Genomic DNA, 325,707 nt, shown 5'->3' with positions numbered 1-325,707 from the left:
GGGCCTCCTTCGGAGTGCCCACCATGATGCCCGAATGTGTCACCCATGTCCCCGGTCTATACAGGGGGAAGGTGGCCGAAGGCCGGATGAGGGGGGGACGAGCGAGAAGGCCGATGGAGTTCCAGCAGGACCCGCCAAGGCCGTCGGCCATGCGGGCGAGGCCGCGAAAGCCGAAGCTCCCCGCGCGCGTCACCCCCTCATCTGACCGCTGCGCGGTCTGTCTTCCCCCGCGAGGGGGGAAGACCGTAGTCGTTCAATCGCCGAACGCCTCCAGCTCGGCGCACGAGGAGAACGCCTGGTCCGGCCCGTCGCCCGAGGCCGGCACGCCGACGACGCGGACGCCCCGCGCGGCGACGGGCTCCTTGAGCTTCAGCTCGAACGGCCGGCCGGGGGCGAGGTCGGCGGGGTCGCTCGCGGTGGCGGCGGGGTAGTCGGCCAGCTCGCCGACCGTCTCCCACGGGCCGTCGGCCTCTCGGCGGACCTGCACGCGGGGCTTGCCCCGACTGGCGTCGAACCAGCCGCCGTCGTGGAAGCTCCGGCCGTGCCGGAAGACGACGCGGCCGATCGGGGCGGGCTCGGGGAGCGTGACGGCGTACCAGTCCTCGCCGTCCTTGGGCTTGCGCGAGTCGAAGGTCACGACGAAAGTCTCGGGGTCGCCGTCGTTGATCGAGCCGCCGACGTTCCCCTCGCGCGACCGGGTCTCCTCCGCGTAGGCCAGGACCGACTCGCGCGGCGGGAGCGCGACCCCCGGGGCGCGGAGCCAGACGCGATAGGCGCCACCGGTCGAGCCGGCGTCGGCGAAGGGGACGAAGGCGGCCGTGAAGGGGCGAATCGGGTTCCTGCCGACGACGGGGACGTGGAAGGCCAGGTCCGGCCCGTCGAGCGGGCCGCCCGCCGGCCGGTCCGACATGAGCCCCGCGGCCCGAGCGGGGGGCCCGCCCGGGTTGCGGTCCTCGTCGTAGGCCAGAACGAACGGCCCCCAGGTGAGCGCCGCTCGACCGGGATTGGCGAGCCCGCCGTCGACCCGCTTCAGTTCCAGGTCCGTGTGCACCTCGATCGTCGTCCCGTCCGCCCAGGCGTCGGACGTGAGCAGGATCGAGCCGTCCGGCATCGCCCGCAGCTCGGAAGGCGACCCCTTGGTCGAGACCCGCAGCGTCCGACACCACGACGGGTTCGGGATGGCGATCGCCAGGGGGAAGGGCCGATCGGCGCGGATCGTCATCGTCGACGTCCCCTCGCGCGGGAAGGCGCTCGACTGCTCGAACACGACCTCCCGTCCGGCGACGGGGATCGTCGCCGTCGAGGTCTCGCGCGTCTCGACGACCAGGGCCTCGCGGTCCTCCCGACGCGTCATCAGGTAGGCCGCCTGGACGACCAGGGCCATGCCGCGTGGCCCGCTGGAGTGGCAGCAGGTGATGTGGGCGTCATACTGCTTCCGGCCTTCGAGGGCCGTGTAGTAGCACCAGTCGGAACCCTCGGGGTGCTGGGCGGCGGCCAGGTGGTTGTAGGCCGCGCGCTCGATCTCCTCGGCGTACTTCCGCTCCCCGGTGAACCTCAGGAGTTGCAGGGAGAGCTGGATCCACGTGGTCGTGACGCAGACCTCGCCGATGTGGGCGCCGACCGAGTTCGGCAGGGCGTGGGCCTCGTGGAAGTGCTCGCCCGCGCTGGCGGATCCGGAGATGTAGAGCCGGTTGGCGACCACGTCGGCCCAGGCGTGGATCACCGGGTCGAGATAGGCCGCGTCGCCCGTCGCGCGGGCCAGCTCGCAGAGGCCGACGAGGTTCGAGAGCATCTCATACGCCTTGCCGTTGCCGACCTCGTCCACCCCCTTGCCGGCCGTCAGCCGACTGAGGATCCCCGGCCCTCCCGGCTCGTCCCACGACTTCACGAGGTAGCGGGCGAAGTCCAGGTACCGCTCGTCGCCCGTCGACCGGTAGAGCAGGACGATCGGCTCCAGGACGCTCGTCGAGGCCATCCCGACGTGGGTGCCGGCCGCGAGGATGCTCCGCTTCGCGGGGAAGGTCGCGATCAGCAGGTCGCCCATGCGGCGGCAGGCGTCGAGGGCCTTCGCGTCGCCGGTGTACTGGTGGTAGGTCAGCAGGCCGATCAGGTTGTACTTGTGCGACCAGACGTCCCAGTCGGCGCCGGGGAAGAGGCCGAACCGCTTCTCGGGGACGTAGGTGCCGAGGTAGCCGTCGGGCTCCTGGCAGGCGACCAGCTCGGCGACGACGGCGTCGAGCTTGGCCTTGAGCGCCGGGTCGCCGGTGTTCGCCCAGGCGAGGGTCGCCGCGTGCAGCCACTTGCCGACGTGCTCGCCGATCCAGGGGTGGCTCCCCGGCTTCTTCCGGTAGCCGGCCAGCAGCGGCTCCATGTCCACGTTCCGGAGCCGGGCGCTCTCGTTGAGCGCGACCCGGTTCCCTAGCCAGCCGCCGAGCTTCACGCGCGAGGGGGAGAGCAGCCGCGCGGCGTCCGGCATCCGATCGGGCGTCTTGTAGGGGAGGGGTTCGACCGGCGCGGCGACGGCGGCCGTCGAGGACGCCAGCAGGACCGACAGCGCGAGGAGGATCTTCATGGGAGAGGTCCTGGAGATCGTTCGTTGGAGGCGCGACGTCAGAGCAGCAGCGAATCCAGCCCCGAGAGCCCGACGGGCTCGCGGCTGGCGAAGGGCTCGGCGTGCAGGACGCCGACCAGGTGGCCCCAGTAGCGGGTGCGGTCGCAGACCGACTGGATCACGCCGGGGCGACCCGCCGGCTGGTTGTCGACCAGCTGCGAGCGGTAGCAGTTCATCGCGGCGACCTTGGCGTCCAGCTCGTCGGAGATGTCGACGACCAGGCTGGGGCGCTCGGCGATCCGCAGGTGCACGCTGAAGTAATAGAGGATGCGCGCGGGGTGGAACGGCTCGCCGGGGATGTCGGACTTGGAGAGCTTGCTCCAGAACCGGGCCTCCTCGACGAGCTTGGTGGCGGCGGTGTGGTCCGGGTGGGCGTCTTCCCAGTAGGGGGCGAAGATCAGCCGGGGACGGACCCGCCGGAAGACGGCCGCGAGCGCGCGGCGGCTGGCCAGGTCGGCCTGGAGGCTGCGGTTGGGCAGGCCGAGGTTCTCGCGCCAGGGGTCGCCGAGGGCGGCGTTGGCGGCGGCGGTCTCGGCCTTGCGGCGTTCGAGGCTGCCGAGCGGGGTGGGCTCGCCGCTGGTGAGGTCCAGCACGCCGACCTTCCAGCCCTGCTTGCGGAGTCGGACGATCGTCCCGCCGACCCCGAGTTCGGCGTCGTCGGGGTGGGGGGACACGACCAAGGCGTCGAGCATCAGAGCGGCCCGTCTCGTCGGTGGGGTCGAGGCGTCTTCCGCCGCGCCCGCGCCCCGCGCGGCCCGGCGGACCGTCCCGATCAGGTTACCCGCCGCGAGCCGAGAGCGACAGGGACGCGTGGGGCGCATGAAGAAGGGCGAGCGGGGAGGTGGTCCCGCTCGCCCTGGATGGCTTGGCTTCTTCGGGCGCGGTCAGGCCGAGGGGGAGGCCTTCTTGGCGGACGACTTGGGCTTGGCGGCCTTGGCGGCGGGGGCGGCGGCCTTCTTCGTCGCGACGGCCTTGGCCTTGGGGGCGGCCTTGGTCTTGGCCTCCGCCTTGGGGGCGTCGGCCTTCACGGTGGTCTTCACGGCGGCCTTGGCCTTGGCGGCGGGGGCGGCGGCCTTCTTCGTCGCGACGGCCTTCTTGGGGGCGGCCTTCTTCTTGGTGGCGGCGCCGGGGAGCGCGGCGGCGACGGCCTCGACGACCTCCGCGCCCTTGTCGCGGGCGGCCTCGGCGCCGGAGGCGATGGCCTCGCCGGCGGCCTTGGCGGCGGCGGAGACCTTGCCCGGCAGCTTCTTGGCGGCCTTCTTGGTCGCGGCTGCGGCCTCGACGACCGTCTCCTTCGCACTCTCCGCGACCGTCTTCGATTTCGTCTTCTTCGTCGGGCTCATGTCGACCTCTCGTGGGGATGGGGGCTGGAGCGGCCTGACCCTCGCGGCGCCGAGACGCCCGCCGGGATGCGGCCCGCGGACCGAGTTCAGGGGGAGGTTGGGACGACGACCGTGCGGGGCGACTTCGACGCGCGCTCGCGGAAGATCGCTTGCGGGAATTCTAACCCACGAACGGGCGCCGTGAGATCGTGTTTTGTTGATTCGTACCCGTTTGGAAGCGTAATTGCGACCCGAACCGCCGTCCCGGCGGCAAGTCGTGCCGGGTGCGTCGAGATTGCCGCGCGACCCTGGCACGCGCCGGCGCCGCCCGGCCATGATCATGTCGGCGGCGACGGGGCCGCGGGGCGCGAGGCGACCGGATCGGAGGCGGGACGATGGACCATGAGCCGACGGGTCGTGACGACGCGATGCGGGGCGAGGGACGACCCGGCGCGCTCGTCGGGCTGGCTATCGCGGGGGTCGCGACGGGGGCCGCGCTCGGGGCGTTGACCAATGCGGTCAACGGCCGGGTGAGCCCGGAGTACTTCCGCCGCATCCTCCACTGGGAGGGCGTGGCCGACGTGGCGACGGCGGCCGTGGCGCAGGGGATCTTCGAGGGGCTCCTGTTCGGGCTGGGGCTCTCGCTGATCTTCGCGACGGTGGTCGGCGTGGTCAGCCACGCGCGTTGCCCGCTGCGGGTCTCGGGTGGGTATCTGCTGGCGATCGGCGGGGCGGCGCTGGCGTGCTGGGCGGTGGGCGGGCTGCTGGCGGTGGGGCTGGCGACGTTGAGCCCGGAGTTCTACCGGGCGGCGTTCCGCGCCGCCCCCGAAGGGGCCGAGGCGCTGCTCCGGTTCGCGTGGGTGGGGGGCTCGATCTGGGGTCTGGAGTTCGGCGGGCTGGCCGCGGTGGTGGTGGCCTCGGTGCTGTTCCGGGCCCGGTGGCGGTCGCCCGTGGGGACGACCGCCGCCTGATCCTCGCGCGGGCCGGGACGTCGGCTCAGAGGCTGCGGTCGACGGCCTCGGCGACGCGGCGGCACTGGGCCATGAGCTGGCCGAAGGCCGCGGGGGTGATGGTCTGGGCGCCGTCGCTGGCGGCCTTCTTGGGGTCCTCGTGGACCTCGATGATGAGGCCGTCGGCGCCCGCCGCGACCGACGCCTTGGACATCGACGCGACCAGGCTCGCCTTGCCCGTGCCGTGCGAGGGGTCGACGACGACGGGGAGGTGGGACTTCTCGTTGAGGTAGGCGACGGTCGCCAGCGGCAGGGTGAACCGCGTGTGGTCCTCGAACGTCCGGACGCCGCGCTCGCAGAGGACGACGTCGGGGTTGCCGCGGTCCAGGATGTACTCGGCGGCCAGCAGGAACTCCTCGATGGTCGCGCTCATGCCGCGCTTGAGGAGGGCGGGCTTGCCGGAGTCGCCCACGGCCTGGAGGAGCTGGTAGTTCTGCATGTTGCGGGCGCCGATCTGGAGGACGTCGGCGTACTCGGCGACCATCGGCACGTGCTCGGGCGCCATGACCTCGGTGACGATCGCCAGGCCGGTCTCGGCCCGCGCGGCGGCGAGCATCCGCAGGCCCTCCTCCTTGTGCCCCTGGAAGCTGTAGGGGCTCGTCCGGGGCTTGAAGGCGCCGCCGCGGAGGCCCGTCGCGCCCAGGTCGCGGAGCTTCTTCGCGATGGAGACGATCTGCTCCTCGCTCTCGACGGAGCAGGGGCCGGCGATCATCGCGATCTTGGTCCCGCCGATCTCCAGGCCCAGGGCCTTCACGACCGTCCGGTCCTTCTTGATCTCGGACGAGGCCCGCTTGTACGGGGCCATGATCGGCAGGACCTTCTCCACGCCCTCGCCGACTTCGAGCGATTCGGCCATCCCCGGCCGCTCCTGCCCGAGCGCGGCGACGACCGTCTGGTGCTCGCCCTTGATGACCTGCGGGGTCAGCCCCATCGCGGAGATCTGCTGCGTCATGGTCTCGATTTGCGTCCCGGTCGCGTCCGGCTTCATCACCACGATCACGGTCGACGCCCTCCCTTGGTTGGCGGGCCGCGGCCCTCGACTCGATCCTCGCCCGGCGTCACGCGGCCGGGAGATCGGGGGAGGTCGCCGACGCCCTCTGGATTCGGAATCACCGACTGACTTGGAAAACCTGGAAACGAAAAAAGGCCCCGGTCCTGAAGTCAGGTCCCGGGGCCTTGGGTGTCTGCTTTGTATGGGGGGTGGGGTCCTAGACGACACCTCCGCACACAGCCCGGCGACCTGAAGTGGCGCTGGTAAACCAGAACCACCAGCCCTGATAAGAGCCAGCAAAATAGGTCGCGAACAGGCCGAGCGTCACGCGGAGGGAACCCCGACGGTCATGGTTGCGGCGTCGATCATTATCACGAGGAGAGGAGGAGAATCCGACCGGGCCCGGGGCGAATCCCCGAGCCCGGCCGAACCAAGACCTCGTTAGGTCCGGTATATGCGGCTTGCCCGACGGCAAACCCGTCGGCTGCCTTAGGCGAGCCGCCCCTGGTTGTCACTACACACGCGATCACCTCCTTTACGTTCTAGCCTCCCCGGGCCCGCGTGAGTCCAGCCTCATCGCGAGAGCGGGCTCTAGTCCGTCACGCCACGGTAGCGCGATCCGAGAGTCGAGGGGCACGTGCCGCCCTGATCGACATAGTCACTTTATCCCCGACAGGGGCCCGGATCAACAGCTCGCGCCGAAATCCTCCGAACGGGGGCCGAGAGGCGGGGCGTGTGCCTCACAGCCGTCCCTTCCAGGCCGCGGTCGAGCGACGACTGTGGAGTATCGCGATCACTTCGACTCGCTCGGCCTTCGCACGGTAGAAGACCAGGTAGGGGAAGCGTGCGACGCGCGCCTGGCGGATGTCGCGGTAGACGATCCGATGCAGGTCCGGCGTGGCTTGAAGTTGCTCCAGAACCTTGTGGACCTATCGGGTGAACTCGGATCCCAGGCCGGCATGTTCCTGATACCAATCCGCAGCGGCCAGGAAATCGTGCTCGGCCTCGACTGTCAAGACGACCGGAAGGCTCATTTCCCGAACCGCTCGAGGGCCCTGTTGCGAACCTCGTCCCAGGGGACGACGGCGTCGGGCTTCTCGTCCGAGGCTTCGATACGACGATCCAGCCAGGACCTCAGCTCCTCGGTCAACGCCACCTCGACCTCCGCGTCGGAGAGCCCGTCCCAGAGTTCACCGATCAGCCTGAGCTGATCCTGCGCCGTCCATCCTCGCACCTCGGCCAGCACGGTTCGAAGGTCCATCGATCGTCTCCAGAGGGATAGGTGTGGCTGAGTCGCAGGGATCGCGGCCGCGAGACGAGTGCCCATCGCAATCATAGCCTCTCGCCGGATTCTCGGGCCATCGCCCTCGCGCCGCGAGGGATCAGGCGCCGAGTCCGCCCAGGACCTCGCGGCAGGCCTCGACCAGGCGGGCGAGCCGGGGGTCGTCGCCGCCGCAGGCTTCCAGGATCGCGTCGTAGTACCAGAGCACCTGCTCGCGGTCGGCGTGGAAGTCGGCCCAGACGTCGACGCCCCGGGCCAGGTCGTGGGCGATCGCGGTCAGGTTGTGGAGCTTGTCGGCCAGGACCACCGCGCGGGCCTCCACGGGGGCCTCGGCCAGCGAGGCGAGGTGGTCGGCCTTGCGGTCGATCCAGGGCCGCTTGGCCCCCGAGGCGTCGAGCTTGACCTCGGAGCAGAAGCCGACGAGCCGGGCGACCTCGGTGCCGAACGCCTGCGCCACCTCGTCGAGCGTCGTCGGCGTGTCCTCGACCACGTCGTGGAGCAGGCCGGCGATCACCACCTCCTCGGCGAACCCGGCCCGTTCCACGATGGCGGCCACGACGGCGACGTGCTGGAAGTACGGCGTGTCGCTCGACCGCCGCAGTTGATCCCGGTGGGCGACGGCCGCGAACCGCATCGCCGCCTCCAGGCGGTCCGAGTACAGGGGGCGCGGGCTCGACATCGATACGTGGCTCCAGCTCGGCCGCGGCGAAGGGCGGAGACGGTCTCCCCGAAGCTTGCCTCGGACGGGCCCGGCGGGCAAGATGGCAACCAAGGCCCACCCCCGACCCACCCCACGGACGAGCCCCATGACCGACCTCCGCACGCCGCTTCGAATCGCAGGCCTGTCCGCCTGGCTCCTCGTCCTGACGACGACGCCCACCCTCGCCGACGAGCCGGTGCCGGCCCTCGCGCCCCGGCCGGCGGTCGCGGTGCGCGGGATCTACGGCGGCGTCCCCTCGCGGATCCTCGACGGCGGCGAGACGCTGGACGACTACGGGATCAACGCCGTCTGGATCGGGTCGGACGGCGCGACGGCCGAGGTCGTCGCCGGCCTCAAGGCGAAGGCCCCCGGCGTCCGGGTCTTCGCCGAGTTCAACACGATGCACCAGGCCGGCTACCTGGCCGATCACCCCGACGCCGCGCCCGTCGGCCCCGACGGCCTCCGCGCCCCCGCCCCCGACGACTGGCAAGGGGTCTGTCCCACGCACCCCGGCTATCGTCGCGAGCGGATGGCCGCGTTCCGCAAGACGCTGGCCGGGGCCCCGATCGACGGGATCTGGCTCGACTACCACCACGCCCACGCGAGCTGGGAGCAGGCCGAGCCCTACCTCCCCGACACCTGCTTCTGCCGGAACTGCCTGGACGCCTTCGCTCGCGAGACGGGCGCGTCGGTGGACGGTCCCACGCCTGAGGTCTCCCGCCGCCTGCTGGGCGAGGATCGCGCGAAGTGGGTCGCCTGGCGATGCGGGGTCTTCACCGACTGGGTCCGCGAGTTCCGGGCGATCGTGGACGAGGTCCGGCCCGAGGCCCTGCTGGGGACCTTCCACTGCCCCTGGACCGACGAGGAGCGGGACGGGGCCCTCCGCGACAAGCTGGCGATCGACCTGAAGGCCCAGGCGGCCTACCTGGACGTGTTCAGCATCATGCCCTACCACGCCCGGTTCGGCCACGCGAACGACTCGGCCTGGATCTCGCGGCAGACGGCCTGGCTGGGCCGGTTCCTGGACGTCCGGGGCGAGCCCGGCGAACGCCTCAAGATCTGGCCCATCGTCCAGGTCGCCGACTGGGGCGAGGCCGTCCGCGCCGAGGACGTGTCCGCCGTCGTCGACCACGGCACCCGCCCCCCCTCGACCGGCGTGATGATCCTCCACTGGTCGGGAGTCGGCTCCGACCCCGCCAAGGTCCGGGCGATCGGCGAGGCCTACCGGGCCATCCGGCCCTGAACGCCAGGCCCTCGCGGTCGGCCGGCGCGAGTTGGGTTCTTTCGCAGACCCCCGAGCGAACCCAACTTCTCGCAAACCACTATGCAAAAGAGACTTAACCTCGGAGAACGGCCCCAGAGATTGGGTTCGTTCGACGCGCTTTGCCCTGTTTTCGGCGTCCAGGACCGCCCGCCTCTCGAGAGATCGCCGATCGACCGAACGGCCGTCGCCCGGGTTCCGAAGCCCTCGCCCGGAATTGGCTTCGTTCGCGCAACCCGCGAACGAAGCCATCGGCCGCAAGTCTCCAAGCAATAGCCGTTTAAGAGCGGTTTGAGGCCCCGGAGATTGGGTTCGTTCGACCACTTTTCCGCCCCTTCCGCCGGTCGAGCGCCGCGTTCGGATACCATGAACGGTCATCGCCCCGCATCGCCGACCGATCGGCGAGGTCGGGGAGCCCGAGAGGTCCCGCCTCGCCCCGACGACGGGCTGCGGAGGGATCCTCCCAGGGTCACACTACTACCGATTGGCGGGACAGCGAGCCCGGGAACGGAACCCGGCGCGTTCGCTGGATCCAGGAGGAGGACCGATGGACGCAGGCCTGACGAAACTGGCCTTCGAGGGCGACCTGGAAGGGGTCCGCGCGAAGCTGGACGAGGGGGTGCCCGTGGACTTCGTCCAGGAGGGGGGCCCCGACGCGACTCCCCCCCAGGTCGCCGCGACGGCCGGGCCCGACGCGACGCCGCTCCAGGTGGCGGCGGCGGCCGGCCAGCTGGAGGTCGTGCGGCTCCTGCTGGAGCGCGGGGCCGACGTCAACCGCGTGGGCGGCAAGGGATTCACGCCGGTCATCTCGGCCGCCCGGGCCTCCCAGTGGCAGGTCGTCAAGCTGCTGGCCGAGCACGGCGCCGACTTCCAGCACGCCGACCAGACCCGGCGCAACGCCCACGATTACCTCCGGCGTTGCCGGGGCCAGCGCACGCGGATGAAGATCCAGGCGATCCTCGAAAGCCGGACCGTGAAGCCTTCCCCGCCGGCCGCTCCCGGGTCGGAGTGACGGACGGGGCCCGGCCGAGGATTCGCCTACCTTCGGGTTTCTAGCTCCCGTCCCGAGGGCTGACGCCCCCGAGAGGGACCGTCGCTACCCCGCCGGCCTTCGCACGCCCTCCCTTCCCCTGAGGTGGGGGAAGTTGCCCCGACGGGGCGGATGAGGGGGCGGACGGAGATAGGACGCAACGGCTTGCCCGCCTGCCCGGTCCTCCGAGGGGCTCCGTGCTCGTCGACCCAGGCGTCCTTCCCCCGCCAGGGGGACGACGTTCGCCGAGGGTTCAACCGATCGGCTTCATCCAGGATCCTTGGAGGGGACCGTCGTGCCCGGAAGCCAGCTCCGTTCAACGCCGGTCTTGCTGGGCGCCGCGCTGACGTCGCTGTGCTTCGTGGCCACGGGCGGCGAGATCCTCTGGGGAGTCTTGCTCGCGGGGTTCGTGGTGCCGATCCTGGTCCGGACCTACGTCGTCGCGCCCCGGCGAGACGCCGGAGATCCCGACTGGTGGCTGGTCGCGCCCGGGGCGTTGCTCGCCTCCGCCGCAGTGACGTTCCTGTCTCTCTACTGGCTCTACGTCGTCTCCGAGCTGACGTGGCGGCTGATGGTCAGCGGCCTGGCCTTCGTCCCCATGATCGCCCTCCTCGGGCTGACCGGCTGGCTCGTCCGGTCGAGGGTCCGGCGAAGGATCGCCGACACGGCCAAATGCCGGAGCGTCAGGCCGGTCTGGCCGCGTCCCCGCCTCCGGATCACCGTCCGGGGGATGTTCGTCGTCGTCGCGCTCGTCGCGCTCGCTCTCTGGCCGATCCACCTATGGCGGATGCGGGGGAGGTACACCTCGATCGCGACGCAGGAAAAACTTGTCGCCCGACTCTGCGAGGTCGAGTCGGAGTTCATGGCCGATCGGGCTGAGGAGTGCCGCCGGCGAGCCTGGCGGGGGACGGCCTGGGACCTGGACGACGAGGAGTCTCAGGCCCTGAAAGTTCGCCCCTTCCCGGACGAGGCGCCGGCCCGATCCTGGGGCGAGCAGGCCGAAATCTGGGGACGATCCGCCGAGCGAGCCCGCCTGGCCGCCAGCCGGCATCGTCGAATCTCGGCGTGGCACGAGCCCTGGGTGGGGCCCAGCCGGGCGCTGTGAGCGTCGACCGACGCGGCGGGCCGTCAGTAGACGAACAGGCGGTAGGGCGGGAACACGCCCTTCCAGTCGGTGTCCAGGATCGGGCCGTCCCAACCGCAGGGGAAGCTTCCGGCCCGATACCAGGGGAGCACCACCGGCACGCTGAAGAGGGGCGGGGAGAGGTCGGCGAGCTCGGTCTCCACGGCGATCGCGATCAGATCCCACCTGACCTGATAATAGAAGGCGCCTTCGGGCAGCGACAGGCGTTCCCCCAGGGCCCGGATCCGGCGGAACAAGGGTTCCAGGATCTGCTCGACCCCCATCACGACCGGGTTCAACCCCTGGGCCCGGTGCCAATCTCTCGCGTTGTAGGCCCTATAGTTCACGTTCCGCACCTGCAACCTCAGGCACTCCCAGACGTAGCTCCGGTGGCACTCGACCGCCTCTTCCGAGGAGCTGACGGCGATGACCGCGGGGTCGCGGATCGGCGCACCGACGTGCTCGAACCAGGGCCAGGCTTCCATGTCCCGCAGGATGGCTTGGGTCCGATCCAGCATCGCCGCCCTCCGGTCTTGAGCCAGGATCGGTTCGTGGATCTCTAGAAACAGAAAGCTCCCACCCCGCCGGGGCCGAATCCGGCGAGGGGGAGACTTCCTGAGGATGATCGGGTTGTGCGACGGGCCCCGGCCGAGGGGGCCCGTCGGGGCGAGTCAGACGGACGCCGCCTTGACGCGCTGGAGGTGGGCCTGGACCTGGCGGGCCATGGCCTCGGCGTGGGTGACGAAGCCGATGTGGCCGGCCCCTTCGAGCGACTCGAACCGGGCGCCCGAGATGTCGTTGGCGAGCCGCTGCTGCCGCGAGGTCGGGATGATCGCGTCCTTGGAGCCGGCGAGGACCAGCGTGGGGGCGTCGATCCGCCAGAGGCGGTCGGTCACGTCGAAGTGCTCAAGCTGGGCCAGGCGGTGGGCGACGACCGGCTGGGGCGTCTCCCAGATCCGATCGACCACGAAGTCATGCCGCGGGCCGGGCTCGGGCTTCTTGGCGTACAGCAGGTTCAGGAACTGGTTGAGGAACGGGCTGTTCGGGACCAGGGGGTAACGCTCCAGGACCCGCCGGACGATCGCCGAGGCGGTCGTCGCGTGGAACCGCGACTCCATCCCCTGGACGATCAGGGAGTCCAGCATCCGGGGCTGCTCGACGGCCAGCTCCAGCGCGATCGCCCCGCCGAACGAGACGCCCAGCACCGACGGCCGCTCCAGCCCGAGATTCTCGATCAGGCCGGCCAGGTCGGCCGCGTGCTGACCGATCTCGACGTAAGGAGCCCGCGTGTGCCCGAGCGGCCCCGCGCCCCGGGTCAGGTCGCCCCTCAGGCTGTAGGTGATGACCTGGTGGTTCTTCGCGAGCTTCCGCAGCAGGGGGGTGGTCAACCGCCAGCCGCCGGCCATGCCGGGGACCACGACCAGGGGGTCGCCCCAGCCCATGCGGACGACCTCGAAGGCCTCGCCGTTGACCGTGAGGCGACGAACCCGGCGGCTTCCCGCGTCGGGCATGATCGTCGTCCACGAGTCTCGCCACTTCGTTGAGAGCCGCATCCCGTCCCCCTCGCCCGCGTCGGATCGGTGGTCGATCCGTCCGTGTGTTGCCAAATCATCGATGATGAACACAGCCGGAATCGTCGTCACCCGGCGTCCCCGGTCGAGCTGCCTCGCCCTGGGACCGCGAATTCGGTAGGACTGTTTCGCACTTCACGTGCCCAGTCGATTTCGCCGGGATTTTCTTTCCAAACCGAAGGGCGTCGCGGGCCGCCGCCGACCTGACCCCGACGAAATTTCGCCAATCGACTAGCGCCGAAAACCAGGAATTTCGACAGGCGATTTCATCACGCGGCCGAATACTTTACCCAGACAACCCAAAATCTGATAACTTAGAGAATCCAGGTAAAAATACAGGACTCAGCGAGGATTACAGGGACGTCGTTCAATGCGAGCGCCTGGAGATCGTCGAAACCCCAGCACGACGGGCCGACACCTCGTCAGCGCCGAGACGCCCCAGACATTCGCTAACGATCACCTGGCGGACCAGCGCCGAAATCGCTAGACTAAGACTGACGACGAGGGCTGAGAACGACGACCGGCCCTCCCACGCGGTCGCAGGGATTAAGCCGGTTGAAACGGGCCCGGCCCACGGGCCTGGGGGTATGATGCCGCGACGATTTTTCTCCTGGATCGGCTGGCCTCCGCGGCGGGGTTCCGGGGAGTTCGCGCGCCGCCGGGAGACGTCTTTCGGGGCGAAATCCTGGATGGGGGAGCGTTGGGTCGGCCTCCGCTTGTTCTATGTCGCGTGCTCGGTCGCGGTCCTGGTGTATTCGGCGATGGTACTCGTCCAGGTCGCCTGGATGGGGACGATCGGCGTGCGCTGCATGTTCGGCACGGAGGTCGAGGAGAATGTCTCGCCGAACTTCACCTGGATCAACGCCCGGGGCGAGGTCGATCGCCCGCGACGGGGCGACGAGTTGCTGTCGATCGGCGACGTGCAGCTCGATCAGGGGGGCTACTCGGCCTACATCGTGGCGATCCGCGAGCTGAGCGGTCGCGTGGGGGAGAAGATCGACGTCCGCTGGGTGGATCGGGCCTCGGGAACGATCCACGAGGCGAAGGCCCAGGTCCGGTACGCCCCCACGCGGTCTTGGGCCTGGTCGCTGATCTGGTTCGTCCAGGAGATGCTGATCTTCGGGGTGGGCGCCCGGGTCTTCTGGCGGCGGCCGAACGACGACTCGGCGCGGCTGTTCTTCATGCTCTGCATCGTGACGGTCGGGGCGTTCATGGGGGGGTATCACTGGACGGAGATCGTGGGCCGGCCCTCGCTGATCTATCCGTTCGTGCTGTTCGCCCTCCTGGTGCCGACGGTCAACCTGCACTTCTACCTGGTCTTCCCCCGGCCGAACCCGCTGATGCTGCTGCATCGTCGCTGGGTGCTGGCCGTGCTGTACGGGGTGCCGGCGGCGTTCCTGGCGGCGCTCTGGGGGAGCATGTACGCGTCTCGGGTGATGCGGCTCCGGGACGTGACGCAGAGCACGACGGCCCTGGAGCTGATCCGGCTGCTGGCGCTCAGCTACGTCTGGGTGGCGGTCTTCTTCTTCGGGCTCTGCTTCCTGTGCCTGGTGTTCAGCTACCGCCGGGCGCGGCACCGGGGCGAGCGGAACCAGGTGAAGTGGATCCTGCTGGCGACCGTGGTGTCGTCGGTCCTGATCGGCTACCTGATGGTCCAGACGCTGATCGACCCGTCGAACCTGGGGCGCGACAGCGCGGCCTGGCCGATGTTCACGGTCTCGCTGCTCTACACGATCGCGCACGCGTTCAGCATCACGCGGTACAAGCTGCTGCAGGTCGAGGAGATCGTCAACCGGAGCGTGGCCTACTTCGCGTTCAGCGTGACGGCGGGGCTGATCTATTCGGGGCTCCTGCTGGTGAGCGGCAAGCTGATCGGCGACCGGCTCTCGGCGCTGGGGACGTCGTGGGGGGCGGTGGTGGCGACGGTCTCGGTCATCGCGGTGCTGTTCGTCTCCGAGGTGGCGCGGGGGCGTTTCCAGCGGGTGCTGGACCGCCGGTTCTTCCGCGAGAAGTACAAGTTCGACCAGGCGATGCAGAAGATGCGGCTGGCGGTCGGCAGCCTGGTGGACCGCGAGACGCTGGGCAAGCGGCTGCTGGAGGGGACGGCCGAGGTCCTGCGGCTGGAGTGGGGGGCGCTCTACCTTTCCGACGGCCCGGGGGGCCGGTTCGAGCTGGCCGCGAGCCACGGCCCGGCGCCCGACGAGGCGGTGCTGGAGGCCGACGATCCGCTGGTGGCCCGGCTCCGGCAGTCGTCCTCGATCCGCCAGACCCACACGATCGGCTCCGCGGCGGCGTCCGACCCGGCGACCGACGCGATGATCGCGCTGGGGGGGGAGGCCGCCTGCGGCGTGGGCGGCGACGGCGAGCTGGCGGGGGTGCTGGTGCTGGGCCCCAAGCGCAGCGGGATGCCTTATGAGGACGAGGAGATGGCGTTCCTGGGCGCGCTCAGCTCGGTCTCGGCGATGGCCCTGCACTCGGCCGACATCCAGGAGACGCTGGAGACGCTCAACCACGAGCTGCGCGACAAGGTGGAGAAGATCTCGGAGCAGCAGCGACGGATCCTGATCCTCCAGGACCAGCTCCGCGACCGCGCCGAGCGCGAGAGCGCGGCGCTCCCCGCGAAGGCCGGGGCCCCGGACGCGTCGGGCCGGAAGGAGCCGACGGGCCTGCTGGAGGCGTTCGAGCGGATCAAGGGGTCGAGCCCCTCGGCCCGGCGGATGATGGAGATGGCGCGGAAGGTGGCGGCCAGCTCGTCGGCGGTGCTGATCCGGGGCGAGAGCGGCACCGGCAAGGAGCTGCTGGCGGCGGCCGTCCACGCGGCCAGCCCCCGCGCCGGGCGGCCGTTCGTGAAGGTCCACTGCGCGGCGCTCTCGCCGACCCTGCTGGAGAGCGAGCTGTTCGGCCACGTCAAAGGGGCGTTCACCGGGGCCGACCGCGACCGCGTGGGCCGGTTCGAGCAGGCCGACGGCGGCACGCTGTTCCTGGACGAGATCGGCGACATCAACCTGGAGGTGCAGACGAAGCTGCTGCGGGTGCTCCAGGAGATGTCGTTCGAACGGGTGGGCAGCTCGCAGTCGCTCCAGGTCGACGTGCGGATCGTGGCGGCGACGCACCAGAACCTGGAGGCGCTGATCCAGGCCGGGCGGTTCCGCGAGGACCTGTTCTACCGGCTCAACGTGATCCCCCTGACGACCCCCTCGCTGCGGGAGCGTCGCGACGACGTGCTGGAGCTGGCGATGCACTTCCTCCACGTCCACGCGGCGCGGATGGGGAAGGTGCTGACGTACATCGAGCCCGAGGCGGTCGAGGCCCTGATGGCGTACGACTGGCCGGGGAACATCCGCGAGCTGGAGAACACGATCGAGCGCGCGGTGGTGCTGGCCGACGGCCCGACGCTCACCGCGGAAGACCTGCCGCCGGAGGTCCGCCAGCCGATCCGCCGCCGATACCGCCCGAGGGCCTCGGCGGCGGTCGTCGCCCCCCGGACGCCGGCGCGGGCGTTCGTTCCGGCCTCGACGCCGACGACGGCCCGGGCTCCCGCCCCGGCGGCGACGCCCATGCCGGCCCCGACGACGGCCGGGGCCGGGTCGGGGGACGGCGAGGAGTGGGGCGCCGAGTTCGCCTCGTACGAGCGCCAGCGGCTGGTGGAGGCGTTGGAGGAGGCGGACGGCAACAAGAGCGTCGCCGCCCGGATCCTGGGGATGCCGCGGAGCACGTTCTTCAGCAAGCTGAAGAAGCACGGCCTGGCCTGACCGGGGTCGGGGGCGGGGGCGGGCTCACTTCGCGGAGGCGGCGGGGGCCAGGGTCATCTCCATGGTGTTGTCGACGGTCTGCTGGAGCTTCTGGGGCCCGGCGGTGATGAGCTGGACCATCTTGACCTCGACGTGCGAGCTGGCGATGCGGCCCTTCGCGGCGTCGAAGAGGAACTGGCCCTCGTTCTTCTGCTCCTTGATCTCGAAGCTGACCTGGGGGTTCTCGCCGGCCTCGACGGCCATCTTGGCGTCGAGGGCGATGCGGACCTTGGTCGGGTCCTTCTCGTCGGGCCCTTCGACGGTGTAGGTCTTCGTGGTCTTGATGGTGCCGAGCTGCTGGACCGGCAGGCTGGACTCGTCGGCCCAGCCCTGGCCCTTGGCGACGGCCGCCTCGGGGAGGATGAGGCCGGACTGGGTGATCATGTTCTTCATGGACTCTTCCGAGAACATGTTGCCCATCGGCCCGGCGAGGCTGCCGCGGAGGGCTTCCATGGTCTTCTCGGGGATCTTGACCGACTCGATCCGGCCCCGGGGGTCCATGGTCAGCGTGCACTCGAAGCCGGCGAGCGCCTTGAACATGGGGCCGATCGTCGCGGCGAGCGGGCCCTCCTGGGGCTTGTCCGGCTCGGCCGAGTCGTACTCGAACGGGGGCTGGCCGCCGGAGTCGAGCTTCACGCGGACGCGGTCGATGACCTGGGTCATCGTGGCGACGCCCTCGGGGTTGACCTCGTCGACGACCCAGCGGATGTCGCTGGTCTGCTCGACGTTCGAGCCGCGCTCGACCTCGCCGGCCTTCATCTTGGTCGCGGTCTTCTGGACCAGGGCGTAGCGGATGGTCTCCCCCTTCTGGAACTTCCAGCGCAGGGGTTCCTCGGCCCGGGCCGCGCCGGCGCCGAGGCCGAGGCCGGCGGCCAGGGCGAGGGCGGCGACCGCGAGGCGGCGCGGGCGGGACGTCGAGGCTTCCATCGTCGGGTTCGGCATGGGTCGGGGCTCCAAGGGGGGGGCGGGTCGGGGGGGAGGGCCGGGCCCGGGCCGCCCGCGACGCGCGGGGGGCGGGCTCCGGTCGATCGGACCGGTCTCAACGAGGCGAAGGATCGGGGCAGGGGGCGTCGGCCGGCGGGGCGAGGGCCACGTCGATCCGGCCGGCGAGGGTCTGCTCGACCCGCTGGCCATGGGCCGAGTACTCCGTGGTCAGGGCGTCCTCCAGGTGGTAGGAGGCGACGAGCCCGAGGGCCGTGTCGAAGTCGAACGACCCCGAGCCCTGCTGGCGGATCAGCCTCATCTCCAGGTCGGCCTCGGGGGCGGGCCGGAGGGTGACGCGGGTCTCGACGTCGACCTCCCGGAGCGCCGGGCGGTCGGGCCGGGGGCCGCGAAGGGTGTAGGTCTTGTCCAGGACGATGGCGCCGAGCCTGGGCATGGCGGCGGCGGTCTGCCGGGTCCAGGCGGCGCCCGGCTCCACCGGGCCTTCGGGCAGAAGCGGCAGGGCCTGGAGGATCAGGTTGCGGGCCCCTTCCTCGGAGAACGCGGCGGAGCCGGCGTCGCCCGCCTCGCGGATCCGGGCGCGGAGGGGGTCGGGGAGGCGGACGTCGGAGGCCTCGCCGCGCGCGTCCATCCGGAAGGCGATCTCCGAGCCGGCCAGCTCCTTCAGCAGGGCGGCGAGGCGGTCGCCGAACGGGCCGCCCGGCCGGGGGTCGTCGGCCGCGGAGTCGAACGCGAAGCCGGCGGTGGGGCCCTCGCCGTCGATCCGGACGCGGAGCCGCTCGATGTCCATCGTCAGCTCGGCGACGCCGTCGGCGACCTGGCCGACGGTCCAGCGGAAGTCCACCTGCTGGCGACGGTCGAGCCGCACGCCCCGGCCGCCGTCGGGCTTCGACTCGAACCGGGTCTCCTGGACCATCGCGTAGCGGAAGACCCGGCCGGGCTCCAGCCGCCATCGCAGGGCGACGGGCTCGGCGGCGGTCGCCGTCGCCGTGGCCGTGGCGGTCGCGGCGGCGATCAGCAGGCCGAGGGCCGCGGCCCGGGCGCGCCGGCGGCCGTTCCGGTTCGAGGCCGCGTGGATCATGGGGTCGGGACCTTTCCGCCTACGGGACGATCGATCGGCCGGTCGCGGCCCCCGAGACGGGGAGGCGCGGGGGCGGCGGGCCCACCCAGCATACTCGCCGGCCGCGGCGAAAGCATCAGGGCGCGTCGTGCTCGTCGATGCGCTGGTCCGCCCCGATGGCGTCGATCGGGTTGCCCCCGAGCCTGTCCGGGTCCCACGGCCTCAGCAGGTACGCCATCAGGACGAAGTCGTAGACGCCGTGGCAGACGATGGACACCAGCAGGTTGCCGGAGGCGTCGTAGATCGTCCCGAGGTAGACGCCCATCGAGAAGCTGAGGATCGCGTAGGGGATCGAGATCGGGTGCAGCGCCCCGAACAGGAGGCTGGCGAGGACCAGGCCCCAGAACCCGGTGGTCGCCGCCGCGATCGACGACTGGAAGACGCCCCGGAAGAGCATCTCCTCGCCGACGCCGGCCGAGATCGCGATCAGCACCAGATCCGCCCACGAGCTGTTGCCCAGCAGCGGGACGAACTCCTCCTCGCAGAACTTCTTGACCCGCGCCAGCGGCCCGATCGGCCAGATCAGGATCGCCAGGAAGCAGGCGGCCGGGGCCGCCGCCGCCGCCGCGCCGAGCAACGCGGCGCGGAAGTCCCAGTCGAAGCGGTGCAGGGGGGGGTGGCCGAACCACCAGCCCAAAAGGAGCGACAGCGGCGCGAGGCCGCCCTCGAAAAAGACGGCGAAGGTCACGATCGCGTCGTGGCCGGGCGAGTCGATCTCCGTCTCCGGCTGATCGTCCGGGGCGTCCAATTCGTGACGATCCTGCATCCGTGGCTTCCGAGGGGAGGGGTCTCGTCCCGCCCTAACGCCGGTCGGGCGACGTCCTTACCGGGCCGACCTATCACCTTAGCGGACGGGTCCGCCGGTGTCGATCCTCGGTCTCCGGCGACTGCGGGATTGCGTGCTTTGAACGCACCATTGTCGACTTTTCGAAACGCAAGCGGCCCCGGCCTCGCGTCCGAAAGGGGACGAGGGGCCGGGGCCGTCGTGGTCGCGAGTCGGGGGGCGTCGGGGCGGGCTTTACTGGGCGATGATGTTCTTCACCCGGGGGTCGGCCAGGCTGATGCGGCGGGACTGGAGGCCGTTGCGGCGGATGACGTAGAGCAGGGCGCTGTCGGTCTGCACGGCCTCGGGCTGGCGGAGGACGTACATGATGTTGTCGGGCCGGATGGTCTCCCAGTTGCGGTCGCCGACGTTCATCCCGACCAGGATGTCGCCGCGCTGGAGGGCGGCGGCGGCGGCCGGGCTGCCGGGGGACACGGCCTGGATGAACAGGCCGCCCCGGAGCTTGGGGTTGACCGAGGAGACGTCGTCGCCCGAGGCCGGCGAGGTCTTCAGGCCCAGGGTGTCCCAGATCGGGTCGGTCTGCTCGTAGGCGGCGAGGGTGGCGCCGTCGGGGAGGGGCCGGACGTCGACCGCGAGGGTCGCGTCCACGCCCTCGCGGCGGACCACGACCTTCATCGGCGTGCCGGGCCGGGCGTCGAGGAACGCCCGCTCCACGTCGACGGCGTTGGAGACCGGCATCGCGCCGATCTGCACCAGCTCGTCGCCGGGCCGGACGCCCGCGGCCTCGCCGGGGCTGCCGCGCTGCACGTCGGCGGCCAGCAGGACCCGGCGCGGGCCCCGCATGGTCTCGGCCGCGACGACGCCGTGCCAGAGCTGGGCCAGCCGGCGGGTGCTGAGCATCTCGGCCGCCACCCGCTTGACCTCGTCCATCGGCAGGGCGAAGCCGATCCCCTGGGCCCCGGCCCGGACCGCCACGTTGATGCCGATCAGCTCGCCCTCGATGTTGATCAGGGGGCCGCCGGAGTTCCCCGGGTTGATCGCCGCGTCGGTCTGGATCAGGTTGCGGTACACCTGCTCGTCCGACAGCGTCACGTCCCGGTGCAGGGCGCTGACGATGCCGACCGAGACGGTGTTCTCATACCCGAAGGCGTTGCCGATCGTGATCACCGGCTCGCCGACCATCAGGTCGGCCGAGGTGCCGATCTTGATCGCGGGCAGGGGGGAGGTCGGCTCGACCTTGATCAGCGCCAGGTCCATCACCGGGTCGAACTGGAGCACCCGCGCCGGGTAGCTCGTCCCGTCCAGGAGCTGGACCTGCACCCCCGCCACCCGGTCGACGACGTGGTGGTTGGTGAGGATGTAGCCGCGGCCGTCGACGATGACGCCGCTCCCCATGCCGTTGACCCTCGGCCGCTGGTTCTCCTCGGGCGAGAACGGCCAGCGGCTGCTCGACGCCGCCTTCTTCTCGCTGGAGATGTTCACCACGCAGGCCTGGGCCTTGCTGACCGCCTCGACCACCGCCGTCCGTCGGACCCCGATCGTCGACGGGTCCGACGCGCGGGCCGTCGGACTCGGCGACCCGAGCGACAGGGCGGCCAGGACCAGCCCGGCTCCCAGCCACGGGCCCGACGACGGGCCGGGACGGCGATCCCCCTCTCCACGGCGACTCCAGGGTATTGGCACGATGTCGTCCCCAATGCGTTGACCGAGGCGGATCGTCGGCTTCCGTCCGTGTCTCCCGGCTCCCGCGGCGTCCGCTCCGCCGCACTCCGGGCCCTCCGACCTGCTTTTGGATCGGTTACCCCGCTTACCAGCTTGAGCCAAGTCGCCCTGATACCTCCTAGCTTTCCTGCGTTCCGCAAGTATCCATATAACAGCTTTAAATTGCCCATCTTCTCGGCCGTGCGACTGTTCCAGGCGGTCGGGTCGACGGCCGATTTGCACGGTTTTCCTGGACGCCTCGGGGCCGCTCCGGGCCGATTCGGGGGAATGCGCCCTGCGCAAACGGCGGTCGGGGTGTAAAACTAAGGAGGGGACCAAGACGACCACGGGAGCCGGGACGGATGGCCGAGAAATCGCCGCGACGCCTCAAGCTGGAGGAGAGCCTCCGGGACGATCCGACCGACTCGTTCCTCCGCTACGGGCTGGCCTTGCAATGCCTGCGCGAGGGGGACGTGGCCGAGGGCCGCGAGCGGCTGCTCGCCCTGATCGCCGACGGCCCCGACGACGAGATCGCCGCGTATCAGCAGCTCGGCCAGTCCTACGCCGAGGCGGAGGAGTTCGAGGACGCGGCCCGAGTCCTGCGGACGGGCGTCGCGAAGGCCCGCGCGAAGGGGGACGCCCACGCCGCGGCCGAGATGGAGGGGCTCCTTGACTCGCTCGACTGACGCCGACCGATCCGACGACGCCGGGGCGGGGGGGCTCGCGCCGTGATCGGCCCCATGCTCTCGTCGGCCTCCCGGGTCCCGATGCCGTCCGAGCCGGCGGCCTTCGACTTCCCGGGCTCGATCCGCTTCGGTGCCGGGGCCGCCCGCGGCCTGCCGGCGGCCCTGACCGCCCTGGGGGTCGCCCGGCCGCTGCTGGTCGCCACCCCGGGCCGGGCCGCCTCGGGCCTCGTCGACCAGGTCGCGGGCCCGATCGGCCCGTTCGTCCTGTTCGCGGAGCTGCCGCCCGACCCCACCGACGAGGACGTCGCGCGCGGGGCCGAGCGGTATCGCGAGTCGGGGTGCGACGGCCTGATCGGCCTCGGGGGAGGCGCGGCGATCGAGGCGGCCAAGGCGATGGCCTGGGGCCTCGACCTGCCGCCGACGGTCGCGATCCCCACCACGTCCGGGCCTGGCGTCGAGGTCCTGCCGTCCTCCCGGCTGCGATCGACCGAGACCGGCCGCAAGCGCGAAGTGGGCCGGGCCCCGCGGCTCCCCTCGGTGGCGATCTGCGACCCGCGCCTGACGCTGGCCACGCCGCCGGCGGTCACGGCCGCCGCCGGGCTCGACGCGCTGGCCCACTGCGTGGAGAGCTACCTGGCCGTCGCCTTCCATCCCCTCTGCGACGGCGCGGCGATCGAGGGCCTGCGGTACATCTTCCGGGGCCTGGAGGCCGCCGTGCAGGACGGGGCGAGCCTGGAGGCCCGGTCGGCGATGATGGTCGGCTCGCTGCTGGGCGGGACCGCCGCGCACAAGGGGCTGGGCGTGGCCCACGCCCTGGCCTTCGCCGTCGAGCTGGACGCCCCCGGCCGGCACGCGGCGCTGGTGGCCCTGCTGCTGCCGCACGCCCTGCGGTTCATCCGCGAGGCCGCCGAGCCCCGCATGGCCGAGCTGGCCACCCGCGTCGGCCTCGGCCGCGCCGGCGACGGCCCCGGCCACCTCATCACCCTCGTGGAACTCCTCCGCGCCAACGCCCCGCTGCCGAGACGCCTCCGCGACGTGGAAGGTCTCGCCCGCGACCGCTTCCCCGAGTACGCCCGCCTCGCCCTCCTCGACCCGTCCCTCGCCGCCAGCCCCCGCCCCTGCACGCCGGCCCTGCTGGAAGAGCTGCTCGACCGGGCGTGGTGAGTCGGGCGAACCTGAAGAAACCAGGCCCGGACTTCTCCAACCCGTCGAGGAACCATGACCGAACCGACGCGCGATGAAGTCGACCGGATGACCGGGCCGGTGCTCCTGGAGTTTGGCGCAAGCTGGTGTCCGCACTGCCAGGCCATCCAGCCGTTCCTGGGCGCGATGCTCGCCAAACACCCGGCCGTGAACCACATCCCGGTCGAGGACGGCCGGGGCAAGCCGCTGGGCCGCTCCTTCCGCGTGAAGCTCTGGCCGACGCTCGTCTTCCTGCGAGACGGCCAGGTGCTCAGCCAGCTCGTGCGGCCCACGTCCGAGGAGATCGCGAAGGGGTTCGCGGAGGCGACGAGCTAGCGGCGCCGCGTGAGCGCCGAGGTTTCTCGACTTCCCCGGAGGCTCAAGCCGGCACGGCGAGGCTCATGACGCGCTCGTTCCTGGAGCGCACGCGACGCGCGGCCCCTGAGATGGCCTGACGAGTCGACGCTGCGCCCCCACCACTCACAGGATCGTTTGAGAGGGCCGAATTGGGGTGCCCCACTTCCCTTTGCAACACGCCTGACGAGCCGGATCGCGGCCCGACGCGAGGCGACGGGCGGGCGGATCGTGGCGATGGATCGCAAGAGGCTGCGGAGGTCGCGTTCAGCCTCGCGAAAGCCCGCTCGATTCAGAGTCGACCTTCCTGGTTGAGTCGGGTCCCTCTGCTTTACTGCAAGATTGATAGGTTGCACAGTTGATTCCACGACGGCGAACATGAAGAATGGGTGCCCGTTGATCGCCGACGGAATCCGAGTCGGGTCGGGCGAACAGCGATTCCTGCGAAGGCGAGACTTTTGAGAATGAGCATCGCGAGACGGATCGAGCTGGTGGCTCTGGCGTTCGTGCTGGCGGGCGGGGCGACCGCGCCCGTGAAGGCCGATCTGATCATCGGCAACTTCCAGGCGGGTTTTTCCGGCTCCGGGGCGACGAGCGTCGACCTGACGCTCGCCGTGGAGTTCACGACCGGCTCGACGGCCCAATCGTTGGCCGACGCGACGTTCATCCTCCTGATCGGGTCCGGCACCACGGTGACGGCGACGCTCCACACGACCAACGCCGCGGCTCCCGACGCCCCAGGCGCGGTCCTGGCGACGCTGATGGACCAGGGGCCCGCCACGTTGTTCTACGAGCCGGCCACCTTCTCGGCCGCGAGCCCGATCGACCTGGAGGCCGACACGAGCTACTGGATCCAGCTCACCGCGACCGGGGGAGACTTCGGATTCGCCGTCAACTTCACCCCGCCGACAGGCCCGGGGGCGACTTATGTGCGATCCTACTTCTCCGATCCCTTCTTCAACGGCGCGCTCCGGGACACGTTTCTGATGGTGCAGCTGAACTCGGCGGCCGTCCCCGAGCCGGCCAGCGTCGTGGCGCTCGGCCTGGGTGCCGTCGGCGTCGGCCTGGCATGTCGCGGACGCCGAATCGCCGCCTGAACCGAAAGCAAGGCCTGTCGGATCGGAGCCGTCTCGGGAGCCTGAGGCGGCTCCTTGCGTTTGGGCCCAAACGCTCGAAATCATCTCACCGCCACGGACGCTGCAAGACGATCCCGATCGCAACGGGGCCGACGCCCGCCATGGGCGGCGTTGCGTGGTCGGGAACGGTCGCCCGCGACGTAGGAACCTGGAAACGATTTTTCCGGGCGGTGGGGCCAGGCTCGGCGAGTATCATGGCTCGCTCGTCCCAGGCCCGCACGCGACCCCGCGAAGCCCCGCATGACCGAACCCGACGACGCAGCCGCATCCTCCGCCCAACGCAACAGAGACCAGCCCGGCGCGTCGGCGTTCGCGTGGGGCGTCTGGGCGTTGTCGTTGGTGATCGCGCTGGCGTACGTCGGGCGCTATGGGGCGGACGTGCCGCGGTACGACGACTATGCGGTGGTGCCGCAGCTTTGCGGGAAGGCGCCGGTCACGCTGGGGTGGCTCTGGTCGCAGCACAGCGAGCACCGGATCCCGCTGGCGAGGCTGGTGCTGCTGGGCGTGTTCGGCGGGACCGGGGCCGACCCCCGGCCGGTGATGGGGCTGATCGTGGGGCTGCTCGCGGCTGCGGCCGCCGCGCTGCTCGTCGCCGCCGGCCGCGCGCCCGGGGGGCGGACCTATGCCGACGCCTTCCTGCCGCTGACGATGCTGGGGCTCGGCCATCATCCCAACCTGCTCTGGGCGATCCAGATCACGTACGTCGCGCCGGTGGCGCTGCTCTGCGCGATGACGGCGCTGCTGGTTGGGCGTGGACAACGGCCGTCGATCGGCCGCGCGGCGGGGGTCGGGGCGTGCCTGGCCCTCCTGCCGCTCTGCAACGCGGGGGGGCTGCTGCTGATCCCCGCGCCGACCTTCTGGCTGCTGGCGACCGCCTGGAGCGAGTGGAAGCGGGGCGACCGTCGGCGAGCGGCCGGGATCGCCGCGTGCGCCGCGCCGGCGGGGTTGCTGGCCGTCTTCTATCTGGTCGGCTATGCGTCGCCGAGCCACCACGCGGCGCCCGGCGGGCTCGTGGCGGGGCTGCGGACGACCTTCCAGTTCCTGGCGACCGGGTTCGGGCCGGCGGGGATCGTCCTCTGGCCCTGGTCGGGAGTGGCGGCGGGGCTGGCGACGCTGGGAGCGACGGCCGTCTTGCTGGCGTCGTGGTTCCGGGAGGCGGGGCGGTCGCGGATCGGCGGGCTGATCGCGGCCCTCGCGTCGGCCGGACTGCTCGCCCTGGCGACGGGTTGGGGGCGATCGGGCGAAGGGGCCGAGGCCGGCTTGCAGCCGCGATACGCCACGCTCGCCGCGCCGGCGCTGGGGATCGCGTACTTGGCGTTCGCATACGGCGGCGGTCGGCTCCTGCGGACGCTCGCGCCGATGGTCCTGTTCGCGACCTCGTGCGTGTTGATCTGGCCGAACGCCGAGGACGCGTTGCAGGTCGGCCGTCGCGACGCCGAGCAGGCCGCGGCCTTCGACCGCGAGCGCGCTTCGGGAGTGCCGATCTTCCGCCTGGTGCGTCGGCACGTCCCGTTCCTGTACCCTTCGCAGCCGCCCTTCCACGACCTGCTGACGACGCTCGGCGAGGCGGGCGTGGGCGAGTTCAAACGCCTGGCCCCCGACCCGGCGTTCCGCGAGCGGCCGGTCGAACTGCGCCCGGGCGACGTCCGCCTGGCGCGCTGGGAGGACGGCGCGATCGTCGCCACGGGCCCCGACCCCTGGGTCCGGTTCGACCTCCCCGAGCCCGTCCGCGTGGCCGGCGTGCGGATCCGCTACGACCACCGCAACGACGACGGCTCGCCGGCCCGATTCAAGCTCGCCTGGCGCGGCGCGGGCGGCTACAACGCCCCCGAGACCCAGTACGGCGACTGGAACCTGCCGACCGGCGACGACCTCGTCACGACCGTCTGGATCGACGAGCCGGTCGCCTGGATCCGCCTCCAGCCCGACAACCGACCTTGCCGCTTCCGCATCCGCGAGCTGACCCTGCTGATCGAGCCCTGAACGCGAGGTTTCAACGTCCCGGGCCGGCCGATCGTCCTCCCATCCAGGTTGCCGCGAGCGCGAGGAGGCGGCCGATCCCGCCGACGCGTCGGGGCGTGAACTCGTCGAGCAGGCGGACGACCTCGGCGTGGCGTCCCTCGCGGGCGAGGCGGTCGGCGTTCTCGCGGTAGGACTCGGCGGCGTCGTAGTTTTCGAGCGACGCCCGCAGCCATTCCCTCCCCTCGGCGTCGATGTCGACGCGATCGAGGATCTCGTCGACGTCGAGCGGGACCGGGTTGTCCTTGAGGACCGCGTAGACGCCGGGGTCGCAGCCGCGGCCGGCGTCCACGGCGATCTCGCGCGCGTTTCGGCCCATCATCACGTCGCGGATCGAAGGGTCGGCCCCGCGTTCGAGGAGCAGGCGGATCGCCTCGGGACGCCCGGCGCGGGCGGCTTCCATCAAAGCGGTCTCCTCGCCGTCGACCGTCGCCCGCCGGTCGACCTCGGCGCCGGCGTCGAGGAGGACGCGGACCTTCGGCTCGTCGCCCCGGGCCGCCGCCAGGTGGAGCGGAGTCCAGCCGTTCATGCCGACGCCGTGCAGGTCCGCACCGGCGGCGATCAGCCGGGCCATGACGGCGAGCGCGACGTCCCCTTCCGCGTCGACGGCCGCGTGCAACGGCGCGCAGCCGTCGCCGGAGCAGGCGCTGGGGTCGGCACCGCGAGCCAGGAGCGACTCCACCAACTCCAGGTCGCCCTCCGCGGCGGCCGCGATCAGCGGGGTGGTCCCGAACTCGTCGCGGACGTCCGGCTGGTCGTCGTCCCCGGCCCGTTCCGCGTCCGTCATGTCCCCTCCGAGGTCCCGGGAGCCGGGTCGTCGTGCCTTGCCACGCAGCAGAACTTGCCCGATCCTTATACGCGGACGACCGCGACTGGGACAAGTCTCCGCATTCCGGCTCGCCCAGACCCGCGAAGCCGCCTCCCAGACCGCCCAAACCCCCAAGCCGACGCTCGGCATGGGCTTTGCCCCAGGCCTCGGATGCGGTCGTGAAGCCGGACGGCCGTCGGAAGGGGAGTCCGCCTTTCGATTTCAACTCGTTCGAGTCCCGATCCGCGTTTCGATCGTTGAGGATGTCGAGGATCACCCCCCCGGCCCTGGGCGGTCGCCCGTCGACGCGCGTCGGTTCCGGGGAGGGCCGCGGCGAGTGGCCTTGAGATTCCGATCGGCGACCGCTAAAGATTCATTCGACCGACCTGACCCCTTTCGCACCTGGTGGTACATCAAGCATGGCTGAAAGCAACGTCGCTCAGGAGGATCGGACGGGGCCGGAGTACGACGCGATCTTGATCGTCGGCTTCGGCGGGCCCGAGAAGCCCGAAGACGTGATGCCTTTCCTCGAGAACGTGACGCGAGGACGCAACATCCCTCGGGAGCGCCTCGAGGAGGTCGCCGAGCACTACTACCACTTCGGCGGGGTGAGCCCGATCAACGCCCAGGTGAGGTCGCTGATCGACGACCTCGGCCCGGAGCTGCGTCGCCACGGGGTGACGGCCCCGATCTACTGGGGCAACCGCAACTGGACGCCGATGCTGGCCGACACCCTGCGCGAGATGGCCGAGGCCGGCGTGAAGAAGGCCCTGGCGGTCGTGCTGGCGGCTTACAGCTCGTATTCGAGCTGCCGCCAGTATCGCGAGGACATCGGCAGGGCGCGGGAGGAGGTGGGCCCGACCGCGCCGACGGTCGACAAGATGCGGGTCTTCTACAACCACCCGGATTTCGTCTCGGCGAACGCCGACCGGGTCCGCGAGGCGCTCGCCGGCCTGTCGCCGGAGGAGCGCGGGCGGGCGGCGATCGCCTTCACGGCGCACAGCATCCCGGACTCGATGGCCAGGACCTCGCGGTACGAGGAGCAGATCCTGGAGACCTGCCGGCTGGTCGCCGAGGAGCTGAAGATCGACGACGACCGCTGGTCGCTCGTCTATCAGAGCCGCAGCGGACGGCCCAGCGACCCGTGGCTCGGGCCCGACATCCTGGAGCACCTGCAGGCCCTCCGCGACGGCGGCGCGGAGGAGGTCGTGGTCCACCCGATCGGCTTCCTGTCCGACCACATGGAAGTCCTGTACGACCTCGACGAGGAGGCGCGGCTGCTCTGCGAGAAGATCGGCCTGACCATGGCGCGGTCGCGGACCGTGGGGACCCACCGGGGCTTCGTCCGGATGCTCCGCGAGCTGATCTGCGAGCGGCTCCATTGCGCGGCCGACGACGAGCGTCGGGCCGTCGGCCGTTACGGGCCGTCGCACGACGTCTGCCCGGTCGACTGCTGCCCGCCCCCCGCGCGGCCGGCCACGGCCCACGCGGCCCAGCCGGCCCGGGCCTGACGGGGCGGGTGCCGGGGCGGGGTGGTCTAGCCACCGTCGCGTCCGGTCCCCTATCATGGGATTCCCCGCCTTCGACCCGGACCCTCCGGCCGGGGGCGGGTCGATGATCCGTTTCCCGACGCCCCGCGCCGACGGTTGCGTCGCGCGGGGGCGATCGAGCCGGGCCGGGGAGAGAACGTCGATGTCGTCGCGTCGGATTTTGCTGGTCGAAGACAGTTCCACGATGCGCCGCATGCTCGGCACCCTGCTCAAGGAAGAGGGCTACGAGGTCCGCACGGCCGAGGACGGGTCGCAGGGCCTGGTCGCCGCCAAGGAGCAGCCCAGGCCGGACCTGATCCTCACCGACTACGAGATGCCCGAGCTGGACGGCCCCGGCTTCTGCACGGCCGCCAAGGCCGACGTCGACCTGCGGTCGATCCCCGTCCTCATGCTCACCACCCTGGGCGAGACCCGCAACAAGATCGCCGGCCTGGAATCCGGGGCCGACGACTACATCCAGAAGCCCAAGAGCCCGGACGACATCCAGGAGATGTTCGCGAGGATCCGCGCCCACCTGCGGATCGCCGACCTCCGCTCCGAGCTGGCCGAGCGCAACCGGCTCCTGGAAAGCGCCCACAAGAAGCTGACGTTCGAGCTGGAGCTGGCGCGGAAGGTCCAGTTCGCCATGATGCCCCGCCCCCCCAAGCCCCGGGGCGTGCTGAGGGTCGCCGTGCGCTACACGCCGGCCAACCAGCTCGGCGGCGACGTGTACGACTTCTACCGGCTGGAGAACAACCGGCTGGGGATCCTCGTCGCCGACGTGTCGGGCCACGGCGTGAACGCGGCCATGCTCTCGGGCATGGTCAAGACGCTGGCCTCCGGGCTGTCGATCGCCGTGCTGGAGCCCGGCGAACTCCTCGCCGGCCTGGACGTCTCGGGCGAGCAGCACTTCCCGGAAGGCTACTTCTGCACCGGGTTCTACCTGATCGCCGACGAGGAGACCGGGCTGATCCGCTACGCGGGCGTCGGCCACCCGCCGGGGATCGTCATCGGCCCCAACGGCCCCCGGCTCCTGGAGTCGAACCCGGGCATGCTCGGCATCGGCATGGTTGACGGCACCGCCGGCTCCGCCGACCGCCTGGAGCCGGGCGAGTCGCTGATCCTCTACACCGACGGCCTCCCCGACGCCATGGACCCGGCCGACGTGATCTTCGGCGAGGAGCGGCTCAAGACCCTGCTCCAGGGCCACTACGGCAGCGACCCGACCGAGATCATCGACCAGGTCGACGGCGCCGTCCAGGCCTACACCGCCCCCGGCCGTCCGGCCGACGACATCAACATCATCGTCATCCAGCACCCCGCGCCGAAGTGAGAGGGGCCCGGGGGGCCGCATGTCGAACGCGTCCTATCTGATCGCCAACGACATCCCCGGCGGGGCCGTCGGCGAGATCGGCTGGAGTCCGGAATCCGGCGACCTCATCGCCGACGCCCCTCACGCCGTCCCCGTGTTCTGGCTCGCCCTTTTCGACGAGGCCGACCTCGTCCTGATCGAGGCCGAGGACGAGGAAGGGACGGGCCGGCCGGTCCCCTCGCTCGTGACGGACCTCGAAGCCGCGAAGGCGCGATTCCGCCTTCGCCGCGCCCTGCTCGCCGCGAGGTTCCCCGAGTTCGATCCCGAGTGGGAGCGATTCGACGCGAGGCTTGCGGACCTTGCGGCCCGGTTCATCAAGGTCGACTTCGCGGAACTTTGGGAGCTGGGCGACGACGACTTCGGCGTCGCGCAGATCCAGTCCGCCGCCCGCTGGTTCGAGACGCGCGACGAGGACGACTTCGAGCAGCTCCTCTCCGCCGCTTCCATCACGGGGTACGACCTCGCTCGCCGGACGTTCCCGGCCCTGGTCGACTCGACCCCGCGCACGTTTCACCTCCATGGCTATCCGACCGGCGAGGAAGACGCCTGACGTCACGCTCCCAACGTTTGCCCGAAGCTTGCGTGGAAGAATCCAGGCGAGATTTCAACCCGGCCTCGTCACGTCGGCCCTCGACGTGATAGATTACAACCCGCGGCGTCCCGGACGCGGCCCGCTCGGGCCGCGGACCAGGCCCCTTCTCCGCGCTCGACTCCCGATTCCGATCCGTCTATAATTCCCGAAGCAGCGAGCGCGGCCGCCAAAGGCCGCGATCCGCCGTGAACCCAGTCGAATCGAAGACGGTGGCGCTCGACGGCCCGGTCACGATCTACGAGGTCGCCGGCCTGCGCGAGGCGTTCCGGGAGGCCCTGGCCGAGGGCGTGGACCTCCGCGTGGAGCTCGACGAGTCGACCAAGTGGGACCTGGCGGGGCTGCAGCTCCTGATCTCCTGCGTGCAGACGGCGCGCGCCGAGGGCCGAGGCCTGGTGCTGGCCAAGGTCCCCCCGGCGTGCGTCGAGGCCGCCGAGCGGGCCGGCCTCTCCTGGTGGCTCGAATCGGCGTCGATAAAGGATTAACCTCGGCGGAGGGCCGCAAGGCCCCGGCCGGCGGGACTCGAAGACGAAGTCGCCCCCCTTTCGATCTCGGCGGCGGAAGCCGAAAGCCGGGGGGACCAGCCAGAAGGCGGCGAACATGAACTGGGCCTCCCCCCAGACTCTCACCGCGCCCGCGGCCAGACGCCCGCGTCTGAACGACCCGCAGGACTCGCCGGGCGCCGGTATCAAGACCATGACCAAGACCGTCCTCCACGCCGATGACAGCGGATCGGTCCGTCGCTGGGTCGCCGAGCAGCTCGGCGGGATGGGCCTGAAGGTCGTCTCCGTCGCCGACGGGGACGCCGCCCTGCAATACCTCCAGGACTCGTCCTGCGACCTGCTCCTGACCGACCTGGAGATGCCCAACCTCGACGGCCTGGCGCTGCTGGCCGCCGTGCGGGAGCTGCCCGCCCATCGCTTCCTCCCCGTCCTGGTCCTCTCCAGCAAGCAGCCCGGCGAGTTCGACGCCCGCCGCCGGCAGGGGGTCACCGGCTGGCTGGTCAAGCCGGTCGACGGCGAGCACCTCCGCCGCTGGGTCCGCCGCGTCCTGCCGGAATAGCCGCCTGCGCGGGGTCGGCCGGTTGGGCCGACCGGCTTTCCCGGCCTCCGCCCGCCCCCCCGACGCGCCGTCGTGTAAAGTTCGATGGCGATGGACCGCCCCCCCGGACGGCCCCTCGGGCCTTCCCGATCGGAAAGGCCCACTCCCGGGAGGCGTCGCGGTCGCCGCGCGCTTACAATAAGGAGCGACGCCCGGAAGCCGGGCGGGATGGGCGAAGCCGGCGGGCGTCCCGCCGCCCAGCGTCCCGCGTCGTGAGACCCGATCGAGCGGCCGCGACCCGCGCCGTTCTCCTCCGTAGTCAGGAAGCGACCCGGCCTTGGGAAGCGCGGACGATCGATTTCGCGAGATGTTCTACGAGGAGGCGCGCGAGCTTCTCATCAGCCTCGAAGAAGGCCTGATGGAGCTGGAGCGACGCCAGGGCGACCGCGCGCACCTCGACAAGACGTTCCGCGCCGCGCACAGCCTCAAGGGGGCCGCGGCGATGGTCGGCCTGGGGGCGATCGCCGAGTTCACCCACGGCATCGAGGCGGTCCTCGAACGGATCCGCACCGGCAGCCTGGCCGTCGACTCGGACATCATCACCACGCTCCTGGAATCGCGCGACCACCTCGCGGCGATGGTCGAGGGCGAGGCCGCGTCGTCGCCGATCCCCGGCTCGGGCCACCTCAGCCAGCGGCTCGCCGAACTCCTCACCTCGCCCTCCACCCCCAAGCCGCCGCCCGACGAGCCCCCCCCGGCCGCGCCGCCGGCCCATCCCTCGCCCTCGCCGGCGCCGGTCCCCGCGCCGCCGTCGGCCGCCAAGGCCGCGCCGAGGCCCGAACCGACGAAGCCGGAACCGCCGAAGCCCGCGCCGACGGCCCCCACGCCGCCGCCTCCCGAGCCCGTCACGCCCGAGCCGCCGCCCGAACCCGAGCCCAAGGCCGCCAAGCCCAAACGCTCGCGACGCAAGGCCGCGGGGGAGGGTGCCTCCAAGCCCAAGGCCCCCGCCCGGATGAAGGGGGCCGAGCGGAAGTCGATGCCCGCCGAGGCGTCCGCCCCCGACGAGGCCAAGCCCCTCTACCGGATCCGGTTCGCGCCGGGTCCCGACGTGCTGAAGCGCGGGGTCAACCTGCTGGGGGTCTTCGACGAGCTTCGCGAGCTGGGCGAGCTGGAAGTCCGGGCCGACGCCGACGCCGTCCCCCCCCTGGACGACTTCGACCCCGAGCGCTGCTACCTGAGCTGGACCTGCACCCTCCGGACCGAGGTCGAGCCCGAACGGCTGGACGACGTCTTCCTGTTCGTGGCCGAGGACGGCGCGATCGGCGTGGAGCGTCGGCTCGCCGACGGCGGCTTCGAGCCGGTGGAGACGCCGCTGCTGAAGCTGCCGAGGGGGACGCCGGTCTCCTCGCCCCCCACCCCGGTCTCCGCGCATCGGCCCCCGCCCCCCGCCTCGTCGGACGGGCCGCCCGCGTCGGCTACGGCACCGGCCGCCGCCGACGGCGCCGCGGCGACCAACGGGGCGAAACGGCCCGCGACCGCCGCGGCCGCGCCGACGGCCCGCACCCACGGCCGGATCCGCGTCGACGCCCAGCAGCTCGACGACCTGGTCGGCCTGGCCGGCGAGCTGGCGGTGATCTCCGACAACCTGCAAGGCCTCCGGGAGGTCCGCAGCGCGGCCCCCTGGGGCGCCACGCTGGAATCGCTCCTGCGGGTCAGCCGCGAGATCCGCGACACCACGCTGGACCTCCGCATGGTCCCGGTGGACGAGCTGTTCTCGCGGTTCCCCCGGTTCGTCCGCGACCAGGCCGACCGCTCGGGCAAGGAGATCGAGCTGCGGATCGTCGGCCAGGAGACCAAGCTCGACCGCACGATCATCGAACGCCTGGGCGACCCGATGATCCACCTGATCCGCAACGCCGTCGACCACGCGCTGGAGACCCCCGAGGAGCGGCTCGCCGCCGGCAAGCCCCGGGTCGGGCGGATCACGCTCACGGCCGGCCACGAGGGGGACCGGGTGGCGCTGAAGGTCGAGGACGACGGCCGCGGCCTGGATCGCGACCGGATCGTCCGCAAGGGGGTCGAGCGCGGCCTGATCCCCCCCGGCACGCCGGCCGACGACCCCCGCGTGGTCGGCCTGATCTTCGAGCCCGGCTTCTCCACCCGCGACCAGGTCAGCGACATGTCGGGCCGGGGCGTGGGGCTGGACGTCGTCCGCGACTCCGTGCGGGCCCTGCGCGGCAGCCTGGCCGTGGAGAGCTCGCCGGGCAAAGGCACGGCGTTCATCTTCCGGCTGCCGCTGACCCTGGCCCTGATCGACGGCCTCCTGATCGAGACCGGCGGCGGCCGCTACGTCGTGCCGCTGGCGCAGGTCGAGGAATGCGTGGCGCTCGGGGGGATCCAGACGGCCCTCTCCGCCGGCCGGCCCTGCGTGACCGTCCGCGGGGAGCTGGTGCCGACCATCTCGCTGCGACGGCTGTTCGGGATCGAGGGGACGCCCCCCGCCCGCCAGGAGCTGCTGCTGACCCGGCACTCGGGCCAGCGCGTGGGGGTGGCCGTGGACCGCCTCAGCGGCCGGGTCCAGGCCGTCATCCAGTCGCTCGGCGAGGGGCTCCACGGGCTCGGCCGGTTCTCCGGCGCGACCATCCTGGGGGACGGCTCGGTCTCCCTGATCCTGGACCTGGCGGCGCTCGTATCGGAATCGCGGATCGCCGAGAACAACCTACGAAGCACGCCGACGGCCGGCGTGAGGGCGGAGACCGTCCGATGAGATTGACCCTGCGGAAGAAAGTCACCCTGGCGCTGGTGGCCTTCGGCCTGATCCCGGCGGGGATCGTCGCGGCGACCGCCTACCTGGCCGACGACCAGTTCAAGCGCAAGCAAGACCTGATCATCCAGACCGCCGCGGCCGCGATCAGCGACAAGATCCACACCGCCGCCCTGACCAACCAGAAGACCAAGCCGGTCACCGCCACGGCCCCCGAGGAAGCGGGGATGGCGCTGCCGGAGTGGAACCTCGACGAGGCCGCCCGGCGGATGATCCAGAACGCGATCGCCGAGGTCGTCTCGCGGTTCGAGCTGGCCAACACCCAGGTGATGGTCGTCGACCCGCAGAACACCGTGCTGATCAACCATCGCGGCCCGGACGGCAAGTTCGAGGACAAGTCGGACCGGCTGCCGTCGCGATACGAGCAGGTCGTCAACCGGGCCCAGAACGCGATCGGCAACGACCACGTCGAGGCCGTCGCCGGCGAGACCTACCTGGAGCCCGAAGTCGTGGGCTTCGCCTCGATCCGGCTGGCGACGCCCGCCCCGGCCGAGGCCAAGCACGGCTACGCGGTGCTCGTGGCCGTCCCCCGCAAGAATGCGTACGAGACGATCTACGACTCCCAGAGCAAGATCCTGATGCTGCTGGGTGCCATCATCCCGCTCACGATCCTCCTGGGCTTCCTGTTCGGCCGCTGGTTCATCAAGCCTTTGCTCCAGATCATCCACGTCACCGAGGACCTGAAGGAAGGCCACCTCTACAACCGCACCGGGATCGTCCGCTCCGACGAGATGGGGGAGCTGGCGGGGCTGACCGACGCGGTGGTGGTCAAGCTGTCGGAGGTCGTGGGCCAGATCCGCAACACGACCGCGTCGGTCTCGACGGCGAGCAACGAGCTGAACTCGTCGGCCCAGCAGCTCGCGCAGGGGGCCCACCAGCAGGCGGCGACGCTCCAGGAGATCGGCAGCAGCCTGCAGTCGGTCGACGGCTCGGTCGCCCGCAACGCCCAGCACGCCCGAGACACCGCCCGGACCGCCAACGAGGCGAGCGCCCAGGCCGGGCGCGGGGGCGAGGCGGTGCACGAGACCGTCGCCGCGATGCGGGAGATCACCCAGAAGATCCTGATCGTCGAGGACATCGCCTACCAGACGAACCTGCTCTCCCTGAACGCGGCCATCGAGGCCGCCCGGGCGGGCCCGCACGGCCGGGGGTTCGCCGTGGTGGCCGGCGAGGTCAAGAAGCTGGCCGAGCGGAGTCAGGCGGCCGCCCAGCAGATCAGCGACCTGGCCAAGAAAAGCGTGGCCGTCGCCGAGAACGCGGGGCAGCTTTTGGAGCGGACGGTGCCGATGATCCGGGACACGTCCGAGCTGATCTCGGAGATCGCGGCGGCGAGCCAGGAGCAGATGAACGCGATCCGCGAGATCAACATCGGCGTGAAGCAGCTGGAGGACGTGGTCTCGCAGAACGCGGCGGCCAGCCACGAGCTGGCGGCGACCTCGACCGACCTGGCGTTGCAGTCCACGAGCCTCCAGCGGGAGGTCGACTTCTTCCGCCTGGACGCCGGGGCCTACGCCCCCCCGGCCGCCCCCTCGCCGGGCCGGGGGCTGGAGTACAGGCCGCGAGGGGGGTCGCACCCGCACGCGACGCACCGGACGCCGGCCGCGCTCGGGGGGGACCGCCACCACGACGGCGGCAACGGGCCCGGGGGCGGCCACGGCCCGTCGCACGGCCACGGCTCGTCCCACGGCCACGGCCACGAGCAATCGGGGCGCGGCCACGGCCAGTCCGCCGGCCCGCCGCCCGCGGCGGGCCACGGGGCCGGATCCTCGCCGACCGGCGTGGTCCCGCCGCCCCGGGGCGGGGTGGTGGTCAACCTTGACGACGACGACAATTTCGAGCGATTCTGAAGAGGCGAGGGTCGGGCCGACCGCCGCGTCGATCCGACCTCGCTCCGATCCCCACGCCTCCCGGTCGAGGCCGCCGGTCACCCCGCGCGGGCCCGGCGGGGCGATCGTTTGAAGGGCCTCCGCGGATGATCGACCTGACCGCCGACGACGCCGCCGAACGGGACCGAGACCGGGACCGCGCCCAGTCGTACGTCGTCTTCCGCCTGGGGGGCGAGGGCTACGCGCTGGAGGTCCTGCGCGTCCAGGAGGTGCTGGACGTGCTGGCGATCACCGAGGTCCCGGGGGCGTCGCGGTGCCTGCTGGGGGTGATCAACCTTCGCGGACACGTCGTGCCGGTGTATGATCTGAGGATCCCGTTCGGCCTCCCCGTCGACGCCAAGCCGGCCCGCGCCCCGAGCGTGCTGATCGTGGAGACCGAGGCGGGGAACGACTCGGAGGTGACGGGGCTGCTGGTGGACCGGGTCTCCGACGTGCTGGAGTTCTCGCCCGAGCAGGTGCAGCCGTCGCCGCAGCTGGGCCTCGGCAAGACCACCCCGTTCGTCCGGGGGCTGATCCGTCACCAGGACGCCTTCTTGCTCGTACTCGACGTGGACCGTGTGTTCTCGGTTTTGGCCTCGATAAACGGCGAGGGAGTCTAACGTGGCGTCGTCGGGCATGCTGCCACCCTCGCCCTCGAATGATCCCGAACCGTGGTCCGAGAAGGATTTCGGCGGGGTCATCGGGTTCCTCCGCAGCCAGATCGGCATCAGCCTGGAGACGCACCGCATGGGGCTGCTCCAGGCCCGGTTGCGGTCGCGGCTGCAGGCGCGGGGGATCGCCAGCTTCACCCAGTTCTACGACCAGGCGCTGCGGCCCGACCCGACGGGCTGGGGCGCCCAGCTCCTGATCGACCTGAGCACGGTCAACCACACCTCGTTCTTCCGCGAGCCGGCCCACTTCACGTTCCTGATCGAGAAGGTCACGCAGTGGCTGCGGGAGTCGCCGAACGGCCCGGTGCGGATCTGGTCGGCCGGCTGCTCGTCGGGCCAGGAGCCCTACAGCATGGCCATGGCGCTGGCCGAGGCGCTGCCGCAGCACAGCCTCTCGCGGATCGACATCTGGGGGAGCGACCTCTCGCTGGAGATGCTCAAGGTGGCCGCCGGGGCGATCTACACGGCGCGCGACGTCCAGGGGGTCTCCCAGGCGCGGCTGCGGCGGTTCTTCCTGCTGGGCCGGGGGCCTCGCGAGGGCTCGTTCCGGATCGTCCCGGAGATCCGCGACCTGGTGAAGTTCCGGCACATCGACCTGCGGACCAGCCCCTGGTCGATCCCCTCCGACTTCCACATGGTCTTCTGCCGCAACGTCTCGATCTACTTCTCGGACGACGAGCGGCAGGTGCTCTTGAACCGGCTCGCCCAGCACATCCGGCCCGGCGGGTGGCTGATCATGGGCAACGGCGAGATCCTCCCCTCGGTCCCGGCGATGTTCCGCAAGCAATCGCCGTCGATCTTCCAGAAAGAGGATTGACCCCCCATGGCCCTGCGCGACCGCTCCCAGCCGCCGGTCCCGCCCGCCCATCACTCGGCCATCGAGGTGATGGTGGTGGACGACAGCGCCGTGATCCGCCAGCGCCTGAAGGCGATCATCGAGTCCGACCACCGCTTCCGCGTGACCCTCGCGGCCGACCCCTACGAGGCCGTGGGGATGCTCAGCCGGTCGGTCCCCGGCGTGATCGTGCTGGACGTCGAGATGCCCCGCATGGACGGCCTGACGTTCCTGCGCAAGCTGATGAAGCAGCACCCCATGCCCGTGGTCCTCTGCACGTCGGTCGCCGAGCGGGCGGTCACGGCGCTGGAGATGGGCGCCATCGAGGTCATCGCCAAGCCCAACTGGCTGGACGCCTCGCGGCTGCCGGAATGGTCGGCCAACCTGCTGGAGAGCATCCGCAACGCGGCCCGCGCCGGCAAGCTCCCCCTGCGCGAGGAGCGGGCGACGGGCCCCGCCGACTCGCGGCACTCGGCCGACGTCGTCCTCCCCTACGTCCCCTACACGCCGAGGGGGACGACCAGCGACCCCCTGGTCGTCGTGGGGGTGAGCACCGGGGGCGTGCAGGCCATCCAGGCCCTGCTGGCGGGGTTCCCGGCCAACGCGCCGGGCCTGGTGGTGGTGCAGCACATGCCCGCCGACTTCACCGGCGCCTTCGCCGAGCGGCTGAACAACGACGCCCGGATCAAGCTGGAGGTCGTCGAGGCGCGGCATCACGAGCCGGTGCGGCCGGGGCGGGCGTTGATCATCCCCGGCGGCGCCGCGCACGGCGCGGTCAAGCGGCACGGCTCGGGCTATCGCGTGGAGCTGCTGGAGGGCCCGCCGGTCTGCCTGCATCGGCCGAGCGTCGAGGTCCTCTTCCGGTCGGCCGCGCAGGCCGCCGGGCCGGCCGCCGCCGGCGTGATCATGACCGGCATGGGCGACGACGGCGCCGGCGGCCTGCTGGAGATGCGCGAGGCCGGGGCCCTCACGATCGCCCAGAACGAGGCCTCCTGCATCGTCTTCGGCATGCCTCGCGAGGCGATCCGCCGGGGGGCGGCCAAGTACGTCGTCCCCCTGGATTCGATCGCGTCGACCGTGCTGGCCTGGGTGGCCAACCCCGACGCCGGCACCTGGCACTGATCGCGCCAGGGGCCGACGCCGCGACTCGTGCTCAGTACGAGTCGGCGCTGATGACCTCGCCGCCGGCGATGGTGTTGAGGCCGAGCCAGACCGGCATGCTCACGCTGTTCTTGACGAACCGGCAGGAGCCGTCGCCCATCAGGGCGTTGACCCCGCCGGCGTGGCGGCTGCGGGCCCCGGCGTAGGCGAGCCGGTCGCCGGCGCCGCCGGTGCAGGGGAGGCCCTGCGCGGGCTCGGAGACGCAGAAGATCACCTGGTTGAGGAAGTCGCCGGTCAGGCCCGACCGGTAGAAGTCGGTCGGGTTGTTCGGCGCCAGTCGGGCCTGGTACGAGGCGCCGCCCGGCAGGGTCGACCACATCATGCCCCGGACGTCGTACTGCGCGCCCTGGAGGATCTCGGCGGCGAAGACCGTGTTGCTGGTCCCGTCGGTCACCCCCTCCACGCCGATCGTGAAGAAGCCGAAGGCCCCCTTCTGGAACGTCGGCAGCACGCCGGTCGCCGGGTCGATCATCGGCGCGGCCGCCGCCTGGTCGTCCTGGGCCCAGTGCAGGTTGCCCCAGTTCACCGCGTAGTTGCCCTTCGAGAAGGTGTTGGCGCTCAAGGCCCCGCCCTGGTACGCGGGCGTGATCTGGAAGATGTTGTTGCGGTCGCTGGGGCACTGGAACGTGCTCATCTTCGTCGAGGAGACCGTCGAGTTGACGGCGAAGCCCAGCGGCAGCGGCGTCATCGGGCCCTCGGCCCCGACCATGAAGTTGTAGGAGTTCGAGAGATTCCCCTGCTCGATGTACGGCAGCATCAGGCAGAACCACGGCGTGTTCTGGCAGTTGTTGAAGATGTTCCTGCCGCAGTTGCCCGCCCCGGGCATCATCGGGACGCCCATCCGCCGGATGTTGCCGGTCGGGAAGGCGTTGGTCGACGACATGTAATTATGCATCGCCAGCCCGAGTTGCTTCAGGTTGTTCGTGCACTGCGCGCGACGGGCGGCCTCGCGGGCCGCCTGGACGGCCGGGAGGAGGAGGGCGATCAAAACCGCAATGATGGCGATCACCACGAGCAATTCGATCAGCGTGAACGCGCGCGCCTTCGAAGTCCTGGACATGAGACGGCGACTCCTGAATGGAGAACGGACCGAGCACTTATGGGAGAGGACGGATTTGCCCCTCGCCTTCGAGGGGTATGGGACCAACCTACCAAGGGAGCACGGACATGACGAGAAGTCTCCCGGATATTCGTCGACTTTTCATCTCGACCGGATCCAGCGTTGACAATCGGAAGCGGAGACGCGCCCGATGCCGTGGCGGCGACGGCCCGAAAAGGCGATGATGGGGGCCCGGCGCGGCCGTCGCGCCCCGCCGTCGGTCCCTCCGGACCGATCGGGATGGATCGTCGAGAGGAGTCTGCGAGCGGTGGTCGATCTGCGCGTGAAGCTGGGGCGGTTGTCGCTCAAGAACCCGGTCCTGACGGCGTCGGGGACCTTCGGCTACGTCCGCGAGATGGCGGGCTTCGTCCGCCTCGAACGCCTGGGCGGCGTGGTCCCCAAGACGGTCACCCACCGCCCCCGGGCGGGCAACCCCACGCCCCGGACCGTCGAGACCCGCGCCGGGTTGCTCAACGCCATCGGCCTGGACAACGACGGCATCGACCACTTCCGCGAGCACCACCTGCCGTACCTCCGCACCACCGGGACGGCCGTGATCGCCAACATCGCCGGCGAGGACGAGGATCAGTTCGTGGCGATGGCCGCGTCGCTCGGCGACGAGCCCGGCCTGGCGGCGGTCGAGCTGAACGTCTCCTGCCCGAACGTCAGCCACGGGCTCGACCTGGGGATCGACGCGGCGGCCGTCGGCCGACTCGTGCGACGGGTCCGCGAGGCCTGCCCGCTGCCGGTGATCGCCAAGCTCACCCCCAACGTGACCGACGTCGTGGCGATCGCCGCCGCCGCCGCCGAGGCCGGGGCCGACGCCGTCTCGCTCATCAACACGGTGCGCGGGATGGCCGTCGACTGGCGCCGCAGGCGGCCGATCCTGGCCAACGACGTCGGCGGACTCAGCGGCCCGGCGATCAAGCCGATCGCCCTGCGGATCGTCTGGGACGTCGCCCGCGCCCTGCCGACGCTCCCCATCATCGCCGTCGGCGGGATCGCCGACGCCGACGACGCGCTGGAGTTCCTCGTCGCCGGGGCCTCGGCCGTCCAGGTCGGCACCGCGAGCTTCTACAACCCCGCCGCCGCCGAGGACGTCCTCGACGGGATCGCCCGCGCTCTCGACGAGACCGGCGTCGCCGCCGTCGCCGACTTCATCGGCACGGCCCGGTCGAACCGCGAGTGATCCGCCCCGCTCATCGCAGCCGCGCGAGCGCCCGGAGGGGGGCCAGCAGGAGGCACGCCGCCAGCCCGAGCCCGAGCGCGGCGAAGGCTCCCCCCGCGGCCGCGCCCATCGACCCGACCACCGTCTGACCGCGGGCGAACCCCTCCAGGAGGGCCCAGACGGTCAGCCCGCAGGAGACGCCACCGGCGACGAGCTTCATGACGGGAAGCCCGCGGAACACCCAGGTCAGGGCCCGGAGCAGGCCGATGAGGGCGATCACGACGAGCGTCCAGGCGAAGCCGGCCGCCGCCGACGCGATCGCCACGATCCAGGACTGGCTCCACATCCCGCCGACGACCGCGCCGATCAGCCCCGCCCAGACGGGCCATCCGATCGAATCCCCGCCGACCCCGGAGGACCCGGACGAGGCGGGTTGCTGCCAGCGTTGGCGGTCGGCCCCGGCGTTCCAGCGCCCGACCATCTCGGCGGCGGACCTCGGCGGGCCCGTGTACCAGCCGGTCGTGCCCGCCTGGTAGCCGCGGTTGTAGTCGTCGATGATCGTGCGCGAGACCCTTGGCGTTGGGATGCGGTCGGGGCGCGGGCCGCGCCGCTTCGCGCAAGCCCCCGACGAAGATCGTCGCCCCGGGGGCCTCGACTTGAGCGTCGTCCGTCTCAGCCCCCCTCGCGGACGACCCGGTAGATCGTCCCCGGCCGGCGCTCGCCGGCCTCGTCGAGCGTCCAGGCCGCCTCGGACTCGACGATCAAACCCCGCCCCGCCGCTTCCTCCGGGAAAGTCTCCGCCGAGACCCGGTAGGGGGTCGCGATCAGGGCCTCGCCGCCGGGGGCGAGCATCTTCGCGAGGACGTCGGCGACGAGCGGGACGAGCCGCTTCTCATAGAGCACGTCGGCGGCGACGATGCGCGGGAAGCGTTCGGAGGGGGGCTCGCGCCAGTCCAGGAGCATCAAGGCCGCGCGGTCGGCGGGGAAGCCGTTCTCGGCGACGCTCCGCCGGATGAAGCCGAAGGCGGCGGGGTCGTAGTCGCTGAACCGGACGCGGAAGCCCAGCGCCATCGCGGCGAGCCCCCCCAGGCCGAGCCCGCAGCCCAGCTCCAGGACCTCGTCCTCGCCGGGGGCGACGCCCCCCCAGCGCGACAGGACGGCCTCGGCCAGCATCCCCGCGCCGGGCCAGAGATACGCCCAGTAGGGCATGTAGTCGTCGCGACGGTTCCAGTCGTGCACGGCCGGGTCGTCCAGAAGCCGGTCGGGCTCGACCGGCCGGGCCAGGCGGATCGTCCGACCGGCGATCGTGAACGTGGAGACCGTCGTCGGCCCCTCATACTCGGGCCCCGTGGGCGTGGCGTCTCGGGAAGCAGGGGCGACCGACATAAAGGATCTCTCGAATCTTCGGAAGCCAGCTTCAGGGGATACGACGAAGGTATGCCAGCCCGACGGGCCTCATTTCCGCAACAGTCGGGGCGCGAGGTTCGATCGCCAAACTTTGCCGTCCTTGGACATCGACCAGGGATTGCTGAACCGACGGTGGAGGGTGCCGTGCAGCGCTTCGCCACCGCCAAGTCGCAACATCCATCTGACGGCGCGGCGGTAGCGCCGGTGCCAGGCCAGCTTGTCGGGCCGCTCGCTCGCATTGGGGCAAGTCGGCTGGACCGGAGATTTCTTGCGAGATCGGGCCATCGGCCTGCACTCCCCGGTTCCAGGCAGGATCGAGGTCCCGCCGCAATGCCGTCCGTACCGCAATCAGTATAGTAGGAAGGCGACGCCAACCCGAATGGTGATCAAGCATGTCGTCGGGAGAGGATGTCCCGCCAGGCCGAAGGATCCAAAGTGACGATGGACGTTACCCGAAACGAAGACCCGATGGCCCCCCGGGCGGCGGCCGACTCCCGAGTGAGCCTGGCGATCCTGACGGTGCCGGGGCAGGCGAACCCGTTCGGCACCCTGCACGGCGGGGTCATGCTGCGGATGGCCGACGAGTGCGGCGCGGTGTCGGCGCTGCGGCACGTGGGCCGGGGGCAGGTGACGACGGCGGCGATGGACTCGATGACGTTCCTGGGCCCGGTCTACGTGGGCGAGCGGGTGGAGATCGTCGCCGAGGTGACCTACGCGGGCCGGACGTCGATCGAGACCCGGATCGAGATCCACGCCGAGGCGCTCCAGCATCCCGGCCGCCGCATGGTGGGCTCGGGATACGCCCTCTACGTCGCGCTCGACGACGAGGGGAAGCGGCCCCACGAGGTCCCCCCGCTTTTGACCCTCACCGAGGCCGACCGCGTCCGCGACGAGGAGGCGCGGGCGAGGCAGGCGATCCGCCTGGCCCGTCGCGACGAGGCCAGGCGGCGCAGCGGCGAGTTCCTCTGATCGAGGCTTCCCGCCGGGACTGGGTTCAATCGGCCGTCCTGGGGGTCTCGACGGCGGCGGTCGTGGAGACCGCGCCGGGGATCTCAAACTTGGGGACGGCCTCGTCGGCGGCGGGCGTCGCGCGGGGGGCGTCGTAGGTCGAGGAGGGCCGAGGCGCCTGGTAGGGCGACGTGTAGTTGGAGATCGCCGACGAGGGCTCGTCGAGGACGCTTGTGACGTCGTTGAGCCCCTTCTTGAACTCGACGATCCCCTTGCCCAGCGAGCGGCCCACTTCGGGGAGCCGCTTGCCGAACAGCAAGACGGCCAGCCCCATCACGATCATCATCTCCATCGGCCCGAGATTGGGAAGCATGCGGCAGGCTCCGTTTCTGGCGTCGTCGGTCGCGTCGTGAAGGTCGTCCGCCCGGCCGGAGTCAGGGGGCCGGCGGGGTGATCTTCTTGTCGGCGTTGACGGCCTCGTCGAGCTCGTCCTCGATCCCGGCGACGCCCTTCTTGAACTCGGTGACGCTCTTGCCGAGCGAGCGCATCACGCTGGGCAGGCGGTTGCCGAACATCAGCAGGGAGACGAACGCCACGATCACGAGCTCGGTGGTGCCGAGGTTCGGCAGGAAGGCGAAGGGCATGGCTGGGTCCTCAGTCGTTCGGTCGGTTCGTTCGTTCGTGTCGGTCCGATGGTGTCAAGGCCGGGCGTGGTTCAGGGGGAGACGTCGCTGGTGATCAGGGTCCGGGTGACGATCCAGGCGGCGACGGCCGTGGCCGCGAGGATGGTCAGGAACCAGAAAAGGCGGCCCCCCCGGGTCAGCGAGGCCCCGACGACCCGCTTGCGCACGGACGCGACGGGGGAGGGGGGCGTGCGCCGACGGGGCCCCCGGCGGACCGGGGTGATCCAGGGGAGCACGGTCTGGGCGCGCTCGCTCTTGAGGACTCCGGAGCGCCCGTAGAGCGCCAGGAAGACCATCGCGATCAGCACCAGTTCGCGGAATCCGATCATCGCGCCTCGCCCGATGTTCGCGGGAAATGGGCGACGCCTCGGCCGCGCGGGGCGCGCCGACGGGTCGAGTCCGGGAGACGGTCCGCGGGGGGCGGAAGGCCGGGGGAGGTTCGCACACGGGACGCCGCCGCGTTGATGGGGGCCGACAGATCGGCTCCGCCCAGAGGCCAGTGCGTCTCGACAGGGACGACGCGGGTGGGGCTACGTCTTTCCATGGTATCGCCCCCCGCACCCCTGTCAATCATTTTCCCCCGCCGTCGCGTCGCTCTCGACCCCGCGCGTTTCGACCGCGACAGACCAGGCCCGGCCGGCCGGTCGCCCCCTACGGCCCCCGATCCCGGACCGGCCGCGCGGTCCCGGAATCTCATCGACACCTGTGGACTGCGCGATTCAGGCGAGGCCCCGCGTCGCCGCCGATCACCGAATGACGTCGGGATCGGTGTCCGAGAAGCATCGGACGTCGTCCTTGTGCACCCAAGCATTCTCCCGGCCGGGGCGTCCGCCTACAGTGCCTCCGGGCCGGAGAGTCGAGGCGGCGGGAGACTCGACCCGGGCCCGGAATGCACCCGGAACACGAGGAAGAAACCGAATATGTTGCGACGTATGGTGAAGGGCCTGGCGGCGACGGTGATGGGCATGGGCGTGATGGGCGGCGCGGCCTCGGCCGACGTCGTTTATGGGATCGACAACGCCAACAACTTGATTCGGGTCGACCTGGCGACGCAGACCTCGTCGGTCCTCTTCGACACCCCCCTGAGCGGGGCCTCGAACGGCGTGGCCCTGGACGCCACGGGGAACCATCTGGTCTTCCGCAACAACGAGGGCGGGACGCTGCGATCCTACGACATCGCGGGGGGCTCGCTCTCGACGGTCGCCAACCCGTCGAACCTGGCCCTGCCGGGGCTCTCCTCGGACGCCTCGTTCTACGACGGCGCCTACTGGTACGTCCGGAACAACAGCGACGCCCTGTACCGGGTGGACATCGACTTCTCGGGCGCCACGCCGGCGATCACCGGCGTCACAACGTTCGCCAACTTCGACGGCGGGTCGGCCACGAGCTTCGGCTTCGGCGACATCGCCATCGCCGCCGACGGCACCCTCTACGGCTCGTCCACCCAGGGCCTCTTCGCGGTGAGCCTCAGCGGCGGCTCGCCCACCGGTTACACCGTCCTGAACGCCCAGGCCCCGCTGCTCCAGATCGCCCTGGTGGCCAACGGCACCGCCCTGGTCGGCCACAGCTTCAACACCGGCGAGTGGTACGACATCAGCCTGACCGGCTCGGTCTCCAAGATCGACGGCTTCCGGACCGTCGGCCTCCGCGACATCGCCAGCATCGGCGCCGTGCCCGAGCCCGCCTCGGTCGCCATGATGGGCCTCGGCGGCCTGGCCGTCCTCGCCCTCGCCCGCCGCAAGGCCCGCCTCGCCGCCTGATCGAATCACCGGATCGTCGCCATCAGGGCAGGGCCGCCGGGACCATCGGATCCTGGCGGCCCTTCGTCGTTTCGAACGTCTGAGGCAGCAGGATTTGCCTCGGCCCAGGATACGCAGAGAGGCGAGCGTGCGAGCCGATCCGGTCGCGGCGGGCGGCGGGCGGAGACGTCCACGACGAGGAAGTCGAGCGGATCGCCCGAGAATCCGGGTAGAATGACGCAGAAGTCGATTCGCATCGATCCCCCAGGTCCTGGTGAGCCATGAACTACATCGACCCGCACATCCACATGGTTTCGCGCACCACCGACGACTACAAGCGGATGGCGCTGGCGGGGTGCGTGATGGTCTCGGAGCCGGCGTTCTGGGCGGGGTTCGACCGCTCGGGGGTGGAGGGGTTCCGGGACTACTTCCGGCAGCTGGTGGACTTCGAGGCCCGGCGCGCGTCGGCGTACGGGATCAAGCACTATTGCTGGCTCTGCATCAACGCCAAGGAGGCGGAGAACGTCGCGCTCTCGCGCGAGGTCATCGCCATGATCCCCGAGTTCCTGGACAACCCGGGCGTGATCGGGATCGGCGAGATCGGGCTCAACAAGAACACGAAGAACGAGGCGACGGTCTTCCTCGACCACCTCGACCTGGCCGCGAGGACCGACGAGCTGGTCCTGGTGCATACGCCCCACCTGGCCGACAAGTACCAGGGGACGCGGATGATCCTCGACATGGTCAAGGGGGACGGCCGCCTCCGCTCCGAGCGGGTCTGCATCGACCACGTGGAGGAGCACACCATCCGGCCGGCCCTCGACGCCGGCCACTGGGTCGGGATGACCCTCTACCCGATCTCCAAGTGCACCCCGGCGCGGGCCGCCGACATGGTGGAGATGTACGGGACCGAGCGGGTGATGGTCAACTCGGCCGGCGACTGGGGCCACAGCGACCCCCTGGCGGTGCCGGAGTTCATCTTCGAGATGGCCCGGCGGGGCCACGACGAGGCCCTCATCCGCAAGGTCGTGCACGACAACCCGCTGGAGTTCTTCTCCCAGAGCCGGCGGTTCGCGGCCCGGTTCGAAACCGCGTCCGCTTGAAGGATCATGCGAGCCGGCCCGGGGCGCGAGGCGCCGCCGGGCCGGTCGTGGAGGACGGGGAAGGGCCGCGGGGGGGCGTCACTCGACGACGCCGGTCCCGGGCGCGGACAGCTCCTTCATGTCCTTGGGCCTTCTCTTGCTGGGCTTCTCCGGGGGCTTCGTCTCGACGACCGTCGGCCCGGGGGCGGGCTCGTTGCCTTCGGAGCAGCCGGAGGCCAGGGCGATGACGGCCGCCAGGGGGATGCAGGCGAGGTGGTAGCGGGTCTTCATGTCGTCTCCGAGAGTCGGGCGAGGCGGCCGGGCGGGCGTCGACGCGCCGCGCCCGGCCCTGGAAGAACGTCCGAACCGAACGTCGTTCGATCGATCGATCAGTAGGAATCCGAGCTGATCACCTCGCCGCCGGCGCGGGTGCCAAGGGCCTGGTAGGTGGCGTCGGAGGTCGAGTTCTTGACGAACCGCACCGAGCCGTCGGCGAAGGCGAAGTTGGCCCCGCCGGGATGGAGGCTCTGGAAGGCCCACTGGCCGAGCGTCAGGGCCTGCGGGCAGTTCTGGAGCCAGTCGGCCGGGATGCCGGCGCCCGAGCCGCAGACGCCCCAGATCGAGGCCGTGATCGCGCCGGTCTTGTCCGGGGGCGAGTTGAGCCGGGGGTAGGTGAACTTGCCGCCGCGAGGCCGGTAGTCGCCGCCGTAGCTGGATCCGTAGTTCGACGTGAAGTTGGTGACGGAGACGTGGTGCCAGGTGTGGTACATCTGGGCCGTGTCGCCGGGGAACCGCGAGGCCTCGCCGAAGAGGGCGGTGTTGCTGGTGCCGTCGGTCACGCCGGCGATCCGGACGACCGCCTCGGCCCCGAACATGCCGTTGCCCAGCACGGCGTTGCAGTGCGACGGGTTCTCGGCGCCCGGGTCGGGGAACGCGGAGACCGCCGCGTTGCAGTAGACGTTCTCCAGCGTGCCGCGGCTCATGGCGTAGGAGCAGTGCGACGAGAAGAAGAAGTTCGACGGCGGGGCCGGCGACTCCTGGTCGGACGGGCAGACGAAAGCGGCGACCTTGGACCGGAAGGCCGTCGTGTTCCGCACCGAGTTCACCACGAAGTCGAAGTTGATCGCGGCGTACTGGTTGCCCCCCTCGAGGAACGGCAGCGTGAAGGCGAACGCCGAGTAGCCGAACCAGCTGCTCCCGGAGCAGGCCGTGGACGGGGCCGCGTAGGAATACACGTCGATGTAGCGGTTCCCCATCGGGAAGCAGCCCTGGGACGACTCGTAGTTGTGGCAGGCGAGGGCGATCTGCTTCAGGTTGTTGACGCACTGGGATCGGCGGGCGGCCTCGCGGGCCGACTGCACGGCCGGCAGCAGCAGGGCGATGAGGACGGCGATGATGGCGATCACCACCAGCAGCTCGATCAGCGTGAAGGCCCGACGCAGGGCCACCGACCTGGTCTGGAACGTGCTCATGACGACACATCTCCGGAAACGCGTTGCGGTACGAAGGAAGGACGAAGGATCGGATCACCGCCCGGCCCGCGGCCTAGGTGCGGCCGCGGGGGCGCCGACGCTCCGCCGGGAAGCGGGCTCGCCGACGAATTCGTTCCCGAATCCGGACGTTCAATCGTCGAATGGAGGCCGCGACGACGACGTCCTCGCGGTCGGCCGTCGTGCGGGTGCGCGGATCTCCGGGCTGCCCTCGGGGAGGAGGGCGGGAGCCGGGGCGATGGTCGCGCGAGGTCAGGTCGAAACGCTTTCGAGAACCGCGAAAAAAAATAACGAGGCGCGATTCGATTCCGTTCGCCACTTAAGAGAGAGGAGGATCCCCCGGGGACGAGGCGCCCAGACGTCCCGCGAAGATCGATCCCGCCCGGGTCGGGGGGGATCGCTCGCGCGGTCGATCGTCGGCCGCTGGTCCCATGAAGGACTCATGAAAGAGATACCAGACTCCCGGGGGCCTCGACAAGAGGCTGCCGAGGAATCATAAAAACACGTTCACCGAACGAATTCGTCGTCGAGAGGGCGGTCCGCGCCCCCTCCGCGCCCGCCCCGCCCCCGCCCAGAACGGCCCGGCAGGCCCTTGCCAACGCCCCCCCCAGGGCCGATAGTTGCCGATGTCCTCTCATGACGATCCCAGACGTCCCGCGAGCCGGGGCCGTGGTCGCCGGGGCGTCTCGCCTCGCCGCGTCCCCACGCCGACGGGCGCGTCACCTCGCCGCCGGCCCTCCGCGCGGCCGCATCGGGAGCGATCCAGACGATGAGATGGTCCAAAGCGGGTCGCGGCGCGTTCGCCCTGGCGGTCCTGGGCGTCGCCGTGGGCGTCGGCTCGTACGTACTCCGGGACGTCCTCTGGCCCGACGACACCGTCGAGGGCCGCATCGCCCGCCTGAAGGGGGCCTGGCCGGCCGCGCGGAGGGACGCGGCCTCGGAGCTGGGGCGGGACACGTCCGAGCCGGACAAGGTCGTCCCGGCGCTGATCGCCGCGCTCGACGACGCCGACGAGGAGGTGCGGGGCGACGCGCTGGCCTCGCTCGCCGGCTTCGGCGAGGCGGCCCGGCCGGCGGCCTCGCGGGCGGCCGTGCTGCTCAAGGACGACCCCGAGCCGGGAGTCCGTCGCAACGCCGCGGCGCTCCTGGCCGCGGCGAAGGACCCGGCGTCGACGCCGGCCTTGATGGCCGCCCTCGACGACCCCGACCCGGCCGTCCGCGCGGAGGCGGTCCGCAGCCTCGGCCGGTTCGGCACGCGGGGCAAGGGGGAATCCTCGCTCCCCATCGACGCGGACGCCTTGATCGAGGCGCTGAGCGCGGCCCTCGCCCCGGAGGGCCCCGAAGAGCTTCGCTCGGCGGCCGTCGACGCCCTCGACTCGTTCAGCGGCGGCGACGAGCGGATCGTCGGCCCCCTCGCCGAGGCGGCCGTCAAGGATCCGAGCGCCGCGGTCCGCAAGAAGGCGATCAGCCTGCTCCGGCCGGAATACGCCGCCACGGTCCCGGCGCTCGTGGCGGCGGTCGACGACCCAGACGCCCAGGTGCTCCTGGAGACGACCGCCAAGCTGGCCCAGATCGGCATGGCCGACGACCGCACGGTCCCCGCCCTCTGCCGCGCCGCGCTCCGCGCCGACGAGCGCTCGCGGGAGGGCGTGGGGATGAACCTCGCCCAGCTCATCCTGGAGCGCGCGGACTCCTCGGTCCCGGCCGATCGGCTAACCCCGCGTTACGAAGCGGCGGTCGGCGAGCTTGGCCGTGTGGCCGAGGCCCCCGGCGCGGCCGGCCGCCGCGAGGCGGTCACGGTCCTCTGCCGAATCGTCGCGACGTACGAGAAGTCCGGCAACCCCGCGTTGCTCGGCCCGGCGAAGGCGGCCCTGGACGCCGTCCTGGCGCGGATCGAGGACGAGAAGGACGAGGCCGAGCTGCGACTCCACGCGATGGACCAGTGGGAGCTCGCCCAGACCTTCGCCCGCTATCGCGACGCGAGCGGGCGGGGGGGCCGCGACGACGACCTCAACTGGGAGGGGCGCTGGATCGAGGCCATGGGGCGACGGCTGGCGAGCCCCGTCCCGGGGATCCGCCGCAAGGCCGCGTCGATCCTCCAGGACGGCCTCCGCAACGCGGGCGCCCCCCCGGCGCTCCGAAAGGCCTGGGGCGAGGTGACGCCCGGGCTGGCGAAGGCGCTCGAGGCGGACGACCCGGCGCTGCGCCGCGACCTGCTGGAGATCCTGGCCGCGCTTGGCCCGGAGGCCGCCGGGGCGCTCCCGGGCCTCCGGGCGCTGGCCGACCGCGAGAAGGACGCCGAGGCTCGATCCGCCGTCGACCGGGCGATAGCCTCGATCGCCAGCCTCGACGGCCTGAAATCCGAGAAGCCGGAGGACCGCGCGGCGGCGGCCTCGGCGCTGGGGAGGCTCGGCTGGCGCGCCGGATCGGCCGTGCCGACCCTGATCGACGCCCTCGGCGACCCCGATCCCGGCGTCCGTTCCGCGACCGCGCACGCCCTGGGAGGGCTCGGCCCGGTCGCCCGGCCGGCCGAGCAGGCGATGCTCGACCGACTCGCCTCGGAGCCCGATTCGGCGATGCGCTCGACGCTCCTGACGGCCCTGGAGGCCGTCGCCCCCGGCGACGCGCCGGTCGTCGCGGCCCACGTCGCCGCGCTGCACGACGCCGATCCCGGCGTCCGCGCGACGGCGGCGAAGTACGAAGGGCTGCCGAACGATGAGGCCGCGATCCAGGCGCTCGCGAAGAACCTCGCCGATCCCGAGGGCTCGGGCCGGGCCGCGGCCGACGCGCTCGTCGCGCGGCTCTTCCGGAGCCCGACCGCCGCCGACGCGCTGATCCAGGCGCTCAGGGGCGGGAACGCCGGCGTGGCGGTCGCGGCCCTGGACGAGCGGTTCGAGAAGGTCTCGGCCTCGGCCGAGATGCGGACGCTCCGCGACGACCTGCCCAGGCTCCGCGAGGTCCTCAGCTCCGCGACGCCGGCCCTGGTCGACGCCTCGAAATCGATCACGACCCCGGCCGAGCGAGGGGCCGTGTTCGCCGTGCTGGGCCGGATCCTCGCCTTCGCCGCGATCTCCCGCGACGACGCCGACCGCGAGGCCGTCGGCCCGGCGCTCGACCCGTTCCTCGCGGTGCTGGCCGAGCCCTCGGAGTCCGATCCCGAGCTTCGCGAACTGGCCGTCGAACGCCTGGGCGCCGCGCCGACCCGTCGGCCCGAGGCCGCCGCGGCGCTCCTCAAGGAGCTGGAGCGCACGAAGGACCCCGAGCCCCGCGCCGCCGTGCTGGCCGCGCTGGCGAGCCTGGCGACCCACGCCGACCGCGACCCGGCCTTGCTCGACGTGGTCGCCCCGGCCGTGCCGACCTTCGCGACCCTGCTCGATCACGTCGAACCGGACGTCCGACTCGACGGGGTCCGCGCGCTCGGCCACATCGGCGAGCCGGCGCGATCGGCCGAGCCCGCCCTGAAACGCCTGGCCGAGACCGACCCCCGCCCCGAAGTCCGCAGGGACGCCGCGGCGGCCGTCCAGGCGATCCAGGGCCTCGCCAGGATGCCCGCCTCGCCCCCGCGAAGCCCCGCGGGGGGGCCGGGCATGATGGCGGCCCCCTGACGAAGCCCGAGCGGCCCGCCGATCAGGCCCGGAGCAGGGGGGCGAGGAACTCCCGGGCCTGGCGGAGGGCGTCCGCGCCCATCGGGCTGTGGCGGCTCAGCTCGACGTGCAGGCCGCCGGCATAGCCGACCTCGCGGAAGGCCTCCAAAATGGGCGGGAAGTCCATCGTCCCCTCGCCGAACATCAGGTGCTCGTGGACTCCCGCGACCATGTCCTCGATGTGCACGTTGGCGATCCTCGGTCCCCACGCGCGGATGAAATCGGCGACCGGCCCGGCCTCGACGCAGTGGACGTGCCCGACGTCCACGGTCAGGTCGAACAGCGGATGCTTGATGCGTTCGTCGAGCTTCGCGAAGCGGGCGAAGGTGTCGATGAACATGCCCGGCTCGGGCTCGAACGCCAGCCGCACGCCGTTGGCCTCGGCGTGCTCGACCACCGGCCTGAGCGCCGCGGCGAGGCGGTCCATCGCCGCGTCCTCGGGCGAGCCGTCGCGGAGGATCCCGGACCAGAACGAGACCGCGTCGGCGTCCAGGAGCACGGCCAGGTCGATCGACCGGCGGAGGAAGTCGACGCGGAGGGCGCGTCGGACCGGGTCGGGGTCCATCAGCGTCGGGTCGTGCTTCGTCCGGGGATTGAGCAGGTAGCGGGCGCCGGTCTCCACCACCCGGGCCATCCCCAGGTCTTCGAGGAGGCGGCGGACGGCGGACGCCTGGCGGGCGAGGGTCGCGGGATCCTCGAACGGGTCGAGCGCGGCGGCGTCGAGGGTGATCGCCGCGCTCTTGTAGCCTTCCTCGGCCATGAGCCGGAGGGCGTCGGTCAGGCGGTGGTGGGCCAGGCCGTTGGTGTTGTAACCCAGGAGCATCGGGCGTCCCTTCGCGACGATTTAGGTGGCGTAGAGCCGGCGGGCCAGGAGGAAAGCCGGGACCCAGAGCGCCGCGACGGCCAGCGCCGGGATCGGCCCGCGGATCGAGGCGACGAGCGCGACGTCCAGCCAGACCAGGGCCAGCACGCCCGTCTTCACGGCTCGTCGGGTGAGCGCCGGCGAGGGCTCGCGGATCGCCCGCCAGGCCGCCGCGTTGACCGCCAGGGCGACCAGGGCCAGGACGGGGAGGCCCTCCAGACGGATCGTGGGTTCGAAGTGGAACTCGGGGAATCGCCTGGGGGCGAGCGTCACGGCGGCCAGCGCCAGCAGCGCCAGGTCCTGGATCGCCAGGCCGACGCACAGGTTCCGGGTCTCGCCGCCGCGGGCCTCGGAACGGCTGATCCAGGTCACGCCGGCCACGAACGCCCCGAACGCCGCCGCCGCCGTCCAGGCGATCGGCCCCCCCAGGGAGGCCGCGACCGACATGCCCAGCAGCATGTTGAGCGCCCGGCACGAGCCCATCGACCAGGGGCCGAGCGCCGTGTGCTTGAGCCCCGCGTTATACCCGACGATCGCCGTCGCCAGCGCGACGGCCACGGCGAACGTCGGCGAGGCGAGGCCGCCGGCCACGGCCGCCAGCAGCAGCCCGAGCGCCAGCCCCCCCCAGCCGATCGCGCCGGCGACGCCCACGGCGACCTTCCCCGAGGGCAAGGGCCGGTCGGGACGCTCCGCGCGGTCGACTTCGAGGTCGAACCAGTCGTTGAGCGCCATGCCCGCCGCATAAAGCGACATCGACGCCGCGGCCAGCGGCGTCCAGCCGGCGAGGTCGTCGAGGGCCCTGCCCACCAGCAGCCAGCCGGCGAGGCTGTCGGCCGCGGCGGTGAAGACGTTCGGGAGCCGGACGAGTTGCAGGACCGGCCTGATGGAAATCCTCATCCGACCAGCGGCTTGAGGACGTCGTACGCCCGCTTCGCCGCGACGTCGGGGTCGTCCTGGAACGGATACAGCTCGACCGTCAGCCAGCCGTCGTAGCCGGTGGCCTTGATCGCGGAGACGACCTCGGCGAAATCGATGACGCCGTCGCCGGGGATCATGTGGTGGTGGACCCGCGTGGCGGCGATGTCCTCCAGGTGGTAGTGCCGGGTGAGGGGGGCGAGCGCGGCGATGGCCCTCGGCAGGTCCTCGCTCATGCAGAAGGCGTGGCCCACGTCGAAGTTCAGCCCGAGCGCCGGGGAGTCCACGCGTTCGTGGATCTCGACGTACTGATCGGTCCGCTCCAGCAGCAGCTCGGGCTCGGGCTCGATCAGGAGCAGGACGCCCAGGTTCGCGGCGTGCTCGGCCAGGGGCTTGAGGATCTCGACGAACAGGTCGACGGCCTGGGCCCGCGACATCCCCGTCGGGATCGGCCCGGCCGGCTCGGTGGTGATGTGGGGCGCGCCCAGCTCGGCGCAGAGGCTGAGGGCTCGTCGGGTATGGTCGATCCGGACGCGGCGATACGCCTCGTCGGGCTCCAGGAACGACGGGTGCCAGTACGGCTGGCGGTGGTCGGCCACCGCGTTCATCATGAACGCGTTGATGTTCGAGAACGCGAGTCCGTTCTTCGCCATCGCCTCGCGGATGGCCCGCTTGGGCCCCTCCAGGAGCCCCGCCGGCCAGGCGTGGGGGACGTCGGCCAGGAGTTCGAGCCCCTCGTAGCCGACCGCCGCGATCCGCGCCGCGGTCTCGTCGAACGGATGCTTCAGGTATGCGTTGGAGCTGAAGGCGAGTTTCACGGGTTGCTTCCGTCGGATGGGGGCGTCGGGGTCAGCTCCGCTCGGCCTTGGCGGCGGCGACGTAGGCTTCGAGGCGGGCGAACTGCTTGAAGAAGTCGTTCTCGGGGTCGCCTTCGGGGCCCTTGAAGAAGCAGGAGAGGTGCTTCATCAGGCCCTTGCCGCCGCGCTGCTTCTCGACGTCGGCGAGCCGGGCGATGTCCACGCCGAGCGGGGCGGCGAGCAGGCTGTCGCAGCCTTGCCAGGTGAACTGGAGGGCCATCTTGGTGCCGAGGAAGCCCTTGAAGTGGATGTGGTCCCACGCGGTCTTCCAGTCGCCCATGTCGGGGACGTACTCGATCGAGACGACCGAGGCCGGCTTGTAGCCGAGGATCTCGGTGATGACCTTGTCCTTGGTCTCGACCTTCGACGACTTGTTCGAGGGGTCGTCGAGGACCACGCCGTCGCGGTTGCCGAAGATGTTGTGGCCGACCCAGCTCATCACCTGGAAGTTCCGCGCGGCGAACATGGGTGCCAGCACGGTCTTCATCAGGGTCTCGCCCGTCTTGCCGTCCTTGCCGCCGTAGAGCGAGCCGGTCATCTCGGCCAGCTCGCGGGCCGCTGGGAACGAGCCGCCCAGGCTGGGGGTGAAGTTCAGGTGGGTGTGCCCGCCCCGGAAGGCCGCCAGGGCGTACAGGCTGCTCGACGGCAGAACCGGGTCGCCGGGGCGGTCCAGCACGGCTTCCAGGTCCGCGAGCGACTCGTGGGCCGAGCCGGTGCGGAACGGGGGCTCGGTGCTGGAGACGTTCAGGACGATCAGGTGGTCGACCTTCTCGGCGGCGGCGAAGGCGTCGAGATCGGCCTGGATGCGGTCGATCGCCCGGCGGGCCGTCTCGCCCTCGCTCGATCCGGCGCCCCACGCGCCGAGCTTGGCGATGGTCGGGCTGAGGCCGTAGCGGGGGGCGGGCCGGACCCGCGCCGAGGCGGCGGCCAGCTCGTCGCGGCAGGCTTCGAGCCAGGCGGGGTCGAAGACGCCGGACGCGGCCCGGAACTCCTCGGCCGAGGCGGCGAAGCTCGTCTCGCGGATCTCGTGGCCGCCGACGACGAAGTCGCCGGGGGCGGGCAGGGGGAGGTCGCGGAACGCCGCCAGGTCGGTCGTCAGCCCGGTCTGGTCTACCAGCCCCTTCGCCATCGCCGCGAGGCCCACCGTGATCGTCGTCCCGACCCCGCCGAAGGCTCCCACGAGCCAGAGTCCAACACGCCGACGCGCCATGTTCGCTTCACCTGTTCGTTCGCGGTGCAGGGGGGAGGCAGGAAGGAGGAGGGGGGCCGCCGCCCGCGCGACGGCGCGCCCGGGACGGTCCATATCGCCATTATGGCCCCGGAGGCCCCCGCGTTCAACCCGCGCCGGGGCTCCGCCCGCGCCGGCGAGGCCGGGCGACCGCTACAATATCCGGTCGCATCGACCTTGCCCCGACCTCCTCGCCCGAGTCGTCCCATGCCCGAAGCGTCGCTCGAACGCCTCCTCGCCCCCCACCCCCGGGTCCGGGCGGCCCGCGTCGGCGCGCCGGCCCCCGGGGGGTCGTGCGTCGTCTACTGGATGCAGCGGGCCCAGCGGGGGGTCGACAACCCGGCCCTGAACATGGCCATCGCCGTCGCCAACGCGGTCGGCAAGCCCGTGATCGCGGTCTTCGGCCTCACCGCCGACTACCCGGGCGCCCAGCGTCGGCACTATCGGTTCCTGGTCGAGGGCCTGGTCGACGCCGCCGAGGACCTGGAGCGTCGCGGCGTGCCGCTCGTCGTCCGGCTCGGCGCGGCCGACGAGGTCGTGCCGGCCTTCGCCGAGGAGGTCGACGCCGCGTTCGTCGTCGGCGATGAGAACCCGGTCCGCGTCGGTCGCCGCTGGCGCGAGGCGGTCGCCGAGTCGCTCAAGGTCCCGTTCCACCTCGTCGACGCCGACGTCGTCGTGCCGACCTCGCTGTTCCCGAAGGAGGAATACGCCGCGCGGACCCTCAGGCCCAAGATCACTCGCGTCCGCGACGAGTTCCTCAAGCCGATCCCCGAGATCAAGGCCCGCCACGCCTGGGCCGGAAAGCCGCCCGGGGGGGAGGAGATCGAGCCCGACGCCCTGATGAAGAAGCTCCGGGTCGGCGGGGTGGCTGAGGTCCCCGGCTACGTCGGCGGCACGCGCGAGGCGATGAAGCGGCTGAAGCGGTTCCTCGACGAGCGGCTCGGCCGATACGCCGAGGACCGCAATGAGCCCACGCCGTACTGCACCACCGAGCTTTCCGCCCACCTCCACTTCGGCCACATCAGCCCGACGACCATCGCCCTGGCCGCGATCCAGGCCGACGGCCCGCGCGAGAGCCTCGATTCGCTCCTGGAGGAGCTGATCGTCCGGCGCGAACTGGCGATCAACTTCGTCGCCCGCAACCCCGATTACGACTCGCTGGCCGGCTGCCCCGACTGGGCCCACAAGACCCTCGCCAAGCACGCCGACGACCCCCGGCCGGTCCTCTACACGTCCGATCAGCTCGAACGGGCCGAGACCCACGACCCGCTCTGGAACGCCTCGCAGAAGGAGATGACGCTCACCGGCCGGATGCACAATTATCTGCGCATGTACTGGGCCAAGAAGATCCTGGAGTGGTCGCCGTCGGCCGAGCAGGCGTTCACGGTGGCGATCGAGCTGAACGACCGCTACGAGATGGACGGACGCGACCCCAACGGCTACACCGGCGTCGCCTGGGCCGTGGGCGGCAAGCACGACCGCCCCTGGCCCGAGCGCCCCATCTTCGGCACCGTCCGATTCATGAGCTACGAGAGCACCCGCAAGAAGTTCGACTCCGCCGCGTACATCAAGCGCGTCGAGGCGATCGAGAAGGGGCGGATGCAATGATCCTTCTCCCCTGGTGGGAGAAGGTGGCCCGAGGGGCCGGATGAGGTGACGAGCGAGACGGCCGTCGAGGTTTCGATGGGTGTCCCCAAGGCCGTCGGCCTCGCGCGTGGCTGCGAAATCCGAAGCTCCCCGCGAGCGTCCCCCCCTCATCGGACCGCTGAGCGGTCTGTCTTCCCCCGCCAGGGGGGAAGACCGTTCAAATCCTTCCCCCCTGGCGGGGGAAGGTGGCCCGAAGGGCCGGATGAGGGGGGGACGAGCGAGAAGGCCGCCGGATTTCGAGCGGAGCCGCCCGAGGCCGTCGACCTCGCGAGCGGGGCGGCGAAGCCCCCAACTCCCCGTTCGCGTCACGCCTTCGTCGCTCAGGTCAGGGCAGCGTCGAATAGATGACGATGTTGGCGGCGATGCGGAGGGCGCTCTCGTAGGTGTAGCCCTTGCAGTCGAGGCCGGAGTGGCGTTCGAGGGCGCAGCCGATGTCGAACTTGGAGTAGATGATCGACCAGTGGCCGTCGATCTTGACGCCTTCGAGCTGCGGGTAGTCCTTGCCGCCGCCGGCCGCCTTGGTGTACTGCGAGTCCTTCAGGTCGAAGAAGACCTTGTTGGAGAGCAGCTCGTCGTCCTTGGGGATCGGCACCAGGGGGTTGTTGGGGAACAGCTCGGCGACGAACCGGCGGAAGGAGGCGTCGAAGCCGGGGCTGCCGCAGGCGGCGTCGGCGAAGATGGTGCCGCCGCCGGGCTGGATGTGCTTGCGGAGCGCTTCCATGTCCTCGGGCGGGAACGACGCCGCGGCCCGGCCGTGGAAGTAGATCAGGGGGTAGTAGATCAGGTTCGGGTCGCTCGGCGTCAGGTCCTTCTGCGAGACCGCCACGTCGAAGCCCAGGGGCGGCTTGCGCAGGGCTTCCATCAGGTTGGGGACGGCCAGCGGGGCGATGTTCCAGTCGCCGCCGTGCTGGAGCTTGGCGATCCGCAGCGAACCGCGCTTGGGGACGTCGGCCTTGAAGTCGCGGACCTCGCGGACGACCAGCTTGTCGGCGGGCAGCTCGCGGCCGGTGGCGTAGTCGACGATGTTCTGGCCCACCATGGTCGCCAGGCCGACCGCCGGGTTCTTGCGGTCGCGCTCGGAGCGGTCCATCTGGTTCCAGTAGCAGGAGAGGTCCTTGGGCGAGTACATCACCACCGTCCGGCAGCCGTGCTCCACGCCCCAGAGCGGGTAGACGCCGGGCGTCAGCAGGTGCTTGGCCCGCCAGACCGGGTGGTCGTTCGAGATCGGCTTGAGCTTGTACGCCTCCTCGGGGAAGACCCGCTTCATGAGGTCGCGGAAGCCGACGTCGAACTCCTCGCGGCCGCAGCAGGCGTCGGCCACGATGAAGCCCCCCTGGTCGACGTAGTCGCGCAGGTTCTTCACGGCGACGTCGGAGAACTCGGGGGCCTGGTGGCCGTTGAACAGGACGATCGGGGCCTGGAGCAGGTCCTCCACGCCGGCCGAGCCGGGGTCGACCACCTGCCAGGTCAGCAGGTGCTTCCAGTCGGTCGAGACGAGGTTCACCAGGTTGCGGACGTCGTCGGCGTCGTTGTCCCAGTCGCCCTGCGGGCCGTGCCGCAGCTTGTTGATCAGCACGGGCGCCCGCCCCTTGGCGAGGAACAAAAGCGCGAAGCTGGTGGAGATGAGCGGGTCGTTCTCGTTGGCCGCCCCCTTCCAGAAGCCGCCGAGCTTGTCCTGCTCGTGGACCAGGGCCTCGGCCCCCTCGCGGTACCAGTCGTGCTCGCCGAAGAACCGCAGGCCGCCGAGCCTCCCGGCGCGTTCGACGCCGTAGAGGTAGTACAGCCGCCAGGCCTGGCCCTGGTTGATGTTCTGGCCGACCTGGAAGCGGCTGGCCATCCAGCCGATCCCGCGCTGGAGGTTCCTGTTGAGCGTCCCCTTGCCGCAGTTCTGGATGTTCTCGCCGTGGATCTCCTCGGCCCCCTGGAACCGTCGCAGGCCGGTGATGACCAGGCTGGAGATCCCGGCGGCCGTCATGCTGCCGGTCGATCCGCTGTCGCGCTGCTTATGGTGATAGCCCCAGCCGCCGTCGCCGCGCTGGGCGCTCTCCCAGTAGGCGCGGGCCAGGTTCCAGACCTCGGGCTTGGCCTGCACGCCGACCTCGGCGGCGGCCTGGAGGCCCAGGAGCGCGTACTGGCTGTTCGAGTTGTCGCCCAGGCCCCGCTTGCCCAGGTTGTAGCTCCACGAGCCGGGCCACTCGACGGCGTCGCTGGGGCGGATCTGGGCCCGCTCCAGCCAGTCGACGTTGGCGATGATCCGGTTGACGTCGGTCTTGGGGTCGGCGGCGGCGTAGACCATCGTCTGGAGGGCGACCGCGTAGGTGGAGTCGAGCTGCTCGGGGCTCCACCTCCGCAGGAAATCCAGCGCCTTGCGGATGGTGGGGGAGTCGGCGGGCTCGCCGGCGGTGAGCAGGGCGAGCGCGACCAGGCTGGTGAGGCCGGTCCGGGCCTCGCCGCCGACCTGGTAGTCGCGCCAGCCGCCGGTCTCGGCGATCTGCATGCTCTTGAGGTAGCGGACGCCGTCGCGGATGGCCTTCTCGACCTCCTCGTGCGTCACGGCCGCCCGGGCCTGGCCCGCCGTCCCCCAGGCGACGACAGCCGCCGCCGCCAGTTCGACGATCGCCCCGAACCGGCCCCGGAATCCGTGCGACATGGCGAGCCCTCCTCCCTCGAACCGGCCGCGACGACCGACCGGCCGGCGTCCTCTGACAATTATCCCAGCCATATCGGCCGGGGGCAAGTCGAGAAAGCGTCGGGGCGGGCCGCGGGAGGGGAGGCGGGGTCAGTGGGCCCTCGCCAGGTCGAGCGAGGGGGCCTCGGGCCGGGTGTCGAGCGGCAGCCGCAGGACCACGCCTGAGCCCTGGCCGGAGGCGAAGGCGGAGCGGCCGTCGAGCGAGGGGATGAGCGTCCCGAAGGCCAGCGCCTCGCCCGTGATCGCCGCCGCCGACCCCGGCCGGACCCGGGGCCGGCCCGTCTCCGGCGCGATCTCCAGGTCGGCCGCGTGGGCGACCGACCGGCCGGTCCAGGCGTCGTGGAGCATGTAGACGAGCTGCAGTCGGCCGTCGCGGCGGGCCACGTTCGGGAACCGCATCCGCGACCTCGCGTCGATCCCCGCCGAGTCGGCCGGGTCGAACAGCGGCCCGGCGTCGACGATCGACTCCCCCTCCTCGTCCAGCCTCAGCCACCAGGGCGAGATCGGCAGGGGCTTCCCCGCGTCGCCGACGCCCCGCATCCTGGCTAGCGAGACGATCAACAGCCCGCGCATCTCGGGGGCCTGGCTCCAGACGGGATCGATCAGGAACGGCTCGCGGCCCCCGGGGGCCTCGCAACGCCAGTCCAGCGCCCGCACCGCCGACCCGCCTCGCGCGACCTCCGTGGGGTCGTCGCCGGCGGCGAAGTGGTAGGAGTAGAGCTTGCCCGTCGACCCGGGGAAGACCACGTGGCCGGCCCGCGCGGGGTCCCAGGCGGGACGTCCGGTCGGCATGATCTCCAGGCCCAGGCGCTCGACCACCTCGGCCCCCGGCAGCCGGACGCGGACCAGGCCGATGGCCCCCTCGCCCGGGGTCCCGGAGTCCGGCGGCCCCGTCGTCGAGAACCGCCCGACGGCCTCCATGGAGCCGTCGGCGGCGACCCAGGGGGACGTGGCCAGGTAGTCCCAGCGCTCCGGGCCCGGCAGGTCCACTCGCCGCAGCCGCCCGTCCCCGCGATGGATCAGCTCCACGGGCCCGTGGACGGGCCGGACGTCGGCCGACAGGGCCTCCCACGGGTTCGCCGGGTCGGCCGGGGCCACGGCGCCGGCCGTCCGCGACGGGGCCTGCAGCTGCGCGGCCGTCAGGGCGGCCAGCGAGAGGCCGGCGAAGGCGAGGACCGCGAGACGGGCGATCGCGTGAAGACTCGTGATCATTTGGATGCTTCCAGTCTTAATTTTTTCGTTCTCGCCCCCGAGCGGGGCCCGCCGCGACTTCGGGGCGGTCGAGTTCGGTTCGGTGCCGCGGGGAGGCGCGGCGACGGCGGCGGAGGCGACCTCGCGGGGCCCGGGTAGGCCTGCGGGGTCCCGCCCGCGTCCGGCCGGGGGGAGGGCCGGGGACGTCGGGCGAGGGGGAGGGAAGGACAAGTCGGCGGGGTTTGTTCGTCGGACTTCGACGGCAGGCATTAAAGCAATTCGGGGGCCGACTCCGAGCCGCGAGCCGGAACCGCCCCACGACAACCGCCGTAACCACATGATTCAACACGATTTAAGACACCGAAAAACTCGGCGTCGGGTCCACGAAAGGCCTGACGGGAGGCGTCTGCGGGGGCGGCGGGGCGCGTCGACGTCTTGGGCGTCCCGCCGGGTTTTCGGGCGTGGCGCGGGCCTCGCCCGGGCCGGGAGGGGCCGAGGCCGTGTGACGGCGATCGGCCGGGCGGGCCTCCCGGTCGCTTGAATCGCGCATTCGCCACGCCCTACAATTGCGGACCGCCGGCGCCGTCGGGGCGCGGGCGGCGAGGCGGGCCTGTTCGAACCCTGGGGCGGAACACCGGATGTCCAACGCGAGCGACCGGATCACGCAGCTACTCGACGAGTTTCGGCACTCGCGGGACGTCATGGCCGCCGAGCTGAGCAAGGTCATCATCGGCCAGCACGAGGTCGTCGAGCTGATCCTGGCCGCCATCTTCACGCGGGGCCACGTCCTGCTCGTCGGCGTGCCGGGCCTGGCCAAGACCCTGATGGTCAGCTCGATCGCCCGGATCCTCGACGTCGGCTTCAAGCGGATCCAGTTCACCCCCGACCTGATGCCCAGCGACATCACCGGCACGAACGTGCTGGAGGAGCCGGAGTCGGGCCGCCGCGAGTTCCGGTTCGTCGCCGGGCCGCTCTTCTCGAACATCATCCTGGCCGACGAGATCAACCGGACGCCCCCCAAGACCCAGGCGGCGCTGCTCCAGGCCATGCAGGAGCGCGAGGTCACGGTGGGCCAGGAGACGCTGAAGCTCCCCGACCCGTTCTTCGTCATCGCCACCCAGAACCCGATCGAGCAGGAGGGGACCTACCCGCTCCCCGAGGCCCAGCTCGACCGCTTCATGTTCGACGTGAGGGTGGGCTACCCGTCGCTGGACGAGGAGAAGAAGATCCTCTCCGGGACGACCAAGGGGGAGACGCCGGAGCTGAAGAAGATCCTCTCGGCCAAGGCGATCGTGAACCTCCAGCGGCTGGTGACGTCGGTGCCGGCCTCGGAGTACACGGTGGACTACGTCGCCCGCCTGGTCCGCGCCACCCGCCCGGCCGACGAGCGCGCCCCCCAGTTCATCAAGGACCTGGTCGACTACGGCGCGGGCCCGCGGGCGGGCCAGAACCTGATCCTGGCGGGCAAGGCGATGGCCGCGATGGACGGCCGCTACAGCGTCTCGCTGGACGACGTCCGCAAGGTGGCGATCCCGGTCCTGCGGCACCGCCTGAGCGTCAACTTCCAGGCCCAGGCCGAGGGCCAGACCACCGAGTCCCTCATCCAGCGCCTGATCGCCGAGGTCCGCGAGCCCGAGACCCCCAAGTACGACCGAAAAGGGGCGTGAGCGGGGCTGACGGCTGGGCGTTCCCGGGCCGACGCACGTAGGATGATGGAGCAGATCCGGCCGCGCCTCGCGTTCGCGGGGCCGGGCCGTTGGCGAAAGGCCGCGCGCGTCGCGGCCGGCCCCGCGGAGCAGCCATGGGTACCGCCGAGAAGTTCCTGAAGCCCGAGGTCATCCGCCAGGTCTCGCGGCTGGACCTGCGCGCCAAGTTCATCATCGAAGGGTTCATCGCCGGGCTCCACGCCAGCCCGTTCCAGGGGTTCTCGGTCGAGTTCTCCGAGCACCGCAAGTACACGCCGGGCGACAACATCTCGGACATCGACTGGAACGTCTTCGCCAAGACCGACCGCTTCTACACCAAGAAGTTCCAGGCCGAGACCAACCTGACCGGCTACCTCGTGATGGACCTCTCGGCGTCGATGGGCTACACCCACCGCCAGGAGCTGACCAAGTTCGAGTACGGCGTCAGCCTGGCCGCGGCGCTCGGCTACCTGATGATCCACCAGCAGGACCCCGTCGGCCTGATCGCCTTCGAGAAGAAGGTCCGCAAGAGCCTGGCGCCGGGGAGCCGGCGGTCCCAGCTCGCCAACATCCTGTCGCTCCTGGCGCAGCTCAAGCCGGAGGGGGAGGCGGACTTCCAGGCCAGCCTGATGCAGGTGGCCGGCATGCTCAAGCACCGCAGCCTGGTGATGATCTTCAGCGACCTGCTGGCCGACCCCGAGCCGATCCGCAAGGCGCTCTACCGGCTGCGGTTCTCCGGCCACGACGTGATCCTGTTCCACATCCTCGACGAGGCCGAGGCCGAGTTCCCGTTCGACGGGATGCTCCGCCTGGAGGACAACGAGACCGGCGAGGTGATCGAGGTCGACGCCGACGCGATCAAGGCCGACTACCTGGAGGAGGTCGACGACTTCCGCGCCGGCTACAAGGCCGACTGCATCCGGGCCCGGATCGACTACGTGCCGCTGCACACGGGGATGCCCTTCGACAAGGCCTTGATGTCCTACCTCCTCTCACGCCAGGCGCGAGGCTGACGCCCATGGAATTCTCGCTCATGCACGCCGGGCTCGCCGCCGGCGCCGCGCTGGCCGCCCTGCCGGTGATCCTCCACCTGTTCATGCGGCCGACGCCCAAGCACATCGTCTTCCCCGCCCTCCGCCTGATCCGCGAGCGTCAGAAGAAATCCAAGAAGAAGATGCGGATCAAGAACTGGCTGCTGCTGGCCGCCCGCATGCTCCTGCTGGCCCTGATGGCCCTGGCCCTGGCGCGGCCGAGGCTCCACTCCGAGACCCCGCTGGGCGACGACTCGGTGCCGACGGCCCTGGGCCTGGTCTTCGACACCAGCCTCTCGATGGCCTACCTGGAGAACGACAAGACCCTGCTCGACCAGGCCAAGGACCGCGCCCGCGAGATCCTCGGCAAGATCCCCGACTCCAGCCTGGTCTTCGCCGTGAACTCGGCCGAGCCGGGCGTGCCGGTGGGCCTCACGCCGGCCACCGCCCGCAAGTGGATCGACGACCTGGCCGTCCGCCCGGTGAATCGCCCGCTGAACGTGGCGATGGGCCAGGTCTACGCGGCCGTCGCCGACTGCGACCGCCCCCGCCGCGAGGTCTACGTCCTCACTGACCTCGCCCGCTCCTCCTGGGACGCCGAACGCCCGGCCGAGGGCCTCGACCGCGTGGAGAAGGCCAAGGAGTCCAAGGCGACCGGCGGCCAGATCGCCACCGTGGTCCTCAAGCTCGGCCCCGAGGAGCGCGAGAACGTCTCGATCGACGAGGCGACCCTCCCCCAGGACGCCGCCCAGGGGGAGCCGGTCGAGGTCCGCGGCCTCGTCCGCGCCCACGGCGCCAAGCCCGCGAAGCGGATCGTCGAGTTCTACCTCGGCGGCTCCAAGAAGGGCCAAACGGCCGTCGACCTTCAGCCCGGCGGCCAGGCCGAGGTCCGCTTCTCCACCCCGCCGCGCCTGAAGGAGGGCGAGGTCCACCGGGTCGAGCTGCGCGTCACCGGCGCGCCCGACCCGCTCAATTTCGACGACCAGCGGTTCGTCAGCTTCGAGGTCCGCCCGGCGCTGAAGGTCCTGATCGTCTCCGACCTGGACGCCGACTCCGAATACGTCGCCATGGCGCTCGCCCCCGACCCGACCCCCGGCGCGGCGGGGGGCTACCAGCTCGAGCGGACCCGGCCGGCCGAGCTGGCCCGCTACCGCGACACGCTCAAGGACTACGCGGCCGTCTTCCTGCTCAACGTCGAGGCGCTCGACGACGGCGGCTGGGGCCTGCTCAACGCCCACGTCCACGAGGGGGGCGGCCTCGTGGTCGGCCTGGGGGACCGCTGCAAGCCCGCGAATTACAACGGCCCGATCGCCGGCCAGGTCCTCCCGGGCCAGCTCGTCGAGCCGGTCGCGCCGCCGGGCCAGGGGACCACCTTCGGCAAGATCGCCGACGCGACCCACCCGCTGTTCGACCGCTACTCCCGCGAGATCGACGCCCAGTTCGCCGTCATGCCCGTCTACCGCTACTGGAAGGTCAACGCCCCGTCGGGCTCGCGCACGCTCCTGAACTTCGCCGACGGCGCCCCCGCGCTGGTCGAGCGGAACTTCAAGGGCGCCCGGACCGGCCGCGTCCTGATGTGGTCCACCCCGCTCGCGCGGCGGGTGCTCCGCTCGGAGCGCGGGGCGTGGAACGAGTTCCCGAACTCCAGCTACTGGGCCTTCCCCGTGATCATGAACCTGACGATCCCGTACCTCGCCGGGTCGACCGGCCGGCAGCTGGTCTTCGAGGCCGGCGAGGACGTGCTGCTGGGGATGGCCCCCGACGCCCGGCCCCAGGACGTCCTGATCACCGGGCCCGACGGCAAGACCACCGAGCGGATCGCCCCGCCGCAGGCCGGCGAGCCCCTGAAGGTCGCCGCCCCCCAGCAGCTCGGCCAGTGGACGGTCGTCGCCGTGGGGCCCGGCGACGCGCGGGCGACGATGGGGTTCAGCCTCAACGCCCCGCTGGGCGAGAGCCGGTTCGCCCCGATGGAGGCGGCCGACCTGGACGTGGTCTTCGGCAAGGACGGCTACGCCCTGGCCGGCGACGACAAGGCGCTCAAGAAGGTCACCGAGCTGATCCGCGTGGGCCACGAGATCTTCCCCTGGCTCATGTTCCTGATCCTGATCCTGGTGACCCTGGAGAACTACCTGGCCAACACGTTCTACAAGGAGTCCCCCGGGCCGGCGAACATCGCCGGGACCTCCACCGGCATGGCCCAGGCGGGCGCCTGACCGGCCCCGATCCGGCCCGCGCTGGACGCGGGGCGGCCCGAGATGCGACAATCGTCCCAGGGGGCGGCCGGCGCGGCTTCCCCCTCCCGTCCCCCCGGTCTCCCAGCATCAGGTCCCCCCCGCGTCATGGATTCAGGATTCAGCGTCAGCCTCAATCCGATCGCCCCCTGGCCGTTCCTGGCGGCCGCGTCGCTGGCCGTCGTCGGCCTGACGATCGCCGCGTACGCGCGGAAGCTCCGCGGCCCCGGGGCGCGCTGGCGGTGGCTGGCGCTGGGGCTCCGGCTGTTCGCGGTGCTGCTCTGCCTGCTGGCGGCGCTGCGGCCCTCGGTGATCGTCCAGGAGAAGAAGAAGCAGGCGTCCTCGGTGATCTTCCTGGTCGACTCCAGCACCAGCATGAAGCTCCAGGACGAGGCCAACAGCCAGCCCCGCTGGAAGGCCGCCGAGGAGGCCCTCAAGGCCGGCGTCGAGGCCGCGAAGAAGCTCGGCGGCGACCTGGAGATCAAGACCCTGCGGTTCGACTCCACGCTCCGCGAGCCGAAGGCCGACGCGTCCGAGGCCGACACCCCCGAGCCCGAAGGCCGCGAGACCCAGCTCGGCACGGCGCTCATGGAGCTGGACAAGCGGCAGGCGCAGGGGGCCCGGCGGATCGCCCGGCTGGTCGTGCTGTCGGACTTCGGCTCGAACAACGGCACGAACCCGCTGATCGCCGCCCGCCGCTACCGCGACCAGCAGACGCCGATCTCGACGGTCGTCCTCGGCACCCAGGGCGCCGGCGCCGGCTCGCGCGACGTGGCCGTGCGCGACGTGGCCGCCGGGCCCACCGTCTTCGTCAAGAACAAGCTGGAGGTCCGGGGCACGCTCTCCGCTCGCGGCTTCGCCGGCCAGACGCTCGACGTCGAGCTGCTCGTCGAGGACCAGCCGACGGCCGTCGCCCGCGCCCGGATCAAGGTCCCCGAGGGGACCGACGCCGTGCCGATCACCGGCCTGAACTACATCCCCCAGACGCCCGGCGAGAAGAAGGTGACGCTCAAGGTCGCCCCCCGCGAGGGGGAGCTGGTGGTCTCGAACAACGAGATCAGCACGTTCGTCACCGTGCTCAGCGGCGGGCTCAACGTCCTGTTCCTCCAGGGGCCGAACTTCACCTGGGACTACCGCTACCTGATGAACTCGATCGCCACCTCGCCCGACATCGAGGTCAAGGGGGCCCTGATCCGCGCCCCGGCGGTCGGCGAGAAGGGGGAGCTGGACGACGAAGAGTTCACGCCGGGCCGCTACGACGTCTACGTCCTCAGCGACATGGCCGCGAACTTCCTCACCCGCAGGCAGCAGCAGCTCCTGGCCGACTCCGTGAAGAAGGGCGCGGCGGGCCTGATGATGCTCGGCGGCCGGGCGAGCTTCGGCCCCGGGGGCTGGGGCCAGACCGAGGTCGCCGACGTCCTGCCCGTCGAGGTCCACCCCGGCGACGGCGACATCGAGCCGGCCGGCGGCGTCAAGTTCACCCCCAACGCCGGCGGCCTGACCAGCTACCTCCTCCAGGTCGGCTCGGACCCGGCCGAGACCGGCCGGATCTGGGAGCTGCTCCCCAGGCTCCAGGGCGCGAACCGTTTCGGCCGGCCCAAGCTCGGCGCCGAGATCCTCGGCACGGTCGACGGCGTCGACTCCCAGCCGATGATGCTCAGCATCGAGACCGGCCGCGGCCGGACCCTCGCCTACGGCGGCGACACCTGGCCCTGGGCCCGGACCGAGGTCGGCCGCCCGGCCCACCGCAAGTTCTGGCGCCAGGCCATCTTCTGGCTCTCCCACAAGGAGAACCAGGGGAGCGACCAGATCAAGCTCTCGCTCGACCGCCGTCGCGCGGCCGTGGGCCAGACCGTCGAGCTGACCGTCACCGGCCGCGACGCCAAGGGCGCCCCGCTGACCGACGTGGTCTACGAGACCAAGGTCGAGCGCGAAGGCGAGCCCCCCGTCAGCGAGCCCGTCGAGGTCTACACCCGCGGCGACGAGTCCCGCGGCTCCTACGCCGCCGTCGGCGAGCCCGGCGACTACAAGGTCACGGTGATCGGCAAGCGCAACGGCCAGGAGGTCGGCCGCGACTCCGCGCGGTTCCTCGTCTACCAGGACGACCGCGAGCTGGAGAACCCCTCCGCCGACCCCGAGCTGGCCCGCCAGATGGCCGAGATCACCGCCGGCGAGGCCGTCCCCCCCGAGCAGCTCGCCAAGCACCTCGGCGGCCTCGACAAGGCCGCGTTCACCGAGTACGTCAGCCCCACCGAGCACCGGGTCTGGGACAACTGGCCCTTCTTCCTCCTGTTCACCCTCTGCCTGACCTTCGAGTGGTGGCTGCGCAAGCGCCACGGCTGGGTCTAGGCCCGAAGGGGAGCCCCATCGACGTCATCCCGTTCGACCCCCGCCGGTTCCGCACGGCCGCCGCGAGCTACCTGGAAGGCCGCCCCGCCTACCCGCCCCGGCTGTTCCGACGTGTCGCCCGGCTGGCCCGCCTCGACCTCTCGCACCGGGTGATGGACCTCGGCTGCGGGCCGGGGCAGGTCGCGATCGGCCTCGCCCCCTACGTCGGCAGCGTCGTGGCGGTCGACCCCGAGCCCGAGATGCTCCGCCTCGCGGGCGACCACGCCGCCGCGGTCGGCCTGGCGATCGAGCTGGTCCATGGCAGCTCCTACGACCTCGGCCCGGACTTCGGGAGCTTCCGGCTGGTCGCGATGGGCCGATCGTTCCACTGGATGGACCGCGTTGAGGTCCTCCGCCGGCTCGACGCGATGATCGAGCCCGAGGGCGTCGTGGTCCTCCTCCACGACGACCACCCCGAAGCCCCCGAGAACGCCTGGCACGCCACCTATCAACAGATCATCGCACAGTACGCCGACGACGACGTGGCCAAAGGGGTGCGGTCGCGATGGGCCGGCCACGCCGCCGTGCTGGGGGCCTCCGCGTTCCGCGACCTGAAACGGATCAAGGCGTTCGAACGCACCCGGGTCACGCTCGACGCCCTGATCCTGCGCACGCGGTCGATGTCGAGCGTGGCCCGCTCCCGCATCGGCCCCCGCGCCGACGACCTCGCCGCCGAGGTCCGCGCCGCGATGGCCCCCTTCGCCCGCGACGGCTCGCTCCCCGAACTCATCGCCTCCACCGCCCTGATCGCCGCCCGCCCCCCCGCCTGACCGCGGGGGCTTCCGGCGATCGGTAGGCCGGCTCGCTCAGCCGCCGTGCTTCTGCTGGAGGGTGCGCCGGAGCATCTCCGGGTCGAGCTTTAGGGGCTTGGACGGCTTCTTGGGGGGCGGGGGGAGGTCGTCCTCGTCATCCTCGACGTCGGCCGTGGGGAGGGGCGGGGCGTCGGGGGCGGAGACCGGGGCGGCCGATCGGGGGCGGGGGATCGCCGGGGCGGCCTGGGCGCCGGCGGGGCCCTCGGGAGGGAGCTTGGGCATGACGCCCGAGACGGCGAAGGGGACCGGGGCGTCGGCGCCGCCGGACTCGTCCTCGACCATGCCCTGGCCCGGGACGTAGCGCATGTCCGGCGTCTGGATCACGCGGTGCGCCGGCGGCGGGGCGACGAAGCCCCCCTCGGCGACGACCGGCTCGACCGCGACCGTCGACCGGCTGATGCGGCTCCGGTCGACCGCGAAGGCCTCCTCGTCGGCCGTCGCGGGCCGGGCGGGCGCGCCGGCCAGCGGGTTGGGGACGGGCTTGGACCGGAGGTTGCTCACCCACATCGAGAGGATCTGGTACGCCCGGTCGTTCGAACTCGGGAAGATCGGCCGCGTGTTCGGCCCCCGGCCGTGGGGCCGGAGCGAGCTGGCGAGCAGCTCGCTCCGTCCGGGGACCTCGCGGTCGACGAGTCGGAGCGCGGCGTCGAGGTTGGCCCGCACGGCCTCGGGCGTCTGCTCCGCCTTGTTGCGGACGTGCACGAGTTGGAACTCGCCGTCGTAACGCTCGGCGTGGCACTTGGCGCAATAGGCCTGCAGCACCGGGTGGACGTAGTTGCTGAACTCCTGGAAGCGCCTGAGGGCCGCATTGGGGGGGAGGTCGAAGACCAGCGGGAGGTCGTTGTTGCCCATCCGCCGGCGGGCCCCCAGGACCACCGCCATGTCGAGCGCGGCCGGGCTCGTGTCGACCACCTCGGCGCCGGCCTGCTGGACGCCGGCGTCCATCTGCTGGCGCTTGGCCAGGCGAGCCTCGGCCATCGTGATCGAGGTCTTCATGGCCGTGGCGCGGAGGTGCTTGGGGTCGATTTTGAGGATCAAGGCCAGGTGCTCCTGGGCCTCGGCCGGCATCCCGTTCGCCAGGCACCACTGGGCCAGCTTGAGCTGCTCGTCCATGTCGTCGTCGGGGACCTGGTCGCGCTTGTAGGCGTGGACCTCGGCCATCGTGGCGAAGATCCGCTCGATCTTGCCGGCGGGGAACGTCATCGCGCCGACGGGCTGCGTGACGATGACCTTGTCCTCCTCCTCGTCCTCCGTGACCACGCCCTTCACGAACCGCCCGTCCAGGAGCAGGACGAGCTTCTCCGCGGCCGCCGCGGGAGCCGCCTGCGCCGGCGGGGCGGGGAGGGCCGCGGCGGGGTCGACGGGGTCCTGGGCCTTCCAGCCCGCGAGCCCCAGGGCGGAGAAGGCGACGACGACGAGCGTGCGATTGGACTTGATCATGACCGCGAGGCCCTATCACGGCACCCGGGGGCCGACGGCTCCGGGCGGCGCGTCGAGAATTCTGGGGGAGATGTGGTGGCGGGACGTTATCGCGGGTCCTACAATTCGTCAAGCCGAAGCGACGGCACGGATTTTGTTTGTAAATAATGAAGTTCCAAGGCCTTTCAACCGAGGGCGCCGGCCGTGTCCGACGAATCCCCGATGCTCCGCGACCTGATCGGCCAGGTGGTCGTGGTCGACCTGATCTCGACCTACGTCTGCCTGGGCACGCTGGCCGGCGTCGACCCGCTCTTCCTGGAGCTTCGCGACGCCGACCTCCACGATTTCCGGGACGGCGCGGCCACGCGGGAGGTCTACGTCTACGAGTCCGTGAGCCTAGGGATCCGCCCCAACCGCACCCGCGTCCTGCTCCGCCTGGCCGACGTGGTGGCCGTCTCGCGGTTCGGCGAGGTGGCCATCGCCTGAGCCGGACGGCCGATTTCGCCGAACCGATCGGGGTCGCCGACGTACCACACTGGTGAAAGAATTCGTCGCGGGGAGCGAATCTCCTCGCGCGGGCCGACTCGGCCCCGGGGGCGAGATTTCGCGTCCGACGACGTCCGATTGGGCGCGGGACCGCCCGCGCCGGAAGGAAGGAGACCCATGCCCTCGACGATGACCCTCCGTTGGTCCATGCCGCTGCTGGCGGCGGCCGCCCTGGCCCTCGCCGGCCCCGCCGCCCACGCGGCCGAGGTCCGCGATCGCGCCGGGATGTTCTCGCCCCAGGCCGTCAAGAAGGTCCAGGAGGAACTGACCCGGATCGAGAAGCAGACCCGCGTCCCGATCACCATCGAGACCATCGAGTCGATCCCCGGCCTGGGCTCCGAATCGCCGACCAAGGCCATCACCAAGCTGGCCGTCGAGCGCGATCGCGAGGTCGGCGCCGAGGGGATCTACATCCTGCTCTCGAAGAAGGACCGCGTCCTCTCGAACGTCCTGGTGCGCCAGAAGTACGCCGGGGCGCTCCCCGAGCCCGCCCGGATGAAGATCCGCGAGGCCTTCATCGGCCCGTTCAAGAACGGCGACTACGACGGCGGGCTCGCCGCCGCCGCCGCCGCGATCGACTCGGCCCTGCCCGACCGGCCCGTGATGGTCGGCACGGCTCCCGGCGCGCGGGGGCTTGTCCCGCGCGGCGAGGCCCCGGGCCGCGTCCAGGTCGAACGCCGGGAGCAACGGCCCGGGCAGTTCGGCTTCGGCTCGCTGCTGATGATCGGGCTGGGGATCCTGGCCGTGCTGTTCGTCGTCCGCCTCATCGGCGGGGCGTTCAACGGCGGCCGGAACGCCGGATATCCCCAGGGCATGCCCGGGCCCGGCGGCATGGGACCCGGCGGCATGGGCCCTGGCCCCGGCTACGGCGGTCCGGGTTACGGCGGCCCCGGCTACGGCGGCATGCCCGGCCGAGGCGGCGGCTTCTTCTCCGGCATGCTCGGCGGCCTCGGCGGCGCGGTGGCCGGCAACTGGCTCTACGACCAGTTCTCGGGCCGTCACTCCAGCCCCGGCCAGCAGGCCGACGCCTCCAGCCACGCCCCGTTGACCGGCCAGGACGACTTCGGCGGCGACCCCTACGGCGACTCCATCGTCGGCGGCGACGACGGCGGCGGCCAGGGGGGCTCCTGGGGCGACTCCGGCGGCGGCGATTGGGGCGGCGGCGGTGGAGACTGGGGCGGCGGGGACGAAGGCGGGAGCTGGTGACAGGCTTCGTCGTGCCGGCCGACCGATCGACAGGAACGGGGACGCTCAGGCGTCCCCGTTCTTCGTTGATGGGCGAGTGGGGGGCTTTCCCCTCGCTCGCCGTGGACCTTCGACGCGAGGCCTTCGCTCCGCAGGCGCTGGAGGCAGGCATCGCCTCGATCCAGGTCCAAAGCAAAAGCCCCGGAAGGGCGAACCTTCCGGGGCTTGCGATCGCTCATGCGGGCGATGGACTGATCAGAACGCGTCGGAGCCGACGATCTCGCCGCCGTCGCGGGTGCCGAGGGCCCAGATCACGGTCTGGGCGACCGAGGACTTGAGGTAGCGGACCGAACCGTCGCCGAAGAGGGCGTTGGCCCCGCCGGGGTGGTAGCTGCTCATGCCCACCGCGCCCCAGGCGCCGTCGTTGTCGCCGCCCCAGTTGACGATGATGCAGTTCGGGAAGTTGGAGTTCGGCGGGACGAGGGTGTTGCCCAGGGTCCGGCCGAGGAGGGCCTGGCACCACATCTGGCCGATGAAGCTGCGATGGTTGGTCGGGTTCGTCCGGGCGAGGGCCCCGCAGTCCGTCAGCCAGGGGACGAACGAGGCGCCGCCGTAGGGCATGTTGGCGCCCGGCTGGTTCCAGTCGGCGACGTTCTGGGGCGTCGACGTGGAGATGACCATGTCCTGCGGATTGCTGAACTTGTTGTTGTTGTTGTCGCCGGAGCGCCACTCGCCGAAGGCGATCGTGTTCGCGGTCCCGTCGGTGATGTCGCGGACCCCGTAGGACGCGCCCCCCACCTCGAAGAGCCCGTTGGGGCGCGAGTTGGGATTGTAGAAGAACTGATTCATGCTCGCCCCCATGGAGGCGAAATAGTTCGTGTAGGGAGACTGATTCCCGGCCAACCAGCCGCCCGGATAGGGGGGCGACGAGGGGCAGGTGAAGGCCGTGATCAGGGTGAGCGTGGCCGACGTGTTGGCCCACTGGCCTTCGGCGGCGTCGCTGGCGTTGGGGAGATTGAAATTGATGGCGGCGAAGATCGCCGTCTGCTCCATGTAGGGAAGCAGCATCGAGTGGGCGCTCCAGTTGCCCCACCCGGTTCGCACGGCGCCGGCGACGATGACCGAGCCGCCGCCCATCGGGAAGGACCCGACGGACGAATGGTAATTGTGCATGGCCAGGCCGATTTGCTTCAGGTTGTTGGTGCACTGGGCGCGGCGGGCCGCCTCGCGTGCGGACTGCACGGCGGGGAGGAGCAGCGCGATCAGGACGGCGATGATGGCGATGACCACCAACAACTCGATCAGCGTGAAGCCGCGCGAATCGCGAGGGGATGAGATCGAAGAGCTTCGCACAGAGGATTCTCCAACGGGATCGGAAGAGGGAAGAAAATGGCAGACCGGGACGCTAGGCCCCGAGGGCGGTCGGATCCCGCCCGAGGCCGGGCCGCGACCGTTTCATCACGACGGCGGCCCGCACGCCCGGATTCGACCCGAGCCCCGCGCGGACGGCGAGGATCTCGGCGATCGGAGTCCGGGACGCCGATCGGTCGCACCCGGTCGGGAGGGGTGACCGGGTGGTCAGGGCTCGTCAAGGCAGCACGGACGGGCTCGAGCCCGGCGGGGTCTTGATCTTGCTCTTATCCTGCGCCGGCAGCGGCGGGGGCGAGTCGACCTTGGCCAGCGGGATTTCCTGCTGGCTGTCGCACCCCGAGGCGAGGGCCAGGAGAAGCAAAGGCGCCGCGGCGATCGCGACCGTCAGGGGCAGCTTGCAAAGCTTCATGCGGATCAGACTCCGTGTTTGTTGTGTCGTCGCCGACTCGGCGTCGCCGGAATCGTCGGCCGGATGCGGATCCAGCAGCCTTCCTCGAGGACGGCGGGCCGTGCTGTCGGAGAGGCGTTTCCGGTGGAGAAGCGGGGCTCGCACAGTCCCGCTTTCCATCTTGAGCCCGAATCTCAGGTTGCCGAGGCCCGGCGAGCCGGGCGCAAGTCGCGGACGCACTAAACCCCTGTCTTTAGGGACCTTGCGACCGACGAAAACACCCGATCAATCATCCAGGAAGATACGACTCGACCGACGCCCCTGTCAACGATGTACTTCGGGGTTCATTTGAACGGTTTTCGATTGGGTGTACCGCATGATGACCGACGGCGATCGGGTGGCGAGGGTGCGGCCGTCGGCCCATCACACCGAGGCGTTTCGCCGCGAGGATCGCGACTCGATCGCGCCGGGCCCGGGGCCGGGGTTGGACGAAGCCCGGCCCGGCCGGGCTTTGCGAACGGGTCGCGCCAGGCCGCCCGCCCGGCGTTCAACTCCGGGCGGTCCGGCTCGGCCGCCCGCCGCGACGTTTCTTGCGCGTGACCCCCAGCCGCTTCAGGGCCCGGTGCACGGCCGAGACGCAGCACGAGACGCCGGCGGCCCGGGCCAGCTCCTCCAGCGTGGCGTCGTCGTCGGCCCGGACCGCCTCGAGGAGCCTCCGTTCGGCCACGGCGTCGAACGCCGAGGCGTGGCCGCCGCCGTGCGGCCTGGGCTCGATCGAGCCGGTCTCGCGGCGTTGCCGCATCAGCTTGCGAATCCAGGCGACGCTGACCGAGAAGCGGGCGGCGATCTGCTCGCGGGTCGCATCGCCGGCGTCGCACGCCGCCACGACCCGCTCACGCAGGTCGGTCGAGTAGGCTTTCATCCCCGAGAACCCCTCCCCAGCCACCCAGGCGGACCCGCTTCAATCGCCACACTCAACGGAAAAAAATCGCGCGATTTTTGTTTAAGATTTATCGAACAAACCTGGCGTTCGTGTCATTCCGAAACGCCCGGCAGCCGCTGCACCGATCCGAAGGATGAATGAAAAACCCCGACCGCGCCAGGGTTCAGGGGGCCCGCCATGACGTCGGAGGCCGGAACATCTCTCTTGTCGCGATCCCCATGGGAACGTCCGAGGAATCCCATGTCCACGGAGTCCCCTGCGAGGAGGCCTCGGGGACGCCGACGATTCACGAATCGGCCAGACCAAGGGGGGAACCTCGAGCCCGGCCGGCTCGGGCATCTTAAGCGACATTCCTATTGTACCAGCAGTCCTGGACGTGGAATCCTGCTTGACCGACCGAATCGGATCCGGAAGTTGGCGTCGGAATCAATGCGATCTTCACGCCTTGCCGCGCCCCACCGCCGCGGGCCGTTGAAGTCGCGACGGACCGGCCCGGGATCCGTCAGGTCGTCCTGAGGCGAATCTTCCATCGAGACGCCGGCCAGGGTCGTCCCTATCGCCGGGCCTCCGCGCCGACTATGCTCCGTCGTGAACCGTCGGCGGGCCGGGAGCGGGGAGGGCGGCATGAGCACGGATCGACGAGGCCACCGCGTCGGCATGGCCCAGATCCTGGTGGAAGGGGGCCGGCCCGAGGCCAACCTGGAGCGGGCCGCGAGCGCGATCGGCGAGGCCGCCGCGAAGGGCTGCCGCCTCGTCGTCCTGCCGGAGTGCCTGGACCTGGGCTGGACCGACCCCTCGGCGCGCGAGCGGGCCCGGCCGATCCCGGGCCCCCACGCCGATCGGCTGGCCGTCGCCGCGCGCGAGCACGCGGTCCACGTCGCCGCCGGGCTCGTGGAACGCGCCGGCGATCGGCTCTACAACTCGGCGGTGTTGATCGGTCCCGGCGGGGAGATCCTGCTGCATCACCGCAAGATCAACGAGCTGGACATCGCCCTGGACCTCTACTCCATCGGCGACCGGCTCGGGGTGGTCGAGACCGAATTCGGGACGATCGGCCTGGCGATCTGCGCCGACAACTTCGGCAGCTCGCTGGCGATCGGGCACGTCCTGGCCCGCATGGGGGCCCAGCTGATCCTGTCCCCCTCGGCCTGGGCGGTCGACGCCGATCACGACGAGTCGCGCGAGCCCTACGGCGGCCTCTGGCTGGACTCGTACGCCGAGCTGGCCCGCCTCTACGACGCGACGGTCGTCGGGGTCAGCAACGTGGGCCGGATCACGGCCGGTCCCTGGAAGGGCCGGAAGGTCATCGGCCGGTCGCTGGCGATGGGCCCGGGGGGCGTCGTCCTGGCGCGAGGCCCCTACGGCGACCGGGCCGAGTCGGTGGTCGTGGTGGAAGTCGCCCCCCGGCCGCCGATCGCGCGAGGGACGGCCGTCGCGGACGCCCTGGAGGCGCGGGGCTATCGCGGCGTTTGAAGAACGCGAAGGGGGTGAGGGGATGAGGCTGGATCACGTCGCTCGGCTCGGGCTGATCTCGGGTTTGATCGTCGGGGCCTACTCGACGGCCCCTTCGGGGGCGGACGAGCCGAAGCGCAGGACCGAGATCGCGATCCGGGGCGACGGCTTCCTGATCGACGGCCGGCCCACCTACGAGGGGCGGACCTGGCGCGGGCGATCGGTCGAGGGGCTCCTCCTCAACAGCCGGATGGTGCAGGGGACCTTCGACGACCTGAACCCCGAGACACGGCCCCTGTGGGCCTACCCGGACACCGGCCGCTGGGACCCGGAGCGGAACGTCCGCGAGTTCCTCGCCGCCATGCCCGAGTGGCGACGCCACGGCCTCCTCGCGTTCACGCTCAACCTGCAAGGCGGCAGCCCCCAGGGGTACTCGAAGGGCCGGCAGCCGTGGGAGACCTCGGGGTTCACGCCGAAGGGGGAGCTTCGCCCCGAGTTCCTCGACCGGCTCGTCCGCATCCTCGACCGGGCCGACGATCTGGGGATGGTCGTCATCCTGGGGGTCTTCTATTTCGGCCAGGACGAACGCCTGGAGGACGAGGCCGCCGTGCTCCGCGCCCTCGACGCCGCCGTGGACTGGGTGCTCGACCGGGGCGATCGCCACGTCCTGATCGAGGTGAACAACGAGTGCAACGTGAAGTACGACCACGCGATCCTCCGGCCCGACCGCGTTCACGAGCTGATCGGACGCGTGCAGGCGCGACGGCGCGGCGACCGGCGGCTCCTGGCCGGGACGAGCTACGGCGGCGGGACCGTGCCCGGCGAGAACGTCGTCCACGCCTCCGACTTCCTGCTGCTCCACGGCAACGGCGTCGGCGAGCCGGCCCGGATCGCCGAGACGGTGCGCGAGACCCGCCAGGTCCCCGGCTACCGGCCGATGCCGATCCTGTTCAACGAGGACGACCACTTCGACTTCGACCGGCCCGAGAACAACTTCGACGCGGCGCTCTCCGAGCACGCCTCCTGGGGCTACTTCGACCCCGGCGCGAGCGACTACCGCGACGGCTACCAGTCGCCCCCGGTCGACTGGGGCCTCGGCACGCCCCGCAAGCGCGCCTTCTTCGACCGAGTCCGCGAGATCGCCGGGGACTGACTGAGGGGGGCCCGGCCCTTTCGCCGGCCCCGCCCGCCGCGCACAATGAGGCCGGGAATCAGGGTCCGGGAGACGGCGGGCGGCTCTGGCAGCGGGGAGCGACGATGGACGCGAACAACCTGGATCTCGCCCGGATCGGGCGGCGGGCTTTCCTTCAGGGGGGCGTGCTCGTGCTGGGCGCCGCGACGACCACGGCCACGGCCCGCGTCGACGAGAAGCCCGGCGTCCGGTTCGGCCTGATCACCGACCTGCATTACGCCGACAAGCCGCCGGCCGGCACCCGACACTATCGCGAGACCCCGGCGAAGCTGGCCGAGGCCGCCGAGCGGTTCAAGCGCGACAAGGCCGAGTTCCTCGTCGAGCTGGGCGACCTGATCGACGCCGCCGACTCCGTGGAGGTCGAGCTGGCGTATCTCGACCGCATCGACCGCGAGCTTGCGGCGATCGCCGAGCGCCGGCGCTACGTCCTGGGCAACCACTGCGTCGACACGCTGACCAAGGCGGAGTTCCTCGGCAAGGTGGGGCAGGAGAGGTCGTTCGACTCGTTCGACGCCGGGGGCTGGCACTTCGTCCTCCTCGACGCCTGCTTCCGGGGCGACGGCGAGCCCTACGGCCGCAAGAACTTCGAATGGACCGACGCCAATATCCCGGCGCACGAAATCCGCTGGCTCCGCGACGACCTGGCGGCGACCTCGAAGCCGACGATCGTCTTCGCCCACCAGCGGCTCGACGTCGAGGGCCCGCACACGGTGAAGAACGCCGCCGAGGTCCGCGCCGTCCTTGAGTCCTCAGGCCGGGTGCGCGCCGTCTTCCAAGGCCACAGCCACAAGAACGACTACCGCGAGATCGCCGGCGTCCACTACGTCACCCTGGTCGCCATGGTCGAGGGCTCCGGCGCCGAGAGCAGCGGCTACGCCCTCGTCGACGCGGACGACGCCGGCTCCATCCGCGTCCGGGGCTTCCGCAAGCAGCAGGCCTACGCCTGGGCCCCCTGACCCCAATCACCCTCCCGCAACCGACCGGAGAATCTCCCCATGCTTTCGCGATCGAGAATCGGCCTGACCCTCGCCATGCTCGCGTGCCTCGCCCCGTCGGCTTTCGCCGAGGAGCCCGGCTGGACGACGCTCTTCGACGGCAAGACGCTGGACGGCTGGAAGGTCAACGGCGGCACGGCGAAGTACGCCGTCGAGGACGGGACGATCGTCGGGAGGACGGTCGAGGGGAGCCCGAACACGTTCCTCTGCAAGGGGGACTACAAGGACTTCGTCCTGGAGCTGGAGGTGAAGTGCGACCCCCGGCTCAACTCCGGCGTGCAGGTCCGCAGCCACGTCTACCCCCAGGGCGAGCCCCGCGCGGGCGTGGTCTACGGCCCCCAGTGCGAGATCGCCCGCAAGGAGACCGGCACGGCGGCCCGGTTCTACGACGAGGGCCGGCGCGGCGTCTGGCTCGCCGAGATCGCCGACGGGGCCAAGGCCGCGTTCGACGACGACGGCTGGAACCGCTACCGGATCGTCGTGCAGGGAAACCGCTACCGATCCTGGCTCAACGGCCAGCCCGCCAGCGACTTCACCGACGGCGAGGACGAGCGCGGGTTCATCGGCCTGCAGGTCCACGGCATCCCCAAGGGCGAAGGCCCCTACCAGGTCCGCTGGCGGAACGTCCGCGTCCGCGAATTGAAGCCCGGCGAACAGGCGGCGGCCCGCCCGGCCGGCGAGCGGCCGACTCGCATCGGCTCCTGACCACGCCCCGCCCGGACCCCTCGACCGCACACCCGGAGCGCCTCTCATGACTCGAGTCCCTCGCACGGCCGCCCTTGTCTTCGCGCTGGCCGTCGCCGCGATGATCCATCCGACCCCCGCCTACTCGGACGAGCCGGCGAAGCCCGTCAGCCTGTTCAACGGCAAGGACCTCGCCGGCTGGTACACTTTCACCGCCCACGCCGGCGGCTCCGCCGACCCCTACGCCGACCCCAAGGGGGTCTACAAGGTCGAGGACGGCGTCATCCACATCTCGGGCCAGGAGTTCGGCTGCCTGACGACGAAAGAGGAGTACGGCGACTACCGCCTCCGCCTGGAGGTGAAGTGGGGCGACAAGAAGTGGCCCCCCCGCGACGCCGAGACGACCCAGCGCGACTCGGGGATCCTCATGCACTGCGTCGGCCCCGATCAGGTCTGGCCGAAGTCGATCGAGTGCCAGATCCAGGAGCGCGACTTCGGCGACTTCTTCATGGTCGGCAGCACCACCCTCGAAGTCGACGGCAAGACGGAGGGGGGCCGCGTCGTCCGGACGAAGGACGTCGAGAAACCCCACGGCGAATGGAACGTCGTCGAGGTCGTCTGCGACGGCGACTCGATCACCAACATCGTCAACGGCGTCGAGGTCAACAAGGGGACCAAGGCCAGCGTCACACGCGGCAAGATCGTCCTGCAGTCCGAGGGCGCCGAGGTCTTCTTCCGCAACGTCACCCTCACGCCGCTGAAGCAGTAACCGCCCCCGCGGGGATCCAGGCGGGAATCGATAGGTTGGCGCTGGGGCCCAGCGCCAACCATCGACTCACAGTCGGAAGCCCTTGGGGTTGGTCTTCAAAGTGTCCTTCACCGCGTCTCTGGCTGCCGCGAACGCGGCGCGTTCGGCGGGCGAGAAGGACTGGTCCTCGCTCAACCTCGTCCAGAATCCCAGGGTGGCGGGGGTCATGGCGGCGAACACGGACTGGCCCGTAAGGTACTTGAGGAGACGCTTGCGGCGTGCTCGCAACGCGGCCTCGGCCTCGGAGGCCGACGGGCCGCCCGTCGACTGCAGGAGGAAGGCCCGGAGGGATTCCAGCCCGGCCGGATCGCCGATGGACATCAGCGCCTCGGCGGCATTCTGCCATCCTAACCGTTCGTCCGACACGATCTCGGCCAGCTCGGGCGTCAGCGAAGCTTCCCCTTGGTGCTTGACGGCCAAAGTGACCAGGAACAGCTCTTCGGAGGTGATGGACGAAGCCCTCAGGCGGTCCTTCAGGTAGGCGGGCCGGAGTCGGCCCCTCGCGGTGAGCCCCAGCGAGTTGATCGCCAGGCCCTGGGTGCCTGAAGCGGATCGGTCGCGCGTGTAGTTGGCACCACGCCAGACGGCCAGGTCGTCATCCGCCCAGTCGGCCCGCATGGCGGCGGGAAGCTCGAGCCTTCGACGCATCGCCGCGAGGTTGGAATCGAGCTTGCGCGTCGCCGGCGTACGGTCGGGGCGTTCCGCGGCGACCAGCAACTCCAGCTGCTTCAGGTCCTCGTTCTCTCCGAAGAATCGCAGCAGGGCGGCGGCGTCCTCAAGGGATGACCCCGCGGGCCGGGCCTTCGCCATCGCCGCGAGGCCGAGCCGGCGGCCGAGGCTCGGCGACGCGTAGGTCGCGGCGACGAGGGCGAGGTCGTCATGCCCCTCGCGCCGGGTCAAGCACCGTTCGAGAATCCGCGAGACCTCCTCTTCGCCGGACATGGCCATCAGGGTGGCGAATGCCAGCTCCCGGCGGGCCAGGCCGCCGGGTTCGCCCGGGCGGGACTCGATCAGGCCGGTCAGGTGGCTCAGGAATGCGAGCCCGTGACGCCTGGCCAGGGTTTCGGCCTCCTCCCGATAGCGGTCGAGGCCGATCACGATCGTCGGCTTTGGGCTGGGGTCCACAGTGGATCGAAGGGCGGTCGGATTCGGGCCCAGCCGCGCGAGTGCGGCCTCGAAATCGGCCGCCGGCCCGTCGGTCGACTGAGCCGCCCCGAGGGGCGAGCCGACCGCGGCCGCCGCCAGCCCCAGGACCAATCCTCGAAAGAAGCCGCACCGGGGCTCGCGACGGGTCTTCATGATCCACCTGCTCCGCCTGTTCCATGAGGGGACGCGACGGGCGACGTCCGCCGCTTCTCGGACGGCCCCCCCGGCAAGATCGTATCAGATTTCGTCGTGCATGCTCCGACAGACGCCCCCCAGGATGCCGGTCGTCGGTTCGGACTTCCGGCCCGGGCTCGCGGAGGGTATGTTCGTTAAAGCGTTGTTCAACAATCCAGCCCCGGCGGGGACGCGGAGGATCGCGACATGCCTCGGACTTTCATCGGCCTTCTGCTGGCGAGTTTGCTGGCCCAGGCGGCGACGGCCCGGGGCGATGAGCCCGATCCGGGGGCGGCGTCCGAGGCCTTCTTCGAGCTGCGCATCCGGCCGGTGCTCGCCGAGGGCTGCGTGAAGTGCCACGGCGCGGCGAAGCAGAGCGGGGGGCTGCGGCTCGACTCGCGCGAGGCGATCCTCGCCGGCGGCGACACCGGGCCGGCCGTCGTCCCCGGCGACCCCGCGAGCGGCACGCTCATCCCGGCGATCCGCCACGCCGACGACGACCTCAAGATGCCCCCCGCCGGCCCGCTCGCCCGCGCGGCGCAGGACGACCTGGCCGCGTGGGTCGCCGCCGGCGCCCCCTGGCCGGAGGCCGCCGCGTCGAAGGCGATTGAAGGGCAAGCCCACTGGGCCTTCGAGCCGCTCGCGTCCGTCGCCCCGCCCGAGGACCCGACCGGCTGGGCTTCCGGCCCGATCGACCGCCTGATCGCCGCCGGGCATCGCGAGAAGGGCCTGCACCCCGTCGGCCGGGCGGACCGCCGGGCGCTGATCCGCCGGGCCTCGTTCGACCTGATCGGCCTCCCCCCCGAGCCCGCCCGCGTCGAGGCGTTCGCGGCCGACGACCGGCCCGACGCCTTCGCCCGGCTGATCGACGAACTGCTGGCCTCGCCGCAATACGGCGAGCGCTGGGGCCGCGACTGGCTGGACCTGGCGCGCTACGCCGACACGGCCGGCGACAACTCCGACTACCCGATCCGCGAGGCCTACCTCTACCGCGACTACGTCATCGACGCCTTCAACGCCGACGTGCCGTACGACCGCTTCCTCCACGAGCAGATCGCCGGCGACGTGCTGGCGGCCGAAGGGCCGGCCGACGACTACGCCCGCCGGGTGGTCGCCACCGGGTTCCTCGCCCAGGCCAAGCGGTTCGGCACGGTCAAGCTGGAGGACCCCCACCAGATCATCGAGGACGTGCTCAACACCACCGGCCAGGTCGTCCTCGGCCTCTCGCTGCGGTGCGCCCGCTGCCACGACCACAAGTACGACCCGATCTCGGCGAACGACTACTACGCCCTCTACGGCTTCTTCGCCGGGACCAAGTTCCCGTTCGCCGGCTCGGAGGAAGACCACAAGCCGAGCGAGTTCGCCCCGATCGTCCCGCCCGATCGCATGGCCGAATACGAGGCGAAGCACGCCGAGATGGTCGCCTCGCTCAAGCAGGAGATCGCCCGCGCGTCCGCCGAGGCCGCCGCGAAGGCCGACGAGCAGGCCCTCGCGGTCGCCGCGGCCGAACTCGCCGGCGAGGCCGCCGGGCTGGAGGCGGCGAAGCGGGAGCTGGCGAAGGCCGTCCGCCGCCGCGACCAGGGGCCGAAACCGCTCCGCGACAAGCTCGAACGCCTGGAGAAGGCCGGGCCGGCGTCGCTGGCGCCCCGGGCCTACGCCGTCCGCGACGGCGAGCCGACCGACGTGAAGGTGCAGATCGGCGGCGACCCGCGCAAGCTCGGCGACCTCGCCCCGCGCGGCGTGCCGAAGGCGCTCGACCCGGCCGGCAAGATCGACCTGCCGCCGACCGGCAGCGGCCGGCTCGCCCTGGCCCGCTGGCTCACCGAGGGCCGCCCCCAGGCCCTCACGGCGCGGGTGATGGTCAACCGGATCTGGCAGCACCACTTCGGCAAGGCGATCGTGGCCACGCCGTCCGACTTCGGCCTCCGGGGCGCCGCGCCGTCGCACCCCGAGCTACTCGAACACCTCGCGGCCGAGTTCGTCGCCTCGGGCTGGTCGATCAAGGCGATGCACCGCCGGATCATGCTGACCGAGACCTACCAGCTCGCCGCCGAGCACGATTCCGAAGACGCGGCGATCGACACCGGCAACGCCCGCTACTGGCGGTTCGACCGCCGCCCGCTCGACGCCGAGGCCCTGCGCGACGGCCTGCTGGCGATCTCGGGCGGCCTCCGGCTGGATCGGCCCGGCCCGCACCCGTTCCCGGCCGAGGAGACCTGGGGGTTCAGCGCCCATCACCAGTTCAAGGCCCTGTACCCCTCGGACCACCGCAGCGTCTACCTGATGGTCCAGCGGCTCCACCCCCACCCTTATCTCTCGCTGTTCAACGGCCCCGACACGAGCGTGACGACCGCCGCGAGGGACCGCTCGACGGTGGCCTTGCAGGCGCTCTACCTGCTGAACAACCCGTTCGTGCACGACCAGGCGCGGCGGTTCGCGGCCCGGCTGATCGTCGAAGAGAGCGACGCGCCGTCGCGGCTCCGCGCGGCCTACCTCCGCGCGTTCGGCCGGCCGCCGAACTCGGCCGAGGAGTCCCGCGCCGAGGGCTTCCTCCGCGAGTACGAGGCGAGCCTCGCCGCCGAGGGCCTGCCGCCCGAGCGTCGCGGCGAGGAGGCCTGGGCCGGCCTGGCCCGGGCGCTGCTGGCCTCCAACGAATTCCTCTACGTCGATTGATCCGATCCATCGACGGCCGACCGCCGACGGGAGCCGACCCATGAACGACCGACCGCTGAACCGACGCACGATGCTCCGAAGGGGCTCGGCCCTGGCCGCGGCCGGCGGGCTGGGCCTGGGGCTGCGCGGCCGCCTCTCCCTCGCCGCCGCCGCCCACGAGGGGCACCCGCTGGCCCCGCAGCCGGGCCATTTCCCGGCGAAGGCGAAGCACCTGATCGTCTTCTTCATGACGGGCGGGATCTCGCACATGGACACCTTCGACTACAAGCCGAAGCTCCAGCGGGATCACGACAAGTCGGTCGGCGGGCGGAAGGTGCTGGGCTCCCCGTACGCCTTCCGGCCCCGGGGCGAGTGCGGGAAGATGGTCAGCGAGCTGTTCGAGAACGTCGGCGGCGTGGTCGACGACGTCTGCTTCCTGCACACGGTGCACGGCGACTCGGCCGGGCACTCGGCCGCCACGCTGGGGATGCACACCGGGTCGGTCACGATCCCGCTGCCCAGCCTCGGCTCGTGGATCAGCTACGGCCTGGGGACGCTCAACACGAACCTGCCGTCGTTCGTCGTCCTGGCCCAGAAGGAGCCCTACAACGGCTTCCAGGTCTGGGACGCCAACTTCCTCCCCGGCTACCACAAGGGGGTGCGCGTCATCCCCGGACCCGACCCGCTGCCGGACGTGAAGAGCCCCGTCCCCTCGGTCTCGCGCCGCGACCTGGAGGCGCGGATGCTCCGCGACCTGAACGAGGCCCACCTCTCCGCCCGCGACGCCGACGGCCTGCTCGCCTCGCGGATGACCACGTTCGACACCGCCTACGGCCTGATGCGCGAGGCCCCCGAGGCGTTCGACCTGGCGGGCGAGTCGAAGGCCACCCTCGACCTCTACGGCGCGACGGCCGACGCGCCCGGCTCGTTCGCCGCCCAGTGCCTCACCGCCCGCCGCCTCGTCGAGCGCGGGGTCCGGGTCGTCGAGCTGTTCGACGTCGGCTCGAACACCAACTGGGACAGCCACAACGACATCGACGACCACCGCGCCCTCTCGCGCAACGTCGACCGGCCCATCGCCGCGTTGATCGCCGACCTGAAGAGTCGCGGGCTGCTCGACGAGACGCTCATCGTCGGCTGCTCGGAATTCGGCCGCACCCCCTGGCAGGACCTCACCCCGCGCGGGCGGGGGCATCACAGCCGTTGCTTCACCTGCTTCCTCGCGGGCGGCGGGGCCAAGGGGGGCTTCAGCCACGGCGTCTCCGACGAGTACGGCGACGCCCCGGCCGAGGACCCCGTCCACGTCCACGACTTCCACGCCACGATCCTGCACCTGATGGGCCTGGATCACACCCGGCTCACCTACCGCTACTCCGGCCGCGACTTCCGCCTGACCGACGTCCACGGCGAGGTCGTCAAGCCGGTCATCGCCTGAGCGACGCCAGCCGGGCCGACGGGGCCGCGCCCGAAGGAGCGGCCCCGTCGCGTCGCTCCCGCGTCAGAATTCCAGCCGCAGCCCGGCGGCCTCGGTGAGCCGGTCGAAGGCCGCGGCCTGGGTGGCGAGGTAGACCACCTCGGCCGTCTCGGAGTCGGAGAAGTGCTTGCGCACGGCCTCCACGTCGGCGTCGGCCACGAGCGCCGGGTCCTCGGTGATCTTGCGGACGAGGGCCAGGGCCGCCTGCTCGCCCGCCGGGCTGGCGAAATCGGCCTGGTCGAGCGCGAAGACCTGGTCGTCGGACAGGCCCAGGTCGTTCAGCCGCTTCCTGGCGTGCCCGAGGGCGTACCAGGCGCGGTCGTGACGGGCGCCGACCCAGGCGATCTTGGCCTTGAGGGTCGGGCTCAGCTTGCCCTTGGTCTCGGCGCGGGCCAGCGAGTCGGCCAGCCGCTTGCCCCCCTTGGGGAAGTTGCCGAGCAGGCGGAGCCACTGCGGCTGATCCCCCGACGCCGACGCCTGGTCGGGCAGCAGGGCGCGGGCCTGGTCGTCCGAGGCGAGGGGCAGGCGCGGAGTCCGCTTGCGGGCGGCCTCCAGGGCCTTCTCGACCTCGACGCGGGGCTCCAACTCGCCGCGCGACGCCGGCCTGGCGCAGGCGGCCCCCGAGGCGGTCGGGTCGAGCGGGGCCACCAGGCTGCGCATCGCCCGGTACTTCTCGGCGGTCGGCGTGAGGAAGACCCGGTGCTTCTCCTGAGGGATCGCCAGCGGGCCGGTCCAGCGGTTGGTGGCGTTGTTGCCCGCCACCGTCATGACGATCTCGAGGATCTGGAGGTCGTTGTAGTGGGCGCGCAGGCGGTCCACGTCGGCGTCGGTCAGGGCGTGGGGCTCGTACGTCAGCTTGCGCGTGAAGGCGAAGGCGGCGCGTTCGGCGGGGGTGAATTCCGACCAGTCGCCGTCGAGGGCGGCGATCGCGTCCTCCTGCACGCCGTCGGAGGCGAGCTTGACCTCCTGGTGCCCCTGGCAGTAGGTGCAGTTGTTCGCCCGCGAGACGATCCAGAACAGCATCGTCTTGAACGTGCCGTCCAGGGTCATCGCCGGGTCGGGCTCGCGCGACCCCGAGTAGCCCGCGCCGAGCAGCTCGGCGTCGAGGTGGATCTGGCGCAGGCGGCCGTTGTTGGCGACGCCGCCGCCGATCCCGCGCGGGGGGGCGTTCCCGGCGGCCTCGGCCCTCGCCTTCGCCTCGGCGATTTCCGCCTCGGTCGGCGGGGGGAGCGGGAGCCTGGGCTTGGACTCCTTGGACCGTTCGAGCTGCTCCTTCAACTCCTGGCGGGTCGCGGCGACCTTCGACGGGCCGGCCGAACTCGGGGCCTCATCCGCCGGTGAGGCGGCGGGCGCGGCCGCGATCACGGACGCGGCGAGCATCAAGCGAAGTCGTGTCTTCATGCGTGGTGACCTCGATCGGTTGGGGAGGAGGATTCTCGCGGGTGCGGCGGCCTCAGTCGTCCTGGCGCAGGACCAGGAGCTGCGGCTGCGTGGAGACGGCGTATACGGCCTCCTTGGTGACGGCCTTCCCCTTGGGGTTCTTCAGTTCCAGGACGACCTTGTAGCTGAGGTCCGAGCCGACGTGCCGGGCCTCGTCCTCGGCCTTGTAGTTCTGGAGCGCGAACCCGCCGCTCCAGTCGCCGTCGGCGACGTGGATCGAGGGGGTCCGGCCGGCGAGGGCGTCGGGCTTCTCGCCCCCTTTCCAGGCGTCGAGGGCGGCCAGCAGGGCCTTTCGGCCGTCGGCCGGGTCGGCGGGGGTCGCGGCGGGCCCGCAGCCGGCCGCCCCGAGCGTCAGGCCCAGGGCGACCGTCAGGACGGCCGCGCGACGGAGCACGAATGTCCGTTCGGCGTTCAAGTCGGGGATCTCCGGTCGGAGGATGCGGGATCGCGGGGCGGGCCCGATCAGAGGCTGTCGCTGCTCAGGACCTCGCCGCCGTTGCGGGTGCCCAGGGCGCGCCAGGCCGGCAGGCTGATCGCCGACTTCACGAACCGGACCGAGCCGTCGGCCAGCATCACGTTGACGCCGCCGGCGTGGCGGCTGTTGGCCGTGGTGCTGATCCGCGACGGGGGGAACATGCACGACCGCGAGTTCGGCGGGCTGCCGTGGTAGTAGCGGGTGGCCGTGTGGTTGTCGGTCATCCAGGGCGCGCCGACGTTCGAGTTCCCCTGCTTCGTCAGGTCGCGGATGTCGACCGCCAGGCACATCTGGTAGGCCTCGTCGGCGTTGGCCGGGTAGGTGCCGGGGCGGTAGGTGTCGGACAGCTCGGTGGAGATCGTGTTGCTGAAGTCCCCCTTAACGTGCTCGCTCAGGGCGGCGGTGTTGCTGGTGCCGTCGGTCACGTCGGCGATCCGCACGGCATAGTCGGTGAAGAGCAGGCCGTTGGGCGGGGGCAGCGCGACGTTGACCTGCGTGGTGTCCTGCGCGCCGTACGAGTTGACGACGCTGGTGCCGCAGTTGGCCCGGTAGTTGATCCCGGCCCAGCCGGCGGGGAGCTGGGTCGCCGCGTCGCTCGGGCAGAGGAAGCTGGCGACGCTCGTGACCAGGGCCGTCGAGTTCCCGACGTGCTGCGAGGTCAGGCTGAAGTTCAGCGAGTTGGTGACGTTCGTCTGCTCCATGTACGGCAGCAGGCGGGTCTGATGCGAGATGTCGTTCGACACGCCCGTCGATACGTTGAGACTCCGGCCGATCGGGAACGACCCCTGGACGTCGTGGTAGTTGTGCAGGGCGATGCCGAACTGCTTCAGGTTGTTCACGCACTGGGCCCGTCGGGCCGCCTCGCGCGCCGACTGCACGGCGGGGAGGAGCAGCGCGATCAGGACGGCGATGATGGCGATGACCACCAAAAGCTCGATCAGCGTGAATCCGGGACGACGCTTCATGGGGACCTCTCGTGGAGTGAGGATCGTGGATCTTGGATTGAGGATGCGGACGGATGACGGGCTTGCGACGGCGGCGCGGCGCGATCGAGCCGCGCGCGCCGACCGGGTCGCGGGACGGCGACGGCCTGTGCGTCGATCGACGGGCCGGTGCGAGGGACGGCGCGGCGCGAGCGAAACGTTTCCGACCGTCCGATCGCCCGCAGGCGACGGCCGATCGGTGGACGACTCGACGCGACGGCCGAGGCATCGGCCCGAGGAGGCGATTTCAGGACCGCGACGGCCGGGCGCGAGGAGCGACGGCGCGGGAGATCACGCGGCGGGCTGGGACGGCGTCGCGACGATCAAAGGGACGCCGAGGCGTGCGATCGCGGGGGGTGGAAGACGGAGAGGGCGCGCGGCGAGGGGAGCCGCGAGGGATCGTCGAAGGGGTAGGGGAGCGAGCCCTGGACCTCGGGGGCGGGTCCTTCGGGCAGGATCGCCCACAGGCCGGGCGGCGGGATCGGCGTCGAAGTCGTCGGCGAGGGGGTCGCCGGACTCCCCGAGCAGAAGGCTCCGGAGCAGGGCGGCGGCGCGTCGGCCGGCGCGGGCGGGAGGTCCGGCGTGAGGGTCCCGATCGCCTCGACTTCCGCCAGACCGGCGAGGCCGAAGGACGAGGCGGGCTTCGATCCCGAGACGGCGTGCCCGAGGCAACCGGCGTCGGCCGACCTCGGCGCGAGCGCGGCCATCGCCGTGAGGGCGACGAGCATCGCCCCCCAGGCCCGCGTCGGCCGCTTCGGGTTCGCCTCGGTATTCATCAACACGCGTTCAAGAATCCGCCGGATACGATGTGCGACTCGGAGACAGGGCACTTGGATGGGAAGAAGGTACAACTCGGCCGGTGCGCTTGCAAGGCTTGACGCGTCGATTTTTCCGGAGCCCCGCCGGGGTCGCGGTTCGGAAGGCCCCGACCCGTTGTATAATCGCATCTCGGAGCAACCCAAACCCCGACCGAGACGACCCCATGCGCGGATCCCTCTCCCGGAACGTCCTCCTCCTGGCCTTCGGCCTCGCGCCGGCGATCGCCCCGGCCCAGACGAGCCCAGGCCCCGTCGAGCCCGCCGCGACGGTCGGCGCGGAGCCCCGCTGGCTCAAGGGGAACCTGCACACGCACTCGCTCTGGAGCGACGGCGACGACTACCCGGAGATGATCGTCGACTGGTATGTGAATCGGGGCTACGACTTCCTCGCCCTGTCGGACCACAACGTGCTGGGCCAGGGGGAGAAGTGGATGAGCGTGGCCGCCGCCGACAAGCGCTCGGGCCACGACGGCTTCGCCCGCTACTTCGCGAAGTTCGGCGACGCCTGGGTGCAGACTCGGGACGAGGCGGGCGACCGCCAGGTGCGGCTCAAGCCGCTGAGCGAGTACCGCACGCTCTTCGAACGCCCCGGCCGGTTCCTGCTCATCGCCGGCGAGGAGATCACCGACAAGTTCGAGTCCAAGCCGATCCACATGAACGCCACCAACCTGCTGGAGTTCATCAAGCCCCAGGGGGGGAACAGCGTCCCCGAGGTCATGGCGAACAACCTGGCCGCGATCGAGGAGCAGTCGAAGCGGCTGGGCCGGCCGATCCTCGGCCACCTGAACCATCCCAACTTCGGCTACGGCGTCACGGCCGAGGAGCTGGCAATGGTCACCAAGGAGCGGTTCTTCGAGGTCTACAACGGCCACCCCGGCGTCCACCAGCCGGGCGACGAGCACCACGCCGGGGTCGACCGGATGTGGGATGTCATCAACACCCTGCGCATCGGCGAGATGGCCGCCGCCCCCGTCTACGGCCTGGGGACCGACGACTCGCACCACTACTTCGACGGCAGCTCGTCGCCGGGCCGGGGCTGGGTCATGGTCCGCTCCCGCTTCCTCACCCCCGAGTCGGTCATCAACGCCATCGCCGCCGGCGACTTCTACGCCTCCAGCGGCGTCGCGTTGAAAGACTACCGCTACGACGCCGACGCCCGCACCCTGAGCCTGGAGATCGAGCCCCAGGCCGGAGCCACTTACACCACCCGGTTCATCGGCACGCCCAGGGGCTACGACCGCACCCGCAAGCACGTCCAGGACAAGGACGGCAAGCCGATGGCCGTCACCCAGCGCTACTCCGACGACGTGGGGAAGGTGCTGGCGACCGTCGAGGGCCTCAAGGCCGAATACAAGCTGACCGGCGACGAGCTGTACGTCCGCGCGGTCGTCACCTCGGACAAGGCCCCCGCGAACCCTTCGTTCGAAGGCCAGCTCGCCCAGGCGTGGACCCAGCCGGTGGGCTGGCAAGCGCCCGCCCCGAAGGCCGCCGCGGCGGAGTGAGCGGGGCCCGCGGCGAATTGGGGGAATTTGGACGACGACGGTCTTCCCCCCTCGCGGGGGAAGACAGACCCCGAAGGGGTCAGATGAGGGGGTGACGCTCGCGGGGAGCTTCGGAATCCGACGCCCGGCCCGCCTGACCGACGGCCTCGGCCGGCCCCGCTGGAACTCCGTCGGCCGACTCGCTCGTCCCCCCTCATCCGGCCCTTCGGGCCACCTTCCCCCGCCAGGGGGGAAGGGCGTTGAGAGATCGGATTCGCGCGATGCCAGGGCCCCGGGACGGCCGGCCAGGCCGCCAGTTCGTACGAACGATGGCCGGAGCGTTTCAGGCATCCACGACCACGCTGCCGTGGATCACGGACTCGCCCACGACCAGCGAGGAGGCGTGGGCCGGCGGGGCGGCGTCGGTGCGGTATTCGCTCCCCTGGCCGACCGCCGGGGCGGCGTCCCACGCGGCGTCGCGGAGCCGGGTGAAGAGGCCTTCGACGTCGCCGGCCTCGGCGGCCTTCGCGGAGGGGCCGGCCTCCAGGGCGTCCATGACGACGCCGCTCAGCAGGCGGTCCCACACCTTGCGGCAGGTCTCGGGGCGATCGAACAGGTCGGCGGCGACGACGTGGGAGCCGACCGCCACGGCCACGCCGGTCGCCCCCTCGACGTACCGCAGCCGCTCGCGGAACTCGGCCAGGCGGTCCTTGTACTGGTCGTAGGTGTCCGACATGGCCGAGGTCTCCGAGCTGGCGGAGAGCGAGTACATCTGGCGGTGGACCTCGGACCAGACGGCCCCCTGGTCCGAGGAGTGGCCCAGGCCGGCCTTGAGCGATCGGATGACCGACTTTTTGAGAGAGCTTCGCAGCTTGGACGACGAGTGCGTCTCGCTCGGCGCGAATTGCCGCGATCGGTAGCGCCAGCGACCCTGCTCCACGCAGCTCACCGGGATCGCGGTCTTGCTGCGCGGGGCGACCAACACCGAGGTGTTCAGCACCCGGTTCTGCTTGGCCCCGCGCAGCTCCTCGCCCTCCAGGAACAGGACGGGGGAATCCCCGGCGTTGTTCACGAGCAGGTTGGGGACCGCGCCGCTCTCGCTGACTTCCTCGACCGTCACGCTCCCCGAGGCGATCGCCTCGTCGGCGAGGACGTATTCGACCTCCTCGCCCGGGGGCGAGAACAGGGGGAAGACGGTCAGGGCTTCGTGACGGATCGGGTCGCCGACGCGGACTTCGGGGAACGTCGTCATGTGCGGACTCCCGCGGCCCCTCCGGGCCGTCCCGGACCGACGCCCGGCCCCGTCGCGGGGCCTGGGAGACCGTCGGCCCGGTCCTGATGTGGGGGGGGCGATCCGGGCCGCCCCCCCCACCAGATTATCCGATCGGCGGCATCGACGCCTATCCACACCTCGATCCGGCGACGCCCCGCGCCAGGTCCGCGCTCAGATCCCGTAGGGGCAGCCGGTGTACAGCTCCTCGGGGGCGTCGGGGAAATCGAGGGGCCTCTCGGCCGTCCCGGACAGTCGGGCCATCAGCGCCCCCAGCTCGCGGAGCATGGGTCCCGAGTAGCCGGGCCAGTGGTTCGCGATCGCGCCGCCGGGCTCGATGAGCACGACGTACGCCGAGTTCTCCGCCCCGTAATCGCGGACGAGATCCTCGTCGGGATCGAGGAGCAGGGGGTAGGCGGCGTGGAAGCGGTCGGCCCATCCTCGGGCCTTCTCGGCCTCGACGTCGATCACGCCCCGAATCGCGACGCCGGGGTACGCGGCGTGCAGCTCGTTGAAAGAGGACTGGGCGGACTCGCTGCACGGGCAGCCGACCTTGATGAACGTCAGCAGCACCGGCCCGTCGCGGAGCAGGTCTTCCAGCCGTTCCGTCGCGCCCCCGGCCGTGGGCTTCTCGAAGCCGGGAGCCGCGAGCCCGATCCTCGCGACGCTGGCCGAGGCCATCTCCGGCGTGACCAGATGCTTCTCATCTTCCACGATCACCGGGGCCGGCCGCGGATTCGTCGCGACCCGTCGCGACCAGCCGTAGAGGCTGGCCACGAGCGCCACGGCGAACGCGAAGCTCGCGATCTGCTTGCGATTCATGTTGATGCCCCTGAACGATTCACGCATCCGCCCAAACTCGACGAGGTCGCCGCGAGCCCAAGCCAGTCGCGCACGCCGGGGATCCGCCTCAGGACGAGGAACTCCGCCAGCAGCACCACGATCAGCGAGGCCCCGAACAGGGGCAGGTAGATACCGAAGAGCGCGACGAGCGCCGCCAGCCCCAGCGAGAGCCGCCTCGGCGCGAGCGCCCGGGGCACCCCCAGCGCGCCGACCTCGCGTCGACGCCACCAGAGGACCACGGCGCTGACGCTGAGCGTGACCAGGCCGGCCGCCGTGAGCAGGCCGATCAGCTGGTTCGGCCAGCCGAACAGCCGCCCCTCGTGCAGCGCGATCCCCGTCCCGACCACGCGGTCGACGACGTGCTTTTCGCCGAAGTCTCTCCGAGACTTCACCGCCCCGGTGTCGCCGTCCATCGTCAGGTCCACGCGGTACGGGCGGTTCGCGGTCATCGATTTCGCGGTCCAGTCGACGCTCGTCCCCTCGAACGATCGCGCGAGCGGCGGGGCGATCACGACGGGGGGCAGGAGCCCCATCGGCTCGACGGTCGCCGCGATCCGGTCGACGGCCGTCAGGTCGACGGGGACTCGCGGCCCGGATGCATCGCCTCGCCCCATGCCGCCGTGGCCCTCGTGCCCGCCCCCGCCGCCGCCCGTTACGCGGGGGGCCGCGCCGTTGGTCCAGTCCTGGCGGGCGACCGCCGTGCCGGTCAGGCGGCGGACGTTGCGGAAGTAGTCCCCCCAGAACTTGGCCCAGGGGAGCCCGGTGAGCAGCAGCACGATCGCGAAGCCGGAGACCCAGAAGCCGGTGACGGCGTGGGCGTCGCGCCAGAAGATCCGGGAGCCTCGCCGGAGCCGGGGGTAGACGATCCCAGCAAGCCGGTTCGCGCCCCGGGGCCACCAGAGGAACAGCCCCGTGGCGATCATGACGATCGCCCACGACGACGCCAGCTCCACGACCATCGAGCCGCGATTCCCCATCAGCAGCTCGCCGTGCAGGCGGAACAGCCAGCTCATCAGTCGCGAGTCCTCGGGGACCGCGTGCAGCACCTCCAGCGTCTCCGGGTGGACGTAGGTCCGGATCGCGCGGCCCTCCTTCATCACGATGACGCGCGTCGATTGGTCGGCGGCCTGGGGAAGCTCGTACCCCTGGAACGTCGACCCCGGGAACGCGGCGAGCGCCGCCCCGATCCGCTCCGACGCCGGGGCCGGGCGGCCCTGGACCGCCAGGCCGTCGTACGGCCGGTCGACCCAGGCTTCGATCTCCTCCTTGAACAGGTAGAGCGAGCCGCTGATCGACAGCACGACCACGAACGGAATGCACAGCAGCCCGGCGTAGAAGTGCCAGCGCCACACGGCCCGATAGTCGGGCCAGGAGGAGCGTGCCCGCCCCTCACCGTTTTCATTCTCGTTCATATCTCGAATTCTCCTTGTATGAATATCGACTCCTCGCGAGCCGGAGTCGGACGCGCGCGGGCCTCCCGGCCCGGCGATCGGCGTGATCGGGGCCGGGACGAAGGCGCGGGGATGCAGGGATCGAGGAGCGACGACGCCCCCCGGCCCATCCGACCCGGGCGGGGACGGCGGGCGTCGGCGATTCGGCCCGGGGGATCAGGCCTTCGCGGCCTCGACCCGGGGCGGGCGCTCCGGCCGGAAAACCATGCGAGAAGGGAGGGGAGGGGCCTCGCCGCGCCCGAGGCGGCGGCCGGCCTCACGAGTCGGGAGGGCGGCCGGGAGGGTCAACGCGGCGACCTTGACGGAGGGGCTGGCCGCGGGGTTCTCGGGGGCCGCGGGGTCGCCGCAAGGGGCCGCCGCGAAGCACGGACCGGCATCGGCCGGGGCCTCGGGGACGGCCGTCGGCCCGGGCGGGCTCGGCGGACTCGGCCTCGACGGCCGCCTCGGGGCGCAGCAGCAGGAGGCGCCCCGGCAGCGGGGGCCGCATTTGCACGAGTGTCCGTGCTCGTCGCCCGCCCGGATCTCCGGCGTCGCGGGGGCCGCGCCCGCCGTCTTCGCGTCGGCGAGGCACGCCGACATCCCGAGCGCGAGCAGGACCGCGAGCAGCGGCCGACTTCGCGAGCGGGCGGGTGATGTTGGGGAGGGCGAGAAGGCCATGCGGTCTCTGCCGGGGGCGGGGCGAGGGTGGGTGATCCGGCAGGCCACATGTTCACGCCGTCGGCCGGCCCGTCAAGCGGGCGGCCGACGGCGCGGGGAGGGTCAGCGGCCCAGGGCGAGGGGGGCGATCGGCACGACGTGGCGGGACTTCTCGACGTTCCCCGCCTCGTCCTCGGCGTGGGCGGCGACGGCCTCAAGGTCGGCGGACGGAAGCTCGACCTCCCACTCGGCGAAGCTCCCGCGCGTCGGGCGGGCCTCCATCTCGTTGACGACCACGCGGACGATCTCCGCGTCGTCGCACGACGAGCCCCGGACGATCAGCGGGCCCGAGGGATTGAGCCTGTCCTTCAGCCAGACGCCGGTCACGACCGTCGCCGGGGGCAGGTCGTCGACCGGCTTCAGCAGCACGTTGTCGGCGGAATCGGCCCGTCCGGGGCGGGGGAAGAAGATCCCACGCGAGACGATCTTCTCCATCCGCAGGTCGGCGTATTCGTGGCGGTCAAGCACGCTCCGCCAGATGCCGTACTGGGAGTCGTGGATGTCCATGCCCTCGACGAGCACCGACGGCGAGCCCGCGTGGAAAGCCCAGTGGACGTCCCACGCCTTGAACCGGCGGATCCGGAACGGGTGGCCGGCGTCCGGCCCGACGCCGTCCACGTCCTCGAACTTCTTCCGCCCCTCGTACTCGGCGCCGGCCCCGGCCGGGGCCTCCGGCGCCGGCTTCGCGCCCGGGGCGGCCGGCACGCCGCCGTCGTTGAAGCCCCCCAGGTTCAGGCCGAAGAACCGCATGCAGTGGGCCTCGTTGTCGTCGAACCGGATGAACGGCAGGGTGCGGACGTCGACCGGCTTGCGGCGGCCGTCGGGCTGGAGCACGGGGAGGACCGGGTCGAAGTCCGCGCCGGCCACGACCTCGAAGCGGAAGCCGTCCTGGTCGCACTCCACGGCCGAATTGTTCGTGAAGGAGTTCAGGCTGTTCGACCACCAGAAGCCCGAGCCCAGGTTCCGGTCGAACGGCAGCACCTGCTGCGGCAGCGGCTTGCCGCGCAGGGCCATCACGGCGAGGTTCCCGTCCAGGATGTTCCGGGTCTCGGTCCCGTCCTCCAGGAAGAAGCCGTGGCCGACCGACTTGTAGCCGACGCAGTCGCGGATCACCAGGTAGCTCGCGCCGTGGAGCGTGATCCAGCGGTTCTTGCTGTCCCAGAACGAGGCCCCGACGACCGACGTCCCCCGCATGGTCTCGCCGACCTGGTGGAAGTGCAGGGCGTACTTGCCGAGCACCCCCTCCTTGCCGAGGTGGCGGAACTCCGCGTAGGAGATCGAGCCGGTCGAATTGCGGTGGTACATCGTATGCCCCCGCACGCCGTCCGGGTCGGCCGACTCGACCACGACGTTGCGGCTGAGGTTGGCGACCTCGGCCCGTCGGCTTTCGGAGGCCCGGTGGTCCCCCTCCAGCGGGCGGTCGAGGAAGAGCCGGACCATCCGCGCCTCCAGCTCGCGATAGGGGGCGATCCGGACGATCCGGCGGGTCTCGGTGGCGGGCCGCTCGGCGACGCTGTGCGTCCGCGAGTTCTTGTAGCCGACCTGGCGGGTGGTCCCGGCGACGAGGATTTGGTCCCCGACCTTCCAGCCCTTCGCGTCGGCCTCGGGGACGAGGACCACCGCCTCGTTGCGGCCGGCCTCGCGGGCGAGGCGGGTCCAGGTCTTCGGGATGGGGGCCCCGTGGAACTCCATCCGGCCGCCGCAGTCGACGACCGCCGGGCAGGTCTCCTCGTCCAGCCCCTCGACGCGGGCCAGGCGGATGATCGCGGTCCGCCCCGCCGGGATCGGGTCGTCGGCCGTCCCCACCAGCAGCGACGGCCGGGCCTCTCCCGGCTCGGGCGCGGCCGGGGCGTGGAACTCGCAGTCGAACCCGTTCTGCGAGGCGTCGTCCCCCGCCTGGATCTTGATGAGGCCGACGGTCAGCTTGGTGTCGCGGTCGCGCGCGAACTCCAGCGTCCCGGCGACGTGGATCGAGCGGACGGCCCGGTCGTCCGAGGCGTCGTAGACGACCGTATGGCCCCGGCGGACCTGCACGCGGGCCCCCGCGCCGGGGACCTCGCCCCCCTCCCAGGTCTTCGGGTCGGACCAGGAGCCGTCGGCGAGCGATCGGATCAGCGGGGGCTCTGGCGCGTCGGCGGGGGGCGGGGCGGCGAGCGTCAGGGCCGCGAGGCAGAGGGACGTCGCGAGCATGATGACTCCTGAAGGGGCGGGGTCCGAACGGCGGATTCGTCACCGGCCGTCGATGTCGATCGGCTGGCGGTTCTTGCGCGGCGGGGGCTTGGGCTTCGTCGCGGCGGGCTTCGGGACGTCGATGGTCGCGATCTCCCCGCCGCCGTCCGGGACGGTCGCCTCCAGCGTGGTGCGGGCGACCGTGGCGTAGGTGCCGCCGAGGAGGTCGTCGGCCCGCTCGGGGCCGGGGGGGCGGTCGGGCCAGAAGAGGGTCACCTTGTAGCGGCCGGCCGGCGCGCCGTCTCCCTCCTCGTAGGTCCCCAGGACGTAGCCCCCCTCCGCGTCGGTCCGGGCGAACGGGACGAGGGCGTCGAGCGACTCGGGGTCGTCGGCCGGCCGGAACCGGACCTCCAGGTCGGCCGCCGGCTCCCCGCCGACCGTGACGCGGCCCGTGGCGGGGACGAGCGGGACGCGCGAGGGGTCGGCCTCGCCGCAGCCCGAGGCGCAGGCGGCCAGGAGGAGCAGGGGGGCGGAGGCCCGCAGGAGGGCTCGACGGAGGCTCACCATTCCGAGGCGTCCTGGATCTCGCCGCCGGTGCGGCTGACGTACGCCTTGACCATCGACTTCGCGACCGACTCCTTCAGGAAGCGGACCGAGCCGTCGCACGACAGGGCGTCGATCCCGCCGGGGTGGAACGAGAAGACCCCGTTCCAGCCGTTGTGGCAGTTGATCACGCAGGGGCCGTCGTACTGGTACTGGTCGCCGGTGAAGCTGACGATCCGCATGTTCATGTAGCCGCCCCAGGCCCCGTGCGCCCACCAGCGGTCGGTGGCCCGCGACGAGGTGGGCTGGGGGAACGTGAAGCCGAGCTTGCCGCCGCGGCGGTAGTAGTCCGGCTTGCCGGCGCACTCGTAGGCCAGCAGCGTGTTCGAAAGCCCGTCGGTGATCGACGCCAAAGGCGTGTGGTTGGTCATGTGCAGGGCGCCGAAATGCTCCACCTGCTGCGCCGAGGGGACGTTGAACGGGTCGACGAACGACCGCGCCGTGAAGTAGTCGCCGGCCGCCGCGTAGAGGGCGGGGTCGGGCGTCCCATTGCTCCCCTGGAATCGCGGCACGTTGTTGATCGGGTTCGTCGTCCGCGGCGACGAGGGGCAGACGTAGGTCGCGATCACCGTGCGGACCGCCGTCTGGTTCGGCTCCATGTGGAACCCGAACGAGAAGTTGTACGCGCCATACACCGCCGGCTGCTCGATGTGGCCGAGGAGCTGCACGCACCAGCCGCCGAACATCTCCAGGTTGCCGCTCCCCCGCGCGAACGACGTCGGCGGGAAGCCGTTGTGGACGTCCGCGTAGTTGTGGAATGCGATCCCGATCTGCTTCAGGTTGTTCGAACACTGGGCCCGACGCGCCGCCTCCCGCGCCGACTGCACCGCCGGCAACAGCAGCGCGATCAGCACGGCGATGATGGCGATCACCACCAGCAGCTCGATCAGGGTGAAGCCGCGACGACTCGACCGGGGCATGGGCGACGACTCCGAGGGCCAAGAGATCAACGGACCGCTCCTGGCGCGCCTCGTCGAATCAAGCCGGAAATGAGATTGAATCTCAGGATCACCGGTAGATCCTAAGGATCTCGTCGCCGAGATGTCAACGCCCCTCCGGGCCGGCAGCGAGCCCTGCAAGATGCAAGCCCTCGCGGCGGCCGAAGGCGCATCCGGGATCAGTCGTCGTCCAGGCCGAGGCCGGCCAGGACGCGGCAGGCGTCGAGGATGCGGCGGGCGAGGGCCTCGTCCTGGACCGACCGGGCGAGGCCGAGGCCGCCGACGCAGAGGGCGAGGACGGCCAGCGCGCGGTCGTCGGGGCGGGAGTCGGCGGGGCGGTCGGCCATCCGCGCGCCCAGGTGCAGGATGATCGCCTCGAAGCTCCGCTTCACGGGCTCGCCGGCGCGGGCGACCTCGGAGAGCAAGGCGGCGAGCGGGCAGCCGTCTTCGGTCGCCTCGCGGTGCGAGGGGCTCAGGTAGGCGTCCACGAAGGCGCGCGACCAGTCCCGGCCCGCGAGGCCGTCGAGGGCCCGCTCCCGGCGCGTCTCCACGGCGTCGGCCGCCTGGCGGAGGGCGTCGGCCAGCAGCTCCTCCTTGGAGCCGAAGTGGGCGTAGAAGCCGCCGGGGGTGAGCCCGGCCTCGCCCATTACGGCGTCCACGCCCGAGGCGTGGTATCCCCGACGGCGGAAGATCCGGCCCGCCGCCTCCAGGATCTTCGCCCGCGTCTTCGCCTTGTGGTCCGGTCCGTATCGCATGGCGGCCCTTCGTCCGGCCCCCGCGGCGTCGCGCCCGGGGCCTCGAACCGTCATGGTAGGACGCGGGCGGATTCCGTCAAGCGGGGGCCGGGGGCGTGGCGACGACGCCACGGCATCGGCGGCGCAACCTTGCCGAGCGGCTTCGAGCTGATATCATCAAAGCCGACATCATGGTATCGACGCACGAACGGCGAAGGTGGGGCGAGATGGCAAAGCGGCGACGACGCGACCTCGGCCTGGAACGGCTGGAATGCCGGACGACCCCGAGCATGACCGCCGCGCTCGACGCCGCCGGGGTGCTCACGCTCGGCTGGCGAGGCGAGGGCGGCGGCAACACCGTCGACATCTGTATCGTCGACGGGGAGTCCGTCGTCTCGATCGGCTACGGTTATGGCGCGATCGACGTCGCGGCCGACCCCGGCGGGCTGATCGCGTCGAGCGACTACGGCACCAAGCTGCGGATCCAGGGCGTCACCCGCCTGGAGATCGAAGCGGGCGATTCGAGGTTCGTCCGGATCACCCAACTGGACGTCCCTGCTGCGGTCCGCTTCTCGGGCGATAATCCGACCGTCATCCTCGGCGACCAGTACGGGAGCACGGGGCTGGCGGCGATCTCCGCCCCCGTGGACGTCCGGTCGGTCCGCGCGGTCGACGAGCACTTCTCGTCGGCCGAGTTGTGGCTCATGGACGGCAGGTCGACCGCGTCGCTCGGCCTCGTCGTGGAGTCGAACTCGATCACGGCCACCGCCCCCGGGGGCTTCGGCGGCGTGACGTACAGCGGGCTCGACGCCGTCCGGTTCGAGGAGACGCCGGGCGAGTATCCCGACAAGTTGCTCACGTTCCAGGTCCGCTCCACCCACGCGGGCCTGACCTCCCTCTCGATGGGCGGGGCGGGGCGTTCCTCGGTCGTGATCGATGCGACCGCCGCCCCCGACGACCGCCCCCCCCCGGCCGAGGACTGGGTCGCGGACGGTCGGACGACCCGCAGCCTGCTCGTCGGCGGGGCGGCCGACGTCGAGATCCGCCGCACCCCGTCCAGGATCACCCTCCACCAGCCGGGCCGGGTCGAGATCGGCGACGAGGGGTCCACGGCGGGGATCGCCCACGACGTCTGGATCGGCCGACCCCCGTACTTTTCGTTCGGCCGGACGACGACCCGGATCATCGTCGACGATTCAGCGGGGACCGTCGCGCACGACGCCCGTCTCGGATCTCGGCGGAACTCCCCCTATACGGCCGATCGCGACGCGACACTCTCCGGCGTCGCCGGCGGCCTGATCACCGTCGAGCGGTTCACGTGGCCGTCGAGCGACTCCTTCGTCGGCGAGTTCGAGTATCGCGCGCCCAGGGGGCTGGCCAACAAGCTGACGATCGAGATGGAAGGCGGACCGCCCCTGCCGGCCTCCCCCGGCCGGTTCGTCTACGACGGCGGTTCCGAGGCCGACGCCCCCTCCGCCGGCGGCGGGCCCACGCTGACACTCGTCGGCACCCTTTGGAGCAACGCATCGGTGGGGCAGGAGCATCACGCCGAGACGGCCTCTTCGGGCGACTTCTCCTTCCAGGTTTGGTATATCAGCCATCAGATCCCCCCGGCCCTCCTGGGCTACCGGGGCATGGCCGGCGGCCGGGTCGACGACCAGGTCGCGGCGGAGAGCTACATCCTCTACGTGGAGTCTCCCGACGCCCTGATGACGATCCAGAAAGGCCAGGCCGACCCCGACGGCAGTCGGCCCCTGCTCATCGAGACGCAAGGCTTCGTCACGAACGCGGTCACCGCCAAGGATCGCGTCGCCGTGTACCAGACGGGCAATCCCGACCCGGTCAACCGCTGGCGCGGGCGGTACGACTCCGACGCCCCCACGGGCGACGACGCGGGGATCGGCCTGTCGCCGGGCGTCGAGGTCGAACAACCTCCGCCGGGCGAGGGGACCCCGATAGGCGAAGGCGACGCGCCCTTGCTCCCGCCCGATCCGAACGTCGAGCCGATCGCGGCCCCCGCCCCCGCCACGCCCGCTCCGGCCGAGGCCGGCCCGCCCGGCGCGGCCGGGGATCCCGTCCTGAGCCCGTCCGCACCCGAGACGTCCCCCGTCGGCCGCGCGGAGTGGGCGACGACGATGAGGCGGCCCGCCGGCCCCGGAGGCGCGGTCCGCCCGATGTCCCGGCTCCAGGCCGAGCGCCTCGCGCGGCTCGCCGCGCGTCGGGCGGCCCGGGCGGAGCTGTTGCTGGGGCGACGCGCCTCGCCGCGCGAACGGCCTTCCGGGGTCGGGTCGCCGCGGATCTAGCGGAGGCCCGAAGTCCCGGCGCTCAGCCCTTGGCGCGGGTGCGGGGCTTGGGCTTGGGCTTCTCCGGGTTGCGGGAGGACTCGACCTCGGCGTCGGCGAGGTAGAGGAGCCGGCCGCAGCTCTTGCAGAAGGTGAGCGTGTCGCGGTTGATCAGCTCGTTGACCATCTGCGAGGTCACGGACGTGAAGCAGCCGGTGCAGGCGCCGGCCTCGACGGGGGCCAGGGCGTCGGCGCCGAGCTGGCGGACGACCCGGCGGTATTGCTCGCGCTGGTCGGCCGGGATGGAGTCCTCGGCGGCGACGATGGCGGCCTCCAGTTCGACGATCTGGGCCTTCTGGGCGACGGCCTGGTCGGCGATGAACTTCCGGAGCGTCTCGACCTCGTCGCCGACCCCCTTCACCTCGGCGTCGAGGCGGGCGAACTCGGCGCCCTGGGCCTCGATCGTCTCATACCCCTGGAGGATCAGGTCCTCATACTTGCCCATGGCGGCGGTGTCGTGGGCGATCTGGTTCTGGAGCGCCTTGTATTCCTCGTTCTTCTTGACCGAGTTCAGCTTGACCTTGAGGTCGTCGATCTTGGCCTGCGAGGCCTGCAGCGCGTGCTCGTTCTTGCTGATCCCGACCTTGGCGTCCTGCAGGGCCTTGCGGGCCTTCTCCACGTCGGCCTGGCGGGCGGCGAAGGCCGCCTGGCGGGCGGCGAGGGTCTTGGGGGCGGAGACGAGGCGGTCGCGGATCGCCTTGGCGCGCTGGTGGAGCGTGTGGAGTTCGCGGAGGGCGTCGGCGGTCGCGGTCATGGTCGGCTGGCTCCATCGGGGACGGGGAAAGGGTGAAACTCGACGCGTCCATGAGTGGGGGTGAGGGCGGAGGCCAAAAAAAAACCGCCGGTCGCGATGACCGGCGGTTGAGGATGGCGTCAACCGGTGCTCTCAAGGAAGCCCTCGAGCTGTCGGCTTCGGACCGGATGCTGGAGCTTTCGGACGGCCTTGGCCTCGATCTGCCGCACCCGCTCGCGGGTGACCTTGAAGATCCGGCCGACCTCCTCCAGGGTGTAGGTGTAGCCGTCGCCCAGGCCGTAGCGGAGCTTGATGATCTCGCGTTCGCGGTAGGTGAGCGTCTTGAGGACCTGGTCGATCTTGTCCTTGAGCATCTCCTGGGTGGCGGCGTTGATCGGGCTCTCGACGGCCTCGTCCTCGATGAAGTCGCCGAAGTAGCTGTCCTCGCTCTCGCCGACCGGGCGGTCGAGCGAGATCGGGTGCCGGCTGATCTTCATCACCCGCCGCGTCTCCTCGACGGAGATGTTGGCGGCCTTGGCCGTCTCCTCGATGGTCGGCTCGCGTCCCTTCTCCTGGAGGAGCTTCTTGGAGACGTTGCGGAGCTTGGACATCGTCTCGATCATGTGGACCGGGATGCGGATCGTGCGGGCCTGGTCGGCGATCGCCCGGGTGATGGCCTGGCGGATCCACCACGTCGCGTAGGTGCTGAACTTGTAGCCGCGGCGGTACTCGTACTTGTCCACGGCCCGCATCAGCCCGGTGTTCCCCTCCTGGATCAGGTCCAGGAACGAGAGGCCGCGGTTGCGGTACTTCTTGGCGATCGAGACCACCAGCCGGAGGTTGCCGCCGGACAGCTCGCGCTTGGCCTGCTCGTACTCCTTGAACCGGGCGTTCATGATCGCGACGCGGCGGCGGAGGCTCTTGGGGCTCTCCAGCGTGATCCGCATCAGGTCCTTCAGCTCCTTCACCAGGTTCGCGCGGTCTTCCTTGCCGGCGCGGCCGGCGCGGTGCTCGCGGAGCTGGAAGAGCAGCTCGTTCATGCGGACGGCGATCTGCTCCAGCCGCTTCATCAAGGGCTGGACCTTCTGGGTCCGGATCGACAGCTCCTCGACCAGGTTGACGGCCTTGAAGCGGCGGCGCTTCAGGTCGCTGATCAGCCCGGCGCGGGTGGCGGCGTCGCGGTCGCGGATGAACGACTTGAAGTCGCGGACGTTGCACTCCATCAGGTGGGAGAGCGTCGCCAGGTTGTGGGGCATCCGGCCGAGGATCTGGTCCTTCTCGAGGTTCTCGGTGACCGAGACCTTGACCGTGCGGTCGAACGGCAGCTCGCCCTCGGACACCTTCTTCAGCACGTCGACCACCAGGGCCAGCGCGAAGTGGCACTCCAGGACCTTGCGGCGGAACTTCTTGCGGGTCACCTCGATCTTCTTGGCGAGGTTGATCTCCTGGTCGCGGGTGAGCAGGGGGATCTCGCCCATCTGCGTCAGGTACATGCGCACCGGGTCGTCGATCCGGCGGGAGATGTCCTCCAGCTCCTCGGGCGTGAGCTCGGCGTCCTCCTCCTCCTCCTCGGCGGCGTCCTCGGGCTCGTCGTCGAGGTCGCCGGAGGCGAGCAGGCGCGCCTCGGCCTCGTCCTCGTTGATGAGCTCGACCCCCATCTCGTCGAGCGTCTCCAGCAGGCCGTGGATGCGTTCGGGGCTCGTCGCGTCATCGGGCAGGACGTCGTTCACCTGATCGAACGTCAGGAAACCACGTCGTTTGCCCAGTTCGAGGAGAGCCTTGAGGCCCTCGTCCAGCTTATCCATCTTTCCTCCCTCACGCACGAAACGTCGGATCGGGACGCGTCTTCTTGTCGGAAGTCCCGGCCCGCTGAGTCAGTAGTCGACGATATTCCAGTTGCAAGGCGCGATAAGCGTCGGGTTCAGCCGTCCGGTCGGTCTCTTCGAGGGCCTGCCGAAGGTCGGCGAGCCGCGTCAGCCGCTCGCGTTCCGCGAGCCGGCCGAGCACCGGTTCGAGTCGCTCGCCCCAGGTCCCCGGGGGGAACTGGACGGCGTCCAGGGGTTGCAGTTCAGGTCGGTCCAGTCCGTCTTGCAGGTCGCTCAGGTGGGCGACGACCGACCGGGGTCGGGGGTCGTCCAGGTTCTCCATGATCGCATCGAAGGTCGCGGCCGCTCCCTGGCCGTAGAGGTCGTAAGCGGCGTCCAGGATCGCGCGGGCCGCGTCGTCCCGGATGGCCGCCAGGGGGACCCGGGCGACGAGCCGGGCTACCACCTCCGGCTGGGCCACCACGATCGACACCAGCTCGCGTTCCACCGGGTCCATCGCCCGCAGGATGTCGGCCGCCGCGGGGATCGCCGCCGCGGCCTGTTCCGCGGCCGACGCCTCGGTCGGGGCCGGGCCCGCGCCCGCCGCCGAGGCCCCCGCCGGGGCCTTCCGCCGCGCGGCCCCCCGCAACTCCCTCAGCCGCCTGGCCAGCGGGCCGATCGGCAGCCTCAGGGCGTGGGCCAGCGAGTCCAGGGCCTTGTTCAACGCCAGGTCCTGCACGCTCCCCGGCCGCGAAGGGACCCGGCAGAGGATGCCCAGCACCCACTCCGCCCCCCGGCGGGCGCCCTCGATCGAGTCCAGGTCGAACCGCGACCGGGCCCGGTTGAGCACGAAGGCCAGGGGGTCGAGCGCGTCGGCGGCCAGCTTCCGGAATGCGTCGGCTCCTTCGCTCAAGAGGAAATCGCAAGGATCCAGGCCCGAAGGGAGCGACAGCACCCGCACGTCCAGCTCATGCCCCAGGAAGATCTCCAGCGCCCGCTCCGCCGCGGACTGCCCCGCCTCGTCGCCGTCGTAGACCAGGACCGCCCGGTCGGCCAGGCGCCGCAGCATCGGCACATGATCGTCGCCGAACGCCGTCCCCAGGGTCGCCACCACGTTCGCCAGCCCCACCTGGTGCGCGGCCATCACGTCGGTGTACCCTTCCATCACCGCGACCCAGCCCGCCTCGCGACAGGCCGACTTCGCGAGATCGGCGGCATACAAGATGCGACGCTTCTGGAAGATCGCCGTCTCCGGGCTGTTAACATATTTTGCGACACGAAATCCCCGAGACGAAGCCGCCCGCTCCGCTTCCGGGAGAATCCGCCCCCCGAACCCCACCGGCCGGCCTCGCTCGTCATGAATGGGAAAGATCAGCCGACCCCGAAATCGCGCATGCGCCTTGCCCGGCGCGTCTTCGGGGCGGATCGCCAAACCAGACTTCTCCAGCAGATCCCGCGACACCCCCCGACGCCGCGCCGCCTCGAACAGCCAGGCCGGGTCGTCCGGGGCGTAACCCAGGCGGAACCGCTGCGCCGTCGCCGCCGTCAGGCCCCGCCCCTCGACGTACGCCCGCGCCGGCTCGTGTCGCCCCAACGCCTCCTCGAACGCCCCCTCCGCCCACGCCAGCGCCGCCGTCAGCTCCGACTTCGAAGGCCCCTCCGGCCCCGAGCCCGCCCCCGTCGCCGGGCCGCTCTCCAGCACGATCCCCGCCCGCTCCGCCAGCATCCGCAACGCCTCGGGGAACTCGATCCGTTCGATCTTCTGCACGAACTCCAGCACGTCACCCCCCGCGCCACAGACCCAGCACTTGAAAGTCTGTCGCTCGGGATTCACTTCCAACGACGGATTATGGTCGTCGTGAAACGGGCAGAGCGCCTTGTGACGCGATCCGGCCCGATGCAAAGGCAGGTATTCGCCCACCAACCCCACGATGTCGACCGCGTTTTTTATGGCGGTCTTTATCGCATCGGATTGCCTGGGCACGGGAATCTCCTTGATCGTTCCGGCGCGAGTCCGGTTCCCTGGTTCACGCCGTCGCCGATCTCCAGCAGAGATCGCCGGCGCGCTCGCGCCTCGTTTGCCTGTGCCCAGCGGTCGTCTTGTCGGCGGGATCACCCGAATTATAGTCCCACCCGAAAAACGGTCAAGTTTTCGGACGACCTCGCCGAGACCTCGTCGATTTCTCTAACCGGGCATGGTTTTAGCAGTTAAGACAATCCGCCCCGACTCACCCCGCTTCTATCCATCCGTTCATCAGTTCCCCGCCCCTAGGCGGCCCATCCGGATTGCGCGCGGGCCTTCGGCCCGTCGCACACGGCCCGACGCCCCGAAATCCCCTTCTTCAAATGTCCCGCAAACCAGGTGTCCAAGTCAAGCCCCGGCGGGTTTTCCGGAAAGTTCGCGAGGGGCCCGACGCCGCGCCCTGCACCGTACCCGCACCGGGGCAGGTCGGCCCTATCCAACACTAGCTCCCGCCATCGCGGACGTCGGGGATGTGGCCCGCGACCATCATCGGTCCCGACGCCCTCGCTTCGATCCCTCGACCCCGCAAGGGCGGGGGGGGTGGAAGCCTTCGCACGTGGAAGCCCCGACCCGCCCCCGAGCCCACAACGCCCCGGCCCTTCCTCGGTTGACGTCCCGACGGGAAGGGTGAGGGGATGGGTAGGTAGTACGTCGGCATTTCGACGCCCCCCTCTGCACCCCCGCCTCGCCATCGCCGGTCGGGCATCGCCCGAGAGCCCCGGCGTGGAGGACGCGTCACGATCCTCGGATGAGCAATCGCCGACCTGTTCAAATCCTTCCCCGCCGGCGGGCGGAGGCGGGCGAAGGTCGAACGAGGGGGAAGGCCGGCACGAACAGCGTCGGCGTCCCGGCGACTTCCCCCCCGGCGGAGGCGCGGACGTCCGCCGATTCAGGGCTTGCCGAAGAGGGCCTCGCGAAGGCCGGGGAGCGGGCGATCGTTCTCGACGTCCCAGTAGTTGAAGCCGGCGTGCCAGTCCCAGATCGCCCAGCCGACGCCGGCCTTCTCCAGGCGCTTGCGGAACTCGCGGTAGTAGTTGGCCCGCGACTCCGGGTCGGCCGCCATGATCGCGCCGAACTCCCCGAGGTAGACCGGCCGGCCGTAGTATTCGGACCACTCGCGGATCTGCTCGGCCGCCTTGTCCATGACGGCGGGGCTCGACGGGTTCGACTCGGCCGGCGCCGTGTTGTACTCGCGGATCCAGGCGAGGAATCCGGGCGTGAGCTTGAGCGAGGGATCGGCCTCCAACGGCGAAGCCGGCGGGCCCGGGAACTTGATCCCCTTCTGCTTGCCGTCGTCGCCGCGGTTCGTCCAGGGCGCCCCCTGGTGGGTGAAGAAGAACGGGTCGTACGAGTGGACGGTGACCAGGATGTTCTCGTCGTCGTCCGGCAGTCGCAGCGCGGGGAGTTCCGAGATCGAGTTCCAGCGCCCGGGCCCGATGACGATCAGGCGGTCGGGGTCGACCTTGCGGATCGCCTTGACGGCCTCGGCGAAGATCGGATTGATCACTTCGGTCGTGGCCGCGTCCTTCGCCTCGTTGAGCAGTTCATAAGCGAGCGTGGCCCGGTGCTTCGCGTAGTGCTCGGCCACCTGCCGCCAGATCGCCAGGAACTTGGCCTTCTGGCCGGCGGGGTCGGTAGTGAAATCGTCGAAATGGTGGATGTTGATCAGCGCGGCGAGCCCCTCGCGGGCCGCGGCGTCCACGAAGGCGTCCACGCGCTTGAAGATGTCGGCCGAGAGCTTGTACGCCGGGGCGGGGCCGGCGTAGTGGTGCCAGCCGATCGGGACCCGGATGTGGTCGAAGCCCTCGGCCTTGATCTTCCGCACGTCGTCGGCCGTGTACTTCACGGCCCAGTTCTGCCCGGGAGGGACTTCCAGGCCGTTGCCCAGGTTGGCGCCCCGGAGGAACTTCGCGGCGTTGCGGTGCGCGGGGGTCTCGCGGCCGGCGATCCGCTTCATGTCCCGGAAGCCCTCGGGCGTCCGCGCGCGGGCCCTGATCTCGACCACGACCGGCGCGCCGGCCTTGACGATCAGCCGCGTGGTCAGCGGTTCGTCGTGCCAGGTCCGGCCCAGGTGCGAGCCGGTCGCGGCCGGCGACGCCTCGCTGGAGGGCTCGACCTTCCCCGCCCCCTCCCAACCTTTCCGAGACTCGAAGCCGGCGTCGGCCGCCAGCTCCGCGCCCTCGGCGCGGAGGTCGTCCCAGAGGATCTCCTGGCGATACACCCCGCCCCCGGGCGCCTGCTCCCAGGGGCCCATCAGGGACAGCGTGACGGTCCCGGACTGGACCGGCGTGAAGCCGACCGCGACCGCACGCCAGCCCAGCCGGTCGATCCGGAAGTTGACCGTGTAGCCGCGATCCACGCGGTCGGCGGGGACCCAGTTCATGCGGCCGATCGTGCCGTCGCCGGCGACGATGCGGCCCTGGTCGATCGCGACGTCGGCCGTCAGGTCGAACCGGCCGGTGGTGGCGAGCCTGCCGGGCGCGGGGTCGGCGGCCCGGGCGTGCAGGGCGGACAGGGCGAGCAGGACGCCGGCCGCGAGGGCGGACGCGAGCGGCGAAAGTCTTCGGATGCGGAGCGTCATGGAAGTGGACTCCCGGGAAAGGAGGGACGCCGCGGGGGCGGGTCCGATTTCCGGGGAAAGGGGGAGTCCGCCCGGGGGCGCGTTCGGGACGAGGCGTCGCCGCCTCAGTCGTCGGCGTGGCCGCCGAGTTCGCGCTGGATGAGGGAGGCCGTCCGGCCCATCTCGTCGCCGAGGTAGGAATCGTGCGGCCAGGGCCAGCGCACGGGATCGTCCTCGAAGCGGGGGATGACGTGCCAGTGGCAGTGGAAGATCGTCTGGCCGGCGACCCGGCCGCTGTTGATGATCGTGTTGGAGCCGTCGGCCCCGGTGGCGGCGACCACCGCGCGGGTCAGCCGAGGGACGAGCGAGCCCACGTGCGCCGCCAGGTCGTCCGGCAGCTCCGCGACCTGCGCGTGGTGATCCCGGGGGATGATCAGGACGTGCCCCTTCGCCACCGGGTTGATGTCCAGGATCGCGACCGCGCGATCGGTCTCCAGCACGCGGGCCGAAGGGATCTCGCCGTGGACGATCTTGCAGAAGAGGCACTTGGGATCGCGGCTCATCGTGCGGCGCTCCTGACGGGCGAAGGCCGGGGCCGGCGCGGGACGGCCGGGGACGAGGCGACGGGGGAGGGCGCGCGGGGCGGATCGGGCCGTCGGGGTTCGCGGCCGATCCGCCCCGCATCGTTCGGGGCGATTCGAATCGATCGGGTCGATCCGATCAGGACGCCGGGGCCTCGGCCGCGACGACGGCGGGGCGGCTGGGGGTCTTGATGGCCTCGTTCTCGCCCAGGAGCTGGATGACGGCCATCTCGGCGGCGTCGCCCTGGCGGACCTTGGCGAGCTTGTAGATGCGGGTGTAGCCGCCGGGACGGCCGGAGAATCGGGGGCCGATCTCGTGGAACAGCTTGTAGGCGACCTCTTTGTTGGTGAGGACGGCCAGGCTGCGGCGGAAGGGGTCGAGCTTGAAGCCCTCCTTGGCGGAGGTGATCAGCTTCTCGACGTAGGGCTGCAGTTCCTTCGCCTTGGGGACGGTCGTGGTGATCTTGCCGTGCTCCAGCAGCGCCGTGGCCAGGTTGCGCAGGAGCATGCGGCGGTGTTCGGGGGAACGCTTGAACTTGCGGCCGGCTTTCTTGTGACGCATGGCGAATTTCTTATCTGATCGTAAGGGCTTCGTCGGTCCGGCCCGGGGTCGCCGCGCCTCAGGGGGTGCGGGGCGGCGGCCCGGGCGGAGGTCGCGAAAACCGGTCAGCTCTTGGGGGGGACGTTCATGCCCAGGTCGAGGCCGATCTCGTGGAGCTTGGCCCGGACCTCCTTGAGGGTGGTCTCGCCGAAGTTGCGGACGTTGAGGAGCTGGTCCTCGGAGCGGCTCACCAGGTGGCGGACGGTGGTGATCCCCTCGCTCTCCAGGCAGTTGGTGGCCCGGACGGACAGCTCCAGCTCGGCGAGGCTCATGTCGAGCTTGCGCTCGAGCTCGGCGTCGAGCGGGGCGTAGTTGCCGCCGTCGTACGGGCCGGACTCGCTGGGGAGGCCGGGGCCGGGCTCGTTGTACTGGACGAACGGGTTCAGGTGCTTGCGGAGGATCTTGGCGGCCTCGACCAGCGCCATCTCGGGGTTGAGGACGCCGGTGGTCCAGATCCGCAGGATGAGCTTGTCGTAGTTGGTCCGCTGGCCGACGCGAGTGTTCTCGACGTTGTACTCCACCCGGTGGACCGGGCTGAAGCTGGAGTCGATCGGGATGACGCCGATCTCCAGGTCGTCGGTGTGGCCCTCGGCGGCGGTCTTGTAGCCCCGGCCGTTCTCGACGGTCATCTCCAGGTGGAAGGGGACGTCGTCGGTCAGCGTGCAGAGGATGTGATCGGGATTGATGATCTCGATCGACTCGTCGTGGAGGATGTCGGCCGCGGTGACCACGCCCCGGCGGTCGCGGTCGATCCGGATCGTCCGCGGGTGCTCGGAGTGGTTCTTGACGACGAGCAGCTTGATGTTGAGGACCAGGTCGGTGATGTCGTCGACCATGCCGGGGATCGACGAGAACTCGTGCTGGACCCCCTGGATCTTGATCTTGGTGATCGCGCTCCCCTCCAGGCTGGAGAGGAGGATGCGGCGCAGGCTGTTGCCCACGGTGTGGCCGAAGCCGCGCTCGAACGGCTCGACGTGGAACTCCCCGAACGTGTCGGAGAGGTTGTCGCGGTTGCAGACGACTCGGCTGGGCAGTTCGAGCCCGCGCCAACGGATACGCATCATGAATCCCCCTGGTGGTGCTCTCGGCCGGTCGCGATCAGCGGCTCAACAACTCGACGATCAACTGCGGCGTCACCGGCAGGGCCACGTCCTGGACGGTGGGCAGCCGGCTGACGCGGCCCTCGGGGGGATCGGTGCTGATCCGGTCGAGCCAATCGGGGACGGGGGCCACGAAGTCGGCCGCCTGGTTCTCCAGCGCGAGGTTCCGCGAGTGCTCGCGGTCCTTCACCGAGACCTGGTCGCCGGGGCGGACGAGGTAGCTCGGGATGTCCACCTTCTTGCCGTTGATCAGGATGTGGCCGTGGCGGATGAACTGCCGGGCCTGGGGGCGGCTGGCGGCGAACTGGAGCCGGACGACGACGTTGTCCAGCCGGCGCTCCAGCAGCGACATCAGGGCGTCGCCCGTGTTGCCGGTCTTGCGGATCGCCTCGGCGTAGTACTTGCGGAACTGCCGCTCGAAGATGCCGTAGTAGCGCTTGACCTTCTGCTTCTCGCGAAGCCGGATGGCGTACTCGCTGGCCTTGCCCCGGCGGAACTGGTGCATGCCCGGGACGCCGTCCCGGCGCGCGACGGCGCACTTGTTGCTGTGGCAGCGGGCGCCCTTGAGGAAGAGCCTGAGGCCCTCGCGGCGGCAGAGTCGGCAGACTGGCCCTGTATATCGTCCCATGGTAGATCCAACGAACCTCGAACGTTTGGTTTGACTCGTAAGTGTGCGGCGAAGGGGGGCCCGTCGTGCGGGCCCCGGTGGTGTCGCGGACGCGACGCGGGGGGTGGCGTCGGCCGGGGGCGGGGGGGCTCCGCCGCCGGCCCGGGCGTCGCGCCGCGGGCGGCGGTCAGACGCGGCGCTTCTTGGGGGGGCGGCAGCCGTTGTGCGGCAGCGGGGTGACGTCCTCGATCGCCTTGATCGACAGGCCGGAGGCCTGGATCGCGGTGATCGCGCTCTCGCGGCCGGAGCCGGGGCCCTTGACCTTCACCTCGACCTCCTTGACGCCGTACTTCGTCGCCGACGCGGCGGCCGTCTCGGCGGCGCGCTGGGCGGCGAACGGGGTGCTCTTGCGGCTCCCCTTGAAGCCGACGGTCCCCGACGAGGCCCAGCAGAGGGCGTCGCCGTTGGGGTCGGTGATCGTGACGGTCGTGTTGTTGAACGTCGCCTTGATGTGCACCACCGCACGGCTTACGTTGCGTCGCGTCTTCCGCTTCTTGGCCTTGGCCACGGGTCCTGCGCTCCTCGTCTACTCTGATTCGTGCCTGGGTCGTCCGCGGATCGAAAGACCCGCCGCCGGCCGGCGGACGCCTCGCGCCCGCCCTGTCCACTCGATCGATCCGCGTCCCCCGCCGCGACTCGTCCCGGCCTGCGCGAACCCGGCGCGGGCCAAGGGCCGCGACGCCGGCCCCACGCGGGCCGAGGAGCCGTCAGCGCATCTCCTTGACGCCCTTCTTGCCGGCCACCGTCTTCCGCGGCCCCTTGCGGGTCCGGGCGTTGGTCCGGGTCCGCTGGCCGCGGACGGGCAGGCCCTTGCGGTGCCGCAGGCCCCGGTAGCAGCCGATCTCGCGGAGCCGGCCGATGTTCTGCTGCACCTGGCGGCGGAGCTGGCCTTCCACCGTGTACTCGTTGTCGAGCAGGCCGGCCAGCTTCGCCAGGTCGTCCTCGCTCAGGTCGCGGGCGCGCTTCTCCGGGTCGATACCCGCCCGCTCGCAGAGTTGCTCCGCGAGGAACGGCCCGATCCCGTAGATGTAACGCAGCGAGATCACCGTCCGCTTGTCGTTGGGTATGTCCACGCCCAGAATACGAGGCATTCCATCAGTCTCCGTCGATCCACGGCTGTTCTTGTCTTGGGATCGGCCGAGCCGCCCGACGCACCCCGGCCGAGGCCGGGCGCGCCGCGAGGGGTCAGCCCTGTCGTTGCTTGTGCCGGGGGTTGGAGCAGATCACCAGGACCTTGCCCTCCCGACGCACGATCTTGCAGTTCTCGCAAATCCTCTTGACGCTCGATCGCACTTTCATGGCCGTCGCTGCTTTCGTCTCTCTTGGGTCCCGGGGCTCCGCAACACGTCCGGACGCCCTCCCCGGATGACGCGCCCTCGGGACGCGCCTTCGGTTCGCCCGCCCCGGCGAATTCCTACGCTCGCCGTCGCGCGACCGTTCGGCGTCCGCCGGCCGATCGAAAGACCCGAGTCCGCGGCGGGCCCGACGTCGGCGGGGCGGCCGACGTCCGGAAAGGGCCGGAACCGAGGCGGCTTCGGACCGCCGCCATTCCCGAGCCGGCCGCCTGAAGTCCCGATGATCGCTCTCGCCGATCCGACCCGTCGGTCGCCGGGCTTCAAGGAGCCCAGGCGCACGGAGGCTTGGCGGGTCTTCAGGGGAATTCGACCATCCTAACGATGTTGCTCCACTTCCGCAAGGGCCTCTCCGTTCCGTTCCGTCAAGATTATTCCGCCGCGATTCCCGGCCGCCGCCGGCCTCGATCGTCGCATCCGGCCCGGCCCCGGGGGCGTCTCGCTTCAGGGGAGCGTCAGCACCTGGGGGCCGTCGACGGTCATGGCGATCGTGTGTTCGAAGTGGGCGCTGGGGCGACGGTCGCGGGTCTCGACCGTCCAGCCGTCGTCCAGCGTCCGGACGTCCTTGGTCCCCATCGCCACCATGGGCTCGACGGCCAGGACGACGCCCGGTTCTAGCCGGATGTCGTGCCGCCGGAGCGCCTTGCTGACGAAGTTGGGGACCTGCGGCTCCTCGTGCATGTCCTTGCCGATGCCGTGGCCGACGAACTTCTCGATCACGAAGAAGCCCTGGCTCTTGACGTACTGCTCCATCAGCGAGGCGACCTCGGACCAGTATCGGCAGCGCCCCATCGCGCGGATGGCGAGGTCCAGGGTCTCGGCCGTGCAGTCGAGCAGCTTGCGAACGTCGGGGGCGACCTCGCCGATGGCCAGGGTGACGGCGGCGTCGCCGCACCAGCCGTTGAGCCGACAGCCGGTGTCGATCGCCACCACGTCCCCCTCGCGGAGGGGGCGGCGGTTGGGGATCCCGTGGACGACGTGCTCGTTCACGCTGGAGCAGATGACCCCGGGGAACGGCGGCTTGCCGCGGGTGGAGCAGGGGTAGCCGAGGAAGAGGGGCTCGGCGCCCGCCTCCCGGAAGACGGCGGCGACGGCCTCGTCGATGTCGGCGGTGGTGGCCCCGGGGACGGCGAGCTTGCGGGCCTCGGCGTGGGCGCGGGCCACGAGCCGGCCGGCCTCGCGCATCAGGGCGATCTCGCGAGGGCTCTTGAGCTGGATCACGGGCGCCCTCCGGGCCGACGGCGGCTCCGATCCCGGTCTCGGCCCGCCGGCCCCCTCCGGACGCCGCAGGGCGCCGGAGAGGAAGGACGGCAGCGGGGGGCGGCGGCCCGGTCCGCGTTGCGATGACACGATGCGGGGTCTCCGTCTCCTGGCGTCATTTCCGGTTCACGAGGCCCGAATAGTTCCGCATCACCAGGTGGCTGTCGATCTTCTGCACCAGGTCGAGGCAGACGCTGACGACGATCAGGAGCCCCGTCCCGCCCAGGAACTGGGCCACCGTGAAGTCCACGTTCAGGCCGTTCTGGACCAGCGACGGGATCACCGCGACGAGCGACAGGAAGGCCGCCCCCACGTAGGTGATCCGCAGCATCACCTTCTCCAGGTACTCGGCCGTGCGACGCCCCGGACGGTAGCCCGGGATGAAGCTGCCGTAGTCCTTCAGGTTCTCGGACATGTCCTTCGGGTTGAAGGTGATGGCCGTCCAGAAGTAGCAGAAGAAGTAGATCATCACGATGTTGCAGATCGTGTAGAGGTAGCTCTGGCGCTGGAAGGCGTCGGCCAGGTCCTGGAACGTCGTGGCGAAGAACGAGCCGACCGTCCAGGTCTCGGACCGCAGCCCGGCGGTGGCGCGGGCCAGTCCGTTGAAGATCAGGGACGGGAAGATGAGCAGGCTGGAGGCGAAGATGATCGGCATGACGCCGGCCTGGTTCACCTTCAGCGGCAGGTACTGCCGGGTGCCGCCGAAGACCCGACGGCCCCGGACGTGCTTGGCCGACTGGGTGGGGATCCGCCGCTGGCTCTCGGTGATCGCCACGACCCCCACGACCACGGCTATGAACAGGCCGATCAGCAGGACGATCGTGATGATGCCGTACTTGCCGGGCTCGGGCGTCAGGCGGGTGGTGGCGTTCTGCCAGAGCCCCTGCAAGGCGACGGGGAGCCGCGACAGGATGCCCGCCATGATCAGCAGGCTGATCCCGTTGCCGATGCCGTACTCGTCGATCTGCTCGCCGACCCACATCAGGAACACCGTGCCGGCGGTCATGATGCAGACCGAGACCATGCCGTGCCAGAAGTCGCGGTACTGGGGGAGCACCACGTTCATCTGGGGGCTCATCATGTATTGCACCCAGAACGCGCTTTGCACGGCGCATAAGATCACCGTGGCGTATCTCGTGTACTCGTTGATCCGCTTCCGGCCGCTCTCCCCCTCCTTCATCATGGCTTCGAGCGAGGGGACGACGCTGCCGAGGAGCTGGAAGATGATCGAGGCCGAGATGTAGGGCATGATCCCCAGGCCGAAGATCGTGCTCATGCCGATCGACGTGCCGCCGAACATGGCGACGGTGCCGAAGATCTTGCCGGCGGCGTTGGTGTTGAGCTGCTCTTCCCAGTTCCGGAGCTGGGCCTGGTTGACGATCGGCAGCGGGACGTAGAACCCGATCCGGTAGATGGCCAGGAGCAGGGCGGTGAACAGGATCTTCCGCCGGAGTTCGGGGATCTTGAAGATGGTGATCAACTTGTCCACGCGCGATCGCCTCCGCTGGGGCCGTGGGTCGTCGTTCGGGCCGGGTCCGAGGTCGAGGCCCCGGCGTCCGGCCCGTCCGGGGCCGTCGCGGCGGGGCGTCGCCTCGCTGGAAATAGGACCGCCGCCGACGCGCCGATCGCCGATCGACGGGCCGCGGCGGGATGGAAGGGAGGGGTCAGGACCCGGGGGTCTCGGCCTCGTCCTGCTTGGCGACCTTGCCCACGTAGGGGGCGACGACGGCCTTGCCGCCGGCGGCCTCGAGCTTGGCGGCGGCCGAGGCGCTGAACTTGGTGGCGCGGACCTCGAAGGCCTTGGTCACCTCGCCGTCGCCGAGGATCTTGATGCCGTCGTGGGCGTAGCCCTTGACGAGGCCCTTGGCCCGGAGGGCGGCCTCGTCGACGACGCCGGCCTCGGGGAAGAACGAGTCGAGCTCGCCCAGGTTGACGAGCACGTAGTGCTTCTTGAAGGCGCCGTTGAAGAAGCCCCGCTTGGGGACGCGGCGGGCCAGGGTGATCTGGCCGCCCTCGAAGAGCGCGCCGATCTTGAAGCCCTGGCGGGACGAGTGCCCCTTGTGGCCCTTGCTCGACGTCTTGCCGTGCCCCGAGCCGACGCCGCGGCCCACGCGCTTCCGCTTCTTGTACTTCTGGATGCCCTGGTGGACGTCGTGGATTTGCATCAGATCTGGACTCCCCGGAGGCGGGCGATCTCTTCCTTGGTGCGGAGCTGGGTCAGGCCCTGGATGGCGGCCTTGACCAGGTTGAGCTTGTTGGTGGAGCCGAGGCTCTTGGTGAGGACGTCGCGGATCCCCGCGGCCTCGACCACGGCGCGGACGGCGCCGCCGGCGATCACGCCGGTGCCCGGCGCGGCGGGCATCAGCAGCACCCGCGCGGCCCCGAAGCGGCCGACGACCGCGTGGGGCACGGTGGTCCCCTTCAGCTGGACCCGCTTCATCTGCTTGTGGGCGTCCTTGACGCCCTTCTCGACGGCCGGCGGGACCTCGTTGGCCTTGCCGTAGCCCCAGCTCACCTGCCCGCGGCCGTTGCCGACCACGACGAGCGCGTTGAAGCTGAACCGGCGGCCCCCCTTCACGACCGCCGCGCAACGGCGGATCGAGACGACGCTCTCAACCCATTCGCCGCGGTCGCGGTCGCGATCTCGTGTGTCGGTCGACACGTGGGATGCTCCTTCTCTCTGCCAAGTAGATTCGGTATGGGCTGCCGGTCGACCGGATGGCGGGCGACGCGACGTGGATTCGATCGGCGGCGGCGGTCGGCTCAGAACTCGAGGCCGCCCTCGCGGGCGGCCGTCGCCAGGGCCTCGACGCGGCCGTGGTACTTGTAGCTGCGGCGGTCGAAGCAGATCTTGCCGACGCCGGCCTCCTTGGCCCGCGCGGCGACGACCCGGCCGACGACCGCGGCGGCGGCCTTATTGCCGCCGTACTTGACCTCGGCCTTGACCTCGGCGTCGACGGTGCTCGCCTGGGCGAGGGTCTTGCCGGACAGGTCGTCGATGACCTGGGCGTAGATGTGCTTGGAGCTGCGGAAGACGGCCAGGCGGGGACGCTCGGGCGTGCCGGCGAGCCGTTTGCGGACCCGGCGCTGGCGGCGCACGCGGCGCGTCTGGACCAGGTGGTGGTGGTTGGCGGTGTCCACGGGAACGATCCTCTCGCTGTCGGCGGCCGGCGGGGCTCGCGTCCGTCTCGGGGACGGGGGCGGGGCCGGCGCCGTCTCGGCTGGGTCTTGCGGGTCTCTGGATTATCTCATGCAGGGCGACGCGACGTCACTTCGAGCCGAACGCCTTGCCCGCCTTGCGACGGACGGCCTCGCCCTCGTAGCGGATGCCCTTGCCCTTGTACGGCTCTGGGGGGCGGACGCTGCGGATCTCGGCGGCGAACTGGCCGACCGCCTGCTTGTCGGCGCCGGTGACGACGACGTGGGTGGCGTCGGGGACGGCCACCGTCACGCCCGCGGGGGCCTCGAGGACGACCTGGTTGGCGTAGCCGACCTGGAGCGCCACCGTGTTCGCCTTCTTGAGCTGGGCCTGGTAGCCCACGCCCACGATCTCCAGCTTCTTGGTGTAGCCGGTCGCCACGCCCTCGACCATGTTGGCCACCAGGCTCCGGGTCAGGCCGTGGAGGGCGCGGCTCTCCCGCTCGTCGTCGCGGCGGGCGACGGCGATCTCCTTCTTGGCCTCGTCGAAGGTCACGGCCACCTCGGGGCGGTGGGCGTAGCTGAGCTTGCCCTTGGGCCCCTCGACCTGGATCGTCGAGTCGGCGATCGCGACTTTCACGTTGGCCGGGACGACGACCGGCTTTCGACCGATACGGGACATGGCTCCGTCTTCCTCGTTCTGGTTCTGGCGGTGGGGGGGGTTCGGTTCCCGGGGGGGCGGCGGCCCGGCTCGGTCAGTAGATCATGGCCAGGACCTCGCCGCCGACCTTCTGGTCGCGGGCGAGGCGGTCGCTGACGATCCCCCGGGGGGTGCTGAGGATCTGGATGCCCATGCCGCCGAGGACCGGCTTGAGGTCCTTGTAGCCCCGGTAGACCCGGCGCCCCGGCTTGCTGACGCGGTCGATCTTGGTGATCAGCCGCTCGCCGTTGGGGCCGTACTTCATGTGGAGCCGGAGGGTGCGGGCCGGGACGGTCTCGATCTCTTCGAAGTCCCAGATGTAGCCTTCGTCCTTGAGGACCTGGGCGATCCCCCGCCGCATGTTGGAAGCGGGCATGTCGAGGGACGTGCGCTCGATCCGGACGGCGTTGCGGATCCGGGTCAGCATATCTGCGATCGGGTCGGTCATCATGGCGGGGAAGCCTTCCTGAACCGTCGCGGGTAACGTCCCCGGGGGCGCCTCTCGGGGGCGGCTCCGCGTGTCGGGGTGCGTCGGCGCGGCGGGGCGACTCGGACGGACGCGACTGTTCTGTTCGGTGTACGGTTGGGGTTGGTCCCGGCCGGCGTCGGGCCGGCGGGTCGCGGCGGGGGGCCCGGCGGCCCGGCCCGGCGCGCTACCAGCTCGCCTTCTTGACGCCCGGGATCAGGCCGCGGCTGGCCAGGTTCCGGAAGCAGATCCGGCAGATGCCGAACTTGCGGTAGTAGGCTCGGGGGCGGCCGCAGAGCCGGCACCGGTTGCGGTGCTGGACGGCGAACTTGCGGGGCGTCTCGGACTTGATCTTCTGGGCCTTGGTCGACATGCTCAACCTTCCAGGACCGTGGGGTGGACGCCTCGCGGCGGCCGGTCAATATCGCGTCGGGGCGGTGTTTCGGGGTGCGGAAAACGTCGGTCCGGGATCAGCCGGCGCCCAGCCGGCCGCCTGCGGCGCCGGGGGCCCGGAAGGGCACGCCCAGGAGGCGGAGCAGCTCCCGCGCCTGGTCGTCGTTCGTGGCCGTCGTGACGATGGTCACGTCCATGCCGTGGGTGTGCTGGATGCGGTCGGCGTCGATCTCGGGGAAGACGACCTGCTCGGCCAGGCCCAGGCTGTAGTTGCCGTGGCCGTCGAAGCTGTTGGGGTTCAGGCCGCGGAAGTCGCGGATACGGGGCAGGGCGATCGACACCAGGCGGTCGAGGAACTCGTACATCCGCGACCCCCGCAGGGTCACCTTGCAGCCGATGTCGTTCCCCTCGCGGAGCCGGAAGCCCGACACCGAGGTCTTGGCCTTGGTGATCGCCGGCCGCTGGCCGGTGATCCGGCCCAGGCTCTCGGCGGCCGAGTCCAGGACGGTCTTGTCCTGGGTCGCCTTGCCGACGCCCATGTTGACGACGATCTTGGACAGCTTGGGGATCGCCATCGGGTTGTCGAGGTTGAACTTGGCGGCGACCGCCTGCTTGATCTCGGTCTTGTACTGTTCTTGGAGGCGAGCCATTCCCGGTTTCCTTCGTTATCGGCGGCGGGCTTGCGGTCTCCGCCCCCGGGGCCCGGCCTCGGGGGGGGCGGCGGTCGTCAGCGTTCGGCCTGGGCCGACGCGGCCTCGGCGTGGGCCTTCTTCTTGGGCCCGAGCGTCCCCAGCCCCTGGCCGCACTTGCGGCAGAAGCGCTCCTTCAGGCCCTCGGAGGTGAACCGCGAGCCCTGGCGGACGCCGCGGTTGCACTTCGGGCAGTACAGCAGGACGTTCGAGACGTCGACGGGCATTTCCTTGGAGAGCCGGCCCCCCTGGGGGTTCTTCTGGCTCGGCTTCATGTGCTTGTAGACCCGGTTGACCCCCTCGACGACGACTTTGTTCTTCGAGGGGACGGCCCGGAGCACCTTGGCGATGCGGCGGCTCGACGGGGTCCCCTTGTCGTCGCCGGCGATCACTTCGACCTGGTCGTCTTTCCGGATATGCATGGTTCACTCGCTCGCTTGCGGAAACGCGCCGCGGGGTCGGGTCGGGGGTCGGGGTCGGTCGGCCGGGCCCGCGCCTCGGTCGGTCAGACGACCTCGGCGGCCAGGCTGATGATCTTCATGAACTGGCGGTCGCGGAGCTCGCGGGCGATGGCCCCGAAGATGCGCGTGCCGCGGGGGTTCTTGTCGTTGTCGATCAGCACGACCGCGTTGCGGTCGAACTTCACGTAGCTGCCGTCGGTGCGGCGGGCCTGGTTGCGGGTCCGGACGATGACGCAGCGGACCACGTCGCCGGCCTTGACGTCGCTGCCGGGCGAGGCCTTCTTGACGCTGGCGATGATGGTGTCGCCGATGCCGGCGGTGCGCCGCTTGTAGCGGGACGCGCTGCCGCCGAGCACCTTGATGCACATCACTTCCTTGGCGCCGCTGTTGTCGGCCACGTCGAGCCGGGTCTGCATCTGGATCATGGGTCGGTGACCTTTCGGTGGTCGGGTTCGGGTCGCGGGGCCGTCAGTCGGCCGGCTTGGGGGTGGGGGTCGGGGCCGCGGCCTCGCCCTCGCCGGCGAGCGCCTGCTGCGCCCCCTTGCGGACGATCCGGACCAGCCGCCACCGCTTCAGCTTCGACAGCGGCCGGGTCTCCATGATCTCGACCAGGTCGCCGACGTGCGACTCGTTCAGCTCGTCGTGGGTGTGGCAGACCGTCCGCCGCTTCATCAGCTTGCCGTACTTGTCGTGGGGCACGAGGCGGTCGACCACGACCCGGCGGGTCTTGTTCATCTTGTCCGAGGCCACCACCCCCACCTCCGTCTTGCGGGGGCGGCGGGCGGGCGTCGCGTCTGCGTTCGCGGGGCTGGGTTGGCTCATCGTGCGTGCTTCGATTTCGGGTTGAGGCTTTGGTGGATGTCGCGTCGCCTTCCGACGCCCCCCGGCGGGGGGACTGTCAGGAGGCGGCCCCGGCGGCCTTCTCGCGCTCGATCTGCCGCTGGCGGAGGATCGTCTTGATCCGGGCGATCTCGCGCTTGGCCTTGATGATCTCGCTGGGGGCCTCGAGCCGCTCGGTCTCGCTCTGGAGCCGCAGGCGGAACAGGTTCTTCTGCACGTCCTTCAGCCCCAGCTCGAGCTGCTCGTCGGAGTGTTCGCGGAGTTCGGAGGCCTTGCTCATGGGTCCTTTCGTCCTTCCGGTCGTCTCGGCCCGCTCGCGGGCCTCCGGTCGTCGTCTTCGCTTCGCTCGTCTCGCTTCGCTTCGATCCCGGCCCCCGCCCGATCGGTCGGTCAGACCGTCGGCCGGCGGGCGACGAAGCGGCAGGCGACCGGCATCTTGTGGGCCACGCGGTTGAACGCGGCCCGGGCGGCGTCCTCGGACAGCCCGCCGATCTCGTAGAGGATCGTCCCCGGCTTCACCACGGCGGCCCAGAACTCGACCTCGCCCTTGCCCTTGCCCATGCGGGTCTCGGCCGGGATCGCGGTCACGCTCTTGTGGGGGAAGATCCGGATGTAGAGCTTGCCGCCCCCCTTGACCGCCTGGCTGGCCACCACGCGGCCCGCCTCGATCGTCTGGGCGCTGATCCGCCCGGGCTCCAGAGTCTGCAGGCCCCACTCCCCGAACGAGACGTAGTTGCCCCGGGTGGCGTTACCTTTTACGCGGCCTTTTTGGCTTTTTCGATACTTGACCCGCTTGGGCATCAGCGCCATCGGTCGCCTCCATCTTCAAATAGTCGCCCTGGTTGACCCACACCTTGACGCCGATGTGGCCCTGCGCCGTCTTGGCCTCGGCGAAGCCGTAGTCGATCTTGGCCCGGAGCGTGCTCAGGGGGACCGACCCCTTGGCCGCCGCCTCGGTCCGCGACATCTCGGCCCCGCCCAGGCGGCCCGACAGCTGGACCTTGACGCCCTTGGCGCCGCCGTCCATCGTCTGCTCGAGCGCCCGCTTGATCGTCCGCCGGAAGCTCGAACGCTTCTGGAGCTGCTCGGCGATGTCCTCGCTGATCAGCTGGGCGTCGATCTCGGGGCGCGGCACCTCGACGATCTTGATCTCGATCCGCCGGCCGGTGAGGTTCTGCAGCTCCTCCTGGAGCTTCTCGACCTCGGCCCCCTTGCGGCCGATCACCACCCCCGGCCGCGCCGTCGACAGCAGCACCGTCACGGCGTCTCGCGTCCGCTCGATCTCGATCTTGGGGATGCCGGCGAATCCGTACTTGTTCTTGATGAACTTCCGGATCTTGAAATCCTCGACCAAGAGGTCCGCGAACTCATGCTTGGAGGCGTACCAGCGGCTCCGCCAGTCCTCCATGATGCCCACGCGGAACCCGGTCGGTCGAACCTTCTGGCCCATCGCTCAGCGTCCCCCGGCTTGTGGATAGCGCATCTCTTCGTCCTCTCGTCCTCGATTCCTCGGCGGGCGAAGGCGCCCGGCCGGGGGGTGTCTCGTCAGCCCTCGTCGCCCCGGGTGCTGAAATCCTCCAGCCCGATCGCGATGTGGCTGCTGCGGCGGCGGATCAGGTAGGCCATGCCCCGAGCCCGGGGCATCAGCCGCTTGAACATCGGCCCGCCGTCGCCCCGGGCGTCGGTGATCACCAGGTCGCCGGCGTTGCGGACGCCGCGATCCTCGGCGTTCGCCATGGCGCTCCGCAGGACCCGCTCGACCATCCGGGCGCCGCGGTGGGGCATGTACTTCAGGATGTCGAGCGCGTCGTCCGCGTACTTGCCGCGGATCAGGTCCAGCAGGGGCCGGACCTTCCGCACCGAGATGCGGGCGAAGCGGTGGCTGGCCGTGTATTCGGCGATGGTGCTCATGACCGGGGTCTCGTGTTAGGTCCGCGGGGGCCGGGGGCGGGGCCCCGTGCGTCTCGTCTCAGTCTCGTCCTGTCGCGGGGGGCCGAGGCCGGCCGCCCGGGCCGGGTCACTTGCGGGCGCCCTTGGCGGACTTGCCGCCGTGGCTGCGGAAGGTCCGCGTCGGCGCGAACTCGCCGAGCTTGTGGCCGACCATGTCCTCGGTGACGTACAGCTTGATGAAGTTCTTGCCGTTGTGGATCGCGAAGTTCTTGCCGATGAACTCGGGCACGATGGTGCAGGCCCGGGCCCAGGTCTTGATCGGCTCGCGGGCGCCGGTGGCGTCGGCCTTGGCGGCCTTCTCCAGCAGCCGCTCGACGACGTACGGGCCTTTCTTGAGCGAACGTCCCATGAATGCAGCTTCCCTTGGTAGGCGTTGAAGCGGGCGGGGCCCCCGCCGCGGGCCCGGGCCGGACCGGCGGCGGCGACCGGATCAGTTCGGGGTTCAGACCTTGAGCTGGCCGTAGCGGACGCTCGTCCGGCGGCGGATGATCGACTTGTTCGACGGCTTGCGGCGGCGGCGGGTCTTGCCCCCCTTCGCCAGCACGCCGGTCGGCGACTGCGGGGTGTGGCCCTTCGACCGCCCCTCGCCGCCGCCCATCGGGTGGTCGACCGGGTTCATCGCCATGCCGCGGACGTGGGGCCGACGCCCCAGCCACCGCGAACGCCCCGCCTTGCCCAGGCGGATGTTCATGTGGTCGGAGTTGCCGACCACGCCGATCGTCGCCCGGCAGGCCGCCGGCATCCGCCGGACCTCGCCCGACGGCAGGGTGATCTGGGCCCAGGTCCCCTCGCGGGCGGTCAGGGTCGCCGACACGCCGGCCGAGCGGCAGAGCTTGGCCCCGCCGCCGGGCTGCATCTCGATGTTGTGGATCGAGATCCCGGTCGGGATCCGGCTCAGCGGCAGGCAGTTGCCCACCTTGGGCTCGGCGTCGGGGCCCGAGTTGACCGTCATGCCGGCCTTCAGGCCCTCGGGCGCCACGATGTACCGCTTCTTGCCGTCGGGGTAGACGATCAGGGCGATCCGGGCCGACCGGTTGGGGTCGTACTCGATGTGCGTCACCTCCGCCGGCTGGCCGTCGCGGTCGTTGCGCCGGAAGTCGATGATCCGGTACATCCGCTTGTGGCCGCCGCCGCGGTGGCGGGCCGTGATGAAGCCCTGGTTGTTCCGCCCGCCGGTCTTCTTCAGCGGCTCGGTGAGCGACTTCTCCGGCTTCTTGTTCTTGTCGGTCAGCTCCGAGAAGTCGCTGACCGACGCGTTGCGGCGGCCCGGACTGGTCGGCTTGTAGTAGCGAATGCCCATCGCTGGATCCCTCTGCGGGCGGCCCGCCGGCTGCGCCCGTCCCTTCACGTCTCGGTGTTCGGTTCCGGGGGGCGGACGCCAGGCCCGCCGCGCCCCTTGCTCACGCGGCCAGGGTCAGGTCAATAGAAGTCGATCCGGTAGTCGTCGTGGAGGGCGACGATCGCCTTCTTCCAGCTCCGGGTGCGGCCCTGCTGGAGGCGGACCCGGCGGAGCTTCCCCTTGCGGTTCTGGGTCCGGACGTCGCGGACCTTGACGTTGAACAGGGCCTCCACGGCCGACTTGATCTCGGTCTTGCCCGCCAGCGGGTTGACCTCGAACGTGTAGGCGTTGTGCCGCTCCGAGAGGTGGGTCGCCTTCTCGGTGATCAGCGGGCGGACGACCACCTGGTGGGGGTCGAGGGCCGGTCCCTTGCGGGAGTAGGCCGGGGCTCGGCGGAGCGTAACCATGGACTCAGGCCTCCACGGCGCGACGCGCCGGCTGGGACTTCACGCGCTCGACCAGGGCCGCGAGCGCCTCGCGCGTCAGCACCAGGTATCGCTGCTTGAGCACGTCGTAGGTGTTGAACTCGGCCACCGGGGCCACCGTCACGCCCTCGATGTTGCGGGCGCTGCGGTAGACGACCGGGTCGGCCGCCGGCAGGCCCAGCAGGATCGAGCGGCCGTCCAGGGTCCGGCGGGCGGCCTGGGCCTTGGTCTCGCCCACCACCTCGGCGGACTCGGCCTCGGTGATGTCGGGCCGGCGGATCGCCTTGAGGGCCTTGGCGACGACCTTGGTCTGCGGCTTGTCCAGGCTCAGGCCGTCGAGCACCAGGACCTGGTTGTCCTGGAACTTGGACAGGATCGCCATCCGGATCGCCGTCCGCACGGCCTTCTTCGGCAGGCTGTAGCGGTAGTCGCGGTTGCGGCGGGCGAAGGCCATGCCGCCGCCCTTCCGCTTGTTCGTCCGCTTGGAGCCGGCGCGGGCGTTGCCCGTCCCCTTCTGGCGGAACAGCTTCTTCCCCGAGCCGGCGACGTCGGCGCGGCCTCGGGTGTTGACCGTCCCCACCCGGCGGGCGGCCAGGTGCATCAGGACGACGTCGTGCAGGAGCTGCTTGTTGACCGAGCCGCCGAAGTCGGCGGGGTCGATCGACTCCTCGCCCACCTTGGCGCCGTCGGGGTTGTAGACAGGAATCGTCAGCATGGCGGTCGTATCCATCTCCGAGGGTCCGCGCGAACCCGGCTCAGCCCTTGTTGGTCTGACGGACGGTCAGGTAGCCGCCGTTGGGGCCGGGGACGGCGCCGCGGAGCAGCAAGAGGTTGTTGGTCGGGTCCACTCGGACGATTTCGAGGTTCCGCACGGTCACCTGGGCGTTGCCGTGCTGGCCCGGCTTGCGGATGCCCTTGCGGGTCCGCGACGGGTCGGCGCTCGGCCCCGAGGAGCCGGGGTGGCGGTGCATCCGCTTGACGCCGTGCGTGGCCCGGAGGCCGCGGAAGCCGTGACGCTTCATGACGCCCGAGAAGCCCCGGCCCTTGCTCACGCCCGTGACGTCCACGTTCTTGATCTCGCTGAACGCCTCGACCGTCAGGGTCGTCCCCGCCGTCACGTCGACCGGGCCCGCCTGGCGGATCTCCTTGACGTAACGCTTCGGCTCGGCGTCCACCTTCTTGGCGTGGCCCCGCTCCGCCTGGGTGGCGTTCTTCCGCTTCTTGTCGTCGAAACCGAGCTGGACCGCGTGGTAGCCGTCGACTTCGTCGGTGCGGACCTGCAGCACGGTGCAGGGCCCGCACTCCAGAACCGTGATCGGGACGGCGGTGCCGTCCTCCTGGAAGATCTGGGTCATTCCGATCTTCCGTCCCAGCAGTCCCACTCGCATCGTCGAACTCCGTGTACAACCGGTGGCGGCGCTTCCGCCGGCCGAGCCCCGGGGGGCCGGGACGCCCGGCGGGCCTCGCGGCGAGGCGTGTTCCAATCAACCTGGGAGGTGGCGGGCTTCAGACGGAGGATCGCGGCCAGGCTTTTCGGCGATCCCGGCGCCGGGGCTGTCTCTCGGCCGAGGCCGATTGAGGCGTCCGACGCGTCCGGACGTGCACGTACCAGTCGTACGCGGTCCAGGAAGCCTTCAGCCCGTCTCGCCGACCGGGGAGGTCGGCGTCTCGGGCGGGTTTGACTCGATTGCAGTTCGTCGGCGATCAGGCGCCGGAGTTCGACGCCTTGATCTTGATGTCCACGCCCGCGGGCAGGCTCAGCTTGTTCAGGGCGTCGATGGTCTTGTTCGTCGGCTGCACGATGTCGATCAGCCGCTTGTGCGTCCGGATCTCGAACTGCTCGCGCGACTTCTTGTCGATGTGCGGGCTGCGGAGCACCGTGTACCGTTCGATCCGCGTCGGCAGCGGGATCGGCCCGTGGACGATCGCCTCGGTCCGCTTCGCCGTGTCGACGATGTCCTTGGCCGACTGATCCAGGATGGTGTGATCGTAGGCTTCCATCCGGATCCGAATCCGCTCGTTGCTGATACCCGCCACCGCAGTCACGTCCTTCCGCCCGAAACTCGGCCGTCCCGAGGTGGGCCCGTCCCACCTAATGGCCTATCACGCAGGAAAGTAAGAGTGTAACGCCACCTCTCGGGGCCGTCAACCATTCGTCACGGCGATTTCCCGCGGAATCTTCCGCGCCACCGGAACTCCACGGTCGCGGCCCCCGACCTTCGCCGAAAACCCGACCGTCCGATCCGCGATCGCCGTTCCGGCCCCATGGTAACGGGTAGGGGGCGGTGCGCCTTCCGGGCTCCTTGGCAATCCGTCGGAATCGTGGTCGGTCCCGGCGGACCCTCCGCCGCTTGCGACGCACGTGAGAGCGCGAATCGCGCCGAACGAAGCCAATGTCTGGTACCGAAGACCGATCTTAATTGCATTGAGGACAGGGACATCGGGGATCGGCTTCGATTTGGATCCGGCTCGAACGAACCCAATCCGACATCACCTCGCGTCGGATACCCGTCCCGGACTGTCGAAAGGCCCGACTGACCCCCGATCGACCGGAGGGGGTTCGCTGTGATGGAACCCCCCTGGCGTCAAGGGTTCGACGAACCGGAGGCCGACCGGGGCTGTCGGCGACAGCCCAGAAGCCGCCCGACGCCGATCCACGGGTTCGCGGAACCCGTGGCACCCCGATCCGAGCCCCTCGACGGGCGCCGAGCTGGCGACCGTCGTGGAAAATGAGGCAAAGCGCGCCGAACGAAGCCAATTTCCAGACCCCTTTCATCGCACCTAAGTCGAAACTCCAAAACATTATCCGTCGATTGGCTTCGTTTCCCGGGGTGCGCGATCGAAGCCAATTCGCCGGCGGCCCGTCGGGGTCAGGCGTCGGCCTCGGGGATGGCGTCGGGTTCTTCGAGGAGGTCGGCCGGGGCGGGGAGCCGGCCCTTGCGGACGACGTGGACGAGCATGGCCTTGGCTCGGTCGGGCCAGGTGGCGGCCTGGATGGCGGCGACGGCGTCCTCGATTCGGTACGGGACGCGCTTCAGCTCGACCCGGCCGTCCTCGATGACGGCGTACGCGGCGCGGGGGTCGCCGTCGCGGGGGAGGCCGAGGCTGCCGGGGTTGATCACTGTCTTGTCGCCGACCTTCAGCTTGAACTGCATGTGGGTGTGGCCCACGCAGACGACGTCGGCGTCGACGTTCTCCAGCCGGCGGCCCCAGGCGGCCTCGTCGCGGAGGAGGTACTCGTCCAGGGGGTCGCGGGGCGTGGCGTGGACCAGAAGGTAGCGGACGTCGTCCAGGGTGACGCGGAGGGTGACGGGGAGTTGGAGCAGGTACTTGCGCTCGTCGGGCCCCAGGGAGTCCCACACGTCGGGCCGGGTGACGCGGGTGAGGTAGCGGAAGCCGACGTCGCCGGTGACGGGGACCCCCTGCGCCGCGCCGTGGTCGTGGTTGCCGCGCACGGCGTGATCGGCGTGGGCCATCGCCCAGCGGACGCAGGCCGACGGCTCGGGGCCGTAGTCGACGAGGTCCCCCAGGCAGAAGCAGACGTCGTGGGGCTCGTCGAGGGCTTCGAGCGCGGCGGCGTTGGCGTGGAGGTCGGAGACGACGAGGATCCTCATCCTAATCCTTATTCACTCAAGCCACTGTTCATACCAGAGCTGGAACATCAGGAGCGTCCAGAGGGGCTTGCGGTGGTCGCGGGCGCCGGCCTGGTGTTCGGCGATGCGGCGGGCGACCTCGTCGGGGCGGAAGAGGCCCTGGGCGCGGAGGCGGTCGGGGGACAGGAGGCGGTCGAGCAGGGGGGCCAGCGGGCCTCGCAGCCAGCGGGCGACGGGGATGCCGAAGCCCTTCTTGGGGCGCTTGAGGATCTCGGCCGGCAGCCGGCTCGCGGCGGCCCGCTTGAGGAGCCGCTTGGTCGTCCCCTTGCCGTACTTGTACGACGAGGGGAGGGAGCGGATCTCGTCGACCAGGTCCGCGTCCAGGAACGGGGCGCGGACTTCCAGGCCGCAGGCCATGCTCGCGCGGTCGACCTTGGTCAGGATGTCCTCGGGGAGGTACGTCTCCTGGTACAGCTCCAGCGAGCGGTCGAGCCGGTCGCCGGGGGTCTCGGCGGCGATCCGGGCGGCGAGGGCCGCGTGCTCGGCCTCGACGTCGAGCGGCGGGCGGACCAGCAGCCGGGCCAGCTCGGGGCCCGAGAACGAGCCCAGCCAGCGCTGGTGGGCCAGGGCGGGGGCCTCGGCGGCGCCCCGGAGGAACTGCTTGAGCTTGAAGTCGAAGCTGAAGTTGCGGTGGTCCACCGGCAGCCGGCCGACGGCCGCCTCGGCCAGGGCGCGGGCGGGGCGGGGAAGCCCGCGGTAGAGCCTCGCGGCGCGTTCGGCCTCGAAGGTCGGATAGCCGGCGATCAGCTCGTCGGCCCCGTCCCCCCCCAGGGCCACCGTGACGTGTTCGCGGGCGAACCGGCTCAGGAGGTGGGTCGGCAGGATCGAGGCGTCGCCGAAGGGCTCGTCGAGCCAGGTCGCGACCTGCGGCAGCAGCTCCATCACCTGGTCGACGGAGAAGGTCCGCTCGTGGTGGTCGGTCTTCAGGAAGGCGGCCACGGCGCGGGCGTGGGCGGACTCGTCGAAGCTGGGGTCCTCGAAGCCGATGGAGAACGTGTGGACCCCGGCGGCGGGCTCGACCTCGCAGAGCGCGGCGGCGACGCTCGACGAGTCGACCCCGCCCGACAGGAAGACGCCCAGCGGCACGTCGGAGCGGCGGTGGCGGGCCACGGCGTCGCGGAAGGAGCCCCAGAATCGCTCGGCGGCCGCCTCGAACGGCGGCGGGCTCGGGTCGCGCGGGTCGGCCGACGGGGGGAAGAACCGGGAGACCCGGACCTGTCCGTCCTCCCAGGTCAGGACGTGCCCGCGAGGGAGCTTGCGGACGCCTCGCCAGATGGAGTAAGGCGCGGGGACGTACTCGTAGAAGAGGTAGCGGGCCAGGCCGTCGGGGTCGAGGTCGCGGGGGACCTCCGGGTGCTTGAGCAGGGCCTTGGGCTCGGAGCCGAAGGCCAGGCCGCCGCCGGGTAGCTCGGCGTAGTAGAGGGGCTTCTGGCCCATCCGGTCGCGGGCCAGGACCAGGCGGCGGCGGGAGCCGTCCCAGATCGCCAGGGCGAACATGCCGTTGAGCCGCTCGACGAAGGCGTCGCCCTCCTCCTCGTAGAGGTGGACGAGGGTCTCGGTGTCGCAGCGGGTGCGGTAGCGGTGGCCCTTGGCTTCGAGGGCCGGCTTCAGGTCGGGCTCGTTGTACAACTCGCCGTTGTAGACGATCCAGAGGGAGTCGTCCTCGTTGGCGAGCGGCTGGGCGCCCCCTTCGACGTCGATGATCGAGAGCCGGCGATGCCCCAGCGCCACGGGCCCGGCGACGTGGACGCCGTCGCCGTCCGGGCCGCGATGGGCGAGCGAGGCGGTCATGGCCTCGATGACGGCCCGGTCGGCCTCGCGCCCGCCGCCGTTCACGAATCCGGCGATCCCACACATTCGCGTCTCGGCCCCTTCGCCCCGCCGCGGTCCATTCCGCGGCCGGTTCACAGTAACGCAAAGGTTCGGGGTCCGGGAAGACGTCGACGCCGGATCATCGGACGCCGGCGGGTCGGGTCACTTCTTGCCGTCGCCCAGGAGGGAGTAGAAGACCCGGTAGGTCAAGTCCTTGTACTGCTGCTTCAGCCAGTGGAAGGATCGGCACATGACGGCACCCTTGTTGTTCGAGTCCGGGTAGGGGTCCCAGATCGCCATCGTCGTCCCCTTGTCCGAGCCGTCGCCCCGGGCGCCGTAGAGGACGAAGTAGTGGGTGTTGTTGTCGTGGAGGTTCTTGGCGTTGAGCATCACCCGGCCGTACAGGTACATGATCCCGATCAGCAGGTAGAGCGAGGCCCCGCTGGTGAGCACGTGCAGCTTGTTGTCCCTGGCGAAGTTCTTCGAGTTGTTCGCCCAGGCCTGGGTGGGGTCGTCGTTCAACAGCCCGCCGAGCGTGTCCAGGTAGTAGGTGCTGGCGGGGGTGTGCTGGATCTCGGTCGGGAGGCCCTTGAGGGTGGCCGTGGCGGCGGCCCAGCAGCGCCGCTTGTTGGTCTGGGTGTGCGAGGCCCCGGACGGCGGGTCGAAGGCCATGGCGAACTTCTCGAGCCCGGTCAGGGCCATCCAGGTCTTGTAGCCGACCACGCCGTCGGCCAGCAGGTAGTTCCACGACTGGAACGTCCGGACGGTCGTCTTGGTGGCCGTCTTGAACGTCGAGCCGACGAGGTCGTCGTACTCGTAGGTCGACTCCACGTCGGGCACCACCGCCCGCAGCAGCCGGTGCAGCAGGGCGACGTGGGGGCCGGTCGAGCCCTTCTCGATCGTCGGCGCGACGGCCAGGTTGAAATCCGGGAGCCCGACGGCCCGCGCATGGGCGCGCAGCTCGCTCTTGTTCATGATCCGACCGCCCTCCGGCCTCGCGCGGCGCCCGGTGTCGACGTGGAGCGAAGCGAGCGAAAGGCGCCGGCCTTCGGCTGCCTTGATCTACTCCGGCCGCGAGTCGACGTGACCGGATCTGGCGTGAATCAAAATCACGCAATCAGGTCATGGACGACGTTCCCCTTGACGTCGGTCAGGCGGAAGTCGCGGCCGGCGTGGCGGTAGGTGAGGCGGGTGTGGTCGAGGCCGAGGAGGTGGAGGATGGTGGCGTGGAGGTCGTGGACGTGGACGCCGTCCTCGGCGACGTGGATGCCGTGGTCGTCGGTCGCGCCGTGGACGTGGCCCGCCTTGACGCCGCCGCCGGCCAGCCAGGTGGAGAAGGCCCAGTGGTGGTGCTCGCGGCCCTTGGCGTCGGCCGACTCGTGGTACGGGGTGCGGCCGAACTCGGTGGTCCAGACCACGAGGGTCTCGTCGAGCAGCCCGCGCGACTTGAGGTCGCGGAGCAGGCCGGCGATCGGCCGGTCGACGTTGCGGGCGAGCGGGGCGTGGGTCTGCATGTCGCCGTGGGCGTCCCAGTTGTTCGAGGCCCCGGTGTCCACCAGCTCGATGAACCGGACGCCCCGCTCCGAGAGCCGACGCGCCACCAGGCACTGCCAGGCGAAGCCCTCGGTCGACCCGCGCTCCAGGCCGTAGAGCCGGAGCGTGGCGTCGGTCTCCCGCGAGAGGTCGAACGCCTCGGGGGCCTCGTGCTGCATGCCGAAGGCCGTCTCGTACGAGCGGATCCGGGCGGCCAGCGCGGGGTCGCCGGCGCGGGCGGCCAGGTGGTCGCCGTTCAGGGCCTGGATGCGGGCGATCTCCCGCTCCTGGACCGAGGCCGAGCGGAGCCGGCGGTGGAGGTCGGCGATCGGCTCGGGGCCGGGCGTGACCCGCGTCCCCTGGTGGCAGCCGGGGAGGAAGTCCGAGCCCCAGGCCTGCTCGCCCGCGTAGGGCGAATGGGGGGCGATCACCACGAACGACGGCAGGTTCCGGTTGAACGTCCCCAGGCCGTAGCTCACCCACGCGCCGACGCTCGGCCGGGCGAACGTGATCGACCCGGTGTGGGCCTGGAGCGTGGCCTCGTAGTGGTTCGTGTGGTCCGACTTCATCGACCGGATCACGCAGAGGTCGTCCACGCAGCCGGCCACCTCCGGGAACAAGGAGCTGACTTCGATCCCGCTCTCCCCGTGCCGCGCGAAGGTCCAGTCCGGCCGCTTCAGGTGGCGCGTGTACTTCCCGCGCTTGCCCTGCCACTCGTCGATGGCGATGGTCTTGCCGTGGTCGGCGAACAGCCGGGGCTTGGGGTCGAACGAGTCGACGTGGGAGACGCCGCCGGTCATGTACAGCATGATGACCCGCTTCGCCCGGGCCGGGTGGTGGGGCTCGCGCGGGGCCAGGGGGTCGGCGGGGGCCGCCGTTCCATTCTCAGAGGCGCACAGGTCGGCGAGGATCCCGGAGAGCCAGAGCGAGCCGCAGCCCAGCCCGGCGGCCGAGCGGATCAGGGTGCGCCGGGAGACGTCCGTCGGTCGATCGGCCATGGCCCGCGCTCGCTTCCTCGTCAATCGACGTAGACGAATTCGTTGGTCCCGAACAGGACCCGGGCCAGGCTCGCCCAGGCGCGGCGGTCGAGCGTCTCGGCGGGCTCGCCGTCGCCGGCCAGGTCGGCCCGGCAGGCTTCGAGGTGCTCGCGCATCCGGTCGACCTCGGCGGCCGAGGCCGGCCTCCCCAGGGCGAGCCGGAAGGCCCGGTCGACCCGCGCGGCCGGGTCGGCGGCCTCGGCGAGCAGGCGGTCGGCGAGGGCCTCGGCGGCCCGGTGGACGACCGGGTCGTTCAGGAAGAAGAGGGACTGGGTGGGGACCGTCGTCGCGCCCCGGGCCTCGGTGCTGGAGTTCGGGTCGGCCCCGTCGAAGAGGCCCAGGAACGGGTGCCGCCGGAGCCGCTGGGTCATCAGGTAGACGCTCCGACGGTCGCTCGGGTAGGCCGCCAGGAAAGGCGCGTGCTGGGTGTAGCCCCACTGGTCGACCGGCGGGAACGGATGCGGCCCGCCTCGGCTCGGGTCGAGGGTCCCCGAGACGGAGAGGAGGGCGTCGCGGATCTCCTCCGCGTCGAGCCGGCGGCGGTTGAACCGGGCGAGCCGGACGTTCTCCGGGTCGGCCTCGTCGGGCGTCCCCGAGGCCGTCCGGTAGGCGGCCGAGAGCAGGATGCGGCGGTGCAGGGCCTTGATCGAGAGGCCGTCGTCGAGGAACCGAAGCGCCAGCCAGTCGAGCAGCTCGGGGTGCGACGGGGGGCTCCCCTTGACGCCGAAGTTGCTGGCCGAGGCGACGATCCCCCGGCCGAAGTGGTGCTGCCAGACCCGGTTGACCAGCACGCGGTAGGTCAGGGGATTGTCGCGATCGGTCAGCCAGGCCGCCAGCTCGCGACGGCCGCTGCCGGCGGCGACGGACGGCGTCCCGGCGGCGACGAGGACCGCCGGGAAGCCGCGAGGGACCGCCGCTCCCAGATTCGTGGGATCGCCCCGGCGCTGGATCCGGGCGTCGGCCGGCTCGGGCGACTCGGCCACGGCGTAGGCCAGCTCGGCCGTCCCCGGGGCCGCGCCGGGGGTCGGCGGGAGGGGGACGAAGTCGCGGGGCCGCTTGGTCTCCTCGCCGCCGGGGAACGGGTAGCGGGTGCTGGCGAAGACGCCGTAGAGGGCGTAGTAGTCGGCCTGGCGGATCGGGTCGAACTTGTGGTCGTGGCAGCGGGCGCAGGCGACGGTCAGGCCCAGGACCGACTTGCCCAGCGCGTCGATCGTGTCCTCGATCGTCAGGTGGTGGTAGTTCTGGGGGTCGAAGCCGAACCGCCGCGAGACGGCCAGGAACCCGGTGGCGATCAGGGACTCCCGGGCGCGCCCGTCGGCCGCCAGCAGGTCGCCGGCGACCTGCTCGGCGAGGAAGCGGTCGTAGGGGAGGTCGGCGTTGAACGCGTCGATCACGTAGTCGCGGTAGCGGTAGGCCTCGGGCACGGGGTAGTCGGCGGTCTCCCCGGCGGTGTCGGCGTAGCGGACGAGGTCCAGCCAGATCCGCCCCCAGCGCTCGCCGTATCGCGGCGAGGCGAGCAGGCGATCGACCAGCCGGGCGACGGCCTCGGCCTCCGGCGCGGGGTCGGCCTCGAAGGCTTCGACCTCCTCGGGGGTGGGCGGCAGGCCGGTCAGGTCGAACGAGACGCGTCGGACGAAGGCCCGGCGGCTCGCCGGGGGCCCAGGCGTCCGGCCGGCTTCCTCCAGCTTCGCCAGCACGAAGCGGTCGATCGGCGAGGCCGGCCAGTCGCGGTCGCGGACCTCGGGGACCGGCGGGTCGGCCAGCGGGCGGAACGACCAGTGCGCGCGGCCGGCCTCGATATCGAGGCCGCCGGACGGGTCGGGGGCGGCCGTTTCGGTCTCGGGGGCCTCGCCCTCGGCCGAGCCGGGCCAGGGGGCGCCTTGCTCGATCCATCGGCTGAGTGCCTGGATGTCGGCGTCGTCGAGCCGGCGGTCGGGGGGCATCCGGGGCTCGTCGTGGTAGCGGACCGCGCGGACGAGGAGGCTGTCCTCGACGTTCCCCGGCAGGATCGCCGGCCCGCTGTCGCCCCCTTCGAGGATCGCCGCACGCGAGGTCAGGTCGAGCCCGCCCCGGACCTTGACCTTCCGGCCGTCCGCCCCCGCCTTCGACTTCGCCGGCCCGCCGTGGCAGGAGGCGCAGCGCTCGATCAGGACGGGGCGGACCGAGCGCTCGAAGAACGCCCCGGCCTCGTCGTCGCCCGGCTCGTCACCGAGCCCGACGCCGCCCCAGGCCGCGACCAGCAGCCAGGCCGCCGTCGCGGCGATCACTCCGAGATGTCGCGTCGTCCGTCGCATGTCGATCGCACCGCCGGCCGGAGGGAGGGAGCCCGTCGCAGGTCCCTGAACCTTACGGGCCGACGACGATCGGTGCAACGAAAATTCAACAAGGCGGGACCAGGGACGCGCCAAGAACCGACTCTCCCGGATCGACCACCCGATGTATCATTCCCCCGCCAAGCACGACCCAGAAACGAGGCCGCATCCGAGGCGACTCATGCCCGCGAAAAAGTCCCCCAACCCCGGTGACGTCGAGACGTATCTCGCGTCGCTCGAACATCCATCCAAGCCCGAGCTCCTCGCTCTCCGACAGCTCATCCTTGGGGCCGATCCGGCGATCTCCGAGGGGGTCAAATGGAACGCGCCGAGTTTCCGCACGACCGAGTGGTTCGCGACGTTCCACCTGCGCGAGCGGGCCGGCGTCCGACTGATCTTGCACCTGGGGGCGAAGGCCAGGCCCGGTCCCGGCCTCGTGCTGGAGAGCCCGCTCCTCGATTGGCTGGGCCGGGATCGGGCCTCCGTCGTATTCCGCGATGCGGGCGAGGTGGAGGCGAGGGCGCGCGACTTCACGGACCTGATCCGACGATGGATCGTCCACGTCTGAGGAGGACGCCCCCCGCGGCGTCCGTCCCGTTCATGAGCCCGCCGCGTCGCGCCGACGGAGGCCGCGGACGACGACCTTGCCCAGCTCGCAGAGCCAGAGGACGGAGCTGGCCACGGCGGCGCAGACGAGCCAGTCGTTGAGGCTCAGGGCCGTGGTGGAGAACGCGACCTGGAGGAACGGCGCGTAGATCACCGCCACGTGGAGCAGCAGCGAGAGGCCGACGGCGCCCCACAGCCAGGGGTTGCGGAAGAGGCCGTGGAACGCGGACTCGTCGTCCGAGCGGGCGTTGAAGACGTTGACGAGCTGGAACATCATCAGCGTGGTGAAGGCCATCGTCTGGGCGTACCGCAGGCTCCCCGAGCCTTCGATCAGGCCGCCGGGGAGGCAGCCGTCGAGCACCAGCAGGGTGCCGACCGCCATGACGGCGCCGATGAGCACGATGCCGATCCACATCCGACGGGTGATGACCCCCTCGCCGGACGGGCGCGGGGGCCGGTCCATCACGCCGGGGTCGGCCGGGTCCACGCCCAGGGCCAGGGCGGGCGCGCCGTCGGTGACGAGGTTGATCCAGAGGAGCTGGGTCGCCAGCAAGGGCAGGATCACGCCGCTCCCCTCTTCGGCCTCCAGGCCGATCGCCTTGGCCAGCAGGACGCCGAAGAACATGGTGAAGACCTCGCCGATGTTCGACGAGATCAGGTAGCGGAGGAACTTGCGGATGTTCTCGAAGATCGCCCGGCCTTCCTCGACCGCCGAGATGATCGTGGCGAAGTTGTCGTCGGTCAGGATCACGTCGGCCGCTTCCTTGGAGACGTCGGTGCCGGCGATCCCCATGGCGACGCCGATGTCCGCGGCCTTCAGCGCCGGGGCGTCGTTGACGCCGTCGCCGGTCATCGCCACGGTCTCGCCGTCGGCCTGCAAGGCCCTGACGATCCGGAGCTTGTGCTCGGGGTTCACGCGGGCGTAGACCGAGACCTCGCGGACCGTCGCCGCCAGCTCCTCGTCCGAGAGCTGCTGGAGCGTCGCGCCGGTCGTCACCCGGCCGTCGGCCGAGATGCCCAGCTCGGTCGCGATCACCGACGCGGTGATGGGGTGGTCGCCGGTGATCATGATCGGCCGGATGCCCGCCCCTCGGGCCCGCTCCACGGCCTGGCGAGCCTCGCCTCGGGGGGGGTCGATCATGCCGATGAGGCCGAGGAATACCAGCTCGCGCTCCACCCCCTCGTCCACCGACTCGCGCTCGGGGGCGTCGGCGGGCAGCTCGCGCGAGGCCACGCCCAGCACCCTCAGGGCCTTGCCGGCGAGTTCCTCGTTGGAGCGGAGCAGCTCCGCCCGGCGGTCGTCGGCCAGGGGCCGCTTGCCCTCGCCGACCAGCTCGTGCGTGCACCGGGCGATCAGGACGTCGGGGGCGCCCTTCGTGAAGACGAGGATGCGCTCCAGCCGCTCGGCGTCGGTGTGGACGGTCGACATCAGCTTGCGCTCGGACGAGAACGGCACCTCGCCGACGCGGTCGTACCGGGCCTCCAGCGCCTCGTCCGCCAGCCCGGCCTTGCGGGCGGCGACCACGAGCGCGCCTTCGGTCGGGTCGCCTTGCACGGTCCAACGGCCCTCGCGCTCCTGCACCACGGCGTTGTTGGCCCGGGCGGCGACCGAGAGCGCGTGGCGGACCTCCTCGCGGAGCGCCCCGTCGTCGGGCCCTTCCCCGCGGAAGTCGATCGCCCCCTCGGGGTCGTAGCCGGTGCCGCCGAAGTCGGCCCGGCCGCTCGCGACGGCGACGACCCGGACGGTCATCTCGTTGCGGGTGAGCGTGCCGGTCTTGTCCGAGGCGACCACGGTGGCCGAGCCCAGCGTCTCGACGGCCGACAGCCGCCGCACGATGGCCTTCCGCGCGGCCATCCGCTGGACCCCCAGCGCCAGCACGGCCGTCACCACGGCCGGCAGCCCCTCGGGCACGGCCGCGACCGCCAGCGCCACGCCCAGGATCAGGACGTCGAAGAACGCCGAGATCCCGCGGACCTCCTCCACCAGCAGGATGGTCGCGATCATCACCACGGCGATGACGACGACGATCGCCCCCAGCATCCTGCCGACGCGGGCCAGCTCGACCTGGAGCGGCGTCAGCTCGGTCGGGGCCGACTGGAGCATCTCGGCGATCCGGCCCATCTCGGTCGCCATGCCGGTCGCCGTGATCACCGCCGCGCCCCGGCCGTAGGTCGCCGACGTGCCGCTGTAGACCATGTTGCGGCGGTCGCCCAGCTCCGCGTCCTCGGCGATCGGGTCCACGTCCTTCGAGACCGGCAGGCTCTCGCCCGTGAGCGCCGCCTCGGCCATCTGCAACGACGTGGACCGGACCAGGCGGCCGTCGGCGGGGATCGTATCCCCCTCCTCGATCAGCACGAGGTCGCCGGGGACCAGCTCCCCGGCCGGGATCATGTGCCGTCGGCCTTCGCGGACCACGGCCGCCTCGTCGGCGGTCATCGCCCGCAGCGCGGCCACCGCCGCCTCGGCCCGCGACTCCTGGACGTAGCCGATCACGGCGTTGAGCAGCACCACGCCGAAGATCGCCAGCGCCTCGTAGGGCAGGGCGGTGTCGCGCTCGTAGAGCCAGAGCGCGGCCGAGATCGCGGTGGCGATCAGCAGCAGGATCACCAGGACGTCGCCGAACTGGGCCAGGAACTTCCGCCAGCCCGGCTCCGGCTCCTCCGCCGTCAGCTCGTTGCGGCCGTAGCTCTCCAGCCGCTCGCGGGCCTCCTGCCGGCTGAGGCCGAGCCGCTCGTCCGTCCCGAGCGCGGCGACCACCTCGGCCGCCGATTGCTTGTACGACCCGCTGGTGTCGGGGTGAACCGTCGACGCATTCATCAAGCTTGATCCTTCACGGCCGCGCGGGCTTGCGGACTCCCGCGAGGCGTCCCTGGCGGCTGACCGTCGATCGCGAACCGCCCGCGCGCCGGGGCCACCCGGCCGGGGCCGACCCCCCAACTATACCGCGAGCGCGAGCCCCCCGCCTCCACCGGCCGCTCAGTAGCCGATGGCGCCGCCGTCCTTGCGGGGGTCCGAGCCGCCGAGGAGGACGCCGCGGTCGACGTCGATGCGGATCGCCTGGTAGCCGCCGAAGCCCCCGCGCGACTCGACCAGGCGGTGCCCCTTCGCCTCCAGCTCGCGGCGGACGTCGGCGCCGATCCCGGACTCCAGGGCCGTCGCGCCGCCGGCCTGCGCCGGGGTCCCGTTGGGGTCCGACGAGCCCAGGTGGCGGAACCGCGGGGCGTCGCCGGCCTCCTGCACGTCCATGCCGAAGTCGACCATGTTGAAGACCATCTGCGCGTGGCCCTGGGCCTGCATGTCGCCCCCCATCAGGCCGAAGCTCAGCCAGGGCGCGCCGTCCTTGGTGATGAAGGCCGGGATGATCGTGTGGAAGGGCCGCTTGCGGGGCTCCAGCCGGTTGGCGTGATTCGGGTCGAGGGCGAACGAGCAGCCCCGGTTTTGGAGGGCGAAGCCGAGGTCGCCGGGGACGTGGCCGGAGCCGAAGCCGTGGTAGTTGCTCTGGATCAGGCTCACGGCGTTGAACGAGCCGTCGACGACCGTCATGTAGATCGTGTCGCCGTGGCGGGGCTCGCCGGGGGTCGGCCGGTCGCTGGCGCGGTCGGGGTCGATCAGCTTGCGGCGGCGGTCGGCGTACTCCTTCGAGATCAGCTCGCGGGTGGGCACGTCGGACTTCTCGGGATCGGCGTAGTACCGCGCCCGGTCCTCATACGCGAGCTTCTTGGCCTCGATCATCAGGTGGAGCGCCTGGGAGGAGTTCGGTCCCAGGGCCTTGAGGTCGTAGCCTTCCAGCAGGTTGAGCATCTGGAGGACGGCGATCCCCTGGCCGTTGGGGGGCAGCTCCCAGACGTCGTATCCGCGGTAGTTCGTCGAGACCGGGTCCACCCAGGTCGACGCGTGCTCGGCGAAGTCCGAGGCCGCGAAGAGGCCGCCGGCCGAGTCGGAGTAGGCGACGATCGCCTCGGCGATCGGCCCCTTGTAGTAGGCGTCGCGGCCCCCCTCGGCGATCGCCCGGAGCGACCGCGCCAGGCCGGGGTTGCGGAACGTCTCGCCGACGCCCGGCGCGCGGCCGTCGGGGAGGTAGCAGGCGGCCGAGGTCGGCACCCGCGCCAGGCCGACTCGCGAGGCCCGCCAGTCGGCGGCGATGATCTCGCTGACGGGGAAGCCTTCCTCGGCGTAGTGCAGGGCGGGGGCGAGCAGGTCGGCCCAGGGGCGGGTCCCGAACTTCCGCCGCAGCTCGTCCCAGCCGTCGACGCAGCCGGGGACCGACCAGCTCAGGGGGCCGAGGTCGGGGATGACTTCCAGCCCCTTCGCGCGGAGGGCTTCGAGGTCGGCCTTGCCCGGCGACCGGCCGCTGGCGTTGAGGCCGTGGAGCTTCTTCCCCTTCGCGTCCCAGACGATGGCGAAGAGGTCGCCGCCGATCCCGCAGGACATCGGCTCGACCATGCCGAGCACGGCGTTGGCCGCGATCGCCGCGTCGACCGCGTTGCCGCCGTCCTGGAGGACGCGGATCGCCGCCGCCGTCGCCAGCGGCTGGCTCGTCGCGGCCATGCCCCGGCGGGCGACAACCGTCGACCGGGTCTTCGACCCCGGCCCCGACGGCCGGTCGTGCCCCGAGGCGGCCTTCAGGCCCCCCGAGCCCAGCCAGGCGAGCCCGGCGACGGCGGATCCCAGGAACGTCCTGCGGGGGTGGGCGGTCGGCATGCGCGGCGACTCCTCGGGAACGGCGGCGGATCGTTGGCGTCCGGGGGAGAGGTCTCGACCGAACATACACGTCTCCGCCCGCACCCGCCACGCCCGGCCGCCCCATCTCCCGATCTCGGGGGATCAATCGGCCGAGAACGGCTCCAGGCCCAGGCCGTAGGCGGGCTGGCCGGTGTCGTTCACGACGGCCGCCCGCACCGTGCCGTCGGCCCAGACGCCGCCGTCGGGGACGTAAAGCTCGATCTCGCGGCCCCCCCGGACGCTGAACCGCAGCCCCTGGTCCGCCTCGACGACCCGCTCGGCCAGGTGGAACACGACGACGTGGATCCCCCCCAGCTTGTCGATCTCCGCCGTCACCCCCGGGGCCAGGACCTCGCCCGCCTCGGATTTCAGGTCGCCCGTCAGCCGCTCGTTCTCGCCGCCGATCATCGTGCCGCCCTCCCGCGATGCTCCCACGCCCGCCGCGAATCGGCGGCCCTCGGGATTCATGATGACGCAACCCCGGGGGCCCCGGAACCCCGGCCGCCGCCGGCCGTCGGATTTCGCGACTCGGGCCGGCCCGGTCCCCGAAGATTTACGTTCTCGAATCGCCGGCACCGGACCCCTTGCGAGCTTTCTTTCGCCTTGTCAGGATATGTCCGCGCCGCCCGACGAGGGGGCGTCTGGACCGCCCAGTGAACCTGGCCCGAGGCCCTTGCCAAGATGAACCTCAAGAAGACGTCGATCGCCGCGAGCCTCCTCCTGATCCTCGGGGCGGGCCTGCTGACGGCCGAGCTGCGCGGCCAGCAGCCGGTCGGGCGCGGCCATATCGCGCACGATTACGCGAAGTGGGAGAGCGAGATCGCCGCCATGGAGGCGGCCGACGCGCAGTCCCCGCCGGCCAAGGGGGGGGGCCTGTTCATCGGCTCGTCGACGATCCGGCTCTGGAAGACGCTGGCCCAGGACTTCCCGGACCACAAGGTCGTCAATCGCGGCTTCGGCGGCTCGGAGATCACCGACTCCACCCACTTCGCCGACCGCCTGATCTTCCCCTTCGAGCCCAAGCAGATCTTCCTGCGGGCCGGCGGCAACGACATCCACGCCGGCCGGCTGCCCCGCGAGGTCGCGGCCGACTTCGCCGAGTTCGTCCGGCTCGTCCACGAGCGCCTCCCCCAGGCCGAGATCCTCTACATCGGCCTCAGCCCCGCCCCCGCCCGCTGGGGCGAGGTGGACAAGGGCCGCGAGCTGAACCGCCTGATCCGCGAGATGGCCCTGGAGATGCCCCGCGTCGGCTTCGTCGACGCCGACGAGTTCACCGTCGACGAGGAAGGCCGCGCCCGCCCCGAGCTGTTCGTCGAGGACCGGCTCCATTTCTCCGAAGAGGGCTACAAGCTCCTAGCCGAGCACGTCCGGCCGTTCCTCGCCCGCTGAAACCGGGCGGGGACGGCTCAGAAGTCGCCGTGGTCGATTCGCAGGTCCGGCAGGGCCTTCCGGAGGTCGTCGAGGCCGGCCTCGGTCACCTTGGTCCACGAGATGTTCAGGTAGCGGAGGTTGGCCAGTCCCTTCAGGTGGGCCAAGCCCGCGTCCGTGATCCGGTCGCCCGAGATGTAGAGGTCTCGGAGTTCCGGCAGCGACGCGAACACGGCGAGCGAGTCGTCGTCCAGCTTGTTGTAGTAGAGGTTGAGCTCATACAGGGCGGTCAGGCCCCGCAGGCTCGCCAATCCTGCGCCGGTGATCTTGTTGTCCGGGAGGCGCATCCGGTCGAGCTTCGTCAGCTTGGCGATGTGGGCGAAGCCGGCGTCGGTGACGTTCCCCTTGGTGATCTGGAGGACCTCCAGGTCCTTCAGCTCGCCGATGTGGGCCATCCCCGCGTCGCCGATGTCGCCGAAGCCCAGGAATAGGTACTTGAGCTCGGGGAGCTTCTTCAACGCGCCCAGCCCCGCCCCGGTGACCGGCGTCTCGTCGAGCGTGAGCTGGTTCAGCTCCGGCAGCCCCTGGAGGTGGACCAGCCCGGCGTCGGTGACCCGGGTCGCCCACAGGTTCAGCAGGTAGAGCTTCCGCGCCCCCTTGAGCTGCGCCAGCTCGTCGTCGCCGATCGGCAGGTGCGTCAGCTCCAGCTCCATCAGGTTCGGGAAGGTCCTCAGGGTCGCCAGGCCGGCCTTGGTGATCGGCTCGCTGACGTAGCCGGGGTCCTTGGAGAGGACCAGGCGGCGGAGGTCGGGCACCTCCTTGAGCGCGGAGATCCCGGCGTCCCCCACGTCGGTGGTGGTCAGGGTCACCTGGCGGAGGTTTTTGTGGCCCCGGAGCGAGCGCAGGCCCGCGTCGGTCACCAGCGTCTGGTCGACGTGCAGCTCGACCAGGCCCGCCAGGCGGCCGACGACCTGGAGCCCGGCGTCGGTCGTGGGGGTGCCGATCAGGGTCAGCGCCTGCAGATCCTGGAGGCCGGCGATGTTCTCCAGCCCGGCGTCGCCGACGCGGGTATTCCGGAGCGAGAGGGATCGGAGCGCCTTGAGCCCCCGCAGGTGGGCCATGCCGGCGTCGTCGATCGGCTTCTCGTCGAGGTTCAGCTTGGTGATCTCGGCGACGTCCTCCGGCTCCATCCCCTGCAGCTCGTCCGTGAGGCCCTGCAGGTACTTCAGGTCGGCGGGGGTGACGCGGGCCGCGGCCAGGGCGCGCGGGGTCGGCTTCGGGGGACGCTTGACCGCGATCGTCGGGGCGGACGGGAAGCCGGCGGGCTCGCCGTGCGGGACCGGCGGGGCGAGCGCCCCCAGGTACGAGTGGATCGCCCGGGCGACGCCGTGGCGGCCGTCCTTCCGCGTGAATCGGAAGAGCGACGCGACCCAACGCGCGTGGCCCTCCTTGTGGAGCGAGTGGACGAAGTAGGCCCCTTGCGCGTCGCGACGGAGTTCGGACGTCCGGGTCTCGGCCAGGTCCTTCCAACCCCAGTGGTCCATCGCGCCCGACCCTTCGCCCCAGCTCATGGCGACGCCGATCGTCGTCCCCTCCCAGTCGCCCGGCCCGAACCGGAGCTTGTACGACTCGAAGTCGGGGAGATACCCCTCGTCCTTCGGCCCCAGCTTGCCGCCGAAGCCCAGGACCGCGATCGTATCCCTCGGGATGGTCGGGTCGCCGCCGTAGGGGATGACGGCGCTCGCGACGCCGTTGCGGCCGTCCCTCAGCGTGTAGCGGAAGTTGGCGACGATCCAGTCGTCGGCGTTGGCCGTGGCCAGCGAGTAGATGAAGTAGGCGCCGTCCTTGTCCGACAGGACGTCCGAGGTCCGGACTTCCAGCCCGTTGAGCCAGTGCCACAGGTCCGTATCCGGGTTCTTGTCGCCCCAGGCGCTCGTGATGACGATCCGGGCGCCGGCCCAGTCGCCGGGGCCGAACCGGAGCTTGTACGACTCGAAGCCGGGGACGAACCCCTCGTCCTTCGGCCCCAGCTTGCCGCCGAACCCGAACGCCACGGCCGAGCGCGGGCCCGGCGCGGCCTTCGCCGCGGGGGGGGCCGGGGCCGCCGCCTGCTTGCGGGCCGGCGCCTGCGGGGGCGGGGCGCCGACGCCGGCCGCCGCGAGCCAAAGGACCATCCCCGCCGCCGCGCGTCGTCCCGTTTCGAGCATCGTGCGACCCCTCGCCGGTCCCTCGTCCGCAGACGTGCTCATACCTCGACCCCGCCGCCGGGCATCTTATCGGACCTCCCGTGGCCGCGTCAAACGAGACGCCGAGGGTCTCCCCCGGGCCGGTCGGATCAGGGCATCGGGGCGTCGTCGCGCACGGAGCCGGCCAGGCGCTTGAGGCGGAGGTTCATCTTCGAGCCGGGGTCGCCGGGCTGGATCTCGCCCCAGTCCCCCTCGGCCGAGACCAGGACGAGGCGGAGGTCGGGCAGGATCGCGGTGCAATTGCCGCCGAAGCCGAGGCTCATGACGGTCTCCGGCGGGGCGTCGGGCCAGGTCCGGCGGGCCGGGTCGGCGAGCGGGGCGTTGAACCACCAGTTGAAGCCGTAGATGCCGGGGCCGGACGCGGTGAAGTGGTCCGAGCCGCCGCCGAAGCTGCCGACGCCGAGGTAGTCGTCGGTCTCGGCCTTCGCCGTGCGCGGCAGGCCGGCGGGGACGTCCGGGCGCATCCAGTCGTCGAAGTCGCGGCGGGGGAGGAGCTGACGGTCTCCCCAGCGGCCCCGGTTGGCCCAGAACCATGCGATCCGGGCGAAGTCGCGCACCGAGGCCTTCAGCCGGCGCTTGGCGTTGAACTTCAGGCCGTCCTGGAACCGCAGCGGCCCCAGGCGGTCCGGGTGGCCGACCACCTCCTCGGCCTCGGCGCGGAAGACCCGGTCGAAGAGGGTCTCCTGGTAGAGCTGGATGGCGAAGTCGTTGTAGGCCCAGGCCACGCCCGGCGGCTCGGGGCGGGCGTAGCCGCTCGTCATGTCGGCCAGGTGGCGGAACGTCATCGCCTGATCCTTCGGCTTCAGGTCCCAGCCGAAGTCCCGGATCGGCGCGTCGACGCCGGCGACCTTCCCCTCGTGGACAGCGAAGAACAGGAGCGTGCTCAGGAGCGGCTTCACCGACGAGTACCAGTCGGTCCGGAGCGTCTGGTCGCCCCAGGCCTTCACGACGTAGCCGTCCCGGACGACGCAACCCCGGCCCCCCAGCGCCTCGGCGAGCCGGTCGAGCGTCGGCCCGTCCAGCCCCCGATCCTCGGGCGAGGCGTGCTCCCACTCGACGCCGGGGAAGACCCGGTCGTCGGCGACGGACGCTCCCGAGCCGTCGGCCAGGGAGAGGGCGATCAGGAATGCCGGGAGGCCGAGTCGGATCATGGTCGTCGCTCCGAGGTGGTCCTGTTCCCGATCGTCGCCCCGGTTCGGGCGGCTCCGGATCGGAGCCCGAGCGCGAACGGAAAGACCAAGCCTCCCGAACAAGGTAAGGCGACGTCGCGCCGGATCCCAAGGAAATGCGCGGGGAGGGTCGCGGTGGCCGCCGGGAGGTCGGGGGAGAGGTGGGAGGGGGGCTCGCCACGGCGGTTGATTTCCCCGAGGGCCGCCCGCACAATGACTTGCCTCCTTGGGGTTTGCACCGGGGTCACTTCGCGAAAAAGGCCGGGTCGAGCATGGCATCGGACTACTTGCCGGACGATGGGTATGGGTACGACGCGCCGCCGCCGAGGCCGACGACGCCGCCGGTGAGGCGGGGGTTCGTGATGATCCTGGCGCTGCTGAGCCTGGCGGTGCTGGCGGTCTACGGCGTGCCGTTCCTGGCCGAGCGGGCGGGGCGGGCGTGGGAGGCGGGCCGGGCCGAGTCGGCCTCGGCGGCGCTCGCCAAGCTGGACGAGCAGGGGGCGGTGAGCCAGGCCTCGCGGCTCTTCCGGCTGGCGACCACGGCGGTCTCGCCGGCGGTGGTGAACGTCCGGTCGTTCCGGGGCGGAGGGGGGACCGGCCGCCACGGCCTGCCGATCGGCGGGCCCCCCAGCGGGGGCGACGGCCCTCGCAGCGAGCTGGGCTCGGGCGTGGTGATCGACAAGGCGAACGGCTACATCGTCACCAACAACCACGTCATCCAGGACGCCGAGACGATCATGGTCCGCCTGGGCCCCCGCGACGACGTCCCCGCGCGGCTGGTGGGGGCGGACCCGAAGACCGACCTGGCCGTGCTCCAGGTGAAGACCGACCTGAAGACCGCCGCCGAGTGGGGCGACTCGGACAGGCTGGACATCGGCGACTGGGTGCTGGCGATCGGCAGCCCGCTGGGCTTCGACCACTCGGTCACCGCCGGCATCGTCTCGGCCACCGAGCGCAACGACCTGCGGATCGCCGAGTACGAGTCGTTCATCCAGACCGACGCCGCCATCAACCCGGGGAACTCGGGCGGCCCCTTGATCGACCTCTCGGGGAAGATCGTGGGGATCAACACGGCCATCATCACCCAGTCCGGCGGGTACGAGGGGATCGGCCTGGCGATCCCGGCCTCGCTGGCCCGGCGGGTGGTCGAGGCGCTCATCAAGGACGGCCGGGTGGCCCGGGGGTTCCTCGGCGTGGCGATGCAGCCGCTCGACGACAAGACGGCCGAGGAGCTGAAGGTCCCCGCCGGGGCCGACGGCGTGGTGGTCGGCGGCGTGCTCCCGGACGGCCCGGCCGCCCGCGCCGACCTGCGGCCCGGCGACGTGATCGTCTCGCTCGACGGCCGGGCCGTCCGCGACCCGATCGGCCTGCGGTACGTCACGGCCGACCTGGGGGCGGGGGTCGCCGTCCCGGTGGTCTTCTACCGCGACGGCGCCGAGCAGCGGGCGACCGTGACCCTGACCGAGAGCCCCACCAACCCCGAGATCTCCCCCCTGGGCTTCCGCGTGAAGGAGGCCGACGCGCCGACCGCCGACGGCAAGCCCCGGACGATCGTCGAGGTGGACCGCGTCGTCTCGGCCGGCCCCGCCTTCAACGCCGGCCTCCGCCCCGGCATGTGGATCGTCGCCGTCGAGCAGGCCCCGGTGCGGTCGGTCCTGGAGTTCCTCGCCCTGATCCGCAACTACGACCTCGAACAGCGCCTCCCCCTCTTCGTCATCACCCCCGACGGCCGCGGCACCGGCCTGGTGATCCTCGGCCCCAAGGCGTTCCAGGACCGGCAGGCGGCCCCCGGCGCCGCCGCCCCACCGCCGGCCGGGCCCTGATTCCGGCCGCGCCGCGTCACTCCCGCTTCGCCCGGCTCGAAGGGACCCCGTCCCCCGCCTCCCCCTCGCCGGGCGGCGCACCGCCCTCGCCGTCGCGCGAGGCCGGGGCGTCGACGCGCCTGAGCAACCCGCGGACGACGTCCCAACGGCCCTCGGCGACGGCGAGGGTGAGCGCGCGGAATTCGTCCAGGTCCGACGATTCGGGATCGACCTGGAGATCCACGAGCTTCCGGGCGGCGGCCACCTTGCCGCGCCATGTGGCGCGCGCCAGGGAACTCCACGGGAAGCGGCCGTCCTCGGCCGGCTCGACCTCGGTCCCCCGGACGAGGAGCCGCCTGATCTCGGGATCCCGCCGGAGGCGCCCCAGGTGGTCGCGCACCGAGAAGATCGCCAGGGCCGCGAGCGCGCCCAGGCAGGCCAGCGTGAGGGACCGGAGGCCCAGCCGGCCGCGGATCCCCGAGCGAATGTCCATCGTCGCCTCCCCGGCGGTCGGGTCCCTTTCGCGTCATCCGCCCTCGGATCTCGCCGCCGCCGGCCGGATCTTGCGAAGAATCGCGCCGGGATCCGGCGGTTCCCGGCGCGGCTCGCTCCGAACCGGCGCAGACAGGATCGCCGAAGTCGCTAGGATCCGCACCGAGATCCTCTCCCACGGCCTCGGCCGGGTCCCGGAGGCGACGGCGGATGATGCGACGACGGCGTGCGGCGATGCTCTCGGTCCTGGCCGTCGTCCTGACGGCGGTCGGCGGCTGCGCGCAGATCGTGGTGCACCAGAAGCCGATCCTGAACCGAGAGAAGCGCGAGGTCGTGGAGACGGCCACGCTCGCCCCGGCGGGGAACCGCCGCGCGCACGCCCTGATCAAGACCGGGCTGGAGCTGGACCGCAAGCACCCCGGCTGGGCCGTCACCTACTTCCGGGACGCCGCCCTGGAGGCCCTGTCGGCCGTGATCGAGGGGGGCGCCGGCGGCGAAGGTTCCGCCGAGGCGGTCGACGGCCGGGGCGCGTACCGCCGGGCCATCGAATTCCTGCTGGTCACGGCCGACCGCCGCGTGAAGACCGAGAAGGTCGCCTGGACCGACGCCCTCTCGCAGTCCGGCATCGGCGTCTCGGGCCGGGTCGCCCTGTACGACCCGGCGCTCTGGCGCGAGGTCCTCCCCACGCGGGAGTTCGAGGTCAAGGGCTTCCACCGCTCGATGGCGCGCGGCGGCGTGGGCGCCCCGGTGGTCATCCGCATGGCCAAGGTGGTCGAGGACCGCCGTCGCGTCATCGAGGGCGCCGTCGACCTGACCGACCCGTCCGAGCGGCACTTCCCGGATCAGCTCTTCCGGTCGGCCTCGGCCGTCCTCCGCCCCGGCGGCCCGGGCGAGCCGCCGGCCGTGCTGGAGTTCCACGACCCGGTGCGCGACCCCGACATGACCTGGAGCCCGGACGGCGGCGAGCCCCTGCCGCTGGCCTACGACATGACGATCGGGATCGCCCGCCAGTTCCACGAGGGGAACCTGGACCTCGTCGGCGGCCTCGGCGTCCTCTACCCGTCCGAGTACGACGGCAAGACGGGCATCTTCATGATGGACCCGTACCAGCCCGGCAAGATCCCGGTCGTCTTCGTCCACGGCCTGATGTCCAGCCCCGCCGCCTGGACCAACGCGATCAACGAGCTGCGCGGCGACCCGGAGCTGCGCAAGCGCTACCAGTTCTGGATGTTCTTCTACTCCACCGGCAACCCGATCCTCACCTCGGCCGCCCGGCTGCGGTCGTCCCTGATCTCGATCCGAGACGACTTCGACCCCCAGGCGAAGGACCCGGCGATGGACCGGATGGTGGTGATCGGCCACAGCATGGGGGGGGTGCTCACGCGCCTGATGGTCAGCGACAGCGGCGACTCGCTCTGGAAGGCCGCGTCCGCCAAGTCGCCCGACGACGTGGTGCTGGCCGACGAGCCCAAGCGGATGCTGATGGACACCATGTTCTTCGCCCCCGTGCCGACCGTCCGCCGGGCCGTCTTCGTGGCCACGCCCCACCACGGCAGCCCGATGGGGGACGCCTGGATCGGCCGGATCGCCTCGCGGCTGATCCGGGTGCCGCAGCAGGTCGTCGACATCCAGGGCGCCCTGGCGAAGCTCAACGGCGGCGACGACGTGGGATGGGACTTCAAGGACCGCCGCTACGCGACCAGCGTCGCCCAGCTCGGCGTGGCCAACCCGGTCCTCCGCGCCATCGACGACCTCCCCATCGAGCCTTCCGTGCCGTTCCACTCGATCATCGGCTACGACGGCGAGGAGCCGCTCCCCACCGGCGGCGACGGCGTCGTCCCCTACCTGAGCGCCCACCTCGACGGCGCCATGTCCGAGCTGATCGTCTCCAGCGGCCACACCGCCCAGGAGACCGAGGCCGCCATCGAGGAGATGCGCCGGGTCCTGGCCGTCCACTACAACGAGTTCGCCGCCGACCGCATGGCCCTGCTCGCCGGCAAGGCCCCGCCGGAACGCCCCGCCCGCCCCGACGGCCCCACCCGCCCCCGCTTCGACGACGCCGCCGCCGACCCCCGCGTCAAGGCCGACGTCGCCCGCGACGAGAAGCCCCTGGACCTGCGGATCCTCCGCTGAGCCGCCCCCGCCTTGACGCCGATCGGCCCGGCCGTTCGATTATCCGTAGGACCCCCACCTCGGACCCGAGCGGAGCAGGAACGACGACGATGGACGAGCCACCTTTCGGATCGATCGCGGGCCTCCTGGGCCGGACCCTCGTGACGACCCTCGACGGCCGGGAGCTGCGGGCCGCGCCGCGCGAGCACGGCGCGATCCGGGTCGGGGACGACGGCGCGTTGCTGATCGACCCGCTCAACGACTGGTCGCTCGCCGACGCCTTCCCCGTCCCGCTCGCCCCCGGCCGGTATCGCGTGGCCACCCTCCGCGAGGCGGACGTCGAGGCGACCAACTACGGCGCGATCGCGACCTGCGCGTACCGCGAAGGCCCGCCGCCCACGCGCTGGGAGCGGTCCCCCCGACCGTTCTCGACAGGCACGTCCAACGTGATGCTGATCGTCCCGACGGCCTTCGCGCGCCTGGTGGATCTCCTGGAGCGGGAGTCCGCGGCCGACCTCGACCGGGGCGACCGCGAATGGACGCCGGACGACGGCCGCTTTTGGAACGGCGTCGTCGACCTCTGCGGCGCGCTCGAGGGGGCCGAGGCGTTCTGGGAAGGACAGGGCTTCCGCTTCAACGTTCACCCGGAAGGGGGCGACGGCGTCGGCTTCATGACCCCCGGCGGCTGCCATCCTTACCTGGGCTTCGACGACGAGGGCCGCTGCATCGCCCTCATCTGCCCCTGGATCGGCCTGGCCGGCCGGAGCCTGGAGCAGGACGGCGTCGCCTGGTAAGCGCCGCGGCCGGTCGCCGCGCCAACCCCTCTCACCCTCCCGATCCGCAGGCGGGACGACAGGCCCGGCCGCAGACTCGACCCCGTCGGCACGCAGGCTGCTCCGCTTGACGAAAAATCGGAATCGCTGTACAAGCCGCCGGAATCCCCGCCGTCCGATCGGTCGACGGCGCTTTGTTTCACGCGGCAGCCTTTGAGAAAGCGAGAACTTCGATGCGGACTCCCGGCCGGCTGCGGATCGCCGCCCTGTGCGTCGTCCTCGGATGCCTCCCCCTGAACGCGGCGCGGGCGCAGAAGCCCCCGGACGTGGTGATCGGCCAGTCGATCCAGGCGCTCAGCGAGGTGACGCGGAACCCCAAGACGGGCATGCCCCGGCTGGTGATGCGCAACGCCCAGGGGATCGCCATCATCCCCAGCATGGTCAAGGCGGGCTTCGTCATCGGTGCCCGGTTCGGCCGCGGCGCGCTGCTCATCCGCCAGGCCGACGGCTCCTGGAGCAACCCGGTCTTCATCCACCTGGTCGGCGGCAGCTTCGGCTTCCAGGCCGGCGCGCAGAAGACCGACCTGATCCTGGTCTTCCAGACCCAGCGCGGGCTCGATCGCTTCATCAAGGGCCGCGACAAGATGACCCTGGGCGTGGACGTCGGCGTGGCGGCCGGGCCGGCGGGCAGGCGGTTCGAGGCCGGCACCGACGTCGCCCTGAAGTCCGAGATCCTCTCGTACTCCAACAGCCGGGGAGTCTTCGCCGGCGTCTCGGCCGAGGGGGGGACGCTCCAGATCGACTGGCGGGCCAACATGCTCTACTACGGCCGGCCCGTCTCCGTCGGCGAGATCGTGGCGATCAACAGCACGCTCCCCGTCCCCATCCAGGCCGTAACCCTCCAGCAGATGCTCGCCGAGAAGACCGCGCTCCCCGCCGACGGCGTGATCGTCGAGCGCCCCGGCCGGGTCGTCGAGGGCGAGACCATCATCCTCGAAGGCGACGACGAGGTGATGGAAGGCACCCCGCCCCGGACCTCGTCCTCCGTCCGCACCGCCCCCGAGGCCAAGCCCCGGCCCCGCCCCCGGGTGATCCGCCCCGAGTACCTCGACGAGGACGAGCTGGACCCGCTCCCCAGCGCCCGGCCTTCGGAGAAGATGAACGACGAGGACCTCCCCGCCGCCATCCCCGACCCGCGCCCGGCCCGCCCCGACAACGAGCCGCTCCCGAAGCCGAAGGCCAAGGTCGAATCGTCCCCCAGGCCGACCGCCGAGCCCGGCCTCGACCTGGACTCCATCCCGCCGCTCGACCCGCCCAAGTCCTGAGCCCAGCGGGGCCGACGCAATATCCGGGGCGGACCGCCGAATCGCCCTCCCGATCACCCGACGACGCCGCGCGATCATCCGGTCGCGCGGCGTCGTCGCTGCGCCCGGCTCCCGAAAGGACGACTCGCTTGAAGCCCACCCCCGCGATCCTCGCCGCGCTCGGCCTCTCCTGCCTCACCTCCTGCGCCGCCCGGGCCGACGAGCCCGCGAAGGGCGTGAAGCGAATCCCCGCGGTCTTCTCAGGCGGCCACGAGACCGACCCGGCGGACCGGGGCCGGCCGGTGGTCCTGGTCGCGGGCGGGCTCGGCGTGAAACCTGAGGTCTTCCGCGAGGCCTTCAAGCAGGTCCGCCCCGCGCCGGCGGGGACCAGGCCGACGCGCGAGCGCGAGCGGGCGAACAAGGCCGTGCTCCTCAAGGCCCTGGGCCCGTACGGCGTCACCAACGAGCGGCTCGACGAGGTCTCCGACCATTACCGCTACATTCCCGGCCGCGGCGAGCTTTGGACGGCGAGGCCGGCAGTCGCCTTCGCCCTGGTCCGCGACGGCAAGGTCGTCGGCTTCGAGATCGAGGACGCCGGCGCAGGCTACAGCTCCAAGCCGAAGGCGACCGTGCCCGGCTTCCCGGCTGAGGGCGTCGAGGTCGAGTTGGCGTTCGGGAAGGACCTGGAGGCCAACGGCTCCATCAAGGCCGTCCGGCTCCCGAAGGCCGCGACGAAGTAGCCTCGGGCCCGATCGATTCCTTGTCGCCCGTCGATCCGCTATCCTGGTCCCTCGCGAGGAACAGGCCAGTGACGACGAGACCGAGAGACGAGGCGACGATGAGCGAGCGCATCCTGCTGCGGACGGGCGAGGCGTTGGTGGAAGGCTCCGAGGACTACCTCTGCGCCGAGCCGGAGATCGTGATCGGCGAGCTGGACGGGCCGGTGGGCACGGCCCTGGCGACCCTGATGGGCGACCAGGTGAAGGGGCACTCGCGGGTCTTCGCGATCCTCAACAGCGACGTCCAGGTCCGCCCGGCCACGCTCATGGTCAGCAAGGTCACCGTCAAGGACGCCAAGTACACGAACATCCTGATGGGCACCGTGCAGGCCGCGATCGCCCACGGCGTCCTCGACGCCGTCCGCGAAGGGATCATACCCAAGGAGAAGGCCTACGACCTGGGGATCATCTACTCGGTCTGGCTCGACCCATCCGTGCTCGACGTCGGGACCGTCGACCACAAGGCCCTCTTCGACGTCCACCGCGAGGCCACCGTCAAGGTCATCCGCAAGGCCCTGAACAACGCCCCCTCCATCGACTGGCTCCTGGAGAACCAGGACAAGGTCGAGCACTACTTCCACAAGCTGGGCGTCGACGGGGAGCTGTAAGGTAGAATCGGGTGGCGCAGGGGTCGTCGAGCCTTTGCGTAGCAGGTCCGACCTTCCTGCTCACCTCGACCACGCCTTTGACGGTAGGGATCCTGGGTGCCACGGGTTCTCCGAACCCGTGGACCGGCTCGGGATCTCGGCAACAGCTCGGGACCGGCCCGAGGCCGATTTCCACGGGTTCGGAGAACCCGCGGTTGCCGAAAGCTGTCAACTAGCGCCGCTGGCGACGTTCACCTATTGAGCCAGGCGGACTCATGGCACGAAAAGCCTGCCGGCGGATCGACGAGCCCGGCCATGCTCATGAGCTGACCTTCTCTTGCTACCGGCGGCTCCCGCTGCTGGCCCGAGACCGATCGCGGAACTGGCTCGTCGAGGCCATCGAAGCGGCCAGGCGGACGATGAATTTTGAACTCTGGGCGTACGTCGTGATGCCCGAGCATGTCCACATCCTGCTGTCGCCGCGCGAGCGGCCGTACCAGATCTCCCGGATCCTCTGGAGGATCAAGCGGCCGGTCGGGCTCCGGGCCATCCGCTTTCTGCAAGAGCACGACGTCGCGTGGTTGAGACGTTTGACCATCGAACGCGGCGACGGCACCATCGAGCGGCGGTTCTGGCAGGTCGGCGGTGGCTATGACCGGAACATCCTGGACCCTTCGACGGTCCGGTCCGTGATCGCCTATATCCACCTCAATCCGGTACGCCGCGGTCTCGTGGAACGGCCGGAAGATTGGGAGTGGTCGAGCGCCCGCTGGTACGCCGGCATTCGTCCGGTCCCGATCGAGATCGATCCGACCATCCCGACGCTCGATGATGCCCGAGGCTCATCCGACGGGGTCTGAATCGAATCGGATTGGGCGAGCCTCTCGGCGAAGCCCCGAGATCGGTCCGACGCCGGTCCACGGGTTCACAGAACCCGTGGCACCCGAGGGTTATCCGCCACGACCCGATGAAGCTGAGCGAGGGACCTGATAAGTGCGGCGCCGGGTGCCACGGGTTCGCAGAACCCGTGGTGAGTCGGCGTCGTGACGGTCCCGAGCCATGGCCGAAGTCCCCGGCCGGCCATCGTAGCGCAAAAAAAAGCCCGGCTCCCCCCGAGGGAGCCGGGCACAGCCAGGGAGAACGACGCTTGCTCGTGAGGGCTGCCGCGATCCGACGGAGTCGTCGGATCTCTCGGCGTGACTTGGGGAAGCGACTCAGTGCCTCGTCAGACTCGGCCTCGTCGCTCACAACGAAATGCATCTAAAGCACGAGGCGTGCCCAAGACTTGAATCTTCCGAAAGGGCGAGCGCACCGTCGCTCGCAAACCCAAAAACAGCCTGGTTTTGGGGTTCGGAAATTTTCTCCGCAAGGAGGCTCGGGAGGGATTTCTCGACCACCTCACACTCCTTTCACGCGGCACGACCGCCCAGAAAATCATCGACCGCCGCCCAGAATCCGGGCAGGTGATAGGATAGAACAAGTTGGGGCGGTCGAACGGGCCTTTCGGATGTCGCGCCGGGGTCGGGTTTCGCGGTTGCGGCGATTCGGACTGACCGCGAATGGGCCGGAAGGCGGGGCGGGGGCGAGCGCAAAGGTCGGTTGACGATCGCGGCCGGAATCCCGCAAGCTGGGAGAAATGGGGCCGAAGTTCCGGGATTCCCGGCGGATCGACGAATCGGCGGACGCACAGAAAGGATCGAGCGGCGATGAAGGTCATGGTGCTGGGCCTGGACGGGGCCACCTGGGACATCCTGGGGCCCCTCGCCGCGGACGGGCTGCTGCCGAACTTCGAGCGACTCCGCCGGGGCGGGGCCTCGGGCGAGCTGCGATCGGTCTTCCCGCCCCTCAGCCCGGTCGCCTGGACCGGCGTCATGACCGGCAAGAACTCGGGCAAGCACGGCGTCTTCGAGTTCCTGGAGCACGACCACGACCCCATGAAGGGCCGGGTCAACTCCTCGCGCGCGATCCGCTCCGACCTGATCTGGGAGGTCGCCGCCCGCCACGGCAAGAAGGCGATCGCCGGCGGCGTCCCCATGAGCTACCCCCCGCGCCCGGCGAAGGACTTCCCCGGCTTCTACCTGGGGGACTTCCTCAGCCCCGAGAACGCGCCCGACTTCTCCTCCGACCCCGCCCTGTTCGCCGAACTGGAGAAGGCCGTCGGCCCCTATCACGCCTGGTCGACCTCGATCCACGACGGCAACAACGAGGAGGCCGTGACCGACGACCTCACCGCGTTCCTCGACCAGCACCTCAAGAGCATCGCCTTCCTGATGGAGCGGTGCGAGTGGGACCTCCTGATGTTCGACCTCATGGCCACCGACCGCTTCGGCCATGAGCTGTGGCACGCCTGGGACACCACCCACGCCGCCGCCAAGGGGCGTGAGAAGGAGCTGCAGGCCCTCCGGCCCAAGCTGCTGGAATTCTGGAAGACCCTCGACCGCGGCCTGGGCGCGATCTTCGACAAGGCCGACTCCGACACCACGTTCCTGCTGATGAGCGACCACGGCTTCGGGCCGATCGAGCACTACGTCAACTTCAACGTCTGGCTGCTGGAGCAGGGCTACATCGCGCTCAAGGACAACTTCTACGTCAAGCAGAAGCACTGGTTCTACCGCCGCGGCGTGACCCCCCAGTGGTTCTACGGCCTGATGAGCAAGTGGGGGATGGCGAACCACCGCGTCACCCGGTTCCGGGGGAAGCAGGAGAGCTGGCTCGACCGCCTGGGCGAGAAGACCTTCCTCTCGCGCGAGCACATCGACTGGTCGCGCACCCGGGCCTACGCCCAGGGGAACTTCGGCCAGATCTTCCTGAACCTCAAGGGCCGCCAGCCCCAGGGCTGCGTCGACCCGAACGACGCCCGCGCCCTGCTCGACGAGATCAAGGCCGGCCTCATGGCGATCCCCAACCCCGAGACCGGCGAGCCGCTGGTCGAGCGCGTGCACGAGGCCGCCGAGCTGTACCACGGCCCCCACGCCGACAAGGCCCCCGACCTGACCGTGGTCCTGAAGGACTGGAAGTACCGCACGATCGGCCTCCACGACTTCACGACCCACAAGCTGATCTCGCCGGCCTTCGGCCCCACCGGCGACCACCGGATGGAGGGGATCCTGGTGGCCGGCGGCCCCGGCGTCCGGCCCCACGCCGCGCCCGAGGGCGCCGACCTCCTGGACGTCGCCCCGACCGTCCTCCACCTGCTGGGCGTCCCCGTCCCCGCCGACATGGACGGCCGCGTCCTCGCCGAGCTGCTCACGCCCGAGCTGGCCGCCACCGCCGACCACCGCGACGACCGCCACGACGACCAGGCCGCCGCCGTCGGCTCGGCCTACGACGCCGACGACGACGCCGCCATCCAGAGCCGCCTGGCCGACCTGGGGTATCTGTAAACGAGCCCGCCGCGTCGGGCGCTCAATCCTCGCGCGAGGGCGCGGGTCGGGCGTCGATCGACGAGAACTCGGGGGTCGAGACTCGCGGGTCGTCCGGCCTCGCAGCCCCGGTGGGGGTCCGCCTGACCGAGCGGATCGTCGCCGTCGGCAGCCAGACTTCCGCCCCGGCCCCCGACCCAGAGCGGCTGACCCCGACGTTCCGAAAGAGCCGTTCCAGGTACGGCACGCGGGCGAGCGGCGTCTTGCGGACCACGGTCACCCGCTTCTCCACCACCGACAGGCCGACCCCCTCCGCGCTCGACCTGACGACCACGCCCTCATACTCCGCGACGGTCTCATCTCGGCCGGCCGTCGTCGGGTTCAGCTCGATGCGGCAACGCGAGCCCACCTCCGGCGGCACGACGTGGGCGCGGGGCGTCTCGGCCCCGCCAGGGCCCGGCTCGCCGGCCGCCAGGACGGCGCCCGCCAGCATCGCGCAAGCTGACATCGCGAGCCCAAGGGACCTGGGACGCATCATCGCCTCCTCCGAGTTCGTGGGGACGGGACGTGGATCTTGCGGGGTATCGCATGATCGCCACACGGCGTCAAGCCGTGTCGATCCGGGGCCGGGGCGTCCCGGATCACCACGCTCCGTCCGAGGCCCAGTCCAGCACGCGCAGGGCCCGGAGCGTATTCCAGCGGCTGGGCTCGTCGGCGGCCTCCATCGCGAAGTGGACCTCGCCGGGATGGGGGTTCTCCAGGGGCCAGCGCCCGGAATCGTCGCGCTTCCGCACGACCAGAGCGACGGCCTCGGCAATCCGCCGGTCGGGCTCGACGCCGGCGGCTCGCAGGTAGTCCAGACCCCGCAGGACGTCGTAAGCCCAGCGGGTCGGGAACGAGAACCGCGCCCAGTCGGCGTCGATCACCGCTCCGGTGGACCGCCTGCGGAACAGGCCGCGTTCCAGCAGGTACTCCCGGCCCCGGGCGGAGGCGTCGGCCACGGCCGTCGCGGGGCCTCTGGCCTTCTCGTACTCCAGCAGCCCTTCGAGGACGCAGATCGTCGAGTGGAACGAGGAGCGCTTGCTGGCCGGGGCCTCGCAGTTCCAGCCGCCGTCGTCGAGTTGCTCGCCCAGGAGCCGGTCGACCAGCCGATCGCTCGGCTCGCCGAAGTACGCGCCGAGGGCGAGCACCCGGCCGTTGATGCAGGGCTCGACCTCGCCCTCGAAGAAGGGGGCGTCGCCGAACTCCTCCCCCCAGGTGACGCGGTCGCGGACGAGGCCCGCCGCGCGTCGGGCGCGATCGCAATCCGGGTCCACGCCCAGCTCCCGAAGCAGGGCCAGCGTGTCCGTGGTCGCGGTCCAGTACGGGAAATAGACGCCGCCCCCCCACTGGCCGTCGGCAGCCTGAAGGTCGAGCAGCCGGGCGCCCCAGCCCTCGGAGGCGACCCGCGCCCGCTCGGCGGCGACGACCTCGGGAGGCTCGCCCGTCAGGTCGCGCAGGACCTGCCATCGGATCGAGGGGTCCGAATCCAGCAGCCACTCCAGGACGACGCCACCTGGCTCGGGGGCTTCGGATCGGGCGGTTCTCTCGGCCATCGCGCGCTCCTCCTTGTCGGGTCGGGCGACGATTCTGCCAGGAATCCCGCGCCCCGCCCAGGCCCCGACGGCGAGGCGCGGAATCACCGGCCGCTCGCGACCGCCGCGGCCAGCCAGTCGTCGAACCGCGTCGGGCCGACGAGCGAGCCGTCGTCGGGGACGAGGGATCGGTCGTCGATCGCCGCGCCGAAGTAGCGGGCGTCGGGGTCCGCGACGACCGCGCGGTCATCTCCCTTCGAGGCGAGGAGCCGGCGGACCATCTCGGCGAACGGCAGCCGCTCGGGGCCGGCCAGCTCGATCGTGCCGTTCGCCGGCGCGGCGAGGGCCACGTCGACGAGCGCCGCCGCGACGTCCGTCGCCGCGATCGGCTGGAACAGGGCGGTCGGCATCCGGACCGTCCGGTCGACGGCGTCCGCGCCGGACTCGGCGATGGCCGGGACGAACTCGAAGAACTGGGTCGCGCGGACGATCGTATAAGGGATCCCCGACGCCTTGATCGACCCCTCCTGGGCGAGCTTCGCGCGGAAGTAGCCGCTCTGGAGCATGCGATCGGTCCCGACCACCGAGAGCGCGACGTGGTGCTCCACCCCGGCGGCGGCCTCGGCGGCCGCCAGGTTCCGGCCCGAGGCCTCGAAGAACGCCAGGACCGCCGCGTCCTCGAACGAGGGGGAGTTCGCCACGTCGACGACGACCCGGGCGCCGGCGAGCGCCTCCGCCAGCCCCTCGCCGGTCACCGCGTCCACCCCCGACGAGGGCGAAGCCGCCGTCACCTCATGGCCGAGCCGACGCAGCCCGGCCACCACCTTCGACCCGATCAACCCGCTGCCGCCGACGACCACGATCTTCATCTGCAATTCTCCTGATCGACGGATGATGACCCGATCCCCCCCGGTGGGGGAAGGCTTTGAGACCAAGGCTTCATGATGCGAAAGTCCTTCGATCGGCGCGCCCGTGGCTCGTCGGCGTCAGTCGTGCACCTTCTCCGGCACGGCGATCTCGGCCGCGTCGCGCGGGTGGAGGACCAGGGCGATGAGGCGGGTCTTCCCCTTCGAGGCGGGGTTGCGCGAGACCCGGTGCAGGCAGCCGCCCGGCTCGTAGAAGGTCTCGCCGGCCTTGTAGACGCGGGTCGGCTGGTCGTCGATCCCCAGTTCGTACTCGCCCTCCAGGACGTAGCCGAAGCCGGGGCCGGGATGCCGGTGGGGCGGTCCGGACCGGCCGGGCTCGATGGTCACCTCGACGACGGACGCCTTCGTCGCCTCGCCGTCCAGCTTCTCCGCGATGTCGCGGGCGGAGATCAGCCGCACCGACTCGCCGTCGTCGTGGCGATGGGCGGCCGCCATCACGCCCGCCCCGAGCCCGATCGCCAGAAGAACCAGTAGACCGCGATTCATGATCGTCCCTCCCTCGATTCCCGATGGGTCCGTCGACAGCGGGACTCGCCCCGCCGTTCGTGGGCAAGGACGTCGGAGGGGGGGCGATTCGTGACAGGCCCGGGCGGATTCGGTCAGGGGAAGTCCGGGTCCGGCGCGTCCTTCTTCTCGTCCTTGCCGCCGACCGCGACCCGCTCCAGGATGCGGTCGACCTCGTCGACGCGGGGCACGCCGAAGAAGCCGAATTGGAACCCGCCCTGGCTTCGATTCTCGCGACTGACCTCGTTCGCGTCGAAGATCAGGTCGCCCGAACCGCCTCGACGCCGGCGCTTAACGATGCGGCGTCGAATCGAAGGGATCTCGAACGCTCGGTCGACAAAGGTCGACTCAAGGCGGTTCCGCTCGATGGAATGCTGGAATCCGTTCAGGACGATGGCCCGGGCGGTCGTTACGACGTAAAGCGTTCGCTCGCACAGGACTCTCCCCTGATGCGGACCGACGAGCCGCCGAAGGAGGAGCAACAGTAGGATGTTGGCGGTCAGGCCCTTGAGCCATGGGGCGTGCATTCGCGTCCCCACGACGTCGGCGATCGCGACCGCAGGCAAGAGGACCGCCCCGAAGGCGATCGCGCCGAGGCATCCGATCCCGGCCGACTCCCAGCGGAACCGGCGGGGGTCGGGGCGGCCGATCCAGACGATCGACTCGTCGTCGCCGAGCCAGGGGGCGACCTCGCGAAGCAAGGCCGCTTCGTCCGCGGACTCGTCCATCGGTTCGACTCGCAGGGGGCCGGGGCCGGGCTCCTCACGCGACGCCCTCCGATGGTAGCCCCGCCGGCGGCCGAGGGCCACCTGCCTCCGGGGCCGGGTCGGCCGGGTGCCCGGGCCCGGCCCGCGAACCCGGCGAGGCCCGCCGGCGTCCGAAGGACCGTGTTGCCCGCCCCGCATCGGCAAGCTAGAATAGACTTGCACGGTCGATCGTGATTTAACGCGGTTCGAACGCGATGCCACCTCTCCTTTCCTCATGCGAAGGAGGCCGACGATGCTGCATTTCCCCCGCCCTCTTGAGCCGTCGAGCCCGACTCCGCCTCTCGCCGCCCTTTCGGATCGCCGCTGAGCTTAGCGTCCGCGCGTCCTGACCGTGCGACGCTCCGGTTCCGCCCCGCGCCCGTCGCGGCGGCATCCCGCGAGTTCGGGCCGTTTCTTCATCCACGCCGCCGCGCCCGAGGATCGGGACCGGCGGTCGACGACGCTTCGCGCGATGTCGCGAGGCGCCGAAGGAAGCTCTCAGGCACAGCGAATCTCAGGAACGAGGACGATCATGGGACGTCATTTCCCCTTGCGCCGGATCGAGGACTGGACCCCGACCGAGGCGAGCGACCGCGAGGGCGCGCGACCTGCGGGGGCGCGTCGGCGTCGGGGCGGCCGGGGCGGCGGGCCGTCGGAGCCGGCGGGCCGCAAGGCCATGCAGCTCTGCCATCAAGTCGCGGTGACGCTGAGCGAGGTCCTGGCCGACTGCGGCGACCCGCTCTTGCAGGGCCTCCGGGTCGTGAACGTCGAGCCGGCGCCCGACGCCTCGCGGCTCGTCGTCGCCCTGGAGTGCGACGAGGACCGGGCGCTCGACCGCGTGGAGGGCCACCTGGCGAAGGCCTCGGGCCACATCCGCGGCGAGGTCGCCCAGGCCATCACCCGCAAGCGCACGCCGGTGTTGATCTATCACCTGACCCCGGCCGGCTCGCACGACTGAGGCGGGCCGACCGATGATCCCGGGGGCGGCGGCCAGGCCCGTCGCCCCCGCATCCGTCCGCCGCCGGAGCCGCTCTCCCCGGCCGACGGGGCGTCAGGCCACGACGACGCGGCCGGGCTGGTCGGGGGCGACGGACTCCTCGACCTCGATCTCGCGGTCGAGGAAGGCCCCAATGGTGGCGGCGTTGGTGCGGAGGTGCTCGGTCACGCGGGAGACGGTGTAGACCGAGCGGCCGTCGGCCAGGGCCAGGGGCAGGAGGATCTGGTCGGCCGAGTGGGGGTCGACCGCGCCGTCGGGGACGCCCAGGAAGTCGAGCAGCTCGTCGACGGCCTCGTCGGCGACCCGCTCGGCGGGCTTGCCGCGCTCGCCGAGGCCGACGAACGTGGCGGGGGCGGAGCCGGCGTGCTCGGCCGTCAGCGCGATCGCCGCGCCCTGGCCGGGGCTGGGCCACGAGGCGGCCTCGATCTCCACGTCGACGTTCCAGCCCTCGTCCGCCAGGCGGGCCAGGGCCCGCTCGCGCATCCGGCGGGCCACGTCCTCGCGGAGGTTGGCGGAGCCGGCGACCCCCCGGATCCGCAGCAGGTCGCCGCGCGTGGTGCGGACCCAGGCCCGGGGCCGGGCCGGCTCGATCCAGGCCTCCAGCCGGCCGCCGCCGCGGGGGTAGAAGCCGGCCGAGGGCATGGCCAGGGCGACCGGCATCCCCAGGTTCGCCAGGTGGCCGCGCCAGGTCTGCTCCAGGAACAGATAGGCGGGCGCCTTGGGGTTGAACGTGCCCCCCGTCAGGACCACGCGGCAGGCGGTCTCGGCGCGCATCGCCAGGGGGAGGTGGAGGGTCTGGAGCACCAGGCCGGTCGAGCCGGCGGTGCCGATGTCGATCGCCAGGTCGCGGGGCTCGACCCGGCCGGGCCGGAAGACCAGGTCGCGCGAGCCGACCTCGGCGCCGAGGAGGTCCGCGCGGCCGAGCAGCGCGGCGGCCTCGACGGCCTTGAGGTGCTGGGGCCGCAGCCCCGGCTTGTCGCGGTTCGCCCGGATCTTCACGATCCGGAACGGCCGGCCCGTCAGCAGCGACAGCGACAGGGCGGTGCGGAGGATCTGCCCGCCCCCCTCGCCGCGCGAGCCGTCGAGGACGACCAGGGATTCGGAGGGGGACTTGGAAGTCGACACGGCGCGCGATCCCCTGGGAGGCCGAGGACTGGGGGGAGAGGCCCACGACGGCCGCACCGGTCCCGGGGTCGGCTCGTGCGCGGCGTGGCCGACCCAGCGCTTCCGACACCCGCCGGCGGGCTTCGGTTCGAGGCCCGTCGGGGGGCGTTCCCGCCGATCCCCGGATCCGATGTCGCCTTCCATGGTCGCGCTCCTTGGGTGCGAGGTCAACGGGACGCCGCCCGCCCGGAGTCGTTCCGCGGCGCGGCCTCTCGTCGGGCGGACGTCAGCGGGCGGCCTCGTCCTTGGCCGCGGTGGGGCGGGCCGTCAGGCCGGGGCCGGCCGGGCCCTCGGCGTCGCCCCCCTTCTTCGCCTTGTCGTCGAGCACGCCGACCTGGTTGCGGGCGGCCCAGATCAGCACCAGGCGCTGGCTGCGGCGGTCGGGGTGGTCGGCCGAGGCGGTGAACAGGAAGGCGCCGAGGCTCCGCTCCTGGTCGGGGAGGCAGCCGAGCACGACGGCCTGCTGGGGCTCGACGACGAGGTTGGCGGCCAGGTCGCGGAGCGAGTCCTGCTGCTGGCCGTCGGCGATCTTGAACTCCTGGGGGGAGTAGGGGGTCGGCTGCTGGAGCGGCTGGTACGACCGCTGGACGGGCCCGTGGTGGATCTCCGGGGTGAGCCGCAGGGCGACGGCCTCGCCGTCGTGGTGCTCGGGCGTGACCCGGTAGAAGCCGGCGGCCTCGCTGTAGTCCTTGCCCGTGACGCGGCGGTCGCGGTTCATCAGGAGGCTCGCCTGGGCGACCGGGTCGCAGACCGTGAGCAGCTCCTGGGTCCCCTCGGGGACGAGGAAGGTGATCGGCTCCACCTGGTTGGGCGGGGGGGCGTTCAGCAGGGATTCCAGCTCGCGGGGGAGCTCGCCGGTGATCCGGCCCATGCGGATGCCGTTGGCCTGCAGGGCCAGTCGCTCCTCGGGGGCGACCGCCTGCTCGTCGACCGACCGCCAGGCGACCTCGTTGATGATCGGGTCGCGGAACGGGCGGGTGACCACCGCCATGCGCAGGGCGCACTTCTTGGGCTCGATGACCTGGCCCTGGCGGCCGCCGATCCGCCCCAGGAGGTTGTCGGGTCGGATCTGGTCCTTGTGGGGGTTGCAGCCCCAGGCGGCGGCGAGCCCCGTCGTCAGGCCGGCGAGGACCGCCCGCCGGCTCACGGCCGAAACCCCTCGATTCGCACGCATGGGGCGGAATCCTTTCCGCAAATGCCCGACCTCGTCCCCGACCGGATCGCCTCCGCCGACGGGGGGCGAGTCTAGGGGGACTCGACGCCGCCGTCAACCGCATTCGCCCGCGTCGCCGGGGCGGGGGCGGTCGCGGCGGGCCTGTTCGAAAGATCCGGTTGAGATCCGACCGGGCGATGGGTATACCTGGTTCGGCGGCCGCCCCGCGAGGACGGCCGACGCCCTCGACCCACGACGCCGCGCTTCAGGATGAACCTCAAGGAGAATGGGCGGACGGGCCATGAATCGATGCGGAAGGTCTCGACGCTGATGGGCCCGCTCGAGGCCCTGTCGTCGCCGACGGGATATGAAGTCGCCGCCCGCTCGCTGGAAGCCGCGGTCGGCCTGGTCTGCCTGGCCTGCGCCGGCGCGCTGGCGGCCGAGCGGCTGCGGGGGGTCCCGGACCGGCCCGGCCGGTTCGCGCCCGGGCTCGTCTGGGGCCTGGCCGCGTTCGCCGCCCTGGCCGCGGCGGGGACCTTCGCGGCGTCGCTCGGCCTGGCGGGGCGGGGCGACGTCCGCCTGGCCCTGGGGCTGGGCCGGACGGCCGCGGCGGGCTCGATCGCCCTGGGGCTGGCGGCGCGCGGGGGGCGGGCGAGGGGCGGGGCGATGGCCCTCGTCGCGCCGTCCCTGGGCGGCCCCGACCTCCCGCGAGAGGACCCGGGCCCGGCCCGCCGCGACGCGCGCTGGCTCCAGCTCCTCGCCAGCCGGACCGAGGAGGCGATGATCGTCACCGACGCCCGCCGCCGGATCGAGTGGGTCAACGAGGGCTTCACCCGGATCACCGGCTACGAGCCGGCCGAGGCGATCGGCCGCGAGCCCGGGGCCCTGCTCCAGGGGCCCGAGACCGACCCGGCGGTGCGCGACTTCATCGGCCGGCGGATCCGCGCCGCCAAGCCCGTCCGGGCCGAGATCCTCAACTACGCCAAGAGCGGCCGGAAATACTGGGCGGCGATCGAGGTCCAGCCCGTGCTGGACGCCCAGGGCCGGGTCGCCAACTACCTGTCGGTCCAGACCGACGTGACCGAGCGCAAGCGGGCCGAGCGGCGGCTGGAGGTCCAGTACGCCGTGATGCGGATCCTGGGCGACTGCCTGCGGCTGGACGAGGCGGTCCCCCACCTGCTGGCGACCATCGGCCGGACGCTGGACTTCGACGTCGCCGCGTTCTGGATCTGGGACCGGCAGGCCCGCGGCCCCCGGCTCGCCGGCCGGACCTGGGCCTCGTCCCGGGTCGGCGGCGACGGGGACCGGGCGGCCCTCCCCCACGCCGCGATCGCCGGGCCGCTGGAGCGGGTCTGGAGCACCGGGGCCCCCGCCTGGGTCTCCGAGATCGCCCCCGACCCGGACGCCCCCCCCGCCGACGTCGCCGCCGCGGCGGACGCCCCCCGAGGCCTGCGGGGGGCCGTCATCATCCCGGTGGCCGACGCCGAGAAGAGCCCGCTGGTCGGCGTGCTCACCCTGTTCAGCCGCGACCCGCTGATCCACGACGAGCCGCTGCTGCAGGTCCTGACCACGCTGGGCCGCCAGATCGGCCTGTTCGCCGAGCGCCGCAAGGCGGTGCGCGAGCAGGTGGAGATCAACGCCCGGCTCAACGCCATGCTGGACGCCTCCACCCACTCGTCGATCCTGGTCGCCGACCCCGCCGGCCTGATCACGGTCTTCAACACCGGGGCCGAGCGGATGCTCGGCTACGCGGCGGGGGAGATCATCGGCCGGACCACCCCCCTCATCCTCCACGACCCCGCCGAGGTCGCCGCCCGCGCCGCCGAGCTGGCCGCGGAGCTGGGCCGGCCGGTGCAGGGCTTCGAGGCCCTGGTCGCCCGCGCCCGCCGCGACGGCCACGACGTCCGCGAGTGGACCCTCGTCCGCAAGGACGGGACGCGGATCGCCGTCCTCCTGGCCGTCACCGCCGTCCGCGACCCCGAGGGGAACCTCCGGGGCTTCCTGGCCATCGCCACCGACCTCAGCCAGCGTCAGGCCGCCGAGCGCCAGGTCCGCACCAGCGAGGCCCGGCTCCGCCGCCTGGTCGAGGCCAACATCTTCGGCGTCGCCTTCGGCGAGATGACCGGCGCCCTGACCGACGCCAACGACGCCTTCCTCGACATGGTCGGCTACTCCCGCGACGACCTGATCGACGGCGGCGTCCACTGGCTCAACATCGTCGCCGAGACCTCGGGCCGCTGGGTCCGCCGCTGCCGGGTCCAGCTCGCCCGGCGGGGGAGCTGCACCCCCTTCGAGATCCAGGTCCGCCGCAAGGACGGTCGCACCCTGCCGATCCTCCTGGGGCTCGCCCGCCTCGACGAGACCCGGATCGACCCCCGCGCCCCGATCGTCGCCTTCTGCCTGGACCTCGCCGAGCGCAAGCAGCTGGAGGACGAGCTGCGCCGCCACGCCGCCGACCTCGCCGAGGCCGACCACCGCAAGAACCAGTTCATCGCCATGCTCGGCCACGAGCTGCGCAACCCCCTGGCCCCGATCCGCAACGCCGTCCGGGTGATGAAGCGGCGCGGGGGGGACGACCCCGACCTCGCCTGGGCCCGCGACGTGATCGACCGCCAGGTCGGCCAGCTCGCCCACCTCGTCGGCGACATCCTGGAGCTGGCCCGGGTCAACCGGGGGAAGGTCCGGCTCCATCTCGAGCCGGTCGACGCGGCGGCCGTGGTCTCGGCCGCCGTCGAGACCAGCCGCCCCGAGATCGACGCCCACCGCCACCGCCTGACCATCGCCACCCCCCCCCAGCGGGCCCTGGTGCTGGCCGACCCGCTGCGCATGGCACAGGTCCTCTCGAACCTCCTGCACAACGCCGCCAAGTACACCGAGGACGGCGGCTCGATCCGGATCTCGGCGGCCGTCGAGGGGGAGCAGGTCGTCTTCCGGGTGATCGACGACGGCATCGGCATCCCGGCCCCCATGCTCGACCGGGTCTTCGACGTCTTCACCCAGGTCGACCGCACGCTCGACCGCTCCGAGGGGGGGCTGGGGCTGGGCCTCTCGCTCGTCCGCAGCCTCGTCGAGATGCACGGGGGGGCCGTCGAGGCCCGCAGCGACGGCCTCGGCCGGGGCTCCGAGTTCGTCGTCCGCCTCCCCCTCTGCCACGCCGAGCCGCTCCACCGGCCCGATCCCGCCCCCGAGGCCCCGGCCGACGTCCAACCCCGGCGGATCCTCGTCGTCGACGACAACGTCTCCTCGGCCCAGAGCCTGGCCCTCATCCTCCAGTACGAGGGCCACGACGTGCAGGTCGTCCACGACGGCCCGACCGCCCTGCAGGCCGTCTGCGAGCAGGCCTTCGACGTCGTCTTCATGGACATCGGCCTCCCCGGCATGACCGGCTACGAGGTCGCCCGCCGCCTCCGCGCCCGGCCCGAGTCCGCCGCCTTGCCCCTGGCCGCCGTCACCGGCTACGCCGAGGACGAGGCCCGCCGCCAGTCCCACGAGGCCGGCTTCGACCACCACCTCGTCAAGCCCGTCGACCCCGAGGCCATCCTCGCCGTCGTCGCCTCCCTCGAATGGGCCGACCACACCCCCAGGGCCGCCGTCGAATGCTGACCGGGAATCGGCCTCGCTCGCGAACGGAGCCGGATCGGCCCCCTTCGGCGCGAAACGACGATCACCGCGGCCGTCGGGTCCTCTCGCGTCCCCCATCAGGGGGCGACGATCGCGGACCCTCGCCCGATCCGGGCGGGACTCGCCGGGCCGCGGTCCTCATGAGTGCTTGATCTGATAAAATCCGTCTCGTCTTGTCAGGTCTTTCATTCCCATACTTCTGGATCGATAATCTCCGACGCCCGCGACGATGCGGGGCGGCCGAATCGATGGCAACGTCGTCTCAGGGGGTTCCCATGGTCGACATCTCGAACTTCTTCCGGACGGGCAGGCGATTCGCAGGCGTCGCGACGCTGTCCCTGCTCGCCGTCGCGATCTCGTCGTCCCGGGCCGACGCCGGATTCATCGTCTTCGAGTCGGCCGGCGCCGACGCGGCCGCGATCACCCCGACGCGCGACGCCTTCCGCGCGGCGGTCGGCGGCGGATCGGTAGCCGGGCCCGGCGGCTCGTTCGGCGGGCTCCGCCGCGAGATCAACTGGGACGGCGTCCCCGACGCCTTCGCCGACCCCAATCCCTTCCCCGGCGACTTCTTCGCGGCTCGCGGGGCGGTGTTCGCGACCCCCGGCACCGGCTTCCTCGTCAGCGCCAACCCGGGGACGGCCGCGACGCCGCTGTTCGGATTCCCGAACGATTTCCAGGCGTTCAGCCCCCAGCGACTCTTCACGGCCGTGAACAGCAACATCACCGACGTCCGCTTCGTCGTGCCGGGGACGTCCGACGCGGCCACCACGAGCGCCTTCGGGCTCGTCTTCGTCGACGTCGAGGTGGCCGGCCTCACCAAGATCGAGTTCTTCGACCAGAGCGACAACCTGATCTTCAGCCGCGACGCCCTCGTCGGCGGCAATCGGGGACTCTCCTTCCTCGGCGCCGTGGCCGACGCCGGCGAGCGTATCGGCCGCGTCCGGATCACGTCGGGTGCCAACACGATCATCGCCAACGGCCAGCTCGGCAACCCAAACGACGACGTCGTCGTCATGGACGACTTCCTCTACGCCGAGCCCACGGCCGTCGCCGTCCCCGAGCCGGGGAGCCTCTTGTTGGCCGGACTGGGCCTCGCCGGGGTCCTCTTCGGCCTCTGCCGACGCGTCGTCCTCTCGGCGTGAGATCGGGGTCGAACCGCGGGGAAGGAAAGCGGTCCATCGGGTCCGGACGGACCATCGATCGACCGAGGACGCCAGGGTCGGGGCGATCGGCGACCCGGCTCCACTTCGAACGACCGTTGAGGTATCCTGGAACCGAACGGCGCAACGTGCCCGTCTCTGGTGCGACGGAACAGGGGTCACTTCCATGTCAGTCCGCATCGAGCGGCAGCCCGTCCCCACGCCCGCCGCGCCGAGACCGGCCGCGAGGCGCGGCTTCAGCCTGGTCGAGCTTATGGTGGTCGTGGCGGTGATCGCCCTCTTGATCGCCCTGCTGCTGCCGGCCACCCGGAGCGCGAGACCGGCCGCGAGGCGGGCCCAGTGCCAGAACAACCTCAAGAACATCGCGCTGGCAATCCTCGCTTACCAGGGCGAGCACGGCGCCCTACCGCCCGCCTACACCGTGGACCCGGCGGGCCGACGGCTGCACAGCTGGCGGACCTTGATCCTGCCGCATCTCGATCAAGGCGACGTCTACCGCTCGAACGACCTGTCGAAGCCCTGGGACGACCCGGCCAACGCCGAGGCGCGGGCCGTTCGCCTCTCGATCTTCCGATGCCCGGAGGCGTCCCGAGCGGAAGGCGCGACGAGATACCTGGCGAGCGTCGGCCCCGATGCGGCCCTGGCCCCCGACCGGGCCCGACCCCTTTCCGAGATCACCGACGGCCACGGCTCGACGCTCCTGGTTATCGAGTCCGGCGACGAGGACGCCGTCCACTGGATGTCGCCGAACGACGTGGCCGAGGCCCTGATTACAAAGATCAGCGCGGAGCCCGAGCTTCCCCATAACGGCAGCGTGAACGCCGCCTTCCTCGACGGCGGCGTTCGCTTCCTGAGGGCCACGACTCCCCTGGAGGTCCGTCGCGCGCTCACGACGATCGCCGGGGGCGACGACGCGGCCGTCGAGGACCTATATCCGGCCCGCCCGCTTCCTCCGGCACGCCCCCCGCGATAGCCTGGAGTCAGGCCATGCTCCTCGCTCGTCTCGGACGCGAGACAACGGAGTTCCCCTCATGTCGACCCGCAGCGTGCGCCCCCCCGCCCCCACCCTCGCGACGCGGAGGCCGTCCGGGGGACGCGGCTTCACCCTGATCGTGTCGACCCGCAGCGTGCGCCCCCCCGCCCCCACCCTCGCGACGCGGAGGCCGTCCGGGGGACGCGGCTTCACCCTGATCGAGTTCCTGGTGGTCGTGGCGGTGATCGCGCTGCTGATCGCCCTCCTACTGCCGCTCAGTCGCAGCGGGGGGAGAGAGGCGGCCAGGCGGGCCCAGTGCACCAACAATCTGAAGCAGATCGCGAGGGCGATCCTCGCCTACCAGGACGAGCATCAGGCGTTGCCCCCCGCCTACACGGTGGGCCCGGACGGGCGGCCGCTGCACAGTTGGCGGACGTTGATCCTGCCGTATCTCCAACAGGGATCGCTCTACGACTCGATCGACCTGTCGAAGCCCTGGGACGACCCGGTCAATGCCAGGGCGGGGGAGACGGCACTTGCAGTCTTCCAGTGTCCGAGCGGCAGCCAGGCCCTCCCGAACGCGACGACCTACCTGGCCAGCGTCGGCGTCGAATCGGCCCTGGCCCCCGATCGGGCCCGGCCGCCGTCCGAGATCACCGACGGCCTCGCCTCCACCCTCCTCGTGATCGAGGCGGGCGAGGAAAACGCCGTCCCGTGGATGGCCCCGGCCGACGCGGACGAGGCCCGGATCCGCAAGATCGGCCCGGAGTCCAAGCTCACCCATCCCGGCGGCGTGAACGCGGCGTTGCTCGACGCCAGCGCCCATTTCTATAAGACCACCATGCCGCCGGAGCAACGTCGGGCGTTGATCACGATCGCCGGAGGCGAGAAGGCGGACCTCAGCGAGTTGTGACCGCCCGGGCGCCCGCCGCGATCGTCCCCGACCTCCGCCGGATCCGCTCGCACACCTCGAACGCGGCGAGGGGCAGGAGCCAGCTCATCCAGTTCGCCAAGGGGTCGAACCACGGGGCGGCGATCCCGAGGACCGTCGCCAGGCCGCCGAGGAGCCGCAGCACGACGGCGGAGGCGAGGAGCAGGTAGCTCCGCCACATCCACCGGCGATGCTCCGCGAAACGTCGCCGCGCCGCGGCCCGCGCGCCGAGCGTGGTGCAGGCCGCCGTGGCGACCGCCAGGCTCGCCAGCCCGACCGCCGCGACCGGCCCCGCCGCCGCGTATCGGGCCATCGCCAGCCCGCTGGGGGTCACCAGCCCCAGCACGCACATCACCTGGACCCAGCCCAGGCGGCGATGCCAGGCCCGCAGCCGCTTCCGCGACCACTCGCCGACCAGGAACAGCCCCAGCACCAGCGCGACGGGCCCGGACGCGATGTGGACGTAGAAGGCCCAGGAATACCCGCCCCAGAAATAGGCTTCTCGACCGCGCAGGAACTCGGAGCCAAAATCGGGCGGGATGTACGCGCGGTAATTCGCCGCAACGCTCGCGACCACCCGCAGCACGACCACGCCGGCCAGCCAGGCCTGGACCCGCCTGAGCGACACCGGACGAACTGGTCGCCGGATGGAGTTCATGGGCCCTCGTCTATCAGTCGATAGCCCTCCGCATGCTGGTCTTCGGCCCTCAGATACGGATCCATCCATCGCTCGTCCGCCGCCCTCTGCCGAGCATCCCACACGAGGACGGCGATCATCTGCAACGCAACCAACGCGGCCGCCGTCAGCGCAACGGCGAGCATCCAGCGCCGGGTGGTCATGACGGGGATTCGCATGACGAGACTCAGTTCTGTTCTCGGAGACGGCGGCCCGCCCGGGCGTCACGGTTGGAGGTCGCGGGAACGCCGATGGCGTCCGTACTCGCCCCCCCGTCGTCCGGCCCTTCGGTCCACCTCCCCCCGCCAGGGGGGAAAGGCCGTTGATCCCACAAGAGTGATCACTTTTTCAAATGCACATCCGCGAAATCCAGGAACGCCTCCCAGTCCGAGGGGAGGACGTCGTGCTTGCCGGGGCGGTGGCGGTAGCCGATGGTCCCCTTGCTGAGCGAGTCCTCGGCGGGGGCGGGCCAGTCCTTCAGGAGCAGGCCGTCGGTCCCGAGAAGGCGGTAGACCGGGTCGGCGGCCTGGGCGGCGAGGAATTCGCCGCGGGGGTCGGCCCACTGGTCCTCCTCGGCGCTGCTGATCAGGACGGGACGGGGGGCGATCAGGGCGATCAGCTCGTGCTGGTCGACGGGGAGCTTGTCCTCGTGGCCGGAGTACTGCTTGTAGTTGCCGCAGAACCAGTGCGGGAAGCTCTTGTTGAGGTGCGCCACGTCCTCGCCGAAGTTCCGGCGCGAGAGCGACGCGCCCCCTTCGCCCGAGTTGTTCGAGATCACCATCGCGAACCGAGGGTCTTGCGCGCCGGCCCAGAGGGCCGTCTTCCCGAGCCGCGAGTGGCCCATCACGGCGACCTTCTTCGCGTCGACCTCGGGGACCGTCTCCAGGTAGTCGAGCGCCCGGCTCAGGCCCCAGGCCCACGCGCCGATGGCGCCCCACTGGTCGGGGTCGGGCTTCGTCTGGCCCTCGCGGTAGAAGAGGGGGTGGATTCCGTTCTGGAAGCCGTCGTCGAAGTCGGGGTCGAGGTCGCCGTAGTAGGCCGTCGCCAGCGCGTAGCCGCGCCCGACGACCCGCTCGACGCACCAGCGGTCGGCGACCGACCCGCGGGCCTCCTCGGTCGCCCGATGGTCGACGACCCCCTTGCCGTGGTCGCCCCGCATCCAGGCGGTGGAGAGCCGCACGCCGGGATCGTTGCTGACGGCGTGGTTCCCCTCGAAGTTCAGGCCCAGGAACGCCGGGACGGGGCGATCCTTCGACGCCCCCCCGGGGAGGAAGACGAGCAGTTCCATGCGAGGCGCGTCGGGGCCCTCGCCGAACCGGATCGTGATCTCGCGACGGACCGCCTTGCCGCCGAGCGCCTCGGATTCCTCGGAGACGACGTGGTAGGGGATGGGGAGTTCGCGGGAGAGGACCGGCGTCTTGCCGTAGACCTGGGACTCGAACAGCCGCAGCAACTCCGGCCGCCGCGTCTTCGCCCAGAGGTCGGCCGACGTCACCTCCCGCCCCTCGACCGTCCGCAGCGGGTCGGGCAGGGTGTACGGCCTCACCGCCGCCTCGTCGTAGTTCGTCTGGGCCGAGACCTCGGCCCCCGGCAGCATCGCCATGATGAATCCCCCCGCCGCGACGAAAACCCTCGTCACCCACGCAGTCGAACATGAAACTCGATTCATGATTCCTCCCTGGCAGACTGGACCGGACGTCCCGTCGATGATCGCGCGGGCGGCCGCGCGACGCAACAGGCCGCCGACCGGCCGGGGCGGGCCGCCTCGGGGTCATGCGGGCGGGGCGGGGCGGGCGGCCCCGGGGATCGCGAGGCCCTGGCGGACGCCGTCGAAGACCCGGGCGACCTCGGCCTGCTCGCGGAGCTTCTGGTAGGCGGCGGCGTCCAGGACGACGACCTCCGCCTTGCCGTTGATCGTCAGGACGATCGGCTCGCCGGTCTCCTTCAACTGGCGGATGAACTCCGGCGTGTTCTTCTTGAAGTCGGTCAGGGATTGGATGTCGCGGCTGACGTCGAGCATGGGGCCTCCGGCGAGAACCGAATTCGATTCGGATTCGATTCTCGCCGCAACCGGCCCCGCCATCAACCCTTTGGGGAGACGACCAGTGCCCAGTCGTGTTCCCCCTCGGGGGGCGAAGCGGTCGCCCGGCCTTCCGGCGAGGCCGTCAGCTCGAACGGGGCGCCGCGGGCGCCGGTGGTCGGGTCGAACCACGAGGCCGCGAAGGTCGACCCGGCGGGGAGGCCGGAGAGGGCGACCTCGCCGGGCGCGATCAGGTAGGCGAGCCGCGCCCCGTCCGGCGTCGCCGCGCAAAGCGGGGCGGGAGCCTTGTTCGAGGCGTCGGCCCAGGCGACGAGTTCGGGATGCGGCGCGAGGCGGTTCCAGCCGGGGACGGACTCGATGAGCTTCTTCGCGGCGGCGAGCTGGGACGAGCCGGGGAGCTTCATGGCGAGGTTCCACGGCGTCGTCCCCCAGTTGTTGCCGGCGGGCGAGGGCCCGTAGGGTTTCCCCTCGCGGTTGACCTGCCAGATCCCGTTCGCGCCGTAGGTGTGGCCGACGCAGCCGCTGGCCATCGTGTGGGCCCAGAAGGCCTTGCGGGCGTCGTCGGCGGTGAGCGTGGGGTTGATCTCCAGGGCCTCGTAGCGCGACTCGCCGCTGAGGACCGGCATGACGGGCTCGGTGTTCCAGCCCTCGAAGGCCAGCGCCGCCTGCTTCTCGGCCGGCGTGCCGTGGCCGCTCTGGTGCATGTCGAAGTCGAGCACCGCCGGGTCGGTCACCGACGCCCGGGCGGTCCGCGAGGGGTGCGTGGTGATCAGCCGATGGAACGGGTCGATCGCGCGGAGGTCGGCGATCACCTCGGTCCAGCCGCGCTTCTGGCGTTCGGCGTCCCCCTTCTTGTCCTCGGCGAGGTAGAACGGCATGGTGGTCTCGCCCGCCGCGCACCAGACGACGGGGTACGCCCCCCAGCGCGCCACGAGGTTCCGCCAGTGCTGCTTCATCCTCGCCTCGCCCAGCCAGGGGAGGTGATAGCCCCACGCGCCGACGACGCAGGGGGTGATCCCCCGGTCGACGAGGTGGGCGATGCGGCGGTCGGCGGCGTCGAAGTACGCGGGGTTGATCCGGGCGTAATCGGGCTCCCACGGGAAGCCGGCCTCGTTGCGCCCGCGAGGGTCGAAGGCCGGCATGTCGGGATAGAGCCCGGCGACGATCTGGACGACGTTGAAGCCCTTCTCCGCGCGGTCGTCGGCCAGGGCCTGGAAGTCCTCGGGCCAGGCCAGGCGGTCGGTGAGGCCCATCCACCAGGTGTCGCCCAGCCAGAAGAAGGGCGTGCCGTCGGCATGACAAAGATGCCGCTTGTCGTCGGCCACGCGGAGCGTCCCGTGGCGGAGCAGGGGGTTCTCGCCGGCGTAAGGGACGACCTCCACCACGCCCGAGACGCCGTGAAGCCCCGGGTCGTCGGCGTCGCTGGAAGCGGTGACGAACTTGTGCGCACCCGGCGTCCGGCCCGAGTAGCGGACCTTCCACGCGTTCCCGCCCGCCCAGAACGCCGGCACGCGGAGCGTCGCGCCGTCGGGCGTCGTGAAGGCCACGTCGACGACCACTTCGTTGAACGGGTCGGTCCGGGCCTTCGTCGACGTGAGCGTGACCTCCGCGACCTTCCCCGCCTCGACGCGCGGCGGGTCGTCCGCGAAGGAAGCCGCCGAGATCATCAGCAGCAGGCCCATCCCGATCGTCCAGGCGAATCGACGCCCCTCGACATTTCGACCTCGCGGCGCGTGCGTCATCGGCTTCCTCCCCGATTGCGGACCAACTTGCCTCGAATGGGATCGGACGGTCATGATAGATCGCCCCGACCGATGCGGATAGGGCCGGCCCCCGTCCTTCCTTCGCCGTTCGCAGGAGGTCCCGCCGATGCGAATGTTCGAGAATCCGGCACGACTCTCGGTCGCCCTGGCCCTCGTCCTCGTGTTGGCCGAGGGATCGACGAGGGGCGCGGATCGTCCCGCGATCGGGGCCGATCTCGACTCGGTCGAGCCCCGGTCGTTCCCCGAATGCGCGGCCGTCGTCGACGTCACGAAGCCGCCCTATTCCGCCAGGGGCGACGGCGCGACCGACTGCACCGAGGCGCTCCAGAAAGCCCTGGCCGACGCGATGGGTCGGCATCGGGTGCTCTATCTCCCCGAGGGGACCTACCTGATCTCGCGGACCCTGGAATGGTCGAAGAAGAACGCCGACGGCGGGGACGCCTGGGGCTTCAACGCCATCCAGGGGCGGCACCCTCGACGCACCGTCATCCGCCTGAAGGACGCGACGTTCACCGACCCGAAGGACCCGAAGGCGATGATGGGGTGCGGCGGGTTCGGCTCGGCGGACTGGTTCCACAACCACGTCCAGGGGGTCACCTTCGACGTCGGCCGGGGCAACCCGGGGGCGATCGGCCTGCAGTTCTATTCGAACAACGTGGGCTCGGTGCGCGACGTGGCCGTCATATCGGGCGACGGCGCGGGGGCGGTCGGCCTGGACCTGGGCCACCGCGACATGAACGGCCCGCTGCTGGTCCGCAACGTGGAGGTCCGCGGCTTCGACGTCGGCATCCGCGCCGGGGCGGCCGTGAACAGCCAGACGTTCGAGCACATCCGCCTGGAGCGCCAGCGCGAGGTCGGCCTGGCGAACTTCGGCCAGAGCGTGAGCATCCGCGGCCTCGCCAGCGACAACGCCGTCACGGCGCTTCGGCTCGAAGGGTTCACGGCGATTCTCGACTGCGATCTGGTCGGCCGGGACGCCGCGGCGGGGGCGCCCGCGATCCGGATCGGCCAGGCTCCCTTCTACGCGCGCGACGTGGCGACACGGGGCTACGCGACGGCCTTGGCAGCCCCGGAAGGCCGACGGGCTGCGGCCGGGCCGGTCCTGACCGAGTTCCTCGGCGAGGAACCCACGAGCCCGTTCGCCTCGGCGCCGGCGTCGCTCCGCCTGCCGGTGCGCGAGACGCCCGAGGTCCCCTACGGCGACCCGGCCGGCTGGGCCGTCGTCGACGCCTTCGGCGCCGATCCCACGGGGGACCGCGACTCCTCCGAGGCGATCCAGAAGGCGATCGACTCGGGCGCCGAGACGGTCTTCTTTCCCGGGGCCTACGACCTGCGCTCGCCGGTCCGGGTCCGGGGCAAGGTGCGCCGACTGCTGGGCGTCGGGAACTGGCTGGACTACAACAGGCACTCCGCGCCCGACCTGGTCATCGAGGACGGCGAGGCTCCCGTGGTGGTCGTCGAGCGGTTCGCGCCCATCAACGGCGGCGTCTCGATCGAGACCGACCGCACGGTGGTCTTCCGGAGCCTGGAGGTGGCCTTCCTCGCGCCTCTCGGCCGGGGCGACCTGTTCCTGGAGGACGTCGCCACCGGCGACCTGCGGCTCGCCCCCGGCCAGCGCGCGTGGGCCCGGCAGCTCAACATCGAGAACCAGGGGACCCACCTGACCAACCCCGGCGGCGCCCTCTGGGTCCTGGGCTACAAGACCGAGCGCGGCGGCTGCCTGGCGCGGACCTCGAACGGCGGCGCGACCGAGATCTTCGGCAACTTCAGCTACACCACGACCGCCGGCTCGCTCGCGCCGATGTTCGTCACCGAGGACGCCTCGGTCTTCGCCTTCCTCAACGAGGTCTGCTTCAGCGGCGACCCGTACCGCACGCTCGTCCGCGAACGCCGCGGCGACGTCACGAAGGTCGTCCGCCGCGGCGAGGGGGGCGTCTGGCCGTACGTCGCGAACCCCGCGCCCAGGCCGGGCGGCGATCGTTGAACACGGGCCGACGAAGCGGGCGCCGCCCGACGTTCGATCGATCTCGGAGGGGGGTGGGGCGTGCGAAGACCTCGATGGACGGTCGGGAGGAAGATGGCGGCGGTCGCTGTGTTCGCCCTGGCGACTTTCGCCCTCTACGAGCTGTCCGGCGCCCGGAAGTTCCGGAGGGAGAACCTGGGCTGGGCGGCGGAGTCGCGCCTGTACGAGCAGCGCCTGCTCGACGCGGCCGGTCGGTTCGAGGCCTGCCGCTCGGGCCACGGCGCCGTGGACCGCGACGCGACGTCGTGCCCGGTCTGCCAGAAGGCCTGGGAGCAGGCCCCGCTCCGCGAGGCGGTCCGCACGCCCGCCGAGGCGATCGTCGTCCTGCACGATTCGGCGGGCCTGATGGCCTGGTGGGCCTCGCGCCACGAGCGAGCGGCGGCTCGCCCCTGGGCGGCGAAGCCGCCCGTCACCCCCGCCCAGTGGCAAGCCTACTCCGACCTGAAGTACGGCGATGGTCCGATCCACAGGGGATTGTTCGACGCGTATTGAGCCGGCCCCCGGCAGGCGGGGGCTGCGTCCGGAGCGGTCCGGGGCGGCCCCTTGTGCGGGGCGGGAGGCGGGTGCGACGATGCCACGGGGTTGGCTTCGCGCAAGCGTCCGGCGCGCAGCGGCCGTCGTGCCGGTCGGGTAGGCCCCGTCTGCGCGGTGTCGTCAGGCTACGGAGAGGTGGGATGAGCAAGGCCATCGATCGCGAGCGATTCGTCGCCCTGCTGAACGAACGGCTTCCCGAAGTCGCCTCACAGATCGACGACGCCTCGGAAGGCTTGCTGCACTTGGAGATGGGCGTCCTCGGCCGGGCCACTCAAGCGGCGATCGACTCGCAGCATCGAGAGACCGTGAAGCAGCACTTCCGCTTCGTCGACGAGGTGCTCCGGGATGCGGCCTCCGACGTCGAGAACGCCGTCTACGTCTCGTACCTCGAACATCTCCGGTTCGAAGGCCGCAAGGCCGGTCCGACCAAGGCTAGGAGCTTGCTGCCACCGAGGTTGCATCAGGCGCTGATCGCGTTGGAGGAGCACCTGACCAAGCTCCACGGCGGCAGCGGGGACGCCTAGCACTCGAATCCGCAGCCAGGACGACGGTGAGAAGATCGAAACGGTGACGCCAATCGCAAGCAGCGAGGAGAATCCTCATGGACGTTTTCATCCTCTGGCACGTCCACGAGATCCCCGACGGCGAGGACGACGCCAAGCTCATCGGCGTCTACGCCACCGCCGAGGACGCCGAGGCGGCCAGGCTCCGGGTCCAATCGCAGCCCGGCTTCCGGGATCTTCCCGAAGGATTTCAGGTGGACCAATACACCCTCGGGCAGGACCACTGGACCGAAGGGTTCATCAGCTGGGCTGAAGCGATGGGCGATACCGACGAGGCGGACTCCTAGCTGACACACTCGCAGCCGAAGCGTGCGACGCGGGGGCCGACTCTTCGCTAACCTTTACAGACTTCCCGAAGAATCGGGACAACTCCTCGAAGGTGGGCGAGCATGCTCGACTGGCGTGAAATGCGAGTGGAAGGCCTTGGCCCGATTTCAAAGGTGGCTGCCATTTTTCAAGTCGGGGCCCCACTGGAACGACTTCCATTCTCCAGCTTCAAGATCAAGGTCCTTGAGCGAAGGGATGGCTCATTCCTGGCGGTTCCAAACGTGTCCGCCCTCGGGGCGGACGGGCATCCGAGTTGGGACGCAGGGCTTGGAGACACCATAGACCAGGCGTTGGGGGACGCGCTCGAACGATTTGCTCGGCTCCTTGAGGAGCTGAAACCTTCCAACGAGACGGATTTCAGCTGGGCGGATCCGACGGAGTTCTGATCGCCGTCGATCCTGACCTCTCCACTCGGAGAGGGTCGCCTCGGACGAGCGATACGGCTTCGCAGGGATCGGCCGGTCCTGATAAGTCGCGACGGGAGAAGCCTGTAAAATTCTGAGGCGCGGCTCGCGCCGGGGCGGCCCCTTGTGCGGGGCGGTTGGGCAGTCACAATGTCGAGGAGCCGCACGCTACGCCCCCTCGCGACGAATCGAGGCCAGACGCCATGCTCCAGCTCGGGATCGTGACCTACAACATCGCCAAGGACTGGGACCTGCCGACGCTGCTCCAGAAGCTGGAGGCGCTGGGGTACGGCGGGGTGGAGCTGCGCACGACGCATCGCCACGGCGTCGAGGTTTCGCTGTCGGCCGACGAGCGCCGCGAGGTCCGCAAGCGGTTCGAGGACTCGCCGGTGGAGCTGGTGGGGCTCGGCAGCGCGTTCGAGTACCAGAGCCCGGACCCGGCCGTGGTCCGCAAGCAGATCGCCGACACGAAGGAGTACGTCCGCCTGGCGCACGACGTCGGCGCTTCGGGCGTGAAGGTCCGGCCCAACGGGCTGCCGAAGGGGGAGGACCCCGAGGCCGTCTTCCGCCGCATCGGCGAGGCCCTGCACGAGGTCGGCGAGGACGCGGCGGGGCAGGGGATCGAGATCCGGGTCGAGGTCCACGGCTCCGGCACCTCGGAATGGCCCGGCTTCGCCCGGATCATCCAGCACGCCGACCACCCCAACGTCGGCGTCTGCTGGAACTCCAACCCCCAGGACGTGCCGGCGGACGGCGGCTCCATCGCCCCCAACTTCCGGCTCGTCGCCGACAGGATCCGGACCGTCCACCTCCGCGACCTGACCGACGAGAAGTACCCCTGGCGCGAGCTGTTCGGCCTGCTCGTCGCGAGCGGCTACGACGGCTACACGCTGGCCGAGATCCCCGAGAGCGCCGACCCCGACCGCGTCCTCCGCTACTTCCGCTCCCTCTGGATGGCCTACCAACCCACCCGCTGATCCTCCCGGACTCCCCAATGCCCACCATGCCCCCGCTCGCCCGGATCGCCGCCCTGACGATGTTCGGCCTGCTGCTCGTCCGCCCCTCGGCCGGCCAGGAGCCGACCGCGAACTACGAGACGCAGGACGTCGTGGGATGGACGGTTCGCGTCCACAAGGACTTCCCGCGCGACGAGCCCGAGCTGGCCCACCACACGATGTCGCTGCTGGCCGACCAGCTCCGGGCGATCGTCCGCGCCGTGCCGGCAGACGCCGTGGCGAAGCTCAAGCAGGTCGTGATCTGGGTCGAACGCGACGAGCCGCACCACCCCTGCATGGCGTACCACCCGGCCGAGGGCTGGCTCCGCGAGCACGACATGAACCCGGACAAGGCCCGCTGCGTCGAGATCGCCAACGCCCGCAACTTCCTCGACTGGTGCCGCGACCAACCCTGGATGGTCTTCCACGAGCTGGCCCACGCCTACCACCACCAGTTCATCCAGGACGGTTTCGAGAACCCCGAGATCGCCGCCGCGCTCGCCCGCGTCCGCGAGGCCAAGACGTACGAGAAGGTGCTCCACATCAACGGCCGCGAGGAGCGCCACTACGCCCTGACGAACCCGATGGAGTACTTCGCCGAATCCTCCGAGGCCCTGATCGGTACGAACGACTTCGACCCCTTCGTCCGCGCCGAGCTGGCGAAACGCGACCCGGAGGGCCACGCGCTCCTGAGGCGGCTGTGGCTCATCGTCCCCGACGGCGATTGAGGATCCGAGGAGGGCGCACGGGACCGCCCCCGCCCCCCCGCGATGGAGGGCGAGGGCTTTCGCCTCGTTCAGCAGCGACGACGCGGGCCTGCGTCTCGAGATCAGGCGGGGCGGCGACGGAGGCGGCGGCAGGCCAGGGCGCCGACGGCCCCCAGGCCCAGCAGGGCCATCGAGGAGGGCTCGGGGACGGCGTTGTACGAGCCGGTCATCTCGACGATCAGGCCCGTGGGGCCGCCGTTGGTGTTCCGCGTGACGAAGGTCAGGACGTTCTCGCCCACCTGGAAGTAGTCGTTGATGGCCAGGTCGTACCACGTCCCGTACGACTGGTCGCCGGTGGAGATCCCCAGGGAGTTGCCGTTGAGCAGGACGTCGTCGACCGTGTCGTCCGCGGTGAGCCGGCCGAGGATCGAGGCCGAGGCCAGGTCGGCGTCGGCGCCCACCGTGAAGGTCGTCGAGTAAGTGTAGGTGCCGTTGGGCATGCTCCCCTGCGGCACGATCCACCGGGCGATCGAGGTGTCCGGCACCCAGGTCCCAGCCAGGCGGTTCGCGACGGGCGTGGTGGGGCTCCCGGCGTGGGCGAGCGTGTAGTTCAGGTCCGGCTCCCCGGTCGCCAGGAGGACGTGGGAGGAATCCACCCCCGTGTTGTAGAGGTCGGCGATCGCCACGCTCCCGGCGCTCAGGTTCGGGGTGGCGACGGCCGCGACGAGACTCAGGGCCAGGCAGAGTTTCCCGATCATCAAGTTCATCCTTCATTTTCTCATGAATTTTAATCCTTGAATCAGGTCGTGGGCGGACCCCCGGCTCCGGCCGGGGATCTCCGATCGACTCGGCCGCCCCGCGGCCTCGCCCACGACACCGTCCGCCCTCGCGCCGGGGGCCGGCCCCGCCACCCGTTGAGTTCCTCGGGCCGCCGGAAGCCTCGCCATTCACCGACGCATGGATTACGCATGGGCCCGGGATTGGGACTTCGCCGCCGGCCTCGCGCCGCCTCGAATCGGCGCGAGGCGGCCGGAACGCGACGGACGCCGCGTCCGCGACGCGGCCGTGCATCGGGAACGTCGCGTCGCCGCAGCATGACGGCGATCTTACGTCGATCCTTGACGGATGGGCGTCACGGATCCGAGGTCGTCGCGGCTCCGCGCCCCGGAAGCGCGTGCCTCCGCTCGAATCAGCGGATGATCTTCAGCCCGGGCCGCGCGCGACGCATCCGATCGATCCCGGCTTCGGTGACCCGAGTGCGGCCGATGGTCAGCCGCTCGAGGGCCGGCAAGGCTTCCAGACGAGCCAGGCCGGCGTCGGTGATCGCGTTGTCGTTGAGCCTCAGCTCTCGGAGCTGGGTCAGGGTCGCCAGGCGTTCCAGGGACGCGTCTGTGATGCGGGTGCTGGTCAGCACCAGGCTCCGCAGGGCCGGTCGGCCCCCCTTGAGGAGGTGGCCGACGCCGGCGTCGCCGACCTGGGTCCCCGCGAGGTAGAGGCCGCGCAGGCGATCCATCCGGTCGAGGGACTTCATGCCGGCGTCGGTGACCTCGCAGCCCATCAGCCCCAGCTCCTCCAGCTCGGTCAGCCCCTCGAGCCGGGCCAGGCCACGGTCCGTGACGTTCGTCGAGTCCAGTCCGAGGAACTGGAGTCGCCCGAGTCCGCCCAGCTCGGCCAGGCCGGCGTCGGTGATCGCGTTGCCCCCCAGCGCGAGCCGCCGCAGAGCCTTCAAGCCCTTGAGGTGGGTCAGTCCCTTGTCGGTGACGTCGTTGTTCGCGAGGTCCAGCGTTTCGAGGGCGGTCAGGGACGCGAGGGGTTCGAGATCGTCGTCGGCGAGCGAGGCGAACCTCGCCACCAGGATCTTCAGCTCGGGAAAGGCCTTCAGGCCGCCGAGGGACTTCTTGGCGTTCAGGACGAGGTCGATCCGCACGACGGGCCGGCCCGGGGCGTCCTCGTCCCGCTCGACCTTCCCGCCGGAATCCACGATCGCGGCGAGGAGCCGAGCCCGCTCCGCCTCGTCCCCCAAGCAGGGCGCGCCCGCCCCCACGAGGAAGGCCCACGACGCGACGCCGATCCAGAACGGCCGAAACGCCCTCGACATTCGATCCCCCCAATTCAACGGCCCGCCATCGCAGGCATCTTACCCGCGCGTCGCGGCCGGGACGAGAACGCCCCGGTCACTCCGCCCCCGCACGCCGCCCGTCGAACTCCCGCGCCCGCTCGATCAGCCGGGGGTGCGAGCGGCCGTCGAGGGTCAGCTCCGGCTGCCAGGGGAAGTGCCAGACCCAGAGGGCGATCAGGGAGATCCCTTCCTCCTCGGCCATGTCGAGATACGCGCGGGCCCACCTCGCCTCGGGATCGGACTTGAAGGCGGGGGCGTCCTGGCCCAGCTCGCCGATGAACAGGGGGACCCGGGCGGCCCGCACGGCGCGGGCGGTGAGGCGGGCGCGTTCGAGGGGGTCGAGGCCCGCGCTCTTGGGGCCGGGGTCGGCGGGTCCGTAGTGGTGGAGGCTGAGGACGTCGAGCGGCTCGGGCTGGGAGGCCAGCTCGTTCGCCAGGTGCTCGCGCCAGGCGTCGTCGCGGTATCGGAAGTCCGGGAAAGTCTCCCGGCGGCTCGTCGCCTCGGGCCGGACGCCGGCGTCGCCGCTGGTGACCAGGTGGTTCGGATCGAGCGACTTGATGAACGCGGCCTGCTCGCGATAGATCCGCTGCGTCATCGCCCAGGTCAGGGAATCCTCGCGCGTGCCGACCTCGCGGACCTCGGCCCCTTCGGGATGGACGGCGCGGGGGGGCTGGGGCGTCCCCGTCATGTCGACGTCGGCCGCGAGCATCAGCTCGTTCTCCAGCTCCCACATCAGGACGATCGGGTCGTCCTTGTAGCGAGTCACGAACGCGCGGACGTACTCGCGGTTCGCCTTCCAGGTCTTCGAGTCGGGGTCGAGGATCGCGCTTCGAGGCTCGGCGAAGCGGGCGTGGCCGGACGCCACGTTGAGGCAGGGGACCAGGCGGAGGCCCTCGCGGCGGCAGAGGGCGAACAGCTCGTCCAGGCCCCGCCAGTAGGCTTCCGGGTCCGTCTCGTAGAGCCGACGGGCCTCGATCGGATAGCCGGGGCCGGCGAAAAACCGGATGAACGCGAAGCCGCTGCGCGAGGCGTCCTCGACCGCCGCGACGGCCGCGGCCCTCGCCTTCTCGGGCGTGCCGTAGAGCTGGCCGAGGTGGAACCAGGTCCCCAGATAGATCTGGTGCAGGTGCGGCACGTTGACGCCCACGGCCCGGTACTCGCGGCCGTCCAGGACGAGACGAGGGCCGTCGGCTTTCACGAAGCCCTCGACCGGGGCCGAGGCCCGCGCGGCGAGGCACGAGACGACCATCACCGTCGCATAAGCGAACCGTCTCATGATGCGATCCTGAATCGTCGCCGCGCGGCTCGGGGAGGGCCGTCGCGACGGCTGGGGTGGGTGGATCTCGCGGGACTCCCGTCGAGGCTACCGCCGAAGCAGCCCGGCGTCGAGGGGGCGGAGGCTGGCGGCGGCGTCGCGGATCGGGTCTATTCTCGGGTGTCGGGCGTCCTCCCTCCATCCGTCGAGGCCGTCATGCGGGCCTCGCCGAGGACGCCAAGCGAACCGTCCGCCCACGATCGGGGAGAATGATGAACGCACGAAATCCAGGCCTCGCGATGGCGGCGATCCTCGCCGCGACCCTCTCCACGTCCACGGCCGCCGCGCCCCCCGAGACGCCCCCCGACCACCCCCTGCGGCACCCCGCCGGCTTTCGCATGGAGCCCGCCGGGCCGCTGCGGGAGTACCTGGACGCCGTCACGACGAACTGGCTGCTGCCGGGCCCGAAGGCGAACCCGGCCATCCTGGCGATGTTCGCCGACCGCGACCGACCGCCCTATCGCGACCTGCTCCCCTGGTCGGGCGAGTTCGCCGGCAAGTTCCTCACGGGCGCCACGCAGGTCTACCAGGCCACGAACGACCCCGCGCTGAAGCGTTCGCTCCAGGCCTACGTCCGCTCGCTCCTGCCGCTCCAGGCCGAGGACGGCTACTTCGGCCCCTTCTCGAAGGAGCACCGGCTGACGGGCACCGCCCCCAACATCCAGGGGAAGCCCGGCGGCTCGTGGGACGCCTGGGGGCATTATCACATGATGCTCGGCCTGATGACCTGGGACGAGGCCGTGGGCGACCCCGAGGCCCTCGCCGTCGCCGTGAAGATCGCCGACCTCCTCTGCGAGAAGTTCCTGGGCGAGAAGAAGCCCCGCCTGGTCGACACCGGCTCCACCGAGATGAACCTCGCCCCGGCCCACGCGCTCGTCTTGCTCTATGAGAAAACCCGTCGCGAGAAGTACCTGAAGCTCGCGAAGCAGATCGTCGACGAGTTCGCCGCGACGGGCCCCGACGGCGCGCCGCTGGCCGGAGACTACTTCCGGCGCGGCTTGGCGGGCGACGAGTTCTTCCAGACGCCCAAGCCCCGGTGGGAGAGCCTCCACCCCATGCAGGCCCTCGCCGCGCTGGGGCGGATCGAGAACGACGCCGACCGCCGCAAGGCGTATGCGAACCTCTGGTGGAGCATCGCCAGGCTCGACCGCCACAACAACGGCGGGTTCTCGTCGGGCGAGCAGGCGCAGGGCGACCCGTACCACGCCGGCGCCATCGAGACCTGCTGCACGATCGCCTGGCTGGCCCTCTCGGTCGACATGCTCAAGCAGTCGGGCGACCCGGTCGTCGCCGACGAGCTGGAGCTGTCCACGATGAACTCGGCGCTCGGGATGTTCTCCCCCTCGGGGCGCTGGAGCACGTACAACACGCCGATGGACGGCTTCCGCCAGGCGAACTTCCACGAGATCGTCTTCCAGGCCCGCCCCGGCTCGCCCGAGCTGAACTGCTGCTCGGTCAACGCCGCGAGGGGCCTGGGCCTGGTCTCGCAGTGGGCCCTCCTGGTTGACGACGCGACCGGCGGCCTGGTCCTCAACTGGTATGGGCCCGGCAAGCTGGCCGGCCGCCTGAAAGGAGGCGCGCGGGTCGGCCTGACCACCGAGACCGACTACCCGCGCTCGGGCCGGATCCGCATCAAGGTCGACGTCGACCGGCCGACGAAGTTCGCGCTCGGGCTCCGCATCCCGCAATGGTCCACGGCCACCAAGCTGGCCGTGGGCGGCGAGACGGTCGCCGACGTGAAGCCCGCGACGTACAAGACGATCGACCGCGAATGGAAGCCCGGCGAAGTCGTCGAGCTGGACCTGGACATGGCCCCGCGCGTCTGGCTCGGCGAGAAGAACTACGAGGGCCGCGGCTCGCTGTACGTCGGCCCGACCCTCCTCGCCTATGACGCCAGCCTGAACGACAACGGCCCCGACGACCCCGAGCCCATCGACGCCCGCTCCCTCCGCATCCTCCCCGCGTCCGACGCCAAGGGCCCGCAGGCTTCGATCGTCCTCGTGGAGGCGAAGACCGCCGACGGCAAGACCGTAAAGCTCCGCGACTTCGCCACCGCCGGCGCCGACGGCTCCCGCTACCGATCCTGGCTCCGCGTCGAGCACGCCGCCGCCACCCCCTTCTCCCGCGAACACTCCTTCCGCACCGGCCCGCCGACGGAGTGAGGCGGACCGGACGCGATGCAGGCTACGGGGTTGGCATGGGAAGAGTCGGGACGTGCATGGAGAGGACGGTGGAGGAGTCCTCGGCCCCCGGAGATCGGCCATGCGCGACCCCGACGTCATCGAGATTTTCGCCGTCCTCTGGATCATGCACGTCGTGGCGGCGCTGTTCTTCGGCCTGCCGGCCTGGCTGCTCGACCGTCGGCGGCTGACGTCGTTCGACGGGTCGTTGTTCGTCGTCCCCTTCGGCCTCTGGGCGGCGCTGATGCTCGCTGAGGTTTCTCCGAAGTCGCTCGGCAACCTGGTTGAGGCGGTCTTCCTCGGGGCGGCGATCGGCGTGTCGTTCCTCGTGAGGATGTTCGTCGGATCGGCCGCGCCGGAGCGATCCCGTTCTCTGGCCCACCTGGCCCTGGCGTGCTTGATCGCGCTGCTGCTTTACACGCTCACTCCGGGCCTCCCAGAATAGACGGCGGGGCGGATCGCGGGAGGTGGCGTCACCGTTCGGGAGCCGACGATGTCGAACGAGAAGCGGGGTCGATGGTTCGCGGTCGGATGTCTCGCCGCGTGCCTGGCGGGCCGGGCCTCGGCCGAGGAGCGGACCGAGCGGTTCGACCGCGATCCCGGCTGGGAGGGGCGGAACAACCGCTCGACGCATTTCGAGCCCCGGTCGGTCCGGCAGGACTTCGGCCACAGCCGGACGGCGCACGCCGGGGGAGGCGTCGGCGAGGTCGGCGGCTTCGTCTGCCCGGCGGCGGAGCCGGCGTACTACGCGAAGGCCATCCCCCGGTCGACGTTCGACCGCCCGATGTCGGCCTCGGGTACGATCGCGCTCGACGGCCGGCCGGTCCACGCGCTCGTCGGCTTCTTCAACGCGGGGACGCTCAACGAGTGGCGGACGCCGAACACGATCGCCCTGCGGGTCTCGGGGCGCGGCGACGTCTTCTACGCCTGGCTGGAGTACGCGACCTCGCGATGGCGGGCGGGGGGCGACGATCCCCGGGGGTTCTCCACGCCCGACCCTGGGACCGGCCGCGCCACGCCCATCGGCTTCACGGCGAAGGGGGCGGTGCATCGCTGGTCGCTCCGGTACGACCCCGAGGCGAACGGCGGCGGCGGCTCGATCACAGCGACGATCGACGACCGGACGGCCGTCTGCCACCTCGCCGAGGGCCACAGGGCCGACGGGGCGACCTTCGACCGCTTCGGGCTGATGACCGTCATGAAGTCGGCCGACTCCGGCGGCGAGGTGTGGCTGGGCGACCTGGCGATCGACGGCGTGCGGCAGGACCTCGCGGACGACCCCGGCTGGGAGGGGTTCCAGAACCGTCGGGAGTCCACGTCGACGAACGTCCGGCCCCGGTTCGATTTCGGCTTCAGCCCGACCCAGTTCGCGGGCGGAGCCGGCCCGGGCGAGCTCGGCGGCCTGATCTTCCGGGGCGACTGCCGCGAGCCCGCGCGGATGGCCTCCTACGCCGACCGGCTCGACGAACTCACCCTGCGTACGCCGATCCAGGCCTCGGGCCGCGTCGCCCTGCGCCGGGGGGTGACCGACAGCACGACGCTGCTCGGTTTCTTCGATTCCCGCGAGTCGATGACCGTCCGCGACTCCCAGGCCACGATGCTGCCGACGAACTTCCTGGGCGTCGCCATCGAGGGGCCCAGCCGCGAGGGCTTCTACTTCGCCCCCGCGCTCGCCACCCGCGACGGGGCTCGGCTCGCCGGCGCCGGCTCGCCCCACATCTACCCCGACGGCGCCTCGCACGCGTGGTCGCTGAGCTACGACCCCGAAGGACCCGGCCGGATCACCGTCCGGCTCGACGACCGCTCCGTCACCCTGGACGTCGGCGAGGCCGCCAAAGCCGACGGAGCCCGCTTCGACCGCTTCGGCCTGGTCACCACCTGGATCGACGGCAACGGCCAGCACGTCTTTTTCGACGACCTGACGTACACGTGCAGGCCGTGAAGTCGGAGCGGAATCGCCTGCGCGTCATCTCGGCCCCGCGACCGATTTCGCCCAGTCGGCGTGGATTTTCGTGAACCTCTCGACGATCTCGGGGTGGTCGGCGGCGAGGTTCTTCGTCTCGCCGGGGTCGGCTTCGAGGTCGGCGAGGAAGAGGGCGTCGGGGCCGGAGAGGGGGCGGTTCTGGTCGTCGCGGCCGTTGCGGACGAGCTTCCAGCGCCCTTCGCGGACGGCGTCCTGGCCGGCGGAGGACCAGGCGAGCGAGGCGTGCGGGGACGGGGCGTCGCGGAGGATGACCTCGGTCAGGGCCTTCCCCTCGAACGCGCCGGGCTCGGCCGATCCGCCGGCGGCGGCGAGGAAGGTGGGGGCGAGGTCGAACGTGCAGGCGACCTGATCGCGCACCTGTCCGGCGGGAACGACGCCGGGGCGGCGGATGATGCTGGGGACGCGGAGGCCGCCTTCGAAGAGGCTGAATTTGCGGCCCCGGAACGGGCCGTTGTCGCCGACGGGGCCGTCGCCGCGGGCCTCGGCCGTCGCGCCGTGGTCGCTCAGGAAGACGACGAGGGTGCGGTCGGCGAGCTTGTGCTCGTCCAGCCGGGCCAGCACGTCGCCGACGCTCTCGTCGACGACGGCGAGCGTCGCCGCGTATTTCGCACGCGAGGGGGGCAGGTGGGCGAACTTCTTGAGGATCCGCTGCGGGGCCTGCAGCGGGTAGTGCGGCAGGTTGTAGGCGACGTAGAGGAAGAACGGCCCGTCGCGGTTCTCGTCGACGAAGCGGAGGGCCTCGCGGGTGACGATGTCGGCCAGGTACGTCCCGTCCTCGTAAACCTCGCGGTCGTCGCGGCGGAGGTCGTGGAAGTGGGGGGCGTCCCAGTAGAACGTGTGGCTGAAGTTGTCGACGCAGCCGGCGAAGAAGCCGAAGAAGCGGCCGAAGCCCTGGTCGTTGGGAGCCGCGCCCGGGGCCGAGCCCAGGTGCCACTTGCCGACGGCGGCCGTCGCGTAGCCCAGCGGCTTGAGCCGCTCGGCGATGGTGATTTGCTCGGGCGGCATCCCGGGCTTGCCCGGGTAGGAAGAGACGTTGCCCGGCACCCCGGCCCCCTGCGGCGACCGGCCCGTCAGGAGCGCCGCGCGCGACGGCGAGCAGACCGGCGCCGCCGAGTACCACGACTTGAACCGCAGGCCCTCGGCGGCCATCCGGTCGATGTTCGGCGTCCGCAGGTCCTTCGACCCGTAGCAGCCGAGGTCGCCGTACCCCTGGTCGTCGCTGAAGAAGACGACGATGTTCGGCCGGTCGCCCGGCGGCGGGACGTCGGCCCTGGCGACGAGCGGGCCGACGGCGAGGAGGACAAGGAGACTCGCGGAGAGGTGCTTCATGGTGGATGGGCCTTCTGGAGCATCCGGAATTCGTCGGATCGCGGCGTATGCGAAGGTCGAGTTCGGCGGCAGGCCTGGCGCTCGACCTGATGCGCCTCGATCGATCCCTACTGGTTCGCCGCCTCGGCCTCTTGCAGAAGCCCTTCCACGACCTTGTCGAGGAGTGAGCCGACCAGATGCTTGGAGCGGATGACCCCCTTGGCGTCGATCACGAACACGGTCGGGAACCCCTGGACGTGGTAGCGGGCGCAGATCGGCCCTTCGCCGATCCCGGCGTCGAAGAAGTGGGGCCAGGTCATCCCCTCGCGGCTCGCGGCTTCGATCCCCTTTTCCTTGTCCTCCTCGCAGTCGACGCCGAGGATCGCGAACGGCCGGTCCTTGTGGCGTGCGGCCAGTTCGCGCTCGTGGGGCGCCTGGTCCAGGCAAGGGCCGCACCACGATCCCCAGAAGACAAGCAAGACGACCTTGCCGCGGTAGTCGCTCAGCTTCAGGGGCGCGCCGTCGAGCCCCGGGCCCTCGATCTCGGGCGCGGGCCTGCCGACGGCCAGGTTGCGCAGCTCGTCGAGGGACGCTCTCGCCTCCTCGCCCAACGTGGGCCGCCGCGCCTTCGGAGCGTTGGGAACGTTCGCGTATTCGGCCATCACGCGCTCGAATGATCGCTCGGCCTCATTCGCTAGGGCGACGGGATCCAGCGAGCGGAGGTGCGCCTCGTAGGCCGCCTCGAAGACAGGCTTTCCCAGCTTCGTCGTCGGCTTTCCGGACGGGTCGGCCTCCTCGAAGGGCAATCGGAAGGGCGACGCCTCGCCGGCGAGAAAGGCCACGACTTCGGACTTCATGAGGAGGTGGCGCCCCAGGGCCAGGCACGCGGTCCCCTTCACTTCGCGACTCCTCGCGCCGGCGTCCATCGCGGCGCACAGCCGATCGAGCTGCGGCGACTGACGGTCGCTGAGCGAGAGGGTCGCGCGGGCCGCTTGCAGGTCGTCCGCGTGACTTCCGATCAGGAGGTCGATCGCACGCGCGAGCGCCGGGTTCTCGCGACGATCCGTCCGCATCGTCCCGAGGACCCACAGCAACGCGTCCCGCGAGGCCGGATCTCCCGGGTTGGCGGCGGCCAGGTCGACGAAGCGGTTCGCATACGCTCTGGAGTCGGGATACAAGGGTTTCGCACGGGCCTCGTAATCCGCCTCGTCCTTGGCCTTGGCGGCCTCCGCCATGTAGCGTTTCATCGCCGAGTCATATTCGGCGAGGATCGCCTCGTAGCCCTCGCGGAGCTTGGGATCGTCGAGAGTTGAGCCTCCGGAAGGGATGGTCGGCGCGATCAGGAGCAGGGTCGCGAGGAACCTTAGTCGCCCGGACGAGATCATGCGCGAGATTCCTTTCCTTGGGTACATACGACTGGATCCACCGGTCAGTCCAGTTGCGGCCGGCGATCGCCGTAGGTCCAGGGCTTACCCGTGAAGGGGTTGAGCGCCGGGGCCCTAGGGGCGACGCCGGGCGTGAGGCCGGCGGCCAGCTCCAAGAGCGCGTCGGCGATCTTGCGGCCGGCGGCGGGCTCCAGGTTGCTGTAGCTGGTCAGGCGGGTCTCGTAGCCGCCGCCGGTCTGGGGGTCGAGCGCGTTCTCGTGCGGGACGTAGCCGACGACGTCGTTCGCCAGCGAGACCGGGAACGTGAACGGGAATTTCGACCCGGCCTTCAGGTCCAGGCCGTACTGGCAGAAATACTCGGCGGGCGAGGTCAGGAAGACCGCCGGGCCGACCTGCACGGCCTGGACCTCGGTCTCGACCACGGGCTCCCGCGCGATCCGCGCATCCAGGACGACCGTCTCCTTGGCGAAAGCCCAATCCGTCGTGTCGACGCTCGCCTTGTCCGGCTTCTGGATAAGCTCCAAAGCCGCCGCGACGTGCTCGGGCGAAGGCTTGCGGCGCGGGATGGAGAGTTTGCGCGAGGTCGCCGCCACCGGGACCATCGGGCCGGCCTGGCGTTCCATCGCGACGAGCGCCTTGCCGGCCTCGGCGCCGACGGTGCCGCCGACGAGCCGGGCCGACCCCTCACCGAACTGGGCGGCCTGGTAGGGTAGGCGATTGTCGACCTGGGTGACGTCGCCCGCCATGCCGGGGACGAAGACGACCTTGGCGTCGTCCCCCATCAGGCCGCGGATCGCCCTCTCGATGTAGTAGACGTAATCCGCCGAGATCCCGCCGGGGCCGGTCGTGCAGTGGCAGGCGAAGTTCACGACGCAGCCGAGGAACTTCCCCTTCTCGTCCCACGCGCCCAGGACGCCGACCTGGGGGTCGACCGGGCCGGCGGGCTCGACGATGTCCGGGTTGCCGACGCCCGGGTGGGTCATCGCGTGGCCCTGCTTCATCAGGAATCGGCGGTTGAACGCGACGTTCTCGGCCAGGCCGAAGCCCGCGCCTCCCCGGGCCGGGACGCGGTTGGCGTCGGCCTCGACGACCGCCTCGACGATCCCCGCCTTGACCTTCTCCAGGTACGCGGCGTCGGCGATCACGGTCTCCTTCTCGACCATGTCGCGGACCAGCGGCGAGGCGTCGGCGAACTCGCCGGGGAGGAACAGGCCCGTCGGGCCGCCGCTGTGGGTGTGCGAGGCGGAGACCAGGATCGAGCCGGCGGGGATGCCGGTCTTCGCCTCGATCGCGGTCCGGACCTCGCCCACCGTCTTGCCGCGGATGAACAGCGCGTCCAGGCCGACGATCGCCACCCGGTTCGCCCCGTCGTCGAAGACCGCCGCGCGGGCCTTGCAGGGGTCGTGGAAGGTCCTGTGATAGGCCTTGCCGTAGCCCCCCGGCGCCTCGTCGCCGATCTTCGGCGAGACGTCGCGCTCGGCGAACCCCGCCTTGAACGTCGGCTTCTCCTCGGCCCTCGCCGCCGAGACGGCGCCCAGAACGACCGCGAACGCCGCCAACCCACGCATCGCCTTCTTCATCGTCGACCCCTCGTCCCGCGATGTTCAACACCGAAGGAATCGAGGGTGCGGCATGGATTCCGGAGAATCAAGAGGGGGGCGGAGGCGTCCGCGCCGGGCGGCCCCTGCCCAGCGCCACGCCCGAGACGGCGGCGGGCGCCGAACCGCTTCTCCTCGGGGGTCGGCGGCGCGCCGGCCAGGGGGGTGTCGAAACCGAGGACGATCCCGTGCAGGATCAGGATGAGTCCCAGGTAGGCGGTCCAGATCGACGCCACCTCTCCGGGCCGCTCCAGGCGGCCGAGGACGCCTCGGGCCAGATACCAGAGGCCCAGGGCCGCAAGCGCGGGATAGCCGACGAGGAACGCCAGGGGGAGGAAGACGACCGTCAGCGTGACGCCGATCAGGAACGCCCCCAGGCAACCGAACGGGCCTCGAAGCATGGGCGCTTCCTTGCGTTTAGGCCTCCACGGCACCGCGACGTCTTCACGACCCGTCGCCGGTCGTGAGCAGCAGCAGCGGCCGATTCAGCGCGTCGGCCAGGCGAGCGGCCACCTCCCCGCCCTGATCGACGTCTCGACTCCAGGCGACCGGGACGTCCGCAAGCGCTCCGCCGCGACGCGCCAGGAGGCCGAGCCGGTCCAGATCCACCAACCCGTCGGGCCCCCCATGAGATCCGCGACGGAGCGTCACGGACTCGACGTCGGCGATCGCGAACGCGTCCCCGGACCGAGGGATCTCGATCGAGCCTCGCTCCTGATCCACGACGAGTAGAGGGCCGCGCGACGCGTCGCACCGCGAGACGGCGTACTCCAGCGCCAGGATCCCCGGGACGAAGAGGGCCGCCGCGACGAGCGACGGGGCCGCGAACGAGCCCTCGAACACCGCCCCCATCACGAGGAAGGCACCCGTCGTGGTCGCCAGTTGCAAGGCCGTGCGCGGGATCTCGAGCGGGGCCGGCTCGATCACGAACCGGCCCGATTCCTCCAGGACGCGGAGGCCGCGCCGGGCGAGGTCCCGCGTCTCGCGAGGTCCGACGACTTCGGCTTCCGACGCCTGCGTGACCTGGCCCATGATCGTCGGCCTCCGCGCAACCCGACCGGGGGGACGCATCGCAACCATCGGATCGAAGTATGACCCGCCCTGGCCGGCGGGTCAATCGGCGTGCCGGCGGGTCGCGTCAGAGGTCGACGCGGCGGCCTTCGCGGGCGGATTCCTTCTCGGCGAGGACGAGGCGGACGGTCTCGCGGGACTGGAAGGGGGTGACGACGGGTTCGAGGGTCTCGCCGGCCACGGCGCGGGCGAAGTGGTCGATCTCGCGCGTGTAGCCGTCGCCGGGGGGGAGTTCGGGGGTGTAGGCCTCGCCCTCGGCGGGGCAGACGCGGAAGGCCGGGGTGCGGGTGCAGTCGAAGACGATGGTGGCCTTCTCCAGCACGATGTTGAAGCTCATCTCGAAGCCGAAGGTCGGCGCCATCCGCCAGGTGCTCTCGGCCACGACGGCCGGGCCGCCGGGGTAGAAGTACTGGCTGGAGATGTAGGCCAGCGGCGGGTCGGCGATGCTCGACACGGCGGCGGGCAGGCCGAACAGGTAATGGACGTAGTCCGTGTCGTGGATGTGCAGGTCGAGCGGCTGGCCGCCCGAGCGCGACTCGTCGGCGAACCAGTTGTCCGGGCTCCAGTTCGGGGCCGTCGAGAACCGGCGGAAGGTGGCGGCGATCGGCTTGCCAAGCTCGCCCGAGTTCACCAGGTCGCGGGCCGCGACGTACTCGGGCCAGAACCGGATGCAGTGGCCGATCTGGAGGATCTTGCCCGTCTCCTCGGCCGCGGCGACCATCCGGTCGCACTCGGCCGGGTTGAGCGCCATCGGCTTCTCGCAGAGGACGTGCACGCCCGCCTTCAGCGCCTTGATCGTGGTGTCCGGGTGGACGAACGTCGGCAGGGTGATCGAGATGGCGTCGACCTCGCCCGAGGCGAGCATCGCGTCGAAGTCGGTGAACGTCTGGATGCCCGTCAGGTCGATGTGGTCGGCCGCGCCCTGGACGTTCCCCTTGGGGGCCCCGCCGGCGTCGGCCAGGACCTTCGGGTTCGCCTCGCAGATGGCCGTGATCGTCGCCCCCGGCTGCGACTTCCAGCAGCGGTAGTGCATCCGGCCCATGAAACCCAGCCCGACGATCCCGACCCGAATCATGAGGACGTCCTTCGATGTTGCTCAAAGAATGCGTACAATACGACGCGGCGGGGCCGCCTCGCGGGACGGTCCTAACATACCAGCCCGGGGCCGGCGATCCAAGGGCCGCCGCGGCCGGGCGTCCGACGAAGGCGAGGGGGGCTGCGATGCGACAGGCGGCAAGGCGGACGATCGCGGCCTGCTTCGGGCTGGCGGCCCTGACGGTCGCGCCGGGCTCGTCCCGCGCGCAGGCGGCCGCCCCCCCGGAATCGTTCTTCGCCCTCGTGGCCGAGCCCGACCGCGAGGCGGCCCGCGGCTTCTACGCCAAGCATCTGGACGTCGGCGGGCTGCCGGTCGCCGCCTCGGCCGAGGTCGACGACCGGGCCCTCGTCCGCACCCGCGAGATCGTCTCCCGGATGCTCGCCGGCCGGCCCGACCTGATCCGAGCGATGGCCGAGCGGGGGATGTACCTGGTCGTCATCGGCAAGGACCAGGTCTACACCGACATGCCCGAATACCGCCGCCACCCCGACCCGGCCTTCGTCAACGAGCGCGTGCGCGGGACCGGCGGCCGGCCGACGAGCTTCGGCGAGGAGAACCTCCTCAGCCTGCCGCTCGACCGCTACGACGACGAGAGCATCGCCGTGCACGAGTTCGCCCACACCATCGACTCGACCCTGGCCGCCGTCGAGCCCGACTGGAAGGGCCGCCTCCGCTCCACCTACTGCGCCGCGATCGACAGGGGGCTCTACCGCGACGCCTACGCCGCCGGAAACCCGGCCGAGTACTGGGCCGAGGTCGTCCAGGCGTACTTCGACTGCAACCGCGTCAACAACTGGAACCACGGCCCCGTCGGCACGCGCGAGCAGCTCAAGGCCTACGACCCCGACGGCTACGAGCTGGCCCGCTCCGCGTTCAAGCTCGCGCCCGAGCAGGACTGGCGCTACTCCTGGCTGCAAACCCTGCCGAACGTCGAGCCGCCGCCGGCCCGATCCGGGTTCGACGCCCACTACAAGAAGGCCACCTGGGCGCGGAGCTTCCCCGTCCTCGGCCGGGGCGCCAGCGACCGGGCGATGCTGCGGGCCAACGACGTGATCCGCAAGATGTTCGCCTACCGCCACGACGTCCTGAAAGCCCTGATCGACGAGGGGCTCCGGCTCATCGTCCTGGGCCCCGAGGAGTCGATCGCCGGCCTCCCCGAATGGGGCGATCTGAAGGGCAAGGACGTCGACGCGCTCTCGCGCCATCTTGAATACGCGCCTGGCCTGGGCCTGATGGTCGTCGGCGAGGAGAACGTGCTGGGCGACCCGACGGCCCCGAGGACCGGCGGCGATCAGGTCGTCCGGGCCTTCGCCGGGGCCATCCTGCGCGGCCCCGGCCGACGGCCGGCCGTCCCCGGGCGCGACCCGAACGACCGCGACGTGCAGCAGTACGAGCTGCGCGTGAAGCGGCTGGACGCGAGTTTCGACGCGCGCCTCAAGTCCCTGTTCGAGGCCGCGACCGCCGCCGGCAAATGGCGGGGGACGGCCGCCGCGCGGGACCGAGACGCCTACTGGGTCGAGGGCGTCCTGGCCTACTTCGACGCCCAGGGCCAGGTCCCCGCCCCGGCCGACGCCCCCGCGCCGATCGCGACCCGCGAGGCCCTGCAGACCTACGACCCGGGCCTCTTCGGACTGGTCGACGAGACGATGGGCTATCGGGGGAAGGTCGACTGGCGGCTCAATCGAAGTCGTAGACCGTGACGTCGACCCCCTTCGCGACCAGCTCCTCGGCGACGATCGGCTCCACTCGCTCCCAGGAGCCGCCGGCCAGGCCGCACCCGATCCGGGGCATGTGCACGCTCGCCTTCAGCGCCGCCGCCTCCACGGCGAGCCGTCGCAGGCAGGCCTGCAAGGCGTCGTAGCGGATCGGCGGGCCGTTCGAGCCGGTCTTCGTGCCGCGCTGGGCGACCATGTTGGCGACCCAGACGTAGGGCTCGACCGCGACCACCTGGACGGCGCCGAGGGCGAAGTCGTTCTGCGCGCGATGTCGATGCCAGCCCCGGTAGGCCTCTTCCGGCCCTGGCCAGCGATTCGAGATCGCCAGGACGAAGCCCTTGCCCCAGCCGCCGAGGTCGTTGCAGACGTGGGCGATGAGCTTGTTCCCCTTCGCCTGGGGCCGCGTGGCGTCGCCTTGCAGGTATCGGATCGTGGTCATCACGCGGTCGCTCCCGGAGCTGGCCCCCCGCCCGGCGGGCCCATCTGCTCCTTGAGCAGACCGATGAACTCGCGGAAAAGTTCGACCCCCGGGCGCGCCGGGGGGTCGTGGGGATGGGCCTCGGCCCATTCGAGGGCGAGGATCAGGGGGACGAACCGCTCCAGGAAGTGCTCGGCCGGCGGCACGTCCCAGCGGGCCAGGGCGTTGAAGGTCTTGAGCGGGAGCTGGATGCGGACGACGTCGGCGGCCGAGCCCTCGGCGCAATGCTTCGGGTCGGACGTGACGAGGTACTCGCGGCAGGTGACGGGGCGTTCCTCGTAGATCGAGCACGACTCGGCTTCGAGGAACGGGCAGGGGATCTTCAGCCCGAAGTACGCGCCGGTGAGGGCGTCGACCTGCGCCGGCGTGAGCCCTCCGGCGCGTCGGAGCGCCGGCATGAGCCCGGCGGCGTCCAGGCGGCGGAGGGCGGCGGCGAACCGGGCCAGGATCTCGCCCCGGCGCGGCTCGGGCAGGTCATGGACGACCTGGCGGAGCCGGCGGGCCTCGACCTCGGAGACGTTCACCAGCATCCGGCAGCAGGCCCCGCAGCCCGGCCCGCACGAGACGCATGCGCCGAGGCCCTCGACCGCCGCCGAGGTCTCGCCCACCACCGCGTCCGCGATCGCCCGCGCCGCCGGCAGCAGGTCCGAGAGCGTCGTCGGCCCCGTCGGCACCCCGAGCGCCCCGCGAAGCTCCCACGCCCCGGCGTCCAGCACGACCTCCACCGCCTCGACATCGGCCGCCGGCCTCGCCTCGTAACGTTCGGCCATGAGAGCCTCCAAGGACGTGAAAGCCGCGACCGGACCGGAACCCTCGCCGCTCGAATTTCCTCAGTAGAACCGCGTAAGCATCGCGACCTTGCCGACGCACCAGGCGACGGCATCGAGGACGTCGCGACGAGGGGTGCGGTGACTGTCGAACCACGAGCGGAACTCGCCGCGACTGGCCGCGTCGTCGACGAACGAGCCGAGGCGGCTCCACGGCCCGGCGGGCCGATCCACGCCGGCGCCGCGGAGGAGGTCGAGCAGTGCGAAGAGGCTGTCGGCGACCATGGCGTCCTCGTCGCCGTCCTCGCACTGGATTCGATAGAGCGAGCCGGCGACGTCGCACTCGACGGCGATGCGCCCCGGGTTCTTCGCGATCGAGCGAACCTCGGGGTCGCACCGATCCAGCACGTTGCGGACGCGTTCAGGCTCGGTCACGAAGGCGAGACGGCCGTCGACGAGGATCGGGCGGTCTTCACCGTCCGCGAAGAACCTCACCACGGCGTAGAGGTCCGCCCGTTCAGAGCCAGGATCGAGCCGGAAGCCGGCGAGCGCGACGTCCGAGGGTTGGCGGGGCGGGCGGGCCGCTCCGTCGTCCGCTCCGGGATATCTTCGGCGATAATCCTTGCCTCGCTTTCGGGAGGCGAGCGGACGCGGGGCGGGATGCTCCCACGTCGATGGTTCGCCCGGATGGCCCGGCGGAAAATAGGCGAAGTCGGCAAGTTCCAGGACGCCGTACCGGGGCGAGGAGTTCACGGTGAACTCGACGCGTTCGCCGTCCCGGACGTAGCGGCAGCGTGGAGTTTCGCCCTCGTCCAAAGCCCGGTGCATCTCGAAATGGCCGTTCGATCGATAGGGTTCGTAACGACGCGGGCCGGGCGAAAGCGGCGCGCGTTCGTCGAAGAAGCAGCCGACGACTTCGCCGTTGAATGAGAACTCCTGACCGAATTGCATGGGCATGGCACCTGCTTCCACTCACGCGTTGCAGTCACTCCTCTCGCCTTGAATGGGCTTTGCCCCCTAGGCGAGGTTCTGCATGCAACCCGAGTCACTTCTTGGCCGCCTCCGCCTTCAGCTTGGCCTTGAGCTTGGACATCTTGGAAGGCAGGTACGTCTCGATGTAGCCGTGGTAGGGGTTGTTGCGGGCGAAGTCCTGGTGGTACTCCTCGGCGGGGAAGAAGGCCTCGAAAGGGACGATCTGGGTGACGATCGGCGACTTGCGGCCGCGGCTGGCGTTCAGGGTCTTCTTGGCCTCCTCGGCGAGGCGCTTCTGGTCGTCATTGTGGTAGAGGATGATCGAGCGGTACTGGGGGCCGTGGTCGGGGCCCTGGGCGTCGACGGTGGTCGGGTCGTGGGCGATCCAGAAGTAGTCGAGGAGCTTGTCGAACGGGACGACGTTCGCGTCGTAGGTGATCTGGATCACCTCGGCGTGGCCGGTGAGGCCGGTGGAGACCATCTCGTACGTCGGGTTGGCGACGTTGCCCCCCGAGTAGCCTGAGACGACCGACTTCACGCCCGGGATCCGCTCGAAGACCGCCTCGGTGCACCAGAAGCAGCCGCCGCCGAACGTCGCCTGCTCCAGCTTCGGCTTCTTGGGCTCGGCGTCCTTCTTCGCGGGGGTTTCGTCCTTGGCCTCGGCCTTCGTCGCGTCGGCCGCCTTCTCCGTCGTCTTCGCTTCCTGCGCGAAGGCGACGCCCGCCGCGAGCGCGATCCCGAGTCCGAGGCCGAGCCGCCAGGCCTGCTGAAGCATGCTCATCCGTCTGCGCTCCTGGTGAAGACGTCCGATCCGAGCCGAGTCGATCCCGCGCGGGACCTCATGCGCGTCCAGGACCATTGTCGCGTGCCTCGCGCGAGATTCCAGCCCCGATCCGGCACGCGAGAACCGACCGACCCTCAACGGCAGGAGAAGCCGGCGTAGCAGCGGCGCGTTCGCGTGTCGTAGCACCCCGAGTAGGAGCATTCCCCGTCCCCCTGGAAAGCCACCCCCTCGGTCAGGATGACGTCCGGATGAACGACGCCCTCCCGGTCGATGGTGAACCCCGCGCCCGGGCGCTCGGCCGTGATCGGGACGACCCGGAAGCCGTGCCCGCGACGCCAGGCTTCGAAGCCCTCGCGATCGACGTCGAAGGACACGGAGGAGCCCCTCGGCGTGCTGACGAACGAGACCCTCAACGCCGTCGCCGGGATCGCGAACCGCTGATGGATCGTCCCGTTCGCCTCCTCGGGGCGCACCTCGAAGCCGACCGTCGTCCAGTTCGAGGCCATCGCGGCGACGAACGCCAGGGCCAGGGCGGGCAGGACGAACCATCGCCAGCGGATCGCTCGGGGCGGCGTCATGCGGGGCCTCCGGATCTCCTCTCGTTCGCCCTCGGTCACATCGACAAGGTCGCTCGATTGAAGTAGGCGACGGTGGACCAAAGCTCGGCGCCGTGGACGAACACGACCATACAGCCAGGATCACACTCGGTTAAGCCGGGCCAAGGCAGGTAGGTGACGACGAACTGATCCGCGTGGCCGGCGAAGATCTCGGCGGCGGATTCGGGCCAATCGAACTCCCCGGAGCAGCAGGAGGCGACCGTCTGCCAGACGCCGGCGGGCACCGCGAAGATGCGACGCATGACGGGCTGGAACCGTTTCAATGAGAGGAGGTCTGCCGCGATGGCGTGCAGATTCTCTTGTAGGAGATCTGGCTCTTCCATAGATCGCCTCGGGGCCGCCGGGCATGTGGTGGATGAACGGGAACCGGCCTGTCCGGGACGCCGACGCTCACGACGCGGCCGGGTTACGCGCGGGGCGAATCCGCCGGGAGAGGCTTCCAGGCGTACTGAGACCGTTGCTCCGGCGTCGCGACGTGGATGAGCATCTCCCGATCGCACGCCCCGAATGCGACGAAGTTGGCGCGGCCCTGGCGAAGGCTCATCTTGTTGCAGAGCGAACGCTCGTCCAATCGGTCGCCGATGAAGGCGTCGTCCTCCCAAAAGCAGACCTTGCAGATCAGGCTCCGACCTCGCTCCGGGAGCGTGACATAGCCACAGCAGGGGCACTGCTCGCGAGGCGTCGGATCTCTGGGAGCGTACCAGGGCATGGGGAGAGCCTCGCCGTCGCAGTATAAGGGTGCCAGGTCGACCACAACGATGGCAGTCGCCAGACCGGACTTTCAGAGCACACTCCGATGCCGTCCTCGCATCCGACGCTCGCACCGGCCAGTGGTCCGTACGCCTCGCGGGGCCGCTTGACCGTCGCACGACGGTGGGGCTCGGCTCGATGTTCATCGTGACGGTTCTTAACCGTCCTTCGCACGTCGGATCGGCGGGGATGGGAGCGTTTCCGTCCATCATCTCGAAGCGAGCCGAGCCCAAGGTCGGGTGATACCATATCTCCGTCAACCTGCGCGTCCCAGGCGGGCGAGGAGGGTGGCGTGGAAGGCCGGGGCGTCGGCCTCGCGGGGGAGGCCGGAGACCTGGCCGTCGCCGAGTTCGACGATCATCCAGGCGCCGTCGCGGCGGCGGGCGACGTCCATCGCGAAGAAACGGCTCGGCACGCGGGCGGCGGCCTCGGCGAAGTCCGCGACCGGCGGCGGCTGGCCGGCGGCCTCGAAGCCTTCCCAGTAGGGGGTGTGGAAGATCGGCTGGCCGTCGAGCCAGAAGATCCGGTGCTCGTCGACGATCGGCATGCCGCTGCGGGGGTGGGTCCCGATCGGCTGGAACTCGACGTACTCGCGGAAGACGAGACCCCCCGCCAGGTCGTCCCCCTGGAGTTCCCGAAAGCGGCCGACGACCCGCGCCACGGCCTCGCGGTCGTCGGAGCGGGGGAGGAAGCAGGCTTCGAACCACTCGTGCTTCCGGCTCTTGACGAAGTCCTTGACGATCGCCGGGCCGCCGCCGAACGTCGCCAGCGACGCCATGATCCGGTCCAGCCCCGGGTCGCCTTCCAGCCAGACCGATCGCGGCGTCAGCCCGGCGATCGCCTCATAAGAATCGGGCAGGTGGTGACAATGGCGGTATTGCGCGGGGTCGTTCACCAGGCGGATGTTGCGTCCGGCGAGCGCGTCGTGGAGGACGGCGTAGTGCGCGGGCGTCGTCATCCAGCCGCGATAGACGGCCGTCGTCGGCTCGGGCCGCTCGGCGACGCCCCGCACCATTCGGCCCGGGGACTCGCCGCGGACCAGGGCGTCGTGATCGATCAGGATCCGTTCGACGTCCAGCGCCTCGGCCGCCTGGACCTCGGCCCGGAAGGACCGGTCGGGACGTGCACTCTCCAGGGGGTCGCGGCAGAAGACCAGGAGCATCGCGAGAGCCTCCGCGGGTCGGGTCGGTCGACGGTGCACCCGCGTTCGGGCCCGCCGCACTTTAGCAAAAACATCCGTTCGCGATGGCAAATCTTACAACGAAGGGGCGCAATCACACCCCGGGCAATCCCTGCAAAACAAAACAACCGCCCGTTCGCCAATCCCGACGCATATTCCACGCACGCCCCGATTTCCCGCAGCTTTCATAATCGTCCCAAGTTCAAGGCTAGTCGCGGACGATAAAGAGGTCCGATGGCGGAAGCGGGGAGGGCGGGCGCGTGGTCGCGTCGGACTCCGCGTTGACGGGCTTAGGGGGATGGGCTATGGTGCCGCCGCCTGGGGGAGTGGTCCGACCTGACGTCGGCCATCGGTCCGCGGGCCGGGCAGGGAGGCCCAGGATGGCGACGATCTCGGAAGCGACGACGGCCCCGGAGACGGAGGCCGAGGCCCTGGCGTTCGCCCGACGCGTCCTCCGGGACGAGGCCGCCGCCCTCAACGCGGTGCGCGACCGGCTCGACGGCTCCATCGTCCGGGCGGCCCGGCTGGTCCACCAGTGCCAGGGGGGCGTGATCGTCACCGGCATGGGCAAGGCGGGCCTGGTGGGGCAGAAGACCGCCGCCACGCTCGCCTCGACCGGCACGCGGGCCTACCCGCTGCACCCCGCCGAGGCCGTCCACGGCGACATGGGCCGGATCCGCGACGGCGACGTGGTGGTCGCCTTCTCGCAGAGCGGCGAGACCGAGGAGGTCCTGCGGATCCTCCCGTCGATCCGCCGGATCGGCGCCCGCCTGATCGCCGTCACCGAACGCGCGGCGAGTTCGCTAGGGCGTTCGGCCGACGTCTGCATCGCGATGGGGACGATCGCCGAGGCCTGTCCGCTCGGACTGGCCCCCTCGGCCAGCACGACGGCGATGATGGCCGTGGGCGACGCCCTCGCGCTCCTCGTCTCGCGGATGCGTGAGTTCACCCCGGAGGACTTCGCGCTCTACCACCCGGCGGGGAACCTCGGGCGGAGGCTGACGCGCGTCGAGGACGTGATGCGGACCGGCCGCGACGTCCGCACGGCCCGCCCCGAGGAGACGGTCCGCCAGGTGTTCGTGCGGCTCGCCGGCCCCCGGCGGCGCTCGGGCGCGGTGCTCGTCCAGGATCACCAGAACAAGCTGCTGGGCATCTTCACCGACAGCGACCTCGCCCGCCTCTTCGAGAAGCGGCGCGAGTCCGAGCTGGACCGGCCGATCGCCGAGGTGATGACCGCCGACCCCTTCCGCACGACCGTCGGCGCCATGCTGGGCGAGGCGGTCGAGCTGATGAAGGGCCGCAAGATCAGCGAACTCCCCGTGGTCGACGAGGGCGGCCGGCTGGCCGGCCTGATCGACGTGACCGACCTGATCGGGACGCCCCCCGAGGACTTCGAGGAGTGACGCGCGTGACCGATCCGGGACCCCCGACGGCCGCCCCCGCGGCCGACCTCGAAGCCCGATGCGCGGCGATCCGGATCCTGGCCGTGGACGTCGACGGCGTCCTCACCGACGGCCGGATCATCGTCGACGACGAGGGGGTGGAGTCGAAGAACTTCCACGTCCGCGACGGCCTGGGCTTCGCGCTCTGGCACAAGGTGGGCAAGGGGTCGGCCATCCTCTCGGGCCGCCGCGCGAAGGTCGTCGAGCGGCGGGCGGCGGAGCTGAAGATCCAGCGGGTGGTCCAGGGCCTGGACGACAAGGCGGCGGCCTTCCGGGCGCTCCTGGAGGAGACGGGGGCGACGGCGGAGCAGGTCTGCTACGTCGGCGACGACCTGATCGACCTGCCGGTGCTGCGGGCCGTCGGGCTCGCCGCGTGCCCGGCCGACGCCGTGGAGGAGGTCCGCGAGGCGGCCCACCTCACGACCCTCGCGGCCGGCGGGAACGGCGTGATCCGCGAAGTCGTCGAGGTCGTCTTGAAGGCCCAGGGGCTGTGGCACGGCGCTTGCGGCTGCTACCTCGCGCCGGCGACGTGAGCAGGCTGGGGCGGGGTCGCCCAGGCCGCCCGGGGATGGTCCCCCCGACGCGTCCGAGGCGGCCCACCGCGTGAACCGGGTAACCGCCGACGTTGTTACGGAATGTCGAACACGTGCTCAAGAAACTCTTCAAGCTGGCGACGGTCCTGGGCCTGCTGACGGCGTCGCACCTGGCGTACGTGCGGACGTTCGACCTCGTCGTCGGCCGCCTCCGCGCGGCCCGGCACGTCGACCCGCTGGAGTTCGCCGCCCACGACTCCGACAACAAGCGGCTGGTCCGGGAGACCGCGGAGCGCGTGTTCGGCCGGGACCACTGGACCAACTCCGACGACCTCCTCCGCTACGTCAGCCAGGAGAAGGGGATCATCCTCTTCGCGGCCGAGTTCTCCCGCCCCATCGAGAGCGGCGGCGTGAAGTTCGACGGCAAGCGGATCGAGGTGAAGCCGGCGGCCCTCGTGCTCGGCTCCCCCAAGAAGGGGGGGGGCACCAAGACCTTGACCAGCGAGTCGGCGACGATCGACTTCGACAAGGCGTTCGGCCTGACCCTCAAGCCCGGCGAGTCCTCGCCGAGCGTCCGATACGCCCGCCTGGAGCGGGACGTCATGATCAAGGACGACCGGGGCACGCCCGACGACCCCAAGGACGACCTGATCATCGGCCCGCTCACCGACGTCGAGTACATCGACGACGGGATCGCCCCCCTGATCCGCACCAACTCCGACGTCGTCGTGGTCGACCGCAACCTCCGCGTCACCGGGACCGGCCTGGAGATCCAGCTCCGCCCCAAGCTCGACCCCAACGCCCCCGGCGGCCGGGCCTCCGGGTTCGACGGCGCGCAGCAGCTCACGCTCCACAAGCACGTCCGCACCACGTTCCTCGACGTCGGCCGCACCGGGATGCTCCCCGACCTGGAGGCCAAGGGGGCCGCCGGCGCCGCCAAGCCGGTCGCGGCCCCGGCCGAGCCGATCCCGCTCGACGTCCAGTGCGACGGGCCGCTCGTCGTGGCGCTGCCGCACACGCCGCCGGCCCCGCCGGTCGGCCCCCCCCAGCCGTCCGACCCGACCTACGTCGAGTTCCGCAACAACGTCGTCGTCCGCCGCGGCAAGCTTGGCGAGCTTCCCGACCAGCTCACCTGCGACACCCTCCACCTCACGCTCCTCCCCGGCGAGAAGAAGCCGGCGGCCGTCGAGGCCGAGGCGAAGGACGACAAGGAGAAGGGCGACGCGTTCGGCGGCCTGACCCTGCGCCGGGTGAAGGCCAGCGGCCACGCCGTCTGGCTCCAGATGCCGGCCCAGGGGGTCAAGATCCTCTGCGTCGAGCTGCTCCACTACAAGGAGCCCGCCTCGGGCAAGAACACCACCGTGTTCAACGGCGGCGGGCCCAAGAAGCTCTGGCTGGAGAAGCGCGACCTGGCCGCCGCCGCCCCCGGAGCCGGCCCGGGCAAGCTCCAGTCGGTCACCCACGTCTGGTGCTCCGACGCCACCCTCACCGACGACGGCGACCCCGACCACGCGGCGCTCGTCGCCAACGGCCCGGGCCTGCTGGAGAGCCGGCCCGCCCTGGGCGCGAACGACCCCCCGCGCGACGTTCCGCCGGCCCGCACGGCCGCCTGGCGCGAGCAGCTCTGGGTCCAGAACGAGGCCGTCGAGGAGGGCCGCGTCCCCGGCCGGGTGCTGGTGCTCAAGGGCTCGCCGAAAGTCGAGGACCGCGCCCAGAACGCCTCGCTGGAGTCCGCCGACCGCATCGTCGTCTGGCTCAACCCGGACGAGAAGAAGACTCTCACGCAGGACGGCCGCGAGGTCGTCCCCGCCTCGTTCGTCGAGCCCGACCCGGCCGCCCCGCCGAAGGCCCAGGCCCTCCCCAGCATCCGCCGGCTGCTCGCCGTGAAGGACGTCCACCTCGTCGACGCGACGCGGGACCTCCGCCTCCGCGACCGGCTCGACGTGGACTTCGAAGCCGGGACCGTGGCCGCCTCGCCCCCGCCGACCCCGGCCCCGGCGGCGAAGCCCGCCGCCCCCGCGCCGGCGCCGACCGTCAACGCCGAGGACGCGCCCGACCTCACGCCGGTCCCCGCGCAGGGCGCCGCCGCCGGGCCGAAGCCGAACGGCCCCAAAATGACCGCCCGGGCCGAGCGAGCCCAGGCCGTGGTGATCGTCGGCCCCCGGCCGCCCGCCGCCGCCGGAGCCCCCGCCCAGGCCGTGGCCGCGGCCTCGAACGAGCCGGCCTACGAGCTTCGCGACGTCGAGCTGCGGGGGAGCGTGCAGCTCCACCAGGAGCCCGGCGAGGGGAAGACCGTCGGCACCGACGCCACGGGCGAGGTCCTCGTCCTCCGCAACGAGGCCAAGGGCCAGGTCGTCTTCGACCTCTACCACCACGACCAGCACTCCGCCAGGGGCCGCGCGATCGACCCCAAGAAGGCCCCCAAGGCCCGCGTCTCCACCGAGGAGATGACCATCGAGGCCGACACCATCGGCGTCGACCAGAAGGCCGACCAGGCCTGGGCCTACGGCGAAGGCAAGCTCACCCAGCTCACCGACCGCTCCTTGTTCACCGACCGCAACGCCGAGGGGCTTGACGCGGCCGCCGCCGAGGCCGAGGCGAAGGCGAAGGCCGACGGCGAGGCCCCGAAGGTCCGCAAGCGCGGGGGCAAGGTCCTGTCGACCAAGGTGCCGATCGTCCTGACCTGGACCAAGCTGATGACCTTCGAGGGGATCTCGCAGGATCCGCTCAAGCGGCCCGCCGCCAAGATCAAGTTCCTGGGCCGGGCCCACGCCCAGATGGAGGACTCGCTCCTCCACGGCGAGGACTCCATCACCATCTACACCGACCGGCCGATCCCGCTGGTCGACGCCGGCAAGCTCAGCGGCCGGTCCAAGCCCAAGGCCCCGGCCGACGCCGAGGCCGGCGCCGGCGAGGAGCCCGAGCCGAAGGCCGACCTGGCGATGATCGAGGTCGTCGGCACGCCGAAGTCGCGGGCCGTGGCGATCACCCGGAAGGTCCACCCGGACCACCCCGTGCTGATCAGCCAGCAGCGGATGGAGGCCGGCTCGCTGCTCTACGACCGCCGCACCGGGACGTTCCGCGCCCCCGGCCCCGGCGAGGTCTTCCTCTACGACCGCAAGGCCGACCCGACCAAGGAGTCGCCCCCCGCGTTCGACGCCGCCGCCGTCGCCGTCCGGCCCACCGCGTTCCGCCCCGGCGAGGACGGGCCCGACGCCCGCGACCAGATCGCCGCCACCCCCGACGCCCCCCGCCGGGCCGGGGCCGCCGGCGCCGCGCCCGGGGCCAGGCCCGCGTTCCCGCCGCTCGTCCTCACGCAGATCAAGTTCGTCCGCGACATGCGCGGGCGGTTCGGCTCGGGCGTGGGCGACGACGTGGACGAGCAGCGTTGGGCGGAGTTCTTCGGGGCCGTGGAGACGGCCCGGGGCAACGTCGCCAACGAGGCGGTCCGGTTCGACTACGACCGGCTCCCCGCCGACGCCGCGTTCCTGACCTCGGAGATGCTCCGCGTGATCAACGAGCCCCCGCCGCCGGGCGCCGCGAGGACCTCGGGCGGGCGGAACTTCCTCAAGGCGTGGGACAACGCCTACGTCCGCGCCCGCGACACCGCGCTCCAGGCCGACGTGATCACCTACGACTCGCTCAACGACCTGGTCTACGCCAACGGCCTCGAAGGCCGCCCGGTGCAGGTCGTCCAGCAGGCGGGGGTCGGCCAGTCGGCCTCGCCGGGCCGGGCCTCGTCCGTCCAGTTCAACCCCAAGGAAGGCTCCGTGCAGGTCACCGACCCGCGCTCCTTCCAGCTCATCGACACCCGCACCGGCACGCGTCCCGGCGTGATCAAGCCCTCGCAGATGATCCCCAAGGAGGCCCCCAAGCGGACCAAGCCGTTCCGGCCGCCGACCAACCCCGCCGAGCGCAAGGGCTTCACGGGACGCTGAGATGAGCACCTCTTCCCTTCCCCCCCGGTGGGGGAAGGTGCCCCGAAGGGGCGGATGAGGGGGAACATCAAGGCGGACTCCACGAGGACGCGACGGCGAATCGGCCCGGCCGGTGCTCCGGCGGCCTTCTCGATCGCCCTCCCCTCATCCGGCATTCGGCCACCTTCCCCCGCCCGGGGGGGAAGGGGTTGAGAGATCATCTTGTCTGCATATGGCACCCGCTCGCAGGGCCCGTGGGGCGGGCGGCCTCGCCCGCCGGAGGGGGCGTCGGGCGGCGGGGCCTCATGGCTCGCACCACGGCCGGCCCGCCTGATTCTCCGGACGGTCTTCGTGCTCGTCCTCCCCCTCTTCCGGCCTTCGGCCACCTTCCCCCGCCAGGGGGGAAGGACTTTCCGATCGACAAATCTACATAAAACTAAAATCCTAGTCACGCGCCGGGGTAGCGGAAGTGCCAGCCCTCGACCGCGCGGACGGACTCCAGGTCCTCCTGGGTGAAGCCGTAGCGGGAGAACCAGGGGGAGCCCTCGGCGCGGACCTGGGCGTCGACGTCGGCGATCCGCTTGAGGGCGACGTCGGCCAGGAACGCGGCGCGGGACGGGGCGTCGTCCTGGAGGAAGTACTCCTTCCAGAAGGCCCGGCCGCCCAGCACGCCCGAGGCCCCCGCGCGGAGGGCCATCTCCACCTGGTCGCGGTACTGGTCGTAGTCCACCCCGGCCGACAGCAGGACCCACGGGCGCTCCGACACGGCGTCGAGGGCCGTCAGGTTGTCCTCCAGCTGCTGGTCGCTCTCGCGGTCGAGCGTGCCGGGGAACTCGGCCTTGTAGACGTCGCAGAATCGGCTGAGGATGCGGGCGGTCTCGATGACCGTCTCGGCCTTGCGGTCGAGGAACGAGTCGTCCTTCTTGGTCTCGCCGCCGAACGGGAAGGCCACGGCCTCCAGCAGCAGCAGCAGGTCGTGCTTCCGGCACTCCTCGTAGACGCGCTCGACCATCGCCAGGTTGGCGTCGGCCGTCTCGGGCTCGGTGGGCTCGAACTGGGCGAGGAACTTGATCGCGTCGGCCCCCATCCGCTTGGCCTTCTCGACGCCCCAGCCGGGCTCGATGGTGGCCATCGGCGCCCCCTTGGGGGACATCTGATACTTGGTGCGCTCCAGCCGGAGCAGCAGCCCCTTGTGCGGCGGGATCGCGCCCGAGGCGACGGCCGACCACGCGCCGTAATACGGGTCGATCAGCACGCCCGACGCCGCCGGCGCCAGCCCGCGCATCAGGTCGAGCTTGGCCTCGACGACTTCTTCATAGGTCGGGTCGCGGTCCTCCCCGGCGCGGCGGAGGGCCTTGCCGGCCATGTCGATCACCGAGTTGTTCTGGTCGAGCGCCAGCATGGTGAGCGTGCCGTTCGGGTTGCTGATCCGCTGCAACCCCCGGAGCTTGCCGGGCGTCAGCCCCTTGGCCGCCAGCACGAACGCCCCCTGCTTCTTCGATCCGTCGCCGAACGTCATGGCCCGCCTTCTTCCCGATTCGACCCGCCGCTTGCTTGAACCAGGCCGCGCGACGCGGCCCTCGAAGGGTTCATTCTACTCGACCGACCGCCCTCGGAGGATCTCTGGCACGCGCAGGCCCGGAGATGCGAGGATGGCGGGAGTCAGGTCGGGTCGAGTCGGCCCAAGCCACCGGACTCCAGCCAGGCGAGGCCGCGTCATGCCGTCGCTCGCGAAACGGGGGATGTACCTCGCGACCCTGGCCCTGATCGTCGGGGCGATCGTCGCCGAGACCGTCGCCAAGAACCACGCCGCCCGGGGCATGATGACGCTGGCCCGGGCTTCGGGCGGCCGGGGCGACATGGAGGCGGCGAAGGCGACGGCCTCGGGGGAGGTGCGGGCGTCCGGCGTCTGGACGTGCGTCGGCCTCGGCCTGGCGGCCCTCGCGCTCGGTTCCTGGGCCGCCTCCTCCTTTAGGGGCGAGGCCGGCCCCTGGGCGATCCCCGCGCTCCTCTTCGCGTCGTACGCCTTCTGGCTCATGCTCCTGGTCTAGCATCCCAGTCCTCTTGCGAACGGATCCCGGACGATGATGTCGCTCCGCCTGCCCCGCGCCCTCCCGCTGATCGCCGTCCTGCTCGCGTCCCTGCCCGCCTGCGCCCCGACCTCGAATTCCCCCTCCGGGGCCGAGCCGAGCCCCGTGGAGCAGGTGGGGCAGCTCCTGCGGACCTACCAGGAGCAGAACAAGCCGGCTCCGAAGTCGCTCAAAGACGCCGAGAAGCTGGGCGCGGCGCTCCCCCGGGCGCTGGAGGCCCTGCGCTCGGGCGAGGTGGTGATCTACTGGGGGGTGAACCTCGACGAGTACGGCGGCGCGTCGGTGATCGGCTACGAGAAGGACGTGCCCGAGAAGGGGGGCGTCGTGATCCTCGGCGACGGCAGCACGACCGAGGTGACGGCCGAGGCCTTCCAGGGCCTCCCCAAGCCCCCGGCGAGCAAGCTCAACCCGTCGGCCGGCGGCAAGGCGAAGGGCTCGCGCTGAACCGCGGCGAGAGACCTCGGCGGAACCGACCGCCCGGAGATTGGGTTCGTTCGAGCGAAGCCAATCCGGCTTTGATTGCCCCAAGGTTTTTCCTTCCATAGCGTTGCGTCGCAAGCCGGGCCTCGGAAATTGGGTTCGTTCGGCGCGCTTTCGCCGTCTTTCTCGCGCCTTGGAAGTCACGGGGTCGGTCGCCCCGTGGACCGGCCGGGGGCTTCGGCGACGGCTTGGACCGGCCCGACGCCGATTCACGGTTCCTCCGAACCCGTGGCACGCGGCGTCCCGGATTTGGGTTCGTTCGCGCGAAGCCAATTCGACGTCGACAGCCTCAAGTCACTCATACGGATCCTTTTACGTCGCAAGCACGGCCTCGGAGATTGGGTTCGTTCGACGCGCTTCGCCGTCTTTCTGGCGCGGGATCCACGTCCCGGAGTCCTCCCGGCGGACGCTCGGCGCGTGGAATCCCCTCTTATCCATCATGGGCCCGATTCGTCGAATGGCGGCGGGATTCCCTCGTCCCCGACGCTCCCGGGCTCGGCCCCGCCTCGGAATCGCTCATTGCAACCGGGGCCGGGCGATCTGTATGATGGGGCCTTGTCCCGGGCGTGTTCGGGCCTCCTTCACCCGGCGGCCCGGTTCCGGGACCGTGCGGCCGGACGGATCCACGCCGGACGCAGCGAATCGCCCCCGGGCCCGCTCGACTGGGGCCGTCGCCCGGGGCGTGATGGATGACGCAATCCATCGACCAAGCCTCTCAATCCCATTCATGTGTACGCGGCCCGACGCCGGCCTCCGCCCCCAGAGAGGGACCGCCGCGACGCCCGCGTAGGAGTGCCACGAACATGGCGTCCGTGATCCACGACGCGCTCGGCAGCGAAGCCGACGCCCTGCTGAATTACAAGTGCACGGCGATCCCCAAGGAGTCGCTGCACCTGCCCGGCCCCGACTTCGTCGATCGGATCTTCGTCCCCAGCGACCGCAACCTGCGCGTACTGGGCAACCTCTCCTGGCTGTTCAACGCCGGCCGCCTCGCCGGCACCGGCTACCTGTCGATCCTGCCGGTCGACCAGGGGATCGAGCACTCGGGCGGGGCGAGCTTCGCCAAGAACCCGGCGTACTTCGACCCCGAGAACATCGTCAAGCTCGCGATCGACGGCGGCTGCAACGCCGTCGCCAGCACGTTCGGCGTGCTCGGGATGGTGGCGCGCAAGTACGCCCACAAGATCCCGTTCATGGTGAAGATCAACCATAACGAGCTGTTGACGTTCCCGAACCAGGCCAACCAGATCATGTTCGGCAAGGTCGAGGAGGCGTACGACATGGGCGCCGCCGCGATCGGCGCCACGATCTACTTCGGCTCGCCGAACAGCGGCCGGCAGATCATCGAGGTCGCCGAGGCCTTCTACCGGGCCCACGAGCTGGGGATGGCGACGGTCCTCTGGTGCTACCTGCGGAACGACGCGTTCAAGACCGACAAGGACTACCACGTCGCCGCCGACCTCACCGGCCAGGCCAACCACCTGGGCGTGACGATCGAGGCCGACATCATCAAGCAGAAGCTCCCGGAGAACAACGGCGGCTTCAAGGCCCTGAACATGGGCGGCTCCAGCTACGGCAAGCTCGACGAGCGGATGTACACGGAGCTGTCGACCGACAACCCGATCGACCTCTGCCGCTACCAGATCCTCAACTGCTACACGGGCCGCGCCGGGCTGATCAACTCCGGCGGCGCCAGCGGCAAGAACGACTCCGCCGAGGCCATCCGGACCTCCGTCATCAACAAGCGGGCCGGCGGCATGGGCCTGATCTCCGGCCGCAAGGCCTTCCAGCGCCCCATGGCCGACGGCGTCAAGCTCCTCAACGCCATCCAGGACGTCTACCTCGACGACTCGATCACCATCGCCTGACCGCCGGAAAAAGTGCAGGGCCCCCCGGCCGACGCCGATAACAGGTGTGTCGGCAGGGACGCCGGGCCGGTCAGGGAAGACCGGATCGAGAAGGCTCTCGCCCGAAGGTCGCCCCAAGGATGGATCCGCGACCCGAAGGCTGACGGGCCAGGGAAGGCCCCGCCTCACCTTATGAGTCTGGTTCATCCGAACGCCCCGACGGCCCACCGGCCGCCGGGGCGTTCGGCGTTGAGGACGGCCGTGGCCTTCAAACGAACTCAACCCGGTCTCGAATCTCCCTGGTTTGAGTCGTTCCCAAACGGGCACGGCCAGGGTCACCGCAAGGCGAACTCAGCCTTTGTCGACGAGACCTGACCACCTCCATTCGAAGCCGCACCTCAGAAGCTCTGCGAGGGAGTCGACTCCTCGGGCCGGAACTGCGTGTCGAACGGGATGGCCTCCTTGGATCGTCGGTCGAACATCCGTGACGCCACCTCCGCTCCATCGACGCGCCTGCCGACGAAGTCGAGGGTCAGTACCTCGACCAGAGCCCAACGGACCCTCTGACGGCGGAGGTTTTCGTACTCCGTCTCGTGAGATCGACCAACCTCCAGCGCCCTTGCGAAGGCGTGGGCGAAGTCCCGAGCCCGGAAGGTCACGATGATCTCATCCCACGTATTCGTTCGGCGCGGTCGGTCGTCTATCAAGATGACCAAGAGGAGGCGGGCGCTGTAGAAGTTCATGCCTCTCCTCAGGCGAACGCGATACGCCGCCGGCGGATGGCGGCCGGAGGCGAGCCGACCGGGCTGATCTCGGTCGCCATCGACGGGAAGTTGGCCTGCTCGCTTTAGATCTTCTCGCGGGCGAGCGACGGGCCGGCCTTCGCCTGCTGCTCGGCGACGAAGCGGTCGTCCGCCTCGATGTCCGCGTCGACCTCGTCCCGGTGCGAATGGTAGTAGGCCAGGGCGGCGTAGACGGCCGGGAGTTCGAGCGTCGGATAGGTCGCCGCGATCTCCTCGGGCGACATCCCCATCTGTTCGTGCCAGACGGCGATGTGCTGCACCTTGATCCGATGGCCTGCAATGTGCGGCTTGCCGCCGCAGTAGCCCGGCCGGATCGCGATGTATTCGGCGATGACGGGGATCGTCCTCGCGGCGCTCATGAGTCGATGTCCCGTTCGCTCCGTCGGATCGTGGGAGTCTCCCGGAAGCCAGGTTAGCCGCCCGGTCCGGCGAGGTCAAACGACGCACCCAGCCCCAACCGCGCGTCTCACCGCGCCCCGACGCCGATCAGCACTCGCGCGCCGTCGCGGAGCGAGCGCTCGTAGAAGAACAACTGATTCTCGGGGGCGTCGACGACGGTCTGAAAGGGGGGTGCGTCGCCTTCCTGGAAGGTGCAGCGGAGCGTGACGCGGCCGTCGACGTCGCTCTCCAGCGTCGTCTCGGCCACCCGGCCCGCGCCCAGGTCGCAGGCCAGGGTGGAGCCGGCGGCGAGCCGCTCGCTGCGCGACTCGATCAGCCGGAAGCCGTGATCGGGCAGGATCTTCCGAAGCTGCACCCGGACCGACGTCAGCCTCGGGTCGATCGCCGACGAGTTTGGCTCCGCCTCGATCGCGAAGACCGTCACCTGGCGAGCCGGGGCGGTCGGCGAGGCCGTCGGCGCGGGCTTCGCCTCGGGAGCCGGGGGTGGCGACGACGGGCGCGGCGAACAGCCCGAAACGAGCGTCAGGCTCGCCACCAGCAGGGAGGCGGCGATGCGGCCCCCGGCGCTCGACGCCCGGGCGGGCCGCCCAGGCCACCAGTTTCCGGCCTCGACAGAGTCCGAGGCTGGAACGGTCTTCCCCCCTGGCGGGGGAAGACAGACCGCGAAGCGGTCAGATGAGGGGGGGACGCTCGCGAGGAGCTTCGGATTTCGACGCGCCGTCCGAGCGGCCACGCCCTCGGAAGGCCCCGTTGAAGCTCCGAGAGTCGTCTCGCTCGTCCCCCCCTCATCCGGCCCTGCGGGCCACCTTCCCCCGCCAGGGGGGAAGGGAATCAGCGAAAGCCGTCGCATCCTCGCCTCGTCCGGCTTGATGGTCCCCCTCATCCGGCCCTGCGGGCCACCTTCCCCCGCCGGGGGGGAAGGGGGGAGGGGCCGGTCGGGCGGGCTTCCGGCCGCGCTCACCGGGACATCGCGACGACCGGGCCGGCCATCGATTCCAGGAGGTTGAAGACGAGGTACCAGGCGTCGACGCCCGCCGCACCCGCCTGGGCGGACAGGTCGGTGGTCTGGACGACGTCGGCGTCGGAGCGGATCAGCACGAGTTGGCCTTCCTCGATCCTCACGACGGCGGTCGCCGTGCGCGAGACGAGGCCGGCGTCGGGCGCGGGGCCATCGCCCCGCAGGGCGAGGCCCACGGCCAGCAGGATCGCGGCGGCCTGCGCGGCCAGCACCAGGCCGATCGAGGCCCAGCGGCGGCCTCGGGAAGGGGCGGGGGGCATGGTCAAGGTCGCGCGCCGTTCCTCGGGGGCGTTCACGGCGGCCCAGACGCGGTCCCAGGCCTCGGCCGAGGGCGCGGGGGGGCGGGTCGCCTCCCACAGGCGTTCGAGTCGGGTCGACTCGCGGTTCTCGGCTTCTCCTCGCATCGTCTGCCATCCTCTCGATTCGACTCGATTCGATTCAATCGAGGTCCTTCAGGCGGTCCCAATCCAGCTCGGCCTGGAGCTTCTTGCGGGCGGCGCTGATCCGGCTCATCACGGTGCCGATCGGGACTTCCTGGGCCTCGGCGATCTCCTTGTAGCTCAATCCCAGCTCGGCGAAGAGGACGAAGGTGGCCCGCAAGATCGGGGACAGGTTCCCCAGCGCCACGTCGAGGGCCCGCCGGAGGTCCTGCCGATGCAGCCCCCGCGCCGGGTCGTCGTCCGGGGAGGGGCTCGCGGGCTCGCCCTCCAGGGTCACGTACTTCCGCCGCTTCCTCCGCCTCCCCTGGTCGAGGGCCGTGTTGACGACGATCCGAAGCAGCCAGAACCGGAAGCCCCCCCGGCCGTCGAACTCCGACAGCCGGGCGAAGGCCTTCATCAGCGATTCCTGCACCACGTCGAGGGCGTCGTGCTGGTCCCCCAAAAGTCGATACGCCGTGCGATACGCGTCGTCCCGATGCCGCAGGAACAGCTCCTCGCGCGCCGTCGGGTCGCCGCCGCGAGCCCGCCGGACCAGCGCTTCATCGGTGATGGATGCGGTCGCGGCGGCTTCGGGCATACGCACTCCTACCCCGACGAGACGATCCGGGCGCGTCTCCTATTCGATCGCGGGGCCCATCGGTTACACTGGGCGGCTCCTTCGTCCGACGCATCCCATTGTAACGCGAGGAGTCGCGACGCCGTGCCCGTCGACGTCCTGATCCCCGAGACCGACCTCCACGACCGCGTCCGCGAGCTGGGCCGCGAGGTCGCGCGCGACTACGCGGGCAAGCCCCTGACGATCGTGGCGGTCCTCACCGGGAGCCTGATCGCCCTGGCCGACCTGATCCGCGCCGTCGACGTCCCCCACCGCATCGGCCTGGTCCACGCCAGCAGCTATCGCGGGGCGAGCACCACGTCGTCGACCCTGGTGATCAACGAGGCCCTGGCGCCGGACGTGGCCGACCGCGACGTGCTTTTGCTGGACGACATCCTGGACACCGGCCAGACCCTCGCGGCGCTGGTCGACCACCTGGCCGTCCGGGGGGCGCGGAGCGTCAAGACGGCGGTCCTGCTGCGGAAGATCGGCCGCCAGACGACGCCGATCGAGCCGGACTACTGCGGGTTCACGATCCCCGACGCCTTCGTGGTCGGCTACGGGCTGGACTACGACGACGACTACCGCCACCTGCCCTTCGTCGGCATCCTCAAGGACTGAGCGCCGACCGTGAGCGACACCCCGCCCCCCCTCAAGCTGGCCCTGATCTCCCGCCGCTACCCGCCGCTCATCGGCGGGGCCGAGCGCGTGCTGGGCTACCTGGCCGAGGCCCTGGCGCGCGAGGGGGACGACGTCTCGGTCCTGACCTCGGCGGTGGGCGAGGCCGCCGGGCTACCGGCGCGCGAGGCGGTCGACCACCCGAGGTCGAAGGGGGGCGGCCGGCTGACGATCCACCGGCTGGAGACCTCCCGGCTGCGGTTCGTCGGCACCTGGCTGTACATGCGGAACCTCCGCCGCTGGCTGGAGGCGAACCCGGTGGACCTGGCGTACGTCTCGATGCTCAAGCACGACGCCCACGTCGCCGTGGACGTCGGCCGTCGCCGCGGCTTCCCGGTCGTCCTCCGCCCCGAGGGCGCCGGCGAGACCGGCGATCTCGCCTGGCAGGCGCGGGGGAACTTCGGCGCGCGGATCGCCCGCCGCTGCAAGCAGGCCGACGCCTTCGTCGCCATCTCGAAGGCCGTCCGCGGCGAGCTGGTCGCCGCCGGCTACGACGAGGCGCGGATCCACGACCTGCCCAACGGCGTGCCGATCCCCGCCCGCCCCTGGCAGCGCCGGGGGAGCTGGCAGGAGGCCCCGCACGCCCTGTTCGTCGGCCGGCTCGCGCCCGAGAAGGGGCTCGATTCGCTGATCCGGGCCTGGCCGAGCGTCCGCGAGACGTTCCCGGCCGCGCGGCTGACGCTCGCCGGCGAGGGGCCGGAGCGGCCGGGACTCGAACGCCTGGCCCGCGAGCTGGGCCAGCAAGCCGCGATCGCGCTCCCCGGCGCGACCGACGACGTGGAGGCCGCCCTGCGGGGGGCCGACCTGTTCGTGCTGCCGTCGACCGAGGAGGGGATGAGCATCGCCTTGATGGAGGCCATGGCGGTCGGCCTGCCGGTCGTCGCCTCGGCGATCCCGGGCAACCGCCGGCTGATCGCCGACTTCAAGCACGGCCGGCTCGCCCCGCCGCGCGACCCCGACGCGCTCGCCCGGACGATCGTCGAGCAGTGGTCGACCTTCGACCGGGCCTTCCACATGAGCCGCGCGGCGCGGGGGCGCGTGGAGCAGCAGTTCTCGATCCGGGCCGTCGCGCGAACGCATCGGCAACTGTTCCAGGAACTGATCGCCCGGAAGCGATCGGGTTGAAGCGAGGTCTCCCGACGTGCTCAAGGTCTTGCAGCTGATCCCGACGCTCGATCGCTCGGGCGCCGAGAAGCAGATGGTCATGCTCTCCAAGGGCCTCCCGCGCGACCGCTTCCAGGTCGAGGCGGCCGTCCTCACGCGCGGGGGCCCGCTGGAGGCCGAGCTGGCCGCCGCCGGCGTGCCGGTCCGGTCGATCGCCAAGCGGTTCAAGGTCGACCCGTTCGCCCTCCGGCGGCTGACGCGGCTGATGAAGGCGGGCGAGTTCGACGTGGTGCAGACCTGGATCTTCGCCGCCAACGCCTACGGCCGGATCGCCGCCCGTCGCGCGGGGGTGCCGGTGGTGGTCACCGCCGAGATGGCCGTCGACCTCTGGAAGGGGCGGGTCGAGAAGGCCGTCGACCGGAGGCTGGCGACGGCCTGCGACAAGCTCGTCGGCAACTCGAACGCCGTGGTCGACTACTACCGGGGCCTCGGCGTGCCCGAGGATCGGCTGGAGATGATCTACTCGGGGATCGCCGACGAGCCGCCGCCGGCCGTCGACCCGGCGGCCGTCCGCGTCGAGATCGGGTTCCCGCCCGACGCCAAGCTCGCCCTCTTCGCCGGCCGGCTCGCCCCCCAGAAGCGGGTGGTGGACCTGCTGAAGGTGCTGGACCTGCTCCAGCACGTCCAGCCCGACCTCCGCACCGCGATCGTCGGCGACGGCCCGATGCGCCGGGAGCTGGAGAAGAAGGTCGTGCAGTACGAGCTGACCGAGAGGGTCCGCTTCCTCGGCCACCGGGATGACGTCCCGCGCCTGATGGCGGCCGCCGACGTGGTGGTGCTGCCGAGCGAGTACGAGGGGCTCCCCAACGTGGTGCTGGAGGCGATGATGCTGGGCAAGCCCGTCGTCGCGACCTCCGCGCCGGGGACGACCGAGGTGGTCGTCGACGGCGTGACCGGCCTGCTGGCCCCGATCGGGAACCTCCCGCTCCTCGCGCGAGCCCTCCGCGACCTGGTCCGCGACCCCCGCCGCGCCCGGGCCCTCGGCGCCGCCGGCCGCGAACGCGCCCTGGCCGAGTTCCGCGCCGACGCCATGGTCGCCCATTTCGCCGAGCTGTACGAACGCCTCGCCGCCGCCAAGGGCCTGGCCGTCCGTCACGAAGTCCGGATCTCCCAAGCTCCTTCCCCCCTGGCGGGGGAAGGTGGCCCGTAGGGCCGGATGAGGGGGGGACGAGTGAAACGACTCTCGGAGTTCCGACAGGTCGCTCCGAGGCCGTCGGCCGCGCCGGTGGGGAGGCGGAATCCGAAACTCCCCGCGGGCGTCCCCCCCTCATCCGACCCCTGCGGGGTCTGCCTTCCCCCGCCAGGGGGGAAGGCGTCAAATCATAATCACTTCGCGATGTCGAACCAGTCCCCCGGCTCCAGGACGACCGGCTGCGCGGAGGTCTCCTTCTTCACGCGCTCGGCCCAGGCTTGCGCGTCCTGGGCGATGGCGGGGAAGGTGTTGTAGTGGATGGGGATGACGTATCTGGGCTTGAGGAGCTTCACGGCGCGGATGGAGTCGTCGACGCCCATGGTGTAGTAGTCGCCGATGGGGAGCAGGGCCAGGTCGAGGCCCTCCTCGCCGATCAGGGCCATGTCGCCGAAGAGGGCGGTGTCGGCGGCGTCGTAGACCTTCGTCCCGTCGGGGAAGGTCAGGACGAAGCCGCAGGGATTGCCGCCGTTGGAGCCGTCGGGCAGGGCGGAGCCGTGGAAGGCGAGCGTCAGCTTGACGCGGAGCCAGTCGGCGAACGTGAACCCGCCGCCGTGCTGCAGGCCCTCCACCTTCTCCAGTCCCTGCTCGGGCTTCTGCAACCAGCCGCTGATCTCGTAATTCGTGGCGACGGTCGCCCCGGTCCGTTTGGCGATCGCCACCGCGTCGCCGACGTGGTCCTCGTGGCCGTGCGAGATCAGGATCAGGTCGGCTAGCGCGTCCTCAGGCTTGATGGCGGCCTTGGGGTTGCCGGTCAGGAACGGGTCGATGAGGACGTGCTTGCCGTCGTTCTCGAACAGCAGGGCGGAATGGCCGAGCCAGCGCAAGCGGGTGGACATGAGGGTCTCGTCTCTTCGGGCCTTGTGCGAACCGTCGGGACGTCGCTCGACGCCCGCGAGCCCATCATAACCCGCGAATCCCGGGCCGCCACCGCCCCGGCCGCTCGGCTCGTCAGGGCGCCTTCGCCGTCGAGTTCCCCTCGGCGTCGTAGCCCGGGAGGGGAGGGAGCCCCAGGTGCTTCCGCAGGAACGCGACCGACTTCACGACGGAGGTCGCCCAGGCCTGGGGCTCGCCCCCGCCGCCGTGGGTCCCGCCTTCGATCGTGAACAGCTCGGCCTCGACGCCGACCTTCGCGGCCGCTTCCCGGAACCTCGTCGCCTGGTCGTAAGGGACCAGCTCGTCCTTGGTCCCGTGGATCAGAAGCACCGGCGCATCGCCGGCGTTCAGGTGGGAGAGGGGGCTCGCCCGATCCTGGGCGTCGCGGTCGGCCTTGCGGTCCTGGCCGAGCAGGTCCTCCACCATGTAGCGCGAGGCGTCCGGGAAGTGCGGCGACAGGTCGGTCGGCCCGGCGATCGAGACGGCGGCCTTCACGGCGCTCGACGTGGCCTCCTTCGGGTCCTCGTCGGCGGTCGTCGCCAGCAAGAGGGCCAGGTGGGCCCCGGCCGAGCCCCCCATCACGGCGACCCGGTCCGGGTCGAGCTTCCGCTCCTTCGCATGCTCGCGGACGTATCGCACGGCCGCCTTCACGTCGTCGAGCTGCGCCGGGAACGGGTGCTTGGGGGCGAACCGATACTGCACCGAGACCGCCGCGCAGCCCTGCTGGGCCAGGCTGAAGAGGGCCTCGCGGAAATCCTTCCGGTCCCCCGCGCGCCAGCCGCCGCCGTGGATGCAGACGACCACCGGGAACGGCCCGTCGCCCTCCTTCGGCCGCGCGAAGTCCATCCGCAGCGTCTCGCCCACCTCGCGATAGACCACGTCCGGCTCGTACACGATCGAGTCCGGCGGAGTCGGCTCGCGACGCGCCAGGGCGAGCGCCGATCCCAGGGCCATCAACACCACCAGGACCGCCCATTTCCACCAGATCTTCACGGCCGTCGCCCCCTTCGCATCGGAGAAATCCCCCGCGGAGACTACCCGCGTCGCCGTCCTCGGGTTTCGACGGCCCGGGTCTGCCGCATCGAATCCGATTTTTTGGACACCCAAACAAAGGAATTGCCAGAATGCCGACGGCATTCTACATTGGCTGACACGGCAAAAGGGCATCATCCGAATCCTGGAGGATCGTGGCGTGGAGTCGGAATGCGGAGAGCGGCGGGGGGCGGCGAGGGCGGCGTTCACGTTGATCGAGCTTTTGGTGGTGATCGCGATCATCGCGGTGCTCATCGCGCTGTTGCTGCCGGCGGTGCAGTCGGCGCGCGAGGCGGCGCGGCGGGCGCAATGCACGAACAACCTGAAGCAGCTCGGGCTGGGGATGCACAATTACGAGAGCGCCTTCGCGTGCTTCCCGCCCGGCTACATGACGAGGACGGGGGGCGGGGGCGTGCACGGCCAGCCCGACGCCGTCACGCTCGACGCCGGGCCCGGCTGGGCCTACGGCGCGGCGATCCTGGCGTACATGGAGCAGGCCCCCGTGTATCAGGCCCTGAACGTGAACCTGCCGTGCGGGTCGGCGGAGAACAGCACCGGGGCCCGGACCTCGCTGGCGGCGTTCCTCTGCCCGTCGGTGAGCGAGCCGAGCCGGGCGTTCGACGTGAAGGACCAGCCGGGCGCGGTGCTGACCCGGTTCGCGCGGTCGCACTACGTCCTCAACGCCGGCAACGACGAGCCCTGGGGGTACGCGATCCCGGACCAGCGCACGGTGGCCGACGGCCCTTTCTTCCGCAACTCGCTCACCACGATCGCCAGCATCACCGACGGCCTGAGCAACACCCTGTTCATGGGGGAGCACTCGCCGATCCTCAGCGACAAGACCTGGGTCGGCGTGGTCCCCGGGGCCGTGGTCTGCCCGACCCCCCGGTTCGCGCTCTCGCTCTGCGACTACGCCGCGACCCTGGTGCTGACCCACACCGGGCCCGCGGCCGGCGAGGGGGGGATCATCCACCCGCCCAACGCGCGGTCGAATCACGTCTGCCAGATGTACTCCGAGCACCCCGGCGGGACGAACGCCCTGCTGGGCGACGGCAGCGTCCGATTCATCAAGGAATCGATCAACCAGCGGGCGTGGGCCGCGATCGGCACCTGTCGCGGGGGGGAGGTCGTCGGTGGCGATGAGTATTGAGGCCCGCGCGAGGACGGCCGTCGCCGCGACGCTCCTGACGGCGCTCGCGTGCGGCCTCGCCGGCTGCGGCGTCGAGCAGGTCGCCCCCGAGCACCGCGAGATCATCCTCCAGCTCGCCACGGCGACCTCCACCCGCGACCCGAAGCTGCTCGAGACGGCCGCCGCCGAGATCGACCGCCTGGCCGCCGCGAAGGAGCTGGGCGACGGCGAGGGCCGCGCCTTCGGCGCGATCCGCGAGGCCGCCGCGTCCGGCGACTGGGACCGCGCCCGCGACCTCGCCTACGCCCTCCGCGACGGCCAGGAGCCCACCGCCGAGGACCTCGACCGCGTCGCCAAGCGGACCCTCCGCGCCCCGCGACAGGTCGAGACGAAGGGGAAGGCCCACCGCTGACGGTCGCGGAGACCTCCTTCGCCGCGACCCCTCCGCCATCCCGCTCGTGGACCGCGACCGGCTCGGGACCATCGCAGACTTTGGAGTTGGCTGCCACGGGTTCTCCGAACCCGTGGCACCCGGAAGGCCTTCCTCACGACTCGGAGGAGTTCGGGAAGGCGGCTCGAAGGACTCCGGGGCCGCTGACCGTCCCTGGCGAATTGCCCGCCGTCGGCCCGTGTGCTAACGTCGCCGGCATGAACACGAACCGAACCTTCGGGCCGGCCGTCGCTCTGGTCGCCGCGTGCCTGGGCGGCGCGGCGGCGGACGAGCCGGCCCGCCAGACCTTCCGCATCCGACCCGTGCGGCCCATCGCCGAGATCCGCGCCGAGGCCCTGGCCGCGAAGCCGCCCAAGGAGAAGGGCGAGTTCGCCACGGCCGACCTCGTCGACCTGGCGACCCTCGACCCCCGGATCAAGCTGGAGATCCGCTACGCCACGGCGGACAACTTCCTGGGCGTCCCCGTCTACACGACCCCCCGGGCCTTCCTCCAGCGGCCGGCGGCCGAGGCCCTGAAGCGAGCCCAGGCGAAGCTTGCGGCGCAGGGCTTCGGCCTTTTAATCTACGACGGCTACCGCCCCTGGCACGTCACCAAGATCTTCCGCGAGGCCACCCCCGCGCAATACCACGACTTCGTCGCCGACCCCGCCAAGGGCTCGCGCCACAACCGCGGCTGCGCCGTCGACCTGACGCTCTACGACATCAAGACCGGCGAGCCCGTCGACATGCCCACCGGCTACGACGACTTCACCGAGCGCGCCTACTCCGACGCCCCCGCCACCCCCGCCCAGGCCGCCCACCGCGCCGCGCTCCGGAAAGCCCTGGAGGCCGAGGGCTTCCTCCACCTCCCCGAGGAGTGGTGGCACTACGATTACAAGGACTGGAAGCGGTATCCGATCCAGAACGTCGAGTTCGAGAAGCTCGAAGCCGGGAAGTGAAGCCGGTGGAATCACGAGGACCAGCAGCCATGACGCACGTCCCCGACCCGCCGCCCGGCCCGAGCCCGCGGCGCTGGCGGCCGCGACTCAGCGTCCGGGCGATGATGGCGGTCGTCCTCGGCGTCGCCGTGCTGTTGGGTTGGCCGATCCGGCGGGCGAACGTGCAGCGTCGCGCCGTCGAAGCCATCAAGAAGGCCGACCCGCGAGCCTTTTTCTCCTACGATTATCAATCTCCGGGAGGCAAGGGTTACGACCCGATGGCGACCCCGCCGGCGCCGACCTGGCTGAGGCGGCTCCTCGGCGATGAATTCTTCCAGGAAGTTGACAGCGTGACCGTGGTCGGCCCGGCGACCGAAGACGAACTGGCCCCCCTCCACGACTTCGGAAGGCTGCGGAGCCTGTACATCCGCGACACCTCCGGGATCGGCGACGGCTCGGCTCTGCTCCGGGACCTGCGAAATCTCGAATCCCTCCAACTCCTCAATCCAGGGGTCCAGGATTCCTGGCTGGTGCACCTGCCGAGCCTGACCAACCTGAGACACCTGGACCTGGGGGGCACGAGCGTCACCGACGACGGCCTCGCCAGGCTCGCGCGACTCGTCGACCTCGAGTACCTCGTGGTGACCGGCGAGGGGCGGATGGCGCCGGGTCGGCCACGAATCGAAGTCAATCGGGTCACGGACGCGGGGCTCGCCCATCTCGCCGGCCTCCACCGATTGAAAGTGTTGAAAATCTCGCAGGCCCCCGGAGTGGCGGATCTGGCCCGCCTGGATCCGCGCACCAACCTGACCGCCCTGCGGACCCTGGACCTCCGCGACACCGGCTTGACGGACGAAGGGCTCGCCAGTCTCGCGGGGATGCCGTCCCTGGCTGTTCTCACCCTCGCGTCGACGTCGATCACGGACGCCGGGCTGAAACACCTGGCCGGATCGACGGGGCTCGGCTTTATGGACCTTTCCGACACCGACGTGACCGACGCGGGGCTGGCCCATCTCGCTCCGCTGAAAAGGCTCCAGAAGTTGCAACTGAGCGGCACGAAGGTCACGAAGGCCGGAATCGAAGCGTTGCGGGAGGCGCTCCCGAAGCTCCAGATTCTCCACACGACGGGCGGCGGGAGCGGCCGCGCCTTGCAGCCTTGAACGACTCGCGGCAAGCCGCCCGGGAAGGGTCCTGGGCGATCATCGCAGCCCTATCGGAGAAGTCGATCGTGATCCAACGTCCGTGCAAGGTCCTGTGGGTCGGGCTGTTGACCTTGGGGGCGGCGTCACCGCCCTCGCGCGTCGCCGCTTCCGAAGTCTCCACGCGCGATTATCCGTCGATCCAGGCGGCGATCGACGCCAACCCGGGCAAGGTGGTCGAGGTGCCGTCGGGCGTGCATGAGATCCGCGAGACCCTCCGCATCGGCGGCGAGGGGGGCGGGCTGGTCGGACGCGGTCGGATCGTGCAGATGGACGCCGCGAAGGCGATCGTCCGCATCGACCACGCCGACGGCGCCGTCCTCCAGGGGCTCACGCTGACCCGGCCCGAGGGGGCGCGCGAGACGACGGCCGAGGCGGTGCTGATCACGGATTCGGTCGACGTGACGCTGGCCGACCTGCGGGTGATCGACAACCAGACGCGCTCGGGCGCGATCTCGGTGCGGAGCTGCCGGGGGACGCAGGTGCGCGACTGTCTCGTGAAGAACTACCAGCGCGTCGACGTCGACGACCGGACCGACACGCCCGACCAGGGCTTCGCCTTCAAGTGCATCATCGGCACGGGCATCCTGGTGGACGACAGCCAGGGGACGCTCATCCGGGGCAACCGCGTCCGCGAGGACCGGCTCGTCGCCACGCCCGAGGTCAAGAAGCAGTTCGAACTCGGCCGGATCATCAAGAAGAACGCCGTCCGGGGCCGGATCGCCAGCGCCCGCGACTGGGAGCGCGGCGAGACCGACAACTGGATGCAGGGCACCGCCATCTTCGTCGGCGGGCCCCGGACGACGGATTGCGCGCAGGTGATCGGCAACCTCGTCGAGCGTGCGGGGCAGGGGTTCGACATCCACGCCGACCACGTCGTCCTGTCGCAGAACATCGTGAACGACGCCCTCATCGGCATGAAGGCGATGCACGGTTCGAGGCATGTCATCGTCTCCAACAATCAATTCATCAAGAACTCGCTCTGGAGCATCGGCATGATGCCCGGGGCCGCCTCGCTCCCCGCCCGAGCCGCCGAGGGTTCCGACCCCGCCCGCGCGGCGAACGTGGACGGCGGCTCGATCATCGCCAACAACGTAATCAGCGACTTCGGGATGGGCCAGACGAACTGGATCTGGGGCGAGGACCACCTCGGCTGCCCGATCCGGTTCGACCACGCCCAGGTCCCCGAAAATCCGCCGCTCGCCGACGTGGTCGTCACCGGCAACGTCGTCTACGACACCGGCCGCGACGCGATCCTCAAGGACGGCAAGCCCGAGGTCGTCCCCCCGCGCTACCGCTTCGCCGTCCTGATCGAGCCCGGCGACTCCACGCCCGTCGGCCTGCACTTCTCCAGCAACATCCTCCATCCCGGCGTCCACGGCGTCTCCAACGCCGAGTTGACTCCCTGATTGCGCGGCCTCCGGGGCACGAGCGTGGAGTCGCGTCAAAGCGGTGTTCGGGCTTCGGTATCGACGGCCCGGGTGGGGCGGCCCGTGGCGAACGCGGGCGTGAAGCTCGGCGACTTCGGGCCGCGGTGATCCTCGCCGTGTGGGGATCGTCGGGGCCGATCATCGCGACGTGGACCGATCCTGACATCCTCCAGGTGATCGCCGCCGGCCGGCGAGGTCATCCTCGACCGCCTGTGACGATGCGGGTGAACCGCGGGGCGACCCGGACCAGCAGTGGGTGCAGCGGGACCAGGATGCCGCAGACGAGGATCGGGGCGAGGAGGTAGATCGCCATGCCGCGGAGGCCGTCGCCCCCGCCGGCCCTTCGCGACATCGCTTTGATCGTGACGCCGAGGAGCGGCTCATGAGCCGCGAAGACGAAGAACGTCGATGGCGCCAGCCAGGCCAGCGCCCGCCCGAGCCGATCGTTCCAGATCGCCGCCTTGGTCGCGTACAAGGCCGCGAACAGGCCGACGAGGATTGCGGCCGGATGCACCAGTCGGTCCGAGGGCGTTCCAACCAGGAACGCGTCGACGATCGCCAGCGGGGCGTACGCGGCCAAAACCCAAGGGCCGAACCGGTCGACCGCGAACGGGTCGATTTTTTGCAGCCCCCCATAGCCGCCGAGCGTGAAGAAGAAGACCCCCTCGATCGAAGGGATGTCGGTCGGCCACGCCTCGGTCGCCCAGCAGGCGGCCAACGCGGCGACGACGGGCCCGCCCGCGAGGCGGATCAGGGCGTACACCAGCGGCGAGGCCGCCACGAGGAGGATGAGGTCGCGGATGAACCAGAGCGGATAGACGGCCGGGAACTTCTCCGAGCCGAGGCTGCTGGCGAGGAAATGCACGTATCCGCCGTCCAGGAGCTGCGTCGACTCCCGGCCTCCCGAGGCGACGAAGACGGCGCGAATGGCCAGGTTCCAAAAGACGTAGGGGACGACCAAGCTCCAGAACCTCGACCGAAACTTCCGGCCGAATGACGCCGCCGACCCGTCGAAGCCCAGGAAGAAAAGGTATCCCGAGAGCGCGAAGAACAGAGGGACCGCCACCCTCGCCAGCACCTCGGAGATGAGGTTCTGAAGGAAAACCTGCGGTGCGAACGGCTCCACCGCCCCCGGGATCGACTTCACGACGTGCGAGTGGACGTGCGCGTGGATGTAGACGACGGCCAGGATCATCGGGAATCGGATCAGGTCCAGTCGTCGCGAGGCTTCGGGGGTCAAGGGGTGACGCTCCAGGTGGGGGGTGTCGCGAAGGCGCTTGGCGGGGTTGACGGTCTGTCTCGGGAGGTGAGAGACGGTCCTTGCGATGGGAAAAAAGCGGGCGACCTTCCGGGACAGACGCTGAGAGGGTGTTAAGTGGGGGGCGCACCGTGATCGACCGGAACGCAGCCCACGATCGTTGACGACCCGGAGGGCCTCCCCATGGACACGCTATCGCTCCACGCGTCGGCCTGCAACGCGAATGCGGGGCCGTGCCTCGGCAGGCCGAGCGGGCCGAGCGCAGCCCGCAGACGACCACGCCCGCCGGGCCCGGCGGTGGTTCGCGGCCGAGGCCTTCGGCATGCGCCTGAGCACCCGCCAGGTCGAGGACCTGCTCCGCATCGTCCCGGACGGCGAGGCCCCGACCCTTCGACCATGGGTCGCCGGGGCGGGTCCGTCCTGGAGCCGGTCGACGCGGCGTGCGACCCCTGGGTTCGGACGATCGCGGTCGACGAGGTCTATTTTGGGAACGCCCGCCCCTGGCAGATGGGGAGCCGTCGAGACGGACCGCAAGGCCGCGACCCGGGCCCGGCTGCAGGGGCCGTCCGACCGCCTGGATTTCGTGGCCTCGGACGCCGCGTCGGGGATCGCCTCGGTGATCGCGCGGCTGGCCGATGCTCGACCTCAAGCGGCTCCACTGGAACCGCCTCCCTCTCCAACCCCTCCGTCACTGCAGCCCCGACGAGTTGACGCCGACGCTGTCAAATGCTTGCAATAGCGAATGCGACGACCCCGTCCTGATCGGGCCGAGCCGGCGGACGTGGCGACACCGGCCGTCGAGGCCACCGAGCGTGAGGGCGCGATGAGAATCCTCGTCGGTCGGGTAGGACGCAAGGCGTCTGAGCTCGGAAACGCTCGAACTCGCGAGGATTCGTCGGACTTCCCTCGCCCGGGGGAAGGACGTTCATGAGAACTTGATCGACCGAGGAGGCCGCAACCCGATGCTCCGACGAACCCTGACGCTGACGTGCCTGGCCCTCCTGGCGGCCCCCTTGCTCGCCCTCGCCGCGCCGCCGAACGTGGTGGTGATCTATGCGGACGACCTCGGGTACGGCGACGTGAGCTGTTACGGCGCGAAGGCGGGGCTGACCCCGAACCTCGACCGGCTGGCGCGCGAGGGGTTGAAGTTCACCGACGCCCACGCCTCGTCGGCGACCTGCACGCCCTCGCGGTACGCGATCCTGACGGGCGAGTACCCCTGGCGCAAGCAGGGGACGGGGATCCTGCCGGGGGACGCCAAGCTCATCGTCGAGCCGGGGAGGACGACGCTGGCGACCGTCTTCCAGGACGCCGGCTATCGCACGGCGGCGGTCGGCAAGTGGCACCTCGGCCTGGGGGCGGGGGACCTGGACTGGAACGGGCCGATCCGACCCGGGCCGCGGGAGGTGGGGTTCGACGAGTGCTTCATCATGGCCGCCACCGGGGACCGCGTCCCCTGCGTCTACGTGAGGGACTATGCGGTGGTGGACCTCGACCCGGCCGACCCGATCGTCGTCCGCTACGGCGAGCCGATCGCCGGCGAGCCCACCGGCAAGGCCAACCCGGAGCTGCTTCGCCTGCATCCCAGCCACGGCCACGACATGGCGATCGTCGACGGCGTCAGCCGGATCGGCCACATGAGGGGGGGCAAGAAGGCCCTCTGGAAGGACGAGGCGATGGCCGACACCTTCACGGGCGAGGCCGTCGGCTTCATCGGGCGGAACAAGGATCGGCCGTTCTTCCTGTACCTGTCGACCCATGACGTCCACGTCCCGAGGCTGCCGCACCCCCGGTTCCTGGGGAAGTCCGGCATGGGCCCGCGGGGGGACGCGATCGTCGAGTTCGACTGGACCGTCGGCGAGGTCCTCCGGGCGCTCGACGAGGCCGGCGTGGCCGAGGAGACGATGGTCGTCGTCACCAGCGACAACGGCCCGGTGGTCGACGACGGCTATCGCGACGAGGCCGTGGAGAAGCTCGGCGGCCACAGGCCGGCGGGGCCGTTCCGGGGGGGCAAGTACAGCAAGTTCGAGGGGGGGACGCGGGTGCCGTTCGTCGTCCGATGGCCCGCGAAGGTCAAGCCGGGCGAGTCGAACGCGCTGATGAGCCAGGTCGACTTCGTCGCCACGTTCGCCGCGCTCGTCGGCCGCGAGGGCCCCGTCGCGACCGCCCCCGACGCGCAGGATCACCTGAAGGCCCTGCTGGGGGAGGACCCGAAGGGCCGCGAGGTCCTGGTCGAGCACGCCAACGGCCTGGCCGTGCGCCGGGGGGGCTGGAAGTTCATCCCCGCCTCCGGGGGCCGCAAGTTCAACCCGGCCACCGCCACCGAGACCGGCAACGACGACGCCCCCCAGCTCTACGACCTGGACGCCGACCCCGGCGAGGCCCGCAACCTCGCCGGCGAGCGCCCGGACGTCCTCGACCGCCTCCGCGCCGACCTGGCCGCGGCGCGCGGGGGTCCCTGAAATCGCGATGACCTCCGGAGTCGAGCTTGACGACCTCGCCCTGCACATGCCATCATGAAATTGAAAGCTGAGGGGTCCCCGACCGAGAATCGACGTCGGGGACCCCTCGGCCTTTCAGCGGAACGCGCGACATCCCAGGGGCCTCGGCCCTGCGGGACGTTCTCCAAACCCCACGTCGCGCGGCTCCCAACCACCAAAACCACCATCGTGCCCCTGACGCCCCCGCCACGACGGGCCGCCCTCCGAGCCGGCCGAGGTCGTTGGCGCGCTGATTGCGTTTCGCTCCCTGGATTGGGATCGACGATGCGACGGCGCCTCCTCGTCTCGACATCGGGGCGACGAGCCGCCCGCATCGCCTCCCTCCCGCTGCTCATGAAGAACCCCAAAGGAATCCGACCGATGACCTCCAGAACACTCCCGATGCGGCTCGCGGCCGTCGCGGCCGTCCTCGCCGTCTCGTGGGGCTGCGGCGGCGGCGACGGGCTCCCGCGCCAGGCGATCTCGGGCAAGGTCACGCTCGACGGCCAGCCGCTGGAATCGGCCCTGGTCACCTTCACCCCCACCGGCGCGGGGGGCGACTCGACCTCCGGGGCGGCCCAGGTGTCCTCGGGCTCGTTCTCGATCCCCAAGGCCGACGGCCTGATCCCCGGCAACTACCGGGTTTCCGTCTCGGTCCCCAAGGAAGTCCCGGTGAAGGCCTCGCGCAAGAAGGAGACCGACAGCGTCACGGGCGAGGAGATCGCGCCCCCGACGACGGCCCTCGGCGAGGCCCTCCCCGAACGCTACAACGCGCAGAGCGAGCTGACCGCCGACGTCGCCGAGGCGGGCCCGAATGATTTCACGTTCGCCGTCACTTCGAAGTGACGGCGATCGTAGGGACAACTCCGCCGACCATCCATCCCTCTCCTCCGAAGCGTACCGGGAGTCCATGACAGATGATCTCTCCGAAATGCAAACATGAGCGCGGCTTCACCCTGATCGAGCTTTTGGTGGTCATCGCGATCATCGCCGTCCTCATCGCGCTCTTGCTGCCGGCCGTGCAATCGGCCCGCGAGGCCGCCCGCCGCATCCAGTGCACGAACAACCTGAAGCAGATCGGCCTGGCCGTCCACAACTACGGCGACGTGGTAGGCGCCCTGCCGCCAGGCGCCTCCGGCTGCTGCAACGGCACGTGGCAGGCGTTCATCCTGCCGTACATGGAGCAGGGCGCCCTGTCCAATTCGTACAACTTCTCGAACCCTCGGTACGTCAACCTGGCCAACACCACGGTGACGTCGAGCTTCATCAGCGCTTTCCTCTGCCCGAGCAACGGCCTCCAGCACAAGCCGGTCAGCACCGCCCTAGGGGCCGACGCCACGGGGAAGATCTCGGCGCACAATTACGTGGCGAATTTCGGCGCGACCGACCTCAACCAGCAAGACGTCGCCCTGGATTCCCGCTTCGCGGGCGCGCCGTTCACCTTCATCGCCCCGTACACCAACGCCGACCATCCGGCCTCCAGCAACAAAGGCAAGACGGTCACCATCGCCACCATCACGGACGGCACGACGAACACGATGCTGGCCTCCGAGGTCCTCATCATCCCGCAGTCGCAGGAATTGCGCGGCATGACCTGGTGGGCCGACGCCACCAGCTACACGGCCCTGCTGGCCCCCAACTCGCCGCTCCCCGACATGATGTATGGCGGCGGGGCCTGCACCCCGACCATCGCCAAGCCGACCCCGTGCGCCCACTCCACCGGGACTCCCCGCCTCAACTACCTGGCCGCCCGCAGCCGGCATTCCGGCGGTGTCAACGCCGCGATGTGCGACGGCAGCGTCCGGTTCGTGAAGGATTCGATCAGCCTGCCCGTCTATCGCGCCCTCAGCACCACGCAGGGCGGCGAGATCATCAGCTCCGACGCCTACTGATCCCACCGAATCCGCAGCCGCGACCTTCGCCGGGCCTCCCCCTCAATCATCGACGGGGGAGGCCCTTTCTCATTCCTGGACATCCAGAGGTCATCACCCATGATCCGACGCATCCTCCTCTCCCTCGGGCTCCTCGCGTCGACCGCCCCGGCCGGGGCGCAGGCGCAGGACGTGATCAAGCTCGCCACGTTCAACATCCACCACGGCGAGGGGACCGACGGCAAGCTCGACCTGAAACGCGTGGCCGACCTGGTGCGCGGGGTCGACGTCGTCGCCTTCCAGGAGATCGACGTCCGCTTCCGAGGCCGGAGCGAGGACGTGGACCAGGCGGAGTGGCTCGGCAAGGAGCTGGGCGGGAACTTCGCGTTCGCGCCCAACATCGTCGAGGGGGAGGGGGCCTACGGCGTCGCCCTGGTGACGCGGTTCCCGATCATCTCGCACGTCAACCACCGCCTGCCGAGGTCGCCGGGCCGCGAGAAGGCCGAGCCGCGCGGGCTGCTGGAGTGCCGGATCGACGTGGCGGGCAAGCCGCTGCGGGTCTACGTCACCCACCTGGCCCACGACTCCCAGGCCGACCGGGAGTTGCAGGTCGCCAAGGTCCGCGAGATCGTCGCCGCCAGCCCCGATCCCTGGATCGTCATGGGCGACTTCAACCTCCGCCCCGAGACGGCCGACTACAAGGCCCTCACCGCGCCCGAGTCCGGTCCCAGGCTGGTCGACGCCTGGACGGTCGTCGGCGAGGGGCCGGGCCATTCGATCGGAGTGCATGGGGACCGGCCGGGCCGCATCGACTACATCTTCGTCGCCGAGTCGCTGGCCGCCGGCCTCGTCGCCGGCTCGGCCCGCGTGGATGCGGAGACGGTCGCCTCGGACCACCAGCCGGTCTACGTCGACCTGCGGATGCCGTCCGGGCGCTGAATCGGACCGAAGGCGGACCTCCGCGGGCTGGAGCCACCGAGCCCGCGGAGGTCCCGCACGATCAGGCCGGACGACGGGCGCCGCGCGAGGCCGCCAGCCGCTTCAGGCCGCCGGCCGCGATCGCGAACAGGCCGAAGCCCAGGCTCACGACGCTCGCGGGCTCGGGGACCGCCGTGATCAGCTTGTCCTTGCTGATGATGAACGAGCCGCCGTTGGCGAGGCGGAAGTCCCACTGGAAGGCGAAGGTCACGTCGCCGAACGTCGGGCTGACGCCGTTCGACAGGTTGGTGGCCGCGCCGTCGTTCAGCTTGTCCAGGATGGTGGCGAAGGGGCCCATCTCCCAACGCGAGGGGGTCGGCAGCGCGACTTCTTGGGCCACCGTGCCGCCCGCTGTGTCGGTCTGGCGGAACGTGTTCGCGTTGACGTGGACGCCGGCGTCGCCGCCGGGCGAGCCGTTCAGGTCGAAGTCGGTGTACTGGAAGAAGCTGAAGTCCAGCGCCCGGCCCGAGATGTTCGTGACGCGGATCGTCTCGGCCATGTCGGAGATCCTGCTGCCGAGGGTCCCGCCGGTGAGCGCGAACTGGACCGTGACCCGCCAGAGCGCGTTCTGGAAGGTGGCGAACAGCGTGTCGTTCTGGCCGTTGCCGTTGACGTCGCTGACGTTGTCGCTCACCCAGGCCTGGTCGATCGAGGTCTCGGCCTGGTTGCCCACCCGGATCCAGAACCATTGCTGATACATCTGGTCGACGCCGTCGACGTTCCAGGTGTGCATGCCCGCCTGGGACTGGGTGTTGATGACGGCCGTGGAGTTGCCGTCGCTGAGCGTGATCTCGCCGCCGAACGCCGGGGCGGACGAGAGTCCGGCCAGCACGAGGAGCGAAGCGGCCAGGCCGAAACGTCGAGGCGCGAAGAACGCTTGGGTCATGGAATTCATCCTGCGGAAGTCTTGGTGGGGATGGTGGATCGGAAGTCGAGGAATCCCTTCCCAGCCCCGGCCGGGCGGGGGAGCCGCCCGGCAAGGCCGTAAACCGGCAGGCGCGAGGGGGCGGCCGGGCCGCGTCTCGCGTCCGTGGGACGACGACGACTCCCGCGAAACCGGGATCGTCCGCCGAGGCGGGCGCGGAGGCTCGCCGGGCTCGGGAGTTGTGGGGACGCCGGGGCCGACCGGGGGTCGGGGCCGGGGCGTCGACAGGTCGGCCCGCATCGCGCTTCATCGTACGAATCGAGAGCGCGGTGGGTCGCCTCTGTCTGGGAAGAGCAGGTCGGTCCGGCAATGAGAGAGAAGGAGAAGGGAAATCACCCCGCGAACGTCGCGGGATGATGCTCCCAAGATCGGCTCAATGCCCCTAAGCGAGCATCGACGTCCGAAACTTAACTAGACTGAAAGACTCTGTCAATCTTCCGGGTCATAACACACGGAAACCGTCTTAAAAAATGAACACCTTGTTTCCCAGCTCCTCCCTCGTCGGCTCGAATCGGTCCTGCGCCTTCCCCACGCAATATGCTCTCGCCGCAGGATTCAGCGGCCGCGGCACCTTTTCGCGCCGCCACCGAGGGCCCTTTGCAGGCACCTCGACGCGTGCCAAAGACCGACCGCGAGCGATGCGGATTCGTCGCCTTTTCGGTCGCTAAACACGAATTCATTCGTTTTCCGGACTCACCGCGCGAGGCGACGGCCTTCGCCGCGGCCGCCGGGCTTGCGACGTCGCCGGATCATCGCCCCGGCGTCCTTGCCTTGCATAGCCGCAATCGCGAGCGTGACGCCATGAATCCGAAGGGATTCGTATCAATAACTTCGCGCGAAGACCGCTCCGGAGAGGCCGCGCGATGCGGTCGCGCGGCCCGAAATCGGGGATTCGCGCGCAAGGGCCTATATTGAATTCGGGCTGAGATCCGGATAGCCTATGAATTATCAAGAAATACAAGCCAGGCCGGACGGGCGTTCTTCGATGGAGCGACGCCCGATTCGGCTGCGCAGCTTCGGACGATGATCCGATCCCGAACGACCTTCCCCCACGGAGCCGCCGATGAGCCGCAAGTCCAAGTCTCCCATCCTCGAGCCCGAGACGCCCGAGGAATCGACCGCCCCGGCCGAGGGCGCGACGATCTCCAACGCCCAGGCCGTGCGCAACGCACTGTCCGCGGGGCATGAGGAGATCGACGCCATCGACGGGTTCGTCCGCGAGCATTACGGCAAGGAGATCCCCCGCCAGCAGATCTCGGCGTACAAGTCGCAGACCCGTCGCAAGGCCGGCGAGGCCCCCCGTCGGGGCCGCCGCTCCATCGAGGGCTACCTCGCGCCCCCCCGGATCTCGCCCGCGGGCGAGGCCGACCTGATCGACGCGCTGCGCGCGCTGAAGCCGCTGGTCGCCAAGGTCGGCGTCGAGAACGTCAAGAAGCTCGCCGAACTGCTCTCCTGATCCCGACCTCGCCCCCGCCCCGGCCCGACGGGTCCACGACCCCTCCGGGCCGGGCGCGACGCTTCGCCCCTCCGTCTCCCGGCGCACACCTCGTCGCACGGCGTCCGCGGCTTCCAGGACATATCGCCACGCGTTGGATTGCGCTCGCGTGCGGATCGTTCATCGATCCGATCCGCCCGGAAACTCCGCGCGCTTTCGACCGGATTCGCATCGTCGGCAATCTCGCATCAATTCACGATTCGACCGGTGCATTGCGCGGGATCCCTCGGCGCGTCCGGCGCAAGGGGACGGCCGCCGCGGGGGTCGCGACGGCCGTCGTGGGTATGGGTTGCAAGGATGGGCCCGGGCTCAGCGGCCGGGGGAGAGCAGGCCCTCGGGGCGGTCGAGGACGAGGTAGTGGCCGTGGTCGGACGAGACGACGAGGACGGAGTCGTCCCAGTTGCTCCGGGTCTCGACCCAGCGGATGATCCGCGCGATCGCGTCCTCGCCGCTGTAGACGGCGCCCACGGCGTTGTCCAGGTTGTTGGCGTGGAGCGCGAAGTCGACGTCGCCGGACTCGACGAACAGGATGAACTTCCGGTCGGGCTCGGCCAGCACGGTCAGCGCGGCGTCGGTCATCTGGGCGAGGGTCGGCTGGGAGTCCAGCTCTTCCTTGGTGTAGGTCTCGGCGACCGCCTCCTTGCCCAGCTTCACCGGGTCGGGCGCGGGGTCGAAGTTGCCGTCGGCGGTGCGGTAGGGGAGGTGGTCCAGCCCCTTCTCGCCGAAGAAGCCGAACAGGCGGGAGCCGATGCGGGCGGCCTCCTCGGCGGCGCGCCGGAGGGCCTCGCCGCCGTTGGTGCCCAGCTTGGTCTCGACGACCGTGTACTTGCCGCCGTTCTTGACGTTGATGGCGGCGCGGTCGGGCTCTGCGATGCACAGGTGGCCGTCGACCGAGTTCTTGCCCTGCCGCTTGAAGTGCTGGGGCTCCATCATCACGTTGTAGCCCATGCCGATGATCACGTCGAGGCCGGGATGGAGCGGCGCGCCGAGGGCCTCCTGGACGACGCTGGGGATGCCCAGCATGGTCCGGGCGAGGTCCTGATAATCGTCGCGGTAGACGTTCTGCGCGTACATGCCGGCGGGCGAGGCGTGGGGGAAGGGGACGCTGGTGACCACGCCCGTCTTCCAGCCCTTGGCCTGGAGGTCGTGGAAGAGGGTCGGCGCCGGCCGGCCGTCGTCGGTCATGTTGACGCTGCTGTTGTACGACTTGACCCCGCTGACGATCTCGGCGGCGCTCTGGGAGGAGTCGGTGTAGGCGTGCAGCACCCGGCCGACGGCCTTGACCCCCTCGCGGTCGGCGTCGCTGGCCGACTGGCCCTTGAAGTAGCCGGGCGCCTGCGACCCGAGCGGGCCGGGGGTCCAGGGGTTGGGGCCGGCGATCTGGACGTCGTACCCCCCCCTCATGCTGGACTCGGGGATCTTCACGGTCTGGGCGTCGACGTCGAGCGTGCTCTTGTCGTGGGTCGGGCTGGTGACGACGTAGCCGTACTGCGGGTTGGAGCCCTCGGCCGCGTAGTCCTGGAAGATCAGGCCGGAGCCCTTGCCCTCGGTGTAGACCTTGTTCGACTTGACGATGGCGGCGGCCTGGGTGGTGGGCCAGTCCATGCCGTCGAACCAGACGATGAAGATATGCTTGGCGCCCTTCGCGGCGGCCGATTCGAGGACCTTGCGGATGTCGCTCTGGTCGGCGTACTCGGCCTCGGGGTTGACGGTGTTCTCGGGGACGTAGCCGTAGATGGCCTTGAGCCTCTCCGGGTCGCGGTAGCTGCTGGCGGCGCCCATGATGAGGCCGAGGTCGGCCTTCCTGCCCCAGGTGTAGACGGGGATCTGGCGGTTGGAGTGGCTGCCGTGGTTCGAGAAGACGTCGCCGGGCCCCTGCGAGCCGAAGTGGTAGACGCGATCGCGCTTCTCGCCGGCGGTGAGCGAATACTCCGTCTGCAGCTCCTTCAGGCGGTCCTCGGCGCGGGCCGGGCCGGGCTGCCCCCAGGCCAGGAGGGCCGCCGCGAGCGAGGCGGCGGCCGCGCGAACGGGTCGAGATGCGTGTCGGATCATCAAGCTTCGAGCCTTTCGAGTCAGCGATTCCCTGGGCGTCCCGCGCGGGACGCCGGCCACGCGCCGGCGTCGGCGGGGCGTCCGGCCTCCCGTCCAGGATACGGGAGTCCGGAGAAGATTCGGGGGAGTGTCGGTGAACCTTCGGAGCAGGGGCGGCCGCCCGCCCCGAGGGTCGGACGACCAGTCTAACGCATCGGCGGCCGGTCCCGCAGCGCCCGGCGCGGGGGAACCTCGGCCGGTCGGCGGTTGGATCGGGGCCCCGGCTCGGTCACAATGGGGGGTGCGAGGCGCCCGCCGCTCATCGGCGGGGCGAGTACGAGCGGAGGCGGGCCGGTGTATCGCGACGTCCTGGCGATCGTGCTGGCGGGCGGGCGGGGGTCGCGCCTGGACCCCCTGACGCGGGACCGGGCCAAGCCCGCGGTGCCGTTCGGGGGCGTCTACCGGATCATCGACTTCACCCTGTCGAACTGCATCAATTCCGACATCCGCCGCATCCTGGTGCTCACCCAGTATAAGGCCACCAGCCTCAACCGCCACATCGACCAGGGCTGGAACTTCCTCTGCCGCGAGCTGGACGAGTACATCGAGGTGATCCCTCCCCAGCAGCGGATCGCCGAGACGTGGTATCAGGGGACGGCCGACGCCATCTATCAGAACGTCTACACGATCGAGAAGGCCGCGCCCCGCGACACCATCATCCTCGCCGGCGACCACATCTATAAGATGAACTACGCCCGCATGATCGACTTCCACCGCGAGCGCAAGGCCGACCTGACCGTCGCCTGCCAGCCCTCGTCGCTGGCCGCCGCGCGCGAGTTCGGCGTGATGGGGACCGACGCCGAAGGCCGGATCACCCGCTTCGTCGAGAAGCCCCGCGACCCCCCCACCATCCCCGGCAGCCCCGACCAGGCGCTGGCCTCGATGGGAATCTACGTCTTCAACACCGACGTCATGTATGAATTGCTGTTCCAGGACGCCGCGCGGAAGGAGGCCAGCGGCCACGACTTCGGCCGCGACGTGATCCCCCGCATGGTCGAGGACGGCATGCGCGTGCTCGCCTACCCGTTCCGCGACGAGAACCGCAAGACCGCCGCCTACTGGCGCGACGTCGGCACGGTCGACGCCTACTTCCAAACCAGCATGGACCTGATCGCGGTCGACCCGATCCTCAACCTGTACGACCGCGACTGGCCCATCCACACCTACCAGCCCGCGTCCCCCCCGCCCAAGTTCGTCCACACCGACCCCGGCCGCAGCGGCTCGGCCTACGGCTCGATCGTCTGCCAGGGGGTGATCGTCTCGGGGGGGCAGGTCTACCGGAGCATCCTCTCGCCCGGGGTGCGCGTCCACAGCTACTCGCTCGTGGAGGATTCGATCCTCTTCGAAGGCGTCGACGTCGGCCGCCACGCCCGGATCCGCCGCGCCATCGTCGACAAGTACGTGCGCGTCCCCCCCGACTTCACCATCGGCTGGGACCGGGCGCTCGACCTCGAACACGGCTTCAGCATCACCCCCGAGGGGGTCACCGTCGTCTCCAAGGACGAGGACCTCGAACGGTTCGTGTAGCGGAGGGTCGATCGATGACGGGTCGCCTGCACAAGGGAGACGAGGATCGTCGACGTTGGAAGATCATCGACGCGTCCCGCTCGGCCGACGCCGGCATGCTGCCGCAACTCCTGGCGCGATTCGACCTCGAATCGTACGAGAACAAGCGTCATATCGTCCGGGCGTTGGGCCGCATCGGCGGGCCGAAGGCCGAGGAGAAGCTGGTCGACATTCTGGGTTCCGAGAAAGGTCCGATCCTCGGCGAGGTCGCCCAGGCTCTCGGCCGGTTGGGGACGAGGCGGGCCGCGCCGGCGTTGAAAACCTTGATGAACCATGAGTCCGAGTGGGTTCGCCAGAACGCTCGTTTCGCCCTCAGCCGACTCGGGGGCGACCATTGATCGCTGCGGCGGGCTCTAAGAATAGGTCCCGATCTGGTCGAACGGACGGCCGAGCACGTCGGTCAGCAGGCCCGACAGCTCCTCGACCACCCGGACGGGTCGAGGGCGGGGGGCCCGCTCGCCGCGAAACCGGCCGACGAGTCGACGCCACGCGCCGGGCGCGGCCGGGGGGGCGAACGGGATCGCCTTGCCGCTATCGACGACCAGGGCGAACCGATACGCCACGCCGCCGGGGCGGTGAGCCGCCTCGCCGGTCGCGACCTCCGTCACCCGGGCGACGTGGTCGAGCGGCCGAAACCGCGAGCCGCAATCGGGGCAGACGCGAGCGATCCGCGAGGTGAAGGCGAAGGGCGAGCCGTCCTCGGCCTCGTATACAAGGTGGCGGCCGCAGGCGCTGGCGACGTCCGGGAAGGGCTCGATCGACTCCGACAGCGGATAGACGTAATCGCCCGCGAGATGGATCTCGAAGTCATAGTACGGATCGCCGCCGCCGGGGGGCCGGTCGAACGGGTCCCTGAGCCCCGAGACGCCCAGGCGCTCGACGGTCCAGACGAGGCGGACATCCTCCTCGTCGAGCGTCGCGGGGAGGACGCCGGGCCACGGGCGCCCGCCCTCGGGGGCGTGCAGGACGCAGCCCCCCTCGGGCGCGTCGGCGGGCGGCACGAACCCGGCGTCCACCAGGGCGGCGACGAGCCGGGCCGAGACTTCGGGCCCGGGCCGAAACGCGGGGTCTCTCGGGATCAGGAAATGTCGATACTCGACGCCCAGGCTGCCCCTCCTCCCTCGTCGGGCGTCCCGCCGGCGGCGTGGGGCGCGGCGCGAGCGACGGTGTTCGGAACGGCAGGATTCGACGAGAATCCGACCAGGTCCGCCGACGCGCCGCGACCCCCGCCGCCGGCGGACCTCGAAGCGAAAGGACGCGGCCCGCGCCGACGAGGTCGGACGCGGGCCTTCGGACTTCGATACGAGGGCCGGCTCAGCGTCGTGACATCCGGCTGAACGCGCGTTGGATGGCGGAAACGCGGCGGGCGGTCAGGACCTGGAGGCGGGCCGTCGACTGGACAATCCGCTGCATGGCCCGCTGGATGGTGGGCGGCGGGTTCGGGCCGTACTGATCCGACATCGCGGCCAGGCGGGCCTGCTGCTCCTGGACCACGGCGTCGGTCCGGGTCACCAGGGCTTCCACGCTCGACTCCACGGCGGCGGGCACCGTCGCGGAGACGGCCGCGAAGGCGACCGATCGGCTCGCCACACCCCCCTCGCCATCGGAGACCTCGACCACCGCCTCGTACGCCCCGGGGAAGCCCGGCGTGAATTCCAGGACGGCCCGGTCGCCGATCGCGACCACCATGCCGTTGCGCCGGACCGTCCACGAATAAGAAAGCACGGCCCCCGGGTTCGGATCGGTCGCCTGGACGGCGAGCGTCAACGCCGAGGCCGGGTCGACCTGAGCCGGGACCGGCGGGATGACGACCGTCGGCCCCACGTTCCGGACCGCCACCCCCTGCGAGGCATCGGCCGTCGCCCCGTAGGGGTCGCTCGCGACGACCCGCAGGACGTACGATCCGGGGACGACCGGCGCGAAGGTGAACGTCTCCCGGTCGCCGGTGGCGACGATCTCGCCGTCGCGGGTCGCGACCCAGGCGTAGGTCAGCGGATCGCCGCCGGGGCCGCTCGCGACGGCCCGGCGGCGAGCCGCCCTGGTCGAGCGAGCCGGGGGCGTCGGCGATCGCGACGGTCGGCGCCACGTTCCGCAGGGTCACGGGGACGGCGTTCCGCACCTCGTAGATCCCCTGGGGCGTCTGGGCCGTGGCCGAGATCGCGTAAGAGCCCGGAGCGCCGAGGTAGACGTGGCTCGCCGAGGTCGCCGGGCCGGCGATCGCCTCGACGTCGCCGTCGCCCCAGTCGATCCACCACTGCGAGGCGGCGCCCGAGAGGACCAGCGTGTAGGCCGAGCCCCGATCGGCGAACGCGGGGCCGCCCAGGAACAAGGGCGGGCTCAGGACGCCCACCGTGGCCCTGGCCGTCGCGCCGTCGACCGACGCCGTCAGGTTCGCCAGGCCGGGAGTCAGCCCGGCCGAGAAGAGCGCGGAGCCGACGCCGTTCACCAGCGCGAACGAGCCCGGGGCGAACGATCCGAGCGAGGCCCCGAGCTGCACCGGCGGCAGGCCGGGGATGCGGCCGAGGCCCGAGACGTCCTGGCCGGCCGCATCGTGCGTCAGGTCGACCGCGACCGAGGCGGACCCGCCGACGAGCAGCGGACCGGGATTCGCGATCCTCAGGACCATGTAGGGGGCCGAGGTCACGAGGCCGGAGGCCGCCGCGCCGGGGCCGGTGTTCGACCCCCACCAGTTGGACGCCGCGTCCACCGGGGAGGCCGAGAGGTTCGTCAGCGCCGATGTCGTATTGCCGACGATCCGGCTCCAGCGGATCGACACCCCCTCCGCACCCTCCCCGATCAGCAGGCCCGTCCCGTTCGAAGCGATCACGCCGGACCGCACCGAAAGGCCCGAGAGCGTCGCGCCGGCGACCGACTCGATCCCCACCGTGGTCCCGGTGATCACCAGGTCTTCCAGGACGACGCCGCCGACCACGCCGTGGAGTTGCACGCCCCGATCGCCGGCCGCGATGTGGGACCCTCGCACCGCCGCGCCGAGGCCGGTGATCGACACCGCCGCGCCCGACGCCGGCTGGAGCGTCGCGTCCCCGTCGCCGACCCGTTCCAGCACGATCGCCCCGTCGATCGCCGGATTCTCGACGTACGTCCCGGCCCGAACCTGCACCGCGTCGCCGGCCGAGGCCGCGTCGATCGCCGCCTGGATGCTCATCGTCCCGAAGGATCCGACCGTGAACGTCCGGGCCGCGTCGAACGCGCCCACGGTCGCCAGGGTGCGATCGCGGGCCAGGTAGTGGTCGGGCGAGCCGGCCGCCGCGTCGAGCCCCTGCGCGAGCGTCTCGTAGAACCGCCGGCGCACCGACCAGGCTTCGTCCTGCGGGCCCGAGAGGACGAAGCCCAGGGGGATGGTCATGGAGAACGTCACGTCGGCCTCGTCGGCCGGGTCGGTGCTGAACGTGATCGGGTGGGGATTCGTCGGGTCGTAGGCCGTGCCGTCCCAGGACGACTCCTCGAACATGACGCCGCCGTTGGCCGCGGCGACCTCGCCGAACGTGCTGGCGCCGGCGACCACCACGCCCTCGACGCCGATCGGGTGATACCGCCCGGCCGTCGAGAAAGCCAGGCCGGTCCAGACGTTCCCCGAGGTCGCCACGTCCGTGAGCGTCGCCCGCTTGACGTCGGTGAGGAAGATGCCCGCCCCGTTGTTGTCGCGCGAGGTCACCCCCGCGATCGTGACGTCGGTCGTGCCGTTGAGGTTCACGCCCGAGCTGGGCATCCCATGAACGACCAGGTTTTCCAGGGTCAGGTTGGAACGGCCGCTGGCGTAGATCCCGTAGCGCAGCTTGACGTTGGTCGTCGACCCGACGATCGTCACGCCGCTCAGGCCGACGTCCGACGCCCCGATGCTCACGCCGTAATTGGTCGCGACGCCCGAGACGTCGAGCGTGACCAGGCCGGGACCGGCGCCGACGAGGCTCAGGCACTTGGAGATCGACACCGCGCCGGTGTAGTTCCCCTCGGCGATCTGAACGTCGTCGCCGTTGGCGGCCCTGGTGATCGCGGCCGGGATCGTCGCGAAGGCGTTCGTGCCGATGACCCGGCCGCCGCCCACGTCGGCGCCGTTCGGCCGGCCGGTCCAGTCGTCGTCGACGAATAGGGCGGACAGCAGGGCCCGCGCCTCCAGGCCCTCGACGGAGCGGCGCCGCCTGGTCCGCGCCGTCCGGCGTCCCGCCCGCCTCTCGGGAGGGCCGCGCCGCAGGGACTCAAGGCTTCGACGATTCCTGATGCGAGTGATGTTCAACATGTCACCGTTCCACCTGCCTCGGCGACGGGCCGGCCCGCCTGGGGCCGTCCGGACTGTCGACGGCCAGGGTGGCCGACCGTTCGAATGGGAGGGGGAGGGCGAGACGGCGTGACTCGAACCGAGGGCGTGCCTTTCCGGGCTTCAGACCCCTTGCTTCTTCTATGAAGAAACTAGGTCACCCCCCGGGGGTGTCAAACCGCCGGCCGGCGGTCGGGCGGGCGCGTGGAGGCGCCGCGACGGGGCCTACGAGGGCCCCGTCGCGGCGTCTGGGAGGGTGGACGTCTCGGCGCGGGTCAGCCGGCCCGGTGAGACCGCCGGCGGGCGGCGAGGGCCGCGGCGGCCAGGACGGACGCCCCGGCCATCGCGAACGAGGAGGGTTCGGGAACCGCCCCGACGCCCGGGATCACCTCGCCCGGGATCTCGGGGACGGCCGTCGCCCGGATGCTGAACGAGTCGAGTTCCAGCAGGCTCCCGCTGTTGGGGTTCATGAAGACGACCCGGTCGAAGGTCGTCCCCTCGGTGCCGAAGAAATTCAGGTAGGCGTACTTCTCGCCGTAGTTCCAGCCGAGGAACTCATCATTCGGGTTCCCCTTGTACTCGTACGAAAGCGCCTCCAGAGCCGTGGCCGGATCGAACCGGCCCAGCAGCGTCGAGCCCGAGTAGATCTCGAACGCGTTGCTGGGGTCGGCGGCCGACCACCAGAATCCGAAGTAGGCCTGAGGCGAGCCGAAATCCAGGGTCACGGGGCCGTTGCCGCCCACCGCCAGGTAGTTCCCCCCGCCCCCCTCGCCGCCGTACTGGTCGGCGGCCAGGATGCGCAGGTTGTCGCCGGAGATGGTCCCGACGGCTGTCGTCAGCGACGGCCGCCAGCCGGTGGTGAAGCCGTCGAAGTCTTCGGTCGTCACGCCGGAGACCGAGGTCCGCTGGGCACCCGGCGGCTCGACGGTGAGCGAGAGTCCCGCCGAGGCCGTCCGCGCGCCCATGCCGAGGCCCAGGATCATCGCCGTCGCAATCCCGAGCCGAGTCCGCATCTGATCCATTCGCATCAAGCCCGACCGTCCTTCCGAGGGCAAAAGGTCGTCGATCGAGGCGGTCGGAAAGGCCCACGTCGGCCCTCGCGTCGGCGTCGTCGACTCTCTTCACAAGCCACATCGGAAGGCTAGGCCACGCCGGGCGGTCGGGCCCCGATCGTCGCCAGAATTCTCGGGCCGCGTCGCCCGGAGTCAGCGCGAGGCCGCCCGGATCAGGGCGACGGCGGCCTCGGCGAGCAGGCGGCCGGCCTCCGGGGCCATGTGGCTGGGGGGGCCGAAGGAGCATTCGTACCCGCCCCGGGCGAACGCCTCCTCGTGCGGCAGGTAGCCGAGCATGCCGTTGGCGTAGCAGACCACGAAGGTCCGCACCGGCGCGGCCCCCTCCTTGATCGCCAGGCCGTGCCGGGTGAACGACTCGCTCGGCTGGGCCGCCAGCGCGAGGTCGCCCACGCGGAAGACCTGGACCTCGGCCTCGACCTGCTTCTTCTCGCGCATCATCGCCAGCAGGCCGGGGATCTTCCGCTCGTAGTAGCCCGGCTCGCCGAACCGCTGCGTCCCCCGGGCCTTGCCCGCCACGTCGTCGTCCGTGACCGTCCGGTAGGGGATCGCCACCCGCGTCGACGCCGCCGCGAGCGTCGCGGGGGTCGTCCAGTTCGGCGCTTCGAGGGCCCTCGCCACGTCGTCGGCGAGGATCCGGCCGATCGCCTCCATCGTCTTGTCGGCCTTGCCGCGCGGGTCGTCGTAGGCCACGTCGCCCGCGGCCCCCTGGAGGAACAGGGTGACCGGGAAGCCTCGCGTCTTCAGTTCGCGGACGAGCGCCCCGGGGTAGCCCGCGCTGAAGAACCGCTCGCCGCCGTGGTGGGTGGGATGGCAGGCGAAATTCACGAGCACCCCCTTGATCGCCCCGCCGCGCGCCCGGACGGCCAGGACGCCGACCTCGGGGTCGATGGGGCTCTCGTGGGCGAGGGCGTCCGGGTCGCGGAACGAGCCGTGGGTGCGGGCGGAGCCGTCGCGCATGATCACGCGGCGGTTGTAGGCGACGTCCCACTCGACGGCCTTGCCGACCGCGACCTCGGCCTCCTCGCGGTCGGCGAGCGCCCGGCCGACGGCCTCGGCCGCGCCGGCGACGAGTCGGGCGATGTACTTCTCGTCGCGGGGCAGGGCCTCGTCGATCACCGCCGGCCCGGCGTGGTTGTGCGTCGCCGCGACCATCACCCGCGAGCCCGGGATCGCGTGATCGGCCTCCACCTTCGCGCGGATCGCCTTCGTGTCCCCCTGGTTCACGAGCGCCACGTCGAGCTGGACGATCGCCAAGGGCTCGCCCCGGTCGAAGACCACGGCCCGCGCGAAGATCGGGTCGAGCACGCCTTCGCCCGTGAGCTTGGAATTCCAGCCCTGCCTCGGCGTGCCGTCCGGCGGCGTGACGTCCACCTCCCCGAACCCCGCGCGGAACGTCTGGGCGGGCAGGGGGGCCGAGGCCAGGAACAGGACGACGGTCGCAATCCACGAAGCTCGCATAACGCCTCCAGGCGCCGGTCGATTCTCCTTCCCCCCGGTGGGGAAGGACCGCGAAGCGGTCGATGAGGGGGACCCTCAAGGTGGACGTACCAAGAGGCCGGCATGTCTTCCCTTCCCCCACCAGGGGGAGGGACGATTGGCGACGGCTCCGTCAAGCTATCCCGCGCGGGGAGGCAGGGCAACAAGCGGGTCGGCCGTGACTCATTCTCGTGCGGCGTCCTCCCGCGAGTCCCCAGTCGCATTCGGCACAACCCTCGCCGACTGCAATCCGCGCCTCCGTCGATCGTCCCGCCGACGGGCCACGGGGATGGCGTGAGTCATAATGGCACGCGTCGATCACCGACCGGACCTGGGGCGAGGGATTCCCGTGAATCAGCCGTTGGATCGTTCAGGGCTCAAGTCTTCACGTCGGCGCCGGTCCTTCCTCCCCTCCTGCGATTCGCTCGAGCGCCGCGAGGTGATGTCGACGACCGCGCTCGCCTTCGCCCAGCGGCCGAATCTCCAGGCGGCGGTCGAGCGATCGACGCGACAGACGCGAGTCGACGCCTTCGACCGGGCCCTGCGGCGGGTGATGGACGAATACCGGATCCCGGGGGCCGTCGCGGGCGTGTCGACGCCGGGCGTGCGTCCCTGGCTGGCGGCCCGGGGGCTGGCCGACGTCGCCAGCGGGCGGCCGATGACCCTGCAGGACCATTTCCAGATCCGCAGCGTCACGAAGTCGTTCACCGTGACGGTCGTCCTGGAGCTGGCGCGGGCGCGCCGGCTCTCGCTGGGCGACACCCTCGCCATGTACGTGCCGGGCGTCCCCAACGGCGACCAGATCACCCTCGCCGAGCTGGCCGGCATGCGGAGCGGCGTGAAGAACTACACCCAGGTCGCCGCCTTCATCGAGGCCTTCGTCGCCGACCCCGCCCGCCAGTGGACGGACGCCGAACTCGTCGGCCTGGCGACGCCCGAATCGCCGGTGTTCGAGCCGGGAGAACAGTACGACTACAGCAACACGAACACGGTGCTGCTGGGCATGGTCGTCGAGAAGGTCACGGGGCGTCCCCTCGGCCAGGCCCTCGGGGGCTGGCTCCTGGCGCCCCTGGAGTTGTCCAGCACCCGCTACCCCCCGAGCTTCGACGCCAGGCGGCCGGCGCCGACCCCTTACCAGGTCGACCCCGCGACGGGCGACCTGGAGGAGCTGCCGCAGGCGAACCTGTCGTCGCTCGGGCCGTCGGGCGCCATCGTCACGACCCTGCCCGACCTCCTGCGCTGGGGGAGGGCGCTGGGGACCGGCCGCCTGATCGGCCCCCGTCTGCTGCAACTCCGCGAAGGGCTCGCGACCCCGGCGACGAACGGCCCGGAATACGAGCGGTACGGCCTGGGCGTCGGCGAGCTGAAGGGTTGGTGGGGCCACTCGGGCGACGGCTTCGGCTTCCAGGCCGCGACGTTCTACGACCCGGCCACCCGCACGACGATCGCCGTCGCGCTGAACTCGACGCAGCCGGAGCACGTGGCCGTCGAGATCTTCAAGGCGCTCGCGGACGTCGTTCGGACGCGATGAGCCGGGCTCGCGGTCGCCGCCCGAAAGTCGCCGGCCGGGCCTCCGCCTGATATCCTGGAGGCCGGCCGTCCGATCGAGGCGGCGGGGCGGGACTCGGCGAAAGGCGCGCGGCATGTGCGGGATCTGCGGGGCGGTCTGGAACGAGCCGGGGCGGACGCTGGGCGACGGCGCGCTCGAAGCGATGATGGACCGGATCGTCCATCGCGGGCCCGACGACTCGGGCGTCCATCGCGACGCCCACGCGGCGCTGGGGTTCCGCAGGCTGGCGATCGTCGACCTGCCGGGGGGGCATCAGCCCCTCTCCAACGAGGACGGTACGATCTGGACCGTCTTCAACGGCGAGATCTACAACTTCCCCGCGCTGCGGCGTCGGCTGGAGGCGAAGGGCCACACGCTCCGCTCGACCGGCGACACCGAGACCCTCGTCCATCTGTATGAGGACGAGGGCCCCGGGATGTTCGGCCTGCTCCGGGGCATGTTCGCCCTGGCGATCTGGGACGCCCCCCGACGCACGCTCTTGCTGGGGCGCGACCGGATGGGCCAGAAGCCGTTGCTCTACCGCGAGCACGCCGGCCGCCTCACCTTCGCCAGCGAGCTGAAGGCCCTGCTGGCCCTCCCCGAGTCCGAGGTCCCGCGCCGGATCGACCCGGTGGCGCTCGATCAATATCTCACATTTGGATACGTCCCCCAGCCCCGGACGATCCTCGAAGGGGTCCGCAAGCTGCCGCCGGCGCACTTCGCCGAGTGGCGCGACGGCCGGCTGAGCATCCATCGCTACTGGAGCCCCGACTGGAACGCCGAGCGCCGGCGGCCGTTCGAGGAGGACGCCGAGGAGCTGCGAGCCACGCTCGACGACGCGGTCCGCGAGCAGATGATCGCCGACGTGCCGCTGGGCGCGTTCCTCTCCGGAGGCGTCGACTCGACGATCATCGTCGGCCTGATGCAGCGCGCGTCGGCCCGGCCGGTGAAGACCTTCGCCATCGGCTTCCCCGACCCCGCCTACGACGAGACGGACTACGCCGAGGCCGCCGCGAAGGCGATCGGCACCGAGCACCACACGTTCCGGGTCGAGCCCCGCGCCTGGGAGACGATCCCCGCGCTGGCCCGGCAGTTCGACGAGCCGTTCGCCGACAGCTCGGCCCTGCCGACCTGGCACGTCGCCCGCGAGACCCGCCGCGAGGTCACCGTCGCCCTCACCGGCGACGCCGGCGACGAGCTGTTCGGCGGCTACGACCGCTACCGGGCCCTGGCCCTGACCGAGCTGTTCCAGCGCCTCCCGGCCGGGGCCCGCTGGCTGGGCAAGGCCACGGCCCGCATCCTGCCGCGCTCGGGCAAGGCCAAGTCGCGGCTCCGGGCGCTGGAGCGGGTCGTCGAGCGGATCGACGAGACGGCCTCGGCCCGCTACCTGGGCTGGATGACGACCTTCGACGAGCCCGAGCGGCTGGCGCTCTACGCCGACGACCAGCTCGACCGCCTGGCCTCGTACGCCTCGGGGCTGGACGACCCCGACGCGGGCGACCCGGCGTCGGTCCTCGACCGCGCCCTGGCCGAGGCCGGCGGCCGCGACGTCGTCACGCAGGCGATGGTCGCCGACCTCCTCACGTACCTCCCCGGCGACCTGCTGTTCAAGGTGGACATGGCGAGCATGGCCCACAGCCTGGAATGCCGGGGGCCGTTTTTGGACCACCGCGTCGTCGAGCTGGCGGCGGCGATGCCGCTCGACCGCAAGCTGCGGATCCGCCCGGGCCGGTCCAAGGTCGTCCTCAAGCGGGCGTTCGCCGACCTGATCCCCGCGCCCATCCGCACCCGCCGGAAGATGGGCTTCGGCGTCCCCGTCGGCCGCTGGTTCCGCGACGAGCTGCGCGCCGAGCTGACCGAGATCCTCCTCGACCGCACCACCCTCGACCGCGGCCTCTTCCGCCCCGATCGCCTCCGCGCCCTCATCGACGAGCACGCCTCCGGCCGCCGCGAACACGGCCACCGCCTCTGGGCGATCCTGATGCTCGAACTCTGGATGCGCGAGTACCTCGACGCCTCGTGAAACGAGAGGATCCATGCGTCTTCCGTTCCGACCCGGTAGGGGTTCGGTCGGATACGGTCTTCCCCCCTGGCGGGGGAAGACAGACCGCGCAGCGGTCAGATGAGGGGGGGACGCACGCGGCGTGTTGCGGAGTACGCAGCCCGGCCCGCACGGCCGGCGGCTTCGGGAAGGCCCTTCAGACCACCGGCCCTCGTGCCCCCCCTCATCCGGCCCTTCGGGCCACCTTCCCCCACCAGGGGGGAAGGGAAGACATGCGAATTCCAGCATGCCTCGACGCTTCACCTGTCAGGGAACGGAACGTTTCCGGGGTCGGGCGGCAGGGCTTCCCACGGGCGGGCGGAGGCCGCGGCGTAGCGGGCGGCCAGCGCCTCGTGGCGTTCGGCGAGGCCGAAATACCAGGCCCCCTGGCGGTCGACCTCGGCCTGGGCTTCCGCGTCGGCCTTCAACTGAGCCTCGGTCGGGCCCACGGCCAGGTCGTACTCGGACGAGACCGGATGATGGGTGATGAATCCGCCGAGGCGGCGGCAGCGCCGGGCCGCCTCGGCGTGCAGCGCGGCCTTGCGGCCGTACTCGATATGCCGCCAGGCGGGGATCGCCACCCCGCCCAGCAGCACGGCCACGACGATCCCCGCCAGCATCATCCCGCGCACCGAGAACCGCATCCGCCCCGGTCGCATCGTCGGCCTCCTCACTCGATCTTGAGGCTCCGGAGCGTCCCCCAGCCCTGGCCGGTCAGCGCGACCTCGGCCCAGAGATTGCGATCGCGGGCGGCTTCCTCGTACTTCGCGCCGGTGCCTTCCTGGACGTAGTACGACTCGATGCCGAACTCGATCCGGTTCGCGTCGTCGAGCGTCCCCTGGAGGAACGGGCCGCCCCCGCCGGGCGGCTCGGTCGTCGGCCGCCCGCCCCGATAGCGGCCCGGCTCGCCCTCGATGGGGACGAGCGGGACGTAGACGGGGCGGCCGTGCCACGTCTCGTAGTTGTCGTAATTGAGCGGCCCGGCGAGGCCCTCGACCCCCTCGGGGGGGACGCGGCTGAACTCGTACGCGAGGATCACGTACTCGCCCCGGAGCAGGTCGCGCGGGTCGACCGGCTCGACCTTCACCAGCACCGTGTGCGCGGTGCGGAACATCAGGGTCATCGAGACGATCATCCAGCCCAGGACGACCGCCTGGAACAAGGCCGCGAGGATCAGCATGGTCGACTCGCGGGTCAGGATCGGCCCGACGGGCTTTCCTGCAAGCGGGGCGGCGGCGAAGTCCGGGTCGGCGACGGCGGCGGGCTTGGATTCAGGCAGGGACATGGCGGACCTCCTTCAGCCGGCGCCAGATCAGGGAGGCCGCGACGAGGGCCCCGCCGCAGGCCAGGAACATCAAGGCCGCGCCCGGCATGCCGCCGAAGCCGCTGAACAGGTCGATGTAGCGGGCGATCGCCCAGAGCAGGAAGTACGCGACGCCGGCCGCGAACGGGCGGCCCCGGTCCTCGCGGGCGCCGACGATCGTCAGCCAGATCGCCAGCGAGGCCATCGCCGCGTTCGCCGCGATCGTCGTCGTGATCGGCTCGGCGAAGATCGCGTGCCAGAACCCCAGCGCGGCGAAGAAGCCCAGCATGGCCGTCGGGAAGAGCCGACCCGGCGCGCCCAGCAGGCGGGAGGCCAGCGAGCCGTCCCCGCCGTCGCGGCGGCGGTCGCGCTCGGCCGCGAAGATCAGCAAGGCCGCCGCCAGCACCACCGCCGCGGCCGACTCGATCGCCAGGGGGGTCGGCAGGATCTCGCCGCTCATGGCCGAGTTGGCCGCGTAGGTGCTCAGGGGCAGCAGCACGCCGCCGACCAGCAGCACGCCGAAGAAACGGTACGGGATGCCCATCCCCCCCTCGCGCGGGTGGCACTCGGCCAGCAACAGCAGCAGCGAGCCCACCAGGCCGACCCAGTAGATCGGCGCCGCGTCCAGCCGCCAGCCCATCGGCTGGAGGACCAGCCACCACGTCCCGAGCGCGACGTAGAGCGACAGCACGCTCCGCGACTTCGCACGGTAAGCCCACGCCAGGCCCAGGCCGACGACGAGCGGGATGCTCCAGGACGTCTGGGCGAAGCCCCGCAGCCAGCCCCGGGAGGCGAACACGTCCAGGAAGGTCGACGAGCCGACGTAATACGCGAGCGTCGCGACCGTCAGCGCGTGCAGCGGCCAGGTCCCCAGCGTCAGCGCGAACGGCAGGACGCCCACGCCCCACCACCAGAGGCCGTCCGGCCGGTCCACGTTGAAATTGAACATCTGCGCGATCAGCGCGATCGCCGCGCCGTAGAACAGGCAGCCGAGGAAGGCGACGACGTCCGACGTGGTCCTCGCCCCGGCCCGATACCGGAGCAGCCAGGCCCCGACGTAGGTGCCGCCGAGCGTCAGGAAGATCAGCGCGATCCGCGCCTCCCGGGGCAGCTCCGACCAGTTGAACGCGACCGCCGTGAAGACGGCCAGGCCGATCAGCAGCGCGCCCAGCCCCATCACGGCGGCGCTCGCCCGGTCGTCCCGCCGAGCGGCCTCGCGCCGGGGGGCGTCCTCGTACAGGCCGAGCAGCCCGCTCGCCTGGTCGCCGGACAGCAGGCCCAGGGCCGTCCAGGCCTGCACCTCGCCCACCAGCCACGCGCGCCGGTCGGGCGTAATCTCGCGACCGCTCCCGCTCATGAACCGCCCCCCCCGCGCCCTCGTCGGCGCGCACCATCATCCCGCCCCGGCGCGCGCAACGTCGCGCCCCATGGGACAATATCTAGCACGCTTATGACGGAAACGCCCGCCTTTGTGACGAGCACACGGGGGGCAATGAAGGGGTTACTCGGACACTCCTCACTCAACTCCACCAACATGCGACGGAAGATCTTCGGGTGCCACGGCTTCGGAGAACCCGTGAACCGGCCGGGGATCTCGGCGAAGGCTCGGGAGCGGCCCGACGCCGATCCACGGGTTCGCAGAACCCGTGGCACCCGAACTCGGCCGTCTCAAACGAAGCCGTATCGGTGGTGTTGAGTGAGGAGTGTCATTACTCATCGTCGCCGATCAGGTGGACGTGAAACACCCAGCGATGCCTGCTCGGATTGAACTCGAGGAATCGCGTCCCGAGCACCTCGTTGATCGCCTCGGCTTCGTCCCGAGACTGGACGGCGATCGAGCTTCCCCCCGGGGCGCACCAGAAGTCCACGTCCGGCCACACCTTCTCGTTGATAGCCTCGCCCTCTACGGTCGTGAGGTGCAGGCTCACGATGGATTCGAGCGGATCGCAATGCACGGCTTCCAGGCTGTAGCCGATCTCATGCTGCACGCCCACCGCCCGCGCTTCCGCCAGTGCACCTGCCGGGAAGCCTAAAAGCTGCTCCAGGTCGGCTTCCGTCGACACCGGGGCCCCCATGACGGCGGCCAACTCGTCCACCGACATATCCCCTTCCCGGGGGCGAGCGACCGGGCCGTAGACGACCGTGCCGGCCTCGTCCACGATCTGGAACCTGGGACCGGCAAACTCTTCGCTCTCGATGAGGCGCCTGAGTTCATCCAGATCGGCGGACTCGTGACCCGTGCCCATGTAGAACCCGGAACCGGGGTGGAAGATCTGGATCTTGTACACGAGGGTACCCCGCACTTCGACAGGTGAGCTGACTCAGTCTCCGGATTCGCCCCGGCCGTCGTCGTCGGCCTCGTCGGGGTGGTCGTGTTCGTGGTCGGCGCGGTCGGGCTCGGCGCGGGGGCCGTTGGACTCGGCGGCGAGGCGGGCGCGGGCGTGCGGGGGCTGGTCGGCGGCCTCGGCGCGGGCGCGGCGTTGGGCTTCGACGGCGTGGACGAGCTGCTCCTGGGCCTCGGCGACGTAGGCGGCCCAGTCGGTGGTGAAGTCCTGGCGGAAGGCCTCGATGTAGCCGGGCTCGTACTGGCGGGAGAGCCACTTGAGCTGCTGGAAGACCTTGTGGGCCAGGGCCTGCATCTCCTCGGCGTTGCCGGCGTCGCGGTCGGGGCCGGCCTGGTGGTAGCGGAAGCGGCCGATCCAGACCTTGAGCCGGGCGTATTGCTCCAGCTTGGCCAGGTTCGCGTAGGCGTGGACGCCGGCCTCGACCTCGTGGGCCAGGAGCTGGAGCTGGCCGCCGGGGAAGTGGCTCTCGGCGTCCCAGAGCAGGCGGTCGGCGTCGGCGAACTGTTCGAGCAGCTCGGGCTGGAGCCGCTCCAGCTCGCGGCGGTGCTGGCGATAGGCGTCGACGGCCGTGCGAAGCTCGCGGCGGGCCTCGTCCAGCTCGCGGCCGGCGGCGTCCAGCTCGGCCCGGGCCTCCTGCCGGGTGCGGTCGATCTCGGCCTGGGACGTGGCGATCAGCCGCTCGGCCTCGGCGTCGGAGGTGAGCGACGACTTGAACTGGGCCAGCTTGCGGACGAGGTCCTTGAGCAGGTGCTCGTCGGAGTCGGCCTGCTCCAGCGCCCGGGTGCAGGCGGGGCGGGCGGCGTGCATCCGCTCCAGCGCCGCGCGCGACCGCTTCTCGGCGGCGCGGAACTGCTCGGCGGCGTGCTGGGTCTCGGCCTCGATCTTCTTCGCCCGGGTCTTGGCCTCGGCCTGACGGACCAGCTCGGCCAGTTGTGCCAGCGATGGAGTCATGTCACCGTTCTCTTCCGAGAGAGTCTGAGTCGGAGCCGCCGAGGCGCGCCCGGGGCTCGGTTCGAGGTCCGTCTCATCGCTTCGGGCGGGGCGGGCCCGGGGTGGGCTCCGCGCGGGGCGGCGAGACGCCCGCCGATCGTCCGGGGCGATCGGGAACGCCGTCCCCCCATGATACACCCCGCCCCCCCGAAGTTGAACGGGAGGACGCCCCGACCGACGGTTCCCGAAGGGCCCACACGTCGCGCGCCGTTGCGGCGAGGGCCGGCGATGGCGTACCCTGGCCGGCCGGGAAGGGCCGGGAGATCGGCGAGCACGCGGACGCGGGGCGGGATGGGGATGACGACGGGAACGATCGAGGCGCCCTGGGGCGGCGACGGGACGCTGGCCCTGGCCCTGCCCCCGGGCTGGAACGTGGGCCGCGAGCACGTCGTCGAGCCCGACCTGAGCGACGCGGCGGCCGACTACCCCGCCGCCCTGGCCGGGGCGCTCGACGCCCCCCTGGACGCCCCTCGGCTGGAGGACCGCGTCGGGCCCGGGTCGAAGGTCGCGATCGTGGTCGACGACCCCTCGCGCTGGACGCCCGTGCGCGAGGCCCTGCCGATCGTCCTGGCCCGGCTCCACGGGGCGGGGGTCGCGGCGGGCGACGTGACGATCAGCGTCGGCGTCGGCCGCCATCACGCGGTCGACGACGCGGCGATGCGCGAGCGGCTGGGGGACGGCCCGGCGGCGTCCTATCGCTGCTACAGCCCGCCGGTCGACGACCTTGCGGCCTACGTCGACCTGGGAACGACCGCGAGCGGGGTCCCGGTCCGGGTCTTCCGGCCGGTCGCCGAGGCCGACGTGCGGGTCCTGATCGGCTCGGTCCTGCCGCACCTGCAGGCGGGGTTCGGCGGCGGGTACAAGCTGATCTTCCCCGGCACGAGCCACCGGACGACCCTGGGGGCGCTGCACCGCCAGGGGCTCTCGGCCGGGTCGGACGCCGGCCGGCTGCTGGGGAGCCCGTCGGCCGAGAACCCGATGCGCCTGGCCGTGAACGAGGCGGCCGGGCTGCTGGGCCCGTGCTTCTCGATCAGCCATCTGATCGGGGCGCCGGGGATGATCTTCCGGGCCCGCGCGGGGCGTCCCGAGTCGGTCCAGGACGCGCTCGCCGAGGAGGCCCGGGCGCGGTTCCAGGCCCCCCCCGCGCCGCCGGCCGACGTGGTGGTGGTGGGGAATTCCCCCTGGCCGGGCGACCCGATGCAGAGCTTCAAGGCCCTGCTGCACCACCGCGCCGCCAGCTCGCCGGGCGGGGTGAGCGTGGGGCTCTTCTGGACCGACCCGGCCGAGATCGACCGCTCGATGCCGCGCGCGGCGCTCCGATTGATCGCCGGCTCGGGCGCGCCGGGGGGCTGGGCGATCCGCCGCCTGCTGCCGGCGGTCGAGCGCGTGCTCTCGGCGCGGGAGTCCTCGGCGGCGTTCATGCTGCGCTGGGCGCGCGAGCTGGTCGTCGACCGCACGGTGATGATCTACGCCCCGCCGCTGCACGCCCGGATCGGCGGCCGGCTGGGGCCCGTCCGGGTCTTCGCCGACCAGGACGCCCTTTGGCGGGCCGTCCGCCGCGCCCTGCCGCGCGACCGCCGCGACGCGCCGAGCGTCCGGATCTTCCCGCGCGGCGGGCTGACCTACGCGCCGCAGGCCGGCCCCTCGGCCTGACGCGGGCGGGCGGCGGAACGACGATTGCATGGGATCGGGGGTCCGCCCTTCACGTCGAAGGTCCCGCCGGCATGGCACGCGTCGGGACGAGTGACGGGCTTCCCCCCTTTTCGCAGACGACGAGGTGACGAATGATGGCCTGGGTGATCCTGATCGTGGCGGGTTTGTTCGAGGTGGCCTGGGCCTACTTCTTGAAGACGTCCAAGGGGTTCTCGGAGTTGTGGCCGTCGGTGGCGTTCTTCATCACGCTGTTCGTCAGCATGGGCCTGCTGGGGTGGTCGCTGAACCACCTGCCGATGGGGACGGCCTACGCGGTGTGGACCGGCGTCGGCGCCGTCGGCACGGCGATCCTGGGGATCGCGCTGTTCGGCGAGCCGGCCACGGCCTTCCGGATCGGCTCGATCGCGCTGATCGTGCTGGGGATCGCCGGGCTCAAGTACGCCACGATCGCCGGCTGATCGGGGGCGCGGTCGCGACGACGGCGCGGGAGTTGCGGGATCGGTCAAGGCATGTCGCGAGGTTCCCCCTCGTCGTACCCGAAGCCGTCCCGACTTGCAGGAGATGAAATCATGCGTCGCTCGATCGTCCGCCTCGCCCTGCCCGCGCTGGCCGTCGCCCTCTCGTCCGCCTGCCTCGCCCAGGAGGCGGCCGAGAAGGAGAAGGAAGTGGCCGCGCTGAAGCCGGCCGACCTGGTGGGGGGCTACGTGATCAGCGCCGGCGAGAAGTTCGGCGTGCCCGACGCCCCCGAGCGGATCAAGGGCTCGACCGTGAGGTTCACCGAGGACCGCGTGGTGGTGATGGACAAGGACAGCAAGGAGATCTACGGCGCGACCTACTCGCTGGAGGCGAACGAGGCCGCGGCCGGCGCGAGCGCCTCGGGCGCGATCGCGTCCAAGATCAAGATGACGAGCAAGCTCGCCGACGTCGAGGACGCCGTCGCCTACGGCCTCATCGACAAGGACGGCGACACCGTCCGCCTCGTCTACGCCCTCCCCGGCGGCGAGGCCCCGCGTGACTTCAAGACGAAGGACAAGCAGCTCATGTTCGTCATGAAGAAGAAGGCCGACTGAACGACCGGCCCCGCGCACGCCGCTTCCGCGGCCTCGACGCCCCGCCCCGAGCGGGGCGTCTCGCGTTTCGAAGGGCGGCGCGGGCGGGAGGAGGGATCTCGGCACCTTCCCGGCGCGTGGTTTGCGAAGGAGACCAGGGCCGTCCCTGCCCATGCCGCCCTCGCAAGCCAACGCGCGATCCCGGAGATGAAGCGATGAAGATGCAGACGCTCAACGATCTGATGGTGGACGTCGCCCGCGACATGCTCGACGCCGAGAAGCAGCTCGCCAAGGCCCTCCCGAAGATGGCCAAGGCGGCCTCGCACCCCAGCCTCCGCAAGGCGTTCGAGACCCACCTGGCTGAGACCAAGGTGCACGTCGAGCGCATGGTCCAGGTGCTGGAGGCCCTCGGCCAGGCAGCGCGGGGGAAGAAGTGCAAGGCGATGGAAGGGCTGATCGAGGAGGGGAAGGAGGTCCTGGAGATGGAGGCCGCCCCCGAGACCAGGGACGCCGCCCTGATCGCCGCCGCGCAGAAGGTCGAGCACTACGAGATCGCCGGCTACGGCACCATGAGCACCTGGGCGGCCACCCTGGGCATCCCCGAGGTCGAGAAGCTCCTGGCCGAATCGCTGGCCGAGGAGAAGGCGACCGACGGCCTCCTAACCGAGATCGCCGAGAACGTCGTCAACGCCGAGGCCGCCGCGTCCTGACCCCGGCGAGGGCCCGCCCGCGGCCGCGTCCCCTCGCTTCGCTCAGCGCAGGGAGACGCGGCTGGCGGCGGTGGCGTAGGCGTCGAGGATGCCGGTCCGGCCCGGGTGGATCGCCTCCAGCCCGAGCCGGGACTGCAGGCTGTACGACAGCCGACTGCCGGCCCCGTACAGGATCACCAGCCGCTGCTCGTCCGGCAGAGTGAGCAGCTCGTCGACGTGCACGAGGTCGATCTGGGGGAGTTCCGGCAGCGCCGAGCGGAGGATGAAGCGGAGCCGGCCGCCGGGATAGGGAGCGTCGAGCGAGCCGGGCTCGCCGTCGGACTCGAACCGCGAGGACGGCGGGCTGACCACCGCGATGTGCTGGAACGGCCGCTCGCGGTTGCGCCTCAGGATCATCGTGCGGAGCATCAAGAGGTCGCTGGTCTCGCCGTGGCGGAAGACCATCTCGCGGACCCCCAGGCCCACGGTGGCCACCAGCGTGGTGAGAAGGAAGGTCGCCAGCACCTGGCGCTGGCGGTCGTCGCGCTCGCGGGCCCAGCGCTCGACGGCGCGGCCCAGCAGGATCGAGACGATGATGAGGTCGAGCGCCAGGTGGAGGCTCAGGGTCGTCGCCGAGCTGGCGCGGCCGGCCATCAGCTCGTCGAGGGCACCGCGGAGGTCCTTGCTGGACCACCAGGCGAGGCCGAGCGCCGCGGCCGGCGCCAGGCCGATCAGCGCCCGGACCGAGGCCCGGCGATTGACCAGGTCCGCGACGGTCGAGGCCGCCAGCAGGTTGAGCGGGACCAGCAGGAAGACCTCCAGCGACTGCCGGGGCCCGTTCGTCCAGAGGGCCAACGCCAGCGCGACGACGCCCGCCCACACGACCCAGAACGCCCCGCCGATCGTCTCGCGGTCGTCGCTCTCGGCGGCCAGAGCCAGGCGGATGGCCCGGAACGCCCCGTAGAGGGCCAGCGGGGCCGCCACCGGGGCCAGCTCGATGGTCTTGGTGAGCAGGTCGTAGGAATCCGTCCAGCCCGAGGCGGGGATCGTGAGCGGGGCGAACAGGCTCCAGCCGTGGGTGCGGAACATCATCAGGTGCCACGGCGCGGCGAGGAGGGTCGCGATCCCCAACGCCAGCGCCGAGTCGAGGAGGCCGCCGTCGCGGAGCCAGGCGAGGCGGGCCGTCGTCGCCGCCGCGCGGAAGTTGGGGTCGGCCGAGGCGCTCACCCGTAGGTAGACCTGATGGAGCGCGATCACCGCCACCACGATCAGGCCGAACGCCTCGACCGTCAGGAGCGAGGCCCCCAGGGCCGCCCCGCCGGCCGCCGACCAGAGGAGCGAACGCTTGCGAGGGTCGGCCGACTCGGCCGCGAGCCGCGTGCGCGCCGCGTAGGCGTAGAGCGCCGCGAGCGCCCCGGCGGCCCCCAGCAGGTGGGGCGTCATCTCCTGCTCGCGCAGCAGCAGGCTCGGGCTGAACGCCATGAGCAGGGCCGCCGCGAAGCCCATGCCCCCGCCGCGCCAGAGCCGGCCGTGGAGGTACACCAGCATCACGATCGCCGCGCCGGCCGCGTAGCTGGGCAGCACGCAGGCCAGCGGGTCGCAATCGCCGCTGACGGTCAGGCCGATCGCCGCCAGCCAGGGGTACAGCGGGGGCTGGAACGCCACGCTGCGATAGCCGGCCGATTCCCGCTCGGGCTTGATCGCGTCGCAGGCCGCCGTCTGGTCCACCACCATGCCGTCGACCGCGACCGCCATCGCCCGCAGGCCCCAGAGCGGCCCGGGGAGGGTCAGGTCCCACGACCGCAGGGCGGCCAGGCCGGGGAGGATCGCCGCCAGCACCACCAGCGGGAAGAACATCGCCGAGCGCGGGGCCGGGCGGATCAGCGGCCGGGGCGCGCGCGGGACGATCGGCTCATACCGGGCGCTCGGCGAGGCCGACCTCCGCACTGGTCGCAGCACGCGCGTTCCCATCGTCTCATCCGTCCGGATCGTGATGGTGGACGCCCCCGAGCCCGGCGTTCGCGCGCCGGGGAGAGGTCCCGTCGAGGTCGAGGTGGATTTCGACGGACCATACCATATCCGCAAGGATCGGGGGATACCCGTTCGCTCGGTTCCCAGGTGCACAGGACCGTCCTTATCCCGCCCCCGCCGGCCTCGCCTCCTCACCCGGCGGCGACTGGCTCGCCGGGTGCGGACGGGGCCTCGAAGGGCGAATGCGACGTAACCTCCGGATCGACCCGGGCCGGACGACGCCGGGTCCGCGCCCCTGAATCGCTTCGCAAACCGGGCCGGGCGGGCGACGCGTCGCCGGCCTCTACGTCAGGGCCTGATATCGGCCTCCCGCGGGGCGCCGATCCAGGGATTCTCCCCCGGCCGGGGGGCGGAGGACCGCGGAGGCCCATCGCCGCGCAAGGAGTTGCGCGATTTCGACGCGTCGCCCTCCCGGACCGCCGTCGGCCGGCTCGGCGGGCCCCCGGATGGGTCCGCGACGAACTCTCGCCACGGCGACATGACTATGGCATCACGTTTGCGTTACTACCCAGCCGACGGCGTCGATGAGGCCCGACCCCTCTGGAGTGGCCCGGGTTCCTTCATCCGCCGAACTCCCAAACGGCCCTCCGGCCGAAAGGATCAAGATCATGTTGCGCTGGGCGATCGTCTTCTTCGTGCTCGCGCTGATCGCGGGTTTCCTGGGTTTCGGCGGGATGTCGGGCGATCTCGCGGGCATCGCCAAGATCCTGGTCTTCGTCTTCCTCGTCCTGTTCGTGGTCTCGCTGGTGATGGGCCGCTCCGGTCCACCCGCGGTCTGACCTCGCTCCTCAGGAGCCCGAGACGACAAGGGCCGGAGGGTGCGCCGACGAGATTCGCGGCGCGTCCCCGGCCCTTTCTTCGTTTCCTTCCTTGTGGGGGAAGCGGTTCGGGGACGAGACGGGGGTTCTCAACAGGTTGGCACCTTACCCGCGTCGAAGCCTCGGTCGTCTTCCCTCACAAGGAGGGAAGCCTCTCCCCGCGCCGATGCCGGCTCAGCCGATCGCGCGGGCGAACAGCTCGGTCGAGAAGTAGCGTTCCATCCGGTCGGGGAAGACCGTGACGATCCGGGCCTCGGGGCCGAGGCGCTCCGCGGCCGCCATCGCGGCCCGGAAGTTCAGGCCCGAGCTGGGGCCGACCGGGAAGCCCTTGCGGATCAGCCGGCGGGCGAGGTCCACGGCCTCGTCGTCGCGCACGTCGATCTCGACGAGCGACGCCCCCCGCTCGGCGCGGAACCTCGTGTAGATGGTGGAGGGCCCGTCCACCACGCCGGGGATCCGGCCGCTGAACGAGCAGCACTCCGCCCCCGCGCCCCCCACCGCCGCGCCGGTCACGGGCCTGGCGGCGAACGCGGTCGGCGAGCAGCCGTGGTCGCACAGGCCCTCGAACAGGCCGACGAGCGTCCCCCCGGTGCCGACCCCGCTGACCACGGCGTCGACGCAGCCGCCGGGGATCTGCGCCAGGACCTCCTGGGCCGTCCGGCCTCGGTGCGCCGCCGGGTTGTCCGGGTTCTCGAACTGGAGCGGCAGGAACGCCCCGCGCTCGGCCGCGACGGCCGCCGCCCCCGCCAGGGCGCCCAGGATCCCCTCGGCCCGGGGCGAGAACCGGACCTCGCCGCCGTAGGCCTCGATCATCATCCGCCGCTCGCTGCTGACCCCCTCGGGCATCACCGCGAGGAACTTCAGCCCCAGCTGCGCCGAGGCCAGGGCCATGGCGATGCTCGTCGACCCGCTCGACGCCTCGACCACCAGCCCCCCGGGCGCGACCCTCCCGGTCCGCACGGCCTTGTGCAGGATGTAGCCGGCGATCCGGTCCTTGGTCGAGCCGCTGGGGTTGAGGAACTCCAGCTTGCACCAGATCGTCGGCCCGTCCGCGTCGAGCCGGACGGGGATCAGCGGCGTGGCCGTCCCTCGGTCGAGGTAATGGTTGCAGTCGGGGAGCCGGGCGACGGTGTTCACGGGGGGCCTCTCGGGATGCCGGGGCTGGGCGAATCGTCCGGGATCGATTATGGCCAGGCTTCAGCCCGACGCCCAAGCCCTTCGGAGAATCGGCTCGCTCGCCGCCGGAACCGGGCGGTCGAGTCTCCACGTCGGGACCGGCCGACCCCGGTCTTTGGACCATCTCGTTCGCCCCACGGCATCCGGGGATTCGGTCCGATGGGTCGGATCTCGTCCGCCTGGAAGGCCGGGCCCTGGGACCCGGGACTTGGCCGGACGGTGAGTTGGGGGTCCGATTGGCCTCGTTCGCCTCAAACTGGGTGGAGAGGGACGGACGCTTCGATCCGCAGCCCGAGGACGTGGCTTCGAATCGGCCCGATCGGCTACACCGAGCCCGTCGAACGCATACTGTTTTGGAACGAAAAAAACTATATAGATATTAAATCAAAAGAAAACACCAGGTAAGATCGGCCCCTGAGGTCGATTCGCGACGGGCGTTCGATACGATCTCGCCATTTTGCAAGGAAATACTGAACATGCGAATGAGTTATCTCGCCTCGACATGCTCGTTGGTCATGAGTTTGACGATCGCCTCGCTCACGGGTGCGATGGCCGCCGAAGTCTATACGGTGGTCGGTGTGCAGGGGCTTTCCGGCGTTCAGGGAGCCGACGAAGTCGACCGCTACGGGGATTACTGGAACGAAAGCGCCGCCGCAGGTTCGGCGGCGGGGTCGGCAGCATCGGCGTCCATTTCGCTGCTCGCCGACCCCGGCGTCCGGCTGTCGGTATCGGGGCGGACGGACCTCGCGTTGAGCACCGCCCAGGCCGCCGTCGCCCAATGGCGAGACGTCATCAGGCTGAATGACGGCCACCCGATTCCCGACTCGATATACGTGACCCTCGAGGTGACGGGGATTTATTGATACGATCTCCGGTCCGATTTCTCGAAGTTTGAAGCGGACGTCTTCGTCTCGTCCTTCGGCGGCTTCCAGGAAGGCTTGGTCTCGTCGACGAGCCTGACGCCCGAGCTCATCGCCTCGACGCCGGGCATGCATGGGTTTACGACCTACTACTACGCCAAGGGGCCCGGCAACAGCGCATTCAATGTCATCAACGCCCGCGGCTTCTCGTACGACCCTGGAGGCGGGGCGGTCAGCTTCATGGCCGACTTCCAGCTGCCATACGCGCCGCTGCTGGGCGGTTACTCCATGAACTTGCTCTTCTCCACTTTCACTCGGGCCTCCTTCGACGCGGACGCGATCGCCGATTTCGGGAGCACGTTTCGCCTGACCGACGTGACCCTCGCCGACGGCAGTTCGGTTGCAAACGCGGTCACCTTCGACTCCGGGTTCAGGGTCGCGGCCGTTCCGGAGCCTTCGGCCGTCGTCATGCTGGCGATCGGCGGGGTCGCCATGCTCGGCCGCGGCCGGGCTCGTCGCGCGGGCCCCGATGGTGCCGAATCGGTCTGACCAACGAGGGCGGAAGCGCGGCGGCTTGCCGACGCGAACCCACACGCCCGGTCCCTGGAATGGGGCCGCCTGGCATGCTTGCGGGCCTTCTCCTGCGCCTCGGACGCCTTTCGTGCGGCCTCGATCCGGCGGAAGCCGTCGTTCGTCACCGGCCAGGACGGCCGCCGCCGGAACTCGGCTTCGACGATCGGGGCGACTTCGGGACGGCGGAGCGACTCCCGGACCTGCTCGTCGGGCCGGCGATCCGGCCTGATGCTCGCCCGACGCAGCAGATCCCTCCCGGCCCGCGCTCTATAGCACCCACGAGGGGCTCCACCAGTCCACGTCCGACCTCTTCTGGATGCAGTTCCAGGTCTACTTCTGAGCCCCTTCAGCCGCCGGAGGGGGTCGGGCTCGCCGGCGGTGCCGCCGGGGCGGGCGACCTCGTCGCCGCGATCAGCCGACGCAGGCCGAGCCAGCCGAGCAGGAGGCCGACCGCCCAGAACGGCGTCCAGACCGCCTGGCCGACGACGAACAGGATCGCGGCCTTGCCCAGGTCGGTCAGCCTCGTCAGCGACGCCTGCCAGGTCCGCGCGACCTGCGTGGGGAAGTCGGCCACGACCGGCGCGGGGGGCTGGAAGCGGTCGCGCTCGGTGATCGTCAACGTGAGGGTGGCGAGCGACGAGAGGTTCCGGAGCACCCGGATGCGACCTTGCATCTGCTCGATCTCGCCCCGGACGCGCGACAGCTCGACCTCGACCTTCAACACCTCCTCAAGCTGCCCGGATCGCTCCTCCAGGATCTTCTGGAGCGTCTGCTCCTGGACCTGCTTGTTCTTGATCCGGGCCTCCACGTCGTAGAACTCGGCCGTGACGTCCTGCGACTTGCGGTCGAACCGGACCAGCTCGCCCAGGGCCATGAACGACCGGACCAGGCCGTCGAAGCGGTCGACCGGGATGCGGAGCTTCCAGAACTGCGAGCGCGTCGAGCCCGGCGAGCCGGTCATGTTCTCCTCGGCGATGTAGCCCCCCGACGAGGCGACCAGCTCGCCGACCCGCGCGGCCGCCGCGTCCACCTTGTCGACGGCCAGGTCGAGCGTGGCGTCGTAGATGACCTTCCGCTCGACGCCCGCCGCCTCGCCCGCCCCGGCCGGCGGGGGCCCCGCCGGGCTCGGAGCCTGATCCGACCGGGCCGCCCCCATCATCCCGCCCATCATCCCCATGGAGGAATTCCCGTCGAAGGCGTCCGCCGAGATGACCATGCCGGCGGGGGGCGGCGGGGTCGTCGCCGGTGGCGCGACGGCCGATTTCGCCTCATAATTGGCGTACCGCGAGGAGGAGTCCGCGTCGCAGCCGGTCGACGGGAGGAACGCCAGGGTCAGGAGGCTGGCTGGGAAGGCTCGCATGGCCGGCCCTTTCGTGGGAAGTCCGCTTCGCGGAGATGGGAGATGCGTCCACACCTATAGACGCTTCTCGCCGCGTTTTGTTGGGACGTTCCCGGAGGAATCCGCCGGGCGGGTGGGCGAGTTCTTCGAAGCGACGACGCGAGCCAGGGGCTCGCGGGCCGGAAACGGTCTTCCCCCCTGGCGGGGGAAGACAGACCGCGCAGCGGTCAGATGAGGGGGTGACGCGTGCGGGGGGCTTCGGACTTCGAAGCCAGGCCCGCACGGCCGACGGCCTCGGCGAACCTCGTCGGAACTCCGACGGCCTTCTCGCTTGGCCCCCCCTCATCCGGCCCTTCGGGCCACCTTCCCCCGCCAGGGGGGAAGGCCGTTGCGTTGAGATCCGTCCGGGACGAAATTCGAGGTCACTCCTCACTCAACTCCACCAGCATGCGATGGAGGCTCTGAGGGTGCCACGGGTTCTGCGAACCCGTGGACCGGCCGGGGATCTCGACGAAGGCTCGGGAGCGGCCCGACGCCGATCCACGCGTTCGCAGAACCCGTGGCACCCGAACTCGGCCCTCACCAACGATCGCGTGTCGGTGGCGTCGAGTGAGGAGTGTCGTTTCGAGGGCTCGACTCGCGGCCCGTCAGCGGCTGACGAAGCCGACGAGCACACCGTCCACGTAGATCGCGCCGGCGGGGATCTGGGTCCCGGCGGGGAAGCTGGAGTTGAGCAGGTAGGCCATCGGGCCGACGGTCGAGCCGGCGCCGAGCGAGGAGCCCCGGACGACGGCCCCCGCGCCGATCGTCACGTCGTCGCCGAGGACGGAGCGGCTCCCGGGGCCCCCGCCGAGGATCACCGCGCCGTCGCCGGCGCTGAGGCGCTGGCCGATGGCGAGCGACCCGCCGTAGGGGGCGTTCAGGGTGACGCCGTAGCCGGTGCGGGCGATCGAGCCGACGGCGATCGGCTGGCCCTGGTCGGCCCGGATCGCGTTCCGCCGGCCGACGCTCGCCGCCACGGTGTGCGCCCGCTGGAGGAACGAGGCGTTGCCGGTCGCCCGGGCGGGGAAGCCGGTCAGCACGCCCTGGGCCAGCCCCCGACGCGGGGTGGGGTATCGCGGGGCGGTCCCCGGGGGCAGGAACGTCGTCGGCGGGCCCGGCTGGACGTTCGAGCCGAGGACCGTCGACAGGTTGCCGTTGAACACCCCCGTCCGGGTCGTCGCGACGCCCGGGCTGGTCCCGGTGGCCGCCTGGCCCTGATAGAGCGTGATGTAGCCGACGCCCAGCTGCAGGTTGGCGGTGATCGTCCGGCCCAGCTCGGCCAGGTCGTCCGCCGTGACGGGCGTCACCTTGCCGAGCGCCGGGTCGGCCGCCTCGGCCTGGGTGACGACGTTCGCGCCGGCGAGCACCTTCATCCCCGCGGGGACGGTCACGCCGGGGCCGACGCGGGCCAGGGTCGAGACGAACGCGCCGGGCTCGATCGTCGCGCCGTCGATCACCGCCCCGGCCCCGATGGAGGTCGGGCTGGAGGCCGCGCCGTAGCCGCCGACGACGGCCGGGCCGAGGATCGTCGCGCCGTAGCCGACCTGCACGGCGTCGCCGATGCGGACCTCGGGGACGTCGGCGCCCTTGGCGTGGGTGGGGTTGGCGGTGATCGAGGCGTTGTCCAGGATCGCCGAGCCGCCGCCGATCTTCACGACCCCGTCCGACGCGTTGAGCTTCGCGAACGGGCCGATGAAGCTCTGCGTCCCCACGATCACCGCGTAGCCGTTCGTCACGCCGACCGAGGGGTCGATGTACGTCGCGTCCTTCGCCGCCAGGCCGTAGGGGAGGACCGGCGTGTTCGGCCGCACCACCGGGTAGCCGACCGGCTCGTTGAGCAGCGACCGCAGCTCGGCCGCCGACAGGTACGACGGCCAGCCCGACGTCAGCAGCCGGCGCGTCTCCAGCCCCTCGGCGAAGGGCCGCATCGCCGTCGGCCGCCGCTTCTCGTCGCGCGATCGCTTGGACATCGGGTTCATCCGTGAACGGTTCGGACGCGGGCGCAGCCCCTCCGTGGACGGCCCGACTCCTTCCTGTTATCGGCCGCAACCCGCCGCCTCTCCACCCTCGGCGGGCGAAGTCCCCGCCGGCGGGCGCCCATCAGGAGGGCCAGTTGGTGGCCCGCAGGACCACCAGCCCGAGGTCCTCGCGGGCGAACTCGCCGCCGACGTAGAACGGGGAGGCGAGGTTCAGCCGGCGGAGCAGGCCCCGGTCGACGACGGCGTTCGCCACACCCTGGAGCAGGACCGCGACCTTGCCGGTCGGGTCGGCCTCGCCGGGACGGCCCCGGTCCAGGAAGTAGGGCTCCCAGTCGGCGAAGTGCATCCGCGCGAATTCGGGATACGCGAACTCGGCCGACGACGGCGCGTGCAGGGCGATCAGCGAGCGGTTCAGGTGGAACCCCGCGTTCCGCCAGCCGAACTCCGTGGCGAGCGCCCGGTTCCGCGACCGGACCACCAGCGCCTCGTTCCGACGCGCCCGGGCCAGCCCGTTCGCCGGCGTGTCGAACGCGATCACCACCTCGCCGAAGCACGACCCGACCGCCATCGCCAGGAACGAGCAAGCCTCCCCGGGATGCTCCCGCGCGAACCGCCCGACGGCCTCGTCGCACGCCAGCACCAGCCTCGTCGAGGCCAACGCCCAGTCCGGCTCGCGGGGGATTGAGGGTTCCATGGAAAGCGCCGCCGGTGAGCGAAGGTCGAGGTGCGTCGCCGGATCGCGTCTCCGCCCCCGGCCCCCTCCACTTTAGCCGGGCCGTCGGGTAGGATCGAGCCTGTTACCCCCCCGATGGGACGATCGGACGAGGAAACACCATCGATGACTGTCGCCACCCGCCGCCGCGACGAAACCGAGGCCACGATCCTCGCCCGCCTGCTGGGCGGCGAGCGCGGGACCCTCTCGCCCGACCTAGCCCGCCACATCCTCGAACTGGGCTTCAGCGAACCCGACAAGGTCCGCATGCACGACCTGGCCGTCCGCAACCAGGACGACGCCCTCACCCCCGAGGAGAAGGCCGAACTCTTGGCCTTCGTCACGGCCGGCGACGTCCTCGCGGTCCTGAAATCGAAGGCGCGACGCGCGCTGGCCGGCAGGCCGACTCACCCCGACGCATCCTGAAGCCGCATGGACGCCGAGCTCACCCGACTCGTCTGGCGCAGGGCGGGAGGGCGCTGCGAGTACTGCCGCCTCTCTCCCGCGTTCGACGATCGCCCATTCGAGATCGACCACGTCATCTCCCGGAAACATCACGGACCGACCGTCGCCGGCAATCTGGCCCTAAGCTGCTTCCGCTGCAATTCCTACAAGGGCTCGGACATCAGCGGCCGCGACCCGAGGACGAACAGGCTGACCCCCTTGTTCAACCCCCGGCGCCACAAGTGGGCGCGACACTTCCGATGGCGGGGGGCCGTCCTCCACGGCCGGACCCCGATCGGACGCGTCACCGTGAGCGTCCTGCGCATCAACGACGCCCTCCGCATCGAGCTTCGCGAGAGCCTGATCGAAGAAGGCGAAGTCCCGCCGGGTTGAGGCGGCGACGCCGCGTTCACGGCATCGACCGCCGCCAGCGCAGGGCGGCTTCGGTCAGCCGCTTCGCGCGTTCGGGGTCGGTCGCGGCGCGGTCGTAGCGTTCCTCGGGGTCGAGGGCCAGGTCGTACAGCTCGGCGCCTGTGCCGTCGGCGTTGACGAGGAGCTTCCAGTCGCCGTCCAGGATCGCCACGTTGGGGGAGCGGTCGTCCCCCTTGGGATAGGCGAACGAGGTCGGGTTGCGGCCGTACTCCCACAGCAAGGGCTTCGACCGCCTGGGACGCTCGCCGCGGAGGACGGCGGTCATGTCCTCGCCGTCGGGCTCGTAGCCGGGGGGCAGGGGGGCGCCCGCCATCGCGGCGAGGGTGGGCATCAGGTCGACGGCCGAGACCACGCTGGCCGTGTTGGTCACGCCCGGGGCGACCAGGCCCGGCCCCCAGGCGAGGAAGGGGAGTCGGGTCCCCCCTTCGTACAGGCTCATCTTGCTGCCGCGCAGGCCGCCGGAGCGGCGGCGGTCGAAGGTGGGCAGGGGGCCGTTGTCGGAGACGAACAGGACGAGCGTCGGCCGCGCCTGGGGACGCTCGCGGATCGCCTGCAACAGCCGGCCGACCTGGCGGTCGACCTCCTCCAGCACGCCGCGCAGGCGCTCGGGGGTCGGCTCCTTGCCGGTGCCCTGGCCGTCCTTGCCGGGCGCCATGTCCTCGGCCGAGGGGACCCAGGGGGTGTGCGGGTCGTCCAGCCAGAGGTTCACGAAGCAGGGCGAATCGGCGTGGTCGTCCAGGAAGTCGAGCGTGCGGTCGACCATCCATCGCGTGCGGTCCCAGCGCTTGACCGGGTCGCGGGACGACCAGATCCAGTCCATCGCGGTGATGTCCGGGTGCGGCTCCGGGCTCTCCCAGGTGCCGAGGCCCTTGTCGTAGCCGTAGGCCGCGAATTTCGGCGGGTCGACCACGTCGCGGCCGCCGCCGAGGTGCCACTTGCCGACGTGCGCCGTGGCGTAGCCCGCCGCCTTCAGCACGCGTGGCAGGCTCGGCGCGGCGGGGTCCAGGAAGTCGTCCTGCTCGCACGCCCGGTTCCCGGCCCTGGATTGCAGGTAGCTGGTGATCCGCCAGCGGGCCGGGAACTGCCCGGTCAGCAGCCCGCAGCGCGAGGGGGAGCAGATCGGCGACGCCGAGTAGTACCGCGTCAGCCGGACCCCTTCGCGGGCCATGCGGTCGATGTTGGGCGTCGCGGCCACGTCGCCGCCGTAGCAGCCCAGGTCCGTGAACCCCAGGTCGTCCGCATAGACTATCACGATGTTCGGCCGCGCCTCGGGCGCGGGCGCCTCCGACGCCATGACCATCCCCGCCGCGATCGCCAGCACGCCCCAGGCCGTCATCCCGCGCCCTCCCCGCCCACGCCGCTCCACCCCGCCCCGATCGTGAAGTCTACCCGCCCGCCGAGCCGGGGCCTACCGTCCGGTGCGTCGCTCACGATCCCGCCGAGGCGTCTGGAGAATCTGAAGCTCGGGCGAGTGAGGCGGCCTGCCCGGACGTCGGAAATCCCGAGCCTTCCACGTCCGGGCGGGCCGCCCGGACCACGATCAACTCGGGTCGCTGGGTGCCACGGGTTCGGAGAACCCGTGGATCGGCGTCGGGCCGCTCCCGAGCCTCCGTCGAGATCCCCGGCCGGTCCACGGGTTCTCCGAACCCGTGGCACCCGAGGATCTTTCCCTCGTATGTTGAGCGAGGCGTGCCGGAATCTCCGAGATCCCGACCGCGTAGCGGCTCAGCGGCCGGCCCGATGCTCCTGCGCCCGGATCGCGGTGAAGGCGGCGCGGAGGAGGGAAGTGGGCGGCGGCGCGGCCGGGGCGCGGCGGAGGAGGTCGCCGAGGATGTGGTCGGCCTCGGTGGGGCCGCCGCGTTCCAGGTCGTCGAGCATCGACGCCGTGAGCGTCGACGACGGGTCGGTGAGCCGCGTCCGCGACATCTCCAGGAACGCCGGCCGCGGGGCGCGGCCGTTGGCCTCGGCGATGGCCCGGCACTCGTCCAAAAGCGCGTGGACCAGGTCGGCGCCGCCGGCCTTCACCACGTCGCCGATCGCGGCGCGCATCAGGCAGGTGATCCCCGCCAGGGTGGCGAGGAACGCCCACTTCTCCCACATCGCGAGCGTCGCGTCGTCGCTGGGGACCGGCTCGAACTTCGCGCCTTCGAACGCCTCGGCGACGCGGCGGACGGCCTCCGCCTGGGCCGGCGAGCGCGCGCCGAAGGTCAGCCGGTGGACGTCGCTCAGGTGGACGATCCCGCCGTCGTCGTCCAGCCGCGTCGAGATCAGGCAGAGGCCGCCGAGCACCGCGTCGCGGCCGAACCGGGCGTCGAGCGCGTCGAGGTGCCGCATCCCGTTGAGCGTGGGCAGGATCACGGTCCCCGGCCCGACCGCCGGCGCGAAGTCCTCGATCGCGCCCGGCAGGTCGTACGCCTTGCACGTCACGATCACCAGGTCGAACGGGCCCCGGCCCGCCAGCGCGTCGGCCGTGAGCGCGTCGGGCGCGGGCAGGTGGGCGTCGCCCGACGGGCTGCGGATCGCCAGGCCGTTCGCCGCCAGCTTCGCCGCCCGGCGGGGCCGGACCAAGAAGGACGCGTCGCGGCCCGCCTCCAGCAGCCGGCCGCCGTAGTACCCGCCGATCCCCCCCGCGCCGACCACCAGGATTCGCACCGTCTCGCCCCCTCCTCGGACCCGCCTCACGCCGGGGGCCGCTCGCCCCGCCCGGCGTCCCCACCCTAACACGCCCCCCTCAGCACCGCGAGCCGGACCAGGACCAGGAGCGGGACGGGGTGGAGAGGCCCGGGCGGGAGTCGGCCCGGCGACGGGCCGCCGGGGCGGGGGTCGGCCGGGCGGGCTCGCCGCTGAGGACGCGGATCCGCTCCTCCAGCTCGGCGATCCGCACGTTCAGCCGGTCGACGGCCACCACGACGAACGCCACGATCGCCACGATCCCCACCATCCAGACGCTCGCCAGCTCGCAGACCAGCTTCAAGGTCGTCAGGCTCACGGTCACGGCCCACCCCCTCGCGTCGCCTCATCTCGCGTCCCGTCCTCCCACGGAGGGTTATCACCGTCGCCGCGCGGACCGGACGGGAGCCCGAAAAATTCCACGGAAACCCGGCCGCGAACCGCCGATGCGGACGCTGAATATTAAACAATTCATCGAAATTCATCGCCATCGCTGGCATTTTTCGCTTGCTATCCGATCGGCTGGCGAAGAACCTACCGATGCCATCGACGCGACCGACCGGCCCTTAGCCGGCCCCGGCCGCGCCGGCCCCATCCATCGTGCAGGCATGCGAGGAAGTCGAGTTGCAACAAGGCCTTACGGCCGGGCGCTCGGCCTGCGCGCCGAGATCTGGGGATCGATGGCACGAGGATGTCCGCACGTCATCACACGTCCATTCCTGAAGGCGGAGGGATTCATGAGGCTTCGATGCAAAGCGGCTTTCGCAGTCGCGATGGCGGGCTCGATCGCCCTCGCGGGCTGCGACGGCGGAGGGTCGGGCGACACGGTCACGGTCGACCATTCCAAGGACCAGAAGTTGATGGACGCGATGGGAGGGTACATGGAGAAGCGCAAGGCCGGCGGCAAGGCCTCGGCCAAGTCCAAGCCGGCCGCCGAACCGGCGGCCGAGGCGACGACCCCCGAGGAACCCAAGCCTGCCCCCTGACCGGGGCTCGCCTCTCATCCCCGTCCGATCGTTTCGCCCAGCCGTCCTCCCTCATCCCTTGGAGAAGTTCCCGATGAAAAGTCAGGCGTCCCGAGGCTTCACGCTGATCGAACTGCTGGTGGTGATCGCCATCATCGCCGTCCTCATCGCGCTTCTGCTGCCGGCCGTGCAGTCGGCCCGCGAGGCCGCCCGCCGCTCCCAGTGCATCAACAACCTCAAGCAGATCGGCCTGGGGCTGCACAACTACCACAGCGCCCTGAACTCGTTCCCGATGACGGCGACCCTGGCCTACTCCGACGTCGGCGTGCAGGCCGACTGGGGGACCTGGGGCGCCAACGCCATGCTCCTCCCCTACCTGGAGCAGCGCCCGCTTTACGACGCGGCCAACTTCTCGTGGTCGACCTGGCAGGGGGGCGGGGCCGCCAACAACACGACGGTCTTCCTCTCGAAGGTGGCGGTGTTCGTCTGCCCGTCGGACGGCCTGACGGGGACCGAGAACACCAACAACTACTTCGGCTCGGTGGGCACGACCGCGGGCTTCTACCCCAACCGGGAGTCGACCGGGATGTTCGCCAGCAAGGCGAACTACGGGCTCCAGCACGTCACCGACGGCTCGTCCAACACCATCGCCTACTCCGAGGCCCTCGTCTCCACGACCCTCTACAGCCCCCGCCAGACCAGGTGGCGCGACGGCCCCTCCAGCTCCGGCGCCGGCCCCGCCTACGGGCTCCTGGACCCCACCAACAACCTCGCCGCCCTGCGCCAGGACTGGCAGACCTGCAACGAGTGGTTCAAGACCCAGCGGAGCATGGGCCAGCGCGGCTACCGCTGGAACCTCGGCGCCCTGGGCGAGAGCATGTTCCAGACGCTCATCCCGCCCAATTCCAACGAGTTCCCCTGGAACTCCTGCCGGATGGACTGCGGGCCCGATTGCGGGGCGCTGCACAGCGGTTACTATAACGCCACCAGCAACCATCCCGGGGGCGTGAACGCGGCCATGGCCGACGGCAGCGTGAAGTTCATCAAGAGCAGCGTCTCGATGCCGATCTGGTGGGCCCTGGGCACCAAGGCCGGCGGCGAGGTGATCAGCTCCGACTCCTTCTGATCCCGAGGCGAACCCTCCCCATGTCAACCCCCGACGTCGATCCCCGATCGACCCCCGGACCCGTCGTCGAGGCGCCGCGCGAGCGGGCCTCGACGATCCGACTCCTCGCCCTGGCGACGTCCGCCGGCCTGCTCGCGGGCCTGGCCTCGTGGCTGGCGGAGGAGTCGATGCACGGGCGGTTCCGGCCGCCCCTGACCGCGACCCCGGGCTTCGCCACGCCGGCGGAGACGGCCGTCGCCACCGCCAGCCACCGCGCCGGCGTCCTCGCGGAGACCTCGGTCGTCTTCGGCCTGCTCGGCGCCGCGCTGGGCGCGGCCCTGGGCGCGGTCGGCGGCCTCTCCCGCAAATCCCCCCGCGACGCGGGCCTGGCGGCGCTCGGGGGCTCGGCCCTGGGGGCCGCCGCCGCCGTCGCGGCCGTGCAGGTCGCCGTCCGGCTCGGCTTCCGCCTCCTCCCCCAGGACGACGACGGCCTGCTCGGCGCCCTGGCGATGCAGGGGGCGATCGCCGGCCTGCTCGGCGCGGCGGCCGGCGCGGCGCTCGGGTTCGGCGCGGCCGGCCGCCGGGGCGTCCCCCAGGCGGTCGTCGGCGGCCTGCTCGGCGGCGTCGTGGGGGTCGTCGCCTACCAGGTGGCCGGCGCCCTGGCGTTCCCCCTGGCCGAGACCAGCCGCCCCGTGGCCACGACCCCCGGCGCGCGGCTCACGGCCCAGCTCCTCATCGCCGCCCTCGCCGCCGCCGGCGCGGCGCTCGGCGCCGCCCCGGCCCCGCGCCGGGGCTGATCCGACCGCGACCCACCCCCGCCCCCCCCCACGACGGCCGGCCCCGGAGACCCCCTCCCGGGCCGGCCGTCGCGCTTCCCGCCCCGACCGGGACCGTCGGCGGCTCGGCTCGCGCGGCCGCGGATCGGCGACGGGCCGGTCCACGGGCGGGTCGACCCCGCGGCGCCCGAGACGTCGCCCCCAGGCCGTTCAACCAACATATCTATGCAGTAGTCTTGATTTCTTGATTTCTTAAGAAAGCTTTACAAGGAATGCCGAAATCGGCCCGAAACGTCGCCCTTGCGGGCTCCCGCCGGGGAGGTCGACGAGGAGGCCGCGCCGGCCTCGCGAACGGCGACGGACGCCGGATTCGCAAGGAATACTAGGGATTCCGCGATTGATGCCCGCGCGGGGGCACGCACTCATTTGGACAAGCGCCGACCTGCGCATTTCTTCGAATCTCCATTTGTAACTACGTGGATCAAGCTTTAGAATGTCCGCGACCGGCCCCGCTCCCCAGGGGTCGCGTCCACGCCCGCCGCTCCCCCGCGGCGCGGCCCGTCGGGCGGCGCGCCTCCCCCGGGGCCCACCGGCCCCGCCGCGACGCCCCCGGCCCGGACGTCACCCGGACCCTGCCCCAAGGCCATCACAGGAGACTCGCTTGATGCATCGGACGTTCCTCGGCCTCGCCGCCCTGCTCGCGCTCGCCTCGACCGCGGCGCGGGCCGACTTCACCGTCGACGACTTCGGCACGTCGCCCCAGTCCACTTCGATCACCGGCGGCACCGGCTCGACCTCCAGCACGACGGCCGCGGTCGGCGTCCTGGGCGGATCCCGCACGCTGAACCTCGCCGTCTCGGCGAACCCCTTCGGCCAGAACGCCACGGCGGTCGTGACCGGCGGCGACCCCGGCTACTTCATCCTGAACAGCGGCGCCGGGGTGAACGCCTCGGGCTCGATCGTCTACGACGCCTTCGGCGCCGGGCTCGGCGGGGAAGACCTGGCCCAGTACGGCTCGCAGTTCGAGGTCGACCTGATCGCGGCCGACGCCAGGCTGACCCTCGGCATCACGCTGACCGACACGTTCGGCGCCACCCGGACCGTCTCGTTCTCGAACCTGTCCGTCGGCCTGGTCTCGTTCGGCTTCGCCGGCTTCACCGGCGTCGACCTGACGAGCCTCGCCTCGGTCGCGCTCGTCTTCGACGCGCCCGAGAGCGCGGACTTCGTCCTCAACTTCATCGGCGTCACCGGCAACGTCCCGCCGGTCGTCCCCGAGCCGGCCTCCGCGGGCCTGATGGGCCTGGGGCTGATCCTCGCCGTCGTCTCGGCGCGCCGCCGCCGACGCGCCCGCGCCTGAGACCCGCCCTTCGCGTACCCCTCTTGAGCTCGATTCGAAAGGAGGCGGCCTGGAGGACGACGAATCGACCATCCGAACGAGCGAGACCGGGGGCGGGCGGCCTGAGAACACCGCGCGCCCCCGCCTCTTTTCGAAGGTCTCCGTGCACGCTCCTCACTCAACGCCACCCAATGGCGAGGCAGGACCTTCGGGCGTCACGGGAACGGAGACCCCGTGGGCCGGTCGGGGATCTCGGCGAAGGCTCGGGAGCGGGCCGACGCCGATCCACGGGTTCGGAGACCGAGTTCGGCCCTCACAACGATCCCGTGCCGGTGGCGTCGAGTGAGGAGGGTCGCTCCACGGCGCAGGCTCAGGCGACGACGGCGGGCGTAGCCGCCGGCTCGGGCCGGACGCGAGGGCCGTTCAGGAAGCGGCCCAGCCAGGTGTACCGCACCAGGGCCCGGTAGCTCCACAACAGGAGGCCGGTCGTCGCCGCGACGACGATCGCGAACTTCAGGACGGCCGGGATCGGCCAGTCTCGCACCAGATACTGCAATGCCACGACCAGCGGCAGGTGGGCGAGGTAGAGCCAGTAGGCCGAGTCCGACAGGTAGCGCATCCCCGGGCTCTCCGCCGGGCAGGCCCGCCGGAACAGCCCCATGAGCCCGAACGTCAGGAGCCAGGGATAGGCCGCCTGCAGGAAGATCGCCAGGCCCCGTCGCGCCTGCGGCCCGAGCGCGACGCCCGGCGGCCCGTCCCACCCCGCCGCGAGCGCCAGGCCCAGCGGCAGCACCACGAGGAGCCCGATCGCCAATGGGGCCCACCAGCGACCGCCGACCCGCCCCTCCCGGTCGTCGAACCCGAAATAGAGCGCCCCGAAGCCGAAGAAGATCGCGTAATAGGCCAGGACCTGCGGGATCGGCAGGAGGCTCGTCGAGGTGTCCGGCCCGAAGCCCGGCGAGTCGCCGCCGCCCATGAACGCCTGCGGGACCATCGTCAGCGGGACCAGCCAGAGGTAGCGGGCGGGCGAGAGGACGAGCCAGCCCGGCGGCCGGGCCGTCGGCAGCCTCGCGGCGAGGGCCGAGACGGCCGCATAGCCGAGCACGAGCCACCAGAGGAACCACAGGAACCAGAGGTGGCCGAACACGGGCATCTGCGTCAGAAACGCGGCCAGTCCCGGCTGCGCGCCCGCCGTCGCTCCGCGGGCCCGCAGGACCTCCGCGATGGCGGCCTTGCGGCGCCCCAGCCCGTCCTCGTCGAGTTCCAGCCGCAGGAGCGAGGCGAAGTAGCGGGTGGTCCCCTCGTCCAGGCTCGCCACGCTCAGCGGCGTGGCGCCGCTCCCGTTGACCGCGTTGACGTCCGCGCCGCCGCGGATCAACGCCTCGACGGCCCGTTCATGGCCCAGGAACGCCGAGGCGTGCAGGGCCGTCCCGCCGTCCCGGCCGGTGGCGTTCACGTCGGCGCCGCGCTCGATGAGGCGCTCGATCGCCTCGGCCCGGCCGGCGGCCGCAGCCCACTGCAGGGCCGTCCCGCCGTGTTCGGGGTCGGCGGCGTTCACCGACTCGCCGGCCGCCAGGTGACGCTCGATCGCGTCAAGGTCGCCCGCCCGCGCGGCGCCCCAGAGGGTCGAGGCCCCGCCCCCCGGCGTCGCCACGCCGCGATCGTCGGAGGGTGCGGACGACATCGCGAGGCCCGAGATCGCGTTCGTGAGCGGGATGATCGTGACCATCCCCAGCAGCAAGGGGAGGAACACCCGCCGATATCGATGCTTCACCAGCTCCAACCGTCCTCGACGCTGCAGCAGCATGGCGCTGAAGAAGCCGCTCATGACGAAGAAGAGCGGCATGCGGAAGCCGTGGATCGCCGCGAAGAGGATCCCGAACGCCGGTTCCTGCCGGCGGTCCGCGACCATCCAGAACGACGGGAAGAACGAGAGCGACGCGTGCAGGACGATCCCCAGCAGCATGGCCCCGGCTCGCAGGGCGTCCAGGTCGGATCGTCGATCGGTGGGGGGGATTTGGTGGCTCATGGCAAGACGTTCGCCCGAACTCGTTCGATATTGAGGCGAGTCGTCGAGCTTGATCTCTCGGGGCGGTCGCTCTCGCTGCTTCCGATCCAGAGGGGCGGCGAGGCCCGGTTCGACAAACCGCTGACGGCCCCCCCTCCTTTGGTAATCAGTGCCCCAGGAGGACCGATGTGGATAGCGACCGCAATTTCAACTTGGCGACCACCAGGGCTACCCGTGAACTCGCGAGCATGTCACTCCGTCATGAGGCACTGGAAGACCGCCTCGAGGGGCTTGTCGAAGACCTGCGCGACCCGGAACGCCACCTCCAGAGACGGCGAGTACTTGCCGCCCTCGATCGCGTTGACCGTCTGCCGGCTCACGCCGATCCGATCGGCGAGATCCTGCTGGGTCATCTCGCCGCTCTCGAACCGGAGCGCCCGGATCTGATTCCGAATGACCACCTTGGCGGGGACCATCCCTAGACCCCCCGGCGGTAGTAGACGAGTCGGAGGACCTGCCCCAGCACTTCGCTCAGGAACATCGAGAGCAGCAGCAGGTGCGCGATCCAGACGTTGTTGATGGAGAAGAGCATGCCCGTGATCGCGGCGAACACCCCCACGGCGAGCACCCACGACGAGTTGTTCTCGGCCCGCCAACCGATCAGCCGGTCGCGCTCGTCCCGTCCCTCGGGCCGGCTCGCAATCGCCGCCACGACGAACCCGGCCACCATCAGGGCCACCATCATCACGACAGTCACGATGAACAGTGGCACGTAGGCCGGCAGGGCCGTGACGCCCGCCGAGAGCATGAGCCCCGCGACGACGAAGTAGGCCCCCAGCCCGAGCACCGTGGCGACCAGTTGGAGCCACACGCCTTTCTCCTCGAGTGACGCACCCATCAGGGCCTCCTTGTTCGCGGCAATGACAAATATTCTTGACACCACGTCAAGTCTATTTGACATTCGCCCGGAGTCAAGGATTCTTGACACGAAACCTGTGGCATGCCTGGGGGCAGGTCGGGACTCCATGCGTCATCGATTGAGGTCCGTGAACTACCCCCATGGCTGTCTCCGGCTCGGAGACGGGCGAGACCCGGAGGGTCACCCCGCCGCTGTTCGTGATCGAGTCCCTGAGGCTCTGCTGGGCTTGCGAGGGCTTGCCGCCCGGTCGCTTCGTTTCACAGCCGAAGAACGCCCCCGGTTTCTTCGAGACCAGGGATGAGCTGGAGCGGGAGGTGGCGGCGTGGGAAGAGGAGCGGAACGGGCGGGGCGTCGAGATCCGGCGGCGTTTGCACGACGACGGATGCACGGATCAAGCTCCGACGCCTTCACCCGGTACTTTGTGATCGGCGGGCGACCAGCCCCCGACGTCCTTCCCCCCTGGCTGGGAAGGGAAGGCATGAGAACCTGAGGTCGCGGTGGATTTTGACGACGCCCCCTCCCCGATCGGCGAACGGGAGCATCCTCCTGGATGGGGCGTTGCGCGCCGCGAGGCGGTCGGCCGGGCTCCCGGGGCCGTCGCGAGGCCGGCGGGGCATGAGAAAAGTGGACGAACGAAGCCAATCCCGGAGCCCGAAAACCGATCTTAAGCCGAACCACCAAAGAAGCTTGCGTCGATTGGCTTCGTTTCCAGGCGGGCGCGAACGAAGCCAATCTCGCCACGGCTCAGATGCCGGCGCCTTCCTGGAGGGCGAGGCCCATGGCGCGGTGGACGTCGACGGGCTGGAAGGAGTTCTGGGCGCGGTCGTAGACGTTGAGGTGGCGGGGGGAGACGTAGACCTCGTCGCCGGGGGCGAAGCCGACGCCCAGGGAGCGGTTGCGGGGGAGTTCGATGTGCAGGGGATGGTCGGGGGCGATCCGGAGGTCCAGGCGGACGACGCTCCCCAGGGGGGTGATGCGCTCGACCCGGGCGGGCCAGTAGGGCTTGCCGTCGCGCTCGGCGAAGACGTCGAGGTCGTGGGGGCGGACGTAGGCCTCGGCGTGGTCGGCGGGGGGCTGGTCGAGCCAGGTCTCCGGGCCCCGGCCGATCGAGCCGGCCTTGAGCGAGCGGAGGGGGAGGACGTTGATGGCCCCGAGGAAGCCGGCGACGAACGGGTTTGCGGGCCGCTCGTACAGGGCCTGCGGCGGGCCGATCTGCTGGACCTTGCCGTCGGCCAGGACGACGATCTGGTCGGAGACCTCGAACGCCTCGCGCTGGTCGTGGGTGACGAACAGGCTGGTGACGTGGACCTCGTCGTGGAGCCGCCGCAGCCAGGTGCGCAGCTCGTCGCGGACCTTGGCGTCGAGCGCGCCGAACGGCTCGTCGAGCAGCAGCACCTTGGGCCGGGGCGCCAGCGCCCGGGCCAGGGCCACGCGCTGGCGCTGGCCGCCGGAGAGCTGCGAGGGGTAGCGGTTGGCGTAGCCGCCGAGCTGGATCAGGTCCAGCAGCTCGTCGACCCGGCGGCGGATCTCGTCCTTCGGGACCTTGCGGATCTTCAGGCCGAAGCCGATGTTGTCGCGGACGGTCATGTGGCGGAAGAGGGCGTAATGCTGGAAGACGAAGCCGACGCCCCGCTGCTGGACCGGCAGCGCCGTGGCGTCCTCGCCGGTGAGCATGACGCTGCCGGAGTCGGCCGTCTCCAGGCCGGCGATCGTGCGCAGGATCGTGCTCTTGCCCGACCCCGACGGCCCCAGCAGGGCCACGAGCTGGCCCGCCTGGACCTCGAACGACACGCCGTCGACGGCCTGGAACGCGCCGTACTTCTTGGAAAGCCCCCGAACCTCGATCGCCACGGCCTTCTCCTCGTCTCCCGTCCCCGCCGCGGCCTCGCGCCGCGGCGCGAGCCACGTCCCTCGATGGTACGAAAGCGAGGGCCGCGACGCCAATCTCGGATGGCCTTGCGCCGGCCTCGCGCCCAGGTCCAGGTCCCGAAGCTCGCTCACGGCTCCACCTCCCTCGTCCGCTCCAGGCGGGCCCGCAACAGGTCCATCCCCACCAGCAGGAGGAACGACGAGGCGGCCAGAACGAGGCTGGCGGCGTACGCCCCCTCGGGGTGGAAGCTCTCGATCCCCTCGGCGATGTACAGGGTGGCCGTCTGGGTCCGGCCGATGACGTTGCCCGAGACGACCAGGACGGCCCCGAACTCGCCCAGGCAGCGGGCGACGGTCAGGGTCACGCCGTACGCCACGCCCCAGCGGATCGACGGCAGGGTCACGCTCCGGAAGGTCCGCCAGCGGCCCGCCCCCAGCGTGTGCGCCGCCTGCTCGTACTCCTCGCCCATCTCGCGGAGGATCGGCACCAGCTCGCGGACCACGAACGGGACCGTCACGAACATCGTCGCCAGGATCATCCCCGGCAGGGCGTACGCCACCTGGAACCCGCGCGACTCCAGCCAGCCCCCGATCGCGCTGTCGGGCCCGTACAGGACGATCAGCATCAGCCCGGCCACGATCGGCGAGACGGCGAACGGCATGTCCACCACGCCGTCGACCAGCGATCGCCCGAAGAACCGCTGCCGGACCAGCACCAACGCCATGGCGATCCCGAACACCGTGTTCACCAGCGTGGCGACCAGCGTGATCCCCAGCGACATCGCGAACGCCCGCTGCACCCCCGGCTCGGCCAGCGCCGCGATGAGGGGCCTCGCCCCCCCCGCGAACGCCTGCCTCGCCAGCGCCAGGCCGGGGATCAGGATCAGGGCCGCGAACCAGAGCAGCACCGCCCCGATCAGCAGCCGGCGGCCCCACGACGAGGGCGCGTCGCGGCCCTCCAGCGGCAGGTCCACGGCCCTCGCCAGCGTCGGGCGATCGGGCTCGGTCGGGCTCGCGCCGGCGTCGGCGCCGTCGCCTTCATCAGCTCGCATCGCGGACCTCCCCCCGGCGCTGCAGGGCGTTGAGGACGACGAGGATCAGCAGGGACGACGCCAGCAGCACCGCCGAGACCGCCAGGGCCCCGTGGCGGTTGCCGCTCTCGATCTCGCCGAAGACGTAGATCGGGGCCGTCTTGGTCAGGAGCGGCTGGTTCCCGGCCACCATCACCACGCTGCCGTACTCGCCCAGCGCCCGGCTGAACGACAGGGCCGAGCCGGTCAGGATCGACGGCCAGAGGGTCGGCAGGGTGACGCGGAGGAAGGTCGTGAAGGGCCCCGCGCCAAGCGTCGCGGCGGCCTCCTCCTCGGCCCGGTCCAGCGACAGCAGCACCGGCTGGACGCTCCGGATCACGAACGGATAGGTCACGAACAGGAGCGCCAGGATGATCCCCGGCTGGTCGTAGATGACCTTCCAACCGGCCTTGCCGGCGATCGCCCCGACGACGCTCTCGGGCCCGTACAGGGCCACCAGCATCACCCCGGTGACGACGGTCGGCACGGCGAACGGCAGGTCGATCAGGGCGTTCACCAGGTTCCGGCCGGGGAACTCATACCGCACCAGCACCCAGGCGGTGGCCGTCCCCGTGACCGCGCCCACCAGCACCATGATGAACGCCGTGACGAAGGTCAGCTTCAGGGCGTGCCAGGCGTAGGGCTCGCTCACGGCGGCCCAGAAGGCCCGGGGGCCGGGCTCGACCGCCTGCCAGGTCATCGCCAGCATCGGCACGACGACCATGACCCCCAGGTACGCGAGGCTCGCCCCCCGCAGCGCCGCGGCGGGCTGCATGGCGCGGCGGGCGAGGGTCGCGGGTACGACGGCCATGGCTCACTTCCCCCGGTTCTGCACGGCCTGGGCGGCGATCGTCGTCCAGAGGCCGTCGGTCGAGTACAGCTCCTCTTCGAGCTTCGCCCAGCCGCCGAGGTCGTCGGTCGTGAAGACCTTGGCGGGCTCGGGGCGGCCGGCGACCGCGTCCTTGACCTCGGGGTTGACCGGCCGGAAACCGTACTCGGCGAAGATCTTCTGGCCCTCGGCCGAGAGCAGGAACTCCAGGAACGCCTTCGCCAGCGCCTCATTGCCGTGCTTGGCGATCGACGGGCCGACCAGGGCGACCGGGCTCTCGATCAGGAGCGTGGCCGGCGGCACGACGTAGGGGATCGCGTCCCCCTCCTTGGCCCGCAGCAGCAGCTCGTTCTCATACGTCACGACGGCGTCGCTGGACTTCATCTTCGCGAAGCTCGCCATGCTCTGGCGGCCCGACTGGTCCATGTTCACGACGTTCGCCTGGACCTTGGCCATCAGGTCCTTGACCGGCGCGAGGTCGGGGTTCGCCGGGTCCTTCTCGCGGGCCTGCAGCAGGGCCGAGCCGTAGATGGCGTTGATGTTCCAGCGGGCGCCCCCGGAGGTCTTGGGGTCGGGGTAGAGCACGCCGACGCCGGGCTTGGCCAGGTCGGCGAAGTCGTGGATCGACTTCGGGTTCCCCTCGCGGTGGCCGATGACCACCAGGCTGTTGGTCAGGATCCCCTTGTAGGCCCCGTCCTTCCAGCCCGGGGCGACCTTGCTCGCCTTGACGAGGATCTCCATGTCCCCCGTGTGGGAGAGGGCGGCGATGTCGGCGTCGAAGCCCGAGCCGATCGAGCGAGCCTGGGCGCCCGAGGCGTTGTAGGACTCCTCGAACGTCGCCTCGCGGCCCGTCTCGGCCTTCCACTTCTTGATGAAGGCGGGGATGAGGCCCTCGTGGAAGACCTCGCGGACGACCGAGTACGCGCCGATCTTCAGCGAATCGGCGTTCGAGACCGGCTTGTCGCCGCAGCCGGACGCGGCCAGGGCCAGCGTCAGGGCGACGGCGATCGTCGACGCGCCCGCGGGGGTGCGGGCGGGGAGGGGGGTGTCATGCTCCATCGGATCCTCGGAATCGGTCGGGGCCGGAAGGCGGTGAAGCCAGGTCCCGCGCGTCGGGCGACGGGCGGGACCTGGCCTTATCGGTTGGGATTGTCGGGCGTCGCCGCCTCGGCGTCCATGTCAATACTGGTCGGCCGACACGATCTCGCCGCCGCCGCGGGTCACCAGGGCGGCGATCGTCGGCAGGGCGATCGAGTCCTTGATGAATCGGACGGAGCCGTCGCCCAGCAGCACGTTGATCCCGCCGGTGTGGAATCCGAAGAGGCCGCCGGTCCCTTCGCTGACGTAGTACGGGTGGGGGAAGGGCTGGCCGGCGACGTTCTCGCCGTTGGCGGCGTTGATCACGACCGGGCCGGGGAAGACCGAGCCGTCGGCCGTGGAGCCGTTGAGGGTCACGTCGCTGGCCGGGCGGGCCCAGCCGCCGGCGTTGACCCGGTTGGCCGGGACCGAGCCGAAGACCCGGCCGCCGCGGCGGTAGACGAACGGCCGGCCGGCCGACTCGACGAAGACGATCGTGTTCGAGAGGCCGTCGGTGGCGTCGGCCAGGCGCGTCTTCTTGTTCTTGACGATCAGGGTCTCGGGCGGAGTGGAGCCGGCCGGGAAGACGTTGTACGGCGGGCCGCCCAGGCGGGAGTCGATCGCGACGATCGGCGAGTAGTCGGTGATGGCGGCCACCGTGGGCGTCCAGCTCGGCGAGTAGGGCTGGACCTCGGGGATGCCGTCGAGCCGGCTGGGGTCGGCCGGGCTGGAGGGGCAGATCAGGGTGCTGATCCGCGTCCGGACGGCCGTCGAGTTGGCCGGATCGCCCCAGGTGATGCCAATGTTCAGGGCGTTGTAGACCTGGGTCTGCTCCATGAAGTTGAGCATGCCCAGCAGGGCCGCGACCCGCGGCAGGGTCGTCAGGCCGGTCGGCCGGATGCTGCTGGGAAGCTCGCTGTTGACGTCGTGGAAATTGTGGACCGAGATGCCGAGCTGCTTCAGGTTGTTCACGCACTGGGAGCGGCGGGCGGCCTCGCGGGCGGCCTGCACGGCCGGCAGCAACAGGGCGATCAGGACGGCGATGATGGCGATCACGACCAGCAGCTCGATCAGCGTGAAACCCGAGCGGTGGCGGGGGCGGGGGAGGCGGTTCATCCTGGACTCCTGGAATTCCATTCGTTTTTCTGGGGGGAGGCGCGCTCGACACGTGTCGTCACGCGGGCGGAAGTTGTGTGCGGATCCGAAGGGGATAAAAACGCGGGTCGGACGGCCGGGCCGGGCTCGCGGTCACTTCCTGGTGATCGCGAACGGCTCCAGCGCGTTGTCCGAATCCTTCACCGTCACCTGCAGCGGGGTGGTCGCGGGGGTGGTGTAGGCCTTGGGGATCACGTTCGGGCCGGCGACCAGGTCGTTCCCCTGCTTGACCGGCTTCGTCCACTGGACGGTCACCGCGTAGTCGCCGGCCGGGGCGCCGTCGCCCTCGGTCGCGCTCGTCAGCGAGAAGGAGCCGTCGGCCTGGACCGTCGCCCGGGGCGTGTACGCCTCGGCCCCGGCCTTCGGCGGCGTCTTGGGATTGAAGACCACGAACGCGCCGGCGGCCGGCTCCCCCTCGAACGTCACCTTCCCCTTCACCGGGAAGACCGGGACGCCCGGGCCGGAAGCGGCGTCGTCGCTACAGCCGAAGGCCGCCGCGGCGGCCGCCAGCATCGCGGCCCGGCCCAGCGCCCTCGTCGCGAGGCGGGCCCGCTCCCAGCGGCCCCGCCCCTCGCCCTCGCCCCGCTTCCTCTCAACCGGAACCGCCGTCGCCGTGTTCATCGTCCGTGTCATCCTGGAAGCCATCGAACCGACTCGCCGCAAGCTCGCGACGATCCGCCGTCGCTCATCCGAGTTCGGCCTCGGAACCAAACCTGTTCGGTCGAGTTTGTCGAGAACGGATCGCCCTTAGAGCAAGCCGAGTGCCAATCGCCCCGAGACCCAGCCATATGGCCTCAAATCCCACTAAGTGAGGCGAGATTGTAGGCTTTGCAACAGAACGGGCTGTGAACGAACCCGTGAGCCGTGAAATACCACGGGGTTACCCATGATATTTCCTGGATTTCCGTCATATATCCTGGTATTTTGGGCCCATGAACGACTTCGGCCCGATCTTGCTGAGCGTCTGGCGGGTGGTGTCGCGGCACCGCACGTTGGCGGAGTCGCTGGAGGAGACGGTCCCGATGCTGGCGGGCCGGCTCCCGCTGGACGTGCTGGCGATCCGCTCGATCGACCGTCCCGGCGGCTTCCTGGAAACGACGGCCTTCGAGAGGGCGGGGGGGAGTGGCACGCGGGGGGACTCGCGGACGCCGATCCCGGCCGACGCCCTGGCGAGGGTGCTGGACTGGTGCTCGCGGGGGGAGGTGGGGGTGGACTCGCGAGGATTCCGGGCCCTCCTGCCGGGGCTGGTCCCCGCCGGCGTGGAGGGGACGGTCCTCGCGGCCCCTCTCGACCCGGAGGAGGGGGCGCCGGCGGTCCTCGTGCTGTCGACGGCGTCGCCCCGGGGGTTCACGGCCGAGCATCAAGGCCTGGCGCGGGCGCTCGTCGAGCCGTTGACGGTGGCCGTGGAGAACGACCACCGGCTCCGCGAGCTGGTCAAGCTGCGCGAGGCGGCCGAGGCCGAGAACCGGATCTTGCGGTCCCGGCTCGACCGCGACGACCTGGCCGTCTCGATCGTCGGCGCCGAGACCGGGCTCCGCGAGGTCATGGAGCAGATCGAGCTGGTCTCCACGGCCGACGCCCCGGTCCTGATCCTCGGAGAGACCGGCTCGGGCAAGGAGGTCGTCGCGCGGGCGATCCACACCCGGTCGCGCCGATCGGCCGGGCCGTTCCTCCGCGTGAACTGCGGCGCGATCCCCTCGGAGCTGGTCGATTCCGAGCTGTTCGGCCACGAGAAAGGGTCGTTCACCGGGGCGGTCGGCGAGCGCAAGGGGTGGTTCGAGCGGGCCGACGGCGGCACCCTGTTCCTCGATGAGTGCGGCGAGCTGCCGCCGGCGGCCCAGGTGCGGCTGCTGCGGATCCTGCAGGACGGCCGCTTCGAGCGGGTGGGGGGGGAGAAGCCCCGGCGGGTGGACGTGCGGATCGTGGCCGCGACCCACCGCGACCTGCACGCGATGGTCCACGACGGCCGGTTCCGCCAGGACCTCTGGTATCGCCTCGCCGTCTTCCCGATCCACCTCCCCCCCCTGCGCGACCGCCTGGCCGACGTCCCGGCCCTGGCCGCCCACTTCGCCCACCGCGCGGCGAAGCGGCTGGGCCTGCCGGACCTCTCGCCGACGACCGACGACGTGGGACGGCTCGTCCGCTACCCCTGGCCGGGGAACGTCCGCGAGCTGGCGGCGGTGATCGAGCGGGCCGCGATCCTCGGCAACGGCGCGGGGCTGGACGTGGCCCGGGCGCTCGGCGTCCCCTCGATCGCGCCCGCCCCGACGCCGACGGCCCCGGCGAAGCCCGGATCGGCCGGCGGGCTCGAACCGCTGGCCACCCTCGACCAGGCCGCGGCCCGACACATCGAGCAGGCCCTGGTCCGCGCCGGGGGGCGGGTCGAGGGCCCCCGGGGGGCCGCCGCGATCCTGGGCGTCAACCCCCACACGCTCCGCTCCCGGATGAAGAAGCTGGGCGTCGACTGGGACCGCTTCCGCCCCCCGCGCGTCGACGGGGCCTGACCCGCCGCCGGATCGACCGGCCCGGGCCCCGGATCCTCGACATGTTCATTCATGTCTTGGGCCGACATATCCTCGCCATTGATTCGAGAAGCTGAACGGCGAACTCCGCCATGTGATGAATGGGTCGAAATGCGGCGAATTCCTGCATGGGCCGTCAATTCTCGACGCCCGCGCAAGTCCGAAGAATTTCGTTATCAACCCATTGCCTGCGCCGCAACTCGCCGTATATTCACTAACAGCGAGACATCCGACGATCGGGTCGGATCGATGAGTCGATGGAATGGAACGGTCCCGCCCGGCAGCGTGCGGGCCGTGCGAGGCGGGGCGCTCCCCCGGGCGGATCGACGCCCGAAGGCGCGCCGCGCCCGCCGCGTTTCCGATCGTCACGTTATCGAGGTCGGGGCCCTCGCGGCTCCCGGCCCCCTCGTCGGCGCGTCGGGCCGCATGCGGCGGGGCGCGGACGCCGAGAGAAGAGAAAGGTCTGCCAACATGCGTGCCCGTGGATATCTGGGCTGGGCGACGGTCGGCGTCGCCTGGGCCGTCGCCGCCTTCGCCCTGTCCGCGGCCCCGGGCTGCGGCTCGGAGCCCGTGTCCGAGGCCCGGTATGAGACGTCGCCGCGCGACGCCCTCAAGGATTCGATCCAGTACTCGCAGGCCCAGCACGAGAAGAAGCCGTCGAAGAAGGCGAGAGCCCGGCGCTGAGCCGGCCCGCCCGACCCCGGCGCCTCTCCCATCCCCAACCGGCCCCCGCCGCGACCCGACGGGGCCCGCCCAGGAGCCAGTCCATGACCGGATCTCGCAGGAAGGATCGGGGCTTCACCCTGATCGAATTGCTGGTGGTGATCGCCATCATCGCCGTCCTCATCGCGCTCTTGCTGCCGGCCGTGCAATCGGCCCGCGAGGCCGCCCGGCGCGCCCAGTGCATCAACAACCTGAAGCAGATCGGGCTGGCGATGCACAATTATCATTCGTCGCAGAACACGTTCCCGATGGGCGTGTCGGCGTCGTACAACACGGCCAACGGCGGCTGCGTCGCCTGGTCGGGCTGGAGCGTCCACGCGCTGCTGCTGACCGCGATGGAGCAGACGGCGATCTACAACGCCGCCAACTTCCAGCTCGACCCGCTGCAGGGCGTGGGCTGGGACGTCAACGCGACCTCGTGGCAGACCAAGGTGTCGTCGTTCCTCTGCCCGTCCGACGGCAACGCCGGCAAGGTGGGGTACAACAGCTACTACGCCAGCCGGGGGACGTCGTTCAACGCCGACTTCAACGTCGCGCAGAATCCCCCGCCGAACTGCGGCGGCAACCTCCGGAGCACGGGCCTCTTCTCGTACCAGCAGTCCTACGGCCTCAACGACATCACCGACGGCTCGTCCAACACCGTCGCCTTCAGCGAGGGCCTCGTCGGCTCGGGCGACAACCGCCCCCGGCCGCAGGTCACCGGCGTGAACGTCGACAGCCTCTCCGGCACGGGCGGCGACGCCCGGGCGCTCGACGCCAACAATTTCCTGACGATGGGCGAGATCGCCCCCGGCGTCCAGATGTCGAACGTGCTGCAGACCTGCAACACGGCCTTCCAGGCGGCCACGGCGGGCGGCGGCCTCCAGTCCAACCGGGGCGGCCACTGGGCCTGGGGCGCCGAGGGCTTCACCCTGTTCAACACCATCGTCCCCCCCAGCTCGACCCAGTACACCTGGTCGGCCTGCCGGTTCGGATGCGGCACCTGCGGCGTGGGGTCCTCGGACCACTCGCACCTGACCAACGCCAACAGCAACCACTCCGGCGGCGCCAACGTCCTCTTCGGCGACGGCAGCACCCGGTTCGTCAAGGGCTCCATCGCCATGAACATGTGGTGGGCCCTCGGCACCAAGGGGGGCGGCGAGATCGTCAGCTCCGACGCGTACTGATCCCGGACGGCCCCCCGGCCGCCCCGAAGCCGCCCCCCCACCCACGACCCGCCGCGACCAGCTCGGCCGCGACGGGTCGCTCCGCGCGCCACGGGTCCGTCCCCGTCCCCGTGCCACGCCCCGGCGACGGCCGGCTATGGCAGCCTCGGCGGCCGCGTTACCATGGGGCCGGGCAGGAGCATCCGTCGAGGGGGGTCGTCATGAGTCGTCTGTTCGGCGGGCGGGAATCCGAGGAGGGGGCGCCGCGTCGGCCGCTGGACGTGATCTTCGCGCCCCGGACGGTGGCGGTGGTCGGCGCGACGGAGAAGGTGGGGAGCCCCGGCCGCGCGGTGCTCTGGAACCTGATCAGCAACCCCTTCGGCGCGACGGTCTTCCCCGTCAACCCCAACCGCCGGAACGTGCTGGGGATCAAGGCGTACGAGGACGTCGCCTCGGTCCCCGACCCGGTCGACCTGGCGGTGATCCTGACCCCCGCCGCGAAGGTCCCCGGCGTGATCTCGGAATGCGTCGACGCCCACGTGAAAGGCGCGGTGGTGATCTCGGCCGGCTTCCGCGAGGCCGGGCCCGAGGGCGTCCGGCTGGAGCACGAGGTCCTGGAGCGGGCGCGTCGCGGCCGGATGCGGATCATCGGCCCCAACTGCCTGGGGGTGATGCGGCCCCACAGCGGCATGAACGCCACCTTCGCCCACCGCCCGGCGCGGCCGGGGAGCGTCGGCTACATCAGCCAGAGCGGCGCGCTCGACATGGCCGTGCTGGACTGGAGCCGCAAGGAGAACGTGGGCTTCAGCGCGTTCATCTCGGTCGGCTCGATGCTGGACGTCGGCTGGGGCGACCTGATCGACTTCCTGGGGGACGACCCGCACACCAAGAGCATCGTCATCTACATGGAGTCGATCGGCGACGCGCGGGCCTTCCTGTCGGCCTCGCGCGAGGTGGCGTTGACCAAGCCGATCATCGTCATCAAGGCCGGGCGGACCGACGCCGCGGCGCGGGTGGCGGCGACCCACACCGGGGCGCTCGCCGGCAGCGACGAGGTGCTGGAGGCCGCCTTCCGCCGCGTGGGCGTCCTCCGCGTGGACTCGATCGCCGACGTCTTCGACATGGCCGACGTCCTCTCGAAGCAGCCCCGCCCGCGAGGGCCGAGGCTGGCGATCGTCACCAACGCCGGCGGCCCCGGCGTGCTGGCGACCGACGCCCTGATCGAGCACGGCGGCGAGCTGGCCGAGCCCTCGGAAGACTCCATGCGCGCCCTCGACCTGTTCCTCCCCCGGGGCTGGAGCGGGGACAACCCGGTCGACGTGCTGGGCGACGCCGACGCCGAGCGGTTCGGCAAGGCGGTCGAGATCCTCGCCGCCGACGACGCCGTCGATGGCCTCCTGACGATCCTCACCCCCCAGGCCGCCACCGACCCGACCGCCGTCGCCGGCCGGCTGAAGCGGCACGCCAAGGTCCTGGGCAAGCCCGTCCTCGCCTGCTGGATGGGGGGCGAATCGATCGAGGAAGGAACGACCATCCTCAATGAGGCGGGCGTCCCGACCTACCCCCACCCCGACGCCGCCGCCCGCGTCTTCGCCCTCATGTGGCGGTCGTCGTACAACCTCCAGGGGCTCTACGAGACCCCGACCCGGCCCGCCGACGACCCCGCCGCCGGCTCGCCCCGCGAGCAGGCCGAGGCCGTCCTGGCGGCCGTGCGCCGCGAGGGGCGGACCATCCTGACTGAGGCCGAGTCCAAGCGGCTGCTGACGATTTATGAGATCCCCACCGTCCCCACGACGGTCGTGCACACGCCCGACGAGGCGGTCGAGGCGGCCGAGGGGTTCGGCTGGCCCGTCGCGGTGAAGCTGAACTCGACCACGATCACCCACAAGAGCGACGTCGGCGGCGTCCGGCTCAACCTGTACGACGCCGACGCCGTCCGCGGCGCCTTCCGCTCCATCGAGCGCTCGGTCGAGGCCCACGCCGGCCCGGGGCACTTTCAGGGGGTCGGCGTCCAGCCGATGGTCCAGCCCGAGGGGGGCGTGGAGGTCCTGCTGGGGAGCAGCCTGGACCCCGAGTTCGGCCCCGTGCTCCTCTTCGGCTCGGGGGGCCGCCACGTCGAGGTCGTCGGCGACCGCGCGCTGGGGCTGCCGCCGCTGAACACCACGCTCGCCCGCCGGATGATGGAGCAGACCCGCGTCTACGCCGCGCTGAAGGGCGTGCGCGGCCAGGCGTCGGTCGACATGGCCGCGCTGGAGCGCCTGCTGGTCCGGTTCAGCGACCTGGTCGTCGAACTCCCCTGGATCCGCGAGATCGACGTCAACCCGCTGTTCGCCTCGCCCGACCGCCTGATCGTGCTGGACGCCCGGGTGATCGTCCACGGCCCCTTGATCCACGCCGACGACCTGCCTCGCCCGGCGATCCGACCCTACCCCGCCCAGTACACGTTCCCCTGGACCTCGAAGAAGGGCGAGCCCCTGGTCATCCGGCCGATCCGCCCCGAGGACGAGCCGCTGCTGGTGAAGTTCCACGCCACGCTCTCGGAGCGGAGCGTCTCGTTCCGCTACTTCCACGCCATGAAGTACAGCACCCGCGTCGCCCACGAGCGGCTGACCCGGATCTGCTTCATCGACTACGACCGCGAGATGGCCCTCGTCGCCGACCACAAGGACCCCGAGACCGGCGAGCGCCGGATTATGGGCGTGGGCCGCCTGAGCAAGATCCGCGGGACCGAAGACGCCGAGTTCGCCCTCCTCGTCAGCGACCAGTTCCAGGGCCGCGGCCTGGGCAGCGAGCTGCTGCGCCGGATCCTCCAGGTCGGCCGCGACGAGCACGTCGCCCGCGTCGTCGGCGACATCCTCCCCGAGAACGTCGAGATGCTCCGCGTCTGCGAGAAGGTCGGCTTCAAGCTCACCCGCGACCTCGAAGACGCCGTCGTCCGCGCGGAGATGGAGTTGTAGGCCGCCTCAGGAAACGTCGCCCGGCCCGGCGTAGGGCGAGGTCAGTTCGCCCTGAGCGTTGAGGATGCCCGCGTCCACGAGCGAACCGCGGAAGTCCTCGGCGGACATCGCCCTCAGCTTGTCCGCCACGGCCCTCAAGGTCGCCCCGGCCTCGCCCTCCACCTCGGGCGAGGGGCGATCAGCCGGCGTCGTCCCTGCCGTATCGGCCGTCCGTCCGGACGTGCCAGAGGGCGAAGATGTTCTTCGGCTCCCGGACGCAGACCTGGACGTGCGATTCTTCATAGATCCAGCTCCCGGGCCAAACCCGTTTCGCCTTGTCGGTCGGCACGTAGACCGCCCTCGAAGTCTGTATGGGCGTGGCTGTCGCATCCGATTGCGAATAGATCCAGTTGAACACCGCGCAATCAAGGCTCTTCTTGTCGCGGTAGTTGCGACGGAGGGGCGTCCGAGCCCGCCGCGAAGTCTCCAGCATATCCGCCTGGATCCTCTTGAGCCACGCGACGTTCTCGGGGTCCAGGAGATCCAGGCAGTTGCCCAATCGGATCATGGCCCCCACGACCGCCGGTCGAGCGTTCCCCCTTCGCCGCTCGGCCCACTTCCAGGCCTGCTTCGGGGCGTACTCCCAGAAGTAAGCCCCCTGACCCAGCCATTCGTAGGACTTCGTGCTGGGAGTGAAAGCCCCGCCGTCCACCAATCGCTCGGCCACCGCCGCCGTCGTCCCATGAAAGGCTACGACCGTCCGATGATAGTCCCGATAATCGAACATGGCCCGCCCGTTCCTCGACAACCGCTTCCGCCACGCGACCTCACGAACTCTAGCATCCCTCGAATGGTCAGGGCGGACTCCATCCACCGGCGAGCCGGGCGACCGCCCTCCGGATTTCGACCTCAACCGCAGGCTGAGAGCCGATCAGGAGCACGAGGAAGTTGGCGGGCGTGAAGTCATCAAAGGCGGTGGATCGGAGAAACCACCCCACGACCTCCGAGACCGCCTCTCCCTCGTGCCTCGTCGTCATGACGAAGCGATCGTCCGGCGGGTGGAAATCGGGATCGGTGCTCACGAAGGCCCAATCGACCGCATCCTCCCACTTCGAAGACTCAAGCCCCGCACACACGGCGTAACGGCAGCCCTGCCGGACGAGTTCCCCCCCCAGGGTCGCTCGCTCTTCCGGAACGGCCCCGAGGCCGTCGACGAGGAGCAAGACGAAGTCCTCTCCGTCGAAGGGAGACCGGAACGCGAACGGCCGCTCCAGCGTCTCGATCCAGATGTCATGGCCGGGCCCTCGAACGATTCGCTCCACGAGATCCCTCCAGACCGCTGATCGGAGATCGCTTACGAGACGTTGCGGCCGCCTCAACCGGCCTCCAGCCCCAACTCCGCCTGGATCGCCTCGAGGTCCCGCTTGGTCCTGGCCCCGGCGTTGACCGTCCAGCCCTTGGCGAAGGGGAGGGCGATGGGGGCGACGGTGACGACCTGGTTCGGGCGGCTGTAGGACGTTTCGCCCTTCATCTCGCCGTAGTTCTTCCAACCCAGCTTGGCGAGCCGATCGGCGGAGATCGGCGTCTTGGTGAAGGCGCCGAAGGCCAGGTGAGGGAGACCACCGTAGACGGCCTGGTGGTGGAGCATGCACGCCAGGAAATCCGAGCATTTGCGTTTCAGGACGCCGTGCCACGACGCGGATTCGTCGTCTGGCTCCCCCTCGGAGACGGCAGGATCCTCGGCGTCGGGGTCGCGGACGGAGACGCCCCAGATGCAGACGTTCTGGTTCTCCTCCAGGAAGACCAGCCTCCTCCCCTCCACCGTCCACTCCGACGGCGGCAGCAGGCGCTCCTGGCTGAGGTTGAACCGCTTCTCGCGGCCGGCGACGAGGTAATACGCGCGCAAGGACGCCGGCACCCGGACGCCCAGCCGCGCCTCGGCCTGCTCGATCGTCCGGGTCGAGAGCGCGGCGTTCCCGGCCAGCGGATAGCCGAAGTCCTGGAACAACGCCCGGTAGCGATCTTCGTAAGACCTCACGGCCCGACCTTCCTTCGTGAACGACGCCCATCGATCCGACGTGAAACGACCGGCCATGATTCCACGCCCGTTCGCGTGGCGCCAGGAGCCGGGCTCCCGAAGCCGCGAGCCCTCGAATCGCCTGGTCCGATCGTCGCGATGATGGTACAAAGCCGCGCCCACGGACCCCGCCCCGGCCCTCGATGGATCGATCCCGATGAGCCACCCCCGTCGCGCGGGCCTCGCGTTCGCAATCCTTTCGAGCCTCCTGATCGCTCCCGCACGGGCCGCGACGGAGATCAAGCTGGAGAAAGGCTACCTGGCCGGGGTGGTGGAGAAGCTGCCGCCGAACCGGTTCGACCAGGAGAAGTACCGGGGGTCGGTGCATTCGTTCCGGCTGGTGGGGATCGACCCGCAGGCGAGGAAGCTGCTGGCGGCGTTCACGGCGGAGGGGGAGTTCCGGCCGCCGGCCTCGGGGCCGATCGGCGAGAACGCGTCGCGGTCGAAGGGCCACGTCGACGGCTGGCGGAAGTTCCGGTTCGAGATCAAGGCGAGCGCCAACATCGAGGCCGGGCCCGACGGCACGCCTCGGTTCCGCGTCGAGGTCGACGAGGTCAAGCGGACCGAGCTGGAGGGCGTGGCGGGCCTGCTGGCGAAGCTGCTGGGCAAGCAGTTCGACGCGATCGCCACCCAGGTCGTCGACGGCAAGGCCGAGTCGGTCAACCAGAAGCTCAACGCCGAGATCCTCAAGCGCGCGGCGATGTACAAGGACTACGGCGTCCTCTGCGGGATCGACTACGCCCCCGAGTTCGTCGTCCTCAAATTCGACCTCACTCGACTCGACCGCCAGGGGACGCTCGGCTACGTCTTCGCCGAGCCCCGACCGGGCACCGTCCCGCTCCACCGCTGGCTCAACGTCCGCACCGGGGCCCATCGCTACACGATCAGCCCCACGATCGACGTCCCCGGCGCGTTCGCCCCCGAGGGGATCGCCTGCCACGTCCCCACCCCCGACGCCCCCGACGCGGCCCCCGTCGAGCTGCTCCGGGGCCGCATCGACCACCTCTACACTACCGACGCGCAGGCTGAACGCATCCGCCCCCGCCTGTACCAGTCCGAAGGCGTCGCTTTCCATGTGCTGTCCGCCCCCGCCGACGGCGCCGTCCCCTTCCTCCGCTTCTACAACTCGCGACGCAACCTCCACTTCTACACCACCCACCCGCACGCCGAATTCGCGAAGTAAGCGGGATCGACGTCGGCCGTCAGTCGAGCCCCTTGAAGCCGGAGTAGCGCACGCCCCCCTTGCCGCGGTCCCAATCCGCACGCTTGAAGATCAGAGGATCGCTGGATTGCAGGGTCGCGTGCCAATCGAAGACGTACTCCGACCCGTCGTCCATGACGATCAACGTCGCCGTATGGGCGATGTTCAGGTACTCGCGACTATGGGGCCGAACCTCGCGCACGCCGGCGATCTTCGCGGCCTTGACGTCGTCGGTCGTGACGTCGGCGATGCCGACGCAGGAGAGCGCGGCGGCCTCCGGCTCATCGCCCTGGTATCCCATGGCGATCATCCCGAGGTTGCGCAGCGACCCCGTCAGCCCCAGGCGGTTGGGCATCACGCGGGCCAACGTGCTGTCGATCCGCTTGCGGCTCGGCGAGCTTCGGACGACGGAACGGACGATCTGCTTGGCGGTCTCGGCGCTCAACATGTCGGGGCCTTCACGTTCGAGAGATCCGGCCGGAGGCGTCGATTCGACGCGTCCCTTCTCGCGACGGCGTCCCGCCCGGCCCGCTCCGAACATACGGACGAGTCCCGGCGAGCTTAAACCGCGCAGGCGGATTCCACTCGACCGATGCCGACCGGCGACGCTCGACGACGCCGTCCGGCCGGGTCGACGCCCATCTCCACCACCGCCGCGGAGGCCGGACGCATCCGCCCCCCCGTCTCTACCAATCCGAGGGCGTCGCCTTCCACGTCCTGACCGCCCCGCCGAGGGCGTGGTGTCGTTCTCTCGCTTCTTCGACCCCAGGCGAAACTTCCACTTCGACACGACCCACCCCGCGCCGAATTCGCCGGGCGAGCCCGGCCCGCCAGGTGATCGGCTTCGTTCGGCCGGATTCGCGGGGCCCGCCGCGTCCCTCGCATCGGACATGATCCCGGATCGGCGGCGCGTCGTCCGATGACCCGGATTCGGGGGATCCCGGCGCGCGGGCGTCGACGGGACGAGTTCGCCCATGCCGGCCCGGCGATCTCGCCGGCGGATCGAGTCCCGGAGCGTTCACGTGCGGTCCGCGCCTCCCGAGGCGTCGGGCGGGAACTCGGAGAAATCCGCGAGGGCGTGAATCCGCCGACGGGCGGCCGGCGAACACTCCGTGGGGTGGGGACGAAGCCCCATCGCCGAGCGTCCTGCCGAACACCCGACCCCCCGCGGAGACCCTCATGCGCCTCAGAACCCCGAACGCCCGCAAGCTGGCCGCGCTCGCCCTGGCCCTCGCGAGCCTGGCGGCCCCCCCGACCGCCCCCGCCGACGACCTGCCCAACCTGGACGACGCCCCCGGCGAGGGCGGCCGCAGCGTGATCGCCCGGGCCGCCGCGACGGGCCGGGCCAACACCCTGGTCACGGCCGTCTACCTCGGCGCCCTGCTCGACACGCTCCGGTCGAACGGCGGCCCCTTCACCCTGTTCGCCCCGACCGACGAGGCCTTCGCCCGCCTGCCGAAGGAGGACCTGGCCGCGCTCCTGCGGGCCGAGAACCAGGGGAAGCTGGCCGAGGTGCTCAAGTACCACGTCGTCCCGGGCCGGGTCACGGCCGCCGAGCTGACCTCGCAAGGCCGGGTCGAGACGCTCAACGGCGGCCGGCTAACCGTGGCCGCCAACGCCCGCGGCGTCGCCGTGGACGAAGCGACCGTGATCCGGGCCGACGTCGCCTGCCGGAACGGCGTGGTCCACTTCATCGACCGGGTCCTGACCCCGCCCAGGCCCGACGTGGTCGCCTTCGCGGCGAAGAATCGCTTCCAGACGCTGGTCAAGGCGATCAAGGCGGCCGGCCTCGAGGACGCCCTGAGGGGCGACGGCCCGTTCACCGTCCTGGCGCCGAGCGACGAGGCCTTCCGCAAGCTCGGGCACGACACGCTCGACGCGCTCCTGGACTCCGAGGACGGCCGGAAGAAGCTCGCCGAGATCCTCAAGCTCCACGTCGTGCCCGGCAAGCTGACCGCCCAGGCCCTGCGCGAGGCCAAGGACGTCCCGACCCTGGCGGGCGTCGCCCTGAAGGTCGAGGTGCACGGCCACGGCCTGACCGTCGGCGGCGCGCCGGTGACGGACGCCGACAACGAGGTCGGCAACGGGATCGTCCACGCGATCTCGGCGGTGATCCCGCCGCCGAAGCGGGCGGACGACATCCTCGCCGTGGCCGCCGCCCGCGGGAAGTTCAACGTGCTGGCTGCGGCGCTGAAGGCCGTGGGCCTGGACGACCCCCTCCGGGGCGACGGGCCGTTCACCGTCCTGGCCCCCACCGACGAGGCGTTCGCCAGGCTGGGAAAGGATCGGCTCAAGGAGCTGTTGAAGCCCGCCAACCGCGAGGTGCTGGCGCGGATCCTGAAGTATCATGTGGTCGCCGGCAAGGCGTCGGCGCGCGAGGTCGTGGCCAGGGGCGAGGTCGAGACGCTGCTGGGGCCGAAGGTCCGGGCGACGATCGACGACGGCCGGCTGGTCATCGGCGGCGCGAAGGTGGAGGCGACCGACGTGGGGGCGTCCAACGGGCTCATCCACGCGATCGACTCGGTCCTGATCCCCGAATGAGCCGCGTCGCCGGCGATCCGGCCGAGGAGGCGACCCGAACCGTGTCCGAATCGATCCTCGTCCGCATCGCCCGCGGGGACCGGGCCGCCGTGCGGGACTGCCTGGACCGCCACGGCGGCCTGGTCTGGTCGATCGCGCGGCGGCTCTGCCCCGACCCGGCCGACGCCGAGGACGCCGTGCAGGAGGTCTTCATCGACCTCTGGTCGGCCGCCCCCCGGTACGACCCGGACGTGGCGGCCGAATCCACGTTCGTGGCCATGATCGCCCGCCGTCGCCTGATCGACCGCCGCCGCCGGGCCTCCCGGCGGCCCGATCACTCGCCGCTGCCCGAGACGCTCGCGGCCCCCCCGCACGAGGGCCCGGACGCGGTCGAACGCCGCGACGAGGCCGACCGCGCGGCCCGCGCCCTGGGGGGGCTGGACGAGGGCCAGCGGCTCGTCCTGACGCTGTCCATCTATCACGGCCTGACCTACGACGAGATCGCCCGCCGCACCGGCCTGCCGCCGGGGACCGTCAAGACGCACGCCCGCCGCGGGCTGATCCGCCTGCGGAGTCGCCTGGCCGCCCCACACCCCGAGCCCCCGGAAAGGGCTTGAGCCATGAACCCGAACCATCCCCCGCCCGACGAACGCCGCGACGAGCTGCTCGCCGACCGAGCCCTCCAGGGCCTGGACCCGCGCGAGGCGGCCGAGTTGCGCCGACTCCTCGACGGCCTCGTCGACGAGTCGCTCGACCTGGCCGCCGCCGCGGCCGACCTCGCGCTCGCCGGCGAGCCCTCCGAGCCGCTGCCGGAGGCTCTCCGCCGGGCGATCGAGGCCGACGCGCCGGGCCGCGTCGGCCCGCCCCCCGAGATTACGCCCCACCCCCGTTCCCGGATCGCCGGTCGAACGCTCCCCTGGCTGGGCTGGGCCGCCGCCGCGGCCCTCGCCTTCGCGTTCCTGCGCGGCGGCACGACCCCGATCGCTCCCGAGCCCGGCCCTCGGCCCGCGCCCCAGCCTACCCTCCAGGAGCGCCTGGCCGACGCCGCGAGGGCCCGCCTGGCCCCCTCCGATCACCCCCTGGCGCGAGAGGCGGGCGGCGAGGTCGTCTGGGACGCCGCGCGTCAGCAGGGCTACCTCGCCCTGGAGGGGCTGGCCGGCGTCGACCCCCGGCAGGGCGCCTATCAGCTCTGGATCTTCGACGCCTCCCGGGACCCCCGCTATCCTGTCGACGGCGGCCTGTTCACCCTGTCCGAGGGCCAGACCTCGGCCGTCGTCCCGATCCGCGCGGCCGTCCCCGTGCGCGAGCCCACCCTGTTCGCCGTCACCCTGGAGCCGCCCGGGGGCGTCGTCGTCTCGGACCGCAAGCGGATCATGCTCACCGCCGCCTGGCCTGAAACGGGAGGGACGATCCGCTAGGCGGGCGGTCCCTCGCCGCCGGTCGTCTCCTGAGTAGCTCCGAGAACAGGGGCGGCCGTTCCGATCGGGGACGAGGAGACGAGGGCGTCGAAAGACCTGCTCAACCCTGGCCTGAGCACCGCCTCAAGCCCCCACGCCGGATTCGCGAGAGGAGGGACGGCCCGGGCGAGGCTCGGCCGGGTCGACGCGACAACGACCCGTAGCGAGGAATCCCGACGTCTCGAACACCCGGGGCCGAGTTCCTGATAGGCTCGCAGGTCGATCTCTCGGGCTTGGAGTTCCGGCGGGGGGGGCGCGATGGGCCAGGAAGAGCGAAAAGGGCGCCTGAGGCGATTGTCGAAGGGCCCTTACCGCGCCCTGACGATCCGCGTCGCGCGTCGCTACCTGATCGACTACCCCGACGACGGGGTCGTCTGGATGTGGCTGGGCGACTCTCTGACCGGCATGGCCCGCTACGAGGAGGCCGAGCAGGCGATCGCCAAGGCCCTGGATCTCTGCCCGCCCGAATTTCGACGACCCCCCCTGAGTAACATGGGCCACCTCTTCCGGGCGGCGGGCGATCCGGAGCAGGCGGCGGGCTGGTATCGAAGGGCCACCGAGGCCGACCCCGACCACGCGGCCGGCCAAATCCACCTGGGCAGGCTCCTGGCGGAGCAAGGGCGGCTGCACGAGGCCGAGGAAGTCCAGCGGGCCGCCCTCGCCTGCGAGAAGGGCTGGTTCGACGAGGCCTACCTCAACCTGGGCCTGGTGCTGCGGGCCCGCGAGCGCTTCCACGAGGCCGCCGAATGCTTCCGGGAGACGCTTCGACTCGACCCGGAACATCGCGAGACGCGACAAGCCTTGCGCGACGTCGAGGCCTGCATCAGGTGGGCGGAGCGTCGAAGCCGACCCGGCCGATCGAGCTTCCGGCGACGAGAGGGCGGGGTGAACCGGCGCAGGCGGTACGAGAGATTGCGGAGGCTGTCGAACGGTCCGTACCCGGCCTCGACGATCCTCGTGGCGCGACGCTACCTGATCGACCACCCCGACGACGCCGTCGCCCGGATTCATCTGGGGGAAGCCCTGGTCGACGTCGCCCGCTACGAGGAGGCCGAGCAGGCGACCGCCAAGGCCCTCGGGCTTTTCAGTCCCGAACGGCGACGACTCCCCCTCGTGTACATGGGCCACCTCTTCAAGGCGGCGGGCGATGCGGAACAGGCGGCGGCCTGGTATCGGCAGGCCGTCGAGGCCGACCCCGATCACGCCGCCGGCCGGATCTTCCTGGGCGGCGTGCTGGCGACGCAGGGGCGGCTGCACGAGGCCGAGGAGGTCCATCGGGCCGCCATCGCCTGCACGAAGGGACGCATCGACGAGGCGTACCTCAATCTGGGACTCGTGCTGCGGGCCCGCGAGCGCTTCCACGAGGCCGCCGGCTGCTTCCGCGAGGCGATCGGCAGAGACCCGGAGTACCGCGAGGCGCGCAAGGCCCTGCGCGACGTGGAGGCCTGCATCCGGTGGGCGAGGCACTGGAGCTGAGCGTGGCGGATCGCGGAGCCCGAAGGCGGCCGCCCCCACGCCGGAAGCGGGGCGTGGGGGCGCGAGCCGTCAGCGGAAGAGGCGCTGCGCGAAGTGGTAGAGGTCGTCCTTCCAGACGGCGAAGTCGTGGCCGCCGGGCTCGACGTGCCAGACGTGGGGCACGTTCTTCTCCTTGAGGTACCCGTGCGTGCGCTGGCTGATGTTGATGAGTCCGTCCTTGTCGCCGCACGAGATCCAGAGGAGCCTCAGTTTCGCGGCCTCCTCCGGGTTCGTCACCAGTTTGTCGGGCGGGCGGGTGTTCGGGGCGGAGGAGAAGCCGCCGACCCAGGCGAACACGTCGGGATGGCCGAGGCCGAAGTTGAGCGACTGGCCGCCCCCCATCGAGAGCCCGGCGAGGGCCCGACCTTCGCGGTCCTTCCGCACGGCGTAGGTCTTCTCGATGAACGGGATCACGTCCTTGAGCAGGTCCCCCTCGAACGTCTCGAAGGCCTTGGCGTGGCGGAAGACGTCCCCCTCGGCGCGGTCGTTGGGCTGGGCCCGGCCGTTGGGCATGACGACGATCATCGGCGTCGCCAGTTTGTCCGCGAGGAGGTTGTCCATCACCACGCCCACCTTCCCGCCCCGCTCCCACTCCTCCTCGTCCCCGCCGATGCCGTGCAGCAGGTAGAGGACCGGATACGGGGCCTTTTCGTCGTAGCCCGGCGGAGTGTAGACCCGCATCTTCCGCTTCACGCCCACGGTCGACGAGTCGTACTCGACCGTCTCGATCTTCCCGCGAGGGACGTCGTCGCGGCGGGCGTCGAAGCCCTCGGGTGCGGCCGGGACCGCGGGCTTGTCGTCGGGCCCGAGTTCGATCGGCGCCCGCCGCGGGCGGTTCTGCTGCGCCGAGGCGTCCGGCAGGACGAACGGCAGCGCGAGGAGCACGATCCAGGAGAGGCGTCGCATGGGAAGATCCTCCGAGAGACGAAACGAATCCTCAGCGTTCGGGCTTGAGCACGGCTTCCAGCCCCTTCGTGAGCACGGCCTCGGCGTCGGGCGCGACCCAGCACCAGTCGCCGAGGTTGGAGTCGCGCTCGGCGATGCGGTCGGCGGTGGGGATGTAGCCGGTGGCGGCGTCGCCGTAGGCGATCGCGACGACGACCTTGTCGGGCCGGAGCTTCTGGGCGAGGAGCTGGAACGCGACGTAGGTCTCGCCGGGGAGCAAAACCAGGACGACCGGGCCGAGGTCGAGCGCCGGCAGGTCGATCGGCCGGCCGGCGGCCACGCGCTCGCGCCAGCTCAGGCCCATGGCGGCGAGGCACTGGCCGAACGGCTTCGCGTGGTCGAGCAGACGGGCTTTCAGGTCGACTTCCGTGAATCCGGGGCCCTCGCGCGGCGTGAACGTCAGGGGCTCGACCCGGAGCGAGGCCCGTTCCAACGGCTCGCGGCGGGTGGCCTCCCAGGCGCGGGCCATCGCGTCTTCCAGGCGGGCGGCCAGCTCGGGGCGGCGGGCGGGGTCGCCGTCGTTGTACTTGCCCGCCGTCACGTCGCCGCCGCATCCCGAGGCGTAGACCTGCAGGACGCCGGGAAGGGCCTTCTGCCGCGCCCGGCGGGCCATGCCGACGAAGTCGGCGGAGACCTCGCCCTTGCCGTAGTAGCTCATCGGGTGGATCGCGTAATGGTTCAGCGCGGCGACCGGCTCGTCGCCGTCCCAGAAGCTCACGACCGTGACGTACGGGTCGATCAGCCCCTCCTCGGCATCGTGCGCCACGGGGTTCTTCGAGGCGCTCGTACGGTCGTGGACGACGGTCCCGTCGGGGCGGACGTAGCGCCGGCTGGAGCCGACGCGCTCGGCCTTCGCGCGGCCGACGCCGACGTGCGTGACCGGGCGCGGGGCCTTCGCCATCGCCTTCTCGACGGCGTGCGCCACCCGCTTGACGATCAGCTCGTGGAAGGGGATGTTGCAGATCCGGCCGGCGCAGCCGTGCTCCTCCAGCATCCGCTCGGCCGCCAGGTCGGCGATCGGCGCGTCGTGCTGGTGCACGGCCGAGAGCAGGACGCGGCCCGGCTCGGTCCCGGCGGCCTCGGCGATCGCCTCGCGCCAGCGGTCGTACGCCTCGTTGCGGATCTCGCACCAGTCGACCGCGACGACCACGACGGGCTTCTCCAGCGAGTCGCCGCGCAGGACGAAGCCGATCGCCTCCAGCGGGTCGGCCACCGACTTCACCGGCTCGATCCCGCCCCCCATGCAGGGGTGCCCGACCAGCGGCGTGACGTCGGCCGAGAACGGGAACAGCTCCCACGGCCGCGCCGCCTCGCGCCCGGCGGCGAAGGCCCGGGGCAGGACCATCAGGGCCGCCGCGAACGCCCCCAGGACGCCGCGGCGGGGGAGGGGGGCTTCGAACGGGTGGGGTTGGTTCGGCATGGGGGTCCGCTTGATGTTCGAGTCAGGGTGCACGGGGCCATCAACGTCCTTCCCCCCGGCGGGGGAAGGGAAGACGAGTGGAGTCCAGCAGGGCGCCGACAGGACTCGTCCGCGGCCTCGGCCCCTCGATCCGGCCTACATCGCGCCCAGATCCAGCATGGTCCGCAACGGTCCCAGGCCGGTCAAGGGGCGGGCGCGTTTACGCCAGGCTTCGAAGGCGGGATCGTCGCCCCGGCGGTCGCGAAAGGCGGCGAAGGCGGCCATGGCGCGCCAGTCGGAGTCTTCGACGACGACCCGGAGGCCGCCGCCGGCCTCGAACGCCGCGAGGACCTTCGCGACCTTGGACGACTTGCCGACCGGGAAAGGGGTCGAACGGACCGCCACGGCCCGCCGGCCCTCGGCGGCGGCGAGAGCGGCCAGCTCCTCGACCTGCTTCGCCAGGGCCCCCCCCTGCGCGGCGCGGTTGCAGACCCCCGCCGTGAATCGCGATCGAGGGCCCTCGAAGCTCACGTATCGGCCCTCGACGCGGGCCTGGATCGAAGCCGGGTCGTCCCCCGCCTCGATCGAAGCCTCCCGAAGCGCGGCGGCCAGGACCTTCGCCAGCTCGCGCTTCTCGGTCGGGACGGGCTCGGCCCTGGTGCTCCGGAAGTCGTCCCACGCCCGCTCGATCTCGTCCACGGCCCGCCTGGCCTCATCGCCCCGCGCCGCGGCGGGCGCGGAGCCCGCTTCAGGAGGGTGCGCGGCCATCTTCCCTTCCTCAACGCAGCGCTCGCGGTACGCCTGGCACTCCTGCAACACGTCGCGGGCGCGCAGGCCCACCAGGGCCGCCGTCAGCGCCTCGGGGATCGGGAAAGTCGGGTCGTCGGGCCTGGGCTCGACGCCCGCCGACCGGAACAGATAATCGAGCCGACGCGCGATCAGGGCGCGGACCTCCTCGGGCGCGCAGGGGGTCTCGAGCACTGCGGGGCGGGGGTCGTTCTCCACGCGGTCGCGGGTGGATCGCGTGAGCATCGGCTTCAGCTCGTCGTAGAAGTTCTCCAGGCACGAGACGACCACGATCGCCGACGGCACGCGGCTGAGCAGGTCGCCGAGCGTCGCCATCGCCCGCCGGAATTTGGCGGCCGCCTGGTCCAGGTCGAACACGTCCTCGAGCTGGTCCACGCAGACGACCAGCGGCGCGCCCTCGACGGCGTGGATCAGCCCGCCGATCCGCGCGATCATCCGCGAGGGGGCGTCGGTGTAGGTGCTGGGGTCCAGGTTCCCCAGATAACGCCGGTCGCGGGCGTTGAGGTCCTCGCAGCGCAGGTATTTCAGGAGCCGCGCGTGGATCGCCGGGTCGCCGGCCTGGAGGTAGAGCAGGGCCTGCATCAGGTCCACGTCCACCCGCGCTAGCCGCTCGTCGCGGATCAGGGCGTCGGCCACCTCGGCGACGATCGCGTCGATCGCGGCCTGGCCCAGCTCCCCCTCGCGGAGCCGCTCGACGGCCCGGGCCGGCTCGGGCGCCAGCATCGCGGCGAGGCGGTCGGAGAGCCGACGCAGGCCCGACTCGGGCGCCTGGCCCTCATAATACGGGCGGTCGAGCGACTCGACGACGTTGTTGAGCGCATAGCGCGGATAGTCGCCCGTATAGGACGTCATCTGCATGTACGCGCAATAGCCCAGTCCCGCGCCGTGGACGCGGTTGCGGAAGGCGCGCAGGAGGTGCGTCTTGCCGCTGCCCGACTCGCCCAGGAGCAGGAGCATCCGGCCCGCCGGCGGCCCCGAGGGGTCCCGGGCGCGTTCGACGGCGCGGTCGAACCAGGCGCGGACGCGGCCGTGGACGGCGGCCACGTCGAACGGGTCGGGCCGCCAGACGTCCGACGCCGTGGCCACCGCGTGGAACGGGTCGGCCGCGCGGGGCGAGCAGAAGGCGGCGACGCGCGGGTCGGGGTCGTCGGTCATGACGAGGCCCTCCACGTCGGCTCGTCGCGGACGAAGTGGAAGCAGGTGTTCATGTAGGGGACCTCCGAGAGCAGGACGTCCTCGGGGTTCATGGCCTGCACGAGGTCGGCGCGGGAGAGGCTCAGGAGCCGGGCGTTGTTGGCCTCGGCGAGCCGCTTCTTGAAGAGCGCGAAGTCGCCCCCCCGGAACGAGGGGTCGTGCTGGAGCGCCCGCCAGACGTGGACGACGAACACCTTGTCCTCGCCGTGCCGCCCCGTCCGGCAGCCCTTCGCCGCCTCGCGGACGCGGGCCGCGAACGCCGCCAGGTCGAGCGCGGGGGAGGCCGGGGGCTCGGAGTCGGCCTCGGTCGTCGGGGCGGCGGCCACGCCCGGGTCCCCCTCGGCCCAGCGGCGGACGACCTCGTCGCGGAGCGTCTTGAACGGCTTGCCGGGGGCGCCCAGGCGTTCGGCCAGGAGCAGGTCGAGCGTCCCCTTGGCGGGCGCGGACGCGGTCGGCGTTCCGGCCAGGGCGCGGCGGAACAGGGCCGCCTGGACGGTCTCCAGCGTGACCTTCTCCTTCGGGCCCAGGCCCAGGTGCTTGCGGGTCCAGGCCTCCTTCGCCTGCTTGAGCGTGGGCGTCCCGCCGAGCCCCAGCGCGGCCTGGCGGTCCAGCAGCACGGCGCGGAGGACGTCGTCCCGGGCCGTCGCCGCGCCCGGGTCCAGCCCCAGGGCCCGAGCGGTCAGGAGCGACTTCTTGAGCCCCGCCCAGGTCGGTTTGGGCCTCTCGGGGAGCGCCTCGACGCCCAGGAACGCCAGCGCGGCGAGGCGGCCCTCGTCGGTCGCGGCGAAGGTCGCCGGGGCGCGTTTCGTCCGCCCTGGCCGCTGGACGACCAGGCCGGCGGCGGCCAGCTTGATCAGGGCGCGGTCGATCACCGAGGCCAGCTCGGTCCCCGGCCAGCGGCGGCCCAGGATCGGCTCCAGGTCCTTGCGGAGGTCCCCGGCCTTCGCGCCGTTCGCCCCGGCGAGCAGCAGCCGGGCCAGGATCAGGGCGTCGGTCGGGGTGGGGGCGAAGGGGTCGGGCGTGGACATGGGCCGGTTTCCGCGACGAGCCCCCGCGCGACCGGGCCGGGGCGGATCATCGGTCCATGATCGGGCCGCGGATGGGGCGATACAAGGCGGGGCCTCCGAATAACGTCGATCGCGGCCCGGCCTTTGCGGGCGTAAGAGGGTATCCCTCAAGGGCGGCCCCTTGAGGCGCGAGGGCCCGACGGCTACCCTCGACCATCGTGAAAGCGACGGCCGACGCCATGGTCGGCCCTCGGATCGACGCGACCGACAACCCAGGGAGAATGCGACAATGACGATCCATCGGAGCGCCGCGGCGCTGGCGTTTTGCGGCCTGATCGGGCTGGGTTCCTCCGCCTCCGCCCAGCACGCGGAAGAGAAGGCGCACGCCGCGCCGGCGATCACCAAGGCCGTGGCGACCCTCATCCCGACCAAGGACAGCAAGGTCCAGGGCCAGATCACGTTCACCGAGCACGACGGCAAGGTGAAGGTCTCCGGCGTCATCACCGGCCTGACCCCCGGCGAGCACGGCTTCCACGTCCACGAGTTCGGTGCCTGGTCCGAGGACGGCATGGCCTCCGGCGGCCACTTCAACCCGACCGGCGAGAAGCATGCCGACCGCAGCGCCTCGATGCGGCACGTCGGCGACCTCGGCAACATCACCGCCGACGAGAGCGGCAAGGCTACGATCGAGATCGAGGACTCGCACCTGAAGTTCCACGGCCCGACCTCGATCCTCGGTCGCGGCCTCGTGGTCCACGCCAAGGCCGACGACCTCAAGACCCAGCCTTCCGGCGACGCCGGCGGCCGCCTCGCCGTCGGCGTCATCGGCGTCGCCAAGCCCTGATCGGGCGGGATCGTCGGATTCGAACGAATCGCGGCGTGCGAGGGACGATCGCCGTCCCTCGCACGCCGTCGTCGTTTCGAACAGCGAGATTCGATGATCTTCCCTTCCCCCCTGGTAGGGGAAGGTGGCCGAAGGCCGGATGAGGGGGATCCTCAAGGCGGACTATGCGAGGAAGCGACGGCGTTCGCGCCCGGCTGGTTTCCCGGCGGTCTCCCGTGACCGCCTTCCTCCTCATCCGGCCCTGCGGGCCATCTTCTCCCGCCGGGGGGGAAGGGCGTTGAGGCACATCCGAGCTTCGTGGTCCGGGAGGCCTGCCTGTTCCGGATCAGGGCCGCATCGACATGCGAAGCCCCGCGACCACATCGGCGGCGAAGTCGCCGAAATCCTCCGGGCGGGACCCGGGGGACATCGATTCGACGGCCCCTCGCGGGATCTTGACGCCGAGTCGCCGCTCCAGTCGGAACAGCAGGTCGAGGAAGTCCGGCCCATCCGAGCGGAGGTTCCAGAGGTCGGCCAGCCGATCCCGGGGACGGACCGACTCGGCCGGGACGCCGCAGGAATCGGCCAAGGCGCGACGGACCGCCAGCCAGAGCGTGGCGTCGGCCGCTTCGGCCCGCACCGCGCGGAGGAACTCGGGGTCGGCGAGCGGCGGGCGCGTCGCGAACGCCGAGCGGCGTCGCCGGAGGCGCCGGGCGTCGAGGGCGAGCAGGAGGACCCCGCACGCCACGATCAGTAGAAAGGTCGCCCCGCCCATCATCGCTGCCGGGCTGCGAATCGGCGGGCGAGGGCCTCGCCGGGCGGAAGCTCCCGGCGCGCGGCAAGCCAACGCGGGACCTCACGCCGCCTGCCGGGCGGTCGGAAGCCGGGGCCCCCGCAGCCGCAGTTGTGGAACGTCACGCCGGCGCGAGCGAGGCTCTCCAGGATGCTCCAGGCCTTGCGGTCGGCCCTCGGCGGGGCCTTGAAGTCCAGGCCCATGTCGACCATCGGCCGGGTGCAGTCGGGGCAGGGGGCCCGGCGGGAGACGGGAATGCGCCGCGACCCCCGAAGCCAGGTCTCGCCTTCGGGAGCTTCCCACTGGTCCTGCTTGAACGCCTTGCGGCAGGAAAAGCAGGCGAAGTGGTCGCGGTACTGGTGAAAGCCGTAGCGACACACGGCGGGGCCTCCTTCGGGGGCGTGACGGCCGTCCTTGACGCCGAGACACGCCCCGCGCGGGGGAGGTTCGCGACGGCCGGGTCAGTCCAGGATGAACCGCGGCGGGTCGGCTTCCTCGTGGCGGATCTCGTCGACCGGCTCCTTTTTGCCCTCGCCGGCGTAGAGCCGGTTGGGGGCGTTGAGGACCAGGCCGGGGTTCTCGCCGACGTTGCGGTAGGCGTGGACGACTCCGGGGGGGATCCAGACGGCGGCCGGCTTCGATTCGCCCAGGACCTCGACGTAACGGTGCCCGAAGGTCGGGCTGTCCGGCCGGGTGTCCCACAGGTAGAGCTTGAAGTCGGACGGGCCGATAAACGCGAAGCCGTCGGTCTGGTCGACGTGCTCGTGAGGCCCGCGCGCCACGCCCGGCAGCGTGCACGAGATGTAGGTCATGACCGGCCAGCGGTCCTCGGCCAGCTCATCGTGGCGGAAGACCTCGATCAGCCAGCCGCGGCTGTCGCTGAACGTCTTCAGATATCGGATCTCGACGCCCTCGATGGCGCCGTCGACGTACTGGATGGTCGCTTCAGACATGAGCATGTCGTCGAGCGGTCGTCCCTGACCGCCCCTCCCAGCAAGGTAAAGGAACCCAACCCGGACGCGCCGCCTCAGAAGCGGCCCCCTCCTTCGCCCGGCTCCACGCCGTAGGTTTCGCCGATTCCGCCCGATCCGTCAACACCGGGCGGGTCCGGCCGGGCTCACTCGATGTCCATCGGCCGGTTGCGGAGGGGGACGGGGCGGGACATGCGGTTGTAGTCGGCGCCGGCGTAGCCGCCGACGAACAGGGGCTTGACCTCGGGCTTCTCCAGGGCGGGGCGGCGGACGATCCGGCCGATGCCGCCCGAGGAGTCGCCGGGGGTCGCGCTGTAGTAGCGGTCGCGGGCGCAGCCGGTGCAGGCGGCGGCCCCGGCGAGGGCGATCGCGGCGACGGCCGTCGCGAGACGGGACGGGCGGCGGGGCGTGCTCGGATCCATGACGGGCCGGGCCTTTCCTATCCTGGGACGGGTCGTGACGCCTTCTCCCCCCGAGTATCGGCGCGCCGCGTCGGGCGACTTGATCCTCGACGGCCCCCGGCCCGAACCGCGTCGGCCCGGCGGCGGAAAAACTCAAGTCGCGGAGGGGTTCCGAGAACCGCCGAGGCCGCCGCAATCCGCTCAAGCCGCGCGACCGACGAGGCCGATCGAAAGCCTGTCGCGGCCGACCGGCGAGGCGGAGCCACCGCCCGGGTCGAGTCGGCAAGCTCCAGGCGGGGAAGGGGTTGGGATGTCGGATCGTTCCGGACTTCGGCCCCGACGGGCCTCGGCCGCCGCCCTCCTGGCGCTGGGGCTGGCGGCTTCCGGGGCGGGCCTGGCCCCCCGAGGGGACGGCCGATCGCCCGCAGGTCCGCCGGCCCCCAAACCCAGGCCGGGCGCGCTCCCGGCCCCACCCCCTTCGGCCGACTGGCGGCCCCGCGTGCCGGTCTCGATCGCCGTGCATGACGGCGTGGCGACGTTCGACGCCCCCGGCGACGCCGACGGCGGCGAACTGCTGGTCGTCGTGTCGTCGCTGGCCCCCGAGGCGGGGCCGTTCCCGGTCCGGCTGTCGGCGCGGGCCGTCGACCGCGCCGAGGCCCCCGAAGTCGCCCACGAAGGGCCGATCCGCGAGCCCGTACCGCCGCCCGTGGCCCCGACGGACGACGCCCCCGCGCCGCTCTTGCCGCCGGAGCCCCATCGCGACTTCCACGTCCTGGTCCGCGACGGCGACGTGGGGGGGGCGAGCAACTATCAGAAGGTGCGCGGGACGCTCCGCGCGGTCGGCGAGCGGGTGCAGGTGTACGTGGCCGAGGAGGACCTGGAGCGGGTCGACGCGGCGACGCTCGCCGACGTGGTGGAGACCTTCGACGCCCGCGTCCGGCCGGTCGCGGCGCGGACCATCGGCCTGGCCGACGACGCCGACGGCGACGGCCGGTTCACCGTCTTCTTCTCCAGCTGGCTGACCCGCCTGGGCGGGGGCCGGCACGCCGTCGACGGCTACGTCCGCGTGACCGACCTCGACCCGAGCTACCCAGCGCCGTTCGGCAACCGCTGCGACATGATGTACCTGAGCACGGCCCTCCGCGCCGGGCCGCACCTCCGCACGGTCATGGCCCACGAATACACGCACGCCGTGGTCTTCACGCGCAAATGTCTGCATCGGCCGGCCGCCGCCGGCGCGGTCGTCGAGGAGGAGGGCTGGCTCGACGAGGCGCTCGCGCACCTGAGCGAGGACCTGCACGGCTTCGGGCGCTCGAACCTGGACTACCGCGCGAGCGCCTTCCTGTCGCAGCCCGAGCGGTATCGGCTGGTCGTCGACGACTACTACGCGGCCGACCTGTTCCGCAGCCACGGCAACCGGGGGAGCACCTATCTGTTCCTCCGCTGGTGCGCCGACCGTTACGGCCCCGGCCTGCTGCCGACGCTGGCCGGCTCCGACCTCCGGGGCGCGGCGGCGCTCGAAGCGGCCACCGGCCGGACTTTCGCGGACCTCTTCCGCGCCTGGACGACGGACCTGGCGCTTCCCGCCGACCCGGCGTCCGCGCCCGCCTTCGCCGGCTTCCGTCCCGAAGGACCGGCCGGCCCCTGGCTGCCCGCGGGCCCCCGGCCGTCCCGGCTGGCGGCCGACGGCGAGGCCGACGCCTGGGAGGCGGCCGGCACCAGCCCGCACTTCGCGATCGTCGACTGCGGCCGCGCGAAGGCCGTTCGTGTCCGCATCGAGGGCCCCGACGCCGCGAGGCTCCAGGTCACCGCCGCCCGGCTCCCCCGCGCCCCCCGCCTGACGATCTCGGCCCGGGCCTACACCACGGCGAACGGCGAGGCCAGGCTCCGGGTCTCCGCCCGCGAGGCGGGGGGAGGCCCCGTGAAGCTCCTCGCCCTGACCTGGGAACCCCAGACGCCCCCCGCCGACGCCCTGCGCTCGCCGATCCGCCCCGGCCGCCTCGACGCCGACGGCCTCGTCGACGCCTTCGGCGTCGCCGCCATCCCCGCAGCCGGCGCCCTCGACTCCCGCCCCATCCGCCTGGAAGGGCTCGACGCCTCGGCCGGCCCCGTCGTCCTCAAGCTCCTCGCCCGGGACGAATCCGGCCGCCCCGTCGCCGCCTGGGCCACGATCGGTGCCGAGTCCGACGCCCCCGCGATCGCGAGCGAGCCGCCGGCACGCGCCCGACGCTGACGGCCCCGCGGGCCCGCTTCAACGAGAGACGACGACGTACTGGACGCCCGTCGCGCCGAGTTCCACGAGGCGATCCTTGATGGCCTGCGACACGACGATCGCGATGGGCCAGTGCTTCGGCAGGAAGATGTGACAGCCTCGGGAGCGTGCGGGGTCGATGACGAGCTTGACGACCCCCCGGGGCAGGCCAGGATGATCGGGATCGTCAGGGGGGTGGTACTGGATGATCGACCGATCGCGGTCGATGCATTCCGGGCATGCGAGCACGTTGAGGACCTCCCATTCGCCGTCCTCCTCGCCATCGACCGCCGCGGGGAGGCGCTGGACGTCGTCCGGGGCGATGGAGGCGATGGTTTCCGCCATCCGGCGCGAGACGACGGTGGGCGAGAAGGGGGTGACGTTGAAGTCCTGCCGCCTCCCTTCCTGGATGACTTCGAAGGGGATGGGCCTGGGGTCGTCCACCCGGATGCACCGACGATACGCCCAAGGGTCCAATCCCGAGCCGTCGTCGAAGCGGGCCTTCGGGGAAACGACCCATCCGTCGTCGTTCGTCAGGAGAAGCCGATAATAGCACATGGTCCTGCACCGTATCGTCCGCCGAAAAGGCCACATCCTAATCCGATCGAGACGCCGGATCGACCGGGCCTGCCTTCGCCGAGGGCGGCCGCGCCCCAAGCGAGGCCCCGCGATCGAGCGATGACTTCTCGACGCGGCTTGGGGGATTCGGTCGACCGCGAAGGCTTCGTACAGGACGACCCAGAACCCGGTCCGCTCGCCGGAAGCCACGTCGACGCAAATCGGGCGGTCGAGCAAAAACTCCCTCGCGACCGTGCGGAACTTCTCCGGGTCGCTCCTAGGCGAGCGGACGCCGATGGAGATCAGGCCGTTCTCGACTCGGTTGAATCGGGATCGGCGGCCGGCGGCCGCCGGCGACTTCCTTGACACCCTATCTCGCAAACATGCGGAAAACGTGAAAATCGCCCGACGCCACTGTACAAGCGTTGACAGAACGTCGATATCCGTGTTGAATCCTGCAGAACGTCGCTCCGACTGTTCGTGCGAACAGTAGCAACGTCAGGGTCCGAGTAGAGGGGTCGACTCATGGCCGATGCGATGGCGAACGGGTTCCCGATGGTCACGCCGCACCTTGTGGTGAAGGGGTGCGAGGCGGCGATGGAGTTCTACAAGGAGGCGTTCGGGGCGGTGGAGCGTTTCCGGCTGATGTGGCCGGGCCCGGACGGGGTGGACAAGGTCGGGCACGCCGAACTGACCTTCGGCGACTCGGTGGTGATGCTGGCCGACGAGTTCCCGGAGCACGGCTCAGTCGCGCCGACGGGCCCGGGGGCGAGCGTGACGATCCACCTGATGGTCCCGGACGTGGACGCCACCTACGCCCAGGCCGTCGCGGCGGGGGCGACGGCGGTCATGCCCCCGGAGAACGTGTTCTGGGGGGACCGCTACGGCAAGCTCATCGACCCCTTCGGCCACCACTGGTCGGTCGCCACCCATCTGGAAGATTTGACCCCGGAGCAGATCAAGGAACGCATGGCCGCCATGTTCGCCGCCTCGCCCGACGGCTGCAACTGAACAGGCGGGCCTCGATCGCCGGAGGGCCCGCTTGCGGCGGCCCTCCCGGCGTTTTACAATCGTCACAGCGTGACATCCAGAGCGGGTTCCGGCACTCCTGGGGCGGATCGGATCGATGAGCGAAAATCCGACCGCCGAGCCCCCGGGCGCGATCGTCGGGCGGGCCGATTTCTGGTACACCGAGGACGAGTTCGCCCGCGCCGAACGGCGGGTGCAGATTGCGAACGGGCGGTCGTTCGACGGCTGGGTCGTCCGGCTGCCGCTCCTGGTGCTCGGGCACTTCTTGCTCCTCTTCGGCCTGGCGGTCGTCGGGGTCTGGCTGGGCTCGGCCGACTTCCGGAACCGGGAGAAATCGACGGGGTCGATGGTCGTCGCCCTCGGGTTCCTGGTCGCGGGGGGCTGGATCGTCGACCGCTGGCTCTACGGCCGCGGCCGTCGGCTGCGGAAGCGGTTCCGCGACTTCCCGCTGGCCGGCTGCAAGGTCGAGCTGGCGTTCACCCCGGATCGCCTGCTGACCCGCTCCGCGAAGTCGGAGGGGCGGACGCTCTGGGAGTTGTTCACCGGGGTCTTCGAGTCGCGCGACGGCCTCGTCCTGACCTATCCGCCGGGGCAGGGGACCTGGATCCCGAAGCGGGGGCTCCAGCCTCCCTTCGACGCGCCGGCCGTCGCCGCGTTCCTGAAGTCGAAGGTCGGGAAAGGCCGGGCGACCCTCGCCCCGACGGACGCCGAGCCCGATCCGGCGACGAGCCGCCACGACCCGCCGATCGCGGCCGATCCGGCGCGAGTGGTCGGGTCGGCCTCCTACCGATTCACGGCCGACGAGTTCGCCGCCGCCACCTGGGCGACCGCGATCGTGACGGTCCCCTGGTACCGCTCCCGGCTCTGGGGGCTGCTGTACTTCGGCTTCTGGCACGCGGTGCTGATCGCCGGCCTGGGGATCGTCGTCGCCTGGGCGGACCTGAGAGGCCAGGGCGAGCGCGTCTCGGGGTCGACCGCCTTTTTCGCCGTCATGGCGATCTACCTCTCCGCCTTGATTCTCTGGGCGGGGCTTTACGCGATCGACCGGCGCATCCGGGGGTCTTACCGCACGTCCCCCCTCGCAGGCGACGAGTACGCCGTGACGTTCACTCCGGAACGGTATCTCATCCATACGCGACTCGGCGAGGCGAGCGAGACGTGGGACTTCCTCCGCGGGGTCGTCGAGCTTCGCGACGGCTTCGTGCTCCGCCCGAAGCTGAGCCCCGGCGGGATCTGGGTCCCGGACCACGCGATCCACCCGCCCTTCGACCACCAGGCCGCCGCCGCGTTCCTCGGGTCGAAGGTCGGCAAGTACCGCGTCGTCGACCGCGCGGCGAGGAAGATCGCCGGTCCCGTTTAGGGACGAGGCTCAGGGTGCGAGGGGCTGGGGGGAGAAGTCGGCCCTTTTCTCTTGCCAGGCCCAAAGGCGGTCGAATCGGTCCTCACTCCAGGTCTAATGGCCGTGATGACCAGGACCTGGGTGACGAGCCGGATCAGCCCGATCGCCGACGCGACGACGACCGGCCAGAGCTTGAGGTAGGAACCGCGGCGTCGCCAGTCGGTGGCACCCGGGAGCCAGGTCGCCCGCCTCAACGAGCCCGCGACCAGGGTTGCGAGGATCAGGCCCTTGGTCGCTTGCCATCCGACGTCGGCCGGCTCTCCGACGTAACATCGTCCGCCGCTCGGCCCCACGAACGCGCGCCAGGAGATTCCGAAGGGCGAGACGGTCCCGAAGAAGCCCACCAGGAAGGCGAGGTCCGACAACCCCACCACCAGGCTCGCGACGCCGACAGCGGCCAGGGCCTCCCGGAACTTCCGGCCTCGGCCAGTCTCCAGCCCGCGCGAGGCGCGCCAGGCCAGGACGTCGCGATACCTCAGCAGGGCGACCAGTCCCGTGCAGCCGCCGATCACCGCCCAGACCGTCGTGACGTCGTCCCCGCTCCGCAGCGCGGCGAAGAGCAGGGCGGCGGCCGCCAGGATCAGCAGCATCCCGCCGACCGACGTCGGCTTGCGGCCCCCAGGCACGGCGTCATTCACGATCCCCTCCGTCTTCCTCGCCGGGTTCCGGATCGTCGGGGCGGCTCGACTCCTCCGGCAAGGCTGCAGGCCAGAGCCGGCGACGGAGGAAGACGGTCGCCGGCAGCGCGGCCAGGAGCGTCGCCACGGTCGATACGATGACAATCCCCAGAGGGGTGTATTCGAGGGTTCTTTCCCAGGCAAACGCGGAAAACCCGAAGAAGAACGCAACCAGCGCCCCGAAGATCAGGACCAGGCCGGCCCCGACGGCCCTCAACCCCACGGCGAGCTTCAGCGCGGTCGTCGGCGTCACGCCCCGCGCCCGCTGGAGCCGAAGCGCGTCGCGATAGTAGAGGCAGGCGACCAGGAACATGCAGGCGGGGACTGCGGTGAAGCTCGGGGCGTTGCGAGCGTCGTGGACGAACGCCGCGCAGAGCAGGGCCGTGGCGGCGACGGCCGCCATCGCGTCGGTCACCGACCATCGCGATCCGCGATCGCCGCGTGTCTTCCTCATACGGCCTCCCTTCGCGGCCGGCGTCCTGGACATCCCACTCCCCGATGGATCGTGACGCCCCCTATTCTCCAGATGTCTGACACGATCCCGCCGCCGAGCAGCTTCGACTTGGAGACGATTTTACGAGATCAGCGGGTTCCGAGCCCGGCGGCGGCGCAAAGAGAAGCGGTTAGGCAGCCCCGACAGACGCCCTGCGAGGTCTGTCTGCAATGCGCGCACGATGTCGTCTCGCCAGGCCGATCTTCTCGCGCAAATCCGACGACGGAACGAACCCCTCGCGTCCAGGCCGCGTCTGGACGTGTGAGCGATTGAATCCCTCGGGCGGGCTGCCTATACTTGGGCTTTGACTGCTGAATCGGCGCGCAGGCGTCGGACGCGCACCATCGAGGCGAGGCGAAAGGGGCGGGAACGTGGCGAGCAAGCCCTGGGGCGGGCGGTTCGACGCCGGGACGGACCGGCGGGTGGAGCAGTTCACGGAGTCGATCTCGTTCGACCGTCGGCTGTTCCGTCACGACGTCCTGGGCTCCCAGGCGCACGCCCGGATGCTGGCCCACGTCGGCCTGCTGACGGGCCAGGAGTGCGAGGCCATCGTGGAGGGCCTCGACGAGATCCAGGCCCAGATCGAGGCCGGCGACTTCCCGTTCGTCCTGGAGCGGGAAGACGTGCACATGCACATCGAGGCCGCCCTCACCGAGAAGCTGGGCGACCTGGGTCGCAAGCTCCACACCGGCCGCAGCCGCAACGACCAGGTCTCGACCGACGTCAAGCTCTGGACCCGCGACGCGATCGACCGCCTCGACGCCGGGCTCTTGCAGCTCCAGCGGGCGTTCGTCGCCTCGGCCGACCGCCACGTCGGCCTGATCCTCCCCGGCTACACCCACATGCAGCGCGCCCAGCCGGTGCTGGCGCCGCACTACTTCCTCGCCTTCGTCGAGAAGCTCGAACGCGACCGCGGCCGCCTGGCCGACTGCCGCAAGCGGCTGAACGTGCTCCCCCTGGGCGCGGCGGCGCTGGCCGGCACGAGCATCCCCATCGACCGCGACTTCACCGCCCGCGCGCTGGGGTTCGACGGCGTGGCGGCCAACAGCCTGGACGTCTCCAGCGACCGCGACTTCGCCGTCGAGGCCGTCTTCGCCCTGACGCTGATCGCCGAGCACCTGGCGGGCTGGGCCGAGGAATGGATCCTCTGGAGCACCCAGGAGTTCGGCTTCCTGGCGCTGCCGGACGCGATCTGCACCGGCTCCAGCATCATGCCCCAGAAGAAGAACCCGGACGTCCTGGAGCTGATCCGGGGCCGATCCGCCCGCGTGGTCGGCTCGCTGACGACCCTGCTGGTCCTCATCAAGGGCCTGCCGCTCGCCTACAACCGCGACCTCCAGGAAGACAAGCTCCCGCTGTTCGACGCCTTCGACACCGTCGAGGCCTGCGTCGAGCTGGCCGCCGTGGTGGTCGACGGCGCCAACCTCCGCCCCGAACGAATCAACGAACGCCTCGACGAGGGCTTCCTCGACGCCACGACCCTGATGGAGCACCTGATCCTCCAGGGCGTCCCCCAGCGCACGGCCCACGAGGTGATTGGAAAGCTCGTCGGCCTCTGCGAGCGTAAGGGCCTCAAACGCCTGGCCGACCTCGCCGACGCCGACCTCGCCGACGCCTCCCCCAAGCTCGGCCCCGAGTCCCGGGACCTGCTGGGCGTCGAGGCGGCGATCCGGGCGTTCAAGTCGTACGGCTCGACCGCCCCGGGCCAGGTGGCGACGCAGCTCGAACGGTGGAAGACGAAGCTGGAAGCGTGAGCCGCAGGCTGAATGACCGAGGCTCGCGATCGCGTCGCGGTCGCTCGGAGGCTTCATCCGAAGAAGGTCGGATTCCATGACGATGAGAGCGTCCTGTGCGGACATCGCCGAGCTGCTTCGACGCCTCCGGGCGCCGGGCTCGGGTGCGCCGCGGCCGGACGCCATCGCCGACCTCCTGGCCGTGCTCTGCGACCCGGAAGCGTCGAAGTCCCACGAGCGGGCGGCCGACGCCCTGCGGGAGATCGGCCCGGCCGTCGAGGCGGCTATCCCCTCGCTGTTCCCCCTGTCGAGCGACTCCGATCCAGACGTACGCGGGTTGCTCGCGGGCGCTCTGGGGCGACTCGGGATGGCCTCGGGCGTCACGGGCCTGATCCCACTCCTGCACGACCCGGACGCGAGCGTCCGAGGCTGCGCCGACGCCGCGCTCGCGAGGATCGCCCGTCTCGGCTCGCCGCAGGCGAGCGGCCTGATCCCGCTCCTACGCGATGCGGACGGATTCGTCCGTCGATCCGTCGCCTACGCCCTGGGCGAGATCGGCCCGATGGCGGCGGCCGCGACCCCGGACCTCGTCCCGTTGCTGCGGGACCAGGATTCGAGAGTGCGTGGGGCCGCCCTCGAGGCGTTGTGCAAAATCGGCTCGGCCGACGCCGCGGCCCCGCTCATCGAAGCTCTCGGGGATCCGAACGGTCACGACGCGGACCGAGCCGCCGAGTCCCTGCTGGCGATCCGGCCGGGGCCGGAGGCCGTGCCCGCTCTGCTCGCGGTCCTCGAAGATCCGGAGGCCCGGAGAGACCTCCTCACGAATGCGGCCGAGATCCTCGGGACGATCGAGGGGGGCCCCGAGCAGGCCGCACCGATCCTGCTGGGCCGGCTGCGCGACGCCGAAGGCCGAGTCCGCTACGAGTACGATTCGGCCGCCGCGCTGGGACGGCTCCCTTCCGTCGTCGAGACGACCGTCGTCCCGATGCTCCGGAGCGAGGACGCCGAGCTTCGGGAGTTGGGCGCGATCGCGGTGGAGTGGAGCCGGGATGCGGGCTCGTCGGTCGTCCCGGACCTGATCCGGATGCTCGGCGAGGAGGAAGGGGATTACAGCCATGCCGCCGTCTGCGCCCTGGGGAGCCTCGCGGGACGCCAGGTCCCGGGCGTCGCCGCGGCCGCCCCGCGGCTGACGGCCTTGCTCCGGATGGAGGAGTACTGCCTTTCGCGCGGCGACATCGCCGAAGCTTTGCACGCCATGGGAGCGGCCGCGGCCCCGGTCGTCCCGGACCTGATCGAGGTGCTCGGGGACGAAGACCCGGGAGTTCGCGCCGAGGCTGCGTACGTCCTCGGGGGCGTGGGGCCGGCGGCCGCCCTGGCCGTCCCCGCGATGTGCCGGCTCCTGCGACGGGGAGACTCGGTCTACTCCATCGCGATCGCGCTGGGCAACGTCGGGGCCGCCGAGGCGGTCTCGGACCTGATCCCTCATCTACGACACGAAGACGAGGAGACCCGGGAATACGTCGCCGAGGCGCTCGGCAAGATCGGCCCGGCCGCCGCCGAGGCCGTCCCGGAATTGCTCGAGTTCCTTCGTCGGGAATGCGAGTTCGCCGCGGAGACGGCCGTCGACGCCCTGGGGAAGATCGGCCCGGCGGCCGCCCCGGCCGTCCCCGACCTGATCCGACTCCTCCGAGACCGCTCCTCCGAGATCCGCTGGCGTGCGGCGGACGTCCTGGGGTTGATCGGCCCCGGGGCCGCGGCGGCCATCCCGGAACTGTCCCGGATGGCCGAGTCGGACGGATACGGGGGCCCCCGGTCGTGCGCCGCCGAGGCCCTGGCGCGGATCGGGGCGGCCTGAACGAAACGACGAATCATGACGAGCCGGGCGGAGTGCGGCCGGCGGGAACTTTTCCTCATCTCGAAGCGAAGACCGAAGCCCCATGGAACCCTTCCAGTACTGCGAGAATCAGCTCTATTGCGAGGCCGTCCCCGTCGCCAGGCTGGCGGAGGAGTACGGGACGCCGCTCTACGTCTACAGCGCGGGGGCGATCGTCGAGGCGCTCAAGACGCTGCAGGAGGCCTACGCCGAGGTCGACCCGCTGGTCTGCTACTCGGTGAAGGCGAACTCGAACCTGGGGGTGTTGAAGCTCCTGAACGGGCACGGCAGCGGGTTCGACGTGGTCTCCGGCGGCGAGCTGTTCCGGGTGGTGAAGGCGGGGGGCGACCCGGCCAAGACCGTGTTCGCGGGCGTGGGCAAGAGCGACCCGGAGATCGCCCAGGCGATCGAGGCCGGCGTGCTGATGTTCAACGTCGAGAGCGAGGCCGAGTTGGAGTCGATCGCCCGGGTGGCGGCTTCGATGGGGCGGGTCGCGCCGATCGCGCTGCGGGTGAACCCGGACGTGGACCCGAAGACGCATCGGTACACGTCGACGGGACAGAAGGAATCCAAGTTCGGTTTGGACATCGATCGGGCCATGCGGATCGCGGGGACCGTAAAGGATATCCCGAGCCTGTCGATGATCGGCATGCACATGCACATCGGCTCGCAGATCACCTCGGTCGACCCTTACGTCAAGGCGGTCGAGAAGGGGGTGGACCTGATCGGGCAGTTGCGGGCGATGGGCCACCCGATCGCCTGGTACAACATGGGCGGGGGCTACGGGATCGCCTATCGCGGCACCGAGGCGAAGCCGATCCGCGAGTTCGCGGCGGCCATCCTGCCGGGGATCAAGGCGTCGAAGTGCCGGCTGGCGATCGAGCCGGGGCGGGTGATCGCCGGGAACGCCGGCGTGCTGGTCAGCCGTGTGTTATATACCAAGCAGTCGGGCGACAAGCGGTTCCTGATCCAGGACGCCGCCATGAACGACCTGATCCGGCCGGCGCTTTATGAGTCGTTCCACCGGATCTGGCCCGTGGTGGTGCCCGAAGGGTTCCCCGCCCCGCCGGCCGACTACGAGGCCGAGATCCCCGGCGCCGAGCCCCGGGACGTCGTCGGCCCGATCTGCGAGAGCGGCGACTTCTTCGCCAAGGACCGGTCGCTGCCCCCCCTCGACCGGGGCGACCTCCTGGCGACGTTCTCGGCCGGCGCCTACGGCATGGTCATGGCCTCCAACTACAACACCCGCCCCCGCGCCGCCGAGGTCCTCGTCGACGGCGACCAGGCCAAGCTGGTCCGCCGCCGCGAGACGCTCGACGACCTCGTGGCCCAGGAGCTGGAGCCGGAGCTGCAAGGCTGAGGATAGACCGGAGCGGACGGCCGCCGGGGGGCCCCTCGGCGGCCGCGGCCCCGCGCGGGGGCCGGGCGGCGAGGGCGACGGGACGGAGTCGGAGGCGGAGGGCGGGGGGCCGAGGAGTACGGCCGAAGGCGGACCGGAGCAGGGCGGGGCGGGGCGTCCCGGACATCAACTCATCGGACCACAGTCATGCGTCAACACATCGTTCGCTCGATCGGCCGACCCGGAGCCAGGGCTACGTCGCGGGGGGCCCGCGCTCGGGCGCTGGCGGCCGGGGCGCTCGCCGCGCTCGGCTGGTCGGCGGCCGGCCCGGCCTGGTGCCCGGCGCTGGCGCAGGCCCCCGGGCCCGAGCTGTTCGCCCAGCAGCCGAAGACGCCCGAGGAGCTGTGGGGGGCGATCGACTACCTCTCCCGCACCGGCCAGGGCCGCCAGGCGGTCCCCTACCTGGAGACCTTCTCCAAGGCCGAGGTCGACGACGCCACCCTGCTGAAGCTCCGCGACCGTTACGGCCCCGGCTCGTTCCTGCGGCTCGACGACGACCCGGCCACCAAGCCCTACGCGAAGCCCCTGACCGACAAGCTGACCGCCGCCGCCCGCCGCATGAGCGCCGACCCCGAGCGGATCGGCCGCTACGTCCCCGCGCTGCTGGCCTCCAAGGAGGAGCAGGACTACGCCGTCGCCCGGCTCCGCGAGTCGGGCTCGTTCGCCGTCCCGGCGCTGGTGGCCGAGCTGAAGAAGTACCGCGTCGCGTCCCCCGAGCGCGAGCGGATCGTCTACAACGCCGGCCGGCTCGACGGCGCGTCGGTCCCGGCCTGGATCGCCGTCCTGGACAGCCCGGACGCGTCGCTGGCGGCCGACGCCGCGCGGATCCTGGGCGCGCTGGGCGACCCCCGCGCGGTCCCCTTCCTGACCTTCCCCGCCGCCGCGCCGGACTCGCCGATCCCGGTCAAGACGGCCGCCGCGGCGGCGATCGAGAAGCTGACCGGGAGGCCGTTCGCGAACCAGCCCCGGTCGCCCGTGAACACGCTCGACGACGCCGCCGAGGCGCTCGCCCGCCACCAGTACGAGATGCCCAGCGAGCGGGTCCTCCTCTGGCAGTGGGACGAGGCCCGGGGCCTCCCCGCGCCGGTGCTCGCCCGCCAGGTGGACGTGGAGGGGATCTTCGGCGGCAAGCTCGCCGGCCAGGCCCTGCTGCTGGAGCCCGCGAACCGCCGGGCGAAGGTCGTGCAGCTGGGCTTCCTGCTGGAGCGGGCCGTCGACAAGGTGGGCTTCGCGAACTTCCCGGCCAAGGACCAGGAGACCTACGCCGAGGCCCTCGCCGCAGGTCCCGAGGTCCTGGCCGACCTGCTCCGGGGCGCCATCGCGACGAACCGGACGAACCTGGCGGCGGTCACGGCCGAGGCGCTGGGGCAGGTCGCCGACCCGAGCCTGCCGTCGATCGGCGGCCGGCCGCACCCACTGGTCGAGGCGCTCTCGGCCCCCGGCCGCCGGCTCCAGCTCGCCGCCGCGAAGGCCATCGTCGACATCGCCCCGGCCAACCCGTTCCCCGGCTCGAGTCGCGTCGTCCCCACGCTGGCGCGGTTCCTGCTGAACCAGAGCCGCCCCCGGGCCGTCGTCATCGACGGCAACCCGGCGCGGGGGGCGCAGGTGGCCGGGGCGCTGCGGGGCCTGGGCTACGAGGCGGCCGTGGAGGCCAACGGCGAGCGGGGCTTCCAGGCCGCGACCGAGTCGGCCGACGTGGAGCTGCTGCTCACCGCCCACGACCAGACCTCCGGCTCGTGGAACCTGCTCGACGTGCTGTCGATGCTCCGCAGCGACGCGCGGACGTCGGGCCTGCCGCTGTTCGTCTACGGGCCGGCCGACCTGCCGGTCCGCCGGCCGAACCTGGGGCGGAACTACCCGGGCGTCAAGTTCATCGTCTACACGGCCGACCCCGCGGACCTGGAGCGTCAGATCGGCGGCCGGCCCTCGAAGCTGAGCGACGAGGAGCGGACGTCGCAGGCGAAGCTGGCCGCCGAGACCCTCGCCCGGATCGCCGCCCGCCCGCGGAGCCTGTTCGCCCCCGACCTGGCCACGGCCCGCGAGACCCTCTCGTCGGCGATCGGCCTGCACGACGTGGAGGCGAGCGTCGCCGAGACGCTCGGCGAGGTGCCGTCGCCCCAGGCCCAGCGCTCGCTGGCCGACGCGGTCCTCGACGCCTCCCGCGACCCGGCCTTCCGCCGCGCCGGCGCCCGCCGGCTCGCCCGCAGCATCCAGCGGTTCGGCCCCTTGCTCGCCGCCGACCAGGAGGTCAAGCTCGACGCCGCCTTCCGCCAGGAGCAGGACGCCGAGCTGCACACCGGCCTGGGCATGGTCCTGGGGGCCCTCCGCCGCACCGCGCCCGGCTCCGAGCGCCCCTACGACGGCCCCGAGGCGGCCGAGGGGCTCGCCCCGGCCGCCTCGCCCACCTGGGCCCCCGCCGCGCCGGCGGAGGCCCCCGCGCCCGTGAACGTCGCGCCGGCGGCCCCCGCGGCCCCGGCCCCGACGACGCCCCCCCCGCCGCCGGTCGCGCCGACGTCGACGATCCCCGCGCCCCCGCCGGTGGAGGCCGCCCCGCGCTGAGCCGAATCGAATCGAGCCGAGCCGAGCCGCACCAGGACACCGCACCACCAGGAATGGCCCGATCCATGCCCATCGACACCCGGCCGAGCTACGGTCACCCGCTGAAACCCGCGTCGCGCGGGCCGGGGTCGGATCCCGGCTCCGGCCCCGACGCGCCGCTCCCCGGGGTCGTGGGCGCCGGCCCGGCGATGCGCGAGGTCTTCCGCACCACCCGCCAGGTGGCCCCCTCGCGGGCCTGCGTCCTGATCGTCGGCGAGACCGGCACCGGCAAGGAGCTGGTCGCGCGGGCGATCCACGACCTCAGCCCCAGGTCCACCGGCCCCTACATCCGGGTCAACTGCGGGGCCCTGACCGAGAGCCTTTTGGAGAGCGAGCTGTTCGGCCACGTGAAGGGCTCGTTCACCGGCGCGGTCGACAACCGCACCGGCCGGTTCGAGGCCGCGCACACCGGCAGCATCTTCCTCGACGAGGTGAACAGCACCTCGCCCAAGCTCCAGGTGAAGCTGCTGCGGGTGCTGCAGGAGGGGGAGTTCGAGCGGGTCGGCGACAACAACACCAAGAAGGTCGACACCCGGATCGTCGCCGCCACCAACCGCGACCTGCTCGACGAGATCGACTCGGGCCGGTTCCGCGAGGACCTGTACTACCGGCTCAACGTCGTCCCCATCTACCTGCCCCCCCTGCGCGAGCGGCGGGAGGACGTGGAGCTGCTGGTCGTCTTCTTCCTCAAGCGGTACGCCGAGCAGAACCGCCGCGACGTGCGGAGGGTCCACCCCGAGGCCATGCGTCGGCTCCGCGAGCACGACTGGCCGGGGAACGTCCGCGAGCTGCAGAACTACGTCGAGCGGGCGGTCATCCTCGGCGAAGGGCCGGAGCTGCTGGTCGACCACCTGCCGCCCCAGCTCCGGGGCGAGACCACCCCCCGGCCGATCCGCCACCGGGGCGGGGCCTCGGGCGCCGACCTCGCGGCCCTCACGTCCGAGCTGGTCCGCCAGGGGATCCGCACCGCCGGGCCCAACGCCAACGACCTGCACGACCGGGTCGTCGGCCAGGTCGAGCGCGAGCTGATCCAGCAGGTCCTGCAGACCTGCGACCGGGTCCAGATCAAGGCCGCGGCGCGGCTGGGCATCAACCGCAACACGCTCCACAAGAAGCTCTCGGAATACCGGATCGACGAGAACGTCCCCGCCGGCGCGCCCAACGGCGACGGCGAGGACGCCCCGGACGCCGTCCGGCCCGGCGACGCCTCCCATCCCCACGACGAGTAAGCGAGACCGACCATGCTCAAGCCGGCCATCCCGCACCCCGGGGCCGACGGGGGGGCGCCGTCCCCCGGCGCGCGGAACACCAGCGAATCCGCCCCGCTCGGGCTGGATCGCGACCGTTTGTACCCGGGCGACTGCCTGGACCTGTTGCCACGGATCGCCGCCGGGTCGGTCGACCTGATTTTCGCCGACCCCCCCTTCAACATCGGCTATGATTACGATGTCTACGACGACCAACGCGACGCCGACGCCTACCTCGACTGGACGAGGCGCTGGGGCCGCGAGGTCGTTCGTGCGCTCAAGCCCGACGGGACGTTCTGGCTCGCGATCGGCGACGAATACGCCGCCGAGATGAAGTGGATCTTCCACCGCGAGCTGGGGCTCACGATGCGGAGCTGGGTGGTTTGGTACTATACGTTTGGGGTCCACTGCCGACGCAAGTTCGCCCGCAGCCACGCCCACTTGTTCTACTTCTTGAAGGACCCCAAACGTTTCACCTTCAACGACGAGGACGTCCGCGTCCCGTCGGCCCGCCAGCTCGTCTACGCCGACGCCCGCGCCAACCCCAAGGGCCGGCTGCCTGACGACACCTGGATCCTCCGCCCGCAGGACATGGCCACGGGCTTCGACCCGATGGAAGACACCTGGTACGTCCCCCGCGTCTGCGGCACGTTCAAGGAACGCGCGGGGTGGCACGGCTGCCAGATGCCGGAGCAGCTCCTCGGCCGGATCGTCCGGGCCTGCTCCAACCCCGGCGAGACGGTGCTCGACCCGTTCGCCGGCAGCGGCACCACGCTGACCGTGGCCAAGAAGCTGCACCGCCGGTTCGTCGGCTTCGAGCTGTCCGAGGACTACGCCGCGGCCGTCGAGCGGCGGCTCGCCGCCGCCTCGCCCGGCCAGCCCCTGGAAGGGGGCCCCGAGCCCCTCGCCGGCGGCCGCAAGACCCCCGAGCAGCCCCCCGCCCGCCGCAAGCGCGCCCCCAAGAAGGCCGGGGCCTGACGCCTCGGCGCCTCGCCTTCCCCCCCCTGCGGGGGGAAGGGCTTCCTTCGCCGCTCAGGCGTCGTGGGTGGCCGAGCTTTCGTGCTTCTGCAGCTCGGCTTCCAGCTCGGCGATGCGGGCCTGGAGCTTGACCAGCTCGTCCTTGGGGGCGAGGTTCAGGCCGTCGACGGCCTTCTTGACCAGGGCGTTGACCTGGGTCTCGAAGTCGCTGCGGGCGGTCTCCGACTGCTTCATGAGGTTGTCGACGAACTCCCGGCCCTCGGCCTCGCCGAGCTTGGCCTGGTCGACGAGCCCGCGACCCAGCTCCTCCACCTTGTCCTTGGTCATCACGGCCAGCCCCACGCCGGTCAGCAACGTCTGCTTGATCAGGTCGATCATCGCGGTCACGCCTCCTCTAGCTATAAGTCCGATCGTCCCCCGCCGTCGGCCTCATTATACGCCGGCGGCCCCCGACGCCCCCATGGGCGTCCCCTCCCCGCGCCTGGATTGGTCCCCTTGCGTCGCCCCGGGTCGGCCCGCGTCCTAGGTTCTCCTCCGGAGGCCCCGCGTCGGAGCGGGCTCCCGTCCCCACGGCCCGTTCATCGGGAGCAGAGATGACGCCAGCCCGCCCCCCGTCGATCCTCGACCGAGCCCGCCGCCGATCCGCCGTCGGTCGCCGGCTCCTCCCGGCGGCCGAGGCGCTGGAGCGTCGCGAGACGCCGGCCTATTTCTCCGTCGCGGCGGGGCAGGTGGCCGACCTGGTCACGGCGATCGAGGCGGCCAACGCCTCGGACGACCCGGCGAGCCTGATCGACCTGGCCCCCGGGACCTACACGACGACGGGGCCGGACAACGCCTGGTTCGGGCCGAACGCCTTCCCGGCGATCACCAGCCGGATCGTGATCCGCGGGCCGGGGGCCGTCATCGGGCGCGACCCCGGCGAGGCGTGCCGGTTCTTCTTCGTCTCCGGGGGGCCGCAGTACGGGGGCCTCGCGGCGGGTTCGCTGACGCTGGCCGGCCTGACGCTGGAGGGGGGCCTGGCGCGGGGGGGCTCCAGCGGCCAGGGGGGCGGCGGGTTGGGTGCCGGGGGGGCGATCTTCAACATGGGCGAGCTGGTCCTGGACGGCGTGACGCTGACCCGGAACGTCGCCCACGGCGGCTCGGGGGGGACGGTGGACTCCCTGAGCGGCGGCGGCATCGGCGCGGACGCCTCGTACGTCCAGCAGGGGGTGGCGGGCTACTTCGGCTGGACGTACCAGGCCGGGGGCTTCGGCCCGCAGTTCGGCGGCGGCTACGGCGGCGCGGGGGGGCTCGTGCCGCCGTCCGGGGCGGGCGGCGGCGGTGGGGGAGGCGGCTTCACGGCGGCCGGCGGGGCACCCTCCTCGAACCAGGGGGGGCCGGGCGGCGGCGTGACGAGCCTCGGCGGCCTGGGCGGCTGGAGCCACACCGACGATCAGATGGGGGGGACGCCCCACGACGGCGGCGGGGGGGGCGGCGGGGTCC

General features: G+C 71.2%; 295 protein-coding genes and 2 pseudogenes. 126 read left to right on the top strand and 171 right to left on the bottom strand.

Translation table 11 applies throughout. The features are described 5' to 3' along the window. Nucleotides 1-253: 253 nt before the first annotated feature. The 3 genes from G6O68_RS11035 to G6O68_RS11025 all read right to left on the bottom strand — a co-directional run bounded on the left by G6O68_RS11035 (nucleotide 254) and on the right by G6O68_RS11025 (nucleotide 3,954). On the bottom strand, nucleotides 254-2,572 hold the full coding sequence (locus G6O68_RS11035; protein WP_165247574.1) for a glycoside hydrolase family 127 protein: 2,319 nt from the start codon (nucleotides 2,570-2,572) through the stop codon (nucleotides 254-256). Between the two features lie 38 nt (nucleotides 2,573-2,610). After that, a complete protein-coding gene (gene bshB1, locus G6O68_RS11030) occupies nucleotides 2,611-3,303 on the bottom strand; it encodes a bacillithiol biosynthesis deacetylase BshB1 (RefSeq protein ID WP_165247572.1) in 693 nt (230 codons plus the stop codon). Nucleotides 3,304-3,495: 192 nt separating this feature from the next. Beyond that, nucleotides 3,496-3,954, bottom strand: a complete 459-nt coding sequence (locus tag G6O68_RS11025; protein ID WP_165247570.1) for a histone — start codon at nucleotides 3,952-3,954, stop codon at nucleotides 3,496-3,498. A gap of 374 nt (nucleotides 3,955-4,328) precedes the next feature. Here G6O68_RS11025 and G6O68_RS11020 point away from each other — a divergent pair, with 374 nt between their 5' ends. Continuing rightward, a complete protein-coding gene (locus tag G6O68_RS11020) occupies nucleotides 4,329-4,904 on the top strand; it encodes a hypothetical protein (protein ID WP_206108072.1) in 576 nt (191 codons plus the stop codon). A gap of 25 nt (nucleotides 4,905-4,929) precedes the next feature. On the opposite strand, the gene aroF is transcribed toward G6O68_RS11020, so the two are convergent. The 4 genes from aroF to G6O68_RS11000 all read right to left on the bottom strand — a co-directional run bounded on the left by aroF (nucleotide 4,930) and on the right by G6O68_RS11000 (nucleotide 7,895). After that, nucleotides 4,930-5,943 (bottom strand): 3-deoxy-7-phosphoheptulonate synthase, encoded by a 1,014-nt coding sequence (aroF, locus tag G6O68_RS11015; protein ID WP_165247568.1) that lies wholly within the window; start codon nucleotides 5,941-5,943, stop codon nucleotides 4,930-4,932. 731 nt (nucleotides 5,944-6,674) lie between these two features. Continuing rightward, a complete protein-coding gene (locus G6O68_RS33550; protein ID WP_165247616.1) occupies nucleotides 6,675-6,851 on the bottom strand; it encodes a type II toxin-antitoxin system RelE/ParE family toxin in 177 nt (58 codons plus the stop codon). A gap of 113 nt (nucleotides 6,852-6,964) precedes the next feature. Continuing rightward, complete coding sequence (locus G6O68_RS11005; protein WP_165247566.1) at nucleotides 6,965-7,195, bottom strand: addiction module protein; 231 nt, start codon at nucleotides 7,193-7,195, stop codon at nucleotides 6,965-6,967. 121 nt (nucleotides 7,196-7,316) lie between these two features. Next, nucleotides 7,317-7,895 carry an HD domain-containing protein gene (locus G6O68_RS11000; RefSeq protein ID WP_165247564.1) on the bottom strand — a complete coding sequence of 193 codons (579 nt, stop codon included), beginning with the start codon at nucleotides 7,893-7,895 and terminating at the stop codon, nucleotides 7,317-7,319. Nucleotides 7,896-8,022: 127 nt separating this feature from the next. On the opposite strand from G6O68_RS11000, the gene G6O68_RS10995 reads away from it, so the two are divergent. The 3 genes from G6O68_RS10995 to G6O68_RS10985 all read left to right on the top strand — a co-directional run bounded on the left by G6O68_RS10995 (nucleotide 8,023) and on the right by G6O68_RS10985 (nucleotide 11,312). Next, the gene (locus G6O68_RS10995) at nucleotides 8,023-9,159 is read left to right on the top strand and encodes a hypothetical protein (protein WP_206108071.1); all 1,137 of its coding nucleotides are present in this window, start codon (nucleotides 8,023-8,025) and stop codon (nucleotides 9,157-9,159) included. Nucleotides 9,160-9,724: 565 nt separating this feature from the next. Beyond that, nucleotides 9,725-10,189 carry an ankyrin repeat domain-containing protein gene (locus tag G6O68_RS10990; RefSeq protein ID WP_165247562.1) on the top strand — a complete coding sequence of 155 codons (465 nt, stop codon included), beginning with the start codon at nucleotides 9,725-9,727 and terminating at the stop codon, nucleotides 10,187-10,189. A 313-nt stretch (nucleotides 10,190-10,502) separates the two neighbouring features. Further along, entirely contained in the window at nucleotides 10,503-11,312 is an 810-nt protein-coding gene (locus tag G6O68_RS10985; protein WP_165247560.1) for a hypothetical protein, read from the top strand. A gap of 23 nt (nucleotides 11,313-11,335) precedes the next feature. On the opposite strand, the gene G6O68_RS10980 is transcribed toward G6O68_RS10985, so the two are convergent. Then, complete coding sequence (locus G6O68_RS10980) at nucleotides 11,336-11,848, bottom strand: hypothetical protein (RefSeq protein ID WP_165247558.1); 513 nt, start codon at nucleotides 11,846-11,848, stop codon at nucleotides 11,336-11,338. A 153-nt stretch (nucleotides 11,849-12,001) separates the two neighbouring features. Beyond that, nucleotides 12,002-12,883, bottom strand: a complete 882-nt coding sequence (locus G6O68_RS10975; protein ID WP_165247556.1) for an alpha/beta fold hydrolase — start codon at nucleotides 12,881-12,883, stop codon at nucleotides 12,002-12,004. A gap of 707 nt (nucleotides 12,884-13,590) precedes the next feature. Here G6O68_RS10975 and G6O68_RS10970 point away from each other — a divergent pair. Further along, nucleotides 13,591-16,653: a sigma 54-interacting transcriptional regulator gene (locus G6O68_RS10970; RefSeq protein WP_206108070.1), complete on the top strand. Its 3,063-nt coding sequence runs from the start codon at nucleotides 13,591-13,593 to the stop codon at nucleotides 16,651-16,653. 24 nt (nucleotides 16,654-16,677) lie between these two features. Here the strand turns inward: G6O68_RS10970 and G6O68_RS10965 are convergent, their stop codons facing one another. The 4 genes from G6O68_RS10965 to G6O68_RS10950 form a co-directional block, all read right to left on the bottom strand. Next, nucleotides 16,678-17,634 carry a DUF6263 family protein gene (locus G6O68_RS10965; RefSeq protein ID WP_165247554.1) on the bottom strand — a complete coding sequence of 319 codons (957 nt, stop codon included), beginning with the start codon at nucleotides 17,632-17,634 and terminating at the stop codon, nucleotides 16,678-16,680. 97 nt (nucleotides 17,635-17,731) lie between these two features. Further along, on the bottom strand, nucleotides 17,732-18,715 hold the full coding sequence (locus G6O68_RS10960) for a hypothetical protein (RefSeq protein ID WP_165247552.1): 984 nt from the start codon (nucleotides 18,713-18,715) through the stop codon (nucleotides 17,732-17,734). Between the two features lie 115 nt (nucleotides 18,716-18,830). Next, complete coding sequence (locus G6O68_RS10955) at nucleotides 18,831-19,520, bottom strand: CPBP family intramembrane glutamic endopeptidase (RefSeq protein WP_165247550.1); 690 nt, start codon at nucleotides 19,518-19,520, stop codon at nucleotides 18,831-18,833. Between the two features lie 252 nt (nucleotides 19,521-19,772). After that, nucleotides 19,773-21,056: a S1C family serine protease gene (locus G6O68_RS10950; RefSeq protein WP_240911121.1), complete on the bottom strand. Its 1,284-nt coding sequence runs from the start codon at nucleotides 21,054-21,056 to the stop codon at nucleotides 19,773-19,775. 545 nt (nucleotides 21,057-21,601) lie between these two features. Here G6O68_RS10950 and G6O68_RS10945 point away from each other — a divergent pair. The 5 genes from G6O68_RS10945 to G6O68_RS10925 all read left to right on the top strand — a co-directional run bounded on the left by G6O68_RS10945 (nucleotide 21,602) and on the right by G6O68_RS10925 (nucleotide 26,580). Beyond that, entirely contained in the window at nucleotides 21,602-21,925 is a 324-nt protein-coding gene (locus tag G6O68_RS10945) for a hypothetical protein (RefSeq protein WP_165247548.1), read from the top strand. A 42-nt stretch (nucleotides 21,926-21,967) separates the two neighbouring features. Further along, nucleotides 21,968-23,089, top strand: a complete 1,122-nt coding sequence (locus G6O68_RS10940; RefSeq protein WP_240911120.1) for an iron-containing alcohol dehydrogenase — start codon at nucleotides 21,968-21,970, stop codon at nucleotides 23,087-23,089. 54 nt (nucleotides 23,090-23,143) lie between these two features. After that, nucleotides 23,144-23,443: a thioredoxin family protein gene (locus G6O68_RS10935; RefSeq protein ID WP_165247546.1), complete on the top strand. Its 300-nt coding sequence runs from the start codon at nucleotides 23,144-23,146 to the stop codon at nucleotides 23,441-23,443. 482 nt (nucleotides 23,444-23,925) lie between these two features. After that, a complete protein-coding gene (locus G6O68_RS10930) occupies nucleotides 23,926-24,558 on the top strand; it encodes a choice-of-anchor R domain-containing protein (protein ID WP_165247544.1) in 633 nt (210 codons plus the stop codon). Nucleotides 24,559-24,837: 279 nt separating this feature from the next. Next, nucleotides 24,838-26,580, top strand: a complete 1,743-nt coding sequence (locus tag G6O68_RS10925) for a hypothetical protein (RefSeq protein ID WP_165247542.1) — start codon at nucleotides 24,838-24,840, stop codon at nucleotides 26,578-26,580. Between the two features lie 10 nt (nucleotides 26,581-26,590). Here the strand turns inward: G6O68_RS10925 and G6O68_RS10920 are convergent, their stop codons facing one another. After that, nucleotides 26,591-27,403, bottom strand: a complete 813-nt coding sequence (locus G6O68_RS10920; RefSeq protein ID WP_165247540.1) for an ankyrin repeat domain-containing protein — start codon at nucleotides 27,401-27,403, stop codon at nucleotides 26,591-26,593. 440 nt (nucleotides 27,404-27,843) lie between these two features. Here G6O68_RS10920 and G6O68_RS10915 point away from each other — a divergent pair, with 440 nt between their 5' ends. From G6O68_RS10915 to cheB, 10 genes are all read left to right on the top strand, one after another. After that, nucleotides 27,844-28,935, top strand: coding sequence for a ferrochelatase (locus G6O68_RS10915; protein WP_165247538.1), 1,092 nt, complete (start codon nucleotides 27,844-27,846; stop codon nucleotides 28,933-28,935). A gap of 181 nt (nucleotides 28,936-29,116) precedes the next feature. Next, nucleotides 29,117-30,286: a PP2C family protein-serine/threonine phosphatase gene (locus tag G6O68_RS10910; RefSeq protein WP_165247536.1), complete on the top strand. Its 1,170-nt coding sequence runs from the start codon at nucleotides 29,117-29,119 to the stop codon at nucleotides 30,284-30,286. A 19-nt stretch (nucleotides 30,287-30,305) separates the two neighbouring features. After that, nucleotides 30,306-30,875 (top strand): hypothetical protein, encoded by a 570-nt coding sequence (locus tag G6O68_RS10905; protein WP_165247534.1) that lies wholly within the window; start codon nucleotides 30,306-30,308, stop codon nucleotides 30,873-30,875. Nucleotides 30,876-31,102: 227 nt separating this feature from the next. Continuing rightward, complete coding sequence (locus G6O68_RS10900) at nucleotides 31,103-31,399, top strand: STAS domain-containing protein (RefSeq protein WP_165247532.1); 297 nt, start codon at nucleotides 31,103-31,105, stop codon at nucleotides 31,397-31,399. Nucleotides 31,400-31,514: 115 nt separating this feature from the next. Beyond that, nucleotides 31,515-31,976, top strand: a complete 462-nt coding sequence (locus G6O68_RS10895; RefSeq protein WP_240911119.1) for a response regulator — start codon at nucleotides 31,515-31,517, stop codon at nucleotides 31,974-31,976. Nucleotides 31,977-32,322: 346 nt separating this feature from the next. After that, nucleotides 32,323-34,722, top strand: coding sequence for a chemotaxis protein CheA (locus G6O68_RS10890; protein ID WP_165247530.1), 2,400 nt, complete (start codon nucleotides 32,323-32,325; stop codon nucleotides 34,720-34,722). Then, the gene (locus G6O68_RS10885; protein WP_165247528.1) at nucleotides 34,719-36,626 is read left to right on the top strand and encodes a methyl-accepting chemotaxis protein; all 1,908 of its coding nucleotides are present in this window, start codon (nucleotides 34,719-34,721) and stop codon (nucleotides 36,624-36,626) included. The genes G6O68_RS10890 and G6O68_RS10885 overlap by 4 nt, the downstream gene beginning before the upstream one ends. A gap of 125 nt (nucleotides 36,627-36,751) precedes the next feature. Beyond that, nucleotides 36,752-37,264: a chemotaxis protein CheW gene (locus G6O68_RS10880; protein WP_165247526.1), complete on the top strand. Its 513-nt coding sequence runs from the start codon at nucleotides 36,752-36,754 to the stop codon at nucleotides 37,262-37,264. Nucleotide 37,265: 1 nt separating this feature from the next. Then, nucleotides 37,266-38,132 (top strand): CheR family methyltransferase, encoded by an 867-nt coding sequence (locus G6O68_RS10875; protein WP_240911118.1) that lies wholly within the window; start codon nucleotides 37,266-37,268, stop codon nucleotides 38,130-38,132. Between the two features lie 69 nt (nucleotides 38,133-38,201). Beyond that, nucleotides 38,202-39,272, top strand: a complete 1,071-nt coding sequence (cheB, locus tag G6O68_RS10870) for a chemotaxis-specific protein-glutamate methyltransferase CheB (protein WP_165247602.1) — start codon at nucleotides 38,202-38,204, stop codon at nucleotides 39,270-39,272. Nucleotides 39,273-39,303: 31 nt separating this feature from the next. Here the strand turns inward: cheB and G6O68_RS10865 are convergent, their stop codons facing one another. Then, on the bottom strand, nucleotides 39,304-40,371 hold the full coding sequence (locus tag G6O68_RS10865) for a DUF1559 family PulG-like putative transporter (RefSeq protein WP_165247524.1): 1,068 nt from the start codon (nucleotides 40,369-40,371) through the stop codon (nucleotides 39,304-39,306). A gap of 307 nt (nucleotides 40,372-40,678) precedes the next feature. Between G6O68_RS10865 and G6O68_RS10860 the strand changes: the two genes are divergently transcribed. After that, a complete protein-coding gene (locus G6O68_RS10860; RefSeq protein WP_165247522.1) occupies nucleotides 40,679-41,599 on the top strand; it encodes a dihydroorotate dehydrogenase in 921 nt (306 codons plus the stop codon). Nucleotides 41,600-41,609: 10 nt separating this feature from the next. Here the strand turns inward: G6O68_RS10860 and G6O68_RS10855 are convergent, their stop codons facing one another. Beyond that, nucleotides 41,610-41,858 (bottom strand): hypothetical protein, encoded by a 249-nt coding sequence (locus G6O68_RS10855; RefSeq protein ID WP_165247520.1) that lies wholly within the window; start codon nucleotides 41,856-41,858, stop codon nucleotides 41,610-41,612. On the opposite strand from G6O68_RS10855, the gene G6O68_RS10850 reads away from it, so the two are divergent. After that, nucleotides 41,845-42,114, top strand: a complete 270-nt coding sequence (locus tag G6O68_RS10850; RefSeq protein ID WP_165247518.1) for a hypothetical protein — start codon at nucleotides 41,845-41,847, stop codon at nucleotides 42,112-42,114. The genes G6O68_RS10855 and G6O68_RS10850 overlap by 14 nt on opposite strands. Nucleotides 42,115-42,250: 136 nt before the next feature. Here the strand turns inward: G6O68_RS10850 and G6O68_RS10845 are convergent, their stop codons facing one another. Continuing rightward, the gene (locus G6O68_RS10845) at nucleotides 42,251-42,964 is read right to left on the bottom strand and encodes a class I SAM-dependent methyltransferase (protein WP_165247516.1); all 714 of its coding nucleotides are present in this window, start codon (nucleotides 42,962-42,964) and stop codon (nucleotides 42,251-42,253) included. A gap of 462 nt (nucleotides 42,965-43,426) precedes the next feature. Between G6O68_RS10845 and G6O68_RS10840 the strand changes: the two genes are divergently transcribed. Beyond that, complete coding sequence (locus G6O68_RS10840; protein WP_240911117.1) at nucleotides 43,427-43,954, top strand: acyl-CoA thioesterase; 528 nt, start codon at nucleotides 43,427-43,429, stop codon at nucleotides 43,952-43,954. Nucleotides 43,955-43,979: 25 nt separating this feature from the next. Here G6O68_RS10840 and G6O68_RS10835 read toward each other — a convergent pair whose 3' ends face one another. The 3 genes from G6O68_RS10835 to G6O68_RS10825 form a co-directional block, all read right to left on the bottom strand. Then, nucleotides 43,980-44,306 carry a Sec-independent protein translocase subunit TatA/TatB gene (locus tag G6O68_RS10835; RefSeq protein WP_165247514.1) on the bottom strand — a complete coding sequence of 109 codons (327 nt, stop codon included), beginning with the start codon at nucleotides 44,304-44,306 and terminating at the stop codon, nucleotides 43,980-43,982. A gap of 61 nt (nucleotides 44,307-44,367) precedes the next feature. After that, nucleotides 44,368-44,577: a Sec-independent protein translocase subunit TatA/TatB gene (locus tag G6O68_RS10830; protein ID WP_165247512.1), complete on the bottom strand. Its 210-nt coding sequence runs from the start codon at nucleotides 44,575-44,577 to the stop codon at nucleotides 44,368-44,370. Nucleotides 44,578-44,648: 71 nt separating this feature from the next. After that, nucleotides 44,649-44,945 carry a hypothetical protein gene (locus G6O68_RS10825; RefSeq protein ID WP_165247510.1) on the bottom strand — a complete coding sequence of 99 codons (297 nt, stop codon included), beginning with the start codon at nucleotides 44,943-44,945 and terminating at the stop codon, nucleotides 44,649-44,651. Between the two features lie 591 nt (nucleotides 44,946-45,536). Here G6O68_RS10825 and G6O68_RS10820 point away from each other — a divergent pair. Next, the gene (locus G6O68_RS10820; RefSeq protein WP_165247508.1) at nucleotides 45,537-46,376 is read left to right on the top strand and encodes a DUF6923 family protein; all 840 of its coding nucleotides are present in this window, start codon (nucleotides 45,537-45,539) and stop codon (nucleotides 46,374-46,376) included. A gap of 260 nt (nucleotides 46,377-46,636) precedes the next feature. Beyond that, entirely contained in the window at nucleotides 46,637-47,458 is an 822-nt protein-coding gene (locus G6O68_RS10815) for a TatD family hydrolase (RefSeq protein WP_165247506.1), read from the top strand. 78 nt (nucleotides 47,459-47,536) lie between these two features. Here G6O68_RS10815 and G6O68_RS10810 read toward each other — a convergent pair whose 3' ends face one another. Both G6O68_RS10810 and G6O68_RS10805 read right to left on the bottom strand, forming a co-directional pair. Further along, nucleotides 47,537-47,728, bottom strand: coding sequence for a hypothetical protein (locus G6O68_RS10810; RefSeq protein WP_165247504.1), 192 nt, complete (start codon nucleotides 47,726-47,728; stop codon nucleotides 47,537-47,539). A 98-nt stretch (nucleotides 47,729-47,826) separates the two neighbouring features. Beyond that, entirely contained in the window at nucleotides 47,827-48,909 is a 1,083-nt protein-coding gene (locus G6O68_RS10805) for a DUF1559 domain-containing protein (protein ID WP_165247598.1), read from the bottom strand. A gap of 787 nt (nucleotides 48,910-49,696) precedes the next feature. Here G6O68_RS10805 and G6O68_RS10800 point away from each other — a divergent pair. Then, on the top strand, nucleotides 49,697-52,531 hold the full coding sequence (locus G6O68_RS10800; RefSeq protein WP_165247502.1) for a HEAT repeat domain-containing protein: 2,835 nt from the start codon (nucleotides 49,697-49,699) through the stop codon (nucleotides 52,529-52,531). A gap of 22 nt (nucleotides 52,532-52,553) precedes the next feature. Here G6O68_RS10800 and G6O68_RS10795 read toward each other — a convergent pair whose 3' ends face one another. The 4 genes from G6O68_RS10795 to G6O68_RS10780 are packed head-to-tail and all read right to left on the bottom strand — an operon-like array spanning nucleotide 52,554 to nucleotide 56,414. After that, the gene (locus G6O68_RS10795; RefSeq protein WP_165247500.1) at nucleotides 52,554-53,393 is read right to left on the bottom strand and encodes a sugar phosphate isomerase/epimerase family protein; all 840 of its coding nucleotides are present in this window, start codon (nucleotides 53,391-53,393) and stop codon (nucleotides 52,554-52,556) included. Between the two features lie 21 nt (nucleotides 53,394-53,414). Continuing rightward, nucleotides 53,415-54,329, bottom strand: coding sequence for a UbiA family prenyltransferase (locus tag G6O68_RS10790; RefSeq protein WP_240911116.1), 915 nt, complete (start codon nucleotides 54,327-54,329; stop codon nucleotides 53,415-53,417). Continuing rightward, nucleotides 54,326-55,165 (bottom strand): sugar phosphate isomerase/epimerase family protein, encoded by an 840-nt coding sequence (locus tag G6O68_RS10785; RefSeq protein WP_165247498.1) that lies wholly within the window; start codon nucleotides 55,163-55,165, stop codon nucleotides 54,326-54,328. The genes G6O68_RS10790 and G6O68_RS10785 overlap by 4 nt, the downstream gene beginning before the upstream one ends. Nucleotides 55,166-55,196: 31 nt before the next feature. After that, nucleotides 55,197-56,414 carry an inositol-3-phosphate synthase gene (locus G6O68_RS10780; protein ID WP_165247496.1) on the bottom strand — a complete coding sequence of 406 codons (1,218 nt, stop codon included), beginning with the start codon at nucleotides 56,412-56,414 and terminating at the stop codon, nucleotides 55,197-55,199. A 225-nt stretch (nucleotides 56,415-56,639) separates the two neighbouring features. Between G6O68_RS10780 and G6O68_RS10775 the strand changes: the two genes are divergently transcribed. Then, nucleotides 56,640-58,040, top strand: coding sequence for a deoxyribodipyrimidine photo-lyase (locus tag G6O68_RS10775; RefSeq protein WP_165247494.1), 1,401 nt, complete (start codon nucleotides 56,640-56,642; stop codon nucleotides 58,038-58,040). A 364-nt stretch (nucleotides 58,041-58,404) separates the two neighbouring features. On the opposite strand, the gene G6O68_RS10770 is transcribed toward G6O68_RS10775, so the two are convergent. Then, nucleotides 58,405-60,729: a DUF4159 domain-containing protein gene (locus tag G6O68_RS10770; RefSeq protein ID WP_165247492.1), complete on the bottom strand. Its 2,325-nt coding sequence runs from the start codon at nucleotides 60,727-60,729 to the stop codon at nucleotides 58,405-58,407. A gap of 129 nt (nucleotides 60,730-60,858) precedes the next feature. Next, entirely contained in the window at nucleotides 60,859-61,980 is a 1,122-nt protein-coding gene (locus G6O68_RS10765) for a hypothetical protein (RefSeq protein WP_165247490.1), read from the bottom strand. A gap of 680 nt (nucleotides 61,981-62,660) precedes the next feature. Between G6O68_RS10765 and G6O68_RS10760 the strand changes: the two genes are divergently transcribed. The 5 genes from G6O68_RS10760 to G6O68_RS10740 all read left to right on the top strand — a co-directional run bounded on the left by G6O68_RS10760 (nucleotide 62,661) and on the right by G6O68_RS10740 (nucleotide 70,064). Further along, nucleotides 62,661-63,626, top strand: a complete 966-nt coding sequence (locus G6O68_RS10760) for an AAA family ATPase (protein WP_165247594.1) — start codon at nucleotides 62,661-62,663, stop codon at nucleotides 63,624-63,626. A 134-nt stretch (nucleotides 63,627-63,760) separates the two neighbouring features. After that, complete coding sequence (locus G6O68_RS10755) at nucleotides 63,761-64,657, top strand: DUF58 domain-containing protein (protein WP_165247488.1); 897 nt, start codon at nucleotides 63,761-63,763, stop codon at nucleotides 64,655-64,657. Between the two features lie 5 nt (nucleotides 64,658-64,662). Beyond that, entirely contained in the window at nucleotides 64,663-66,888 is a 2,226-nt protein-coding gene (locus G6O68_RS10750; protein WP_165247486.1) for a BatA domain-containing protein, read from the top strand. Between the two features lie 126 nt (nucleotides 66,889-67,014). Then, nucleotides 67,015-69,255: a glutamine amidotransferase gene (locus tag G6O68_RS10745; protein WP_165247484.1), complete on the top strand. Its 2,241-nt coding sequence runs from the start codon at nucleotides 67,015-67,017 to the stop codon at nucleotides 69,253-69,255. After that, nucleotides 69,225-70,064, top strand: a complete 840-nt coding sequence (locus G6O68_RS10740; RefSeq protein WP_165247482.1) for a class I SAM-dependent methyltransferase — start codon at nucleotides 69,225-69,227, stop codon at nucleotides 70,062-70,064. Before G6O68_RS10745 ends, G6O68_RS10740 begins: the two co-directional genes overlap by 31 nt. A 36-nt stretch (nucleotides 70,065-70,100) precedes the next feature. On the opposite strand, the gene G6O68_RS10735 is transcribed toward G6O68_RS10740, so the two are convergent. Next, on the bottom strand, nucleotides 70,101-71,546 hold the full coding sequence (locus G6O68_RS10735; RefSeq protein ID WP_165247480.1) for a hypothetical protein: 1,446 nt from the start codon (nucleotides 71,544-71,546) through the stop codon (nucleotides 70,101-70,103). A gap of 183 nt (nucleotides 71,547-71,729) precedes the next feature. Here G6O68_RS10735 and G6O68_RS10730 point away from each other — a divergent pair, with 183 nt between their 5' ends. Together G6O68_RS10730 and G6O68_RS10725 are read left to right on the top strand one after the other, a co-directional pair. Next, entirely contained in the window at nucleotides 71,730-72,011 is a 282-nt protein-coding gene (locus tag G6O68_RS10730; RefSeq protein ID WP_240911114.1) for a hypothetical protein, read from the top strand. 177 nt (nucleotides 72,012-72,188) lie between these two features. Next, nucleotides 72,189-73,277: a TPM domain-containing protein gene (locus tag G6O68_RS10725; protein ID WP_165247478.1), complete on the top strand. Its 1,089-nt coding sequence runs from the start codon at nucleotides 72,189-72,191 to the stop codon at nucleotides 73,275-73,277. Nucleotides 73,278-73,511: 234 nt separating this feature from the next. Here the strand turns inward: G6O68_RS10725 and G6O68_RS10720 are convergent, their stop codons facing one another. The 3 genes from G6O68_RS10720 to G6O68_RS10710 all read right to left on the bottom strand — a co-directional run bounded on the left by G6O68_RS10720 (nucleotide 73,512) and on the right by G6O68_RS10710 (nucleotide 75,937). Beyond that, complete coding sequence (locus G6O68_RS10720) at nucleotides 73,512-74,609, bottom strand: DUF1559 domain-containing protein (RefSeq protein ID WP_165247476.1); 1,098 nt, start codon at nucleotides 74,607-74,609, stop codon at nucleotides 73,512-73,514. 235 nt (nucleotides 74,610-74,844) lie between these two features. Continuing rightward, nucleotides 74,845-75,036: a hypothetical protein gene (locus G6O68_RS10715; RefSeq protein ID WP_165247474.1), complete on the bottom strand. Its 192-nt coding sequence runs from the start codon at nucleotides 75,034-75,036 to the stop codon at nucleotides 74,845-74,847. A gap of 526 nt (nucleotides 75,037-75,562) precedes the next feature. Then, nucleotides 75,563-75,937, bottom strand: coding sequence for an IS630 transposase-related protein (locus G6O68_RS10710; protein WP_165247472.1), 375 nt, complete (start codon nucleotides 75,935-75,937; stop codon nucleotides 75,563-75,565). Nucleotides 75,938-76,582: 645 nt separating this feature from the next. On the opposite strand from G6O68_RS10710, the gene G6O68_RS10705 reads away from it, so the two are divergent. The 5 genes from G6O68_RS10705 to G6O68_RS10685 all read left to right on the top strand — a co-directional run bounded on the left by G6O68_RS10705 (nucleotide 76,583) and on the right by G6O68_RS10685 (nucleotide 81,050). Continuing rightward, nucleotides 76,583-77,431, top strand: coding sequence for a carbon-nitrogen hydrolase family protein (locus G6O68_RS10705; RefSeq protein ID WP_165247470.1), 849 nt, complete (start codon nucleotides 76,583-76,585; stop codon nucleotides 77,429-77,431). A gap of 22 nt (nucleotides 77,432-77,453) precedes the next feature. Then, complete coding sequence (locus G6O68_RS10700; protein WP_206108068.1) at nucleotides 77,454-78,563, top strand: hypothetical protein; 1,110 nt, start codon at nucleotides 77,454-77,456, stop codon at nucleotides 78,561-78,563. Between the two features lie 104 nt (nucleotides 78,564-78,667). Further along, entirely contained in the window at nucleotides 78,668-79,558 is an 891-nt protein-coding gene (locus tag G6O68_RS10695; protein ID WP_165247468.1) for a metallophosphoesterase family protein, read from the top strand. A gap of 39 nt (nucleotides 79,559-79,597) precedes the next feature. Next, on the top strand, nucleotides 79,598-80,302 hold the full coding sequence (locus G6O68_RS10690) for a 3-keto-disaccharide hydrolase (protein WP_165247466.1): 705 nt from the start codon (nucleotides 79,598-79,600) through the stop codon (nucleotides 80,300-80,302). Nucleotides 80,303-80,348: 46 nt separating this feature from the next. After that, complete coding sequence (locus tag G6O68_RS10685) at nucleotides 80,349-81,050, top strand: 3-keto-disaccharide hydrolase (protein WP_165247464.1); 702 nt, start codon at nucleotides 80,349-80,351, stop codon at nucleotides 81,048-81,050. A gap of 66 nt (nucleotides 81,051-81,116) precedes the next feature. On the opposite strand, the gene G6O68_RS10680 is transcribed toward G6O68_RS10685, so the two are convergent. Further along, on the bottom strand, nucleotides 81,117-82,388 hold the full coding sequence (locus G6O68_RS10680; RefSeq protein WP_165247462.1) for a hypothetical protein: 1,272 nt from the start codon (nucleotides 82,386-82,388) through the stop codon (nucleotides 81,117-81,119). Between the two features lie 228 nt (nucleotides 82,389-82,616). On the opposite strand from G6O68_RS10680, the gene G6O68_RS10675 reads away from it, so the two are divergent. Together G6O68_RS10675 and G6O68_RS10670 are read left to right on the top strand one after the other, a co-directional pair. Beyond that, nucleotides 82,617-85,082, top strand: a complete 2,466-nt coding sequence (locus tag G6O68_RS10675; protein ID WP_165247460.1) for a PSD1 and planctomycete cytochrome C domain-containing protein — start codon at nucleotides 82,617-82,619, stop codon at nucleotides 85,080-85,082. 40 nt (nucleotides 85,083-85,122) lie between these two features. Further along, nucleotides 85,123-86,496: a DUF1501 domain-containing protein gene (locus G6O68_RS10670; protein ID WP_165247458.1), complete on the top strand. Its 1,374-nt coding sequence runs from the start codon at nucleotides 85,123-85,125 to the stop codon at nucleotides 86,494-86,496. Nucleotides 86,497-86,559: 63 nt separating this feature from the next. On the opposite strand, the gene G6O68_RS10665 is transcribed toward G6O68_RS10670, so the two are convergent. From G6O68_RS10665 to G6O68_RS10650, 4 genes are all read right to left on the bottom strand, one after another. Next, a complete protein-coding gene (locus tag G6O68_RS10665) occupies nucleotides 86,560-87,936 on the bottom strand; it encodes a carboxymuconolactone decarboxylase family protein (protein ID WP_206108067.1) in 1,377 nt (458 codons plus the stop codon). Nucleotides 87,937-87,988: 52 nt separating this feature from the next. Next, nucleotides 87,989-88,390: a hypothetical protein gene (locus tag G6O68_RS10660; protein WP_165247456.1), complete on the bottom strand. Its 402-nt coding sequence runs from the start codon at nucleotides 88,388-88,390 to the stop codon at nucleotides 87,989-87,991. A gap of 47 nt (nucleotides 88,391-88,437) precedes the next feature. Further along, nucleotides 88,438-89,415 (bottom strand): DUF1559 domain-containing protein, encoded by a 978-nt coding sequence (locus G6O68_RS10655; RefSeq protein ID WP_165247454.1) that lies wholly within the window; start codon nucleotides 89,413-89,415, stop codon nucleotides 88,438-88,440. 341 nt (nucleotides 89,416-89,756) lie between these two features. Beyond that, nucleotides 89,757-90,215: a hypothetical protein gene (locus G6O68_RS10650; protein ID WP_165247452.1), complete on the bottom strand. Its 459-nt coding sequence runs from the start codon at nucleotides 90,213-90,215 to the stop codon at nucleotides 89,757-89,759. Nucleotides 90,216-90,415: 200 nt separating this feature from the next. Here G6O68_RS10650 and G6O68_RS10645 point away from each other — a divergent pair, with 200 nt between their 5' ends. Both G6O68_RS10645 and G6O68_RS33545 read left to right on the top strand, forming a co-directional pair. Beyond that, nucleotides 90,416-91,753 carry a PHP domain-containing protein gene (locus tag G6O68_RS10645; RefSeq protein WP_165247450.1) on the top strand — a complete coding sequence of 446 codons (1,338 nt, stop codon included), beginning with the start codon at nucleotides 90,416-90,418 and terminating at the stop codon, nucleotides 91,751-91,753. Nucleotides 91,754-91,912: 159 nt separating this feature from the next. Beyond that, a pseudogene (locus tag G6O68_RS33545) lies at nucleotides 91,913-92,016 on the top strand (hypothetical protein); the annotation flags it as partial. Nucleotides 92,017-92,075: 59 nt separating this feature from the next. Here the strand turns inward: G6O68_RS33545 and G6O68_RS10640 are convergent. The 7 genes from G6O68_RS10640 to G6O68_RS10610 form a co-directional block, all read right to left on the bottom strand. Continuing rightward, nucleotides 92,076-92,984 carry an ARPP-1 family domain-containing protein gene (locus tag G6O68_RS10640; protein WP_165247448.1) on the bottom strand — a complete coding sequence of 303 codons (909 nt, stop codon included), beginning with the start codon at nucleotides 92,982-92,984 and terminating at the stop codon, nucleotides 92,076-92,078. A gap of 192 nt (nucleotides 92,985-93,176) precedes the next feature. Then, a complete protein-coding gene (locus G6O68_RS10635; protein ID WP_165247446.1) occupies nucleotides 93,177-93,824 on the bottom strand; it encodes a peroxiredoxin family protein in 648 nt (215 codons plus the stop codon). Then, entirely contained in the window at nucleotides 93,821-95,257 is a 1,437-nt protein-coding gene (locus G6O68_RS10630) for a PepSY-associated TM helix domain-containing protein (RefSeq protein ID WP_165247444.1), read from the bottom strand. The genes G6O68_RS10635 and G6O68_RS10630 overlap by 4 nt, the downstream gene beginning before the upstream one ends. 798 nt (nucleotides 95,258-96,055) lie before the next feature. After that, a complete protein-coding gene (locus G6O68_RS10625; protein WP_165247442.1) occupies nucleotides 96,056-98,182 on the bottom strand; it encodes a G8 domain-containing protein in 2,127 nt (708 codons plus the stop codon). Between the two features lie 39 nt (nucleotides 98,183-98,221). After that, a complete protein-coding gene (locus tag G6O68_RS10620; protein WP_165247440.1) occupies nucleotides 98,222-98,728 on the bottom strand; it encodes a carboxypeptidase regulatory-like domain-containing protein in 507 nt (168 codons plus the stop codon). After that, nucleotides 98,722-99,684: a DUF1559 domain-containing protein gene (locus G6O68_RS10615; RefSeq protein WP_165247438.1), complete on the bottom strand. Its 963-nt coding sequence runs from the start codon at nucleotides 99,682-99,684 to the stop codon at nucleotides 98,722-98,724. The genes G6O68_RS10620 and G6O68_RS10615 overlap by 7 nt, the downstream gene beginning before the upstream one ends. A gap of 197 nt (nucleotides 99,685-99,881) precedes the next feature. After that, nucleotides 99,882-100,457 (bottom strand): TetR/AcrR family transcriptional regulator, encoded by a 576-nt coding sequence (locus tag G6O68_RS10610; protein ID WP_165247436.1) that lies wholly within the window; start codon nucleotides 100,455-100,457, stop codon nucleotides 99,882-99,884. Between the two features lie 206 nt (nucleotides 100,458-100,663). Between G6O68_RS10610 and G6O68_RS10605 the strand changes: the two genes are divergently transcribed. Then, on the top strand, nucleotides 100,664-102,739 hold the full coding sequence (locus G6O68_RS10605; RefSeq protein WP_165247435.1) for a hypothetical protein: 2,076 nt from the start codon (nucleotides 100,664-100,666) through the stop codon (nucleotides 102,737-102,739). Between the two features lie 22 nt (nucleotides 102,740-102,761). On the opposite strand, the gene G6O68_RS10600 is transcribed toward G6O68_RS10605, so the two are convergent. From G6O68_RS10600 to G6O68_RS10415, 38 genes are all read right to left on the bottom strand, one after another. Beyond that, complete coding sequence (locus tag G6O68_RS10600; RefSeq protein ID WP_165247433.1) at nucleotides 102,762-103,532, bottom strand: zinc ribbon domain-containing protein; 771 nt, start codon at nucleotides 103,530-103,532, stop codon at nucleotides 102,762-102,764. Nucleotides 103,533-103,651: 119 nt separating this feature from the next. Further along, the gene (rpoD, locus tag G6O68_RS33420; RefSeq protein ID WP_165247431.1) at nucleotides 103,652-105,316 is read right to left on the bottom strand and encodes an RNA polymerase sigma factor RpoD; all 1,665 of its coding nucleotides are present in this window, start codon (nucleotides 105,314-105,316) and stop codon (nucleotides 103,652-103,654) included. A 10-nt stretch (nucleotides 105,317-105,326) separates the two neighbouring features. Then, nucleotides 105,327-107,300: a DNA primase gene (dnaG, locus tag G6O68_RS10590; protein WP_165247429.1), complete on the bottom strand. Its 1,974-nt coding sequence runs from the start codon at nucleotides 107,298-107,300 to the stop codon at nucleotides 105,327-105,329. A gap of 928 nt (nucleotides 107,301-108,228) precedes the next feature. Next, nucleotides 108,229-109,920, bottom strand: coding sequence for a glycoside hydrolase family 5 protein (locus tag G6O68_RS10585; RefSeq protein WP_165247427.1), 1,692 nt, complete (start codon nucleotides 109,918-109,920; stop codon nucleotides 108,229-108,231). A 104-nt stretch (nucleotides 109,921-110,024) separates the two neighbouring features. Further along, entirely contained in the window at nucleotides 110,025-110,462 is a 438-nt protein-coding gene (locus G6O68_RS10580; RefSeq protein ID WP_165247425.1) for an HIT family protein, read from the bottom strand. Nucleotides 110,463-110,619: 157 nt separating this feature from the next. Further along, nucleotides 110,620-111,042 (bottom strand): 50S ribosomal protein L17, encoded by a 423-nt coding sequence (gene rplQ / locus G6O68_RS10575; protein WP_165247423.1) that lies wholly within the window; start codon nucleotides 111,040-111,042, stop codon nucleotides 110,620-110,622. Nucleotides 111,043-111,146: 104 nt separating this feature from the next. Continuing rightward, on the bottom strand, nucleotides 111,147-112,142 hold the full coding sequence (locus tag G6O68_RS10570) for a DNA-directed RNA polymerase subunit alpha (RefSeq protein ID WP_165247586.1): 996 nt from the start codon (nucleotides 112,140-112,142) through the stop codon (nucleotides 111,147-111,149). 37 nt (nucleotides 112,143-112,179) lie between these two features. Continuing rightward, nucleotides 112,180-112,809, bottom strand: coding sequence for a 30S ribosomal protein S4 (gene rpsD, locus G6O68_RS10565; protein WP_165247421.1), 630 nt, complete (start codon nucleotides 112,807-112,809; stop codon nucleotides 112,180-112,182). Between the two features lie 166 nt (nucleotides 112,810-112,975). Further along, on the bottom strand, nucleotides 112,976-113,356 hold the full coding sequence (gene rpsK, locus G6O68_RS10560; RefSeq protein ID WP_068409461.1) for a 30S ribosomal protein S11: 381 nt from the start codon (nucleotides 113,354-113,356) through the stop codon (nucleotides 112,976-112,978). A 199-nt stretch (nucleotides 113,357-113,555) separates the two neighbouring features. Next, nucleotides 113,556-113,939 (bottom strand): 30S ribosomal protein S13, encoded by a 384-nt coding sequence (gene rpsM, locus G6O68_RS10555; protein WP_165247418.1) that lies wholly within the window; start codon nucleotides 113,937-113,939, stop codon nucleotides 113,556-113,558. Nucleotides 113,940-114,033: 94 nt separating this feature from the next. Next, on the bottom strand, nucleotides 114,034-114,147 hold the full coding sequence (gene rpmJ, locus G6O68_RS10550) for a 50S ribosomal protein L36 (protein ID WP_165247416.1): 114 nt from the start codon (nucleotides 114,145-114,147) through the stop codon (nucleotides 114,034-114,036). A 497-nt stretch (nucleotides 114,148-114,644) separates the two neighbouring features. Then, nucleotides 114,645-115,421 (bottom strand): type I methionyl aminopeptidase, encoded by a 777-nt coding sequence (map, locus tag G6O68_RS10545; RefSeq protein WP_165247414.1) that lies wholly within the window; start codon nucleotides 115,419-115,421, stop codon nucleotides 114,645-114,647. A gap of 154 nt (nucleotides 115,422-115,575) precedes the next feature. Then, nucleotides 115,576-116,949, bottom strand: a complete 1,374-nt coding sequence (secY, locus tag G6O68_RS10540; protein ID WP_165247412.1) for a preprotein translocase subunit SecY — start codon at nucleotides 116,947-116,949, stop codon at nucleotides 115,576-115,578. Nucleotides 116,950-117,124: 175 nt separating this feature from the next. Beyond that, nucleotides 117,125-117,625: a 50S ribosomal protein L15 gene (gene rplO, locus G6O68_RS10535; protein WP_165247410.1), complete on the bottom strand. Its 501-nt coding sequence runs from the start codon at nucleotides 117,623-117,625 to the stop codon at nucleotides 117,125-117,127. Beyond that, nucleotides 117,625-118,122: a 30S ribosomal protein S5 gene (rpsE, locus tag G6O68_RS10530; protein WP_165247407.1), complete on the bottom strand. Its 498-nt coding sequence runs from the start codon at nucleotides 118,120-118,122 to the stop codon at nucleotides 117,625-117,627. Before rpsE ends, rplO begins: the two co-directional genes overlap by 1 nt. Before the next feature lie 101 nt (nucleotides 118,123-118,223). After that, nucleotides 118,224-118,601: a 50S ribosomal protein L18 gene (rplR, locus tag G6O68_RS10525; RefSeq protein ID WP_315852130.1), complete on the bottom strand. Its 378-nt coding sequence runs from the start codon at nucleotides 118,599-118,601 to the stop codon at nucleotides 118,224-118,226. 127 nt (nucleotides 118,602-118,728) lie between these two features. Next, the gene (gene rplF / locus G6O68_RS10520) at nucleotides 118,729-119,280 is read right to left on the bottom strand and encodes a 50S ribosomal protein L6 (protein ID WP_165247405.1); all 552 of its coding nucleotides are present in this window, start codon (nucleotides 119,278-119,280) and stop codon (nucleotides 118,729-118,731) included. A gap of 73 nt (nucleotides 119,281-119,353) precedes the next feature. Continuing rightward, complete coding sequence (gene rpsH, locus G6O68_RS10515; protein ID WP_165247403.1) at nucleotides 119,354-119,749, bottom strand: 30S ribosomal protein S8; 396 nt, start codon at nucleotides 119,747-119,749, stop codon at nucleotides 119,354-119,356. A 202-nt stretch (nucleotides 119,750-119,951) separates the two neighbouring features. Continuing rightward, on the bottom strand, nucleotides 119,952-120,137 hold the full coding sequence (locus G6O68_RS10510; protein ID WP_068409443.1) for a type Z 30S ribosomal protein S14: 186 nt from the start codon (nucleotides 120,135-120,137) through the stop codon (nucleotides 119,952-119,954). Nucleotides 120,138-120,234: 97 nt separating this feature from the next. Further along, nucleotides 120,235-120,807 (bottom strand): 50S ribosomal protein L5, encoded by a 573-nt coding sequence (gene rplE, locus G6O68_RS10505; RefSeq protein ID WP_165247401.1) that lies wholly within the window; start codon nucleotides 120,805-120,807, stop codon nucleotides 120,235-120,237. A gap of 77 nt (nucleotides 120,808-120,884) precedes the next feature. Next, nucleotides 120,885-121,268 (bottom strand): 50S ribosomal protein L24, encoded by a 384-nt coding sequence (rplX, locus tag G6O68_RS10500; RefSeq protein WP_165247399.1) that lies wholly within the window; start codon nucleotides 121,266-121,268, stop codon nucleotides 120,885-120,887. Nucleotides 121,269-121,351: 83 nt separating this feature from the next. Continuing rightward, the gene (gene rplN, locus G6O68_RS10495; protein WP_165247397.1) at nucleotides 121,352-121,732 is read right to left on the bottom strand and encodes a 50S ribosomal protein L14; all 381 of its coding nucleotides are present in this window, start codon (nucleotides 121,730-121,732) and stop codon (nucleotides 121,352-121,354) included. Between the two features lie 43 nt (nucleotides 121,733-121,775). After that, nucleotides 121,776-122,129 (bottom strand): 30S ribosomal protein S17, encoded by a 354-nt coding sequence (rpsQ, locus tag G6O68_RS10490; RefSeq protein WP_165247395.1) that lies wholly within the window; start codon nucleotides 122,127-122,129, stop codon nucleotides 121,776-121,778. A gap of 76 nt (nucleotides 122,130-122,205) precedes the next feature. Continuing rightward, the gene (gene rpmC / locus G6O68_RS10485) at nucleotides 122,206-122,427 is read right to left on the bottom strand and encodes a 50S ribosomal protein L29 (RefSeq protein ID WP_165247393.1); all 222 of its coding nucleotides are present in this window, start codon (nucleotides 122,425-122,427) and stop codon (nucleotides 122,206-122,208) included. A 110-nt stretch (nucleotides 122,428-122,537) separates the two neighbouring features. Then, nucleotides 122,538-122,957 carry a 50S ribosomal protein L16 gene (gene rplP / locus G6O68_RS10480; RefSeq protein ID WP_165247391.1) on the bottom strand — a complete coding sequence of 140 codons (420 nt, stop codon included), beginning with the start codon at nucleotides 122,955-122,957 and terminating at the stop codon, nucleotides 122,538-122,540. After that, complete coding sequence (gene rpsC, locus G6O68_RS10475; protein WP_165247389.1) at nucleotides 122,896-123,597, bottom strand: 30S ribosomal protein S3; 702 nt, start codon at nucleotides 123,595-123,597, stop codon at nucleotides 122,896-122,898. The genes rplP and rpsC overlap by 62 nt, the downstream gene beginning before the upstream one ends. Nucleotides 123,598-123,692: 95 nt before the next feature. Further along, on the bottom strand, nucleotides 123,693-124,058 hold the full coding sequence (rplV, locus tag G6O68_RS10470; RefSeq protein ID WP_165247387.1) for a 50S ribosomal protein L22: 366 nt from the start codon (nucleotides 124,056-124,058) through the stop codon (nucleotides 123,693-123,695). Between the two features lie 106 nt (nucleotides 124,059-124,164). Further along, nucleotides 124,165-124,446 carry a 30S ribosomal protein S19 gene (gene rpsS, locus G6O68_RS10465; protein ID WP_165247385.1) on the bottom strand — a complete coding sequence of 94 codons (282 nt, stop codon included), beginning with the start codon at nucleotides 124,444-124,446 and terminating at the stop codon, nucleotides 124,165-124,167. Between the two features lie 93 nt (nucleotides 124,447-124,539). Next, on the bottom strand, nucleotides 124,540-125,397 hold the full coding sequence (rplB, locus tag G6O68_RS10460) for a 50S ribosomal protein L2 (protein ID WP_165247383.1): 858 nt from the start codon (nucleotides 125,395-125,397) through the stop codon (nucleotides 124,540-124,542). Between the two features lie 119 nt (nucleotides 125,398-125,516). Continuing rightward, entirely contained in the window at nucleotides 125,517-125,843 is a 327-nt protein-coding gene (rplW, locus tag G6O68_RS10455) for a 50S ribosomal protein L23 (RefSeq protein ID WP_165247381.1), read from the bottom strand. Nucleotides 125,844-125,847: 4 nt separating this feature from the next. Beyond that, nucleotides 125,848-126,576, bottom strand: coding sequence for a 50S ribosomal protein L4 (gene rplD, locus G6O68_RS10450; protein WP_165247379.1), 729 nt, complete (start codon nucleotides 126,574-126,576; stop codon nucleotides 125,848-125,850). Between the two features lie 40 nt (nucleotides 126,577-126,616). Continuing rightward, nucleotides 126,617-127,249, bottom strand: a complete 633-nt coding sequence (rplC, locus tag G6O68_RS10445) for a 50S ribosomal protein L3 (RefSeq protein WP_165247377.1) — start codon at nucleotides 127,247-127,249, stop codon at nucleotides 126,617-126,619. A 316-nt stretch (nucleotides 127,250-127,565) separates the two neighbouring features. Next, nucleotides 127,566-127,898, bottom strand: a complete 333-nt coding sequence (gene rpsJ, locus G6O68_RS10440; protein ID WP_165247375.1) for a 30S ribosomal protein S10 — start codon at nucleotides 127,896-127,898, stop codon at nucleotides 127,566-127,568. Between the two features lie 833 nt (nucleotides 127,899-128,731). Next, on the bottom strand, nucleotides 128,732-129,475 hold the full coding sequence (locus G6O68_RS10435) for a metallophosphoesterase family protein (RefSeq protein WP_165247373.1): 744 nt from the start codon (nucleotides 129,473-129,475) through the stop codon (nucleotides 128,732-128,734). A 12-nt stretch (nucleotides 129,476-129,487) separates the two neighbouring features. After that, a complete protein-coding gene (gene asnB, locus G6O68_RS10430) occupies nucleotides 129,488-131,371 on the bottom strand; it encodes an asparagine synthase (glutamine-hydrolyzing) (protein WP_165247371.1) in 1,884 nt (627 codons plus the stop codon). 117 nt (nucleotides 131,372-131,488) lie between these two features. Next, nucleotides 131,489-132,301 carry a peptidoglycan-binding domain-containing protein gene (locus G6O68_RS10425; RefSeq protein WP_165247369.1) on the bottom strand — a complete coding sequence of 271 codons (813 nt, stop codon included), beginning with the start codon at nucleotides 132,299-132,301 and terminating at the stop codon, nucleotides 131,489-131,491. Between the two features lie 134 nt (nucleotides 132,302-132,435). Continuing rightward, complete coding sequence (locus G6O68_RS10420; RefSeq protein ID WP_165247367.1) at nucleotides 132,436-133,857, bottom strand: DUF1501 domain-containing protein; 1,422 nt, start codon at nucleotides 133,855-133,857, stop codon at nucleotides 132,436-132,438. A gap of 20 nt (nucleotides 133,858-133,877) precedes the next feature. Beyond that, nucleotides 133,878-136,190 carry a PSD1 and planctomycete cytochrome C domain-containing protein gene (locus G6O68_RS10415; protein ID WP_165247365.1) on the bottom strand — a complete coding sequence of 771 codons (2,313 nt, stop codon included), beginning with the start codon at nucleotides 136,188-136,190 and terminating at the stop codon, nucleotides 133,878-133,880. A gap of 199 nt (nucleotides 136,191-136,389) precedes the next feature. On the opposite strand from G6O68_RS10415, the gene G6O68_RS10410 reads away from it, so the two are divergent. Beyond that, nucleotides 136,390-136,776 (top strand): DUF1801 domain-containing protein, encoded by a 387-nt coding sequence (locus G6O68_RS10410; RefSeq protein ID WP_165247363.1) that lies wholly within the window; start codon nucleotides 136,390-136,392, stop codon nucleotides 136,774-136,776. A gap of 30 nt (nucleotides 136,777-136,806) precedes the next feature. Here the strand turns inward: G6O68_RS10410 and G6O68_RS10405 are convergent, their stop codons facing one another. The 3 genes from G6O68_RS10405 to G6O68_RS10395 form a co-directional block, all read right to left on the bottom strand. Then, a complete protein-coding gene (locus G6O68_RS10405; RefSeq protein WP_165247361.1) occupies nucleotides 136,807-139,632 on the bottom strand; it encodes a cation-translocating P-type ATPase in 2,826 nt (941 codons plus the stop codon). 159 nt (nucleotides 139,633-139,791) lie between these two features. After that, entirely contained in the window at nucleotides 139,792-141,516 is a 1,725-nt protein-coding gene (gene ggt, locus G6O68_RS10400; RefSeq protein ID WP_165247359.1) for a gamma-glutamyltransferase, read from the bottom strand. 123 nt (nucleotides 141,517-141,639) lie between these two features. Then, on the bottom strand, nucleotides 141,640-141,945 hold the full coding sequence (locus G6O68_RS10395) for a hypothetical protein (RefSeq protein ID WP_165247357.1): 306 nt from the start codon (nucleotides 141,943-141,945) through the stop codon (nucleotides 141,640-141,642). A gap of 273 nt (nucleotides 141,946-142,218) precedes the next feature. On the opposite strand from G6O68_RS10395, the gene G6O68_RS10390 reads away from it, so the two are divergent. Then, entirely contained in the window at nucleotides 142,219-142,926 is a 708-nt protein-coding gene (locus G6O68_RS10390) for a GDSL-type esterase/lipase family protein (RefSeq protein WP_165247355.1), read from the top strand. Nucleotides 142,927-142,943: 17 nt separating this feature from the next. On the opposite strand, the gene G6O68_RS10385 is transcribed toward G6O68_RS10390, so the two are convergent. Together G6O68_RS10385 and G6O68_RS10380 are read right to left on the bottom strand one after the other, a co-directional pair. Next, nucleotides 142,944-145,112 carry a leucine-rich repeat domain-containing protein gene (locus tag G6O68_RS10385; RefSeq protein ID WP_165247353.1) on the bottom strand — a complete coding sequence of 723 codons (2,169 nt, stop codon included), beginning with the start codon at nucleotides 145,110-145,112 and terminating at the stop codon, nucleotides 142,944-142,946. Nucleotides 145,113-145,240: 128 nt separating this feature from the next. Beyond that, the gene (locus tag G6O68_RS10380) at nucleotides 145,241-146,302 is read right to left on the bottom strand and encodes a serine hydrolase (RefSeq protein ID WP_165247351.1); all 1,062 of its coding nucleotides are present in this window, start codon (nucleotides 146,300-146,302) and stop codon (nucleotides 145,241-145,243) included. A gap of 290 nt (nucleotides 146,303-146,592) precedes the next feature. On the opposite strand from G6O68_RS10380, the gene G6O68_RS10375 reads away from it, so the two are divergent. After that, the gene (locus tag G6O68_RS10375) at nucleotides 146,593-148,143 is read left to right on the top strand and encodes a trypsin-like peptidase domain-containing protein (RefSeq protein ID WP_165247349.1); all 1,551 of its coding nucleotides are present in this window, start codon (nucleotides 146,593-146,595) and stop codon (nucleotides 148,141-148,143) included. Between the two features lie 16 nt (nucleotides 148,144-148,159). On the opposite strand, the gene G6O68_RS10370 is transcribed toward G6O68_RS10375, so the two are convergent. After that, the gene (locus tag G6O68_RS10370) at nucleotides 148,160-148,615 is read right to left on the bottom strand and encodes a hypothetical protein (RefSeq protein ID WP_165247347.1); all 456 of its coding nucleotides are present in this window, start codon (nucleotides 148,613-148,615) and stop codon (nucleotides 148,160-148,162) included. A 209-nt stretch (nucleotides 148,616-148,824) separates the two neighbouring features. Between G6O68_RS10370 and G6O68_RS10365 the strand changes: the two genes are divergently transcribed. The 7 genes from G6O68_RS10365 (at nucleotide 148,825) to G6O68_RS10335 (ending at nucleotide 157,552) form a co-directional block, all read left to right on the top strand. Further along, a complete protein-coding gene (locus tag G6O68_RS10365; RefSeq protein WP_165247345.1) occupies nucleotides 148,825-150,747 on the top strand; it encodes an esterase/lipase family protein in 1,923 nt (640 codons plus the stop codon). A gap of 89 nt (nucleotides 150,748-150,836) precedes the next feature. After that, the gene (locus G6O68_RS10360; RefSeq protein ID WP_165247343.1) at nucleotides 150,837-151,520 is read left to right on the top strand and encodes a hypothetical protein; all 684 of its coding nucleotides are present in this window, start codon (nucleotides 150,837-150,839) and stop codon (nucleotides 151,518-151,520) included. Nucleotides 151,521-151,732: 212 nt separating this feature from the next. After that, complete coding sequence (locus G6O68_RS10355; RefSeq protein ID WP_165247341.1) at nucleotides 151,733-152,824, top strand: lipid-binding SYLF domain-containing protein; 1,092 nt, start codon at nucleotides 151,733-151,735, stop codon at nucleotides 152,822-152,824. Nucleotides 152,825-152,952: 128 nt separating this feature from the next. Next, nucleotides 152,953-153,543: a hypothetical protein gene (locus G6O68_RS10350; protein WP_165247339.1), complete on the top strand. Its 591-nt coding sequence runs from the start codon at nucleotides 152,953-152,955 to the stop codon at nucleotides 153,541-153,543. 98 nt (nucleotides 153,544-153,641) lie between these two features. Then, a complete protein-coding gene (fae, locus tag G6O68_RS10345) occupies nucleotides 153,642-154,190 on the top strand; it encodes a formaldehyde-activating enzyme (protein ID WP_165247337.1) in 549 nt (182 codons plus the stop codon). Between the two features lie 254 nt (nucleotides 154,191-154,444). Continuing rightward, nucleotides 154,445-155,029: an REP-associated tyrosine transposase gene (locus G6O68_RS10340; RefSeq protein ID WP_165247335.1), complete on the top strand. Its 585-nt coding sequence runs from the start codon at nucleotides 154,445-154,447 to the stop codon at nucleotides 155,027-155,029. A gap of 846 nt (nucleotides 155,030-155,875) precedes the next feature. Continuing rightward, nucleotides 155,876-157,552 carry an alkaline phosphatase family protein gene (locus G6O68_RS10335; RefSeq protein ID WP_165247333.1) on the top strand — a complete coding sequence of 559 codons (1,677 nt, stop codon included), beginning with the start codon at nucleotides 155,876-155,878 and terminating at the stop codon, nucleotides 157,550-157,552. 22 nt (nucleotides 157,553-157,574) lie between these two features. Here the strand turns inward: G6O68_RS10335 and G6O68_RS10330 are convergent, their stop codons facing one another. The 5 genes from G6O68_RS10330 to G6O68_RS10310 all read right to left on the bottom strand — a co-directional run bounded on the left by G6O68_RS10330 (nucleotide 157,575) and on the right by G6O68_RS10310 (nucleotide 161,263). Then, a complete protein-coding gene (locus G6O68_RS10330) occupies nucleotides 157,575-158,069 on the bottom strand; it encodes a hypothetical protein (RefSeq protein ID WP_165247331.1) in 495 nt (164 codons plus the stop codon). A gap of 103 nt (nucleotides 158,070-158,172) precedes the next feature. Next, nucleotides 158,173-159,126, bottom strand: a complete 954-nt coding sequence (locus G6O68_RS10325) for a hypothetical protein (RefSeq protein ID WP_165247329.1) — start codon at nucleotides 159,124-159,126, stop codon at nucleotides 158,173-158,175. A gap of 83 nt (nucleotides 159,127-159,209) precedes the next feature. Next, complete coding sequence (locus G6O68_RS10320; RefSeq protein ID WP_165247327.1) at nucleotides 159,210-159,974, bottom strand: SDR family oxidoreductase; 765 nt, start codon at nucleotides 159,972-159,974, stop codon at nucleotides 159,210-159,212. 117 nt (nucleotides 159,975-160,091) lie between these two features. Further along, nucleotides 160,092-160,517, bottom strand: a complete 426-nt coding sequence (locus G6O68_RS10315) for a cupin domain-containing protein (protein ID WP_165247325.1) — start codon at nucleotides 160,515-160,517, stop codon at nucleotides 160,092-160,094. A gap of 113 nt (nucleotides 160,518-160,630) precedes the next feature. Then, the gene (locus tag G6O68_RS10310; protein ID WP_165247323.1) at nucleotides 160,631-161,263 is read right to left on the bottom strand and encodes a hypothetical protein; all 633 of its coding nucleotides are present in this window, start codon (nucleotides 161,261-161,263) and stop codon (nucleotides 160,631-160,633) included. Nucleotides 161,264-161,813: 550 nt separating this feature from the next. Between G6O68_RS10310 and G6O68_RS10305 the strand changes: the two genes are divergently transcribed. Continuing rightward, a complete protein-coding gene (locus tag G6O68_RS10305; RefSeq protein ID WP_165247321.1) occupies nucleotides 161,814-162,239 on the top strand; it encodes a ribosome-binding factor A in 426 nt (141 codons plus the stop codon). A gap of 93 nt (nucleotides 162,240-162,332) precedes the next feature. On the opposite strand, the gene rtcA is transcribed toward G6O68_RS10305, so the two are convergent. Both rtcA and G6O68_RS10295 read right to left on the bottom strand, forming a co-directional pair. Then, entirely contained in the window at nucleotides 162,333-163,403 is a 1,071-nt protein-coding gene (gene rtcA, locus G6O68_RS10300) for an RNA 3'-terminal phosphate cyclase (protein ID WP_206108066.1), read from the bottom strand. Between the two features lie 265 nt (nucleotides 163,404-163,668). Continuing rightward, the gene (locus tag G6O68_RS10295) at nucleotides 163,669-164,616 is read right to left on the bottom strand and encodes a hypothetical protein (protein WP_165247317.1); all 948 of its coding nucleotides are present in this window, start codon (nucleotides 164,614-164,616) and stop codon (nucleotides 163,669-163,671) included. Between the two features lie 288 nt (nucleotides 164,617-164,904). Between G6O68_RS10295 and G6O68_RS10290 the strand changes: the two genes are divergently transcribed. The 4 genes from G6O68_RS10290 to G6O68_RS10275 all read left to right on the top strand — a co-directional run bounded on the left by G6O68_RS10290 (nucleotide 164,905) and on the right by G6O68_RS10275 (nucleotide 171,262). Then, nucleotides 164,905-168,198, top strand: a complete 3,294-nt coding sequence (locus G6O68_RS10290; RefSeq protein ID WP_165247315.1) for a PAS domain S-box protein — start codon at nucleotides 164,905-164,907, stop codon at nucleotides 168,196-168,198. Between the two features lie 293 nt (nucleotides 168,199-168,491). Further along, nucleotides 168,492-169,358, top strand: a complete 867-nt coding sequence (locus G6O68_RS10285; protein WP_206108065.1) for a PEP-CTERM sorting domain-containing protein — start codon at nucleotides 168,492-168,494, stop codon at nucleotides 169,356-169,358. A 184-nt stretch (nucleotides 169,359-169,542) separates the two neighbouring features. Further along, on the top strand, nucleotides 169,543-170,349 hold the full coding sequence (locus G6O68_RS10280; RefSeq protein ID WP_165247311.1) for a DUF1559 family PulG-like putative transporter: 807 nt from the start codon (nucleotides 169,543-169,545) through the stop codon (nucleotides 170,347-170,349). Between the two features lie 58 nt (nucleotides 170,350-170,407). Then, nucleotides 170,408-171,262 carry a DUF1559 family PulG-like putative transporter gene (locus G6O68_RS10275; RefSeq protein ID WP_165247309.1) on the top strand — a complete coding sequence of 285 codons (855 nt, stop codon included), beginning with the start codon at nucleotides 170,408-170,410 and terminating at the stop codon, nucleotides 171,260-171,262. Here G6O68_RS10275 and G6O68_RS10270 read toward each other — a convergent pair. From G6O68_RS10270 to G6O68_RS10250, 5 genes are all read right to left on the bottom strand, one after another. Beyond that, nucleotides 171,249-171,938, bottom strand: a complete 690-nt coding sequence (locus tag G6O68_RS10270) for a DUF2306 domain-containing protein (RefSeq protein WP_165247307.1) — start codon at nucleotides 171,936-171,938, stop codon at nucleotides 171,249-171,251. The two genes, G6O68_RS10275 and G6O68_RS10270, sit on opposite strands and share 14 nt — an antisense overlap. Then, a complete protein-coding gene (locus G6O68_RS10265; RefSeq protein ID WP_165247305.1) occupies nucleotides 171,935-172,135 on the bottom strand; it encodes a hypothetical protein in 201 nt (66 codons plus the stop codon). Before G6O68_RS10265 ends, G6O68_RS10270 begins: the two co-directional genes overlap by 4 nt. A gap of 161 nt (nucleotides 172,136-172,296) precedes the next feature. After that, on the bottom strand, nucleotides 172,297-173,559 hold the full coding sequence (locus G6O68_RS10260; protein ID WP_206108064.1) for an alpha/beta hydrolase family protein: 1,263 nt from the start codon (nucleotides 173,557-173,559) through the stop codon (nucleotides 172,297-172,299). A 168-nt stretch (nucleotides 173,560-173,727) separates the two neighbouring features. Then, on the bottom strand, nucleotides 173,728-173,976 hold the full coding sequence (locus G6O68_RS10255; RefSeq protein WP_165247303.1) for a type II toxin-antitoxin system Phd/YefM family antitoxin: 249 nt from the start codon (nucleotides 173,974-173,976) through the stop codon (nucleotides 173,728-173,730). A 62-nt stretch (nucleotides 173,977-174,038) separates the two neighbouring features. Beyond that, nucleotides 174,039-175,739: an apiosidase-like domain-containing protein gene (locus G6O68_RS10250; protein WP_165247301.1), complete on the bottom strand. Its 1,701-nt coding sequence runs from the start codon at nucleotides 175,737-175,739 to the stop codon at nucleotides 174,039-174,041. A 127-nt stretch (nucleotides 175,740-175,866) separates the two neighbouring features. Here G6O68_RS10250 and G6O68_RS10245 point away from each other — a divergent pair, with 127 nt between their 5' ends. The 7 genes from G6O68_RS10245 (at nucleotide 175,867) to G6O68_RS10215 (ending at nucleotide 181,334) form a co-directional block, all read left to right on the top strand. Next, complete coding sequence (locus G6O68_RS10245) at nucleotides 175,867-177,744, top strand: glycosyl hydrolase family 28-related protein (RefSeq protein ID WP_165247299.1); 1,878 nt, start codon at nucleotides 175,867-175,869, stop codon at nucleotides 177,742-177,744. Nucleotides 177,745-177,837: 93 nt separating this feature from the next. Then, nucleotides 177,838-178,275: a hypothetical protein gene (locus G6O68_RS10240; protein WP_165247297.1), complete on the top strand. Its 438-nt coding sequence runs from the start codon at nucleotides 177,838-177,840 to the stop codon at nucleotides 178,273-178,275. Nucleotides 178,276-178,457: 182 nt separating this feature from the next. Beyond that, nucleotides 178,458-178,841, top strand: coding sequence for a DUF7674 family protein (locus G6O68_RS10235; RefSeq protein ID WP_165247295.1), 384 nt, complete (start codon nucleotides 178,458-178,460; stop codon nucleotides 178,839-178,841). 77 nt (nucleotides 178,842-178,918) lie between these two features. After that, nucleotides 178,919-179,167 carry a DUF7336 domain-containing protein gene (locus tag G6O68_RS10230; protein ID WP_165247293.1) on the top strand — a complete coding sequence of 83 codons (249 nt, stop codon included), beginning with the start codon at nucleotides 178,919-178,921 and terminating at the stop codon, nucleotides 179,165-179,167. Nucleotides 179,168-179,269: 102 nt separating this feature from the next. After that, the gene (locus tag G6O68_RS10225) at nucleotides 179,270-179,593 is read left to right on the top strand and encodes a hypothetical protein (protein WP_165247291.1); all 324 of its coding nucleotides are present in this window, start codon (nucleotides 179,270-179,272) and stop codon (nucleotides 179,591-179,593) included. A 221-nt stretch (nucleotides 179,594-179,814) separates the two neighbouring features. Then, entirely contained in the window at nucleotides 179,815-180,588 is a 774-nt protein-coding gene (locus G6O68_RS10220; RefSeq protein WP_165247289.1) for a sugar phosphate isomerase/epimerase family protein, read from the top strand. Between the two features lie 17 nt (nucleotides 180,589-180,605). Further along, nucleotides 180,606-181,334 (top strand): hypothetical protein, encoded by a 729-nt coding sequence (locus G6O68_RS10215; RefSeq protein WP_165247287.1) that lies wholly within the window; start codon nucleotides 180,606-180,608, stop codon nucleotides 181,332-181,334. Between the two features lie 101 nt (nucleotides 181,335-181,435). Here G6O68_RS10215 and G6O68_RS10210 read toward each other — a convergent pair whose 3' ends face one another. The 3 genes from G6O68_RS10210 to G6O68_RS10200 all read right to left on the bottom strand — a co-directional run bounded on the left by G6O68_RS10210 (nucleotide 181,436) and on the right by G6O68_RS10200 (nucleotide 184,708). After that, on the bottom strand, nucleotides 181,436-182,071 hold the full coding sequence (locus G6O68_RS10210) for a PEP-CTERM sorting domain-containing protein (protein ID WP_206108063.1): 636 nt from the start codon (nucleotides 182,069-182,071) through the stop codon (nucleotides 181,436-181,438). Nucleotides 182,072-182,502: 431 nt separating this feature from the next. Beyond that, a complete protein-coding gene (locus tag G6O68_RS10205; protein WP_165247283.1) occupies nucleotides 182,503-183,411 on the bottom strand; it encodes a leucine-rich repeat domain-containing protein in 909 nt (302 codons plus the stop codon). Between the two features lie 76 nt (nucleotides 183,412-183,487). Further along, nucleotides 183,488-184,708 carry a cellulase family glycosylhydrolase gene (locus tag G6O68_RS10200; protein WP_165247281.1) on the bottom strand — a complete coding sequence of 407 codons (1,221 nt, stop codon included), beginning with the start codon at nucleotides 184,706-184,708 and terminating at the stop codon, nucleotides 183,488-183,490. A gap of 248 nt (nucleotides 184,709-184,956) precedes the next feature. Here G6O68_RS10200 and G6O68_RS10195 point away from each other — a divergent pair, with 248 nt between their 5' ends. From G6O68_RS10195 to G6O68_RS10185, 3 genes are all read left to right on the top strand, one after another. Beyond that, nucleotides 184,957-186,909: a beta-L-arabinofuranosidase domain-containing protein gene (locus G6O68_RS10195; protein ID WP_165247279.1), complete on the top strand. Its 1,953-nt coding sequence runs from the start codon at nucleotides 184,957-184,959 to the stop codon at nucleotides 186,907-186,909. A 100-nt stretch (nucleotides 186,910-187,009) separates the two neighbouring features. Beyond that, a complete protein-coding gene (locus G6O68_RS10190) occupies nucleotides 187,010-187,372 on the top strand; it encodes a hypothetical protein (RefSeq protein ID WP_165247277.1) in 363 nt (120 codons plus the stop codon). A 48-nt stretch (nucleotides 187,373-187,420) separates the two neighbouring features. Further along, entirely contained in the window at nucleotides 187,421-188,869 is a 1,449-nt protein-coding gene (locus tag G6O68_RS10185) for a hypothetical protein (RefSeq protein ID WP_165247275.1), read from the top strand. A gap of 24 nt (nucleotides 188,870-188,893) precedes the next feature. Here G6O68_RS10185 and G6O68_RS10180 read toward each other — a convergent pair whose 3' ends face one another. From G6O68_RS10180 to G6O68_RS10155, 6 genes are all read right to left on the bottom strand, one after another. After that, complete coding sequence (locus G6O68_RS10180) at nucleotides 188,894-190,240, bottom strand: sulfatase family protein (RefSeq protein ID WP_165247273.1); 1,347 nt, start codon at nucleotides 190,238-190,240, stop codon at nucleotides 188,894-188,896. Between the two features lie 107 nt (nucleotides 190,241-190,347). Further along, complete coding sequence (locus tag G6O68_RS10175) at nucleotides 190,348-191,604, bottom strand: TlpA family protein disulfide reductase (protein ID WP_165247271.1); 1,257 nt, start codon at nucleotides 191,602-191,604, stop codon at nucleotides 190,348-190,350. A 44-nt stretch (nucleotides 191,605-191,648) separates the two neighbouring features. Next, nucleotides 191,649-193,184 (bottom strand): hypothetical protein, encoded by a 1,536-nt coding sequence (locus tag G6O68_RS10170; protein WP_165247269.1) that lies wholly within the window; start codon nucleotides 193,182-193,184, stop codon nucleotides 191,649-191,651. Further along, nucleotides 193,181-193,603, bottom strand: coding sequence for a hypothetical protein (locus tag G6O68_RS10165; RefSeq protein WP_165247267.1), 423 nt, complete (start codon nucleotides 193,601-193,603; stop codon nucleotides 193,181-193,183). Before G6O68_RS10165 ends, G6O68_RS10170 begins: the two co-directional genes overlap by 4 nt. A gap of 43 nt (nucleotides 193,604-193,646) precedes the next feature. Further along, the gene (locus tag G6O68_RS10160) at nucleotides 193,647-194,234 is read right to left on the bottom strand and encodes a hypothetical protein (protein WP_165247265.1); all 588 of its coding nucleotides are present in this window, start codon (nucleotides 194,232-194,234) and stop codon (nucleotides 193,647-193,649) included. Between the two features lie 106 nt (nucleotides 194,235-194,340). Continuing rightward, on the bottom strand, nucleotides 194,341-195,348 hold the full coding sequence (locus G6O68_RS10155) for a Gfo/Idh/MocA family protein (protein ID WP_165247263.1): 1,008 nt from the start codon (nucleotides 195,346-195,348) through the stop codon (nucleotides 194,341-194,343). Between the two features lie 146 nt (nucleotides 195,349-195,494). On the opposite strand from G6O68_RS10155, the gene G6O68_RS10150 reads away from it, so the two are divergent. Next, nucleotides 195,495-197,069, top strand: coding sequence for a hypothetical protein (locus G6O68_RS10150; RefSeq protein WP_165247261.1), 1,575 nt, complete (start codon nucleotides 195,495-195,497; stop codon nucleotides 197,067-197,069). On the opposite strand, the gene G6O68_RS10145 is transcribed toward G6O68_RS10150, so the two are convergent. The 8 genes from G6O68_RS10145 to G6O68_RS10110 all read right to left on the bottom strand — a co-directional run bounded on the left by G6O68_RS10145 (nucleotide 197,047) and on the right by G6O68_RS10110 (nucleotide 202,614). Then, entirely contained in the window at nucleotides 197,047-197,523 is a 477-nt protein-coding gene (locus G6O68_RS10145; RefSeq protein WP_165247259.1) for a macro domain-containing protein, read from the bottom strand. The genes G6O68_RS10150 and G6O68_RS10145 overlap by 23 nt on opposite strands. Next, nucleotides 197,523-198,332, bottom strand: coding sequence for a YkgJ family cysteine cluster protein (locus tag G6O68_RS10140; protein WP_165247257.1), 810 nt, complete (start codon nucleotides 198,330-198,332; stop codon nucleotides 197,523-197,525). The genes G6O68_RS10145 and G6O68_RS10140 overlap by 1 nt, the downstream gene beginning before the upstream one ends. Before the next feature lie 60 nt (nucleotides 198,333-198,392). After that, nucleotides 198,393-199,286, bottom strand: a complete 894-nt coding sequence (locus tag G6O68_RS10135) for a hypothetical protein (protein ID WP_165247255.1) — start codon at nucleotides 199,284-199,286, stop codon at nucleotides 198,393-198,395. A gap of 88 nt (nucleotides 199,287-199,374) precedes the next feature. Continuing rightward, nucleotides 199,375-200,082, bottom strand: a complete 708-nt coding sequence (msrA, locus tag G6O68_RS10130) for a peptide-methionine (S)-S-oxide reductase MsrA (protein ID WP_165247253.1) — start codon at nucleotides 200,080-200,082, stop codon at nucleotides 199,375-199,377. A 137-nt stretch (nucleotides 200,083-200,219) separates the two neighbouring features. Beyond that, a complete protein-coding gene (locus G6O68_RS10125) occupies nucleotides 200,220-200,663 on the bottom strand; it encodes a hypothetical protein (RefSeq protein ID WP_165247251.1) in 444 nt (147 codons plus the stop codon). Nucleotides 200,664-200,698: 35 nt separating this feature from the next. Continuing rightward, nucleotides 200,699-201,025 carry a hypothetical protein gene (locus G6O68_RS10120; protein ID WP_165247249.1) on the bottom strand — a complete coding sequence of 109 codons (327 nt, stop codon included), beginning with the start codon at nucleotides 201,023-201,025 and terminating at the stop codon, nucleotides 200,699-200,701. An 83-nt stretch (nucleotides 201,026-201,108) separates the two neighbouring features. Beyond that, entirely contained in the window at nucleotides 201,109-201,411 is a 303-nt protein-coding gene (locus tag G6O68_RS10115; RefSeq protein WP_165247247.1) for a CPCC family cysteine-rich protein, read from the bottom strand. 297 nt (nucleotides 201,412-201,708) lie between these two features. Beyond that, a complete protein-coding gene (locus G6O68_RS10110) occupies nucleotides 201,709-202,614 on the bottom strand; it encodes an ATP-grasp domain-containing protein (protein ID WP_165247245.1) in 906 nt (301 codons plus the stop codon). 398 nt (nucleotides 202,615-203,012) lie between these two features. On the opposite strand from G6O68_RS10110, the gene G6O68_RS10105 reads away from it, so the two are divergent. The 3 genes from G6O68_RS10105 to G6O68_RS10095 all read left to right on the top strand — a co-directional run bounded on the left by G6O68_RS10105 (nucleotide 203,013) and on the right by G6O68_RS10095 (nucleotide 208,545). Then, nucleotides 203,013-204,035, top strand: a complete 1,023-nt coding sequence (locus G6O68_RS10105; RefSeq protein WP_165247243.1) for a KpsF/GutQ family sugar-phosphate isomerase — start codon at nucleotides 203,013-203,015, stop codon at nucleotides 204,033-204,035. 5 nt (nucleotides 204,036-204,040) lie between these two features. Next, entirely contained in the window at nucleotides 204,041-204,607 is a 567-nt protein-coding gene (locus G6O68_RS10100; RefSeq protein WP_165247241.1) for a KdsC family phosphatase, read from the top strand. A 113-nt stretch (nucleotides 204,608-204,720) separates the two neighbouring features. After that, nucleotides 204,721-208,545: a hypothetical protein gene (locus tag G6O68_RS10095; RefSeq protein WP_165247239.1), complete on the top strand. Its 3,825-nt coding sequence runs from the start codon at nucleotides 204,721-204,723 to the stop codon at nucleotides 208,543-208,545. A 427-nt stretch (nucleotides 208,546-208,972) separates the two neighbouring features. On the opposite strand, the gene G6O68_RS10090 is transcribed toward G6O68_RS10095, so the two are convergent. After that, the gene (locus G6O68_RS10090) at nucleotides 208,973-210,043 is read right to left on the bottom strand and encodes a tagatose 1,6-diphosphate aldolase (protein ID WP_165247237.1); all 1,071 of its coding nucleotides are present in this window, start codon (nucleotides 210,041-210,043) and stop codon (nucleotides 208,973-208,975) included. A gap of 199 nt (nucleotides 210,044-210,242) precedes the next feature. Here G6O68_RS10090 and G6O68_RS10085 point away from each other — a divergent pair, with 199 nt between their 5' ends. From G6O68_RS10085 to G6O68_RS10075, 3 genes are all read left to right on the top strand, one after another. Continuing rightward, nucleotides 210,243-210,575 (top strand): hypothetical protein, encoded by a 333-nt coding sequence (locus G6O68_RS10085; RefSeq protein WP_165247235.1) that lies wholly within the window; start codon nucleotides 210,243-210,245, stop codon nucleotides 210,573-210,575. Nucleotides 210,576-210,608: 33 nt separating this feature from the next. Beyond that, nucleotides 210,609-211,058: a hypothetical protein gene (locus G6O68_RS10080; protein ID WP_165247233.1), complete on the top strand. Its 450-nt coding sequence runs from the start codon at nucleotides 210,609-210,611 to the stop codon at nucleotides 211,056-211,058. An 839-nt stretch (nucleotides 211,059-211,897) separates the two neighbouring features. Beyond that, the gene (locus G6O68_RS10075) at nucleotides 211,898-212,962 is read left to right on the top strand and encodes a class I fructose-bisphosphate aldolase (RefSeq protein WP_165247231.1); all 1,065 of its coding nucleotides are present in this window, start codon (nucleotides 211,898-211,900) and stop codon (nucleotides 212,960-212,962) included. 377 nt (nucleotides 212,963-213,339) lie between these two features. Here G6O68_RS10075 and G6O68_RS10070 read toward each other — a convergent pair whose 3' ends face one another. The 5 genes from G6O68_RS10070 to G6O68_RS10050 form a co-directional block, all read right to left on the bottom strand. Next, nucleotides 213,340-213,684 (bottom strand): DUF4288 domain-containing protein, encoded by a 345-nt coding sequence (locus tag G6O68_RS10070; protein ID WP_165247229.1) that lies wholly within the window; start codon nucleotides 213,682-213,684, stop codon nucleotides 213,340-213,342. Nucleotides 213,685-213,788: 104 nt separating this feature from the next. Continuing rightward, on the bottom strand, nucleotides 213,789-214,103 hold the full coding sequence (locus tag G6O68_RS10065; RefSeq protein WP_165247227.1) for a DUF433 domain-containing protein: 315 nt from the start codon (nucleotides 214,101-214,103) through the stop codon (nucleotides 213,789-213,791). Nucleotides 214,104-214,210: 107 nt separating this feature from the next. Continuing rightward, complete coding sequence (locus tag G6O68_RS10060; protein ID WP_165247225.1) at nucleotides 214,211-214,567, bottom strand: hypothetical protein; 357 nt, start codon at nucleotides 214,565-214,567, stop codon at nucleotides 214,211-214,213. Nucleotides 214,568-215,100: 533 nt separating this feature from the next. Next, nucleotides 215,101-215,565, bottom strand: coding sequence for a hypothetical protein (locus G6O68_RS10055; protein WP_165247223.1), 465 nt, complete (start codon nucleotides 215,563-215,565; stop codon nucleotides 215,101-215,103). A 34-nt stretch (nucleotides 215,566-215,599) separates the two neighbouring features. Next, a complete protein-coding gene (locus G6O68_RS10050) occupies nucleotides 215,600-216,178 on the bottom strand; it encodes an RNA polymerase sigma factor (protein WP_165247221.1) in 579 nt (192 codons plus the stop codon). 123 nt (nucleotides 216,179-216,301) lie between these two features. Between G6O68_RS10050 and hpt the strand changes: the two genes are divergently transcribed. From hpt to G6O68_RS10035, 3 genes are read left to right on the top strand one after another with little or no spacing between them, the layout of a single operon-like run. Further along, nucleotides 216,302-216,817 (top strand): hypoxanthine phosphoribosyltransferase, encoded by a 516-nt coding sequence (hpt, locus tag G6O68_RS10045; RefSeq protein WP_240911113.1) that lies wholly within the window; start codon nucleotides 216,302-216,304, stop codon nucleotides 216,815-216,817. A 9-nt stretch (nucleotides 216,818-216,826) separates the two neighbouring features. After that, a complete protein-coding gene (locus G6O68_RS10040) occupies nucleotides 216,827-217,999 on the top strand; it encodes a glycosyltransferase family 4 protein (RefSeq protein ID WP_165247217.1) in 1,173 nt (390 codons plus the stop codon). A gap of 16 nt (nucleotides 218,000-218,015) precedes the next feature. Further along, nucleotides 218,016-219,188 carry a glycosyltransferase gene (locus G6O68_RS10035; RefSeq protein ID WP_165247215.1) on the top strand — a complete coding sequence of 391 codons (1,173 nt, stop codon included), beginning with the start codon at nucleotides 218,016-218,018 and terminating at the stop codon, nucleotides 219,186-219,188. Nucleotides 219,189-219,364: 176 nt separating this feature from the next. Here G6O68_RS10035 and G6O68_RS10030 read toward each other — a convergent pair whose 3' ends face one another. Together G6O68_RS10030 and G6O68_RS10025 are read right to left on the bottom strand one after the other, a co-directional pair. Further along, nucleotides 219,365-220,066, bottom strand: coding sequence for a metal-dependent hydrolase (locus G6O68_RS10030; protein WP_165247213.1), 702 nt, complete (start codon nucleotides 220,064-220,066; stop codon nucleotides 219,365-219,367). Between the two features lie 112 nt (nucleotides 220,067-220,178). Then, complete coding sequence (locus tag G6O68_RS10025) at nucleotides 220,179-221,096, bottom strand: alpha/beta hydrolase (RefSeq protein WP_165247211.1); 918 nt, start codon at nucleotides 221,094-221,096, stop codon at nucleotides 220,179-220,181. Between the two features lie 199 nt (nucleotides 221,097-221,295). Between G6O68_RS10025 and G6O68_RS10020 the strand changes: the two genes are divergently transcribed. The 5 genes from G6O68_RS10020 to G6O68_RS10000 all read left to right on the top strand — a co-directional run bounded on the left by G6O68_RS10020 (nucleotide 221,296) and on the right by G6O68_RS10000 (nucleotide 226,240). After that, complete coding sequence (locus tag G6O68_RS10020; RefSeq protein ID WP_165247209.1) at nucleotides 221,296-222,285, top strand: DUF1559 family PulG-like putative transporter; 990 nt, start codon at nucleotides 221,296-221,298, stop codon at nucleotides 222,283-222,285. Next, on the top strand, nucleotides 222,269-222,676 hold the full coding sequence (locus tag G6O68_RS10015; protein WP_165247207.1) for a hypothetical protein: 408 nt from the start codon (nucleotides 222,269-222,271) through the stop codon (nucleotides 222,674-222,676). The genes G6O68_RS10020 and G6O68_RS10015 overlap by 17 nt, the downstream gene beginning before the upstream one ends. A 236-nt stretch (nucleotides 222,677-222,912) precedes the next feature. Beyond that, entirely contained in the window at nucleotides 222,913-223,653 is a 741-nt protein-coding gene (locus tag G6O68_RS10010; protein WP_165247205.1) for a M15 family metallopeptidase, read from the top strand. A 29-nt stretch (nucleotides 223,654-223,682) separates the two neighbouring features. Further along, nucleotides 223,683-224,792, top strand: coding sequence for a leucine-rich repeat domain-containing protein (locus G6O68_RS10005; protein ID WP_165247203.1), 1,110 nt, complete (start codon nucleotides 223,683-223,685; stop codon nucleotides 224,790-224,792). 68 nt (nucleotides 224,793-224,860) lie between these two features. Next, complete coding sequence (locus tag G6O68_RS10000; protein WP_165247201.1) at nucleotides 224,861-226,240, top strand: right-handed parallel beta-helix repeat-containing protein; 1,380 nt, start codon at nucleotides 224,861-224,863, stop codon at nucleotides 226,238-226,240. A gap of 217 nt (nucleotides 226,241-226,457) precedes the next feature. Here G6O68_RS10000 and G6O68_RS09995 read toward each other — a convergent pair whose 3' ends face one another. Beyond that, on the bottom strand, nucleotides 226,458-227,501 hold the full coding sequence (locus G6O68_RS09995) for an acyltransferase family protein (RefSeq protein WP_165247200.1): 1,044 nt from the start codon (nucleotides 227,499-227,501) through the stop codon (nucleotides 226,458-226,460). A gap of 980 nt (nucleotides 227,502-228,481) precedes the next feature. Between G6O68_RS09995 and G6O68_RS09990 the strand changes: the two genes are divergently transcribed. The 4 genes from G6O68_RS09990 (at nucleotide 228,482) to G6O68_RS09975 (ending at nucleotide 232,809) form a co-directional block, all read left to right on the top strand. Further along, nucleotides 228,482-229,981: a sulfatase family protein gene (locus tag G6O68_RS09990; RefSeq protein ID WP_165247198.1), complete on the top strand. Its 1,500-nt coding sequence runs from the start codon at nucleotides 228,482-228,484 to the stop codon at nucleotides 229,979-229,981. A 399-nt stretch (nucleotides 229,982-230,380) separates the two neighbouring features. Next, on the top strand, nucleotides 230,381-230,845 hold the full coding sequence (locus tag G6O68_RS09985; RefSeq protein WP_165247196.1) for a carboxypeptidase-like regulatory domain-containing protein: 465 nt from the start codon (nucleotides 230,381-230,383) through the stop codon (nucleotides 230,843-230,845). A 71-nt stretch (nucleotides 230,846-230,916) separates the two neighbouring features. After that, the gene (locus tag G6O68_RS09980; protein ID WP_165247194.1) at nucleotides 230,917-231,891 is read left to right on the top strand and encodes a DUF1559 domain-containing protein; all 975 of its coding nucleotides are present in this window, start codon (nucleotides 230,917-230,919) and stop codon (nucleotides 231,889-231,891) included. A gap of 99 nt (nucleotides 231,892-231,990) precedes the next feature. Next, entirely contained in the window at nucleotides 231,991-232,809 is an 819-nt protein-coding gene (locus tag G6O68_RS09975; RefSeq protein ID WP_165247192.1) for an endonuclease/exonuclease/phosphatase family protein, read from the top strand. A 61-nt stretch (nucleotides 232,810-232,870) separates the two neighbouring features. Here the strand turns inward: G6O68_RS09975 and G6O68_RS09970 are convergent, their stop codons facing one another. Next, nucleotides 232,871-233,734, bottom strand: coding sequence for a hypothetical protein (locus tag G6O68_RS09970; RefSeq protein ID WP_165247190.1), 864 nt, complete (start codon nucleotides 233,732-233,734; stop codon nucleotides 232,871-232,873). A 1,102-nt stretch (nucleotides 233,735-234,836) separates the two neighbouring features. Between G6O68_RS09970 and G6O68_RS09965 the strand changes: the two genes are divergently transcribed. Next, complete coding sequence (locus G6O68_RS09965) at nucleotides 234,837-235,229, top strand: hypothetical protein (protein WP_165247188.1); 393 nt, start codon at nucleotides 234,837-234,839, stop codon at nucleotides 235,227-235,229. Nucleotides 235,230-235,577: 348 nt separating this feature from the next. On the opposite strand, the gene G6O68_RS09960 is transcribed toward G6O68_RS09965, so the two are convergent. Next, nucleotides 235,578-237,320, bottom strand: coding sequence for an alkaline phosphatase (locus G6O68_RS09960; protein ID WP_165247186.1), 1,743 nt, complete (start codon nucleotides 237,318-237,320; stop codon nucleotides 235,578-235,580). 333 nt (nucleotides 237,321-237,653) lie between these two features. Between G6O68_RS09960 and glgC the strand changes: the two genes are divergently transcribed. Together glgC and G6O68_RS09950 are read left to right on the top strand one after the other, a co-directional pair. Continuing rightward, nucleotides 237,654-238,886 carry a glucose-1-phosphate adenylyltransferase gene (gene glgC, locus G6O68_RS09955; protein ID WP_165247184.1) on the top strand — a complete coding sequence of 411 codons (1,233 nt, stop codon included), beginning with the start codon at nucleotides 237,654-237,656 and terminating at the stop codon, nucleotides 238,884-238,886. Nucleotides 238,887-238,900: 14 nt separating this feature from the next. Beyond that, nucleotides 238,901-239,263 carry a HEAT repeat domain-containing protein gene (locus G6O68_RS09950; protein ID WP_165247182.1) on the top strand — a complete coding sequence of 121 codons (363 nt, stop codon included), beginning with the start codon at nucleotides 238,901-238,903 and terminating at the stop codon, nucleotides 239,261-239,263. 15 nt (nucleotides 239,264-239,278) lie between these two features. Here G6O68_RS09950 and G6O68_RS09945 read toward each other — a convergent pair whose 3' ends face one another. The 4 genes from G6O68_RS09945 to G6O68_RS09930 all read right to left on the bottom strand — a co-directional run bounded on the left by G6O68_RS09945 (nucleotide 239,279) and on the right by G6O68_RS09930 (nucleotide 245,732). Then, nucleotides 239,279-239,926, bottom strand: a complete 648-nt coding sequence (locus G6O68_RS09945; RefSeq protein ID WP_165247180.1) for a hypothetical protein — start codon at nucleotides 239,924-239,926, stop codon at nucleotides 239,279-239,281. A 77-nt stretch (nucleotides 239,927-240,003) separates the two neighbouring features. After that, nucleotides 240,004-243,183, bottom strand: a complete 3,180-nt coding sequence (locus G6O68_RS09940) for a right-handed parallel beta-helix repeat-containing protein (RefSeq protein WP_165247178.1) — start codon at nucleotides 243,181-243,183, stop codon at nucleotides 240,004-240,006. Between the two features lie 293 nt (nucleotides 243,184-243,476). Then, entirely contained in the window at nucleotides 243,477-244,229 is a 753-nt protein-coding gene (locus G6O68_RS09935; RefSeq protein ID WP_165247176.1) for an Npun_F0296 family exosortase-dependent surface protein, read from the bottom strand. Nucleotides 244,230-244,406: 177 nt separating this feature from the next. Further along, nucleotides 244,407-245,732 (bottom strand): neutral/alkaline non-lysosomal ceramidase N-terminal domain-containing protein, encoded by a 1,326-nt coding sequence (locus G6O68_RS09930; RefSeq protein ID WP_165247173.1) that lies wholly within the window; start codon nucleotides 245,730-245,732, stop codon nucleotides 244,407-244,409. Between the two features lie 460 nt (nucleotides 245,733-246,192). Here G6O68_RS09930 and G6O68_RS09925 point away from each other — a divergent pair, with 460 nt between their 5' ends. Together G6O68_RS09925 and asnB (G6O68_RS09920) are read left to right on the top strand one after the other, a co-directional pair. Continuing rightward, entirely contained in the window at nucleotides 246,193-247,281 is a 1,089-nt protein-coding gene (locus tag G6O68_RS09925) for a serine hydrolase domain-containing protein (RefSeq protein WP_240911122.1), read from the top strand. 112 nt (nucleotides 247,282-247,393) lie between these two features. Continuing rightward, nucleotides 247,394-249,322, top strand: coding sequence for an asparagine synthase (glutamine-hydrolyzing) (asnB, locus tag G6O68_RS09920; RefSeq protein WP_165247169.1), 1,929 nt, complete (start codon nucleotides 247,394-247,396; stop codon nucleotides 249,320-249,322). Nucleotides 249,323-249,600: 278 nt separating this feature from the next. Here asnB (G6O68_RS09920) and G6O68_RS09915 read toward each other — a convergent pair whose 3' ends face one another. The 5 genes from G6O68_RS09915 to G6O68_RS09895 form a co-directional block, all read right to left on the bottom strand. Beyond that, nucleotides 249,601-249,999 carry a hypothetical protein gene (locus G6O68_RS09915; RefSeq protein WP_165247167.1) on the bottom strand — a complete coding sequence of 133 codons (399 nt, stop codon included), beginning with the start codon at nucleotides 249,997-249,999 and terminating at the stop codon, nucleotides 249,601-249,603. 11 nt (nucleotides 250,000-250,010) lie between these two features. Further along, nucleotides 250,011-250,625 carry a GDYXXLXY domain-containing protein gene (locus G6O68_RS09910; RefSeq protein WP_165247165.1) on the bottom strand — a complete coding sequence of 205 codons (615 nt, stop codon included), beginning with the start codon at nucleotides 250,623-250,625 and terminating at the stop codon, nucleotides 250,011-250,013. After that, nucleotides 250,612-252,000, bottom strand: a complete 1,389-nt coding sequence (locus G6O68_RS09905; RefSeq protein ID WP_165247163.1) for a DUF2157 domain-containing protein — start codon at nucleotides 251,998-252,000, stop codon at nucleotides 250,612-250,614. Before G6O68_RS09905 ends, G6O68_RS09910 begins: the two co-directional genes overlap by 14 nt. A gap of 352 nt (nucleotides 252,001-252,352) precedes the next feature. Then, nucleotides 252,353-252,931 (bottom strand): hypothetical protein, encoded by a 579-nt coding sequence (locus tag G6O68_RS09900; protein WP_165247161.1) that lies wholly within the window; start codon nucleotides 252,929-252,931, stop codon nucleotides 252,353-252,355. A 33-nt stretch (nucleotides 252,932-252,964) separates the two neighbouring features. Further along, the gene (locus G6O68_RS09895) at nucleotides 252,965-253,939 is read right to left on the bottom strand and encodes a hypothetical protein (RefSeq protein WP_165247159.1); all 975 of its coding nucleotides are present in this window, start codon (nucleotides 253,937-253,939) and stop codon (nucleotides 252,965-252,967) included. A gap of 336 nt (nucleotides 253,940-254,275) precedes the next feature. Here G6O68_RS09895 and G6O68_RS09890 point away from each other — a divergent pair, with 336 nt between their 5' ends. From G6O68_RS09890 to G6O68_RS09875, 4 genes are all read left to right on the top strand, one after another. Then, a complete protein-coding gene (locus tag G6O68_RS09890) occupies nucleotides 254,276-255,631 on the top strand; it encodes a lactate racemase domain-containing protein (protein ID WP_165247157.1) in 1,356 nt (451 codons plus the stop codon). Nucleotides 255,632-255,765: 134 nt separating this feature from the next. Further along, complete coding sequence (locus G6O68_RS09885) at nucleotides 255,766-256,089, top strand: DMT family transporter (protein ID WP_165247580.1); 324 nt, start codon at nucleotides 255,766-255,768, stop codon at nucleotides 256,087-256,089. Nucleotides 256,090-256,200: 111 nt separating this feature from the next. Beyond that, nucleotides 256,201-256,701 carry a hypothetical protein gene (locus G6O68_RS09880; RefSeq protein ID WP_165247155.1) on the top strand — a complete coding sequence of 167 codons (501 nt, stop codon included), beginning with the start codon at nucleotides 256,201-256,203 and terminating at the stop codon, nucleotides 256,699-256,701. A 194-nt stretch (nucleotides 256,702-256,895) separates the two neighbouring features. Then, nucleotides 256,896-257,390 (top strand): YciE/YciF ferroxidase family protein, encoded by a 495-nt coding sequence (locus G6O68_RS09875; protein ID WP_165247153.1) that lies wholly within the window; start codon nucleotides 256,896-256,898, stop codon nucleotides 257,388-257,390. Nucleotides 257,391-257,432: 42 nt separating this feature from the next. On the opposite strand, the gene G6O68_RS09870 is transcribed toward G6O68_RS09875, so the two are convergent. Beyond that, nucleotides 257,433-259,328, bottom strand: a complete 1,896-nt coding sequence (locus tag G6O68_RS09870; protein ID WP_165247151.1) for a glycosyltransferase family 39 protein — start codon at nucleotides 259,326-259,328, stop codon at nucleotides 257,433-257,435. Nucleotides 259,329-260,008: 680 nt separating this feature from the next. Here G6O68_RS09870 and G6O68_RS09865 point away from each other — a divergent pair. Beyond that, nucleotides 260,009-260,179 (top strand): DUF1328 domain-containing protein, encoded by a 171-nt coding sequence (locus tag G6O68_RS09865; protein WP_165247149.1) that lies wholly within the window; start codon nucleotides 260,009-260,011, stop codon nucleotides 260,177-260,179. A 213-nt stretch (nucleotides 260,180-260,392) separates the two neighbouring features. Here G6O68_RS09865 and G6O68_RS09860 read toward each other — a convergent pair whose 3' ends face one another. Then, complete coding sequence (locus G6O68_RS09860; protein ID WP_165247147.1) at nucleotides 260,393-261,355, bottom strand: PLP-dependent cysteine synthase family protein; 963 nt, start codon at nucleotides 261,353-261,355, stop codon at nucleotides 260,393-260,395. Between the two features lie 515 nt (nucleotides 261,356-261,870). Here G6O68_RS09860 and G6O68_RS09855 point away from each other — a divergent pair. Both G6O68_RS09855 and G6O68_RS09850 read left to right on the top strand, forming a co-directional pair. After that, the gene (locus tag G6O68_RS09855) at nucleotides 261,871-262,257 is read left to right on the top strand and encodes a hypothetical protein (protein ID WP_165247145.1); all 387 of its coding nucleotides are present in this window, start codon (nucleotides 261,871-261,873) and stop codon (nucleotides 262,255-262,257) included. 126 nt (nucleotides 262,258-262,383) lie between these two features. Next, nucleotides 262,384-262,803, top strand: coding sequence for a PEP-CTERM sorting domain-containing protein (locus G6O68_RS09850; RefSeq protein WP_165247143.1), 420 nt, complete (start codon nucleotides 262,384-262,386; stop codon nucleotides 262,801-262,803). A 370-nt stretch (nucleotides 262,804-263,173) separates the two neighbouring features. On the opposite strand, the gene G6O68_RS09845 is transcribed toward G6O68_RS09850, so the two are convergent. From G6O68_RS09845 to G6O68_RS09835, 3 genes are all read right to left on the bottom strand, one after another. Beyond that, nucleotides 263,174-264,187, bottom strand: coding sequence for a DUF4349 domain-containing protein (locus tag G6O68_RS09845; RefSeq protein WP_165247141.1), 1,014 nt, complete (start codon nucleotides 264,185-264,187; stop codon nucleotides 263,174-263,176). A 626-nt stretch (nucleotides 264,188-264,813) separates the two neighbouring features. Next, nucleotides 264,814-266,178 (bottom strand): carbonic anhydrase/acetyltransferase, encoded by a 1,365-nt coding sequence (locus G6O68_RS09840; protein WP_165247139.1) that lies wholly within the window; start codon nucleotides 266,176-266,178, stop codon nucleotides 264,814-264,816. Nucleotides 266,179-266,308: 130 nt separating this feature from the next. Next, a complete protein-coding gene (locus tag G6O68_RS09835) occupies nucleotides 266,309-266,881 on the bottom strand; it encodes a hypothetical protein (protein WP_165247137.1) in 573 nt (190 codons plus the stop codon). 144 nt (nucleotides 266,882-267,025) lie between these two features. Here G6O68_RS09835 and G6O68_RS09830 point away from each other — a divergent pair, with 144 nt between their 5' ends. Together G6O68_RS09830 and G6O68_RS09825 are read left to right on the top strand one after the other, a co-directional pair. Further along, complete coding sequence (locus tag G6O68_RS09830) at nucleotides 267,026-267,325, top strand: hypothetical protein (RefSeq protein ID WP_165247135.1); 300 nt, start codon at nucleotides 267,026-267,028, stop codon at nucleotides 267,323-267,325. A gap of 6 nt (nucleotides 267,326-267,331) precedes the next feature. After that, the gene (locus G6O68_RS09825; RefSeq protein ID WP_165247133.1) at nucleotides 267,332-267,736 is read left to right on the top strand and encodes an HNH endonuclease; all 405 of its coding nucleotides are present in this window, start codon (nucleotides 267,332-267,334) and stop codon (nucleotides 267,734-267,736) included. A 16-nt stretch (nucleotides 267,737-267,752) separates the two neighbouring features. On the opposite strand, the gene G6O68_RS09820 is transcribed toward G6O68_RS09825, so the two are convergent. The 3 genes from G6O68_RS09820 to G6O68_RS09810 all read right to left on the bottom strand — a co-directional run bounded on the left by G6O68_RS09820 (nucleotide 267,753) and on the right by G6O68_RS09810 (nucleotide 270,770). After that, entirely contained in the window at nucleotides 267,753-269,111 is a 1,359-nt protein-coding gene (locus tag G6O68_RS09820) for a sulfatase family protein (RefSeq protein WP_165247131.1), read from the bottom strand. 389 nt (nucleotides 269,112-269,500) lie between these two features. After that, nucleotides 269,501-270,427 (bottom strand): ketopantoate reductase family protein, encoded by a 927-nt coding sequence (locus G6O68_RS09815; RefSeq protein WP_165247129.1) that lies wholly within the window; start codon nucleotides 270,425-270,427, stop codon nucleotides 269,501-269,503. A 79-nt stretch (nucleotides 270,428-270,506) separates the two neighbouring features. Next, nucleotides 270,507-270,770 (bottom strand): hypothetical protein, encoded by a 264-nt coding sequence (locus G6O68_RS09810; protein WP_165247127.1) that lies wholly within the window; start codon nucleotides 270,768-270,770, stop codon nucleotides 270,507-270,509. Between the two features lie 121 nt (nucleotides 270,771-270,891). Between G6O68_RS09810 and G6O68_RS09805 the strand changes: the two genes are divergently transcribed. The 4 genes from G6O68_RS09805 to G6O68_RS09790 all read left to right on the top strand — a co-directional run bounded on the left by G6O68_RS09805 (nucleotide 270,892) and on the right by G6O68_RS09790 (nucleotide 274,648). Continuing rightward, nucleotides 270,892-271,431, top strand: a complete 540-nt coding sequence (locus G6O68_RS09805; RefSeq protein ID WP_165247125.1) for a hypothetical protein — start codon at nucleotides 270,892-270,894, stop codon at nucleotides 271,429-271,431. Between the two features lie 73 nt (nucleotides 271,432-271,504). Further along, nucleotides 271,505-272,536: a DUF1559 domain-containing protein gene (locus tag G6O68_RS09800; protein WP_165247123.1), complete on the top strand. Its 1,032-nt coding sequence runs from the start codon at nucleotides 271,505-271,507 to the stop codon at nucleotides 272,534-272,536. A 20-nt stretch (nucleotides 272,537-272,556) separates the two neighbouring features. Then, nucleotides 272,557-273,312, top strand: coding sequence for a hypothetical protein (locus tag G6O68_RS09795; RefSeq protein ID WP_165247121.1), 756 nt, complete (start codon nucleotides 272,557-272,559; stop codon nucleotides 273,310-273,312). A gap of 643 nt (nucleotides 273,313-273,955) precedes the next feature. Then, entirely contained in the window at nucleotides 273,956-274,648 is a 693-nt protein-coding gene (locus G6O68_RS09790) for a PEP-CTERM sorting domain-containing protein (RefSeq protein ID WP_165247119.1), read from the top strand. A 349-nt stretch (nucleotides 274,649-274,997) separates the two neighbouring features. On the opposite strand, the gene G6O68_RS09785 is transcribed toward G6O68_RS09790, so the two are convergent. From G6O68_RS09785 to G6O68_RS09745, 9 genes are all read right to left on the bottom strand, one after another. Beyond that, nucleotides 274,998-276,656 carry an acyltransferase family protein gene (locus G6O68_RS09785; protein ID WP_165247117.1) on the bottom strand — a complete coding sequence of 553 codons (1,659 nt, stop codon included), beginning with the start codon at nucleotides 276,654-276,656 and terminating at the stop codon, nucleotides 274,998-275,000. Nucleotides 276,657-276,886: 230 nt separating this feature from the next. Continuing rightward, nucleotides 276,887-277,111 carry a helix-turn-helix transcriptional regulator gene (locus G6O68_RS09780; protein ID WP_165247115.1) on the bottom strand — a complete coding sequence of 75 codons (225 nt, stop codon included), beginning with the start codon at nucleotides 277,109-277,111 and terminating at the stop codon, nucleotides 276,887-276,889. 2 nt (nucleotides 277,112-277,113) lie between these two features. Next, nucleotides 277,114-277,533, bottom strand: coding sequence for a hypothetical protein (locus G6O68_RS09775; protein ID WP_165247113.1), 420 nt, complete (start codon nucleotides 277,531-277,533; stop codon nucleotides 277,114-277,116). A gap of 765 nt (nucleotides 277,534-278,298) precedes the next feature. Further along, nucleotides 278,299-279,405: a sulfate/molybdate ABC transporter ATP-binding protein gene (locus tag G6O68_RS09770; RefSeq protein ID WP_165247578.1), complete on the bottom strand. Its 1,107-nt coding sequence runs from the start codon at nucleotides 279,403-279,405 to the stop codon at nucleotides 278,299-278,301. Nucleotides 279,406-279,551: 146 nt separating this feature from the next. Continuing rightward, a complete protein-coding gene (locus tag G6O68_RS09765; protein ID WP_165247111.1) occupies nucleotides 279,552-280,475 on the bottom strand; it encodes a sulfate ABC transporter permease in 924 nt (307 codons plus the stop codon). After that, nucleotides 280,465-281,304: a sulfate ABC transporter permease subunit CysT gene (gene cysT / locus G6O68_RS09760; RefSeq protein ID WP_240911111.1), complete on the bottom strand. Its 840-nt coding sequence runs from the start codon at nucleotides 281,302-281,304 to the stop codon at nucleotides 280,465-280,467. Before cysT ends, G6O68_RS09765 begins: the two co-directional genes overlap by 11 nt. 3 nt (nucleotides 281,305-281,307) lie before the next feature. Further along, the gene (locus G6O68_RS09755; protein ID WP_165247109.1) at nucleotides 281,308-282,381 is read right to left on the bottom strand and encodes a sulfate ABC transporter substrate-binding protein; all 1,074 of its coding nucleotides are present in this window, start codon (nucleotides 282,379-282,381) and stop codon (nucleotides 281,308-281,310) included. Between the two features lie 120 nt (nucleotides 282,382-282,501). Beyond that, complete coding sequence (locus tag G6O68_RS09750; protein ID WP_165247107.1) at nucleotides 282,502-283,515, bottom strand: DUF1559 domain-containing protein; 1,014 nt, start codon at nucleotides 283,513-283,515, stop codon at nucleotides 282,502-282,504. A 132-nt stretch (nucleotides 283,516-283,647) separates the two neighbouring features. Continuing rightward, nucleotides 283,648-284,175, bottom strand: coding sequence for a hypothetical protein (locus G6O68_RS09745; RefSeq protein ID WP_165247105.1), 528 nt, complete (start codon nucleotides 284,173-284,175; stop codon nucleotides 283,648-283,650). A gap of 311 nt (nucleotides 284,176-284,486) precedes the next feature. Here G6O68_RS09745 and G6O68_RS09740 point away from each other — a divergent pair, with 311 nt between their 5' ends. From G6O68_RS09740 to G6O68_RS09725, 4 genes are all read left to right on the top strand, one after another. Next, a complete protein-coding gene (locus G6O68_RS09740) occupies nucleotides 284,487-286,058 on the top strand; it encodes a sigma-54 interaction domain-containing protein (protein ID WP_165247103.1) in 1,572 nt (523 codons plus the stop codon). A 489-nt stretch (nucleotides 286,059-286,547) separates the two neighbouring features. Then, nucleotides 286,548-286,760 carry a hypothetical protein gene (locus G6O68_RS09735; protein WP_165247101.1) on the top strand — a complete coding sequence of 71 codons (213 nt, stop codon included), beginning with the start codon at nucleotides 286,548-286,550 and terminating at the stop codon, nucleotides 286,758-286,760. Between the two features lie 83 nt (nucleotides 286,761-286,843). Then, complete coding sequence (locus G6O68_RS09730; protein WP_165247099.1) at nucleotides 286,844-287,965, top strand: DUF1559 domain-containing protein; 1,122 nt, start codon at nucleotides 286,844-286,846, stop codon at nucleotides 287,963-287,965. Nucleotides 287,966-288,165: 200 nt separating this feature from the next. Next, nucleotides 288,166-290,901 (top strand): bifunctional acetate--CoA ligase family protein/GNAT family N-acetyltransferase, encoded by a 2,736-nt coding sequence (locus G6O68_RS09725; RefSeq protein WP_165247096.1) that lies wholly within the window; start codon nucleotides 288,166-288,168, stop codon nucleotides 290,899-290,901. Nucleotides 290,902-290,907: 6 nt separating this feature from the next. On the opposite strand, the gene G6O68_RS33235 is transcribed toward G6O68_RS09725, so the two are convergent. From G6O68_RS33235 to G6O68_RS09710, 4 genes are all read right to left on the bottom strand, one after another. After that, nucleotides 290,908-291,030, bottom strand: a complete 123-nt coding sequence (locus tag G6O68_RS33235) for a hypothetical protein (RefSeq protein ID WP_261345594.1) — start codon at nucleotides 291,028-291,030, stop codon at nucleotides 290,908-290,910. Nucleotides 291,031-291,079: 49 nt separating this feature from the next. After that, nucleotides 291,080-291,667: a hypothetical protein gene (locus G6O68_RS09720; RefSeq protein ID WP_165247094.1), complete on the bottom strand. Its 588-nt coding sequence runs from the start codon at nucleotides 291,665-291,667 to the stop codon at nucleotides 291,080-291,082. Between the two features lie 67 nt (nucleotides 291,668-291,734). After that, complete coding sequence (locus G6O68_RS09715; protein WP_165247092.1) at nucleotides 291,735-292,259, bottom strand: DUF7684 family protein; 525 nt, start codon at nucleotides 292,257-292,259, stop codon at nucleotides 291,735-291,737. Continuing rightward, nucleotides 292,256-292,918, bottom strand: coding sequence for a hypothetical protein (locus tag G6O68_RS09710; protein WP_165247090.1), 663 nt, complete (start codon nucleotides 292,916-292,918; stop codon nucleotides 292,256-292,258). The genes G6O68_RS09715 and G6O68_RS09710 overlap by 4 nt, the downstream gene beginning before the upstream one ends. A gap of 196 nt (nucleotides 292,919-293,114) precedes the next feature. On the opposite strand from G6O68_RS09710, the gene G6O68_RS09705 reads away from it, so the two are divergent. Continuing rightward, nucleotides 293,115-294,140: a hypothetical protein gene (locus tag G6O68_RS09705; RefSeq protein ID WP_165247088.1), complete on the top strand. Its 1,026-nt coding sequence runs from the start codon at nucleotides 293,115-293,117 to the stop codon at nucleotides 294,138-294,140. A gap of 19 nt (nucleotides 294,141-294,159) precedes the next feature. On the opposite strand, the gene G6O68_RS09700 is transcribed toward G6O68_RS09705, so the two are convergent. Further along, complete coding sequence (locus G6O68_RS09700) at nucleotides 294,160-294,606, bottom strand: hypothetical protein (RefSeq protein WP_165247086.1); 447 nt, start codon at nucleotides 294,604-294,606, stop codon at nucleotides 294,160-294,162. A 731-nt stretch (nucleotides 294,607-295,337) separates the two neighbouring features. Here G6O68_RS09700 and G6O68_RS09695 point away from each other — a divergent pair. From G6O68_RS09695 to G6O68_RS09680, 4 genes are all read left to right on the top strand, one after another. After that, nucleotides 295,338-296,699, top strand: coding sequence for a fasciclin domain-containing protein (locus G6O68_RS09695; RefSeq protein ID WP_165247084.1), 1,362 nt, complete (start codon nucleotides 295,338-295,340; stop codon nucleotides 296,697-296,699). A 41-nt stretch (nucleotides 296,700-296,740) separates the two neighbouring features. Beyond that, nucleotides 296,741-297,295 carry an RNA polymerase sigma factor gene (locus tag G6O68_RS09690; protein ID WP_165247082.1) on the top strand — a complete coding sequence of 185 codons (555 nt, stop codon included), beginning with the start codon at nucleotides 296,741-296,743 and terminating at the stop codon, nucleotides 297,293-297,295. A 3-nt stretch (nucleotides 297,296-297,298) separates the two neighbouring features. Then, the gene (locus G6O68_RS09685) at nucleotides 297,299-298,096 is read left to right on the top strand and encodes an anti-sigma factor (RefSeq protein WP_165247080.1); all 798 of its coding nucleotides are present in this window, start codon (nucleotides 297,299-297,301) and stop codon (nucleotides 298,094-298,096) included. A gap of 333 nt (nucleotides 298,097-298,429) precedes the next feature. Further along, nucleotides 298,430-299,611, top strand: coding sequence for a tetratricopeptide repeat protein (locus tag G6O68_RS09680; protein WP_165247078.1), 1,182 nt, complete (start codon nucleotides 298,430-298,432; stop codon nucleotides 299,609-299,611). Between the two features lie 69 nt (nucleotides 299,612-299,680). Here the strand turns inward: G6O68_RS09680 and G6O68_RS09675 are convergent, their stop codons facing one another. The 4 genes from G6O68_RS09675 to G6O68_RS09660 form a co-directional block, all read right to left on the bottom strand. Further along, nucleotides 299,681-300,556, bottom strand: a complete 876-nt coding sequence (locus G6O68_RS09675) for an alpha/beta hydrolase (RefSeq protein ID WP_165247076.1) — start codon at nucleotides 300,554-300,556, stop codon at nucleotides 299,681-299,683. A gap of 31 nt (nucleotides 300,557-300,587) precedes the next feature. Further along, nucleotides 300,588-302,048 (bottom strand): hypothetical protein, encoded by a 1,461-nt coding sequence (locus G6O68_RS09670; protein WP_165247074.1) that lies wholly within the window; start codon nucleotides 302,046-302,048, stop codon nucleotides 300,588-300,590. Between the two features lie 102 nt (nucleotides 302,049-302,150). After that, nucleotides 302,151-303,956, bottom strand: a complete 1,806-nt coding sequence (locus G6O68_RS09665; protein WP_165247072.1) for an ATP-binding protein — start codon at nucleotides 303,954-303,956, stop codon at nucleotides 302,151-302,153. Continuing rightward, nucleotides 303,953-305,023, bottom strand: coding sequence for a hypothetical protein (locus G6O68_RS09660; RefSeq protein ID WP_165247070.1), 1,071 nt, complete (start codon nucleotides 305,021-305,023; stop codon nucleotides 303,953-303,955). The genes G6O68_RS09665 and G6O68_RS09660 overlap by 4 nt, the downstream gene beginning before the upstream one ends. A gap of 268 nt (nucleotides 305,024-305,291) precedes the next feature. Here G6O68_RS09660 and G6O68_RS09655 point away from each other — a divergent pair, with 268 nt between their 5' ends. Next, the gene (locus G6O68_RS09655; RefSeq protein WP_165247068.1) at nucleotides 305,292-305,846 is read left to right on the top strand and encodes a superoxide dismutase family protein; all 555 of its coding nucleotides are present in this window, start codon (nucleotides 305,292-305,294) and stop codon (nucleotides 305,844-305,846) included. 325 nt (nucleotides 305,847-306,171) lie between these two features. On the opposite strand, the gene G6O68_RS09650 is transcribed toward G6O68_RS09655, so the two are convergent. From G6O68_RS09650 to G6O68_RS09635, 4 genes are all read right to left on the bottom strand, one after another. Next, on the bottom strand, nucleotides 306,172-306,573 hold the full coding sequence (locus G6O68_RS09650; protein ID WP_165247066.1) for a hypothetical protein: 402 nt from the start codon (nucleotides 306,571-306,573) through the stop codon (nucleotides 306,172-306,174). Between the two features lie 26 nt (nucleotides 306,574-306,599). Then, entirely contained in the window at nucleotides 306,600-306,998 is a 399-nt protein-coding gene (locus tag G6O68_RS09645) for a hypothetical protein (RefSeq protein WP_165247064.1), read from the bottom strand. Nucleotides 306,999-307,079: 81 nt separating this feature from the next. Continuing rightward, entirely contained in the window at nucleotides 307,080-307,571 is a 492-nt protein-coding gene (locus tag G6O68_RS09640; RefSeq protein ID WP_165247062.1) for a dTDP-4-dehydrorhamnose 3,5-epimerase family protein, read from the bottom strand. 164 nt (nucleotides 307,572-307,735) lie between these two features. Beyond that, a complete protein-coding gene (locus tag G6O68_RS09635; protein WP_165247060.1) occupies nucleotides 307,736-308,011 on the bottom strand; it encodes a hypothetical protein in 276 nt (91 codons plus the stop codon). Nucleotides 308,012-308,300: 289 nt separating this feature from the next. Here G6O68_RS09635 and G6O68_RS09630 point away from each other — a divergent pair, with 289 nt between their 5' ends. After that, a complete protein-coding gene (locus G6O68_RS09630) occupies nucleotides 308,301-310,223 on the top strand; it encodes a hypothetical protein (protein ID WP_165247058.1) in 1,923 nt (640 codons plus the stop codon). Between the two features lie 18 nt (nucleotides 310,224-310,241). Here the strand turns inward: G6O68_RS09630 and G6O68_RS09625 are convergent, their stop codons facing one another. Further along, nucleotides 310,242-311,168 carry an imm11 family protein gene (locus G6O68_RS09625; protein ID WP_165247056.1) on the bottom strand — a complete coding sequence of 309 codons (927 nt, stop codon included), beginning with the start codon at nucleotides 311,166-311,168 and terminating at the stop codon, nucleotides 310,242-310,244. A gap of 156 nt (nucleotides 311,169-311,324) precedes the next feature. On the opposite strand from G6O68_RS09625, the gene G6O68_RS09620 reads away from it, so the two are divergent. Further along, nucleotides 311,325-311,810 carry a VOC family protein gene (locus G6O68_RS09620; protein WP_165247054.1) on the top strand — a complete coding sequence of 162 codons (486 nt, stop codon included), beginning with the start codon at nucleotides 311,325-311,327 and terminating at the stop codon, nucleotides 311,808-311,810. A gap of 115 nt (nucleotides 311,811-311,925) precedes the next feature. Further along, nucleotides 311,926-313,188, top strand: a complete 1,263-nt coding sequence (locus tag G6O68_RS09615; protein ID WP_165247051.1) for a YcxB family protein — start codon at nucleotides 311,926-311,928, stop codon at nucleotides 313,186-313,188. On the opposite strand, the gene G6O68_RS09610 is transcribed toward G6O68_RS09615, so the two are convergent. Continuing rightward, complete coding sequence (locus tag G6O68_RS09610; protein ID WP_165247049.1) at nucleotides 313,185-313,865, bottom strand: hypothetical protein; 681 nt, start codon at nucleotides 313,863-313,865, stop codon at nucleotides 313,185-313,187. The genes G6O68_RS09615 and G6O68_RS09610 overlap by 4 nt on opposite strands. Further along, complete coding sequence (locus G6O68_RS09605) at nucleotides 313,858-314,358, bottom strand: hypothetical protein (RefSeq protein WP_165247047.1); 501 nt, start codon at nucleotides 314,356-314,358, stop codon at nucleotides 313,858-313,860. The genes G6O68_RS09610 and G6O68_RS09605 overlap by 8 nt, the downstream gene beginning before the upstream one ends. 410 nt (nucleotides 314,359-314,768) lie before the next feature. Between G6O68_RS09605 and argH the strand changes: the two genes are divergently transcribed. From argH to G6O68_RS09575, 6 genes are all read left to right on the top strand, one after another. After that, nucleotides 314,769-316,151 carry an argininosuccinate lyase gene (gene argH / locus G6O68_RS09600; RefSeq protein ID WP_165247045.1) on the top strand — a complete coding sequence of 461 codons (1,383 nt, stop codon included), beginning with the start codon at nucleotides 314,769-314,771 and terminating at the stop codon, nucleotides 316,149-316,151. A gap of 76 nt (nucleotides 316,152-316,227) precedes the next feature. Beyond that, a complete protein-coding gene (locus G6O68_RS09595) occupies nucleotides 316,228-317,985 on the top strand; it encodes a HEAT repeat domain-containing protein (protein ID WP_165247043.1) in 1,758 nt (585 codons plus the stop codon). Between the two features lie 82 nt (nucleotides 317,986-318,067). Continuing rightward, nucleotides 318,068-319,363 (top strand): diaminopimelate decarboxylase, encoded by a 1,296-nt coding sequence (lysA, locus tag G6O68_RS09590; protein ID WP_165247041.1) that lies wholly within the window; start codon nucleotides 318,068-318,070, stop codon nucleotides 319,361-319,363. 186 nt (nucleotides 319,364-319,549) lie between these two features. Continuing rightward, on the top strand, nucleotides 319,550-321,961 hold the full coding sequence (locus G6O68_RS32355) for a hypothetical protein (protein WP_206108062.1): 2,412 nt from the start codon (nucleotides 319,550-319,552) through the stop codon (nucleotides 321,959-321,961). A 65-nt stretch (nucleotides 321,962-322,026) separates the two neighbouring features. Continuing rightward, nucleotides 322,027-323,229 (top strand): sigma-54 interaction domain-containing protein, encoded by a 1,203-nt coding sequence (locus tag G6O68_RS09580; protein WP_165247039.1) that lies wholly within the window; start codon nucleotides 322,027-322,029, stop codon nucleotides 323,227-323,229. A 12-nt stretch (nucleotides 323,230-323,241) separates the two neighbouring features. Beyond that, nucleotides 323,242-324,225 carry a DNA-methyltransferase gene (locus G6O68_RS09575; RefSeq protein WP_165247037.1) on the top strand — a complete coding sequence of 328 codons (984 nt, stop codon included), beginning with the start codon at nucleotides 323,242-323,244 and terminating at the stop codon, nucleotides 324,223-324,225. A gap of 54 nt (nucleotides 324,226-324,279) precedes the next feature. On the opposite strand, the gene G6O68_RS09570 is transcribed toward G6O68_RS09575, so the two are convergent. After that, nucleotides 324,280-324,603 (bottom strand): phasin family protein, encoded by a 324-nt coding sequence (locus G6O68_RS09570; protein WP_165247035.1) that lies wholly within the window; start codon nucleotides 324,601-324,603, stop codon nucleotides 324,280-324,282. Nucleotides 324,604-324,818: 215 nt separating this feature from the next. Between G6O68_RS09570 and G6O68_RS09565 the strand changes: the two are divergent. Further along, nucleotides 324,819-325,707: pseudogene (locus tag G6O68_RS09565) on the top strand (hypothetical protein); the annotation flags it as partial.

Origin of the sequence: Paludisphaera soli, assembly GCF_011064595.1 — a bacterium.
Lineage (GTDB): Bacteria > Planctomycetota > Planctomycetia > Isosphaerales > Isosphaeraceae > Paludisphaera > Paludisphaera soli.
Note: the sequence above shows the minus strand (reverse complement) of the source record. Positions and strands in the feature narration are given on the sequence as shown.

What these genes read in the sequence shown, in the direction of transcription:
- G6O68_RS09775 (WP_165247113.1), bottom strand. Translation starts at nt 277,533, where the DNA reads ATGGGTGCGTCACTCGAGGAGAAAGGCGTGTGGCTCCAACTGGTCGCC.
- G6O68_RS10315 (WP_165247325.1), bottom strand. Translation starts at nt 160,517, where the DNA reads ATGAATCGCGGTCTACTGGTTCTTCTGGCGATCGGGCTCGGGGCGGGC.
- G6O68_RS09660 (WP_165247070.1), bottom strand. Translation starts at nt 305,023, where the DNA reads ATGTCCACGCCCGACCCCTTCGCCCCCACCCCGACCGACGCCCTGATC.
- G6O68_RS09800 (WP_165247123.1), top strand. Translation starts at nt 271,505, where the DNA reads ATGAAAAGTCAGGCGTCCCGAGGCTTCACGCTGATCGAACTGCTGGTG.
- G6O68_RS10570 (WP_165247586.1), bottom strand. Translation starts at nt 112,142, where the DNA reads ATGCGTATCCGTTGGCGCGGGCTCGAACTGCCCAGCCGAGTCGTCTGC.
- G6O68_RS09975 (WP_165247192.1), top strand. Translation starts at nt 231,991, where the DNA reads ATGATCCGACGCATCCTCCTCTCCCTCGGGCTCCTCGCGTCGACCGCC.
- rpsD (WP_165247421.1), bottom strand. Translation starts at nt 112,809, where the DNA reads ATGGGACGATATACAGGGCCAGTCTGCCGACTCTGCCGCCGCGAGGGC.
- G6O68_RS09730 (WP_165247099.1), top strand. Translation starts at nt 286,844, where the DNA reads ATGACCGGATCTCGCAGGAAGGATCGGGGCTTCACCCTGATCGAATTG.
- G6O68_RS10290 (WP_165247315.1), top strand. Translation starts at nt 164,905, where the DNA reads ATGCGGAAGGTCTCGACGCTGATGGGCCCGCTCGAGGCCCTGTCGTCG.
- G6O68_RS10510 (WP_068409443.1), bottom strand. Translation starts at nt 120,137, where the DNA reads ATGTCGACCAAGGCCCAGAAGATCAAGTCCGAGACGCCCCGCAAGTTC.
- G6O68_RS10310 (WP_165247323.1), bottom strand. Translation starts at nt 161,263, where the DNA reads ATGGACGAGTCCGCGGACGAAGCGGCCTTGCTTCGCGAGGTCGCCCCC.
- fae (WP_165247337.1), top strand. Translation starts at nt 153,642, where the DNA reads ATGAGCGAGCGCATCCTGCTGCGGACGGGCGAGGCGTTGGTGGAAGGC.
- G6O68_RS11025 (WP_165247570.1), bottom strand. Translation starts at nt 3,954, where the DNA reads ATGAGCCCGACGAAGAAGACGAAATCGAAGACGGTCGCGGAGAGTGCG.
- G6O68_RS09655 (WP_165247068.1), top strand. Translation starts at nt 305,292, where the DNA reads ATGACGATCCATCGGAGCGCCGCGGCGCTGGCGTTTTGCGGCCTGATC.
- G6O68_RS10630 (WP_165247444.1), bottom strand. Translation starts at nt 95,257, where the DNA reads ATGAACGAGAATGAAAACGGTGAGGGGCGGGCACGCTCCTCCTGGCCC.
- G6O68_RS10250 (WP_165247301.1), bottom strand. Translation starts at nt 175,739, where the DNA reads ATGACGCACGCGCCGCGAGGTCGAAATGTCGAGGGGCGTCGATTCGCC.
- G6O68_RS10975 (WP_165247556.1), bottom strand. Translation starts at nt 12,883, where the DNA reads ATGCGGCTCTCAACGAAGTGGCGAGACTCGTGGACGACGATCATGCCC.
- rpmJ (WP_165247416.1), bottom strand. Translation starts at nt 114,147, where the DNA reads ATGAAAGTGCGATCGAGCGTCAAGAGGATTTGCGAGAACTGCAAGATC.
- G6O68_RS10710 (WP_165247472.1), bottom strand. Translation starts at nt 75,937, where the DNA reads ATGAAAGCCTACTCGACCGACCTGCGTGAGCGGGTCGTGGCGGCGTGC.
- G6O68_RS10895 (WP_240911119.1), top strand. Translation starts at nt 31,515, where the DNA reads ATGAACTGGGCCTCCCCCCAGACTCTCACCGCGCCCGCGGCCAGACGC.
- G6O68_RS09575 (WP_165247037.1), top strand. Translation starts at nt 323,242, where the DNA reads ATGCTCAAGCCGGCCATCCCGCACCCCGGGGCCGACGGGGGGGCGCCG.
- G6O68_RS10105 (WP_165247243.1), top strand. Translation starts at nt 203,013, where the DNA reads ATGGCGACGATCTCGGAAGCGACGACGGCCCCGGAGACGGAGGCCGAG.
- G6O68_RS10910 (WP_165247536.1), top strand. Translation starts at nt 29,117, where the DNA reads ATGTCGTCGCGTCGGATTTTGCTGGTCGAAGACAGTTCCACGATGCGC.
- G6O68_RS10390 (WP_165247355.1), top strand. Translation starts at nt 142,219, where the DNA reads ATGAACCTCAAGAAGACGTCGATCGCCGCGAGCCTCCTCCTGATCCTC.
- G6O68_RS10980 (WP_165247558.1), bottom strand. Translation starts at nt 11,848, where the DNA reads ATGCTGGATCGGACCCAAGCCATCCTGCGGGACATGGAAGCCTGGCCC.
- G6O68_RS10790 (WP_240911116.1), bottom strand. Translation starts at nt 54,329, where the DNA reads ATGAGGATTTCCATCAGGCCGGTCCTGCAACTCGTCCGGCTCCCGAAC.
- G6O68_RS09605 (WP_165247047.1), bottom strand. Translation starts at nt 314,358, where the DNA reads ATGAGGAAGACACGCGGCGATCGCGGATCGCGATGGTCGGTGACCGAC.
- G6O68_RS10665 (WP_206108067.1), bottom strand. Translation starts at nt 87,936, where the DNA reads ATGAAGACACGACTTCGCTTGATGCTCGCCGCGTCCGTGATCGCGGCC.
- G6O68_RS10915 (WP_165247538.1), top strand. Translation starts at nt 27,844, where the DNA reads ATGGCTGAAAGCAACGTCGCTCAGGAGGATCGGACGGGGCCGGAGTAC.
- G6O68_RS10890 (WP_165247530.1), top strand. Translation starts at nt 32,323, where the DNA reads ATGTTCTACGAGGAGGCGCGCGAGCTTCTCATCAGCCTCGAAGAAGGC.
- G6O68_RS09855 (WP_165247145.1), top strand. Translation starts at nt 261,871, where the DNA reads ATGCGAATGAGTTATCTCGCCTCGACATGCTCGTTGGTCATGAGTTTG.
- G6O68_RS10920 (WP_165247540.1), bottom strand. Translation starts at nt 27,403, where the DNA reads ATGACGGACGCGGAACGGGCCGGGGACGACGACCAGCCGGACGTCCGC.
- G6O68_RS10385 (WP_165247353.1), bottom strand. Translation starts at nt 145,112, where the DNA reads ATGCTCGAAACGGGACGACGCGCGGCGGCGGGGATGGTCCTTTGGCTC.
- G6O68_RS09915 (WP_165247167.1), bottom strand. Translation starts at nt 249,999, where the DNA reads ATGCGACCGGGGCGGATGCGGTTCTCGGTGCGCGGGATGATGCTGGCG.
- G6O68_RS10945 (WP_165247548.1), top strand. Translation starts at nt 21,602, where the DNA reads ATGGCCGAGAAATCGCCGCGACGCCTCAAGCTGGAGGAGAGCCTCCGG.
- rplD (WP_165247379.1), bottom strand. Translation starts at nt 126,576, where the DNA reads ATGCTGACGATTCCTGTCTACAACCCCGACGGCGCCAAGGTGGGCGAG.
- G6O68_RS11000 (WP_165247564.1), bottom strand. Translation starts at nt 7,895, where the DNA reads ATGTCGAGCCCGCGCCCCCTGTACTCGGACCGCCTGGAGGCGGCGATG.
- G6O68_RS10185 (WP_165247275.1), top strand. Translation starts at nt 187,421, where the DNA reads ATGTCGAACGAGAAGCGGGGTCGATGGTTCGCGGTCGGATGTCTCGCC.
- G6O68_RS09675 (WP_165247076.1), bottom strand. Translation starts at nt 300,556, where the DNA reads ATGCGACGCCTCTCCTGGATCGTGCTCCTCGCGCTGCCGTTCGTCCTG.
- G6O68_RS10165 (WP_165247267.1), bottom strand. Translation starts at nt 193,603, where the DNA reads ATGCTTCGAGGCCCGTTCGGTTGCCTGGGGGCGTTCCTGATCGGCGTC.
- rplO (WP_165247410.1), bottom strand. Translation starts at nt 117,625, where the DNA reads ATGCAAATCCACGACGTCCACCAGGGCATCCAGAAGTACAAGAAGCGG.
- G6O68_RS10970 (WP_206108070.1), top strand. Translation starts at nt 13,591, where the DNA reads ATGGGGGAGCGTTGGGTCGGCCTCCGCTTGTTCTATGTCGCGTGCTCG.
- G6O68_RS10770 (WP_165247492.1), bottom strand. Translation starts at nt 60,729, where the DNA reads ATGTCGCACGGATTCCGGGGCCGGTTCGGGGCGATCGTCGAACTGGCG.
- G6O68_RS09845 (WP_165247141.1), bottom strand. Translation starts at nt 264,187, where the DNA reads ATGCGAGCCTTCCCAGCCAGCCTCCTGACCCTGGCGTTCCTCCCGTCG.
- G6O68_RS09785 (WP_165247117.1), bottom strand. Translation starts at nt 276,656, where the DNA reads ATGAGCCACCAAATCCCCCCCACCGATCGACGATCCGACCTGGACGCC.
- G6O68_RS10050 (WP_165247221.1), bottom strand. Translation starts at nt 216,178, where the DNA reads ATGCCCGAAGCCGCCGCGACCGCATCCATCACCGATGAAGCGCTGGTC.
- G6O68_RS09825 (WP_165247133.1), top strand. Translation starts at nt 267,332, where the DNA reads ATGGACGCCGAGCTCACCCGACTCGTCTGGCGCAGGGCGGGAGGGCGC.
- G6O68_RS09890 (WP_165247157.1), top strand. Translation starts at nt 254,276, where the DNA reads ATGACGACGGGAACGATCGAGGCGCCCTGGGGCGGCGACGGGACGCTG.
- G6O68_RS10695 (WP_165247468.1), top strand. Translation starts at nt 78,668, where the DNA reads ATGGACGCGAACAACCTGGATCTCGCCCGGATCGGGCGGCGGGCTTTC.
- G6O68_RS10925 (WP_165247542.1), top strand. Translation starts at nt 24,838, where the DNA reads ATGACCGAACCCGACGACGCAGCCGCATCCTCCGCCCAACGCAACAGA.
- G6O68_RS10305 (WP_165247321.1), top strand. Translation starts at nt 161,814, where the DNA reads ATGGGACGTCATTTCCCCTTGCGCCGGATCGAGGACTGGACCCCGACC.
- G6O68_RS09735 (WP_165247101.1), top strand. Translation starts at nt 286,548, where the DNA reads ATGCGTGCCCGTGGATATCTGGGCTGGGCGACGGTCGGCGTCGCCTGG.
- G6O68_RS10850 (WP_165247518.1), top strand. Translation starts at nt 41,845, where the DNA reads ATGAGGGCGATCACGACGAGCGTCCAGGCGAAGCCGGCCGCCGCCGAC.
- G6O68_RS10245 (WP_165247299.1), top strand. Translation starts at nt 175,867, where the DNA reads ATGCGAATGTTCGAGAATCCGGCACGACTCTCGGTCGCCCTGGCCCTC.
- G6O68_RS10405 (WP_165247361.1), bottom strand. Translation starts at nt 139,632, where the DNA reads ATGAATGCGTCGACGGTTCACCCCGACACCAGCGGGTCGTACAAGCAA.
- G6O68_RS10605 (WP_165247435.1), top strand. Translation starts at nt 100,664, where the DNA reads ATGGCAAAGCGGCGACGACGCGACCTCGGCCTGGAACGGCTGGAATGC.
- G6O68_RS09685 (WP_165247080.1), top strand. Translation starts at nt 297,299, where the DNA reads ATGAACCCGAACCATCCCCCGCCCGACGAACGCCGCGACGAGCTGCTC.
- G6O68_RS10270 (WP_165247307.1), bottom strand. Translation starts at nt 171,938, where the DNA reads ATGAACTCCATCCGGCGACCAGTTCGTCCGGTGTCGCTCAGGCGGGTC.
- G6O68_RS10090 (WP_165247237.1), bottom strand. Translation starts at nt 210,043, where the DNA reads ATGACGTTCGGCGACGGATCGAAGAAGCAGGGGGCGTTCGTGCTGGCG.
- G6O68_RS09705 (WP_165247088.1), top strand. Translation starts at nt 293,115, where the DNA reads ATGAGCCACCCCCGTCGCGCGGGCCTCGCGTTCGCAATCCTTTCGAGC.
- G6O68_RS10295 (WP_165247317.1), bottom strand. Translation starts at nt 164,616, where the DNA reads ATGCGTGCGAATCGAGGGGTTTCGGCCGTGAGCCGGCGGGCGGTCCTC.
- asnB (WP_165247169.1), top strand. Translation starts at nt 247,394, where the DNA reads ATGTGCGGGATCTGCGGGGCGGTCTGGAACGAGCCGGGGCGGACGCTG.
- G6O68_RS10010 (WP_165247205.1), top strand. Translation starts at nt 222,913, where the DNA reads ATGAACACGAACCGAACCTTCGGGCCGGCCGTCGCTCTGGTCGCCGCG.
- G6O68_RS09700 (WP_165247086.1), bottom strand. Translation starts at nt 294,606, where the DNA reads ATGTTGAGCGCCGAGACCGCCAAGCAGATCGTCCGTTCCGTCGTCCGA.
- G6O68_RS09950 (WP_165247182.1), top strand. Translation starts at nt 238,901, where the DNA reads ATGACGGGTCGCCTGCACAAGGGAGACGAGGATCGTCGACGTTGGAAG.
- G6O68_RS10425 (WP_165247369.1), bottom strand. Translation starts at nt 132,301, where the DNA reads ATGAACAAGAGCGAGCTGCGCGCCCATGCGCGGGCCGTCGGGCTCCCG.
- G6O68_RS10750 (WP_165247486.1), top strand. Translation starts at nt 64,663, where the DNA reads ATGGAATTCTCGCTCATGCACGCCGGGCTCGCCGCCGGCGCCGCGCTG.
- G6O68_RS11005 (WP_165247566.1), bottom strand. Translation starts at nt 7,195, where the DNA reads ATGGACCTTCGAACCGTGCTGGCCGAGGTGCGAGGATGGACGGCGCAG.
- G6O68_RS10415 (WP_165247365.1), bottom strand. Translation starts at nt 136,190, where the DNA reads ATGCGACGGACGACGCGACATCTCGGAGTGATCGCCGCGACGGCGGCC.
- G6O68_RS10065 (WP_165247227.1), bottom strand. Translation starts at nt 214,103, where the DNA reads ATGAGCGCCGCGAGGACGATCCCCGTCATCGCCGAATACATCGCGATC.
- rpoD (WP_165247431.1), bottom strand. Translation starts at nt 105,316, where the DNA reads ATGGATAAGCTGGACGAGGGCCTCAAGGCTCTCCTCGAACTGGGCAAA.
- G6O68_RS09940 (WP_165247178.1), bottom strand. Translation starts at nt 243,183, where the DNA reads ATGTTGAACATCACTCGCATCAGGAATCGTCGAAGCCTTGAGTCCCTG.
- G6O68_RS32355 (WP_206108062.1), top strand. Translation starts at nt 319,550, where the DNA reads ATGCGTCAACACATCGTTCGCTCGATCGGCCGACCCGGAGCCAGGGCT.
- G6O68_RS09665 (WP_165247072.1), bottom strand. Translation starts at nt 303,956, where the DNA reads ATGACCGACGACCCCGACCCGCGCGTCGCCGCCTTCTGCTCGCCCCGC.
- G6O68_RS10115 (WP_165247247.1), bottom strand. Translation starts at nt 201,411, where the DNA reads ATGCCCTGGTACGCTCCCAGAGATCCGACGCCTCGCGAGCAGTGCCCC.
- G6O68_RS09880 (WP_165247155.1), top strand. Translation starts at nt 256,201, where the DNA reads ATGCGTCGCTCGATCGTCCGCCTCGCCCTGCCCGCGCTGGCCGTCGCC.
- G6O68_RS10830 (WP_165247512.1), bottom strand. Translation starts at nt 44,577, where the DNA reads ATGCCCTTCGCCTTCCTGCCGAACCTCGGCACCACCGAGCTCGTGATC.
- G6O68_RS09965 (WP_165247188.1), top strand. Translation starts at nt 234,837, where the DNA reads ATGAGCCGCAAGTCCAAGTCTCCCATCCTCGAGCCCGAGACGCCCGAG.
- G6O68_RS10155 (WP_165247263.1), bottom strand. Translation starts at nt 195,348, where the DNA reads ATGATTCGGGTCGGGATCGTCGGGCTGGGTTTCATGGGCCGGATGCAC.
- G6O68_RS09990 (WP_165247198.1), top strand. Translation starts at nt 228,482, where the DNA reads ATGCTCCGACGAACCCTGACGCTGACGTGCCTGGCCCTCCTGGCGGCC.
- G6O68_RS10080 (WP_165247233.1), top strand. Translation starts at nt 210,609, where the DNA reads ATGATGTCGCTCCGCCTGCCCCGCGCCCTCCCGCTGATCGCCGTCCTG.
- G6O68_RS10700 (WP_206108068.1), top strand. Translation starts at nt 77,454, where the DNA reads ATGAGGCTGGATCACGTCGCTCGGCTCGGGCTGATCTCGGGTTTGATC.
- rpsC (WP_165247389.1), bottom strand. Translation starts at nt 123,597, where the DNA reads ATGGGCCAGAAGGTTCGACCGACCGGGTTCCGCGTGGGCATCATGGAG.
- G6O68_RS10585 (WP_165247427.1), bottom strand. Translation starts at nt 109,920, where the DNA reads ATGACGCTCCGCATCCGAAGACTTTCGCCGCTCGCGTCCGCCCTCGCG.
- G6O68_RS10615 (WP_165247438.1), bottom strand. Translation starts at nt 99,684, where the DNA reads ATGCCCCGGTCGAGTCGTCGCGGCTTCACCCTGATCGAGCTGCTGGTG.
- G6O68_RS10715 (WP_165247474.1), bottom strand. Translation starts at nt 75,036, where the DNA reads ATGAAGCTTTGCAAGCTGCCCCTGACGGTCGCGATCGCCGCGGCGCCT.
- G6O68_RS10230 (WP_165247293.1), top strand. Translation starts at nt 178,919, where the DNA reads ATGGACGTTTTCATCCTCTGGCACGTCCACGAGATCCCCGACGGCGAG.
- G6O68_RS09750 (WP_165247107.1), bottom strand. Translation starts at nt 283,515, where the DNA reads ATGAACCGCCTCCCCCGCCCCCGCCACCGCTCGGGTTTCACGCTGATC.
- G6O68_RS10280 (WP_165247311.1), top strand. Translation starts at nt 169,543, where the DNA reads ATGTCAGTCCGCATCGAGCGGCAGCCCGTCCCCACGCCCGCCGCGCCG.
- G6O68_RS10180 (WP_165247273.1), bottom strand. Translation starts at nt 190,240, where the DNA reads ATGAAGCACCTCTCCGCGAGTCTCCTTGTCCTCCTCGCCGTCGGCCCG.
- G6O68_RS09980 (WP_165247194.1), top strand. Translation starts at nt 230,917, where the DNA reads ATGATCTCTCCGAAATGCAAACATGAGCGCGGCTTCACCCTGATCGAG.
- G6O68_RS09695 (WP_165247084.1), top strand. Translation starts at nt 295,338, where the DNA reads ATGCGCCTCAGAACCCCGAACGCCCGCAAGCTGGCCGCGCTCGCCCTG.
- G6O68_RS09895 (WP_165247159.1), bottom strand. Translation starts at nt 253,939, where the DNA reads ATGACTCCATCGCTGGCACAACTGGCCGAGCTGGTCCGTCAGGCCGAG.
- G6O68_RS09635 (WP_165247060.1), bottom strand. Translation starts at nt 308,011, where the DNA reads ATGGATCCGAGCACGCCCCGCCGCCCGTCCCGTCTCGCGACGGCCGTC.
- lysA (WP_165247041.1), top strand. Translation starts at nt 318,068, where the DNA reads ATGGAACCCTTCCAGTACTGCGAGAATCAGCTCTATTGCGAGGCCGTC.
- G6O68_RS10745 (WP_165247484.1), top strand. Translation starts at nt 67,015, where the DNA reads ATGGATTCAGGATTCAGCGTCAGCCTCAATCCGATCGCCCCCTGGCCG.
- G6O68_RS10125 (WP_165247251.1), bottom strand. Translation starts at nt 200,663, where the DNA reads ATGACGCCGCCCCGAGCGATCCGCTGGCGATGGTTCGTCCTGCCCGCC.
- G6O68_RS10255 (WP_165247303.1), bottom strand. Translation starts at nt 173,976, where the DNA reads ATGCTCGACGTCAGCCGCGACATCCAATCCCTGACCGACTTCAAGAAG.
- rplN (WP_165247397.1), bottom strand. Translation starts at nt 121,732, where the DNA reads ATGATCCAGATGCAGACCCGGCTCGACGTGGCCGACAACAGCGGCGCC.
- G6O68_RS10190 (WP_165247277.1), top strand. Translation starts at nt 187,010, where the DNA reads ATGCGCGACCCCGACGTCATCGAGATTTTCGCCGTCCTCTGGATCATG.
- G6O68_RS10865 (WP_165247524.1), bottom strand. Translation starts at nt 40,371, where the DNA reads ATGTCCAGGACTTCGAAGGCGCGCGCGTTCACGCTGATCGAATTGCTC.
- G6O68_RS10235 (WP_165247295.1), top strand. Translation starts at nt 178,458, where the DNA reads ATGAGCAAGGCCATCGATCGCGAGCGATTCGTCGCCCTGCTGAACGAA.
- G6O68_RS10055 (WP_165247223.1), bottom strand. Translation starts at nt 215,565, where the DNA reads ATGCGAGGAGAAGCCGAGAACCGCGAGTCGACCCGACTCGAACGCCTG.
- G6O68_RS10610 (WP_165247436.1), bottom strand. Translation starts at nt 100,457, where the DNA reads ATGCGATACGGACCGGACCACAAGGCGAAGACGCGGGCGAAGATCCTG.
- G6O68_RS10420 (WP_165247367.1), bottom strand. Translation starts at nt 133,857, where the DNA reads ATGGCCGATCGACCGACGGACGTCTCCCGGCGCACCCTGATCCGCTCG.
- G6O68_RS10835 (WP_165247514.1), bottom strand. Translation starts at nt 44,306, where the DNA reads ATGCTTCCCAATCTCGGGCCGATGGAGATGATGATCGTGATGGGGCTG.
- G6O68_RS09725 (WP_165247096.1), top strand. Translation starts at nt 288,166, where the DNA reads ATGAGTCGTCTGTTCGGCGGGCGGGAATCCGAGGAGGGGGCGCCGCGT.
- G6O68_RS10335 (WP_165247333.1), top strand. Translation starts at nt 155,876, where the DNA reads ATGAAGGTCATGGTGCTGGGCCTGGACGGGGCCACCTGGGACATCCTG.
- rplE (WP_165247401.1), bottom strand. Translation starts at nt 120,807, where the DNA reads ATGGCTCGCCTCCAAGAACAGTACAAGACCGAGATCAAGCAGGCGGTC.
- rplX (WP_165247399.1), bottom strand. Translation starts at nt 121,268, where the DNA reads ATGCATATCCGGAAAGACGACCAGGTCGAAGTGATCGCCGGCGACGAC.
- G6O68_RS10200 (WP_165247281.1), bottom strand. Translation starts at nt 184,708, where the DNA reads ATGAGACGGTTCGCTTATGCGACGGTGATGGTCGTCTCGTGCCTCGCC.
- G6O68_RS09615 (WP_165247051.1), top strand. Translation starts at nt 311,926, where the DNA reads ATGAGCGAAAATCCGACCGCCGAGCCCCCGGGCGCGATCGTCGGGCGG.
- G6O68_RS10175 (WP_165247271.1), bottom strand. Translation starts at nt 191,604, where the DNA reads ATGATCTCGTCCGGGCGACTAAGGTTCCTCGCGACCCTGCTCCTGATC.
- G6O68_RS09790 (WP_165247119.1), top strand. Translation starts at nt 273,956, where the DNA reads ATGCATCGGACGTTCCTCGGCCTCGCCGCCCTGCTCGCGCTCGCCTCG.
- G6O68_RS10275 (WP_165247309.1), top strand. Translation starts at nt 170,408, where the DNA reads ATGTCGACCCGCAGCGTGCGCCCCCCCGCCCCCACCCTCGCGACGCGG.
- G6O68_RS10370 (WP_165247347.1), bottom strand. Translation starts at nt 148,615, where the DNA reads ATGGACATTCGCTCGGGGATCCGCGGCCGGCTGGGCCTCCGGTCCCTC.
- G6O68_RS10995 (WP_206108071.1), top strand. Translation starts at nt 8,023, where the DNA reads ATGACCGACCTCCGCACGCCGCTTCGAATCGCAGGCCTGTCCGCCTGG.
- G6O68_RS09780 (WP_165247115.1), bottom strand. Translation starts at nt 277,111, where the DNA reads ATGGTCCCCGCCAAGGTGGTCATTCGGAATCAGATCCGGGCGCTCCGG.
- G6O68_RS10935 (WP_165247546.1), top strand. Translation starts at nt 23,144, where the DNA reads ATGACCGAACCGACGCGCGATGAAGTCGACCGGATGACCGGGCCGGTG.
- G6O68_RS10680 (WP_165247462.1), bottom strand. Translation starts at nt 82,388, where the DNA reads ATGAAGACCCGTCGCGAGCCCCGGTGCGGCTTCTTTCGAGGATTGGTC.
- rplB (WP_165247383.1), bottom strand. Translation starts at nt 125,397, where the DNA reads ATGGGCATTCGCTACTACAAGCCGACCAGTCCGGGCCGCCGCAACGCG.
- G6O68_RS10265 (WP_165247305.1), bottom strand. Translation starts at nt 172,135, where the DNA reads ATGCGAATCCCCGTCATGACCACCCGGCGCTGGATGCTCGCCGTTGCG.
- rplQ (WP_165247423.1), bottom strand. Translation starts at nt 111,042, where the DNA reads ATGCGTCACAAGAAAGCCGGCCGCAAGTTCAAGCGTTCCCCCGAACAC.
- G6O68_RS10780 (WP_165247496.1), bottom strand. Translation starts at nt 56,414, where the DNA reads ATGGCGCGTCGGCGTGTTGGACTCTGGCTCGTGGGAGCCTTCGGCGGG.
- G6O68_RS10990 (WP_165247562.1), top strand. Translation starts at nt 9,725, where the DNA reads ATGGACGCAGGCCTGACGAAACTGGCCTTCGAGGGCGACCTGGAAGGG.
- G6O68_RS10225 (WP_165247291.1), top strand. Translation starts at nt 179,270, where the DNA reads ATGCTCGACTGGCGTGAAATGCGAGTGGAAGGCCTTGGCCCGATTTCA.
- G6O68_RS10085 (WP_165247235.1), top strand. Translation starts at nt 210,243, where the DNA reads ATGCCGTCGCTCGCGAAACGGGGGATGTACCTCGCGACCCTGGCCCTG.
- G6O68_RS10815 (WP_165247506.1), top strand. Translation starts at nt 46,637, where the DNA reads ATGAACTACATCGACCCGCACATCCACATGGTTTCGCGCACCACCGAC.
- G6O68_RS09805 (WP_165247125.1), top strand. Translation starts at nt 270,892, where the DNA reads ATGCGGACGCTGAATATTAAACAATTCATCGAAATTCATCGCCATCGC.
- rpmC (WP_165247393.1), bottom strand. Translation starts at nt 122,427, where the DNA reads ATGAGCAAGGCCTCCGAACTCCGCGAACACTCCGACGAGCAGCTCGAG.
- G6O68_RS10655 (WP_165247454.1), bottom strand. Translation starts at nt 89,415, where the DNA reads ATGAAGCGTCGTCCCGGATTCACGCTGATCGAGCTTTTGGTGGTCATC.
- rpsQ (WP_165247395.1), bottom strand. Translation starts at nt 122,129, where the DNA reads ATGAGCCAACCCAGCCCCGCGAACGCAGACGCGACGCCCGCCCGCCGC.
- G6O68_RS10705 (WP_165247470.1), top strand. Translation starts at nt 76,583, where the DNA reads ATGAGCACGGATCGACGAGGCCACCGCGTCGGCATGGCCCAGATCCTG.
- G6O68_RS10885 (WP_165247528.1), top strand. Translation starts at nt 34,719, where the DNA reads ATGAGATTGACCCTGCGGAAGAAAGTCACCCTGGCGCTGGTGGCCTTC.
- G6O68_RS10810 (WP_165247504.1), bottom strand. Translation starts at nt 47,728, where the DNA reads ATGAAGACCCGCTACCACCTCGCCTGCATCCCCCTGGCGGCCGTCATC.
- G6O68_RS10635 (WP_165247446.1), bottom strand. Translation starts at nt 93,824, where the DNA reads ATGAATCGCAAGCAGATCGCGAGCTTCGCGTTCGCCGTGGCGCTCGTG.
- G6O68_RS10685 (WP_165247464.1), top strand. Translation starts at nt 80,349, where the DNA reads ATGACTCGAGTCCCTCGCACGGCCGCCCTTGTCTTCGCGCTGGCCGTC.
- rplW (WP_165247381.1), bottom strand. Translation starts at nt 125,843, where the DNA reads ATGGTTACGCTCCGCCGAGCCCCGGCCTACTCCCGCAAGGGACCGGCC.
- G6O68_RS10800 (WP_165247502.1), top strand. Translation starts at nt 49,697, where the DNA reads ATGAGATGGTCCAAAGCGGGTCGCGGCGCGTTCGCCCTGGCGGTCCTG.
- G6O68_RS09985 (WP_165247196.1), top strand. Translation starts at nt 230,381, where the DNA reads ATGACCTCCAGAACACTCCCGATGCGGCTCGCGGCCGTCGCGGCCGTC.
- G6O68_RS10205 (WP_165247283.1), bottom strand. Translation starts at nt 183,411, where the DNA reads ATGTCGAGGGCGTTTCGGCCGTTCTGGATCGGCGTCGCGTCGTGGGCC.
- G6O68_RS09795 (WP_165247121.1), top strand. Translation starts at nt 272,557, where the DNA reads ATGTCAACCCCCGACGTCGATCCCCGATCGACCCCCGGACCCGTCGTC.
- G6O68_RS10240 (WP_165247297.1), top strand. Translation starts at nt 177,838, where the DNA reads ATGGCGGCGGTCGCTGTGTTCGCCCTGGCGACTTTCGCCCTCTACGAG.
- G6O68_RS09910 (WP_165247165.1), bottom strand. Translation starts at nt 250,625, where the DNA reads ATGTCCCTGCCTGAATCCAAGCCCGCCGCCGTCGCCGACCCGGACTTC.
- cheB (WP_165247602.1), top strand. Translation starts at nt 38,202, where the DNA reads ATGGTGGTGGACGACAGCGCCGTGATCCGCCAGCGCCTGAAGGCGATC.
- G6O68_RS09930 (WP_165247173.1), bottom strand. Translation starts at nt 245,732, where the DNA reads ATGCGAGCTTCGTGGATTGCGACCGTCGTCCTGTTCCTGGCCTCGGCC.
- G6O68_RS10580 (WP_165247425.1), bottom strand. Translation starts at nt 110,462, where the DNA reads ATGAGCCGCGATCCCAAGTGCCTCTTCTGCAAGATCGTCCACGGCGAG.
- G6O68_RS10215 (WP_165247287.1), top strand. Translation starts at nt 180,606, where the DNA reads ATGCCCACCATGCCCCCGCTCGCCCGGATCGCCGCCCTGACGATGTTC.
- G6O68_RS10670 (WP_165247458.1), top strand. Translation starts at nt 85,123, where the DNA reads ATGAACGACCGACCGCTGAACCGACGCACGATGCTCCGAAGGGGCTCG.
- G6O68_RS10380 (WP_165247351.1), bottom strand. Translation starts at nt 146,302, where the DNA reads ATGATCCGACTCGGCCTCCCGGCATTCCTGATCGCCCTCTCCCTGGCC.
- G6O68_RS09840 (WP_165247139.1), bottom strand. Translation starts at nt 266,178, where the DNA reads ATGTCCAAGCGATCGCGCGACGAGAAGCGGCGGCCGACGGCGATGCGG.
- G6O68_RS10330 (WP_165247331.1), bottom strand. Translation starts at nt 158,069, where the DNA reads ATGATGCGTCCCAGGTCCCTTGGGCTCGCGATGTCAGCTTGCGCGATG.
- G6O68_RS10145 (WP_165247259.1), bottom strand. Translation starts at nt 197,523, where the DNA reads ATGACCACGATCCGATACCTGCAAGGCGACGCCACGCGGCCCCAGGCG.
- rpsS (WP_165247385.1), bottom strand. Translation starts at nt 124,446, where the DNA reads ATGGGACGTTCGCTCAAGAAAGGCCCGTACGTCGTCGAGCGGCTGCTG.
- G6O68_RS10965 (WP_165247554.1), bottom strand. Translation starts at nt 17,634, where the DNA reads ATGCCGAACCCGACGATGGAAGCCTCGACGTCCCGCCCGCGCCGCCTC.
- bshB1 (WP_165247572.1), bottom strand. Translation starts at nt 3,303, where the DNA reads ATGCTCGACGCCTTGGTCGTGTCCCCCCACCCCGACGACGCCGAACTC.
- G6O68_RS10755 (WP_165247488.1), top strand. Translation starts at nt 63,761, where the DNA reads ATGGGTACCGCCGAGAAGTTCCTGAAGCCCGAGGTCATCCGCCAGGTC.
- G6O68_RS09640 (WP_165247062.1), bottom strand. Translation starts at nt 307,571, where the DNA reads ATGTCTGAAGCGACCATCCAGTACGTCGACGGCGCCATCGAGGGCGTC.
- G6O68_RS10170 (WP_165247269.1), bottom strand. Translation starts at nt 193,184, where the DNA reads ATGAAGAAGGCGATGCGTGGGTTGGCGGCGTTCGCGGTCGTTCTGGGC.
- G6O68_RS09820 (WP_165247131.1), bottom strand. Translation starts at nt 269,111, where the DNA reads ATGACGGCCTGGGGCGTGCTGGCGATCGCGGCGGGGATGGTCATGGCG.
- G6O68_RS10070 (WP_165247229.1), bottom strand. Translation starts at nt 213,684, where the DNA reads ATGAACTTCTACAGCGCCCGCCTCCTCTTGGTCATCTTGATAGACGAC.
- cysT (WP_240911111.1), bottom strand. Translation starts at nt 281,304, where the DNA reads ATGGCCGTCGTACCCGCGACCCTCGCCCGCCGCGCCATGCAGCCCGCC.
- G6O68_RS10030 (WP_165247213.1), bottom strand. Translation starts at nt 220,066, where the DNA reads ATGTCCACCCGCTTGCGCTGGCTCGGCCATTCCGCCCTGCTGTTCGAG.
- G6O68_RS10150 (WP_165247261.1), top strand. Translation starts at nt 195,495, where the DNA reads ATGCGACAGGCGGCAAGGCGGACGATCGCGGCCTGCTTCGGGCTGGCG.
- G6O68_RS10765 (WP_165247490.1), bottom strand. Translation starts at nt 61,980, where the DNA reads ATGATCACGAGTCTTCACGCGATCGCCCGTCTCGCGGTCCTCGCCTTC.
- G6O68_RS10880 (WP_165247526.1), top strand. Translation starts at nt 36,752, where the DNA reads ATGATCGACCTGACCGCCGACGACGCCGCCGAACGGGACCGAGACCGG.
- G6O68_RS10795 (WP_165247500.1), bottom strand. Translation starts at nt 53,393, where the DNA reads ATGCTCCTGGGTTACAACACCAACGGCCTGGCCCACCACCGCCTGACC.
- G6O68_RS10640 (WP_165247448.1), bottom strand. Translation starts at nt 92,984, where the DNA reads ATGACGACGTTCCCCGAAGTCCGCGTCGGCGACCCGATCCGTCACGAA.
- G6O68_RS10625 (WP_165247442.1), bottom strand. Translation starts at nt 98,182, where the DNA reads ATGCTCGCGACGTCCCTCTGCCTCGCGGCCCTGACGCTCGCCGCCCCG.
- G6O68_RS10365 (WP_165247345.1), top strand. Translation starts at nt 148,825, where the DNA reads ATGATGCGACGACGGCGTGCGGCGATGCTCTCGGTCCTGGCCGTCGTC.
- G6O68_RS10120 (WP_165247249.1), bottom strand. Translation starts at nt 201,025, where the DNA reads ATGGAAGAGCCAGATCTCCTACAAGAGAATCTGCACGCCATCGCGGCA.
- G6O68_RS10260 (WP_206108064.1), bottom strand. Translation starts at nt 173,559, where the DNA reads ATGGCGATGCTGCCGGGGGCCGAGGTCTCGGCCCAGACGAACTACGAC.
- G6O68_RS10005 (WP_165247203.1), top strand. Translation starts at nt 223,683, where the DNA reads ATGACGCACGTCCCCGACCCGCCGCCCGGCCCGAGCCCGCGGCGCTGG.
- G6O68_RS10320 (WP_165247327.1), bottom strand. Translation starts at nt 159,974, where the DNA reads ATGAAGATCGTGGTCGTCGGCGGCAGCGGGTTGATCGGGTCGAAGGTG.
- G6O68_RS09580 (WP_165247039.1), top strand. Translation starts at nt 322,027, where the DNA reads ATGCCCATCGACACCCGGCCGAGCTACGGTCACCCGCTGAAACCCGCG.
- G6O68_RS10325 (WP_165247329.1), bottom strand. Translation starts at nt 159,126, where the DNA reads ATGGCCGAGAGAACCGCCCGATCCGAAGCCCCCGAGCCAGGTGGCGTC.
- G6O68_RS10195 (WP_165247279.1), top strand. Translation starts at nt 184,957, where the DNA reads ATGATGAACGCACGAAATCCAGGCCTCGCGATGGCGGCGATCCTCGCC.
- G6O68_RS10775 (WP_165247494.1), top strand. Translation starts at nt 56,640, where the DNA reads ATGCCCGAAGCGTCGCTCGAACGCCTCCTCGCCCCCCACCCCCGGGTC.
- G6O68_RS10340 (WP_165247335.1), top strand. Translation starts at nt 154,445, where the DNA reads ATGGCACGAAAAGCCTGCCGGCGGATCGACGAGCCCGGCCATGCTCAT.
- G6O68_RS09960 (WP_165247186.1), bottom strand. Translation starts at nt 237,320, where the DNA reads ATGATCCGACACGCATCTCGACCCGTTCGCGCGGCCGCCGCCTCGCTC.
- G6O68_RS10645 (WP_165247450.1), top strand. Translation starts at nt 90,416, where the DNA reads ATGCGCGGATCCCTCTCCCGGAACGTCCTCCTCCTGGCCTTCGGCCTC.
- rpsH (WP_165247403.1), bottom strand. Translation starts at nt 119,749, where the DNA reads ATGATGACCGACCCGATCGCAGATATGCTGACCCGGATCCGCAACGCC.
- G6O68_RS09745 (WP_165247105.1), bottom strand. Translation starts at nt 284,175, where the DNA reads ATGAACACGGCGACGGCGGTTCCGGTTGAGAGGAAGCGGGGCGAGGGC.
- G6O68_RS10905 (WP_165247534.1), top strand. Translation starts at nt 30,306, where the DNA reads ATGTCGAACGCGTCCTATCTGATCGCCAACGACATCCCCGGCGGGGCC.
- G6O68_RS10135 (WP_165247255.1), bottom strand. Translation starts at nt 199,286, where the DNA reads ATGCCCATGCAATTCGGTCAGGAGTTCTCATTCAACGGCGAAGTCGTC.
- rplF (WP_165247405.1), bottom strand. Translation starts at nt 119,280, where the DNA reads ATGTCCCGTATCGGTCGAAAGCCGGTCGTCGTCCCGGCCAACGTGAAA.
- G6O68_RS10435 (WP_165247373.1), bottom strand. Translation starts at nt 129,475, where the DNA reads ATGAGGATCCTCGTCGTCTCCGACCTCCACGCCAACGCCGCCGCGCTC.
- G6O68_RS09765 (WP_165247111.1), bottom strand. Translation starts at nt 280,475, where the DNA reads ATGCGAGCTGATGAAGGCGACGGCGCCGACGCCGGCGCGAGCCCGACC.
- G6O68_RS10840 (WP_240911117.1), top strand. Translation starts at nt 43,427, where the DNA reads ATGGACGTTACCCGAAACGAAGACCCGATGGCCCCCCGGGCGGCGGCC.
- G6O68_RS10820 (WP_165247508.1), top strand. Translation starts at nt 45,537, where the DNA reads ATGTTGCGACGTATGGTGAAGGGCCTGGCGGCGACGGTGATGGGCATG.
- G6O68_RS09740 (WP_165247103.1), top strand. Translation starts at nt 284,487, where the DNA reads ATGAACGACTTCGGCCCGATCTTGCTGAGCGTCTGGCGGGTGGTGTCG.
- G6O68_RS09885 (WP_165247580.1), top strand. Translation starts at nt 255,766, where the DNA reads ATGGCCTGGGTGATCCTGATCGTGGCGGGTTTGTTCGAGGTGGCCTGG.
- G6O68_RS10210 (WP_206108063.1), bottom strand. Translation starts at nt 182,071, where the DNA reads ATGATCGGGAAACTCTGCCTGGCCCTGAGTCTCGTCGCGGCCGTCGCC.
- G6O68_RS09720 (WP_165247094.1), bottom strand. Translation starts at nt 291,667, where the DNA reads ATGTTCGATTATCGGGACTATCATCGGACGGTCGTAGCCTTTCATGGG.
- G6O68_RS10110 (WP_165247245.1), bottom strand. Translation starts at nt 202,614, where the DNA reads ATGCTCCTGGTCTTCTGCCGCGACCCCCTGGAGAGTGCACGTCCCGAC.
- G6O68_RS09755 (WP_165247109.1), bottom strand. Translation starts at nt 282,381, where the DNA reads ATGGAGCATGACACCCCCCTCCCCGCCCGCACCCCCGCGGGCGCGTCG.
- G6O68_RS09835 (WP_165247137.1), bottom strand. Translation starts at nt 266,881, where the DNA reads ATGGAACCCTCAATCCCCCGCGAGCCGGACTGGGCGTTGGCCTCGACG.
- G6O68_RS10930 (WP_165247544.1), top strand. Translation starts at nt 23,926, where the DNA reads ATGAGCATCGCGAGACGGATCGAGCTGGTGGCTCTGGCGTTCGTGCTG.
- rplP (WP_165247391.1), bottom strand. Translation starts at nt 122,957, where the DNA reads ATGGCGCTGATGCCCAAGCGGGTCAAGTATCGAAAAAGCCAAAAAGGC.
- G6O68_RS10140 (WP_165247257.1), bottom strand. Translation starts at nt 198,332, where the DNA reads ATGGCCGAACGTTACGAGGCGAGGCCGGCGGCCGATGTCGAGGCGGTG.
- G6O68_RS09620 (WP_165247054.1), top strand. Translation starts at nt 311,325, where the DNA reads ATGGCCGATGCGATGGCGAACGGGTTCCCGATGGTCACGCCGCACCTT.
- G6O68_RS09630 (WP_165247058.1), top strand. Translation starts at nt 308,301, where the DNA reads ATGTCGGATCGTTCCGGACTTCGGCCCCGACGGGCCTCGGCCGCCGCC.
- rpsM (WP_165247418.1), bottom strand. Translation starts at nt 113,939, where the DNA reads ATGCCTCGTATTCTGGGCGTGGACATACCCAACGACAAGCGGACGGTG.
- G6O68_RS09875 (WP_165247153.1), top strand. Translation starts at nt 256,896, where the DNA reads ATGAAGATGCAGACGCTCAACGATCTGATGGTGGACGTCGCCCGCGAC.
- G6O68_RS10690 (WP_165247466.1), top strand. Translation starts at nt 79,598, where the DNA reads ATGCTTTCGCGATCGAGAATCGGCCTGACCCTCGCCATGCTCGCGTGC.
- G6O68_RS10395 (WP_165247357.1), bottom strand. Translation starts at nt 141,945, where the DNA reads ATGATCGGCGGCGAGAACGAGCGGCTGACGGGCGACCTGAAATCCGAG.
- G6O68_RS10955 (WP_165247550.1), bottom strand. Translation starts at nt 19,520, where the DNA reads ATGCAGGATCGTCACGAATTGGACGCCCCGGACGATCAGCCGGAGACG.
- G6O68_RS10160 (WP_165247265.1), bottom strand. Translation starts at nt 194,234, where the DNA reads ATGGGCCAGGTCACGCAGGCGTCGGAAGCCGAAGTCGTCGGACCTCGC.
- G6O68_RS09970 (WP_165247190.1), bottom strand. Translation starts at nt 233,734, where the DNA reads ATGACCCAAGCGTTCTTCGCGCCTCGACGTTTCGGCCTGGCCGCTTCG.
- G6O68_RS10220 (WP_165247289.1), top strand. Translation starts at nt 179,815, where the DNA reads ATGCTCCAGCTCGGGATCGTGACCTACAACATCGCCAAGGACTGGGAC.
- G6O68_RS10355 (WP_165247341.1), top strand. Translation starts at nt 151,733, where the DNA reads ATGCGGACTCCCGGCCGGCTGCGGATCGCCGCCCTGTGCGTCGTCCTC.
- G6O68_RS09850 (WP_165247143.1), top strand. Translation starts at nt 262,384, where the DNA reads ATGCATGGGTTTACGACCTACTACTACGCCAAGGGGCCCGGCAACAGC.
- G6O68_RS10675 (WP_165247460.1), top strand. Translation starts at nt 82,617, where the DNA reads ATGCCTCGGACTTTCATCGGCCTTCTGCTGGCGAGTTTGCTGGCCCAG.
- G6O68_RS09595 (WP_165247043.1), top strand. Translation starts at nt 316,228, where the DNA reads ATGACGATGAGAGCGTCCTGTGCGGACATCGCCGAGCTGCTTCGACGC.
- G6O68_RS10845 (WP_165247516.1), bottom strand. Translation starts at nt 42,964, where the DNA reads ATGTCGGTCGCCCCTGCTTCCCGAGACGCCACGCCCACGGGGCCCGAG.
- G6O68_RS09905 (WP_165247163.1), bottom strand. Translation starts at nt 252,000, where the DNA reads ATGAGCGGGAGCGGTCGCGAGATTACGCCCGACCGGCGCGCGTGGCTG.
- G6O68_RS10735 (WP_165247480.1), bottom strand. Translation starts at nt 71,546, where the DNA reads ATGATCAAGTCCAATCGCACGCTCGTCGTCGTCGCCTTCTCCGCCCTG.
- G6O68_RS09925 (WP_240911122.1), top strand. Translation starts at nt 246,193, where the DNA reads ATGTCGACGACCGCGCTCGCCTTCGCCCAGCGGCCGAATCTCCAGGCG.
- G6O68_RS10960 (WP_165247552.1), bottom strand. Translation starts at nt 18,715, where the DNA reads ATGATCCACGCGGCCTCGAACCGGAACGGCCGCCGGCGCGCCCGGGCC.
- G6O68_RS10410 (WP_165247363.1), top strand. Translation starts at nt 136,390, where the DNA reads ATGCCCGCGAAAAAGTCCCCCAACCCCGGTGACGTCGAGACGTATCTC.
- asnB (WP_165247371.1), bottom strand. Translation starts at nt 131,371, where the DNA reads ATGTGTGGGATCGCCGGATTCGTGAACGGCGGCGGGCGCGAGGCCGAC.
- G6O68_RS10600 (WP_165247433.1), bottom strand. Translation starts at nt 103,532, where the DNA reads ATGACCGCGACCGCCGACGCCCTCCGCGAACTCCACACGCTCCACCAG.
- G6O68_RS10760 (WP_165247594.1), top strand. Translation starts at nt 62,661, where the DNA reads ATGGCCGCCGAGCTGAGCAAGGTCATCATCGGCCAGCACGAGGTCGTC.
- G6O68_RS10725 (WP_165247478.1), top strand. Translation starts at nt 72,189, where the DNA reads ATGCCCTCGACGATGACCCTCCGTTGGTCCATGCCGCTGCTGGCGGCG.
- G6O68_RS10375 (WP_165247349.1), top strand. Translation starts at nt 146,593, where the DNA reads ATGGCATCGGACTACTTGCCGGACGATGGGTATGGGTACGACGCGCCG.
- G6O68_RS11020 (WP_206108072.1), top strand. Translation starts at nt 4,329, where the DNA reads ATGGACCATGAGCCGACGGGTCGTGACGACGCGATGCGGGGCGAGGGA.
- G6O68_RS10360 (WP_165247343.1), top strand. Translation starts at nt 150,837, where the DNA reads ATGGACGAGCCACCTTTCGGATCGATCGCGGGCCTCCTGGGCCGGACC.
- G6O68_RS09830 (WP_165247135.1), top strand. Translation starts at nt 267,026, where the DNA reads ATGACTGTCGCCACCCGCCGCCGCGACGAAACCGAGGCCACGATCCTC.
- G6O68_RS11035 (WP_165247574.1), bottom strand. Translation starts at nt 2,572, where the DNA reads ATGAAGATCCTCCTCGCGCTGTCGGTCCTGCTGGCGTCCTCGACGGCC.
- G6O68_RS10620 (WP_165247440.1), bottom strand. Translation starts at nt 98,728, where the DNA reads ATGGTGAGCCTCCGTCGAGCCCTCCTGCGGGCCTCCGCCCCCCTGCTC.
- G6O68_RS10805 (WP_165247598.1), bottom strand. Translation starts at nt 48,909, where the DNA reads ATGAGCACGTTCCAGACCAGGTCGGTGGCCCTGCGTCGGGCCTTCACG.
- rplV (WP_165247387.1), bottom strand. Translation starts at nt 124,058, where the DNA reads ATGAGCACCATCGCCGAATACACGGCCAGCCACCGCTTCGCCCGCATC.
- msrA (WP_165247253.1), bottom strand. Translation starts at nt 200,082, where the DNA reads ATGAGCATGCTTCAGCAGGCCTGGCGGCTCGGCCTCGGACTCGGGATC.
- G6O68_RS09865 (WP_165247149.1), top strand. Translation starts at nt 260,009, where the DNA reads ATGTTGCGCTGGGCGATCGTCTTCTTCGTGCTCGCGCTGATCGCGGGT.
- ggt (WP_165247359.1), bottom strand. Translation starts at nt 141,516, where the DNA reads ATGCCGACCGCCCACCCCCGCAGGACGTTCCTGGGATCCGCCGTCGCC.
- G6O68_RS09935 (WP_165247176.1), bottom strand. Translation starts at nt 244,229, where the DNA reads ATGCGAATGGATCAGATGCGGACTCGGCTCGGGATTGCGACGGCGATG.
- G6O68_RS10075 (WP_165247231.1), top strand. Translation starts at nt 211,898, where the DNA reads ATGGCGTCCGTGATCCACGACGCGCTCGGCAGCGAAGCCGACGCCCTG.
- G6O68_RS10825 (WP_165247510.1), bottom strand. Translation starts at nt 44,945, where the DNA reads ATGATCGGATTCCGCGAACTGGTGCTGATCGCGATGGTCTTCCTGGCG.
- G6O68_RS10285 (WP_206108065.1), top strand. Translation starts at nt 168,492, where the DNA reads ATGGTCGACATCTCGAACTTCTTCCGGACGGGCAGGCGATTCGCAGGC.
- rplC (WP_165247377.1), bottom strand. Translation starts at nt 127,249, where the DNA reads ATGCGAGTGGGACTGCTGGGACGGAAGATCGGAATGACCCAGATCTTC.
- G6O68_RS09570 (WP_165247035.1), bottom strand. Translation starts at nt 324,603, where the DNA reads ATGATCGACCTGATCAAGCAGACGTTGCTGACCGGCGTGGGGCTGGCC.